The sequence below is a fragment of the Geodermatophilus sp. URMC 64 genome, assembly GCF_053502555.1.
Genome location: NZ_CP199955.1, coordinates 896,833 through 1,352,661 on the forward strand (window position 1 = coordinate 896,833; position 455,829 = coordinate 1,352,661).

Sequence of the window (455,829 nt, forward strand, 5' to 3'; positions counted from 1 at the left end):
AGGTCGACGAGTACGCCGTCCTCGAGGCGATGGCCCCGGCCAAGGACGCCGACGGCCTGCACCCCGTCAACCTCGGTCGGCTGGTGCTCAACGTCCCCGGGGCGCTGCCCTGCACCCCGGTCGGCATCGTCGAGCTGCTGCGCCGGTACGACGTGCCGATCGCCGGCGCGGAGGTCGTGGTCATCGGCCGCGGCATCACGGTGGGCCGCCCCCTCGGGCTGCTGCTCACCCGCCGCAGCGAGAACGCCACCGTCACCCTGTGCCACACCGGCACCCGTGACCTGACCGCGCACGTCCGCAACGCGGACATCGTGGTCGCCGCCGCCGGCGTGCCCGGGCTGATCACCAAGGACATGGTCAAGCCGGGCGCCGCCGTCCTGGACGTCGGTGTCAGCCGGGTCGACGGCAAGATCGCCGGGGACGTCGCCCTCGACGTCGTGGACGTCGCCGGCCACGTGGCCCCCAACCCCGGCGGCGTCGGGCCGATGACCCGCGCGATGCTGCTGGCCAACGTCGTGGCCGCCGCGGAGCAGGCCGCGGCCGTCGAGGTCCTCTCGGCCTGATGTCCCGGCCGCCGCTCTACACCCGCCGGCCGTTCCTCGCCGGCCTGATCCGCCAGCTGCCGCTGCTCGCGGTGCTGATCGCGGTCGGCGTGGGGCTGCTGATGGTCACCTTCGAGCACTGGCGCAAGGGCCTGGTCGTCGCCGGCCTGGCACTGGTCGGGGGAGCGGTGCTGCGGCTGCTGCTGCCGGTGCGGCGGGTCGGGTTCCTCGCCGTCCGGAGCCGGCCGGTCGACGTCCTGCTGCTGGCGGGGACCGGGCTGGCGCTGGCGATCATCGCGCTGGCCATCCCGTCCTCCTGACCCGCTCAGGCGCGCACCGCGCCCCGGCGCTAGGTTGAGGGCCATGGCAGAGAAGTCCCGGTCGGGCAAGGTCACCGTCGTCGGCGCCGGTTTCTACGGGTCCACCACGGCTCTGCGGCTCGCCGAGTACGACATCTTCGAGACCGTCGTCCTCACCGACATCGTGGAGGGCAAGCCGGAGGGCCTGGCCCTCGACATGAACCAGTCGCGGCCGATCGAGGGCTTCGAGACCAAGATCGTCGGTGTCGGCGGCGGTTCCTACGAGGGCACCGAGAACTCCGACGTCGTCGTCGTCACCGCGGGTCTCCCGCGCAAGCCCGGCATGAGCCGGATGGATCTCATCGAGACCAACGCGAAGATCGTCCGCCAGGTCGCGGAGAACATCGCGCGGACCTCGCCCGACGCGGTGATCATCGTCGTCTCCAACCCGCTCGACGAGATGACCGCGCTGGCGCAGCTGGCCACCGGTTTCCCGAAGAACCGGGTCATGGGCCAGGCCGGCATGCTCGACACCGCGCGATTCACCAACAACGTGGCCGAGGAGCTCGGCGTCCCGGTGGGCTCGGTGCAGACCCTCACCCTCGGCTCGCACGGCGACACGATGGTGCCGGTCCCGTCGCGGTGCACCGTCGACGGCAAGCCGCTGGCCGACGTGCTGCCCCAGGACCGCATCGACCACCTGGTCGACCGCACCCGCAACGGCGGTGCCGAGGTGGTCGCGCTGCTCAAGACCGGGTCGGCGTACTACGCCCCCTCGGCCGCCGCGGCCCGCATGGCCCGCGCGGTCATGGAGGACTCCGGCGCGGTCATGCCGGTCTGCGCGTGGGTGGACGGTGAGTACGGCATCTCCGGGGTGTACCTCGGCGTCGAGGCCGAGATCGGCCGCGAGGGCGTGCGCCGCGTGGTCGAGGGCGATCTGACCGAGAGCGAGCTGGCCGGGCTGCGCGAAGCCGCCGAGGCCGTCCGGGCCAAGCAGGCCGACGTAGCCGACCTCTGAAGAAGGACCCCACTGCCCCCCACCGCTCGCGAGCTCGCGGCGGGACCCTGCAGCGGGGCCACATGAGCACGAGGAGAAACTCTGTGAGCAAGATCAAGGTCGAGGGCACCGTCGTCGAACTCGACGGCGACGAGATGACCCGGATCATCTGGCAGTTCATCAAGGACCAGCTGATCCTCCCGTACCTCGACGTGAACCTCGAGTACTACGACCTCGGCATCGAGAAGCGCGACGAGACCGACGACCAGATCACCATCGACGCGGCCAACGCGATCAAGCAGCACGGCGTCGGCGTCAAGTGCGCGACCATCACCCCCGACGAGGCCCGCGTCGAGGAGTTCGGCCTGAAGAAAATGTGGCGGTCCCCGAACGGGACGATCCGCAACATCCTCGGCGGCGTGATCTTCCGCGAGCCGATCATCATGTCCAACGTGCCGCGGCTGGTGCCGGGCTGGACCAAGCCGATCGTCGTCGGCCGTCACGCGTTCGGTGACCAGTACCGCGCGACCGACTTCAGGTTCCCCGGCGAGGGGACGCTGACGATCTCCTTCCAGCCCAAGGACGGCGGCGAGCCGATCCAGCACGAGGTGTTCCAGTCGCCCGGCGGCGGTGTCGCGATGGCGATGTACAACCTCGACGACTCGATCCGCGACTTCGCGCGGGCCTCGATGAACTACGGCCTGCAGCGCGGCTACCCGGTCTACCTCTCGACCAAGAACACGATCCTCAAGGCCTACGACGGCCGCTTCAAGGACCTGTTCCAGGAGACCTTCGAGACCGAGTTCAAAGACAAGTTCGAGTCCGCCGGCATCACCTACGAGCACCGGCTGATCGACGACATGGTCGCCGCGTCCCTCAAGTGGGAGGGCGGCTACGTCTGGGCCTGCAAGAACTACGACGGCGACGTGCAGTCCGACACCGTCGCGCAGGGCTTCGGCTCGCTGGGCTTGATGACCTCGGTGCTGATGAGCCCCGACGGCCGCACCGTCGAGGCCGAGGCCGCGCACGGCACGGTCACCCGGCACTACCGGCAGCACCAGCGCGGCGAGCAGACGTCGACCAACCCGATCGCGTCGATCTTCGCCTGGACCCGGGGCCTGGCCCACCGGGGCAAGCTCGACAACACCCCCGAGGTCACCCACTTCGCGGAGACGCTCGAGAAGGTCTGCATCGACACCGTCGAGAGCGGTCAGATGACCAAGGACCTCGCCCTGCTGATCAGCCGCGACCAGGCCTGGCTCAACACCCAGGACTTCCTCGCGGCGATCGACAACAACCTGCAGAAGGCCATGGCCTGACGCAAACCGCACGCCGACGACGGCCCCTCGCCCGACCGGGCGGGGGGCCGCTGTCGTTGATCATCTCGGGTCCACCGTTGCCTCAGGAGCGTTGAGGCACCGGTGGACCCGAGGTGATCACAGGGCCAGGGCTCGTGCGACGTCCGCGAGCAGTTCCCGCGGGTGCCGCATGTCCTCCTTCGTCACGAACCGCACCCGCCAGTCGGCCGCGGTCAGCCGGTTGAGCCGCCTGCGGTCCTTCGGGAACTGATCCGGGTCCCCGTGCCACACCCCGTCGTACTCGAGGGCCAGCCGATGCTCCGGCCAGGCGAAGTCGACCTTGGCGACGAACCTCCCGGCCACGCGCACCGTGTACTGGGCGATCGGGAGGGGCAGAGCGGATCGGTGCAGCAGCAGCCGCAGCCGTGTCTCCGGCGGTGACTCCGCCAGGCCGTCGGCGAGCATCGCCGTGCGGCGGGCGACCGCGCTGCCCCGGCACGCCGGCAGTCCCTGTACCGCAGCCCGCACGTCCGCGAGATCCACGACGCGAGCGTTGACCAGGCGGTCGAGAAGCACGACCGACTCGTCACCTTCGTCCCGGCGGATCAGGTCCACAGCAGTGCGCACCCGGTCCGTCCAGCGCAGCCCACGGCCGTCGTGGACGACGTCGCCGTCGAGGCGGGCACTGCGCACGACGACGCCGGGCCCCGGCGTCCAACGTGTGCCCGGCGGGACGACGACCTCCACGGGATCCTCGGCGGTGACGAGATCGGCGAGGCCCCAGAGCACCGCCGCCGTCCGCCCACCCAGCGCGGCACGGCGCGGCATCACCAGACTCACGCCGCGGGCCATCAGCCGGTGGTCGACCGGCAGGACGGCGTCCGCGTAGACGTCACGTCGCAGGCGACGCCAGGCACGGCTGCGCAACTGCGGCTCGGTGAGTACTCCTGCGCCTACTGCCCAGGAGCCGCGGAAGACGCGACCGTGCAGCACCGGGGGACGCAGCGGCGGCACGGGCACCGCCGCAGCGTCCCTGGTGGTCGCGCTCCCGCGCTGTCCTCATCCACAGGCGCTTGATCACCTCGGGCCGGTGGCCCCGTCCGGAGGCTCGCCCCGAGCTTGCGAGGGGTGAGGGGACGGGGTCCTTCCTCAGGCGAAGTCCTGGGTCCACCAGGGGCCGCCGGCGCCGTGGGCGACGCCGACGCCGATCCGCGAGAAGGAGCAGTTGAGGATGTTCGCCCGGTGCCCGGGGCTGTTCATCCAGTCGCTCATCACCGCCGCGGCGTCGGCCTGGCCGTAGGCGATGTTCTCGCCCATCACGGTCACACCGGCGCGGTCACCGCGGTCGAACGGCGAGAGGCCGTCGGGGTCGTCGTGCGAGAAGAAGCCGCGGTCGCGCATGTCGGCGCTGAACGCCCGGGCGAGGGCGGCCAGGCCGTCGTCGGCCACGAGGGGGCCGCAGCCGGCCGCCGCGCGCTCCTGGTTCACCAGCGCGAGCACCTGCCCCTCGGCGCTCGGGTCGGCGGGCGCGGCCGCGGGAGCCGGCGCGGCGGCAGCCGCGGGCGCGGGGGCCGGAGCGGGGGCCGACTCGCTGGTCTCCGGGGCCGCCTCGACCGGGGACGACGAGGAGGTGGTCTCCTCCGTCGTCTCCGGGGCCGCCCCGGACGAGGAGTCGGACGCCGCCGGGACGTCGCTCGCGGGCACCTCGGTCGTGCTCTCCGGCGCGGCGGCCGTTGTCTCGGGCGAGGTCTCCGCGGCGGGGGCGCCGTCCACGCCCAGCTGCACGACACCCGAGCGCTCCTCGCGGCTGGTCCGCGGATCACCGGACGACGAGGCGGACGAGGCGTCGAGGTCGACGGTCGTGTCCTCGGCGCTCGAGATGGCCGGGGCGAACACCGGGATCGACAGGGCGATGCCGGCCACGACGCCGCAGACGAGCACGACCGGCGCGATCCGCCCGCGCAGCCGCAGCGAACGCGGCAGGTGGAAGGCCCAACGGGAGAATGCCGCGGAGAGCCGCGCGGAGAGCGAGGGGCCGCTGGGCGAGTGGTGCACGGGAAGATCCTCACGAGGTGCTAGATCACGAATCGTTACTTTGTCGAGACTAGCCGTATCGGAGGCATTACGGGGAGTCAGGGGTGAGGCAAATCACATCTCGCCCCGGTGAGTTGCGTCATCGCCTCCCCTGGTGGGCAGGGCCACCGACTGCGGGCAGCATGGACGGGGTCCGCACCACCTGAACCCGAGGAGCACGCCGCCGGTGAGCGACGTCTGGCTCAACATCATCATGGTCGTCGTCTTCGTCCTGATCGGCGGCGCCTTCTCCGGGGCGGAGATCGCCCTGGTCTCGCTCCGGGAGTCGCAGGTCCGCTCCCTGTCGGAACGGGGGCGCCGCGGGCACGCGGTGCAGCGGCTCCTGAGCGACCCGAACCGCTTCCTCGCCGCCGTCCAGGTCGGCGTGACCGTCGCCGGCTTCTTCTCCGCGGCCTTCGGCGCCAGCACTCTGTCGCGGCCGGTCGCCGACTGGCTGGTCGGCCTCGGCGTGAGTGACGGCCTCGCCGGCACGCTCGGCCTGGTCCTCGTCACGATCGCGATCAGCTACCTGTCCCTGGTGGTCGGCGAGCTGACGCCGAAGCGGCTGGCCCTGCAGCGGGCCGAGGGCTTCTCGCTGGTCGTGGCCGCGCCGCTCAACACGATCGCCAAGCTGTTCCGGCCGATCGTCTGGCTGCTGTCGAAGTCCACCGACCTCCTGGTCCGGGCGCTCGGCGGTGACCCGAAGCAGAGCGGCGAGTCGATCAGCCAGGAGGAGCTGCGCGACCTGGTGGCCGCGCACGAGTCGCTCAGCAGCGACGAGCGACGGCTCATCGACGAGGTCTTCCGGGCCGGCGACCGCGAGGTCCGCGAGGTCATGACCCCACGCACCGAGGTCGAGTTCCTCGAGTCCTCGATGACGGCAAGCCGCGCGGCCAAGCTGGTCGTCGACTCGAACTGGTCGCGCTACCCCGTGGTGGGCCGGGACCAGGACGACGTCGTCGGCTTCGTGCACGTGCGCGACCTGATCCTGCCGACGCACCCGGCCGGGCGGGCGGCGACGGTCGGCGACCTGGCCCGTGAGGTCAAGCGGCTGCCCGGCACGGCCGGCGTCCTCACCGCCCTCTCCGAGATGCGCCGGGAGAACCAGCACCTGGCCATCGTCGTCGACGAGTACGGCGGCACCGACGGGATCGTCACCCTCGAGGACCTGATCGAGGAGGTGATCGGGGAGATCTACGACGAGTACGACGAGGAGGTCACGCCGGAGGACGACGGCCGCGCCGACGGTCCGCGGGAGGTCGACGGGCTGCTCAACCTCGACGACTTCACGGAGGCCACCGGGCTGGCGCTGCCCGAGGGCCCGTACGAGACGGTCGCCGGCTACGTGCTCGCCGAGCTCGGCCGGCTGCCCCAGGTCGGCGACAGCGTCGAGGTCGAGGGCCGCACGCTCACCGTCCTGGAGCTCGACGGACGGCGGATCGCCCGGCTCGCGGTCAGCCGCCCGGCGACCGGCAGCGGGGACGGCGCCGAGGTGGAGAGCGGCGCCGCGGCGGGTTAACGCGCCCGCGCGACGTCCCAGGCGTCGCGGACGATCCCGGTCAGGTCCGCGTGCTGCGGCGTCCAGCCCAGGTCGGCGCGGATCCGCTCGCTCGACGCGACCAGCTGGGCCGGGTCACCGGACCGCCGGGCGCCGACCTCGACCGGCACGGGGTGCCCGGTGACCCGGCGGACGGCGTCGATCACCTCCTGCACCGAGAAGCCGGTGCCGTTGCCGAGGTTGTAGATCCGGTGCTCGCCCTCGGCCGGCGCGGGCAGCGCGAGCAGGTGCGCGTCGGCGAGGTCGGCGACGTGGATGTAGTCGCGGATGCAGGTGCCGTCGGGGGTCGGGTAGTCCTCGCCGTAGATGGTCAGGTGCTGCCGCTGCCCGGCCGCGACCTGCAGCGCGATCGGGATGAGGTGGGTCTCGGTGGCGTGCCGCTCGCCGAGTCCGTAGGCGGCGCCGGCCACGTTGAAGTAGCGCAGGCTCACCGCGGCGAACCCGTGCGCCACCGCGTACGACGTGAGCATGGCGTCGACGGCGAGCTTCGTCGCCCCGTAGGTGTTGGTCGGTCGCGTCGGCGCGTCCTCCCGGATCGGCACCTGCTCCGGCTCCCCGTAGGTCGCCGCGGTGGAGGAGAAGACGATCCGGCGGCAGCCGGCGGCGCGCATCGCCTCGAGCAGCGCCAGCGATCCGCCGACGTTGACGTGCCAGTACTCCTCGGGCGCCTGCTGCGAGGCCCCGACGAGGCTCTTCGCCGCGAAGTGCAGCACAGCCTCGGGCCGGACCTCGGCGAGCACGGGCGCCGAGTCGTGCAGCGTGGCCTCGACGAACCGCGCCCCGGACGGGACGGCGTCGGCGTGCCCGGTCGAGAGGTCGTCGAGGACGGTCACCTCGTGGCCGCCGGCCAGCAGTGCTGCCGTGACTACGCTGCCGATGTAGCCGGCTCCGCCGGCGACGAGTACGCGCATGGGGCAACCCTAGGGAGGAACGCCGCCGTGGTCTCCGCACGCCCCGCCGTGCAGGCGCTGCCTGCCTACAAGCCGGGACGCAACCCCGCCGACGTCGCCCGGGAGATCGGGGTCGAGCGCGCGGTCAAGCTGGCCAGCAACGAGACCCCCTTCCCGCCGCTTCCGGCCGTCCTCGAGGCGGTGGCCGCTGCCATGGCCGAGACCAACCGCTACCCCGACAACGGCGCGCTCGTCCTGACCCAGGCGCTCGCCGAGCACTACGGCGTCGACCCGGCGCAGGTCGTCGCCGGCTGCGGCGGGGTGTCGCTCTGCCAGCAGCTGGCGCAGTCGTTCAACGACCCCGGCACGAGCATGGCCTTCGCCTGGCGGTCGTTCGAGATGTACCCGCTCATGGCCCAGGTCGTCGGCGCGCGCAGCATCCCCGTGCCGCTCAAGGCCGGCCGGCCCGGCGGCCCGGCCGACACCCACGACCTCGAGGCGCTCGCCGCGGCGCTCGACGACACCACCCGGCTGGTCTGGGTCTGCAACCCGAACAACCCCACGGGGACGGCGGTCCGCCGGGCGGAGCTGGAGCGGTTCCTCGACGCGGTGCCCGGGGAGACCCTCGTCGTCCTCGACGAGGCCTACCGCGAGTTCGTCACCGACCCCGACGTCCCCGACGGCCTGGAACTCATGCGCGGCCGGCCCAACGTGGCGGTGCTGCGGACCTTCTCCAAGGCCTACTCGCTGGCCGGGCTGCGGGTCGGCTACGTGATCGCGGAGGACTCCGCCGTCGCGGCGGCCCTGCGCAAGACGCACGTGCCGTTCAGCGTCTCCATCCCCGCCCAGGCCGCCGGGGTGGCGGCGCTGGGCTGCCAGGACGAGGTCCGCCGCCGCTGCGCCGCCGTCGTCGCCGAGCGCGACCGGCTCACCGCCGCGCTGCGCGAGCGCGGCTTCGACGTCCCCGACAGCCAGGCCAACTTCGTCTGGCTGCCGGTGGGGGAGCGCACCGCCGAGCTCGCCGCGGCCCTGGAGGGCCGAGCGGTGATCACCCGCCCGTACGGCGAGGACGGCATCCGCGTCACGGTCGGCACGCCCGAGGAGGACGACGTCTTCCTCGCGGCCCTCGACGAGGTGCGCGCGGGCGCACGCGTGGCCTGAGGCCTCGGCGTGGCCGGTCGACGCCCCGAAACGGGGGAGTCGGGGCAGCCGGCCGCGGAGCGGCTGGTTTGATGGCCTCCGTGCCTCTTCCCCGTGTCCTCTCCGGCATCCAGCCGACGGCGGGTTCCTTCCACCTCGGCAACTACCTGGGTGCGCTGCGCCAGTGGGTGAGCCTGCAGGACACGACCGAGGCGTTCTACTGCGTCGTCGACCTGCACGCGATCACGCTGCCGCAGGACCCGGCGGAGCTGCGCCGCAACACCCTCGTCTCCGCCGCCCAGCTGCTCGCGCTCGGGGTCGACCCCGACCGCTCCGTGCTGTTCGTCCAGAGCCACGTGCCGGAGCACGTGCGGTTGTCGTGGGTCCTCGAGTGCCTCACCGGGTTCGGCGAGGCCAGCCGGATGACGCAGTTCAAGGACAAGAGCCAGCGGGAGGGCACCGGGGCGGCCTCGGTCGGGCTGTTCACCTATCCGGTGCTGCAGGCCGCCGACATCCTCGTGTACCAGGCCGACGAGGTGCCGGTCGGCGAGGACCAGCGGCAGCACCTGGAGCTGACCCGCGACCTCGCGACCCGGTTCAACAGCCGCTTCGGGCAGACGTTCACGCTGCCGCAGCCGCGCATCCCCGAGGGCGCGGCGAAGATCGTCGACCTGCAGGCGCCGGACAAGAAGATGAGCAAGAGCCTGCCGCCGGCCGGCTGCGTGTTCCTGCTCGACGACGCCGCGGTCACCGCGAAGAAGATCCGGTCCGCGGTCACCGACACCGGCCGCGAGGTCGTCTTCGACCCCGAGGCCAAGGCCGGCGTCAGCAACCTGCTGACGATCCACAGCGCGCTGTCCGGGCGCAGCGTCGCCGAGCTCGAGGTGCAGTTCGAGGGCCGCGGCTACGGCGATCTCAAGAAGGAGGTCGCGGAGGTGGTCACGGGGGCGCTGGAGCCGATCCGCGCGCGCACGCAGGAGCTGCTCGACGATCCCGCCGAGCTCGAGCGGGTCCTGGTCGCCGGCGCCGCCCGGGCCCGGGAGGTCGCCGCGCCGACCGTCGCGGCGGCCTACGAGCGGGTCGGCTTCCTGCCCCCCGCGCCGGAGAGCCGCCCGTGAACGACGACACCTTCGTCCCGCGCAGCCGCAAGCCCGCCCCGCAGACCACCGTGCTCGGGGTCGTCGTCCCCATCCCGGAGCCGTGGGCACAGCTGTTCGTCGACTGGCGGGCCAAGGTCGGTGACCCGCAGGCCAGCCTGGTGCCCCCGCACGTCACGCTGCTGCCGCCGACCGAGGTGCCGGCCGGGGAGCGGCTGTCCATCAGCGCGCACCTCGCCGCGGTCGCCCGGGCCCACCCGCCGTTCGACATGCACCTGTCGGGCACCGGCACGTTCAGCCCCGTGTCCGACGTCGTCTTCGTCGCGGTGGCCCGCGGGATCGGCAACTGCGAGCTGCTGGCCAACGACGTCCGCAGCGGCCCGCTGGCCCGCTCCCTGTCCTTCCCGTACCACCCGCACGTCACCGTCGCCCACGACGTGCCGCCCGACATGCTCGAGCTGGCCTACTCCGGCCTCTCCGACGTCTCCGCCGAGTTCCGGGTGCAGCACTTCACCGAGTTCGAGCAGACCGCCGACGGAGCGTGGGCGATCGCCCGCGAGTACCCCCTCACCGGCCCGCCGCGCTGAACCCCCGGGGCGCGCGGCCGCGGGGGAGGCCCCAGACTCGGCCGGGTGACCACCGCCCCGCCCGACCGCGCGCCGCGGACACTGGGCCGGCGGGTGGCGGCCGTCCCGGCGGCGCTCGACCGGACCGTCACCAGGCTGCGGCGGCGCTGGCCCTGGCTCGATCACCTGGCCCGCGCCGGCGGCCGCTACCAGCGCCGGCAGGGCGAGATCATGGCCGCCGGCGTCACCTACTACGCCTTCCTCGGCCTGTTCCCGGTCCTGCTGCTGGTCGCCTCGGTCGTCGGGCTGGTCCTCTCCGGTGACCAGCTGCTGCAGCAGCAGCTGTTCGACGCGATCCGCGAGGCCGTGCCCGGCTCCACGGGGGAGTGGCTGGTCGACCAGGTCACCGACGCGATCGACGCCGCGGGCGTCGTCGGCGTCATCGGCCTGATCGGCTTCCTGTACGCCGGCCTGCGCACGATGGACAAGCTGCGGATCGGCATGGAGAACATCTGGAAGGGCTCGGTCGACGAGCCCGAGTTCCTCCGCGACAACCTGCAGGACCTGCTGGCCCTGCTCGCCCTCGGCGCCGCCGGCGCGCTCAGCCTGGGCCTGACCGGCGGGGTCACCCAGGCCACCGGCGCGGTGCTCGAATTCCTCGGCCTCGACGACGCCCCCGGCTACGGCCTGCTCACCTGGTTCCTCGGCCTGGCGCTGGCGATCGCGGGCGACACCGTCGTCTTCCTGTGGCTGCTCCGGGTGGTCCCGTCGGTGTCGCACCCGCTGCGCCTGTTGCTGCCCGGGGCGCTGTTCGGCGCGCTCGGCTTCGAGGTGCTCAAGGTGATCGGCGGCTTCTACCTGTCGCTGATCGGCACCAGCGTCACCGCGTCGGCCTTCGGCGGCGCCGTCGGCATCCTCGTCTGGATCAACGTGGTGGCCCGGTACGCGTTCTTCACCGCCGCGTGGACGGCGTCGCTGCCCGCCGTCGAGGCCGCGCACGCCGACGCAGGGTGACCGTCAGGCCGAGCGAGGCGACGAGCAGCACCGCGGCACCGGCCGCGACCCAGCCCAGCGAGACCGAGGACGACGCCGCCGCGGGCGCGGCCACGGTCGGCCCGGCGGGCACGGTCGGCGGGACCGGGGTCGCCGTCGCCGTGGCCGTGGCCGGGACCTCGCCGGGCTCCACCAGCCGGCCGACGCCCTCCGTGCCGGCCGGGACGCTGAACCCCCAGTCCAGCAGCCGGGCAGCCTGCTCGGCCTCGTGCACCGGCCGGCGCTCGGTCTGCATGACGCTGACCACGATCCGCCGCCCGCCGCGCTCGGCCGCGGCGACGAAGGTGTGCCGGGCGGCGTCGGTGAACCCGCTCTTCCCGCCCAGGCTGCCCGGGTAGCTGGTCAGCAGCGGGTTCTGGCTCTGGATCTGGAAGCCGGGACGGCCGGCCACCGGCGGCATGTCCGCGAGCGGGGTCAGCAGGATCTCCGCCGTCGTCGGGTCGGCGACGAGCTGCCGGAAGATCAGCGCCAGGTCGTACGGGGACGACGACTGTCCCGCCACGTCCAGCCCGGACGGCGTCCCCGCGACCGTGTCGTAGGCGCCGATCCGCTCCGCCATCTCGTTCATCGCCGCCACGGTCTCCGGCACGCCCCCCGCGGCCCGGGCCAGCGCGTTCGCCGCGTCGTTGCCCGACTGCATCATCATCGCCCGGAACAGCAGCGACACCGGGTAGCGGCCGCCCTGGACGATGCCCACCCGGCTGCCCTCGATGTTCTCGTCCTCCGTCGTCCCGTCGACCACGAGGTCCGGCGGCAGCACCGGCGCGAGGGTGAGCAGCGTCAGCGTCTTCAGCGTGCTCGCCGGGTAGTAGCGGCCGTGCGGATCCCGCGCCGCGAGCACCTCACCGGAGCCGGCGTCGGCCACCAGCCAGCCGGCCGCGCCGATGCCGTCGGGCAGCGGCGGGGTGCCGTCGGCGACCACGAGCCCGCGGGTGTCGAGCTCCTCGCCGCCCACCGTGCTGCCGTCGGGGGCGCTGCCCTGCGGCGGCGGGCCGGCCGGTGGCGCGGTGGGCGTGGGCGCCGCGAGGTCGACGGTCGGGCGCGCGGGGGACGTCGAGGGCGCGGCGGCGGCGCCCGGCGTTCCCGTGACCACCAGCGCCGCCAGGACGGCCAAGACGGCGATCAGCCGCATCGCCACCGGCAGGGGTCGGGCGGCCGGGCCTGGACTGGGCACGGCTCGCACGCTAGCCCCGGCGTCCCGACGCGCGGTTCCTGAACGGCTGCGTCGCAGGTCGGCGGCCGACCGTGGGACCGCTTAACGATCGGGTCTCGGTCCTCGTCCGGGGCTCCGGGGCGGCGCCGGGCGAGGCTAGCGTCGCCCCCGACGTGCCGCCTCCGCGGCCGGCCGCGGGCCGGGCGTGCGGTGGCGCGGACCCCGATGTTCCGGGGCGCGGCCCCCGCCGGACGGCGGGGGCCGCGCCCTCCCAGAGAGGAGATCGTCTTGCGCCGAGCGCGGATGATGAAGGCCGCGGCGCTGCTGCTGGCCGGCAGCATGGCCCTCGCGGCCTGTGCCAGCGACGAGGACACCAGCGGCGGCAGCGGCGGCGACGGCGGTGCCAGCAGTGGTGACCTGAAGATCGGCCTCGCCTACGACGCCATCGGCCGCGGCGACCGTTCGTTCAACGACTCGGCCTACGCCGGCGTCCAGGCCGCCATCGACGACCTCGGCGGCGACTTCACCGAGGTCACGCCGAACGAGGACGGCTCCGACCGGGCCGAGCTGCTCGCGCAGCTCGCCGAGCAGGGCTACAACCCGGTGATCGCCGTCGGCTTCGCCTACGACGAGGTCATCGCCGACGTCGCGGCCGACTTCCCGGACACCACGTTCGCGCAGGTCGACGGCTCGAACACCCTGCCCGACGGCAGCAGCAAGGGCGACAACGTCACCGGCCTGCTCTTCGCGGAGGAGCAGGGCTCCTTCCTGGCCGGTGTCGCCGCGGCGCTGAAGACCACGACGAACCACATCGGCTTCGTCGGCGGTGTCGAGACCACCCTGATCCAGAAGTTCCAGGCGGGCTACGAGGCCGGCGCCCGGGCGGTCAAGCCGGACATCGTCATCGACAGCGAGTACATCTCGCCGGCCGGTGACTTCTCCGGGTTCAACGACCCCGCGCGGGCCAACCTCCTGGCCTCGGCGATGTACCAGAGCGGCGCCGACATCGTCTACCACGCGGCCGGTGGCTCCGGGACGGGCGTCTTCGACGCCGCCGTCGCCAACAACGGCCGAGCGATCGGTGTCGACTCCGACCAGTACAACACCGTCGACGACCCCGCCCAGCAGGCGGTGATCATGACCTCGATGCTCAAGCGGGTCGACAACGCCGTCCAGGCGTTCATCAGCGACTTCGCCGAGGGCAACGTCGAGGGCGGCACCGACATCGTCAACGACCTGTCCACCGAGGGCATCGACCTGGCCACCAGCGGTGGCTTCATCGACGACATCCAGACCCAGATCGACGACTACAAGCAGCAGATCATCGACGGCACCATCACGGTTCCGACGACTCCGTGACGACGGTCCGGCGGGCCCGCGCCCGCTGACCACACCCGACGGCGGGTCCGGGGGCGCGAGCTCCCGGGCCCGCCGTCGGGTCTGCGCAGCCTGTTCCGGGGGCGGCGGACCGGGGTGGGCAGGCTCGATCCCGGGACGCCGGTGCAGCAGAGTGGACGCCGACGCCGCACACCGCGGCCGGCGAGAACGAGGGAGAGGGCCGATGGCCACGACAGACGCCCAGGCCGGTGGGGGGACCGGGCCGGACGGCGTCCCGTACGCAGTGGAGCTGCGGGGCATCACCAAGCGCTTCCCCGGCGTGGTGGCCAACCGGGACATCGAGCTGCGGGTCCGCCGCGGCGAGGTGCACGCGATCGTCGGGGAGAACGGCGCCGGCAAGTCGACGCTGATGAAGACCCTCTACGGCATGCACCGCCCCGACGAGGGCACCATCCTCCTCGACGGGCGCGAGGTGCACTTCCGCAGCCCGGCCGACGCCATCGCCGCCGGGATCGGCATGGTGCACCAGCACTTCATGCTGGCCGACAACTTCACCGTCCTCGAGAACATCGTCCTGGGCAGCGAGCCCACCCGCGGCGGCCGGCTCGACCGGGCCGAGGCACGCCGGCGCATCGCGGAGATCTCCGACCGCTACGACCTCGGTCTGCGGCCCGAGGTGCTGGTCGAGGACCTCGGCGTCGGCGACCGCCAGCGGGTCGAGATCGCCAAGGTGCTCTACCGCGGCGCCCGGACGCTGATCCTCGACGAGCCCACCGCCGTCCTGGTGCCGCAGGAGGTCGACCAGCTGTTCGGCAACCTCGCCGAGCTCAAGCGGGAGGGCCTGACGGTCATCTTCATCTCGCACAAGCTCGACGAGGTCCGCAAGGTCGCCGACGCGATCACCGTCATCCGGCGCGGGACGACGGTCGGCGAGGCCGACCCGCGGACGACGACCACCCGGCAGCTGGCCGAGATGATGGTCGGCACCGAGCTGCCCTCCCCGGAGACCCGCACCTCCACCGTGCGCGACACCCCCGTCCTGCAGCTGCGCGACATCACCGTGCACAGCGTCGACGGGCGGGCGCTCATCGACGACGTGAGCCTGACCGTCCGCGAGGGCGAGGTGGTCGGGATCGCCGGCGTCGAGGGCAACGGGCAGGCCGAGCTGGTGGACGCGATCATGGGGCTGCGCCCGCTGGCCGCCGGGTCGGTGCTCCTCGGCGACGAGGACATCACCGACTGGAGCACCCGCGCCCGCCGCGAGGCCGGGCTGGGCTTCATCCCCGAGGACCGGCACCGCCAGGGCATGCTGCTCGACGCCCCGCTCTGGGAGAACCGGATCCTCGGCCACCAGACCCGCCCGCCCGCGGTCAAGGGCTTCTTCATCGACCGCCGCGCGTCTCGGGCCGACACCGAGCGGATCATGCGTGAGTACGACGTCCGGGCCCCGGGGCCGGACACGATGGCGGTTGCGCTCTCCGGCGGCAACCAGCAGAAGCTGATCATCGGGCGGGAGATGAGCTCTACGCCGCGGCTGCTCGTCGCCGCGCACCCCACCCGCGGCGTCGACGTGGGCGCCCAGGCGGCGATCTGGGAGCTGCTCAAGGACGCCCGCGCCGGCGGCATGGGCATCCTGCTGATCTCCGCCGACCTCGACGAGCTGATCGGCCTGTCCGACACGCTGCAGGTCATGCTCCGCGGCCGGCTGGTGGCCACCCTCGACCCGGCCAGCGTCACCCCCGAGCAGCTCGGCGGGTACATGACCGGCGCGGTCACCACGGCAGGTGCGGCGTGACCGTTCTCCGGCGTATCGGCCTGGCGCTGCTGGGCCCGGTGCTGGCGATCGCCGCCGCCCTGGTCATCTCGAGCATCGTGATCGCCCTGATCGGCGAGTCCCCGCTCACGGCGTTCCAGGTCATGCTCGACCTCGGCGACACGCCCTCGCAGCAGACGCAGTCGATCGTGGTGATCCTCAACCGGGCGGTCCCGCTGTTCCTCGCGGGTCTCGCGGTGTCCATCGCGTTCCGGATGGGCCTGTTCAACATCGGGGTCGAGGGCCAGTACCGGCTCGCGACGATCCTGGCGGCGGCGGTCGGCGCGGCCGTGGCGCTGCCCGCACCCCTGCACGTCGCGCTGATCGTCGTCGTGGCGGTGGTGGTCGGCGCCCTGTGGGCGGGCATCGTCGCCGTCCTCAAGGTCACCCGCGGGGTGAGCGAGGTCATCAGCTCGATCATGCTGAACTTCGTCGCCCTCGGGCTGGCGTCCTACCTGCTGACGGGGCCGCTGCGCGGCAGCGCGGAGGGCGCCTCCATCGTGACGACCCGGCCCATCCCCGAGTCCGGCTGGTTCCCGGGCCTCAACGGCCTGCTCACCGGCCTGGGCCTCGCCGAGCCGCGCACCGAGCTGTACGGCTTCCTGCTCGTGGCGGTCGTCGTCGGCGTGCTCGTCGCCGTGCTGATCAACCGCACCCGGTTCGGCTTCGACCTGCGCGCCACCGGCCTGTCGCCGTCGGCGGCGACGGCCAGCGGGGTGAGCGCCCGCGGCATGGTGGTCAAGACGATGCTGCTCTCGGGCGCGGTCGCCGGCCTGATCGGCCTGCCCGACCTGCTCGGCGACCAGCACGAGTTCGGCACCCAGTTCAGCGGCGGGCTGGGCTTCCTCGGCATCGCGGTGGCGCTGCTCGGGCGCAACACCCCGGTCGGCATCGTGCTGGCGGCGCTGCTGTTCGCCTTCCTCGACCGCGCGGCCCTGCCGCTGCAGTTCGCCGACATCCCGTCGTCGGTGGTCACGATCATCCAGGGCACGATCGTGCTCGCCGTGGTCATCGCGAACGAGATCGCCCGCCGGCTGGCGCTGCGCTCCGCGGAGCGCGGAGGTGCCTCGGCCGCCGCGCCGGCGCCCGTGGGCGGGCCCTCCGGCGGCGACCGCACCGACGAGCGAGAGGGGGCGCAGGCGTGAGCGCCGTCGTGACCACACCGCCGGCCCCCGGGACCCGCCGCGGGCCGCTGACCGACCTGCTGTCCGGCGGCGGCCGCGGCCGGCGGCTGCTCCTGCTGCTGGCCGCGCTGCTGCTGCTGTTCTCCGTGGTCCGCGCCATCTCCGGCGAGCGGGCGCTGACGTCGTCCTCGACGTTCTCGGCGGCGCTGCTGCTGGCCGTGCCCATCGGGCTGGCCGCGCTCGGCGGGCTGTTCTCCGAGCGCGCGGGCGTGGTCAACATCGGCCTCGAGGGCATGATGATCCTCGGCACCTGGGGGGCCGGCTGGGCCGGCTACCAGTGGGGCTGGGGGGCGGCGCTGCTCGGCGGAGTGGTCTTCGGCGCGGTCGGCGGGCTGCTGCACGCGCTGGCCACCGTGACCTTCGGCGTGGACCACGTGGTCTCCGGCGTGGCGATCAACATCCTCGCCGCGGGCATCGTGCGGTTCCTCTCCGAGCTGCTCTACGTCGACAACCCGGCCGGCGGTGGCGCCGCGCAGTCGCCGCCGTTGTCCGGCCGGCCGCCGTCCTTCTCCCTGCCGCTGCTGTCCTCCGGCCCGGACCTGCTCGGGTCGCTGGAGGAGCGCGGCTGGTTCCTGATCAGCGACCTCGCCGGGCTGATCCGCGGGCTGACCAGCGGCGTCGGCGTGCTGACGCTCATCGCGGTGCTGCTGATCCCGGTGTCCTACCTGATCCTGTGGCGGACGTCGTTCGGGCTGCGCCTGCGCTCGTGCGGGGAGAACCCGGCCGCCGCCGACAGCCTCGGCGTCCCCGTCTACCGGCTCAAGTACATCGCCGTGGTCATCTCCGGCGCGCTGGCCGGGCTGGGCGGGGTCTTCCTGGTGTTCATCGCGAACATCTACCGGGAGGGGCAGACCGGCGGGCGCGGGTTCATCGGACTGGCCGCGCTGATCTTCGGCAACTGGCGGCCCGGAGGCCTGGCGGCCGGCGCCGGCCTGTTCGGCTTCTCCGACGCGCTGCAGCTGCGCAGCCGGTCGGCCGTCGTGGCCCTGCTGCTGCTGGCGGCCCTCGTGCTCGTGGGCGTGGCGATCTGGCAGGCCATGCGCGGGCGGATCCTGCAGGCGGTGCTCGCGGGCGTCTTCGCCGTCGCCGGGCTGGTCGGCTTCCTGCTCATCGACCAGTTCCCGCCGGGGATCGTCTTCTTCACGCCGCACGTCACGACGCTGCTGGTGCTGTCGCTGGCGTCCCAACGGCTGCGCATGCCCAAGGCCGACGGCGTGGTCTACCGACGAGGAGAGCACTAGTGGTGTCACCCAACTGGGACGAGCTCCGCAGCGCGGCCCGCGAGGCGATGACGCACGCCTACGCGCCGTACTCCAAGTTCCCCGTGGGCGTGGCCGGGCTGGTCGACGACGGCCGGATCGTCACCGGCTGCAACGTGGAGAACGCCTCGTACGGGCTGGGCCTGTGCGCCGAGTGCGGCATGGTCAGCGACCTGGCCCGCACCGGTGGCGGCCGGCTGGTCGCCGTCGCCTGCGTGGGTGGCGACGGGCAGCCGCTGATGCCGTGCGGGCGCTGCCGACAGCTGCTGTGGGAGCACGGCGGCGCCGACATGCTCATCGAGACGGTGTCGCTCGGCATCGTGCCGATGCGCGAGGTGCTGCCCGACGCGTTCGGTCCCGACGACCTGGTCGCGGCCGGGGTGATCGAGCCCCGATGAGCACGTTCGACGCCATCGACGTCATCCGGGCCAAGCGGGACGGCGCCGCGCTCTCACCGGAGCAGATCCGCTGGGTGATCGACGCCTACACGCGCGGCGCCGTCCCCGACGAGCAGATGAGCGCCCTGCTCATGGCGGTCTTCTTCCGCGGGATGGCGCCGGACGAGCTCGCCGTCTGGACGCAGGCGATGATCGACTCCGGCGAGCGCAAGGACCTCTCGCCGCTGGGCCGGCCGACCGCGGACAAGCACTCCACCGGCGGGGTCGGCGACAAGATCACCCTGCCCCTGGCGCCGCTGGTGGCCGCCTGCGGGGTGGCCGTGCCGCAGCTGTCCGGCCGCGGCCTCGGGCACACCGGCGGCACCCTGGACAAGCTCGAGGCGATCCCCGGCTGGCGGGCCGACGTGCACGAGGAGGCCTACCTGGCGCAGCTGCGCGAGGTGGGCGCGGTCATCTGCGCGGCCGGCAACGACCTCGCGCCGGCGGACAAGAAGCTCTACGCGCTGCGCGACGTGACCGGCACGGTCGAGTCGATCCCGCTGATCGCCAGCTCGATCATGAGCAAGAAGATCGCCGAGGGCGCCGACGCGCTGGTGCTCGACGTGAAGACCGGCTCGGGCGCCTTCATGAAGGAGCCGGACCTCTCCCGCGAGCTGGCCCGCACGATGGTCGGCCTCGGAGAGGCAGCCGGGGTCCGCACGGTCGCCCTCGTGACGGCGATGGACCGGCCGCTGGGCCGCGCCGCCGGCAACGCCGTCGAGGTGGCCGAGTCGGTCGAGGTGCTGGCCGGCGGCGGCCCGGCGGACGTCGTCGAGCTGACCCTGGCCCTGGCCCGGGAGATGCTGGCCGGTGCCGGACGCTCCGACGTCGACCCCGCGGACGCGCTGCGCGACGGGCGGGCGATGGACGTCTGGCGGCGGATGATCCGCGCGCAGGGCGGCGACCCCGACGCCCCGCTGCCGCAGCCGGCGGAGAAGCACGTCGTCCCCGCCCCGGCCACCGGCACCCTGACCCGGCTGGACGCCTACGCCGTCGGCGTGGCCGCGTGGCGGCTGGGCGCCGGCCGGGCCCGCAAGGAGGACCCGGTGTCGGCGGCGGCGGGTGTGACCTGGACGGCGGCCGTGGGCGAGCGGGTGAGCGCCGGCCAGCCGCTGCTGGAGCTGCACACCGACGACCCGGCCCGCATCGACCGCGCGCTCGAGGCGCTGGAGGGCGCGATCGGCGTCGACACCGACGACGCCGTCCTGCCCCTGCTCATCGACCGCATCACCGCCTGACCGGAGGGGATCGGCGCGCGTAACGCGCACGAATCCCCTCCGCTCACGGGGACGCAGGTCATAGGGGCACACTGACCTCCCGTGACGCGTTCCTCCTCGGCCCCGGTGCTGGGCGCCGACGCCGGCCCGGTGGACCCCGCCGCGGCCATCTCCATCCGCGGGCTGGTGAAGCGCTACGGCGAGTTCACCGCCGTCGACGGGCTGGACCTCGACATCCGCCGCGGCGAGATCTTCGCCCTCCTCGGACCCAACGGCGCCGGCAAGACGACGACGGTGGAGATCTGCGAGGGCTACCGCGACCGGGACGCCGGCGAGGTCCTGGTGCTGGGGGAGGACCCCGCGGACGGCGACCGGGCCTGGAAGGCGCAGCTGGGCATCGTGCTGCAGTCGGGCGCCGGCGACAGCCAGCTCACCTGCCGCGAGCTGCTGCGCGCCCAGGCCTCGTACTACGCCGATCCGCGCGACCCCGACGAGGTGCTCGAGCTGGTCGGGCTGACCGAGAAGGCGCGCGCCCGCGGGCGCTCGCTGTCGGGCGGCCAGCGGCGCCGGCTGGACGTCGCCCTCGGCATCGTCGGGCGGCCGACCCTGCTGTTCCTCGACGAGCCGACCACCGGGTTCGACCCGGAGGCGCGGCGGCAGTTCTGGTCGCTGATCCGCTCGCTGCGCGACCTGGGCACCACGATGCTGCTCACCACCCACTACCTCGACGAGGCCGAGGCGCTCGCCGACCGGGTCGGGGTGATCGCGCGGGGCCGCCTGGTGGAGGTCGCGGTCCCGTCCGCGCTGGGCGGCCGCGAGACGGCGCCGGCGGTGGTCAGCTGGACCGAGGGCGGCGCGCGCCGCACCGAGGCCACGGCGACGCCGACGGCGTTCGTGCGCGAGCTGGCCGCGCGGTTCCCGGGGGAGATCCCCGACCTGGCGGTGGCCCGGCCGACCCTCGAGGACGTGTACCTGCGGATGATCGGAGACGCCTCGTGACCGCGCTTGAGCGGCCGCTGCCCTCTGTGGCGAGCGTGTGGCGGACCCGGGCCGGGGTGGAGCTCAAGGAGTTCTTCCGGCAGCGCGAGTCCGTCGTCTTCACCCTCGCCTTCCCGGTGATCCTGCTGCTGGTATTCGGCGCCGTGCTGGACTACGACATCGGTTCCGGCGTGAGCTTCACGCAGTACTTCATGGCCGGGGTGATCGCGGCCGGCATCCTGGGCGCGGGCCTGCAGAACATGGCGATCAGCATCGCCACCGAGCGCTCCGACGGCACCCTCAAGGGCCTCGCCGGCACGCCGATGCCCAAGAGCGCCTACTTCGTCGGCAAGGTCGTGCAGGTGCTCGCCGTCACGGCGGCGATCATCGTGATCCTGCTGTTCGTCGGGACCGTCTTCTACGACGTGCCGCTGCCCTCGGGCGGCGACTGGGTCACCTTCGCGTGGGTCGCCGTGCTCGGCTCGGCGGCCTGCACGCTGCTGGGCATCGCCGTGTCCAGCCTGGCGAAGAACGGCCGGTCGGCCTCGGCGACGATCACACCGATCGCGCTGGTCCTGCAGTTCATCTCGGGCGTCTTCTTCCAATTCAGCCAGGTGCCGACGTGGCTGCAGACCATCGCGTCGTTCTTCCCGCTCAAGTGGATGGCACAGGGGCTGCGGTCGGTGTTCCTGCCCGACGCGCTGGCCGCGCAGGAGCCGGCCGGGTCGTGGGAGCTGGGCCGGGTCGCGCTGGTGCTCGCCGTCTGGTGCGTCGCCGGGCTGGTCCTCTGCGTCCTGACCTTCCGCTGGCAGGACAAGCGCTGACCACGGACGCCCCATGTTCTCGCTACGTGACCCAAGTCGCAGCGCATCCGAATTGAAGCGGAACCCGAACGACCCGAACGAGGAGGCGTGCCTACGTCCGTCGTTGCCCTCGCCATCCTGGCCCTCGTCGGTGTGCCCGGCTACGTGTACAAGCGTCTCCGACCCGGTCCTGAGGAGGGGACGTCCAACAACGAGTCAAATCTGAGCGAAGTGCTCCAACTCGTCTTCTTCGGTCTCACCTGCGCATTCGGCGGCGTTCTGGTCACGCTGTATGCGCTGCCGGGCGTGTGGTCTGGTGTTGTTGCTGACGTGGATGAAGGGGCTTCACTGAGCCGAGAGGACATGTTCAATCTTGGATTCCTGGCACTCGTCGCGTTCGTCGGATCCCTGCTGAGCGCATTGCTCTTCGCAGGTGTCGTGCGGCTGGCCGGGACTCGGGACCGCAATGTCCGCTTGGAGGCATGGGATCGGAAGCATCCCGTTAAGGCGGGACTCGTACTCGCGGGAACTGCGCTAGCCCTTGTTGCCGCCATCGTTACGTTCGGCCGCGTCTGGATCGAGTAGCGATCTTGTTGCCCGTAGGCCCATCGAGACGTTGAAGTACCGTCCGGAGGTGCCTAGCCCGCTGAACGCCGACTCGCTGCGCCGCGCCCCCAAGGTCCTGCTGCACGACCACCTGGACGGCGGGCTGCGGCCGCAGACGGTGCTCGAGCTGGCCGACGAGGCGGGCTACCGCGACCTGCCCGCCGACGACGCCGCATCCCTCGGGCTGTGGTTCCGGCGGGCCGCCGACTCCGGCTCGCTGGTGCGCTACCTGGAGACGTTCGCGCACACCGTGGCCGTGATGCAGCGGCCCGAGGCGGTACAGCGGGTGGCCCGCGAGTGCGCCCTCGACCTCGCCGCGGACGGCGTCGTGTACGCCGAGGTCCGCATGGCCCCGGAGCTGCTCACCGGGGGCATGGCGATCGAGGCTGCGGTCGAGGCCATGCTCGACGGCTACGCGACCGGCATGAAGGAGGCGGCGACCCCGATCACCGTGGGCACCCTGCTGTGCGCCATGCGGCAGAACGACCGGTGGGACGACGTGGCCGGTCTCGTCGTCCGCTACCGCGACGCCGGTGTGGCCGGCTTCGACCTCGCCGGCCCGGAGGACGGCTTCCCGCCCGACCGCATCCCCTCGGCGATCGCCCTGCTCGACCGGGCCGGCGCCCACCGCACCATCCACGCCGGCGAGGCGGCCGGTGTGGAGTCGATCCGGGCGGCGCTCGACGGTGCGCGCGCCGAGCGGCTCGGCCACGGCGTCCGCATCGCCGACGAGGTGGGGGAGGACGGTTCGCTGGGCCCGGTGGCGCGACGGGTGCGCGACGAGCAGGTGCCGCTCGAGGTGGCGCCGTCGTCCAACGTGCAGACCGGCGTCTGCGGCACGCTCGCGGAGCACCCGGTCGACCGGCTGCGCCGGCTCGGCTTCGCCGTCACCCTCAACACCGACAACCGGCTGATGAGCGGAGTGTCGGTCACCAGCGAGCTCACCGACGTCGCGACGACGTTCGGCTGGACCTGGGACGACGTCCAGACCGTCACCGAACGGGCGCTGGCCGCGGCCTTCGCCGACGACGCCGAGAAGGCGCGGCTGCTCGCCGACGTCGTCCGCCCGGGGTACGCGGCGCTGCGAGCCTGATCACGCCCGGAATCTCCGGGTGATCGTCGCTGCTAACGTAGGCGTACCGGCACAAGGCCGGTCATCCTCCCGGACGGTTTGTCCGGGGACGAGCGCATCCGTGCAGATCCCGCGTTCCACACCTGGGCGCAGACGATCGCCAAGTGAGGACGCCGGTAGTTGCGGCGGCCCTCCTCTTTCACGGGACGCGTTCCGAGCAGTATCGGAGCCCCACCCCGCATGACTTTGTTCCACCCTGTGTCGTTCGAGTCGGACGACGCCGAGAACACCACCGAGAACACCACCCAGGACACCGTCGAGGCCCCTACCGGCCCGACCTTCGGCCAGCTGGGCCTGCCCCAGCAGCTGGTGACCGCACTCGAGCGGCGCGGCATCCGCCACCCGTTCGCGATCCAGGCCTCCGCCCTCCCCGACGCCCTCGCGGGCCGCGACGTGCTGGGCAAGGCCGCCACCGGCTCGGGCAAGACCCTGGCCTTCGGCCTGCCGCTGCTGGCCCGCATCGGCCAGGACGTCCGGCACGGCCGCCGCGCCCCGCGTGGACTGGCCCTCGTGCCGACCCGCGAGCTGGCCCAGCAGGTGCACGACAACCTGGCCCCGCTCGGTCAGTCGATCGGCGTCCAGCTCGCCACCGTCTACGGCGGCGCACCCATGTACCGCCAGATCCAGCAGCTGCGCCGCGGGGTCGACGTCGTCATCGCCACCCCCGGGCGCCTGCAGGACCTGATCAACCAGGGTGAGGCCACGCTCGCCGAGGTCGTCGTGACGGTCCTGGACGAAGCCGACTTCATGGCCGACCTGGGCTTCCTGCCCGTGGTCAAGGAGCTGCTCGACCAGACCACCCGGGACGCCCAGCGGCTGCTGTTCTCGGCCACGCTGGACGGCGAGGTGGACACGCTGGTCCGCCGTTACCTCAAGGACCCGGCCCGGCACGAGGTCAAGCGTGCCGGGGACGACGCCCCGCCGGCCGAGCACCTCGCCTTCAGCCTGGCGTTCCGCGACAAGCTGCAGGTGGCCACCGAGCTGGCCGGGCGCCCCGGCCGGACGATCGTGTTCGCCCGCACCCAGCTCGGCGTCGACCGGCTGGCGGAGAACCTCAAGGCCGCGGGGATCCGCGCCGAGGCCATCCACGGCGGACTTCCGCAGTCGGCGCGCAAGCGCGCCCTGCAGGAGTTCACCGACGCCCGGTCGCCGGTGCTCGTCGCGACCGACGTCGCCGCCCGCGGCATCCACGTGGACGACGTCTCGCTGGTCCTGCACTACGACCCGCCGGCGGACTCGAAGACCTACCTGCACCGCTCGGGCCGCACGGCCCGCGCCGGTGCCGGCGGTGTCGTCGTCTCGCTGCTCCTGCCCGACCAGGTGGGCCAGGCCAAGCGCCGGTTCCGCCAGGCCAAGGTCGACCCGGCCGTGAGCCGGATCCGCCCGGGCGACGCCCCGATCACCGAGCTCGTCGCCAGCGGCGTGCCGGTCGAGCCGGTGGAGCGCCCGGCGCGGGAGCACCGGCCGCGCACCGGCGGCCCGCGGCGTCCGCGCCGCGAGGGCGACCGGCCGCGCCGGGACGGCGAGCGCCGTCCGGGCGGCTACCGCGGCCAGGGCCGCCGGCCGAACGACCGCACCGCTCGCTCCGCCTGATCAGTCCGCGCTTTGTCGCGATCAGGTATGCGTACCTGATCGCGACAAAGCGCGTTCTCAGTCACGCCAGACGAGGGCGCCGGTGACGGCGCCGACCACCTCGTCCCAGTCGCGCTTGATCGCGGCCGCCTCGTCGGCGGGCAGCGTCGCGCCGGGGTCGCGCTCCGAGCGGGCCACCGCCCGGCCCAGCGGCGTCGAAGGCGCCAGCAGCTCGTCGACCCGCTTGAGTCCGGCGTACTCGGCGATGTCCCGGACGCCCTCGATCGGCTGCACGAACGCCCGGTGGTCGACCAGCCCGGCCGCGCCGTCGGCCACCTCGGTGAGCACCTCGGTCAGCTCGGTGAGGTCGTAGCGGTCCTGCTCGGCGGGCAGCGGCAGGGTGTCGGTGTCGGCGACCTCCGGCCACGAGGCGATCTCGGTGAGGTCGTGCTCCTCGGAGCCGGAGAGGAACCGCGCAAGGTCGGTGGGGGTGTCGAAGACGAAGATCTCGCCGTCGCGGCCGAGGAAGCGGGCGACGTCCTCGACGTAGCAGCGCAGCGTGACCCCGGCGGCCCCGGGGACGACGACCTCCACCGGCAGGATGCCGACGGCCTCCCAGAACTCCTGCGCGGCGGCGACCGCGGCCGGTGACGCGGTGATCCGGCTGCCGCCGCGGATCGTGCTCACGCCAGTGGTGGGCGCGGCCGGAGCGGCCGCGACCTCCTCGGCCTCCTCGGCCTGCTCCTGGAGCTCCTCGGGCTCGGCCTCGTCGACGGCCTCGGCCTCGGATGCGGCCGGGTAGTCCTCCAGGCGCACCGTGCCGCCGCCGGTCCAGTCCAGGTGCTCGGAGAGCTCCTCGACGACGTCCTCCCACAGCTCGTCGAGCGCGCCGCCGACGCCCACCCAGGCGTCCTCCCCGGACCGGCCGACGAAGGCCTCCACGCCCAGGCCCAGCGAGCCGACCTCGGGCCGGCCGACCAGCTCGGCGACCGCCTCGAACTGGCCCTCGGCCTCCTCGTCGTCGTCCTCGTCGCCGGTGTCCAGGCACTCGGCCAGCCGGCCGACGATGTCGATCGTCGCGGCGAGCTCCTCCACCGCCCAGCGGTCGGGATTCTCCGCGGCGATGTCGTAGACGCCGTCGAGGTCGTAGCGGTGGTCGTCGTCCGGGGTCAGGTCGGCCGCGCCCAGCCCGACGACGACCGGCCAGACCGGGTGGTCGGCCAGGTCGTGGTCGCTGCGGGTGCGGCAGAACGCGGCCAGCGCGCCCGGGGTCGGGAAGAGGTGGACCTTGGCGGTGTCGTCCTCGGTGGTGCCGAGGAACGCCTGCCACTCCTCGCCGTCCTCCTCCCAGGGCGGCGCCCACAGGGTGTAGCCGGTGCGGTCGTCGAGGGTGAGGGCGATGGGGACGATGCTGGGCCTGGCCACGGGCCCATCCTGCCGAACGGGCCTGGGACCGTGCGTTCAGACCCCCATGGGATGCCAGACGGTTTTCGTCTCCAGGAACGGCGTCATGCGCGACAGCCCGGGGTCGGCGGTCCAGTCCTCGGGGGCCGCCCGCAGCACCCGCTTGATGGTGCCCGCCGCCTCGCGCTCGAACTCCATCGCCCGCCCGGCGGGGGCACCGGTCAGGTCGATGCCGTCGACGTCGGCGTGCTCGGCCAGCCAGGGCCCCAGCTCGGGGGCGTCCCCGGTGAGGATGTTGACCACGCCGGCCGGGACGTCGCTGGTGGCCAGCACCTCGCCGAGGGTGACGGCCGGCAGCGGCCGCTCCTTCGAGCTGACGACGACGGCGGTGTTGCCGCCGGCCAGCACCGGCGCGAGCACGCTGACCAGCCCCAGCAGCGAGGACTCCTGCGGCGCCAGGACGGCGACGACGCCGGTCGGCTCGGGCAGGCTGAAGTCGAAGTACGGGCCCGCGACCGGGTTGGCCCCGCCGAGCACCGACGCCAGCTTGTCGGTCCAGCCGGCGTACCAGACCCAGCGGTCGATGGCGGCGTCGACGGCGGCCCGCGCCTTCGGCGCCGACAGCCCCTCGCCGGCCGCGACCTCCGCGCAGAACTGCTCGTGCCGGCCCTCCATCACCTCGGCCACCCGGTAGAGCACCTGGCCGCGGTTGTAGGCGGTCGCGCCCGACCACTTGGCGAAGGCGGCGCGGGCGGCGACGACGGCGTCCCGGGCGTCCTTGCGCGAGGCGAGTGCGGCGTTGGCGAGGAAGCTGCCCTTGGCGTCGGTCACCTCGTAGGTGCGGCCGGACTCCGAGCGCGGGAAGGCTCCGTTGACGTAGAGCTTGTAGGTCTTGCGGACGGCGAGCCGCTCGGTCACTTGGTCCCCTTCAGGTACGCCGCCAGCCCGTGCCGGCCGCCCTCCCGGCCGTAGCCGGACTGCTTGTAGCCGCCGAAGGGCGACGTCGGGTCGAACTTGTTGAACGTGTTGGCCCACACCACGCCGGCCCGCAGCTGGTCGGCGATCTTGAGGATCCGCGACCCCTTCTCCGTCCAGATGCCGGCCGAGAGCCCGTAGGTGGTGTTGTTCGCCTTGGCCACCGCCTCGTCGGGCGTGCGGAAGGTGAGCACGGACAGCACCGGGCCGAAGATCTCGTCGCGGGCGATCCGGTGGGCGGGGGAGACGTCGGTGAAGACGGTCGGCGGGAACCAGAAGCCCCGCTCGGGCAGCTCGCAGGCCGGCTGCCACTTCGACGCGCCCTCGGCCTCGCCGATCTCCGACAGCTCCCGGATCCGCGCCAGCTGCTCGGCGGAGTTGATGGCGCCGATGTCGGTGTTCTTGTCCAGCGGGTCGCCCACGCGCAGCGTGCCGATCCGCCGCTGCAGGCTCGCGATGACCTCGTCGTGGATCGACTCCTGCACCAGCAGCCGGGAGCCCGCGCAGCAGACGTGGCCCTGGTTGAAGAAGATCCCCTGGACGATCCCCTCGACCGCCTGGTCGATCGGGGCGTCGTCGAAGACGATGTTCGCCGCCTTGCCGCCGAGCTCGAGGGTCAGCTTCTTGCGGGTGCCGGCGACCGCGCGGGCGATCCGGCGGCCCACCTCGGTCGAGCCGGTGAAGGCGACCTTGTCGACGTCCCCGTGCTCGACGACGGCGCGGCCGGTGTCGCCGGCGCCGGTCACGATGTTGACCACGCCGGGCGGCAGGTCGGCCTGCCGGCAGATCTCGGCGAACAGCAGGGCGGAGAGCGGCGTGGTCTCGGCCGGCTTGAGGACGACGGTGTTGCCGGTGGCGAGCGCCGGGGCGATCTTCCACGCCAGCATGAGCAGCGGGAAGTTCCACGGGATGACCTGGCCGGCCACGCCGAGCGGCTGCGGGTTCGGGCCGAGGCCGGCGTAGCCGAGCTTGTCGGCCCACCCCGCGTGGTAGAAGAAGTGCGCCGCCGCCAGGGGCACGTCGACGTCCCGGGACTCGCGGATCGGCTTGCCGTTGTCCAGCGACTCCAGGACGGCGAACTCGCGGGCCCGCTCCTGCAGCAGCCGGGCGATGCGGAACAGGTACTTGCCGCGGTCGGCCGGGCGCATGGGACCCCAGACCTTGGTGAACGCGCGCCGGGCGGCGCGGACCGCGCGGTCGACGTCGGCCTCGGTGCCGGTCGCGATCTCGGAGAGGACCTCCTCGGTCGCGGGGTTGACGGTCTTGAACGACTCACCATTGCCGTCGACGAACTCGCCGTCGATGAACAGGCCGTAGGACGGCGCGATGTCGACGATCGACCGCGACTCGGGGGCGGGGGCGTACTCGAACACGGTCATCAATCCACGCTCACGTGGTCGGGGCCGGAGTAGTGGCCGGTGCGGAGCTTCTGCCGCTGCAGGAGCAGGTCGTTGAGGAGGCTGGAGGCGCCGAAGCGGAAACAGTCGGGGGTCAGCCAGTCGGCGCCGGCCGTCTCGTTGACCAGGACGAGGTGCTTGACGGCGTCCTTCGTCGTCCGGATGCCGCCGGCGGGCTTGACCCCGATCTGCCGCCCGGTGGCGGCGCGGAAGTCGCGGACCGCCTCGAGCATCACCAGGCAGACCGGCAGGGTCGCGGCGGGGGAGACCTTGCCGGTCGAGGTCTTGATGAAGTCGGCGCCGGCGAGCATCGCCAGCCAGCTCGCCCGCCGCACGTTGTCGTACGTGACCAGCTCGCCGGTCTCGAGGATGACCTTGAGGTGCGCGTCCCCGCACGCCTCCTTCACCGCGACGATCTCGTCGTAGACGTCGAGGTAGCGGCCGGCGAGGAACGCGCCGCGGTCGATGACCATGTCGATCTCATCGGCGCCGTTGGCCACGGCGTCCTTGACGTCGGCGAGCTTGACCGCGCGGCCGGCCCGGCCGCTGGGGAACGCGGTGGCGACCGCGGCGACGTGGATGCCGGTTCCCTCTAGTGCCTTCTTGGCGACGCCGGCGAGGTCGCCGTAGACGCAGACGGCGGCGACCTGCGGCGTGGTGAGGTCGGTCGGGTCGGGACGGCGGGCCTTGGCGGCGAGGCTGCGCACCTTGCCCGGGGTGTCCGCACCCTCGAGCGTGGTCAGGTCGACCATCGAGATCGCGGTGTCGATGGCCCACGCCTTGGCCGTGGTCTTGATCGAGCGGGTGCCGAGGACCGCCGTCCGCGCCTCCGCGCCCACCTGGTCGACGCCCGGCAGGCCGTGGAGGAAGGCGCGGAACGCCGAGTCGGACCGGGTGACGTCGTCGTACGGCGGCATGGGCCCGGCGATGGGCCGCGCGTACGCCGACGGCGCGTCGGGCTCGAGCACGTGGGTCATGCCGATCATTGTCCCCTGGCCGCTGTCCAGCTTTCGATGCTGCTCACCCCGCGGTGTCAAGACCGACCGGCGATCTGTGGACAGGCTTCTGAGCTGGGCATTCAGCTCGCGGAATGGCTTCTCGGAAAGTAGTATTCGCACATGTGTTCGAGTGATGCCGAGGACGGCGACCTGCACGGGTTGACCGCGTCGGAGCTGCTCGACCGCACGCGGGCACTGGTCGCCGAGCGGAACCGGATCGACGCCGAGCTGGCGCGCACGGTCCGCGTCGCGGACAACCGGCAGGCCTTCGCCGGGGACGGGATGGCCACGGCGCAGTCGTGGCTGCGCGGGCACTGCCGGCTCTCGGGTGCCGCCGCGCAGGTGGTGCGCAACGGGCGGGTGCTGGAGCAGCTGCCCGCGGTGGCCGCGGCGCACGCGGCCGGGGAGCTCACCGCCGATCAGGTGGCCGTGATCGCCAGGATCACCGGGCGGCGGCCGGCCGCGCTGATCGCGCAACGGGACGGCGACCTGGCCGGCATCGCCGGCGTGCTCGCCCGCTTCGCCGCCGGGCACAAGCACGAGGAGCTGGTGCGGCTGGTGCACACCCTGCTCGAGCGGCTCGACGAGGACGGCCCCGAGCCCGATCCGACCGAGGAGCGGTTCCTGTCCTTTGCCGAGCACGCCGACGGGTCGGGCACCGGCCGCTTCCACCTCGACGCCCTCGGCATGGAGAAGCTGCAGGCGGCGATCGAGTCGATCCTGCAGGCCCACCGGCCCGCCGGCGATGCGCGGACCCAGCCGCAGCGGAACGCCGACGCCCTGGTGCAGCTGGCCGACATCCACCTCGGCTGTGGCACGCTGCCGCTGCTGCGCACCGTCAAGCCGCACGTCGCGGTCAAGATCGGTTCCGCCGACCTGGCCGATCCCGCCGTGGGCCGGGGCGCCGCGGAGGCGATGTTCGGCGGGGTGGTCTCCGCCGCCCGGGCCCGGCAGGTGGCCTGCGACGCCGAGCTGCGCCGCTACCTGTGCACCGCCGACGGTGAGCTGCTCGACCTGGGCCGCGGCCCCGCTGCAGGGGCCCGCGCCGAGCATGCGAGGCGTGGGGGGCAGCGGGGTCCTTTCATTCGCCGGCTGCGGGGCCCCGCACTACTGGTGCGAGGTTCATCACGTGATCCATTGGCTGTTCGGCGGCGAGACCGACCTGGAGAACTCCGGGCTGCTGTGCGAGCGGCACCACACCCAGGTGCACCACGGCTTCCGCATCGAGCGAGATACCGCCGGCCGATGGCACACCTACCGCCCCGACGGCACCGAGATCCTGGTGATCCGGCCAACCGCCGACGACCCGAGGCTCGCCCGCGCCGGCTGATCGAGACGGTGCCGCAACGGGCGTGTGTCAGCGTGGAGTCATGGCGACCGCGACCCGGCACCCTCTGCTGACCTGGACCACGGCCGTACCCCTGCTCTCCCTGATCGTGCTCGCCGCCACGTGGGGCCGGTCGTTGCCCCTCGTCGTCGAGCTCCTCGTCGCGGTCGTGCTGATGGCCGCGGTGCTGGCCGCCGTCCACCACGCCGAAGTGGTCGCGCACCGGGTCGGGGAGCCGTTCGGATCGCTGGTCCTCGCCGTCGCGGTGACGGTCATCGAGGTGGCGCTGATCGTGACGCTGATGATCTCCGGCGGGGAGGAGGCGGCGTCGCTGCCGCGGGACACCGTCTTCGCCGCCGCGATGATCACCTGCAACGGCATCGTCGGCATCTCGGTGCTGCTCGGCGCGCTGCGGCACAACGTGGTCGTGTTCAACGCCGAGGGCACCGGCGCCGCGCTGGCCACGGTGACGACGCTGGCCGTCCTCAGCCTCGTGCTGCCGACCTTCACCATCGGTCGGCAGGGGCCGCAGTTCTCGCCGGCCCAGCTCGCGTTCGCCGCGGTCGCCTCCCTGGTGCTCTACGGCGCTTTCGTGCTCACCCAGACGGTGCGGCACCGTGACTTCTTCCTTCCCGTGGCGACGGGCGGTGCCCCGGTGGAGGACGAGCACGCCGAGCCGCCGACCGCGCGCGCGGCGCTGACCAGCCTGGGGCTGCTGATCGTCGCGCTCGTGGCCGTCGTAGGGCTGGCGAAGGTGGAGTCGCCGGCGATCGAGGACGCCGTGGCCGGGGTGGGGTTCCCGCAGTCGTTCGTCGGCGTGGTCATCGCGCTGCTCGTGCTGGCCCCGGAGACGCTGGCCGCCGCGCGCGCCGCCTGCCGCGACCGGCTGCAGATCAGCCTGAACCTGGCCTTCGGGTCGGCCATGGCCAGCATCGGTCTCACCATCCCCGCGATCGCCATCGCCTCGATCTGGCTGGAGGGGCCGCTGCTGCTCGGGCTGGGGGCCACGCAGACGGTCCTGCTCGCCGTCACCGTCGTCGTCGGGATGCTGACCGTCGTCCCCGGGCGCGCGACCCGCCTGCAGGGCGTCGTCCACCTGGTGCTGCTGGCGGCCTTCCTCTTCCTCGCCGTCAACCCGTGAGCCGCAGCATGCTGCGGGCGCCGCGCTGGAACTCGTGGTCGACCTCGACCACGTCGGCGCGCAGTCCGGCCGCCGCCAGTCCGTCGGCGAGCGTGCTCAGCAGGTCCGGCAGGGGCCGGCCGGCCTGGTCGACCAGCGGGTAGACGCGCACCTCGTGGCCGACCCGCGCCAGCTCCCGCAGCGCGGCGAGGTGGAAGGCGGCGTCCAGCCGGTCGGCGTAGGTGAACAGCAGGTGCGAGGAGAGCGCCAGGTCGAACGCGCCGTCCCGGAAGGGCAGGTGCGGCAGGACCGCCGCGACGTGCCGTCCGGGTCGGGCGGTCAGGTCCTCGGCGAACAGGCGGGCGGACTCCGTGCGAGTCCGGGCGAGCCCGTCCACCGACCCGTGGAAGTCACAGACGTAGCGCTCGGCGTTGGCCGCCGCCCACGCGCGGCCGCGGGCGAGCTCGGCGGTCAGCCGTGCGGTGAGCTCGCCGGCGGGAGCCGCGTACACCGGGTCGACCGCGACCACGTCGGCGCCGAGGCAACGGGCGGCGGCGCCGAAGGACGCGCCGCCGCCGGGGCAGTCCAGGACCCGCCCCCGCAGGTCGGCGTCGCTCAGCGCGAACATCGCCCGGTACTCGGCGAAGGAGCGGGCGCTGATCAGGTAGTCGCCGATGTCGGTGGCGCCCCGGAGGCCGGTCACCGACCGGCGGGCCCCCTCGTCATGCCGGGATCGTGCCAGCGCCGATAGCCCCGGCGCACCCGGCCGATACGGTGTCGCGCGTGCAGCTGACCGTCGTCGACCACCCGCTGGCCCGTGCCCGGCTCTCCCGCATGCGGGACGAGCGGACCGACAACGCGAACTTCCGGGCCTCGCTGCGGGACCTCACGCAGATGCTGATGTACGAGGCGACCCGCGACCTGCAGCTGGCCGAGGAGCCGATCACCACGCCGGTCACCGACACGACCGGCTACCGGCTGGCCGCGCCGCCGCTGATCGTGCCGGTGCTCCGGGCGGGGCTCGGCATGGCCGACACCGCGCACCGGATGCTGCCCGAGTCGCAGATGGGCTTCGTCGGCCTGGCCCGCAACGAGGAGACCTTCCAGCCGGAGGCCTACATGGCCTCGCTGCCGGAGTCGCTGGTCGGCCGCGAGGTGTTCGTCCTCGACCCGATGCTGGCCACCGGGGGCTCGCTGGTGCACTGCTGCGGCCTGCTCACCGGCCGGGGTGCCACGTCGATCTCCGTGCTCTGCGCGCTCGCCGCCCCGGAGGGGCTCAAGCGGCTGGAGGAGAGCGGCCTGCCGCTGCGGGTGTTCACCGCCAGCGTCGACCACGGCCTGAACGACAAGGCCTACATCGTTCCCGGCCTCGGCGACGCGGGCGACCGCCAGTTCGGCGCGGTCTGATGCGCTTCGGCGTCCTCGGCACCGGCTTCTGGGCCGAGCAGATCCACGCCGCGAGCCTGGCCGAGCACGCGGACGCCGAGCTGGTCGGCGTGTGGGGCCGCGACCTCGCCAAGGCCAAGGCGGTCGGCGCGCAGTTCGACGTCCCCGGCTACGCGGACGTCGACGCGCTGCTCGCCGACGTGGACGCCGTCTCCTTCTCCGTGCCGCCCGCCGTCCAGGTGCCGCTGGCGATCCGCGCCGCCGAGGCGGGCAAGCACCTGCTGCTGGAGAAGCCGATCGCGCTCACCCTCGAGGACGCCGACCGCCTCGTCGCCGCCGTCCGGGACAACGGGGTGGCCTCCGTCGTCTTCTTCACCTTCCGGTTCCAGCCGGGGACGGCGACTTGGCTGGCCCAGGCGGCGCGGACCAAGCTGATGGGCGGCGCCGGCAGCTGGCTCGGGAACCTCTACGAGCCGGGCAGCCCGTTCGCCGACTCGCCGTGGCGCAAGGAGCAGGGCGCGCTGTGGGACATCGGCCCGCACGCGCTGTCGCTGTTCATCCCGGCGCTGGGCCCGGTGACAGCGGTGCAGGCCGGCGCCGGGCTCGGCGACACCGTCCACCTTGTGCTGCACCACGAGTCCGGCGCGGCCTGCACCGTGACGCTCTCGCACACGGTCGCGACCATGTCGAGCGGCATGGAGTTCTTCGTGCACGGCGACGCCGGCCGGATCACCCTGCTGCCCGAGGAGCGCGCGGCCAAGGCCGCGCACTCGGTCGCGGTCGAGGAGCTCACAGCGGCGGCGGTCACCGGCGGCACCCACCCGTGCGACGTCGGCTTCGGCCGCGAGGTGGTCGCCGTCCTCGCCGCCGCGCAGCGGGCGCTGGACTCCGGCTGCCGCGAGCCCGTCGCGCGCTGAGGCGCGGTCGCGGTCGAGCACCGGGCGGGCCGGAACGGGCGAGTCGTGGGCTTCGGGCAGTGGTACGTGCGCCGCGGGAGCATCGACTCCTTCCTCCGGTCAACGTGCTCGTCGCGCACGTCGTCCTCGTGCCGGGGATGAGCGCGACCGTCACCCGGCTGCACGACCGCGGCCACTCCGCCTGGTGGCTGTGCTGGGGACTGGTGCCCGTTCTCGCGCCCGCGGTCAGAGGCCGAGGGCGGCGGCCATCTCGGCGCGCAGCTGCTCCAGCTCCTCCTCGCCCCGGCCGCGGGCGGCGATGACGCCGGCGTCGTCGTGCACGGGGACGACGGTCTCCAGGTAGGCCTTGAGCTTCGGCTCGGTGCCGCTGGGGCGCACGATCACCCGGACGCCGTCCCCGAGCAGCCGGACGGCGTCCACCGCCGGCTCCTCGGTCAGCAGGTCGGCGAACTCCACCGGGCGGCCGAGCAGCGTGGCCGGCGGCCGCGCCCGCAGCCGCGCCATCGCGCCGGCGATCAGGGAGAGGTCCTCGACGCGCACCGACAGCTGCCCGGTCGCGAACAGCCCGTGCTCCCGGGCCAGCTCGTCGAGCCGGTCGAGCAGCGTGCGGCCGTCCGCCTTGAGCTCGGCGGCCAGCAGCGCTACCGCCAGCGCCGCGGAGATGCCGTCCTTGTCGCGGGCCACGGACGGCGTCACCGCGTAGCCCAGCGCCTCCTCGTAGCCGAACACCAGCGGCGCCTCGTCGGATCCGGCCCGCATGATCCATTTGAAGCCGGTGGGCGTCTCGGCGGACGGGACGTCGTGCGCCTCCGCCAGCGCGTGCAGCAGCGAGCCGCTGACCAGCGAGGACGCGTACGTCCCGCGCAGGCCGCGGCGCAGCAGCCAGTCGGCCAGCAGCCCGCCGACCTCGTCGCCGGTCAGCTGCCGCCCGTCGCACACCACGGCGCAGCGGTCGGCGTCCGGGTCCTCGGCGATCGCCACGTCGGCGTGTATGCGCTCCGCCAGCGCCCGCAGCAGGTCGGTCGCGCCCGGCTCCTCGGGGTTCGGGAAGGCGACCGTCGGGAAGGCCGGGTCGGGTCGGTCCTGCTCCGGCACGCTCACCGGCTCGGGCAGCCCGGCCGCGGCGAAGACCGCGCGCGTGGTGTCCGCGCCGACGCCGTGCATCGCGGTGTAGGCCATGGTCAGCGATCCGCGCCCGGGCACCCGGTCCGGTTCGAGCGCGGCCACCACCGCGGCGACGTAGTCGGCCTCGACTTCGTCCCCGAGGGTGTGCCAGTCGTCGCTGCGGGGGACGTCCTTGGCGGCGCCGACGGCGGCGATCGCCGCCTCGATCCGCGCGTCGGCCGTCGGCACGAGCTGGCGGCCGTCGCCGAGGTAGACCTTGTAGCCGTTGTCGTCGGGCGGGTTGTGGCTCGCGGTCACCATCACGCCCGCGACGCAGCCGAGGTGCCGGACGGCGAAGGACAGCACCGGCGTCGGCAGCGCCTTCGGCAGCACCTGGACGGCGAAGCCGGCGCCGGCGAGCACCTCGGCGGTGATCCGCGCGAACTCGTCGGAGCGGCGCCGCCCGTCGTAGCCCACGACCACCCCGCCGCCGGCGGAGCCCTCCTGCGCCAGGTACGCGCCGAGCCCGGCCGCCGCGCGGGTCACCACCGCGGCGTTCATGCCCGCCGGCCCGGCCCGAAGCGGTCCGCGGAGCCCCGCCGTCCCGAAGGTCAGCGGGCCGGCGAACCGTCGCGCCAGCTCCTCGACGTTCTCGGCCTGGATGAGCGCGGCGATCTCGGCGCGGTCGCCCTCGTGCGGGTCGTCGTCGGCCCAGTCCCGGGCGAGGTCGAGCAGGTTCACGGCTCCTCCGGGGCGGCGACCTTCGCCTCGATGACGTCGGCGTCGAACGCCGGCAGCACGTACTCGCCACCGACGCGCGCGTGCACCGGGTCGGCGAGGTCCGGCTCGCCGTGCACCTCGACCAGCGCCGCGGCGTAGACCTCGGCGTCGTCGGCCGGTTCGTAGCCGAGCGCCCGGGCCGCCGAGAGGTCCCACCAGTTGCGCGTGTTGGCCGAGACGCCCCAGACGACGGCGAAGCCGGGGGCGGGCGCGGTCAGCGCGGCGTCGACCAGCGCGACCGTGTCGGCGGGGGAGAGCCAGGTCGACAGGTGGCGGGTGTTGGTCGGCTCGGGGAAGGCGCTGCCGATCCGAAGGCAGACGACGTCCATGCCGTAGCGGTCGGCGTAGAGCGAGCCGAGCGCCTCGAGGGCCACCTTGGCCGCGCCGTAGTAGGTGTCCGGCCGGGGCGGCGCGTCGGCCTCGCGCAGCAGCCCGGCGCCGGGCCGCGGGGTGAAGCCGGTGGCGTGGTTGCTGCTGGCCAGCACCGCCCGCCGGACGCCGGCCCGGCGGGCGGCCTCCAGGGCGCAGTAGGTGGTCTCGATGTGCCCGCGGCTGATCGCCGGCCAGGTCGACTCGCCGGAGTTGCCGGCCAGGTGCACCACCGCCGAGGCGCCCTCGGTGGCGTCGACCATCGCCTCCAGGTCGGCGGCGTCGGCGACGACGTGCTCCTCACCGGGGCGGGTGTCCACGATCGGCACCACGTCGAGGCAGCGCACCGCCCAGCCCCGCTCCGGCAGCCCCCCGCGCAGCACCGTGCCGATGCGCCCGGCCGCGCCGGTCACCAGCACGGTCCCGCTCACGGCAGACGCCCGATGAACTCCACGAGGAACCGCCCCAGCCGCCCCGCGGCCGCGCGGCCGGCCGCCAGCACCTCCTGGTGGTCCAGCGGCTCACCGGTGATCCCGGCGGCGGCGTTGGTCACCATCGACAGGCCCAGCACGTCCATCCCGGCCGCCTTGGCCGCGATCGCCTCCAGCGCCGTGGACATGCCGACCAGGTCGGCGCCGAGGCTGCGCAGCATCCGGATCTCGGCCGGCGTCTCGTAGTGCGGGCCGGGCAGCGCGGCGTACACGCCCTCGGTCAGCGACGGGTCGATCTCGCGGGCCAGCGCGCGCAGCCGGGTGGAGTAGAGGTCGGTGCAGTCGACGAAGTGCGCGCCCACCAGCGGGGACGACGCGGTGAGGTTGATGTGGTCGCTGATGAGCACGGCCTGGCCGACCTGGTGCTCGGGCGCCAGCCCGCCGGCCGCGTTGGTGAGGATCACCGTCCGCGCGCCGGCCGCCGCGGCGGTCCGCACGCCGTGCGCCACCGCCTGCACGCCGCGGCCCTCGTACAGGTGGGTGCGGCCGAGGAAGAGCAGCACGCGCTGGTTGCCGACGCGCACCGACCGCACCTCCCCGCCGTGGCCGATCGCCGTGGGCGCGGCGAAGCCGGGCAGCTCGGCGATGGCGACGGAGGCGCGCGCGGGGCCGAAGGCGTCCGCGGCCGGCGCCCAGCCCGAGCCCATGACGACGGCGACGTCGTGCTCCGACTCGAGGGCTGCGGTCAGGTCCGCGGCCGCGACGGTGGCCAGCTTGGCGGGATCGAATCCGGGCAGGGGCTCCACGGACGGCACGCTAACGCAGCGCCCGCCGCCGGTCCCCGGCACTCGCACCTCAGCTGCCCCACGTGGGCGTGTGCGCGCGGGACGGGTAACCCGCACCCGCACCATTCCGCCGTGCAGCGCATGGACATCGACGGGGTCCCGGTCCTCACCGCGCCCGGGCCGGACCGCATCACCGCCGTCCTCACCTTCGGGGTCGGCCTCCGCGACGAGACGTTCGCGACGATCGGCGTCACCCACCTCATCGAGCATCTGGTGATGGGCGCGCTGCCCAAGTCGCACCTGGACTGCAACGCGATGGTCGACCTCGACCTCACCGCCTTCTACGCCACCGGCCGGCCGGACGCCGTGCGGACGTTCCTCGAGACCGTCTGCCGGGCGATCACCGACCTGCCCACCGAGCGGATGGCGCTCGAGGTCGGCGTCCTGCAGGCTGAGAACTGCGCGGGCGCGCACCCCACCGTCGCCGCGCTGCTCGGCGCCCGGTACGGGCTGCGCGGCCCCGGGCTCGCGGTCGCCTCGGGACCGGGTCCCGAGTTCCTCACCGAGGACGTCGTCCGCGGGCATGCCCGCCGCTGGTTCGTGCGGGAGAACGCCGCGCTGTGGTGCCACGGCGGGCTGCCCGCGGACCTGACCTTGCCGCTCCCGTCGGGCCCGCGCCCGCAGCGGCCGATGCCGGCGCCGCGCCCCCAGTCCGGTCCGGCCTGGACCCAGGCGCCCATGGGGGACGGCGCCGGCCTCCTGCTCGCCGGCCCGCCCCGCGACCCGGCGCTGTCCCTCGGGCTCGAGGTGCTGCAGGAGCGGCTGACCGACGTCGCCCGCACCGCCCGCGGCCTGAGCTACTCGACCGGGCTGGAGGTCGTGGACGCCGGCCCCGGCCGCCGCGAGACGGCGCTCTACGTCGACGCCCGCGAGGGCCAGGCCGGCGAGGTCGGCCGGATCCTCTGGGAGCAGTTCGCCGCACTCTGGCGCACCGGCCCGACGCCCGAGGAGCTGGCGCACGCCGTCGCGGGCTTCGAGGAGGAGCTCGACGGCGACGCCGACGCGTTCGTCTGCGGCGAGCTGGCCGCCGCCGCGTACAGCGAGCTGGGCGGCCTGCCGTTCCTGCCCGGGCGCGACGCGCTCGCCGCCTGGCGGGCGGTCACCCCGGAGCAGGTGGCGGCGGCGCTGGGCGCCGCGGCGGCCACCGCGCTGCTCGTGGTGCCGCAGGACGCCACGCTGCGCAGCGCCCTGGGCGGCATCGACCGGCGCTCCTTCTGCGGCGTGGTGCCCGTCGCGCCGGTCGGCCGGGAGTTCCGCCCCTCGGCGCTCAAGCGGGCCTTCGACCGGAGCGCCCGGATGCGCTACGTCGTCTCGGACGCCGGCCTCGCCGAGGTGGACGTGGACGGCGACGTCCACTTCTCCCCGTGGTCGGAGATCGAGGCGGTGCTGCCGGACGACGCCGGCGAGGGCTTCCTGGTCGTCACCCGGGACGTCTGCCTGTTCCCGGTGGATCCCGCCGTCCACGGCCGCGCGGCCTGCGCGGCGATCCGGGCGCACCTGCCCGAGCACCTGTGGGTGCGCCGGCCCGCGGTGCCGGTGGACGGCCGGCAGGTCGAACCGGTCGGTTGACCAGGCCGAGGGAGGCCGATCGTCCCTAGACTTCCGGAGGTGCAGATCCCCTTCGTCTCCTCCGAGCGGGCCAGCCTGGGCGTCGAGTGGGAGCTGCAGCTCGTCGACCGGCAGACGCGGGAGCTGACCTCCGGTGCCGTGGAGATCCTCGAGGAGATCCGGCCCGACGGCGCCGACGAGCACCCCAAGGCCAAGCACGAGCTGCTGCAGTCGACCGTCGAGATCATCACCGGCATCTGCGGCACGGTCGCCGAGGCCAAGACCGACCTCGCCGGCACGCTGGCCGAGGTGGCCGCCGCGGCCGACCGCCGCGGGCTGGGCCTCATGTGCGCCGGGACGCATCCGTTCACCGACTGGCAGACGCAGCAGATCTCGCCCAAGGAGCGCTACCTCGAGCTGGTCGAGCGCATGCAGTGGCTGGCCCGCCGGCTGCAGATCTTCGGCGTGCACGTGCACGTCGGCGTCCGGGCGCCGGAAAAGGCGATCCCGATGGTCAACGCGCTGACCCAGTACGTGCCGCACTTCCTGGCGCTGTCGGCGTCCTCCCCGTTCTGGAAGGGGGCGGACACCGGCCTGGCCTCGGCGCGCAGCAAGGTGTTCGAGAGCATGCCCACCGCCGGGCTGCCGTACCAGCTCTCCGGCTGGGACCAGTTCGAGAGCTACATGGAGACGCTGATCTCCACGCACGCCATCGAGAGCGTGCGCGAGGTGTGGTGGGACATCCGCCCGCACCCGAACTTCGGCACCGTCGAGCTGCGCATCTGCGACGGCCTGCCCACGCTCGACGAGATCGGCGCGGTCACGGCGCTGTCCCAGTGCCTGGTGGAGCAGTTCGACTCCCAGCTCGACCGCGGCTACACGCTGCCGACGCCGGCGAACTGGGTGCTGCGCGAGAACAAGTGGCGCGCGGCCCGCTACGGCCTGGACGCCGACATCGTCGTGGACGAGAAGGGCACCGTGCGGCCGGTGCGCCAGGCGATCCTCGACCTGGTGGAGGACCTGGAGCCGACCGCCCGCCGGCTCGGCTGCTCCGCCGAGCTGGCCGACGTCGAGCGGATCCTCGCCGTCGGGGCGTCCTACCAGCGCCAGCGCGCGGTCGCCGCCGCGCACGACGGGGACCTCACCGCCGTCGTCGACAGCCTCGTGGCCGAGCTGAAGAACGGGCTGCCCACGCCGCAGCCCAGCGGGATGGTCTGATGACGGCGGTCGTCGAGAAGCTCGGCGCGGCCGTCGACGACTGGGTCGGCTCCCACGGCGCGCAGCTGGTGTCCACCCGCCGCCACCTGCACGCGCACCCCGAGCTGGCCTTCGCCGAATTCGAGACGACGTCCTTCCTCGAGCAGCGGCTGCGCCCGGCCGGCCTCACGCCCCGGCGGCTGCCCACCGGCACCGGCCTGGTGGTCGAGGTCGGCTCCGGGGACCCCGTCGTCGTCCTGCGGGCGGACATCGACGCGCTGCCGATCAACGACCTCAAGGACGTCCCGTACGCCTCCACCAAGGACGGCCTGGCCCACGCCTGCGGGCACGACGTGCACACGACCGCCGTCCTCGGGGTCGCGCTCGCGCTGGCCGATACCGACGGGCTGCCGGGCACGGTGCGCTGCGTCTTCCAGCCGGCCGAGGAGACCGTCCCCGGCGGCGCGACGGAGGTCGTCGCCGCCGGCGTGCTCGACGGCGCCTCCCGCGCGTTCGCCCTCCACTGCGACCCGTCGGTGCCGGCCGGCAAGGTGGGGCTGCGCACCGGGCCCATCACCGCCGCCTGCGACCGGATGGACGTCGCCCTGATGGGTCCCGGCGGGCACACCGCCCGCCCGCAGCTCACCGTCGACCTGGTCGACGCCCTCGGCCGGCTGATCACCGAGGTCCCGTCGCTGCTGTCGCGGCAGGTCGACCCGCGGGCGGGCATGTCGCTGGTCTGGGGCGCGGTCAACGCCGGGATCGCGGCCAACGCGATCCCGCAGCGCGGGCACCTGCGCGGCACCGTGCGGGTCCTCGACCGCGAGGCGTGGAAGGACGCCGAGGACCTGATCCGCTCCCTGGTCGAGCGGGTGGCCGCGACCACCGGCGCCCAGGTCGACGTCGACTACGTGCGCGGGGTGCCGCCGGTGGTCAACGACCCGCGCGCGGTCGCGCTGCTGCGGTCGGCCGCGCTGGAGACGGTCGGCAGCGAGAACGTGGTGCTCTCGCCGCAGAGCATGGGCGGGGAGGACTTCGGCTGGTTCGCCGACGTCATGCCCATCGCGCTGGCCCGCCTGGGCACGCACGGCGGCGGCCCGCCGCTGGACCTGCACCGCGGGACCTTCGACGTGGACGAGCGGGCGATCGGGGTCGGTGTGCGGCTGCTCGCGCGGGCCGCGCTGCACGCTCTGGTGGCCGATGCGGCACCCGCGCGCACGGGCCCGAGAGCCCCTGGCGACACTTCTGTCCGACGTGCCGTCGACGAGAGGCGGGAACCCGACGATGAGTTCTCCGGACCAGCAGACCGCGCACCCGGCTGACGCCGATGTGCCGGCCGAGCACGAGATCCCCGAGGAGCTCGTGCTGGCCGGCGAGTTCCCGGCCGCGACCCGCGACGAGTGGCGCGACCTGGTGGCCGGCGTGCTGCGCAAGGCCGGGCGGGACCAGCTGCCCGACCCGGTGGAGGACGCGCTGCGCCGCACGGTCGCCACCGGCGTGAGCGTCGCCCCGCTCTACACCGCCGAGGACGCCGGTGACCTGCCGTCGGCGGTCGGCGTCCCGGGGCTGGCGCCGTTCGTGCGCGGCGCCCGGGCGGGGGCGCACCCGGAGAGCGGCGTGCCCGCCGGCTGGGACATCCGGCAGCGGCACGCCCACCCCGACGTCGCCGTCACCAAGGAGGCCGTGCTCGCCGACCTGGAGAACGGCGGCACCTCGCTCTGGCTGGTGCTCGGCGACGGTGCGATCCCGGTGGAGTCGCTGGGCGACGCGCTGGACGGCGTCCTGCTCGACCTGGCGCCGGTGAGCGTCTCCGGTGGTCTCCCGGCGGCGGAGGCGTTCCTCTCCCTCGTCGAGGGCCGCAGCGACCTGGCGCCCGGGGGCTCGCTGGGCCTGGACCCGCTCGGCGTGCAGGCCGCGTCGGGGCAGGAGCAGGACCTCGCCGGGCTGGCCGACGTCGCCCGACGCGCGGCCGCGCACCGCGACCTGCGTACCGTGACCGTCGACGCCACCGTCTTCCACGACGCCGGCGCCTCCGCGGTCGAGGAGCTGGGCTGCTCCCTGGCCGCGGGAGTGGCGTACCTGCGGGCGCTGACCGACGGCGGGCTGTCGGTCGACGACGCGTTCGGCGCCCTGGAGTTCCGCTACGCGGCGACCGCCGACCAGTTCACGACGATCGCCGCGCTGCGCGCCGCCCGCCGGCTGTGGGACCGGGTGGGGGAGGCGTCCGGCGCCTCGCCCGACGTGCGCGCGCAGCGCCAGCACGCGGTCACCTCGTCGGTGATGACCACCCGGCACGACCCCTGGGTCAACATGCTGCGGACGACGGTCGCCTGCTTCGCCGCCGGTGTGGGCGGCGCCGACGTCGTCACCGTCCAGCCGTTCGACGCCGCGCTCGGGCTGCCCGACAGCTTCTCCCGCCGGATCGCCCGCAACACGCAGAACCTGCTGATCGAGGAGGGGTCGCTGGCCCGCGTCCTCGACCCGGCCGGGGGCTCCTGGTACGTCGAGTCGCTGACCGAGGACCTCGCCCAGGCGACCTGGGCCTGGTTCACCGAGATCGAGCGGGCCGGCGGTCTGCCGGCGGCGCTGGCCTCCGGGCTGGTGCGCGACCGGATCGGGCAGGCGTGGGAGGCGCGGGCGAAGCGGCTGGCCCGCCGCGCCGACCCGATCACCGGCGTCAGCGAGTTCCCGAACCTGGCCGAGAAGCTGCCGGAGCGCCAGCCCGCGGCCGAGATCCTGCCGACGGGCGGCCTGCCCCGCCTGCGCGCGGCGCAGGCGTACGAGGAGCTGCGCGACCGCGCCGCGGGCACGGGCGCGCGGGTCCACCTGGCCACGATCGGCCCGGTGGCCCGGCACACCGCCCGGGCCACGTTCGCCGCCAACCTGTTCCAGGCCGGCGGCATCGAGACCGTCGCCGGGGACGGCCTCTCCGGCTTCGCGGAGGCCGGGACGACGGTGGCCTGCATCTGCGGCACCGACAAGGACTACGCGGAATCCGCGGCCGGGGTGGCGAGGCGGCTGCGGGACGCCGGCGCGACCAGCGTCTGGCTGGCCGGCAAGCCGGATCTCGCGGTGGACGGCGTCGACGGCTACGTGTACGCCGGGTGCGACGCCCTCGACGTGCTGAGGACCGTGCACGAGCAGCTGGGAGTGAAGGCATGAGCGGCATCCCCGACTTCGGCGACCTCGAGCTGGGCCGGCCAGCGGCGCAGGCGAGCTCGGACGACTGGGCCAAGCGGTTCGAGGAGGCGACCGGCCGCAGCGTGGCCGAGGCGACCTGGGAGACGCCGGAGGGCATCGCCGTCCCCCCGCTGTTCACCCCGGCGGACCTCGGCGGGCTGGACTTCCTCGGCACCTACCCGGGCATCGCGCCGTACCTGCGCGGGCCCTACCCGACGATGTACACGACCCAGCCGTGGACGATCCGCCAGTACGCGGGCTTCTCCACCGCCACGGAGTCCAACGCGTTCTACCGGCGCAACCTCGCCGCCGGGCAGAAGGGCCTGTCGATCGCCTTCGACCTGCCCACCCACCGCGGCTACGACTCCGACCACCCGCGGGTCGTCGGCGACGTGGGCATGGCGGGGGTGGCGATCGACTCGATCCTCGACATGCGGCAGCTCTTCGACGGCATCCCGCTGGACCGGATGACGGTCTCGATGACCATGAACGGCGCCGTCCTGCCGGTGATGGCGCTCTACATCCTCGCGGCCGAGGAGCAGGGCGTCGCGCCCGAGCAGCTGGCCGGCACCATCCAGAACGACATCCTCAAGGAGTTCATGGTCCGCAACACCTACATCTACCCGCCGAAGCCGTCGATGCAGATCATCAGCGACATCTTCGCGTTCACCTCGCAGAAGATGCCGCGGTTCAACTCGATCTCCATCTCCGGCTACCACATCCAGGAGGCCGGGGCGACCGCCGACCTGGAGCTGGCGTACACGCTGGCCGACGGGGTGGAGTACGTGACGGCGGGCAAGGACGCCGGGCTGGACGTCGACGCGTTCGCCCCGCGCCTCTCCTTCTTCTGGGCCATCGGCATGAACTTCTTCATGGAGGTCGCCAAGCTCCGGGCCGCCCGGCTGCTGTGGGCGAAGCTCATGAAGGAGGCCGGCGCGCAGAACCCGAAGTCGATGTCGCTGCGCACCCACTCGCAGACCTCGGGGTGGTCGCTGACCGCGCAGGACGTCTACAACAACGTCGTCCGCACCTGCCTGGAGGCGATGGCCGCCACCCAGGGGCACACCCAGTCGCTGCACACCAACGCCCTGGATGAGGCGCTGGCCCTGCCCAGCGACTTCTCCGCCCGGATCGCCCGCAACACCCAGCTGCTGCTGCAGCAGGAGTCGGGCACCACCCGGGTCATCGACCCGTGGGGCGGCTCGGCCTACGTCGAGAAGCTCACCTACGACCTGGCCCGCCGGGCATGGGCGCACATCCAGGAGGTGGGCGAGCACGGGGGCATGGCGCAGGCCATCGACGACGGCATCCCGAAGCTGCGCATCGAGGAGGCCGCCGCCCGCACCCAGGCCCGCATCGACTCCGGCCGGCAGCCGGTCATCGGCGTCAACAAGTACCGGGTGGCCGCCGACGAGGCGATCGAGGTGCTGCGCGTCGACAACCGCGAGGTGCTCGCGCAGCAGAAGGCGAAGCTCGAGCAGCTGCGCGCCGAACGCGACGAGGCGGCCACCCGCGAGGCGCTGGCCCGGCTCACCGACGCCGCCCGCGCCGCGGCGGAGGGACGACGGGATCGCGGGAACCTGCTCGAGCTGGCCGTCGACGCCGCCCGCGCGCACGCCTCCGTGGGCGAGATCTCCGACGCGCTGGAGGAGGTCTATGGCCGGCACGCCGCGCAGGTGCGCACCATCTCCGGTGTGTACCGCGACGAGGCAGGGACCAACGAGCCGGTCGAGCAGGCCCGCCGGCTGGCCGCCGAGTTCGAGGAGGCGGAGGGCCGCCGGCCGCGCATCCTCGTCGCCAAGATGGGCCAGGACGGCCACGACCGCGGGCAGAAGGTCATCGCCACCGCGTTCGCCGACCTCGGGTTCGACGTCGACGTGGGCCCGCTGTTCCAGACGCCGGAGGAGGTCGCCCGTCAGGCGGTGGAGGCCGACGTGCACGTGGTCGGGGTCAACTCGCTGGCCGCCGGCCACCTGACGCTGGTCCCGGCGCTGCGCGACGCGCTGGCCGAGCTCGGTGCCGACGACGTGCTGATCGTCGTCGGCGGCGTGATCCCGCCCGACGACGTCCCGACGCTGAAGGAGATGGGCGCGGCCGCGGTCTACCAGCCCGGCACGGTCATCGCCGAGGCGGCGCAGGACCTGCTGCGGACGCTGTCGTCGAACCTCGGCCACTGATGGGCAGACCCGTCGACGTCCCCGCGCTCGCCGAGGGGGTGCTGGCCGGGAACCGGCGGGCGATGTCGCGCGCCATCACGCTGGTCGAGTCCAGCCGGGCCGACCACCGGGAGAAGGCGCAGGAGCTGCTGGTCGAGCTGCTGCCGCACGCCGGGGGAGCGCGGCGGGTCGGCATCAGCGGCGTCCCCGGGGTGGGCAAGTCCACGTTCATCGACCAGCTGGGCGTGACCCTGACCGGCGCCGGGTCGAAGGTGGCGGTGCTCGCCGTCGACCCGTCGTCGGCCCGCTCCGGCGGGTCGATCCTCGGCGACAAGACCCGGATGTCCCGGCTGTCGGTGGACCCGGCCGCGTTCATCCGGCCGTCCCCGACCTCGGGCACCCTCGGCGGCGTCGCGCAGGCCACCCGTGAGTCGATGGTCGTCGTCGAGGCGGCCGGCTACGACGTCGTCCTGGTCGAGACCGTGGGCGTCGGGCAGTCGGAGATCGCCGTCGCCGAGATGGTCGACTCCTTCCTGTTCCTGACGCTGGCCCGCACCGGCGACCAGCTGCAGGGCATCAAGCGCGGCATCCTCGAGATCGCCGACGTGATCGCGGTGAACAAGGCCGACGGTCCCGGGGAGGTCGACGCGCGCTCGGCCGCGCGCGAGCTGTCGCAGGCGATCCGGCTGCTGCGCGGTCGCGGTGGCGCGTGGGACGTGCCGGTGCTGACCTGCTCCGGGCTGACCGGCGCCGGCCTCGACGCCGTCTGGGCCAAGCTGGTCGAGCACCAGGACCGGGCGAAGGCCTCGAGGGCCCTCGACGAGAAGCGCCGGACCCAGCAGGTGCGCTGGACCTGGCAGCTGGTGCGCTCCGCCCTGGAGCACCGGCTGCGCGCCCATCCGGGGGTCAGAGCGCTCGCGCCGGATCTGGAGAAGGCGGTGCTCGCCGGCGAGGTCACCCCCGCGCTGGCCGCCCAGCAGCTGCTCGACGAGTTCCTCGCCAGCCCCGACGCCGGCCCCGGGGGCGTCCCCGGGCCGTGACGGGGGAGCCGGTCAGCCCGTGCGCGGCAGCGGGCTGTCGGTGCTGCGCCGCCGGCGGTTGCGGGCACCCTCGACCCGCGCGCCCAGCGTGGTCAGCAGCTCCCGGTAGTCGGCCTTCGTCCAGGTGCGGTCGGTGAGCACCGTCCACCGGCCCGGCCGGGTCTCCGGCGCCTCCTGCAGCGCGCGGCGCAGCTGGGTGTCGGTCAGCCCCAGGTGCTCGGGCGAGGTGGGCAGGCCGGCGCGCAGGTAGGCGGCGATCAGGTCGTCGTCGAGGTCCTCGTGCAGCAGCGAGGTCAGCAGCGTCGCCAGGCCCACCTGCAGCCCGTGCGCATTCTTGGGGACGTCGAGACGCGCGTCGAGCGCGTGGCTGATCAGGTGCTCCGAGCCCGAGCACGGACGCGACGAGCCGGCGATCGCCATCGCCAGACCGCTCATGATCAGCCCGCGCGCCAGCGCGGCGAGGGCCCGCTGGCCCTCCAGCTCGCCGACGGTCAGCACCGACTCCGCGGCCTGCTCGGCGATCAGGGCGCTGAACTCGTCGCAGCGGTCCTCGCCCCGGGCCTCGGCCAGCCGCCAGTCGCGCACCGCGGACAGGTTGGACAGCAGGTCGCCGAGCCCGGCACGCCCGGTGAGCGCCGGGGCGGCCGAGATCAGGCCGACGTCGACCAGGACGCCGACGGGCATCTTCGCCGCCAGCGACTGCCGGACGCCGTCGCGGTCGATCAGCGAGGCAACCGGCGAGGTGATGCCGTCGTTGGCCAGCGCGGTCGGGACCGCGATCCAGTCGATGCCGACCCGGCAGGCGGCGTACTTGGCGGTGTCGAGGACCCGGCCGCCGCCGATGGCGATGACCAGTTCGTCGTCCTCGGAGATGTGCCGCTGCGCCAGGACGGCGCACTCCTCGACCGTGCCCTGGGTGACCGGGACGACGTCGGGGTCGACACCCATCGCGCGGAGGCCGGCCAGCGCCGTCTCGGCGATCCGCGCCGACGGGCCGCCGCCGGTGACGATGACCAGGCGCCGGTCCAGCCAGCCCATGTCGGCCATCTCCCGGGCGAGCTCGGGCAGGCACCCGGAGGTGATCCGCATCAGGGCGGGGAAGACCGTGGTGCGGCTGGCGGCGGTCACGGCGCCACCGAGCCCGCGGTCTCGAGGTCGGCGGGGTCGTCGATCTCCACCCACAGGGACCCGCCGACCTCGACCGCGCGGCAGTCGACCCGGTCGAGCAGCCGCTCGTGGATCACCGTCTCGTACCAGCCGTTCGGGTTGCCGCCCGAGGTCAGCCAGTCCTCCATCGCCTCGCGCAGGAGGCCCGCGGCCTCCGGCCCGAGCATGAGCATGCCGACGTACTCGCCGGCCGGGTCCGGCACGCCCACCTTGCCGATGTCGGTGATCCGGCCCCCGTTGACGGCGACCTTCATCGCCTCGGCGGTGAGCGGGCGGACGCCGTCCACCGCCAGGGTGGCCGACGCCGCGGCGGACCGGCTGTGCGTGACGAAGCCGTGGTAGAGCGACGAGGGCGCGTACAGGTCGCTGTTGAGCAGGAACACCCGGCCGGTGCTGTCCGCGCACTTCCGCAGCGCGAGCAGCACCGAGTACCAGTTGTTGAGCGTCGCGAACTCGTCGTTGTAGAGCGTGCAGTCCTGGGGCAGGCCCTGCCGGTCGAGGTAGCCGGCCACCTCCTGCGCGCCGTGGCCGGTCACGACGAGCAGCTGCCGCCGCAGGTCGAACAGGTCGCCGAGCGCGCCGAGCTGGCGGTCGGCGATCGTGCCGCCGCCCACGGGAAGCAGCCACTTGGGCGCGGTGGCGGTCATCGAGCCGAGTCGGCTCCCGACGCCGGCCGCGAGGACGACGAGGACGTCGGAGTTCGGCACGGCAGATCCTTCCGGTTGCGGGTCGATCATGGCCCCGTCGAGCGGCACTCGCGCGAGCGCAGCGCGACGACGTAGTCGTTCGGGGCACCGGCGGCCTCGGCGGCGTCGGCGATCGCGCCGAGGTGGCGCGCGGAGGGCAGGCCGCCCTCGAAGGCGTCGAGAGCGTAGACGTAGGCGACGGTGTCGCCGTCCAGGGTGTGCACCCGCAGGTGCAGCTTCCGGTAGAGCCCGTGGTCGGCGCCCTCCCAGGCGTCCAGGCGGCGCTCGTCGGCCTCGGTGAGGTCGTAGAGCGCGACGAACACGCCGGGCGAGTCGTCCTCGGCGGGTACCAGCGTCGCCAGCGCGCCCTCCCAGCCGAACTCCTCGGCCCCGAAGGTCAGCCGCCAGCCGCGGATCCACCCCGTGCCGGTGTGCGGGGAGGACGGACAGCGCCGCAGCATCTGCTCCGGGTCCATGTTGGATCCGTAGGCGGCGTAGAGGGCCATCGCCTGCCGAGCCTACGGCGCGCCCGCCGGTGGCCCGACCCGCACGCCGCACGAGCGCGCCGCCGTCCCACGGCTCCCAGGGGCCACCCCCGCCGGACCGGTGCCCACGGCGCCGCGGGGACAATGGCCGGGCGACATCCGCTCCACATCCCCGGGAAGGGACCCATGACCCGCATCGTCATCATCGGCGGCGGACCGGCGGGCTACGAGGCCGCGCTGGTCGCCGCGCAGCTCGGTGCGCAGGTCACCGTCATCGAGAAGGACGGCGTCGGTGGCGCCAGCGTGCTCACCGACTGCGTGCCCTCCAAGACGCTCATCGCCTCGGCCGGCGCGATGACCTCCGTGCGCGACTCCGCGGGCCTGGGACTCGAGGGCGCCGAGCTGGCCACCGTCGGGCTGGACCTGGCGCGGGTCAACGCCCGGGTCAAGGCGCTCGCCCTCGCCCAGTCCACCGACATCCGCGAGCGGTTGACAGCCGAGGGCGTCACGATCGTCTCCGGCCGGGGCCGGCTCGCCGACGACGCCCCCGGTCTCGCGGCGCACGAGGTGGAGATCCTCGACGAGACCGGCGCCGTCGTCGACGAGATCGAGGGCGACGTCGTCCTCATCGCGACCGGCGCCGACCCGCGGGTGCTGAAGGGCGCCGAGCCGGACGGCGAGCGGATCCTCGACTGGCGGCAGGTCTACGAGCTCGAGGAGATGCCCGAGCACCTGATCGTCGTCGGCTCCGGGGTGACCGGCGCCGAGTTCGCCTCCGGCTACCTGGAGGCCGGCGTCCCGGTCACCCTGGTGTCCTCGCGCGACCGGGTCCTGCCCGGCGAGGACGCCGACGCCGCCGAGGTCGTCGAGCAGGTCTTCCAGGGCCGCGGCGGGCGGATCACCGAGCGCGGGCGCGCCGCGTCGGTGCAGCGCACCGAGAAGGGCGTGCTGGTCGAGCTGACCGACGGGCGGACGGTCGAGGGGTCGCACGCGCTCATGACGGTGGGCACCGTGCCCAACACCGCGGGCCTGAACCTCGAGCAGCACGGCGTGCAGGTCACCGAGTCCGGCCACGTCGTCGTCGACCGCGTCTCGCGGACGTCGGTGCCTGGCATCTACGCCGCCGGCGACGTCACGGGCATCTTCCAGCTGGCCTCGGTGGCGGCGATGCAGGGCCGGATCGCGATGTGGCACGCGCTCGGCGAGGCGGTCACCCCGATCAAGCTGAAGACGGTCGCCGCCAACGTCTTCACCCACCCCGAGATCGCGACCGTCGGCGTGCAGGAGAGGGCGCTGCCCGACCACCCGGACGTCGAGGCCGTGCGCCTGCCGCTGGCCACCAACGCGCGGGCCAAGATGGCCGACCTGCACGACGGGTTCGTCAAGCTCTACGCCCGCCGGTCGACCGGGGTGGTCGTCGGCGGTGTCGTGGTCGCGCCGGGCGCCTCGGAGCTGATCCTGCCGGTCGCGCTGGCCGTCACGAAGGGGCTCACGGTCGACGACCTGGCGCACACGTTCGCGATCTACCCGTCGCTGTCGGGCTCGATCACCGAGGCCGGACGGCGGCTCATGGGCACCGACGACCTGCTGTAGCGCGGGGGCGGTGCACTTCCGCCGGGAGAGCGCCGATGAGGAGAGCACCGTCTCTCCTGGGAGTTCCCTGTGCGTCTCGCCCGACGGCCGCGGCTGCGGTCGCTCACCGGGGTTGCCGCGGTCGCCGTCCCGCTCCTCGCCGTGCCGCTGCTCGCCGTCCCGGCGGCCTCCGCCGACGACAGCCCGTCCGCCGGTGAGACCGTCGTCGGCACGTTGGTCCAGGCCTGGCCGGATCCGGCCGGACCGGAGGAGGCGGCCCCCGGCGAGCCGCTGACGTGGGTCGAGCCGGAACGCGGCGAACCCGTACGGGTGGTGACCGACGACCTGCCCGACGTCGCGGACCTCGACGTCGGGGCCACGGTCCGGGTACGGGTCGGCGAGCCCGTCGCCGACGAGGCGGCGCGGGAGGACGGCCTGGAGGAGGCCCACGAGGTGCTGGCCGCCTCCGTGGTCACGCCGGCGCCCGAGACGGCCCCGGCGGGGCTGCCGACGGCGCCGTCCCTCCCGGCCGGCACCACCGAGGCGGTGACGGTCGTGCTCGTCCGCCCCGGCGGCGTCCCCGCGGACACGACGACCGCGCAGCAGGTCGTCGACCTGGTCAACGGGCCGGTGCACGACTTCTGGGCCGAGCAGAGCGGCGGCGCGGTCCAGGTCGGCGCCACCGCCGCCTCGACCTCGTGGATCAGCACGACCGCGGACTGCACGGAGCCGGCGCAGATGTGGACCCAGGCGGCAACGGCGGCCCAGTGGTCGGGCGCCTGGCACACGCACCTGATGCTGTACCTCTCGAGCGCGGCCCAGGACTGCTCGGTCGGCCTCGGGGAGGTCGGGTTCGCCATCGGCCTGCCCACCCGGTTCTATGTTCAGGACGTCCTCCCGTCGGTCACGGCGCACGAGCTCGGGCACAACTTCGGGCTGGGCCACTCCTCGCTGGTGCACTGCGACGGCACCGTCGACGCCGACCCGTGCGGGGTGTCCGCGTACGGCGACCTCTACGACGTCATGGGGGCGTCGTGGGAGCAGTTCGGCACGCTCAGCGCCCCGCAGGCGGATCTCGTCGGCCTCCTTCCCGGCGACCAGGTGTCGACCGTGGAGACGTTCACCCCCTCCGCGTCCTACCGGCTGGCCCCGACGAGCGACCGCGCCGGCGTGCGCGCGCTGCAACTCGTGGGCCGGGACGACTCCGAGTACTGGCTCGAGTACCGGACGGCGACCGGGCGCGATGCCTACCTGGGGACGGCGGACAACCGCTACGGCCTCGAGCAGGGCGTCCTCCTCCGACTGGCCACCTACGACGACGACACCTCGCTCCTGTTCGACGGCAGCCCCTCGGCGCAGGCGTCCTGGAACGGCGACCTGCAGGAGGCACTGCCGGTGGGCAGCCCGGTTCCGATCGCCGGGGGCGAGTTCACCGTGACCGTCACCGGCGCGTCCGGGACGGGTGCCGACGTCGTCGTGACGCCGTCGGGCTACGCGGAGCCGATGCACGTCCTCTACCGCTCGTCCGGCGGGCCCGATGGGTCGCTGGGCTACGAGACGCGCGCCCCCGCGTGCGGCCTGCGCAACGGCGGCTGCCGTCGCGAGTTCGAGAACGGCTGGATCTACTGGTCGCCGGCCACCGGCGCGCACACCGTCGAACGAGGTCCTCTCGCGGCGTGGTGGCTGGACGGCGGGGCGCAGAACGGCCCCCTCGGGTACCCGACGGCCGACTTCGCCTGCTGGTTGCAGGGAGGCGGCTGCTCCCAGGACTTCCAAGGGGGCGTGGTCTTCCAGAGCCCGGGCGGTCGTGTGGCGGCCGTCTCGGGCTCGTTCCAGAGCCGGTACTTCGCCCTGGGCTCCGACAACAGTGCGCTCGGCTTCCCGACCCGGGGCCAGCGCTGCGGCTTGAGGAACGGCGGCTGTTACCAGGCCTTCGAGAACGGCAACCTGTACTCCCTGCCCGGTGCACCGGTGCGGGCCGTCGTGGCCTCGCCGGTCATGTCGCGGTGGGGAGCGCTGGGCTGGGAGAACGGGTGGCTCGGCTACCCGGTCGGCGACACCCGGTGCGGCCTGGTGAACGGCGGCTGCTTCCAGGCCTTCCAGGGCGGCTCGATCTACTGGTCGCCGGCCACGGGCGCCCGGACGGTGAAAGGCGCGATCCGCAGCCACTGGGGCACCAAGAACTACGAGAAGGGGCTGCTGGGCTACCCCACGTCCGACGAGCGGTGCGGCTTGGTGAACGGCGGCTGTTTCCAGACGTTCCAGGGCGGGTCGATCTACTGGTCGCCGGCCACCGGCCCGCACGCGGTCGGGGGTGCCATCCGGGACGCGTGGGGGAGCCTGGGCTGGGAAACGGGGCGGCTCGGCTACCCGACGTCGGAGGAGCGGTGCGGGCTGCGCGTCGGCGGCTGCTTCCAGCGGTTCCAGGGCGGCTCCGTCTACTGGTCCCCGGCCAGCGGGGCGCACGCCGTCTCGGCGACCAGTCCGATCACGGCCACGTGGGCGAAGCACGGCTACGAGAGGGGCTTCCTGGGCTATCCGGTGACCGAGCTCTACCCGGTCCCGGGCGGACAGGCGCAGCGGTTCGAGGGCGGGATGCTCTACACCGACCGGTTCGGGCGCGTGTATCTGACCGCCTGATCCGTCGGGGGCGGTAGCGGCTGCTGGGGCGGGCGTGACGGATCGTTCCCCGATTCGGCTTGATCCGGTGCCGGCGGCTGCCGAGGCCGCCGATGGGGAAGGAGATGCCTTCCTCCCCATGCCGTCTCGCCGGCCGCCTGGTGACCGCCCTCGCGGTGTGCGCCGGCGTGCTGCTGCCCGCGGCGAGCGCCGCCGCGGACGAGCCGAGCGGTACCACCGTCGTCGGCGAGCTGGTGCAGGCCTATCCGGAGCAGGCCCATCCCGGGCAGGCGGAGCCCGACCACGGCAGTGACGCCCCGCTGAGCTGGGTCCGGACGGCGGAGGGCGAGTCGGTCCGCGTGCCGACCGAGGCGCTGGCCGACGTGCCCGCCGGCGCCACGGTGTCGGTGGACGTCGGCGGCCGGCTCCCGGACGACGCCGCGCAGGAGGGGTACGAGCCGGCGCTCGAGGTCCGCGACGCCGACGTCCTCGACGCCCCCGCCGCCGCGGCCGCCCCGGCTGCCCCGGCTGCCGCCGCGATCACCAACCAGGTCACCGTGGCCATGGTCGTGCCGGCCGGCGGCGAGCGGGACGCCACCACGCTCGGCCAGGTCGTGGCCACGGTGGACGGGCCGGTCGCGCGGTTCTGGTCGGAGCAGACCGGCGGCGCCGTCCGGCTCGGCGTCACCGCGACGCACGACTGGCTGACCACAAGCGCCGGTTGCACCGACCCCAACGCGCTGTGGGACGAGGTCGCCCGGCGGGTCGGGTTCGTCGCCGGCCCGGGCCGCCACCTCGTCGTCTACCTGAGCAGCCGCCCCGCCGACCTGCCCGGCTGCTCCTACGCCCTCGGCCAGGTCGGCGCCGGCGTGTCCTCCGGCGGGCGGCTCTACGTCCGCGACGCGCTGCCCTCGGTCATCGCCCACGAGCTCGGCCACAACTTCGGCCTCGGGCACTCCTCGGGGCTGCAGTGCGACCGCGCGCTGGAGGCCGGCACCTGCCGCACCCAGGGCTACCGCGACTACTACGACGTCATGGGCGCCTCCTGGAGCGCGCTCGGCGCGCTGTCCGCCGTCCAGGCCGACCGCCTCGGCGTCCTGCCGGCCGCCGCGCGGCTCGACCTCGCGCCCGGCGCGCCGGCCGGCTCCCACGACCTCGCGCCCCTGGCCGGCCCGGCCGGGACGCGGGCGATCCGGCTGACCGCGGCCGACGGCGCCGTCTACTGGCTGGAGTACCGCGCCCCCGTCGGCCAGGACGCGTGGCTCGGCACGGGCGACAACCGCTTCCGGCTCGACACCGGCGTGCTGCTGCACCGTGCCGGCGCCTTCCCCGACACCTCGCTCCTCCTGGACGGCACCCCCGCGCCGGCCGCCGGGTGGGACGGCGACCTGCAGGCCGCCCTCCCCGTCGGCGTCCCGGTCGCCGTCGGCGGCGGCGCGTTCACCGTGACCGTGCAGGCCGTGGCCGCCGGGGGCGCGACCGTCGGCGTGGTGGCGGCGCCGGGCGTCGCCGCCGGGGCCGTCCCCGTCGCGCCCGCACCGGCCGGCACCGTCCTCCCCGGCGAGGCCGCGGACGGCGGCGCCGAGGGGACGCCGACCGCACCCGACGCCACCGGCGCGCCGGCGACCGCCGAGAGCGCCGCCCCGGGCACCGGAACCCCCACCGGCGGTGCGGCGAGCCCCGCGCCGCAGACCACGGCGGCCTCGACCGTCGACGGCGGGCTGGCCGAGGCGGCCGACACCAGCGCCGTTGGCACGACCCCGGTGCCCCTGGGCCTCTGCGCCGCCGGCGCGGCCGGTGTGCTGCTCGTGGCGGCGGCCGCGCTGGGGCTGCGTCGCCGCGCCGCCCTGTCCCGCCGTCCTCGCTGACGTCGTCCGACCGGGTGGTGGCGGTGCGCCGGCGCTCCGGTCGTGCCGATGACTACGACGACCCCCGTTCCCGAGGAGCTGCCGTGCATCTCGTGCGCCCCGCGCGTGCCGTCATCGTCCTGACCGCCGCGGCTGTCGTGGCCGGGATCGCCGTCGCCGCTCCCGGCACCGCGCGCGCGGAGGGGCCGGCGACGGAGGAGACCGTGACCGGTGTCCTCGTGCAGGCCTGGCCGGAGTACGAGCACCCCGCCGAGGCCGCCTCCCGCGGCGACGAGGGACCGCTGAGCTGGATCGAGACCGAGGACGGCGAGTCGATCCGCGTCCCGACCGATGATCTCGCCGAGGCGGCGGACGTCCCGGTCGGCGCGACCGTCGAGGTCACGCTCGGCCGGACGGTCGTCGACGAGGCGGCCACCGAGGACGGGCTGGAGCCGGCCCAGGCGGTGCTGGACGCGACCGTGGTCGAGGTCCCCGCGGAACCGCCGACGGCGGAGGCGGACGGGGCGGCGACGAACGAGGTCACCGTGGTGGCGGTCGCCCCGGAGGGAACGACCCCCGACCGCACCGCCGTCTCCACGGTCGTGAACAAGGTCAACGGCGACGTGGCGGCGTTCTGGTCGTCGCAGACCGACGGCGCGGTGCGGATCCACGCGACGGCCGGCCGGGCCGGGTGGCTGACCACGGACAAGGACTGCAGCCGGCCGGCGGAGCTGTGGAAGGAGATCGCCTTCCGTGTCGGTTGGAGCCCCCTCCCGGGCAAGCACCTGCTGCTCTACCTGCCCCGCACCGCCGGGTCGTGCGCCTACGGGCTCGCGGAGGTCGGCAGCACGCTCAGCAGCGGCGGCCGGCTCTACGTGCGGGACGTGGCCACGTCGGTGATCGCGCACGAGCTGGGGCACAATCTGGGCCTCGGGCACTCCTCCGAGATCCAGTGCGACGGCGCGGTCGACACGGGCACGTGCCGGCTGGCCGAGTACAACGACCTGTACGACGTCATGGGCTTCTCCTGGGAGCTGCTCGGCTCGCTGAACGTCGCCCAGGCCGATCGGCTGGGCCTGCTGCCCGACGCGGAGAAGGTCAGCGCGAACACCTGGGACCCGGAGGCCGGCTACACCCTCGCTCCGGTGTCCGCGCCGAGCGGGGTCCGGGCCCTCGAGCTCGTCGACCCGTTCGGGGACAGCTACTGGCTGGAGTACCGGCAGGCCTCCGGGCAGGACGCCTGGCTCAGCGCGACCACCGGCTGGCTGGACAGCGGCGTGACGCTCCGGCTGGGCGATCCCACGACGTTCGCCCAGAACTCCTCGCTGCTCCTGGACGGGACCCCGTCGCGGTCCGCCGGGTGGGCGGACGACGTGCAGGTCGTCTTCCCCGTCGGGCGCTCGGTGCCGGTGCCGGACGCGGACTTCACCGTGACCGTGGAGAGCGTCGACCCGGTCGGCAACGCGGTCGTCCGGATCAGCCCCGGGGGCAGCCCAGGAGGCCTGAAGTACCACACCACGGGCGGCCCGACCGGTCCGCTGGGCTGGCCGACCAGGTCGCTGGCGTGCGGGTTCCGCGACGGCGGCTGCTTCCGGGCCTACCAGAACGGATCGATCTACTGGTCGGCGAGGACGACCCCCTCGGTCGTGGGCGGCACCCTGCGCAGCCGCTGGGGGGCGCTGGGCTGGGAGCGGGGCGTGCTGGGCTACCCGGTCGCCGACGCCTCCTGCGGGCTGACCGACAACGGCTGCTCGCAGCCCTTCCAGGGCGGGACGCTCTACGACAGCGACTCCACGGCGGCGCAGGTCGTGCGCGGTGCCATCCGCACCAAGTGGCTCGCCGCCGGCGGCCCGGACAGCGCCCTGGGCTACCCGACCGGCGACGAGCGCTGCGGATTGACCGGCGGGGGGTGCTTCCAGTCGTTCCAGCACGGCTGGGTCTACTGGTCGTCCGCCACGGGTGCGTCCACGGTCGAGGCCGGTGCCGTCCGCAGTCGGTGGGGGGCGCTGGGCTGGGAGCGCGGCAGGCTGGGCTATCCCACCGGTGACCTCGTCTGCGGACTGCCCGGCAACGGGTGCTCGCAGACCTTCCAGGGTGGTTCGCTCTACGGCAGCGACTCGACCGCGGCGCAGATCGTGCGTGGCGCCATCCGTACGAAGTGGCTCGCCGGGGGAGGGCCGGGCGGCTCCCTGGGCTACCCGACGTCGGACGAGCGCTGCGGTCTGCGCGACCGAGGCTGCTTCCAGGCGTTCCAGGGCGGGTGGGCCTACTGGTCGCCGGCGACCGGCGCCCGGGTCGTCGCTCCGGGCGCGGTCCGCGACCGCTGGGGGGCGCTGGGCTGGGAGCGCGGCCGGCTGGGCTACCCGACCGGTGATCCCGTGTGCGGGCTGCCCGACAACGGCTGTGCCCAGACCTTCCAGGGCGGGACCCTGATCGGCAGCGACTCGGGGACCGTGCGGATCCTCAAGGGCGCGATCCGCACCCGGTGGACGGCCGCCGGCGGGGTGGCCGGCGCTCTGGGCTACCCGGACATGGACGAGTACTGCGGTCTGCCCGACGGCGGCTGCTTCCAGCACTTCCAGGGCGGCGCCGTGTACTGGACGCGGACCACCGGCGCGCACACCGTCTCCGGGGAGCTCCTGGCGGAGTGGGAGCGCAGCGGCGGGGAGTACGGCCGGCTCGGCTACCCCCTCGACGAGCCCCAGGTCATCGGCGGCGACACCGTGCAGCGGTTCGAAGGCGGCACGCTGACCTACATCGCCGCCGAGGCCAGGGTCGCGGTCGGCTGACCGGAGGTCACCCCGCCGCGTCGGCGATGGTGCAGAGGACGGCGCCGCTGGTCACGGTCGCGCCCACCTCGGCGGACAGCCCGGTCACCGTGCCGTCCTTGTGCGCCGTGATCGGCTGCTCCATCTTCATCGCCTCGAGGACGACGACCAGGTCGCCGGCCTTCACCGTGGCGCCGTCGGCGACCGCGACCTTCACGATCGTGCCCTGCATGGGCGAGGTGAGGGAGTCGCCGGAGGTGCCGGAGCCGCCGTGCCCGGAGCCGCGCTTGCGGGGCTTGGCCGGCGCGCCCACGCCGCCGCCACCGCCGCCCCCGCCGAGCGCCAGGCCCGCGGGCAGCGAGACCTCGAGCCGGCGCCCGCCGACCTCGACGACGACGGTCTGCCGGGGCGCCGCCTCCTCCTGCTCGGCCGGGGCCGCGCCGTAGGGCTCGACCTGGTTGTCCCACTCGGTCTCGATCCAGCGGGTGTGCACGGTGAACGGCTCGCTGGTGAACGCCTCGTCGCGGACCACGGCCCGGTGGAACGGGATCACCGTGGGCATGCCCTCGACGACCAGCTCGTCCAGGGCCCGGCGGGAGCGCTCGAGCGCCTCCTCGCGGCTGGCGCCGTGGACGATGAGCTTGGCCAGCATGGAGTCGAACGCCCCGGCGACCTCGCCGCCCTGCTCGACGCCGGAGTCCCAGCGCACGCCGGGGCCCTGCGGGATCTCCAGGCGGGTGACGGGGCCGGGGGCGGGCAGGAAGTTGCGGCCGGCGTCCTCGGCGTTGATCCGGAACTCGATCGCGTGCCCTCGGGGTGTCGGGTCCTCGGTGATCTCCAGCGGCAGGCCGTCGGCGATGCGGAACTGCTGGCGGACCAGGTCGACGCCGGCGGTCTCCTCGCTGACCGGGTGCTCGACCTGCAGCCGGGTGTTGACCTCGAGGAAGGAGATCGAGCCGTCGGTGCCGACCAGGTACTCGACGGTGCCGGCGCCGTGGTAGCCGGCCTCCTTGCAGATGGCCTTGGCGGACTCGTGGATGCGCGCCCGCTGCTCGTCGGTGAGGAACGGCGCGGGGGCCTCCTCGACCAGCTTCTGGTTGCGCCGCTGCAGCGAGCAGTCGCGGGTGCCGACGACGATCACGTTGCCGTGCGTGTCGGCCAGGACCTGCGCCTCGACGTGCCGCGGCTTGTCGAGGAAGCGCTCGACGAAGCACTCCCCGCGGCCGAAGGCGGAGACCGCCTCGCGGACCGCGGAGTCGAACAGCTCCGGGATCTCCTCCGTGGTGCGGGCCACCTTCAGCCCGCGGCCGCCGCCGCCGAACGCGGCCTTGATCGCCACCGGCAGACCGTGCTCCTCGGCGAAGGCGATCACCTCGTCGGCGTCCTTGACCGGGTCCTTGGTGCCGGGCACGAGCGGCGCACCCGCCTTGGTGGCGATGTGCCGGGCCTGCACCTTGTCGCCCAGGGCGATGATCGCCTCGGGGGAGGGCCCGATCCAGGTCAGCCCCGCGTCGAGGACGGCCTGGGCGAAGCCGGCGTTCTCGGACAGGAAGCCGTAGCCCGGGTGGACGGCGTCCGCGCCGGACTGCTTGGCGACGTCGATGAGCTTGTCGATGACCAGGTAGGAGTCGCCGGGCGTCATCCCGCCGAGGGCGAACGCCTCGTCGGCCGCGCGCACGTGCAGCGCGTCCCGGTCGGGCTCGGCGTACACCGCCACGCTGGTCAGGCCGGCGTCCTTGCACGCACGGGCCACGCGCACCGCGATCTCGCCGCGGTTGGCGATCAGGACCTTCTGCACCGGTGTTCTCCCTCGGAAAGTCGACCGTTCCGGACTGTAACCAGCCGGGCTGCCGCCCCGGACGGCGGGCGGGGTGTCAGCGCCGCCAGAGGTCGGTGAGCGCCAGCCCCCGCTTGGCCAGTTGCGTGCGCAGCGTCGCCAGCGACAGCCCGACCACCGCCGCGGGGTCGCCGTCCACCCGCCGGACGAACGGCGCGCCCAGCCCGTCGAGGGTGAAGGCGCCCGCGACGGCGAGCGGCTCGCCGGTCGCCAGGTAGGCCTCGAGCTCCTCCGGCGTGATCGAGGCGAAGTGCACCACCGTCGAGACGACGGCGACGTCGCGGCTGACCACCGCGCCGTCCCGCACGTCGAGCAGCGCCTGGCCGGTGTGCAGGACGCCGCTGTGCCCGCCCATCCGCTGCCAGCGGTCGCGCGCCTCGTGCAGGTCGGCGGGCTTGCCGTACGCCTCCCCGCGGAACTCCAGCAGCGAGTCGGCGCCGATCACCAGCGCGTCGGTCTCCTGCTCGGCGACGGCCTTGGCCTTGGCCGCCGCCAGCAGGGCCACCCGCTCGGCCACCCGCGGCGCCTGCACCGAGGACTCGTCGAGCTGGCTGATCACGACCTCGGGGGAGAGCCCGGCCTGCCGGAGCAGGTTGAGCCGGGCGGGGGAGGCGCTGCCCAGCACCAGCCGCCGATCGACACTCACGCGAACCTCCCGGAAGCGCGCCAGCCCCCGGGGCCGGCCTGCAGCGGACGGCGGTGGCCGTCGGCGAAGGACCCCCAGACGCCGACCGGGGTCACCCGCCGGCGCTCGCGCCGCTGCGAGAGCGCCGCGACGACGACGGTGAGCGCGGCCAGCTCCTCGGCGGTGGGGTCCCCCGACACGATCCGCAGGAGGGGGGTGTCGCTCACGAGACGCTCCCGAGGGTGTCGCCCGGAGCGGGGGCCCGGGGGGCACCCCGAGGGGCGACGGGAGAGGGCTCCACGCAACAGGGGGACGGCACCTGGACGCGGTGCCGCCCGGAGGGCGGCCATGTCATAGCGGGATGTTCCCGTGCTTCTTCGGCGGCAGTGACTGGCGCTTGTTGGCCAGCACCCGCAGCGCCTTGGTGATCTGCACGCGGGTGTGCGACGGCGGGATCACCGCGTCGACGTACCCGCGGTCGGCGGCGATGTACGGCGAGAGCAGCGCGTCCTCGTACTCGGTGATCAGCTCGGCCCGGCGGGTCTCCGGGTCGTCGGCCGCGGCGAGCTCCTTGCGGTAGAGGATCCCGACCGCGCCCTGCGCGCCCATGACCGCGATCTGCGCCGTCGGCCAGGCGAGGTTGAGGTCGGCCCCGAGGTGCTTGGAGCCCATGACGTCGTAGGCGCCGCCGTAGGCCTTGCGGGTGATCACCGTGATCTTCGGGACCGTCGCCTCCGCGTAGGCGTAGATCAGCTTGGCCCCGCGGCGGATGATCCCCTCCCACTCCTGCGAGGTGCCCGGGAGGAAACCGGGGACGTCGACGAACGTCAGCACCGGGATGTTGAAGGCGTCGCAGGTGCGCACGAAGCGCGCGGCCTTCTCGCTGGCGTCGATGTCCAGCGTGCCGGCGAACTGGGTCGGCTGGTTGGCCACCACCCCGACCGGGCGGCCCTCGACCCGGCCGAAGCCGACCACGATGTTCGGCGCCCACAGCTGCTGCACCTCGAGGAACTCGCCGTCGTCGAGCACGTGCCCGATGACGGTGTGCATGTCGTAGGGGCTGTTGGCCGAGTCCGGCACGAAGGTGTCGAGCTCGAGGTCCTCGTCGGTCAGCGCGTCGGGCAGCACAGTGTCGACCGGGCCCACCTCGACGGCGGGCAGCGGGTCGAGGTTGTTGCTCGGCAGGTACGACAGCAGCGCCTTGACGTAGTCGAGGGCGTCGTTCTCGTCCTCGGCCAGGTAGTGGGCGACCCCGGACTTGGTGTTGTGGGTGCGGGCGCCGCCGAGCTCCTCGAGCGTGACCTCCTCGCCGGTCACCGTCTTCACCACGTCGGGGCCGGTGATGAACATCTGGCTGGTCTTGTCGACCATGACCGTGAAGTCGGTGAGCGCGGGGGAGTAGACGTGGCCGCCGGCGGCGGCGCCCATGATCAGCGAGATCTGCGGGATGACGCCGGAGGCGTGCACGTTGCGCCGGAAGATCTCGCCGTAGAGGCCGAGGGAGACCACGCCCTCCTGGATCCGCGCCCCGCCGCCCTCGTTGATGCCGATCACCGGGCAGCCGTTGCGCATGGCGAAGTCGAGGACCTTGACGATCTTCTCGCCGTAGACCTCGCCGAGGCTGCCGCCGAAGACGGTGACGTCCTGGGAGAAGATCGCCACCGGCCGCCCGTCCACGGTGCCGTAGCCGCTGACGACGCCGTCGCCGAAGGGTCGGCGGTCCTCCATGCCGAAGTTGGTGGAGCGGTGGCGGGCGAACTCGTCGAACTCGGTGAACGAGCCCGGGTCCAGCAGCGCCTCGATCCGCTCGCGGGCGGTCATCTTGCCGGCGGCGTGCTGCTTCTCCACGGCCCGCTCGGAGCCCGCGTGGGTGGCCTCCTGCACGCGCCGCTCGAAGTCGGCGAGCTTGCCGGCTGTGGTGTGGATGTCGATGTCGTCGGGGACGTGCTCCCCGGCGCCCTGCAGTTCGGCCGCACTCACGCTTACCTGCCTCGCTCCGCTGGGACGTTGCGGCCCCGCTCGCCTTGTCACGGATCACGCGAGGCTCTCGGGGCCGTAGCGTAGGTGACGTGCCGGACGCCCCTTCCTCCCGCTGGTCGGACCTGGACCGGCCGGGGCTCGACGGCCCGGCCCTGGCGGCGGCGCTGACCCGCGACACCGGCCTGTGGCGCTCCCTCGAGGTGGTCGACACGATCGGTTCGACCAACGCCGCGCTGCTGGCCCGCGCCGCGGACGACGCCCCCGAGGGCACCGTCCTCGTCGCCGAGTACCAGGAGGCCGGCCGCGGCCGGCTCGACCGCACCTGGACCTCCCCGCCGCGGGCCGGGCTCACCGTCTCGGTGCTCGTCCGGCCCGACGTCCCGGCCGCCCGCCGGGCCTGGCTGCCGCTGCTCACCGGCGTGGCGCTGGCGGAGTCGGTCGGCGACGTCACCGGCGTCCGTGCCTCGCTGAAGTGGCCCAACGACCTGCTCGCGCTCGACGGCCGCAAGCTGGCCGGCATCCTCGCCGAGGCCGCCGAGAACGCCGTCGTCGTCGGCACCGGCCTGAACGTCAACACCAACGCGGGCGAGCTGCCCGACACCGGCACCTCGCTGTCGGTGGTCACCGGGGCGGCCGTGGACCGGGGCCCGCTGCTGCTGGCGTTCCTGCGTGCCTTCGAGCGGCGCTACCGCGCCTGGACCGGCGCCCTCGGCGATCCCGTCGGCAGCGGCCTCGCGCGGGACTACCTCGCCTGGTCGTCGACGGTCGGGACGACGGTCAGCGTGACGATGCCCGACGGCTCGGAGCTCGAGGGCGTCGCGCAGGCCGTCGACTGGGACGGCCGGCTGGTGGTCGCCACCGGCGGCGGCACCGTGGAGCTCGCCTCCGGAGACGTGCGGCACGTGCGCGAGCGCGCCGTCCCCGGGGATGGGTGACGGCTGCGCTCGGCTGGGTCATCCTGTCGCCGTGCCGTACCCCGACAAGGTCCTCGCCGACGACGAAGAGGTCGTCCGCCACCTGCACCCGCACTGGCTGACGATCTTCTGGCCGGTCGTCTGGTTCCTCGTCCTGGTGGGCGCCGCCTCGTTCGGGGCGGCGGTCATCCCGGAGGGCCGGAACCAGGGCGTGTTCCGCCTCGTCGTGGCCGCGGCGGCCGTCGTCCTGGCCCTGTTCCTGGTCGTCGTGCCGCTGCTGCGGTGGCGCACCACGCACTACGTGGTCACGACGCACCGGCTGCTGTTCCGGGAGGGCATCCTGACCCGGCACGGCCGCGACATCGGCCTGTCGCGGATCACCGACGTCTCCTACCGGCAGAGCCTCTGGGACCGGGTGATCAACTCCGGGACGCTCACCATCGAGTCCGCCGGCGACAGCGGGGCCACCGTGCTCAAGGCGATCCCCGACAGCGACGGCGTGCAGCAGCTGCTGAACCACATGATCGAGGAGGACGCCGACCGCCGGGCCCGGGAGAACGCCGGGTACATCCGCGGCGAGGACGACGGGACCTCGCCGGTCCGGTGGTGAGCCGCCCGGGTGCGGCTGGGGCGGCTGCGCCCCCTGTTCCGGCCGAGGCGAGCCGGACCGATCCGTCACGGCGCGGCTCGGAACGACTGTCGGTGGGCTGACCTAGCTTCCGATCCATGCGCCTCCTGCACACCTCCGACTGGCACATCGGCCGGTCGCTGCACGGCACCGACCTGCTCGCCGAGCAGGAGCGGGTGCTGGGCGGGCTCGCCGAGGTGGTGCGGGCCGAGGGCGTCGACGCGGTCGTCGTGGCCGGCGACGTCTACGACCGGGCGGTGCCGTCGGCCGACGCGACCGCCGTCCTCGACAGGGTGCTGACCCGGCTCCGGGCGGCGGGCGCGCGCGTGGTGCTCACCCCCGGCAACCACGACTCGGCCCGGCGGCTGGCCTTCGGCGCCGGGCTGATGGCCGTCTCCGGCGTGCATCTGCGGACGGCGGTGGCCGCGCTCGACGAGCCCGTGCTGCTCGCCGACGAGCACGGCGAGGTCGCGGTCTACGGCCTGCCGTACCTCGAGCCCGAGGTGGCCCGCGCCGAGCTCGGCGTCCCGGACGCGCGGGGGTCGGCGGCGGTGCTCGCCGCGGCCATGGAGCGTGTGCGGGCCGATCTGTTCCTGCGGCCGGGGGCCCGCTCCGTGGTCCTCGCGCACGCCTTCGTCGGGGGCGGGGTGCCCAGCGACAGCGAGCGCGACATCTGCGTCGGCGGCGTCGACCTGGTGCCGGCGGAGGTCTTCGACGGCGTCGACTACGTCGCCCTCGGCCACCTGCACCGCCCGCAGACGCTCACCCCGCGGCTGCGCTACAGCGGCTCGCCGCTGGCCTACTCCTTCGGCGAGGCCGGCCAGGCCAAGCAGGCCTGGCTGGTCGACCTCGACGCCGGCGGGCTGACCGACGTGCGCGCGGTGCCGCTGCCGGCGCCCCGTGAGCTGACCGTGCTGACCGGGGAGCTGGCCGAGCTGCTCGCCGATCCCGCCCTCGCCGCGGTCGAGGACCACTTCGTCTCCGCCCGGCTGACCGACGCCGAGCGGCCGGTCGACCCGATGCGCCGGCTGCAGGCCCGTTTCCCGCACTGCGTGCACCTGGAGTGGACCGGCTCCGGGGCGGGCGCCGACGGCCGCAGCTACCAGGAGCGGCTGCGCGGGCGAAGCGACCTGGAGGTGACCCGCGAGTTCGTCGCGCACGTGCGCGGCACCGAGGCGGCACCCGTGGAGCTGGACCTGCTGGGCCGGGCGCTGAGCGCCGCGGGCGCCGCGGAGGCCGCCCGGTGAGGGTGCACCGCCTGAGCCTCTCGGCCTTCGGCCCGTTCGCCGGCCGGGTCAGCGTCGACCTCGACGACGTGGGCCGCGACGGGCTGTTCCTGCTCTGGGGCCCGACCGGCGCCGGCAAGACCACGCTGCTCGACGCGGTCGTCTTCGCCCTCTACGGCACCGTGCCCGGTGCCCGGGGCGAGGAGAAGCGGCTGCGCAGCGACCACGCCGACGAGGAGACCCGGACCGAGGTCGAGCTGGAGCTGACCCTCGGCGGGGAGCGGCTGCGGGTGGTCCGGCGGCCGGAGCAGCAGCGTCCGAAGCGCCGCGGCACCGGGACGACGACCGAGCAGGCGCGGCTGACCGTGCAGCGGGCCGTCGACGGCGGCTGGGAGGCGGTCAGCACCCGCATCGACGAGGGCTCGGAGCACCTGCGGACCCGCCTGGGGCTGTCCGCGGAGCAGTTCTGCCAGGTGGTGCTGCTGCCGCAGGGCGATTTCGCCCGCTTCCTGCGCGCGGAGCCGGAGGACCGCGGCCGGCTGCTGCGCACGCTGTTCGACGTCGGCCGGTTCGCCCGCGCCGAGGAGTGGCTGGCCGACGAGCGCGCCGCCGCCCGGGAGCGGCTGGAGCGGGTCCGGAACCGGGCGGCGACCCTGGTCTCGCTGGTGGCCCAGGCCGCCGACGTCCCGGTGCCCGAGGAGCTGGCGCCCGAGGCGGTCGGCGCCGCGCCGCGGTCGGCGGTGGGCGCCTGGGTGCACCGGGTGCGCGGGGAGGCCGCGGCCCGCCTGGCCGAGGCCGAGGCCCTCGCGGCCGCGGCCGGGGCGGAGGCGGGCCGGCACGAGGCGGCCCTCGCCGCCGCCCGGGCGGAGGAGGAGCGCCACCTCCGGCGCGACCGCGCCCGCGCGGAGCTGGCCCGGCTGGCCGCGGAGGAGGACGCGCTGGCGCCGCTGCGGGCCGAGCTCGAGGCCGGACGGCGGGCGGAGCCGGCGCGCGACGTGCTCGAGGCCGCCGCCCGGGCCGGGCAGGCCGCCGGGGCCGCGGGCGCGGCGCTGGCCGCGGCACGCCGCGCGTGGGCGGCGGTCTCGGGCGGCCGTGCCGCCGACGGGCTGCTGGCCCGCGCCCTGTGGGTCGAGGCCGCCGAGGTCCGGGCCCTGCTGCCCCGGGTGGCCGAGGCCGACCGGCTGGCCCGGGACGTCGCCGCGACCGCCCGGCTGGTCGAGCGGCTGACCGCCCGGTGCGCCGAGGGCGAGGCCGCCGCCGGTGCCTGGCCGGGCCGGATCGCCGAGCAGGAGGCGCGGGTGGCCGCGGCGGCGGAGGCCGCCGCGCGGCTGCCCGGCCGCACCGACGCCGTCGAGCGCCGCCGGGCCGCCGTGGCCGCGGCCCGGGCCGCCGGCTCGCTCGCGACCGCCGTCGAGGCCGACCGCCGCGCGGCCGACACCGCCCGCGCCGCCTGGCTGGACGCCCGCGAGCACTGGAACGACGTCCGCGCCCGGCGGCTCGACGGCATGGCCGCCGAGCTGGCCGCCGGGCTCCGCGACGGCGAGAGCTGCCCGGTGTGCGGCGCCGTCGAGCACCCGTCCCCGGCCACCGCGGGCGGCCCGCTGGTCACCCGCGAGGACGAGGACGCCGCGCGCGCCGCGGCCGAGGACGCCGAGGCCCGGCACACCGCCGCGCGGGCCGCCCTGGCCGAGCGCGAGGCGCAGCTCGCCGGGCTGCGGGGGCAGGCCGGCGACGACCCGCTCGACGCCCAGGAGCGGGCGCTCGCCGAGGCCGAGGCGCACCTGCGGGAGGACGCCCGGCTCGCGGCCGGTCTCGACCGTGCCCGCACCGAGCTCGCCGACCGCACGTCCCGCCGCGAGGCGGCCGCCGCCGCGCTGGTCGCCGACCGCGAGGAGCTCGGCCGCCGCCGCGCCGAGCTGGCGGCGGCGGAGGAGGCGCTGGCCGCGCTGCGCGACCGGCTGGAGGCCGCCCGCGGGGACGACCCCGACCTGCCCGCCCGCGCCCGCCGGCTCACCGCCGAGGCGGAGCGGTGCGAGGCGCTCCTCGAGGCGGAGGCGGCCGAGCTGCGGGCCCGCGTGGCCGCGGAGGAGACCCGGGCCGCCGCCGAGACCCGGGTGGCCGAGGCGGGGTTCGCCGGCACCGACGCCGCAGCGGCGGCCCTGCTCGACCCGGCCCGCGCGGCGCGGACCGGGCGGCTGGTCGAGGAGCACGACCGCGCCCGCGTCGTCGTCACCGCGACGCTGGCCGAGCCCGAGCTCGCCGACCTCGGCCCGCGCCCGGACCTCGCCGCCCTGACCGGGTGCTGCCGCGAGGCGACGGAGGCCCGCGAGGCCGCGGTCGCCGACCTGGAGGCCGCCCGGCGCCGGACCGCCCGCCTCGACGAGCTCGCCGGAGACCTCATGGAGGTCGAGGTGCAGCTCGACGACCAGCGGACCGCGGCCCACCGGGTCACCGCCCTGGCCGACCTCGTCGGCGGCCGCGGCTCCAACCGGCTGAAGATGCGGTTGCAGTCCTTCGTGCTCGCCGCCCGGCTCGAGCAGGTCTCCGAGGTGGCCAGCCGCCGGCTGCAGGACATGTCCGGCGGCCGCTACACCTTCCTGCACAGCGACGCCCAGGGCCGGCACGGCGCCCGCGGCGGCCTCGGCCTCGACGTCCTCGACGAGTACACCGGGACCCGGCGGCCCACCAAGACGCTCTCGGGCGGCGAGAGCTTCATGGCCTCCCTGGCGCTGGCCCTCGGCCTGGCCGACGTGGTCACCGCCGAGAGCGGCGGCGTGCGCATCGACACCCTCTTCGTCGACGAGGGGTTCGGCACGCTCGACCCGCAGGCCCTCGACGCGGTCATGAACGTGCTCGACGACCTGCGTCGCGGCGGGCGGACGGTCGGCGTCATCAGCCACGTCGAGGAGCTGCGGACCCGCATCACCACCCGGCTGGAGGTGATCCCCGGCCGGCACGGCTCGCGCCTCGCCGGCTGAGCCGAGGCGGCTGACGCGGGCGCTCAACCGGGGAGGGGGGAACGGCGGCGGAACCAGCCGCGCGCCCGCATCCGCAGCACCGGGGTGCCCTCGCGGGTCAGCTCGAACAGCAGGGCCGCCGTCCCCAGCTCCGGCGACCGGGACGACGGCCCCGCACCCTCGATGGTGAGCCGCCCGTGCAGCACGTCGCCGGCCCGCACCGCGGCCAGCCAGCGCACCTCGTCCAGGCCGGGGGAGGCATCGGCGGCGGCCCGGTGCAGGACGGCGTCGACGTAGAGCCGCATGCACAGGCTGGCGGTGAGGAAGCCGCTGGCGATCAGCCCGCCCCAGCTGGAGTCGGCGGCCCGCTCGGCGTCCAGGTGGTACCACTGCGGGTCGTAGCGCCGGGCGAACTCGACCATCTCGTCGGCGTCGACGCGCACCTCGCCGAGGTCGAACACCCGGCCGGGGGTGAGGTCCTCGAAGAACAGCTCCGGCTCGCCGCTCACGCGACCACGCGTGCGCCGTCCGTGGCGTCCTCGGTGCCGGGCGCGGTGAACACCCACCGCCGGTAGCCGAGGAACCGGATGACGCTGCCGAGCGCGATGGACGTGATGTTGGCGATCTGTACCACCAGCACGCTCTCCTGGCCCAGCGGATAGCGCACCAGCGCGACGATGCCCGCGCCCAGCAGCAGGGTGGCGCAGTTGATGAGGACGAACACCAGGCTCTGCCGGCCCGGCCGCTCGTGCTCGCGGTGCGCGAACGACCAGAACCGGTGCCCGAGGTAGGCCACGGACATCCCGGCCAGCGTCGAGGCGACCTTCGCGGTGACCGCGCCGACGCCGGCCTCCGCGTAGAGGATCTGGAACAGGCCGACGTCCACGACGAAGGCGACCGCCCCCACCACCCCGAAGGCGCCGATCTCCTTCAGCAGCAGCCGCCCGGTCGACCGGAGACGGCCGCTCAGGCGGGGGAAGGGCACCCGGCCAGTGTAGGGAGATCGGGGCCCCGGCTACCCTGTCCGCGCCATGGCCGACGCGCTCGATCCCCGCACCGGGCTGCCCGTGGTCGCCATGGTCGGTGGCGGCCAGCTCGCCCGCATGACCCACCAGGCCGCGATCGCGCTCGGCCAGTCGCTGCGCGTGCTCTCGACCGGGCCCGAGGAGTCCGCGGCGCTCGTCGCCGCCGACGTGCAGCTCGGCGACCACCGCGACCTCGCGGCGCTGACGCGGGTCGCCGAGGGCGCCACCGTGCTCACCTTCGACCACGAGCACGTCCCCACCGAGCACCTGCACGCCCTCGAGGCGGCCGGGCACCGGGTCGCGCCCGGCCCGGGCGCGCTCGTGCACGCGCAGGACAAGCTGGTCCTGCGCCGCGCGCTCGCCGCCGCGGGGGAGCCGCAGCCGGCCTGGGCGGAGGTCACGAGCGCCGACGACGTCGCCGCGTTCGCCGCGGCGCACGGCTGGCCCGTGGTGCTCAAGACCCCCCGGGGCGGCTACGACGGCAAGGGCGTCTTCGTCATCGGGGACCGGGCCGAGGCCGCCGCGCTGCTGGACCGGCACGGCGTGCTGCTCGCCGAGGAGCGGGTCCCGCTGGTCCGCGAGCTGGCCGCGGTGGTGGCGCGTTCGCCGTTCGGGCAGGTCGCCGCGTGGCCGGTGGTCGAGAGCGTGCAGCGCGACGGCGTCTGCCACGAGGTGCTCGCCCCCGCGCCGGGTCTGGACGACGCCCGCGCGACCGGCGCGCAGGAGCTCGCGATCCGGATCGCCGAACGGCTCGGCGTCGTCGGGCTGCTCGCCGTCGAGCTGTTCGAGACCGCCGACGGCGTGCTGGTCAACGAGCTGGCCATGCGCCCGCACAACACCGGCCACTGGACCATCGAGGGCGCGCGGACCAGCCAGTTCGAGCAGCACCTGCGGGCCGTCCTCGACTACCCGCTCGGCTCGACGGCGATGACGGCGCCGGTGGCCGTGATGGCCAACGTGCTCGGCGGCGCGGCCGCCGCGCCGGACTGGACCGGCCCCGCCCTCGACGAGCGGGTGCACCACCTGATGGCGCACTGGCCCGACGTGAAGCTGCACTGGTACGGCAAGGGCCAGCGCCCGGGCCGCAAGCTCGGCCACGTCACGGCCCTCGGCGACGACCTCGAGGAGGTCCGCGCCCGCGCCGTCGCCGCGGCCCGCTACCTGGCCGACGGCGTCGTCGACCCAGCCTTCGCGTTCGCCGACGAGCACTGAGGAGACCTGTGACCGGACCCGTGGTCGGCATCGTCATGGGCAGCGACTCGGACTGGCCGACGATGCAGCCGGCCGCGACCGCGCTGGACGAGTTCGCCGTCCCGTGGGAGGCGCACGTCGTCTCGGCGCACCGGACGCCGCGGCGGATGCTCGAGTACGCCGAGTCCGCCGCCGGCCGCGGCCTGCGGGTGATCATCGCCGGGGCCGGGGGAGCGGCGCACCTGCCGGGGATGGTCGCCGCGGCCACCCCGCTGCCGGTCGTCGGCGTCCCGCGCCCGCTGGACCGCCTCGACGGGCTGGACAGCCTGCTGTCGATCGTGCAGATGCCGGCCGGCGTGCCGGTGGCGACGGTCAGCATCGGCGGCGGCCGCAACGCCGGGTTGCTCGCCGTCCGCATCCTGGCCGCGTCCGACGACCGGCTGCGCGCCGAGGTCAGCCGCTTCCAGGCCGACCTCGCCGACCAGGTGGTCGCCCGGGACGCGGCCCTCCGGCAGACGCTGGGAACGCGCCCGCAGGCCGGGGATTAGGCTCGAACCCGTGGGTAGCAACGCGGGGCTGTACGCACTGACCGAGGAGCACGAGGCGATCCGGGAGGCGGTCCGCGAGATCGCCGAGCGGGAGATCGCGCCGCACGCCGCCGATGTGGACGCGCAGTCGCGGTATCCGGTCGAGGCGCAGAAGGCGCTGACCGCCGCGGGGTTCCACGCCACGCACATCCCCGAGCAGTACGGGGGAGAGGGCGCCGACGCGATCGCGACCTGCATCGTGATCGAGGAGGTCGCCCGGGTCGACGCGTCGGCCTCGCTGATCCCGGCGGTGAACAAGCTCGGCTCGATGCCGATCATCCTGTCCGCCGACGAGGACCTCAAGCAGCGGGTGCTGGCGCCCATCGCCGCCGGCGAGGCGATGATCAGCTACGGCCTGTCCGAGCGGGAGGCCGGCTCCGACGCGGCGGCGATGAAGACCCGCGCGCGCCAGGACGGCGACTCCTGGGTGCTCAACGGCACCAAGGCCTGGATCACGAACTCCGGCGTCTCCACCTGGTACACGGTCATGGCGGTGACCGACCCCGAGAAGGGCGCCAACGGCATCTCCGCCTTCGCCGTCCACAAGGACGACCCGGGCTTCGCGGTCGGGCCGAAGGAACGCAAGATGGGCATCAAGGGCTCGCCCACCTGCGAGCTCTACTTCACCGACTGCACGATCCCGGCCGACCGGATCGTCGGCGCGCCCGGCACCGGCTTCAAGACCGCGCTGCGCACGCTGGACTTCACCCGCCCGACGATCGGCGCGCAGGCCGTCGGCATCGCGCAGGGCGCGCTGGACGCGGCGGTCGCCTACGTCAAGGACCGCAAGCAGTTCGGCACGAGCATCAGCCACTTCCAGGGCGTGCAGTTCATGCTCGCCGACATGGAGATGAAGATCGAGGCCGCCCGGCACCTGGTCTACGTCGCGGCTGCCGCGGGGGAGCAGGGCCGCCGCGACGTCAGCCGCGTCTCGGCCTCGGCCAAGGCGTTCGCCTCCGACGTCGCCATGCAGGTGACCACGGACGCCGTCCAGCTCTTCGGCGGCGCCGGCTACACCCAGGACTTCCCGGTCGAGCGCATGATGCGCGACGCCAAGATCACCCAGATCTACGAGGGCACCAACCAGATCCAGCGGATGGTCATCGCCCGGTCGCTGCTGCGCTGAGCGACCGGCCGGGGCCCGTGCGGGCCCCGGCCGGTGTGCGTCAGCGGCGGGTCACCTGGCCGGTGGTGGTGTTCAGGACGAGGGTGCCGCCCTCGAACTGCTGGGTGGTCTGGTTGCCCGAGGGCACGGCCTCGGTGACCGGGTAGCCCAGCGTTCCGCGTTCCCAGCCGGTGCCCTTCCAGTACGTGCGGATCGCGCCGGTCACCGCGTAGGCGACGTGCGCCGGGGTCCAGTAGACCGAGCCGTTCTGGAAGTGCTGGTAGCAGCCACCGCGGGTGAGCCCGCAGCCGGGGTTGCCGGTCGGGTAGCCCAGGCTGCCGTCCTGCGCGCCCGCCCCCACCCAGTAGCCGCCGATGGCGCCGACGATCGGGTGCGCGCCGGTGGTCGGCGACCAGTAGATCGACCCGCCCTGGAACGACTGGGAACACCCGCCGCCGGCCAGGCCGCAGACCTGGTTCGCGGTGGGGTAGCCGAGGTCGCCACGCTCCCAGCGCTGCCCGCCCCAGGCGTCCCGGATCGGCCCGATGACGGAGAACGGACCGGCCGACCCGTACGAGTAGATCGAGCCGCCCTCGAACTTCTGGTAGCACCCGCTGTCGGCCAGACCGCAGGTCCGCTCGCCGACCGGGTAGCCGAGGGCGCCGCGCTCCCACCGCTGCGCCTGCCACTCGTCCCGGAACGCGCCCGAGACGACGCGGGCACCCGTGGTGGGCGTCGCGTAGATCGAGCCGTTCTGGAACTTCTGGAAGCAGCCGCTGCGGACGAGCCCGCACGTCTGCTCGGTGATCGGGTAGCCGAGCGCCCCGGCCTCGTTGCCCTGCGCCGTCCAGCGGGTGAGGACGGCGCCGGAGACGACGTGCGGCCCGGTGGACGTGGAGGAGTAGACGGCGCCGCCCTGGAAGTGCTGGACGCAGCCGGTGTCGGCCAGACCGCAGGCGGTGTCGTCGGTGGGGTAACCGAGTGCCCCGCGCTCCCACTTCTGCGCCGCCCAGGTGTCCCGGACCGGCCCGGGGCTCACGAGGTGCGCGCCGGTGGAGGCCGACGAGTAGATCGCGCCGCCCGCGAAGTTCTGGAAACAGCCGGCGTCGCGCAGCCCGCAGGTGGTGTCGCCGGTGGGGTAGCCCAGGTCTCCCCGTTCCCACGTCCTGGTCGCCCACTTGTCCAGCACGGGCCCGCGGACGATCTGGGCCCCGTAGGTGGCCGAGAGGTAGACCGAGCCGCCCTGGAACTTCTGGTAGCAGCCGCTGTCGCGCAGCCCGCAGGTGGTGTCGCCGGTGGGGTAGCCGAGGACCCCGGCCTCCCACTTCTGCCGCCCCCAGGCCTGCAGCACGTCGGCGCGGCTGACGATGTGCGCCGACGTCGCCTTGGACCAGTAGATGCTGCCGCCCTGGAACTTCTGGTAGCAGCCGCCGGCGGCGAGTCCGCAGGCCTCGTCGGTGGTCGGGTAGCCGAGGGGCCCCCGCTCCCAGACCTGCTGCGCCCACTTGGTGCGGATGGCGCCCAGCACGGCGTGCGGGCCGACCGCCGGGGCGTAGTAGACCGCGCCGCGCTGGAACTCCTGGAAGCAGCCGCCGTCGCGCAGGCCGCACTGCTCCTCACGGGTGGGGTAGCCCAGTCGGCCGCCTTCCCAGCCCAGTTGGCCCCAGTGGCCACCGATCGCGCCGCGGACGATCTGGGCGCCGGTCGCCGGCGACCAGTAGATCGTGCCCTTCTGGTGGTTGCGGAAGCAGCCGCCGTCGCGCAGCCCGCAGATCACCGCGGACGTCGCGTCGCCCAGCGACGTTCCGGCGGCCTTGGCCCGCGCCAGGATGGCCGTGCCGCCCGGCGACTGGGTCGAGCCGAACCAGTCGGTGTAGTAGAGCCAGAAGTTCCGGTTGCCGTAGGCGCCGCAGGGTGGGGCGGCTCCGTACCCGGCGGCGAGGGCGGCGGCGTTCGGCAGGTAGGGCGTGTAGATGTACAGCCCCGCGGTCGCCTGGTTCTCGATGAAGACCTGCGCGGTCCCGCACCGGGCGTTGTTGATGTTGTCGTACGACTCCGTGGCCGGCGCATAGCCGATCGTGTTCCAGCGGCCGGCCGCGTAGTTGTAGTTGCCCGGGTTGGCCGCGTAGACCTTGTACTGCCGTGCCGCGTAGTACACCTGCCGTTGGAAGCCCGCGTAGGTCGGGTTGCAGCGCGCGGTGTCCGGGCAGCCGAAGCCCATCGCGGCGGTGTACCGGAAGGGGTAGAGGCCCGCGCCGCTGCCCCGGATCAGCCCCTGCTCCTTCTGCAGGATGACCATCAGCACCCGCTGGCTGATCCCGCAGGACCTGCCCGCCTTGGCGATGATCGACGCCGCCGTCTCGTTCCCCACGCCCGCGTACCCGGCGCAGTAGGAGTCGGCCGGCAGGTTGACGGTGTTCATCCGGAAGCTCTTCAGGCACGGCGTGCCGTCCGAGGCCGGGACGCAGGCGGCGCCCTTCTCGTCCAGGAAGCCCTGGACGTCGGTCGCCGACATCGCCAGTCCGTCGAAGAACAGGCCGTCGGAGATGATGTTGCCGGCGACGAACTGGCTGGTGTCCGCGGTCAGCTGCAGCTGCGGCGTGGCGACGGCGGGAGCCGATGCGTCGTCGGAGACGCCGCCGAGGCCGGTGACCGCGAGCAGTCCGGCGAGGAGCGCGAGGAGGACGCCGGCCCGGAGGCGGCCGGCCGGCGGGGTGGCGGTCACGGGACGGTCACCCGGACCGGCGCGGAGGTACCCCGCGCCGTGGCCGACGAGTAGGCCACCACCGCCTGCCAGGTGCCGGAGGTCAGCTGGGCGTCGGAGACCCGCAGGGGCGCGCAGATCGTGGTGCTCGCATCCGCGGTCGCTGCCGAGGAGGCGGTCCGGTTGTCGGTGCCCCGGGTCAGGGTGAGGGTGCACGAGCCGCCGTCCTCGATGAGGCTGCCGACGAAGGCGTCCACCTCGACCGAGGACGTCGCGTCGTCCCAGCCGGCGAAGGTGACCGTCACGTCGGCCTGGCCGTCCGGCACGGTGCGCGGCTCGTCGGTCGCGACGTCGGCCGGCGGCTCGGTGCTGACCGGAGTGGTGCCCGGGGCCCGCGGGTCGGAGTAGACCTCCGTGGTGGGGGCGGCGACGGCCGTCGTCCCGGCGGACGTCTGGGTCGCCGATCCGCTCGCGGCGGTGGCCGTGTCGTCGTCCGGAGCGCGCAGGAGCACCCCGGCGACTCCGGCGGCCACGACGACCGCGACGGCGGCGGCGAGCCACCATCGGCGCTTGGGGGAGGTCCGCTTTCCAGCGGGCAAGGGTCACCTCGAGACGGGCGGGCGGCGCGGGGCGCCGGCGATCGAACGGCGGTCGGCGCCCGTCGGCGGGCGCGAGCGGACACCTATCTCGACGCGGGTTGGCGCTACGTGTTCAATGGTTGACCATGCGTCATCGATATCCGTGACGCGAGAGTACCGGTCCGTTACAGAATGTTCGGGGACCTCGACCGCAACTAGTCGAGAAGCTGCTGCACCCCGGCCAGTCGTGCGTCCCCGGCCATCGCGGCCAGCCACGCCGACCAGCCGGGGCGGGCGCGCATCGCCTCCAGCGCGCTGCGGGCAGCGGTGCGGTCGCCGCGGCGGGACGCGGCCAGCGCCGCGTAGAGGTCCCGAGCGCCCTCGGGGGCGAACAGGGCGAGCGTCTCGTAGTCGCGCTCGTCGTAGGCGCGCTGCAGGTTGCGCAGCATGCGCAGCTGGGCGACCGGGTCGCCGGAGTCGTCGACCCGCAGGTCCATCCGCACTCCGTCGTCCTCGTCGGTCACCGGCGAGCCGCCGACGACGAGCAGCGCGGCGGACTGCCGGCCGCGCAGGTCGCCGCCGGCGTCCTGGCCCGCGGTCAGCGCGGCGAGCAGCCGGTCGGGCAGGTCGCCGCCGGCGGCGGTGAGCGCCCGCGCCATCGCCGGCAGGACGTCGGTCGAGGCGAGCATGTTGCCCTGCACGCTCCACCCGTCGCCGACGAGGTGGCCGCTGACGGGCAACGACGTCCGGCCGGTGTCGGCGGCCACCCGCCCGTCGGCGGCGAGGACGGCGATCTGGCGGTCGGCGTCCTCGGCGGAGTGCGCCGCCCGCTTCACCAGCTCGTCGGGGGCGGCGCCCTCGGCGAGCCCGTTCAGCAGGGACTGACCCAGCCCCCGCCGGCTGCGGGCCTGCACGGCCACCACGCCGACCCCGGGCCGGGCGCTGGGCACGGCGCGGCCGACGGCGAGGATGCACGAGGAGACCGCGATGCCCAGGTCACCGGTCTCGGCGTCCCGGGCGAGGACCGAAAAAGTCACACAGCAGCCGGCAGCGACATGGTGGGGACGTCGCCGGGGACCTCGAGCGGCGCGCCGGTGGCCGTGACGACCTCGTCGGCGCTCACGCCCGGCGCGACCTCGCGGAGCACGAGGCCGCGGTCGGTGACGTCGATGACGGCGAGGTCGGTGACGATGCGGTCGACGCAGGCCTTGCCGGTGAGCGGCAGGGTGCACTCCTCGACGATCTTGGCCGAGCCGTCGCGGGCGACGTGCTCCATCATCACGATCACCCGCTTGGCGCCCTGGACGAGGTCCATCGCGCCCCCCATGCCGTTGACCATCTTGCCCGGGATCAGCCAGTTGGCCAGGTCGCCGCGGGGGTTGACCTGCATGGCGCCGAGGATGGCCAGGTCGAGGTGGTGACCGCGGATCATGCCGAAGGACATCGAGGAGTCGAAGAAGCTCGCACCCGGAAGGATCGTGACCGTCTCCTTGCCGGCGTTGATCAGGTCCGGGTCCTCCTCGCCCTCGACGGGGTAGGGGCCGACGCCGAGGATGCCGTTCTCGCTGTGCAGCACCACGTGCACGTCGTCCGGCACGTAGTTGGGCACCAGGGTGGGCATCCCGATGCCGAGGTTGACGTACTGGCCGTCGGTGAGCTCGAGGGCCACGCGGGCAGCGAGTTCGTCGCGGGTGAGTGCCATCAGGCGGACGCCCCGTTCTCGGTGGAGATGGTTGCTTCCTCGCCGGCGGCGGCCGGAGCGGACCCGTTCTCGCGCGGCCGGGTGGTGCGCTTCTCGATCTTCTTGCCCTCGGGCCCGACCACGACCACGCGCTGCACGAACACCCCGGGCAGGTGCACGTCCTCGGGGCGGATCTCGCCGGGCTCGACCAGCTCCTCGATCTCGGCGATCGTGACCCGCCCGGCCATACCGGCCAGCGGGTTGAAGTTCATCGCGGACTCGTGGAAGACCAGGTTGCCGTGCCGGTCGCCCACCGCGGCGCGCACCAGCCCGAAGTCCGCGGTCAGCGCCGTCTCCAGCACGAACTGCCGGCCGCCGAACTCGCGCACCTCCTTGGGCGTGCTGGTGACGACGACGTTGCCGTCGGAGTCGTAGCGGATCGGGATGCCGCCGTCGGCGACCATCGTGCCGACGCCGGTCGGGGTGTAGAAAGCGGGGATGCCGGTGCCGCCGGCGCGCAGCCGCTCGGCCAGCGTGCCCTGGGGGGTGAGCTCGACCTCCAGCTCGCCGGAGAGGTAGAGCCGGGCGAGCTCCTTGTTGCCCCCGACGAACGAGCTGATCGTGCGGGTGATCCGGCCGGCGTAGAGCAGCACGCCCAGCGCCTGGTCGTCGACGCCGCAGTTGTTGGAGATCGTCGTCAGGTTCTTCGCGCCCTGCTCGAGGATCGCGTCGATGAGCTTGATCGGGACCCCGCAGAGCCCGAAACCGCCGACGGCGAGCGTCGCGCCGTCCCCGATGTCGGCCACGGCCTCGCGGGCGCTGGCGACCACCTTGTCCATGCACTGACCACCGTTCTCGTGCGGCGGGGAGCCCTCAGGCAGGTCGTCCCAGCGCGCGGATGCCGTCGATCTCGGGTCCGAGCGTAGCCGTGACCCGTTCGGCGGCCGCGCGGGCGGCGAGCGCGGCCGGATCGGGATGCCGGCACAGGACCAGCGACGCCCCGGCCGCGAGCGGCGCGAGCAGCCAGGCCACCGGACCCGCCTCGGCGGCGGTCGCCTCGTCGACGAGGACGCGGTCGCCCGCGGCCAGCCCCAGCCGGCCGGCCAGCTCGGCCGCGGCCGCGGCCAGCCCGCCCAGCGTCAGCTCGAGTCCCCCCGCCCGCAGCCCGGGGGAGGAGGCGTCCGGCGGGGTCCACGGGGCGAAGAGGTCGCCGGCGGCGCGCACCTCGAGTGCGAAGTCGCGCGCCTGCCCCGCGTAGCCGTTCATCCCCAGGCCGAGCGGGTGCAGGGACAGGCCGAGCAGTTCCGCACCGGCCAGCTCCTCCTCCACGGCGACCAGCCGTTCCTGCGAGACCAGGACGACGTCCGCGCCGGCCAGCCCGCCCTCGTCCTCCGCGGGCGCGTCCAGCACGGTCGCCCCGCAGCTCCACGCCGCCAGCAGCACGGCGGCGGTCTGCCAGTGCACCGGCAGCGCGAGCGCGACCGTGCTGCCCGGGCCGACGTCGAACTCCTCCTGCAGCAGGTTCGCCGTCTTGGCGACCCAGTTGGCCAGCGTGGTGGCCGACAGCTCCACGCGCTCGCCGGCCGCGTCGTCGTAGTAGGTGAGCAGCGGAGCCGCGGGATCGCGGCGGACCGCGGACTCGAGCAGCTGCGCCGGAAGGGTGGGTCTCGTGATGGACACGGGACAAGAGTGGCAGCGTGACGGAGCGTTCCCCCGCGTGTCCCCGGACGGCCGGATCCCCGCGGCTACAGTCGGTTCCCGATGAGCGCAACCTCCGGTACCACCCTGACCCGGATCGACCACGCCCTGCTCCGCTCGACGCGGCGCACCCTCGGTGGCACTCCGGCCGTCCCCGTCGCCCAGGGCCTCTCCCACTTCGGTGAGCACGCCCTGGGCTGGCTCGCCCTCGGTGCCGCCGGCTGGCTGTCCGGCCGGCGGCGGACCGACTGGGCGGCCGGCACGGCCGGCGTCATCGCCGCGCACGCCGCCGGTGTGGTGGTCAAGCGCGTCGTCCGCCGCGTGCGGCCGACGCTGGACGACGTCCCGGCGCTGGTGAAGACGCCGAGCCGGCTGTCCTTCCCGAGCGCGCACAGCTGCTCCACCGCCGCCGCGGCGGTCGGCTTCGGTCCCATGCTGGGCCGGCCGACGATGGCCGCGGTCACCGGCTTGATGCTGGTGTCGCGGGTACTGCTGGGCGTGCACTACCCGTCCGACGTCGTCTCGGGAGCGGCGCTCGGGGCCGGAGTCGCCACCGTCGTCCGGCGCCGCATCACCCGAACCGCAGGTAGGAAGGCATGACCGTGACCGCCCAACCGCACTCGAGCCCGCCTGCGGCCGCACCCGCGGCCGCCGCGCCGGCGCACCTGAGCCCGGTGGACACCGGCACGCCGGGGACCCCGCCGGTCACCCTGCCCCCGAATCCGCCGCTCGCGCCGCGGCTGCCGGGCTGGCGGGGCACCTTCGCCTGGGGCCTCGTGCGCGCCGTGCGCCCGCGCCAGTGGGTGAAGAACGTCCTCGTCCTGGCCGCGCCGCTGGCCGCCGGCCGCATCTTCGAGCTCGACGTCCTCATCCCGACGGCTGTCGCGTTCGTGCTGTTCTGCTTCGCCGCGTCCGCGGTCTACCTCGTCAACGACACGATCGACGTCGAGGAGGACCGCCGGCACCCGCGCAAGCGCTTCCGGCCGATCGCCGCCGGCGTCGTGCCGAAGTCGCTGGCCGTCGCGATGGCCGTGGTCTTCTTCGCGGTCGCGCTGACCGCGGGCGTGCTGCTGACCCGCCCGGCGCTGGCCTGGGTGCTCGGCGCCTACGTGGTCATCCAGCTGGCGTACTGCCTGTTCCTGAAGAACCAGCCGGTCATCGACCTCGCCGTCGTCGCGTCGGGCTTCCTGCTCCGCGGCATCGCCGGCGGTGTCGCCGCGGGGCTGACCCTGTCGCAGTGGTTCCTGCTCGTCGCGGCCTTCGGCTCGCTGTTCATGGTCGCCGGCAAGCGCTACTCGGAGCTGATCGTCGTCGGGGACGCCGCCGCGACCCGCAAGACGCTCAAGGAGTACTCCGCGAGCTACCTGCGGTTCGTCTGGAGCCTCTCGGCCGGTGTCGCCGTCACGGCCTACAGCCTCTGGGCCTTCGACATGGCCGGCGCGCACGACAACGCCGTCCCGTGGGCCACCATCTCGATCGCCCCGTTCGTCATGGCGATCCTGCGCTACGCCGTGGACGTCGACAAGGGCGCCGCCGGCGCCCCGGAGGAGATCGTCCTGGGCGACCGCGTCCTGCTCGGCCTGGGCGTCGTGTGGGTCGCCACGCTGGCGCTGGGGGTCTTCAATGTCTGAGGCCACGCTCGAGGCGCCGATGGTGCCGCTGACCGGGTGGGGCCGCACCGCCCCGACCCCGGCCGTGCTCACCTCCGTGCACGAGGACGACGACGCGCGCAGCGTGCTCAAGGCGGCCGGCGACCGCGGCGTCGTGGCCCGCGGCCTGGCCCGCAGCTACGGCGACGCCGCGCAGAACGCCGGCGGGCACGTGCTGGACATGACCACGGCCAACCGGGTGCTCGCCGCCGACCTGGAGACCGGCCTGATCGAGGTCGAGGCCGGCATCTCGCTCGACGAGCTGATGAACCGGTTCGTGCCGCAGGGCTGGTTCGTCCCGGTGACCCCGGGCACCCGGCTGGTGACCGTGGGCGGGGCCATCGGCGCCGACATCCACGGCAAGAACCACCACGTCGCCGGCAGCTTCGCCCAGCACGTCCGCTGGATCGACCTGCTGACCGCCGACGGCCAGGTCCGCCGGGTCAGCCCGGAGACCGACGCCGACCTGTTCTGGGCGACCGCGGGCGGCATGGGCCTGACCGGCGTGATCCTGCGCGCGCAGGTGCAGATGAAGAAGATCGAGTCGTCCCGGATCTCGGTCGACACCGACCGGACGCCGGACCTCGACAGCCTCATGACGCTGCTGGCCGAGACCGACCACCTCTACGACTACTCGGTGGCCTGGATCGACTGCGTGGCCAAGGGCAGGCGCATGGGCCGCTCGGTGCTCACCCGCGGCCGGTTCGCCCGCTTCGACGAGCTGCCCGCCAAGCGGCAGGCCGACCCGCTGAAGTACCACGGCTCGGTCAAGCTGTCGGTGCCGAACGTCTTCCCGCCCGGGCTGCTCAACCTGGCCACGGTCTCGGCGTTCAACGAGGTCTGGTACCGCAAGTCGCCGAAGCGCAAGCGCAACCAGCTGCAGAGCATCCCGACGTTCTTCCACCCGCTCGACGGCGTCGGCGCCTGGAACCGCATCTACGGCCCCCGCGGCTTCGTGCAGTACCAGTTCACCGTGCCCTTCGGGCAGGAGGAGGCCATGCGGGAGGCGCTGGAGCGGATCTCGCACTCCGGGACGGCGTCCTTCCTCGCCGTCCTCAAGCGCTTCGGCCCGGGCAACCCCGGCATGCTGTCCTACCCGTCCCCGGGCTGGACGCTGGCGCTGGACATCCCCGTGGTGAAGGGCCTGGCCACCCTGCTCGACCAGCTCGACGAGCTGGTCGTCGCGGCCCAGGGCCGGATCTACCTGGCCAAGGACTCGCGGGTGCGCCCGGAGACCTTCGAGAAGATGTACGACCGGCTCGACCAGTTCCGGGCCGTGCGCAAGCAGGTGGACCCGGACGGCGTCTTCACCTCGGACCTGGCCAGGAGGCTCGCGCTGTGATCGACGCCCTCGGTTCCCCCGGGTCGCTGCTGCTCGTCGGCGGCACCTCGGACATCGCCGTGGCCACCGCCCACCGCTACCTGCGGGAGCGGCCGCTGCGGGTGATCGTCGCCGCGCGTGACACCCCCCGCCGCGCCGCCGTGGCCGAGGAGCTGCGCGGCGCGGGCGGGCTCGTCGAGGTCGTCGACTTCGACGCCGACGACCCGTCCTCGCCCAAGCGGATGGTCGCCGAGGCGGCCGCCGGCGGTGACATCGACGTCGCGGTGATCGCGTTCGGCCAGCTCGGCGACCAGCAGCAGCTGGCCGGCGACGCCGACGCGGTCGCCGCGCTCGGCAGGGTCAACTACGTGGCGCCGGTCGTCGTCGGCACCGTGCTGGCCAACCACCTGCGCCACCAGGGGCACGGCGTGATCGTCGCCCTCTCGTCGGTGGCGGGGGAGCGGGCCCGGGCGTCGAACTTCGTCTACGGCTCCACCAAGGCGGGTCTGGACGCGTTCTTCAGCGGCCTGGCCGACTCCCTCGCCGGCACCGGCGTCTCGGTCCTCGTCGTCCGCCCGGGCTTCGTGAAGTCGAAGATGACCGAGGGGCTCGAGGACGCGCCGCTGGCCACGACGCCCGAGGCGGTCGCCGACGCGATCGTCGCCGGCGTCCGCAAGGGCAAGCACACCGTGTGGGTGCCGGGCGCCATGCGCTGGGTCATGAGCGGGCTGCGGCACACGCCGCGCGCGGTCTTCCGCAAGCTGCCCATCTGAGGCACTGTCCGGCCGTGCGGGGCGGTCGCCGGGGGCGGTCGGGGGGTGACCCCCGTGACGCGTGGGGTCAGGGACGGCCGTGCGGTGCAGGAGGTGCGCTCGGGACCGTTCCGTCACGTGTCCTCCCGCCATCGGCCGGGCGCGCATGCGAGCATGGTGTCATCGCCCAGCCACTGTGTGTGGCGGGCGCCCGAGCACCGCAGCGCGGCCCGGTCTGCGCCTTCCGCCGGTGCCCGGCCGACCGCCCAGCGCACCGTCCCGACGGCGCGCCAGCGCTTCCAGGAGCCTCATGACCACCCTCGAGCGGCCGCTGCCCGTCGCCGATCCCGTCGACCGGCCGGTCCGGCGGCGCCCGACGTCCGGCACCCTGGTCCTCGCGGCCTCCGCCGTCCTGTACCTGTGGCTGTGCTGGCGGCTGCGCGCGTTCGTGACCGACGACTCGTGGATCTCCGTCCGGTACGCCGAGAACCTCGCCTCCGGGGGCGGCTTCGGGTGGAACCCGGACAGCGCGCCCGTGGAGGGGTACAGCAACCCCCTGCTCGTCATCGTCGAGGCGCTGGCCGACCTCGTCGGCATCCCGGCGATCCGTGCCGCCCGAGGGCTGGGCGTGCTCAGCGGCCTGGCCTGCCTCGTGCTCGTCCACCTGCGTGGCCGTGCCGTCATCGGTCGTTTCGGGGCCTCGGCGGCGACGGTGCTCCTCGCCTGCTCGGCGCCCTTCGCCGTGTGGGCCGTGGGCGGGCTGGAGACCCTGCCGATGGCGCTGGTCCTCACCGTGGCGGTCCTGGAACTCGCCCGCGCGGACGGTGGCCGGGTCTGGATCGCGGCCGGCGCGATGGCGCTGCTGCCGTGGCTGCGGCCGGAGGGCCTGGCCGCGGCGGGGGTCCTCGTGGCGCTCAGCGAGGGTCCGGCGCTGCTCCGCCGGCTGCAGCGGCGCGCCGCGCTGCGTCGTCTGCTCGTGCTGGGCGGGCTCCCGGTGGCCTCCCAGATCCTGCTGGAGCTCGAGCGGCTCCTTGTGTACGGGCACCTGCTGCCCAACTCGGTGATCTACAAGGCCGGCCACGGCGAGCTGTTCCTGGTCGCGGAGAAGTTCCTCACCCAGGGTGTGCTGGTGCTGCTCCTGGCGGTGATCGGGGTGGTTCTCGCCACCGGCCGGCAGCGCCTGCTCCTCGTCCCGCCGGCGGTCTACCTGCTCGGCTCGCTCGGCATGGCCGACAGCGTGAACGCCTTCAGCCGCTTCTTCATGCCGGTCTGGCCGCAGCTCGTGCTGCTGGCTGGCCTGGGGGTCGCGGGTCTCCTGACCGGTGCCGAGGACCGCCGGCGGCGGATCGCCGCAGGCGCCGTCGTGGCCGCCACCGGGGCGGCCATGCTCGCCTTCCCCCCGGGCGGGCTGCGGACCGCGGAGGCCTTCGCGCAGGACTACCTCGACTGCCGGACGACCACCCGCATGGCCATGGCCGACTGGCTGCGGACCACGCCGCGGGACACGGTGTACTCCATCTCCGACGCCGGGCTCGTCCCCGCCCGCGCCGGCCGCACGGCGATCGACAGCTTCTTCCTCAACGAGGCCGCGCTCCAGGAGACCGGCCGGATGTCCGGCGAGCAGATCGCGGACGAGGTCTTCCGCCGGCGGCCGGACGTCGTCATCGTGGCCAGCCCCAACCCGACCGCGTTCGTCGGGAGCTACCAGAGCGACCAGCTGATCCACGACCGACTCGATGCCGAGGGCTACCGCCTGGCGTTCGTCGCCAGCGGGCGCGTGCCCACCTGCGCCTACAGCCTGTGGGCCTTCCAGCGCTGACCCGCTGACGTCGGTCCGTTCTCTCCAGCGCCTCCCTCCGCAGGTCGCGCTGCCTTCCCAGGAGCTCCATGATCACCGTCGAGGACCCGTCCGTCCTGCGCGCCCCGGCCCGGCCCGCCGCCCCCCACCGCCCCCGCCGGACATGGCCGTGGGTGGACAGCGCCGTGCTGATCGCCTCGATCGGCGTCTTCCTGGGGCTGTGCTGGCGGCTGCGCGTGTTCGTGACCGACGACTCGTGGATCTCCGTCCGGTACGCCGAGAACCTCGCCCAGGGCCACGGCTTCGTGTGGAACCCCGGCGGTCCGCGGGTGGAGGGCTTCAGCAACCCGCTGCTGGTCATCGCCGAGGCGCTCGCGGACCTGATCGGGGTCCCGGCAATGCTCGCGGCCCGGGGCGTCGGCGTGCTCAGCGGCGTGGCCCTCCTGGCGCTGATCCACCTCCGCGGGCGGACCGTCGTGGGTCGCACCGGTGCGTCCGCGGCCACGCTGTTCGTCGCGTGCTCGGGACCGATCGCGTTCTGGGCGGTGGGCGGACTGGAGACCCTTCCGGTGGCCCTGGTGCTCACCGCCGCGACGCTCGAACTGGCCGCCCGGGACGGCGGCCGGGTGTGGCCGGCGGCCGGCGCCATGGCGCTGCTGCCGTGGCTGCGGCCGGAAGGCCTGCTCGCGGCCGGGGTGCTCGTGGCGCTCAGTGAGGGCCGCCGGTTGGTGCGGACGGCGCAGCGGCGCACCGCGTTCCGCCGGCTCCTCGTGCTGGCCGGTGTGCCGGTGGCCTCGCAGCTGCTGCTGGAGGGGATCCGGCTGGCCGTCTACGGGCACCTGCTGCCGAACTCGGTGCTGTTCAAGGCCGGCCAGGGAACCCCGTTCGGTGTTGCCGACAAGTTCCTCGCGCAGGGCGTGGTCGTCCTGGTCCTCGCCGTCGTGGGGCTGGCCCTCGCCCGAGGCCGGCAGCGGTTGCTCGCCGTCCCGCCGGCGGTGTACCTGGCCGGCTCGATCGGCATGCTGGACAACGTCAACGGCTTCAGCCGCTTCTTCCTGCCGGTCTGGCCCCAGCTGGCGCTGCTGGCCGGCCTCGGGGTGGCCGGTTTCCTGAGCGGTGTCGACGGGCGTCGCCGGGGACGCGCCGCGGTCGCCGTCCTGGCCGCGGGCTGCCTTGCCCTGGTGGCCGCGCCGCCGGGGGACGTGCGGTCGGTGGTGGCCGCCGCTCGCACGTACGCGGACTGCAAGACGGCGGCCCGCACGAGCATGGCCGCGTGGCTGACCACGACACCGCAGGACACGACCTTCGCGATCGTCGATGCCGGCCTCGTCCCGGCCCGCGCCGGCGGCCGGACGGCCATCGAGAGCCTGTTCCTCAACGAAGCGTTGATCCAGGAGACGGGTGCGCTGTCGACGGCCGAGCAGGTGGACGAGATCCTGCAGCGCCGCCCGGACGTCCTCGTGCTGGCCAGCGCCCGGAGCGACACCTTCGCCAGCGTCTACCCCGTCGACCAGGGACTGCACGACGACCCCCGTGCCCGGGACTACCGCCTGGCGTTCGTCGCGACCGGCAGCCTGCCGACCTGCACGTACAGTCTCATGGCGTTCACGCGGTAGCGGCTCCCGGAGCCCGCGGAGACGGCACCGGCCGGCGTCCCCGAGGGGGATGCCGGCCGGTGCCGTCGGCGGGTCAGAGCGTGTCCGGCGCCAGGGCCTTGAGCTTCTCGGGGTTGATGTCCCGGTCGTGGAGCGGCAGCACGAGCTCGGTGACCACGTCGGTCAGCTCGGCGATCCGGAGGTTGAGCCGGCGCTCCTCCAGCACGGCCTGCTGCAGGTCGTTGAGCCGTGCTTCCACGTCGTTGAGCCTGCCCTCCATGGCGTCGCCCCGCTCGCGCTGGATGCGCTCCTGCTCCTGCAGGTGCGCGATCGCGCCGTGCGCGGCCTCGAGCGACTCGAAGGCGAGCCGGTTGTCCTTGAGCAGCACCTCGTACTCCGGCAACAGGTACTTGCGCAGTGCCTTGGCCGGTGCCCGCAGCACCCGCTTCACGCGCGCCGCTGCCATGTGACCACCATCCTCGTCGTGGGGAGGGGCTTGCCCTCCGTGTTCCAGGGCAGGTTCTCGAGGGTCTCCTCGGTGTCGAGGGTCTCCTCTGTCCGCAGGCCGTAGGGGGCCATCTCCTCGGCGAGCCGCTCCAGCGGGGTGGCCCGGTGCAGCGGCACGCCGGTGCCCGGCACGGGCATCAGGTCGGCGCGCGGCACGTCGAGGTGGGCCTGCCCGCCCGAGCGCAGCACCATCGACAGCAGGCGCAGCAGCTGCGGCCGGGTCACGTCCCATACCGTGGCGAGCAGGTCGCGGGCGTAGACGACGACGGGCTCCCGGCGGGCCGCCACCTCCGCCCCGAGGACCAGCATCCGGCGCAGGTCGTTGATGTTCATCGTCCGGAACCGGGCCGGCAGCTGCCGCTCGTCGGCGGTCTGCTGGGCGCGCGCGGTGGGCCAGCGGACGTAGTCGATCGCCTCCACCCGGTGCCCCTGCTCGGCGAGCCACAGCGCGTCGTGGCCCCGCCCGGCCCCGAGCTCCAGGATCGGCGCGTCCGCCGGGATCCGGTCGTGCAGCCACCGCGCGTAGTCCGACGGTGCGCTGCCCAGCGGCACCCGCTCGCCCTCGATGTCGTAGCGGTACCAGTCCTCCCAGACCGTGCGGTCCATGCCGTAGTCGGAGAACCAGCCCCAGAACCGGTCCTGCATCGACTGCGGGATGTTGAAGCGGAAGGCGGGGTCGGGGGTCCGCCAGCCCGGGCCGTAGTTGGCCTCGAGCATGATCTCCGGCGTCCGCGGTGCCGGCTCCGGGCGCCCCTCGACGTCGATGGTGATCGGCGGGACGATCTGGTCGCGGGTCGCCCGCGCGCGCACGGCGAAGGTGTGCTGGAACCAGCCGTCGTCGTCGATGAACCCGGTGAACAGGTCGACGTAGGCGTCGGGCTTGCCGTCGTGGGCGAAGTGGATCTGCAGGTGACCGCCGGAGGCCCGGACCGGGTTCAGCCCGGCGCCGCGCAGCGCACGGCCGATGACGAAGTTCTCGCGGACCACGTCGACCGGGTGGGTGTGCCTGCTCAGGTACCCGAGGTCGGCGTCGTCGTCGTGCCGCATGATCTTGCCGTCGCGGTACGGGCCCAGCAGCGTGCCGCCCATGACGTACACGTCGAGGTCGGGGAAGTGCTTGGCGAGGACCTCGCGGACCTCGTCGACGTGGTCGAGCATCCGCGGGATGGTCTGCGGGTCGTAGTCGGCCAGGGCGTGCCCGATGTTGCTGAACTTGTTGATGATCAGGCCGATGCCGAACCGGTCCTCGAAGCGCACCGGGTCGGGGCTGTCGCCGAAGCGCGCCCCCGTCTCGACGACGTCCGGCCCGCCGTCGACCGGTCGCAGGCTGATCACCGACGTGCCGTTCAGGTAGGGCTTGAGCTTGACCGGCCAGGGCATCCGGCGGCCGGGGGCAGGCGAGACGTCGACGAGCTCGGGGTCGAGGACCACCGGGACGGCGTCGGCGATGCGGAAGGACCAGATCCGGCGGCCGTCGAGCAGGACGTCGACGACCCGTCCCTCGTCCTCGGCGTCAGCGGAGAAGCCCAGGCCCTCGGCGTCCAGGGTCAGATTCGCGAGCAGGATGCAGCTCCTCGATCGAGCGGTGCAGCCGCGCGGCCGGTGAACGGCAGATGAGCGTGGCGGTACCGCGAGGCTAACAGTCGGCTACCCCGCGCTCGGTCGGCGGTAACCGGTCGATCAGTTGATGCAGCTCTCGTCGGCGGCGGTGCGCGGGTCCTCGCCCTCGGTCGGCACGGTGGGCGTCGGCGTGACCGCCTGCCCGACCCCGTTGAAGTCCGAGCCGAGGACCAGCTGCACCGTGCCGGTGGTCGCGTCGTCGACCTGGGTGAGGACCGCCCCGGGGACGGCGGCAGCGAGGGTGTTCGCCCGCGCCTCGTCGCCCGCGGCGTAGCGGATCTCGGTCGTCGTGTAGTCGCTGGAGTCGGCGTTGCCGCCGTTCGTCGCCACGAAGCCGGCCGTGCCGAGCGCGGTGGCCGTCTCGGCCGCCAGCCCGGGGGTGCCCGAACCGTTGTAGACGGCGACCTGCACCTGCGACGGCGCCACGGTCTGCGGCGCGGCCGGGGTGGTGCTCTCGTCCGCCGCGGGGGCGGGGTCGGCGGAGAGGTCGGCGAAGAACCGGTGCAGCGTGTCCTCGTCCTCGAGCCGGAGGATGTAGCGGTTCTGGTCGTCCCGGTCGTCGCCGACGTACGGGATCGTCTGGAACTCGATGGCGCCGGCGGTGACCGACTGCATCTGCTGCGCGAGCTGGAAGAGGTCCAGCGACTGGTCCACGGTGAGCGACTCGGCGGCCGCCTGCACGAGCTCGCGCTGCCGGCCGAGGTCGAGCAGGGTGTCCTCGGAGAGCATCTTGCGCAGCACGCCGGCGATGAACACCTGCTGGCGGATGATCCGGTCGAAGTCGCCGCGCGGCAGGCCGTGCCGCTGGCGGACGAACTTGAGGGCGTCCGCGCCGCTGATGACCTGCTTGCCGGCGGGGAAGACGGCGCCCGAGTAGGCGGAGTCGTCGACCGGCTCGCACAGGTTCACCTCGACGCCGCCGACGACCGAGGCGAGGTTGAAGAAGCCGAGCAGGTCGACCTCGGCGTAGTGGTCGATCTGCAGCCCGGTGAGTCCGCTGATCGTCTGCACGAGCAGCTGGGCGCCGGCGGCCTGCTTCGCGGCGTCGGGCTGGCTCTCGTCGGCCGACTGGTAGCCGTAGGCGTAGGCCGCGTTGAGCTTGTCCCAGCCGTATCCGGGGATCTGGACGTAGGAGTCGCGCGGGAAGGAGACGAACGAGGCGCGGGACCCGTCGGCCGGGATGTGCACCAGGATCATCGTGTCGGTGTTGATGCCCGAGTCCGCGCCGGCGTTGAGCTCGGCGAGCTGCTGATCGGTGAGATCGGCGCGGCTGTCGTTGCCGACCAGCAGCAGGTTCATCGCCGCGCCCGCGTGGGACGTGTCCTCGTTGCCCGACGTCGGGATCGCGTCGGTGCGGTTGACGGTCGCCTCGGCGACCTGACCGAGGTACCAGCCCCAGCCGCTGGTCGCGAGCAGGGCGGCGGAGAGCACGGCGCCGACGACGCGCAGGAGCAGGACGCCGCGGCGGGTCTGCGGCGCGCCGGTCCGGCCGGCGCGGGGAGCCGTGGACTCGGCCGCGCGCGAGCGGGCGGGGCGGCCGGCGCGCGGGTCGAGCCGCGGGGGGAGCGGGCGACCCGGGTGGTCGTCCGGCTCGGAGCGGTCTCGGCTCACGGTGTCCTTCCTCGGATCGTCCCGGAAAAAACGCCGGGCGACGGGCGCATGTTCCGACCGCCGGGAGGCGGTGCGGGGAGGCGGCCGGCGGGAGGGGAGCCGGCGCGAGCGATGGTAGGCACGGCAGCTGGGCGCCTCCGGGGTCCGACACGGGGAACCGTCCGTCACCTCGGCGGACCGCGTCCGACAGGCAACTAGCGTGCTCACAGTTCGCAGGAGTCACACCTCGGGGGGATGCCCCGCGGTGCCGGCCACGGGAGGATCGGGAACATGCGGGTGCTGGTCACGGGAGGAGCGGGCTTCATCGGCTCCCACTACGTCCGCACCCTCCTCTCCGGGGGCTATCCGGCCTTCGAGGACGCCGACGTCACGGTCTTCGACAAGCTGACGTACGCGGGCAACCTGGCGAACCTGGCGCCGGTCGCCGACTCGCCGCGCTACCGCTTCGTCCGGGGCGACATCTGCAGCGCCGCCGATCTCGACGCCGCCCTGCCCGGGCACGACGTCGTGGTGAACTTCGCCGCGGAGTCGCACGTGGACCGGTCGATCTCCGGCGCGTCGGAGTTCGTGCTGACCAACGTGCTCGGCGCCCAGCAGGTGTTCGAGGCCGCGCTGCGGCACGGGGTGGGCCGGGTGGTGCACGTCTCCACCGACGAGGTCTACGGCTCGATCGACGAGGGCTCCTGGACCGAGGACCACCTCCTCGAGCCGAACTCGCCGTACTCGGCGGCCAAGGCCGGCGGGGACCTGATCGCGCGCGCCTACGCGCGCACCTACGGGCTGAACATCTCGATCACCCGGTGCAGCAACAACTACGGGCCCTACCACTTCCCGGAGAAGGTCATCCCGCTGTTCGTCACCAACCTGCTCGACGGGCAGAAGGTGCCGCTGTACGGCGAGGGAGCCAACGTCCGCGACTGGCTGTTCGTCGACGACCACTGCCGCGGCATCCAGCTGGTGCTGGAGAAGGGCGCGCCGGGCGAGTTCTACAACATCGGCGGCGGCCGCGAGCTGTCCAACAAGGAGCTCACCGAGAAGCTGCTCGCGGCCACCGGCCGCGACTGGAGCTACGTGGAGAACATCGTCGACCCGCGCGGCGGCGGCCACGACCTGCGCTACTCGGTCGACTACTCCAAGACCGCCGCGCTGGGCTACGCCCCGCGGATGGGCTTCGAGGACGGCCTCGCCCTGACCGTGCAGTGGTACCGGGACAACCGGGCCTGGTGGGAGCCGCTCAAGGCCGCCGCCGCCACCGCCCGCGGCTGAGGGCGCCGATGCCGATCTCCTGGCTGGTCACCGGCGCCCGCGGCCAGCTCGGCCGGGACCTGCTGGACCTGCTGGCCGGGCGCGGCGACGACGAGGTCACCGCCGTCGGCCGCGCCGAGCTGGAGCTGACCGACGAGCGCGCCGTGCGCGGCGCCGTCCGCGACTGGCTGGCGGGCACAGCGGCCGCCGGGCACCGGGCGGTGCTGGTCAACACCGCCGCCTACACCGCGGTCGACGCCGCCGAGACCGACGAGGCCACCGCTCAGGTGGTCAACGGTGCCGCCCCCGGCTGGCTGGCCGAGGAGCTGGCCGGGCATGCGGCAGGCACCGCCCGGCTGCTGCACGTCTCCACCGACTACGTCTTCGACGGGACGGCCACCGAGCCTTACCCCGTGGCCGCGCCGACCGCGCCGCGCACCGCCTACGGCCGGACCAAGGCCGCCGGGGAACGGGCGGTCGCGGCCGCCGGGGGTGACGCCACCGTCGTCCGCACGTCCTGGGTCTACGCCCGCCACGGCGCCAACTTCGTCCGGACGATGGCCCGGCTGGCCGCCGCCGGCGACCCGGTGCGCGTGGTCGACGACCAGGTCGGCTCGCCCACCTGGGCCGCCGACCTGGCCGCCGGGCTGATCGCCGCCGGCGAGCGCGGGGACCCGCTGCCGCCGGTCCTGCACTACAGCAACGCCGGCGCGGTCAGCTGGTTCGGGTTCGCCCGCGCGGTGTTCGAGGAGATCGGCGCCGATCCCGAGCGGGTCCGCCCCACCACCACCGCGGACTTCCCCCGCCCGGCCCCGCGGCCGGCCTACTCCGTGCTCGACCTCGGCGCGTGGCGCGCCGCGGGACTGCCCGCACCGCGCCCCTGGCGGGCGGCACTCCACGAGGCCCTGAGCGAGCCGCTCGAGCCCTAGGCGCGGCGCCCGTGGGACGGGCGGGGCGGCAGCGACCGCTGGGGCGGCCCGGAGTGCACCGCGCCGGAACGCGGTGTTACCTGTTCGTGACCTCGTCCGCCGTGTGCTCCCGGCGGCTCCCGGCGTCGCCGACGCCGTCCCCCTGCTCGAAGGGCTTCCCCCGTGCGCCGACTCCTCGCCGGCTTCCTCGGCACTGCCGTCCTGACCGGGACGTTCCTGGTCCTCCCGGTCTACGCCGCGCCGGCCCCCGAGCCCGAGCCCGTGGCGGCCCGCACCGACGAGGTGCCCATGGGGTCGGTCGCCGACCCCGCGCCGGCCGCGGACGTGCAGGCCGGCACCACCGATCCCGTCGCCGGCGTCCCGTCCGGCGCGCCGGCGCTGACGGTCGAGCAGACCGACGTCGACGAGTTCTCACTGGTCGGGGTGACCTGGGCCGACGACCCGGCGGTGACCGACACGGTCGTGCAGGTACGCGTCCAGGACGCGGCCGGGCGGTGGGGCGCCTGGACCGAGGTCGGGCGGGAGGACGCCGAGCAGAACCCGAACGCCCCCTCCGGCGGCACCCTGCGCGGCGGGACGGCGCCGCTGTGGACGGGGCCGAGCACCGGCGTACAGGCCGAACTGGTCACCCGCTCCGGCGCGCAGCCCACCGACGTGCGGCTGGACCTCGTCGACCCCGGTTCGAGCCCGGCCGACGCGATGCCCGGCACCCCGGAGATCCAGGACACCGCGGACGCGGCGATGGCCATGCCGGACGTCTACTCGCGCGCGCAGTGGGGCGCCGACGAGGACGTCCGCGACTGGGACCCCGAGTTCGCACCCACGATCAAGGCGGCGGCGCTGCACCACACCGCCGGCTCGAACGACTACACCGCCGACCAGGTCCCGGACATCCTGCGCTCGATCTACCAGTACCACGCGGTGAGCCTGGAATGGGGCGACATCGGCTACAACGTCCTGGTCGACAAGTTCGGCCGGCTGTGGGAGGGCCGTTACGGCGGCCTGGCGAGCACGGTCATCGGCGCGCACGCCGGCGGGTTCAACACCTACACCTTCGGCGTCTCGATGCTCGGCGACTACGAGAAGGTCCCCGCGCCGCAGCCCATGGTCGACGCCGTCTCGGCGATCATCGCGTGGAAGTTCGAGCTCTACGGCGTGAAGCCGACCGGCACGACATCCCTGACGTCGGCCGGCGGCGGAACGGCACGGTACGCCAAGGGGACGGCGGTGACCCTGCCGACGATCTTCGGCCACCGCGACGTCGGCGCAACCGTCTGCCCAGGGCAGTACGGCTACGCCCGGCTGCCGGAGATCCGCACCGCCGTCGCCACCCGGCTGGCCGGGTCCATCACGGCGCGGTACGCCTCGGACGCGGGCGTGCGGGCCGCCCTCGGGACGCCGGTCGGGACGGAGCAGTCCGCTGCCGGCGTGACCTGGCAGGAGTACACGAAGGGCCGGATGTACTCGTCCCCGTCCACCGGCGTCCATGCGATCACCGGCGCGATCCTGGCCAAGTACCTCGCCGTCGGCGGGCACTCCGCCCTGGGTGCGCCGACGACGGACCAGGGCGTGACACCGGACGGTGTCGGCCGTTACAACCACTTCGGCCGGACGGCCATCTACTGGACCCCTGTCACGGGGGCGCACGTCGTCCAGGGCGCCATCCGCAACGTCTGGGCCGCCGGCGGCTGGGAGCGGGGGCCGCTGGGCTATCCGGTCTCCGACGAGGTGATCGCGTCCGACGGCCGGACGCGGTACTCCACGTTCCAGCGCGGCACGGTGCTCTGGACGGCGGAGACCGGCGCGCACCCGCTGCTCGGCGCCATCGAGGACCGCTGGTTGGCCCTCGGCGGTCTCGACTGGGGCCAGGGCGTGCCGACCTCCGACGAGACGCGCACCCCGGACGGCGTCGGGCGGTACACGTTCTTCTCCGGCGGCGCGGCCATCTACTGGAGCCCGCGGTCCGGGGCGCACGGCGTCGTCCCCTCGGTGCGGACCGTCTGGAGGGCGCTCGGCTACGAGCGCGGGAGGCTCGGCTACCCGACCGCCGACGAGGCGCTCACCGCGGACGGGGCGGGCCGGGTGACCGGGTTCGAACGCGGCCAGGTCTACCGCAGCGCGGCGACCGGCGCGCACTCGGTCTACGGGTCGATCGCCACGACCTATCTCCGGCTCGGCGGGGCGACCTCGCGGCTGGGCCTGCCGACGCGGGACGAGTACGCGGTTCCCGGCGGACGGCGCACCGACTTCCAGCACGGCGCCCTGACCTGGAACGCCCGGACCGGACAGGTCACTGCCACCTACCGCTAGGCCTTCCGGCGGGTCGGCTTGAGGGTCGGCCCGCCGATGACGAAGGACGTAGCGGAAACACGTCTGCTCGCCGCGGGCCGACCGGACACCGCGTTCCCCCGGAGGACATCTTCGTGCGCCGCCTACTCATCGGACTTCTCGCCTTCCTGGGCATGTCCGGGACGATCCTGACCCTCCCGGTCTGGGCTGCCCCGACCCCCGATCCGGAGCCGGTGGCGCCCTCCACCGAGGAGGTGTCGATGGGCTCGGTGGCCGACCCGGCCCCGGCCGCGGACGTGCAGGAGGGGACGACCGAGCCGGTCGCCGGCGTCGCCGACAGCGCGCCGACGCTGACCGTGTCGAGGACGGGCGTCGACGAGTTCTCGCTGGTCGGCGTCACCTGGGCGTACGACCCGGCCGTGTCGGACACCGTCGTGCAGGTGCGCGTGCAGGACGCCGCGGGGGCCTGGGGCGAATGGACGCCGGTCGGCGTCGAGGACGCCGACCAGAACAGCGACGCCGACTCCGGTCAGGAGGCTCGCGGCGGGACGGCGCCGCTGTGGACCGGGCCCAGTCACGGCGTCGAGGTCGAACTGGTGACCCGCGCGGGCGCGCAGCCGACCGACGTGCAGCTCGACCTGGTCGACCCGGGCCGGAGCGAGGCGGACGTCGCACTCGAGACGCCGGAGATCCAGGACACGGCGCACGCCGCCGCGGCCATGCCGCCGGTGTACTCGCGGGCGCAGTGGGGCGCCGACGAGCGCCTGCGCACCTGGGCGCCCGAGTTCGCGCCCACCATCAAGGCCGCGACCCTGCACCACACGGCCGAGATCAACAACTACACGACCGACCAGGTCCCGGCGATGATCCGGGCGATGTACAGCTACCACGCGGTCAGCCGCGGCTGGGGCGACATCGGATACAACGTCCTGGTCGACAAGTTCGGCCGGCTGTGGGAGGGCCGCTACGGCGGCCTGGCCAGCACGGTCATCGGCGCGCACGCCGGCGGTTTCAACACCGGCACCTTCGGCGTCTCGATGATGGGCAACTACGACGTCGTCGACACGCCGCTGCCGATGATCGACGCCGTGGAGGCGATCATCGCCTGGAAGTTCGCCCTGTACGGCGTCGACCCGCGCGGCACCACGGTGCTCACCTCCGGAGGCGGCAGCACCGTGCGGTACGCGGCCGGCGCCCGGGTGACCCTGCCGACGATCTTCGGACACCGCGACACCGGGCTCACCGCCTGTCCGGGCCGGTACGGCTACGCCCGGCTGCCGGAGATCCGCGACCGGGTCACGGCCCTCGTGAACGACATCCGGGAACCCACGATCAGCGAGCGGTACGCGGCCGATGCGGCGCTGCGGACGCTGCTCGGGCCGCCGGTCGGCACCGAGCAGAGCACGGCCGGGGTCCGGTGGCAGCAGTACCAGAACGCCTACATGTACTGGACCCCCCTGACCGGCGCGCACGTCGTCGGCGGGCAGATCTGGGGCGTCTACATGGCCGGTGGCGGCCCCGCGGTCATGGGCGCGCCGACCACCGACGAACGCGGCACCCCGGACGGCGTCGGCCGGTACAACCACTTCGCCAACGGCTCGTCGATCTACTGGACGCCGTCGACGATGGCGCAGCCGGTGCACGGCTTCATCCGGCAGCTGTGGGCGACCACCGGGTGGGAGCGGGGCCCGCTGGGCTATCCGACCTCCGGTGAGCGGGCCGGCGCCGGCGGCCGGTTCAACACGTTCCAGCACGGCACCGTCTACTGGACGGCCGCCGGCGGCGCCACCGAGGTGCACGGCGACATCGCCGACGCCTGGGACGCGCTCGGCGGCCTCGACTGGGCCGTGCCCACCGGGGTCACCCGCACGGCGGCCCTGGGCGGTCAGTACAACACCTTCGCCGGCAACCGGGCGATCTACTGGTCGCCGGGCACCGGGGCGTACCCGGTGGTGGGGCAGATCCTCAACGCCTACCTGGCCAAGGGCGGTCCGCGCGGCGCGCTCGGCTATCCGACCTCGGACGAACGCGGCGCCTCCGGCGGAGTCCGGTTCAGCATGTTCCAGGACGGCATCATCTACTGGACCTCGGCCACCGGCGCGCACGTGGTGCAGGGCTCGATCGCCCGGAAGTGGATGGCCCTCGGTGCGCTGAGCAGCGGGTTCGGGGTGCCGACCACGGACGAGCGCGCCACGCCGGACGGCGTCGGCCGGTACAACCACTTCGCCAACGGCTCGTCGATCTACTGGACGCCGGCGACCGGCGCCCAGTCGGTGAGCGGGCAGATCCGCAACCTGTGGGGCGCGCTGGGCTGGGAGCGCGGTCTGCTTCGCTACCCGACGAGCGACGAGAAGCCGACCGCCGACGGCCGGGGCCGGATGAACACCTTCCAGACCGGCGCCATCTTCTGGTCTCCGACGGTGGGCGCCCATGCCGTCTACGGCTCGATCTACCAGCGGTACGCCGCTCTCGGCGGGGTCACCTCCTCGCTGGGCTACCCCACCAGCGAGGAGTACGCCGTCCCCGGCGGCCGGGCCAGCGACTTCGAGCACGGCCGGATCACCTGGACGGCCGCCACCGGGGCGGTCACGGTGACCACGCGCTGAGCTCTCACGGTCCGCGGCAGCGGGGGCGGGCAGGCATCTGCCCGCCCCCGCTGTCGTTCGCGCCCGGTCAGCCGGCGGCCGCCCACCCCGGCACCGTCGTCGGCCGCACGTCCTGGCGCGGCGCGGTGGTCGTCACCCGCGGTTCCCAGGCGTAGAGCGCCATCGGACGCTCGAGCGGCCGGTCCTCCAGGTACACGGGCACACGGACCTCGTCGACGAGGGTCCGGGCCGGTGCGTACGGACCGCCGACGAACTCGGCGACGATGATGTCGCCGGCATCGCTGGCCGAGGCGATCCGCCACTCCGGCACGTCGGTGAGGCCGTCGCGCTGGACCGACAGGGTCTGGCAGGGGAACACGAAGGCCACCGGCCAGTCGACGATCGCCGGCCGGTCCGGGTCCACCACCTCGGAGAACGGCTCCGTGACCGGGACCCGCGGCGCCGACACGGCCAGCGGCAGGTCGGTGTCGGCGGCGCCGTCCATAGCCGTGAGCCGTACGACCTGGGCGTCGGCGGGGACGTCGGCCGGCGCCAGCCGGGCATCGGTGGCGGCCGGCTCGTCGCCCGACGGCGGCAGGCCGCGGGCGCCGACAGGGGTGATCGTGTCGCCAGAGACGACGCCGAACTCGGCGACGAGGTTCGTGCCCCGGCCGCGCTCACCGGCGGTCGCCACCACGAGGGGCAGATCGCCGCCGGCGAAGTCGGCCGGCAGGTCGTACCAGCCGGTGACCAGCCGGGCCGGGCCCGTACCGTCGGCGGAGGTGTGGCCCGTCGCCGACCAGCCGGGCAACCGGTCACCGCCGATATCCAGGGCCGGGCCCTCGAGCGTGGTGTGGTCGGTGATCTCCTCGAAGCCGTCGACCAGGGCTGTCTCGCGGTCGGGGCTCGCGGCCCGCGACGGCTCGAGCAGGCCCGCCCTGGGGGACCGCTCCACCCGGAGCGCCTCCGCCAGGCCGCAGCCGGAACCGTGGACGGTGTCCATCGCATCTCCGGCCAGGGAGTACGTCTCCCGACGCTCCCAACCGGCCTTGGCCAGGCCGCCGAACTGCAGCAGCACCGTGGCGGCCATCAGCCCCACCGCCACCAGTGCCGGGGAGGGGATCCAGCGCGCCAGGGGCAGGGCGACGCCGTCGCCGTCCCGGGAGCGTGACCAGACCACCAGTGCGGCTCCGGCAGCGGCCACGAGCAGGCCGGCAGCGAGGAAGAGCGTGGAGAAGGACTTGCCCAGGACCACCGGGGGGATGTTGTTCCACGGCACGCCGGCGTTGGACAGGTAGGCGTACTGGTTCCAGCCGGCGTACGACCAGGCCGCCACGAACAGGACGACGGTCAGGCCGGCGGCGCCCACGGCCAGCGGCCCGACGCCGATCCGGCTGCGGACCGGGGTGCGGCCGCGCTCCGCGCCGGCCCACGTGACCCGGCGGTCGAACAGGTGCAGGCCGAGGACGATCAGCGCGGTGCCGACGGGGACGAGCGCACCGAAGTGCATCGTCCACTTCGTGGGCGTGAACAGCAGGACCACCAGCGACAGCCCGGCGGTGATGACCAGCCGGTCGGCGACATCCCGAGCCGCGGAGTCCGGCCAGCGCGCCGACAGCCGGCGCCACAGGATGCCGACGACCGCGGCCAGCGTCAGCAGCACGGGAACGCGCCGGACCAGCGAGCCCTGCAGCTCGCCGGCCTTGAGCAGGAGATACCAGCGCTCGGCCTCGGCCGACCAGGGGACCGCGCCCGGCAGCTCGTTGCGGATCCGGTTGGCCTGCAGGATCGCGGCCAGGCTCTGGTCGGCGAACATCAGGAGCAGCGCGGAGGCGGCGGCCGCGGCCGCCGCCACGGCGAGCGCCGGCAGGCCGGGACCCTCTGGTCGGCGGATCAGCCGCAGGATCGGCACGGCGGCCGCGGCGAAGGGCAGGAAGGCCACCGCACCGGTCGGTGTGACGCCGAGCGTGGCGCCCGCGACGACGAGGCCGACGAGCAGCGGCAGCACCCGCCGACGGGCGAGCGCGTCCTCCACCAGCAGCAGCACCGCGGCGAACCCGGCCGCCACCCAGGCCTCCGGGCGCAGGCCCAGGTTGCTCGGCAGCCACCACACGCCGAAGGCGACCGCCGCTGCGGCGTAGCTGCCCGCGGCGCGGGCGAACCCGCCCAGCCGCGGCAGCAGCCCCCGGGCGATGAGGAACCAGGTGGCCACCCCGAGCAGCGTGGACGGGATCCGCATCCACACCGTCGCGGTGCTCACGTGCGCCCAGCCGTCCATGACCTCGTAGAACCAGCCGAACGGCGCCTCCGGGGCGTTGAACCATCGGTAGACGTTGCCGACGTAGCCGTTGGCATCGGCGCTCCGGATGATGCCGGCGATGTAGCCGTCGTCGACGGTCAGCGGCCCGATGACGTTCCACACCGCCAACGCGCCCACGACGACCGCGTCGACCGCCCATCGCACCCCCCGGCCGCGACGCGCGGTGCCGGGCTCCCGCTCCGCGCCGGCGTCCGCGCGCCCCCGGGCCCGCTCGGCGCGTGCGACCAGGACCAGCACGGCGGCCAGCGAGACCACGGCCAGTACCGCGAGCGCCGTCTTCAGCGGCGACGGGGTGGTCTGGTACAGCGTGTCCGCGGTGACGTCGACCGACAGGTCGTCGGCGTTCGCGCTCTCGGTGAACACGCCGGCGACGACGGGTCGGAGGTCCTCCGGCCGTTCCTCCACGACCCGCCCGTCGAGGCTCAGCCTCGTCGTCGTGGCGGTGGTCTCGAGCGTCCACGTGCAGTCCCGGGAAGCCGGGAGCGCCTGCTCCGAGAGATCGACACCGCCGGTGCGGAACCGCACCCCGTCCTCGGGCGTCGCCGTCACCCGCAGTCCGTTCAGCACCTCCTCGCCCGGGATGTCGCGCAGCGGCAGCGTGGACAGCAGGACGCCGTCCGGGCCGGCCGCGCGGACGGCGGCGCAGCCGACCGAGGCGGTCAGCGTCGCCGGCGTCGAGGTCATCAGCGGGATGGCGGCGGCCGCGGGATCGCCGGGCGCCGAGGGCCAGCTGTAGACGGCGTCGGGGCGTTCGACCGGCGCCAGCACGAAGGCCAGCGCGGAGACCAGGGAGAGAGCGGCCAGCGCGAGCACCGCCACGCGCGGCCGAGTGATCCGCCGCAGGGCAGGGGTGTCCGAGGGCATGCGGCCGAGGGTAGGCGGGCTCCCGCGCGCCCCCTGGCTTTCGGGGCGACCGCGGCGCCCCGGAAGGACTACTCCGTCCCACTCGCACCCGGCGTCCCGCGGGCCCCCTCGGCGCGCGGCCGCCCGGCGGCGCGAAGGTAGCCTCAGCGGACGTGGCTGTGACCGAGTCCTCGAACGCTGCGTGGACGGCGACGAGACGGGACCTCGTCAACGGCTGGCGGCAGCGCGAGCTGTGGGCGCACCTGGGCTGGCAGGACATCAAGCAGCGCTACCGGCGCTCGGTGCTGGGCCCGATCTGGATCACGATCAGCATGGCCGTCACCGGCGTCGGGCTGGGGATCCTCTACGCCGGCCTGTTCGACAACCCGCTCGAGGTGATGCTGCCGCACATCGTCGTCGGCTTCATCATCTGGGGCTTCATCTCCGGGTCGATCCTCGACGGCGCGAACGTCTTCATCGCCAACGAGGGGCTGATCAAGTTCCTGCCGGCGCCGATCTCCGTGCACGTGTACCGGCTGGTGTGGCGGCAGACGCTGCTGTTCGCGCACAACCTGATCGTCTACGTGATCATGCTGATCATCTTCCCCAAGCCGCTGGGCTGGTCGAGCCTGATGGCGTTCCCGGCGTTCGGCCTGCTCGTGCTGAACGCGCTCTGGGTGGCGTTCTTCCTCGGCATGGCCAGCGCCCGCTTCCGGGACCTCAACCCGATCGTCGGCAGCATCGTGCAGCTGGTGTTCTTCATCACGCCGATCGTGTGGATCTACGAGGACTTCCTCAACAGCCCGAACCAGGCGATCGCCGAGCGCGCCCGCCTGGCCGAGCTCAACCCGTTCCTGCACTTCGTCGAGATCCTCCGGCGACCAATGCTGGGCCAGGAGAACCTCTGGCACAGCTGGGTCGTCGTCCTGGCCATCACCGTCGTCGGCTGGGCCGTGACCCTCATGGCGATGCGCCGCTACCGCGCGCGCGTGGCCTACTGGGTCTGACTGCCGCGAGAGGGGTTCATCCGCATGGTCCGCATCGAGACCCGGGAGGCGTGCGTCGACTTCCCGATCTTCGACGCGAAGTCGCGTTCCCTGAAGAAGGCCGTGCTCGGCGTGGTCGGGGGCACCATCAACTCCGACGACCACAAGGTGCCCGTCATCCAGGCGCTGCACGACATCACGCTGACCCTCGAGGAGGGTGACCGGGTCGCCCTGGTGGGGCACAACGGCGCCGGCAAGTCCACCCTGCTGCGGCTGCTCTCGGGCATCTACGAGCCCACGGCGGGCACGGCGACCGTGCGAGGCCGCGTCGCGCCGATCTTCGACCTCGGCGTCGGGATGGACCCGGAGATCACCGGCTACGAGAACATCATGATCCGGGGCCTGTTCCTGGGCATGAACCGCAAGCAGATGGAGGCCCGGGTCGACGAGATCGCCGACTTCTCCGAGCTCGGCGACTTCCTGAACATGCCCCTGCGCACGTACTCGACCGGCATGCGGGTCCGCCTCGCCCTCGGCGTGGTGACCAGCATCGACCCCGAGATCCTCCTGTTCGACGAGGGCATCGGGGCCGTCGACGGGGCGTTCCTCGCGAAGGCCAAGGGCAAGCTGACCGAGCTCGTCGAGCGGGCGGGGATGCTGGTCTTCGCCTCGCACTCCGACGAGCTGCTCGGCCAGCTGTGCAACAAGGCGCTCTGGATGGAGCACGGCCGGATCAAGCAGATGGGCGGGCTGCGCGAGGTGCTCACCGCCTACAAGGGCAAGGACCCGTTCCTCGACAAGACCTCCGCGCCGGCATGACCCTCGCGCCGCCCACGGTGGTGGCCGTCGTGGTCACCAGGCAGCGACCCGCCCTGCTCGCGGAGAGCCTGGCCGCGCTCGCCGCGCAGACCCGGCCGGTCGACGGCGTCGTCGTCGTCGACAACGGCCCGGACGAGGACACCGCGCGGGTCGTGGCCGCCTCCGGGCTGCCGAGCACCTACCTCCCCTCGCGCCGCAACCTCGGCGGCGCGGGCGGGTTCGCCCTCGGCATGCTCACCGCGCTGGCGCAGGGCGCGGACTGGGTCTGGTGCGCCGACGACGACGGCCGCCCGGGCGGGGACACGGTCCTCGAGCAGCTGCTGGCCTGCGCGGCCGAGCACGACCTCGCCGAGGTCTCGCCGGCCGTCGTCGACAAGGCCGATCCCGGGCGGCTGGCGTTCCCGCTGCGTCGGGGGCTGGCCTGGCGGCGCACCCTGGCCGAGTTCGCCGACGTCGACTTCCTGCCGCGGTACGCCTCGCTGTTCAACGGCGCGCTGTTCCGGGCCGACGCGCTCGAGGCGGTCGGCGTCCCCGACCTGCGGCTGTTCCTGCGCGGCGACGAGACCGAGATCCACCGCCGGCTGGTCCGCTCCGGGCTGGCCTTCGGCACGTGCCTGCGGGCCACCTACCTGCACCCGCAGGGGACCGACGAGTTCCTGCCGATCCTCGGCGGCCGGCTCTCCGCCCAGTACCCGGGGGACGACGCCAAGCGGTTCTTCACCTACCGGAACCGCGGCTACCTGATGGCCCAGCCCGGCATGCGCTGGCTGTTCCCGCTGGAGCTGGTCCGGTTCTCGTGGTTCTTCCTGTCCCGCAGGGACGTGCGGGGGCTGCGCACCTGGCTGGCCCTGCTGCGCCAGGGCCGCCGCGAGCGGTTCACCCGCCCCTGAGCTCGGGGCGGGCGAACCGCCGGGTCACTGCGTGAAGGCCTTCTGCCAGTTCTCCGCGGAGGTCAGGTCGCCGTAGGCGGCCCGGTACTGCTCCATCAGCTGCGGGAACTGCTTGCGGATCTCCCGGTTCAGCCGCGCCGACCGGGTCATCAGCTCGCGGAACTTGGCTGGGTCGCGGTGCCGGAAGGTCACGCCGCGGCCGTCGGCCGTCCCGACGGTGGCGCGGTCGAGCTGGGCGAGCACGAACCACTGCGCATCCGGGGCCGGCACCTGGACCTGGGGCCGCTCACCGGGGGCGCGCACCGGGCGCAGGCTGCGGCGCAGCGCGCGCAGCGCCGCCCTGCCGATCGCCACCTTGCCCGCCGGCGGGGTGGCCATGCCCTCGACGACGACCGAGTCCAGCTCCGGCTCCGGGATCGCGGCCCGGTCGGTGATGACCTGGCTGTCGGCGAAGGTCTTCTGCAGCGCCCGCACGTCGCCCAGCGCCGTGGGCAGCGCCGGGAAGACCGCGTCCGGCCCGGCGAGGAAGTCCTCGTAGGCCTTCAGGTGCAGGGCGACCGCCGAGTACTCCAGCTTCAGCAGGTGCTTGAGGTCGGCCTTGAGCTGGCTGCGGACGATGCCGCCGGTGTCGGCGTGCGGGCTGTGCAGCGCGGCGACGATCAGCCGGTTGCGGGCGAAGAAGTAGGCCTGCCAGTCGCTGACGTCGTCCTTGTCGGTCCAGGCCAGGTGCCAGATCGCCGCGCCGGGCAGGGTGCAGGTGCGGTGCCCGGCAGCCTTGGCGCGCAGTCCGTACTCGGCGTCGTCCCACTTGATGAACAGCGGCAGCGGCAGGCCGATCTCCTCGGCGACCTCCCGCGGGATCAGGCACATCCACCAGGCGTTGTAGTCGACGTCGACCCGCCGGTGCAGCTCTTCGGTCTCGCGCAGCGACTCCTCGGCGAAGTCGTGCTGCATCACCCCGTAGGCGGCCGGCCGGTACAGGAAGCTGAAGCGGTCGACCGACTCGCCCATGGTGTGCAGCACCGAGCGGTCCTGCAGGGCGAGCATCTGGCCGCCGACCAGCATGAGCTCGTCGGTGAACCGGCTGAAGGTCAGCGCCCGGTGCAGGCTGTCGGCCTCCAGCTGCACGTCGTCGTCGAGGAACAGCACGTGCGTGGCGTCGGTGTGCTCGAGCGCCTCGTGCATGGTCCGGGCGAAGCCGCCGCTGCCGCCGAGGTTGCCCTGCTCGACCAGGCGCAGCCGGTCGCCCAGCTGCGCGGCGACCTCGGGGAAGCCCGCGTCGTCGCGGACCTTGCGGTTGCCCTGGTCGGCGACCACGACCGCGGTCAGCTCCGCGGCGACCACCGGGTCGGAGGCGATCGTGGAGACGGCGGCGACGCAGTCGTCCGGCCGGTTGAACGTGCAGATGCCCACGGCCAGGCGGCCCGGCCGCAGCGGCTCCCGGTCGGCGTACCAGCCGGCCTCCACGACCGTGAGGTCCTCGTCGGCGGTGAGGTCGAACCAGTACCAGCCGCCGTCGACGAACGGCGTCAGGTCCAGCTCGAGCTCCAGCTCCGAGTTCCCGCCGGAGACCGCGGCGCCGGCGGCGTGCACGATCGTGCCGTCGGCCTTCGAGCGGTACACGTCGATGCGGCCCGTGCCCGACAGGCGCAGCCGCAGCACGACCGCGGGCAGCGACGTCCAGCGCCGCCAGTAGGCGGCCGGGAAGGCGTTGAAGTAGGTCGCGAACGAGACCTCGTCGCCGGCCGCGAGGTGGCCGGTGGCGCGGTCGTCGACCCGCACCCGCCCGGAGCGCTCCTCGTCGACGTAGAGCGTGCGGACCTTGCGCGGGTCGGCCGGGCGCGGCATCAGCACCCGCTGCAGGAGCGTCACGGCCTTGCCGGGGGCGAGCTCCCGGGGGGACAGGTCGGCGACGAGCTCGGGGGACGTCGGCGCGGTCATGGGAAGGGATCAGTCCTCAGGTCGGTCGTTCGCGTGGAGTCGTCGCAGGTTCAGTCGTCGAGGCGTCCGTCGAGCGACGCGCCCTGGTCGAAGAACGGCCGGATGCGGTTGTCGAACATCGAGAGCGCCGAGCCGATCGCCATGTGCATGTCCAGGTACTTGTAGGTACCCAGCCGGCCGCCGAAGAGCACCCGCCGCTCCTCGGCCTCCTTCGTGGCCAGCTCGCGGTAGCGCTCCAGCTTGGCCCGGTCCTCGGGGGTGTTGATCGGGTAGTACGGCTCGTCACCGGTCTCGGCGAAGCGCGAGTACTCGCGGACGACGACCGTCTTGTCCTCGGGGTACTTCCGCTCGGGGTGGAAGTGCCGGAACTCGTGGATGCGGGTCCACGGCACGTCCTCGTCGGCGTAGTTCATGACCGACGTCCCCTGGAAGTCGCCGATGGGCAGCACCTCGGTCTCGAAGTCCAGCGTGCGCCAGCCGAGCTCCCCGGCCTCGTAGCCGAAGTACTTGTCGATCGGCCCGGTGAACACCGTGGGCACGTCCGCGGGCAGCTGGTCGCGGACGTCGAAGTAGTCGGTGGACAGCCGCACCTCGATGTTCGGGTGGGCCGCCATCCGCTCGAGCCACGCGGTGTAGCCGTCGACCGGCAGACCCTCGTAGGTGTCGTTGAAGTACCGGTTGTCGAAGGTGTAGCGCACCGGCAGCCGCGCGATGACCGCCGCGGGCAGGTCGGTCGGCTCGGTCTGCCACTGCTTCTTCGTGTAGCCGCGGATGAACGCCTCGTAGAGGGGGCGGCCGATCAGCGAGATCGCCTTCTCCTCGAGGTTGGTCGCCTCCGCGGTGTCGAGCTCGCCGGCCTGCTCGTGCACCAGCGCCCGCGCCTCGTCGGGGGAGAAGCTGCGCTCGAAGTACTGGCAGATCGTCCCGAGGTTGATCGGCAGCGAGTACGTCTTGTTCTTGAAGATCGTGAAGACGCGGTGCTGGTAGTTCGTGAACTCGGTGAACTGGTTGACGTACTGCCAGACCCGCTCGTTCGAGGTGTGGAACAGGTGCGCGCCGTAGACGTGCACCTCGATGCCGGTCTCGGGTTCGGGCGCGGAGTAGGCGTTGCCGCCGATGTGGTCGCGCCGGTCGAGGACGAGGACCTTCTTGTCGAGCTGGCTGGCCACCCGTTCGGCGACCGTCAGGCCGAAGAACCCGGAGCCGACGACGACGAGATCGGGCCGAACATCAGTCACGCCCACCGACGATACCGTCGCCCGCTCTCCACCCGCCCGCGGTCGGTGGGTGCGAGCGGCGGGTGAGGTCCCTGTGGTCAACGGGGACGGAGTGCCGGACGAACCGGTCCGACTCGGAAGGGATCGGCCGGCTGGTGCGCCTCCGCGAGGGGCGGAGGCGGTCGGCGCCGCGGGCGTGCGCGGGGAGTGCGGCCACCACGTCCCGGCGGTCCGCCGGAGGAGCGCCGCCGTCCGCCGGATACGTTGGCGAGCGTGGACGCAGCGAACCAGAGCCGTCCGTTGCGGGTGGTCGCGGTGACGTACTCGCCGGGTCCGGCCCTCGAGGGCTTCGTCCGGTCGCTGGCCTCCGCGACCACCCGGCCGGTCGAGGTCGTCCTCGCCGACAACGGCTCGACCGACGGCGCCCCCGAGCGGGCCGCGGCGGAGCACCCGCACGTCCGGCTGCTGCGCACCGGCGGCAACATCGGCTACGGCGCGGCGGTGAACGCGGGGCTGGCCGGGCTCACCGACGGCTACGCCCTCGTGGCCAACCCCGACGTCCAGTTCGAGCCCGGCTCGGTCGACGAGCTGCTCGCCGTCGCCGCCCGGTGGCCGCGTGCCGCGACGGTCGGCCCCGCCATCCGCACCCCGGAGGGCGAGCTCTACCCCTCGGCGCGCGACCTGCCGCGGCTGTCCACCGGCGCGGGCCACGCACTGCTCGGCTGGGCCTGGCCGGCCAACCCCTGGACGGCGCGCTACCGGCGGGAGCGGGAGGCGCCGCGCGAGCGCCCGGCGGGCTGGCTGTCGGGCTCGTGCTTCCTGGTCGACGTCGCCGCGTTCTGGTCGGTCGGCGGCTTCGACCCGGGCTACTTCATGTACTTCGAGGACGTCGACCTCGCCGAGCGGCTGGGCCGTGCGGGCTATCTGCACGTCTACGCCCCCTCCGCGCTGGTCGTGCACGAGGGCGGGCACTCCACCCGCCGGGAGCCGCACCGGATGCAGCGGGTGCACCACACCAGCGCCCTGCGCTACCTGTCCCGGCAGTACCCGGGCCGGCGGCACGCGCCGCTGCGGGTGGCGCTGCGTGCCGGGCTGGGCGCCCGGATGCTGGTCTCCTACGTCAGCGGCCGGGTGGCCGCCGGCGCCCGGTTCCAGCGCCGGGCCACCGAGCTGACCGCCGCCCGGCTCGGCGGGCGGCGCCGGATGCGGGCGAAGGGCTGACATGCGGCATGCGGTGATCATGGCCGGTGGGTCCGGGACGCGGCTGTGGCCGCTGTCCCGGGCCGGGCGGCCCAAGCAGCTGCTCGACGTGGTCGCCGAGCCCGGCGGGGGAGCGCACAGCCTGCTCGCCGAGGCGTTCGCCCGGCTGCAGGCGGTGCTGCCGGCGGAGAACATCTGGGTCTGCACCGCCGCCCGCTACGGCGCGCAGATCCGCGCGGCGCTGCCGGAGCTCGGCGCCGACCGCCTGGTGCTCGAGCCGGTGGCCCGCGACACCGCCAACGCCGTCGGGCTGACCGCCGCGCTCGTCGCCGACGTCGACCCCGACGCGGAGCTGGCCGTGGTCAGCGCCGACCACGTGATCCGCCCGGTCGAGCGGTTCGCCGCCGCGCTGCGCACCGCCTACGACGCGCTCGCCGTCCGGCCCGACGCGCTGGTCACCCTCGGCATCCGGCCCACCGCGCCGGCAACCGGGTTCGGCTACGTCCGGCGCGGCCCGGCCACCGAGGTGGCGGGTGTGGCGGAGGCGGCGTCGTTCCGCGAGAAGCCCGACCTCCCGACGGCGCAGCGGTACCTGGCGTCCGGTGAGTACCTGTGGAACTCGGGCATGTTCGTCTGGCGGGCCGCCACGGTGCTCGACGCGCTCGCCGACCACCTGCCCGAGACGGCCAAGGGCCTGGGCCGGGTGGTCGCCGAGGCGCCCGGGCCCGCGCGCGACGCCGTCCTCGCCGAGGTGTTCCCGACGCTGCCGAGGATCAGCGTCGACTACGCCGTCCTCGAGCCCGCCGCCGCGCAGCCAGGCCGGGTGCTGGTCGCCGACCTCGACGTCGACTGGCTCGACGTCGGCTCGTGGCCCGCGCTGGCGCACACGCTGGACCAGGTCGACGGCAACGCCGTCCGCGGTCTCGCGGTGACGCTCGACGCGGCCGGCAACATCGTCTTCAGCGAGGACCCGGAGCACCTGGTCGCGCTGGTCGGCGTGCGGGACAGCGTCGTCGTCCACACCGCCGACGTGACCATGGTCTGCCCGGTCGGTGAGGCCGAGCGGGTCAAGGCGCTGCTGGCGGCGGTGGAGGAGGGACACGGCTCGCGCTTCAGCTGACGGACGGCCTCCCCACCCCCGTTGCTCGCAGGCTCGCAGCGGGCCCCTGCGGGGAGGCCGTTCCACCGCGCTACGTTGCCGGGCATGAAGACCTACGACGTCGCCGCGGTCGTCTCCGGTGGAGCCTCCGGGCTCGGCGAGGCCACCGTCCGCGAACTGGCCCGCCGCGGGGCGGCCGTGACCATCCTCGACCTGCAGGAGGAGCGGGGGAAGGCGCTCGCCGACGAGCTGGGCGGGCACACCACCTTCGTCCGCACGGACGTGACCGACCCCGCCTCGGTGCAGGCGGCGGTCGAGGACGCGACGGGCAAGGACCGGCCGCTGCGGATCGCGGTCAGCTGCGCCGGCATCGGCTGGGCCCAGCGCACCGTCGGCCGGGGCGGCGAGCCGCACGACTTCGACGCCTTCGTGAAGGTCCTGACGGTCAACACGGTCGGCACCTTCAACGTGCTGCGGCTGGCCGCCTCGGCGATGTCGCAGACCGAGCCCCTCGAGGACGGCGAGCGCGGCGTCGTCGTCAACACGGCCTCGATCGCGGCCTTCGACGGCCAGATCGGTCAGCTGGCCTACTCGGCGTCCAAGGGCGGTGTGGTGGGCATGACGCTGCCCGCCGCGCGCGACCTGGCCACCGTCGGGGTCCGCGTCTGCACCATCGCCCCCGGGCTGGTCGACACCCCGCTGCTCGGCTCGCTGCCCGAGGACGCCCGCCAGGCCCTCTCGGCCGGCATCCCGTTCCCCAAGCGGCTCGGCCGGCCGGACGATTTCGCCGAGCTGGCCCTCGACATCGTCGAGCACGGCTACCTCAACGGCGAGGTCATCCGGATGGACGGCGCCCTGCGCATGGCGCCCAAGTAAAGGACCCCGCTGCCCCCCACGCCTCGCGGGCGCAGGCGGAGGGCCCCTGCAGCGGGGCCGCTCCAGCCCGTCACCTCCCCGACGGAGTCTTCCCTGAGCACCCCTCCGTACGAATCGGTCTGGCGTCCGGACTGGCCACTGGACGTGCGCCGCGCCCTCTTCCGCGACCTGCGGGGGACCGGCGACCCGACGCTGCGGCACGTCTCCGCAGGCACCGCCGAGGACGGCACCTGGCGGACGACGTCCACCCCCGACGGGCCGGCGACCGTGCATGTGCGCACGGTTGCCGGCCCGGACGGGCCGGAGGTGCGGGTGCGCGCGTGGGGGCCCGGCGCGGTGTGGGCCGGCACCCGCGTCCCCGGCTGGCTCGGCGCCTCCGACCGCCCCCAGGACTTCGACCCGTCGGGGCACCCGCTGCTGCGGGAGCTGCACCGGCGCGCCCCGTGGCTGCGGCTCGGCCGCACCGGCCGCACCTGGGACGCCGTGGTGCCCGCCGTCCTCGAGCAGAAGGTGACCACCCTCGAGGCGCACCGGGTCTACCGGGAGCTGCTCCGGCTGGCCGGCGAGGCCGCTCCGGGGCCGGCGCCGGCGGGCATGCGGGTGGTGCCGACGCCGGAACGGGTGCTGGCCGTGACCGACTGGCAGTGGCACCGGTGCGGCCTGGACGGCGCCCGGCGGCGCGCCCTGCGGGCGGTGGCGTCGGTCGCCTCCCGGCTCGAGCCCGGCGACGCCGACTCACCCGCCCTGCAGAAGAAGCTGCGGTCGGTGCCCGGCATCGGGGTCTGGACGGCGGCCGAGGTGGTGCAGCGCACCTTCGGCGACCCGGACACGGTCAGCTACGGCGACTTCCACCTGAAGAACCTGGTGGGCTGGTCGCTGGCCGGCCGGAAGACCGACGACGACGGGATGATGGAGCTGCTCGAGCCCTGGCGCGGGCACCGCCAGCGGGTGGTGCGGCTGCTGGAGATCGGCGGCCGCATGCCGCCCCGGCGGGGCCCGCGGGTGGCGCCGACCGACTACCGGCGCCGCTGAGGAACTCTCAGCAGAACTTCTCCTCCGCGGCGAACGGGTCGACGGGGATGCGCAGGGAGGTCCGCTCGGGTGCGCCGAGGAGGTTGTCCCAGAAGCGGTCCCACGACATGGGCTCGTTGGTGGCCGCGATGAGCTCGGCGGCGTCGCCGCAGGACAGCGCGTGCCGGGAGGCGGCGATCATGTCCGGCGCCGGCAGGTCGTCGAACTGCCGCTCGGCCATCTCGGGGGAGCCGTAGCGGGCCAGCATGTACCACGCCGGGAAGACCTTCTCGTGGCCGGGCCGGCCGGGTGGGCCGGGCTCGATGTGGCTGTTGACCGGGTCGCTGAGGCCGAGGCCGTCGAGCACGAACACGTCCAGGTCCGCCGCGACCCCGTAGAAGCCGGCGTTGCCCACGGAGAAGACGGTGCCGCCGGCCGAGGGGCCGATGACCGAGACGGGGGTGTCCGGGGTGACCGGGACGACCTGGACGGCGATGACGTCCTGCCCGTCGTCCTGGAGCCGGTTCACCTGGGCCGCGTAGTTGCTCACCCCGGCGCCGCCGTGGTCCTCGAGCGTCACGGGGTTCTCCACTCCGGCCAGCCCCGCGTAGAAACCGCGTTCGTCGGCGATGCCGCTGGGGCCGACCCGGCCCTCGTAGTCGGTGCGCAGCGCGGCGGCGGAGATCACCGCCCAGGCGGCCGTGGCGGTGAGCAAGGCCGCGCTGATCCACACCCGGACCCGGATGAGCGGGACGGCCGCGATCGGGCAGAGCGCGAGGAAGAGGCTGGGCATCAGCAGGCGGGCGTGCATGAAGTCCCCGCCGACCCGGACGACGTAGAGCGCGTGCACGGCGGCGGCGAGGAACACCACGGCGACGAGGGACCACTCGCGCTTGCGCCAGGTCAGCGAGGGCAGCAGCAGGGCGAGCAGTGCCACGGCGAGCACCGCCGGCAGGTAGAGCATGTGCGGCGCGAGGAGGTCGGCGAGGTAGACCGCGCCCCGGCCCCACAGCGGGCGGCTGGACTCCTTGGCGACCCCGGTGTTGGGGACCAGCAGGCCGTAGTAGCCCATCCGGAAGACCTGGTAGGCGACCGGCAGCACGCCGGCGGAGACCAGGCCGAGCAGCCGCTTCCACCACGCGCCGGTGGCGAGGACGGTCATCCACAGCAACAGCAGACCGGCGATGATCGCGAAGTCGGGGCGCACCAGCGCGCCGAAGCCGACCAGCACGAACAGCCACACCGGGCGGCCGGCGCGGGCCGGCTCGTCCTGCAGCCAGCGGACCAGCCCCCAGAAGGAGACGCCGATCCAGGCGAAGGACAGCCCGGTCTCCAGGCCGGAGGTGGTGAAGTCCCAGGTCGGCGGCAGCGCCAGGAAGATCGCGGTCCCGAAGGGCACCATCAGCCGCGCCGGGGTGCCGGCGAACAGCCGCCGGGCACCCAGCATCGCGAACAGCACGCCGGTCGCCGTGCCGATCAGGCCCAGGACGACCGAGGCCCAGGCCACCGTGTCGCCCGGCACGATCCACTCGGCCACGGTCAGCACCGCCAGCCACGCCGGGCTGGTGGCCACCTCGGCCCGCTCCGGGGCGGAGAACACCGGGCCGTTGCCCGCGAGGATGTTCTCGACGACGCGGAAGTTGATGAAGGCGTCGTCGGAGGTCCACCGGCGCAGCCAGCCGGCCACCAGGACCCCGAGGACCACCGCGCCGAACAGGAGGCGCTCGGGCGTGCTCATCCGGCCCGGCCCGCGACGCGTCGTCGTGGGCTCCTCGGCCGCGGGGTCGTCCAGCACCTCGGTGGTGGAGGTGTCCTGGGTGATGCTCGACAAGGGTTCGTCCGTCCTCGTGGGGGCACGGTCTGTGCGCTGTCCTGCACGGCGGACCGGTGCCGAGTGCGGTGCAGGAGATCTCCGGTCGGGTGCCGGCCGAGGGTCGGCCACCGGGCGTCCGAGAAGAGCTTAGGAGCACTCGGTGCCGCGCGGGTGCCACGACCGCGACCCGCCGGAGGCGAGCGCCACCGTCGTCACACTGACCTCAGATGTCGACAAATCGACGGGCCCCAGGGTTCGGTCGGGCCCTCGGGCGTCAGCGGCGGCCGTCGTCCAGCAGGCCGAGCAGGTAGGCGCCGTAGCCGCTCTTGGCGAGGGGCTCGGCGATGGCGCGCAGGTCGCCGTCGGAGAGCCAGCCCTGCCGCCAGGCCACCTCCTCGATGCAGCCGATCTTGAGACCCTGGCGCTCCTCGACCACGGAGACGAACTCGGTGGCCTGGCGCAGCGAGGCGAACGTGCCGGTGTCCAGCCACGCCGTCCCGCGGTCGAGGACGGTGACGGTCAGCCGGCCCCGATCGAGGTAGTGCTCGTTGATCGCGGTGATCTCGAGTTCGCCGCGCGCGCTCGGGGTGATGCCGCGGGCGATCTCGACGACCTCCCGGTCGTAGAAGTACAGCCCCGGGACGGCGTAGGAGCTCTTCGGCTTCGCCGGCTTCTCCTCGATGGAGAGCACCCGGCCGGCGTCGTCGAACTCCACGACGCCGTAGTCCTGCGGGTTGGCCACGTGGTAGGCGAACACGTGGCCGCCGTCGGGCTCGGGCAGCCGGCCCAGGGCGGTGCCCAGACCGGCCCCGTAGAAGATGTTGTCGCCGAGGACCAGCGCCGCGGCCTCGCCGCCGAGGAAGTCCGCGCCGATGAGGAAGGCCTGCGCCAGCCCCTCCGGCCGCGGCTGGACCGCGTACTCGATGCGCATGCCCAGCCGGCTGCCGTCGCCGAGCAGGGCGCGGAACGCCGCGCTGTCGTCCGGGGTCGTGATGACCAGCACCTCGCGGACGCCGGCCATCATCAGCGTGGAGAGCGGGTAGTAGATCATCGGCTTGTCGTAGACCGGCATTAGCTGCTTGCTGACCGCCTGCGTGATGGGGAACAGGCGGCTGCCCGTGCCCCCGGCCAGGATGATCCCGCGCATGATCGACAACGGTAGGCGATCCGGGCGGCTCAGGGCCGTGGCGTCCCGAGCCACAACCTCCCGACGAGTGAGCTGCCGCCCGGCGTGCCCACCGGCTCCCAGCGGGTCGTCCAACCCTCGGCGTGCAGCTGGACGATCGCCGCGCCGAGCAGCGCGCCCAGGTTGAGCTCGGCGGTCAGCGTGGCGCGCTCGGGCAGGTGGACGTCGACGACGCCGTCCTCCTCGCCGCCGAAGCGCAGCACGACCGGGAACTCCGGCAGCGCCTCGCTGGCGACCCGGAACGCCTCCGCCACGGCCGCCAGCTCGCCGTCCCGGGGGACGAGGTCCGCGCCGGGCCTGCGCGAGGCCACCAGGTCACGGCTGCCGTAGGGGAACAGGTCACCCGGGCCCAGGCGCACCAGCGGGCGGGTGCCGGCGTCCTCGCCCTCCGGGCGGGCGACCGGCAGCCCGCGGACGACGGCCACCGGCACCCCGGCGAGCTTGCCCTTGACGAGGTCGGCGGCGGCGGCCAGCTCGTCGACGACGGCCACCTGGGTGGTCTCCAGCGTGTTGCCGTGCCGGTCGACCGCGCCGCGGTGGTCCTCGAGGGCGGCGATCCCGGCCGCGCCGACCGCGACGTCGGTGAGGCCCTCGCGCCAGGTGCGCCCGAAGGTGTCGCTCACCACCACCGCGACGTCCACCCCCAGCAGCTCGCGCAGCCGCCCGCGCAGGGCCCGCGCGGAGGCGTCGGCGTCCTCGGGCAGGAGGACCAGGGCGTCCCCGGCCACGTTGGAGGCGTCGATGCCGGCGGCCGCGACCACCCAGCCCTGCCGGGTCTCCACGATCTTCAGCGGTCCACGGCGGGCGACGACCCGCACCGCCTCCTCGTCGATCGCCCGCTGGCGCGCCGCCTCGCGGTCCGCCCCGGGCGGCACGGAGACCAGCCGGCCCTCGACCTTGGACACGACCTTCGAGGTGACGACGACGACGTCGCCCTCGGCCAGCCAGGGGGCGGCGCCGGCGATCGCGGCGGCCAGGTCGTCGCCGGGGCCGAACTCGGGCAGCCCCGGCACGGGGTGGACCGAATAACCGGCGGGCGGTCTAGGCACCGGCGGCGTCCAGGGCCGCTCGCGCGAGGGCGGCGGTCGCCGGCGGGTCGGACATGAGCAGCGGCACCTGGCGGACGTCGACGCCGGGCACGTCGGCCTCGTCCCCGGGCGCCACCAGCCAGGCGTCGAGCAGCCCGCCGTCGCTGCGCGCGCCGTAGTGCCGGCCCACGCCCTCGGCGCTGACCTCGATGCCCAGGACCGGCAGGCACCGGTCGGCCATGCCGCGGACGACGGCCCCGCCGACGATGGGGGAGACCCCGACGACGCGGCCGCGGGCGGCCCGGATGGCCTCGCGCAGGCCCGGAACGCCGAGGATCGTGCCGATCGAGACGACCGGGTTCGACGGCGCCAGCAGCACCGCGTCGGCGGTCGCGAGCGCCTCGGCCACGCCCGGGGCGGGGCGCGCCGAGTCGACGCCCACCTGGACGAACGCCGACGGCTCCAGCGCCGCCCGGTAGCGGACCCACCACTCCTGGAAGTGGATCGCCCGCTGCCGGGAGCTGGGCGGGTCGTCGTCCTCGGGGTCGGCGACGACGACGTGGGTCTCCACCCGCTGATCGCTCATCGGCAGCACGGTGACCCCGGGCTGCCAGCGCTCGGCGATCGCCGCGGTCACCTGGGAGAGCGGATAGCCGGCGTCGAGCATGCGGGTGCGGATCAGGTGGGTGGCGAGGTCGCGGTCGCCGAGGCCGAACCACGTCGGCTCGGCGCCGTACGCGGCCAGCTCCTCCTTGACCGTCCAGCTCTCGCCGGCCCGCCCCCAGCCGCGCTCCTCGTCGATGCCGCCGCCGAGGGTGTAGACCACGGTGTCGAGGTCGGGGCAGATCCGCAGGCCGTGCATCGTCACGTCGTCGCCGGTGTTCACGATCGCCGTGATCCGGCTCTCCGGGGCCGTCGATCTCAGTCCCCGGAGAAACCGGGCCCCTCCCACGCCTCCGGCGAGCACGACGATCTCCACGAAACGCATCGTGCCGCATGGCAGTTGTCGACTGTTTGACCGGCGTGTCGGGTGGGCCGGCGAGAAATTGACGAACGACCGTGACACCTGGGGTTTCTGTGGCGATTCGCTTACAACGCGCGAAGTTGACGGCCTCGGAGCGACACGCGTGTAATTCCCGCGGTGTCATCCAGTGCAGAGCGGCCCGGGAACGTCTCGGAGAACGCGCACCGGGACGAGAGCGAGAGGGGACGCATCGTCATGGCGGAGGTGTCGTGGTTGAGCGACTACATGGGCGCGTCAGAGCGGTCCGCTGACCGGTTCGGCCTGGGCTCCGACCACGGCGTCGCGGGGCCGCTCGGCGGCCAGGGCATCGCCGGCATGCTGGGCATCGGCCTCGAGGCCGACGCGCAGTCGTGGCAGGAGCGGGCGCTGTGCGCGGAGACGGACCCGGAGGCGTTCTTCCCCGAGAAGGGCGGCTCCACCCGCGAGGCGAAGAAGATCTGCACCGGCTGCGAGGTCAAGGCCGAGTGCCTCGAGTACGCGCTGGCCAACGACGAGCGCTTCGGCATCTGGGGCGGTCTGTCCGAGCGCGAGCGGCGCCGCCTGCGCCGCCGCGCGGTGTAAGGACCCCCCTGCCCCCCACCGCTCGCAAGCTCGCGGCGGGACCCTGCAGGGGGGCCACGCACAGCCGCTGGCACCTCGGTGTCGGCGGCTGTGGTCGTATGGGGCGTGCTCACCCGGGTCGCTGTCGGCCGCGCCCGGGTGGTGCGGGAGATCCGCGCCGCCGCGCCGCTCATGGCCCGGCTGCGGGCGCCGATCCCGGCGCAGGGCCCCTGGCTGACCGCCGTCCTCACGACGTCCGCCGCCTCCCGGCCGGTCGCCGTCGTCGTGGAGCCCCATCCGCAGGGCCGTCCGACGGCCCTGGGTCTGCTGGACCTGCGCCCCCGCGGGGTGGCCGTGGAGGCGACGCTGCTCGGCAGCTCCCCGGCCAGCCCCGCCCCGACCGGCCGGCCGCCGGCCCGGCTGCTCGCCGCCGACGCAAGGGTGGCCGATCTGCTCGCCGCCGGCGTCCTCGACCTGCTGGGCTCGCTGCGCCGGCCCTGGACGCTGCGCCTGGCGGGACTGCCCCTCGGCTGCCCGACCACGGCCGCGCTCGCCGCCCGGCTGCCGACCGCCGCGTTCGGCAGCGGGCGCACCGAGCGGCTGGTCGACGCGCTCGGGCCGGTGTCCCGCACGACCGATCCGCGGGCGCTGGACCGGGCCCTGCCGGCGCTGCTCGCCCGCGAGCCGCACCGCCGGGCGCGGACCTTCCTGCGGACCGCCGCACGGGTGCACGCCGCGATCGGCCAGCTGGAGCTCGCGGTGGTGGGGGAGCGGGCGGCGCTGCTCACGCTGGTCGACGGCGCCGACCGCTGGCCCTGGTGGGGGTTCGCCGACGGCGGCGGGCTGGGCCGCGAGATGGGCGCGCCGCTGGTGTCGCTGACCGCGACCGGCGGCCCTCCGCTCAGGCGCCGGCGCGCACCGCGCTGACGGCGGGATCGTCGACCGACTCCGCCCGGCCCTCGCCGAGGACGAACTCGCCCGACGCCGCCGTCCAGCGGTCGGTGAGCTCCCGCTCCGGCCGCACGGTCACCGTCAGGGCGTAGACCCGTCCGGTGTAGACCGGCCCGGTGCCGTTCGGGCGCGTGTAGGTCGGGAAGCGCCCCGACAGCCGCAGCCCCTCGCCGGACCGCGTCACCGCCAGCGCGGGCGCCGGGAGGTCGGCGTACTCCGTCAGCGACCGCCGGCAGCCCGCGGCGGCCGGGTCGGCGGGCGGGCGATCGGTCATGCAGTTCCACGTCGGCAGGCGCACGTGCGCCAGCGCGGTCGTCTCGTCGGCCAGGGTCACCTGCACGCTCGGATACGTCACGGTGACGCCCACGGCGCGCGGCTCGAGGACCACCCCGCCGAAGGCCAGCCGCGCCGTGACGCCGTCCGGTCCGAGGGGCACGGAGCGGGCGGCGAGCGTCCCGGCGCCGGCCTGCCCGGGGGACGGCGCCGCGGGGACCGGCATCGCGGTGGCGGACGGCGCCGCCGTCCCGGTCCGGCGGACCGGCTCGGGCGCCTGCCGGCGCTCGCCGACGGCGGCGGCCACCCCGGCGGCGGCGATCAGGGCGAGCGCGGCCGCCGTCATCGCCGTCAGCACGCGGACGGGGTCGCGGCCCGGGGCGGCCGGGGGCGCTCCGGCGCGGACCGGCGCAATGGACCGGGCCGCACCGGCACCGGGGGAGCCGGGCGGGTGCTCCCGGAAGGCCGGCAGGTCGTCGTCAGGGAAGACGCCGGGGGGCGCCGGCTCGGGCTCGCCCGGGAGCGGACCGGCCGGCCGCCGGGTGAGGACCAGCACGGTGAGCAGGACCAGCGCCAGGACGCCCACCGCGACGGCGATCCCGAGCCCGAGGGCCGGCCCGGGTGCCGCCGTCTGGACGTCCATCGCGCCCAGCATCGCAGGGCCCCCGCCGGCCGCCGACGGCACGGCGCAGCCGGTTCCCCGCACCGCGTCGTCCCCCCGTGCTTGGATGCGCGGCGATGAGCGATGCCCGCCGACCGGCCGACGAGGGCGCCCGCGCGCGGGTCGAGGCACTCCTCGCCGAGCTGGGCATCGACCAGCAGTTGCTGTCCGTCGTCGACCTCTCCCCGGCGCTCGGCGTCGTCCAGGGCGTCCTCGCCGACCGCGTCGTCGACCTCGCGGTCACCGAGAACGGGCGGCTGCGCCTGCGCGCCGAGCTGCGCGGCCGCCGGTGGGCCGAGGAGCGGGAGGTCGCCGTCCCCGAGGTGCTCGCGGCCAACGACGACGGGCGCTGGCTGGTGTCCGGCCGGGTGCACGGCGTGCCGGCCGGCGGCCCGAGGTGGACCCAGGCCGCGGTGGAGTCGGCCGTCCGCATCGCGCCCCTGCCCGCGCCGCCGGGGGAGCCGTGGCAGCCGCCGCGCGGTCCCGCGCTGGGCCGGGCGCGCGCCTCGGTCGAGGACGCCGGCCGGCTGGTCCGCGGCGGGGTGCGGCTGGCCGAGCTGCGGGCGGTCCGGGCCGCGGCGCGTCAGCTGCCCCTCTCCGAGGTCACGCACGGCGACTTCCGCGCCGCCAACGCCGTCCTCGACGAGGAGCAGGGTCGGCTGGTCGTGCTGGAGTGGACGGCCGTGTGCCCGGGGCCGCGGCACCGGGACCTGCTCACCCTGTGGGCCACGACCGCCGGCGACGAGGACCGCGAGCTGATCGCCGAGGTCGTCCTGGACCGGACCGCCGGCTGGGAGCGGCCCGACGTCGGTCTGCTCTGGCACGCGGTCGCCCTGGAGCAGCTGGTCGCCCGCCTCACCCGGCCCGACCGCGGCGACGGCCTGGACGTCGCGTTCGCCCGCGCCCGGCTCGCCGAGGCCCGCCGGATCGCCCGGGACCTGAACAGCCCCACCGCGAGCTGAACTAGACGAGTAAGTCCTATCGGCGGCCAGGGCCGAAGGGCGCTGTAGGCGCGGGCGGAGGGTGCTCAGGCTCGGGGTGTGAGAACCGACCTAAACACCCTCCTGACCGCACTGTATGTCTGGATTGATGATCATCTCGCCGGTCGCGTGCGCGCCGGACGCCGCCCGCGGCTGACCGACTCCGAACTGCTCACCCTGGCCGTGGCGCAGGTGCTGCTCGCCGTGCACTCCGAGGCCCGCTGGCTGCGCCTGGTGCCCGAGGCCCTGCCCGGCGCGTTTCCCTACCTGCCCGGCCAGTCCGGCTACAACAAGCGGCTGCGCGCTGCCCTGCCGCTGCTCAACCGGGTCATCCGCGACCTGGCCAGTGACACCGACCTGTGGGCCGATCCGGTCTGGCTGGTCGACTCCACCCCGGTGGAGTGCGCCCGCTCCCGCCCGGCCGCGCTGCGCTCGCAGCTGGCCGGCATCGCCGGTTACGGCTGGTGTCGCTCGCACTCGCGCTACTTCTGGGGGCTGCGGCTGCACCTGGTCTGCACACCGGCCGGGCTACCGATCACCTGGGCGCTGAGCCCGCCCACGCTCGACGAGCGCCAGGTACTCATGGCCATGCTCGATCACGACCAGCCGCTGCTGGCCGCCCGACCGGGGCTGCTGCTCATCGCCGACAAGGGCTACATCTCCGCTGAACTCGACGACTACCTCCACCGGCGCGGCGCCGACCTACTGCGCCCCTCCTTGCGCAGCCAACGGCCTCGCCCGGGCCAGATCCTGCTCCCGCCGATCCGGCAGCTCATCGAGTCGGTCTACGACACCCTCAAAGGCCAACTCGACCTGGAACTCCACGGCGGCCGCACGCTCACCGGAGTCAGCGCCCGTGTCGCGCAGCGGATCCTGGCTCTGACCGCCGCGATCTGGCACAACCGCGCCACCGGCCAGCCGATCACCCGATCCCTGATCGCCTACGACCACTGACGGACTTCGGACTTACTCGTCTAGCCGGTCGGGTCGATCTCCTCGGGGTCCCGGCCCAGCAGGACGGCGACCTGGTCGACGACGACGTCGCGGACGAGGTCGGCGAGATCGTCCCGGTCGTGCGCGCGGATCTCCAGCGGCCGGCGGTAGACGATGATCCGCGGCGGCACCTCACGCCCGTTCTCCCGGTGCGCCGGCAGCACCCGCGCCAGCGGCACGCTGCCGTCGTCCAGGACGTCGGCGTCGAGCACCACTTCGTCGGGGCTGGTGTGCTCGACCCAGGGGACGTCCTCGACGGCGAACTCCACCCCGGCCAGCTCGCGCTCCCACCGGCGCTCGAGGTCCTCGACGGCGTCGAGCACCAGGTCGTCGAACTGCTCCGCGCGGCTGCGCGCCAGCGGGACCTCGTCGGGCACGAGCCGGCCCCGCAGCCCGCGGCCGTGGCGGTCGCGGCGGGAACGGGTCGGTCGGCTGGGCGGTCGCGTCATGTCGGGTGCGAGCCTACGGCGACGGGGGGACGGCGTCCCTGCTCAGCGCGGCAGGCGGCGCCACACGGCGCGCGGCAGCAGCCGCATCCCGAAGAACACCGGCCGCAGCACCGGCGGTACCCACACGGTGCCGCGCCCCCGGGCCAGCGCGCCGACCACGGCGTCGGCGACCTGCTCCGGCGTGCTGGAGAACGGCGCCGGCGCCATCCCCTCGGTCATCCGGCCGACCACGAACCCGGGCCGCACGAGCAGCAGCGAGACCCCCGACCCGGCCAGCGCGTCGGCCAGCCCGCTGGCGAACCCGTCCAGGCCGGCCTTCGCCGAGCCGTACACGTAGTTGGCCCGCCGCACACGCACGCCGGCCACCGAGGAGAAGACCACGAGCGTGCCGCGGCCGGCGCGGCGCAGCCGGTCGGCCAGCAGGGTGAGCACGTGCACGTGCGCCACGTAGTCGGTGTGCACGACGGCGACTGCGGCCGCGGGGTCGCGCTCGGCCGCCGCCTGGTCGCCGAGCACGCCGAAGGCGACGACGACGGTCGCGGGGACGCCGACACGCGCGACGACCTCGTCGAGGACGGCGGCGTGCCGGCCCAGGTCGTCGGCGTCGAACTCGACCCGCTCCACCGCGGTGGCACCGGCGCGCCGGAGCGCGGACTCCTGCTCGTCCAGCTCGGCCGGGCGACGCGCGGCCAGCACGAACGTCCTGCACCCGCGCGCGGCGAGCCGTTCGGCGACGGCGACACCGATCTCGCTGCGACCGCCCAGGACGAGCACCGGACCGGTGTCGATACCCACGGGGTCATCGTGCAGGATGGGAACCGGCCCCGGATTCCCGGTGTGCCTGCTGCCATCCACCCGGGTACGGCATTACTGTGCCCAGCGTGAGGATCCGGTGGTGAGGCAGTCACGTCGCTGCTCGCGCAGCGGCTGCGCGCAACCGGCAGCGGCGACCCTGACCTACGTCTACGCGGAGTCGACCGCTGTCGTAGGGCCGTTGGCGACGTTCTCCGAGCCGCACAGCTACGACCTGTGCGAGTTCCACGCCGAGCGGCTGACCGTGCCGCGCGGCTGGGAGGTCGTGCGCCACGAGATCGACGTCGAGGACTCCGGCCCGACCGGCGACGACCTGCTCGCCCTCGCCGACGCCGTGCGCGAGGCCGCCCGGCCCGAGCCGCCGCGGAACCCGGCCGACGACGGCAGCGGCACCCGCCGCGGCCACCTGCGGGTCCTGCCCGACCTCAGCTGAAGAACGGCCCCGCAGCAGGGCCCCGCCGCGAGCCCGCGAGCGGTGGGGGGCAGCGGGGTCCTTATAGGGTTCGGCACGTGCGGGATCTCTCTGCGGTCGTCAAGGCCTACGACGTGCGCGGGGTCGTCCCCGGGGAATGGGACGAGGACGTCGCCCGCGCGCTCGGCGCCGCGTTCGCGGAGTTCGTGACGGCCGACAGCGGCGCCACGGCCGTGGTCACCGCGCACGACATGCGCGAGTCCTCCGTCCCGCTCTCGCGCGCCTTCGCCGAGGGCGTCATCAGCCGCGGCGTCGACGTCATCGAGGCCGGGCTCGGCTCGACCGACCTGCTCTACTTCGCGGCCGGCTCGCTGGACGTGCCCGGCGCGATGTTCACCGCGAGCCACAACCCGGCGAAGTACAACGGCATCAAGCTGTGCCGGGCCGGGGCCGCCCCGATCGGCCAGGAGTCCGGGCTGGCGCGGATCCGCGAGCTGGCCGAGCGGGACGCCTACGACCGGGATCCGGAGCGGGTCGGCACGGTGAGCGCGCGGGACGTGCTGCACGAGTACGCGGCGTATCTGCGATCGCTGGTCGACCTCTCGTCGATCCGGCCGCTGCGGGTGGTCGTCGACGCCGGCAACGGCATGGGCGGGCACACGGTCCCTGTGGTCCTCGAGGGGCTGCCGCTCACCGTCGTCCCGCTCTACTTCGAGCTCGACGGCTCCTTCCCGAACCACGAGGCCAACCCGCTCGACCCGGCCAACCTGGTCGACCTGCAGGCCGCCGTCCGCGAGCACGGCGCCGACCTCGGCCTGGCCTTCGACGGCGACGCCGACCGCGTCTTCGTCGTCGACGAGCGGGGCGAGGCGGTGAGTCCCTCGGCGATCACGGCGCTGGTCGCCGTCCGGGAGCTGGCCAAGGGCCACGGGACGACGATCATCCACAACCTGATCACCTCGCGGGCGGTGCCGGAGATCGTGCGCGAGCACGGCGGCGACCCGGTGCGCACGCGCGTCGGGCACTCCTTCATCAAGGCCGAGATGGCCCGGACCGACGCCGTCTTCGGCGGGGAGCACTCGGCGCACTACTACTTCCGCGACTTCTGGCGCGCCGACACCGGGATGCTGGCCGCGATGCACGTGCTGGCCGCGCTGGGGGAGCAGAGCCGGCCGCTGTCGGAGCTGGCCGCGGCCTACTCGCGCTACGCCGCCTCCGGCGAGATCAACTCCACCGTGGCCGATGCCGCCGACCGGACCGCCGCCGTCCGCAAGGCGTTCGAGGAGCAGGACGGCGTCACCGTGGACGAGCTCGACGGGCTGACCGTGTCGCTGCCGGACGGCGCGTGGTTCAACCTGAGAGCGAGCAACACCGAGCCGCTGCTGCGGCTCAACGTCGAAGCGCCCGACGAGGCCCGGATGGCCGAGCTGCGGGACCGAGTGCTGGAGCTGGTGCACGCATGAGCGGTCCGCTGGGCCTCGATCCCGTCCTCCTGGAGATCCTCGCCTGCCCCGACACCCACCACAGCCCGCTGACGGTGGACGAGGAGGCCGGGGAGCTGCTCTGCACCACCTGCGACCGCGCGTTCCCCGTGCGGGACGGGATCCCGGTGCTGCTGCTCGACGAGGCCCGCCACCGCGGGGGGCAGGGGACATGACCTCGCCCGAGCTCGCCGAGGAGGTCCTCGACGACCTCGAGCTGCTGCGCGCCCGCGACCCCCGGGGCCTGCTGCCGGCGGTCGCCGGCGCCGGCGCGCAGGTCCGCGAGACCGCGCGGCTGACCGAGGAGGCCGGGCTGGAGCGGATCACCGCCGGCGGCCGCCCCCGTGGGCTGATCATCGTCGCCCGGCGCGAGGGCGCGGTCGCGGCCTCGGTGCTGCGGGCACTGCTCGGCCCCGCCAGCCCGGTCACGGTGGACGTCGTCCCGGGGCCGGTGCTGCCGGTCTGGGCCGGGCCCACGGACATCGCGGTGGTGGCCACCCGCACCGGGGCGGGCCGATACGCGGTGACTCCGGCCTACGACGCGGCCCGCCGCGGCGTCTCGCTCCTCGGCATCGGCGCGGAGGACGCACCGCTGCAGGCCGCGTGCTCGACCGCCCGCGCGCCGTACGTCTCCCTGCCGCGCAGCCGGGTCCGCCACACGACCCTGTGGTCGCTGCTCACCCCGCTGCTGCGCCTGGGCGTCGACCTCGGCCTGCTCGCCGAGCCGGTGGCCGACCCCGAGGCGGTCGCCACGGCCCTCGACGACATCGCCACCGAGTGCGGCCCGGCGCAGGAGTCGTTCGTCAACCCCGCCAAGACCCTCGCCCTCGAGCTGCTCGACGCGATGCCGGTCATCGCGGCCGAGGGTTCGCTCGCCGGCGCGGCGGCCGAGCGGGTCGCCGACCAGCTCGCCACCCTCGCCGGGCTGCCGGCCCCGAGCTTCCGGCTGCCCGACCAGCGGGTTGCCGCCTGCGCCGTGCTGGGCGGGCCGCTGGCGCCCTCGGACGGCGAGGACGACTTCTTCCGCGACCGCGCGGACGACGCCGGCCGCCGGCTGCGGCTGCTGACCATCCGCGACCCCGACGCCGGCGGACTCGACGGCGGCGGGGAACGCGAGCCCCGGTCGGCCGCGGAGGCCATGAGCGAGACGCTGCGCACGGCCGCGGCGCACAACGTGCCGGTCAGCGGGCTCGCCGAGCACGGCGAGCCCGAGCGGTTCCCCCGGCTGCCCCGCCTCGCGCGGCAGCTGGCCGTCGCCGACTTCAGCGCTGTGTACCTGGCGCTGGCACTCGACTCCGAGAGGGCCCACCACGGATGACCACCGACACTCCCTCCACGACCGGGCAGCACGCTGCTGCCGAGGCCGGGCACGCCGAGGCCGGCGGCCACGGCGGCGGGCACGGCACCAAGGCGATCATCGCCGCGCTGCTGGCCAACCTCGGCATCGCGGTCTCCAAGTTCGTCGCGTTCCTGGTCACCGGGGCGTCCTCCATGCTCGCCGAGGCGATCCACTCGGTCGCCGACTCGGGCAACCAGGTGCTGTTGCTGGTCGGCGGCAAGCGCGCGGCGCGCGCGGCGACCCCGCAGCACCCGTTCGGCTACGGCCGCGACCGCTACATCTACGCGTTCATCGTGGCCATCGTGCTGTTCAGCGTCGGTGGTCTGTTCGCCATCTACGAGGGCGTGCACAAGCTCCAGCACCCTGAGGAGCTGACCTCGCCGGGGTGGGCGATCGGCGTCCTCCTGGTCGCCATCGTCCTGGAGAGCTTCTCCCTGCGGACGGCGATCAAGGAGACCGCGGCGGTCAAGCCCCCGACGCAGAGCTACTGGAAGTTCATCCGGACGGCGCGGCAGCCAGAGCTGCCGGTGATCCTGCTCGAGGACATCGGCGCGCTCACCGGCCTGGTGCTCGCCCTCCTGGGCGTCGGGCTGGCGGCGCTCACCGGCAACGGCGTCTTCGACGGCATCGGCACCGTCTGCATCGGCCTGCTCCTAGTGATCATCGCGGTCATCCTGGCGGTCGAGACGAAGAGCCTGCTGCTCGGGGAGTCGGCCACACCGGAGGACCAGCGCAAGATCGTCTCTGCCCTGGAGCACGGCGGCTCCGGGCTGTCGATCATCCACATGAAGACGCTGCACCTGGGCCCGGACGAGCTCCTCGTGGCAGCCAAGATCGCCGTTGCGCCGGGCGCAGACGCCGCCGCGATCGCGGAGTGCATCGACGCCGCCGAGAGCCGGATCCGCGCCGCGGTCCCTTCGGCCCGGGTCATCTACCTGGAGCCCGACATCCGCCGGCCGGCCGACCCGGCCCGCTCGGGGGCGAGCGCGGCCCGGGGGGTGTGACCCGCTGCCGGACCCGGTGGCGCACGCGGGGGGAATCGTGAGCAGGACGACCCTGTCACCTGCCCGGCGCCGGGCCGATCGGGCGCGGCTGCCCGAGGAGGTCGTGGACGTCGTCGTGATCGGCGGCGGGGTGACCGGCGCCGGCGCCGCGCTCGACGCGGCCAGCCGCGGGCTGTCCGTCGCGGTGCTGGAGGCGCGCGACTGGGCCGCCGGGACCTCGAGCCGGTCCAGCAAGCTCATCCACGGCGGGCTGCGCTACCTCGAGCAGTTCGCCTTCCCCCTGGTGCACGAGGCGCTGCATGAGCGCGCCCGGCTGGTGCAGACGATCGCGCCGCACCTGGTCACGCCGCTGCCGTTCCTCCTGCCGCTGACCGCGCCGGTCTGGCAGCGGGCCTACTACGGCGCCGGGGTGGCCCTCTACGACGTCCTCGGGGCCGCGCTGGCCGCCGACCGGGGCATCCCGGCCCACCGGCACCTGTCCCGGCGGGCCACCCTCGAGGCGTTCCCCGGCCTGCGCGGCGACGTCGTCCGCGGCGCGATCCGCTACTGGGACGCACAGGTGGACGACGCCCGGCACACGCTGGCCGTCGTCCGGACGGCGGCCGCCTACGGCGCGCGGGCGCTGTCCAGCGCCCGGGTCACCGGGCTGCTGCGCGACGGCGACCAGGGGCCCGTCGTCGGCGTGCGCGTCGCCGACCTGACCGACGGGTCCACGTTCTCGGTGCGCGCGCGCAGCGTGATCGCCGCCACCGGCGTCTGGAGCGACGACGTCGGCGCGATGTTGGGCGTCGAGGCGCCGAGCCTGCGGGTCCGGGCCTCCAAGGGCGTCCACCTGGTCGTGCCCCGGGCCGCGATCGAGGGCCATCCGGTCTCGCCGGCCGGCCTGATCCTGCGGACGCCGACCAGCGTGCTGTTCGTCATCCCGTGGGGCGAGCACTGGATCGTCGGCACCACCGACACCCCGTGGCGGCTGGACCGCGCGCACCCCGCGGCCAGCAGCGCCGACATCGCCTACCTGCTCGACCAGGTCAACCGGGTGCTGACCCGGCCGCTGACCACGGCCGACATCGTCGGTGTCTACGCCGGGCTGCGGCCGCTGCTGGCCGGGGAGGCCGACCAGACCAGCCGGCTGTCCCGGGAGCACGCCGTCGTGACGCCGGTGCCCGGCCTGGTGCTGGTCGCCGGCGGCAAGTACACGACGTACCGGGTGATGGCCGAGGACGCCGTGGACGCGGCCCTCGCCGGGCTGCCCGGGGTGCCGCCCTCCCGCACCGCGCACCTGCCGGTCGTCGGGGCACGCCGGTGGGACGCCGTCCGGGGGAGCGGGCCGCGGCTGGCGGCGGCGTCCGGGCTGACCGAGGCGGCCGTCGACCGGCTGCTGCACCGCCACGGCGACCGGGTGGACGACGTCCTGGCCCTGATCCGGGAGGACCCGGAGCTCGGTCGCCCGCTGGCCGGCGCGCCGGGCTATCTCCGGGCCGAGGTCGTCCACGCGGTGATCGCTGAGGGGGCGCTGCACCTCGACGACGTGCTGACCCGCCGCACCCGGGTCTCCATCGAGACGGCGCACCGCGGCGTGGAGTCCGCAGCCGACGTGGCCGGGCTGATGGCCGGGCCGCTCGGCTGGGACGACGAGCGGCGCGACCGCGAGGTCGAGCACTACCTGGCCCGGGTGGCGGCGGAGCGGGAGTCCCAGCGGATGCCCGACGACCGGACGGCGGACGCGGCGCGGCACGGCGCCCCGGACGTGCGGGCCCCCGCCGTCTGACCCGATGGGGGGTTGCGCGGCGCCCAGGAGACCGACGACATAGGGAGAGTGACCGTCGCGGAAGTAGTCTCGGCACCGATGTGGCCCCTGACCAGTGCGGTCCGCTGCTACCCGTGGGGTAGCCGCACCGTGATCCCGGAGCTCCTCGGCCAGCCGGTGCCGTCCGAGCGCCCGCAGGCCGAGCTCTGGATGGGGGCCCACCCCGACGACCCGAGCCGGCTGCCCGACGGCCGCGGCCTCGACGCCGCGATCGCCGCGGACCCCCAGCGGCTGCTCGGTGACGCCGTCGTCGCCCGCTTCGGCGCGCGGCTGCCGTTCCTCATGAAGGTGCTCGCCGCCGAGACGCCGCTGTCGCTGCAGGCGCACCCGACGCCCGAGCAGGCCGAGGCCGGCTACGCCGCCGAGGAGGCCGCCGGCGTCGCGCAGGACGACCCGACCCGCACCTTCAAGGACCCGTACCACAAGCCCGAGCTGCTGCTGGCGCTGTCGACCTTCGAGGCCCTCTGCGGCTTCCGGCCGGTCGAGGAATCGCTGCACTGCCTGGCCAAGCTGCAGCTCCCCGAGCTCAAGCCGACGATCGCGGCGCTGGCCCGCGGCGGCCTGCGGGCGGCGATCCCGCAGCTGCTGGCGCTGTCGGAGAAGCGGCGGGAGTCGCTGGTCGACGCCGTGGCCGCGAAGGCCGCGTCGTTCGTGGCCGCCCACGACCCGGAGTTCATCAACACCTACCGCTGGGCCGCGGCGCTCGCCCAGTCCTACCCCGGCGACCCGGGCGTGGTCATCTCGCTGATGTGCAACCACCTCAAGCTCGCCCCCGGCGAGGCGGTGTTCCTGCCGGCGGGCAACCTGCACGCCTACCTCTCCGGCGCGGGCGTCGAGGTGATGGCCAGCTCCGACAACGTGCTGCGCGGCGGGCTGACCACCAAGCACGTCGACCTGGCGGCGCTGATCGAGGTGCTCGACTTCACCGACGGCCGCGTGCCGGTCATCCACCCGGTGCTGGGGCCCGGCGGCCTGCGCTACCCGGTGCCGGTCGAGGACTTCGACCTCACCCGCGTCCAGCTCGGCAGCGAGAGCGGCATCCTCACCACCCGCGGCCCGCAGGTCCTGCTGTGCACGGAGGGGACGGCGGTGCTGGCCTCGGCCGACGGGGAGCTGGTCCTGGCCAAGGGGGAGTCGGCGTTCGTGCCGGCCGGGGCACCTGTGAGCGCCCGCGGCCCCGCCGTCCTCTACCGGACGACGACCGCCGTCTCCTGAGCCGCCCGCGGGCCGCCGCGGGTTACCCTGGTCGACGGCACGAGCCCCGCCGAAGCCTCGGCATGCTCGCTCTTCCGTTCAGCGACCGACGAGAGCCCGGTCCGCGGTGGGCCGGGTGCGTTCCCTGGAGCGACATGACCGCCAGCACTGGCACGCGTGTACTGACCGACGGCGACTTCAAGGTCGCCGACCTCTCCCTTGCCGGCTTCGGCCGCAAGGAGATCCGCCTCGCCGAGCACGAGATGCCCGGCCTCATGGCCCTGCGCGAGGAGTACGGCGCCGAGCAGCCGCTGGCCGGCGCCCGCATCGCCGGCTCGCTGCACATGACCGTGCAGACCGCCGTCCTCATCGAGACGCTGAAGGCGCTCGGCGCCGACGTCCGCTGGGTGAGCTGCAACATCTTCTCCACCCAGGACCACGCCGCCGCGGCGATCGTCGTCGGCGACGGCAGCCCCGAGCAGCCCACCGGCGTCCCGGTGTTCGCCTGGAAGGGCGAGACGCTGGAGGAGTACTGGTGGTGCACCCAGCGGCTCTTCGAGTTCCGCGACGAGGACGGCGCGGTCGTCGGCCCGAACATGCTCCTGGACGACGGCGGCGACGCGACGCTGCTGGTGCACCTGGGCACCCGCTTCGAGGCCGAGGGCGCCGTCCCGGACGCCACCGAGGCCGACTCCGAGGAGTACGGGGTCATCCTCGCCGCGCTGCGGCAGGGCCTGACCGAGGACCGGCAGCGCTGGACCCGCATCGGGCAGGGCATCGCGGGCGTCACCGAGGAGACCACGACCGGCGTCATGCGCCTATACGAGCTCGCCCGCGACGGCCGGCTGCTGTTCCCGGCGATCAACGTCAACGACTCGGTGACCAAGAGCAAGTTCGACAACCTCTACGGCTGCCGGCACTCGCTCATCGACGGCATCAACCGGGCGACCGACGTGATGATCGGCGGCAAGGTGGCCGTCGTCTGCGGCTACGGGGACGTCGGCAAGGGCTGCGCGGAGTCGCTGCGCGGCCAGGGCGCCCGAGTCATCGTCACCGAGATCGACCCGATCTGCGCGCTGCAGGCCGCCATGCACGGCTACGAGGTGACCACCCTCGACGAGGTGATCGGCAAGGCCGACATCATCGTCACGGCCACCGGCAACAAGGACATCATCACCGCCGAGCAGCTCGCCCGGACCAAGCACCAGGCGATCGTGGGCAACATCGGGCACTTCGACAACGAGATCGACATGGCCGGCCTGGCGCGGACGCCGGGCGTCACGAGGACGAACATCAAGCCGCAGGTCGACGAGTGGCGGTTCCCCGACGGCCACACGATCATCGTGCTCTCCGAGGGCCGGCTGCTGAACCTCGGCAACGCCACCGGCCACCCGAGCTTCGTGATGAGCGCCTCGTTCGCCAACCAGGTGCTCGCCCAGATCGAGCTGTGGACCAAGCGCGCCGAGTACGCGGGCAAGGCGGCCACCGTCACGGTGCTGCCGAAGAAGCTCGACGAGCACGTCGCGCGGCTGCACCTCGACGCCCTCGGCGTGAAGCTGACCGAGCTGACCAAGGTGCAGGCCGACTACATCGGCGTGCCCGTGGAGGGCCCGTTCAAGAGCGACCACTACCGCTACTGAGGCCCCCTTCAGGGGCCCGCGCCGAGCTTGCGAGGCGTGGGGAGAAGGGGGTCCTTCCACCACCCGGCCGTGTGTCTTGCGGCCGGGTGGCACCGCCTGCGGCTCCTGACAGCGCAGAATGGGCGCCGTGCCACCCACCGCGCCGCAGAACGGGCATAGCCGGGGCCGGGTCCTGGTCGTCGACGACGACGCCGCCCTCGCCGAGATGCTCGGCATCGTCCTCCGCCGCGAGGGCTACGAGCCCGCGTTCGTCTCCGACGGCAACCGGGCGGTCGGCGTCTTCCAGCAGACCCGGCCCGACATCGTCCTGCTGGACCTGATGCTGCCCGGTCGCAACGGGCTGCAGATCTGCCAGGACATCCGCCAGCAGTCGACGGTGCCGATCGTGATGCTGACCGCCAAGGGCGACACGATTGACGTCGTCCAGGGGCTCGAGGCCGGCGCCGACGACTACGTGACCAAGCCGTTCAAGCCGGTGGAGCTGGTCGCCCGCGTGCGCGCCCAGCTGCGCCGCGGCGAGACCGGGCAGGCGGAGAACCTCGCGATCGGCGACGTGCAGATCGACGTCCCGGCCCACCAGGTGACCCGGGACGGCGTGCCGATCCAGCTCACGCCGCTGGAGTTCGACCTGCTCGTGGCCCTCGCGCGCAAGCCCCGGCAGGTGTTCACCCGCGAGCTGCTGCTCGAGCAGGTGTGGGGCTACCGGCACGCGGCCGACACCCGGCTGGTCAACGTCCACGTGCAGCGGCTGCGGGCGAAGATCGAGCGCGACCCCGAGAAGCCCGAGGTGGTGCTGACGGTGCGCGGCGTCGGCTACAAGGCCGGCCCGCCGTGACCGGCTGGCCGTGACCTCGGAGATCGACGGCCGGACGACGGCGCCGGCCTCCCGCTCCACCGGCACGCTCGACTCCGCGCCGCCCGCCCCCCCCGGAGCGCCCCCGGATCCCGCCGCCGCCTCCCGCCGCGCCTGCGGAGGAGCGGGAGCCGGTCCTGCCGCGGCTGGGCACGGCGCTCGCCGGCCGCGCCGGCGCCACCGGCCGCTGGATCTCCGAGACCTCCCGCCGGCTCGCCGCCCGCGCGGTGTACGCGTGGCGGTCGTCCCTGCAGGTCCGGATCGGCGCGATCACCATGGCCGTCGCCGGCACGGTCGTGATCATCGTCAGCGTCGTCCTGTTCAGCCAGATCCGCGACCAGCTGCTGTCGGTGAAGAAGCAGGCGGCGATCGATCAGGCGCAGCTCGGCGTGTTCTACGCGCAGAGCCAGGTGACCGGCATCGCCACGGGCGACGCGGCCAGCGTGCGCGCGACCCTGGACCGCACCGTGCAGCAGCTCAAGGCCCGCGCCGGCTCGGCCGGTGACTTCGACGTCGTCATGGTCTACCGCAGTGGCGACACCGAGCGGACGGCGACCAGCCGGCGGTTCGTGTGGCCGGCCATCCCGGCCGACCTGCGCGCCGACGTCGAGTCCGGCGGGCAGTCCTACCGCTACGCGCTCGTGCCCGACGGGGACCCCGGCACCCTGCAGCCGACGCTGCTGATCGGCGCCTCGGTGCCCGGGGACGCCGGCGGCACCGAGCGGATCGGGCTGTACTACGCCTTCCCGCTGGACCAGGAGGCGGAGAGCCTCGCCCTGATCCGCAGCACCGTCATCATCAGCGGGATCGCGCTGACCCTGTTCGTCGTCGGCATCGGCGTCCTGGTCACCCGGCTGGTGGTCGACCCGGTGCGGCGCGCGGCCGGGACGGCGCAGCGGCTCGCCGAGGGCCAGCTCGAGGAGCGCATGCTCGTCCGCGGCGAGGACGACCTCGCCCGGCTGGCCACCAGCTTCAACGCGATGGCCGACAGCCTGCAGCGCCAGATCACCCAGCTTGAGGGGCTCTCCCACCTGCAGCAGCGGTTCACCTCCGACGTCTCCCACGAGCTGCGCACACCGCTGACCACGGTGCAGATGGCCGCCGACGTGCTCTACGAGTCGCGCGTGGACTTCCCGTCGCACGTGGCGCGCTCCGCCGAGCTGCTGCGGGCCGAGCTGGACCGGTTCGAGGGGCTGCTCACGGATCTGCTCGAGATCAGCCGGTACGACGCCGGCGCCGCCGTCCTCGACCCGGAGCCGACCGGGCTGGGTGCCCTCGTCGAGCGCGTCGTCGAGGCGATGGGCTCGCTGGCCGAGATGCACGCGACCCCGCTGGTCGTCCACAAGCCCGCCGACGAGGTGATCGCCGAGATCGACGCCCGCCGGGTGGAGCGGATCCTGCGCAACCTCATCGGCAACGCCATCGAGCACGGCGCGGGCAAGCCGGTGGAGATCACGCTGGCGTCGAACCCGACGGCCGCCGCGGTCACCGTGCGGGACTTCGGGGTGGGCCTGAGCCCGGCCGAGGCGCAGCACGTGTTCGACCGGTTCTGGCGAGCCGACCCCGCGCGGGTGCGCACCGTCGGCGGCAGCGGGCTGGGGTTGTCGATCAGCCTCGAGGACGCCCGGCTGCACAACGGCTGGCTGCAGGTGTGGGGTCAGCAGGGCGCCGGCGCGCAGTTCCGGCTCACCCTGCCGCTGGTCGCCGGAGGTGACCTGACCAGCTCACCTCTGCCGCTGCGCCCGACGATCGTCCGGCGTCCGACGGGGCGTCCGGCGGTGCAGCCGTGAGGCGGTGGCCGGCCGTGCTGACGGCGGTGGTCGCGCTCGCCGGCTGCTCGACGGTGCCGACCAGCTCGCCGACCGTGCAGATCACCCAGGCGCCGAGCCGGCCCGACGACACCGTCGGCATCGAGCCGCTGTCCCCGGAGGCGGGGGCGACCCCCGAGGACGTCGTCCGCGGCTTCCTCGACGCCGCGGCCAGCGCGACGCGCGGGCACCCGGTCGCGCGCGAGCACCTGACGCCCGAGGCGGCGCGGTCGTGGTCGGACGAGTCCGGCATCACGATCCTCAGCCAGGACTACTCCGCGGTGACCACCGACAACGGGACCATCCGGGTCACCGCGGACCTGGTGGGCACCGTCGACCCGCGGGGCATCTTCACCGTCGGCGACCAGGAGGCCTACACCCGCGAGTTCACCCTCGAGCAGGTCGGCGGCGAGTGGCGGATCAGTGATCCGCCCGACGGCCTGCTCATGCTGCAGCCGGACTTCGCCCGGCTCTACGACGAGCTGACCGCGTACTTCCTGGATCCCACCGGCCAGCGGCTGGTGCCGGACCCGCGGTACCTGATCGCCGGCGAGTCGCAGCCGACCGCCCTGGTCGACCGGGAGCTGGCCGGGCCGGCCGCCTCCCTGGCCGCGGGGGTGCGCAACCCGCTGGCCGGTGCGGAGCTGCGCCGGGCCATCACCGTCTCGGGGCAGACGGTCACCGTCGACCTGACCAACGTGTCCCCGGAGCCGTCGCCGGCGCTGGGCGAGCTGTGCGCGCAGCTCGTGTGGACCCTCGAACCGTTCTCCGCGCGCAGCGTGCAGATCCTGATCGACGGCGATCCGGTGTCGATCGAGGGCGTGCCGCTGCTGCAGACGGTCGACGACTGGGCCTCCTTCGACCCGGAGGGCTCGGCCGTCGACGCCGTCGGGCACTACCTGACCGGCGGCGCGCTGCACGCGGTGCCCGGCACACCGGCCCCCGGGCCGGCCGGCGCCGGGGTCTACGGCCTGACCGGCGCCGCCGTCTCGGCCGACCAGCGCACCGGCAAGCTGACGACCATGGCCGGGACGGCGAACATGCCCGGCGGGGCCACCCTGTTGACCGGTCCCTACGGCGGCGACCTGGCCCCCGCGCTCACCGCGGGCACCCTGACGATGCCGACCGTGGCGGCGACCCGCGCCGAGATCTGGGTGGTCCGCGACGGGGACGCCGTCGTCCGGGTGCCCGGCGCCGGCGGCCCGCCGCAGGCGGTCAGCACGCCGACGCTCCCGGGCCTGGGCCGCGCCCAGGAGCTGCAGCTCTCGCCGGACGGCGTCCGCGCGGCCGTGGTGGTCGACGGGCCGGAGGGGCCGCGCCTGTACGTGGGCACCGTGGTCCGCTCCGAGGACGGCGGCGTGTCCCTGCCCGACCTGCGCCAGGTCGCCCCGTCGCTGACGCAGGTGGTGGACGTCGCCTGGCGCACGAGCAGCAGCCTGCTCGTGCTCGCGGGGGACGCCGGTGAGGACCGGATCGTGCCCTACGAGGTCGGCGTCGACGGCTGGGGTCTGGACGACGTGCCGACCGCGGGCCTGCCCAGCCAGCCGACCGCGGTGGGCGCCGCGCCCGGCCGGCTGCCCCTGGTGAGCGCCGGCGGGACGATGTGGGAGTTCTCCGGGGGCACGTGGGTGACGCTGGTCCGCGGCCAGGAGCCGCTGCCGGGCACCGAGCCGTTCTTCCCGTTGTAGATCCACAGATCGCGCCGGGGCCGGCCCTCGGGGCAGGCGCGCCGACAGGGTGGGGGAGTGCAGCTCGCCTGGGCTCGTGCCCACGCCACGGCCCTCGCCGACCTGGTGCTGCCGCGCACCTGCGCCGGCTGCGGGCTGCCCGGTGCCGTCGTGTGCCGCCGCTGCGGGCGGCTGCTGGCGCGCCCGCACCTGGCCACGCCGCGGCGCTTCCCGGCCGGCTTCCCGCCGACCGTGGCGGCGGGCGCCTACGAGGGACCGGTGCGTGCCGCCGTCCTGGCGTTCAAGGAGCGCGGCCGGGCCGAGCTGGGGCGGGTGCTCGGGACGGCGCTGGCGCTGGCCGTCGCCGGCGTCCTGCGCGGCGTCCCCGGCCCGGCGGGGCCGGTGCTGCTGGTGCCGGTGCCGCCGTCGGCGGCCGCGCTGCGGAACCGTGGCCGCGACCCCGTCCGAGAGCTGACCCGCCGGGCCGAGGCAGAGCTGCGGGCCGCCGGGGTCGCGGCCGCCGAGGCGCGGCTGCTGCGCCGCCGCGGCCGGGTCCGCGACTCCGCGGGGCTGTCGGCGGCGCAGCGGCGGGCGAACCTGGCCGGGAGCTTCGTGCTCGCCGGCACGCCGCCTGCCGGCGCGGTGCTCGTGCTGGTCGACGACGTCGTGACCAGCGGGGCGACCCTGACCGAGGCTGCCTCCGTCCTCGCGTCGGGACGCAGTGTCACGGGCACGCCGGTGCTCGCGGCGGTGGTGGCGGCGACGCCGCGCCGTGACCCCACGGCCGCAGGCGGCAGCGTGGCGATCCGGTGAACGAAGGAGGTCCCCCGGCCGACTGTCGGGACCCCTGTTGAGCGACTAGCGTCGAACCGATCACAGCCCGCTCCGAACGGGAGGTCTCATGGAGATCGTGGTCCGTGGCCGCAATGTCGAAGTCCCCGACCATTTCCGGCAGCACGTCTGGGACAAACTCACCCCGCTGGACCGTTTCGACGGCAAGCTGAAGATCCTGCGCATCGACGCCGAGCTCTTCCACGAGAAGAACCCGCGCCAGTCGGGCAACTGCCAGCGCGTGGAGATCACCCTGCGCGGCAAGGGTCCCGTGGTCCGCGCCGAGGCCAGCGCGCCGGACTTCTACTCCGCGCTCGACCTGGCCGCCGGCAAGCTCGACGCCCGTCTGCGCCGCGCGGCCGACCGCCGCCGGGTGCACCACGGCCGCCGGACCCCCGAGAGTGTCCGGATCAACGGCAACACCGCCGCCGACCTCGGTGTCAGCGAGACTCTCGACCTCGACCGGCAGCTCGCGGAAGGTCCGCACGTGACCGACCTCGACGAGCACCTGCCCGGCCGGATCGTGCGGGAGAAGCAGCATCCCGCGACCCCCATGACCGTCGACCAGGCCCTCCACGAGATGGAACTGGTCGGCCACGACTTCTTCCTCTTCCAGTGCGCCGACACCGGCCGACCCACGGTCGTCTACCGGCGGCACGCCTACGACTACGGCCTCATCCGGCTGGTCGAGGTGCCGCTCAACGGTGACCCGGCCGCCGCGCCCGCCCCCAGCGCCGCGCAGGCTCCCGCTGCGCCGGCGACCGTCTGATCCGAACGGAGGCCGAGCGCGCAGGAAACCTGCGCGCTCGGCCTCCGCTCAGTCTCCGGGCAGCCGCGAGAACAGCGCCGCGTCGCCCCGGCTGCCGTCCCGGTACTCCAGGCAGGACCGGAGCACGCCCTCCTGCGTGAACCCGGCCCGCCGCGCGACCACCTGCGAGGCGGTGTTGCGGACGTCGGCGACCAGGTGCACGCGCGGCGCGCCCAGCCCGAGCGCCCACTCGGCCAGCGCGTGCGCGGCCTCGGCGGCGTACCCCCGGCCGCGGGCCTCGCGGGCGATCCAGTAGCCGATCTCCGGGCCGAGCTTGCCGGGCGTCAGGTGCACGCCGCTGGACCCGACGAGGACGCCGTCCGCCTCGATCGCGACCACGAGCGCACTGCGGTCGGCCCGGGCCCGGGCGGCCTGGGCGAGGAACTCGCGCGCCCGCTCGCGGGTGTAGGGCACCGGGATCGCGAAGATCCAGCGCTGGACGTCGGGGTCCTGGCAGGCGGCGAACACCGCGTCCTCGTCGTCCGGGCGGTAGGGGCGCAGCACCAGCCGCTCGGTGCGCACCACCTCGGTGGTCAGGTCGATCCCGCTCAGGTCCACGCGGCCATCGTCAGGCGTTGCCCAGCATCCGGTCGACCGAGATCTCCAGCACGACGCGGCGCGGGTTCTCCCGCGGGGTGCGGTAGCGGCGCGCGTAGCGCTCCTCGGCGTCCCGCACGGCCGCCGGGTCGTCGCGCACGACCGCCGTCCCTTCGAGGGTGAGCCAGCGACGGCCCTCGACCTGGCAGAGCGCGACCCGCGCTCCTGCCCGGACGTGCCGCGCCTTGGCGGAGGTGTCAGTGGTGATCACCCGCGCGGTGCGGGTGCCGGCGTCGAAGGTGAACCCGACCGGGACCACGTGCGGGCTGCCGTCGGGGCGCAGCGTGGTCAGCGTGGCCAGGTGCCGCTCGGTGAGGAAGGTGAGCAGGTCGGGGCTGAGGTGCTGGAGGTCGACGGCCACCGGGGGAGAGTACGGAGACTCCGGTGGGGCGGGTGGGGAGGGTTCGTGCGTCGCGGGGACGGCGCCGCTGGTCGCGCCGCCTACCCTGTGGTTGTGGTGTTCTCGAAGATCCTGCGTGCCGGTGAGGGCAAGATCCTCCGGCGACTGTCCAAGATCGCGGATGCGGTGGAGTCGCTGGCGGACGAGACGGCCGAGCTGACCGACGCGGAGCTGCGGGCCAAGACCGACGAGTTCAAGGAGCGCTACGCCGACGGCGAGTCCCTGGACGCGCTGCTGCCGGAGGCGTTCGCCGTCGTCCGCGAGGCGGCCACCCGAACGCTGGGCCAGCGGCACTACCGGGTGCAGATCATGGGCGGTGCCGCCCTGCACCTGGGCAACGTCGCCGAGATGAAGACCGGTGAGGGCAAGACCCTGACCGGCGTGCTGCCGGCCTATCTCAACGCGCTGGCCGGCGAGGGCGTGCACGTGGTCACCACCAACGACTACCTCGCCCAGCGCGACGCCGAGTGGATGGGCCGGGTGCACCACTTCCTCGGCCTCAAGGTCGGCACGATCCTGTCCGGCCAGACGCCCGCGGTGCGCCGCGAGATGTACGCCTGCGACATCACGCACGGCACGAACAACGAGTTCGGCTTCGACTACCTGCGCGACAACATGGCGTGGAGCAAGGCCGACCTGGTCCAGCGCGGGCACTTCTACGCGATCGTCGACGAGGTCGACTCGATCCTCATCGACGAGGCCCGCACCCCGCTGATCATCAGCGGCCCGGCCGAGCAGAGCGCGAAGTGGTACCAGGAGTTCGCGCGGATCGCGCCGCTGCTGAAGAGGGACGTCCACTACGAGGTGGAGGAGTCCAAGCGCACGGTCGCGATCACCGAGGAGGGCGTCGAGTTCGTCGAGGACCAGCTCGGCATCGACAACCTCTACGAGGCGGTCAACACCCCGCTGATCGGCTACCTGAACAACGCCCTCAAGGCCAAGGAGCTCTTCCACCGCGACCAGCAGTACATCGTCAGCAACGGCGAGGTGCTCATCGTCGACGAGTTCACCGGCCGCGTGCTGGCCGGCCGCCGCTACAACGAGGGCATGCACCAGGCCATCGAGGCCAAGGAGAAGGTGGCGATCAAGGACGAGAACCAGACCCTCGCCACGATCACCCTGCAGAACTACTTCCGGCTCTACGAGAAGCTGGCCGGGATGACCGGTACGGCCTCCACCGAGGCCGCCGAACTGCACCAGACCTACAAGCTGGGCGTCGTCCCGATCCCGACGAACAGGCCGATGATCCGCGACGACCGCTCCGACGTCATCTACAAGACGGAGAAGGCGAAGTTCGACGCGGTGGTCGACGACATCGCCGACCGGCACGAGGCGGGGCAGCCGGTCCTCGTCGGGACGGCGAGCGTCGAGAAGTCCGAGATCCTCTCGAAGTTCCTGCTGCGGCGGGGGATCCCGCACGAGGTGCTGAACGCGAAGAACCACGCGCGGGAGGCGCACATCGTCGCCCAGGCCGGGCGGCTGGGCGCGGTCACCGTGTCGACCAACATGGCCGGCCGCGGCACCGACATCCAGCTCGGCGGCAACCCCGACTTCATCGCCGACGAGACGCTGCGCGCCCGCGGCCTGTCGCCGGCCGAGACGCCCGAGGAGTACGAGGCCGCCTGGGACGACGCGCTCGAGGAGGCCAAGGCGCAGGTCAAGGCCGAGCATGAGCAGGTCGTCGAGGCCGGCGGGCTCTACGTGCTGGGCACCGAGCGGCACGAGAGCCGGCGGATCGACAACCAGCTGCGCGGCCGCTCCGGCCGGCAGGGCGACCCGGGGGAGTCGCGGTTCTACCTCTCCCTCGGCGACGACCTGATGCGCCGGTTCAACGGCCCGATGCTCGAGTCGATGATGAACACGCTGCGGGTCCCCGAGGACCAGCCGATCGAGTCGAAGATGGTCACCCGGGCGATCCGCTCGGCGCAGACGCAGGTCGAGCAGCAGAACTTCGAGGTCCGCAAGGACGTCCTCAAGTACGACGAGGTGCTCAACCGCCAGCGCACCGTCATCTACGACGAGCGGCGGAAGATCCTCGAGGGTTTGGACCTGCAGGACCAGATCCAGTCGATGATCGACGACGTCGTCACCGCCTACGTCACCGGCGCGACCGAGACCGGCTACGCCGAGGACTGGGACCTCGAGCAGCTGTGGACCGGCCTCAAGGCGCTCTACCCGGTCGGGCTCGACCGGCAGGCGCTGCTCGACGAGGTGGCCGACGGCGACCAGGCGGCGCTGTCGTCCGAGGACCTGAAGAAGGCCCTCCTCGAGGACGTGCACCGCGCCTACGACGAGCGCGAGGCGAAGCTGGGCGCCGAGGTCATGCGCGAGCTCGAGCGGCGGGTGCTGCTGTCGGTGCTCGACCGCAAGTGGCGCGAGCACCTGTACGAGATGGACTACCTGCGGGCCGGCATCCACCTGCGCGCCATGGCCAACCGCGACCCGGTCGTGGAGTACCAGCGCGAGGGCTTCGACATGTTCAACGCGATGCTCGACGGCATCAAGGAGGAGTCGGTCGGCTTCCTGTTCAACCTCGAGGTCAAGACCAAGGAGGAGCAGGAGGCGGAGGCGAAGGCCAAGCAGGAGGAGGCCGAGGCCCGCGCGCTGGCCGCCGCCCAGGAGGGGACGGCGCGGGTGCTGGCCCGCCAGGCCGCCCAGGCGGAGGCGGCGAAGAAGGCGACCGCCGGCGACGGGGCGACGGGCACCGCGACCGCGCGGCGGGCCGGCCGGCCCGCCGCCACGACCGCCTCGGAGGCGCCCGCCGCGCCGGCGCCGTCCGGCACCGGGCCGCAGCTGGCGGTCAAGGGCCTCGATGCTCCCAAGCCGCCAGGGAACCTCAGCTACTCCGCGCCGAGCCTCGACGCCTCCCCGAAGGAGAGCGGCGCGGCCAAGGCGGCCAAGACGGCGACCGTCTCGGGCACCAAGGAGCCCTCGCGCAACGCGCCCTGCCCCTGCGGGTCGGGCAAGAAGTACAAGTTCTGCCACGGGGCTTCGCACTAGCCGGCCACATTCACGCAGGTGGTCAGCGGCGTACGGCCGGACGTCAGGACAGCAGCCGCAGGACGCCCTGCGATGTCTGGTTGGCCTGGGCGAGCATCGCGCTTCCGGCCCGTACGAGCGTCAGGTTCCGGGTCAGGGCGGTCATCTCCCTCGCCATGTCGGTGTCCCGGATCCGCGAGAACGCCGTCGTGGTGTTCTCGAAGGCCGCGCCCAGCCGGGTGACGGTGTACTCGAGCCGGTTCTCGATGGCGCCCAGACCCGCCCGGGTCGCGCTGACCCGCGCGATGGCCTCGTCGATGGTGTGCAGCGGGTCGTCGGCGACGACCACCGGCGGCGTCGGGGTGGTGGGCGGCGCCGGGATGGGGGGCGGTGCCGTGTACGTCGGGGTGAGCTGCTGCGCGTCCGCGGCGGTCGAGGCGTTGCCCGGCTCGTCGCCGGTGATCACCAGTTGACCCGGTCCGACGATCACGTCCTTCTTCTTGATGCCGAAGGCGTCGTCGATCGCCTTCTCGAGCTCCCTGAGGTGTTGGTCCGCCGTCACAGCGCCCTGGTAGTCCACGGTCGCCAGGTCGAGGGTCCGCCCGCCGTAGGCGATGGTCCCGGCCAGCCCCGTGAAGGTCGCCGCGGTTGCGAAGTCGCCCGCCAGCGCGATCGAGCCGGCCGCCGGGCCGCCCTCGGCGGCGGACCGGGCCGGTGTCACCCGGACCGTGACCCCGCCACCGGCGGCCATCACGCCGGCGGCCAGCACACCGGCACCGACCGCCGGGCGGACGTCGAGCACGTCCACGCCCAGACTCGCGGCGTCCACGCCGCGGCCGAGATCTCCGATGGCCACGATGATCGTCTCGCCGGCCTCGGCGCCCACCTGGAGCGTGCCGCGGTAGGACCCGTCCAGCAACGGCGTGCCGTTGTAGGTGGTCGTCCTCGCGATCCGGGTCAGCTCGCGGGACAACTGGTCGAGCTCGCGCCGGATGGCGCCCTGTGCGGCGTCGTCGAGCCCGCCGTCGTTGGCCGCCTGCACGGACAGGTCACGCATGCGCTGCAGCACCGACGTCGTCGTCGCAAGAGCGCTCTCGGCGGTTCGGACGAGGTCGATGCCGTCCCGGATGTTGCGCACCGCCTGGCGCATCCCGGTGGACCGTGACCGCAGTCCCTCGCTGACGGACAACCCGCCCGCGTCATCCGCGGCGTGGTTGATCCGCGCCCCGGAGGACAGCCGCTGGAGCGACTCGGATACCGCGCGATCGCTGCGCTCGAGCACCCGGTGGGTGGTCAGCGCGGCGACGTTGGTCCCGATCCGCACATGCTCACCCGCCTCACCCGCCCCTGCCGCAACATCAGTGTCACGGTGCATCTGGCAACGGCCGCCAACGGCCGATGTTGACTCGAAACCGGCGGCCGGTCCCTCGGGCGGGGGGTCTGCGAGCGAGCACGGCTGCATCCAGCCCCGGCTCAACGCGTGGCGGCCTCCCGGACGGCCTGCTCGTGCACGGCCAGCCAGCGCCGGGAGGCCTCGGCCCGGGCCCTCGCCTCGGTCTCCCAGTAGTCCCGGAAGGGGCCGTGGCCGGCGGCGACGTGCGCCTCGATCAGCCGGCAGAACCAGTCCAGGTTCTCCCGGACGGCGGGCACCAGCCGCAACCGGTCGGCGCGGTCGACGCCGTAGGCGTCCACGAAGCGGCGGAAGCGCTGCAGGCCCCGGCCGCGGCGCGCGTCATGGATGTAGTCGTCGGGACGCAGCGGCGCCCACAGCCGGGCCGCGCACGCGACGTCCCACAGCCGCGACCCGGGCGCGGCCAGGTCGAAGTCGATGAGCGCGACCGCCCGCCCGTCGCGGAAGACGACGTTGTCCAGGTTCGGGTCGTTGTGGCTGACCAGCTCGCCGGCGAAGGCGTCCGGCGGTGACGACGGCCAGCGGTAGGGCGTCGGGTCGAACCCGGCGACGGCGGAGTGGTAGGTCCGCAGCAGCTCGGCCACGCTGACCAGCGCCTCGTCGGTGAGCGCCCAGTCCGGGTACGGCCGCAGCACCGTCGTCCCCGGGACGTAGCTCAGGACCTCGCGCCCCTGCTCGTCGATGCCGAGGAAGCGCGGCGCCCCGTCGAACCCCACGGCCTCCAGGTGGCGGAGCAGGGCATGGGTGGCCGGGCTGGTGGCGCGCTGGGGACGACGCACCGTGTCGCCGATCCGGACCACCCCGCCCCGGTTGGCGATCCCGCCGAGGAGGACCACCTCGCCGCCGCGCCCCTCGCCCGGATCGGCCGCGGGCGGCGGGCGCTGGCCGATCACGCCGGTTCGAGCAGCGCCCGGGCGACGGTCGCATGGGTCACGAGACCGTCGATCAGGCCGCTGCGCAGCGCGGCCCGCGCCGCGGCGACCTTGGGCGCCCCGTACGCGATGGCGATGACCTCCGGGATGGCGCGCATCTGCTCTGCGTCGATGCCGATGAGCCGGTCGCTGAGCCCGCACCGCACCGGCTCGCCGTCCGACGAGAGGAAGACGCCGGAGACCTCGGCGCAGACGCCGAGCCGCCGGAGCGTCCGTCGGTCGTTCTCCTGCACCGTGTCGTAGAGCGTCGACTGACCCGGCGACCAGAGCCCGACACCCACGACGGCCTTGGTGACCCGCGGCAGCTGGCCGAACGCCAGGGCGACCTCCCGCTGCTGCCGCAGGGCCTGCGCGGTGGCGGAGTCCGGCAGCGTGAACGGCGCGTAGAAGACGTACGCCGGCCCGCCGGCCGCGCGGGCGACGTCGCGCACGATGTCGATCGCGCTGTCGTCGCCGTCCGGCATGGCGACCGCGCCGGTGAGCTGCACGACGGGGACCGGGGCCAGCCGGGGGAGCGCCCGGGCCATCGCACCGACCGAGCGCGACCACGCGACGCCGAGCACGTCCTCCGGGCGGACGAGCTCGGCGAGCAGTTCGGCGGCGACCTGCCCCAGGTGCTGCCGCACCGCTGCGGCGTCGCCGTCCCCGGGGTCGACGACGACCGCGTGCTGGAGCCCGTACCGGTCCTTGAGCCGGGCGGACAGGTCGACGTCGATGAGGCCGGGCCGGCCGATCTCGATGCGCACCAGGCCGCTGTCCCGCGCGGCGTCGAGCAGCCGCGCCACCTTGAAGCGGCTCAGCCCGAACTCGTCGGCGATCTCCATCTTCGACCGGCCGTCGAGGTAGTACCGCCGCGCCACCGAGGCCGACAGCACCGTTGCCGCGGGCCCCGCGAGTCGACTCGTCATGGCACCACTCCGCTCATCTGAGCGCCTAGCGCCCATATTGGCACTCCAGCATTGCCACCGGAAGGTGTGAGTCACAACACTGGGCCCCGCACGGGCCGAGGGACGGCGTCCGGATCAGCTGCGCGAGCCGCGCGGTGCGGCGCGTCCCTTCCTGACTCTCGTCTCGGGAGGCATCGACGTGACCGCACAGGCAGAGGCGCCGGCCAAGGCCTCGGGCGCCAGGATTGCGGTGCAGAAGTTCGGCACGTTCCTGTCCGGGATGATCATGCCGAACATCGCCGCGTTCATCGCGTGGGGCTTCATCACCGCGTTCTTCATCGAGACCGGGTGGACGCCGGTCGCGGGCCTCGGCGGCTTCGGGGAGGACTCCGCCGGCAACCCGAACATCGGCCTGGTCGGCCCGATGATCCGCTTCATGCTGCCCCTGCTCATCGCCATGCAGGGCGGCCGGATGGTCTACGGCATCCGCGGCGGCGTCGTCGGCGTCGTCGCCACGATGGGCGTCATCATCAGCACCGAGCAGCCGATGTTCCTCGGGGCGCTGATCATGGGGCCGCTCGCGGCCTGGGTGATGAAGCAGCTCGACAAGCTCTGGGACGGCAAGATCAAGCCCGGGTTCGAGATGCTGGTGAACAACTTCTCCGCCGGCATCGTGGCCGCCGCGCTCGCCGTCCTCGGCTACTTCTCGTTCGGGCCGGTCATCGAGAACGTCTCATCGGCGCTGGGCAACGGGGTCGACTGGCTCGTCGACCACAGCCTGCTGCCGCTGGCCAGCCTGATCATCGAGCCGGCGAAGGTGCTGTTCCTGAACAACGCCATCAACCACGGCGTGCTGACCCCCCTAGGCATCACCCAGTCGGCGCAGGACGGCTTCTCGATCCTCTTCCTGCTGGAGGCGAACCCGGGCCCGGGCCTCGGCGTCCTGCTGGCCTACATGTTCTTCGGGACGGGCCTCGCGCGCAGCACCGCCCCGGCCGCCGCCGTGATCCACTTCTTCGGCGGAATCCACGAGATCTACTTCCCGTACGTGCTGATGAAGCCGATCCTGCTGCTCGGCACCATCGCCGGCGGCATGGTGGGCATCGGCACGCTGGCGATCTTCGACGCCGGCCTGCGCGCGCCCGCCGCTCCCGGCTCGATCATCGCGGTGCTGGCGCAGACGCCGGGCGGCAAGTTCTTCCCGGTCATCCTCTCGGTGCTACTGGCCTGCCTCACGTCGTTCGTCATCTGCTCGCTGCTGCTGCGGCTGAGCCGCAAGAAGGCCGGCGACCTGGCCGAGGCGACCGCCGAGATGGAGTCGATGAAGGGCAAGAAGAGCTCGGTCGCCGGCGTCCTGGCACCGGAGGAGGCCGCGGCGCAGCGGTTCGAGGAGCAGGGCGAGCTCGACGAGGAGGCGCACGAGGCCAAGTCGCACCGCACGCCGATCCACACCATCGTCTTCGCCTGCGACGCCGGCATGGGGTCGAGCGCGATGGGCGCCTCGGTGCTGCGCAACAAGATCAAGAAGGCGGGGTTCGGTGACGTCACCGTGTCCAACCTGGCGATCGCCAACCTGACCGACGACATCGACCTGATCGTCACGCACAAGGACCTGACGCCGCGGGCGCAGAGCATGTCGCCGTCGGCCCAGCACGTGTCCGTCGACAACTTCATGAACAGCCCCAAGTACGACGCGATCGTCGACGAGCTGAAGGCGACCAACGCGCACAGCGCTCCGTCGGCCAACTGAGGGGTCCGGTGCGATGAGCGACATCCTGAGCCGGGACCAGATCAAGGTCCCCGGCCTGGCCACCAGCAAGGACGACGCGATCCGGGAGGCCGGCCAGCTCCTGGTCGACGCCGGCGCGGTCAGCCCCGCGTACGTGGACGCGATGTTCGAGCGGGAGAAGTCGGTCTCCACCTACATGGGCAACTACCTCGCCATCCCGCACGGCACGAACGAGGCCAAGGACAGCATCGCCCGCTCGGCGCTTTCGGTGGTCCGCTACGACCAGCCGATCGACTGGGACGGCAACGAGGTCCGGTTCGCCGTCGGGATCGCCGGCGTCGAGAACGGCCACCTGGAGATCCTCGGCAAGGTCGCGATCCTGTTCTCGGACACCGACGAGGTCGAGAAGCTCATCGCGGCCGGGTCGGCGGAGGAGCTCTACGACCTGCTCCACGCGGTCAACGACGAGGGGGACGACGCATGAAGGCCCTGCGGTTCTACGCGCCGGAGGACGTGCGCCTCGAGGACGTGCCCGAGCCCGAGTGCGGGCCGGACGAGGTTCTGCTGCGGGTCCGCAACTGCTCGACGTGCGGCACCGACGTCAAGATCCTGCACAACGGCCACCAGAACCTCAGCCCGCCGCGGATCATGGGCCACGAGATCGCCGGCGAGGTCGTGGAGGTCGGCAGCAACGTCAGCGGGTGGTCCGAGGGCGACCGCGCGCAGGTGATCGCCGCCGTCCCCTGCGGGGAGTGCTACGAGTGCCGCCGGGGGTGGATGGCGGTCTGCTCGAACCAGACCTCCGTGGGCTACCAGTACGACGGCGGCTTCGCCGAGTACCTGGTGGTGCCGCGCGAGGTGCTGAAGGTTGACGGGCTCAACCGGATCCCCGACGCGATCGGCTTCGACGAGGCGTCGGTTGCCGAGCCCTTCGCCTGCGCGATCAACGCCCAGGAACTCGTGGACGTCGGGGACGGCGACACGGTCGTGGTCTTCGGCGCCGGCCCGATCGGCTGCCTGCACACCCGGCTGGCGCGGGCGAACGGGGCTAGCCGGGTGTTCCTCATCGACGTGCTGGCCGACCGGCTGGCGATGTCCGCCGACGCGGTCAAGCCCGACGAGGTCATCAACGGCCGGGAGGTCGACGTCGTCGCGCACGTCAAGGAGCTCACCGACGGGCGCGGCCCCGACGTGGTCATCACGGCGACCGCGGCCAACGTCGCGCAGGAGCAGGCGATCCAGATGGCCGCGCGGCGGGGTCGGATCTCCTTCTTCGGCGGGCTGCCGAAGACCAACCCCTACATCCAGTGCGACTCGAACCTGGTGCACTACCGGGAGCTCATGATCATGGGCGCCAACGGTTCGGCGCCGTCGCACAACAAGCGGGCGCTGGAGTACATCGCCAGCGGCCAGGTCCCGGTCAAGGACCTGATCACGGTGCGGCTGCCGCTGGAGAAGGCGCTCGACGCCTTCGACATCGTCGCGAAGGGCGAGGCGATCAAGGTCACCATCGAGCCCTGACGGCTCTCGACCGGGGCCGGGGTCAGCCGATCTGCAGGGCGGTGCAGCGCCAGCGGCCGTCGATGCCCTCGAGCCGGGCGGCCACGGCGTGCGCCCGGCCGGCTCGCCGAGCGACGGCGCTGATCTCGGCGACGCCATCCACCGGTTCGCAGACGTGCACCGGGCCGACGATCAGCGGCGCGGTCCCGTCCGCGCACCAGCGCGGGCGGCCGCCGCGGGACAGGGCGGTGTAGACGCCCAGCGAGGTCAGCGGCTGGAGCTGGGTCATCGGCCGCCGGCCGGCCAGCGCCTCGAGCGTCGTGGTGATCAGTCGCCGGCCCGACTGTCGCAGGTCCGGCAGGTCGGCGCGCGCGGACCAGGCCGGGCCGAATTCCGCATCCGCCACCCCCGCGGCGGGCGCCGACCGCGGTCGCGGACCGGGCCGGTGCGGGGGGCGGGGCGGGCGGACGCCGGGGACCACCAGCCGCACCGGCCCGTCCTCCAGCGGCGGCTGCGGGGTCGGGACCACCACCAGCCGGAGGGCGGGGATGGCGGCGGGCGCGGTGGGGGCGGGCTCGGTCATGGCGACTCCCTGATCGGAACGGGTGAGGGCGCCGGGGGAGCGGCGGAGGAACGGTCAGGCGACGGGTGGGCGGAGGACCTGGCCGGGGAGGAGCAGGTCGGGGTCGGGGCCGATGACCGCGGCGTTGGCCTGCCACCAGGACCGGACGGCGACGGCGATCTCCGGATCGGACGGAGCCCGGCCGGTGTCGTGGCTCAGCCGCGCCGCGGCGATGTCCCACAGGCAGTCCCCGCGGACGACGACGTGCTCCCCCGCGGCTGGTGCCGGTGTCGGCCAGTCCGGCACCGCCCGGGCGGGGTTGCCGGTGGCGGACGGCCAGTCCGGCGCCGTCGCCGCGGGCTGGTGCGGCGTCGCGGCCGTGGCGACCACCGGCGCCCCGACGCCCACCCCGAGGCCGACACCCAGCGCGACCGCCGCCGCCCTGCGGGCCGCGTGGGGCAGCACCGCCCGCAGCAGCGCTCGAGCCGTTGCGCCGAGGAGGCCGGGCAGGGCCGACGCGGCGGTCAGGGCCAGTCCGAGGGTGCCCCAGGCCCAGATCGCCCAGGCCAGCAGCGTGGCCCAGGCCAGGACGACGGCGTCCGGCCCGGCGGCGTCGGACGCCCGCTGGGGATGCGTCACAGCTTCCTGCAGGGCGGCGACGTCCGGGCTCAGCGCCCACAGCGCCAGCCCGACCAGCCCCATCGCCAGCGTGGTGGCGGCCCAGCGCCGTCCGGACATGCGACCTCCTCGGTGTAACGAAGCGAGACTAAATCAAGCAAACGCAAGCAAATGCAAGAGTCCACATGCATCTAGGCTCGCGACAGGAGGTGGCCGATGCGGTGGCAGCAGTTGTTCGCCGACCTGCGGGCGCAGTTCGACGAGGCGGAGGCGGCGGCCGATCGCGCCGAGTCGGCGTCCCGTGCGCGGGCGGAGGTCGGCGCGATCCGGCTGGCCGACCGGCTCCGCGGCGCGCTCGGCCGGCCGGTGACCGTGCGCTGCCGGGGGGCCGGGCGGCTCTCCGGTGTGCTCGCCGACGTGGGTGCGGACTGGCTGCTGCTCGAGGAGGAGGCGGGCCGTGAGGCGCTGGTCGCGACCGTGGCCGTGCTGGCCGTCGGTGGGCTGGGGCGGGAGACCGCCGTCCCGCCGGAGGGCGGCGTGGTGCGGGCGTCACTGGACCTGCGCCGGACCGTGCGGGCGCTGGCCCGCGACCGCAGTGCCGTGCAGGTCGTCCTCGAGGACGGCGGCGTGCTCACCGGGACCGTCGACCGGGTCGGGGCGGACTTCCTGGAGCTCGCCGGGCACGCGATCGACCAGCCGCGGCGGGCCGGCGCGGTGCGCGGCGTGCAGGCCGTCGTGCTGGCGGCGGTGGCGGTGATCCGGACGGCCCCGCCCGGGCTGGACTGAAGCCGGCGGCTCAGCCGCGCCGGCGGCGCCCCGCGCCGGCCACGGGCGGGTCCGCGTCGGCCGCGTCGCCCTGCTCGGCCGGTGGCTCCTCGGGCACCGTGCCCGCGCGCGCCTCGGCGTACTTCTGCTGGATGAAGCGCTCGAGCTCGTCGACCTCGACCCGCCACTGACCCCGGCCACCGATCTGGATGGCGATCAGTTCCTTGCGCCGGACCAGCGCATAGGCCTGCGACCACGACACGTTGAGGATCTCCGCGACGTCGTCGAGGGTCAGGAAGCGGGGTGTGGGCATCGGTGCGTCTCCGTCCGTCGCGGCCAGTCTGTCAGCCGCACCGGTGGCTTGTGGCCACCGTCCACACCCGAACGTGTGGACGGCGAATGCGCCCATCGTCGCCCATGACGCATCATCTGCATCCGATCACGCCCATCCGAGAGCGTCGATCACCATTCGAGCTCCCGTGCGCGGGACGGATCGGAGGACCGCAGCCGTGACCGCCGTGCGCCCCGCGCCCGCACCTGCCGCGCCGGCCGAGGGCCCCACCCCGCGGCGGGTGCGCCCACCCCGGTGGCTGGATCTGCGCCTGGTGCTCGGCCTGCTGCTCGTGCTGGGCTCGGTGCTGCTGGGCGCCCGCGTGGTCTCCGCCGCCGACGCGACCGTCCCGGTGTGGGCGGCCGCCGGGAACCTGGCGCCGGGCACCGTCCTGACCGCCGAGGACCTGGTGTCGGTGGACGTGCGCCTGGACGACACCGGGGAGTCCTACCTGTCGTCGTCGACGAGCCCGGAGGGGCGGACGCTGTCCCGCGCCGTCAGCGACGGCGAGCTGCTCCCGCGCTCGGCGCTGACCGAGCCCGACGAGCTGGTGCAGCTGGCACTGCCCGTGCAGGCCGGCTTCGTCCCGCCCAGCCTGCAGCGCGGGCAGCTCGTGGACGTCTACGCGGTGGCCGACCCGGTGGCCGGCGCGACCGCCGTCGCCGACGGTTCGGTCACCGCGGTCGTCACCTCCGCGCCGGTCCAGGCCATCTCCGGCCGCTCGGAGGGCGTGCTGTCGACGCCCACCACGACGGTGCAGGTGGTGGTCTCGGTGGCGGCCGACGAGGCGTCCGACGTCCTGGCGGCGATCGGCGGGCGGCCGCTGGTGGTCGTCGTCCACGGCTCGATCGACTCCGGGGACCCGACCGCCGCGGCCGGCGACGCGGTGGCGGAGCCCACGGACTGATGGCGCTGCAGGTCTTCACCGCCGTCACCGGAGCGGCCTGGGAGTCCGAGCTCGTCGGCGCCCTCGACCGCGCCGACCACGGGGTCGCCGTCGTCCGCCGGTGCGTCGACGTCGCGGAGCTGCTGGCCGCCGCCGCGACCGGGACCGGCCAGGCCGCGCTGCTCTCGGCGGACCTGCGCCGGCTGGACATGGACGCCGTGGCGGGCCTGGAGGCGGCCGGGGTGGCGGTGGTCGGGCTGGTGGAGCCCGGCGACGAGCGGGCGGCGGAGCGGCTGCGGCAGCTGGGCGTGGCCCGGGTGCTGCCCGCCGACGCCCAGCCCGACGCCATCGCCCAGGCCCTGCGGGAGGCCGTCGCGGGTGCGCCCACGGGCGGGCGGGACGTCGGCGACCCGCGCGCCGCCCTCCCCGTCCTCGGCGCGCCCGAGGTGCCGGAGGACCGCCCGGCCGGACGGGGCCGGGTCGTCGCGGTCTGGGGGCCGCTCGGGGCGCCGGGGCGCACGACCGTGGCGGTGGGCGTGGCCGACGAGGCGTCCCGCCTGGGCGTCCCGACGCTGCTGGTGGACGCGGACGTCTACGGCGGTGTGGTGGCACAGGTGCTGGGCCTGCTGGACGAGTCACCCGGGCTGGCCGGCGCGGCGCGGCAGGCCGGCCAGGGTGCGCTCGACACCGGCGTGCTGGCCCGGCTGGCGTGGACCGTGCGGCCGCACCTGCGCGTGCTCACCGGTCTGGCGCGGGCCGACCGGTGGCCCGAGCTGCGCCCTCGCGCGGTGACCGCCGTGCTGGACGAGGCGCGGCGGCTCGCCGAGCTGACCGTCGTCGACTGCTCGTTCTGCCTGGAGGAGGACGAGGAGCTCTCCTTCGACACGGCCGCGCCGCGGCGCAACGGCGCGACCCTCGCCGTCCTGGAGGCGGCCGACACCGTGCTGTGCGTCAGCGGTGCGGACCCGGTCTCGCTGCAGCGGACGGTGCGCGCCCTCGGCGAACTGCGCGAGGTGCTGCCCGACGCGGAACCGGTCGTCGTGGTCAACCAGGTGCGACGGGGGCCGGTGCCGGGCGACGCCCGTGCGGAGATCGCCGGGGCGCTCGAGCGCTTCGCCGGCCGGGAGGTCGGGTTCTTCCTGCCCGCGGACCGGCGCGCGACCGACGCGGCACTGGCGGCCGGGCGCACGCTCGCCGAGATCGCCCCCGGCTCGCCGCTGAGGACCGCGGTGCGCGCGCTGGCCGCGGCCATGGCCGGGGTTCCGGAGCCGGCGCCGTCCGGCCGCCGGCTGCCCGGTCGCCGCCGCGCCGGCTGACGGCCGGGTCACCGACGCCGCCGCGGGCTGTCCGGCCCCCGCGGCGGGCCGTAGCGTGAGCACCCGATCCCGAGGAGAACGATGGTCGAGCGGCTGACGGCACTGGAGGCCTCGTTCCTCTACCTGGAGGAGCGCGACACCCCGATGCACGTCGGCGGTGTGCTCATCCTCGAGACCCCGCAGGACGGACTGGCCGCCATCGAGTCGCTGGTCGAGGCCCGGCTGCCGCTGGTGCCCCGCTACCGGCAGCGGGTGCTCGAGGTGCCCGGTCACCTGGCCAACCCGGTGTGGGCGGACGATCCCGACTTCGCCCTGGCCTACCACGTCCGGCGGTCCGCGCTGCCGCGGCCGGGGACCGAGGCGCAGCTGCTCGACCTGGTGTCCCGCCTGATGTCGCGGCCGCTGGACCGCAACCGCCCGCTCTGGGAGCTCTACGTCGTCGAGGGACTCCCGGGCGACCGGATCGCGGTCGTGACGAAGACCCATCCGGCGCTGGTCGACGGGCTCAGCGCCATCGACATCGGCCAGGTGCTGCTCGACGTGGACCCCGAGGCGCCCGAGCCGGGGCCCGACGAGTGGGCGCCACGCCGCCCCCCGGGGTCCGCCGAGCTCGTCCGGCAGGCGCTGGAGGAGTACGTGCGCCGTCCCTCGGCGGTCGCGGAGACCGCCCGGCACGCGGCCACCGATCTGCGGGCCAGCGCCGCGCGCCTCGCGGGCGTGGGCCACGCAGTGCTCCGGGCCGCGCGGTCGGCGGTCTTCCCGGCTCCGCCGACGCCGCTCAACGCCAGGACGGGTCAGCAGCGCCGCGTCGCGGTGGCGCGGGCCGCCCTCGACGACATCAAGCAGGTCCGCGCGACGCACGGCGGAACGGTCAACGACGTGCTGCTCACCGTCATCACTGGTGCGCTCCGGGAGTGGCTGCTCTCCCGGGGAGAGCCGGTCGTCGGGTCGACGTCCGTGCGGGCGCTGGTGCCGGTCTCGCTGCAGGACGCCGACGCCTCGCCGGGCGGCCGGGTGGCCTCCTTCCTCGTCGACCTGCCGGTGGGCGAGCCCAACCCCTACGTCCGGCTCGCCCAGCTGGGCTACGCCATGCGCGGGGTCGCGCAGGAGAGCCAGTCCGTCGGCGCCGACCGGCTGATCGCGCTGACCGGCTTCGCACCCCCGACGATGCACGCGCTCGGGGTGCGTGCCGCCCGCGGCCTGCCCCGGCGGCTGTTCAACCTGGTGATCACCAACGTGCCGGGGCCGCAGGTGCCGCTGTACGCGGCCGGCAGCCGCATGCGGGAGGTGTTCCCCGTCGTCCCGCTGGCCCGGGGCCAGGGCGTGTCGATCGGCATGACCAGCTACGACGGGTGCGTGTTCGTCGGGCTCAACGCCGACCGGGACAGCGTCGGGGACGTCGACGTGCTCGCCGACCTGATCGAGCAGGAGGTCGCGGAGCTGGCGCGGACGGCCGGCTGATCGCGGTCCGGCACCGGTGACCACGAGTGGAGCCGTCCGCGCTACGGTCGCCGTCCATCGTGGAAGGGAGCGAGCCGGGTGCGGATCTACCTGCCGGCGACCACGACCGTGCTGCGGACGCTGGTGGACGAGGGACGGTTGCCCGGTCCGCACACCGCCTTCGCGGTCACGCCGGGATTGCGGGAGTTCTACGCGGTGAGCGAGGCGGAGGCCGACACCGAGGAGCTCGAGTACGCCGCCCTGCTGACCGCGGCCCGCGGCAGCCTGCGGCTGATCGACATCGACCCCACCGCCGCACGGCGGCGCGTGGTGCTCGCCGCCGACGTGCCGGATGCGTCCGTCGAGATCAAGGACGACCCGGCCGCGGACCCCGACGCCGACCGCGGCACGGTCCGCATCGACGGCGACATCTCGCTGCGCGACGTCGCCAGCGCCCACATCGACGGTGCCGAGGCCGAGAACGACGTGCGCGCCGCCGTGAACGTGGTGCTCGAGGCCGACCTCGGCAGCGACGACGCCCAGTTCGTCGTCGACCAGGCGGAGGGTCACGAGCTGGCCTGGTACGCCACCCAGGAGATCGGCCCCGCGCTCGATCTGCTCTGACATCTCAGCACGGCTACGCGGGCACCCGCCGGCGGGCGACCTGCACCCGCTCCGCGGTCCCGCCGACGACCAGCCAGCCCGAGCCCGGCCGCACCGGTACCGGAGTGCGGGGCAGCCGGATGCCGAGGACGTCGGCGTCACCGGGCCCAGGGTTGAGCAGCAGCCCGGACCGGCTGCGGCGCAGGGCCGCCAGCGGGCCCTGGTAGTACCGGGCCACGTCGGCGGCCTGCCCCGCGGTGAGCAGGACGACGGGCTCGCCGGGTCCGGGTGCCGGCAGACCGGTCAGCACGGGGGAGTCCGCGAGCAGCGCGAGGTCGTCGACGATCACCACACGGGGTCGCCCGGCGGTGGCGGCCAGCCAGTCGGCCAGCTCGTCCGCGGTGCGCGCCGGCTCGCGCACGTCGAGCCGCCGGATGCCGGTAGCGTCGTCGTCCCCCGCACCGGACTGCACGCCGATGCCGACCACGGCCGCGCCCGCATGCGCCAGATGCGCACCGAACGCGCGCAGGGCGCTGCTGCGTCCGCTGCCCGGTGGACCGAGGACGAGCAGCCCGCCGGTGCGGTGGAGGTCGACGGTCAGAGGCGCGCCCTCGTCGCCGCCCGGGCCGATCGCCACGGAGAGCACCGACCGGGCGGCGGCGTCCGGAGCGGCGTGTTGCGGCAGGGGCAGTTCGGGGTCGGGGAGCAGCTCGACGATCCGCAGCGCATGCGCCGGCTCCCCCCGCACACCGGTCATCGGCCGGGGCATCGCGAGCTGGCACTCGACGGCGGCCTCGCCGAGCAGCGCCCGCCCGGGTGGCCGGGCGTCCGGGACGGCGCGGGTCGGAATGCCGGCCACCGCGTAGTCGGCGCGGTCCGGGAGGGGCAGCACCAGCCGGCGGTCGACGGCCGCGGCCAGGCGACCGCCCGGCACGGCGCGGTCGGCGGTGAGCACGCTGGTGAGGCCGACCGCGGCGCCGTCGCGCACCAGCCGGAGCAGCGCGGCCGAGCCACGGGCGGGATCGGCCTCGTCGAGCTGGGTGCTCAGCGACTCCACCCCGTCGACGAGCAGCAGAAGCGCGGGCGTGGCAGGCCAGCCCGAGCCGGCGCGCCGCGCGGCGACCTCCTCGGCGAGCCGGTCGAGCAGCCGCACGGTGCGCAGCGGGTCCTCGGCCCCGATCGTCGTCCCCGCGTGCGGCAGCCTCGCCGCCTCGGCCGCCAGCGCACCGCCGCCGTGGTCGAGCACGTGGACGTGCAGGTCCTCCGGGCTGCGCCGGCAGACGGCCTCGGCGAGCACCGTCCGCAGCAACGTCGTCCGCCCGCTGCGCGCACCGCCGACGGCGAGCCAGCCACCGGCCGCACCGAGGTCGAGCTCGAGGGGCTCCTGGGTCTGCACGTCGGGCCGGTCGACCAGCCCGATGCGCAGCCGGGTGTCGTCCGGCAGCGGGGTGGTCCGGACGAGGTCGAGGTCGGCTGCGTCGAGCTGTGTCGGCAGTGGCGGCTGCCAGGGCCGGTGCGGGCTTCCGCTCCCGCTCTCGCTCGCGTGCCGTTGCAGCGCCCCGGCCAACCGGGCGAGATCGCTCTCCGCAGAGGATGACGCCGGCGGCCGAGGGGATCGGCCGTCGTACGGCCACGACCAGCGGCGGGCGAGCGGCTCGGCCCCACTCGCCGGCGCGGCCACCGAGACGCGGGCGATCTGCACCTCGGCCGGAGCCGCGCTGCCGGTCCGGAGGAACGCGCGCCCCGGCAGGTCGACCGGGAGGAAGGCGGCCTGGCTCGTGCCCAGGACGTCGCGGGAGTCGGCCTCGTCCGTGGTCCGCAGGCAGATCCGCAGGCTGCAGTTGGCCCGGATCTCGGGCGACACCACTCCGCCCGGGCGCTGGGTGGCCAGCACCAGGTGCACGCCGAGGGAGCGGCCCCGCTGCGCGATGCCGACGAGTCCACCGACGAACGACGGGTGCTCCTCGGCCAACGTGGCGAACTCGTCGACGACGATGACCAGCCGGGCGAGGTCCACGGCGTCCGGCAGGGCCGACACGTCGGCCACGCCGTGCTCTGCGAGCAGCGATTCGCGTCTGGTCAGCTCGGCGCCGAGGGAGCGCAGCGCCCGCTCGGTCGACTGCTGGTCGAGGTCGGTGACCAGCCCGACGGTGTGCGGCAGTGCCACGGCCTCCGCGAACGCCGCACCGCCCTTGTAGTCGACCAGGAGGAACGTGCAGCGGTCGGGCGGGTGGTGCATCGCCAGCCCGGCGATCCACGCCTGCAGCAGTTCCGACTTGCCGGAGCCGGTGGTGCCGGCCACAAGCGCGTGGGGACCGTGACGGCAGAGGTCGATCCGCACCGGCCCGTCGGCCGTGCGGCCGATCGTGGCCACGAGCGAGTCCCGGGAGCGCGACCACCGCCCGGTGAGCCGCCTGCCGTCGTCCAGCCCCGGCCCTTCGCCGGACAGGTCGAGGAGGCGTACCTCGCGGGGCAGGGCCGCCGCGGCGCTGGAGGGCGCCAGGCCGGCGAGATCCCGGGCCAGCGCGGCGGCCGCCGGACGCGGCAACCGGTCGACGACCACGGAGGAGTTCCCGGGCGATCCCGCGCGGCACAGCGTCGCGCGATCGCCGGTCTCGCCCGAGAGGCGGACCTCGGCGTCGGCCGCGACCGGCAGCTGCTCCGCCGTCGGGGCCGAGGTGAGGACCGCGACGCCGACGTCGCGTGCGGCGCGCAGGGCGGCCGCCACCCGCGGATCCACGGGCCGATCGACGACGACCACCAGCCAGGGCAGCCGCCCGGGAGCGCCGGAACCGGGGGCGTGCTCGGCCAGGACGGCTCGGCGGGCGGCGACCGCTGCGGCCACCCATCCCAGCAGGCGCTCGTCGGGCGCATCCGCGCCGCCGATCGGCCGGCGGGGGGCCACGTCGGTGCTGCCCAGGTGCGGCAGCCACCGCAGCCACAGCCAGTCCTGGAGGGCGTCCGCGTCGGTGACCAGGGCCAGTTGCAGCTCGTCGGGGCCGTGGAGCACCGCGAGTTGGCCCACCGCCGCCGCCAGCACGCCCGTCGTCCGGGCTCGGGGACCGGTGACGGCGAGTCCCCCACAGGTGCGGAGGTCGACCACGGCGGGGAGGTCGTCGGCGAGCTCGCGCACCCGCTCACCGTCGGGCTGTACCCGTGTCACGCCGGTGGGTCCGCGACCCGTACCGACCCGGATCTGCAGCGCGTCCGGATCGGCCCGCCGTCGCTCCCACAGCCGGCTCGACCGGCGGCGGGCCGCCGTCGTCAGGGTCGCCAGGTCCGGCCAGGCCGTCTCGGCCGCTCGACGGTCGGCCCGGACGGCGTCGGCCAGGCGGGTCTGCGCTTCCGAGAGCGCGAGCACGTGGGCGGTGGTGGCGCGCCGTCCGTCCCGGCGACCCCACCACCGCTCGGACAACCAGGTGCCGAGGGCGACCACCGGACTGAGCAGGGCGAAGAAGAGGAACTGGGGCGTGTGCAGCAGCCACGCCATCGCGATCCCGCCCAGCGCGGGCAGCGCGATGGCGATCCACGCCAGGCGGCGTCGGGGCGGCGCCGTGGGAGGGCGCGGGAACTCCACCGCCACCTCGTCCCGCGCCCCGAGCAGCCGCGGTGAGGGGCGCAGCCGGGCCCGCCCACCGGGCCCCTGCTCGACCGACGCGGCCGCGCCCTCCGGGCCGCGGACGGTGACCGCGCTGGCGCCCACGCGGAGAACCGCTCCGCTCGGCCAGACCTCCGGCTCCCCGCCCAGCTCCCGGCCCTCGAGGCGGGTGCCGTTGGTCGAGCCCAGATCGGTCACGGTGATCCGGCCGGCGCCGACCGAGATCTGTGCATGGCGGCGGGACACGTCGGGGTCGTCCAGGCGGAGGGTCGCGTCCGCGCCACGCCCGAGGAGGTGCCGCCCCTGGTCGAGCGGCACGGTGCGCCCCGCCTCCGGCCCGCCGACGACGTGCAGCTCGAGTGCGCTCGAACGCTCACCGGAGCGGGATCGCGGGCCGGGCCGCCCGAGCCCCAGCACGGCCCCGTGCGCCAGCTCCGGTGAGCTCAGCGGGAGCTCGTCGGGCAGCCGGCTCGACCCCGACCAGAGCGCCGGCACGGACACCCCCAGTTCCCGCGCGAGGACCGGCAGGACACTGCTGAGCCGCTCGCCGTCCTCCGCGACCACCTCCACGTCGAGGGCGCCGTCGGACGAGCACAGGGTCCAGGAGCGCGGGATGCGCTGCGGGCGGGACGCGGGCGGCTCGATCACCCGGGGATGGTGACCTGCGTGCCCGGCCCCGCGGGCGCCCGACCGACCGCCTGTGGACGACCGGGCCGCCTGTGGACGACGCGGGGGAGGGCCGGCGCCGCCGACCTAGCGTTCCGGCCGGACCGGGAAAGACCCGGGATCGGAGGAGGAGCCGTGAAGGTCGACATCGCCACCCTGCAGTCGATGGCCGGGCAGTGCCGCGCGGAGGCGGCCGACGCCACCGGCCGGCAGGCCACGCTGTCCAGCAGCATCAACGCGTCGGTGCTCGACGGCTGGACCGACAGTCAGGCCGCGGCGAGGTTCAGCGAGCTGTACGAGCAGTGGCGGCTCTCCGCCCAGGGCGTGGCCGACGCCCTCAACGGCATGGGCGGCCTGCTGGACAACGTCGCTGCTTCCTACCAGCAGCACGAGGCCGACATGGCGGCCCGCATCGGTGCGCTGATCTGAGTCCGGCCGCGGTGGACGTGGAGCGGTGCCGGCCGCCCTGTCGCTCACGCCCGGGCGGGGTGGCCGGGAGGTGCACCGTAGGATCTCCGCCAGTCCAGACGGGTCACCGGTGCTTCGTGGTGGGCAGGCGGCTCGCCGATCTCCCGGTGGGTTCGTGCTCCCGGGCGGCCGTGTGACCGCACGCGCGTCGACAGCGGGAGGCAGCAGATGCAGTTCGGCCGGTACTACGAGGAGTTCGAGGTCGGGGCCGTCTACAAGCACTGGCCCGGCAAGACCGTCACGGAGTACGACGACCACCTGTTCTGCCTGATCACGATGAACCACCACCCGCTGCACATGGACGTGCACTACGCGGAGGAGACCACCGACTTCGGCAAGAACGTCGTCGTGGGCAACTACATCTACTCCCTGCTGCTCGGCATGAGCGTTCCTGATGTGTCGGGCAAGGCCATCGCCAACCTGGAGATCGAGTCGTTGCGGCACGTCGCGCCGACGTTCCACGGCGACACGATCTACGGCGAGACGACCGTGCTGGACAAGACCGAGTCGAAGTCCAAGGACGACCGCGGGATCGTCCACGTCGAGACCATCGGCTACAAGCAGGACGGCACGGTCGTCTGCATCTTCCGGCGGAAGGTGATGGTGCCCAAGCGCTCCTACGGCGAGAGCCGCGGCGGCGAGCAGCCGGGTCGTCCCGAGCCTGCCCGCACGCAGTAGCTCAGGCCGGCAGCACGCCCCAGTCGCGGAGGGTCTCCACCAGGCGGGGCGTGCAGGCCAGCCCGCCGAGGGCGTCCGGGGCGGCCCACGTCACGGCGTCGGCGTCGTCGCCCGCCACGGGCACCGCGGCGGGATCGACCGGCGTGCACGCGAAGTCGACGACGTCGTAGACGACCGCGCCGGCCGGGATGCGCACCCGCCCGACCGGCGCGCCGGCCCGTACCTGCAGGCCGGTCTCCTCGCGCACCTCGCGTACGACGGCCTGCTCGGGTGTCTCACCGGCCTCGACCCGGCCGCCCGGCAGCGACCAGAGCCCCCGGCTCGGCTCCTGTCCCCGCCGGATGAGCAGCAGCCGGCCCGCCGCGTCGCGGACGACCGCCCCGACGCAGGGGACCACCGGGGCAGAGCCCAGGTGGCCGGCGGGTCCGGCGGCGTCCATGCGCGGCAGGCTACGCACCCCGCACCGGCGGCCAGCGCCCCGCCGTCCGCTGCGCTTGACGGAACCTCTCGCTCCCAGGACCGTGATGCGCGATGAGCGTCTCCCCGGTCTGCCCTCGGTGCGGAGAGCAACTGGTCGTGCGCCCCGGCCACACCGCGCAGGCCTGGTGCCACGTGCACGGTGCGGTCACCCCGCTGCACCACACGGCCCTCATCGCGCACGACGCGATCGCGGCGGTGACCGCCGACGCCCGCGTGCCCGCCTGGGTGCCCGACCCGATGCCGACCGGCTGGACGGTCACCGGCCTGGCCTGGGGCGGTGAGCCGGGCGCCCGCGCGATCGTCGTCGACACCGCCGGACCCGCACCGCTCGGCGGATCGGCCGAGCTCGTGCTCGTCGCCGAGGAGCCCGGCACCGGCGTCGGCTGCGGCTACGCCGGCCTGCCGGGTCTCGATCCGGGCGACGTCATCACCGGACCCAACTCGGTCGACGTCAAGGCCGCCGGTCAGCGGGCGCCGCTGTGGGCGGTGCCGACGACCGACGACCGGGCCGCGTTCGTAGGGGAGGCCTACGGCGTCTGGCTGTGGCTGGTCATGTGGCCGATGAACGCCGCCTGGCTGCTCGCCGAGCAGCTGGAGCTGCTCGACCTGCGCGACCGCCTGTACCCCGATCTGCCGCTCGGGCCCCCGAGCGAGCACCTGCTGCCGGGCAAGTGACGGGAGCGGTCCGCACCCGGGTCGGCGCGTCGTGGCTGCGCCAGGTGGGTCCTGTGTTACCCATGGGACGAAGCGGTTCGCCACCCCCGGTGGGCCTCGTCCACGCGGGTTCCAGGTGCTGGAGCCTGTCCTCGTCCGCGCGTCCCGGGAGGTGACGGTGAGCCTGAAGAAGGTCATCGCCTGGTTGGTCGTCGCCTTCGTCGTCTTCTACGTGATCAAGTTCCCGGAGACCTCGGCGCAGATGGTCCGCAGCGCCGGCACCGCGCTCGGGAACGCCGCGTCCTCCCTCGCGGACTTCGTCGGCTCCCTGGTCTGACATGACCCGCCCGGCCGCGCGGCGCCCGCCGGAGAGCGAGCCTCCCCGGACGATGTACGAGGGCCGCCGGGCCCGCAAGGACGTCGCCAAGTACCTCCTCGAGGGCGAGGAGGTGGTCATCGCCACCCGCCGGCACTGGGCCTCGCTCGTCGAGCCGGTCGCCAAGTCGCTGCCCGTGCTGGTCCTCGGCGGCTGGGTGCTCACCCTCGACCCCGACAACCGGTTCACCAGCATCACCGGGCTCCTGCTGCTGGTGGCGGGGCTGGGCTACCTGGGTCTGCGCGGAGCCGAGTGGTACATGCGGCACTTCATCGTGACGCCGCGCCGGATGCTGCTGACCTCCGGTGTCATCGTCCGCACGGTCACGCTGCTGCCGCGCCGCCGGATCACCGACCTGACCTGGCAGGAGACACTGTTCGGGCAGCTGCTGGGCTACGGCACGTTCCGCATCGAGTCGGCCGGCCAGGCCCAGGCGCTGTCCCGCGTGACGTTCCTGCCGCACGCCGACGTCCTCTACCGGAAGTTCAGCGAGCTGCTCTTCCCCGGCGACAACGGCGACGGCGGCGACGACCTGGGCGACGCGGAACCACCGCCGCCGCCCCGCCGGACGCCCTCGCCTCCACCCGACGTCGAACGGCGGGACACCGAGCCGATCCCGCGGCCGGAGGGCTGACCGGCAGGAAGGGCGCGATTGCCCGCCGACCCGGTGGGGCAGGGTGGACGCGATGCGGATCGACCTGCACACCCACTCCTCGGTGTCCGACGGCACCGACACCCCGGCCGCCCTGATGGCCACCGCGCGCGCGGCGGGCCTCGACGTGCTCGCACTCACCGACCACGACACCACCGATGGGTGGGTCCTGGCCGAGGCGGCCCGCCCGCCGGGGCTGACCGTCGTCCCCGGCATGGAGCTGTCCTGCCGCTGGTTCCCCGACGGCGACCGGCCGATCAGCGTGCACCTGCTCGCCTACCTCTTCGACCCGGAGCACCCCGGGCTGATGAGCGAGCGCACCCGGCTGCGGGAGGAGCGGCTCGGCCGCGGCGAGAAGATCGCCGCGGCGCTGGTCGCCGCCGGCTACCCGATCAGCTGGGAGCGGATCGTCGAGGCCAGCGAGGGCGGCGTCGTCGGGCGCCCGCACATCGCGCGCGCCCTGGTGCAGGCCGGCGTCGTCGACTCGGTCGATGCCGCCTTCGCGACGCTGCTGCACCCGCGCAGCCCGCACTACGTCGCCAAGCGGGACACCGACGTCCGGGAGGGCATCGCCCTGGTCCGCGCCGCCGGCGGCGTCCCCGTCTTCGCGCACGGCCTGGCCACCAAGCGCGGCCGGGTCGTCGGGGACGACGCGATCCGCGCGATGGCCGACGCCGGCCTGCTCGGTCTGGAGGTCGACCACCCCGACCACAGCGAGGAGGAGCGCGAGCACCTGCGCGGCCTGGCGAAGGAGCTGGGTCTGATCATGACCGGCTCCAGCGACTACCACGGCACCAACAAGACGACGCCGATCGGCGCGTGCACCACCGATCCCGAGCAGCTGGAGGCCCTCCTGGCCGCGGGCACGGGCAGCGCGCCGTTCCGCGACTGACCGGGAATCGTCGCCGATCCGGTTAGCGTGGGAGCGTGAGTGCCGCCCAGCTGGAGATGCCGGGCATGCCCCAGCGACTGTTCCCGGCCACGCCGAGCAAGCTGGCCTGCTTCAGCGACTGCCCGCGGCGCTACCGGTACACCTACGTCGACCGGCCCACCCCGGCGAAGGGCCCGGCCTGGGCGCACAACAGCGTCGGGGCGGCCGTGCACGCGGCGCTGCGGTCCTGGTACGAGCTGCCGGTCGGGAAGCGGACGACGGCGGCGGCCCGCCAGCTGCTCTACAGCGTGTGGTCCCCGGTCGGGTTCCGGGACGACGAGCAGGCCGCGCGCTGGCGTGCCCGCGCCGCCGGCTGGCTGACCGACTACGTCGCCGGACTCGACCCCACCGACGACCCGGTCGGCACCGAGCGCACGGTCGGCTGCACCACCGGGCGGCTGGCGCTGTCCGGCCGGGTGGACCGCATCGACCAGCGCGGTGACGAGCTGGTGATCGTCGACTACAAGACCGGCCGCTCGCCGAGCACCGACGACGAGGCCCGCGGGTCACCCGCGCTGGCCGCGTACGTGCTCGGTGTGCGCCGGACCCTGCGCCGGCCGTGCTCGCGGGTGGAGCTGCACCACCTGCCCAGCGGCACCGTCGCCGCCTTCGAGCACACCGAGCGATCCCTCGCCAACCACGTCCGCCGCGCCGAGGACGTCGCCGCCGACATCGGCGCGGCCACCGCGGCCATGGACGCCGGGCAGAACCCCGACGAGGCGTTCCCCGCCGTCCCCGGGCGGCAGTGCGGCTGGTGCGACTTCCGGCCCAGCTGCCCGGCCGGCCAGGCGGCGACCCCGCCGCGCGAGACGTGGAGCTTCCTCGCCGAGGACGAGCAGATCTGAGCGGTCAGGCTCCGGTGACCCCGCGGACGGCCAGCGAGACGCCCAGCACGGTCATGACGACGGCGATCGCGCCGTCGAGCACCCGCCACGCGGCCGGCCGCGCGAAGACCGGCCGCAGCAGGCGGGCGCCGTAGCCGAGCCCCGTGAACCACGCGAGGCTGCCCAGCCCGGCACCGGCCGCGAACTGCCAGCGGTGCTCGCCGTAGGTCGACGACATCGAGCCGAGCAGCACGACGGTGTCCAGGTAGACGTGCGGGTTCAGCCAGGTCAGCGCCAGGCAGGTGCCGACGGTGACCGCCAGCCCGGTGCGGGCGCCCGCGGCGGAGGGCAGCAGCGCCCCCGGCCGCAGCGCCCGCCGGGCCGCCAACAGCCCGTAGGCGAGCAGGAAGGCCGCCCCGGCGAAGCACACCACCGGGATCAACCACGGCATCTGTGACAGCGCCGCCCCCGCGCCCAGCACCCCGGCTCCGATCAGCGTGATGTCGGAGACCGTGCACACCGCGACCACGGCGGTCACGTGCTCGAGCCGCAGTCCCTGCCGGAGCACGAACGCGTTCTGGGCGCCGATCGCCACGATCAGCCCGAGACCCAGCGCGAGTCCGGAGGCGAGGGCGAGCAGGGCCGGAGTGTCGAGCACGAGAACGACGGTAGGAAGAGCGACGTCGAGCGTCCAGTTCATGATTCGCAAGCATCATTAGAGTCGCTTCATGGACTTCGACCTCTCCCAGCTGCGAGCGTTGGACGCGACCGTGCGCGAGGGCACGCTGGAGGCGGCCGCCCGCGCGCTGCACGTCACGCCGTCTGCGATCAGCCAGCGGCTGCGTGCACTGGAGATCGCCGCCGGGCGGGTGCTGCTGGTGCGCACCAAGCCGGTGCAGGTCACCGAGTCCGGCCAGGCGGTGCTGCGCCTGGCCCGGCAGGTCGCCCTGCTCACCGCGGACGCCGTCCGCGAGCTCGGCGGGGCCGGTGACGGCGACCGGCCGCCGAGCCTGCCGATCGCGGTCAACGCCGACTCGATGGCCACCTGGGTGCTGCCGGCGCTCGCGCCGCTGGCCGCCGAGTTCACCTTCGACCTGCACCGCGAGGACCAGGAGCACACCAGCGCCCTGCTGCGCGCCGGGGCCGTCATGGCCGCGGTCACCAGCGAGGCCGATCCGGTGCCCGGCTGCACGGTCACCCGGCTGGGCGGGATGCGCTACCGCCCGATGGCGTCGGGGGCCTTCGCCGGCCGGTGGTTCCGCGACGGGCCGACGGCGGAGGCGTTGCGGCGGGCGCCGGTCGTCGTCTTCGACCGGCACGACGACCTGGAGCACCGCTACCTTCGGTCCCGTGGCGTGTCCGACGTCCCGCCGGCGCACTACGTCCCCGCCTCGGCGGACTACCTCGCGGCGGTCGCCCAGGGCCTGGGCTGGGGCATGCTCCCGGACCAGCAGCTGCGCAGCGGCGACGGCCTGGTCGACCTCGACCCCGACGGCGGCATCGACGTCATCCTGCACTGGCAGCAGTGGAAGCTGCGGTCGGCGAGCCTCGACCGCGTCCGTGAGGCCGTCCTGGCCGCAGCCCGCAGCCGGCTGGATCAGGCGGACAGCGGTCCCGCCACCCGCTCGTAGCCGGCCCACACGATCGGTGAGCGGCGCGCCCGCTGCGGCAGCGCCAGCGTCGCCTGCCGGAAGGCCCGCAGCGCCGCGGTCGTCGCCGCGTCGGTGAGCCCGAGACCGGGCATGGAGTACATCCGCCGCGCCCAGCGCGGCAGCGTCGCGAAGGAGAGCGCGGCCAGGGTGCCCCACGCCGGGCGGGCAGGGGTCAGGAACCGCACCCACGCGGGCATCGGGGGCAGCAGCACGAGCCGCGCGGCCTCGCGGGCGGCGGGGGTCACGGCCAGCGACGGGCGGAGCCGCTCGAAGTAGGTCGCGAGCTCGGCGACCGAGCGGGGCACGTCGTCCTCCACCGCGCCGATCAGCACCGCCGCGGTCACCTGCTCGGCGACGTACCGGTCGGCGTCCTCGTCGGTGAGCGGCACGCCGGCCCGGCGGGCGACCGACAGCAGCGAGTCGACCTCGCAGCAGTGGACCCAGAGCAGCAGGTCGGGATCGTCGACGCGGTAGGTGCGGCCGGTGGTCTCCTCCGTGCCGCCCAGCCGGCGGTGCAGGCCGCGCACCCGGCGCACCGCCCGCAGGGCCTCCCGGCGGGTGCCGTAGGTCAGGGTGTCGACGTAGGCGGCGGTGCGGGCCAGCCGCGGCCACGGGTCGCGGCGGGCGTCGGAGTTGCGCGCGACGCCGTCCATGGCGACCGGGTGCAGGGCCTGCAGCAGCAGCGCGCGCAGCCCGGCGACGGAGAACGAGGGGTCGCTGTGCACCCGCCAGGTGATGCTCTCGGGTCCGAAGAACCCGAGGCGGTCCTCCTCGTCGGTGAAGTCGCGTGCCGATGTCATCAGGCCACCGAGGAGTCCGACACCGCGAGGCCGGCCCAGAAGTCGAGGAGGACCCCCAGGGTGCGCTGGGGGTTCTCGATGGAGGGGGAGTGGATCGATCCGGGGATCACCTCGTGCCGGGCGCCCAGCCGGGCCGCCATGTCGGCCTGTGCCTCCGGGGTCCACGCGTCGTCGGCGACGCCGTGCGCGACGAGCACCGGCACGCCGGTCGCGGCGAGCTCGGCGACCCGGTCCGGTTCGGTGGTCATCGTGTCGGCCATGCCGCGCAGCCCGGCGGCGCTGTTGGCGAGGAACCGGCGGGTGAGGAACGCCCGGGTGGGCGCGGGCACCGCCTGCGCCTTGGGATCGGTCATCGCCAGCTGCTCCATCGCCTCGTGCACCGCCGGCACGCCGCCGGCGTCCAGCAGCGGGCCGAGGTGCTCGAGCAGGTCGGCGCGCGGGCCGGTCAGCTTCGCCGGCCCCGACCCGAGCAGGGTCAGCGAGGTGAACAGCGCCGGCTCGGCGAGGACGGCGGCGCGGGTGACCAGCCCGCCGAAGCTGTGGCCGAGCAGGTGCAGCGGGCCGGGGTTCTCCGCGCGCAGGACGCGGGCCACGGCGATGAGGTCGGCGGCCAGCTCGGCCATGGTGTAGGCGCCCGGGTCGTCGGGGCCCGGCGACTCGTACTGGCCGCGCTGGTCGAGCGCGACGGCGCGGTACCCGGAGGCGCACAGCGGGCGGAGCAGGGGAGCGAAGTCCTCCTTGCTGCCGGTGTAGCCGGCGACGAGCAGCACGGTGCCGCCGTCGGCGGGACCGGTGTCCAGCGCGACCAGCGGACCGGCGCCCCCCGCGAACCTGCGGTGCGCCGCGTCGTGGTCGGCGAGCTGGCGCAGGTCGGTGGGGGCGATGGACAGCGGGACGGCGTCGGAGGTGCCACCGGGCAGGACCATGGCCCCAGTGAACCTCGCCGCGGCCGCGGATGCCGCCTATCGGTAGGCGATCACCCGGTCGGGCAGCCGGTAGACGACCACGTCACCGACCGGCGTGCTCGTGCCGCCCGCCGGCAGCCCGTCGACCGCCGCCCGGGCGACCTCCTCCCCGGACAGGGGCTCGCGGACGACGAAGCCGCTCTCCTCGGGGACGTACAGCGGCGCCGTGCCGACGCCGACCTTGAGCCCGCCGTCGACCACCGCGGGCAGCCCCAGCGCCGGCCGCTGCCAGAGGATGTCGCCGAGGTCGGTGGCCCGCGCGACGAGGGTGCCGTGCGCCCACGCCAGGACGACGGGGCCGGCGACGGCGGACACCGGTGGCTCGTCGGCGCCGGACTCGGGCAGCGGCTCGGTGGCCGCGACCGCGCCGTCCCCGGCGGCGAGGACCTGCAGCTCGTCGCCGACGACGAGGCTCACGCCCCAGTCGGCGCCGGCGAGCGCGATCTCCTGGCCATCCTCGACCGGGACGTCCCGGGTCCACTGGGCCTTGCCGGCGGCGGCGTCGACGAGCCGCACGCGGGGCGTGGGATTGCCGGAGCAGCGCTGCAGGACGGCGACGCCCGAGGTACCGGCGGTCGCGCCGATGATGCGGCAGTCCTCCGGGCTGTAGCGCCAGCGGATGTTGTCGCCTACCGGGTCGATGACGACGACGCTGCCGCGGCTGACCGCCAGCACCACGTTGCGGGTGCTGGTCAGGGTGACGTCGGAGTCGAAGTCGACGCTCCGCGTCCAGGCGTAGACGCCGGTGTCCGCGCGCAGCCCGACGACCTCGTCGCAGCGGACCTCCGTGCGGTAGACGGCGACCACGATGCCGTCGGTGGCGGCCAGCCCGCACAGCCGGGCGTTGCTGCGCGTGTAGTGCCAGGCCTGCTCGCCGGTGACCGGGTCGAGGGCCGCGACGCCGTGCCGGTCACCGATCATCACCCGGCCGCTCTCGACCACCTGGCGGGGCAGCCCGTCGGCGGGCGCGGACCACGCCTGCGCCAGCTCGCCGGCCGGCGACCCGGTGGGGTCGGCGGCCGGCGAGGTGGTCGAGCGGGACGTGGCGGCCGCGTCGGAGCCGCGCCACAGCAGGACGGCGACCACGGCCAGCGCGAGGGTGGCCGCCGTCCAGACCCACACCCGCACCGGCGGGCGGCGCAGCGCGGGCACCGGAGGTCAGGCGGCGGACTCGGAACCGCCGCCGCGGTTGGCCCCGCCCCGGTGACGACGACGGCGGCGCGGCTTGGGCGCGGCGCCGTCCTCACCGGTGGCGGCGACCGGCGCGGCCGGCTCGCTGTCGGCGGCGGCCGCAGCCGCAGCCGCACCGCCGCCCCGGGTGCGCCGCCGCGGACGGCTCTTGCGCGGCCGGTCGGCGTCCTCGCCCTCGGCGGGACGGGCCGGGCCGCGCCCGCCCGCGCGGTGCTTCTTGCCGGTCTCGCCGAGGTCCTCGAGAACCTCGGCATCGAGCCCCTCGCGGGTGCGCTGGGCTCGCGGCAGGCGGCCGGTCGCCTTCTCGGGGACGTCGAGGTCGCTGTACACCCACGCCGAGGTGGAGTAGGTCTCCGGCGGGTTCTCGAAGTCCAGCTCCAGCGCCTTGTTGATCAGCTGCCAGCGAGGGATGTCGTCCCAGTCCACCAGCGTGACCGCGACACCCTCGGCGCCGGCGCGGCCGGTGCGGCCGATCCGGTGCACGTAGGTCTTCTCGTCCTCGGGGCACTGGTAGTTCACGACGTGGCTGACGCCGGTGACGTCGATGCCGCGCGCGGCGACGTCGGTGGCGACCAGGACGTCGACCTTGCCGCTGCGGAACGCGCGCAGCGCCTGCTCGCGGGCGCCCTGGCCGAGGTCGCCGTGCACGGCGGCGGCGGCGAAGCCGCGCTCGACCAGCTCGTCGGCGACCTTCTGCGCGGTCCGCTTGGTGCGGCAGAAGACCATGACCAGGCCGCGGCCGCGGGCCTGCAGCACGCGGGCGAGCAGTTCGGGCTTGTCCAGGTTGTGCGCCCGGTAGATGAACTGCGTCGTCTGCGGGACGGTCGAGCCCTCGTCGTTGCCGTGGGCGCGGATGTGCGTCGGCTGGGTCATGAACGACCGGGACAGGGTCACGATCGGCCCGGGCATGGTGGCCGAGAACAGCATCGTCTGGCGCTGCGCCGGGACCATGCCGAGGATCCGCTCGATGTCGGGCAGGAAGCCCAGGTCGAGCATCTCGTCGGCCTCGTCGAGGACCAGGACGCGGACCTTGCCGAGGATCAGGTGGCCCTGCTCGGCCAGGTCCAGCAGCCGGCCCGGCGTGCCGACGACGATCTCGACGCCGGACTGGAGCGCCGAGACCTGCGGCTCGAACGCGCGGCCGCCGTAGATGGCCTGCACGCGGATGCCGCGCTTGGCGCCGGCGGCGGTCAGGTCGCGGGCGACCTGCACGCACAGCTCACGGGTGGGGACGACGACCAGCGCCTGCGGCACGCCGTCGCCGCCCTCGGCCGGCGGCACGACCCGCTGCAGCATCGGGACGCCGAAGCCGAGGGTCTTGCCGGTGCCGGTGCGGGCCTGGCCGATCAGGTCGTGCCCGGCCAGCGCCAGCGGGAGCGTCAGCTCCTGGATGGCGAAGGTGCGGGTGATGCCGACCTCGGCCAGCGCGGCGACGACGTCGGGGTGGATGTCGAAGTCGCTGAACAGCGGCGCGGTCTCCTCGACCGGCGCGCCGCCGAGCTGCTCGACGTCCTGCTCGAGCTGCTCGGGGGCCGGGGCCCCGGTCTCGGCGTGCTCGAGGTCGGTGGGGGAATCGGTGGGGGAGTTCTCGATGGTCAGTGCTCTCGCCTCGGGTTCACTGGGGGACAGGCGGTCCCGCGGCGGATTCCGCCGGACCTGCGCTGTCCCGGATTCGGTGTCGCGCGATCAGTTCCAGCGCCGACACCGCCAGCGGACCGGGCATCGGGGAATGGGCCCAGGTGGCTCGCCCGGGAAGGGCGTCGCTCGGCGTTCGTCAGCGCGCAGATACATACCGAAGCGAACCAGACGGCTCGCCGATTCCCATGCTAACCGAGGCACCCGTTAGCCTCGGCGCGCCGCGACGGAACTGTGGCCCGTCCCACTCGAAAGGGGAGCGCGTGTCCGAGGTCGACACCCGCGCCGTCGTCGACCTGCTGGGGGCGCTGGCCTACGCGGAGCTGATCGCCTTCGACCGGCTGGCCGAGGACGCCCGGCTGGCGCCCTCCCTGGAGGGGCGGGCGGCGCTGGCCCGCATGGCGGCGGCCGAGATCGGCCACCACGGGCGGCTCACCGACCGGCTGCGCGAGCTCGGCGCCGATCCGACCGAGGCGATGACCCCGTTCGCCCGCGCGCTGGACACCTTCCACGAGAGCACCCGGCCCAGCACGTGGCTGGAGGGCCTGGTCAAGGCCTACGTCGGCGACGGGCTGGCCTCGGACTTCTACCGGGAGATCGCCTCCTTCCTGCCCGAGCAGGACCGCGAGCTCGTGCTGGAGGTGCTCGCCGACACCGGGCACGCCGACTTCGCCGTCCGGGAGGTGCGGGCGGCGATCAAGGCCGACCGCAGGGTCGCCGGCCGCCTCGCCCTGTGGGGACGGCGGCTCGTGGGGGAGGCCATGTCCCAGTCGCAGGCGGTCATCGCCGAGCACGACCAGCTGGCCGAACTGATCATCCAGGGAACCGGGGACCTCGCCGGAGTCGGCCGGCTCATCGAGCGGATCACCGCCGCGCACACCGAGCGCATGAAGACCCTCGGCCTCAACCCCTAGGAGCGCGAACGGGGCGCCTCCGCTGTGCGGAGACGCCCCGTCCGGGAACCGGTCACGCGCCGGCGATGAACCCCACGCGGCGCTGGTCGGCCTGGGCGATCTCGACGTAGGCGATGCGGTCGACCGGGACGACGACGCGGCGACCGCGCTCGTCCTCGAGCGTCAGCAGGCCGTTCTTGGTCGAGCCGGCCATGGCCGCCGACACCTGGGCCTCGATCTCGTCGGGGGTCTTCGGGCTGTCGATGACCAGCTCCCGGGGGGAGTGCTGAACACCGATCTTGACTTCCACGGGGCGGATGCCTCCTCGAGTTGCGCGGCTGTCCTCACGCTAGCCCAGCCGACCTGCCCGGCACCCGGCGGAACGGTGCGCCGTCAGCGAACTAGACGAGTAAGTCCGAAGTCCGTCAGTGGTCGTAGGCGATCAGGGATCGGGTGATCGGCTGGCCGGTGGCGCGGTTGTGCCAGATCGCGGCGGTCAGAGCCAGGATCCGCTGCGCGACACGGGCGCTGACTCCGGTGAGCGTGCGGCCGCCGTGGAGTTCCAGGTCGAGTTGGCCTTTGAGGGTGTCGTAGACCGACTCGATGAGCTGCCGGATCGGCGCGAGCAGGATCTGGCCCGGGCGAGGCCGTTGGCTGCGCAAGGAGGGGCGCAGTAGGTCGGCGCCGCGCCGGTGGAGGTAGTCGTCGAGTTCAGCGGAGATGTAGCCCTTGTCGGCGATGAGCAGCAGCCCCGGTCGGGCGGCCAGCAGCGGCTGGTCGTGATCGAGCATGGCCATGAGTACCTGGCGCTCGTCGAGCGTGGGCGGGCTCAGCGCCCAGGTGATCGGTAGCCCGGCCGGTGTGCAGACCAGGTGCAGCCGCAGCCCCCAGAAGTAGCGCGAGTGCGAGCGACACCAGCCGTAACCGGCGATGCCGGCCAGCTGCGAGCGCAGCGCGGCCGGGCGGGAGCGGGCGCACTCCACCGGGGTGGAGTCGACCAGCCAGACCGGATCGGCCCACAGGTCGGTGTCACTGGCCAGGTCGCGGATGACCCGGTTGAGCAGCGGCAGGGCAGCGCGCAGCCGCTTGTTGTAGCCGGACTGGCCGGGCAGGTAAGGAAACGCGCCGGGCAGGGCCTCGGGCACCAGGCGCAGCCAGCGGGCCTCGGAGTGCACGGCGAGCAGCACCTGCGCCACGGCCAGGGTGAGCAGTTCGGAGTCGGTCAGCCGCGGGCGGCGTCCGGCGCGCACGCGACCGGCGAGATGATCATCAATCCAGACATACAGTGCGGTCAGGAGGGTGTTTAGGTCGGTTCTCACACCCCGAGCCTGAGCACCCTCCGCCCGCGCCTACAGCGCCCTTCGGCCCTGGCCGCCGATAGGACTTACTCGTCTAGTGGTCGTCCACCCGAGGGAAGCCCGAGATACCGCGCCAGGCCAGCGACGACATCAGCGCCACCGCCTCGTCGCGAGACACGGTGCCCTTGCGCGGCAGCCACCAGCGGGCGCTGGTCTCGGCCAGCCCGGTCAGCCCGGAGGCGAGCAGCAGCGCCTGCTCGGGGTCGGACCCGGTGTCGCCGGCGATCACCACGGCGATCGCCTCGACGCAGGCGCGGGTGCCGCGGTCGACCACGGCGCGGACGTCGTCGTCGTTGCGCAGGTCGGACTCGAAGACCAGCCGGAAGGCCTGGCCCTCGGCGTCGATGAAGTCGAAGTAGGCGCCCACCGCCGCGTCGACCCGGGCCCGGTTGTCCTCGGTGTCGGCCATCGCCTGCGCGACCCGCTCGGTGAGCTCGTCGACGTGCTGCTCCAGCAGCGCCAGGTACAGCTCCCGCTTGCCCGGGAAGTGCTGGTAGAGCACCGGCTTGCTGACCCCGGCCCGGTCCGCGATGTCGTCCATCGCCGCGGCGTGGAAGCCCTGGGCGACGAAGACGTCCTGCGCCGCCTGCAGCAGCTGCATGCGCCGGGCCCCTCGGGGCAGGCGCGACGTGCGACGGCCCGGAGCTGAGGCCTGGCGGGGGTTCTGCATGGCGGCGCAGATGTTACCGGTGAGTCACCGGCGGCGCGCCGCGTAGCGCCCGGAGCTACCGTCGGCCGGGTGCGCCACCCCGTCGTCCCCTCGTCCCCCTCCACGACGACGTTGCCGGCTCTCGACACCGTTCCGCCGCCGTGGCCGGGGGAGATGGTGCCGGTCCGCGGGGGTGAGGTGTTCGTCCGCTGCACCCCCTGGGGCGGACCGGTCGGGGGCTCCGGCGCCCTCCGGGAGCGGGCGCTCTACGTGCACGGCCTCGGTGGCGCCTCCACCAACTGGACCGACCTCGCCGCCCTGCTGCGGGTGCGCTTCGACGGCTGGGCGCTCGACCTGCCCGGGTTCGGCCGGTCCCAGCCCCCGCCGCGGCACCGGTACACGATCCGCGGGCACGCCCGGGCGGTGGTCGACCTCCTCGAGCACGTCGCCGCGCAGCCGGGCGAGGCGCAGGGCCGGCCCGTCCACCTGCTGGGCAACTCGCTCGGCGGCCTGGTCAGCGTGCTGGTCGCGGCACGGCGGCCGGACCTGGTGGCCTCGCTGACCCTGATCTCCCCGGCGATGCCGGTCTACCGCGTGCCGCCCGCGTTCAGCCGCATGCTCCTGCTCCTGCTGCTGCCGGGCGTCCCGGCCCTGGCGGAGAAACGGCTGGCCGGCGTCGCGCCCGAGGACTCCGTCCGGGCGATGGTGCGGATGTGCTTCGGCGACCCCTCCCGGGTGCCGCGGGAGCGGATCGACGAGGCGATCGAGGAGATGCGCGAGCGCAGCGGACAGCCGTGGGCCGACCGGGCCCTCGCGCGCAGCATGCGCGGCCTGATCGCCTCCTATCTCCGGGTCAACGGCGCCTGGCGGATGGCCGCCCGCCTGCGCCCGCCGACGCTGATCGTCTGGGGCGACCGGGACCGCCTGGTCGATCCGCGGCTGGCCCCCCGGCTGGCCGCGACGGTGCCGGACGCGCGGCTGCTGGTCCTCGAGGGCATCGGCCACCTGGCGATGCTGGAGGCGCCGGAACCCACCGCCCGCGCGGTGCTCGGCATGGTGGAGCGCCTGACCCCCGCGTCGCAGTGAGCCGGTCCGGCGGGGGGCCGCCGACACCGTCCGCCTGCCGCCGGAGGGCTTCGGAGCGTGAGACGCTGGCCGGGTGAGCTCGGCGGACGCCCCCCGTGGCCGCCCCGCCGTCCCCCGCAGCCGGCCGCTCCCACCGCCGCCGCTGCCCCCGCGCGCCGGCAGCGGCCCCCCGTCGCGCGCCGTCCCGCCGCCCCACAGCACCGGCCCCCGGACCGGCGCCGGGCCCCGGACCGCTCCCGGCCGGGCCGCTCCGCCGCCGCGGTCCCGCGGCCCCGTCCGGGAACCCGGACCGCCGCCGCGCCCCGTCGCCGCCCGCCGCCCCGCCGGGCGGGTGCGCCGCTTCGTGCAGCGCTACGGCTGGCGGGCCTACGCCATCCCGCTGCTGACCATCGCCACGCTGGCCACGCTGGCCGACCTCGCGCGGCCGGACACGACGTCCGTCTCCTCCCCGGCCGCCGCGACCTCCCCGTCCGTCGCGGCGCCGTCCTCGCCGACGCCGACGGCGACGGCGACGCCGTCCCACGTGGACGCGCCGCCCGCCGGCGACGCCGGGCCGGCCGCGCAGCCGACGGTTCCGGCCGAGGCGACCTTCGTGCAGCAGGGGGCGGGCACCGTCACGGTCGTCGACGGCACCTCGGCGGTCTACGGCACCGGCCCGCTCGAGCGGTTCGTCGTGGAGATCGAGGACGGCATCGAGGTGGACGGCGCGGCGTTCGCCCACGCCGTCGAGACGACGCTGGGCGATCCGCGGTCGTGGGGCAACGGCGGGCGGATGTCGTTCCAGCGGGTCGGCGTGGCCGAGGCGCAGGCCGGTCAGTACGACTTCAAGGTCAGCCTGGTCAGCCCGGGCAGCATGGAGCGGTACTGCCCCGGCGTGGGCACGGGCGGCTACACCTCCTGCCGCTACGGGGAGCGCGCCGTCATCAACCTCGCCCGGTGGGAGACCGCCGTCCCGGACTACGCCGGGGACATCGCGACCTACCGGCTCTACGTGGTCAACCACGAGGTCGGGCACGCGCTCGGGCACGGCCACGAGGCGTGCCCCGGCCCCGGCCAGGTGGCCCCGGTCATGCAGCAGCAGACCCTCGGTCTCGACGGCTGCGTGAAGAACGCCTGGCCCTACCCGTAGCGCCGCGGCTGCAGGGGGCTGCTCAGATCTGCGCGGTCAGCTCCACCGCGATGCCGTCGGGATCGAACGCCGCGAGGAAGGCCATGCCCATCGCGGGCACCTCGCGGATCGGGCCGTGCTCGACCCCTCGCTCGTCGAACAGCTGCACGGCCGCGTCCAGCTCGGCCCGGCTGCCGACGGCGAAGCTCAGGTGGTCCAGGCCCACGCGGAAGGGGTCGAAGCGATCGCCCGCGTGCGCCCCGTCGACCGGGCGCAGCCCGATCAGGACGCCGGCGTTGACCAGCACCACCCCGCCCTGCAACGCATCGGAGACCAGACCGCCCGGGTCGTCGTCCGGCGGCCCCGGCATGGCGACCTGGAAGCCGAACACCTCGGTGTAGAACGCCTGGGAGCGGGCGACGTCGGTCACGGTGAGCCGCACATGGTGCGGTGCCCCGACCCGGAGTGGGCTGCTCATGGGCGGACGCTAGGCCCGATCCCCGGCGGCGGGAAGAAGCCCGCGTGCCACCCTGTTATGCGCACGAAGACGCGGCCACCCGAAGCGAAGGCCGCTGTCCGCGAACCTGAGGAGCGACCGTGTCCCTGCCACCCCTGGTGGAGCCCGCCGCCGACCTGTCGATCGACGAGGTCCGCCGGTACAGCCGGCACCTGATCATCCCGGACGTCGGGATGGACGGGCAGAAGCGGCTGAAGAACGCCAAGGTGCTCGCCGTCGGTGCGGGCGGTCTGGGCTCGCCGGTCCTGATGTACCTGGCGGCGGCCGGCGTGGGCACGCTCGGCATCGTCGAGTTCGACGTCGTCGACGAGTCCAACCTGCAGCGCCAGATCATCCACGGCGCCTCCGACGTCGGCCGGTCCAAGGCCGAGAGCGCGCGGGACTCCATCAAGGAGATCAACCCGCTCATCGACGTCCGCCTGCACGAGACCCGTCTCGACAGCGACAACGTGCTGGAGATCTTCGGCCAGTACGACCTGATCGTCGACGGCACCGACAACTTCGCCACCCGCTACCTGGTCAACGACGCCTGCGTGCTGCTGAACAAGCCGTACGTGTGGGGCTCGATCTACCGCTTCGACGGCCAGGTCTCGGTCTTCTGGAACGAGCACGGCCCGAACTACCGCGACCTCTACCCGGTGCCCCCGCCGCCCGGGATGGTGCCCAGCTGCGCCGAGGGCGGCGTGCTCGGCGTCCTGTGCGCCACGATCGGCGCGATCCAGGCCACCGAGGCGGTCAAGCTCATCACCGGCATCGGCGAGACGCTGCTCGGCCGGCTGATGGTCTACGACGCCCTGGAGATGACCTTCCGCACGATCAAGGTGCGCAAGGACCCCGAGGCCGAGCCGATCACCGGTCTGATCGACTACGAGTCGTTCTGCGGCGTGGTCTCGGTGGAGGCCCAGGAGGCCGCGGCCGGCTCGACGATCACCGTCGACGAGCTCAAGGACATGATGGACGCCGGCAAGGACTTCGAGCTGATCGACGTCCGGGAGCCGAACGAGTACGAGATCGTGTCCATCCCGGGGGCGAAGCTGATCCCCAAGGACGAGATCCTCTCCGGCCGGGCGCTGGCGCAGCTGCCGAACGACAAGCCGATCGTGCTGCACTGCAAGACCGGTGTCCGCTCCGCCGAGGCGCTGGCCGCCATCAAGAACGCCGGCTTCAAGGACGCCGTCCACGTGCAGGGCGGCGTGACCGCCTGGGCCACGCGGATCGACAAGACGCTACCGACCTACTGAGCCGGCACCGAGGGCCCGGCCGGCTTCCCCCAGGGAGGCAGGCCGGGCCCTCGCCGTGTCTACTGAGCGCCATGGCCGAGATCGCACCCATCGAGCTCCTCGAACTCTTCCAGCGTGCCCAGGCGCAGTTCACCGATCGGGTGGACGCCATCGAGCCCGAGCAGTGGGAGGACGAGGCGCTGCCGGAGTGGACGGTCGCCGACCTGGTGGCGCACATGGTCAGCGAGATGCTGTGGGTGCCGCCGCTGGTGGCCGGCGAGCCCTACGCCGAGGGGCGGTTCCCCGACGCGACGACCGACCTGCTCGGCGACGACCCGATGGCCGGCTGGGAGTCGGCGGCCGACGGTGCGCTGTCGGCCTTCGCCGAGGACGACGCGCTGATCCGGACCGTCCACCTCGAGCGTGGCCCGACGCCGGCGACGGACTACATCCTCGAGCTGATCGCCGACCTCACCGTGCACGCGTGGGACCTCGCCCGCGCGATCGACGGCGACACCGAGCTGGACGGCCAGCTGATCACCGCGGCGCTGCTGGTCGGCGAGCGGATCCCGGAGGACGGCGTCCCGGGCCTGTTCGACCCGCCGCTGGACACCTCGCTCGCCGCGTCGCCCCAGCAGCGGCTGCTGGCCCGGTTCGGCCGCCGGCCGCTGTAGCCCGATGGATGCCGCCGCCCTCGACGTCGACGAGGCGGTGTTCGACGTCGTCGAGCGCATCCCGGCCGGCCGGGTGAGCACCTACGGTGCGATCGGCCGGCTGGTCGGCGTGGGCCCGCGCCGGGTGGCCCGGGCGCTCTCGTCCGGCGGCGGCGCGGTGCCCTGGTGGCGGGTGCTGCGCGCCGACGGGACCGTGGCCGAGCCCGTCCGGGTCCGCCAGCTCGAGCTGCTGGCCGGCGAAGGCGTCCCGATGCGCGACGGCCGGGTCGACCTGCGGGCCGTGGGCTGGCCGGACTGAGGGCGCGTGTTGCCGGCCGGTGACGTCTCGGCGCGCTCGTCACAGGTCCTTCAGTTCCGCCGCCGGCCTGCCGACATCCCAGGCATGAACACCATGGCGTGCAGGGCGGTGGCCCAGGCGGGCCTGTCCGCCGGGACGGCGTCGCTGGACGTCGAGGCGGCGTTCCCGCTGCTGCTGGTCGCCGGCTGGCTGACCACCGCGGCGGACCTGATGCTCGAGGCCGGGTTGCTCGAGTCCGTCCTCGCCTGAGGGCTCCTCAGGGGAGGACGAGCGGCGCCAGGGGCCGGATCGGCTGTGCCCGCATCCGGCGCCGGATCCGCCGCGCCGTCACGACCGCGGCCTCCTCGGCGAGCTGACGGGCGGCGACCACCGACGCGGGCTCGGGGATCATCATGCGGGCCTCCGTTCCTGGGCGCGGGCCGTCCCGGCCGGGCGGATCTCGGGGGATCGGCCGTCGTCCTGCCGCACGCTGCTCCTCCGGTCTGCCGGGACCCTGAACACGCCCTGAAGACGAGCTGAGAGACGAGCAGATACGGCGGGTGTGACCTTTTTCGGCGCCGCGGTCGACCGGCGCCCCACCCGCCACACGCGCCCCACGCTGCGCGGAAGTGTCGGGTCGCCGTGTTTCCATCGGGACGTGGCAGCCCGCGCGACCGCATCCGAGGGCGCGGGTCCCGTCTACCGGCTGGTGGCGGGAGAGCCGCCCCGTGCCCCGCGTCCGCGGCTGGACCCGACGCAGCAGGCCGTCGTCGACCACCCGTCCGGGCCGCTGCTGGTCCTCGCCGGGCCCGGCACGGGCAAGACCACCACGATCGTCGAGGCGGTCGCCCGCCGGATCGAGGACGGCGTCGACCCCGAGCAGATCCTCGTCCTGACCTTCAGCCGCAAGGCCGCCGCCGAGCTGCGCACCCGCGTCACGGCCCGGGTCGCGCAGACGATCCGGGAGCCGCTGGCCCGCACCTTCCACTCCTACGCCTTCGGCGTGCTGCGCCGGGCCGCGATGCTGCGTGGTGAGCCGCCGCCGCGGCTGCTCACCGCCGCTGAGCAGGACGCCGTCGTCGCCGAGCTGCTGCGCGGTGACGTCGAGGAGGAGGGCGTGGTCCGCTGGCCGCCGTCCCTCGCCCCGGCGCTGGGCACCGCCGGCTTCCGCACCGAGCTGCGCGAGTTCCTGCTGCGCGCCACCGAGCGAGGGGTGGGCCCGGAGCAGCTGGTCGCCTGGGGCCGAGAGCGGGGCCACGAGCACTGGGTGCACGCCGCAGCCTTCCAGGAGCAGTACGAGCGGGTCACCGCGTTCGCGACCGCCGCCCGCGGTGACGCCTCGGGCTACGACCCCGCCGAGCTGGTGCGCGCGGCGATCGACGAGCTGGACGGCGACCCGGAGCTGCTCCGCCAGGAGCGCGAGCGGGCCGGCTGGCTGTTCGTCGACGAGTACCAGGACACCGACCCCGCGCAGGTGGAGCTGCTGGAGCTGCTCGCCGGCGGCGGGGGCAACCTGGTCGCCGTCGGTGATCCCGACCAGGCGATCTACGCCTTCCGCGGCGCGGAACCCCGGGGCATCGTCGAGTTCCCGTCGCGCTTCCGGCACACCGACGGCCGCGACGCGCAGCGGGTCTCCCTCGGCGTGTGCCGCCGGTCGGGCGAGGAGCTGCTGCGGATCAGCCGCACGGTGGCCGAGGGACTGCCCGGCCCGTGGGAGCACCGGCTGCTGGCCGCGGGCGAGGGCACCGACCCCGGTTCCGCCGAGGTGCACGTCTTCGGGTCCGCGGCGGTGGAGGCGGCTTACCTCGCCGACCTGCTGCGACGGGCGCACCTGCTCGACGGCGTGCCGTGGTCGGAGATGGCCGTCGTCGTGCGGAGCGCCGTGGGGCTGGGCTCGCTGCGCCGGGCGCTGGCCCAGGCCGGGGTGCCGGTCGCGGTCTCGGCCGACGACCTGCCGCTGGCCGCACAGCCCGCCGTGGCGCCGTTCCTGTCCGCGGTGTCCGCGCTGCTGCCGGCCACGCCGCGCGGCACGGAGCCCGCGGGTCTCGACGAGCCGGCCGCCGAGGCACTGCTCGCCTCGCCGCTCGGGGGCGCGACCGTGCTCGACCTGCGGCGGCTGCGCCGCGCCGTCCGCATCGTGCTGAACGGCCGCGGGATGGACCCGGCCGAGAAGAACGCACCCTTGGCCACCGCACTGGCCGACGACACCCTGCTCGACGCGCTGCCCGAGCACGTCGCCCGCCCCGCGCTGCGGGTGGCCGGCGTCCTCGCCGCGGGCCGGGTCGCGCTCGCCGCCGGCGGCACCGTCGAGGACGTGCTGTGGGCGATGTGGCAGCGCAGCGGCCTGGCCGGCAAGTGGGCCAAGGCAAGCGCGGCCGGCGGTCAGGCGGGCGCCGTCGCCGACCGCGACCTCGACGCCGTCGTCGCGCTGTTCGACGCCGCCGCCGGGTTCGTCGACCGGCTGCCCTCGGCGGACGCGCGCGCCTTCCTCGACCACCTCTCCGCCCAGGAACTGCCCGGCGACACCGGCGCCGCGCGCGCCCTGCAGGCCGACACCGTCCGGCTGCTCACCGCGCACGCCTCGAAGGGCCTCGAGTGGGATCTCGTCTGCGTCGCCGGGGTGCAGGAGGGCGTCTGGCCGGACCTGCGCGACCGGACGACGCTGCTCGGGGCCGAGGAGCTGATCGAGCGCGCCGCCGGCGTCGACGGCGGACAGGTCGACCGGCGCGCCCTGGCCCTGGCCGAGGAGCGGCGGCTGTTCTACGTCGCCTGCACCCGCGCCCGGAAGCGGCTCGTGGTCAGCGCGGTCGAGGGCGCCGTCGACGGTCCCGACGCCGGGGCCACCGCCTCGCGCTTCCTGGACCTGGTGGCCCCGCCGCCCGAGGGGGGCCGCACGCCCACCGAGCTGCCGCGCTCGCTGACCCTGCCGGCGCTGGTCGCGGCGCTGCGCCGCGCCCTCGTCGATCCGCACACCCCGGCGCCGCGGCGCTCCACCGCGGCCTCGGTGCTGCGGCGGCTCGCCGACGAGGGCGTTCCGGGCGCCGCCCCGGCGAACTGGTGGGGCCTGGCGCCGCTGTCCGACGACGCCCCGCTGGTCGACGCCGACGAGCCGGTGCGGGTGCGCCCGTCGGCCATCGAGGGCTTCCGCCGCTGCCCGCTGCGCTGGGTGCTCGGTGCGGTCGGCGCCGAGGCCGCGCCCGACACCACCCGCACCGTCGGCTCGGCGGTGCACGCCGTGGCGCAGCAGGTGGCCGAGGGGCTGCCGCCGGCGGAGGCCGGCAAGGCGCTCGACGCCGAGCTCGACACCCTCGACCTCGGCCCCGGCTGGGCCGACCAGCGCCAGCGCGCGACCGCGCACGACATGCTCGACCGGTTCGTCGCCTGGCACGTCCGCAACCCCCGGCAGCTGATCGCCGCCGAGGCCGACTTCCAGGTGCAGGTCGGCCGCGCCCGGATCAGCGGGCAGGTCGACCGGCTGGAGCGCGACGCCGAGGGCCGGCTGGTCGTCGTCGACCTCAAGACGGGGAAGAGCACGCCGTCCGCCGACGAGCTGGCCGAGCACGGGCAGCTGGCGGCCTACCAGGTCGCCGTCGCGTCGGGCGCGTTCGCCGAGTACGGCACCGAGCCCGGCGGCGCGGCGCTGCTGCAGATCGGATCGGCGGCCAAGGCGGCCAAGGAGCAGGCCCAGGAGCCCCTGCCGGCCGACGTCCCGGTGACCGACACGTGGGCCGGCGAGCTGCTGGCGACGGTCGGCGAGGGCATGGGCGCCGGCAGCTTCGAGGTGCGCACCGGCAGCTACTGCGACCGCTGTCCCTCGAAGCGCAGCTGCCCGCTGCACGAGCGCGGCGGGCAGGTCACCAGGTGACTGACGGGTGGCCCCGTTCCGGGTTCCCTCGCGAGCTTGCGAGCGGAGGGGAGAACGGGGTCCTTGAACAGCTCACGTTGGACGACCTCTTCGGGTCCGAGACCGAGGAGTCCGAGCGTCCGCCGGCGCTGTTGACCCCGGCCGAGGTCGCCGCGCGCTGCGGGCTGTCGTACGCGCCGTCGGACGAGCAGGCCCGCGTCGTCTCCGCGGCGGTCGACCGGCCGCTGGTCGTGGTCGCCGGCGCGGGATCCGGCAAGACCGAGACGATGGCGGCCCGCGTCTCCTGGCTGGTGGCCAACCGCGTCGTCGCGCCGGAGGCGATCCTCGGGCTGACCTTCACGCGCAAGGCCGCCAGCGAGCTCAACGAGCGGGTGCGGCTGCGGCTCGGCGCGCTGGCCCGCCATCCCGAGACCGACCCGGAGCTCCGCGAGCGGCTCGCCGTCGCCCAGCCGACCGTCTCCACCTACCACGGCTACGCCGCCTCGCTGGTTGCCGAGCACGGGCTGCGGATCGGGATCGAGCCCGGCGCTGGCGTGCTCGGCCCGGCCATGTGCTGGGGCCAGGCCGCCGCGGTGGTCGGCGCCTACACCGGCGACATGGCCGACGTCCCCCTCACCCTGCTGACCACCGTCGAGGACGTGCTGGCCCTGTCCGCCGAGCTGGGGGAGCACGACGTCACCCCGGCCCAGCTGGGGTCCTGGACGGAGCACTTCGAGCGGCGGATCCGCGGCTACGCCGACGCCCCCCGCAAGCGGGGCGTCTACGCCGAGGTGGAGAAGGTGATCGCCCGGCAGCGGGCCCGCGCGGCGCTGCTGCCCCTGGTGGAGGGCTTCCAGGCGCGCAAGCGGGCCGCCGGGGCGATCGACTACGCCGACCAGGTGGCCTACGCGGCGCGGGTGGCCGTCGCCGCCCCCGAGGTAGGCCGCCGCGAGCGCGCCCGCTGGCAGGTTGTGCTGCTCGACGAGTACCAGGACACCAGCGTCGGCCAGCTGCGGATGCTCGAGGCGCTCTTCGGCGGCGACACCGGCCATCCGGTGCTCGCGGTCGGCGACCCCCGGCAGTCGATCTACGGCTGGCGCGGGGCGTCGGCGGGCACCATCGAGCGCTTCCCCCGGACCTTCCCCGGCCGCGCCGGACGCGAAGCGGAGCGGCTGACCCTCGCGACGAGCTGGCGCAACGACTCCGCCGTCCTCGCCGTCGCCAACGCGGTCGCCGGCATGCTGCCCGAGCCGGCCGAGCCGCTGCCCGACCTCACCGCCGCGCCCACCGCCGGCGCCGGCACGGTCGAGGTCGGCCTGTACGACACGATCGCGGAGGAGACGCAGGCGCTGGCCGACCGGCTGGCCGGCCTCTGGCACGCCGACGCGGGGAAGCGCCCGACGATCGCCGTGCTGGCCCGGGCCCGCAAGCAGTTCCACGGCATCGCGACCGCGCTGCGCGAGCGCGAGGTGCCGGTCGAGGTCGTCGGGCTGGGCGGGCTGCTCGCCGTCCCGGAGGTCTCCGACGTCGTCGCGACGCTGACCGTGCTCGTCGACCCCACCGCCGGCGACGCCCTCGGCCGGCTGCTCACCGGCGCCCGCTGGCGGATCGGCCCGCGCGACCTGGCCGCGCTGAACGACCGGGCGCGGGCCCTGGTCCGCGCCCGCCACCAGGACGACGACGGCCCGCAGGAGCGCGGCAGCATCGTCGAGGCGCTCGACGACCTGGGCCCGGCGGAGGCGTACTCGCTGGCCGGGTACCGCCGGCTGCGCCGGCTGGGTGCGGAGCTCGCCCACCTGCGGCAGCGGATCGGGGAGTCGCTGCCCGACCTGGTCGACGAGGTCGCCCGCACGCTGGGCCTGGAGACCGAGCTGGCCAGCGCCCCGGACGTCAGCCCGGCCGGCGCCCGCACGCACCTGGACGCGCTGCACGCCGTCGCGGCCGAGTTCGTCGAGCTGGCCGAGCTGCCCTCGCTGCCGGCCTTCCTCGGCTACCTGCGCGACGCCGAGGAGCGCGAGCGCGGCCTCGAGCCGGGCGAGGTGGCGGTCAACCCGGAGGCGGTGCAGCTGCTCACCGGGCACTCGGCGAAGGGGCTGGAGTGGGACGTCGTCGCCGTCCCCGGGCTGACCGTGGACCAGTTCCCGGCGAAGACCGACACCAGCGACTCGTGGATCAAGGACCCCGGCGCGCTGCCCGCGGAGCTGCGGCTCACCGACCGCGCCGAGCTGCCCGCGCTGAAGCTGCCGCCGCCCAGCACCGGCGACCAGGCGGCGGTGAAGGCCGCCCTCGAGGACTACGTGCAGGACTGGCGCGACTTCGGCACCGACGAGGAGGTCCGGCTCGGCTACGTCGCGGTCACCCGCGCCCGGCACCTGCTGATCTGCTCGGGCAGCTGGTGGCGCGACGGCAAGAACGTGTGCGGGCCGTCGTCACTGCTGGGGACGATCAAGGACGCCTGCGAGGCCGGTGCGGGGGACGTCGTCCACTGGGCGCCGCAGCCGGACGACGGCGCGACCAACCCGGCGCTGGCGGAGTGGCCGGTCGGCAGCTGGCCGGCCGACCCGCTCTCCGCCGGACGGCGACGCGCCCTGACCGCCGCCGCCGAGCTGGTCCGGGCCGCCGTGCCGCACCCGCTGGACCCGGCGCGCTCCGTCGGGGACGGCGACCCCGAGGTCGAGCAGTGGGTGCGCGACGCCGACCTGCTGCTGCGCGAGCGGGCGCGGCACGCCAGCCCGACCGTCGACGTCCCGCTGCCCTCTCACCTGTCGGTGTCGGCGCTGGTGACCCTGCGCCGCGATCCGGCCGAGCTCGCCCGCCGGCTGCGCCGGCCGATGCCGGCCGCGCCCGCGCCGCAGGCCCGCCGGGGCACCGCGTTCCACGCCTGGCTCGAGGAGCGGTTCGGCTCGGCGCGGCTGCTCGACCTCGACGAGCTGCCCGGCTCCGGCGACGAGCTCGCCGCGCCGGACGGCGCCCTGGCCGAGCTGCAGGCGGCCTTCCTCGCCGGCGAGTGGGCCGACCGGCAGCCGATCGAGGTCGAGGTGCCGTTCGAGACGCCGCTGGGCCCGCTCACCCTGCGCGGCCGGATCGACGCCGTCTTCGCCGACGGCGACGGCGGCTTCGAGGTCATCGACTGGAAGACCGGCCCGCCGCCGACCGGCGCCGAGCTCGCCGCCGTCGGCGTCCAGCTGGCCGCGTACCGGCTCGGCTGGTCGCGGCTGACCGGGGTGCCGGTGGAGCGGGTCAGCGCCGGCTTCCACCACGTCGCGGCGAACCTGACCCTGCGCCCGGTCGACCTGCTCGACGAGTCCGGCCTGCTCGCGCTCGTGACCGGCACCGCCGACGAGGAGCCCGAGGAGTACTGACCTCAGCTGGAGGCGATGCGGTCCAGGATCGCGGCCGCCAGCTGCTCGGGTGCCTGTTCCGGGATCCAGTGCGTGACCCCGGGCAGCTCGACGAACCGGTAGTCGCCGGTGACGTGCTGCGCGCACCCGTCCGCGGCGGTGCGGGCGATCGCGACGTCGCCGTCGCTCCACACGTACGTCGTGGGCACCGCGACGGGGTCCACCGGGGTGGCCGAGCTCATGGCCCGGTACCAGTTGAGCGCGGCGGTCAGCGCCCCCGGCGCGGAGAGGACGGCGACGTATTCGTCGACCGCCTCGGCGGGGATGCCGGTCTCGGCCTCGGTGCCGAGCATCCGGCGCAGCCGCCGCATGCCGTCCTCGAGCAGCACTTCCTCGGCCTTGCCCTCCTGCCAGAACAGCCGGATGTAGGCCGAGCGCTCCTTCTGCTCCGGGTCCTCGCGGAAGGCCGCCGTGTAGGCGACGGGGTGCGGCACGGAGACGGCCGTCAGGGAGCGCACGCGGTCCGGGTGCCAGGCAGCCAGCGCCCAGGCGACGGCGGCGCCCCAGTCGTGCCCGACGACGTCGGCGCGCGGGATCGCCAGCGCCGTCATCAGGTCGGCGGTGACCTGCGCGAGGTTGGCCGTCGCGTAGGCGCCGACCTCCGCGGGCCGGGCGCCGGGGGAGTAACCGAGCTGGTCGGGCGCGTACGTGCGCAGCCCCGCCTGGGTGAGCAGCGGCGTCACCTTGGCCCAGGACAGCGACGTCTCGGGGAAGCCGTGCAGCAGCAGCACCGGCCGCCCGTCGTCGGGGCCGTCCACCCGCACGTCGAAGGTCAGGTCGCCGACGTCGACCTTCAGCAGCTCACCGGGCATGCCCGGACGTTAGCCGGGATCGGGGCCGGCGCTACGGTCGGAGCCCGTGACGAGCCCCGAGCGCGAGTACGTCCGGTCCCACCTCGACGACCTGCACGCCGACCTGGACGCGTGGTTGCGCATCCCGTCGATCTCGGCCGATCCGGTGCACGCCGCCGAGGTCGCCCGCAGCGCCGAGTGGCTGGCCGAGGCGCTGCGCCGCACCGGGTTCCCCACCGTCGAGGTCTGGCCGACCCCCGGCGCGCCCGCGGTGTTCGCCGAGTGGCCGTCGGCCGACCCCGGCGCGCCGGTCGCCCTCGTCTACGGCCACCACGACGTGCAGCCGGTGGACCCGGTGGAGCTCTGGGAGCACCCGCCGTTCGAGCCGACCCTCGTCGAGGGCCCGGACGGCCCGGAGCTGCACGCCCGCGGCGCCATCGACGACAAGGGCAACGTCGCCTTCCACCTGCTCGGCATGCGGGCGCACCTCGCCGCCACCGGCCGCGACACCCCCGCGGTCACCGTCAAGCTGTTGATCGAGGGCGAGGAGGAGTCGGGGTCGCCGCACTTCGCCGAGCTGCTCCGTGAGCGGCGCGACCGGCTCGACTGCGACGTCGTCGTGGTCAGCGACACCGGCATGGCCGCGCCCGACCTGCCCAGCGCGGTCACCTCCATGCGCGGGCTCGCCGACGCCGAGATCACCCTGCGCGGGCCCGCCGTCGACCTGCACTCCGGCTCCTTCGGCGGCGGCGTCCCCAACCCGCTGCACGCAATGGCCCGGCTGCTGGCGAGCCTGCACGACGAGCAGGGCCGGGTCACCCTGCCCGGGTTCTACGACAAGGTCCGCCCCCTGTCCGACCGTGAGCGCGAGCTCATGGGCCGGGTGCCGTTCGACGAGCGGGAGTGGCTGGCCGGCCCGGCCGCCTCCCGCGTCGCCACCGGGGAGGCGGGGTTCAGCACCCAGGAGCGCATCGGCGCCCGGCCGACCGCCGAGGTCAACGGCATGTGGGGCGGCTACACCGGCCCCGGGCACAAGACGATCATCCCGGCCGAGGCGCACGCGAAGCTCACCTTCCGGCTGGTCGCCGATCAGCGGCCCGAGGAGATCGGGCCGATGGTACGGGCGTGGGTCGAGGCCAACCTGCCCGAGGGCATCGCGGCCGAGGTACACACCCCGCCCGGCGGAGTCGCGCCGTGCGCCAGCGACCTGGACTCCCCGTGGATGAACGCGCTGCTGACCGCGATCGCGCAGGCGTGGGACAGCGAGCCGGACCAGGTGCTGTTCATGAAGGAGGGCGGCAGCGGTCCGGAGGCCGACCTGGTCGAGCAGCTCGGCGCGCCGCTGGTGTTCCTCGGCGCCGGCCTGCCCACCGACCGCATCCACTCGCCCAACGAGCGGGTGCTGCTGCCGATGCTCCACCGGGGCGCGGAGGCCGCCGCCCACCTGTGGCGTGAGCTGGCCGTCGTCCGCCGGGACTGACCCCCGCGAGGCCTCCTGCCCGGCGGTCGCACGACCTACAGTGCACGCGTGAGCGAGCCTGGGGACGCGGCGCCGGCGCCGGGCTGGTATCCCGACCCCGACGGCGCGCCGGGCATGGTGCGCTGGTGGAGCGGCGCGGCGTGGTCGGACGTGACGACGCCCGTCGGGCCCGGTGTCGCCGTCCAGCGCTCGCCGGTCCTGGCGCCCCCGCCGCCCCCGCCGCCGTCCCGGCCCCCGGACGCACCGACGCCGCCCCGCTCGTTCCCGGCCGGGCTGGTGGTCGGGCTCTCCGTGCTCGCGCTGGTCGTCGTCCTGGTGGTCGGCGTCCTCGTCGGGCGGTCGAACGACGCGACGACGGCGGACGCGCCCGTGCCGGACGACCCGGTGCCCTCCGGGCCCACGTTCCCGCCGGGCACCGTGCGGATCTTCGACGAGGCCTCGGGGCTGTCCTACCCGTGGCTGGGTGAGCACTGGCTGGAGTGGAACCTCGGGCTGCAGAACGAGACGACCGCCATCGCGGGGCAGTACTTCGTCACGCAGGAGGACCTGCCCGACGGGTACGACGTCTTCATCGCCCAGTGCACCTCCGGCCCGGTCGGCCAGGGCTACGGCTGGGCCGGCCCCTCGACGCTGCAGAGCACCGTGCGCACGCTGGCCGACAGCGTCCGCCGGAACTACTACCCCGCGCCGAACGAGCGGCGGGTGCTGCGCGACGAGGCCCGCACCGTCGACGGCCACGCGGCGCACCTCTACGAGTTCGACCTGTCCTGGGACGTGCCCGGCTACGACTCCACCGGTGAGCGGGCCGCGCTCCTGCTCGTCGACGTCGGCCGCCCCGCGCCCGCGCTGCTCTACCTCTCGATCCCGAACACCCACGCCGAGCTCTACGGCGTCATCGACGAGGTCCTCGACGACGTCGAGGTGCTGTGACACCGCGACCCTCCGGGCCCCACTCGTCGGTCGCACGACAGTTACTGTCGGAACCGTGACAGCAGCTGGGGCCGAACTCACCCTGCGGCACCCGGTGGAGCGCTTCTCGCTCGACAACGGGTTGCGCGTCGTCCTCGCGCCCGACCGCAGCGTGCCGGTCGTGGCGGTCAGCGTCTTCTATGACGTGGGCATGCGCAACGAGCCCGAGGGCCGCACCGGGTTCGCCCACCTCTTCGAGCACCTGATGTTCCAGGGCTCGGCGCACGTGCCGAAGATGGAGCACGCCCGCCTGGTCCAGGCGGCCGGCGGCACGTTCAACGGCTCGACGCACCAGGACTACACCAACTACTTCGAGGCGCTGCCGGCCGAGGCGCTCGAGCGCGCGCTGTTCCTCGAGGCCGACCGCATGGCCGCCCCGGCGATCACCGAGGAGAACCTCCGCAACCAGATCGACGTGGTCAAGGAGGAGATCCGGGTCAACGTGCTCAACCGGCCCTACGGCGCCTTCCCCTGGCTGCAGCTGCCGCAGATCGCGTTCGAGAGCTTCGCCAACACCCACGACGGCTACGGCTCGTTCGTCGACCTGGAGTCCTCGACCGTCGAGGACGCCGCCGACTTCTTCGACAAGTACTACGCGCCGGGCAACGCGGTGCTGTGCATCGGCGGCGACCTCGACGTCGCCGAGACCGAGAAGCTGGTCCGCCGCTGGTTCGGCCCGGTGCCGGCCCGCGACGTGCCGCCCCTGCCCCCGACCGGAGAGGCCTCGCCCACGGGGCCGCGCCGCGGCACCGTCGAGGACCCGCTGGCCCCCGCGCCGGCCCTGGCGCTCGGCTGGCGGGTGCCCGACCCGGTGGGCGACCTCGACACCTACCTCGGCACGGTGCTGCTCGCCGAGCTGCTCAGCGAGGGCGACGCCTCGCGGCTCGAACGGCGGCTGATCCACGACGACCGGATCGCCATCGCGCAGAGCAGCTACCTCGGCCTGTTCGGGGACCCGTTCGACGTCCGCGACGCCACGCTGCTGACAACGCAGGTGCACCACCCGGCCGCGGTGCCGGCGGAGCGGGTGCTCACCGCGATCCACGAGGAGGTCGCCCGGGTGGCGGAGGACGGCGTGGCCGCGGACGAGCTGGCCCGGGTCCAGGCCCGCACCGAGGCGCAGCTGCTCCGCCAGGCCGACTCGGTGCTCGGCCGCACGCTGGGGTTCGCCGCCGCCGAGCTGGTGCACGGCCGCGCCGAGCTGGCCGGGGAGCTCGCCGCCCGGCTGGCCGCGGTCACCCCCGAGCAGGTGCAGATCGCCGCGCGGGGGCTGGGGCCCGACACCGCAGCGGTCCTCGAGCTGCGCGCCACCGGTGGTGTCAAGTGAGTGCGCCGACGCTGGACCTGTCCCTGATCCCGCCGCTGGGCGAGCCACGGCCGCAGCCCGCGCCCGCGGTCACCGAGACCGTGCTGCCCACGGGGCTGCGCGTCGTCGTCGTCCCGCGGCCGGGCGTGCCCCTGGTGGAGCTGCGGCTGCGGGTCCCGTTCGCGGCCTCCAGCGCGCGCAGCGCGGCCACGCACACCGCGCGGTCCGCCGTCCTCTCCGGTGCCGTGCTGCTCGGCACGGCCGCACACGATCAGACCGAGATCGCCCAGCTGCTCCAGGGCCACGGCGCCGAGCTGTCGGTCTCCGCCGACCCCGACCGGCTGCTGTTCTCCACCACCCTGCTGCCCGACGGGCTCGCCCCGGTGCTCGGCGTGCTGGCCGAGCTGCTCACCAGCGCCTCCTACCCGGCCGACCGGGTCGAGGGGGAGCGGGAGCGGGTGGCCGAGCGGATCTCGATCGCGCTGTCCCAGCCGGGCGTGATCGCCCGCACCGCGCTGGCCGCCCGCCGCTACGGCTCGCACCCGTACGCGCTGCAGCTGCCTGCACCGGAACTGGTGACCCAGGTCAGCAGCAGCGCACTGCGCACGCTGCACCGCGACCGCGTCCTGCCCGCCGGCAGCACCCTCGTGCTCGTCGGCGACCTCGACCCGCAGGCGGCCACGGACGCCGCCGGGGAGGCGTTGGCGGGCTGGTCCCGCGAGGGCCAGGCGGTCGCCGCACCGCCCACGCCGGCCGTCGCGCCGGGCGCCCTGGAGATCGTGGATCGCCCCGGCGCGGTGCAGTCCAACCTGCGCCTCGGTGGCCCGGCGCCCAACCGCACCGATCCCGACCTGCCCGCGGTCCGGCTGGCCAACATGGTCTACGGCGGCTACTTCTCCTCGCGGCTGGTGGAGAACATCCGCGAGCGGCGCGGCTACACCTACAGCCCGCGCAGCTCGGTCGACCACCTCGCGGCCGCGTCGTCCTTCCTCGTCGAGGCCGACGTCGCCACGGAGGTCACCGGCCCGGCGCTGCTCGAGACGTGGTACGAGCTCGGGCGCATGGCGCTCACGCCGGTGACCGAGGCGGAACTCGACGGCGCCCGCCGCTACGTCCTCGGCAGCATGGCCCTGTCGACGGCGACGCACGCCGGGCTGGCCAGCACGCTGTCGGCGCTGCTGGGTGCCGGGCTGTCCACCGACTGGCTCGCCGAGCACCAGCGGGCACTGGCCGAGGTCACCGTCGAGCAGGTGCAGGAGGCCGCGCGGCGCTACCTGTCACCGTCGGCGCTGACCGCGGTCGTCGTCGGGGACGCCGGCGAGGTGACCGAGCCGCTGCGGGCCCTCGGTCCGGTGGAGGTCGCCGCGGGGGAGGCCGAGGCATGACCACGCCGGGCAGCACTCCCGCCGACAACCCGCCACCGCCCACCACGCCGGTGACCGAGTCCGCCTGGCCGCTGGCCACCCGGGCGACGACCGGCCGTCTGCCGGTCCTGTCCCGCAGCGCGCACGACCGCGGCCACCGGATGCGCGACCTCGCCGATCCTGCCCGCGGCCGGTCGGTGCGGGTGCTCACCGTCGACGAGCGGCGCAACGTCCCCGTGCACGAGGGCCCGAAGGGGCCACAGCTCGTCTGGGACGAGCAGCCCGAGCTGCCGGTGGGCGCGGTCTACCTCGGGGAGGCCGACGGCGTGCCCTACGCCGCCGTCCGCGGCGAGCGCGCGCTGACCGTCAACGGCCGCCCGGTCGACTCCTGGACCGGGCTGCGCGAGGTCGGCGCGGACCTCGACGACCTCGATGCCGGTCTGCTCGCCCAGGCGGTCGGCATCCTCGAGTGGCACGAGCGCAACCGCTTCAGCCCGCTGTCCGGCGCCGCGACGACCATCGAGCGGGCCGGCTGGGTGCAGCGCGACCCCGAGACCGGCGCCGAGCTCTTCCCGCGGACCGACCCCGCCGTGATCATGCTCGTGCACGACGGCGGCGACCGGTGCGTGCTCGGCCGCCAGGCGGTCTGGCCGCCCGGCCGGTTCTCCATCCTCGCCGGGTTCGTCGAGCCGGGGGAGTCGGCCGAGGGCGCCGTCGCCCGGGAGGTGGCCGAGGAGGTCGGCCTGCGGGTGACCGACATCCGCTACGTGGGCAGCCAGCCGTGGCCGTTCCCGCAGTCGCTGATGCTGGGCTTCACCGCCCGTGCCGACGGCGACACCACGCTGCGGCTCGACGAGGACGAGATCGAGGAGGCCCGCTGGTTCACCCGCGACGAGCTGCGCTCGGGCAGCGGGCCGCGGGCGTTGCCCCCGCCGGTCTCGATCGCCCGGCACATCATCGACCGCTGGCTCGAGGGAGACCTCTAGCCGAACCGGCCGGCCAGCACCAGCGCCGGCCGGTCCGGGTGGTCGGCCAGCACCACCGCGTCGGCCAGCGCCGTGGGGTCCACCTCGGCGTCGTAGCGGTCGAACGCGGGCAGCTCCCACGCCTGCTCGTCGGGGGTCCGCCGCCGCCGGGCCGCCGGGCTCATGCGCAGGTGGACGACGACGTCGAAGGCCAGCCCCAGCCCCTGCAGCAACGCCCCCGGGACGAGCAGGACGCCGCCCTCCGGCAACGGCCGGCGCTCGGCCCGCGCCGCGCGATCGCGCGCCAGGTCCCACAGGACCGGCAGGAACTCGCCGCTGCCGCCGGGGCCGAGCGGGTCGAGGACCTCACGGGTCAGCGCCCCGGCGTCCAGCCAGTCGGTGTAGCGGGCGTCGGGGTCGGTCCTGCCGTGCTCCAGGCGCAGCGACGCCGGCCGGTAGAACCCCGAGGCGGGGACGACGACGGCGGCACGTCCCCGTGCCGGCAGGTGCGCGGCGACGGCGGAGGCGAGCTCGTCCGGAGCGGCCGCCGGCGGGCCGTCGACGGCCACGCGCAGCGCGGTGGCGCCCGGCTCGGCCGGCAGGCCCGCCAGGAGCGCGGCGAGGCGCTCGGCGAGCGCGGCGGGGGTGAGCGGTTGCGGGCGGGTCAGGAGCGGCCGTCCCCGGAGGCGCCGGGAGCGGCGCCTTGCCGGGTGCGGGTGTGCTCCACGCGCCGGGAGAAGGACGACCGCGGCCGCGGGCCGGGCGTCACGGGGACGCCGGCCACCACCACGCCCGGTGCGGCGGTCGCCCGCTCCGACACGCGGGTCTCGGCAGCGGCCGGACCGTCGGTGAGGGTGTCGAGGACCTCACGCGCCAGCTCGTGCACCGGGCGGCCCGAGGACCGGGCCGACGTCCGGAGCGACTCGAAGGCCGCGCGCGGGCTGATGCCCTGGCGCTCGGCCAGCACCCCGATCGCCCGCTCGGTGGAGACGCGGGCGGCCAGCGCGTGCTCCAGCTGGGCGACGGTGCGCTCCAGGGCGGCGATCCGCGCGTCCCGCGGGTCCTCGGCGTCGGTCTCGGCAGCGGCCGGGCCGCGCGCGGAGCGGCGCGCCGTCCGGTCGGGCTCCGGCTGGTTGCCGAGCGCCTCGGCGACCAGGTCCGCCAGGGACAGGCCCTCGAGCAGCGAGGCCACGGGATCGGACCCGCCGGGGGAGACCACCGACCAGCCGCGGGAGGTGCGGACGACCGCCACGGCCGGCGCGCCGTCCCCGGTGAGCCCGGCGAGGTCCGGGCACGCCGCAGCGGCGCTCGTGCGCTCGCTGCGCGTGCTCATCCCGGGGACCTCCACCGGTTGTCCCGGCCGCAGGGACCGGACCGACGCGCGACCGCGGTCACGGCCCGCAACGATGCGATCTTGCCCCTTCGGGGGCCGGGGACCGGGGATCACGCGCCGTTCAACCTCGATGACTCTGCGAGCTGCTTCTTGACCTGGTCGATGCTGGGGTTGGTCAGGGCCGTGCCGTCGGCGAAGACCAGGGTAGGGACGGTGCGGTTGCCGCCGTTGGCGGCCATCACGACGTCCGCCGCCGACTCGTCGACCTCGATGTCGACCTCGGCGTACTCGATCCCTTCCCGCTGCATGAGCTTCTTGAGCCGGACGCAGTATCCGCACCAGGTGGTGGTGTACATCGTCACGGCGGACGCAGCGGCAGACATCGGTGGGGATCCTCCCTAATGGTTCGGCGTGGGTCCACCCCGGGGTGCGCCCGGGATACCCGAAAGGGCAACACGACTCCCCTGGGGATGCTTCCCGGCGATGTCACCGGAGGCTGGGAGGATCGCAGTCGGCAGGGTGAGCAGAGGGGAGCCGGGATGCCGCAGATCGGCGCGGACACGGGCACCGTCTCCGGTGCGGAGGCGGTGCTGGCCGGGCTGGACGACGAGCAGCGCGCCGCGGCGCAGGCGGTCTCCGGTCCGGTGTGCATCCTCGCCGGCGCCGGCACCGGCAAGACCCGCACCATCACCCACCGCATCGCCTACGGGGTCCACCTCGGCGCGTTCGTGCCCGAGCAGGTCCTCGCCGTGACCTTCACCGCACGGGCCGCGGGCGAGCTGCGCGGCCGGCTGGCGAGCCTCGGGGTCGGCGGCGTCCAGGCGCGCACCTTCCACGCCGCGGCGATGCGCCAGCTGCGCTACTTCGCGCCGCGCGTGCTGGGCGGCCCGATGCCCGGCCTGGTCGAGAACAAGCTGCGGCTCGTGGCCTCGGCGGCCTCGCGGTCGCGGCTGTCGACCGACCGCACCAGCCTGCGCGACCTGGCCAGCGAGATCGAGTGGGCCAAGACCACCCTCGCCACGGCGGAGGACTACCCGGCCCGCGCGCAGGCCGCCGGCCGCGAGCCGCCCTTCGAGGCGGCCGCCGTCGCCGCGGTCTACGCCGGCTACGAGTCGGCCAAGCAGCGCGAGGGTGTGCTCGACTTCGAGGATCTGCTGCTGGTCACCGCCTACGCGCTCGAGGAGCACCAGGACGTCGCCCGGCAGGTGCGCGCGCAGTACCGGCACTTCGTCGTCGACGAGTACCAGGACGTCAACCCGCTGCAGCAGCGGCTGCTCGACGCGTGGCTCGGCGGCCGCGCGGAGGTGTGCGTCGTCGGGGACCCGAACCAGACGATCTACTCCTTCACCGGCGCCGACCCCGACTACCTGCTCGGCTTCGCCGACCGCTATCCCGACGCCGAGGTGGTCAAGCTCGAGCGCGACTACCGCTCCACGCCGCAGGTGGTGGGGCTGGCCAACAAGCTGATCGGCCAGGCGCCGCGCCGCCGGGGCCTGCCCGGGCTGCGGCTGCTCGGCCAGCGCGCCGAGGGCCCCGAGCCGGTGTTCCGCGAGCACCCCGACGAGCCGGCCGAGGCCGCCGCGGTGGCCGCCCGCTGCCGGGCGCTGATCGACGCCGGCATGCCGGCCGCCGAGATCGCCGTCCTGTTCCGGATCAACGCCCAGTCGGAGGTCTACGAGAACGCGCTGACCGACGCCGGGGTCCCCTACGTGCTCAAGGGCGGCGAGCGGTTCTTCGAGCGGCCCGAGGTCCGCGAGGCGATCGTCCTGCTGCGCGGAGCGGCGGCCGGCGGCAACGACCCCGGCATGCTCGTGCCAGCCGTGCGCGACGTGCTCGCCTCCACCGGCTGGGTGGAGCACCGCCCGCCCCCCGGCGGCGCGGCCCGCGACCGCTGGCAGTCGCTGGCGGCCCTCGTCGACCTCGCCGTCGACCTGGTCGCCGAGAACCCGTCGCTGGACCTCGCCGGCTTCGTCGCGCACCTGGCCGAGCGCGCCGACGCCCAGCACGCGCCGACGGTGCAGGGCGTCACCCTCGCGTCGATGCACGCCGCCAAGGGACTGGAGTGGGACGTCGTCTTCGTCGTCGGCCTGGTCGACGGCGTGGTGCCGATCGCGCAGTCGCTGTCCCGGCCCGAGGCGGTGGAGGAGGAGCGGCGGCTGCTCTACGTCGCCGTCACGCGCGCCCGGGAGCAGCTCACCCTCTCCTGGTCGCTCTCCCGCAACCCCGGCGGGCGGCGGGCCCGTCCGCGCAGCCGGTTCCTCACCGGGCTCGCGCCGGAGTCCGCACCCACCGCGCCACCGGTGCGCCGGACGGCGAAGAAACCGAAGGTCGTGCTCGAGGGCGAGGCGGGGGAGCTGTTCGAGCGGCTGCGGGCCTGGCGCAGCCAGGCCGCCCAGTCGGCCTCGGTGCCCGCCTACGTCGTGTTCACCGACGCCACCCTGCAGGCGATCGCGGAGAGCAGGCCGGCCAGCCTGCGCGAGCTCTCCGGCCTGCCCGGGATCGGCGCCCGCAAGCTCGAGCTCTACGGCGAGGACGTGCTCGCCACGGTGAGCGGCTGACCGCGCAGGGCGACGACGAGACGGCGCAGGACCGATTCCTCGTCCTCTTCGGGGAACACCCCGTTAATTGCGTTGACCGTCACAACGCCCGGCCCCTACTGTGCTGTCTGCGCTCGGGGAGACCTCCGCGAGCGTCCAGACCCCAGACGGCCGCCAGGCCGCGCACGGATCCCGGAGAGGAGGGGGCACCGATGCTGAGCACACCGTTCGCGTTCGCCCCCGCCGGGGTCCTCGGCTCGGGGAGCGCTGTCGCGCGTCCGTACGCCTGCGCCGCCGTCCGCCCGTCCCTGCTCGCGCCCGTCGCCGTCGCCCAGGGGACCGGTGTGCCCTTCGCCGGCATGGCGCGGCGCCGCTGGGCGGCCATCGAGGGCATCGGCTTCCAGGCCGCCCTGCCGACCACCCACCAGCACGACCCGATCACCCCGAACGACGGCACCACCCCCCTCGGGATCCACTCCCCGGGGAGACCGAAGAGCTAGCACCGCTCGCCGGTCCTCCTCGAGGCCGCGGAACCCGAACCCGGGATCCGCGGCCTTTCTCATGTCCGCGGCACCCCGGCCCCGACCACCGGTCGGCGGGCCCCCGCCGGCCGTCGCAGGCGAGTACGAGGAGGAGAGCGGCAGTGCAGCAGACGATGTCCCACCGCCGTACCGGGCTCCCCCGGACCGGCGGCCCCACCCCGAGACGCACGAGGGCGGCCCTGTCACCGGCTCCGACGCGGCGCCCGCTGCCGTGCCGGGTCGAGGACCCGGAGCTGTGGTTCGCCGAGAGCCCGGCACAGCTGGAGCAGGCCAAGAGCTTCTGCGCCGACTGCCCGGTGCGCGCGGCCTGCCTGGCCGGCGCCCTGGACCGTGGCGAGCCCTGGGGCGTCTGGGGCGGCGAGATCTTCGAACGCGGCGTCGTGATCGCCCGCAAGCGACCGCGAGGCCGTCCCCGCAAGGAGGTGGCCGCATGAGACCGGCCCGACCGACCGAACCCGTCCGCAAGACCTTCCCCGCGCCCCGAGGGGGCCGGGACTCCCGACCGAAGGAACGATCATGAGCTTCCTCGAGCAGGACCTGGTCCGCAGTCACATCCGTGACCTGCAGGCCGACGCCGTCGCCGCGGCCCGCGCGCGCCGGCTTCGTGCGGCCCGACGGTGGGCCCGCCGCGCGGAATCCGCGTCGCGGCGTGCCGCCCGGGCCAGCGCCGCCGTCCGCTGACGGCGTGCGCGACGGCGGGGAACCGGACGGGCCGGTTCCCCGCGACCGCCGGGCCGGGTCCGGACGCTCCCGGTGCGTCCGGACCCGGCCCCTCTGCTTTCCCGGCGCGGCCGGTCTTGGCAGGGTGGACGGCGTGCTCCCCGACGAGCTGCGCTGCTCCGGCTGCGGCCGCACCGGGGCCGCGGCCGACGTCGTGGCCGGCTGGTCGCTGACCCGGCCGCCACGGGCCACCGGCCGCACCGGCCCGCGCACCGCCGCCGAGGAGCGGCTCACCATGCTCTGCCCCGACTGCGCCCGCCGGCACGTCCGCGCTCTGGAGGCCCGGCTCGACCCCTAGCGGGTTCCCGGTCCGGCCACCTCGCCGTCGGATGCGGGGCGAGCCGCGCAGGCGCTCGACGGGCGGAGGCGAGCAGCCCGTGCCTGGCTAGTTGCCGTCGACGAAGCCTGGCAGCCACTCCTCGAGCACGCCGCGGAAGTTCCCGGCGGCGTCGAGCTGGCAGAGGACACCGATCGACCCGATGGTCACCCGGTGGATGAGCAGATAGGCCGGCGGCAGGTTCAGCTGGCGGCCGAGCCGGCTGGCCTCGTTGCGGGGGTCGGCGATCCGCGCCGCCTGCTCCTGCATCCAGGCGCGGGTGAAGTGGAACGAGCTGCTCTCGATCGGCTCGAGCAGCGGCCGCAGGTAGTCGAGGACCGCCTGGGCGTCGACCGCCACCCCGTGGCGCACGAAGCCCTCGACCCGCAGGTCGGCGAGCACCTCCTCGGCCCGGCCCTCCAGCGCCCAGCGCAGCAGCCGGCCGATCGGCTCGGGATGCCCGTCGGGCAGCCGGGCGGTGGCGCCGAAGTCGATGACGCCGAGCCGGCCGTCGCCGAGCAGCCGGAAGTTGCCCGGGTGCGGGTCGGCGTGCAGCAGACCGGCCCGCTCGGGCCCGGAGAAGTGCAGCACGGCCAGCAGGCGACCGGCGTGGTCGCGCTCCTCCCGGGTGCCCGAGGCGATCACCCGCGACAGCGGGGTGCCGTCGATCCACTCCGAGACGATCACCTTCGGCGCGCTGGCCACCACCCGGGGGACGGCGATCTCCGCGTCACCGGCGTAGGCGGCGGCGAACGCGCGCTGGGCGTCGGCCTCCAGGCCGTAGTCGAGCTCCTCGACCACCCGGGCCTTGAGCTCGGCGATCAGCGGCTTGACGTCCATGCCGGGGAACAGCGCGGCGAACACCCGCGCGAAGCGGGCGAGCTGGTTCAGGTCCGCCATCAGCGCGGTGGCCGCGCCCGGGTACTGGATCTTGACCGCGACGTCGCGCCCGTCGCGCCAGGTGGCGCGGTGCACCTGTCCGATGCTCGCCGCGGCCGCGGGGGCGTCGTCGAAGTCCTTGAACCGCTCCCGCCAGCGGCCGCCGAGCTGTTGGGCCAGCACCGCGTGCACGGTGCGCACCGGCATCGGCGGCGCTTCCTCCTGCAGCTTGACCAGCGCCTCGCGGTAGGGCGCGGCGACCTCGTCGGGCACCGCCGCCTCGAACACCGACAGCGTCTGGCCGAGCTTCATCGCCCCGCCCTTGAGCTGGCCGAGCACGGCGAAGAGCTGTTCGGCCGTGCGCTGCTGCAGCTCGGCGGTCACCGCCTCGGCCGGCCGGCCGGACAGGCGCTTGCCGATGCCCAGGGTCGCCCGCCCGGCTGCGCCCAGCGGGAGTGACGCCAGGCGGGCGGTCCGCGTGACCGATCCCCTCGGGATCCCCCGTCCGTCATCGCTCACGCGGCGCTCCTCGCTGACGCTCGTCGGCCGCCTTCGCGGCGCTGCTGTGCCCTCGGTGAGCTCGCAGGCTCGCTCACGGGGCGCTCCTCGCTGACGTTGATCGGCCGCGTTCGCGGCACTGCTGTCCCCTGCGGTGAGCTCGCATGCCTCGCTCACCGGATCATTGTCCCTGCCCACCCCCGCGGGCGCCGACGCACGTCCCCGGAGCGTCATCCGAAAGGGTCCGGAGTCCGCCCGGAGCGGCCCCGTCCAGGCAACCGCACCCGGGGTGGGGCGGCCAGCGGCGGACGCCGGGGAGGAGGTCCGGCGGTGTCAGCTCCACCGTCCCCTCCAGCGCGGCCGGTGACCCGGTGCCGTCCAGGAAGGCGAGCACCTGCATCGCCGCGGTCGCCGCGGTGAGCAGACAGGTGACCGCCGCGCCGCCGGCGGGAGGATCGCCGGCCGTCAGCTGCGCGGCCAGCTGCGGCCACCGCGGGTCGGCGTCCCGCCGGTGCAGGTCGGCGCACCGCAGGCAGCTGGTCACGCCCGGCACGACCAGCGGCCCGACGACGCCGGTCCGGCCGCGGACCGTGGCCACTAGGTGCGGGATGCCGGCGCGGTGCACCGCGGTCGCGAGCGGGTCCGACGCCGCCCACGGCCGCGCCAGGACCACGAGGTCGGCGGCGCCGCCCGCGGGCAGCGGCCGCAGGTCGGTGAGCGGGCTGACCCGCCGCACCGCGTCGGCCGCGGCGAGCGACCGGGGCCGTCCCTCGTCGGCGGCGGTCAGGCCGCCCACGACGGCGTCCCCCGCCGCGACCAGCCCGGAGTCGCGCACGCTGACCCGCCCGACGCCGCTGGCCGCGAGCAGCGCCGCGAGCGGGGCGCCGACGCGGGTGGCCCCCTCCACCACCACCGCGGCCGCGCGCCGGGCCCGCCAGCCGGCGCCGTCGCCGGCCAACGCGTCCGGCAGCTCCGCGGCGGTGCGCGCCTGCGCCGCCGGACCGGCGTCGGCGGCGAGCAGGTCCGCCGGGTCGACGTCGAGCAGCAGCCCGGCCGACCGCAGCCCGCCGAGCAGCGAGCGCACCGCGCCGGGATCGAGGCCCTCGCGGTCGGCGTCGGCGAGGACCGCTCGCTGCGCGCGCCGTCCGTCGAGGCCGCGCAGCAGCGCTCGGACCCAGTCGCCCCCCGCCGTGACGAGGAGTCCGTCGCGGGAGTCGACCCCGCCGACCTGGACGCCGTCGGGACTGCTGCGCAGCACCGGGACCGACGCGGGGAGGAGGGGATGTGCGGTGTCGCTCACGGACGGCAGGGTGTCAGCGGCCGGGCCGTGATCGTTGCCGCCGTCCACAGGAACGCCGACGGCGGCGCCCCGCGTCGCGGGACGCCGCCGTCAGGACGACCGGGCCGGTCAGGCCTTGCCGAGGATCCGGTTCATCTTGGTGCCGCACACGGGGCAGGTGCCCTGCGCCATGCGGCGGCCGGACTCGCTGACCTTGACCTCACCCTCGAAGTCGCGCTTCTCCTTGCACTTCACGCAGTAGCCGTTGTAGCTGTCCGCCACGGTGTCTCCTCGATCTCGAAGGCGTCCCACTGGCGCGCCGGGGCGCCATTGCGGGGGACGCTACCCCCGCGGCCAGGGGCCTTCCCTGCCGTGGGGGTACCGGAAACGGCGGTCTCCGACGTCCGGAGCTGTCCCCAGCCTGTGGACAACGGTGTGGACGGCGTGGGGACGGATCGGCGTGTCCCTGTGCGGAACCTCGGGACGGCGACCCGCCGAAAGACCCCCGGATCCTCGCCCCATCGGCGCCTCCACCTGCGCGGACGCGGCAACGGACGGTTGTGGAACGGTCCCGTGTCCAGCCCATCGGGGGAGTGCGGCGCCGGGGATGTCCACCGACCGGACGAACCGCACCCGACAGGGTGCCGTCGTGCGCGCGGAACCGGCCGCCGGTGGATACGGTGCCTCCGTGCCCGGCTCGACTCCCGACGCTCCCGACAGCCCCGCTCCGGCGGACCGCCTGCCGGCCGCCCGCGCGGTCGGCCGTGCCGTCCCCGCGGCCCGGGGTGCCCGCACCCCGGCGGGGGAGCTGCCGGCCGACGTCGAGGTCCGGCGCAGCGCCCGCCGCCGTCGAACCGTCACCGCCTACCGGGAGCTCGGCCGGACCGTCGTCCTCATCCCCGCGGCGTTCAGCCCCGCCGAGGAGCGGCGCTGGGTCGCGCAGATGGTGGCCAAGCTGCAGACCCGCGAGGAGCGCCGCCGCCGCTCCCTCGGCGGCGACGCGGAGCTGATGGCCCGGGCCCGTGCGCTCTCGGCCGCGCACCTCGACGGGATCCCGCAGCCGGTCAGCGTCCGGTGGGTGGACAACCAGCACCGCCGCTGGGGGTCGTGCACGCCCGCCGACGGCAGCATCCGGTTGTCGAGCCGGCTGCGCACCATGCCCGAGTACGTCGTCGACTACGTGCTCGTGCACGAGCTAACGCACCTGCTCGAGCCCGGCCACGACGAGCGCTTCTGGGCGTTGGTGGCCCGCTATCCGAAGGCCGAGCGCGCCCGCGGCTTCCTCGAGGGCGTGGAGCTGGCCAACGCCGCCGGCCACATGGGCGACGGCGTCGACCCCGTCGACTGAACGAGGACCCCGCAGCAGGGGCCGACCGTCAGGTGTGCGAGGGGCCGTTCTCGTCGTCCTCGTCGCGGGGTTCCTCGGCCGGCTTGTTCGCGTCGTCGGCGGTGAGCGCGGCCAGCTCGTCGTCCATGCCCTGCCGCGCGACGAAGTCCAGCGGCTCGTCGAGGTCGTCCGACGTCGGCAGCAGGTCCGGGTGCGACCACAGCCGGTCGCGCTCCTCGATGCCGCGCTGCTGACCCAGCGCCGCCCAGACCGTCGCCGCGTCGCGCAGCCGGCGCGGCCGCAGTTGCAGCCCGACCAGCGTGGCGAAGGTCTGCTCGGCCGGGCCGCCGGAGGCGCGGCGGCGGCGCATCGTCTCGGCCAGCGCGGAGTAGCCGGGCAGCCGCTCGCCGGCGGCCGCCGCGACCACCGTGTCCACCCAGCCCTCCACCAGCGCCAGCAGGGTCTCCAGCCGGCGCAGCGCCATCTGCTGCTCGGGGGTCTCCTCGGGCTCGAGCAGGCCGCTGCCGAGCAGCCGCTGGATGGCCTCGGGGTCGCTCGGGTCCAGGCCGCCGCCCATGCCGCCCATGGCCTCGGCGATGCCCCGCTCGATCGCCTCGCGGTCGACGTTGATGCCCCGCGCGTAGGCGTGGACGGCGTCGGTCACCTGCTGGCGCAGCCACGGCACGTGCGCGAACAGCCGCTGGGAGGCCGCCTCGCGCAGCGCGAGGAACAGCCGCACCTCCTCGGCCGGGCGGTCGAGGCCGGCGGCGAAGTCGGCGACGTTCTGCGGCACGAGCACGCCGCTGCCGGCAGGGGCCAGCGGCAGGCCGACGTCGGTGCTGGTGACCACCTCGTCGGCGAGCTTGCCGAGCGCCTGGCCCACCTGGGCGCCGAACATCAGCCCGCCCATCCGCCCCATGATCCCGGCGATCGGGCCGACCATGCTCGCCGCCTCCTGGGGCAGCGCGCTGGTCATCGCGGCCACCACGCGCTCGGCCAGCGGGTCGATGAGTGCGCTCCAGGCCGGCAGGGTCTGCTCCACCCACTCCACCCGCGACCAGGCCAGCGCGCGGTCGATGCCCGACGGGAGGTCCGTGGCCTGGTCGAGCCACAGGTCGGCCAGCCGCAGCGCCTCGGCGACGGCGGCGCGCTCGGCCTCCGACGTGGGCTGGTGACCGGCCGCGAGCTGGCTGATCGCCCCCTGGCGGGCGAGGTCCCAGTTCACCGGGCCGCCGGACCAGTTCATCAGCTTCTGCAGCTCGGCGAACAGCGGCATCTTGCCGAGGAGGTCCTCGGGCGAGCCCGCGCCGGCGCCGCCGCCGAACAGGGCACCGAAGCCGAAGGGGTCGGCGGGGGAGGGCTGGCGCGCGGGGTCCCTGCGCTCTGGATCGTTGCCCTCGGGGTCGCGGTCGGCGGGCCCGAAGCCGAACGGCAGGTCGCTCATGCCCCCACGGTAGACGCGTGATCTTCCCGTGGCGGCGGCCCGCGTCCGCCCTGAGCGGACACCCGGAGGACGGCCTCCTGCAGGGTCGCGCCGCGAGCCTGCGAGTGGCGGGGGGCAGGAGGTCCTTCGCATAGGCTCGCACGACGTGACCCGTCGGAGCGCCGTGGCGATGATCGGTGCCGTCCTGCTGGTGGTCTTCGGACTGCTCGGCGCGGCGGTGCCGGTGCCGTACGTGGCGGAGGTCCCCGGCCCCACGTACAACACGCTCGGCGACATCGACGGCACGCCGATCATCTCGGTCGAGGGCCGTGACCGGAACGACGTCAGCGGCAACCTCAACCTGACCACCGTCGGCGTCAGCCGCGCCGGCCTGAGCCTGGTCGAGGCGGTCCGCGGCTGGTTCGACCCGGAGGTCAGCGTCGTCCCCGAGGAGTCGGTCTACCCGCCCGACCAGACCGAGGAGGAGACCCAGCAGCAGAACCGCGAGGCCTTCCTCACCTCGGAGGAGGCGGCGGAGACGGCGGCGCTGCAGCACCTCGGCTACCCGGAGAAGGTCGTCGTCCAGGGCCTGTCGGACGACTCGCCGTCCCGGGGCCGGCTGGAGGAGGGCGACGCGATCGAGGGGGTCGACGGCCGCCCGACCCCCGACACCGACACCCTCGACGACGTGCTGCGCTCGATCCCGGGCGGGACGTCGATCCAGGTCGCCTACACCCGCCTCGGCGAGCCCGGGAGGGCGACGCTCACCACCAAGCAGGCCGAGGACCGCGAGGGCTCGCTGCTGGGCGTGCTGGTGCGCGAGCAGCCCTCGGCGCCGTTCGACGTCGACATCGAGGTGCAGGAGGTCGGCGGGCCGTCGGCCGGGCTGATGCTGACGCTCGGCATCCTCGACCTGGTGGGGGACGACGACCTGACCGGCGGCGACGTCATCGCCGGCACCGGGACGATCGACGTCGACGGCAACGTCGGCCCGATCGGCGGGATCGGCCTGAAGATGGTCTCCGCGCGCGAGATCGGCGCGACGCTGTTCCTCGTCCCCGCGGACAACTGCGCCGAGGCGCTCCAGGCCCCGCAGCCCGGGCTCCCCATGGCGAAGGTGGTGACCCTCGACGACGCGCTCGACGCCCTCGCCGACGTCCAGGCCGGCCGGACACCGCCCTCGTGCTGAGCCCCGTGCGCCGGCCCCATCCCGCGTGGGAGAGGCTGTCCGCCATCGCCGGACGGCGAGGGAACCACGGGCGGTCCGGTGCGTTGTCCTGAGATGACTCTGTCCTGAGACACAGGGGCCGGACAGGCCCCGCCCGTGGCCCCGGCCACCCTGCAACTGAAGGAGACCGCTCGTGGCCATGCGGCCCCCCGTGTCGGTGCCCACGCTCTCGCGGCGCGCGAAGCTGGTCATCGGGGCCATCGCCGTGCTGCTGGTGCTGTTCACGGCCATCGGGACGTTGACCAGCGTCTACGTCGACTACCTCTGGTTCGACGAGACCAGTTACACCGAAGTCTTCTGGACCGAACTGCAGACCCGTGCGCTGCTCTTCGCGGTCGCGGGCGTGGCCACCGGCGGGCTGGTCGCGCTGGCGATCTACCTCGCCTACCGGTTCCGCCCGACGTTCCGGCCGATGTCGCTGGAGCAGCAGAACCTCGAGCGCTACCGGCAGTCGCTGGAGCCCCGGCGCACGCTGGTCCTCTCGATCGTCGGCGTGGTGCTCGGCCTGTTCGCCGGCTTCACCGCGCAGGGCAGCTGGGACACCTGGCTGACCTTCCGCAACTCCACGGACTTCGGCCAGGTCGATCCCGAGTTCGGCATCGACCTGTCCTTCTTCGTCTTCGACTACCCGTTCTGGCGGCTGGTGCTGGGCTTCGGCTTCGCGATCGTGTTGCTGGCGCTGATCGGGTCGCTGCTCACCCACTACCTCTTCGGCGGCCTGCGGCTGCAGACGCCGGGCCAGAAGCTCACGGGCGCCGCCCGGGTGCAGCTGTCGGTGCTGCTCGGCCTGTTCGTCGCGCTCAAGGCGGTGGCCTACTGGCTCGACCGCTACGGGCTGGTCTACTCCGACCGCGGCGAGGTCTTCACCGGCGCCAGCTACACCGACGTCAACGCGCTGCTGGTCCCGAAGAACATCCTCGTGTTCGTCGCGGTCGTCTGCGCCGTGGCGTTCTTCGCCAACATCGTCGTCCGCAACTTCCTGCTGCCGGCGGCGGCGCTGGTGCTGCTGCTGATCTCCAGCCTGGTGATCGGCGTCGCCTACCCGGCGATCGTGCAGCAGTTCGTGGTCAAGCCCAGCGCCGACCAGAAGGAGGGTCCGTACATCCAGCGGGCGATCCAGTCGACGCTGGCCGCCTACGACCTGTCCGACATCGAGTACGTGGACTACGCCGAGGACACGACCGGCGACTCGGTGGACACCGAGGCGGCCCAGGCCGAGCTGCGCAACGACACGCAGACCATCCCGAACGCCCGGCTGCTGGACCCGAACGTCCTCTCCGACACGTTCACCGCGCGCCAGCAGATCCGCAACGTCTACGGCTTCCCGGAGAAGCTCGACATCGACCGGTACACGATCGACGGCGAGACCCGCGACTACGTGGTCGCCGTCCGCGAGCTCGACGTCGACAACCTCTCGGAGAACCAGTCCAGCTGGATCAACCAGCACACCGTCTACACGCACGGCAACGGCTTCGTCGCCGCGCCGGCCAACCAGGTCGTGGCGGGCCAGGAGGGCGGCGAGCCGAACTTCACCACTCGCGACCTGCCCACCACCGGAAACATCGACGTCGAGCAGCCGCGGATCTACTACGGCGAGCTGATGAACAACAACTACTCGGTGGTCGGCGCACCCGAGGGTGCCGACCCGCGGGAGTTCGACCGCCCGGAGAGCGGCTCCGACGAGGGGCAGATCAACAACACCTACGACGGCGAGGGCGGCGTCGCGATCGGCAGCTTCTTCCGGCGGCTGACCTTCGCGATCTACTACCGGGAGCGCAACTTCCTGCTCTCCGGCGCCGTCAACGACCAGTCGCGCGTGCTCTACGTCCGTGACCCGCGCGAGCGGGTGGAGAAGGCCGCTCCCTTCCTCCAGGTGGACGGCGACCCGTACCCGGCCGTGATCGGCGGACGCGTGGTCTGGCTCCTCGACGGCTACACGACGTCGGACTCCTACCCCTACGCGGAGCGGATGGAGCTGGGCCAGGCCGCCCAGGACTCGCTCACCGGGGCCGGCACCGCCGCGCTGCCGGACGAGCAGTTCAACTACATCCGCAACTCGGTCAAGGCGACCGTCGACGCCTACGACGGCACGGTGACGCTGTACGCGTGGGACCCGGACGACCCGGTCCTGCGGACCTACGAGAAGGCCTTCCCGGGGGTGATCCAGCCGCGCGAGGAGATGAGCCCCGAGCTGGTCAGCCACGTCCGCTACCCGGAGGACCTGTTCAAGCTGCAGCGGGACATCCTCACCCGCTACCACGTCTCCGACCCGACCGACTTCTACAACCAGAGCGACCGGTGGCAGGTGCCGGACGACCCGACCCAGGACACGCAGGACGCCCAGCCGCCGTACTACATCCTCGCCCAGCGGCCGGGTGACCGGCAGGCGAGCTTCCAGCTCACGAGCGCGCTCAACGCCTTCCGGCGGGACAACCTGTCGTCGTTCATCTCCGCGTCCAGCGATCCGCAGAGCTACGGCGAGATCCAGGTGCTGCGGCTGCCGGGCAACACGCCGTTCCGCGGCCCGCGGCAGGTGCAGCAGTCGTTCATCACCAACAACCAGGTCAGACCGGACCTGACCCTGTTCAACAGCCAGGAGTCCCGGGCCGTCTTCGGCAACCTCCTCACGCTGCCGATCGGGGAGAACGGCCTGCTCTACGTCGAACCGCTCTACGTCCAGGGCCGCGGGGAGAACTCCTTCCCGCTGCTGCAGAAGGTGCTGGTCAACTACGGCGACCGGGTGGGCTACGCCGACACCCTCGGCGAGGCGCTGGACCAGGTCTTCGGAGCCGGAGCGGGCTCGTCGGCGGTCGACAGCGGCGGCGAGACGCCGCAGGACGACGGGACCGACGGCGGGACGGCGACGCCCACACCCACGCCGACACCGACGCCCGCCCCGGCGCCGGACGCCGGCAACGGCGGGGGCAGCAACCCGGACCTCGACCAGGCCGTCGCGGACATGAACAGCGCGCTGGAGGCCTACCAGGAGGCGCTGCGCAGCGGCGACTTCGCCGCCACCGGCGAGGCGCTCGACCGGCTGCAGCAGGCGGTCGAGGCCTACCAGGCGGCCCAGGCGGCCGCCTCGCCGACCGGGTGAGCCCGGGGCGGGCGCGGCAGGGTGACGAAGCCCTCGCCGCGCCCGCCCGGAACCCTGGTACCGTGAAGACACCGACGCGGGGTGGAGCAGCTCGGTAGCTCGCTGGGCTCATAACCCAGAGGTCGCAGGTTCGAATCCTGCCCCCGCTACCACCACGAAGGACCCCGGCCCGATGGGCCGGGGTCCTTCGTCGTTCCGGCCCCGCTCAACTGCGCAGGAACGTGAGGACGGCCAGCGCGCGACGGTGGGCGTCCGGCGACTCCGGCAGCCGGAGCTTGGTGAAGATCTGGCCCACGTGCGCCTCCACCGTCCGCTCCGTCACGAACAGGCGGGCGGCGATCGCCCGGTTGGACAGCCCCTCGGCCACCTGGGCGAGCACCTCCCGCTCCCGGGCGCTGAGCACGGCGAGCGGGTCCTCCCGGCGTCGCCGGCCGAAGAGCATCGACACGATCGTGGGGTCGACCACGGTCTCGCCGTCCCGGATCCGCTGCAGCGCAAGGACGAGCACGTCCCCGCTGAACACCCGTTCCTTGAGCAGGTAGCCGACCTTCTCGGGGTGCTCGGCGACCAGCCGCGTCGCGTACGTCGGCTCGAGGTACTGCGAGAGCACGAGGACGCCGACGTCCGGCTGCTCCTGGCGGATGCGCTGCGCCGCGACGAGTCCCTCGTCGGTGTGGGTCGGTGGCATCTTGATGTCGACGACCGCGACGTCCGGCCGGTGCTCCCGGACGTCGCGCTGCAGGTGCTCGGCGTTGCCGGACTGGGCGACGACCTCGACCCCGGAGGACCGCAGCAGCGACGCGATCCCCTCGCGGACGAGCACCGCGTCGTCGGCGACGACTACCCGCACGGGATCTCCGCCCGCACCCCGCCCGGTCCGACGGACAGCCGTCCGCCGAGCGCCTCGACCCGGTCGGCGACGAGCACCAGCCGCTCCGGATCGGGCGCGGTCCCGTCGTCGGTCACGCTGACGACCAGCGGCCCGCCGGGCCGGCGGACCCGCACGGTCGCGTAGGTGGCCGACCGGCGGGCGGCGTCGGCGACGGCTTCCGCCACGACGACGTAGGCGGCCGTCTCGGCCTCCCGGCCGCACCGCTCCGGAAACGGCGGCAACGGGCGACGCGGGACGAGCGGCCGCAGCCGCTCGGGTCAGGCGCGGCCGAGGGGGTCCCGGGCCGGTCGGGACGCGGGGGCCGGCCGGGGGACCGGCGGGCGGCGGGGCAGGTCACGGTCGACGAGCAGCGCGTGCGGCCGGGTGTCGTCATCCTCGAAGGGGTGCTGCCGGGCGCGGTCCGGGGTCCAGGACGGCCGGGCGGTCTCGTGCCGGCCGATCGCCGCCCAGTGCACCACCGGCGGCGGAGGCGTCCGCCCGGGGGCGGCCGCGGGAGCCGCCGCCGTCGTCCTCGTGCTCTCCGGCTCGGGCAGCCGGAGGTCGGCCAGTTCCTTCCACGCCGAGTGCCGCAGCCCGTCGACGACGCACCGCACGCGCGCCAGGGCGCGGCCGGAGTCGTCGAACCGCCAGCCCAGCAGCTCGCCGGAGTACCAGATGCCGCGGTGGTGGACCTCCACGGGTTGGGGCTCTCCGGCGAACGAGCTCGTCGCCTTGTCCCCCTTCACGTTCGCGACTGTAGGTCGCCGGACGGACACGCTCCAGCAGGCGCGCGTCGGACCAGAACCGCTCCGTCACGGCAGCCCCCAGCCGTCACACGGTGCTCGCGGCGGCGGCCTGCGCGCAGAGGTGCCCGCCGCCCACTCGCGCAGACGCGTGTACGGTGGAGGCACGACGCGGGGTGGAGCAGCTCGGTAGCTCGCTGGGCTCATAACCCAGAGGTCGCAGGTTCGAATCCTGCCCCCGCTACCAGGTACAGGGGCTCTCACAGTGACTGTGAGGGCCCCTGTCGTCTGTGCATGGATCTCCGGGCAGTGTCATGGAGACGTCGGTCACTCCGGTCCGCCACCGTCGCGGTTCCCGAGCCGAGCAGTCTCATCACGGACACGCGCGCCGACGCGGCGAGTGACGTGCTGCTGCGTGCTGTCGCGCCCTTTCCCTTTGGTGTGGGGACTCCAGTGGCAGCGCGACACAGGACCGGGAGAGCTTGGTGGTGACCGGGGCGGCGCCGCTACGGGCGGCTCGCCGCGCGTGCTGCCCCTGACTCCCGGTTGCCCGGCGGCTGCGGTGCTACCTCCAGGTCGTGGACCGGCCGGCGGGGATTGATCGTGGCTCCGCCGTCCGGCGCGGCCTGGTCGATGGGCGCCGTCCGGGCGGTGCTCGCGGACGTACGACGGCGGGGCCGGTTGCGGATCGCTCGCTCGGCGACCGTCAGGTTGATCCCCCAGGCCGCGGCCAGCAGGAGCGCAGTGGTCAGCTCGCCGATGCCGAAGACCGCTTCACCGATGCCGAGGGTGAAGATCTGGGTGCCGGCGACGAGGCCGATGGCGTAGCTGCGGATCATCCACGCCCGGTGATGGGCGAAGTCGCGGCGCCGCGCCGCGAAGAACCCGAGGACGAGGGTGGCCACCATCGCCACGCCGAACACCAGTCGCAACGGGTACAGCAGCTCGCGGGTGGCACCCGCGCGCGGGAAGTACTGGTTCAGCCACAGCGCCGACAGCGCCACCCCGAGCCCGGCGACGACCAGCACTCGGCCGGCTCGGCGGTGCCAGCCGGGCCGGTGACGGCGCAGCCGCGGGGCGAACTGGAAGGCGCCGGCGATGGCGAACACCGCGGCGCAAACGATGTGCAGCACCACCGGCAGCGGCGTTGCGTCGTACCGGGCATCGGACACCATCGCGGTCGTCCCGCCGGACAGCTCGACGAGGCGCAGGGCGCCGGCGATCACCGGAACGGCGCCGAGCGCCACCAGGGCGATCGGCACACGCCACGTCGAGCGCCAGAACGTCATCGAACTGCGGTCCGCTCAGGGTGACCCACAACGGCGAACACCGTCGGGTCGTCGGCCTGCCGCTGGGATCGCCACAGCGAGTACCCGAGGGCGATCAGCGCGATGCCGTTCGGGACCGCCAGCAGCCGGTACAAGGCGTCCGGCATCAGCGAGAGGACGGCGGTGACCAGGCCACCGACCGCGAGAAGTGCGCTCGCCCAGCGGGCGAGGACGTGGGCCCGGTACAAGGCGACACCGAAGACCAGGCCGCCCGCTAGGAAGCACACGCTCTGGACCAGGAACAACGTGCCCAGGACGCCGATGTCGCCGGTGGCCGTGCCGCCGGTGACCGTCGTGAGGACGTCACTGACGTAGGACGGATCGGTCTCGGCGAGCGAGGGCAGGACGTACGCCAAGCCGAAGGTGGAGCTCATGATGAGCAGGTAGCCCGCTGCCAGGATCAGGTAGCCCACGAGTCCGAGGACTCCGTTGCGGCGGATCTGGCTCAGGTACATGCCGGTGATACCGGCCAGCGCCAGCACGGCCATCAGGACCTTCGAGCTGTTGCGGACCGCCACTTCGGTTGTGGCGATGGTGGTGAGGTCGAGCGGGGGATGGCCGATCTGGATTCCGATGAAGAGCGCGCCTGCGGCGACCGCCGCGACGGCGGCTGCCCGGATGAGGAGGGAGAGGCTGACAGTCGGGTCGCGTTCCGGGTACATCTGGGGCTCCTGTGTTCGGGAGGCGAGCCCGCGGCGACCGAGCGCTTCTGTGTTGCCGCCGCGTGGTGCGCGATGGCGGCTTGGGTGGCGTCGGCTTCGCCGGAGCACCGCCGCGGCCCTACGTCCGGTGCGTTTGACGACTGGTACGGGGCCTCAGCTCATGGGGGCGACAGGGGCCGGCGGCGGCGTGGTCGGCACGGGAGGCGGCGGTGTGACGGGCCGTGTGGGAACGGAGCCGGGGTCGGTGCCGCCGGTGTCGAGCCGGAAGGGTGGGTAGCGGTCGGTCATCAGCGCCGCGTAGGCCCCGACCCGCAGCGCCCACCGGTCCATGCCGAGGACGAAGTCGTAGAGCGGCTTGGGGTAGTGGCCGGTGAACAGCAGCACGACCGCGGCGATCAGGACGAGCAGGCCGACCAGGCTCCAGCCGGCGTTCGCGCCGTTGTCCCAGCTGTCGTTGGCGTCGCCGGCGCGGGTCCCCAGCCACAGCCCGCCGCCGACGAAGATGGCGAGGACGAGGAAGTGCGGAATGGCCAGCAGCCACTTCACGAAGATGAGCCCCCGGGACAGCCGTTCGGGATAGGCGACGTCGAGGTGCGCCGGGTAGTCCGGCACCTCGGCCAGGGTGAACGGCGGATAGCGGTCGGTGCCCAGCGCCCAGTAGCCGTAGTGGTGCACCCGCCAGGACCAGCGCATGACCCCGACGTTGAAGTCGAACAGCGACCGTGGATAGCTGCCGGTGAACAGGATCGCGAAGAAGGCGATCACCGTGACGACGGCGAACGCCACCCACAGGAAGAACAGCACGACGACGTGCGGGATGAGCAGCAGCCACTTGATCAGCCACAGCCCGCGGGACAGCGACGGGTCCAGCGACGCGTCGACGCGGACGGGGTAGGGCGTTCGGTTCTCGGTCATGCCGTGCTCCCGGCGTCCGGAGTGAGGGGGGTGGTGGGGGCGACGGAGACGACGAGCTTTCCGCGGGCCTGCCCGTCGAGCAGGTGACGGATCGCCGCGGCGACGCCGGTGAGCGGGTAGGTCCGGTCGACGGCGGGGGTGACCGTGCCGGCCTCGATGAGTTCGCGCAGAGCGCTGAGGTCTCCGGCGTTCTCCGACGCGACGAAGGTGCCGAGCTCTTGGCCGATGAACGCCGACAGCAGCGTGGCCCGGATCTGGCGGTCGCTGCCGCCGAGCCACCGTCCGTCGGTCTCGCCGCCGACGATGACCAGCCGTCCTCGCGGGGTGAGCGCGCGGCGGAGCTGGGACAGTCGGCGGTTGCCGCCGGTGTCGAGGACGACGTCGTAGCGGTGCCGGCCGTCGGTGGCGTCCTGGCGGGTGTAGTCGATGACGTGGTCGGCGCCCAGCGCCCGGACCGCGTCGGCCTTCGCCGTGCTGCACACGCCGGTGACCTCGGCCCCGAACGACTTGGCGATCTGCACGGCGAAGCTGCCGACCCCGCCGGAGGCGCCGAGCACCAGCACATGTTCGCCCGCCTGAACCCGTCCGTGGTCGCGGACGGCCTGCAGCGCGGTGAGCCCGGAGACAGGAACGGCTGCCGCCTGGTCGAAGGTGACGTTCGCCGGCTTGGCGGCGAGCTTGTCCGGTCGGGCGCGGGCGTACTCGGCGAAGGTGGCGTCGCCGACGCCGAAAACCTCCTCGCCCACTGCGAAGCCGGTCACGGCGGCCCCGACGGCCTCGATCGTGCCCGCCAGACTCCGTCCTGGGTTGGCGTACTTGGGACGGCGGAGGCCGAAGCCGGCGAGGCGGATGGGGTAGGGCAGTCCGGCCATGATGTGCCAGGTGCCGCGGTCGACGCTGGCGGCGTGCACCCGCACCAGGACCGTCTCTTCCCCGATGGTCGGCAGGTCGACCTCCCGCAGATCGAGGACGTCTTCCGGTGCAGGGCCGTAGCGGTCCTGGATGACCGACGTCATGGTCCTCGGGCCGCCGGCCGAGCCAGGCGAGTCTCTGAGCGCGTTGGACTGCGTGATCTCCATCGGGACTGTCTTCTCTCGTCGGTGACCGGGTCGTTCAGGAGGTGGGGCGCTGCAGGACGAAGTCGCTCTGCCGGCGGCGGCCGTAGTGGCGGATGTGCAGCGTGCGGCAGCCGGAGAGGCCGCGGATGGCGCGGTTGGCCTCGTCGTCGTCGGTGACGTGGACCCACAGCGCTGCGCGGCCGTCGCGGGCGTGCCCGTGGTAGAGGTCGAGGGTCTCCTGGTCGTCGGTGACCGCCGCGGCGACGCGGCGGGTCGGACCCATCCGCGCGAGGTAGCGGCGGTAGTCGGCGAGGATCTGCTCGCCGGTGAAGATGCGGAGGTCCTGGTCGGCGAACCCGGCGGTGCGCAGCGCCGCCTCAGCCTGGTCGGCCTCATCGGGGCCGGGGAGGATGGCGACCAGGAAGCCCTTCGGATGGAAGACGAGCGGGCGGTCGGCGAGGTCCGGGTCCTGGTCGGTGGTGCCGACCGGCCAGACGATGTCGGTGTCAGCCATCGCGGTAGCTCTGCAGTGTGTCGGCGAGGGCCTGCTCGACCGGGGTGGCCTCGATGCCGAGCTTGTTGGTGATCTTGCTGCTGTCGACGATGAACGGCTCGGCGAACTGGTACTGCATCTCGACCAGCTCCCGCATGATCGGGTTGATCAGGCCCAGTGCCCGCAGCACGAGCGAGGGCATCGCGCGGAGCCTGCCGCCCGGGTGGCCGGCCAGCCCGTAGACGATGTCGACCAGCTGACGGGTGGTGCGGGTGTCCGGATCGTTGGGCAGGTGCCACACCTGTCCGGGGGCGTCGGGGTGCTCGCCGAGGACGGCCAGGCCTTCGCCGATGTCGGGGATGAAGGTGTAGGTGTGCGGCTGGTCGGGGTCGCCGAGCACCGAGGCGGTCTTGCCGGCCAGCGCGGCGGGGAAGACGCGGTCGCCCAGGTTGGACTGGGCGCCGCCGCGAGGCCCGAAGTAGTCCGAGGCGCGGCCGATCGCCACCTCGACGCGTCCGGCGGCGTGGGCGGCAAGCAGGTCGCGGGCCATCCTGCCGCGCAGCTGTCCCTTCCTGGTGTGTGCACCGTCGGGCAGGTCCTCGGTGAGCACGCGGCCGGCGGGGCGGCCGTAGGTGTAGACGTTCTCCATGCTGACCAGGCGGGCACCGGTGGCCTCGGCCGCGGCCAGCACGCCGGCCTGCAACCGTGGGAACTGCGTGGTCCACTCCGAGTAGGGCGGGTTGAGCGTCTGGTAGACGACGCCGGCTCCCCCCGCGACCTCGGTGCTGAAGGCCGGGTCGCCGGCGTCCCCGCCGATGACCTCGACGTCGTCGGGGACGCGGGCGGACCCGGAGCGGTTGACCAGGCGGGCCGTCTCCCCGCGGCGGCGCAGCGCGTCGAGAGTGGCCAGGCCGATCGCGCCGGTACCGAACACGACGTGCCGTGGGGCGGCGGTCATGCCCGTGCCTCGCTCGGTGCCGGCGCCGGTGCGGCTGTCGCAGGGAAGCCGGCTGCCGGGCGGTCGGGCAGGAGCAGCAGCAGGAGCAGCCCGGACAGGGCGGAGAAGGTGATCGCTCCGTAGGCGCCGAAGACGGTGAACTGCTTGTCCACGGCGATCCCGCCCAGGGTGGTGGTCGTCCAGCCCAGCGCCCACAGCGCGGGCAGCGCGGCGGCCCACAGCCAGCGCAGCCGGGTGCCGCGGGGCAGTGCGAGGGCCTGCGTGGGCCCGAGGATCAGGCCGGTGAGGGCGCCCATCAGCGCCAGGTCGGCCAGGGAGGTGTCGTAGCCGACTGTGACGGCGCCCAGCAGCAGACCCAGGCCCATGCCGATGCCGGTGGCCGGCACCCACCTGCGGATGTCGAGCCGCCCCAGGCTGGCCAGCGTCTGCCCGACGCCGATGACGAGGCCGGCGACCGCCCCACCGAGAAGTGCCGCGAGCGGGCTGTCGGCACGGCCGGCGACCCCCGTCCCGGCCAGCCCCGCGATCGGGAAGGCGAGGAATCCTGCGGTCCAGATGAGCCATCGACGCAGGCGAGACGTTCGAGATCGAGCGAGAACGGTCACGGCAGTCAGCTCCTGACACCGGTCGCCGCCGGCGATCGCGGGGGTGGGACGTTCGCAGCGCCGCTCGACTCGTCGTCGTCGATCGCGGCGCGGGCAGAGCGCGGAGGCCGCAGCAGGACCATCACGCCGAGGGCGGCGACCCACAGGCCCCAGGTCGTGCTGCCGATCAGGCCACCCAGGTCCCAGACCGGGAAGCCGGGGACGGCGGTGGCCAGGATGTCGCCCTGGTTCGTGAGGTAGAGCGCGCTGACCACCAGCCCGGTGACGCCGAGCCAGCGCGGGAGGACCCGGGTGCGCACGATGATCACGCTCAGGGTGACCGACCAGACGAGGGCCAGCAGCTGGCCCAGGTGCTCGCCGAGCAGTGCGCCGCCGAACTGGTGCTGGGCGGTCCAGGCCGCGTCGACCGCGGCTTGGGTGGGGCCATCTCCGGTGACGTAGGAATCCGCCAGTGCCGGGACGACGAACACCCAGCGCAGGAAGCCGATCAGGGCGAGCACCACCGAGGTGGCGCCCACGTAGGTGGCGGCCCGCAGCACCGGGTCGCTCCGTCGCCCCAGTACGGCGGGGAGCAGCAGGATCGGGACGAGCAGGATCGCGTATGTCCATGCGGTGGCGAACCAGGTCCACACCAGGCTCGAGCCACCGGCGACGAACGCCGGCAGCACCACGTCGGCCGGTTCCCGCAGGATGTCCGGCCACTCGAAGGTCGACGACAGCGCCGTCGCCGACGCGGCGAACGCCAGGGCGCCGCCGAGGAAGAGCGCACCGGTCGTCCGGCGCAGGCCGTTGCTTGCGCTCGCAGCAGTCATCTGAGGGGCCTCGTCTCACCGGGGGGCATGAAGGGGACAGGAGGAGGTCACCGCCCGCCGCTGGATCTGCGATGAGCGGACGACGTAGCCCCCCGTGTGGTCGACCCCGATGCTCAGGAAAAAGACAGATCGGCGGTCAGGCCGGCACAGGGACGGGGACAGGTCAGTGGATGCCCCGCCTGGTCAGATGGGGCCGAAAGGCCGTCCCCAGCCGACCGACTGGGTGCGGCGCCGATGCTCGCCCGTCGCTGGGGCCGCAGGAATGGCGGCCGTCGGGGCGCTGGACCGGCGGACGAGACCTGTGTGCTCGGAGACGGCGCAACCTCGGGGAACGCGAGGTTCGATACTGAGCGGCTGCGCCGATGACAGGACGCTAGACCTGCGCCTGAGATGAACGCAACCGCCAGTAGCGAAATACGTGCCGACATTTCCTGGAGGCTGGCCACGCCAGGTAAATTCCTGATGACCATTCCGAAACGGGAGGTTGCGGGGAAGATGGGTGCGATCCAGGAGGGGTCGTCGGGCCGCGGACGGCGACGCGACCGCGCCCTCGATGACCGCATTCTCGAGCAGCTCCTCACTCTGCTCGGCTCCCACGGCTACGCCGGCCTGACGCTCGACGAGCTCGCCGCCCGCAGCGGCGTCGCCAAGACCACGATCCTGCGCCGGTGGCCGTCGAAGGCCGCGGTCGCCGCCGCAGGAGTGGAGCGGCTTGCGCTGCAGAGCGTCGAGGTGCCGGACTCCGGCACCCTGCGGGCTGACCTGCTCGCGCTGCTGCACGGCGCGGAGGAGACCTTCGTCCGCGGCCGAGGGCAGTTCGTCGCTCGGCTCATCCGCGAGGCGGGCCACCACCCCGAGATCACCGATCTCCTCTACACCGTCATCCACACCCGCCGGCAGGCCTACCGGCGGGTCTTGGCGCTGGCCATCGCTCGCGGCGAACTGGCCCCCTCAGTCGACCAGGACCTGATGATCGACCTGCTGATCGGCCCCATCTGGACCCGGCTGCTGATCACCCGAGATCCCATCACCGGCGAGTACGTCGACTCCATCGTGGACGCCGTGCTCATGGCCTTCGATGTGAAACCGGTGACAACAGGCTGACGTGGTTGCCTCCACGGCCACGGATCTCCTGGGACTGGCAGTGGGGAATCGTTCGCCCCCGGCGGCGGAAATGCCGAGAGCAGTTTCGTGGGAACCGCACGCCCGGGGCTGCTACTGCTCGGCGTCGGCGATTTGCGCTGATGCCCCTTGACGCTGTCCTCGTCCCGGGTGGACGGTCTGCGCACGGCGCACACATCGTCCGCCGTCCCGGGACGGTTCGGCCCGTCCGCACAATCGCGCAACCGCCACCGGCCTGAGCGCGTCCGAGCACGGCGACTGCATCCCAGAACGCGAACCACATCCTCGGTTCGAGCGAGCAGCGTCGCTCGAAGCCCTCACGCATACCGACAGGCATGGAGTGCGCTCATGATCACCGTCTCTGGCCTCACGAGGCAGTACGGCCAGCGGGTCGCCGTCGACGACATGACCTTCGACGTGGCCGGCGGCCGCGTCACCGGGTTCGTCGGCCCGAACGGCGCCGGGAAGTCGACCACCATGCGGATGATGCTCGGACTGACCCGACCCGACAGCGGTGAAGTCCGCTACCACGGCGTGCACTACCAGGACCTCAAGTGGCCCACCCGTACGGTCGGCTGCGTTCTGGATGCCCGCGTGCACCCGGGCCGCACCGCGCGGAACCACCTCCGGGCGACCGCCGCCATCAGTCGGGTGCCCGCCGGCCGAGCCGATGTGGTCCTGACCGAGGTCGGACTGGAGTCAGCAGCGGACCAGAAGGCGGGCAAGTTCTCGCTCGGCATGCGGCAGCGCCTGGCGCTGGCCGCTGCTCTCCTGGGGAATCCGCAGATCCTGCTGCTCGACGAACCGTCCAACGGCCTGGACCCCGATGGCATCCGCTGGCTGCGGAACTACCTCAGCGACTTCGCCGCGCGAGGAGGCACGGTGTTCGTGTCCAGCCACCTGATCAGCGAGCTCAGCATGTTCGCGCACAACCTGGTCGTGATCGGGGGCGGACGGCTGCTCGCCGCCGAATCGGTCAGGGAGATCACCGCGCGCAACGAGATCGCCGTCGTCGTCGAGACCCCCCAGCCCAGGGAGCTCACCGCACTCCTCGCCGCGCAGGGCTTCGTCGTCGAGGGTGCGGCCGACCGACTCATCGTCCGGGGAACCACCCGCGCCGTCGTTTCGCAGACCGCGTTCGACAGCGGCATCCGCGTGCTCGAACTCAGCGAGACGTCCCGCTCGCTGGAGGACAGCCTGCTCGACATGACCCGGTCCTCCGCCGAGTTCGCCGCCACCGACCACTGACCCGGAGGACACCATGACCATCACAGGTGCGGACGCCGACCAGCCGGCGGCCACCACGTTTCCCGAGTACCGCCCGGCCACGCGATCTGCGGGCGGTGACGCCCGCGCCGTCCTCGCGGCGCTGAGGAGCGACTGGATCAAGGCCTCGACGGTCCGGGCCAACCGGGCGATCCTCCTGTTCGCGCTCGTCGGCGGTCTGGTCGTCTCGTGGGCGGTCGCGACGTTCGTGACCGACGAGGTGCTGTTCGTCGTCGAGGTCGGCTTCTACTGGACCAGCGTGACGTCGATGCTCGCCGGGATCGCCGGGATCCTGCTCTTCGGCTCCGAGGTGCAACACGGCACCCTGGCCGCCTCCGTGGCGGCGCGACCGGCGCGCTGGGTCCTGGCGCTGTCGAAGACGCTCACCGCCGCGGCGACGGGCCTGGTCATCGGTGTCGTCGGCCTCGTCGCCGGATTCGGCGGCGCCGCCCTGGCCGGCCTCGACATGGGGGACACGTCGGCGCTGCCGGCCACGATCGCGTGGGCCTTGCTGTTCACCACGCTGTCGGCGGTGCTCGGCCTGGGGATCGGCATGATCGTCCGGCACAGTACGGCGGCCATCGCGGGTCTCCTGGTGTGGGGGTTCGTCATCGAGAACCTGTTCAACCTCTTCCTGCCCGTGGAGGTCTCCCGGTTCCTCCCCTTCTTCGCCGGCAACAAGCTGCTCGCCTACGCGAACGACTTCGACACCCCCGAGGCGATCGCCGCCGCGCTCACCCGACCCGAGAGCGCTCTGGTCTTCGCCGGGTACACCGCCGTCGCGCTGGTCGTGGGCACCGTGCTGCTGTACCGGCGGGACCCGGACTGATCCTCGGTGACGACTCGAGGTCGGTCAGGCTCCGCGGGTCTCCTGCCGACACCGCACCACCCAACACGGCAACCCCGCCACCGAGAGGTCCGACGCCATGAGGACGATCGAACACGCCGTCGACATCGAAGCGAGCCCTGCCGCGGTCTGGCAGCTCCTGACCGACACCGAGCGGTACGAGGACTGGAACCCGTTCATGCCCCGGCTGTCCGGCCGGCTCGCCCCCGGCGAGCGCCTGACGCTCACCGTCCGCCCCGGGACGCGCACGATGACCTTCCGGCCCACCGTGCTCGCCGTCGAGATCGGCACACTCATCCGCTGGCGCGGACGGCTCGGGCTGCCCGGCCTCTTCGACGGAGAGCACGAGCTTCGCCTCGAGCACCTCCCCGACGGTGGCACCCGCTTCGTTCAGCGCGAGACCTTCACCGGCCTGCTCGTCCCGCTGATGCCCCGGATTCTCGACGACACCGCCACCGGCTTCACCGCGATGAATGCAGCCCTCCGAGACCGAGCCGCCGCATCCCGCAACGGCGACGAGGAGCAGCTGCAGCTGTAGCTCCGGCCCGCGTGGCTTGCCGCTCTTGAACGGCTGCTTGGTCACCTCCACGACGACCTGCTCGCGAAGGACGCTGCCACGTGCGCGGGCGCGGGGGACGCACCGGCGGCAGCTCGACGCCGGGCACGACTGGGTGGCGAATGGTGCCGATGCCCTCGACCGTCATCTCCACGACGTCCCCGGCTTGCGGCGGGGGAGGAGTGACTTCGCCCCGTCGTTCCACAATCCACTCCTCGAACGGCCAACCCATGTTGCTCAGCAGGTCCTGGCCGACCCCGCCGCCGTTGACCAACACCCGCATGTCCAGCGCCAGGAAGCCCCTCGGCGTCGCGGCAGGGCTCGAGCTCGTCCGCGGTCACCAGCCCGGGTCCGAGCGCGGTCGCCGAGTCCTTGACCTTCGCCGGGCCCGGGTTGACCCGCATCTCCCGGGCCTGCAGATCACGCGCCGACCAGTCGTTGAGCGCCGTGCAGCCGAACACGTGCTCGGGGGCGGCCTCCGGGTGAGCGAGGCGCCGTCCCGGCCGACCACGACGGCGACCTCGAGCCCGAAGCCGAGGCGCTGGGATCCCGGCGGCACCGGCACGTCGTCGTGCGCGCCGATGAGCGCATGCGGGTTGGTGAGGTAGAACGTCGGCGCCTGGTGGTTCAGCGTCCCCAGCGCCCACACGCGGAATGCGATGGGAGTGGACGGGACCGCGGACGGGCGAGGACGATTCGCCTGGCGACCGGACGACCCATGCCGGGGCGAGCCCGGATCCGGCTCCGCCCGTCGCACCTGTTCGAACCCGTGGAGGCGCGGCGGTGCGGAGCGAGCTGGTCGGGCGACGGCACGAGTTGCGCGTGCTCGCCGACTGTCTGTGTTCCGCGCAGGCCGGCCGGCCGCGGCTTGTGCTCTGCCGTGGCGAGCCGGGTATCGGCAAGACCCGGCTGGCCGAGGAGCTGGTGGCGACGGCGGGGGCGCGCGGCTTCGCCACCGCGTGGAGCCAGTCTGCGGAGTCAGCGGGGGCTCCGCCATTTTGGCCGTGGCGCCAGGTCTTGCGCACGGTCGACGAGGAGGTCGGCCTGGTTGCCATCGCCGAGCGGCGTCGGCTGGTGGCGGATCTCGCCCGCCTGGCACCCGACGTGTTCCCCGGTCCGGTGGCCTCCGTGGACGACCAGCTGTCCGGCGAGACCCGGTTCCGGTCGTTCGACGCCGTTGCACGGCTCCTGCGCGAGGTGAGCCAGGCCCGGCCCCTGCTGATCGTCCTCGACGACGCCCATGACGCCGGGCGGTCGTCACTGTCGCTTCTGCAGCACGTGGCGCGGTCGATGAGGGATCAACGGCTCCTCGTCCTGGTCAACCACCGCGACACCGAGCCGGTCCCTGGTGTCGTCAACGAGTTGCGGCGCGAACCGGTGACCAGGGAGATCCAGCTCCGCGGCCTCAGCGTCCCGGCCGTCGGCGCGCAGCTGACGGATCTTCTCGGGAGGAGCCCGACCGACGCGGAGCTGGCGGGGGTGCACGGCCGGACCGGTGGGAATCCGTTCTACGTCGGCGAGATCGCCCGTGTGCTGGGAGACGCCCGCGCGGGGAGCGATGACGTACCTGTCCCGAGTAGCGTGCGGGCGGCGATCTCGGCGCGCTTGGCGCGGCTGACCTCCGCGCCGGAGCAGGTGCTGCAGGCGGCGTCCGTCGTGGGGAGGAGCTTCCACGCCGCCCTGGTGGCCCGGATGCTGGACGTGCCGGTGCTCGGCTGTCTCGCCGGGCTGGACCGGGGCGCGGAGGCAGGACTCGTCGAGGCGACCCCGGTGCCGGGGGAGTACCGGTTCGTGCACGACCTGGTCCGTGAGGCGGTCGAGGCCGGTCTGAGCATGCCCGATCGCGTGCGCCTGCACCGGAGTGCCGCGGAGGCCATCGAGAACTCGGGCACCGCGAGGTCCGGTCAGCTCCCCGACCTGGCCCGGCACTGGGCGGTCGCAGCCGTCGCCGGGGAACGGACCCGGGCCGCCGCGTGGATCCGGCGGGCCGCGGAGGAGGCCATGCACCGGCTGGCCCATGAGGAGGCGGCCCGGCTCTTCCGCCTGGCAACGGCCGTCGGACTGCACGAACTCGACGACGAGGTGCGCTGCCAACTGCTCATCGCCGCCGGAACTGCGCTCAAGTGGGCCGGGAACCTGTCGGAGCGGCTGGTGGCCAGCCGAGAGGCTGCCGAGCTGGCACGGCGGTTGGGACGCCCGGACCTGCTGGCCCAGGCGGCTCTTGCCCTCGAAGGGGGTGGCGGAGGTCTGGAGACCGAGCTGACGCTGCGCCTCTGGTGCGAGGAGGCGCTGGCCACGATGGACCCGCGACCCTCCGCCCTTCGCGCGCGGGTGCTGGCCACGCACTCCGACGTCTGCATGTACCTGGCCGACCTTGATGCTGCACGCACCTCCAGCGGACGCGCGATCGCCGAGGCAGAGCAGTCCGGTGACCTCGCTGCGGTGGTAGCGGCAGTGCGCGCTCGGCAGTTGGTGGCCTCGGGTCCGGACGGGGTCGGTGAGCGGGCGCGCCTCGCCGACCGGATGGAGGCGATCGGGCGGGAGACCCGTGATCCCGTCACCCGCATGTGGGCGCACCTGTGGCGGATCGACGTCGCCTTCCAGCGCGGGGACCTCGGAGCCGTCGGCCGGGAACTGGACCCCCTGGCCCAGTGCGTCGAGGAAGGGCGTAGCCCCGTGGCGCGGTGGCATCTGCTGCAGTGCCGCGCTGTGCTGGCTCAGGCCCAGGGCCGCTTCGCCGATGCGGTCCGGCTGGCCGACCAGGCGCTGGCCGCGCTGCCACCGGCTGCGACCGGCTACGGCTCGGCGGTCATCAACCGGACCGCGGTGCTGTCCGCTGTCGCGATGCACACCGGCGAGGACGCGGACCTCGCCGGCCTGCGAGCGCGGGACCGCCCGACCGATGTCGGCGGAGACGAGCTCGACTACCCGACCTATGAGGTGATCTTCGCGGTGGCGGCGGCCTTCTTCCTCGCCTCCGCGGGGCGGCTGGCGGAAGCCGGTGCGATCTACCGCAGGCTCGGACCTCCGAGCGGGTGGCGGCCCATCCCGCACGCGACGACGGTGTGCTTCGCCTTCGGCATCGCTGTGGCGATCGCGCTGGACGAGGTCGACGACGTGGCGGCACTGAGGAAGCGCCTCACCCCGTTCCGCGGCCAGCACGTGGTCAGCGGCGCCGGTGCCATCGCCTACGACGGTCCGGTCGAGCTGTACCTCGGGATTTCGTCCGGCCACCTCGGGCAGCTGGACGACGCTGTCGTCGATTTGCAGGCGGCCGCGGACCTGTGCGCGGCCAACGGCGCCCGCGGGTTCTCGGTGCAGGTTCGGACCGAGCTCGCCGCCGTCCTGGCGCGCCGCGCCCGGTCGGGGGACGTCGCACGGGCGCGACAGCTCGCGGCCGAGGCCGGAAAGCTGGCCGCGGCGCTCGGCATGCGCCCGTGGGCGAACCGGGCACGGGGCCTCCTAGAACGCCTGGACGTGCAGCGTGACCCGCTCACACCCCGAGAACGGGAGGTGGCCGCGTTGGTCGCGCGGGGGCTGACGAACCGGCAGATCGCCGCTCAGCTCTGCCTGTCGGAGCGGACCGCGCAGAACCACGTGCAGCACATCCTGACCAAGCTCGACCTGGCGAACCGCAGCCAGATCGCCGTCCGGACCGTCCGGGAGGCGAGCAGAGCGGTGAAGTAGCGGGAGCGCCGCGAACCCGGGAGTACCCGAGCCGTGGCCGGACGCCGGTCCCCCTATGCCGGGGTCGGGACCCCGAGCGCTGCCTCGACGGCGTCCTCCAGGCTACTGGCCGGCCGGCCGAGTACCCGCTCCAGGTCTGGGGTCTGCACCTCGAAGCCGCCGGACCGGATGACCGGGCCCAGACCGAGCATGCCGATGATGCCGTCGTCCTCGGGCACCTCCCGGTAGGTCACGGCCCGGCCGCTGATCCGGGCGAGCGCGTCGGCCAGCTGCGGGTACGTCCAGAGACGGCCCGTGAAGTCGTAGGCCCGTCCGATGTGACCCTCGCTTGCCATCACGACCGCGGCCGCCTCGGCCAGGTCCGCGCGGGTAGCGGTGTTGAGGCCCCATGTCCCTGTGCTGCTTGTCAGTTCCCCGGCCTCGATCGCGGTCCGGAGGTCGGCGTTGATGAAGAAGTCCGAGTAGATGGGATGCCGGAGCAGCGTGTAGGGGACGCCGCTTTCCAGGACGGCTCGCTCGGTGGCGTGGTGTTCGCCGAGGATCCCGTCGTCCACCACGTCAGCCCCGAGCCCGCTCGTGTAGGCGATCCGCCCGACACCGACGTCCCGTGCGGCCGCGATGACGCCGCGGTGCTGCGCCGCCCGTCCCTCCGCCAGCGTCCCCGAGATGAACAGCAGCCCGTCTGCGCCGTCGAACGCAGCATGCAGGGTGTCGGGTCGGTCGTAGTCGCCGTGACGTACGGCCACGCCGCGCTCGGCGAGATCCGCGGCCCTTTCCGGATTGCGGACGGCGACGGCGACGTCCGTGGCGGGCACGCGCTCCAGCAGGTGCCGGACGACCAGTCGGCCGAGTTGGCCCGTGGCTGCTGAGACGACGATCATGACTACTCCCCAGAGTGGCAGGAACGAGTGGGTCGCCCGGTCGACGCGATGGGCTGTCGTCATCGGAAGGGTCAGGCGACGTTCGGATGCGTCCACCCTGGATCCCGGCAACGCACGGGGCATCCGCCGAAATGCTCACATCGGGCGGCTACGACGGGACGCCGTTCGTCGCGTCTGCGAGCGTGGGCGTTCCGTCTGGAAGCGCGGTGGCGAAGGGCACTGTTCAACAGCGGGCCACCGGCCGCCTCTCCCGCGTACCGGCCGACGGGACGGCGACGGGCGGCGACGGGGCGGCCGGGCGCCTACCCCTGAGTGCGATGGGCGAGACCGCCACGACGGTCAGGCGCCCTCGCGCCGCCCGGGGCCCGCCCTGGGGGGAACGTGGCACGGGGAGTCCCCCGGGTTGCGGTAAGGGGCCAGACTGGGGAAGCGGAGTTCCCACAGAGCTTCGTTGAGGGTTTGGGCGAGGACGTTGTGAGCCGCGGCCGGCCAGGCGGCGCCGGCGCTCAGGTAATCGGCGAGCGCTGTCCCTGAACTCATCCCGCCCAACGCGAGGTGGCGCCACCACACTTCACGCAGGGTCAGGCCGCTCAGGCGCCAGGCGATCACAGTCAGCAGACAGGGCGGAGCCGGGGCGTCGTGCACTGAGGTCCTTCCCGCGGGGTACCGGGCTCGTCCGCGCAGCTCGCCGGCAGCCGCCATCCGCATTGTGCCCCTGGTCGGGCTCCGGCGAGTCGACCGGGGCCCGAGGCGACGTGCTTGGACGTCGGCCGCACCCACGGGCACCCGGTGGCACCCGACGTCGGCGCGGCGCCTTCGAGGTGGCATCGCGGTAGGGTCAGGCGGTCAGCTGGTTTCCTGCTCGCGGCGAGGTGGCGCCGTCGATGACCGGCTTCCGGTGGCTGCGGCACTGTAGCCCCGGCTCTCGTCCCTGCTCTCCACTCGCGGACAGCCGGCGACGCCACCTCCTGGGCTGTCGCGAGGTCAGATCCCGCAGCTCGTCTTAGAAGCAGGAACAGCCGTGTCCACGCCCGATTCCGGCGGCGCCGAGCCGCCGCGCGACCCCCGATCCGCCTTCGCCGAACTGAGCAAGATCATGCTGGGCGAGCAGCCGCTGTCCGCGACCCTGCAGCTTGTGGCCGAGCTGGCCAAGCAGACCATTCCCGGCGCGGCGGAGGTGTCGGTGACCCTCATGCAGGAGGGGCAGGTCGCCAGCGTCGCCTTCACCGGGGGGCTGGCCGCCCAGCTCGACGAGCGCCAGTACGAAGCCGGCTTCGGCCCCTGCATGGACGCCGCCCTGTCCGGCGCGACCATCGCCATCCCCGACACCGCCGACAGCGCCGCCTATCCCGACTTCGGCCGGGCCGCCGCCCGCCAGGGCATCACGCACACCATGTCCATCGGACTGCCGGTGGCGCGCCAGACGATCGGCGGGCTGAACATCTACGCGGTCGACAAGACCCCCTTCGACGAGAACGCGCAGGAGCTGGCCACCGCGTTCGCCTCCTACGCGGCGGTGGCCGTGGCCAACGCAGGCGTCTACGCCAGCACCGCGACGCTGGCGGCCAACCTGCAGCGCGCCCTGGAGTCCCGGGGGGTCATCGACCAGGCAAAGGGCATCCTCATGGGCCGCCACGGCATCACCGCCGAGGCCGCCTTCGACATGCTGTCCAAGCAGTCCCAGCTGACCAACCGCAAGCTGCGGGACATCGCCGCCGACCTCGTCAACGAGATCAGCGAGCCGAACTGACCGTCGGGCCTGGTAGCGGATTCACCCGGCCATCCGCCGTGGGGATACGGAACGGCGTCTACCGTGGACGAGGCGTGCGGGGCCAGGACGGGTGCCTCAGCGACGGCCATCCCGATCCGCGTTGCGAGGAGCGGCACCCCCCCGCCGGCCAGGCGCTGGATCGGCCTCGCCGGGCGGTCCCGAGGCCGGGGCCGGCAGGGGAACGCGGTGGCGTCACCAGCCACCTCAGAGGGGTTGCCCGTCGGGCATCTCCCCGGTCTCCACCAGCCGCCGGGCCACCTCCCGCAGCTTCACGTTGCTCTCCATCGACAGCCGGCTGAGCACGCCCAACGCCTGGGGTGGCGTGATCTTCAGCCGCTCGATCAGGATCCCATGGGCCATCCCGATGATGTTGCGCGTGACCATCCCCGAGCGCAGATGCTTCTCGGTCTGGCGCTGCGGGGCGCGACAGCGGCCTGCGCGGCGAACGCCAGCCCCTCGACGGGACAGGCGCGCGCCGCCGGGGTGGACCTGCAGCTGTCCGGGCACACCCACGGCGGTCAGCTGTGGCCCTTCCACTACGCCATCCGGCTCGACCAGCCCGACGTCGAAGGCTTGTCCCGGCACGGCGACACCCGGCTCTACGTCACCGCCGGCGCCGGCTACTGGGGCCCGCCGATGCGGATCGGCGCCCGCCCGGAAGTCACCGTCATCGAGCTCAGCCGTGTGCCTGACGGCGTTTCGGGCCGCGCGGGAGCCATTGTGCCGGGCGTCACTCCCTGTCTAGCCTCGGAACGGTCACCGCTGACCGTTCCGATCGGAGACCCGCCCGTGTCCCTGGACTTCGCCGCCGGCGCCATCGACCTCGACAGCGTCGACCTCTCCGACCGCGAGTTCTGGGGGCGTCCGCCGGCCGAGCGGCACGCGGTGTTCGACGCGCTGCGCCGCGAGCGCCCGTTCGCCTTCTTCGCCGAGCCCGAGGTCCCGCTCTTCCCGGCCGGCCCCGGCTACTACGCGGTGACCCGCTACGCCGACCTGGACGCGATCAGCTCCCAGCCGGCGCTGTTCTGCTCGGGTCGCGGCGCCGTGTCGATCGCCGACATGCCTCCGGAGATCAACGAGTTCTACGGGTCGATGATCAGCATGGACGACCCCCGGCACGCCAAGATCCGCCGGATCGTCTCCAAGGCGTTCACCCCGCGGATGCTGGAGAACCTGGTCGGCTCCGTGCAGCAGGTCGCCGAGCGGGTCGCCTCCGAGGCCCGCCGGAAAGCCGAGGACGGCGACGGCACGATCGACGTCGTCACCGACTACGCCGCGGTCATCCCGCTGGAGATCATCTGCGACATGATGGGCATCCCGCACGAGGACCGCGCCATGGTCCTGCGGGCGACGAACGTCATCCTCTCCGGCGGGGACCCCGACCTGTACCCGGACATGAACGACTTCGTCACGGAGAACCTGCAGGCCGGGGCCAACCTCTCCGACCTGATGAACCGGCTGGCCGCCGAGCGGCTCGAGCACCCCACCGCCGACCTCACCTCGGCGCTGGTCACCACCGAGGTCGAGGGCGACCAGCTCACCCACCAGGAGATCGCCTCGTTCTTCATCCTCCTGTGCGTGGCCGGCAACGAGACCACCCGGACGGCGATCAGCCAGGGCGTGCTGGCCCTCTCCGAGCACCCCGACCAGCGCGCCCGCTGGATGGCCGACCCGTCGCTGACCCCGACCGCGGTCGAGGAGATCGTGCGCTGGGCCAGCCCGGTCGGCTGGATGCGCCGCACCGCGACCCGGGACGGCGAGCTCCACGGCCACCGCTTCCGGGAGGGCGACAAGTTCCTGCTCTTCTACGGCGCGGCCAACCGCGACCCCGAGGTGTTCCGGGACCCGCACGTGTTCGACCTGGGCCGCCACCCCAACCCCCACGTCGGCTTCGGCGGGCACGGTCCGCACTTCTGCCTGGGCGCCCACCTGGCCCGCCGCGAGATCGGGGTGGCCTTCCGGACGCTGTTCGACAAGCTGCCCGACCTGGAGGTCTCCGGCGAGCCGGACCGGCTGAAGTCCTCGTTCATCAACGGCCTCAAGCGGCTGCCCGCCACGCTGACGGGGGCGCGATGAGGGTCGAGGTCGACCGGGACCTGTGCGCCAGCACCGGCGGGTGCGAGGCGCTGGCACCCGACGTCTTCGAGATCGGGGACGACGGCGTGCTCGTCGTCCTGCGGCCCGAGCCCGGCCCGGCCGACGTGCCGGACGTGCGGAACGCGGTCGCCGGCTGCCCGACCCGAGCCCTCCGCCTGGTCGACTGACGGAATCGCGGCCGCCCGGCGCCGGTTGGAGGAGCCATGGAACCCACCGTGAGCGACGCCCCGGAGGCCGACCGGTACGAGATCCGGGAGGGCGAGCGGCTGCTCGGGATCGCCGCCTACCGCCGGCGCGGCGACGTGCTGGTGTTCACCCACACCGAGGTGAACCCGGACGAGGGCCGGTCGGGGCTGGGCAGCACCCTGGTGCGCGCCGCGCTGGACGACGTCCGGGCGAAGGGCGAGAAGGTGATCGCGCAGTGCCCGTTCGTCCGGGGCTGGATCGAGCGGCACCCGGACTACGCCGACCTGGTCCTGCACGAGCACTGATGGAGGGTGGGAGCGCAGGTTTCCTGCGCTCCCACCCTCCGTTCAGAGGACCTTGTTGCCGTACATCTCGCCGAGCGGGTCGGCGATCAGCTCGATGCGGGCGCCGTCGGGGTCGCGGAAGTAGACCGAGACGCCGCTGTGCACGACGTGTTCCACTCCGGCGTCGCTGAGCCGCTGCACCAGCTCCTCCCACCGCTCGGGGTCGACGCTGATCGCCATGTGGTGCAGCCCGCCGAGCACCTCGGCGTACGGGCCGACGTCGAGGCCGGGGAAGTCGAAGAAGGCCAGCAGGTTGCCGTTGCCGATGTCGAAGAAGAAGTGCGACGAGCCCGGGTAGTCGCGGTTCTCGATCAGCTCGGTCAGCGGGAAGCCGAGGACGTCCTGGTAGAAGCGCACGGTCCGCTCGACGTCGCTGCTGATCAGCGCGGTGTGGTGCAGGCCGCGGGCGGTCGACGTGGGCCGGTCGCCCGCGGGCCTGAGGTGGTCCTGCCGGATGCGCGCCCGCTCGGCCTCGAGGGCGTCGAGGTCGCGGCCGTCGGCGGTCGTCGTCATGGCCGCATTCTGCTCCGCACCCGGCCGCGGGGTCGTGCCCAGATGCGCGATCTCGTGGCCATGAGCGGCCGGAAGCCACGAGGTCACGCATCTCGACCGCGAGGACCCCGGGCTCGAGCCGCTCCGCCGACTACCCGAGGGCCTGCTCCAGGTCGGCGAGCAGGTCGTCGACGTCCTCGATGCCGACCGACAGCCGGACGAGGTCGCCCGGTACCTCCAGCGGCGAACCGGCCGCCGACGCGTGGGTCATCCGCCCGGGGTGCTCGATCAGCGACTCCACCCCGCCCAGGGACTCGGCCAGCGTGAACAGCCGCGCGCGCTCGCACACCCGCAGCGCGGCCTCCTCCCCGCCGGCCAGCCGGAAGGAGAGCATCCCGCCGAATCCTGACATCTGCTTGAGGGCGATGTCGTGGCCCGGGTGGTCGGGCAGCCCCGGGTAGAGGACGGCGGTCACCGCGTCGTGCCGCAGCAGGAAGTCCGCGGCCGCCGCGGCGTTGGCCGAGTGGCGGTCCATGCGCACGCCGAGGGTCTTGATGCCGCGCAGCACCAGCCACGCGTCGAACGGGCCGTTGACCGCGCCCATCGCGTTCTGGTTGAAGGCGATCTCCTCACCGAGCCCCGCGTCGGCGACCACCAGCGCCCCGCCGACGACGTCGGAGTGCCCGCCCAGGTACTTGGTCGTGGAGTGCACGACGACGTCGGCGCCGAGGGTCAGCGGCTGCTGCAGGTACGGCGAGGCGAAGGTGTTGTCGACGACGAGCAGCGCGCCGGCGTCGTGCGCCACGGACGCGAGGCCGGCGATGTCGGCGACGTTCAGCAGGGGATTGGTCGGCGTCTCGCACCACAGCACCCGTGTCTCCGGCCGGACGGCGGCGCGCACGGCGTCCAGGTCACCGAGGTCGACCGGCGTGTGCACCACGCCCCACCGCGCCAGCACCGTGGACAGCAGCCGGAAGGTGCCGCCGTAGGCGTCACCGGCCAGGACGACGTGCGAGCCCGGCAGGCAGACCGTCCGCAGCAGGGTGTCCTCGGCGGCGAGCCCGGAGGCGAAGGTGAGCCCGGTCGAGCCCTGCTCCAGGGAGGCCAGCGCCTCCTGCAGCGCGGTGCGGGTGGGGTTGCCGCTGCGGCTGTACTCGTAGCCGCCGCGCAGCCCGCCGACGCCGTCCTGCTTGAACGTCGTCGACAGATGGACCGGCACGTTCACCGCGCCGGTGGCCGGGTCGGGCTCCTGTCCCGCGTGGATGGCGCGGGTGTTGAAACCGGTCATGAGCCGACGGTAGGCGCGACGCCGGCCAGGTGGCCGAGCACGTCCTGGCGGGTGACCACGCCGGCCGGCTTGCCGTCGACGTGCACGACCAGGGCGTCGGCCTGCCCGAGCGCGGCGACCGCGGCGCTGACCGGCTCACCCGAGCCGATGATCGGCAGCGGTCCGGACATGTGCCGCTCCACCCGGTCGTACAGGCTGGCCCGCCCGGCGAACAGGGCGTCGAGCAGCACCTTCTCGTCGACCGCGCCCACCACCTCGCCGGCGGTCACCGGCGGCTCGGCCCGTACGACGGGCAGCTGGCTGACCCCGTACTCGCGGAGGATGTCGATGGCCTCGCGGACGGTCTCGTTCGGGTGGGTGTGCACCAGGGTCGGGGTCGCGCCCGATTTGGCCGCCAGCAGCTCGCCCACGGTCTCGCCGCCGGCGGCGTCGAGGAAGCCGTAGTCGGCCATCCACTGGTCGTTGAAGATCTTGCCGAGGTAGCCGCGGCCACCGTCCGGGAGCAGCACCACGAGGACGTCGTCCTTGGTCAGCCGCTCGGCCGCCCGGAGCGCCGCGACCACGGCCATCCCGCAGGAGCCGCCGACCAGCAGGCCCTCCTCGCGGGCCAGCCGCCGGGTCATCGCGAACGAGTCGGCGTCGGAGACCGCGATGATCTCGTCGGGGACCGACTTGTCGTAGGTGGCCGGCCAGAAGTCCTCGCCGACCCCTTCGACCAGGTACGGCCGGCCGGTGCCGCCGGAGTAGACCGAGCCCTCGGGGTCCGCGCCGACGACGCGCACCCGGCCGCCGGAGACCTCCTTGAGGTACCGGCCGACCCCGCTGATCGTGCCGCCGGTGCCGGCACCGGTCACGAACACGGTGATCCGACCGTCGGTCTGCGCCCAGATCTCCGGACCGGTGGTCTCGTAGTGCGACTGCGGGTTGGCCGGGTTCGAGTACTGGTCGGGCTTCCAGCCGCCCGGGGTCTCGCGGGCCAGCCGGTCGGAGACCGAGTAGTAGGAGCGCGGGTCCTCGGGGTCGACGGCGGTGGGGCAGACGACGACCTCGGCGCCGTAGGCCCGGAGCACGTTGATCTTGTCCTGGCCGACCTTGTCGGGGCAGACGAAGATGCAGCGGTAGCCGCGCTGCTGGGCGACCAGGGCCAGGCCGATGCCGGTGTTGCCGCTGGTCGGCTCGACGATCGTGCCGCCGGGCTCCAGCAGGCCGGCCTCCTCCGCGGCGTCGACCATGCGGACGGCGATGCGGTCCTTCACCGACCCGCCCGGGTTGACGAACTCGACCTTGGCCAGCACGAGGGGCGCGTCGGGGCCGAGGTCGCGGGTCACGCTCCTCAGCCGGACCAGCGGGGTGCCGCCGATCAGGTCCAGGACGGACTCGGCGTACTGCACGGGGCGGCCTCCTCTGGGCGCGTGGTCGGTCGGGACCATCCCACCAGACCGGACCGATGAGTCGACGGCCCCGGCGCAGTTCTACGTGCAGGAGCGAGACGATTGGGGAGTCCGATGACGTCGGTCGAGGTCACCGAGGGGTACGCGCCGGTCAACGGTGTGCGGATGTACTGGCGCAGCACCGGGGAGGGCGGCACGCCGCTGGTCGTCGTCCACGGGGGCTTCGGCCTGTTCGACATGTTCGGCGGGCTGCTCGACCGGCTGGCCGAGAACCGCCGCGTGATCGGGGTGGAGCTGCAGGGGCACGGGCACACCGGCGACATCGACCGGCCGTTCCGCTACGAGTCCTTCGGCGACGACCTGGCCGCGCTGATCGGGCACCTGGAGCTGGGGCAGGCCGATCTGCTGGGCTACTCGCTGGGCGCCGGGTCGTGCCTGCGGGCGGCGATCCAGCACCCGGACCGCGTCCGCCGGCTGGCGATCGTCTCGACGGCGTTCCGCCGCGACGGCTGGTTCCCCGAGGTCCTCGAGGGGATGGCGCAGGTCGGGCGCGGCGGCTTCGAGATGATGCGGCAGTCACCGATGTACGCCGCCTACGCGGCGGTCGCGCCGGACGTCGACGCCTTCCCGGTGCTCATGGACCGCACCGGCGACCTGCTGCGGCAGCCCTACGACTGGACCGAGGACGTGCGCGACATGCGGACGCCGACCCTGCTCGTCTACGCCGACGCCGACAGCATCCCGCCGTCGCACGCCGCGGAGTTCTTCGCACTGCTGGGGGGCGGTCTGCGGGACGCGAACTGGGACGGGTCGCTGCGACCGGACTCGCGGCTGGCGATCCTGCCCGGCTACACGCACTACGACGTCTTCACGGCGCCGGAGCTGGCGACGGTGGTGGACCGCTTCCTGCGCTGACCCGGGCGGCGGTGACCAGCCAGCCCTTGACCAGGTGCAGCTCGGACGCCGACAGGCCGGCCTCGATCTCCCGCTCCAGCCGCCGCACACCGGGCGTCGCGGCGTCCAGCCGCCGGCGCCCCTCGTCGGTGAGGGCGGCCTGGAGGATCCGGCCGTGGGTGGGATGCGGCTGCCGCCGGACCAGCCCCTCCCGCTCCAGGGTGACCAGCACGCCGTTCATCGCCTGCGGGGTCGTGTTGCACGCGCGGGCGAGATCGGCGCCCGACAGCCGCGGCTGGCGGGCCAGCACGGACAGGACGGCGTACTGGGCGCCCCCGAGGCCGTGCTCGCGCAGCACGGTGTCCATCGCGCCGCGGAACGCGTGCCAGGCCTGGCGCAGCAGGTAGCCGCTGTGCCCCTCGACGCCGCGGTAGCTCTCACCGATCGCCGGGATCTCCACGCAGGCCAACGTATCAAGGCCTTGACACTTCGCGGTGCCGGCGAGAGGGTATCAGGGTCTTGACAACCCTCTCCGTGAGGAGGTCGGCATGAACACCACCCAGTACGCCCCCGGATCGCAGCTGACCCGCGAGCGCATGGACGAGCTGGTCGACGGCCACTACCGGGCCGAGGAGACGGGGGACCTGGCCGCGATCGTCGCGGGGTTCCAGCCCGACGCCGAGCACGACGTGGTGGGCCGCCCCGGCGCGGCCCTGCACGGGGGGCAGCAGATCGAGGCCTTCTACCGCGCCCTGCTGGCCGATCTGCGGATCGACCGCTTCGAGCCCGTCCGCCGTCGGTACGGCGACGACCACGTCGTCGATGAGTCGGTCCTGCACGCCACCGCGACGGGGCACCCGTTCGGCATGGACGGCCGTGGCCGTCCGGTCCGGGCGCGGTTCCTGCACATCTTCGACTTCCGGGACGGGCTGATCAGCCGGGAGAGCGCCTGGATCGACCTGGCCGCGATCCAGCAGCAGCTGGGCGCCTGACCGCACCCGCGGCTCCTCTCAGGAACCGTCCAGCTTCGGCCCCTAGCGTGACGACGTGCTTTCGGGGGCGCTGGGGCGTGCGCGCGCCTACCACCCGCCCGGCCGGGCGACCGCCTTCCGGTCGATCCGTCCGGGCGTCGTCCTGCTCGGCTCCGTGCTGCTGGTCTACGCCGTCCTGTGCGCCGGGGTGCTCGAGGGCTCGCCGCTGGTGGATCTCGACTCGGCCGTGCTGCGCTGGTCGCCGTCGGCCCACTGGCCGCTGCTCCGGCCGTTCCTCTCCGTCTGGGTCCTCCTCGGCCAGCGGGCCGTCTGCCTCGCGATGGCGACCGCCTGGCTGACCCTGCGTGCGGTGCGCAGCCGGGACCTGCGGCCGTTGATGACCCTGGGCCTGGCCACCCTGCTGCTCAACGTCTCGGTCGGGCTGGTGAAGACGGTCATCGGGCGGCTGGGGCCGCTGCAGCTGGGGGCGGCCGCGACGCACCCCGGGGCCAGCACGATCTTCGCCGACGGCACGATCTTCCCGTCAGGACACACCGCGAACGCCGTCGTCACCTGGGGGCTGCTGGCGTGGCTGGCCCGGCGGCACCGCCGGCTGTGGGGCGCGGCGGCGGGTGTCCTCGCCGGCTCGGTCGGGCTGACGACCGTCTACCTGGGCACCCACTGGGTCTCCGACGTGCTGGCCGGCTGGGCCGCCGGGGGACTGGTGCTGCTCGCCGTCCCGGCCCTGGCCGCGGTCGCCGACCGCCTGGCGCGGGTGCGGGCGGGCCCGCGGCCTGGCGCGAGCCCGGCAACCCCGGCGAAGATGCGGCCATGACCTCGCCCGAGACCGATCCCAGCTGCGGCGTGGCCCACGGTGCGGCCGCCGAGGGCCCCGCCGACCGGGTGCTGGTGGCGGTGTTCGCCTCCCCGGTCTCGGCCTACCTGATCCGCTACGGCGCCGACCTCGGGTTCCGCACCGTGCTGGTGGAGCCGGACGCCGGCCGCCGCGCCGACGCCGTCGCCGACGTCGTCGTCGCCGGGTTCGACGAGCTGGACGACGACCTGGCCGGGACGACCGCGGACGTCGTCGTCACCGACCACCACCGCGACGAGCTCGGCGTCCTGCTCCGGGATGCGCTGGCCCGGCCGGTGCGCTGGGTGGGCGTCATGGGCAACCCGCGGCACGAGGGTCCGCACGTCGCCGCGCTGGCCGCCCTCGGGGTCCCGCCCGAGGAGGTGGCGCGGGTGCACCGGCCGATCGGCCTGGACATCGGCTCGCGGACGCCGCCGGAGATCGCCGTCTCGACGCTGGCCGGGCTGCTCGCCGACCGCACCGGCCGAACCGGCGGCTTCGCGCACGCCCGCTGAGGTGCCCCGCGACCTGCTGCTCGGCGCGGACGTCGGCACCAGCGGGCTGAAGCTGGTCGCGCTCGGCGCGGACGGCGCGGTGGTCGCCGAGGCGGAGGCCGCCTACGAGCCGGAGCGCCCGCGGCCCGGCTGGGCGCAGAACGAGGTCGGCACCTGGCGGGCCGCCCTCGAGGAGGCGCTGGCCCGCCTCGCGCCGGCGCCGGCCGGCGGGCGGGTGCGGGGGCTGGGGTTCTCCGGCCAGATGCACGGCGCCGTCCTGGTCGACGACGCCGGCGCGGCGCTGGGCCCCGCCTTGCTGTGGGCCGACGGCCGGGCGGGCGCGCAGCTGGCCCGGTGGCGCGCCCTGCCGCCGGCCGAGCGGGCCGCCCTGGCCAATCCGCTCGTGGCCGGCATGACCGGGCCGCTGCTGGCCTGGCTGGCGGCGCACGAGCCCGCGACCGTCGGCCGGGCCGCCGCCGTCCTGCTGCCCAAGGACGCGCTGCGGACCTCGCTCGTCCCCTCGCCGGTCACCGACCGCAGCGACGCCTCCGCCACGCTCCTCTGGGACGTCGTCGCCGACGGCTGGTCGGCCGCGGCCGTGGCCGCCGCCGGCGTGTCCCCGGAGCTGCTGCCGCTGGTGCGGCCGTCGACCGAGGTCGTGGGGACGGCGCGGCTGCCGGCCGGCGAGGTGCCGGTCGTCGTCGGCGGCGCCGACACCCCGCTGGCGCTGCTCGCGTCGGGGGTCCGCTCCGGCCTGCTGGTCAACGTCGGCACCGGCATCCAGCTGCTGCGGCCGGCCGCGGTACCCGAGCCCGCGGACGACCCGCCGGTGCACCGCTACGCCGACGTCGAGGGCGGCTGGTACGCGATGGCCGCGCTGCAGAACGGCGGCTCGGCGTGGGCGTGGGTGCGCGGCGTGCTCGGGTTCTCGTGGCCGGAGTTCTTCGCCGCGGCCGAGGCCGTGCCGACCGGGGCGGGAGGCGTACGGTTCGCGCCGTTCCTCACCGGCGAGCGCGGCGGTGTGGCCGGGCCGGACGACCGCGGCGGCTGGACCGGCCTGAGCCCGGCCACGACGCGGGCCGACCTCGCCCGCGCCGCGGTGGAGGGCGTGGTGCGCGCGGTCGGCGCCGCGGCCGCGCTGCTCGGCCCGCCCGACGGCCCCGTCGTCCTCACCGGGGGCGGGGCCCGGACGCCACTGGTGCGGCAGCTGCTGGCCGACGAACTCGGCCGGCCGGTCACCTACCTCCCGCTGCGCAGCGCCTCGGCGATCGGCGCCGCGGTGCTGGCCGCCCGCGGCGCGGGCCTCGACGTCGAACCGCGCCGCGAGCCCGGAGCCGGCGCGGAGCCCGGGAACCGGAACTGATCCGGCGCATGGAACGGCGCCGGCGCGGGCACCGTTGACCTCGATGACGGGCCGCACCCGGCCCTCCGGGACCGAAGGAGAGCGCGAATGAAGTCCTCGATGTTCGACCGGATCAGCCAGTTCGCGAAGAGCCCCAAGGGTCAGCAGATGATCCGCGACGTGGCCGGCCGGGCCCAGCAGTTCGCGAAGGACCCGAAGAACCGGGCGAAGATCGAGGACATGCGCCGCCGGTTCGGCGGCGGCCGCGGGCCCACCCGGCCGCACTGACGGCCTCTGGACGGGGTCCTTCCTCAGGGGAGCCGCAGCTTGCCCAGCGCCGCGTCGTGCAGCAGCCCGTTCGTGGCCAGCGCGCTGCCGCCGGCCGGACCGGGCCTGCCGATGACGTCGGTGAACCGGCCGCCGGCCTCGCGGACGATCACGTCGAGGGCCGCCAGGTCCCACAGCGAGACCTCGGGCTCGCAGGCGATGTCGACCGCGCCCTCGGCGAGCAGGACGTAGCTCCAGAAGTCGCCGTAGGCCCGCGTGCGCCAGGCCGCGCGGGCCAGGTCGAGGAAGCCGCCGAGCAGGCCGCGCTCCTCCCAGCCGGACAGGCTGGAGTAGCTCAGGCTGGCGTCGTCGAGCGTGCGCACGCCCGACACCCGGCAGCGGGTGGCCGACTCCAGGCGCCGGCCGGTCCACGCGCCGACGTCCTTGGCCGCCCACCAGCGCCGGTTCAGCGCCGGGGCGGACACGCACCCGACCACGGGCTCGTCGCCGTCCAGCAGCGCGATGAGCGTCGCCCACACCGGCACGCCGCGGACGAAGTTCTTCGTGCCGTCGATGGGGTCGAGCACCCAGCGGCGGGAGCCGTGCCCGGTCGTGCCGAACTCCTCGCCCTGGACGGCGTCGCGGGTGCGGGCCCGGCTCAGCGTGATCCGCAGCTGCTCCTCGACCGCCCGGTCGGCGTCCGTGACCGGCGTCAGGTCCGGCTTGGTCTCGACCTTCAGATCCAGGGCGCGGAACCGCTCCATGCTGATCGAGTCGGCCTGGTCGGCCAGCACGTGGGCCAGCCGCATGTCCTCGTTGAACCCACGGGCCGACGTCATGGACACCGAACCTACTGGGACGACGCCGGATCCGAGCGCATACGGTCGGAGGGTGGACCCCGCGACCGTCGTCGGGCTGCTCGCCGACCCCACCCGCCTCAAGGTCGTCGCCGCCCTCGCGCTGGGCGCGAGCACCCTGCAGGACGTCGCGGAGGCGGCCCACCTCCCGCTCAAGGACGTCGCCTTCGCCGCGCGGCGGCTCGCGCGCGGCGGCCTGGTCCGCCGCGACGGGGCGGCGCTGGAGCTGCGCACGGAGCAGTTCGGGGTGATCGCCCGCGCGGCGGCCCAGGCGGCACCACCCCCGGAGCGGCTCTCCGACGACGCGGCCGAGGACGCCGTCCTCCGAGCGTTCGTGCGCCGCGGGCGGCTGGTGTCGATCCCGGCGCAGCAGTCGAAGCGCCGCGTCGTCCTGGAGCACATCGTGCGCGTCTTCGAGCCCGGCGTCCGCTATCCGGAGCGCGAGGTCAACGCCCTGCTGGCGGTCTGGCACGCCGACCACGCCGCGCTGCGCCGCTACCTGATCGACGAGGGGCTGCTCTCCCGGGAGGCCGGCGTCTACTGGCGCACCGGCGGATACGTCGACGTGTGACCGCCGGGTCGATGGACGTGTCCATTCCGACTGGCGCCGAGGGGGACTAGACCAGTACGAGTGGAAGTAGTGCGCAACGTCAGGCGCCGCCGCGTCGAATCCCGCGGCGTGCGGCAGGGCCCATCAAGCCGCCCTCCCCCGCGGCGAGCGCTAGTGCCGCACTACGGGTAGCGGTATCGCTGCCGTTGCCCACTGTTGACGAGCCTGTCGCGGAGGCAGCAAGAGAAGTGCTATCCCTGTCCGCCGTGCGCGCCTAGAGTGTCTCGACCTCGTTTCGCGCGTGGGGGAACGGCGATGGCGTGGAAGTGGTGGACGTGGTCGAAGGAGCGTGTCCGGGCCTGGAGCAAGCGCTTTCGAGACCTGTTTCGCCGAACAGAGAGCGATCTCACGGCTGCTGCTGCCCATTCGAGGGGAACGCGGCTTGCCATTGTGGGACCTCCTGCCTCAGGGAAAACGTTCATATGGACCTTCCTTAAGAGCGGCGGGACCAAGTTCGTCACCGAGCACACCCCTACCCTGGCCGGAGTCCGTGTGGTGGGTGGCCCCACGACGATTCGCACCGATGAGTCGTCTGATGTCTCGGACGACCTAGACCTGATGCTGGCCGACAGCATGGACGTGTCAGGAGACCTGGATACTTATCCAGATTTCTGGGACCAGGTGTTGAGTGACGCATTCCTCGTGGTCTTTTTGTTCGACGTGAGCCTTTTCGCTGGCATTCGTGAACCCGATCAGGCCGAAGAGTATAGAGCCCGCGTCGTCATGGCTAGCAAGTTCGCAGGTAAGCGAATCAGGCAAGAGGATGCCATCGTGGTCCTCGCGATCGGATGGTGCGACAAGCTGGACGACTGGAGTCCGATGAACAGCGGACCACTGTCCGACTGTTTGGCGCCGCACATGGATACCCTCAAGCAGATAAGGGCCAACTTGGCAGTTAACACTACAGCTCCGACTCGCCAGGTCGAAGGGTCTCTGGCAAGCGAGGAATGGGCGCACACGTTCATCTATCGGATCTTCAAAGAGGGAACTCGGGGAAAGGTGTGACAAATGCCCCCTCCTCGCGATTCTCACGAGCGCCCCTGTGATGACTTGAGCCTAGTCTTCCAGCGCCTGGACAATCGTGGGACGGTCATCGACGTCGATCCATGGCTACGCGGTCTCTTTCCTGATGAAAGTGACGACGTGTTGCTCAGACGGGTCAAGATGGAATCCGCCTACGTGAAGTTGTATGGACGGCGCTTGGAACTCTCAAGGTCTCTGGCCGCCTGGGTCTTCGGGGAAGCCGCACCCAAGGCGATGGTCATGATCGACGGAGACGCCTTTATTACGGAGTTTGTCATCAACTCCCGAGATGTCTCGGGCCGGCGGTCCAGCATGCTCTTCTTTGGCTACATGCCAAGAGATGCAAGCCCCCAGACTTTCCAGCACGCCCGCAGCAGGTTGATGACGCTCGTCCGCAGAAACGGATTGGATGCGCGATCGTACGAGTCAGCGTGGACGCCGCTAGAGGCCTCGTTGCACCGGGTGAGCCGTGAACGGCTCGGATCGCCACGCCGGCCGATCTTTGTGCCAGAACTCGAGCCTTCCTCCGGGAGGTTCGAGCCGCCGGACGCGGTCACCATCGAAGAGCGAAAGGCCACCACAGCAGACGACCTGGGCGGAGTGACTCAGGATCCCGCGACCCAAGTCGGCTCCGAGGCGACAGCGGTCAGTCGAGAATCGGGTCGGGACGATCCTTCCCGGCGCGACGAGGACGCACCGGCGGGGCAGGACGATTTGGCGGGTGGCGCGGCACCTGAGCATCGCAGCGACGGCGGAGGCAGATCCGAGCCACCCGCCGCTTCGCGGTGCGTCGACAGTGACGTCGATGTCGGGGGAGAAGTTGACGTCGACGAGCAAGGCCAACGCCCCGACCAGGCCAGATCGGATGAGACAGCCTTGCCACGTTCTCCCAAGTCTCCGCCTTGGTCGCACCGCGAAGGGGTGTAGCTCGCCGTGTTGCCTTCCCGAATGCCGCCACACGCGCGGCGAGCGCTCCTGCTGGGAACGTCAGCGACACACGCAGAGTTGGAATTGACGCAGGAGGGTCGACGACTGCTCGCCAATCAGTCCATAGCCATTGTCGACATCAATGATGTGCGCCAGGCAGCTGACCCCATCGTTGCAGTCCTCGAGCGGAGGGGACTCGTCGAGGATGGTGCGTTCCTAGTTCAGTCGCCTACTAATCAAGACCGTTACGAGCGCCTTCAGCAGACCGTCAGGAGCGCCATCCTCGACCGAATCGAGGCAACGATCCGTGTGTGCCAGGAACTCGGGGCACGCCAGGTGACGATCACGCATGTTGAGCGGGAAGCAGTATCTCGCGGCAGTTCTGTGAGCGCGGAAATGCAAGCCGATGTGTTCGGCTCACCTGTCCCTGCAGTGGGAAGTCGTGTGACCAGCTCTTCGTCGGATGTGGCGATCGATGGGCTAGCAGTCAAGAGCTCATGGTCCTTCAGCGGCGCCGCCGCCGATGTCGAAGCCGCGGAACGCGCCCTGGAGGAGTCCGGATTCTATGATGAAGGACTTGAGCGGATGATCGGCCTGTTCAGGAGTGTAAATCGACCGCTCGAGCATTCCTTTGAAATCTCCTCTGAGAGTGATATGCGGCGCATCTCGGACTTGTTAGCGGAAGTGAGTGTGCCATTCGCTAAAGCGCGGACCGAGATCGAAAATTTCAAACACTCTAGTTCGGTGGTGCGGCTGCGCCTGATGGTTCGGTTCGTCGATGATCCAACTCGGTGACTGCCCCCTCACGGCTCGGTCGATCCGGTGGCCGGCCGCCTGGGTCGCCGTCAGGCGTCGGTTCATCTATGCGCGCTACCCGCCTACCTGGTCGGTAGCCGGGACCAAGCTGTCCCACCGCCTCTATCAACTGGCGGAAGCTGGCCAGCCGCTCTGCCCGCGCCCGGCGGCCCATCGACCGCCCGACGCCGACCACGCCGCGCTGCGCCGCGACCTGATCGACGAGGGGCTGCTCTCCCGGGAGGCCGGCGTCTACTGGCGCACCGGCGGATACGTCGACGTGTGAGCCCGGACCTCAGCTCGCGGGTTCGGTCGCCTCGCTGTCCGAGCGCGGGGTCGGGACCCGCTTGCCCTCGACCGGCTCGGCGTCGGCGGCAGGCGGGGTGGCCGCGTGCTCGGCGGCCAGGGCGGGCTCGGGCTCGGGCGCCGGCTCGGCCCCGCGGGACCGGCGCAGCAACCCGTAGCCGAGGCAGACGGCGCCGAGGAGCACGTAGCCGAGGGCGACCTGCGGGTTGGCCGCCCAGTCGACCTGCGCGGCGTGGATCAGCCCGACGAAGCTGAGCAGGGCGCCCGCCCCGGCCGCGATCGCCGCCGCCCAGAAGCGCCTGTCGATCATGAACGTCACGATCGCCCCGAGCACCAGGCCGACCAGGATCGCGCCCTGCCCGAGGGTGGTCAGCCCCTCGTAGACGACGCCGGCGTTGCCGAGGGCGTCGTTGCCGACCTCCGCGGCGGAGGTGCCGGCGGCCACCAGGGAGTTGTCGATCAGCCCGGCGCCCCAGGCCGCCATGTTGGGCAGGATCGCGATGACCACCGCCGCGGCGTGGATCCGCGGCACGGCCTGGAACGCCTGCGCGCCGATCAGCAGGCCGATGTAGAGCAGGATCGGCACGATCGCCGGGATCGGCAGCAGTGCCGAGAGCAGTCCGAACAGGCCGAGGAAGCACAGGATCGCGACGAACACGCCGCTGGCCATCGAGTAGCCGGCGCGGCCTCCGGCGTCCTTCCACCCGGGGTGGCCGATGTAGACCGCCGGCGGGAACGGGGAGCCGAACGCGGAGCCCACGATCGCGCCGGTCCCGTCGGCGAGCAGCACGCTGCGCAGGTTGTAGCTGTCGCCGGCGGCCGCGGCGCTCTCCACGTTGCTCATCGCCTCGGTGAAGTTGTAGACGCCGAGCGGGATGGCGGTCGCGAGCAGCGGTGCGAGGTTGCCGAGCCCGTCGAGGAGCATGTCGATCCGCAGGTCCGGGACGGCGAAGGCGATGTCCTCGGCCGCCGCCGAGACGTCCGGCACGGACATGTAGCCGCCGATCCAGCCGATCGCGGTGCCGACCAGAAGCGCGGCCAGGCCGACCGGGAAGTTGCCCGGCAGCCGGACGTCGGTGAAGAACCCGATCAGGATGATCGCCAGCACCGGCAGGCCGATCCAGGCGGCCTCCCAGATCTGCGCGGCCGGGCGCATGGAGATGAACGTGACCGAGATGCCGGCGAGGGTGCCGAGCAGCGCCGCCCGTGGGGTGTAGCGCCGGATGATCGGGCCGATGAAAGCGCCGATGAGCACGATCACGCCGATGATGAACGCCCACGCCAGGCCGGCCTCCCAGGCTTGCCGGTAGTCGCCGGTCGCCAGGTAGATCGGCAGCATGATCACGAACACGACGATGAACATGTGCGGCACGCTGGGCCCGTACGGCAGCGCCGTGACGTCGCTGCGCCCCTCCCGCCGGGACAGCCGCCGGGCCAGGTACGTGTAGTAGACGTTGCCCAGCACGAGGGCGACGCCGAGGGCCGGCAGGACGGTGCCCAGGACGGCCCCGGCGGGGACGTTGACCACCGCGATCATCAGCGCGGTCAGGGTCAGGACGTTCACCAGGATGTTGAACCCGAGGCCGAAGAAGGCGTTGGTGTCGCCCCGGGTCCACAGGGAGACGACAGCGCGCGCGGGCGGTGCGGACGTGCTCATTCCGGGTCTCCTGATCTCACGGTGGACGCGGCCGGGGTGAGGACGGCGAGCAGGTCGGCCGAGTCGGCGACCCAGCCGAAGATCCCGCCCTGCGCGCTGACCATCTGCAGGCCGACGCGCTGGAACTCGGGGAAGTAGGAGCCGACGCAGTCGGCCAGGACCAGGCACTCGTAGCCGCGGTCGTTGGCCTCCCGGACGGTCGTGTGCACGCACACCTCGGTGGTCACGCCGGTGACGACCAGCGACGTGATGCCGTGGGACCGCAGCAGCTCGTCCAGGTCGGTCGCGTAGAACGCGCCCTTGCCGGGCTTGTCGATCACCGCTTCACCCGGCAGCGGGGCGAGCTCGTCGACGATGTCGTGTCCGTACTCGCCGCGGATGAGGATCCGGCCGTACGGGCCGGGGTCGCCGATCCGCTGGCTCGGGTTGCCGCGCCGCAGCTTCGCCGGCGGGCAGTCGGACAGGTCGGGCAGGTGCCCCTCCCGCGTGTGGACGACGAGCATCCCGGCGTCCCGGGCGGCCTGCAGCACGCGGGCCAGGGGCGGGACGACGCGCTGCAACTGGGACACGTCGTTGCCGAGGCTCTCGCCGAACCCGCCCGGCAGCAGGAAGTCGCGCTGCATGTCGATGACCAGGAGGGCGACCCGGCCGTCCGGGAGCGGGAACGGGGCGGGTACGGCGGCGACGGAAGAGGCCATGGCGCGCTCCGGAGTCGGCGGGCTGCTCGGGCCGGCGGTGAGGGCCGCTGGGGGACAGAGGTGATCGTCGAGGATCCGTCGTTACGGTCTCGCTCCCCGGCGCATTACGGAAGGATTTCCGACCTCCGGGCCGCTCAGTAGCCGGGACCGAGCTGCCCCACGGCGTCGATCAGCCGGCGGAAGCTGGCCAGCCGCTCCGCCCGCGCGGGCGGCCCCGCGGCGGCCCACGCGTCGAGCGCGCAGTCGGGGTCCTCGGCGGTGTGCCCGCACCCCGGCGGGCAGTCGACCGAGGCCTCCTCGAGGTCGTCGAACGCGGCCAGCACGTCCTCGGCAGTGACGTGCGCCAGCCCGAACGACCGGATGCCCGGGGTGTCGATCACCGTCCCGCCGGCGGGCAGGTCCAGCAGCACCGCCGAGGACGACGTGTGCCGGCCCTTGCCGACCTTGGTCACCTCGCCGGTGGCCCGGAAGGCGTCCGGCACCAGCCGGTTGACCAGCGTCGACTTGCCGACCCCGGACTGCCCGACCAGGACGCTCATCCGCAGCTCCAGCCGCTCGACCAGCGGGTCCAGCGGCTGGTCGCGGGAGACGGCGACCGCGTCGAGGTCGAGGCCGGCGTAGCGGTCGAGCAGCGGCTGCGGGCTGCCCAGGTCGGTCTTGGTGAAGCACAGCAGCGGCTCCAGGCCGCCGGCGTACGCGGCCACCAGGCAGCGGTCCAGGAAGCCGAGCGCGGGCTCCGGGTCGGTCACCGCGGTCACGATCACCAGCTGGTCGGCGTTGGCGACGACGACCCGCTCGGTGGGGTCGGCGTCGTCGGCGGTGCGCCGCAGCACCGTCGTCCGGTCCTCGATGACGACGATCCGGGCGAGGGTGTCCGGCCGGCCGCTGGTGTCGCCGACGACGCGCACCCGGTCGCCGACGACGACGCCGTGCCGGCCCAGCTCGCGGGCCCGCATCGCGGTGACGTCGACCTGGCCGTCCGGGGTGTCGACGCGCACGGTCATCCGGCCGCGGTCGACGGCGATCACCAGCCCCGGGACGGCGTCCTCGTGGGCGGGGCGGGTGCGCGTGCGCGGGCGCGAGCCGCGGCGGTTGGGCCGGACCCGGACGTCGTCCTCGTCCGAGCGGCTGTCCAGCCTGCGGGGGCTCAGCGGTCGGCTCCGACCGGGTCCCCGAGCAGCGCCGCCCAGCGGTCGACGAAGTCGGGCAGCGTCTTGCTCACCGCACCGGGGTCGGCCACCTCGATGCCGTCGATCGCCAGCCCGAGCACCGCCCCGGCGTGCACCATGCGGTGGTCGGCGTAGGAGTCCAGCCGGGCCGGCCGGCCGGGGCCGGGCTCGACGACCAGCCCGTCGGGCAGCTGCTCGACCCGGGCGCCGACGGCGGTGAGCACCTCGTCGAGGGCCTGCAGCCGGTCGGTCTCGTGCCCTCGCAGGTGGCCGATGCCGGTCAGCTGCGAGGTGCCGTCGGCCAGCGCGCACAGCGCCGCGAGGACCGGGGTCAGCTCGCCCACCTCGCCGAGGTCGGCGACCAGCGGCCGGATCCGGTGGCCGCCGGTGACCGTCAGGCCGTCGTCCGTGCGGACGACGTCGGCGCCCATCGCGGTCAGCAGCCGGTCGAGCTGCGCGCCGGGCTGGGTGGTGACCTCCGGCCAGTCGCGGACCGTGACCCGCCCGCCGGTGACCAGCGCTGCGGCGAGGAACGGGGCCGCGTTGGACAGGTCCGGCTCGATGACCCGGTCGAGCGCGGCGATCCGGCCGGGCTGCACCCGCCAGCCGCGCGGCGTCGCGGTGACGTCCACGCCGTGCTCGCGCAGCGCCGTCACGGTCATCTCGACGTGCGGCATCGACGGCACCCCGCCGGCCAGCGCGAGGTCGACGCCCTCGTCGAACCGGGCAGCCGCCAGCAGCAGCCCGGAGACGATCTGCGAGGACTCGCTGGCGTCGACCGACACCGCCCCGCCGGTCACCCGGCCGGTGCCGTGCACGGTGAACGGCGCCCGGCCGCGGCCGCCGTCGTCGATCTCGACGCCGAGCGCGCGCAGCGCGGCGAGCAGGCCGGCGTTGGGGCGCTCGCGCAGCCGGGGGTCGCCGTCCACCCGGACCGGTCCGTCGGCCAGCGCCGCGACCGGCGGGAGGAAGCGCAGCACCGTGCCGGCCAGGCCGGCGTCCACCTCGGCCGGGCCGCGCAGCCGATCGGGCGTGACGACCCAGTCGGCGCCGTCCTCGTCGATGCCGACGCCGAGCGCGCGCAGCCCGGCGGCCATGAGGTCGGTGTCGCGGGCGCGCAGCGGCCGCACGATCCGGCCCGGCCCGTCGGCGAGCGCGGCGAGCACCAGCGCGCGGGCGGTGATCGACTTCGACCCGGGCAGCCGGACGACCGCGTCGACCGGCGTCGAGCGGTGCGGCGTCGTCCAGATCTCCGTCACGGGCACATTCTGCCCGCCACGCAGGTCGGCTCCGGCCGGGCACCGCCCGACACCGGGTTCACCCCGCCTGCGGCTTGTCCGCCTTCTTGGCCGGCAGCACGCGGGTCAGCTTCCGGTTGGCGAACTCGAACATGCCCAGCTCCGACAGCTCGCGGCCGTAGCCGGAGCGCTTCACGCCGCCGAACGGCAGCTCGGGGGAGGAGCCGGAGGGCTGGTTGACCCACACCATGCCGGCCTCGATCCGGTCGGCCACCGAGCGTGCCTTGTCGAGGTCGTCGGAGAAGACGGCGGCACCGAGACCGAACCGGCTGTTGTTCGCCAGCTCGACCGCCTCCTCCTCGTTCGCCACCTTGTAGACGACGGCGGCGGGCCCGAAGAGCTCCTCGGAGTAGGCCCGCATCTCCGGCGTGACGTCGGTGAGGATCGTCGGCTCGACGAAGGCGCCCGGGTGGTCGGGGCGGCTGCCGCCGGTGACCACGGTCGCGCCCTTGTCGATCGCGTCCTGGATCTGCGCGTGCAGGTCCTTGGCCGCCTGCTCGGAGGACAGCGGCGCCAGCGAGGTCGACGGGTCGCTGGGGTCGCCGGGGGAGAAGGTCGAGAACGCCTGCTTCAGGCCCTCGACGAACGGCTCGTAGATGTCCTCGGGGACGATCAGCCGCTTGGCGGCGATGCAGGCCTGGCCGCTGTTCTGCATCCGCCCCATGGTGGCGGCCTTGACGGTCCGGCCGAGGTCCTCGGTGTCGAGGACGATGAACGGGTCGCTGCCGCCGAGCTCGAGCACCGACTTCTTCAGGTACTTGCCGGCGAGCGAGGCGACGCTGCTGCCGGCCCGCTCGCTGCCGGTCAGCGTCACGCCCTCGACGTGCGGGTGGGCGATGACCTGCTCGACGTCCGCGATGCGCAGGAACACGTTGGTGTAGACGCCCTCGGGGACGCCGGCGTCGAGGAACAGCCGCTCGATCGCCAGGGCCGTCTGCGGGTTCAGCTCGGCGTGCTTGAGCAGGATCGCGTTGCCGAGCACGAGGTTCGGCCCGGCGACCCGGACGACCTGGTAGAGCGGGTAGTTCCACGGCTCGATGGCGAGGATGACGCCGATCGGCTCGTTCTCGACGATCGCCTCGCCCTTCATCACGTCGATGCGCTTGGGCTCCAGGAAACGCGGCCCGTTCTCGGCGTAGTAGGTGAGGATGCTGGCCGCGAGCTGCACCTCGCCCGCTGCCTCCTGGATGCGCTTGCCCATCTCGCGGGTGACCAGCGCGGCGAACTCGTCGGTGCGCTCGAGCATCAGCTCGCCGGCGCGGCCGACGATGCGTGCCCGCTCCTCGACCGGGCGGCGGCGCCACTCGAGGAACGCGGCATGGGCCTTCTCGATCACGCCGTCGACGGCGTCGGTGGGGAGGAAATCGAACTCCTGCTCGACCTCGCCGGTGTACGGGTTGACCGTCCGGTAGGGGCGGGCACCCGCGTCGCTCGCGGTCTTCGGCTGCTCGGTGGCTGGGTTCTGGGTGGCGGTCACGGCTCGATCCTCGTCCCTCGGTGCGTCTGTCCGTCACCGGCCCCTACCCGGGCCTCGCGGGGTCAGTCGTCGCGGCGTGCTGTCGGTGCCGCGACCTAGAGTTCGGGGCAACCGCCTCCCGAGGAGTGCCCGATGTGTGGTCGCTACGCCGCCAGCCGCAGCCCCGACGACCTCGTGGTCGAGTTCGAGGCGGTCAGGGCCGAGGGCCAGTCCCCGCTGCCCCCCGACTACAACGTCGCCCCCACCAAGGACGTCTACGTGGTGCGCCAGAAGAAGGAGCGCGACACGGAGGGTGCGCCCACCGGGACCACCCACCGCGAGCTGCGCACGGTCCGCTGGGGGCTGGTGCCGGGCTGGGCGAAGGACCCGTCGGTCGGCAACCGGCTGCTCAACGCCCGGGTCGAGTCGCTCACGGAGAAGCCGGCGTTCAAGAAGGCGGCCCGGTCGCGGCGCTGCCTGGTGCCGGCCGACGGCTGGTACGAGTGGGCGAAGCGGCTGGACTCACCGGCCAAGCAGCCCTACTTCGTCACCCCGCAGGACGGCTCGGTGCTCGCCTTCGCGGGGCTGTGGGAGGTGTGGGGCCGCGGTGAGGACCGGCTCTACACCTGCACCGTCGTCACCGCCCCGGCGGTGGGCGTGCTGACCGAGATCCATCCCCGCATGCCGCTGGTGCTGCCGCGCGAGCGCTGGGCGGCCTGGCTGGACCCGGTCCGGGAGGACGTCGACGCGCTGGTCGAGCCCACGCCGCCCGAGCTGGTCGAGACCCTGGAGCTGCGGCCGGTGAGCACCGCGGTGAACAACGTGAAGAACAACGGCCCGGAACTCGAGGCACGGGTGGAGTCGGTGAGCGAGCCGGCGGACCAGCCGGCGCTGTTCTGACCGTGGCGTCGGACCGGGGAGACGACGCCGGGAAGGCGCTGCCCGGCTGGATCGCCGCCGGGGTCACGTTCCTGTGCTCGGGCGCGGTGCTGGTGCTCGAGATCGTCGGGCTGCGGCTGATCGCCCCGTACGTCGGCGTCACGCTGCAGACCAGCACGGCGGTGATCGGCTTCGCCCTGCTGGCCATCGCGGTCGGCGCGTGGTCGGGCGGGGCGTCGGCGGACCGCACGGATCCGCGCCGGCTGATCCCGCCGCTGATGGTGGGCGGCGGCGCTCTCGTGGTCGCCGTCCTGCCCCTGGTCCGGTTCACCGGGGCGCTGCTCACGGGCCCCGACGCCGGCAGCGTGCTGCTGCTGGCGTTCGTCGCCGTCGGCGTGCCCGCGGCGCTGCTGTCCGCCGTGCCGCCGATGGTGGTGAAGCTGCAGCTGGCCAGCCTCGAGCAGACCGGCTCGGTGGTGGGTCGCCTGTCGAGCATCGGCACGCTGGGCGCGATCGCGGCCACGTTCGTCACCGGGTTCGTGCTCGTGGCGCTGCTGCCCAGCAGCGTGATCCTCGTCGGCACCGGGGTCGTGACCGTGCTCGCCGGCCTCGCCATGGCCGTGCTGCTGCGCCGGGCGGGACGGGTGCCGCCGGTGCTGATGGTGCTCGCGGTCGCCGGCACGGTGCTGGCCGCGCTCGCCCCGACGCCGTGCCAGGAGGAGACCGCGTACCACTGCGCGAGGGTGGTGGCGGACGCCGACCGTGAGTCGGGCCGGGTGCTCCTGCTCGACAGCCTCCGGCACTCCTACGTCGACCTCGCGGACCCCACCTACCTGCAGTTCGACTACGTGCGGGTGGTGGCGGCGGTCAGCGACGCGGTGCCGCCCCCGGGGCCGATCTCGGCGCTGCACCTCGGGGGCGGCGGCGTCACCGTGCCGCGCTACCTGGCGGCGGTCCGGCCCGGGACCGACAGCCTGGTGCTCGAGGTGGACCCGCAGGTGGTGGCGATCGACCGCGAGCAGCTGGAGCTGAGGACGTCGGACCTGCTCCGGGTGCGTGTCACCGACGCCCGCGTGGGCCTGGCCGACGAGCCGGCGGGGCAGCGCGACCTCGTGGTCGGGGACGCCTTCGGCGGGCTGTCGGTGCCGTGGCAGCTGACCACGGTCGAGGCGCTCGAGCTGGTCGACGCGGCGCTCACCGACGACGGCGTCTACGTCGCCAACCTCATCGACCACCCGCCGATGGACTTCGTCCGCGCCGAGCTGGCCACGCTGCGGGAGGTGTTCCCCCACGTGGCCCTCCTCGCCCGGGCGCCGGTCCTGGCCGGCGAGGACGGCGGCAACGTCGTCGTCGTGGCGTCGCGGTCACCGATCCCGGTCGGGGCGATCGCGGACGCGATGGCCGCGCACGACGTCGCCTGGCAGGTGGCCAGGGCAGCGCAGCTCGACGCCTTCGTCGGGGACGCCCCGGTGCTGACCGACGACCACGCGCCGGTCGACCAGCTGCTCACCCCCTACGCCGGACCGTGATCATCGGCCGATCGGCGCCGTCCTCGCGCGGGTCAGCCGCACCAGCTCGGACGGCGGCAGCTCGACCTGCAGGCCGCGCTTGCCCGCGCTGACCATGACCGTCTCGAACGACAGGGCCGAGTCGTCCACCACCGTCGGGAGCGCCTTGCGCTGGCCCAGCGGGCTGATCCCGCCGACGACGTAGCCGCTGCTGCGCTCGGCGTCGGCCGGGTCGGCCATGACCGCCTTGCGGCCACCCACGGCGGCGGCCAGCGCCTTGAGGTCCAGCGTGCCGGCCACGGGGACGACGGCCACGGTCAGCGCGCCGTCCACACGGGCGACGAGGGTCTTGAACACCTGCCGCGGGTCCGCGCCGAGTGCGGCGACGGCTGCCTCGCCGTGGCCCCGGTCGGCGGGGTGCTCCGGGTCGTAGGGGTGCAGGGTGTGCGGCACCCCTGCCTTCTCCAGAACCTTCACCGCGGGGGTCCCTGCCACGGCGGAGGAGCGTAGCGATCACGCGAACGGGGAATCGGTCCCGTGCCGGCGCGGTTGCACGACCCGTGAGCAGCGCCCTCTCCACCGCCCGGCAGCGGTCGGTACGCACTCGGCCCCCGGGCCGCCCCGATGCCCCGCGACTAGGATCGACCGACGTGGTCTCCCGCATGCGGGGCCCGCAGAGAGGACGGTCGGTGCCCGAGGAGCCCACCAGCAGCAGCCCCGTCGACGAGCCGGCTGCCGGCGCTGTTCCGGGCGCGCCGGTGGAGGTCCCCGAGGCGCGCGAGGGCGGCAGCCGCACCCAGGTCGCCGAGACCCGTGCCGAGCGGGACGCCCGCTTCGAGCGCGACGCCCTGCCCTACCTCGACCAGCTGTATCCGGCGGCGCTGCGGATGACCCGCAACCCGGCCGACGCCGAGGACCTGGTCCAGGAGACGTTCGTCAAGGCCTACTCCGCGTTCCACCAGTTCGCCGAGGGAACGAACCTCAAGGCGTGGCTGTACCGGATCCTGACGAACACCTACATCAACAGCTACCGCAAGAAGCAGCGGCAGCCGCAGCAGTACCCGACCGACCAGGTGCAGGACTGGCAGCTCTACGCCGCCGAGGAGCACAGCTCCAGCGGCCTGCGCTCGGCCGAGATCGAGGCGCTGGACCACCTGCCGGACTCCGACATCAAGGAGGCCCTGCAGCAGCTGCCCGAGGACTTCCGGCTGGCGGTCTACCTCGCCGACGTCGAGGGCTTCGCCTACAAGGAGATCGCCGAGATCATGGGCACGCCCATCGGCACGGTGATGTCCCGGCTGCACCGCGGCCGGCGGGGGCTGCAGAAGCTGCTGGCCGACTACGCCCGTGAGCGCGGCTTCGTCCGCGCCGGAGCCGGGGAGGAGACGGCGTGATGAGCGACGACCGCCGTCCGGACGCCGGTGAGCCGCTCGAGATCTCCTCGTGCGACGACGTCCTGTCGCACGTCTTCGAGTTCCTGGACCACGAGACCGACGACGCGCGGCGGGCGGTCATCGCCGAGCACCTCGAGGACTGCTCGGGCTGCCTGCGCCAGTTCGGCATCGAGCAGGAGTTCAAGGCGCTGGTCCGCCGCCGCTGCGGCGGGGACGTCCCGCCGCCCGGCCTGCGGGACCGGATCAAGCTGCAGCTGACCACCGTCGCCTTCGAGGAGGACGGCACGCAGGTCAGCGTCGAGAAGCTGACCAGCGAGGTGATCCGGACCGAGACGTCCGGGGAGCGTCCCACCCCCGCCTGAAGCCGGCGCGGGACACTCCCCGAGGTCGTTCAGGCGTTGGGGCGCTTGCCGTGGTTCGCGCCGTTCTTTTTGCGAGAGCGACGCTTGCGTCCGCGCTTGGACATCACTGCCTCCTTCACCGGGCTGAACGTGGTACCTCGCGGGCGTGATGGCTCGGCGCAGGGACGTGCACCCGGCCGGCGGACCCGCCAAGCTGACTGTGCAAGCCTCTCACGGCCGGGCCGGCGACGTTGCCGGCCGGGTCGAGGTCGAACGGGGAGCACGACATGGACCTGGGCATCGAGAGCGTGCTGGTCGCCGGCCGCGGGCCGGCGGCCTGCGGGGTGATCGCCGCCTGCGGCCGGATCGGGATCAAGTCGATCGCCGTGCACTCCGAGGCCGAGCGCAACGCCCGGCACGTGCGCATGGCCGACGACGCGGTGCTGCTGGGCCCGGCGCCCGCGGCCGAGTCCTACCTGGCCGTCGACCGCATCGTGGAGGCCGCGCAGCGCAGCGGGGCCGCCGCCGTCCTGCCCGTGCCGCCGGCGCTGGCCGGCAACGCCCGCCTGGCGGCGGCCGTCGCGAGGGCCGGGCTGGTCTGGGTCGGTCCCGACGCCGACGTGCTCGAGCGGCTCGGCGGCGACGGCGTCGAGCCGGCCAGCGAGCGCGGCTTCCTCGCCTGGGTCACCGACGACGGCCTGCGTCACCTGACGCCCGTCTCCCGCGACCGCGCCGCGGGCATCGCGCGCATCTCCTGGACCCCCGAGCCGACCGACCTGCCCGCGGCCGCCCGGCGGCTCAAGGACGTCGGCTGGCGCGGACTGGTCACCGTCGGCATCTCCCCGGACGGCGAGCTCGCCGAGGTCGCCGCGGGCTTCTCCCTGGACATGTCGGTGCTCGAGCGCGCGCACGCCGTCGACGCCGTCGAGCTCGCGCTGCGCAGCGCCGCGGGCCGCCGCGCGGTCGCGGCCGAGCCGCAGCCCGGGACACCGCGGGCCGCCGTCGCCGTCCAGCTGCGGTCGACCCTGCCCCCGGGGACGGCGGGCCGGGTCACCGGCCGCCTGCCCGCCACCGAGCGGGTCCCCCTCGACGGCGCGGCCGTCGAGGTCGTGGCGGTGCGCGGCTACGACCCCCGCGACCGGCTCGACGGCTGGTACGACGCGCTGCTCGCCACGCTCAGCGCCGGCGCGGCGGACACCGCCACCGCCGCGCGGGCGCTCGGCCGGGTGCTCGCCGAGCTGCCGGATGCGGGGGTGCCGCACGACGGGGCGGAGATCTGCGCCGTCCTCGACCGGCTGGCCGCCGGCTCGGAGACGCCCGGGCGCTGACCGGATCGGCCCTCTGACGTGCCAGGATGAGGTCCGACGTCAACCGCGAGCGCGAGGGGGCCCGGCGTGCCGGTCGAGGAGATCCACGCGGAGATGGTCTCCAGCGTGTGGAAGGTCCTCGTCCAGCCCGGCGCGCAGGTCGCGGCCGGCGACACGCTGGTGATCCTCGAGTCCATGAAGATGGAGATCCCGGTGCTGACCGAGCGCGCCGGCACGGTGACCGAGCTGCACGTCGTCGAGGGCGAGGTGCTCCAGGAGGGCGACCTGATCGCCACCGTCGACGACTACAGCCCGCGCACGTAGACCATCAGGTGCACGTCGGGCAGCGGTGACCAGTCCCGCTCCCGGAGACGGGTGAACCCGAGCCGCTCGTAGAGGCGGTGCGCGGCGGTCATGCTGGGATCGGTGGAGATCACCATGCGCCGCTTCCCGGCCGCCCGTGCCCGCTCCACGCAGGTCTGCACGAGCAGCTCGCCGACGCCGCGGCCCCGCGCCGCCGGGTCGACGACCAGCATGCGGAAGGCCGCCTCGTCGTCGGACTCGGTGATCTCCCCGAACTCGCCGGTGAGGACGAGCGCGACGCTGCCGACGATCCCGTCGCCGTCGCGGGCGACCAGCAGGTCGGTGTGCCCGGCGCGCCCCGCCACGTCGCGCAGCTGCCGTTGGTACGCCTCGGGGGCGAGCCCCTCGTCGCGGTAGACGCCGCCGGTGAGCTCGGCGATCCGGGGGTAGTCCTCGGGTGTGGCGGGCTCGACGCGCACGGGCTCGACGGGGGAGGCCTCGACCACGTCCGGCAGCGTAGGCGGTGGCGCCACATACCCTCGGAACACCATGAGCAGCCTCTCCGAGCGCCTCCACCGAGGATCGGCGTCCAGCCCCTCCCAGGTCGACCACGCCCGGCGGCTGGTCGCCGACTGGCAGCTGCTGGCCGACCTCGCCTTCGCCGACCTGACCCTCTGGGTGCCCCTGCAGTCCGGGAACTGGTGGTGCGTGGCGCAGGTGCGGCCGCTGACCGCCCCGACCAGCCAGCCCGACGACCTCGTCGGTGCCGAGGCCTCCGGGGTGGCGGCCGAGCCGTTCGTCGTCGCGTACCGCGAGGGCAGGCCGGTCACCGAGGGGGAGCCGGACTGGTCCGGGGTCAGCCCGCGGCGCCGCGAGGTGATCCCGGTGCGGCACGACGGCGTCGTCGTCGCCGTCCTGGCCAAGGACACCAACCTGGCCGTCACCCGGTCGCCGTCCACCCTCGAGCTGACCTACCTCGACATCGCCGCCGACCTCTGCCTGATGGTGTCGGCCGGCACCTTCCCGCCGCAGAAGCTGCAGGACGCCGAGATGAGCCCGCGCGTCGGCGACGGCCTGGTGCGCCTGGACGGCGAGGGGCGGGCCACCTACGCCAGCCCCAACGCGCTGTCGGCCTACCGGCGGATCGGCCTCACCGGCGACCTGGTCGGTGCCGACCTGGCCGAGGTCACGCGCGCGGCGGCCGCGGACCGCGTCGTGGGCGAGGCGGTGGCCGCCGGCATCACCGCGGCGGTGGCCGGTAGCTTCCCCGACCCGATGGACGTCGAGGGCCCGGCCGCCACGATGCTCGTCCGCGCGCTGCCGCTGCAGGCGCCGGGTGCCGAGGCGGGGGCGCTGGTGCTGGTCCGCGACGTCACCGACGTCCGCCGCCGCGACCGCGCGCTGCTCACCAAGGACGCCACGATCCGCGAGATCCACCACCGCGTGAAGAACAACCTGCAGACCGTCGCGGCCCTGCTGCGGCTGCAGGCGCGGCGCATGACCGAGCCGGCCGCGCGGGCGGCGCTGGAGGAGTCGGTGCGCCGGGTGGCGTCGATCGCCGTCGTCCACGACACCCTGGCCGGCAGCCGGGAGGACGTCGTCGACGTGGACGACGTGCTCGACCGGGTGCTGCCGATGCTCGGCGACCTCACCGTGGTGGGTCCGGCCGCCCGGGCCCGCCGCGTCGGTCAGTTCGGGGAGCTGCCCGCGGCCACCGCGACGCCGCTGGTCATGGCCGTCACCGAGCTGCTGCAGAACGCGGCCGAGCACGCCTTCCCCGACGGGGAGCCGGGCACGATCGAGCTGGTCGCCGAGCGCGACGGCGACGACCTCGTCGTCCGCGTGCGGGACGACGGGCTGGGGCTGCCCGCGGAGTTCGACCCGGCCGCGAGCGACGGGCTCGGCCTGCAGATCGTGCGCACGCTGGTCACCGGCGAGCTGGGCGGCGGGCTCGCGATGGGCCCGCCCGGGGGCCGCGGGCCGGGGACCGAGGTGGTGCTGACGGTGCCGGGCGCGGGCCGGCCCCGCCGCTGACCAGGCCGCCACACGCCGCGAGGCCGGTCCGGGAACCCGGACCGGCCTCGCGGCGTGTGGCGGCAGCGGCACCCGCGGGTGCCGTACCGGTGGTGCTCAGGTCAGGCTGCCTCATGGGCCTGACTACGCGCGCCGGTCCGCTCCTCGCTCGTTCCTCGCTGCGATGCTCCCGGCGCTGTCGTCAGGCGGTGTACGCCCGGGTGCGGGCCTGACGGCGCTTGAGCGCGCGGCGCTCGTCCTCCGACAGACCGCCCCAGACCCCGGAGTCCTGACCCGCCCGCAGCGCCCAGTCCAGGCACGACTGCACCACCGGGCAGCGCCGGCACACCGTCTTGGCCTGCTCGATCTGCACCAGCGCGGGGCCCGTCGTCCCGATGGGGAAGAACAGCTCCGGGTCCTCGTCGCGGCACAGGGCGCGGTGGCGCCAGTCCATGGTCGTGTACTCCTCGGTGTCAGTTGCGGGTGCGACTAGTCGCCGGCCTCGGTCCGCACGCGGGCCGACACCGGTTGCCCAGCGCCGTGGCTCAGCGACTCCTACCGCCTTGTTACCGGCAGGTTGCGTTCCTCTCGCGATGTTTTCACGAGCCGGACGCCTGTCAAGCGAAACGAGGTCGCCGTCGACCCCCTCGTGAGCAACCTCACCATGCGCGTGATAGGTGCGCCACTCGACGTGTCCACCACACCGATGAATGCCTTGACGGCAACCAGCGGTGTCGTGCTAACAGCGCAGTCCAGGCGCCTGTGCGCCGCCTGAGCGGGCCGTGCGAAAAGTCTTGGCGGGGACTCAGCCGACGACGCGCAGGGCCCCGGGAACGCTGCGCACGCGGAGTCCCGTCGCGGTGCCGAGGTGGTCGCCGTCGAGCTGCCACCCCTGCGGCCGGGACGCCGTCAGGGTCACCTCCGGCAGGTCGTGCAAGCGGTGCACGCCCTTGCCGCGGGCGTCGGGACGGCGGGCCATCACCTGCCGCAGCGTGTGCAGCATCCGCAGGGGACCCATGCGGCCCATCGCGAAGACGTCGAGACCGGTCTCGAACGACGCCTCGGGGCTCGGGTTGACCGGGCGGGCGCCCAGGTAGGTCCACGGGCTGACGTTGGACACCAGGCACAGGAACAGCCCGTCCAGCGGCGCCCCGCCGTCCGTGCACAGCGTCATCGCGGGCTGCCGCCGATCCCTGCCGAGCAGGAAGGCGCTGGTCGCCTCGCGCACGTACAGGGCGCCGGTGGAGCGCCGGCCACGGGCGCGCTGCGCCTCGACCCGCGCGATCACGTCGGCGTCGAAGCCGAGGCCGGCCGCGAAGACGAACCAGCGCGGGTCGGTCCACTCGGGGGAGGCGGCCGCGTCGGCGGCGGCGACGGCCGGTGCGCTGCCCTCGTCGTGCACGGCCACCGGCGCGGTGCTCGTGCCGGTGGCGCTCGCGGTACCGAGCGACACCCGGCGGGTGCGACCGGTGCGCAGCGCGTCGAGGATCTCCGCGGTCGCCTCGACCGGGTCCCGGGAACGGCCCAGCGCGCGCGAGAAGACGTTGGTCGACCCGCCGGGGACGACGGCCAGAGTGGGCAGGTGCGGCGCGGGACCGTGCTCGAGCAGGCCGTTGACGACCTCGTTCACCGTGCCGTCACCGCCGAGGGTCACCACGACGTCGACGCCGTCGGCGACCGCGCGGGCGCCGAGCTCACGGCCGTGCCCCCGGTGCCCGGTCTCGGCGACGTCGACCTTGAGCTCGCTGGCGAGCGCCCTGACGAGGACGTCGCGGCCCTTCGGGGTGGTGGCGGTCGCCGCCGGGTTGACCACCACGAGCGCGCGCATAGCCCCAGGCTAGCCAGGGGATCGCGCGCCGACCGGGAGGTCGGGGGTCCAGGGAGGCGTGTGGGGCGCGCGTAATCTCGCGGCGTGAGCGACGACCAGCCGCCGCAGCGCCGCGGCATCGCCGACCGCCTCCTGGGTGCGGCGGCCGAGCCGCCGGCCACCGAGCCGCGGCGCGAGCCGGCCGAGGAGGCACCGCGCAGCCTGCGCTGGGCCGCGGTCGTCGTCGGCGTGGAGGCCCTGGCGGTTGCCGCCGTGGCGGGCTGGCTGCTGTTCCTCACCGTCACCAGCAACCCGGCCGACACCGGACGGGCGCTGGCGGAGGTCGTCTTCACCGCCCTGGGTGCGGCCGCGCTGGGCTTCGCCGCGCGCGGGCTGTGGCGGGTGGCCTCGTGGGCGCGCGGCCCGGTGGTGGCCCTGCAGATCTTCCTGGCCCTGTTCGGCTACACGTCGGCGTTCACCTACGAGCGGCCGCTGATCGGGCTGCCGGTGCTCGGGCTGGTCGCCGTGGAGCTGTACCTGCTGGCCACCCCCGAGTCGCGGCTGGCCTTCTTCCGTCGCGCCGGCTGAACCCGTGCCCTGCTTCAGACCAGGCAGATGACGTCGGCGATCGAGTCGCAGATGCGACTGGGCCGGAACGGGAAGCGCGTCACGTCCGCCGGCCGGGTCGAGCCGGTGAGCACGAGGATCGTCTCCAGCCCCGCCTCGATGCCGGCGACGACGTCGGTGTCCATGCGGTCGCCGATCATCACGGTCGACTCCGAGTGGGCCTCGATCCGGTTCATGGCGCTGCGGAACATCATCGGGTTCGGCTTGCCGACGAAGTAGGGCTCGGCGCCGGTCGCCTTGGTGATCATCGCGGCGACCGAGCCGGTCGCGGGCAGCGGGCCCTCCGGCGAGGGACCGGTGACGTCGGGGTTGGTCGCGATGAACCGCGCGCCGTCGCCGACGAGCCGGATCGCTCGCGTGATCGCCTCGAACGAGTAGGTCCGCGTCTCACCGAGGACGACGTAGTCCGGGTCGGTGTCGGTGAGCGTGTAGCCCGCCTCGTAGAGGGCCGTGGTGAGCCCCGCCTCGCCGATCACGTACGCCGAGCCGCCCGGCAGCTGCGAGGACAGGAAGTCCGCCGTGGCCAGCGCCGAGGTCCAGATCGACTCCTCCGGCACGTGCAGCCCGGAGCGCGACAGCCGGGCGGCGAGGTCGCGCGGGGTGAAGATCGAATTGTTGGTCAGCACCAGGAAGCGGCGCTCGCACTCGACGAGGCGCTCGAGGAAGTCCGCGGCGCCGGGCAGGGCGTTGCCCTCGTGCACCAGGACGCCGTCCATGTCGGTGAGCCAGCACTCGGCCCGTCCGCGGTCGTGACCCACGGTTGCCGACCCTATCGGGAGCGGTCCCCGCCCTTGATCACCCGCAGGTGCGGGCCGGTCTCGATGCTCTCGCGCGGGTCGGGCGTCTCCGGCAGGCCGGCCGCCCGGCGGACCCGGTTCTCCGGCACCCCGAGCGCCACCGCGAGCGCCCGCGCGAGCCGCTCGCTCACCAGCCCGGAGCGGCGCCCCTCGGCGAGGTGCTCGATCGTCTCCGGCGCGATGGCCCAGTCGGCCAGCCGGGAGGCCTGCACGGGCGTGATGCCCAGTTCGGCGAGGCGGCGCCGCACCAGCGCCGGCAGGTCCATGTCCGCCATTCGCGCGACCTTAGGTCCGACCGGCGCCGCCGGCATCCCGGCGCCGCGCGGCGAACGTGGCAGGGCGTCGTCGGTGAGCCGGAAGACGGTCCACTCGTCCATCGGGACCGCGCCCTGCGCCTTGTAGAAGTCGATGGACGGCGTGTTCCAGTCCAGCACCGCCCACTCGAGCCGGTCGTAGCCGGCCTGCACGCAGGTCTCGGCCAGCGTGCGCAGCAGCTCCTTGCCGAGGCCGCTGCCGCGGTGCTGCGGCTGCACGTAGAGGTCCTCGAGGTAGATGCCGTGCGTGCCGCGCCAGGTGGAGAAGTTGAGGAACCACAGGGCCATGCCGACGACCGAGCCGCCCACCTCCGCGACGTGGCCGAAGAGGGCCGGGCGCTCGCCGAACAGGGACACCGTCAGCTGCTCCTCGGTCAGCCGCACCTCGTGCGCGGCCTTCTCGTACTCGGCCAGCTCGCGGACCAGCCCCACGACCGCGGGGACGTCGTCCGGGCGGATCGGCCGGACACTCACGATGCCCTCGATTCGCTACCGCCCGGCGGAGCCGGCTCGATCACGGAGCCGCTCATGTCAGGACCTCCTTGATCCGGGCGGGCACCAGCCGGCCCAGCGGCGAGACGATCGGGACGAGGATCGGCGCGAGCAGGTAGCCGTAGGCCAGCACGACACCGGTGATCACCGGGATGAACACGAAGCCGACGACCAGCAGGACCGCGGCGGCGATCAGCCCGTAGGGCCGGCCGCTCTTGGGGCTGACCAGGGACCGGAACGAGCGGAACCGGATCCGGCTGATCATCAGCAGCGCAGGGACGGCGACGATCAGCAGCACCCACAGCCGGTCGCGGCCCTGCATCTGGTCCCCGAACGCGAACACCGAGGCCAGGACGACGCCCGCGGCGCCGGGGCTCGGCATGCCGATGAAGTACCGCTTGTCGGCGGTCGGGTCGATGGTGGTGTTGAAGCGGGCGAGCCGGATCGCGGCGCAGGCGACCCAGAGGCCGCAGGCGATCCAGCCCAGCGGGTCGAAGGCGTCGTCCCCCTCCGAGAACAGGGTGAACGCGAGCAGCGCCGGAGCCATGCCGAACGAAACCAGGTCGGCCAGGGAGTCGAACTGCAGGCCGAACGGCGTCACCGCGCCGACCAGCCGGGCGACCGCGCCGTCGGTGATGTCGAAGACGACCGAGAGCCCGACCAGGATGGCGGCGAAGGTGTACTGGCCGCGGATCGACACCAGGATGGCGAGGAAGCCGCACATCATGTTGGCCAGCGTGAACAGGCTGGGCAGCGTGGCCAGGGCGCGGCGCCGGGCGCGCCGGCCGGAGCCGCGGACGAACTCGACGGTGGCCGTGCGCCGGGTCGGAGGCATCGGCGGGCGTCCCCTCAGCGGGTTCCGGGCCAGCGGGCGATGACGGTCTCGCCGCCGCGCACGCGCTGCCCCTTCCGCACGGTGACCGTGCACTCCGGGGGCACGAAGACGTCCATGCGGGACCCGAACTTCATCAGGCCCATGCGCTCACCGGTCGCCAGTTTCTGCCCGACGCCGGTGCGGGTGACGATGCGGCGGGCGAGCACGCCGACGATCTGGCGGAACACCACGGTGCGGTCGCCGTCGCGCAGCCAGATCTCGCTGCGCTCGTTGCGGTGCGCGGACTCCTTGCGGTAGGCGGCCAGGAAGCTGCCCCTGCGGTAGGAGCTCTCCACGACCTCGCCGTGGTACGGCGAGCGGTTCACGTGCACGTCGACCACCGAGAGGAAGACGCTGATCTGCTGCCAGTCGCCCTCGGGCGCCACGCCCTCCTGCGGCTCGCCCGCGACCATGACCATGCCGTCGGCGGGGGAGAGGACGTCGTCCGGCGGCGGCGGCGCGGCGTCGCAGGGGCGGTCCGGATCGCGGAAGAACAGCGCCATGTAGGCCGACAGCAGCACGAAAGGCCAGGCCAGCAGCCGGAACCGGCGCCGGCCCGCGACCGCCAGGACGGCGGCGGGGGCGAGGGGCCCGGTGATGAAGGGCCACCCGGCCCGGTCGATGCGCATCGTGAGCAAACGGTACCGTCAGGGCCCAGGACCGCACCGCCGGACGACCGGGTCGGGCGCTGGCCGGCGTCGGGCTCGAACGCGTGCTCAGGCGCCGCCGGGCCGCCGGGCGGCGGAGGCGAGGTCGCGGTCCGCGCCGTACTCGCTGTCCCGCCGCCGGGGCGGGCCGCCGTACCAGTCCAGGCAGACCATGGTCGCGTCGTCGCGCAGGTCGCCGCCGGTCGCGTGCAGGACGGCGTCGCCCAACGCGTGGACCACCTCCCGCGGATGCAGATCGGCGGTGTCGGCCAGCGCCCGGGCGACATCCAACGAGGCGGCATTGCGCTCCTGCATGCCGTCGGTGAGGAAGACGATCCGGTCGCCCGGCTCGAGGGCGAGCCGCTGCAGGGCGTACCCCCGGCCGGACACCACCCCGAACGGCGGCTCGACGTCCAGACGGATCTCCTCCACCCCGCCGGCGCGGAGCCGGAGCGGAGCGGGGTGGCCGGCGTTGAGGATGACGGCCGTGCCGGTGCGCAGGTCGATCCGGGCCAGCTGGCCCGTGACGAACTGCTCGGCCGAGGCGTGCTGGAGCAGGGCGTCGTTGGCGTACCGGGCCTGCTCGTCGAGGTCCAGGCCCCTGCGCCGAGCGTTGCGCAGGGCACCCACGAACAGTGTGGCCAGCAGGGCGGCGGGAACCTGGTGGCCGACCGCGTCGGTGATCGACACCTGCAGCGAATGGCGGTCCAGCGCGTAGTCGAAGGTGTCACCCCCGACCGCGGCGGCCGGTTCCAGCCATCCGGCGAGGGTGAACTGCCCGGCCTCGCAGGTGTAGGAGCTGGGCAGCAGCCGGCGCTGGATCTCCGCGGCGAGCGAGAAGGGCGTCGTCCGCTGGCCCCACTCGAACACGTCCGTGTGGCGGCGCGCCGCGATCACCACGTAGGCCAGCGCATGAGCGGCGGCGGAGACGTCGGCCACCACCTCCGGTCCGGCGGGGCGCGGCAGGTCCAGCTCGATGAGCCCGATCGCGTCCCCGCGGTCGGTGACCGGCACGATCAGCCGAGCCCCGTCGCCGAGGGACTGCACGTCCATCTGCTGCGTCCGGAGCACCCGCTCGTAGCGGCTGCCCGCGAGCGAGACGGTCTCGGCGTGCTCCTCGGACCGGCTGCGGGAACCCTCGAGGGCCGGGCCGGTGGAGGTCAGCCGGACCACGGAGCGGCCGCTGAAGTCGGCGATCAGGAACGTGACGCGACGAGCCTCGACCCAGTCGGCCAGGGCGTCCGCGACCTGCTCGACGGCTTCGATCGGTGCGGCCGCCTCGACCCGCTCGAGGAACTGGCCGACGTCGAACGACGGAGCGCCGGAGGCATGCATGGCGCGACCCTAGGCGGACGGACCGTGCCCGAACGGGTCCCTGGCCCTGGCTGGAGCGGCCTCGCCGGAGACGGCGCTGCCGGGCGGCCCCGTGCGGGCGGCCCGGCAGCGGTCGCGGAGCAACTCGGTCAGGCCGCGGCCTTGGTCTCCCAGAAGATCTTGTCGATCTCGGCGATGTAGTCGAGCAGCTTCTGGCCCTCGGCGGGGTCCATGCTGCCCTTGCCACCGGCGGCGCCCGCCTGCTTGGTGGCCTTGTTGAACAGCTCGTGCAGCTGCGGGTACTTCTCGAAGTGCGGCGGCTTGAAGTAGTCGGTCCACAGCACCCACAGGTGGTGCTTCACGAGGTCGGCGCGCTGCTCCTTGATGAGCACGGCCCGCTGCCGGAAGACCGGGTCCTCGTTGTCCTGGTACTTCTGCTGGATCGCCTTGACGGACTCCGCCTCGATGCGGGCCTGGGCCGGGTCGTACACGCCGCAGGGGAGGTCGCAGTGCGCGGTGGCCTCGACGGCGGAGAACATGCGGGTGAAACGCATGGATGTGCCTCCGGATGTCGTGTTTTCGGGTCGTCTGCGACCCTACTCGCGGTGATCGGGAGCGACAGCGGGAGCGGAGTGACCCCGCTCGCCACGACATGGGTGCTGGCCCGGGTCACCGGCCCGTCGATGTCCCCGACCGTCCGCCACGGCGACCGGCTGCTGGTCCGCCGGCTCCGTCCGGGCACGCGGGTGGCCCCGGGCGCCGTGGTCCTGGCCCGTTTCCCCTCCCGGCCGGAGCTGCTCGTCGTCAAGCGGGTGCAGCGGGTGGAGCCCGGCGGCAGCTGGGTGGTGGGGGACAACCCGCTGGTCACCGACGACAGCCGGGCGTTCGGCGTCGCCGTGCCGGTCGGCCGGGTGGTCGGCCGGCTCTGGCCGCGCCCGGGCCGGCTGGGCGGTCCGCCGTCCGTCGGCTAGCGGGCCAGCACCCGCCGCAGGACGCCGTCGAGCACTGCGGCCGGCTCCTCGACCGCGCGCCGGGACCGCCAGGCCACGGTCCCGTCCGGGCGGACGACGACGGCGCCGTCCTCGTCCACCCCGAAGGCCTCGGCGAAGCGGCCGTCGGCGTCCACCACCGACCCGGCCGCCGCGACCGTGTGCGCCGTCAGCGGCACCCCGGATGCGGCCGCGGCCTGCTCCGCGGCCGCGCACCACCGGTCGCCCTTCGCCCCCGCGAGCAGGACGAGGTCGCGCCCGAACAGGTCCAGCACCGATCCCGTTCCGCCGTCCCGGACGACGGGGACGTGCGGCGCGCGGGTGCCCGGGCGCCCACCCGGCTCTCGCGGATCGACCAGCGGGGCGCCGTCGTCGGGCTCCTCGGCGACGATCGCCTCCGAGCGGTGCACCGGGCCCAGCTCGATCGAGGCGTCGTCCATGGGCGCCGCCAGGTCGTCGCGGGGCAGCGAGGGGTCCACCCGGAGCACGTAGCGCGTGTAGGCCTGTTCGACGATGAGGTCGCAGACCGGGCGGCGTTCGGCGTCGTAGGTGTCCAGAAGGCCGCGGCCCGCGACGCCCCGCGTGACCATGGCCAGCTTCCAGGCCAGGTTGTGCGCGTCCGCCACGCCCGTGTTGCCCCCGAAGCCACCGGTGGGCGGCATGACGTGCGCGGCGTCGCCGGCGAGGAACATCCGCCCGGCGCCGAACTGCGCGGCGTGCGCCGCGGCCGCCGTCCACCGCTGCACGTTGTCGACCTCGACGGGGACGTCGGTGCGGCCGAGGGCCTTGCGGACCAGGTCGGCGCAGCGCGCCGCGTCCAGCCCCTCGGCGACATGGGTGTCCCGGGTGCCGTCGGGCTCGACGGTCGAGAACACGGCGAGGAAGCCGGAGTCGCCGGCGAGGGAGAACCGGAAGAACCCCAGCAGTTCGGGGTGGTTCACGTAGACGACGCTGAGGTTCCGGTCGCCGATCAGGTCGCGCAGGTCGGCGCGGAAGTAGATCGTCACGCACTCGGCGAAGGACCCCCGGCCGACCAGGTCGATGCCCAGCCGGTCGCGCACGACGCTGTGCGCCCCGTCCGCCGCGACGAGGTACTCCGAGCGCACCACCTGCTCCGGCCCGCCGTCCCGGGGACGGAGAACGGACGTGACGCCGTCGTCGTCCTGCTCGACGTCGACCAGTTCGGTCGCGTAGCGCAGATCCGCGCCGAGTTCGCGGGCGCGGTCGCGCAGCAGCGGCTCCAGCCCGATCTGCGTGATGAACAGCCGCGACGTCGGGCTGAGGTGCTCGACACCCTCGTTGAAGTGCCGGAAGAAGAAGGTCATGTCCGGGCTGGCCAGGCTCGGCACCGACACGATGGCGCCGTTCTGCACGAACTCCCGGGTGGCGGCCTCCTCGACGGCCTCCTGGAGGCCGACGCTGCGGAAGATCTCCATCGTCCGCTGGTGGAACGACGCGGCGCGCGGGTGCACCGCGGTGCCGCGGTGTCGCTCCACCACGACGTGCGGCACGCCCTGGGCGGCGAGCAGCAGCGAGGTGGTCAGGCCCACGAGGCTGCCACCGACGATGGTCACGGGTACCTCGAGGGGGTTCACCACGCGTCTCCTCGGCGGAGAGGGCCCGGGCCGCCATGAGGACGGTTGTCCGCATGGCGACCGACGAGCGCGACGAGGCCACCCTGGTGCGACCGTTGCAGTGTGTCAAGAGTCACATCGGCCGAGGACGATGGCGCGGGCCACCGGGTGCGGACGGCCGTCCGCGCTCAGCTCGTGGTGCGCTGCTCGGCGTACCGGGCGAGGCACTGCTCCATGGTCGGCAGCAGGCCCTGGGCGCGCGCCTCCTCGAGGGTGGGCGCGGCGCGGTCCTTGGCTGACAGTTCCAGCTCGACGTCGTCCGGCCAGGGGAGGTCCAGCGCCGGGTCGAGCGGGGAGACGCCGAACTCCCGGTCGGGGGCGTAGCCGCTGGAGACCAGGTAGGTCACCGAGGTGCGGTCCTCCAGGGCGAGGAACGCGTGCCCCAGGCCCTCGGCGAGGTACACCGCTCGTGGCTGCTCGCTGTCGAGCACGACGGCGTCGTGGACCCCGAACGTCGGCGAGCCCACCCGCACGTCGACGACGACGTCGAGGACCCGGCCGGCCGGGCAGTACACGTACTTGGCCTGGCCGGGCGGGACGAGCGCGAAGTGCACGCCGCGCAGCACGCCGCGGGCCGAGACGCTGTGGTTGGCCTGGGCGAGGGGCAGCGCGAACCCGAGGGCGCCGGTGAGCACGTCGGCGCGGTACCACTCGGTGAACCGGCCGCGGGCGTCCCCGTGGGGCACCAGGTCGACCACATAGCTGTCGCGCACGGCGAGCTGGCGGATCTCCACGCGGGAGACCGTAGGCGAACCGCGGGGGTGGGCCCGTCGGCGGGCGGCTGACCCCGCGATTACGCTCCCCGTTCCATGGGTGACCAGCACCAGGGCGGCAACGATCCCGAGCGCTTCGCCGGCGACCCGGCGTTCGCGGTGCACGAGGGCGGCAAGCTGGCGGTACGCCCGACGCGGTCCATCGACTCGATCGCCGACCTGGCGCTGACCTACACCCCGGGGGTCGCCCGCGTCTCCAGCGCGATCGCCGCCGAGCCGGAGCTGGCGCGCCGGTTCACCTGGGCGCCGCGCGTGGTGGCGGTCGTCTCCGACGGCACCGCCGTCCTCGGTCTGGGCGACATCGGCCCGGCCGCGGCGCTGCCGGTCATGGAGGGCAAGGCCTGCCTGTTCAGCGAGTTCGGCGGGCTGTCCGCGGTGCCGGTCGTGCTCTCGACCACCGACGTCGACGGGATCGTGGCCGCGGTGGAGGCGATCGCGCCGTCCTTCGGCGGGATCAACCTCGAGGACATCAGCGCGCCGCGCTGCTTCGAGATCGAGGACCGGCTGCGGGAGTCGCTGTCCATCCCCGTCATGCACGACGACCAGCACGGGACGGCGATCGTCGTCCTGGCGGCGCTGCGCAACGCCGCGCGGGTGGTGGGCCGGGAGATCTCCGACCTGCGGGTGGTCGTCGCCGGAGCGGGGGCCGCCGGGGTGGCCTGCACGAAGATCCTGCTCGAGGCGGGGGTCGGGGACATCTCCGTGGCCGACTCCCGGGGCATCCTGCACCCCGGCCGCGAGGACCTGACGTCGATCAAGCGGTGGCTGGTCGACAACACCAACGAGGCGCGGCACGCGGGCACCATGGTCGACGCGCTGGCCGGGGCCGACGTCTACCTGGGCCTGTCGGGCGGCTCGGTGCCGGAGTCGGCGATCGCAACCATGGCGAAGGACTGCATCGTGTTCTCGCTGGCCAACCCGATCCCCGAGGTCGACCCGGACATGGCGGCCAAGTACGCGGCCGTCGTCGCCACCGGCCGCAGCGACCTGCCGAACCAGATCAACAACGTGCTGGCGTTCCCCGGGGTCTTCCGCGGGGCGATCGACGCCGGCGCCACCGCCATCACCGAGGAGATGAAGCTGGCCGCGGCCACCGCGATCGCCGACGTCGTGGGGGACGAGCTGCGGCCGGACCACATCGTGCCCAGCCCGCTCGACCGCCGGGTGGCCAGCGCCGTCGCCGAGGCGGTCGCCGCGTGCGCCCGCGCGGAGGGCGTCACCCCCTGATGCGGAGTGTGAGGGCGCAGGTTTCCTGCGCTCTCACACTCCGACGGGCGTGAGGGGCGGGCGGCCGGCGAGGACCTCGGCGACGTTGCGCACCGCCAGCCCGCACATCGCGCTGCGGGTGGCCGACGCGGCGCTGCCCAGGTGCGGGGTGAGCACCACCCGCTCCAGCGCGAGCAGCCGTGGGTCGACCTGCGGCTCGTCCTCGAAGACGTCGAGTGCCGCGCCGCCGATCCGCCCCTCCTGCAGCGCCCGGACCAGGGCGTCGGTGTCGACGATCGGGCCGCGGGCGGTGTTCACCAGCAGCGCGGTCGGCCGCATCCGCGCGAGCGCGGCGTCGTCGATCAGGTGCCGGGTCGCCTCGGTCAGCGGCACGTGCAGGGTGACGACGTCGGCCTCGGCGAGCAGCCCGTCGAGCTCCACGAACGACACCCCGGCGGCGTCCTCGTCGGACAGCGGCGTGCGGGTCGGGGTGGCCAGCAGCCGCAGGCCGAAGCCACGGGCCCGCCGGGCGACCGCCCGGCCGATCCGGCCGTAGCCGACGATGCCGAGCGTGGCGCCGGCGGAGAGGTCGAGGCCGACCATCATCCGCGGCCCCCAGACCCAGGGCTCGGCGCGGCGCAGGAAGCGGTCGCCCTCGGCGATGCGGCGGGCGGCCGCGAGCATCAGCCCGAGGGCGAGGTCGGCGGTCGCGTCGTCCAGGACGCCCGGGGTGTTGGTGACGACGACGCCGCGGTCGGCCGCCGCCGGGACGTCGATGTTGTCGTAGCCGACCGCGACATTGGCGACCACCTGCAGCTGCGGGCCGGCCGCGTCGAGGACGTCGGCGTCGATCCGCTCGGTGAGCGTGCAGACGACCGCGGTCGCGCCCGCGACGCCGCGCAGCAGCTCCTCGCGGGTCGGCGGACGCTCCTCGCCGATGACCAGCGGCAGGCCGAGCTCGGCCAGGACCGCCATCGCGTCGTCGGTCAGCAGCCGGGGGATGTAGACGGGCCCGCTCACGGCGGAGAACCGTAGCCGCTCACGGAGCGCTCCTCGGGTCGAACTCGTGCTCCGGGGGTCCTGCAGCACCCCGGGAGCACGACTTCGACCCCGGGACAGCGCGCCATGGATCCCCGAGCGGGCAGCCCATCCCCGGGGTCCTTTCTCAGTCGCCCTTGACGTTCACCAGCTGCCGCAGGGTGTGCCGGATCTCGACCAGGTCCTTCGCGTCGTCCATGACGACGTCGACCGGCTTGTACGCGGAAGGGATCTCGTCGAGGAAGACGTCGCTGTGCCGCCACTCGATGCCGGCCATGGCCGCCTCGAGCTGCTCGCGGGTGAACGTGCGCCGCGCCGCCCCGCGCGAGTAGGCCCGCCCGGCGCCGTGGGGTGCGGATTCCAGCGCCAGCGGGTTGCCCAGGCCGGTGGTCACGTAGCTCGCCGTCCCCATGGAGCCGGGGATGAGCCCGTCCTGGCCCTGTTTCGCCTGGATCGCGCCCTTGCGGGACACCCACAGGTCGACGCCGTCGTGCCGCTCCCGCTGGGTGAAGTTGTGGTGGGCGTTGATCCGCTCCAGCTCCGGCGTCGCGTCCTCCCGCATGTGCCGGGCCAGGCAGTCGGCGACCCGGTCCATCATCTCCTCGCGGTTGAGCAGCGCGAACCGCTGCGCCCACTGCAGCTCCGCGATGTAGCGGTCGAACTCCCGCGTCCCCTCGTCCAGCCAGGCCAGGTCGCGGTCGGGCAGGTCCAGCCGCTCGCGGTGCGCCCGCTCCCGCGCGATCGCGATGTGCCGCGAGGCGATCCTGTTGCCGACCCCTCGGCTGCCCGAGTGCAGGAACAGCCAGACCCGCTGCTGCTCGTCGGCGGTGACCTCGATGAAGTGGTTGCCCGACCCGAGGCTGCCCAGCTGCATCGGCCAGTTCGGGGCGACGGAGTTCACCGACTGGAGGACGCCGAGCTCCTCGCCGTACTCCTCCAGCGCGGCGACACGGGTCTTCGCCGTGTCGGTGAGCCGCTTGTTGTACCTGCCCGCCGACAGCGGCACCGCCCGCTCGATGTCACCGCGCAGCGGCGCCAGCGGGCCCCGGGCGCGCACCTCGTCGACCGACCACGGCGTGCGGACGGCGATCATGCCGCAGCCGATGTCCACCCCGACCGCCGCCGGGATGATCGCCTCCCTGGTCGGCAGCACCGAGCCGACCGTCGCGCCCTTGCCGAGGTGGGCGTCGGGCATGAGGGCGACGTGCGGGTGCACGAACGGGAGCGAGGCGGTGCGCTCGGCCTGCATCCGGGTCTGCTCGTCGAGGATGCTCGCCCAGTTCAGCAGCTTGTCGGAGAGCTGTTCCACGACTCCCGAGTCTGCGCGGACCCGCTCCGCTCCGCGACCGAGTTCCCGTAGAGCCGCTGCAGGGCCCGCTCGACGGCCGCCGTCCCCGAGGCCGCCAGGTAGCCGTCGGGCCGGATCAGGTGCACCCCACCTCCGGCTCGGTACCACCGGGCGAGCCGCCCGTCAGGGTCGGACAGCACGCCGGCGCCCGGTGGCGTGCCGGGCGGCGCCAGGCGCAGCAACCGGACGGCGCCCGGTGCCCGGTCGAGCCAGGCCCGCAGCCGGCGCTCGTCGTCCGGCCCTCCGGCCACGACAAGGGTGCACGCCGGGCCCGGAGCCGGCAGGACGCCGGGCGCGCGCAACCCCGCGCGGCCACCCGGCTCGGTCAGCGGGCCGCCCCGGTAGCCGACCGACAGCTGGGCGATCCGCCCGGCCGCCCTCGCCCGCACGCCGGGCAGGTGGGTGACCGCCGGCACCGCGGCGGACCGTGCCGCCCGCCGCCAGGACCCCGTCACCGCGCTGAGCCGCAGCAGGCGGTCGCTGAGCGCGAGCACCTGCGTGCCCACCGGCGCCCGCTCGGCCTCGTAGGAGTCCAGCAGCTGCTCGCTCGCTCCCGCGGTGAGGACGGCGGCCAGCTTCCAGCCGAGGTTGGCCGCATCGAGCAGGCCGGTGTTGAGCCCCTGACCACCGGCCGGACTGAGCAGGTGGGCGGCGTCCCCGGCGAGGAACACCCGGCCCCGCCGGTAGCTCGCGGCCGAGCGCCGGTGGGTGGCGAAGCGGGCGGTCCAGCTGGGATCCCGCAGCGCGATCGGTCCCGGGACCCGCCGCGCGACCAGCTCGGCGATCTCGGCCGGCGACGGTGGGCCGGCCGGGGCACCCGGGGCGGAGTAGACGATCACCCGCCAGCGGTCCGCCGGCAGCGGCATGAAGACGACCGCCCGGCCACCGGGGTTGAAGACGACGTGGACGTCGTCGGGCGGGCGGTCCCAGTCGACGGCGACATCGGCGAGCAGCCAGTCGTCGGCGTACCGCGACCCGGGGAACGGGATGCCGAGCAGGCGGCGCACGGTGCTGTGCGCGCCGTCGCAGCCCACCACGTACGAGGCGTCGGCCGCCTCCGGCCCGTGCGGTCCTCGGAGCGTGGCGGTCACCCCGTCCCCGAGGTCGACGAGGCCGACCAGCTCTGTCGCCCGCTCCACCACGACGCCGCGTGCGGCGAGCCGGTCGTGCAGCACCCGCTCGGTGTGGGTCTGCGGCACGTCCAGCAGGAAGGGGAAGGGCGAGTCGAGCCGGCCGAAGTCGATGCGGGTCAGCCGGCGGCGGCCGTCCCAGAGGGCGAAGCCGCTCACCCGGCGGCCCCGGGCGAGCAGCTCGTCGGCCACGCCGAGGCCGGCCAGGGTCTCCAGCGCACGGGCGTGGACGGCGACGGCGCGGCTCTCCGTCACGGCGTCCGGCCGGCGGTCGACGACACGGACCGGCACCTGCGCCTCGGCCAGCTGCGCGGCGAGCAGCAACCCGGTCGGGCCGGCGCCCACGACGAGGACGGATCGGGAATCGGTGCGCTCCATGGCGGGCGACCGTAGGAGCGGTCGGCCTCGCCCCGGGACCGTGGAACCACGGCCGGCCGACTACGGAGACCGCGGGGCGAGCCCGGTCTCGTGCGCCCAGGCCGCCAGATCGGTGCGCCGGTGCAGGCCGAGGCTCTCCAGGACGTGGCCCACGTGCGTCTCGGCCGTGCGCACCGAGACGCTCAGACGCTCGGCGATCTCGCGGTTGCTCGCCCCGGCGGCGACCAGCAGCGCGACCTCCTGCTGCCGCGGGGTGAGCCGGCCGGCGTCCCCGTCGTCGCACGGAGCGAGCGCGAAGGAGATCGCCTCCTCCGTCGTCATCGCCCTGGCCCGCGCCCGGCAGCGCTCGGCCACCGGGCCGGCCAGCCGGCGCCGCGCCGTCGTCCGGGCGCGCTCGAGCTGCCGGCCCACCGGCACCGGGAAAGCGGCGACGCCGGTGCGCTCACGGACCGCGGAGGCCGCCTCCAGCAGGACGAGGCCGCGGCGGGCGTCGGTGCGCAGGGTCAGCTCGCCGAACCCGCCGACCGCAGCGGCCGTGACGCCGGCCTGCAGCGCACCGCCCAGGGCGTCGCGCAGGTGCCGGTGGGCCGCATCGGGGTCCCCGGCCCGGAGGTCGGCCAGGCCGAGCATGGTCAGCGCCATGCCGCGCCCCCAGCCGTCCCCGATGGCCGCGGCACGGGCCCGCCCTTCCTCGAGCCGGCGCCGCCCCTCGCCGAGCCCGCCGGGGGAGAAGGCGAGCACCGTGGCCCGGTAGATGCGCGCGCGGGCGTCCAGCAGCGGCGGCAGCGGTCCCGTGGCGAGCGCGTCGTCGATGCTGCGCAGGGCGGCGTCCAGCTCGCCGGCGAAGAAGGTGGCGAGGGCCAGCACCAGCCGGGCGGCCGCGACGCCGGTCCGGTCGCCCGCGGACTCCCGGATCGCGATGGCCTCCGACACGAGCCGTCGGGCCTCCGGCCAGGGCAGCCCACCCGCCACGACCAGGGGGGCGACCGTGAGCGCGCGCGCCCGCGCAGCCGTCGGCTCCGGGGCACGCTCCAGCGCCTGCTGCAGCCGGCTGCGGCCCTCGGCGACCGACCGGACCATCCAGAAGCTCTCGAGCGCCGCGGCCAGCCGCAGCCCGCGGTCCGGGTCGTGCTCCAGGGCCCACGCCAGGGCGGCGCGGTGGTCGTCGGCCGCCCGGAGCAACTCGGCGACCCCGGCGTCGCTGCCCGTGGCCTGCCGGCGGGTGTCGACCCGTTCGGCCTCGGTGAGGTGGTGCTCGAGGTGCCGACGGCGCAGCTCGTCCGTCTCGCCGGACTCCGCCAGTCGTTCGAGCGCCAGCTCGCGCACCACCTCGAGCAACCGGTACCGCCGTCCGGTGCCCTCGGCCCGCTCGACGACCAGCAGGGAGCGGTCGTGCAAGGCGGCCAGGACCGGCGCGACGAGCTCCTCCCGCAGGGGAGGACCCCCGCAGATCCGCTGCGCCGCGGGCAGCCCGAACGGCCCGGCGAACACTCCCAGCCGCCGGAACAGCACCCGCTGCGGGACGGCAAGCAGCTCGTGGCTCCACTCGACGGTTGCCCGCATGGTGCGCTGACGGGGCGGCCGGTCGCGGACGTCGGGCGGGGGCAGCGCGAGGTGGTCGGTGAGGAGGGGCAGCAGGTCGGAGGGGGCGAACGTGCGCACCCACGGCGCCGCGAGCTCGATGGCCAGCGGCAGGGCGTCCAACCGGCGGCAGATCGCGGCCACGGCACGGACGTCGGCCGGACCGGGGTCGAAGCCCGGATCCGCGGCGCGGGCGCGATCCAGAAACAGCCGGACGGCGTCCGCCTCGGCCAGCGGGGGGACGGGGAAGAGCCGCTCGCCGCGGACGGCCAGCGGCTCGCGGCTGGTGGCGAGCACCGTCAGGCCGGGACAGTCCCGGGCCAGGGCGGCGACCAGGGTCGCGACGGGCTGGACGAGATGCTCGCAGTTGTCGAGCAGGAGCAGGACGCGCCGCTGCCCGAGCCGCTCGGCGAGCAGCGGGACGGCGTCGGCCGCGCCAGGGGTGATCGCGAGGGCGACCGCGACCGCGCCCGCGACGTCGTCGGGCGACCGCGCCCCGGACAGGTCGACCAACCACACGCCGTCGGGGAAGCGGACCGCGGCGCGGGACGAGGCCTCCAGCGCCAGCCGCGTCTTGCCCACGCCGCCCGGCCCGACGACGGTGGCGATCGTGGCCTCGTCGAGCAGCCGGCCGAGGCCCCGGACCGCATCGTCGCGGCCCACGAAGCTGTCGACCTGCCGGGGCAGTGACGCCATGGCGGTCCTCCCGTGCGGCGGCCTGGAGGCTACGCCGCGGGAGCCGCCGCGGACCGAGTTCAGCCGCTGCCGGTGATCCGCTCCACGACCGGGTCGACCGCTCCGGAGATGCCGGTGTTCAGGTACAGGAACACCAGGGTCGCGAGGGAGAACGCCGGGACGAGCACGACCTTCTCGACGGTCGCGCCGGTGCGCAGGTGGATGAGCGCGAACCGGCAGCGGTGCAGGATCCAGATCACCGGGACCGGGATCCCCTCGCGGGTCAGGAAGTCGCCCAGGATGTGCGCCAGCACGCCGACGGCGACCGCCCACGGCAGCCACAGCGGCGGCGGGCTGTGGTCGAGGAACAGCCAGGCCCCGCCCCAGGAGAGCACCAGGTTGCCGATGACGGTGTTCTCGGCCCGTCCCGGGATGACGAAGTTCAGCGCCCGCAGCGCCAGCCCGATCGCGAGGGCGAGGACGAGCAGGCTGGTCGGGAAGGTCTGCGTCGCGGCCATCGCCAGGAAGCCGAGGACGACCGGGGCGAGCAACGCGTCGTGAGTGCCCCACCGGTGCCCGCCGGACAGCTTGTTGATCAGCGCCGCGGGCAGGTCGGTGACCGGCCCCCACATGCGCGAGATCGTCGTCCGCTGCTGGTCGAGGTCGGGCAGCATCGCGAACCCGCCCGCCGCGGCGACCCAGGCGCCCTGGGCGACGGCGCCGTGGACCGGCGCCCACGGCAAGGTCGCGGCGCCGGCGGCGAGGCCGGAGAGGGCGTGGGAGTGACCGAGCACGCACTCAGGGTGCCGCTGTCGCGTCGTTCCGTGGCGAAGGCGCACCGCGGTGGCCCGTGCCGGGACCGGCCGGCGGTAGGTTCCGCTGGCATGACGGAGCCCACGGTGCGGACGACGAGCGGACAGGTGCGGGGGACGACCCGGGACGGCGTGCACGCCTTCCGCGGCATCCCGTACGCGGCACCTCCGTTCGGGCTTCGGCGGTTCGCCGCACCGGCGCCGCCGGAGCCGTGGGACGGCGTCCGGCCGGCCACGGAGTACGGCCCCACCGCGCCCAAGCCGCCGTACGCGCCGCCGTACGACGTGCTGCTGCCCGAGCCGCAGATCCCCGGCGAGGACTGCCTCAACCTCAACGTCTGGACCCCGGACCCGACCGCCGCGGGACTGCCGGTCTTCTTGTGGATCCACGGCGGCGCGTTCGTCAACGGCTCCGGCGCCGTCCCGGTGTACGACGGCGCCACGTTCGCCCGCGACGGCGTGGTCTGCGTGACGATCAACTACCGGCTCGGCGTCGACGGCTTCCTGCACTTCGCCGACGACTCCCCGCCCAACCGCGGGCTGCTCGACCAGGTGGCCGCGTTGCGCTGGGTGCAGGAGAACATCGCCGCGTTCGGCGGCGACCCCGCCCGGGTCACCATCGGGGGCGAGTCGGCGGGCGGGATGAGCGTCGGCTGCCTGCTGGCGATGCCGTCGGCGGAGGGGCTGTTCGCCCAGGCGGTGCTGCAGAGCGGAGCCGCCCACCACGCGCTGAGCGCGGCCACCGCGACGAAGATCGGGGGCTACCTCGCCGAGCGGCTCAACCTGCCCCCGCAGCGGGAGGCGCTGGCCGGCGTTCCGCTCGACGAGCTGATCGCCGCCCAGGTGGGCATCACCCAGGAGGCGCAGCTCGTGCCCGACCCCGAGCGCTGGGGGGAGGTGACGGCCAACCTGATGGCCTTCGAGCCGGTGATCGACGGCGAGGTGCTCCCCGACCTGCCGATCCGGCGCATCGCCGCGGGGTCGGCCCGCGACGTCGCCGTCCTGGTCGGCGCCAACCGGGACGAGCACCGCCTCTTCCTCGTCCCGAACGGGCTCATCGACATGGCGACCGAGCCGCTGGTGCGGATGGCGGTGGCGGGCTACGGGCTGCAGGTCGACAAGGGCCTGGAGGTGTACGGCGCGGGGAGGCCGGGGGCGTCGGCCGGTGAGCTGCTCGCCGACGTCGCGACCGACTGGTTCTTCCGCATGCCGGCGATCCGGCTCGCCGAGGCCACGGCCGGGCGCAGCTGGATGTACGAGTTCTCCTGGCCGTCGCCGCAGTTCGGCGGCCGGCTCGGCGCCTGCCACGCACTCGAGCTCGGTTTCACGTTCGACACCCTGGCGCTCGAGGCCCACGGTGCCCTGATGGGCTCCGCGGCGCCGCAGCACCTCGCCGACGCCATGCACGACGCCTGGGTGCGGTTCGTGCGCGACGGCGACCCCGGCTGGGCGCCCTACGACCTGGACCGGCGGCCGGTGCAGGACTTCGGCGAGCAGGTGCAGCTGGTCGAGGACCCGCGCGGCGAGCAGCGGGCCCTCTGGGACGGCATCCGCTAGACCGGGGGCCCTGTCTCAGTCGTCGCCGTCGTCGTCGGTGCCGCCGCGCGCCAGCCAGGTGGCGAAGCGCTCGACCGGCACCTCGAAGTCCGGATACCGGTCGACGAAGGCCTGGAGCTGGTCGGCCAGCCAGGCGAGGGTGACCTCCTCCTCGCCCCGCCGGTCGGCCAGCTCCTCCAGGCCTCTGTCGGTGAAGTACACGGTCGGTGACGTGGACGATCAGCCGGTGAAGGCCGAGGCGACCAGCTCCCGCTGCTCGACCTCGTGCACCTTGGCCGACCCGACCGCCGGGCTGGCCGACGCCTTGCGGCTGATCCGGCGCAGCGTCCGGCCGCCGAGGTGCTCGGGCAGGTTGATCGCCATGAACTGCCAGGCGCCCATGTTGGCCGGCTCCTCCTGAACCCAGACCAGGTCCTGGGCGTTCGGGTAGCGGTCGAGCTCGGCGCGGATCTGCTCGGCGGGCAGCGGGTAGAGCTGCTCGACCCGCAGGATCGCGGTGTCGGCGAGGCCCTCGGCCTCGCGGTGGGCGCCCAGGTCGTAGGCGACCTTGCCGCTGCAGAGCAGCACCCGGCGCACGGACGACGGGTCCAGCGGCTCGCCGCCCACCCCCGGGTCGCCCAGCACCGGCCGGAAGTTCTCCTCGGTGAAGTCGGCGACCTGGCTGACCGCCGCCTTCGCGCGCAGCAGCGACTTCGGCGTGAACACGACCAGCGGCCGGTGCACGTCGGAGAGCGCCTGCCGGCGCAGCAGGTGGAAGTAGTTACCCGGGGTCGTGCAGTTGGCGACGGTCATGTTGTTCTCCGCCGACAGCTGCAGGAACCGCTCGATCCGGCCGCTGGAGTGGTCCGGGCCCTGCCCCTCGAGGCCGTGCGGCAGGAGCATGACGACGCCGGAGCGCTGCCCCCACTTGGCCTCGCCGGAGCTGATGAACTCGTCGATGACCATCTGGGCGCCGTCGACGAAGTCTCCGAACTGCGCCTCCCAGAGCACCAGCGCCTTCGGGCGGGCCACCGAGTAGCCGTACTCGAAGCCGAGGGCCGCGTACTCGGAGAGCAGCGAGTCGTAGACGAAGAACTTCGCCTGGTCCTCGGTCAGGTGTGCCAGCGGCGTGTACTCGGCCGCGGTCTCCCGGTCGATGAGCACCGAGTGCCGCTGCACGAAGGTGCCGCGCCGGGAGTCCTGACCGGCCAGCCGGACCGGGACACCCTCCATGAGCAGCGAGCCGAAGGCCAGCAGCTCGCCCATCGCCCAGTCGATGTCGCCCTCGCTGGCCATCGCCGCGCGCCGCTCGAGCATCCGCTTGAGCTTGGGGTGGACGTTGAACTCCTCCGGCAGGGAGACGTGCGCGTCGCCGATGATCTTGAGGATCTCGGGCGTGATCGCCGTCCGCACCGTGGACTCCTGCGGGGTGCGCGGGTCCATGACGGGCTCCGGCTTGGAGGAGTCCTGGACGTCGTGGGTCTCCGCGAAGGCCCGCTCCAGCTGGCCGCGGTAGTCCTTGAGCGCCTCCTCGGCCTCCTGCAGCGTGATGTCGCCGCGGCCGACGAGGGCCTCGGTGTACAGCTTCCGGACCGAGCGCTTGCGGTCGATGATGTCGTACATCAGCGGCTGGGTCATCGACGGGTCGTCGCCCTCGTTGTGCCCGCGGCGGCGGTAGCAGATGAGGTCGATGACGACGTCCTTCTTGAACGCCTGCCGGTAGTCGACCGCCAGCCGGGCCACCCGCACGCACGCCTCGGGGTCGTCGCCGTTCACGTGGAAGATCGGCGCGCCGATCATCCGCGCGACGTCGGTCGAGTACAGGCTCGACCGGGCCGCGGCCGGGCTCGTGGTGAAGCCGACCTGGTTGTTGATGACGACGTGCACGGTGCCGCCGGTGCGGTAGCCGCGCAGCTGCGAGAGGTTCAGCGTCTCGGCGACGACGCCCTGGCCGGCGAAGGCCGAGTCGCCGTGCAGCAGGACGGGCAGCACGGTGAAGCCGCCCTCGCCCTTGTCGAGGATGTCCTGCTTGGCGCGGGCGATGCCCTCGAGCACCGGGTTGACCGTCTCGAGGTGGCTGGGGTTGCTCGCCAGCGAGACGGCGATCTCGTCGTCGCGGAACGGGTTCTTGAAGGTGCCCTCGGCGCCGAGGTGGTACTTCACGTCGCCGGAGCCCTGGACGGTCGAGGGGTCGATGTTGCCCTCGAACTCGCCGAAGATCTTCGAGTAGCTCTTGCCGAGCACGTTCGCGAGCACGTTCAGCCGGCCGCGGTGGGCCATGCCGATGGTGACCTCGTCGAGGTCGTAGTCGGTGCCGGCGATCAGCACCTCGTCGAGGATCGGGATGACCGACTCGCCGCCCTCGAGGCTGAACCGCTTCTGGCCGACGTACTTGGTCTGCAGGAACGTCTCGAACGCCTCGGCGGCGTTGAGCCGGCCGAGGATGTGCTTCTGCTTCTCACGGTCGGGCTGCTCGTGCTTGACCTCGATGCGCTTCTGCAGCCACTCGCGCTCCTCGGGGTCGGTGATGTGCATGTACTCGATGCCGACCGTGCGGCAGTACGAGTTGCGCAGCACGCCGAGGATGTCCCGCAGAGCCATCGTGCGTTCGCCGGCGAAGCCGCCGACGGGGAACTGCCGGTCGAGGTCCCACAGGGTGAGCCCGTGCTGGACGATGTCGAGGTCGGGGTGGGTCCGGACCTTGAACTCCAGCGGGTCGGTGTCGGCCATGAGGTGGCCGTTGCGCCGGTAGGACTCGATGACCTCGATGACCCGGGCTTCCTTGTCGATCTGCCCCTCGTGGCTGATCCGCACGTCCGGCACCCAGCGGACCGGCTCGTAGGGGATCCGCAGCGAGCGGAAGACCTGGTCGTAGAAGCCGTCCTCGCCTAGGAGCAGGCCGTGCAGCCGGCGCAGGAAGTCGCCGGACTCGGCGCCCTGGATGATCCGGTGGTCGTAGGTCGAGGTCAGCGTGATGATCTTCGAGACGGCCAGCTCGGCGAGCGTCTCCGGGTTCATCCCCTGGAACTCGGCCGGGTACTCCATCGCGCCGACGCCGATGATCGCGCCCTGCCCGGCGGTCAGCCGCGGCACCGAGTGGTTGGTGCCGATCGTGCCCGGGTTGGTCAGGCTGATCGTGGTGCCCTGGAAGTCCTCGATGGTCAGCTTGTTGCTGCGGGCCCGCCGGATGATGTCCTCGTAGGCGCCCCAGAACTGGGCGAAGTCCATCGTCTCGGCGCCCTTGATCGAGGCGACGACCAGTGAGCGCGAGCCGTCGGCCTTCGGCAGGTCGATGGCCAGGCCGAAGTTGACGTGCTCGGGCTGCACCAGGGTCGGCTTGCCGTCGACCTCGGCGTAGGCGTTGTTCATGTTCGGGAAGTCGTCCAGCGCCCGGACCAGCGCGTAGCCGATCAGGTGGGTGAACGAGACCTTCCCGCCGCGCGCGCGGGCGAGGTGGTTGTTGATGACGATGCGGTTGTCCGCCAGCAGCTTGGAGGGCACCGCGCGCACGCTGGTCGCCGTCGGGACGGTCAGCGAGGCGTTCATGTTCTTGACCACGCTGGCGGCGGCGCCGCGCAGCGGCGTGCGCTTGCCGCCGTCGGCCTCTGGGCGGGCGGGGGAGGACGCAGCCGGCTGCGCCTTGGCGGGCGCCGGCTTGGCGGCGGGGGCGGCCGGCTGCTGCTGCTCGGTGCGCTCCGCGGCCCGGTGGACGACGGTGGCCTCGGTGCGCTCCTCGACGGTGGTGGCGCGCGAGCTCGGCGGCGGCGTGGCCGGCGCGGCGGCCGGGCCGGCCTGGGTGGCCGAGCCCTGCGCGCCGGTGGCCTCGGCCGCGTCGTCCTCCGCCGGCGCCGGAGCCGCGGGGCTCTGCGCGGCGGCGTCGTCCTGGGTGGTCTGCGCCGGCTGCGCACGGTCCAGGCCGGAGGCGACCGGGCTGCCCGGCCGGTAGTCGGCGAAGAACTCGTGCCAGGCCTGGTCCACGCTGGACGGGTCGGCGAGGTACTGCTGGTACATCTCCTCGACCAGCCACTCGTTGGTGCCGAAGCCTGCCACCGAGGAGGAGGACGTGGAGGACGGCCGGGATGAGCTCACGCTTGACACGGGGGCGAGTGCCTTCTTCGTCTGTGGACGTTTTCGGACCGGGTGGCGAGTCTACGCCCGGGGCCTGGCCGCTTACCGGTCGAACCGGCCGAGCGGACCCGCTCCGGGCCCTGCAGGGAGCCTTCGTCAGTCAGTGGCGCCGTGCGCGGTGAGCAGCTCCGCGAGGGCGTCGTGGGCCGTCGCCTGGCGCGCGTCCGACCGGCGGGAACGGGCGGCCGCGACGCGGCTGATGTCGAGGGCGCTGGCGCCGTCGTTCGTGGTGGCGTTGACGTCCGCCCCGGCCTCCAAGAGGGCGCGCACGACCTCGGGCGCGTCGCCGCCGGGGCCGGCCGCGACGGCCGCGTGCAGCGGCGCCCGGCCGGACTCCGGGTCGCGCCGGTCGACGTCGGCCCCGGCGTCCAGCAGCATCCGGACGAGCTCGAGGTGCGCCCGGCCGGCCGCGGCGTGCAGCGCGCCGCCGTCGGCGTCGGCACCGCGGTCGAGCAGCAGCCGCGCGGTCCGGAGGGCGCCGCCGTGGGCGGCGAGGGCCAGCAGGTCCACGCGGGTGACCGGATCGACCAGATGGGCGCCCAGGTCCAGCTCGCGCTCCAGCTGCTCGACGTCGTCGAGGAACGCCGCGCTCGCCGCGTCGACCGGCGCGCCCAGCTCCTGCAGGACGGCGACGAGCTCGGGCGCGGACTCCAGGGCGACGTGCAGCGGGGTGTGGTCGTGCTCGGTCCGCGCGGACGGATCGGCGCCGGCCTCGACCAGCACCCGGACGATCTTGTCCTGCTGCTCGGCCACCGCCATGTGCAGCGGCGTCCAGCCGCTGTGCCCGTCGCGCTCGACCGTGCGTGCGAGCAGCCGCGGGTTGTCGGTGACCGCGGTGCGGACCGCGTCGACGTCGCCGTCGGCGATCAGCCTGCCCAGGCGCTGGGCGGTCATGCGGGTGGTCATGCGGAAGTGCTCCCCGGGTTCTCGGGTGTCGGTGGACGGGGCTCGCCCGTGCAGACGTCCGGACCGTCAGACGATGCCATCCGTCTGATTCCGCGCCCCGGTCCGCTCCTCGCTCGTTCCTCGCTGCGATGCTCCCGGGGCTGTCATCAGACGATGTCTCGCCGGACGGCGAGGAACGTACCCAGGACGGCGGCGACCAGACCGTAGCCGAGCAGTAACACGGCGCCCTGCCACGGGGCGAGCAGATCCGGTGCCTGGAAGTCCGAGGTGATCGCCTGCACCGCGCCTCCGGGCAGCCACTTGTACGCGCCCTGGATCGCGCTGATCGAGGAGACGATCGGCTCCACGACGTACAGGTAGACGAGCGAGCCGACGATGGCGCCGACCTGGTTGCGCAGCAGCGCCCCGATGCCGACGCCGATCACCGCGAAGACGACCAGCACGAGTCCGGCCGCGGCCAGCGTCTGCAGGTTGTCGGCGTCGAGCGACGGCGCGTCCCCGCGTGCGCCGGCGTAGACGGCCACGACCAGGACGTCGACGGCCAGGACGAGCAGCGCGATCGGCACCGCGGCCAGCGCGTAGGCCAGCAGCTTCGCCAGGACCACCCGGCCGCGACGGGGCGTGGTGAGGAAGGTCGGCGTCGCCGTCCGGTGCCGGTACTCCTGGGTCATCCCGATGATGCCGAGGATCAGCAGCAGCACGCTGGCGTTGGCGCCGACCGAGAAGACGAGCTCCTCGTACTGGTCCGTGCCGACCGCGGGCAGGCCCGGCTGGCCGTTCTGCTCGACCCCGGCGAGCCCGGTGAACAGGGCGGCGAACCCGCCGGCCATGACGCAGGCGCCCAGCACCAGGCCGATCCAGACGCGGGTGGTGAGCAGCTTGGTCCACTCCGCGCGGACGAGGCGGGTCATCGGGCAACCTCCTGCGGCACCGTCGCGGCGAACTGCTCCTGACCGGCGGTGAGCCGGAAGTAGATCTCCTCGAGGCCGGTGCTGTGCGAACGCAGCTCGTGCAGCTCGATGCCGGCCGTGAAGGCCGCGTGCCCGACGTCCGCAGTCGGCACCCCGGTGACGGTGAGCGTGTCGCCGTCCTCGGTGGTGATCGGGTGCCCGGCCGCGCGCAGCACGTCGGCCAGCCGGTGTGCCTCGGGGCTGCGCACGCGCACCGTCCCGGCCCCGTCGGCGCCCGAGCGCAGCTCGGCGATCGACCCCTCGCGGACCAGCTTGCCCGCGCCGATGATCACGATCCGGTCGGCGGTCTGCTCCATCTCGGCCAGGAGGTGGCTGGAGACCAGGATCGTGCGGCCCTCGGTGTGCGCCAGGTGCTGCAGGAAGCCGCGCAGCCACTGGATGCCCTCGGGGTCCAGGCCGTTGGCCGGCTCGTCGAGCACGAGGACGGCGGGGTCGCCGAGCAGCGCGGTCGCCAGGGCCAGCCGCTGGCGCATGCCGAGCGAGTAGCCGCCCGCGCGGCGGTTGGCCGCGTCGGTGAGGCCGACCTGCTGCAGCGTCTCGTCGGCGCGCGACACCGGCAGGCCGGCGGCCCGGCAGTACACCCGCAGGTGGTTGCGCCCGGAGCGGGCGGGGTGGAAGGCGGTCTCGAGGACGGCGCCGACGGTCCGCACGGGTTCGGCCAGCCTGGCGTAGGGGACGCCGTCGAACGTGGCCTGGCCGGTGTCGGGCGTCTCCAGCCCCAGGACCATGCGCAGCGTGGTGGTCTTGCCGGCGCCGTTGGGGCCGAGGAAGCCGGTGACCGAGCCGGGCTCCACCGTGAAGGAGAGCCCGTCGACGGCCCGGACGGTGCCGAAGGTCTTGGTGAGCCCACTGACCTCGACCCGTACGGGGTCGAACCGCGGGGCGATGCCGCTGCTGATGGCGCACTCCTCGTCATGGGTCCGGCGGACGTGTCCATCCAAGCGCACGGGGGTGTCGCTCCGGCAGCACTGAGGGCAGCCTGTCCTCACTTCCGGGTGTGAGCTGGGGCAAAGGATCCTTCACCTTTGGATTCGGCCGCGATCCGGGGGCAATGGATCCTCTGCCTGACGCCTGACCGGGGGAAACGGTGCCGGCTCGACAAGCAGGTGGTACCGCAGGTCACATACAGTGCGGCCGTGACCGACACCGCCTACCGGACCGTCGTCGTCGGCACCGACGGGTCCGAGTCCTCCCTGCGCGCGGTCGCACGTGCCGGCGCGATCGCCGGCGCCTGCGGGGCGACCCTGGTGGTGGCCTGCGCCTACCTGCCGACCGACGCCGACGAGCGGGAGCTCTCCCGCGCGCAGGACGTGCTGGGGGACGAGGCGTACCAGGTCGTGGGCTCGCACCCGGCCGAGGAGACCGTGCGCAGCGCCGGCGAGCGGGCGGCCAAGGCGGGCGCGACCGACGTCCGCACGGTCGCGGTCATGGGCTCGCCGGTCGAGGCGCTGCTCGACGTCGTCCGCCGGGAGGACGCCGACCTGCTGGTGGTCGGCAACAAGGGCCTCAACGGCATCAAGGGCCGGCTGCTCGGCTCGGTGCCGGCCGATGCGACGCGGCGCTCGGGGGTCGACGTCCTCGTCGTGCACACCACCTGAGGCACGATTCCCCCATGGACGACCCCGGGCAGGACCCGGGCCCGGACGCCCGCGAGGCGCTCGAGCGGCTGCTGCTGGACGGCCCGCGCCGCTACACCCGCCTGCAGGTGGCCGAGCTCTCCGGCGTGCCGCTGGAACGGACCCAGCGGCTGTGGCGGGCGCTGGGTTTCGCCGACACCCCCGACGCCGATCCGGCGTACAGCGACGCCGACATCGCGGCGCTGCGCGCGCTCGAGTCACTGATCGAGTCGGGGTTCATCGGGCCCGAGACCGAGGCCACCATCGCGCGGGCCATGGGGCAGGCGCTGTCGCGGCTGGCCGACTGGCAGACCGACATGCTGGCCGACGTCCTGGCCGGGTCGGCGCGGGAGACCGGACGCGAGGCCACGCCGGAGGAGGCGGTCGAGGCCGCCCGCAGGCTGCTGCCGCACCTGCGGGACATCCAGCACTACGTCTGGAAGCGCCACCTGGCCGCCAACGCCGACCGGCTGCTGGCCGCGGCCGGCGGGGGTGACCGGCGCGAGCTGGCCGTGGGCTTCGCCGACCTGGTCGGCTACACCTCGCGCAGCCGCGGGATGGGCGGGCGTGAGCTCGGCGCGATGGTCGAGGACTTCGAGAGCATCGCCGCCGAGGTGATCGCGCGGCACTCCGGCCGGGTGGTCAAGACCGTCGGGGACGGCGTGCTGTTCACCGCCGGCACCGCGGAGGACGCCGCCGAGATCGCCCTGGGCCTGCCGGACGAGTGGGCCGCCGAGGACCGTCCGCCGCTGCGGGTCGGCGTCGCCTACGGGACGGTGCTGACCCGCCTCGGCGACGTCTACTCGCCGGTGGTGAACCTGGCCAGCCGGCTCACCTCGGTCGCGAACCCGTCGACGGTGCTGGTCGACCGCGAGCTGGCCCGCCGGCTGCGCGGCCGGCAGGCCTACCGGGTGCGCCCGCTGCGGCGGGTCTCGGTGCGCGGCTACGACCACCTGCAGCCGTGGCTCGTGCGCCGGCGCAGCGCCGACGAGGACAACCTGCTCGAGCGCATGCTCGACGAGATGGCCGACGAGGTCCTCGCCCAGGAGGACGACGACCCCGGGTCGTGAGCACCGCCGCGCGTGCGCCGGATCGATGATCACGGCGCCTGGGACCATGGGCCGGTGAGTGCCACCCTCGTCGCGCGCGGCCTGGCCGCCGGTCACGGCGCCCGCGTCCTGTTCGCCGACCTCGACCTCGTCGTCGCCCCGGGTGACGTCGTGGGCCTGGTCGGGGTGAACGGGGCGGGCAAGTCCACCCTGCTGCGCACCCTGGCCGGCGAGCTGCCGGCGGAGTCGGGCAGCGTCGTCCTCTCCCCGCCGTCGGGGACGATCGGCTACCTGCCGCAGGAGGCCGAGCGGTGGGCGGGGGAGACGGTGCTCGGTGCGCTGGGCCGCCGGACCGGCGTCGCCGCGGCCCACGCCGCGATGGACGCCGCCACCGAGGCGCTCGCCGCGGGCACGGACGGCGCCGACGACGACTACGCCCACGCGCTGGAGCGCTGGCTGGCGCTCGGCGGGCCCGACCTCGAGGAGCGCGCCGCCGCCGTCCTCGCCGAGGTGGCGCCGGGCATCGCCCTGGACGCGCCCACGACCGGTCTCTCCGGCGGGCAGGCCGCCCGGGTGGGGCTGGCCGCGCTGCTGCTGTCCCGCTACGACGTCCTGCTGCTCGACGAGCCCACCAACGACCTCGACCTGACCGGGCTGGCGCAGCTGGAGCGCTTCGTCGCCCGGACCCGCAGCGGGATCGTGGTGGTCAGCCACGACCGCGAATTCCTCGCCCGCACGGTGACCCGCGTGGTGGAGCTCGACCTGGCCCAGCAGGTGGTCCGCGGGCACGACGGCGGCTACGAGGCCTACCTGGTCGAGCGCGAGGTCGCCCGGCGGCACGCCCGCGAGGAGTACGAGGAGTACGCCGAGACGAGGTCCGGGCTGGAGGCCCGGGCGCGCATGCAGCGCAACTGGATGACCAAGGGGATCCGCAACGCGGTGCGCAGCGCCAAGAGCGAGCCGGACAAGAACATCCGGGCGCACATGCGCGCGACCTCGGAGAAGCAGGCCGCCAAGGCCCGCCAGACCGAGCGGCGGATCGAGCGGCTCGACGTGGTGGAGGAGCCCCGCAAGGAGTGGGAGCTGCGGATGACGATCGCCGCCGCCCCGCGGGCCGGTGCCGTCGTCGCCACGCTGCGCGGGGCGGTGGTCCGGCGCGGGTCCTTCACCCTCGGCCCGGTCGACCTGCAGGTGGACTGGGGCGATCGGCTGGCGATCACCGGGGCGAACGGCGCCGGCAAGTCCACCCTCCTCGCCGCGCTGCTCGGCCGGGTGCCGCTCGACGAGGGGACGGCGTCGCTCGGGCCGTCGGTGCGGATCGGCGAGATCGACCAGGCCCGCGGCCGGTTCCTCGGCGGCGAGCAGTTGCTGGACGCGTTCTCCGCCGAGGTGCCGGACTGGCCGACGTCGGAGGTGCGCACCCTGCTGGCCAAGTTCGCGCTGACCGCCGAGCACGTGCTGCGGCCCGCCGTCACCCTCTCGCCGGGGGAGCGCACCCGGGCCGCCCTCGCGCTGCTGCAGGCGCGCGGCATCAACGTGCTGGTGCTCGACGAGCCGACCAACCACCTCGACCTGCCCGCGATCGAGCAGCTCGAGCAGGCGCTGGCGAGCTACGAGGGCACGCTGCTGCTGGTCACCCACGACCGGCGGATGCTCGAGGCCGTGCACACCACCCGGCGGCTGGTCGTCGACGGCGGCCGGGTCACGGAGGCGTGAACCCGGCGGTCCCGCCGCGGATCGCCTGGGCCATGGAGCTCCTCGACCCCCGCCCGGACGACGTCGTCCTGGAGGTCGGCTGTGGTCCGGGGGTGGCCGCGGTGCTGGTCTGCGCGCGGCTGACCACCGGTCGGCTCGTCGCCGTCGACCGGTCGGCGGTGGCCGTCGAGCGGACGACGCGGCGCAACGCCGGCGCGGTGGCGGACGGGCGGCTGACCGTGCTCCGGGCCGAGCTCGCGGAGCTGGACCTGCCGGCGGGCAGCGTCGACGCGGCCGTCACGGTGAACGTGAACCTGTTCTGGACGGCGGATCCGGCACGGGAGCTCGCCGTCCTCCGGGACGTGCTGCGCCCGGGCGGGCGGCTGCTCGTGCTCTACGACCGCGGCCCCGCCGGGGCCGACCGCCGGATCGGCGCGGTCGCCGAGGCCCTGCGTGCGCACGGGTTCGCCGACGTGGAGGTCGTCCGCGCCGCCGCGGGGGCGGGCGTGCGCGCCGTCCGCCGCTGAGAACCCGCGCGGTCGGAGACGATCCGGTATCGCCGCTGGACGACGCCGCGGCCAGGCCGCCACGATCCGGGCCGTGAGGGCCGCACGGAACCGCCTGCCGGCAGCGTTGCTGCTGGTCGCCGTCGGAGTGCTGGCCGGCTGCGCTGGGCCGAGGCCGGGCGCCTGGTGCGCGAGCACCATCCGGTCGTCCAGGGCGCCGGCCGGGGACGGGCTGACGGTGACCGTGTCGACCGAGGCGGTCCGCGTCGCCGGCGGCGTCGAGGAGGCACTCGCGGACAGCGGCGTCGTCAGCGACTTCCCGCTCTTCCCCGAAGCCGGCGACGTCGTGCCCGCGTGAGTGGCGGGATCAGCCGGAGGACGTCTCGCACCACCGCAGCACCCGCAGCGCGCGGAGGGTGTTCCAGCGGCTGGGCCGGCCGTCGCCGTCCTCGAGCGGGAAGTGCACGGCGCCGGGGTGGGTGTTCTCCAGCAGCCACGTGCCGTCGGGCTGCCGCTTGCCGCGCACCAGCTCGATCGCCTCGCCCACCCGCGCGTCCGGTGTGCCCCCGGCGTCGCGGAAGTGGTCGAGCGCCCGGAGCACGTCGTAGTGCCACTGGGGCGGGAACGAGAACTGCAGGTAGCCGGGCTGGACCACCTCGCCGGTGCTCCGGCGCCGGAACAGGGCGCGCTCGAGCAGGTACTCCTCGCCGCGGCGCCGCGCCGCGGCCGTCTGCGGCGTGCCGCCGGTCGCCCGCTCGTGCGCGAGCAGGCCCTCGAGCACGTCGAGCGTCGAGTCGAACGACGAGTGGGTCGACCCCTCCTCCGTCCAGCAGTTCCACCCGCCGTCGTCGAGCTGGTCGTCGAGCAGCCGCGCGACGATCCCGTCGACGTCCTCGCCGAAGTAGGCGCCCAGGGCGACGGTCCGGCCGTTGATGCAGGGCTCGACCTCGCCGTCGAAGAACCGCGAGCCGTCGTACTCCCAGCGGCAGTTCTCGCGCACCAGCGCGACCGTCTCGCGCGCCTCGGGTGATCGCGGGTCGAGGCCGAGGAGGCGGAGCAGGTCCAGCGTGGGCAGCGTCGCCGTCCACGGCTGGCCGTCGACGTCGGACGGCTTGCCGGGGAAGCAGGCGCCGCCGGCCCACTGGCCGTCCGGGTCCCGCAGCGCGAGCAGCCGGGCGCCCCACCCCTCGGTGGCCACCCGGGCCCGCTCGGCGGCCACGACGTCCGCCGGGGCGTCGGCGAGGTCGCGCAGCGCCTGCCAGCGGATCGCCGGGTCGGAGTCGAGCAGCCAGTCGAGCACGGTCATGGCCGCAGAACCTAGAGGCCGGGTCAGGGGATGACCAGCGGCGACGAGCTGCCCACCTGCACCAGCCGGGTCACCGACGTCTGCGGGTCGACGACGGCCTCCTCCAGCCAGAACACGTAGACGCCGCCGCGGGTCAGGCCGGTCAGCGTCACGGTGACCGCCTCGCACCCGGCCGGCTGGCCGACGCTCTGCTGCAGCGGCACCGGCTGGGTGCCCGAGACGATGTCCTGGGAGACCGCCTGCACGCGGTAGCCGACCACCTCGGCGCGCCCGTCGGCCTGCCAGCTGATCGTGGCCGTGCCGGGGCCCGGGACGGCGCCCGGGTTGATCCGGACCGGGCTGGCGTACCCGCCGCAGACCGCCGGCGGCGGCTCGGTCTCCACCGGGACGCCGTAGGGCGCCGGCAGGGGCACGGAGAACTCACCCGGCCGCGGGATGACCGGGGAGAGGCCCACCGTGGTCGGGACGGTCGGCAGCGCCGGGACGACGCCGCCCGACTCGAGGAACCAGGTCGGCGGGGCGGCCGACCGGGTGGCGGCCGCGACCTGCACGTCGCCCGACGCCGTCGCGCAGCCGGCGACCGAGGCGGCGGCCGCGGCGAGCACGAGCAGCCCGCGCACGCGTCGTCGTCCCTCGGTCATCGCCGTCCCCTCCGGTGTCCCCTGCACCAGGAAAGGTCGGCACGTGCCCGGCCCGACTCAACCCGAGGCCGGGCGCGGGCTCAGCCGGGCTCCTGGCCGAGCGCCTCGGGCAGGCCGACGGTGTCCATGCCCGACCAGGTCTCGTTGACGTGGTGGGCCAGCACCATCAGGTCGCGCAGCCGCCCCTCGCGGTCGCGGATCTGGTCGCGCAGCAGGGCCTCCCCGCTGAAGCCCAGGGCGGTGAACAGGGCCAGCGCGGCGCCCTGCTCGGCCACCACCTCCACGACGAGTTTGGTCATGCCCGCCTCGACCGCGGAGACCAGCGCGTGGCGGGCCAGGTCGCGGCCCAGCCCGGTGCCGCGCGCCGACGGCGCCACCACGAGGCGGACCTCGCCCACGTGGTCGGACCACCCGGAGAGCCGCAGCACCGAGACGTAGCCGCGGATGTCCGCGCCGTCGACGGCGACCCAGCGCCGGGCCCGGTCGTCCCCGGCGGTCCAGGCCCGCACGGTCGCCGGGTCGGTGACGTCCTCCTTGATGAAGGTCAGGTCACCCTCGGGCAGCCCCTGGAAGAACCGCAGCAGGGCGTCGCAGTGCTCGGACGTCAGTGGCACCACGGTGCTCACGAGGCGGCTCCGGCCGGGGCGTCGACCGGCTCGCTGCGCCGGCGGAGGAAGTCGAGGATCGTCGGGACCGTCGTCTTGGCCGCCGTCCGGCCGACGACCAGGCCCATGTGGCCGGCGTCGAGGCACAGCTCGTGCTTGTCCTCGGAGCCGACCAGGTCGATCAGGGGCGCGGTCGCGGCCGGCGGCACGATGTGGTCGCGGTTGGCCCGGACGGTCAGGAACGGCACGGTGATGTCGGACAGGCGCACCGGGTCGCCGCCGACGGTGAGCCGGTCGGTGACCATCCCGTTGTCGCGGACGAGCATGCTCACCGTCTCGCGGGCGGCCGCGCCGGGGAACGGCACGTGGTCGTCCGACCAGCCGGTCATGGCCTGGTAGGCGGCGACGTACTCGTCGTTCCAAAGCCGTTCCCACAGCGTCACGTAGCGGGTCACCTCGGCGGTGGGGGTCAGCGTCTTGAAGCCCTGGACAACGACCGACGGCGGCACGTTGCCGTCGTCTCCGATCACCTGGTCGACCTCGAGCCCGCCGACCCGGAACAGGTCGCCCATCGGCCCCATGTGCTCGAAGTCGACCGGCGTGGCCAGCACGGTGAGGCTGCGCAGCGGCGCGTCGGGGTGGTGCGCGGCGTAGAGCAGGGTGAGGTCGCCGCCGAAGCAGTAGCCGAACAGGTTGATCTCGTGGGCGCCGGAGAGCTCGAGCACCCGGTCGACCGCTGCCGGGATGTAGTCGTCGACGTAGTCCTCGAGCCGGTTCTGCGCGTCCCGCTCGTCGGGCTCGCCCCAGTCGATCATGTAGACGTCGAAGCCGGCGCCGAGCAGCTGCTCGATGAAGCTGTTGCCCGGCGTGAGGTCGAGGATGTAGCTGCGGCTGACCAGGCTGAACACGACCAGCAGCGGCGGCGAGTACCGCACGTCGTCGTTGCGGTAGTGCCACAGCTGGGAGCGGCCGCGCTGCCAGACCACGTCCTTCGGGGTGAGCCCGACGCCGGGCCGGTCGAGCCCGGCGGCGAGCTTGATGCCGTTACGAGCCCGCAGGGCGTTGCGTTCGACGTCGCGCCGGACGCGGTCGAGGATCGTCTGCGGGCTGGGCACCGTCGGCACGGGGCTCCTCCTCGGTCGTCGTGGTGGTTCGGCCGGTCCGCCGCCGCTCGGTCTCCAGCTGCAGGTTGAGCCGCCGGACCTCGCGGTCCAGCGCCCCGATCTGCGCCCGGAGCCGGCTGACGTCGGAGCCGGCGGGCAGGTTGAGCAGGTGCCAGGCGCGGGCGGTCAGGCCGCGCGCCGAGCTGCGGGCCAGCGTCTGCGCCCGCTGCAGCAGCGCCGCGCCCTGGGCGAAGGTCGGCGTGCGCACGAACGCCTCCGCCCGCGGGGTCACCGCCTTGTCGACGGCGTCGTAGGCCTGCCGCCAGCGGGGTGCCGACGGCGCCGGCGGCTTCGCCGGGCGCTGCTCCGTCATCGCTGCGCCACCCCCTCGGGCACCTCGACCGCGCGGCGCAGGATCTTGCCGGTCGGCCCCTTGGGCAGCGCGTCGACCAGCCAGACGTGCCGCGGGTACTTGTAGGCGGCCACCCGGGCCTTGGCCCACTCGCGCAGCTCCGCGGGGTCGGCGCTGGCCCCCGGCTTGAGCGCGACCGCGGCGGCGACCTCCTCGCCGAGCTCGGGGTGGGCGATGCCGATGCAGGCGACCTCGGCCACCGCCGGGTGCTCGTAGAGCGCCTCCTCGATCTCCCGCGGGTAGACGTTGTAGCCGCCGCGGATGATCATCTCCTTCTTGCGGTCGACGATGAAGAAGTAGCCGTCGTCGTCGGTCCGGGCCAGGTCGCCGGTGCGGAACCAGCCGTCGGGGATGGCCTTCGCCGTCTCCTCGGGCTTGCCCCAGTAGCCCTTCATGACGTTCTCGCCGCGGATGGCGATCTCGCCGACCTCGCCGCCGGTGACGTCCCGGCCCTCGTCGTCCACCAGGCGCATCTCCACGCCGCGGATCGGCGTGCCGATCGACCCCGGCTTCCGCTCGGCGTGCGGGTGGTTGAACGAGGCGACCGGGGAGGTCTCCGACAGCCCGTAGCCCTCCAGCACGATGCAGCCGAAGGTCTCCTCGAACGAGCGCATGACCTCGACCGGCATCGCCGAGCCGCCGGAGACGCACACCCGCAGGCTGGAGACGTCCGCCTGGTCGCGGTCGGGGGCGTGCAGCATCGCCGAGAACATCGTCGGCACGCCCTCGAAGACCGTGACCCGGTCGCGGCCGATCACCGACAGCGCCTTGCCGCCGTCGAACCGGGGGATGAGGGTCAGCAGCGACCCCGCGATCACCCCCGCGTTGAGCGCGCAGGTGAGCCCGAAGACGTGGAACAGCGGCAGGCACCCCATGATCACGTCGTCCGGGCCGGCTTCCAGCAGCGTCTCCTGCGTGGTCAGCGCGTTGCTGTGCAGCCCGGCGTGGGTGAGCTCGGCGCCCTTGGGCGGCCCGGTCGTGCCAGACGTGTAGAGGATGACGGCGGGGTCGTCGTCCGCGCGGTCGACCGGCGTGGCCAGCCCCTCGGCGGCCATCGCCTGCTCCGGCAGCGCGGGGTCGACGGCGACCGCCTCGATCCCGACCGTGCCGGCCGCCTCGGTGGCGGGGCCGGCCACCTGGTCGGCGGCCAGCACGATCCGCGCGCCGGAGTCGCGCAGGTAGTACTCGACCTCCCGCGCCTTGAGCAGCGGGTTCATCGGGACGACGGCGGCGCCGGCGAGCTGGGCCCCGTAGAACAGCACCGGGAAGGACAGCACGTTCGGCAGCACCATGCCCACGCGGTCGCCGGGCTCGACGCCCCGCTGCTGCAGGAAGGCGGCGACGCGCAGGGCGGCGTCCCGGAACTGCGCGTAGGTGAGGACGGCGTCGTCCATCCGCAGCGCCGGCCGGCCGGCCTCGCGTTCGGCGGTGTCGAGCAGGTTCTGTGCCAGGTTGCCCATCTCTCCCCCTCGAGAGCCCGGGTGCAGCGGTCTACCCGCCGGGTGACCTACGCAACATCTGACTACGGTGCGAGGAACGGCGCAGGACGAGAGGGGCAGTGGCGTGAGGGACCGCACGATCCTGGACATGTTCCGGCTCGACGGCCGGGTGGCGATCGTGACGGGAGCGTCGTCCGGCCTCGGCCGCGACTTCGCCCGCGCGCTGGCCGAGGCCGGCGCCGACGTCGCACTGGCCGCCCGGCGGGAGGACCGCCTGACCGAGACCAAGGCGCTGGTGGAGGAGGCCGGCCGGCGGGCGATCACCGTGCGCACGGACGTCGCCAACCCCGAGGACTGCCAGGCGCTGGTCGACGCGACCATGGCCGAGTTCGGCCGGGTCGACGTCCTGGTGAACAACGCCGGGGTCGGGACGGCGGTCCCGGCCACGCGCGAGACCCCGGAGCAGTTCCGCCAGGTCATCGACGTGAACCTCAACGGCTGTTACTGGATGGCGCAGGCCTGCGGGCGGGTGATGCAGCCGGGCAGCTCGATCGTCAACATCTCGAGCATCCTGGGGCTGACCACCGCGGGGCTGCCGCAGGCGGCGTACGCGGCCAGCAAGGCCGGCCTGATCGGGCTGACCCGCGACCTGGCCCAGCAGTGGACCGGCCGCAGGGGCATCCGGGTCAACGCCCTGGCCCCCGGCTTCTTCGCCTCCGAGATGACCGACCAGTACGCCGACGGCTATCTCGAGTCGCAGATGCCGCGGGTGCTGGTGGGCCGTCCCGGCGACCCCGACGAGCTCGCCGCCGCCCTGGTCTTCCTGGCCAGCGACGCCGGTGGCTACGTGACCGGCACGACGCTGCCCGTCGAGGGCGGGCTGCTCACCAGCTGAGTGGGCGGCGGGGAACCCCCGGCCGGGGGCCGGGGAGGTCCGCCGCGGGCTCGCGCTGCTCGTCGCCGGCGCGACCGGGCTGGGGACGGCGCCGACGAGCCGTTCCGCGTGGCGTTCGTCCTCCTCGCGGTGCTCCCTGCTCGTGCCGCTGGTCGAGGCGGTGCGGCTGCCCCGCTCGGCGGGCAGCGTCGTCACCGGGCGGCGCTGAGCCCCTGCTCGGCCCGCTGCACCAGGGCGGCGATCCGGTCGGTCAGCTCGGGCCAGACCTCGCGCGGCAGGTCGTGGCCCATGCCGTCGACGACCAGGAGCTCGGACCCGGGGATCGCGGCCGCGGTGGCCCGGCCGCCGCTCACGTCCACCAGCGGGTCCTGGGCGCCGTGCACCACCAGCGTGGGCACGGCGACCGCGCCGAGGTCGGCGGTGCGGTCGGGCGTGGTGAGGATCGCGGCGAGCTGGCGGGCCACGCCCGCGGGGTTGTAGCGGCGGTCGTAGGACAGCGCGGCCCGCTCGCGCAGCGCCTGCTCGTCGAACTCGAAGCCGGGTGAGCCGATGACCCGGTAGGTGTCGACCGCCCGCTCGATCGCGCTCGCCCGGTCGGTGGCCGGCGGCGCCAGCAGCACGCCCATCGCCGCCTCGGCCGGGGCGCCCACCGCCGGGTCGCCGGTCGTGGACATGATCGAGGTCAGGCTGCGGACCCGGGCCGGGTGCCGGACGGCCACGAGCTGGGCGATCATGCCGCCCATCGAGGCGCCCACCACGTGCGCGCTGTCGAGGCCGAGCGCATCGAGCAGGCCCGCGGTGTCGTCGGCGAGGTCGGCCAGCGCGTAGGGCACCCCGGACCGGTCGCCGCTGAGGAGGCGCAGGATGTCCGGCGCCCCGCGGTCGTCGAGGTGCGTGGACAGCCCGATGTCGCGGTTGTCGAAGCGGACGACGAACAGCCCGCGCGCGGCCAGGCCCCGGCAGAACTCGTCCGGCCAGCCGATCATCTGCGTGGCCAGGCCCATCACGAGCACCAGCGGGGGGTTGGCCCGCTCGCCGAAGGTCTCGTAGGCGAGTTCGATCTCGCCGACCCGTGCCCGCTGGATGCCGGTGTCGGTCGTCATGCCCGGAACGTAACCCAGGCGGTTCCGGTCAGTGCCCGCGGCCGAGGAAGCCGAGCGCGCGCTCGAGGATCTTCCCGGTGGCGGCCTCGTCGTAGTCGGGGAGGCTGTCGTCGCAGATCAGGTGCCCCGAGCCCGGGTAGACGAACAGCTCGGCGCCCTCGACGGTCCGGGCCAGCTCACGGGCGGCCGGGAGGTCCTCCTCGGCGCTCCAGGGGTCGTCCTCGGCGAAGTGCATCTGCAGCGCGACGCCGTCGGGCCAGGCGCCGAACACCGCGGCGGGGACGGCCGAGAAAAGCAGCAGCGCACCCCGGGCCCCGGGCCGGTTCTGCGCGAGCTTCTGCGCCGGCAGCACCCCCAGCGACAGACCGGCGTAGACCGTCTCCGCCGGCAGGCCGTCCGCGGCGGCGACGCCGCGCTCGATGACCCGGTCGAAGCCGATCTTCTCCGCGTGCGCGACTCCGTCGGCGATCGAACCGAACGTGGCGCCGTCGAAGAGGTCGGGCAGCGTGACCCGGTGGCCGGCCGCCGACAGCCGGCCGGCGAACCGGCGGACGCCGTCGGTCAGGCCCTGGGCGTGGTGGAACAGGACGACGTCGGCCACGGCGCGGCTCCCTCGGCGGCGTGCGGACGGTCCGCGCGCCGCCCGGCATCCTGCGGCATCCCGCCGGCGGACGGAACCGGGACGCCGAGGTCAGGCCCGGTCGTCGTCCCCGGACGCCCCTGCGCGGTCGGCCTCGGCGTCGGCGCTGCCGACGGGGACGCCCTCGTCGGTGGGCGCCGGGTCGTCGGCGTCGAGCGCGCCCTCCTGGACGGTGTCGCGCAACGGGGTGTCGCGGTCGGCGCCCGCCCGGCGGGCGTCCTCCGCCGCGTCGGCGGCGCCGACGGTGTGGCCCTGGTCCGTGGCGCGGTCGGCCGCGCTGCCGGTGTCCAGGGCTCCGGTCGCGCCGGACGTGGCTGCGGGCGGTACACCCTCGGAGCTGGACTGCGTCATCGGTTCCTCCCCGGTGCCGTTGCCTGAGCGGCTGCGCCATACCCAGGGAGAACGCGAAATCCACCGCATCCTGGGCGAACGGGTCGACGCCGATCGCGCCCGCCCCGCTGCGGGTGCTGGCGGCGTAGCGTCAGCCGATAGCGTTTCGCGAATCCCCAGGCGAGCGCCCGGGCCGGGTCCGCGGGTGGAGGCGAACAGCAGTGGCGACGACGATCCGGCGGGACGTGGTGGTGGTCGGCGCCTCCGCGGGCGGCGTCGAGGCGCTCCGCGCGCTGTTCGCCGACCTGCCGGCGGACTTCCCGGCCGCCGTCCTCGTCGTCCTGCACATGCCGTCGACGTCGCGGAGCGCGCTGCCGACCATCCTGGCGCGGCGGTCGCAGCTCCCGGTCCGGTTCGCGGAGGACGGCGCGCCCCTGGAGCCCGGCACGGTGACCGTCGCCGTCCCCGATCGGCACCTGATCGTGGTCGACGGGAAGGTGACGCTGTCTCGGGGACCGCGGGAGAACGGTCACCGCCCCGCCGTCGACGTGCTCTTCCGCTCGGCGGCCCGCGCGGTCGGGCCGCGGCTCGTCTCCGTCGTCCTCTCCGGGGCGCTGGACGACGGGACGGCGGGCACCATCGCCGTCCGGGCCCGCGGCGGCGTGGGCGTCTCGCAGGATCCCGAGGACGCGCTGTACCCGAGCATGCCCCAGCACGCGGCGGAGATCGGCGGCGCCGACCACGTGGTGGCGCTGGAACGGATGGGGGAGCTGCTGACCCAGCTGGTCACGGAGGACGTCCTGGTCGCCGGCGTGCCGCCGCCCAGCGAGCTGATGAGAACGGAGACGGCGATGGCCGAGTTCGACGTCGACGCGTTGAACCGGGACGAGCGACCGGGCACGCCCTCCGGCTTCGGCTGTCCCGCCTGCCACGGTTCGCTGTTCGCGATCACCGAGGGCGGGATGGAGCGCTACCGCTGCCGTGTCGGCCACGCCTGGTCGCCCGAGGCGCTGGCCGAGGAGCAGGCGCAGGCACTGGAGGGGGCGCTGTGGATGGCGCTGCGCGGACTCGAGGAGCGGGCCGCGCTGAGCCAGCGCATGGGCGAGCGTGCGGCCGAACAGGGCCACGGGCACAGCGCGGCAGCATTCCGCCGGCGGCACGACGAGGCGCAGGGCGCCGCGATCCTGCTGCGCTCCCTCCTCGAACGCGGCGAGCTCTCCGGCGACGCGCTGACCGCCGAGGCGGGGGAGGCGTGAGCCGATGAGCGAGCGCGACGAGCAGCGCTCGGCCGCGGAACCCGTGGCCGACGACGTCCTGGCCGACGACGGCGACGGGCAGGCCGACGCCACGGCACTCCGGGACGACGCGGCGGCACTGCACGGGCAGGATCCCGATTTCGAGTACCTGCTGCACTACCTGCGGGAAGCGCGTGGCTTCGACTTCACCGGGTACAAGCGCCCCAGTCTGGTGCGCCGGGTCCGGCGGCGGATGAGCGAGGTCGGCGTCGCGTCGTTCGCGGACTACCAGGACTACCTGGAGGTCCACCCCGACGAGTTCACCCCGCTGTTCAACACCATCCTGATCAACGTCACCAGCTTCTTCCGCGACCGGTCCTCCTGGGACCACCTCCGCGACCACCTGCTGCCGCAGGTGCTCGCGAACGCCGGCCCCGTCATCCGGGTGTGGAGCGCCGGCTGCGCCTCCGGCCAGGAGGCCTACAGCCTCGCGATCCTGCTGGCGGACGCGCTCGGCCCCGACGAGTTCCGCAAGCACGTCAAGATCTACGCCACGGACGTGGACGAGGACGCCCTCGCCCAGGCGCGCCAGGCGGTCTTCACCGAACGGCAGCTCGGCGGCCTGACGGCCGAGCAGATCGAGCGCTACTTCACCCCGGAGAACGGTCGGTGGGGCTTCCGCAAGGACCTGCGCCGCGCGGTCATCTTCGGCCGCAACGACCTCGTGCAGGACGCGCCGATCAGCCACGTCGACCTGCTGCTGTGCCGCAACACGCTCATGTACTTCACCGCCGAGACGCAAGGGCGAATCCTCGCCCGGCTGCACTACGCCCTCAACGCGGGCGGGCTGCTGTTCCTCGGCAAGGCCGAGATGCTGCTCTCGCACGGGGAGATGTTCATCCCCGCCGACCTGACCCGCCGCTTCTTCCGCAAGCGTGACGGCCGCCCGGGGCCGGAGCGGCGGCCCGTGGCCGCGCCGGTCCGCGAGCTGCCCACCGCGGCGGGCGAGCAGCTCAGCCGGCTGCGACAGGAGGCGATGCTGTCCTCGCCGGCCGCCCAGCTGGTCATCGACACGACCGGCCAGCTCGCCCTCGTCAACCACCGGGCGGAGCGGCTGTTCGGGGTCAGCCGGCGTGACGAGGGCCGACCGTTCCAGGACCTCGAGATCTCCTACCGGCCCGTGGAGCTGCGCTCCTCGATCGCCGAGGCCACCGAGACCCGGCAGCCGGTCTGGTTGCGCGGCATCGAGCGGCGGTTGCCCGGCCACGAGCCCTCCGTCTTCGACATCCTCGTGCTCCCGGTCACCGGCGAGGACGGGGCGATCCTCGGCACCACGGTCATCATCGACGACGTCACCCAGTTCCGGCGGTTGCAGCGGGAGCTCGAGTACGCCAACCGGCAGCTGGAGAGCGCCTACGAGGAGCTCCAGTCGACCAACGAGGAGCTCGAGACGACCAACGAGGAGCTCCAGTCGACGGTCGAGGAGCTGGAGACGACCAACGAGGAGCTCCAGTCGACCAACGAGGAGCTCGAGACGATGAACGAGGAGCTGCAGTCGATGAACGACGAGCTCCACTCGGCCAACGAGGAGCTGCGGAACTCCACCGAGGAGATCGGCTCCCTCAACCAGTTCATGACCGGTGTGCTGTCCAGCTTCCGCGCAGGGGTGGCCGTGGTCGATCCGGACCTGCGGGTGCTGGTCTGGAACGCCGCCGCCGAGGACCTCTGGGGGCTGCGGCAGGACGAGGTGGTCGGGCAGCACCTGCTCAACCTCGACATCGGCCTGCCCATGTCCGAGGTGCACCCCCTACTGCGCCGGCAGATCGCCGCCGACGGGGCCGGCCACGAGACCGTCACGCTGGACGCCACCAACCGCCGTGGGCGACCGATGCAGGCCCGGGTCACGGTGAGCGCGTTCTCCCACGGGCTGGACCGCCGCGGGGGCGCCGTCATCCTCATGGACCCGACCGACGACTGACGTCCCCCTGGCGGGGGTTCAGGTGTCCTCGCCCTGCACCGCCGCTGCGATGCGTCCCGTTGCAGCAACGTCAGGGGCGTGCGCTGTTGCGCGGCGTCCTCGGCCTCGGCCGCCCCGGCTCCCGGCCGCGTCGCGGCGCGGACGTCCGTCGGCCTCCGACCGGTGCGCCGCGGCGGCGCGGCGGTGCTCGGCGGCGTCCCCGATGCCGTTCGCCGCAGCCCGCTCGTGCGCCTGAGCGGCTCGCTCGTGCCCGACCGCGGCACGCTGCTGCGCAAGCTGGGCATGCTGGGAGGCGACCCGAGCGTGCGCCGCGGCGGCTCGGACGTCGTCGGCATCCGGCGGTTGGCCGGCGCCGAGTCGGAGAAGACGGTCGGCGAGCTCCTCGCCGCGCCGCTCGGCCGCACGGGCACGGTCGCCGGCCGGGCCGTCGGCGGGCTCGTCCCTCGGCATGGGGGGCAGTCTCCTCCCGCCGTCCGCCGGAGGCAGCGGTATCCGCGTCGCCTGCCCGCGGCGTCCGCGGTCGGTCAGCGGTGCGACTCGTCGTCGGCGAGGACGGTCGCCGACCGTCGTCCGGTCACCAGGTCGTGCGCCAGTTCCCAGACCGTGCACCCCAGCACGAAGGCGTGGCCCTTCAGCCGCGCGTAGGCGTCGTCCCTGTCCACGCCGAAGGCCGCCATGGCCATGCCGAGTGCGACGTTCAGCGTGTCGTCCCCCAGCTCGACCGCGGACGTCGGTGTCGTGTCCAGGAGTTCCGGGTCGGTCAGCCGCTTCACCAGCATCTGGTAGATCACGGCCGCGAGGTGGATCAGCATCTTCACCTCGTTGCCGGAGAAGGGGTCCGGCCGGAAGCGGGCCACGGCGAGGAAGCCGAGAACGGCGCCCGGATCCGGTTCGGCCACCGCCTGCAGCGGCAGCAGGACGAGGCTGCGCAGGCCGGAGCACGTGGGGTCCAGGCTCGCCAGCAGCGGCCATCGACGGCGTTCGGACAGCACGTCGGCGAGCACGACGGGTGCCCCGGTGCGGTACAGCTCGACGGCCGGCCCCTCGCTGACCGACTGCTGCCAGTCGCCGAACTGGCGGAGTCGGGCGTCGGAGCCGGGCAAGGTCGCGTGGTGCTCCATGTCGAGGGCCACGGCGACCGCGGCGGCGTCCATGGGGACGATGCGCGACATCGCCGAGCACAGCTCCAGCTCCGGTGCACCGGCCCCCGACCCCGGCGTCCACGTCCGGTGCGGTCGAGGCGCGGACGGAGCCGGCTGCCGGTTCGTCACGCCGACGCGACGCCCCGCCTGCACCGCCTCGAGCGCCTGACGTGTCTCCGACCTGGTCAGCCCGACCTGACGGCGCGTGTCCTGGGCACGGCGGCGTGCCTCGAACGCCGCATGCCGGGCCTCGCGCGCGGCGGCTCTCGCGGCGTCTTCCCTACAGGTCATCGTTTCCCCCGGCCCGTCGTGGATCCCGCCGAGCGGCGGGCCGACGGGCACTTCCATGGTGGAACGGCCACGTCGGGTGCACCACCCCAGGGCTCGCCGCACGAGGAAACGGGCGCGGGCGTCGGCGCCGGAGGTCGTGTGCTGTCGTACCGTTGGATCCGGTGGACCCCGCTGGGGCGTCCGGCAGCCGAAGGGTCGGTGAGCCATGGCGCCAGCCGTCGCCGGCCGCACCCCGCCCGCCGTCCCGGGGCAGGCGTACCGGCATCGTGGCCTGTTCTTCGCTTCCCCGGAGGAACTGCTCGCCGCCGCCGTGCCCTTCCTGGCCGAGGGCCTGGAGGCCGGCCAGCCGGCCCTCCTCGCCTGCCGGGCGGAGCTGAACGCTGCCCTCTTCGAGGCACTCGGCGACGACGAGCGGATCTTCCTGCTCTCCGAGGACGATGTCGGCACCGGTGACGTGCGGGCGCTGGCGGCCCGCCACCGGCTCGTGGGCCGGCGGACGACGGGCGGTGCCTCCGGGGTCCGGCTGCTCGTCGAGGTGGCCCACGACGACCGGCGGAGCCGGCGGGAGTGGCTGCGCTTCGAGGCGGCCTGCAACGTGGCCCTGGGCCAGCTCCCGCTCTCGAGCGTGTGCGCCTACGACGTCCGGGGACTTCCCGAGGCGGTGCGTCGCGGCGTCGAGGCGACGCACCCGGTGCTGCTCACCGCCTCCGGCGCGGTTCCCAACGACCGCTACGTCGATCCCGTGCTCGTCCTGCTGCGCGCGATGGCACCGCCGGATCCGGTGGAGGCCACACCGCCGACCCTGCACCTGGCCCGCCTCACGGACGGCGACCGGTCGCCGCAGCTGCGGCAGCGGCTGCGGGCCGTCCTCGTCCCGCCCGGGGGCCACCGGCAGGTGAATGCGGACTTCGCCACGGCGGTCGGCGAGGTTCTCGACAACGCGTTCCGGCACGGTCGGCCACCCGTGGAGCTCCGCCTGTGGGTCACGCCGACCCGGCTGGTGTGCACGGTCACCGACCAGGGGCGCGGCTTCGACGACCCGTGGGCCGGGTACCGCCCACCGTCCGGCGTCGCCCCGCGCGTGGGTGCGGGCCTGTGGCTGGCCCGGCAGACGTGCGGCAGTCTCCAGGCCACGCACGAGGGGCCGTTCACGGTGCGCCTGACGACGACCCTGCCGGAGGGCGACACGGCGCTGACGAGAGCGGCCGGGCGGGCCGCCTATGCCGAGGTGGCGACCAACCGTGCCGAGCGGGCGCGCGTCCGGTCCGAGGGGTTGCGGAGCTGGTCCCGCGGCCACGCCAGCTCGGCCCTCGGCCTGCGCCAGGACGGGCGCTGGGCCGCGAGGCGGCTCGCGGAGGTCAGCGACCAGGTGCGGCACCGGGGTCGGTGAGCCCGGGGAGCGGCGGCACGGGGTCCGGATGCCCGGCCGCTCGGCGACGTTCGGTCGTCGCCACCTGCCGTGCCTGCTCCGAGTGCGACCGCAGTCGCTCGGCGAGCGCCGGACGTCCCCGGCGGGCGGCGTCGGCGGCCATGTCGTCGTACGTGGCGGCCAGCGCAGCCTCGGTGCGGGCGATGTCCGCCTCGGTCGCCGTGATGGCCGCGTTGACCCGGACCAGGGCGGCGCGGGTGCGACGGACCCGCGCCGCGGTCGACTCGACGTCCTTGACCAGCCGGTCCCGGGCGGAGCCGGCGTCCGGCGACCCGCTAGACCTCGTCATGGGAGGAGTCTCGCGCGTCGGCATGCCGGGCCGCTACGCGTCGGAAGGTGCCCCCGGCAGGATTCGAACCTGCGCACCCGCCTCCGGAGGGCGGTGCTCTATCCCCTGAGCTACGGGGGCTCGTGTGTGTGGGGCAGGGGAGAAGTTACCAGCCGCGCCCGGCCGTCCCGACGGCGACCGTCACGGGGGCGGCAGCGGCGTGCCGCCCCGCGCCGTGAGCATGTCGACCATCGTCCCCACCTCGGCGCCCTGCGTCTGGGCGATCGACCGGGCCAGGGTCCGGACGGCGGCCAGCTCGGCGTGCGCCGCGGCGTACTCGGCCATGCCCGCGCCCCCCTGGTGGTGCCGGATCATCAGCCGCAGGAACTGGACGTCGAACTCGGTGCCGGACAGCGACCGCAGCTCGGCCAGCTCCTCCTCGGTGGCCATACCCGGCATGAGGCCACTGCCCGAGTGGTCGTGGCCGGAGGCGCCCATCCACGCCATCTGCGTGCCGCCCGTCGGCGTCAGCCCCCACAGGCTCAGCCAGCCCTGCATCCGGCCCACCTGGTTGGTCTGCGTGGTCGCGATGTCGAAGGCGAGCTGCCGTACCTCGGGGTCCGTGCTGCGGTCGGCGACGAGGTTGGCCATCTCCACGCCCTGGAGGTGGTGGGCGGCCATGTCCCGCGAGAAGCCGGCGTCGACGGAGTCCGCCGTCGGGGCGTCCTGGCGGCCGATGCCCACGGCCACCGCGCCGGCGCCGCCCAGGGCGACCAGCGCGACCGCGATGATCCCGAGCAGGACGGTCCGCAGCGGACCGCGAGGCGCAGCGGTCGGCTCGGCCGCGACGTCCTCGGGGCTGACCACGGCCATGGTCAGGGCGCGTCGGTCCCGCCGGCCTCGGGCGACGGCGTGGTGGGCATGTCGCTCGGGCCGACCGGCGCGCTCGCCTCGCCGTTGGTCAGCGGAGTGGCGGCGAAGTCGGGGTTCTCGCACGACGCCCCGGGCTCGGGCGTGTTGTCCGCGTTGTAGGTCAGGAAGTCGACGAACTGCTCGATCCGCTCGTCCGTGGCCGAGTCCACCTTCAGCTGGTGGTTCCAGGCCTGCAGGCTGATCGCGGCGTCGAGGCCCGGCCGGGGGGAGAGCATGGTCCCCGACGTGCCGTCGACGATCTCGCTGAGGGCCTCGACGCCGTCCTGGTCGACCTGGTCGGGGTTGTAGACGATCCACACCGCGCCGTGCTCGAGGGAGTGGACGGCGTTCTCGTTGCGGATGTCGACGGAGTACACGGTGCCCGTGCAGTCGGCCCAGACCGCGTCGTGCGGCCCGCCGACGGGGGGCGACTCCGTGTACTCGACCGGGGTGGTGACGTGCTCCTGGCCCTTGGCGTAGTCGAAGGTCTGGATCCCCGCGATCTGGTCGACCGAGGTGATCCTGTCCTCGTTGGCCTTGCGCACCTGGATGGTCGCGTAGGTGATGACCGCCACCGCGAAGACCACGACGGCGACCGCGCCGGCGATCAGCCCCCAGGGCTTGCGCTGCTGGGTGACCACCTGCGTCGGCGGGCGGGTGCGCCCGCCCTTGCCGCCGCCCGGACGCGTCGTGCCCGTGGCGCCGGAACGGGACGCCGAGCCGCCACCGGCTGACCGGCCGGACCCGCCGCGGGTCTCGCTGCGCACGGCGCGCGCGTCGTCGGTCTTGCGGTCCTTGGCCAAGGCCACTCCTCGATGCTGGGCGCGGGCGTGCGCCGTCGGGGCGAGCACGCCCTCCTCCGCGCCGCAGTCTAGGTCGGCGAGCTGTGGGAGCCGGGGAACCGACGGTCCACGGGCGGCGGGGCCCGACGACGGGCGCGCGGGGGCCGGAGGGCGCCTCAGTACGCTCGAGCAGTGACACCCGAGCAGCTGCGCGACGTCGTCCGGACCGCCGTGGCCGCGGCCGTCGACCGAGGCGCGCTGTCGGTCGAGGTGCCCGCCGACGTCCTCGTCGAACGGCCGAAGAACCCCGAGCACGGCGACTACGCCACCAACACCGCCCTCCGGCTGGCCAAGGCCGCCGGCCGCCCGCCGCGCGAGGTGGCCGAGGTGCTGGCCGGCGAGCTGCGCGCGCACCCGGGCATCGCGTCGGTCGACATCGCCGGCCCCGGCTTCCTCAACCTGGTCCTCGCCAAGGACGCGCTCGGGCAGATCGCCGTCCGGGCGGTGACGGCGGGGGCGGAGTACGGGCGCACCGAGGTGCTGGCCGGGCAGCGGCTGAACCTGGAGTTCGTCTCGGCCAACCCCACCGGCCCGGTGCACATCGGCGGCACCCGGTGGGCGGCCGTCGGCGACGCGCTCGCCCGGCTGCTCGAGTCCTCCGGCGCCGACGTCACCCGCGAGTACTACTTCAACGACGCCGGCGCGCAGATCGACCGGTTCGCGCGCAGCCTGCAGGCCGCGGCGAAGCAGCAGCCGGTCCCCGAGGACGGCTACGCCGGCGCCTACATCGACGACATCGCCGCGCAGGTCGTCGAGGAGGAGCCCGGCCTGCTCGACAAGGAGGACGACGACGAGCAGCTGCGCGTCTTCCGCTCGCGCGGCGTCGACCTCATGTGGGACGAGATCAAGGGCTCCCTCGCGCAGTTCGGCGTCGTCTTCGACGTCTACTTCTCCGAGCGCACGCTGCACGAGACCGGCGCGCTGGAGAAGGCGATCGCCCGGCTGCGGGAGAAGGGTCACGTCTACGAGGCCGACGGCGCCGTCTGGCTGCGGACGACGGACTTCGCCGACGACAAGGACCGCGTGCTGGTCAAGAGCGACGGCGAGCCGACCTACTTCGCCGCCGACTGCGCCTACTACCTCAACAAGCGCGAGCGCGGCTTCGACAAGGTCGTGATCATGCTCGGCGCCGACCACACCGGCTACGTCGGCCGGTACAAGGCGCTGGTCGCGGCGATGGGCGACGACCCCGACGGCCACCTCGAGATCCTCATCGGCCAGCTGGTCAACCTGCTCAAGGGCGGCGAGCCGGTGCGGATGAGCAAGCGGGCCGGCACCGTCGTCAACCTCGAGGACCTGGTCGAGGCGATCGGCGCCGACGCCGCCCGGTACGCGCTGGCCCGGACGTCGATCGACCAGACCATCGACCTGGACCTGGACCTGTGGAGCCGGCAGACCAACGACAACCCGGTCTTCTACGTCCAGTACGCCCACGCGCGCATCTCCTCGGTGCTGCGCAACGCCGCCGACCTGGGGCTGGCGCTCGGGGACGCCGCGGACGTCGATCCCGCCCAGCTCTCCCACCCCCGCGAGGGCGACCTGCTGCGCGCGATCGGCGAGTTCCCGCGGGTCCTGACGACGGCGGCCGAGCTGCGGGCGCCGCACCGGGTGGCCCGCTACCTCGAGGAGCTGGCCGGCACCTACCACCGGTTCTACGACAACTGCCGGGTGCTCCCGCGCGGCGACGAGGAGGCGAGCGACCTGAACACCGCCCGGCTGTGGCTGTGCGCCGCGACCGCGGTCGTCCTGCGCAACGGCCTCGGTGTGCTCGGCGTGCACGCCCCGGAGCGGATGTGACCGCCCACCGGGGGCCGAAGTGGCCACTTCGGCCCCAGGGGGAGGACGCGTGAGGGCGCACCCCGCCGGCCCGCTGCACGGCGGCCTGGCCCCGCCGACGCCGGCCGGTCCGCCGCCCGCGGACCTCGGCGTCGTCGACCCGCACGTCTGGCCGCGCACGGCGGAGCGGGTCGACGGCGAGCTGCACCTCGGCGGGCGGCCGGTGACCGAGCTGGCCCGCGCGCACGGCACGCCGCTGTTCGTGCTCGACGAGACCGACTTCCGCGGCCGGGCCGGCGACTTCGCCGCCGCCTTCGCCGGCGCCGACGTGCACTACGCGTCGAAGGCGTTCCTCTGCGGCCAGGTGGCCCGCTGGATCGCCGAGGACGGCCTGCACCTCGACGCCTGCTCCGGCAACGAGCTCGCGCTGGCACTGGCCGCCGGGTTCCCGGCCGGGCGCATCGCGCTGCACGGCAACAACAAGTCGCCGGTCGAGCTGCGGATGGCCGTCGACGCCGGCATCGGCCGGATCGTGCTGGACTCGTTCGATGAGATCGACCGGCTGGTGCCGCTGGCCGCCGCGCGGGTCGCCGCCGGCGGCTCCCCGGTCGCGGTCCTCGTCCGCTCGACGGTCGGCATCGAGGCCCACACCCACGAGTTCATCGCCACCGCGCACGAGGACCAGAAGTTCGGCTTCTCGCTGGCGACCGGTGACGCGCTGGCCGCGGCGGTCCGGGTCATCCGGGAGCCGGCGCTGCACCTGGCCGGCCTGCACAGCCACATCGGCTCGCAGATCTTCGACACCGCCGGGTTCGAGGCCGCCGCGCACCGCGTGGTGGGCCTGCTCGGCCAGATCCGCCAGGCCACGGGGGAGGTGCTGGGCGAGCTGAACCTCGGCGGCGGCTTCGGCATCGCCTACCTCTCCGACGACGACCCGGTGAGCCCGCACGACGTTGCCGGCCGGCTGCGCGCGGTCGTGGCCGCCGAGTGCGCGGCCCTCGAGCTGCCGGTGCCCCGGCTGGCCGTGGAGCCGGGCCGGGCGATCGCCGGCCCGGGCACGGTGACCCTCTACGAGATCGGCACGATCAAGCCGGTGCGGCTCGGCGCGAGCGGCACGCCGGGTGCGCCGCTGGTGCGCAACTACGTCTCGGTGGACGGCGGCATGAGCGACAACATCCGCACGGCCCTCTACGACGCGGCCTACACCTGCGTGCTCGCCAACCGAACCTCCGACGCCCCGCCGGCGCTGTGCCGGGTGGTCGGCAAGCACTGCGAGAGCGGCGACGTGCTGGTCCGCGACCTGTGGCTGCCCTCCGACGTGCAGGCCGGCGACCTGCTGGCGGTCGCCGCCACCGGCGCCTACTGCTGGTCGATGGCGAGCAACTACAACTACCTGCTCAAGCCTCCGGTGGTCGCCGTGCGGGACGGCGCCGCCACGGAGATCGTCCGGCGTCAGACACTGTCCGACGTGTTCGCTCTCGACGCGGTCCTCGCGGACGTGCCCGCGCCCGCGCCCGCCCCCTCCCAGCCGGCCCCCGAGCACCCCGTCGGAGCCCGATCATGAACGCCCCCCTGCGCGTCGCCCTGCTCGGCTGCGGCACCGTCGGCGGCTCGGTGCTGCGGCTCATCGGGGAGCAGGCCGAGGACCTCGCCGCGCGGATCGGCCGCCGCGTCGAGGTCGCCGGCGTCGCCGTCCGCCGTCCGGACCACCACCGGGACGTCCCGGCGGAGCTGCTGACGACGGACGCCGAGGCGCTGGTCAGCCGCGACGACGTCGACCTCGTCGTCGAGGTGATCGGGGGGATCGAGCCGGCCCGCACGCTGCTGATGGCCGCGTTCGAGGCGGGCAAGTCCGTCGTCAGCGCGAACAAGGCACTGCTCGCCGAGGACGGCGTCGCGCTGCACGCCGCGGCCGCCAAGGCCGGCGTCGACCTCTACTACGAGGCCGCGGTCGCCGGCGCCATCCCGCTGCTGCGCCCGCTGCGCGAGTCGCTGGCCGGCGACCAGCTGCGCCGGGTCGTCGGCATCGTCAACGGGACGACGAACTACATCCTCTCCCGCATGGCCGAGACCGGCGCCGGGTTCACCGAGGCGCTGGCCGAGGCGACCGAGCTGGGCTACGCCGAGGCCGACCCCACCGCCGACGTCGACGGCTTCGACGCCGCCGCCAAGGCCGCGATCCTCGCCGGCCTGGCGTTCCACACCCCGGTCACCGCGGCCGACGTCTACCGCGAGGGCATCGCGGCGGTCACCGCGACCGACGTGGCCCGCGCGGCCGAGATCGGCTGCGTGGTCAAGCTGCTGGCGATCTGCGAGCGGGTGCCCGGCCCGGACGGCGACTCGGTGGCCGTCCGCGTGCACCCGGCGATGATCCCGACGTCGCACCCGCTCGCCGCGGTGGGCGGGGCGTTCAACGCGGTGTTCGTGGAGGCCGAGGCCGCGGGACAGCTGATGTTCTACGGGCAGGGCGCCGGCGGCGAGCCCACCGCCAGCGCCGTCCTCGGCGACCTGGTCGCGGTGGCGCGCAACCGGCTGGCCGGTGCCGCCGGCCCGGCCGTCACCTCGTACGCCGGCCTGCCCACGCGGCCGATCGCGGAGACCCCGACGCGCTACCACGTGAGCCTCGACGTGGCCGACAAGCCCGGTGTGCTGGCGGCCGTCGCGCACGAGTTCGCCGAGCACGGCGTGAGCATCGCCACCGTCCGCCAGGACGGGCACGGCGACGCCGCGACGCTGGTGATCGTCACCCACAGCGCTCCCGACGCCGCCCTGTCGGCGACGGTCGAGGCGCTGCAGGAGATGTCCGCCGTCCGCGGGGTGACCAGCGTGCTGCGCGTGGAAGGACTCTCCTCATGACGGCCTCGCGGACCGTTTCCCCGTACTGGCCGGGGCTGATCGAGGCCTACCGCTCCCGCCTGCCGGTCAGCGCCGACACCCCCGTCGTCACGCTGCAGGAGGGTGCGACGCCGCTGGTGCCGGCGAAGGAGATCTCCCGCCGCACCGGCTGCGAGGTCTGGCTCAAGGTCGAGGGCGCCAACCCGACCGGGTCGTTCAAGGACCGCGGCATGACCATGGCCATCACCAAGGCCGTCGAGGAGGGCTCGCAGGCGGTCATCTGCGCCTCCACCGGCAACACCAGCGCGAGCGCGGCCGCCTATGCCGCCCGCGCCGGCCTCGTCTGCGCCGTCCTGGTGCCGCAGGGCAAGATCGCCACCGGCAAGCTCGCCCAGGCGCTGGTGCACGGGGCGAAGCTGCTGCAGGTCCAGGGCAACTTCGACGACTGCCTCGCGCTGGCCAGCAAGCTCGCGATCGACTACCCGGTCAGCCTGGTCAACAGCGTCAACCAGTACCGGATCGAGGGGCAGAAGACCGCCTCGTTCGAGGTCGTCGACGTGCTCGGCGACTCCCCCGACGTCCACTGCCTGCCGGTGGGCAACGCCGGCAACATCACCGCGTACTGGCAGGGCTACCGCGAGTACGCCACCGACGGGATAGCGACGAGGACGCCGCGGATGTGGGGCTTCCAGGCCGCCGGCGCCGCACCGATCGTCACCGGCGCGGTCGTCGAGCAGCCGACGACCATCGCCACCGCCATCCGGATCGGCAACCCGGCCTCGTGGACCAAGGCGCTGGCCGCCCGCGACGAGTCCGGCGGCCGGATCGACGCCGTCACCGACCGGGCGATCCTGGCCGCCTACCGCCTGCTGGCCCGCACCGAGGCGGTGTTCGTCGAGCCCGCCTCGGCGGCGTCCGTCGCGGGGCTGCTGCAGGTCGCGGAGGCCGGCGGGCTGCCGGCCGGCTCGCGGGTGGTCTGCACGGTCACCGGAAACGGCCTCAAGGACCCGGAGTGGGCCATCTCCGGCGCCCCGGCCCCGGTGACCATCCCCGTCGACGCCGCCGCGGCCGCCGCCCAGCTCGGCCTGTGACGTCGACGGTGCGGGTCCGGGTTCCCGCGACGAGCGCGAACCTCGGCCCCGCGTTCGACTGCGCCGGGCTGGCCCTGACCTGCCGCGACGTCCTGCACTTCTCGGTCGCCGACGGCGGGCTGTCGGTCGAGGTGAGCGGCGTCGGCGCGGGGGAGTTGCCGACCGACGAGTCGCACCTGGTCGTGCGTGCCTTCCGGGCCGCCTGCGAGGAGCTCGGCTGGGCCCCGCCGGGTCTGCGGCTGGTGGCGGCCAACGAGATCCCGCAGGGCCGGGGGATGGGCTCGTCGGCGGCCGCCGTCGTCGCCGGCGTCGTCGGTGCGTGGGCGCTGTGCCCGGACGTCGAGACGGTCGACACCGACGCCGTCCTGCGGCTGACCACCGAGCTGGAGGGGCACCCCGACAACGTCGCGCCCTGCCTGCTCGGCGGGGCCACGCTGTCGTGGACGACGGATCGGGGTGCCCGTGCCGAGCGGATCGAGGTGCACCCGGAGATCCGCCCGGTGGTGCTCGTCCCGGAGCGCACGCTCTCCACGCACGTCGCCCGCGGGCTGCTGCCGGACACGGTTCCGCACGCCGACGCGAGCTTCAACGCCGGCCGCTCCGCGCTGCTGGTGCACGCCCTGACCAGCGCGCCCCGGTTGCTGCTCGAGGCGACCGAGGACCGGCTGCACCAGCGCCAGCGGGCGGCCGCGATGCCCGAGTCGGCCGCGCTGATCGAGCGGCTGCGCGCGGCGGGGCACGCCGCCGTCGTCTCGGGCGCCGGGCCGAGCGTGCTCGTGCTGACCGGCGCGGCCGCGACGGACGAGGTGAGGTCTCTCACCCCTCCGGGGTGGGACGTGCGGCCGCTCGACGTCGACCCGACCGGGGCGCAGGTAGTCTCGGAAGGGGTCGAGGTAAAGTCCTGATAACGAGGAACACGCCGGGAACGACCGGTGTTGTCGTGTCCGTGGGTCGCGTCTAGGCTCACGACGTAGCCGCTCTTTCGGGCGAGCCTCGCGCGGGGCGTTGCAGACGATCTTTCCGTCGCCGCTGATCCGCCTCGCACCCATTCGATCCGTTCCTTTTCACGGGTCCCGCCACCGGCCGGACCGAGGGGGAACGGGTCACCCCCTGCGCTGGTCAGCGCAGGTACCGCAGGGAAGGACCTGTACGTGAGCGAAAGCACCGACCTCGTCGCGACCGGCGCGCAGACCCCGGCCGGCGCGGGCGAGGCACCTGCCGCTTCTGGGACGGCGGGTCGTTCCCGTCGCCGCGGCAGCGGGCTGTCCGGGATGCTGCTGCCCGAGTTGCAGCAACTGGCGGCCGAACTGGGCATCTCCGGCACCGGCCGGATGCGCAAGAGCGACCTCGTCGCCGCCATCTCCGAGCGTCAGTCCGGCGGATCGGCCGACGGCGCCGTGCCCGCGCCGGCGACCTCGACGGAGAGCACGGGCAGCGGGCGGCGCAGGGGCGGCGCGCCCGCCACCGCCGAGCCGCTGGAGGCCCCGGTCAGCGGCGGCGCCAACACCGGCCCGGTCGTGAGCGCCCCCGAGGCCGAGGCCACCACGGGTCGCCGGCGTCGCGGCGCCAGCCGGCCCGCCGGGTCCCCGGCCGCGGCCGACGCCGCCCCGGCCGAGACCGCCGCGCCCGCCGAGCCGGCGCCGGCGCAGACCGAGGCGAGCGCTTCCGCCGAGGAGCGCACCGACGGTGAGCGCCCGCAGCGCAACCGCGACCGCCAGCGCAGCCGTGACGGCCGCGACGGCGGCGAGCGCACCGAGCGCACCGACGGCGACCGCCAGCAGCGCACCCGCGACCGGGACGGCGCCGACCGCCCGGGCAACCGCGACGGCAACCGCGGTCCCGACCGCGGCGAGCGCACCGACCGCGGCGGGCGGCCGGACAACCGCACCGACAACCGGGGCGCGGACAACCGGGGCGGCAACGACCGGGACGAGGACGACGACGACTTCGAGGGCGGCCGCGGCCGCCGCGGGCGCCGCTACCGCGACCGCAACCGGCGCGGTGGCCGGGACCGCTTCGACCAGGGCGAGCCGACCGTCACCGAGGACGACGTCCTCCTGCCGGTGGCCGGCATCCTCGACGTGCTGGAGAACTACGCGTTCGTCCGCACCTCGGGCTACCTGACCGGGCCGAACGACGTCTACGTGTCGCTGTCGCAGGTCCGCCGCTACGGCCTGCGCCGCGGCGACGCCATCACCGGCGCCGTCCGCCAGCCGCGCGAGGGCGAGCGCAAGGACAAGTACAACGCGCTCGTCCGGCTCGACACGGTCAACGGCCTGGAGCCCGAGCAGGCGCGCCAGCGCCCCGAGTTCCACAAGCTGACCCCGCTCTACCCGCAGGAGCGCCTGCGGCTGGAGACCGAGTCGCACCAGCTGACCACCCGGGTCATCGACCTGGTCATGCCGATCGGCAAGGGGCAGCGCGCGCTGATCGTCAGCCCGCCGAAGGCCGGCAAGACGATGGTGCTGCAGGCGATCGCCAACGCGATCACCACGAACAACCCCGAGTGCCACCTCATGGTCGTCCTCGTCGACGAGCGGCCCGAGGAGGTCACCGACATGCAGCGCTCGGTGAAGGGCGAGGTCATCGCCTCGACCTTCGACCGGCCGCCGTCGGACCACACCACGGTCGCCGAGCTGTCGATCGAGCGGGCCAAGCGCCTGGTCGAGATGGGCCACGACGTCGTCGTCCTGCTCGACTCGATCACCCGGCTGGGCCGCGCCTACAACCTGGCGGCCCCCGCCAGCGGGCGCATCCTCTCCGGTGGTGTCGACTCGACGGCGCTGTACCCGCCGAAGCGCTTCCTCGGCGCCGCCCGCAACATCGAGAACGGCGGCTCGCTGACCATCCTCGCCTCGGCGCTGGTGGAGACCGGGTCCACCATGGACACGGTCATCTTTGAGGAGTTCAAGGGCACCGGTAACGCGGAGATCAAGCTCGACCGCCGGCTGGCGGACAAGCGGGTCTTCCCGGCCGTGGACGTCAACGCGTCGGGAACGCGCAAGGAGGAGATCCTCATGTCGCCCGACGAGCTGGCCATCCTCATCAAGCTGCGCCGGGTGCTCTCCGCCCTCGAGCCGCAGCAGGCCCTCGAACTGCTGCTCGACAAGCTGCGCAAGACGCGCACCAACGTCGAGTTCCTCATGCAGATCCAGAAGACCACCCTGGGGCCGGGCAACGACTGACCAAGGACCCCGTCCTCCCCAGCCCTCGCACGCTCGGGCCGGGACCCGGGACGGGGCCGCCCGCCTGCGGGTGGTGGAATTACCCACCGACCGCGGGCGTTCGACCACCCGCAAGCTTTCGCAACGAAGAGGCAGAGGCGCATGAAGCCCGACATCCACCCGGCCTACAACGTCACCACCGTGACCTGCGGCTGCGGCAACACCTTCACGACACGCAGCACGTCCCCGAACGGTCAGCTGACCGTCGAGGTGTGCTCGGCGTGCCACCCCTTCTACACCGGCAAGCAGAAGATCCTGGACACCGGTGGCCGCGTCGCCCGCTTCGAGAAGCGGTTCGGCAAGCGCACCGCCGGCTCCGGCGCCGACAAGTAGCGACACCGACGGCGCCCGTGCCCACCCCGGAAGGGGAGGGGACGGGCGCCGTCGCCGTGTCCGCACCCGTCCCGAGCTTTCTGTACCGAAAGCCCGCTGAGAGGCGAACGTCATGAGCACCGAGGCCGGCACCGACCGGTTGGCGGGGCTGCTCGCCGAGCACGCCTCGCTGGAGGCCGAGCTCGCCGACCCGGCGGTGCACGCCGACCAGTCGCGTGCCCGCCGGCTCGGCCGCCGCTACGCGCAGCTCGCGCCGGTCGTGGAGACCGCCCGCGCGCTCGACACCGCCCGCGACGACCTCGCCGCCGCTCGCGAGCTGGCCGCCGAGGACGCCTCCTTCGCCGCCGAGGCGACCTCGCTCGAGGTCCGCATCGACGAGCTCTCGGACCGGCTGCGCGAGCAGCTGCTGCCCAAGGACCCCGACGACGACAAGGACGTCATCCTCGAGATCAAGGCGGGGGAGGGCGGCGCGGAGTCGGCGCTGTTCGCCGGCGACCTGCTGCGCATGTACCTGCGCTACGCCGAGCGGCGCGGCTGGTCGGCCGAGGTGATCGACGCCGTCGACGCGGAGCTCGGCGGGTACAAGGACGTCTCGGTCGCGGTGAAGTCGCGCGGCGACGAGGGCATCTGGTCGCGGCTGAAGTTCGAGGGCGGCGTCCACCGCGTGCAGCGGGTGCCGGTCACCGAGAGCCAGGGCCGCATCCACACCTCGGCCGCCGGCGTGCTCGTGCTGCCCGAGGCCGAGGAGGTCGACGTCACCGTCGACCCGAACGACCTGCGCATCGACGTCTTCCGCTCCTCCGGCCCCGGCGGGCAGAGCGTGAACACCACCGACTCCGCCGTCCGGATCACCCACCTGCCCACCGGCATCGTGGTCAGCTGCCAGAACGAGAAGAGCCAGCTGCAGAACCGCGAGTCGGCGCTGCGGATCCTGCGCTCGCGGCTGCTGGCCGCCGCCCGCGAGGAGGCCGCCGCCGCGGCCAGCGACCAGCGGCGCAGCCAGGTGCGCACGGTCGACCGCAGCGAGCGGGTGCGCACCTACAACTTCCCGGAGAACCGGATCTCCGACCACCGCGTCGGCTACAAGGCCTACAACCTCGACCAGGTGCTCGACGGCGACCTCGACGCGGTCATCGACGCGCTGACCCGGGCGCACACCGCCGAGCTCCTGGCGGCCGGCTCCTGAAGCCGCGCGCGCTGCTCGCCGACGCCGCCCGGCGGCTGGCCGAGGCGGGGGTCGAGTCGCCCCGGGTGGACGCCGAGCTGCTGCTCGCGGGCGTGCTCGGCACGTCCCGGACGGCGCTGCTCACCCTCGACGACGTCCCGGACGACGCCGCCGCCCGCTTCGCCGAGCTGCTCGACCAGCGCGCCGATCGGGTGCCCCTGCAGCACCTCACCGGCCGGGCGCCGTTCCGCCACCTCGAGCTGGCCGTCGGCCCGGGGGTCTTCGTGCCCCGGCCCGAGACCGAGGCGCTGGTCGGCTGGGCGCTGGAGCAGCTCGCCGGAGTGGCCGAACCGCTGGTGGTCGACCTGGGCGCCGGCTCCGGGGCCATCGCGCTGTCGATCGCGCACGAGCACCCCGGCGCCCGGGTGATCGCCGTCGAGCGCGACCCGGTCGCCATCGAGTGGACGCGCACCAACGCCGCCGGCTCGACCGTCGAGGTGCTCGCCGGCGACATGACCGACCCCGCGCTGCTTCGCGACCTCGACGGCGCCGTCGACCTCGTCGTCTCCAACCCGCCCTACGTGCCCGACGGCGCCGGCCTGCCGCGCGAGGTCGCCGACCACGACCCGCCGCTGGCGCTGTGGGGCGGCCCCGACGGGCTCGACGTCGTCCGCGGGCTGCTCGACACCGCCGCCCGGCTGCTGCGCGCCGGCGGTGGCCTGGGCATCGAGCACGCCGACCAGCAGGGGACCGCGCTGCCCGCGCTCGTCCGGGCGCACGGCGCGTTCACCTCCGTGGCCGACCATCCCGACCTCGCCGGCCGGCCCCGGTACACGACCGCTCAGCGGTCGCACAGCGAGAACACGTAGCCCGCCGTGCCGGGCGTCGTGAGGCCGAGGTCGCGGCGCAGCACCATCACCTGCTCGGGAGCGGGCGCGCACGGCCCGTACTCGACGTCGAGGACGACGTCGTAGGCGGCCGCGTACGCCGCGCACTCGCCGAGTGCCGCGCAGTCCTCGGTGATCGCGAAGTCGAACCCGAGGTCCTCCCCGAGCAGCTCGACGGCGTTCTTCTGCGCGATCGCGAGGCCGTCGGCGTGCGCCCGCGCGACCAGCAGCCGGGCCATGGCGACGGCGTCGGCCCGGTCGAGGGCACCGCCGGAGCGGGTCCAGCTGTCCAGGTTGTCCGGCTCGACGGCGTCGAACCGGTCCTCCGCGCAGCCGTCGATCCACCCGCCGACGATCTCCATCAGCGCCTCGCGGCGGGCCGCCGTCGCGATGTCGAAGAGGTACTCGCCGGGCCAGTCGGGGTCCGCGACGCGGTCGCCGTCGGCGTCGTGCAGCAGCAGCGACTCGGGGACGGCGTCCTCGCCCGGCTGGGTCTGGAACGCGTTGACGTAGCAGACGGAGTAGTGGCCGCGATTCGGGGCGTCGTCCCGGTCGCGGACGAGGATGCCCACGCCCTCCGGGGCCGGGTAGGCGCCGCCGATCTGGTAGTCGAAGGCGGTGCCGCGCGGCGGGGCGGTGATGTGCTGCGCGCCGGAGCAGCCGGCCAGCACCAGCAGCCCGGCGACCGCGACGGCATCCCACCGCACGGCATCCGAGCGTAGGTGCGGCAGGATCGCACGACGTGGCCGACGTCTACGACTGCTCCGACCCCGACGCCCGCGAAGCCGGCCTCCAGGCCGCCGTGACCGCGATCAGCGCGGGCCACCTGGTCCTGATGCCGACCGACACCGTGTACGGGGTGGCAGCCGACGCGTTCTCGCCCACGGCCGTGACCGGGCTGCTCGCGGCGAAGAACCGCGGCCGGGCGATGCCGGTACCGGTGCTGATCGGCGAGTCCTCGACGATGGGCGGCCTCGTGCTGCGGGTGCCTCCGATGGCCAACCAGCTGGCCGACGAGTTCTGGCCCGGCGGTCTGACCCTCGTCGTCGAGCACGCGCCCTCGCTGGCGTGGGACCTCGGGGATGCCCAGGGCACCGTGGCGATCCGCCTCCCCGACGACGACGTGGCCCGTGATCTGCTGCGCCGGACCGGCCCGCTGGCCGTCTCCAGCGCGAACCGTTCGGGCCGCCCGGCCGCGACCACCGCGGAGCAGGCGGTGAAGCAACTGGGCATCCACGCGGCCGTCGTCCTCGACGGCGGCCCGCGCGCCAACTCGGAGCCGAGCACGATCGTCGACTGCACCGGACCGACGCCCCGCGTCCTGCGGGTGGGCGCCATCCCCGTCGACCGCCTCCGCGAGGTCGTGCCCGACATCACGGACTGACGTAGGACCCCCTGCCTCCCACCGCTCGCAGGCTCGCGGCGGGCCCCTGCAGGGGGCCACCGGTCGCGCCATGGCCCTCCGTCGCAGGGCTGGGCGATACCGTGGGACGACAGCCCCCGCCTCGACGCCTCTGGAGCGCGCCGCGATGAGCACCCCCTACTGGGGCCCGGACTTCGACGCCCTGGCCGCCTTCGATCCCGACATCGCCGGCGTCGTCACCGACGAGCTGGACCGCCTGCGCGGCGGCCTCCAGCTGATCGCCAGCGAGAACTTCACCAGCCCGGCGGTGCTCGCCGCGCTGGGCAGCACGCTGTCGAACAAGTACGCCGAGGGTTACCCCGGACGGCGGTACTACGGCGGCTGCGAGGTGGTCGACCGGGCTGAGGAGATCGGCATCGCCCGGGCCAAGGAGCTCTTCGGCGCCGAGCACGCCAACCTGCAGCCGCACTCGGGCGCCAACGCGAACCTCGCCGCGTACGGCGCCTTCCTGCAGCCCGGCGACACCTTCCTCGCCATGGCGCTGCCGCACGGCGGGCACCTGACCCACGGCGCGAAGGTCTCGTTCTCCGGCAAGTGGTTCAACGCCGTCCAGTACGGCGTCAACCCGGAGACCGAGCACATCGACTACGACCAGGTCCGCGACCTGGCCCGCGAGCACCGGCCGAAGATGATCATCTGCGGCGGCTCGGCGATCCCGCGGCTGATCGACTTCGCGGCGTTCCGCGAGATCTGCGACGAGGTCGGCGCGATCATGATGGTCGACGCCGCGCACTTCATCGGCCTGGTCGCGGGCAAGGCGATCCCGAGCCCGGTGCCCTACGCCGACGTCGTCACCTTCACCACGCACAAGGTGCTGCGCGGGCCCCGCGGGGGCGCGTTCGTCTGCAAGGCCGAGCACGCCAAGGCGCTGGACAAGGCGGCCTTCCCGATGATGCAGGGCGGCCCGCTCATGCACGCGGTCGCGGCCAAGGCCGTGAACCTCAAGGAGTGCCTGCAGCCGGAGTACCAGGCCTACGCCCGGCAGGTCATCGCCAACGCCCAGGCCCTCACCGACGGTCTCGCGGCGGAGGGGCTGCGGCCGGTCGCCGGCGGCACCGACACCCACCTCGCGCTGCTCGACCTGCGCGAGACCGGCGTGACCGGCGCCGACGCCGAGGCCCGCTGCGACGCGGCCGGCATCGTGCTCAACAAGAACGCGATCCCGTTCGACCCGCAGCCGGCGTCGATCGCCTCCGGCATCCGCGTCGGCAGCCCGGCGGTCACCACGCAGGGCATGACGGAGACGGACATGAAGGAGATCGCCTCGCTCATCGGGACGGCGATCCGCGACTCCGACGGCGGCCGCACCGCGGAGGTCAACACCGCCGTCCGCGAGCTGGTCAGCGCCCACCCGGCGTATCCCCACGCCATGCAGGCCGACTGACGCCACCATGCGCGAGTACGCCGTCGTCCTGCTCACCGCCGGTCTGGTCACCTTCCTGGCCACACCGGTGGTGCGGATGGTGGCGATCCGCTGGCGCATGATGGCCGCGCCCCGCGAGCGGGACGTGCACGTCATCCCGACCCCGCGGGGCGGCGGCGTGGCCATGTACCTGGGGGTGGCCGCGGCGGTCCTGGTCGCCACGCGGCTGCCCGCGCTGCAGCGCACCTTCGACGACTCGCAGACCGCGGCCGTCCTCGTCGCCGGCGGGCTGATCTGCCTGCTCGGGGTGCTGGACGACAAGTTCGGCCTGGACGCGCTGACCAAGCTGACCGGGCAGATCGCCGCGGCCGGCGTGATGGTGCTGCTCGGCGTCCAGCTGGCGTTCGTCTTCCTGCCGGTCGCCGACATCGGCACGCTCTCGCTCGGCCCCAGCATCGGCGTGCCGCTGACCGTCCTGCTCACCGTCCTCACGGTGAACGCGCTGAACTTCATCGACGGCCTCGACGGCCTCGCCGCCGGTGTGTCGGCGATCGCGGCGCTGGCCTTCTTCGCCTACAGCTACAACCTCGGCCTGGTCGGCTACGACGACGTCGCCAGCGCGCCCGCGCTCATCACCGCCGTCCTGGCCGGCGCCTGCCTGGGCTTCCTGCCGCACAACTTCAGCCCCGCCCGGATCTTCATGGGCGACTCGGGCTCGATGCTGGTCGGCCTGATGCTGTCGGCGGCCGCGGTGACGGCGACCGGGGGAGTGGACCCGCAGTCGTTCGGCTCGGCGGCCAGCCTGCTGCCGCTCGCGCTGCCGCTGCTGGTGCCGATCGCGGTGCTCTTCATCCCGTTCGTCGACCTGGTCATGGCCGTCGTGCGCCGCAGCCTGCGCGGCAAGTCGCCGTTCTCGCCGGACAAGATGCACCTGCACCACCGGCTGCTCTCGATCGGCCACTCGCACCGCCGCGCGGTGCTGGTCATGTACTTCTGGGCGGCGCTGCTCTCCTTCGGCGCGGTCACCCTGTCGATCACCGGCGGCCGCGCCGAGCTGCTGGTCGCCATCGGCGTGCTGCTCGTCGTCGGCGTCGTCGTCGTCCTCAGCCCGCGCGCCCGCCGGGCGGCGCGGGAGGCGCGGGCCGCCGAGCTGGCGGCGCAGAAGGAGCGCAGCCGCGCCGACCACCCGACGGCCCGCGCGCTGCGGGCGGCGGCGGTGTCGAGCGCGGCGGCCGAGCAGGCGCCGGCGCGACCCGGCGTGCGGCAGGTGGTCCCGTGACGACGCCGGCGACCCGGTCCGACGCCCCGTGGGACCTGTCCTTCCTCAAGGTCGGCGCGCTCGTGACGGCGGCCGTCGCGGGCACGGCGGCTCTGGTCGTCGGGCTGCTCGTCGGGTGGGACGACGCCGTCGGTGTGCTGGTCGGCGCCGCGATCGTGACCGCGTTCTTCTGCCTCTCGGGCGTGGTCATCGCCTGGGCCGGCCGGATCGCGGACTCCTTCACGCTGCCCGCGGCGCTCGGCACGTTCTTCGTCAAGGCCGTGGCGCTCTACGCCGTCCTCTCCGCGCTGCCGGAGGACGGCTGGCTGGACCGCCTGACCCTCGCGTGGGCGGTCGTCGTCGGGGCGCTGCTGTGGAGCTGCGTCCAGCTGCGGTGGGTGTGGACCCGCAAGCTCTACTACGTCCCCCCGCCCGCGCCGCCCCGCACGGGTGACCGAGGCCCCTGACCAGCGGCCTCGAAAAGAGGCCCCGACAGGCGGCTGATAGTGTCGCCGCGATGGCCGAGGATCTTCCCCCGCGCGGGGAGTCCCGGCCTCGACCTGCGGGCCCGACCAGGCAGGGCAGTGGTGCCGAGACCGGCTATGCGGTCATCGGAACCCTGATCTCCGGGATGGCCGTGTGGGGCGGGGTCGGCTGGTTGCTCGACCGGTGGCTGGACACGAAGGTGTTCCTCCCGGTCGGGGTCCTCCTCGGCATATCGGTCGCCATCTACCTGGTGGTGGCCCGGTACGGCAAGGTCCCCCCGCCTCCAGGGGGGCAGCAGGGCAGCACCACCCCGGGCGGACGACGGAGCCGGCCCAGGACGCAGAAGGGACAACGGTGACCTCCAGCGCCCTCGCGCTAGGAAGCGCGCTCGCCGCCGAGGGTGGCGGCGCCGGTGACGGCTTCGAGGCCCCCAGCATCACCGAGTTCTACCCGGAGCCGCTGGTCTCGTTCTCCCTCTTCGGTGTCCCGTTCGAGATCACCCGGATCACGATCTGGCTGTGGATCGCGACGGTGGCGATGCTGCTGTTCCTGATCGCCACCGTGCGCAAGCCGTCGATCGTCCCCGGCAAGCTGCAGTTCATCGGGGAGAGCGGCTACTCGCTGGTCCGTGACGGCATCGCCCGCGACGTGGTCGGGCCCCGGGGTCTGCCGTTCGCGCCGTTCCTCGCGTCGCTGTTCTTCTTCATCCTCGCGAACAACATGCTCTCGATCATCCCGTTCGCGCAGATCTCGCCGATGTCGAAGTTCGCGTTCCCGCTGGTCCTGGCCCTGATCTGCTGGGTGCTCTACATCTGGATCGGCATCCGCGAGCAGGGCGCCGGCCGCTACTTCAAGGACATCCTCTTCCTGCCGGGCGTCCCCGGGTACATGTACATCCTGGTGACGCCGATCGAGGTCCTGCAGAACTTCGTCGTCCGGCCGTTCACCCTCGCGGTCCGGCTCTTCGCGAACATGTTCGCCGGCCACATGCTGCTGGTGGTGTTCTCCCTCGGCGCGGTCTACCTCTTCGGCCGCTTCGGCGAGAACTACTCATTCGTCTTCGGCCCGGTCTCGGCGCTGATGGCCATCGTGATGACCTTCTTCGAGCTGCTGGTCATCTTCCTGCAGGCCTACGTCTTCACGGTGCTGATGGGCACCTATCTGAACGGGTCCATCGAAGCCGAGCACTAGAGGCAGCACCACCCGGATCTGCACCACCAGTACGACCCCCCAGCCGCCCGGCGGACACCGGGCGACGACACAGGAGGAACACCCGCATGTTGGACCTACTGGCAGAGCTGAACGGCAACGTCGGCACGATGGGCTACGGCCTCGCGGCCATCGGCCCCGGCATCGGCGTGGGCATCGTCTGGGCGGCCTACATCCAGGCGACCGCCCGTCAGCCCGAGTCCGCCGGCCTCACCCGCACCTACGCGTTCCTCGGCTTCGCGCTCTCCGAAGCCCTGGCGCTGATCGGCTTCGTCGTCCCCTTCATCTTCACCTGATCCGTACTCCCTGAGTACGGGCGCCGATAGCAGACAGGGACACTGACGCCATGAGCATCCTCGCTGCGGAGGAACACAACCCGCTGATCCCGCCCGTGGGCGAGATCATCATCGGGCTGATCGCCTTCGGGCTGGTCCTGCTGGTGCTGTTCAAGTTCGTCGCGCCGCGCTTCGAGCAGGTCTTCCGGGCCCGCCGGGAGGCGATCGAGGGCGGGATCGAGCGCGCCGAGGCCATGCAGGCCGAGGCCAAGGCCGCGCTGGAGCAGTACCGGGCGCAGCTGGCCGAGGCACGCACCGAGGCCGCGCAGATCCGCGACGCCGCCCGGGCCGAGGGACAGCAGATCCTCGAGGAGCTGCGCGTCCAGGCCCAGGAGGAGTCCGCGCGGATCCTCGCCCGCGGTGAGGAGCAGCTGGCCGCGAACCGGCAGTCGGTGGTCAACGAGCTGCGCGGTCAGCTCGGCGCGCTGGCCGTCGAGCTCGCCGGCAAGGTGGTGGGCGAGTCGCTCGCCGACGAGGCGCGCCGGCGGGGCACCGTCGACCGCTTCCTCGACCAGCTCGACCTGATGACCGCCGCTTCCGACGGCCGCGGCGGCAGCACCGTCGCCGCCCAGGACGGCGGGCGCTGATGGACGCCTCCAGCCGGGCCGCGCTCGCCGAGGCGCGCGAGCGTCTCGAGGCGCTCACCACCCCGGCGTCGGGGCTGCTGGAGCGGGCGAAGGACCGCCTGACCGGGCAGCCCTCGCGCGCCGTCTCCGCGGATGAGCTGTCCGGGCTGGCCGACGAGCTGTTCGCCGTCGCGCGGCTGCTCGAGGGGCAGCCGACGCTGCGCCGCGCGCTCTCCGATCCGGCGGCCAAGCCCGACGACCGCGCGGGCCTGGCCCGCCGGCTGCTCGGCGGCAAGCTGTCGGAGGCGGCCCTCGACCTGGTCGAGACCGTCGCGCGGCAGCGCTGGTCGCGGCCGCTGGACCTGGTCGAGGCCGCCGAGGCCCTGGCCACCGACGCCGCGTTCGACGCCGCCGACGCCGGCGGCCAGCTCGACGGCGTCGAGGACGAGCTGTTCCGGTTCGGCCGCATCGTCGCCGGCGACCCCGCCCTGTCGCGGGTGCTGAGCGACCGCACGGGCCCCGCCCAGGGCAGGGCAGAACTGCTCGACCGGCTGCTCGGGCGCAAGGTGAACCCGGTCACCGCGCTGCTGCTGCGCAACGTCCTCACCGGCCGGAACGTCGGGCAGGCGGAGAACGCCATCGAGCGGCTGTCCGAGGCAGCCGCCGCCCGGCGCGGCCGGTCGGTGGCCTTCGTGACGTCGGCGGTCGCGCTGAGCCCCGCCCAGGAGGAACGGCTCGGGCAGCTGCTCGGCCGGCTCTACGGGCGGACGATCGGCCTGCAGGTGACCGTCGATCCCGACGTCCTGGGTGGCCTGGTCATCCGCGTCGGCGACGAGGTCATCGACGGCAGCATCGCCCACCGGCTCGAGGCCGCCGGCCGACGGCTCGTCGGCTGACCGCCCCCAGACTCCAGAACACATCCAGCAGGGAAGAGGACGCGCGCCATGGCCGAGTTGACGATCTCCGCGGACGAGATCCGCAGCGCCATCCAGAGTTACGTCACCGAGTACGCCCCCGACGTCTCCCGTGAAGAGGTCGGGATCGTCACCGAGGCCGGCGACGGCATCGCCCGGGTCGAGGGCCTGCCCTCGGTCATGACCAACGAGCTGCTCGAGTTCGAGAGCGGCGTCCGCGGCCTGGCGCTCAACCTCGACGTCCGCGAGGTCGGTGTCGTCGTCCTGGGTGACTTCGCCGGCATCGAGGAGGGCCAGCAGGTCCGCCGCACCGGGGAGGTGCTCTCCGTCCCCGTCGGCGAGGGCTACCTCGGCCGGGTCGTCGACCCCCTGGGCAACCCGATCGACGGGGGCGGCCCGATCGAGACCTCCGGCCGCCGCGCCCTGGAGCTGCAGGCCCCGACCGTGGTGCAGCGCCAGTCGGTGCACGAGCCGATGCAGACCGGCATCAAGGCCATCGACGCCATGACCCCGATCGGCCGCGGCCAGCGCCAGCTGGTCATCGGCGACCGGCAGACCGGCAAGACCGCGGTCGTCGTCGACACGATCATCAACCAGAAGGAGAACTGGGCCACCGGCGACCCGAAGCAGCAGGTCCGCTGCATCTACGTCGCCGTCGGCCAGAAGGGCTCCACGATCGCCGGGATCCGCGCCGCCCTCGAGGAGGCCGGCGCGATGGAGTACACGACCATCGTCGCCGCGCCCGCCTCCGAGGCCGCCGGCTTCAAGTACATCGCCCCCTACACCGGCTCGGCCATCGGCCAGCACTGGATGTACGAGGGCAAGCACGTCCTCATCGTCTTCGACGACCTGACGAAGCAGGCCGAGGCCTACCGCGCGGTCTCGCTGCTGCTGCGCCGTCCGCCGGGCCGCGAGGCCTATCCCGGCGACGTCTTCTACCTCCACTCCCGGCTGCTGGAGCGCTGCGCCAAGCTCTCCGACGACCTGGGCGCGGGCTCGATGACCGGGCTGCCGTTGATCGAGACCAAGGGCAACGACGTGTCGGCCTACATCCCGACCAACGTCATCTCGATCACCGACGGGCAGATCTTCCTCGAGACCGGTCTGTTCAACTCCGGCGTCCGCCCGGCCATCAACGTCGGCATCTCGGTGTCCCGCGTCGGCGGCTCGGCGCAGATCAAGGCCATGAAGTCGGTCGCCGGCCGGCTCCGGCTGGACCTGGCCCAGTACCGGGAGCTGGAGGCGTTCGCCTCGTTCTCCTCCGACCTCGACGCCGCCAGCCGCGCCACCCTGGACCGCGGCCAGCGCCTGGTCGAGCTGCTCAAGCAGGGTCAGTACTCGCCGTACTCGGTCGAGCGGGAGGTCGTCTCCATCTGGCTGGGCACCACCGGCAAGCTGGACAAGGTGCCGGTGCCCGAGGTGCGCCGCTTCGAGCGCGAGTTCCTCGACTACGTCGCCCGCAACCACGCGGGCGTCTTCGACGAGATCCGCACCTCGAAGGCGCTCGGCGACGACGCCGTCTCCTCCCTGGAGAAGGCCGTCGACGCGTTCTACGGCCAGTACCAGACCGCCGAGGGTGAGACGCTGCGCATCAACGAGCCCGAGGCCGAGGCCATGGACGCCTCGGAGCGCGGCCAGGAGCGCGTCCAGGTCAAGCGGGGCTGAGGTGGCCGGTTCCCTCCGCGCGTTGCGGCGCCGCATCCGCTCCACGCAGTCGACGAAGAAGATCTTCTCGGCGCAGGAGCTGATCGCCGGTGCCCGCATCGTGCGCGCCCAGGCCCGGGTGGAGGCGTCCAAGCCCTACGCCCGGGAGATCACGCGGGTGCTCTCGGCGCTGGCCTCCTCGGCCTCGCTGGACCACCCGCTGCTGACCGAGCGGCAGAACCCGCGCCGGGCCGCGGTCCTGGTGATCACCTCCGACCGTGGGTTCGCCGGCTCGTACAACGTCAACGTCCTGCGCCGCACCGAGGAGCTGTTGGCCCTCCTCCGGCAGGAGGGCAAGGACCCGGTGCTCTACGTGGTGGGCCGGAAGGGGGAGACCTACTACTCCTTCCGCAACCGGCCGTTCGAGGAGTCGTTCACCGGCTTCTCCGAGCAGCCGCACTACGTCAACGCGCAGGAGGTCGGGCGGGTCCTCATCGACGCCTTCACCGCCGGTGAGGACGACGAGGACGGCGGCCCCGGCGCCGACAACGTGCTCGGCGTCGACGAGCTGCACATCGTCTACACCGAGTTCCGCTCGCTGCTCTCGCAGGTCCCGGTCGCCAAGCGGATGGCTCCGCTGGAGGTCGAGGAGGTCGAGGAGTTCGACTACGAGCGGGAGGACCGCGCGGCCGGTGGCACCGGCGACAGCGGGGTCCCGACGTCGTACGAGTTCGAGCCCTCCGCCGAGGCGCTGCTCGACGCGCTGCTGCCGAAGTACATCACCACCCGGATCTACGCGGCGATGCTCGAGGCGGCCGCCTCGGAGTCCGCATCGCGGCGCCGGGCGATGAAGTCGGCCTCCGACAACGCCGAGGAGCTGGCCAAGAACCTCTCTCGGCAGGCCAACCAGGCCCGCCAGGCCGAGATCACGCAGGAGATCAGCGAGATCGTCGGCGGCGCCGATGCCCTCGTGTCGGCCGGCGCCGACGACTGACCCGAAACCCTTGACCGACCCGATGCACCGCAGGGCAGGAGAGCAGCACACATGACCGTCACCGAGGACCGTCCGTCCACCTCGCCGACCGGGACCGCCACCGGCCGGGTCGTGCGGGTCACCGGGCCCGTCGTCGACGTCGAGTTCCCGCGCGACGCGATGCCCGACCTGTACAACGCCCTGCACGTCGAGGTCACCCTGGCCGACCTGGGCAAGACGCTGACCCTCGAGGTCGCCCAGCACCTGGGTGACAACGTGGTCCGCACCATCTCGATGCAGCCGACCGACGGCCTGGTCCGCGGCGCCGAGGTGACCGACACCGGGTCGGCCATCTCGGTCCCCGTCGGCGACGTCACCAAGGGCCACGTCTTCAACGCCCTCGGGGAGTGCCTGGACCAGCCGGGCTACGCCGCGGACGCCCCGCGCTGGGAGATCCACCGGCACGCGCCGCGGTTCGACCAGCTCGAGGGCCGCACCGAGATGCTGGAGACCGGCATCAAGGTCATCGACCTGCTGACGCCCTACGTGGCCGGCGGGAAGATCGGCCTGTTCGGCGGCGCCGGTGTGGGCAAGACCGTGCTCATCCAGGAGATGATCCGCCGCGTCGCCCAGGAGTTCGGTGGTGTGTCGGTGTTCGCCGGGGTGGGGGAGCGCACCCGCGAGGGCAACGACCTCATCACGGAGATGACCGAGTCCGGCGTCATCGAGGCCACCGCGCTGGTGTTCGGCCAGATGGACGAGCCGCCGGGCACCCGGCTGCGGGTGGCCCTGTCGGCGCTGACGATGGCCGAGTACTTCCGCGACGAGCAGAACCAGGACGTGCTGCTCTTCATCGACAACATCTTCCGGTTCACCCAGGCCGGCTCCGAGGTCTCGACGCTGCTCGGCCGCATGCCGTCGGCCGTCGGTTACCAGCCCACGCTGGCCGACGAGATGGGCGAGCTGCAGGAGCGGATCACTTCGACCCGCGGCCACTCGATCACCTCCCTCCAGGCGATCTACGTGCCCGCCGACGACATCACCGACCCGGCGCCGCACACCACGTTCGCCCACCTCGACGCGACGACCGTGCTCTCGCGGCCGATCTCGGAGAAGGGCATCTACCCGGCCGTGGACCCGCTGGACTCCTCCAGCCGGATCCTGGACCCGCAGTACATCGGGCAGGAGCACTACGACGTCGCCCGCGAGGTGCAGCGCATCCTGCAGCGCTACGTCGAGCTGCAGGACATCATCGCCATCCTCGGCATCGACGAGCTCGGTGAGGAGGACAAGGTCACCGTCCAGCGGGCACGGCGCATCGAGCGCTTCCTCTCCCAGAACATGTTCGTGGCCGAGGCCTTCACCGGGCAGCCCGGCTCCTTCGTGCCGCTGTCGGAGACCCTCGAGGCCTTCAAGGCGCTCACCGAGGGCAACTACGACCACGTGCCGGAGCAGGCCTTCTTCATGTGCGGTGGCCTCGAGGACCTCGAGCGCAACGCCGAGAAGCTCAAGCGCGCCTGACGCCTGCGCATCGGCGCCGACGGCCGGGTTCCTCTCGCGAGGGGCCCGGCCGTCGACGTCTGCGGCGATGTCCCCCGACCGGGTGATCTCTCGGTGAGACGAGTGCTTCCCCCGCCACGCGGTGCCGAGCATGCTGATGGCGCCCAGACCTGGGGCGCTGTGGGAGACGAAGGTGGAACCGGACAACACGAGGACCGACGACGGTGGGGCCGGCTGGAGCTGGCCGCCCTACGCGCCGTGGGAGTCGCACAGCCAGCCGCGCTACGTCGTCGAGGAGTGGGCCCCGCCCTCCACCGTCCGCCACCCGTGGGTCCGCGTCGGGCGCTGGACGCTGCTCTACCGCCGCGCCGCCTGAGAAAGGACCCCGTCCTTCCCGCCCTTCGCAAGCTCAGGGCGGTGCCCTGAACGGGGCCGCCGGTGGCCGCGACGCTAAAGTGGCGGTGACCCGTCGTCGTGTCCTCCGGGGGCGGCGACCCGTACCGCCATCGTCGGTGGACCTTCGAGGAGTGTCGTGGCGACCCTGCAGGTCGAGTTGGTGGCCGTCGAGCGCAGGCTCTGGTCGGGCGAGGCCCGCATGGTCATCGCCCGCACGACCGAGGGCGAGCTCGGCGTCCTGCCCGGTCACGCCCCGCTGCTGGGGCAGCTCGCCGAGGGCGGTGTGGTCACCATCCGCACCGAGTCCGGTGAGGACGTCGTCGTCGCCGCCCACGGCGGTTTCCTCTCGGTGACCGAGCGCGGCGTGTCCATCCTCGCCGAGACCGCGGAGTTCTCCGGCGACATCGACGTCGAGCGGGCGCGCGAGGCGCTGCGCCGGGCCGAGTCAGACGACGACCCCGAGTCGGTGGCCGCCGCCCGCCGCGCGATCGGGCGCCTGCGCGCCGCCGGTCAGGACGTCTGACCCGCCTCCCGATCCGCTTTCCCCGGATGCCCACGGACGCGCCATGACGGTGGTCCTGCTGGTGCTGGCCGGGGTCCTGCTGGTGGCGCTGGTGGTCGCCTTCCTGCTCCGCCGCCGCTTCCTGCTCTCGGGCCTGGGGGCGGTCACCATGTGGCTGCGCCCGGCGCACTCGTCGCGGTGGTCGGTGGGGGTCGCCTGGTTCGGCGACGACAGCCTGCTCTGGTACCGCGCCCTCTCGCTGGCGGTCCGGCCGCAGCGCCGGCTGCACCGGGCCGACCTGCGGGTCGAGGGACGGCGGCGGGCGGGGCCGGACGACCTGGCGCTGCCCGCGGACGTCGTCGTCCTCACCTGCGAGACCAGCGACGGCCGGCAGGAGCTCGCGATGGAGCCGTCCACGCTGACCGGCTTCCTCTCCTGGGTGGAGTCGGCGCCGCCGGTCCGCTGAACGGCCCTTCTTCAGTCCCTCTTCGCCGCGCGCTGGGCGTGCGCGCCGCTGTGCGCGCCCGGCTCCCAGAGGATGTCGCCGTCCGGGTTGGCGACCCGGGCGAGGATGAACAGCAGGTCCGAGAGCCGGTTGAGGTAGCGCGCGGTCTCCGGGTTGGTGCGCTCGCCGTCGGCCGCGAGCAGCGCCCACACGCTGCGCTCCGCCCGCCGCACCACCACCCGGGCCTGGTGCAGCAGTGCCGCTGCGGGGGTACCTCCGGGGAGGATGAAGCTGGCCAGCTTCGGCAGGTCGGCGTTCCAGGTGTCGCAGGCGGCCTCCAGCCGCTCCGTGTAGGCGGCGGTCACCCGCAGCGGCGGGAACTGCGGGTCCGGCGTGATCGGCGTCGACAGGTCCGCGCCGACGTCGAACAGGTCGTTCTGGATGCTGCGCAGCAGTTCGGTGACCGGCTCGGGCGGCGAGCCCAGCGCGAGCGCGACGCCGAGGACGCTGTTGGCCTCGTCCACGTCGGCGTAGGCGACCAGGCGAGGATCGGTCTTGGGCACCCGGCTCATGTCGCCCAGGTGCGTCTGGCCGGCGTCGCCGGTCTTCGTGTAGATGCGCGTCAGCCGGACCGTCATGGGCCGACTCTAGGAGAAGGACCCCGCTGCCCCCGGCCCCGTCCCGAGTCTGCGAGGGATGAGGAGGACGGGGTCCTTCAACTCGCGGCGGGACCCTGCAGCGGGCCACCGTAGGGTGGACCGGTGGAGTGCTTCCAGGTGTCCGGCGGCACCGCCCTGCGCGGGCGGGTGCGCGTCACGGGTGCCAAGAACAGCGCCCTGAAGCTCATGGCCGCCGCGCTGCTGGCCCCGGGGCGCACGGCCCTGGACGAGGTCCCCGACATCCTCGATGTCGAGATCATGAGCGAGGTGCTGCGCCGGCTCGGGTGCGGCGTCGCCTACGAGCGCACGCCCGGCAGCGGCGGGGGCGGCCGGGTGACCATCGACGTCCCCGAGGACCCGTCGACCGAGACCGACTACGACCTGGTGCGGCGCATGCGCGCCTCGATCAGCGTGCTCGGCCCGCTGGTCGCCCGCTGCGGCAGCGCCCGGGTGGCGCTGCCCGGCGGCGACGCCATCGGCTCGCGCGGGCTGGACATGCACATCTCCGGCCTGGAGAAGCTCGGCGCGACGATCACCAGCGAGCACGGCTTCCTCGTCGCGAGCGCGCCGACGCTCAAGGGCACCTCGATCTGGCTGGACTTCCCGTCCGTCGGCGCGACGGAGAACCTGGTCATGGCCGCCGTCCTGGCCGAGGGGACGACGGTCATCGACAACGCCGCCCGCGAGCCCGAGATCGTCGACCTGTGCGCGATGCTGGCGCTGATGGGGGCCAAGGTCGACGGCGCCGGCACCTCCACGATCACGGTGGAGGGCGTCTCGGCGCTGACCCCGGTCACGTACACGACCGTCCCCGACCGGATCGTGGCCGGCACGTGGGCGATCGGCGCGGTGATGACCCGGGGCGACGTCGTCATCGAGCGCGCGGTGGCCGACCACCTCACGGTCGCGCTGGACAAGCTGCACACCGCCGGCGCGCACGTGGAGCCGCTGCCGGACGGCATCCGGGTGGCGATGGACGAGCGGCCCCGCGGGGTGGACGTCGTCACGCTGCCCTACCCGGGCTTCCCGACCGACCTGCAGCCGATGGCCGTGGCGCTGGCCGCCGTCTCGACGGGCACCGCCCTGATCACGGAGAACGTGTTCGAGGGCCGGTTCATGTTCGTCAACGAACTGGTCCGGCTCGGGGCGTCGGTGCGCATCGACGGGCACCACGCCGTCGTCCGCGGCCGGGAGCGGCTCTCCAGCGCCCCGGTCGTGGCCACCGACATCCGGGCCGGCGCGGGGCTGGTGCTGGCCGGCCTTGTCTCCGACGGGGTGACCGAGGTGCAGGAGGTGCACCACGTCGACCGCGGCTATCCGGCCTTCGTCGAGCAGCTGCGCGGCCTGGGGGCGCAGGTCGAGCGGGTGCAGCGGGAGTTCTGACTAGTCCGGCGCGGCGAACGACGCGGCCAGCGCCCGGGCCCGGTCGGCGTCCTCGGGGAAGACCAGCACGTCGGCGCGATGGGCCGTGGGGAAGCGGATCGTCGAGCGGATGCCGGCGTCGGAGAGCACGGCCCGCAGCGCCAGCGCCGACTCGCGGCGGGAGAGCGTCGCGATCCGGGTGAGCAGCCCGTCGTCGGTGTCGCTGGGCGGGGCCGCCGACGAGCCGGTGCCGAAGGCCCAGCGCATGAACAGCCCGATGAGCAGCAGGACGACGATCGCGATCACCGGACCGACCGCGTAGTGCAGGCTGCCCGCCTGGATCGGCACCGGACACCTCCTACGTCGGCGTTCCTCCTGCCGAGTGTGCCACCCGTCACGATGCCGGGGCCCAGCAGGCTACCGGTGGGTAACCGCCTTAGACTCCGGCGGCATGCCGTTCCCTTCAACGCCGAAGGACCGTGACCGGCCCTGGGTGATGCGCACCTACGCCGGCCACTCCTCGCCCGCGGAGTCCAACGCGCTGTACCGGCGCAACCTGGCCAAGGGCCAGACCGGGCTGTCGGTGGCCTTCGACCTGCCGACGCAGACCGGCTACGACCCCGACGACGAGCTCGCGGCCGGTGAGGTCGGCAAGGTCGGCGTGCCGATCACCTCCCTCGCCGACATGCGGGCGCTGTTCGACGGCATCCCGCTGGCCGAGATGAACACGTCGATGACCATCAACGCCACGGCGATGTGGCTGCTGGCGCTCTACCAGGTGGTCGCCGAGGAGCAGGGGTGCGACGTGGCGGCGCTGGCCGGGACGACGCAGAACGACATCATCAAGGAGTACCTGTCGCGCGGGACCTACGTCTTCCCGCCCGGGCCGTCGATGCGGCTGATCACCGACATGGTCGCCTACACGGTCACGGCGCTGCCGAAGTGGAACCCGATCAACATCTGCAGCTACCACCTGCAGGAGGCCGGGGCGACGCCGGTGCAGGAGATCGCCTACGCGCTCTCCACCGCGATCGCCGTCCTGGACTCGGTGCGCGACTCCGGCCAGGTGCCCCAGGAGCGCTTCGGCGACGTCGTCGCCCGCATCTCCTTCTTCGTCAACGCGGGCGTCCGCTTCGTCGAGGAGATGTGCAAGATGCGGGCGTTCACCCAGCTCTGGGACGAGCTGACGAAGGAGCGCTACGGCGTCGAGGACCCCAGGCACCGGCGGTTCCGCTACGGCGTGCAGGTCAACTCGCTGGGGCTGACGGAGGCCCAGCCGGAGAACAACGTCCAGCGGATCGTGCTGGAGATGCTCGCGGTCACGCTGTCGAAGGACGCCCGCGCCCGCGCCGTGCAGCTGCCCGCGTGGAACGAGGCGCTCGGCCTGCCCCGGCCGTGGGACCAGCAGTGGTCGCTGCGGCTGCAGCAGGTGCTGGCCTACGAGACCGACCTGCTCGAGTACGACGACCTGTTCACCGGCTCGGTGGTGGTCGAGAAGAAGGTGGCCGAGCTGGTCGAGGGCGCCCGCGCGGAGATCGCCCGGGTGCAGGAGCTGGGCGGCGCGGTCGCCGCGGTCGAGAACGGCTACATGAAGGGCCGGCTGGTCGCGTCGCTGGCCGAGCGCCGGCGGCGCATGGAGAGCGGCGAGGACGTCGTCGTCGGCGTCAACAAGTTCGAGACGACCGAGCCCAACCCGCTGCTGGCCGACCTGGACACCGCGATCCAGACCGTCGACCCCGCGGTGGAGGCCGCGGCCTGCGAGTCGGTGAAGCGCTGGCGCGACGAGCGTGACCCGGAGCCGGTGCGGCGGGCGCTGGACCGGCTGCGGGAGGTCGCCGGCACGTCCGAGAACCTCATGGAGGCGACCCTGGAGTGCGCCCGCGCGGGCGTGACGACGGGGGAGTGGGCCGGCGTGCTGCGCGAGGTGTTCGGCGAGTACCGGGCGCCCACCGGGGTGAGCGCGGCGACCGGCGGCGGCGAGGCCGACGAGTCGCTCGCGCACGTCCGGGAGCGGGTGCGGGCGACCGCGGAGGAGCTCGGCGGCCGGCTGCGCTTCCTGGTCGGCAAGCCGGGCCTGGACGGGCACTCCAACGGTGCCGAGCAGATCGCCGTCCGCGCGCGCGACGCGGGGTTCGAGGTGATCTACCAGGGCATCCGGCTCACCCCGGCGCAGATCGTCTCGGCCGCGGTCGAGGAGGACGTGCACGTCGTCGGGCTGTCGGTGCTGTCCGGCTCGCACCTGCAGGTGGTCCCGGCCGTGCTGCGCGGGCTCAAGGAGGCCGGCCTGGACGACGTCCCGGTGGTGGTCGGCGGGATCGTGCCGGAGAGCGACGCGCGCCGGCTGCGGGAACAAGGGGTCGCACGGGTGTTCACGCCGAAGGACTTCGGGCTCACCCAGATCATGGGCGAGGTCCTCGACGTGATCCGCGGGGCGCAGTCCCTCGCAGTGTGACCCTGCGCTGTCAGCCTCCACCCGGCGGGCCGAGGCGGACGTCGTCCACTCCGGGCGAGTAGAGCACGCCGACCGGGTCGCCGCCCGCGGGCAGCAGTCCCGCGAGCGGGTCGCCGGCCGACTCGGTGAGCTCGGCGGCGTGCAGCCGCCAGGGCGGGTGCGCCAGCGGCACCCGGACGGTCCGGCCGGCCACGCGCGTGTGCAGGGCCCACCGGGCGGTGAGGAAGTGCTCGAGCGGCCCGGGCGTCAAAGGGTCGCCGATGCGCAGGCCGAGCCGCCGCGGCCCGGCGGCCACGGTGTACCGGTCGCCGTCGCGGCGCACGCGGGTCGCCGACCACACGTAGGGCAGGCGGGGCAGCGCCCGGGCCGCCAGCACGGGGAGCAGCCGGCCGGCGTCCATGCGCAGGAAGACGACGCCGCGGCGGCCGCGGCTGTCCACCGAGTAGAGCCGCACGTTGACCTCGTCGAACGACCCCAGGTACGGCACGGCCGGCCCGCGTGCCGGTGCGGTGCGGACGATGCGCAGCGCCACCAGGCCGGCGTAGGTGACCCCGTCGAGCACGTCGGGCTCGGTGCCCGGCGGCAGCAGCGGGGCGGCCCGCGCCGGGTCCAGCGGCCAGTGGAGGAACGCCACGTCCCGCCAGGTCTGCCGCAGCAGCACCGGCCGGACGTCGTCCGGCGGCTCGGCCCGCACCGGCTCGGCCATCAGGTCAGCCGGACGACGCCGCCCTCGGCGGCGCTGCGGCGCGCGGCGTCGAGCACCGTGGCGGTGGCGACGGCGTCGCGGCCGGTCACCGGCAGGTCGCCGTCCCCCCGGACGGCGGCGGCGAACGCCGGGTAGAAGGTGTTCCAGGCGCCCGGCACGGTCGGGACCGTCTCACCCCCGTCGCCGCGCGAGAACCGCCCCCAGCGTGCCTCCGGCTCCGCGCCCCAGTCCCTGCCCTCGGTGGCCGGCGTGCGGCCGGCGATCAGCGCCGCCTCCTGGGAGTCCATCGGGCCGCCGACGACGTAGGCCCCCTCGGTGCCGGTGACCCGGAAGCGGTCGCCCGGCGCCCCCTGGCTCCAGCTGCCCCACAGGTGCGAGCGCGCACCGTTCTCGTGGGTGAGCGCGACGAAGACGTCGTCGTCCTGTCCGTGCGCGTTCACCCGCCACTCGGCGTAGACCGCGGCGACCGGACCGAGCAGCACCAGCGCCTGGTCGACCAGGTGGCTGCCGAAGTCGCGCAGCGTGCCGCCACCGGACGGCGGCGGGCCGGGCTCGGGGTCGAACCGCTCGAACCGGGACTCGAAGCGGGTGATCGTGCCCAGCCGGCCGCCGTCGGCCAGCATGCGGACGGTGAGGAAGTCGGAGTCCCAGCGCCGGTTCTGGTACGGCGCCAGCGGCAGCCCGAGCCGCTCGGCCCGCTCGACCGAGCCGCGGGCGGCCTCGGCGTCGAGGGCGAACGGCTTGTCGCACACCACCGCGAGGCCCAGGTCGAGCGCGGCGTCGGTGAGCGCGGTGTGAGTGTCGGCGGGCGTGGAGATGGCCACCGCCTCCGCACCCGCCGCCTTCAGCTCCTCGAGCGAGCCGAACACCGCGGTGTCCGGGTGCTCGGTGTGCACCTGCTCCCGCCGCTCCGGGGACGTCGTCACGACCCCGAGGAACGCGCACTCGGGGGCGGCCGCCAGCAGCGGGGCGTGGAAGTACCGGCCGCCGAAGCCGTACCCCACCAGGCCGAACCGGACGGGTTCCATGGCGCTCCTCCCTCGGGCAGTCGAGCGATCATGGCCTGTGGACGTTGCCCGTGTCGCCGCCGGGTGGTGGAGTCGCTCCATGAGCGAGGACGGCGCACCGCGGATCGAGCGCGACGGCGACACGGTCTGCATCACGATGACCCGGGGGGCGCGGCGCAACGCGCTGGCCCGGGACCACCTGCAGCAGCTGCTGGCCGCCTTCACCGAGGCCGGCGGCTCGGACGCGACGGGCATCGTGCTGGCCGGCGAGGGGCCGGTGTTCAGCGCGGGCCACGACTTCCGCGACGTCAAGGACAAGCCGGTGACCGAGGTGCGCAGCCTCCTGGCGCTGTGCACCGAACTGATGCAGACCATCCAGGACGTGCCCCAGGTGGTCGTCGCGCGGGTGCACGCCCTCGCGACGGCGGCCGGGTGCCAGCTGGTGGCCTCCTGCGACCTCGCGGTCGCCGCCGAGTCGGCGGGGTTCGCCGCGCCCGGCGGCAAGGGCGGCTGGTTCTGCCACACCCCGATGGTCGCCATCGCCCGCAACGTCGGCCGCAAGCGCGCGATGGAGCTGGCGCTGACCGGCGACGTCATCGACGCCCGGACGGCGCTGGACTGGGGGCTGGTCAACCGGGTGGTGCCCGACGACGAGCTGGACAAGGCGGTCCGCGACCTGCTGGACCGGGCCACCCGCGGCTCGCGGGCGAGCAAGGCCTGGGGCAAGCAGACGATGTACGCCCAGCTCGACCGGACGGAGCGGGACGCCTACGCCATCGCCGTCGAGGTCATGGCCGCGGCCAGCCAGCTCCCGGGCGCCCGGGAGGGCATGGCGTCGTTCCTGGAGAAGCGCGCGCCGGTCTGGCCGGACTAGCGTGGCCGGGCCGGCAGCCGACCGGCCGTTCATGCCGGGCTACGGCATCCTGCCCGCCGACCAGGGGAGCGGCCTGCTGCCCTGGTCGGAGGCCGAGCGGCGGCTGACCGCGTCGCACGACTACTGGTGCGCCACCGTGTGCCCGGACGGCCGCCCGCACGTCATGCCGGTCTGGGGCGTGTGGCACGGCGCGCGGCTGTGGTTCTCCAGCGGGCTGCGCTCCCGCAAGGCCCGCAACCTCGCCGCAGACCCGCGCTGCACCCTCACCACCGACGACGCCCGCGACCCGGTGGTGCTCGAGGGTGAGGCGGAGCGGGTGATCGACGCGGCGCTGATCGCCCGGTTCGTCGCCGCGGTCAACGCCAAGTACGACGCGGGCATCACGGTCGAGTTCCAGGACCCCGCGGTGAACGGCACGTTCGCCGTCCGCCCGGTGCGGGCCTTCGCCCTCTCCGGCGCCGACTTCCCCGGCAGCCCGACCCGCTGGACGTTCGCTGCCGAGTGAGCCTCCGCACACCGGGGATGGTTGCGCGCCGGGACGGCATTGAGCCTTCCGTGCAGAACCTGTGGGGGCTCACCCGCCGGCGTGCGCTCGACTTCGGCCGGGTGACGACCGCCGGCTGTTGACGCCGCGCGTCGTCCCTCCTCCTCCCGAAGCATCTCCTGCGAAAGGCTCCACCTCTCGTGCTCGCACGTCTCCGCCGCGTCCCGTTCGCGGCGCAGGTCCTCCTCGCCCTCGTCGTCGGCGTCGCCCTCGGGCTGGTCGCCCGCGGCATCGGCCCCGTCGCCGACGGCTCGCCCAACTGGCTGACCAGCACCCTGGACACCGTCGGCCACATCTTCGTCGCGCTGCTGCGCGTCGTGGTGGTGCCGCTGATCGTCACCGCGGTGATCGTCAGCATCGCCAACCTCAAGCAGGTGTCCAACGCGGCGCGGCTCGCGGTGCGCACGCTGCTGTGGTTCGCCGTCACCGCGCTGATCGCCGTGTCCATCGGCATCGGCCTCGGCCTGCTGACCCAGCCGGGCCACAACAGCTCCGTCGACGCGTCCTCGGCCCAGGCGGTCGACACGACCGGCTCGTGGTGGGACTTCCTCACCGGTCTGGTGCCCGGCAACATCCTCGGTCTGCAGGCCGCCGCGAACGACGACGGCTCGATCGGGCTGTCCTTCAACGTGCTGCAGCTGATCGTTCTCGCCGTGGCGATCGGCGTCGCCGCGCTCAAGGTCGGCGAGGCCGCCGAGCCGTTCCTGCGGCTCACCCGCTCGGTGCTCGCGATCGTGCAGAAGGTGCTGTGGTGGGTCATCCTGCTCGCGCCGATCGGCACGGTCGGCCTGATCGGCAACGCCGTCGCCAGCTACGGCTGGGAGTCCCTCGGCTCGCTCGGCGTCTTCGCGGGCTCCGTCTACGCGGGTCTGGCCCTCGTCCTCTTCGTCGTCTACCCGGTGCTGCTCCGTGCGCACGGCCTCTCGCCGCGGCGGTTCTTCGCCGGTGCGTGGCCGGCCATCCAGCTGGCCTTCGTCTCGCGCTCGTCGATCGGCACCCTGCCGGTAACCGAGCGGGTCACCGAGCAGAACCTGGGCGTGCCCCGCTCGTACGCGTCCTTCGCCGTGCCGCTGGGCGCGACGACCAAGATGGACGGCTGCGCGGCGATCTACCCCGCCCTGGCGGCGATCTTCGTGGCCCAGTTCTTCGGTGTGGACCTCTCGATCACCGACTACCTGCTGATCGTCTTGGTCTCGGTCGTGGGGTCCGCGGCCACGGCCGGCGTCACGGGCGCGGTGGTCATGCTGACCCTCACCCTGTCCACGCTGGGGCTGCCGCTCGCGGGTGTCGGCCTGCTGCTGGCCATCGACCCGATCCTGGACATGGGCCGGACCGCGGTGAACGTCGCCGGTCAGGCGCTGGTGCCGACGATCGTGGCCAAGCGCGAGGGCATCCTCGACCTCGAGCGCTACGAGTCGACGTCCACGATCGACACGCTCGCACCGGTCGAGGAGCGCGGTGGCGTCGACGCCGGCCTGCGCTCCCCGGAGCCGGCGGCCGCGTGATTGATTGCAGCCGACGGGCCCGGCCTCCCCGCACGGGGGGCCGGGCCCGTCGTCGTCCTCAGCCCTGCTGCAGGTCGGCGCAGCCGGTCTCGTGGGGCAGGAGCGGCCGGAACAGCACCGACCAGCGGGCGCCGTCGGCCGTGACCCACGGGGTGAGCGCGTTCGCCTGCGCCGCCGCGTCCAGCACCGCGGCGGCCTGCTCGCCGGTCGCGACAACGCAGGAGAGGCCGAGAGGTCCCGCGAGCGGCTCGCCGGGCAGCGCCGGGCCGGGCCAGGCGGTGTCCGGCTGGGGCAGCTCCGGCTCCGCCGCGTACGGGGTGGCCAGCGCGGCCACGGCCTCGGGCGCGTAGGACTCGGACGCGCCGGCGGTCAGGCCGGTGAGCTCGTCGAGGAACCCCCGCAGCTCGGCGCGCGCGGCGGTCTGCTCCGCCGTGAGGCCGGTGCCGTCGTCCGCGGCCTCCGCCAGCGCGTAGACCTCCCGGACGATCGTCTCCAGGCCGGTCGAGACGGTGAAGCGGGTGGACGGCGCGTCCGCCAGCGGGGGCGTGCCCAGGTCGCCGGTGTCGCCCACGCCGGCGTCGAGCGAACGGTCGACGAGGCCCTGCACCGCGGCGCGGTCGATGCGCGCCACCTGCAGGTTGGGCAGCGCCGGGCCGGGATGGATGGCGGGCACGGGACCCTCGCTGATCACCCGGCCGTCGCCGTACACGGAGACCAGCGGCAGCCGGCCGGTCAGCAGCTGCGGGGTGACGAAGCCGCCGGTCCAGGCCACCTGCAGGACCAGGTCGTCGGGCGCGTAGGGGTAGGGGCCGGCCGGGGTGCCGCCGTCGTCGTCCCCGCTGCCGCGCCCGCAGGCGGCCAGCACGAGCAGCAGGACCAGGGCAGCGGCGGACCGGGCCACGCGGAGCGTCACGGCCCTTCGACGATCGCGTGCCCGTCGCGGTTCCGGACCGGCGGCGAGGTAGCGTCGGGCCCCGTGCGCCTGGTCATCGCCCGCTGCTCCGTCGACTACATCGGCCGGCTCACCGCCCATCTGCCGATGGCCACCCGGCTGCTGCTGGTGAAGGCCGACGGCTCGGTGTCGATCCACGCCGACGACCGCGCCTACAAGCCGCTGAACTGGATGAGCCCGCCCTGCAGGCTCGAGGACGAGCTGGTCGACGGCGCGGGCACCTGGACGGTCACCAACAAGGCCGGCGAGCAGCTGATCATCACGGTCGAGTCGGTCGAGCACGACTCCTCCCACGAGCTCGGCGTCGACCCCGGCCTGCAAAAGGACGGCGTCGAGGCCGAGCTGCAGCGGCTGCTGGCCCTGCACGTGGAGACCTTCGGGCCGGGGTGGTCGCTGGTCCGCCGCGAATACCCGACCGCGATCGGCCCGGTCGACCTGCTCTGCCGCGACGCCAGCGGGACCACGGTCGCCGTCGAGGTGAAGCGCCGCGGCGAGATCGACGGCGTCGAGCAGCTGACCCGCTACCTGGAGCTGCTCAACCGCGACCCCCTGCTCGCGCCGGTAAAGGGTGTCTTCGCCGCGCAGGAGATCAAGCCGCAGGCGCGGGTGCTGGCCACCGACCGCGGGATCGACTGCCTGACCGTCGACTACGCCGTCCTCAAGGGCACCGACGACCCCTCCGCGCGCTTGTTCTGATCGCTGCCGACCGCCTGCCCCGCCGCGCGGGGCACCGCGGTCGCCGGCTCCAGCCACCCCACGAGGGCGGCCAGGTCCATCCGCAGGATCTGCACGGCGAACTCCGGCGTCACGGTGGCCACGACGTCGCGGTCGCTGTGGATGTCGCCGTTCGCGCTGTCGGCCCCCTCGATGGTGAGGACGGCGGGGATCCCGGCGTCGAGGAACGGCACGTGGTCGCTGGCGAACGGGTTCAGCGAGGTCTCCACGGCCAGCGACGTGACGCTCGCCGCCGCCGTCGCCAGCTGGTTGATCAGCACCGACGAGCGGGGGGCGCCCTCGAGCAGCACGGTCGGCGCCTCGGTGTTCAGCCGGCCGACCATGTCCAGGTTCAGCACCGCGCGGATCCGGGCCCGCTCGTCGTCCGCCAGCGAGTCGACGTACTGCTGGCTGCCGAACAGCCCCTCCTCCTCGCCACCGAACAGGATGACGCGCAGGTCGTGCCGCCAGGCCTCCCCGGCCAGTGCCGCCGCCATCTGGAGCACCCCGGCCGAGCCGCTGCCGTTGTCGTCGGCGCCCGGCGCGGGGGCCGACGGCCCGCCGGCGATGTTGATGGAGTCCAGGTGTGCGGTGAGCAGGACGACCCCGCGGTCGCCCACGCCCTCACCCGGCCGGTCGCCGATCACGTTGCGGCTCGTGCCGGAGCCCACCGTGATGGCGGGCTGGGTCACGTCGAAGCCGAGCCCGGCCAGGCGGTCGGCCACCCAGGAGGCGGCGGCCCGGAAGCCCTCGCTGAGCGAGTGCCGCGTGCCGAACCCGACCAGGTGCGTCAGGTCGGCCAGGAACTCGTCCGCGGAGAGCGTCACCAGCAGCCCCGCGGTCAGCGGATCCACCACGCGGGCGCTCGGGCGGGCCCGCTGGAGCACCAGGCCGTCCGCCGGCAGGACGTCCATCCGCCAGTCCCGCATCGCCAGCGTCTCCCCGGGGGGACCCGGCTGCCAGGTGTCCGCGGACGGCGCCTCGACCACGATGTGCCGGCCGTGGTCGAACAGGACCGGCACGTCCGGGTGCTCGGCCTGGAACGACCGGCCCACCTGGGTCACCAGCACCGGGCGGGCGGCCCGGCCGGAGGCGGCCGGCCGCCACTCGAAGACCCGGTCACCGAAGCGCCAGGACTCCGTCTCGCTCATGTCGCGCTCTCCTTGCGCAGCTCGAGGCGGTCGGCGTCGACGTGGACGACCTCGAGCACCTCGGAGCCCTCGTCGGTGGAGACCTCCAGCCGCCCGGACGGCGCCGGCCGCCACTGCCCCGGCACCGGCCGACGCGCGTCGCCACGGCCCACCGCCCAGCGGGTGAAGCTGCCGTCCTCGGCGAACTCGATCCCGTCCCTGCCGCGGGCGCGGGGGAACTGGTAGCCGGCGGGTCGGTAGACGGCCACGTCCCCGTGGTCCTCCTCGAAGGAGTGCATCCAGCGGCCGGAGACGGCGGCCGGGGCCGGTGGTTGGGACATCTGCCCTCCTCGGCGTTCAGGGACACAGAACGTTCAGGGACACAGCATGCGGTGGCGGGAGCTGTGCGCCCCCGCCACCGCGGAGGTGATCAGGTCCGCGCCGGGACCGGGGTGTCGTCGGACGCGGCGGCCGGGACGTCCTCCGCCGCGCCCGCCGGGACGGCTGCACGGAACGAGGAGATGATCCCGCCCAGGCTCTCGTAGCCGGTGAGCGACGGTCCCCAGGCGCGGCCGTCCCACCATTTGTGGTACAGCGCGCTGTCGGTGCCGGTGACGAAGACGTCGAGCCGGTTGGGGCCCCAGGCGGTCACCCGCGGCTCACCGATGATGACCCCGCCCTGGTACTCGTAGTCCGTGAGCGACGGTCCCCAGGCGCGGCCGTCCCACCACTTGTGGTACAGCGCGCTGTCGGTGCCGGTGACGAAGACGTCGAGCCGGTTGGGGGCCCACGAGGCGACGGCCGGCGCGCTGGTGCAGATGCCGCCCATGTACTCGTAGCCGGTGACCGACGGTCCCCAGGCACGGCCGTCCCACCACTTGTGGTACAGCGCGCTGTCGGTGCCGGTGACGAACAGGTCCAGCCGGTTCGGGCCCCAGGAGACCACCGTCGGCGGGCTGGTGCAGACGCCGCCCAGCGATTCCCAGCCGGTGATCGACGGTCCCCAGCGGCCGTCGTACCACTTGTGCCAGACGGCGCCGTCGGTGCCGAGGACGAACAGGTCGAGCCGCCCGTTGCCCCACGACACGACCGTCGGTGGGCTCAGGCAGACGCCGCCCAGGCTCTCGTAGCCGGTGATCGACGGTCCCCAGGACCGGCCGTCCCACCACTTGTGGTAGACCGCCCGGTCGGTGCCGAGCACGAAGAGGTCGAGCCGGTTCGGAGCCCAGCTCGCCACCCGGGGCGGGCTCATGCACACCCCGCCCATGTACTCGTAGTCGGTGAGCGACGGCCGCCACGCCCGGCCGTCCCACCACTTGTGGTAGACCGCCCGGTCGGTTCCGAGGACGAAGGCGTCCAGCCGCCGCGGCCCCCAGGTCGCGACCTCGGGTGAGCTCTGGCAGACGCCGCCCATGCGCTCGTAGCCGGTGAGCGACGGTCCCCAGCCGCGGTCGAACCACTTGTGGTACATCGCGCGGTCGGTCCCGAGGACGAAGACGTCCAGCCGCCCGCTGGCCCACGAGGCGACCGGCCCGGCGGGGCTCGGTCGTCCTCCGGCCCGGGACACGTCCTGCCCCAGCGAGGACCGGATGCCGTCGAGGCAGGCCTCCATGCGGGCCGCCTGGCCGTGGGTGAACATCACCATGCCGCGGTCGTCGGTGTAGTCCATGTAGTCGTAGAAGAGGTCGCCGTTCGGCCCGTTGTCGCAGGTGATGTGCGGGAACGTCGGCACGCCCATGTTGGCGCCGGCCTGGTTCGGCGTGTCGTCGACCTCGTCGGTGCCACCGCAGCCGGTGCCGTCGTCACCCCAGATGTGGAACAGGTTGAAGTAGTGGCCGATCTCGTGCGTCGTGGTGCGGCCGAGGTCGAACGGGGGCGCGGCCGTGCCCGTCGTCCCGAACCCGGTGTGGGTGATGACCACGCCGTCGGTCTCGGCCGGGCCGCCCGGGAACTGCGCGTAGCCGAGCAGCCCGTCGCTGTCGAGCTGGCAGACCCAGATGTTGAGGTAGCGGTCCGCGGGCCAGGCGTCCTCGCCGCCGGTGGAGCTGCGCTTGACCGCGTCGTCGTCGGTGAACGCCGTCACCGAGGTCTGGGTGCGGGTGATGCCCGTCGTCGGGTTGCCGTCAGGGTCGGTCGTCGCGAGGAAGAACTCCATGCGGCTGTCGGCGATCAGGCTCGAGAACGCCGGCGGGACGATCGACACGTCGGGGTTCGTGGCCCGGAAGTCCCGGTTGAGGACGTCGATCTGGCTGGTGATCTGCTCGTCGGAGATGTTCTGCTCGTCGGTGTTCCAGACCACGTGGACGACGACCGGGATGTGCACGACACCCGGGAACCGTTCCTCGCCCCGGGCCCGAGCGGCGAGGAGCGCGCGGGTCCGGTTCTCGATCCGGGACCGCGCTGTGCGGTACTCCTCCGAGCTGTTGAGCAGCCGCCGGTGGACCTCCGACGTGCCGCAGCGGCGGCGGCGCGGCGTCTCCTCCTGGCCGCCCATCCGGCCGCCCATGGCGCTGCCTCCGGACGTCGCACCCCGGTCCATCGCGTTGCCCGGCATGCCGCTGCTCGATGCGGAACCCATGCTGCTCTCGGCCATCTCGATGTTCCCCCTCCGGTCGGTCACGGACGTCCAGGGTCCGCCGCGGGCGGGGGCGAGGGCATCGGGCAAACTACCTAGACCGTCCAGTTCCCCGGACCGATAGCGGCTCAGCCCAGGACGCCCAGCCGGTGCGCCGTGGCCGCCGCCGCGGTGCGGCTCCGCGCGCCGAGCTTGCTGAGGATGCTCGAGACGTGGACGCTCGCGGTCTTCTCGCTGATCATCAACCCGGCCGCGATCTGACGGTTGCTCGCCCCGGAGGCCACCAGCGACAGCACCTCGCGCTCCCGGGGGGTGAGCCTCGAGGTGGCCGGGTGCCGGAGGCGCTCGGCGAGGTCCAGCCGGGTGCGGGGCGGCGCGGCGCCGTCCTCGGCCGTGCCGAGCGCGACGACGGCGGCGCCCAGGGTTCGCAGCGCCAGGTCCTCCTGCTCCGCCGCCCCGGTGCGTCGGGCGGTGGCGACCGCCGTCAGGGCCTGCAGGCGCGCCTCCCGGTAGCGGCCGGCGGCCGCGAGCACGCGCGCGCGGCCGGCCTGCACCGCCGCCGTGAGCTCGGCCTCCGGCAGCTCCGGCAGCAGGAGCTGGGCGGTCTCGTACGTCGCGAGCGCCTCCTCGACCCGGCCGGCGTCGGCGAGGTGGCGGGCGAGCTGCTCCACCAGCCGGCACCGGGTCTCGACGTCCGGCGTCCCGGCCGCGGCCTCCCGCAGCAGTGCCGCCGCGCGGTGCGGACGGCCGGCGCGGGCGCACGCCAGCGCGGCATCGCGCACCAGCGCCGGCCGGTCGAGGCCCGGGAGCGGGACGGCGGTGCCGAGCCGTTCCCAGAGCGCCAGGGCCCACTCGAGGTGCGCGCTGCTCTCCCAGGGGCTGGACCGGCGGAGCGCCTCCCGTCCGGCCGACGCGGAGGCGGCGATCGCCGCGGCCGCGGGCGATCGGCGCGCCGGCGAGGCCGCGAGGAGGGCCAGGGCCGCGGCGGGATTCCCCTCGGAGCGCCGGCGCACCACCTCCGCCGAGTCCGGGTCGACCGGCCCGCCGGCCGCGCCGGCGAGCAGGGCCCCGAGGTCGGCCCGGCCCAGCGGCGGCAGCTCGACCTCGACCACCCGTCCGGACCGCGCGAGCCGGACGAGCCAGGGGCCGAGGCCCGCCGCGTCGTCGGTGCCGCAGCGCCGCCGGGTGACCACCAGCAGCGTGCTCGTCGCCCGCAGGTGGCAGGCCAGGAAGCCGAGCAGGTCGAGCGTGCACCGGTCGGCCAGGTGCACGTCGTCCAGTGCCAGGACGACGGGGCGGGAGCGGCCGAGGTCGGTCAGGGCCGCGGTGACCAGCGAGAACAGCCGGCGCGGGGACCCGGGCGCCGGCGGTGTGCACAGCTGCGCCACCGGGGAACCGGCCAGGGCCCGCCGCACCGGCGCGAGGGGGGACCGGGGCCCGGCCTCCGGCGGGCAGGCCCCCGAGAGGACGAGCGTGTCCCCCGGCAGGCCGGCGAGGAACTCGCGGAGGAGCCGGCTGCGGCCGCTCCCCGGCTCGCCGCTGACGGCCACGGTCCCGGGGACGGCGGCCCGTGCCGCCGCGTAGCGGGCCCGCAGCACGGCGAGCTCCCGGTCGCGGCCGACGAGGGGCGGGTTCAGGGCGTCCTCGGCCACGCGCAGAGGCTAGGGGCGGTGCCTGACCCCCGGGACCGGGCCGATCACGGGCACCGGGCTCGCGGCGGGCCGGTCGCGGTGGGTGATCACGAGCCGACCCAGCGGACCGGGTCGCCCGCCCGGTTACCGGCGGGTAGCCCGCGCGGGACGACGATGGCGGCGGGTGAGACACTTCCCGCGATCCGGACCGCAGGAGGGTTGGCAGCGTGGCCAGAGAACTGACCGAGGTCGGCGTCGTCGGGCTGGGCACCATGGGTGCCGGCATCACCGAGGTGCTCGCCCGCGCGGGCCTGTCGGTGACCGCCGTCGAGGTGAACGACGAGGCGCTGGCCCGCGGCCGCGCGCACCTCGAGCACTCCACCGACCGGGCGCTCAAGCGGGGCAAGCTCGACCAGGCCGAGCGCGACGCGATGTTCGACCGGATCCGGTTCACCACCGCGCTCGAGGATCTCGCCCAGGCCGAGCTGGTCATCGAGGCCGTGCCGGAGCGCATGGAGCTCAAGACCGAGATCTTCTCGGCGCTGGACAAGATCTGCCCGCCGGACACCATCCTCGCGACCAACACCTCGAGCCTGTCGGTCACCGAGCTGTCGGTGGCCACCGGCCGGCCGAGCAAGGTCATCGGGATGCACTTCTTCAACCCGGCGCCGGTCATGAAGCTGGTCGAGGTCGTGCGGACGGTCGTCACCGATCCGGCGGTCATCGAGGACGTCGAGGCGCTGGCCGAGCGGCTGGGCAAGGTCGACGTGACCATCGGCGACAAGGCCGGCTTCATCGCCAACGCGCTGCTGTTCGGCTATCTCAACCACGCCGTCTCGATGTACGAGAACCGCTACGCCAGCCGCGAGGACATCGACGCGGCCATGCGGCTGGGCTGCGGGCTGCCCATGGGCCCGCTGGCGCTGATGGACCTCATCGGCATCGACACCGCCTACGAGATCCTCGACACGATGTACAAGCAGTCGCGCAACCGGCTGCACGCGCCCAGCCCGATCATCAAGCAGATGATGACCGCGGGGCTGCTGGGCCGGAAGTCCGGCCGCGGCTTCTACACCTACGCCGAGCGGGACTCCGCCCAGGTGGTGCCCGACGCGCTCACCCCCGCCGAGGGCGGCGCCGTGGAGGGCGCCCGGCCCGTGTCGACGGTCGGCGTCGTCGGCTCCGGGACCATGGCCACCGGGATCCTTGAGGTCGTCGCCAAGGGCGGCTACGACGTCACCTTCGTGGCGCGCAGTGCCGACAAGGTCGAGGCGGTGCAGACGGTGCTGGCCAGGTCGCTCGACAAGCAGGTCGTGCGCGGCCGGCTGGAGGAGTCGGCCCGCGACGAGGTCCTCGGCCGGATCACCGGGACGACGTCCCTCGACGACCTGGCCGACGTCGACCTGGTGATCGAGGCGGTCGTCGAGAACCTCGCGGTCAAGCAGGCGCTGTTCGCCAACCTGGGCGAGATCTGCAAGCCCGGCGCGGTCCTGGCGACCACCACGTCGAGCCTGCCGGTCATCGAGTGCGCCAAGGCCAGCGAGCGGCCGGCCGACGTCGTCGGCCTGCACTTCTTCAACCCGGCGCCGGTCATGAAGCTGGTCGAGGTGGTCTCCACCATCGCCACCGCGCCGGACGTCGCCGCCACCGCGCACGCGGTCTGCCGGCAGCTGGGCAAGCACGCGGTGTCCTGCACCGACCGGGCCGGGTTCATCGTCAACGCGCTGCTGTTCCCGTACCTCAACGACGCCGTGAAGATGCTCGAGGCGCACTATGCGACCGCCGACGACATCGACGCGGCGATGAAGGTCGGCTGCGGCTACCCGATGGGCCCCTTCGAACTGCTGGACGTCGTCGGGCTCGACGTCTCCCTGGCCATCGAACGGGAGCTCTACACCGAGTTCCGCGAGCCCGGCTTCGCCCCGGCACCGCTGCTGGAGCACCTGGTCACCGCCGGCTACCTCGGCCGCAAGACCGGCCGCGGCTTCCGGGACTACGCGAGCCGCTGAGCTCGGTGCCGCGGCGCAGGAGGAGCGGCCCGCCGGCGCGCCGCCCGGCGGCGCCGCGGTCCGAGACGGTCGAGGAAGGGCCGGACGGCGACTGGGTTGTCCGGTCGCTGACCGGCTCGGCGTCCACCAAGCCCTACCGCTGCCCGGGCTGCGACCAGGAGATCCGGCCGGCGACCCCGCACGTCGTCGCGTGGCCGGCCTACGCCCGCGACTCCGACCTCGATCCGTGGGACACCGACTCGGCGTCCGACCAGCGCCGGCACTGGCACACCGCCTGCTGGCGCGCCCGGAGTCGGCGCCGCTAACCGAGGCGGGCCCAGACCACGACGTTGTCGAGGTAGCTGCGACGCACCCGGTCGAAGGCGCCGCCGCAGGTGATCAGCCGGAGCTCGGCGTCCGGCGTCGGGCCGTAGACCTCGGCGGTCGGGAACGCCGTCTTGGGATAGCGCGCGACCCGGGTGACGGTGAACCGCGCCGTCGTCCCGTCGGCCCGTTGCACCCGCACCTCGTCGCCGGGCGCCAGCTCCGCCAGCCGGAAGAAGACCCCCGGGCCGCGGGAGGAGTCGACGTGCCCCGCCAGCACCGCCGGGCCGGCGTCGCCGGGGACCGGGCCGGCCGCGAACCAGCCGGCCTGCGCGGGATCGCCGGGAGGCACGAGCGCGCCCGCGGCGTCGACCCCGAGCGGCGGCAGCGGGCTGTCGACGCCGAGCGCCGGTACCTGCACGCGCAGCGGCGCCTCCGAGGAAGGGGCCGGCAGGAGGGAGGCCAGGAGGGACCGCAGGAACCCCGGGACCGCGCCGCCGGCCGGCACGCCGCCCACGGGGACGACGTCGGCCACGCCCGCCGCGTCCCGCACCGGCCGCACCTCGAGCCCGCCGCCGTCGCGGTCCAGCACCAGCAGGCTGTAGACCGAGCCCGCGTCCAGCGTCACGGGGACCGTCGCCGTGGGGCCGCCGTCCGGGGCGATGTGCAGCGTGGTCCGTCCGGCCGGGACGTCGACGTAGCCGCCGGCGGCCCCGAACGCCAGATCCGGGGCGAGCGGTGCCCCGGGTGCGTCGACGTCCACGCGGGGGGCGCCGGCCGCCGCGGCGATCACCCGGACGCGCGCCGATCCGGGCGCCGGCGCGGCGAGGTCGTCGTCGAGGACGGCCAGGGCCAGGTCGGCGAAGGAGCCCACCGCGGCGACGGTCCGCGCGGAGCCCGGGCGGACGTCGACGGTGGTGGAGAGCACCGGCGGGCCGGCCGGGTCGGCACCGGCGGCGCGCAGGCTGACCGCGTACGTGCCTACCGGGACCTCCCGGTAGCCGGAGACCGCGCCGTAGCCGAGCCCGGGCTCGGTCGTGCTCCCGCCCGGACCGGCGACAGCGGTGACGGCGACGTCGACGGCGGGGGAGTCGGGCGACAGGTGCGCCACCCGCAGCCGCCCGGTCTCCGCTGCCCCGGCCGGCGCGATCGGCAGCAGCAGCGCGACGGCCCCGGTGGTCAGCAGCAGGAGAAGGCCCCGCTGCAGGGGCCCGCCGCGAGCCTGCGAGCGGCGGGGGGCAGCGGGGTCCTTTCTCAGCGGCGGCTCTGGGCGGGCGGGGAGTCGATGACCTGGGTGGGCGGGCCCTGCACGGGGCTGCCGCCGCCGGAGCCGCCACCGGACGGGGCGGGCGACGGCGACGGGCGCGGCGGCACGGGCATCCGGGCGCCGCTGGTCGCCGGCTCGGGCCGCCGCTCGGCCGGGCCGGTGGGCTGGTCCGCGGTGACGGCCGGCTGGACGGCGGTGGGCGGCCCGGACGGGCGTGCCGCCGGGCTCTCCTGCCGGACCGGCTGCCGGGCGGCCGCGGACTCGCCCTCCGCCGTGCGGACGGTGAGCTGGTTGGTCTGCGGGCCGGCGGTCTGCGGGCGACGTTCCTCGGCCGCGGGCCGCTCGGTGCTGCCCTGAGGGCGGTCGCCGAGGTCGGGCAGCGAGCTGAGCAGCTGGCGGGCCTGCAGCAGCCGGGAGGTGAGCTCGTCGCGGACCTCGCGGATCGCCGCCGCCTTGGCCTCGGCCTCGGCGACGATCTGGGCGGCGTGCTGCTCGGCGGTGGCGACGCGCTGGCGGGCGGCCTGGGTCGAGACGCGCTCGCGCTCCTCGTCCTGGCGGGCGGCCTCCGCCCGCTTGGCGCGGATCGCGATCTCGAAGTCCTCCTCGGCCTTGGCGCGGCGGGCCTGGGACTCGGCGTCGAGCCGGGCCACCCGCTCCTGGGCCTTCTGCACCAGCTCGTCGGCGCGGATCTGCGCCTTGCTGGCGATCTGCTCGGCGTTCTGGCGGGCCTCGGCGATCATCCGCTCGACCTCCGCCTGGCCGGCCGCGTGCCGCTCGTGCATGGCACGCTCCTCGGCCGCGGTCTGCTCGCGGACGGCCTGGGCCTCCTGCTCGGCGATCCGCCGGATGTCGGCGGCCTCCTCCTCGGCCAGCCGGAGCATGTGCGAGATGCGCTCGCTCATGTTCTCGAAGGTCGGCGCCGCGGCGGTCGCGGCCTTGCGGCGCAGCGCCTCGATCTCGCCGTGCATCGCCTGGAGCTGGCCGGCCAGGTCGGCGGAGCGGGCGACCGCGGCGTCCCGGTCGGCCAGCGCGATCCGGAAGTCCGCCTCGAGGCGCTCGATGGTCTCGGCGACCTGGTTGCGGTCGTAACCCCGCAGCACCACGTCGAACGAGTGCTGAGCCTCGTGCATCGGCATCATGTCGCGGTGCGGGTCGCTCATGCCGGCCATCCTCTCAGACGATCCGCTCACGCACGGCGTGTCGGGTGGCGTGGCGGCGCGGTTCCCGGCTCATTGCCAGGAACCGCGCCGCGGCCCCGAGCTACACCCCGCGGAAGCGGTTGATCTCGGTCTCGAAGCGCGCCCGCTTCTCGCGGTCGCGGACGCCCAGACCGTCGGTGGGGGCGAGGGTGAGGACGCCGACCTTGCCCTGGTGGGCGTTGTTCTTCACGTCGCAGGCGGCCTGGCCGACGTCGTCCATGGCGTAGGTCTTCGACAGCGTGGGGTGGATGAGGCCGCGGTCGATGAGCCGGTTGGCCTCCCACGCCTCGCGGTAGTTGGCGAAGTGCGAGCCGATGATCCGCTTGAGGTTCATCCAGAGGTAGCGGTTGTCGTACTGGTGCAGGTACCCGCTGGTCGAGGCGCAGGTGACGATGGTGCCGCCCTTCTTGGCGACGTAGACGCTCGCGCCGAAGGTCTCCCGGCCGGGGTGCTCGAAGACGATGTCGACGTCGTCGCCGCCGGTCAGCTCGCGGATCCGCTTGCCCAGGCGCTGCCACTCCTTGGGGTCCTGGGTGTCCTCGTCCTTCCAGAACTTGTAGCCCTCGGCGTTGCGGTCGATGACCAGCTCGGCGCCCATCGCGTGGCAGATCTCGGCCTTCTCCGGGCTGGACACGACGCAGACCGGGATCGCGCCGCCGTTGAGCGCCATCTGGGTCGCGTACGACCCCAGTCCGCCGGACGCGCCCCAGATCAGGACGACGTCGCCCTGCTTCATGTTCGCGCCGTTGTGGGAGACCAGCTGCCGGTAGGCGGTGGAGTTGACCAGCCCGGGGGCGGCCGCCTCCTCCCAGGTCAGGTGGGCCGGCTTGGGCATCAGCTGGTTGGTCTTGACCAGCGCCAGCTCGGCCAGGCCGCCGAAGTTGGTCTCGAAGCCCCAGATCCGCTGCTGCGGGTCGAGCATCGTGTCGTCGTGCCCGGCGGCGTCCTCCAGCTCCACCGACAGGCAGTGCGCCACCACCTCGTCGCCCGGCTTCCACTTGCTCACGCCGGGACCGGTGCGCAGCACCACGCCGGCCAGGTCCGAGCCGACCACGTGGTAGGGCAGGTCGTGCCGCTTGGACAGGTCGTTGAGCCGGCCGTAGCGCTCGAGGAACCCGAACGTCGACACCGGCTCGAAGATCGACGTCCAGACGGTGTTGTAGTTCACCGACGACGCCATGACCGCGACGATCGCCTCACCCGGCCCCAGCTCCGGGGTCGGCACCTCCTCGACGTGCAGCGACTTGCGCGGGTCCTTGTCCTTGGTGGCCAGGCCCTCGAACATGTCCTGCTCGTCCTTGCGGACCAGCACCGCGCGGTAGGACTCGGGCACGGCCAGCCCGGCCACGGCGTCCAGCTGGTCGGCGAGGATCGCGTCCCTGATCTCGTTCACTGCGTCTCCCGGGTCTTCGTCGGCTCGGAGGCGGTGGGATGTCGACGGATGTTACCGGTCGGTAACCGGTACCGCGAGTCCGCGGTTCAGTGCGCGGTCGCGGCCGGCTGGACGAGCTCGACGAGCACCCCGCCGGCGTCCTTGGGGTGCACGAAGTTGACCCGGCTGTCGGCGGTGCCGCGCTTGGGGGCGTCGTAGAGCAGCCGCAGCCCGCGCTCCCGCAGCGTCGCGCTGACCGCCTCGACGTCGTCCACCCGGAAGGCGAGCTGCTGCAGGCCGGGACCGGAGCGGCCGATGAACTTGGCGATCGTCGACTCCGGCGTCAGCGGGGCCAGCAGCTGGATGCGGGTCTGGCCGTCACCGACGGCGAGCATCGCCTCGCGGACGCCCTGCTCCTCGTTCGTCTCCTCGTGGACCGAGCGCACGCCGAAGGTCTGCGCGTAGAAGGCGATCGCCTCGTCCAGGTCGGGGACGGCGATGCCGACGTGGTCGATCGTCGTGAACAGCTCACGGGGAAAGCTCTGCGCGTCGTCGGGCATGGCGCAGAGCATGCCGGTGCGGCTCCCCGGGCGGCGCGCCGGGGTGGCGTATATCACGTCAGCGGTCGCGGCGGGGGTCGCGGCCGGTCCGCCGTCCTATCCTGGGCGACAGCCCGACGCACCGCACGGTGCGCCCCCGAAACACAGGCCGCCAACGGCGGCGGCCCGGCACTGGAGGCCTCGCATGCCCCGATCGGTCATCGTCAGCGGCGCCCGCACCCCGATGGGGCGGCTCCTCGGCTCGCTCAAGGACTTCTCCGCCGCCGACCTCGGCGGCGTCGCGATCAAGGCCGCGCTGGAGCGCGCCGGCATCTCCGGCGACCAGGTCGACTACGTGATCATGGGCCAGGTCGTCCAGGCCGGCGCCGGCCAGAACCCGGCCCGCCCGGCCGCGGTGGCCGGCGGCATCCCCATGTCGGTGCCCTCGTTCACCCTGAACAAGGTCTGCCTGTCCGGCCTGGACGCCATCGCGCTGGCCGACCAGCTCATCCGCGCCGGCGAGTTCGAGGTCGTCGTTGCGGGCGGCATGGAGTCGATGACCAACGCCCCGCACCTGCTGCCCAACTCCCGCACCGGCACCAAGTACGGCGACACCACGCTGGTCGACTCGATGGCCCACGACGGCCTGTCGGACACCTTCGACCAGATCGCCATGGGCGCGCTGACCGAGCGGGCCAACGATCGGTACGACCTGACCCGCGAGGAGCAGGACGCCTTCGCCGCGGAGAGCCACCAGAAGGCCGCCCGCGCCCAGAAGAACGGGATCTTCGACGAGGAGATCACCCCGGTCCTGATCCCGCAGCGCAAGGGTGACCCGATCGAGTTCCGCGAGGACGAGGGCATCCGCGCCGACACGACCGTCGAGACGCTGGCCAAGCTCAAGCCCGCCTTCGCCAAGGACGGCACGATCACCGCCGGCACCGCCTCGCAGATCTCCGACGGCGCCTGCGCGGTCGTCGTCATGAGCGCGGAGAAGGCCGCCGAGCTCGGCTGCACGGTGCTCGCCGAGATCGGCGCCCACGGCGTGGTCGCCGGCCCCGACGCCACGCTGCAGAGCCAGCCGTCGCGGGCCATCGAGAAGGCCTGCGCGCGCGAGGGCATCGACCCCAAGGACCTCGACGTCGTCGAGCTCAACGAGGCGTTCGCCGCGGTCGCCATCGTCTCCACCCGCGAGCTCGGCATCGACCCGGAGAAGGTCAACCCGAACGGCGGGGCGATCGCCCTCGGCCACCCCATCGGCATGAGCGGCGCGCGGATCGTGCTGGACACCGCGCTGGAGCTGCGCCGCCGCGGCGGCGGGGTCGGCGCCGCGGCGCTGTGCGGCGGCGGTGGACAGGGCGACGCGCTGATCCTCCACGTTCCCGCCCCTCGTTGACCGAGGGGACCGCGGTCCAGACGCCGGCCCCCGGCGCCCCTGCCGGGCGTCGGAGCCGGCGGAAGGCCGACGTCCCGGATCTCGTCTCGCGCGCCCGCGAGGGCGACGCGCGGGCGGTGGCGCGGCTGATCTCCCTGGTGGAGGACGCCAGTCCCGCGCTGCGCGAGGTCGCCGCCGCGCTCGGCCCGCACACCGGGACGGCGCAGGTCCTCGGCCTGACCGGCTCTCCGGGTGTCGGCAAGTCGACGACGACGACGGCGCTGGTGCGGGCCTTCCGGCAGCAGGGCAAGCGGGTCGGCGTGCTGGCGGTCGACCCGTCGTCCCCGTTCTCGGGCGGGGCGCTGCTCGGCGACCGCGTCCGCATGCAGGACCACGCCGGGGACAGCGGGGTCTACATCCGGTCGATGGCCTCGCGCGGGCACCTCGGCGGGCTGGCGTGGGCGACCCCGCAGGCCCTGCGCGTGCTCGACGCCGCGGGCTGCGACGTGGTGCTGATCGAGACGGTCGGCGTCGGCCAGTCGGAGCTGGAGATCGCCTCGCTGGCCGACACAACGCTGGTGCTGCTGGCTCCCGGCATGGGGGACGGCATCCAGGCGGCGAAGGCCGGGATCCTCGAGGTCGCCGACATCTTCGTGGTGAACAAGGCCGACCGGGACGGCGCCGACCAGACGGTGCGCGACCTGCGCTACATGCTCTCGCTCGGGGGCCGGCACTCCGAGGCCGGTCACTGGCGCCCGCCGATCGTCAAGACCGTCGCCAGCCGGGAGACCGACAACGGCGTCGACGAGGTGCTGGCCAAGGTGGAGGCGCACCGCGAGTGGCTGGAGTCCTCCGGCGAGGCGCACCGGCGGCGCAGCGAGCGGGCCGCCCGCGAGATCGAGGCGATCGCGCTGGCCGGCCTGCGCGAGCGCATGGGCGACGTGCACGGCTCGGCGGCGCTCGGCTCGCTGGCGGACAAGGTGGTGGCGGGGCAGACCGACCCGTACTCGGCGGCCGACGAACTGCTCGCGCAGCTCTGACGGGCGGCCGCGGCTCCGCGCGGCCACGATGGATCGGTGAACGGTAAGCCGGACGCCGTCGTCGTCGGAGCGGGACCCAACGGACTGGCCGCCGCGTTGCGGCTGGCCGCGGCGGGCCTGCGGGTGCAGGTGGTGGAGGCCGGTGCCCGCCCGGGCGGCGGGATGCGCACCGAGGAGCTGATGCGCCCGGGCTACCACCACGACGTCTGCTCGATCGTGCAGCCGATGGCCGCGGCGGCGCCGTTCTTCCGCGAGTTCGACCCGGAGAGCCGCGGCGTCCGGCTGGTGCTCCCGGAGATCAACTTCGCGCACCCGCTCGACGGCGGGCGGGCGTCGCTGTCCCTGCGCTCGCTGGAGGAGACGGCGGCGGGCCTCGGTCCGGACGCGGCGGCCTACCGCAGGCTGTTCGGGCCACTGGTGGAGCGCGGCACCGACGTCGTCGACTTCTTCCTCACCAGCCGGTTGCGGGCGCTGCCCACCCGGTCCCCGCTGCAGATCGCGCAGTTCGGGCTCAACGGGTTGCCCAACGTGCGCTGGCTGGCGCACCGGTACTTCGAGACCGAGGGCGCGCAGGCGCTGCTCGCCGGCGCCGCGGCGCACGGCATGCTCGACCTGACCCAGCCGCTCACCTCGGCGCTGGGGATGCTGCTCACGATGCTGTCCCACCACGTCGGCTGGCCGCTGATCGAGGGCGGCTCGCAGAAGCTGGCCGACGCGATGGTCACCGCGCTCGAGGAGCAGGGCGGCGAGGTGGTGACCGGCCACGAGGTCACCGATCTGCGGGAGTTCGAGGGCGTCCCCGCCGTGCTGCTGGACACCACGCCGGAGGCCTTCGTGGCGATGGCCGCGGACCGGGTGAACGAGGGCTACCGCCGCTGGGTGTCGCGGTACCACCACGGCGCCGGCGTCTTCAAGATCGACTGGATCCTGTCGGACCCCGTGCCGTGGACCAACCCGGAGGTCCGGCGGGCCGGGACCATCCACCTGGCCGGCAACCTCGACGAGACGATCGCCGGGGAGCGGGCACCGAACGAGGGGCGGCTCACCGACCGGCCCTACGTGCTGGCCGTGCAGCCGACCGTGCCCGACCCCACGCGGGCGCCCGCGGGCGGGCACATCTTCTGGGCCTACGTGCACGTGCCGCACGGCTCGGACGTCGACATGACGGAGGCGATCGAGAACCAGGTGGAGCGGTTCGCGCCGGGGTTCAGGGACACCGTCGTCGAGCGGTACACCAAGACCGCCGTCGAGATGGAGAAGTGGAACCCCAGCTACCTCGGCGGGGACATCTCCAACGGGCAGGCGACGCTGCGCCAGATGCTCGCCCGCCCGGTGCCGCGGTGGAACACCTACAAGACCCCGGTGGACGGCGTGTACCTCGCGTCGGCCGCGACCCCGCCCGGCCCCGCCGTGCACGGCGCCTGCGGCGACAACGCCGCCCGGGTCGCGCTGCGCGAGGTGTTCGGCGTCCGGAAGGTCCCGCCGCTGCGCCCCGCGCTGCGCTGAAACTCGACGTGGGCAGCGCCGCCCGGATGCGCGCGAGGAGGCGCTCGGGACGACGGAGGTCGTGCTTGGTCACGAAGATCACCCGCCAGCCGGCGCCGAACAGCCGGTTCAGGCGCTCGCGGTCCTCGGGCACCTGCTGCGGTGTGCCGTGCCACGTGCCCTCGTACTCCAGCGCCAGCCGGTGCTCGGGCCACGCGAAGTCCACCCGCGCCAGGAAGAGCCCGTCCGCCCGGACCTCGTGCTGGGCGACGGGCATCGGCACGCCGCTCCGGCCGAGCAGCAAGCGCAGCCTCGTCTCCTGCGGCGACCCGGCCAGGCCGTCCGCGAGGGCGAGGACGCGGCGGACGTAGCGGCAGTCGCGCCCGGTCGCCGTCGCCGCGGCTGCGCGGACGTCCTCCAGGGGCGTCCTCGACGTGACCAGGAAGGCGTCGACCGCGATGACCGCGTCGTCGAGCGGGCGGATCGTGGCCAGATCCAGCGCCGTGCGCACCCGACCGGTCACGCGGGTGCCCCGACGGCGGACGACGTCGGAATCGGCGAGGCGCCGACGGCGCAGGCGTACGCCGGGCACCGTGCCGCCGCGGAATCCAGGCGGCAGCGTGACGTGGACGTCGTCGCCGGGCTCCGCGAGCGGGACGTCCCACAGCACGGCGGCGCTGCGCCCGCTCGCGACCGCGCCGGGGAAGAGCAGCCCGGTGGCTGCGACGACGCGCACGGCGTGCGTGAGCGGGAGGGACGTGCACGCGTAGACGTCCGGGAACACCCGCCGCCACGCCGTGCTGCGCAACTGCGTGCGGGTGAGCCGGCCGGACCGCATCGCCCACGACCCCCGGAACAGCTTTCCCTGCAAATCGGGCGGTCGGGCCGGACGCGGGGGCACCGCCGGAGACTGCCGCGAGCGCGGGTCCTCGCGCGGTCGTCGTCCACAGGAGGCCGTCGAGATGCGCGCGACGGCGGGGTTCCGATCGGGTGAGACAGCGCTGAGGCGTATCTCGCCGGCCCTTACCGCCCGGTAGCGTTCCGGGCATGGTCCGTGCGCTGGGGCTGCCCTTCGACCCGATCGAGCGCGCCGGCGAGTCCTGGGAGCAGCGCTTCGGCCCGGCGTCGGCGATGCGGGCGGCGACGTCGGTGTTCCGCGTGCAGCAGATCCTGCTCGCCCGCTTCGACGAGGTGCTCAAGCCGCACGAGCTGACCTTCGCCCGCTACGAGGTCCTCGTCCTGCTCACCTTCAGCCGCACCGGCCGGCTGCCGCTCAAGGTCATCGGCAGCCGGCTGATGGTCCACCCGACCAGCGTCACGAACGCGATCGACCGGCTGGTCGCCGCCGGTTACGTGGAGCGCCTGCCCAACCCCGCCGACGGCCGCGGCGTGCTCGCCGGCATCACCGACGCCGGCCGCGCGGTCGTGGAGGTGGCCACGGAGGCGCTGACCGGCCTGGACTTCGGCCTGGGCGACCTGCCGGACGCCGAGCTGGACACGCTGTTCGACATCCTCCGCCGCGTCCGCCTGGGCGCCGGCGACGTGGCCGAGGTCGAGCCGGCGGACACCCGGACGCCATAGCGGCATTTGTTCGGACGTCCTAGCATCTGTCCATGAGCGACGACGCCCGTCAGCGGTGGCAGCAGCGGTACGACGCAGCGCTCGCCGCGGGGAAGGTCCGCGACGCCGACTTCACCACCCTGTCGGGCGTCGAGGTGGACCCGGTCTACGGCCCGGCCGACGAGTCCGCCGTCCCCGGGTTCGAGCGGATCGGCTACCCGGGCGAGTTCCCGTTCACCCGTGGCCTGCACGCCACCGGGTACCGCGGGCGGGCGTGGACGATCCGGCAGTTCGCCGGCTTCGGCAACGCCAGGCAGACCAACGAGCGCTACCGGATGATCCTCCAGGAGGGCGGGGGCGGCCTCTCCGTCGCCTTCGACATGCCGACCCTCATGGGCCGCGACTCCGACGACCCGCGCTCGCTCGGCGAGGTCGGGCACTGCGGCGTCGCGATCGACTCGGCCGCCGACATGGACGTGCTCTTCGACAGCATCGACCTGGGCGGCACCACGACGTCCATGACGATCAGCGGCCCCGCCGTCCCCGTGTTCTGCATGTACCTCGTCGCCGCCGAGCGGCAGGGCGTCCCGCTCGAGAAGCTCAACGGCACGCTGCAGACCGACATCTTCAAGGAGTACATCGCGCAGAAGGAGTGGCTCTTCCCGCCGAACCCACACCTGCGCCTCATCGGCGACCTCATGGAGTACTGCGCCGAGAACATCCCGGCGTACAAGCCGATCTCGGTGTCGGGCTACCACATCCGCGAGGCGGGCTCGACCGCCGCGCAGGAGCTGGCGTACACGCTGGCCGACGGCTTCGCCTACGTGGAGCTCGGCCTCTCCCGCGGACTGGACATCGAGCAGTTCGCGCCCGGGCTGTCGTTCTTCTTCGACGCGCACGTCGACTTCTTCGAAGAGATCGCCAAGTTCCGCGCCGCCCGCCGCATCTGGGCCCGCTGGCTGCGCGACGTCTACGGCGCCAGGACCGAGAAGGCGCAGCAGCTGCGGTTCCACACCCAGACCGCCGGCGTCTCGCTCACCGCCCAGCAGCCGGACAACAACATCGTCCGGACGGCGCTCGAGGCGCTCTCCGCCGTCCTCGGCGGCACCCAGTCGCTGCACACCAACGCCCTCGACGAGGTGCTCGCGCTGCCCAGCGCCAAGGCCGCCCAGATCGCCCTGCGCACCCAGCAGGTGATCATGGAGGAGACCGGCGTGATGAACGTCGCCGACCCGCTCGGCGGCTCCTGGTACGTCGAGGCCCTCACCGACGAGCTGGAGCGCCAGGCGGAGGAGATCTTCGCCCGCATCAAGGACATGGGCACCGACGGCACCATGACCTCCGGCATCCTGCGCGGCATCGAGGAGGGCTGGTTCACCGGCGAGATCGCCGAGGCCGCCTTCGTCTACCAGCGCGCGCTGGAGAAGGGCGACAAGAAGGTCGTCGGCGTCAACACGCTGACCGGGTCGGTCGAGGCGCACGACCAGCTCGACATCCTCCGGGTCAGCCACGAGGTCGAGCGCGACCAGAAGGCCGAGCTCGCCGCCCGCCGGAGGTCCCGGGACGACGAGGCCGCCCGCAAGGCGGTGGAGCGGATGGTCGAGGTCGGCCGCACCGAGGAGAACATGGTCCCGGCGATGCTCGACGCCGTCCGCGCGGAGGCCACCCTCGGCGAGATCTGCGACGCCCTGCGCGCGGAGTGGGGCGGCTACACCGAACCCGCGCGCTTCTGACGCGGGGCCGGGGCCCGACACGCCGGGCCGCGCGATGGGATGATCGAGGCCATGCAGCCCACTCGTCCCGGCCGTCCCGACCCGCGGGCGCAGGCCCAGCAGGCCCAGATGGCCGCCTCGCTGGCCGGCGCCGTCGACCTCGCCGCCGTGAAGGCCCGCTCCGAGGCCGCCGCCCGGGCCCAGGCCGCTCCGCCGCCCAGCGCGGACGGCCCGGCCGGGGCGCCGGGGAGCGCGGTCGTCGACGTCACCGAGGCGACCTTCCAGGCCGAGGTGCTCGACCGGTCCTTCCAGGTGCCCGTGGTCCTCGACCTGTGGGCCGAGTGGTGCGGCCCCTGCAAGCAGCTCTCGCCGGTGCTCGAGCGGCTGGCCGCCGAGGGCGGCGGCTCCTGGGTGCTGGCCAAGATCGACGTCGACGCCAACCCGGCGCTCGCCCAGGGGCTGCGGGTGCAGGGCATCCCGGCGGTCAAGGCGGTCTGGCAGGGCCAGCTGGTCGCGGAGTTCTCCGGTGCCATCCCGGAGGAGCAGGCCCGCGAGTTCGTCACCGAGCTCGTGCGGGCCACCGGCGGCATGGTCCCGGGGGGTGCGGACGGCGGCGCACCGCTGGACGACCCGCGGCTGGACGCGGCCGAGGCCGCGCTCGAGCGCGGCGACCTGGCCGCGGCCGAGGAGGCCTACCGGGCGATCCTGGCCGAGGACCCCGACCACCCGGACGCCGGCCTGGCGCTGCGGCAGGTCCAGCTGTTCCGGCGCGCGGAGGAGGCCGGGCCGAACGCGCTCGCCGAGGCCGACGCCGCCCCGGACGACGTCACCGCCCAGACCCGCGCCGCCGACTTCCTGCTGGGCACGGGGAACGTGGAGGCGGCGTTCGACAGGCTGCTCGACGTCGTCCGCCGCACCGCCGGCGAGGACCGCGACCAGGCGCGCAAGCACCTGGTCGGGCTCTTCGAGATCGTCGGTGACCAGGACCCGCGGGTCATCGCTGCCCGGCGGCAGCTCTCCCTCGCTCTCTTCTGAGGGCCCGCGATTCTCAGACGCCGACGTCGCAGGCGGCCGGGCCCTGGATGAACCCCTGGCGGAACAGGTCGACCAGCTCGAACCCGGACCGGTCGACACCCGGCAGCACCCGCTCGTTGCTGCCGTACTCCAGCAGGAACTGCACGCTCTCGTCGAGGTCGCCCGGTGAGATGAGCACGCGGGGGACCTGCCGGGCGGTCACCGCCGCGCCGAACCATCCGGACAGGCACACCGCGGACTCGTAGGCGGCCCGGTCGTCGTCCGACAGCCCCAGGACGTCGCGGGCGGCCAGCCCGTAGGGGATCGAGACGGCGGTGACGACGGCGAAGTCACCCAGCTCGTAGGCCGGTCGGGCGAGATCCGGCTCGTCGTACCCGATCAGCTCCTCGTCGGCGCAGTAGACGAGCAGCAGGTCCGCGTCGGCGCAGCGCGGCGTCCGGTTGAACGGCTCCAGGCTCACCTCGGGGAACTGCTCGCCGAAGACGTCGGGCAGCGCGCTGGTCCAGAACCCGGTCAACCCCCGCTCCATGAGCCCCTGCAGCTCGGCGAAGCGCGCGTTGCCCTGGGTCGCGAAGTCCAGGTCGCTCTGGAACCGGCCCTGGGTGAACACGCGGTCGGGCCCGAAGTGGTCGCGGCACGCGGTCGGACCGTCGTCGAAGCCCTCCTGGAAGGCGGAGACGCGGTCGAAGCCCGAACCGTGCGCGGACTGTGCCGCGGTGCTGGTGCCGACCGGGTCCCGGAGAAGCAGGTAGCCGCGGAGCAGGTCGTCGAGCTGCGCGGTCCGCAGGTTCACGTGCGCGGCGGATCCGTCGGCCACCCAGGCCGTCCAGGCACCGGCGAAGCAGTCCGCCTGGGTCTCCGTGGCGATCGACGGCCCGGGCGAGCCGACCCGGGCCTGCACCGCGTGCCCGAACTCGTGCGCGACCACCAGGTCCGGGAGAAACCGGCCGTACTGGTCGGCCAGCTCGCCGAGGAAGGCCCGGTCGTAGCTGATCGAGTCCGAGTGTGCGGTCCCCGGGTCCGCGCAGTAGAAGGCGTTGCCCTCGACCGCCGCAGGGTCCTGGCCGCAGCCGATCCCCTGGGGGTACGCGGTGGGGTCGATCGCGTCGGGATCGACGCTGAAGTAGCCGCCCTGCAGCGGGGGGAACGACGTGCCGAAGACGTCGGGGAACTGCTGGGTCCAGTAGCCCTGCAGGTCGGCCAGGGCGTTGCGCACCTCGCGGTCGACCGGGGAGTCGACGGCACCGACGACGGTGACCTCCCCGCTACCGACGTCCGGTGCGGTGGACCGGAGCCCGCCGGGCCGGCCGATCACCACCGTGGCGCAGCCGGTCAGCACCACCCACGTCAGCACGGCCGCCGCCACCCGGGCCGCCCGGAATCGCTTCATCGTCTCTGTGATGCCCAGGGGCGGTCGGATTACCGCCTCGGCCCCCGAAAGCAGCGGGGTCCTTCCTCAGCCCTGGATCCCGACGTCGCAGGCGCTGCCGCCCTGCAGGAAGCCGGACCGGAAGGCCCGTAGCAGTTCGAACCCGGACAGGTCGGTGTTGGGGAAGACCTTGTCGTCGGTGCCGTAGGTCAGCAGGAACGACACCGCCTCGTCGATGTCCCCGGGCTGCAGCCGCACGGTCGCGTCCCGGCCGCTGAAGATGTGCGCCTCCCACCAGCCGGTGAGGCAGACCGCCGAGCGGGTGGCGTCGGCGTCGTCCGTGGAGAACCCGGCCTGGTCGCGCACCGCCAGGGCGTAGGGCAGCGAGATCGCCGTGGCCACGGAGAAGTCGCCCAGGTCCTGGTAGGCGGGCTGGGTCAGGTCGGTCTCGTCGAAGTAGACCGTCTGCTCGTCGGCGCAGTAGCCGAGGTCGCGGTCGCCGTCGACGCAGCCCGGCGCGGTGCCGTCGAACGCCTCGATCGCCGGCTCCTGGAACTCCGCGCCGAAGGCCTCCGGGAAGACCGTGGCCCAGAACGGCGGGAGGCTGTCGCCGATCAGACCCAGCGTCACGTCGTAGGGAGAGTTCCCCTGGTTGGCCTGGTCGTCCTGGCTGAACTCCTGCGCGGTGAAGAGGCGGTCCGCGCCGAAGTTGTCGCGGCAGGCGGCCACGCCGTTGTCGTAACCCTCGGCGATGGCCGAGACCCGGTCGAAGTACGAGCCGTGCGCGCCCTCGCGGGTCGGGTCGCTGCCGACGGCGTCCGCGGTGATCAGGTACCCGCGGATGATCTTGTCCAGCTCCGGTAGGCGGATGACCACGTGGTCGGCGTTGCCGGCGACCACCCAGGCGGTCCAGGCGCCGGCGAGGCAGTCGGCCTGGGTCTCCACGTTGATCGACTCGCCCTCGAGACCGTTGAACCGGTACTGGATCGCGTGGCCGAACTCGTGCGCCATGACGAACGGCACGAGCGAGCGGCCGTAGTCGTCGGCCAGCTCGGTCAGGAAGTTCTTGTCGTAGCTGATGGAGTCGGAGTTGGCCGTGCCGGGCGCCGCGCAGAAGAAGGCGCCGGTGCCCTGGACCTCCAGCGGGTCCTGGCCGCAGCCGATGCCGTCGGGGAACTGCGACTCGTCCAGGCCCGCGAGGTCGACGCTGTAGATGCCGCCCTGCAGGGTCTGGAAGTCCTCGCCGAACGCCTCCGGGTAGGCCTGCCCCCAGAAGGTGTAGAGGTCCACGAGGGCGTTGCGGGACGCCTGGTCGACCGGGTCGTCCTCCTCGGCCGCGGTGATCGGGAACTCGTCCTGCGTCACGTCGACCGGGACGCCCTCACCAGGGGACGCCGAACCGGTGACGACGCTGGAGCAACCGGTGAGCAGCGTGCTGCCCACCGCAGCGGCGATGAGCACGCGACGCAGGCCTTGCCTCATGGAGCGCTGTTCCCTCGTCCGTTCGGGGCCGGCACGCACCGGCGGTGATCTCGCCAAGCCGGCACATGATGCCTGCTCGCGACCCCGCACGGAGCACACGGGCGCACGGCGGTGTCGGCTCGACACCGTCCGTGACCGGCCTGCGACCAGCCGCCCCGTGACGCGCTCAGCCCTCGTGCACGAACCAGACGGTGCCCAGCGGCGGCGCCTCGACGACGGCGGAGAACGGCTGCCCGTGCCACGGTTCCTCGACCGCCTCGATCGCGCCCATGTTGCCGACGCCGGAGCCGCCGTAGCCCTCGTAGTCGGTGTTGAGCACCTCCCGCCAGCGGCCGCCCCGCGGCAGCCCGATCCGGTACCCGGAGTGCGGCTTGCCGGCGAAGTTCGCGACGCAGGCCAGCGCCTGGCCCTCCGCCGTCCGCTCCTCGCCGTCCCCGGTCTGCCCCGCGTCGGCGGGCGCGCCGTAGCGGAGGAAGGACAGCACGTTGCCCGACGAGTCGTTGGCGTCGATCCACTGGAAGCCGGACGGCTCCACGTCGAGCGACCAGAGCGCCGGCAGCTCCTTGTAGCGCGCGTTGAGGTCGGTGACCAGCTGCAGGATCCCGCGGTGCGCCGGGTCGTCGAGGTGCCACCAGTCCAGCGACCGGCTCTCGGCCCACTCGGAGTCCTGGGCGAACTCCGAGCCCATGAACAGCAGTTGCTTGCCGGGGTGCGACCACATGTAGGCGAGGTAGGCCCGCAGGTTCGCCAGCTGCTGCCAGCGGTCGCCGGGCATCTTCCGCAGCAGCGAGCCCTTGCCGTAGACGACCTCGTCGTGGCTGATCGGCAGCACGTAGTTCTCGGAGTAGGCGTAGATCATCGAGAACGTCAGCTGCCCGTGGTGGTAGCTGCGGTGCACCGGCTGCTTCTCGATGTAGGCCAGCGAGTCGTGCATCCAGCCCATGTTCCACTTGAAGCCGAAGCCCAGGCCGCCGAGGTGCGTGGGCCGGGTGACGCCGGGCCAGGCGGTCGACTCCTCGGCGATCGTGACCACGCCCGGGACCTCGCGGTACACGGTGGCGTTCATCTCCTGCAGGAACGCCACGGCCTCGAGGTTCTCCCGGCCGCCGTGGACGTTGGGCACCCAGTCGGTGCGCGAGTAGTCCAGGTAGAGCATCGAGGCGACGGCGTCGACCCGCAGGCCGTCGACGTGGAACTCCTTGCACCAGTAGAGGGCGTTGGCTACCAGGAAGTTGCGCACCTCGGTGCGGCCGAAGTCGAAGACGAACGTTCCCCAGTCCAGCTGCTCCCCGCGGCGCGGGTCGCCGTGCTCGTACAGCGGCGTCCCGTCGAAGCGGCCCAGCGCCCACTCGTCCTTGGGGAAGTGCGCGGGCACCCAGTCGACGATGACGCCGATGCCGGCCTGGTGCGCCTTGTCGATGAGGTAGCGCAGGTCGTCGGGGTCGCCCAGGCGGGACGTCGGCGCGTAGTACGAGGTGACCTGGTAGCCCCAGGAGCCGCCGAACGGGTGCTCGGCCAGCGGCATGAACTCGATGTGCGTGAACCCGGCCGAGACCACGTAGTCGACGAGCTCGTCGGCCAGCTCGCGGTAGTCGAGCCCCTGCCGCCAGGAGCCGGCGTGCACCTCGTAGACGCTCATCGGCCGGGCGTGCCAGCCGGCGGTGGCCCGCTCGGCCAGCCACTCGTCGTCCTGCCATTCGTAGGTCGACTGGGTGACCACCGAGGCGTTCGCCGGCGGGACCTCGGTGGCGAAGGCGAGCGGGTCGGACTTCTCCCGCCACTGCCCGTCGGCCCCGAGCACGTGGTACCGGTAGCGGCTGCCCACTCCGACGCCGGGGATGAAGATCTCCCAGACGCCGGAGGCGCCCAGCGAGCGCATCGGGTAGGCGCGCGCCTGCCAGTAGTCGAAGTCGCCGGTGACCTTGACGCCGCGGGCGTTCGGCGCCCAGACGGCGAACGAGACGCCCTCGACGGTGCCGCGCGGGGTGTCGAAGCGCCGGACGTGCGCGCCCAGGACCTCCCACAGCCGCTCGTGCCGGCCCTCGCCGATCAGATACTGGTCGAGCTCCCCGACCGTCGGCATCCACCGGTACGGGTCGTCGACCTCGTAGGTGTTGGTGCCGCCCTGGCCGTCGCCGTAGGTCACCGCGATCCGGTAGTCGCCCGGCTGCTGGGGAAGGGTGGCCTCGTAGATGCCCCCGGCGTGCAGTTGGTGCGTCTCGTAGCGGGAGCCGTCCTGGTCGAGGACGGCGACCCCGACCGCATCCGGCCGCAGCGTGCGCACCACCCAGCTGCCGTCGCCCACCGGGTGCGTGCCGAGCACCCGGTACGGGTCGTGCGACCAGCCCTCGACGATGGCGCGCAGGTCGTCGTCGGTGACCTCGGCGCCGACCGGGGCGGACGCCGCGCTCGGGGCGGCGGGCTCGGCGGCGCCCGGGGCGGTGGTCACGGCCTCCGTCGTCCCGGGTGCCGTGGTCTCGGGCGAGGGCGGGGTGGCGGGCGCGCCGGTGCCGTCGCCGGGCTCGGCCACCGGTGCCGGCGGCACGGCCGGGGGCGTGGTGCCCGCGGCCTTCTTCGCCGTGGTCTTGCGGGCGGCCGTCTTCTTGGCCGGGGCGGCCTTCTTCGCGGCCGCCTTCGCCGGTGCCGCCTTCTTGGCCGCGGTCGTCCTCGTCGCGGCGGTGCCCTTCGCGGCGGTGGCCTTCTCGGTGGTGGCCTTCTCGGTGGTGGCCGCCTGCTTCGTGGCCTTGCGGACCGGGCGGGCCCGGCTCACGTTCTCGTCGGCGTCGGCCTGCGCCTGGACCCGGGCAGTCGCCTCCTCCACGGCGGCCTGCAGCTCCTCCTTGCCCGCCACGTGGTCGCGTCCCTCGTCCGTCGTCATCGTGCCCTCGCCGTCTTCTCTGGTGCCTTCGTCTGGGTCGGATCCATCCGCTGCATCAGTCGCCGGACGAGATCCGGGACAGCGAGTGCAGCGGGATCATCAGCCAGTGCGGCCGGTTGCGCGCCTCGTAGACGCACTCGTACACCGCCTTGTCCGCCTCGAACGCGCGCAGGAGAGGGGAGTCCCCGCACCGGTCCAGCCCGCTGGCCGCTGAGTAGCCCGAGCAGTAGGCGTTCCGGTTGCGCTCTGCCCACTCCTGCGCGCGGTATGCACGCTGGGGGTCGTCCGGCTGCTCGACGAGCATGTGACGTGCGGCGTAGTCGAAGCTGCGCAGCATCCCCGCGACGTCGCGCAGCGGGCTGTCCAGCTGCCGGCGCTCCTCCAGCGCCCGGGCCGGCTCACCCTCGAAGTCGAGCACGATCCAGCCGGTCGCCGTCCGCAGCACCTGGCCCAGGTGCAGGTCGCCGTGCACCCGCTGGCGCACCACGGGCTCGGAGCTGGCGGCCACCTTGGCGTACAGCGCCCGCAGCCCGTCGGCGTGGTCGGCCAGCTGCGGCACGACCCCGATCGCGGCGTCCAGCCGCGCGTTCATCTGCTCGGCCAGGGCGGTGAACCAGCCTGGGTCGGCCGGCTCGGTGGGCAGCACCTTGGCCATGTCGGCGTGCACCGACGCGGTCGCGGCGCCGAGCCGCTCGCTCTCGCCGGCGAAGTCGCCGCCGACCTCGTCGGCGTGCAGGTCGCCCTCGGCGTAGAGGTCGCGGACGCTGGCCGTGGCCAGCCGCCACCCGTCGCTGGCGTTGGGCACGAACGTCTGCAGCATGGCGGCCGTGGCCGCCGGCTTCGCGGGATCGGGGTCGTCGATCTCGACGTACCCGAGCAGCGGCGCGATGTGCTGGTTCTCGGTGCGCCGCAGGGCGTCGTGCACCTCGACGTCCGGGTTGAGGCCCGGCTCCAGCCGCCGGAAGAGCTTCAGGATCGCCTGGTCGCCGTAGATGAGCGAGGTGTTGCTCTGCTCGCCGGACACCATGTCGCCCGGCAGCCCCTCCGGGATGTAGGCGATCCCGGCCGGGTGGAAGTGCATCGGCCCGACGGTCGAGGCGTTCACCAGGTGGGCCAGCCACGGCACCGTCGCGTCGCGGTCGCGCATGGCGTCGTAGCCGTAGAGCTCCCGGCCCTCGAAGGTGACCGCGCCGATGAAGGCGGAGGTCAGGTCCTCGTTCGGGTGGTCGTGCCAGGACACCGGGACGAGATAGGTCTCCCGGTGGCCGTCGGTGTAGGTCACGCCGACGCGGTGGACCGAGAGCACGGGGTGGTTCCGCTCGAGGAAGAACCCGCTCTCCTCGACGTCGGCCCACTCCCGGCCCTTGCCGCCGAACCAGCGCTGGTGCGGCATCCACTCCCGGAGCAGGTCGCTCGCGACGGTCATCGGGGTCCTCCCTGGTCGCCCTCGTCCCCGTTGCCGACCACGCCCGCCGACAGCAGGTCGGCGACGATCGCGCTGCCCGCCTCCTCCGGCTCGGGCCCGGGTTCGGGTTCGACCGGGCGGGCCAGCTCGAACCAATAGAAGCCGTGCCCGGCCAGGGTGAGCATGTACGGGAGGACGCCGATCTGCGGGAACTCCACCCGGCCGGTCAGCTCGATCGGGGTGAAGCCCTCGAACGGGCGCAGGTCGAGCTCCACCGGCTGCGGGAACCGCGAGAGGTTGTTGACGCACAGCACGATGTCGTCGCCGAACCGGCGGACGAACGAGAGCACCGTGGGGTTGCGCGACCCGACCTCCTCGAACGTGCCGAGGCCGAAGGTGGGGTGCTCCTTGCGGACGGCGATCATCCGGCGGATCCACTGCAGCATCGAGTTGGTGTTGCGCAGCTGCGCCTCGACGTTGGTGGTCTGGTAGCCGTAGACCGGGTCCATGTTCAGCGGCAGGTACATCCGCTGCGGGTCGGCGGTGGAGAAGCCGCCGTTGCGGTCCGGCGTCCACTGCATGGGCGTCCGGACGCCGTCGCGGTCACCGAGCCAGATGTTGTCGCCCATGCCGATCTCGTCGCCGTAGTAGAGGACCGGCGAGCCGGGCAGGCTGAACAGCAGGGCGTTGAACAGCTCGAGGGTGTTGGTGTCGTTCTCCAGCAGCGGGGCCAGCCGCCGGCGGATGCCGATGTTGGCCTTCATGCGGGGGTCCTTGGCGTACTCACCCCACATGTAGTCGCGCTCCTCGTCGGTGACCATCTCGAGGGTCAGCTCGTCGTGGTTGCGCAGGAAGACGCCCCACTGGCAGTTCCTCGGGATGTCCGGCGTCTGGGCCATGATCTCCGAGATCGGGAACCGCTGCTCCCGGCGCACGGCCATGAACAGGCGCGGCATGACCGGGAAGTGGAAGGCCATCTGGCACTCGTCGCCGTCCTGGCCGAAGTACTCGACGACGTCGGCCGGCCACTGGTTGGCCTCGCACAGCAGCACCCGGTCCGGGTAGTCGGCGTCGACCACCTTGCGCACCCGCTTGAGGAACTCGTGCGTGCGCGGGAGGTTCTCGCAGTTGGTCCCCTCCTCCTCGAACAGGTAGGGGACGGCGTCCAGCCGGAACCCGTCGATGCCCAGGTCCAGCCAGAACCGCAGGGCGTCGAGGATCGCCTCCTGCACCCGCGGGTTCTCGAAGTTGAGGTCCGGCTGGTGGGAGAAGAAGCGGTGCCAGAAGTACTGCTTGCGCACCGGGTCGAACGTCCAGTTGGAGCTCTCGGTGTCGACGAAGATGATCCGGGCGTCGGAGTAGCCGGTGTCGTCGTCGGCCCACACGTAGAAATCGCCGTAGGGCCCCTCGGGATCGCTGCGGCTGGCCTGGAACCAGGGGTGCTGGTCCGAGGTGTGGTTCATGACGAAGTCGATGATCACGCGCATCCCGCGGGCGTGGGCAGCGGCGAGGAAGTCCTTGAAGTCCTCGATGTCACCGAACTCGGGCAGCACCGCCGTGTAGTCGCTGACGTCGTAGCCGCCGTCGCGCAGCGGGGAGGCGAAGAACGGTGGCAGCCACAGGCAGTCGACGCCGAGCCACTGCAGGTAGTCGAGCTTGTCCATCATGCCGCGCAGGTCGCCGACGCCGTCGGCGTTGCTGTCGGCGAAGCCGCGCACGAGGACCTCGTAGAAGACCGCGCGCTTGTACCACTCGGGGTCGCTGCCGGGGGCCGGCAGCATCGAGCGCTCGTCGTCGCGGTCGGAGAGGGCGCCGTCGGGGACGGAGAGGGTCATCGGGAGAAGTCGTCCTCGATCTTCTGGTGGAACGGGGGATGCCCGGCTGTCAGGCGACGGACGGCGGGAACTGCACCGGCCGCGGGAAGGCGACCGAGAAGACGTGCGCCGGCTCCTGGTAGGGGTCGAGTTCCACGTAGTTGAACTGCCCCCAGTCCCACGAGGAGCCGGTGAGCTCGTCGGTGACCGTGAACCGCTCGTGCCAGTCCAGGCCGAGGGTGGGCAGGTCGAGCGCCGTCGTCCCGATCTGGGTGTGGTGGCTGGACAGGTTGACCACCACGAGGACGGCGTCGGTCGAGCCGGGATCGGTCTTGGAGAAGCAGATCAGGTCCGGGTTGTCGACCGGGTGGAAGCGCAGCGTGCGCAGCTGCTGCAGGGCGGGATGCGCCCGACGGATCTCGTTGAGCCGCCGGAGGTAGGGCGCGAGGCTGCGGCCGGACGCCTCGGCGCCGGCCCAGTCGCGGGGGCGCAGCTGGTACTTCTCGCTGTCCAGGTACTCCTCGCTGCCCGGCCGGACGGCGACGTGCTCGAACAGCTCGAACCCGGAGTAGACGCCCCAGGTGGGGCTCATCATCGAGGCCAGCACCGCGCGGATCTTGAACATCGGCGGGCCGCCGTACTGCAGCGACTCGTGGAGGATGTCCGGGGTGTTCACGAAGAAGTTCGGCCGCATGTAGTGGCAGTTGGTGGCCAGCTCGCGGCCGTACTCCTCCAGCTCCCAGCGCTCGGTGCGCCAGGTGAAGTAGGTGTAGGACTGCGTGAACCCGAGCTTGGCCAGCTGGTGCATCATCGCCGGCCGGGTGAACGCCTCGGCCAGGAAGAGGACGTCCGGGTCGGTCTTCTTGACCTCCCAGATCAGCCAGTGCCAGAAGTTCAGCGGCTTGGTGTGCGGGTTGTCGACGCGGAAGATCCGCACCCCGGCCGAGATCCAGTGCCGCACCACCCGCAGCACCTCGGCGTAGATGCCCTCGGGGTCGTTGTCGAAGTTGACCGGGTAGATGTCCTGGTACTTCTTCGGCGGGTTCTCCGCGTAGGCGATGGTGCCGTCGGGCTTGGTCGTGAACCACTCCGGGTGCTCCTTCACCCAGGGGTGGTCCGGCGCCGCCTGCAGGGCCAGGTCGAGCGCCACCTCCATGCCGAGCTCGGCGGCCCGCCAGACGAAGGCCTTGAAGTCGTCGAGCGTGCCCAGCTGCGGGTGGACGGCGTCGTGCCCGCCCTCGTCGCTGCCGATCGCCCACGGCGAGCCGACGTCGTCGGGCCCGATGTCGTACGGGTTGCCGCCCGGGAAGTGCGCGGTGTTCGGGCCCTTGCGGTTGACCTTGCCGATCGGGTGGATCGGCGGGAGATAGACGACGTCGAAGCCCATGTCGGCGATCGCGGGCAGCCGGTTCTGCGCGTCGGCGAACGTGCCGTGCACCGGCCGGCCGTCCACCACCGCCCCCTCCGAGCGGGGGAAGAACTCGTACCAGGAGCCGTACAACGCCCGCGGCCGGTCGACCCACACCTCGTAGGCCGGGGTGGCGGTGACCAGCTCGCGGACCGGGTGGTCGTGCAGCACCTGCTGCAGCGCCGGGGCGAAGGCCGGCGCGACCCGGGCGGTCAGCTCCCGCGACTCGTCGCGCAGCGCGGCCGCGGCGGCGCGGACGGCGGCCCGGTGCTCCTGGGGGCAGTCAGTGGCGACCCGGTCGAGCAGCCGCGCGCCCTCCTCGAGGTCGTTGGCGAGCTCGGCCGGGCCCTGGCCGGCGGCGATCTTCACCTCGACCGCGTGGTGCCAGGTGGCCAGCGGATCGCTCCACGCCTCGACGGTGAAGGTCCACCGGCCCTCGCGGTCGGGCACGACCGTGGTCAGCCAGCGGTCGGGCTGCTCCCCGTAGCGGGCCATCCGGTTCAGCGGCGGCGTGCCGGTCCCGCCCGGGGGCTGCCAGACGACGTTCGCGGCGACGGCGTCGTGCCCCTCGCGGAACACGGTGGCGGTGATCGGCACGTGCTCACCGACCACGGCGCGGGCGGAGAAGGACCCGCAGGACACGACGGGGGCGACATCGGTGATGCCGAGGCGGAGGTCAGGGCGGCCAGTCATCGGGCCAAACGCTATCGAGGTCGCGGAGAGCGAGCACCTCGGCGGTCACCCGTACGAGCTGGGGCGAAAGGGAACCGTGGGGTCCGCCGTCCCGGGGAGTGCCGACCGGTCGCCGCGACCGCGCCGTCGCCCTGGTTAGGCTCGGCCGGTGCGAGCCCTCCGACGCTTCACCGTCCGCGCCTCCCTGCCCGAGCCGCTGACCCCGCTGGCCCAGCTGGTCATGAACCTGCGCTGGTCGTGGCACCCGGAGACCCGGGACCTCTTCGAGGCCCTCGACCCGGAGCTGTGGCAGGCCTGCGGCGGCGACCCGGTCAAGATGATGGGCGAGATCTCGGCCGAGCGGCTCGCCACGCTGGCCAAGGACCGCCGCTTCCTGCGGCGCCTGCAGGACGTCGTCGACGACCTGCACGAGTACATGACCGCCGAGCTCTGGTACCAGTCGCTGGGGGCGGAGGCGCCGGAGTCCATCGCCTACTTCTCCGCCGAGTTCGGCATCACCGAGGTGCTGCCGCAGTACTCCGGCGGCCTCGGGATCCTCGCCGGCGACCACCTCAAGGCCGCCTCCGACCTCGGCGTCCCGCTGATCGGCGTGGGGCTGCTCTACCGGGCCGGCTACTTCGACCAGGGCCTGTCCGCAGACGGCTGGCAGCTCGAGCACTACCCATCGCTGGACCCGCACGGGCTCCCGGTCAAGCTGCTGCGCCGTCCCGACGGCTCGGCCGTCGTCATCTCCGTGCCGCTGCCGGAGGGGCGCACCCTGCACGCGCACGTGTGGCGGGCCCAGGTCGGCCGGGTCTCGCTGCTGCTGCTCGACAGCGACATCGAGGAGAACGCCCCGGCCGAGCGGCACGTGACCGACCGGCTCTACGGCGGCGACGAGGACCACCGGCTGCGCCAGGAGATGCTGCTCGGCATCGGCGGCGTCCGGGCCCTGCGCGCCTACTGCTCGCTCACCGACACCCCGCAGCCCGAGGTGTTCCACGCCAACGAGGGCCACGCCGGCTTCCAGGGCGTCGAGCGGATCCGCGAGCTCACCGAGTCGCACGGGCTGACCTTTCCCGAGGCGCTGCAGGCGGTCCGCGGCGGCACGGTCTTCACCACGCACACCCCCGTGCCGGCCGGCATCGACCGCTTCCCCCGCGCGCTGATCGAGCGGTACTTCGCCGGCTTCGGCGTCCCCCTCGACCAGCTGCTCGCGCTGGGCGCCGAGGACGACCCGACGAAGTTCAACATGGCGCACATGGGCCTGCGGCTGGGCCAGCGGGCCAACGGCGTCAGCCGGCTGCACGGCCGGGTCAGCCGGCACATGTTCAACGCCCTGTGGCCGGGCTTCGACGAGGACGACGTCCCGATCAGCTCGATCACCAACGGGGTGCACGCCTCGACCTGGACCGCCCGCGAGCTGGTCGAGCTGGGCACCCAGACGTCCAGCCAGGGCGACCCGGTCGCCGTCGACGGCCCGGTCCACTTCGACGGCGTCGACCGGATCCCGGCCTCCGACCTGTGGAGCACGCGCCGGTTGCTGCGCGGCCGGCTGGTCGACGAGGTCCGCCGCCGGCTGCGCGACACCGCGCTCGCCCGCGGCCAGGTCGAGGCCGAGGTCGGCTGGATCGACAGCGCGTTCGACCCCGACGTCCTCACCATCGGCTTCGCCCGGCGGGTGCCGTCCTACAAGCGGCTGACCCTCATGCTCAGGGATCCGGACAGGCTGCGGGCCCTGCTCCTCGACCCCGAGCGGCCGGTGCAGCTGATCATCGCCGGCAAGAGCCACCCGGCCGACGACGGCGGCAAGCAGCTCATCCAGCAGATGGTGCGCTTCGCCGACGACCCCGAGATCCGGCACCGGATCGCGTTCCTGCCCGGCTACGACATCGGCATGGCCCGCTACCTGTACTGGGGCTGCGACGTCTGGTTGAACAACCCGCTGCGGCCTCTGGAGGCGTGCGGCACGTCGGGGATGAAGGCCGCGCTCAACGGCGGGCTGAACCTCTCCATCCGCGACGGCTGGTGGGACGAGTGGTACGACGGCCAGAACGGCTGGGCGATCCCCACCGCCGACGGCGTGGCCGACCCCGACCGCCGGGACGAGGTCGAGGCCCGGGCGATCTACGACCTGCTGTCCACGCAGGTCGCGCCGCGCTTCTACGAGCGCGACCGCGACGGCATCCCCGGCCGGTGGGTCGAGATGGTGCGGCACACGCTGCGCGAGACCGGCCCGAAGGTGCTGGCCGCCCGCATGGTCCGCGACTACGTGTGCGAGCTGTACGTGCCGGCCGCGGTCTCGGCGCGCGCGATGGCCGACGTGGCGTACGGGCCGGCGCGGGAGGAGGCCGCGCGGCGGGCGCACCTGCTGGAGAACTGGGGCACCGTCCGGGTCGCGCACGTCGAGGCCACCGGCGCCGGCGACACCCCGGAGATCGGGTCCACGCTGGCGCTGCGCGCCGAGGTCGAGCTGCCCGGCCTGACGCCGGCCGACGTCCAGGTGCAGGCCGCCTACGGCCGGGTGGACGACGCCGACGGGCTGCACGACGTCGAGTGCACCCCGATGCAGCACGAGCAGGTCGACGGTTCCCGGCACTGGTTCACCGCGACCGTGCCGCTGGAGCGCACCGGCGCCTTCGGGTACACGGTGCGGGTGCTGCCGCGCTCGGAGCACCTCGCCGACCCGGCCGAGCTGGGGGTCGTGACCACGGCCTGAACCCCGAGGATCGAGGCCTGGTTCATCGCTTGAGACCCTCAGGTCACGGGTACCACATGCACCCCGGGTGAGACCACCCTCGCCCGGCGTGGCGGTGGCGCGCGACCGCCCACACCGTCCGCGCATCACTAGGCTGGAGCCCATGCCCGACCGCTGTGAAGTCCTCCCCGGAGACTCGGTCGTCGCCCGTCGCGGCGGCGGTCTGCTGTGGGTCGACGCGCCCGGCTCGCCCGCCCTCGTGGCGGCCCTGCACGCCTGCCTGGGGGTCACCGGCCCCGGCGCCGACCGCGTCCTGGCCGCCATCGCCGGCCAGGTCATGACGCTCGGCAACGGCGGCGCCTCGTTCGCCCTCGTGCTCACCGACACCGCGCACGGCGCCGGCACCGGTGTCGCGCTGTGGTCCGGCAAGGGCCAGCCCGCGGTAGACGGCGTCCCGGTCTCCGGGTCCTCGGTCGACGGCGGCTGCACGCTCGCCACCGGGTTCTCCCTGGGCCAGACCCTGTACGTCGGCCCGGGCCAGGCGGCGCCGCAGATGCCGCCGGGCGTGGCCTTCGACCTGGTCGAGGGCACCGTCCCCGGTTCCGGGGCGATGCTGCAGCTCGCCGCCTCCGCGCCGCCGGCCTCCGCGCCGCAGCCGGCCGCCGCGCCGGCGCAGTCCTTCACCGCGTCGTCCGACGCCGGCTTCGGGGCTGCTCCGGCCGCCGCGCCGGTCGCGCAGGCGCCGGAGGCCGAGTCCGGTGAGCAGACCGCCTTCTGGCGGCCCGAGGAGCCCGCGGCGCCCGTGCTGCGCTTCGACGACGGCATGGTGGTGACCGTCGACGAGGACCTCGTGCTGGGTCGCCGTCCGGACAACCACGAGCTGGTGACCAACGGATCGGCGCGACCCGTGCCGATCGCGGACACCCAGAACGTGCTGTCCTCCGCGCACGCCGCCGTCCAGCGGGCCGGTCGCGAGGTGTCCCTCGTCGACCTCGGCTCGCTCAACGGCACCCACGTCGCCGGCCCCGAGGCCACCGAGTGGACCCAGCTCGAGCCCGGCGTCGCCCACCCGCTCTCCGACGGCGACCGGCTGCTGCTCGGCTGGACCGTCATCACCTTCGAACAGCCCCAGGACTGAGAAAGGACCCCGCTGCCCCCCACCGCTCGCGAGCTCGCGGCGGGGCCCTGCAGCGGGGCCACGGGGCGTCGTCCTCCCCGTCGTCCTCCCTCACCCCAGCGGGTCCTGGCTCAGCTCCCACCACGAGCCAGGACCCCTCACGCCCAGGTCAGCCGATCGTGGGCGGGGACCCCGGACGGCGGAGGACGCGCATCAGCCAGACGCTGCGGCCGGGGAGCGGCACCGGGCCGGGGCCGACGACGGCCGGCCGCGGCGGGGTGCCGGTCGGGTACTCCGTGGAGAGCACCAGCTCGTAGCCGTCGCCCCAGGGCGGGCCGGGCAGCGTGACCTCGGTCGTCTCGGCCCCGGCGTGCAGCCAGACGAACCAGGACTCGTCGACCACCCGGCGGCCGAACTCGTCGCGGTGGCGGATGGCCCGCCCGTCGAGGTACATGCCGACCGTCTTCAGGCCGGTGTCGAACCAGTCCGACGTGGTCAGCTGCCTGCCCTCGGGGTTGAACCAGGCGAGGTCGCGGGTGCCGCCGGTGGCGGGGAGCTCGTGGCCCTCGAAGAACGCCTCCTGCCGCAGCGCCGGGGCGGAGCGGCGCAGCCGCACCAGCCGGGTGACGAAGGCGAGCAGGTCCTCGTCGACGTCCTTCCAGTCGATCCAGGAGACCTCGTTGTCCTGGCAGTAGGCGTTGTTGTTGCCCTGCTGGGTGCGGCCGAGCTCGTCGCCGGCGGTCAGCATCGGGACGCCGGTCGACAGCAGCAGCGTGGCCAGGTGGTTGCGCACCTGCCGGGCGCGCAGCGCGTTGACCGCCGGGTCGTCGGTGGGTCCCTCGACCCCGCAGTTCCAGTTGCGGTTGTGGCTCTCGCCGTCCCGGTTGTCCTCGCCGTTGGCCTCGTTGCGCTTGCGCTCGTAGGTGACCAGGTCGTGCATCGTGAAGCCGTCGTGCGCGGTGACGAAGTTGATGCTGGCGAACGGGCGCCGGCCGTCGGAGCGGTAGAGGTCCGACGAGCCGGTCAGCCGGTAGGCGAGATCCCGGACGCCGACCTGCGCCCCCGACCAGACGTCGCGGACGGTGTCGCGGTACTTGCCGTTCCACTCCGTCCACGGCGGCGGGAAGTTGCCGACCTGGTAGCCGCCCTCGCCGACGTCCCACGGTTCCGCGATCAGCTTGACCTGGCTGACCACCGGGTCCTGGTGGACGACGTCGAAGAACGCCGACAGCCGGTCGACGTCGTGCATGGAGCGGGCCAGCGCCGAGGCGAGGTCGAACCGGAAGCCGTCGACGTGCATCTCGGTCACCCAGTACCGCAGCGAGTCCATCAGCAGCGCCAGGACGGCGGGACGGCGGACGTCGAGGGTGTTCCCGCAGCCGGTGTAGTCGGTGTACCGCGAGCCGTCCCCGCCGCGCAGCCGGTAGTAGGCGCGGTTGTCGATGCCCTTGAACGACAGCGTCGGCCCGCGGTGGTCGCCCTCGGCGGTGTGGTTGTAGACGACGTCGAGGATCACCTCGATGCCCGCGGCGTGCAGCGCCTTGACCATCGCCTTGAACTCGGTGACCTGCCCGCCACCGCTGCCGGCCGAGCTGTACTCGGCGTGCGGGGCGAAGTAGCCCAGCGTGTTGTAGCCCCAGTAGTTGGTCAGGCCGCGGCTCAGCAGGTGCGGCTCGCTGACGAAGTGGTGCACCGGCAGCAGCTCGACCGCGGTCACGCCCAGGCCGGTCAGGTGCTCGATGAACGCCGGGTGCGCCAGGCCCGCGTAGGTGCCGCGCAGCGCCGGGGGGACGCCGGGGTGGCGCATGGTCGCGCCCTTGACGTGCACCTCGTAGATGACGGTGTCCGACCACGAGGTGGCCGGCGGCCGGTCGCCCTCCCACGGGAAGGAGTCGTAGGTGACCACGCCGCGCGGGACGAACGGCGCGGAGTCGCGGTCGTCAGGGGTGTGCGTGTCCGGGTTCTGGTCGCGGAAGGCGAACAGCGACCCGTCGAGCTCGAGCCGCCCGTCGACGGCGCGGGCGTAGGGGTCGAGCAGCAGCTTGGCCGGGTTGTAGCGCAGGCCCTGCGGCGGGTCGTAGGCGCCGTGCACCCGGTAGCCGTAGCGCTGGCCCGGGCCGACCCCCGGCAGCCGCGCGTGCCACACCTGGTGGGTGCTCTCCCGGAGGCGGTGCCGGTGCTCGGTGCCGTCGGGGTCGAACAGGCAGAGGTCCACCGCGGAGGCGCCGGCCGACCAGAGCGCGAAGTTCGTGCCGGTGCCGTCCCAGTGCGCCCCGAGCGGGCTGGGCCACCCGGGCCACGTCTCGACCGCGGGGAGTGAGTCCACTCCGTGATCCTGCCCCCTCCCGGGCCGAGCCGCGTCGCGGGTGGCGGTACGCGGGTTGGTTGGATGGACGGGTGTCGAGCAGTGTGTCTGGTGGGGGCCGCTCCGAGCCGGTCGTCCGCATGCGAGGGGTCGACGTCGTCCGGGGGGACAACCACCTCCTCCGGGGCGTCGACTGGACCGTCGAGTCCGACCACCGCTGGGTGGTGCTCGGCCCGAACGGCGCCGGAAAGACGACGCTGCTGCAGCTGGCCGCCGCGCAGATGCACCCGACCCGCGGCGAGGTGCAGCTGCTGGGGGAGACCCTCGGCGCGGTCGACGTCTTCGAGCTGCGCCCGCGCATCGGCCTGACCAGCGCGGCGCTGGCCCAGCGCATCGGCCCGGCCGAGAAGACGGGGGACGTCGTCGTCTCCGCCGGGTACGCCGTCGTGGGCCGGTGGCGGGAGCGCTACGACGTCCACGACCTGACCCGCGCGGCGATGCTGATGAACCAGTGGGGCGTGGCCCAGTTCGCGCACCGGCCGTTCGGGACGCTGTCCGAGGGCGAGCGCAAGCGGACGCAGATCGCCCGCGCGCTGATGCCCGACCCGGAGCTGCTGCTGCTCGACGAGCCGGGCGCGGGGCTGGACCTCGCCGGCCGGGAGGACCTCGTCGGGCGGCTCGCCGACCTCGCCCGCTACCACTACGCGCCGGCGCAGGTGCTGGTCACGCACCACGTCGAGGAGATCCCGCCCGGCTACTCGCACGCGCTGCTGCTGCGCGGGGGCGAGGTGGTGGCGGCGGGGCCGGCCGACGACGTCCTCACCGCGGCGGCGCTGTCGGACACCTTCGGCCTGCCGCTGTCGCTGTCGCGCAGCGACGGCCGCTTCACCGCCCGCCGCATGGCCTGAGGACGGCCCCCTTCCGGGCCCCGCCGCGAGCCTGCGAGGGGCGGGGAGAAGGGGGTCCTTCTAATGTGCCGGGGACGACGACGTCCCCGAGAACACGTGGAGGCCCCGTGACCGAGCCGGAGTTCGTGACCCTGCAGGTCGAGGACGGGGTGGGCACGATCCGCCTCGACCGGCCGAAGATGAACGCGATCAACGAGCAGCTCCACTGGGAGGTCCGGCGCGCCGCCCAGGAGGCGGCCTCGCGCGAGGACGTCCGCGCCGTGGTCCTCTACGGCGGCGAGCGGGTCTTCGCCGCGGGCGCCGACATCAAGGCGATGTCGCAGCTCGACGGCGCGGCGATGGTGGCCTGGGGCCGCGAGCTGCAGAACTCGTTCATCGAGGTGCAGCGCATCCCCAAGCCGGTCATCGCGGCGGTCACCGGCTACGCGCTGGGCGGCGGCTACGAGCTGGCCCTGTGCGCCGACTTCCGGGTGCTCGGCGCCGGCGCGAAGGTCGGCCAGCCCGAGATCCTGCTCGGCGTCATCCCGGGTGCCGGCGGCACGCAGCGGCTGGCCCGGCTCGTCGGCCCGGCCAAGGCCAAGGACCTCGTCTTCACCGGCCGGCACGTCGGCAGCGAGGAGGCGCTCGAGCTGGGCCTCGCCGACGCCGTCGTCCCGGACGACGAGGTGTACTCGACCGCGGTCGCGATGGCGAAGAAGTTCGCCGCGGGTCCGCCGCTGGCCCTGGCCGCGGCGAAGCGGGCGATCGAGGAGGGGCTGGACCTGCCGCTGGCGCGGGGCCTCGAGCTCGAGAGCCGGCTGTTCGCCGAGCTGTTCGACACCGAGGACCAGAAGACCGGGATGCGCTCCTTCCTGGAGAGCGGCCCCGGGAAGGCGACCTTCGCCGGTCGCTGAGCCCTCGCGCGGCGTTCCTCGCACGTTGGTGTTCGCCGACGTCCCGGAACCGGCGCTGATCAGCCAGAATTCGCAGCGCCCGTCTGCCTGCCGGGTCAAGCAGTGGTCCGGCGGGCGCGGCGCTCCCACTGGAGGAAATCCGTGCGACGACGCACTCCGCTGACCGCTGCGGCCGTCCTGACGACCGCACTCACCCTGGCCGCCTGCGGCTCGGACGACGGGGGCTCGGGGGGAGGAGGCGGCGGCAGCGACACCGACGCCGCGACCGCGACCTCCGTCGACGACTTCGGCGGGATGGACGCCCTGGTCGAGGCCGCCCAGGCGGAGGGGACCCTCAACGTCATCGCGCTGCCGCCGGACTGGGCGAACTACGGCGAGATGCTCGACACCTTCAGCGAGAAGTACGGCATCGAGATCAACAGCGCGACGCCGGACGGCTCCAGCCAGGACGAGCTGAACGCGGTCACGAGCCAGCGCGGCCAGGACCGCGCCCCCGACGTCCTCGACCTCGGGACGACGTTCGCCCGGCAGGCCGCCGCGCAGGACCTCCTCGCGCCGTACCAGGTGGCCACCTGGGACGAGATCCCCGAGGGCCAGAAGGACCCCCAGGGCCTCTGGTACAACGACTACGGCGGCTACATCTCCATCGGCTGCAACCAGACGGTGATCGGCGACTGCCCGACCAGCTTCGCCGACCTGCTCGACCCGCAGTACGCCGGCCGGGTCGCCCTCAACGGCAACCCGACGCAGGCCGCGGCGGCCTTCGGCGGCGTCTGGGCGGCCGCGCTGGCCAACGGCGGCAGCCTCGACGACATCGGCCCGGGGATCGACTTCTTCGTCCAGGTCAAGGACGTCGGCAACTTCAACCCCGTGGAGATCACCCCGGCCACGATCCAGAGCGGGGAGACGCCGCTGGCGATCGATTGGGACTACCTCAACGTCGGCCTCACCGAGACCCTCGCCGAGCAGGGCGTGACCTGGCAGGTCAACGTCCCGAGCGACGGGCTCTTCGGCGGCTACTACAGCCAGGCGATCAGCAAGTTCGCCCCGCACCCGGCGGCGGCCCGGCTGTGGGAGGAGTTCCTCTACAGCGACGAGGGCCAGAACATCTGGCTGAAGGGCGGCGCCCGCCCGGTGCGGCTGCCGTCGATGCAGGAGGCCGCGACCGCCGACGAGACGGCGCTCGCCGCGCTGCCGGCCGTCGAGGGCACCGCGGACTTCCCGACCCAGGAGCAGGAGACGGCCGCCCAGCAGGTCGTGGCGACCCGGTGGAACGAGGAGATGTCGGGCTGAGCACCGTCCAGGGCGCTCCGGTCCGCGACGGCGACGCGGGGACGGTCGCCGTCGCGGACCGGCCGAGCACCCGGCGCCGGCACCGCTGGGTGCGGGTGCTGCCGGTCCTCGGCGCGCTGCCCTTCTTCCTCTACGTCGCCGTCTTCCTGCTGCTGCCCGTCGGCGTGCTGGCGGTGGAGGCCTTCCGCGCGACCGACCCGGTGACCTTCCAGGAGACCTGGTCGACCGCCTCGATCGGGACGATCACCGAGGGCGCCTACCGCCGGGCCTACCTCGGCAGCCTGCGGCTGTCGGCGATCACCGCGGTGCTCGGCGCGGCCCTCGGCCTCGCGCTGGCCGTGGCGGTCCTGCGGACGCGGCGCGGCACGCTGCTGCGGCGGCTGGTGCTCACCGCCTCGGGCGTCGCGGCCAACTTCGGCGGGGTCCCGCTGGCCTTCGCCTTCCTGGCCACCATCGGCAACGCCGGCGTGCTCACCGCCCTGCTCCAGGACACGCTCGGCCTGGGCCTCGGCGGGTTCTCCCTGTACTCGATGGCCGGGCTGGCGCTGGTCTACCTGTACTTCCTCATCCCGCTGATGGTCCTGACCATCACCCCGGCGCTGGAGGCGCTGCGCCCGCAGTGGCGGGAGGCCGCCGACAACCTCGGGGCCAGCGGCTGGCAGTACTGGCGCTACGTCGGCGGCCCGGTGCTCGCGCCCCCGGTCATCGGCGCCACCATGCTGCTGTTCGCCACCGCCTTCGCCGCCTACGCCACCGCCCGCGCGCTGGTCGGCAGCAGCGTGCCGCTGGTGACCCTGCAGATCGCCGACGCGCTCTCGAGCAACGTGGTCGTCGGCTCGGAGAACCTCGGGAAGGCGCTCGCGCTGGGCATGGTCGTGCTCATCGGGATCGTCATGGCCTTCTACGCCTGGGTGCAGCGGCGCACCCAGCGGTGGCTGTCGTGACCGCCTCGGCCGGGCTCGGCACCGTCACCGGGGCGGGCAGCGTCGCGCCGGCCCACCCCGTCCGGACCGCCGGGCGCGGCGCGCGGGGGTGGCGCTGGGCCGTCCTCGTCGTCCTGGGGCTGTACTTCGTCGTCCCGATCGCGGCCAGCGTGTGGTTCACGATCCGGGACCGCGGCCGGGGCGGGCTGACCGCGCGCTACTACACCGGCATCCCGGGCGCCGAGGGCTTCGCCGACGCCTTCACCCGCTCGCTGCTGCTCGCCGTCCTCACGGTGCTGCTCGCGCTGCTGCTCATGGTGCCGACCGTCGTCCTGGTGAACCTGCGCCTGCCGCGGCTGCGGACGGCGGTGGAGCTGCTCACCCTGCTGCCGCTGGTGCTGCCGCCGATCGCCCTGGTCGTGGGCGTGCGCAGCGTGCTCGCCTGGGCGCCGGACTACTTCCTCAACACGCCCCTGGCCGACGCCTTCTTCGCGCTCCAGGAGCCGTCGCTGCCGTGGATCCTCGTCCTGGTCTATGTCGTGCTGGCGCTGCCGTTCGTCTACCGGGCGCTCGACGCCGGGCTGCGGGGGGTCGACCTGCGGACGCTGACCGAGGCCGCGCGCAACCTCGGCGCCTCCTGGCCGCGGGTGCTGGTGTCGGTGGTGCTGCCGGTGCTGCGCACCTCCGTGCTCAACGCCGCGTTCCTGACCTTCGCCCTGGTGATGGGGGAGTACACGATCGCCGTCATCCTCGGGTTCGTCACGTTCCCGACCTGGATCGTGCAGATCGCCGGCTCCCAGCCGCAGCTGTCGGTGTCGGTCTCCGTGCTGTCCCTCGCCGTCACCTGGGCGCTGCTCCTGCTGATCTCCGCGCTGGACCGCCGGCGCCCCGGGAAGGACCCCGCATGACCACGGCTCCCGTGTCCACCGACGTCGGCGCTGCCGCCGAGCTGCGCGAGCGCCCCGGGGTCGCCGTCCGCCTCGAGGGGCTGACCCGGCGCTACGGGTCGGTGCTCGCCCTCGACGGTCTCGACCTCGAGATCGCCGGTGGCGAGCTGGTCGCGCTGCTGGGTCCCTCGGGCTGCGGCAAGACGACGGCGCTGCGGGCGATCGCCGGCTTCGAGCGGCCCGACGCCGGCCGGGTGCTGCTCGACGGCCGCGACTACACCGACGTCCCGGCCAGCAAGCGCGACATGGGCATGGTCTTCCAGGCCTACAGCCTGTTCCCCAACCTCACCGTGGCCGACAACGTCGCCTTCGGGCTGCGGGTGCGCGGCCGCAGCCGGGCCGAGCAGCGGCGGCGGGCGGCCGAGCTGCTGGAGCTGGTCGGCCTGGGCGACCGCGGCGGGCGCTACCCGCACCAGCTCTCCGGCGGCCAGCAGCAGCGCGTGGCGCTGGCCCGGGCGCTGGCCGTCGCGCCCCAGGTGCTGCTGCTCGACGAGCCGCTGTCCGCCCTGGACGCGCAGGTCCGGGTGCAGCTGCGCGACGAGATCCGCCGGCTGCAGCTCGAGGTCGGCATCACCACGGTCTTCGTCACGCACGACCAGGCCGAGGCGCTGTCGGTGGCCGACCGCGTCGGCGTGCTGCGCGCGGGCCGCCTCGAGCAGATGGCCGGGCCCGACGAGCTCTACGAGCGGCCGGCGACCGCCTTCGTCGCGCAGTTCGTCGGCACGATGAACCGGCTGCCCGCGACCCTGGTCGAAGGCGGCGTGCAGGTGCTCGGCACCCGGCGCCCGGTCGCCGGAGCGGTCCCGGCCGGCGGGCCGGTGGTCGCCCTCGTCCGGCCCGAGGCGCTGGGCGTGGCGGCCGACCCCGACGGTGCCGGCCGGGTCGTGACCCGCGTCTTCTCCGGAGCGGTCACCCGGCTGACCGTCGCGCTGCCGGACGGCACGGAGGTGCAGGCCGACGTCGCCAGCGCCGAGAGCCAGCACCTGGTGCCGGGGACGGCGGTCGCGGTCACCCTCGCCGACCGGCCGCTGCTGGTGGCGCCCGCCGAGCCGGCCGGGGACGAACCGGCGTAGCCGCGGTGCGGAATCATCGGGGGGTGACGGCCCAGCCCGACCCCGCGTCCGACGTCGACCGCTCCGATCCCTCCGGCCGGGCGTGGGTGGACCGCGCGGTCGCCGCCGTGGAGGCCGACGCGCTGCGCAGCGCGGACACCCACCTGCTGGTCTACCCGCTGCCGCCGGAGTGGGGCGTCGACCTCTACCTCAAGGACGAGTCGACCCACCCCACCGGCAGCCTCAAGCACCGGCTGGCCCGCTCGCTGTTCCTCTACGCCCTCTGCTCCGGGCAGATCACCGAGGGCAGCACCGTGGTCGAGGCGTCCAGCGGCTCGACGGCGGTGAGCGAGGCCTACTTCGCGCGCATGCTGGGCCTGCCGTTCGTGGCGGTCATGCCGGCGGGCACCAGCCCGGAGAAGATCGCGCTCATCGAGTTCCACGGCGGGCGCTGCCACCTGGTGGCCGACCCGCCGTCGGTCTACGACGAGGCCCGGCGGATCGCCGCCGAGACCGGTGGGCACTACCTCGACCAGTTCACCAACGCCGAGCGGGCCACCGACTGGCGCGGCAACAACAACATCGCCGAGTCGGTGTTCTCGCAGATGGGTCGCGAGCGGCACCCGGTGCCCGAGTGGGTCGTCGTCGGCGCGGGCACCGGCGGCACCAGCGCCACGATCGGCCGCTACGTGCGCTACCGGCGGCTGCCCACCCGGCTGGCCGTCGTCGACCCGGAGGGGTCGTCGTTCTTCCCCGGCTGGCGGGACGGCGACCCGACGGTGGCGACCGGCCGGCCGTCGCGGATCGAGGGCATCGGGCGGCCGCGGGTGGAGCCGTCGTTCGTGCCGACGATCGTCGACCGGATGATCTGCGTCCCGGACGCCGCGTCGCTGGCCGCTGTCCGGCACCTGGAGCGGGTGACCGGCCGCCGGGCGGGCGGCTCGACCGGCACGAACCTCTGGGGCGCCTTCGCGCTCGTGGCGGAGATGCTGGCCGCGGGCCGGACCGGCAGCGTCGTCACCCTGCTGTGCGACGGCGGGGAGCGGTACGCGCACACGTACTACTCCGACGAGTGGGTGGCCGCCCGCGGGCTGGACCTCGAGCCGTACGCCGCCACGCTGGAGCACTTCGCCCGCAGCGGGGAATGGCGGCCGCCCGCGTGATGCGGGTCACCCGGGCCCCGGGGCGCGGGTCCGTTACCGGCCAGTAACCTCCATGATCGGAGCTAGGCGGGCGGCAGGCCCGCGCCCTGACCCCATCGCGGAGGTAGGTCTGGCGATGAACATCGTCGTTCTGGTCAAGCAGGTCCCCGACTCGGGCAGCGCACGGGCGCTGGACCCGGCGGACAACACCGTCGCCCGGGCGACGGCGGACAACGTCATCAACGAGATGGACGAGTACGCGATCGAGGAGGCGTTGCTGGTCCGCGACCGCGAGGGCGGCGAGGTGACCGTGCTGACCGTCGGCCCGGACTCGGCCACCGACGCGATCCGCAAGGCGCTGTCGATGGGCGCCGACAAGGCGGTGCACGTCTCCGACGAGGCCATCCACGGCTCGGACGCGCTGCAGACCTCCGCGGTGCTCGCCGCGGCGCTGCAGCAGCTGGAGTACGACCTCGTCCTGTGCGGCGCCGAGGCCACCGACTCGCAGATGAGCGTCATGCCGGCGCTGCTCTCGGAGCGGCTGGGCATCCCGCAGCTGTCCGGCGCCCGCAAGCTGACCATCGAGGGCGCGACCGCGAAGGTGGAGCGGCAGACCGACACCGGCTACTGGGCGCTGGAGGCCCCGCTGCCGGCGATCGTGTCCACCTGGGACTCGATCAACGAGCCGCGCTACCCGTCCTTCAAGGGCATCATGGCCGCCAAGAAGAAGCCGGTGGAGACCAAGTCCCTGGCCGACCTGGGCCTGGACGCCGGCTCGGTGGGTCTGGCCAGCGCCACCAGCCAGGTCCTCGACTTCGCCCCCCGCCCGCCGAAGGGCGCCGGCGTCAAGGTGACCGACGAGGGCGACGGCGCCGAGAAGCTCGTCGGCTTCCTCGCCGAGCAGAAGATCGTCTGACCGCGGACCCGAGCGAAGAGCGAAGAGAAGGAGATCGAGCAGTCATGGCAGAGGTCCTGGTCCTCGTCGAGCTCAACCCCGATGGCGGCGGCGTCCGCAAGACCACGCTGGAGGCGCTGACCGCCGCGCGTGCTCTGGGTGAGCCCTCCGCCGTCGTGGCCGGCGCTCCCGGTTCGGCCGCCGGCGTCAAGGACGCGCTGGCCGAGTACGGCGCGCAGAAGGTGTACGTCGCCGAGTCGCCCGAGATCGACGACTACCTCGTCGCCCCGAAGGCCGAGGTGCTCGCGCAGCTGGTCGAGCGCGTCTCGCCGGCCGCGGTCGTCATCCCCTCCTCGCCGGAGGGCAAGGAGGTCGCCGCACGGCTGGCGGTGAAGACCGGCAGCGGCTTCCTCACCGACGTCACGGAGATCACCGGCGACGGCACCGCCACCCAGGTGGCCTTCGCCGGGCAGGTCATCGTCCACTCGAAGGTCGCCACCGGCACCCCGATCTACACGCTGCGCGGCAACTCGGTCGCCCCCGAGCCGGCCCCCGGCGCCGCAGCCGAGGAGACCGTCGAGGTCAGCCTGTCCGACGCCGCCAAGGCCGTGCGCGTGGTCGACCGGGTCGTGGAGCAGAAGAGCAGCCGGCCGGAGCTGACCGAGGCCGCGATCGTCGTCTCCGGCGGCCGGGGCGTCGCCAGCGCCGAGAACTTCTCCATCATCGAGAACCTGGCCGACTCCCTCGGCGCCGCCGTCGGTGCCTCGCGCGCCGCGGTCGACTCCGGCTTCTACCCGCACACCTTCCAGGTCGGGCAGACCGGCAAGACCGTCTCGCCGCAGCTCTACATCGCCGTCGGCATCTCCGGTGCGATCCAGCACCGCGCCGGCATGCAGACCTCGAAGACCATCGTCGCGGTCAACAAGGACCCCGAGGCGCCGATCTTCGAGCTGGCCGACTTCGGCGTCGTCGGCGACCTGTTTCAGGTGGCCCCGCAGGCCACCGAGCTGATCAAGGCCCGCAAGGGCTGAACAAGGACCCCGGTCCGGCCGTCGGGCGCCGATCCCCTCGCGGGGTCGGCGCCCGACGTCCGTCCGGGGAAGCTGCGGCGGGCTGCGGCGGTTGGCCGGGAGGTGAGCGCGGCGGTGCAGGGGACGGCGAAGGTGTTCGACCGCGCGCACCGGCTGACCACCGCCGGCCTGCTCATGCTGGTCACCTTCATCGCCTTCGAGGCGATGGCCGTGGGGACGGCGATGCCGACCGCGGTGGCCGAGCTCGACGGGCTGGCCTGGTACGCGTGGCCGTTCTCCGCCTTCCTCGTCGCCTCGGTCGTCGGGATGGTCGTCGGCGGCAACCTGGGCGACCGGCGAGGACCGCGGGTGGCCCTGCCCTGGGGCGTCGGCGCGTTCGCCGCCGGCCTGCTCACCGCCGGCGCGGCCGGGCACATGGCCGTCTTCGTGGCCGGGCGCGCCGTGCAGGGCTTCGGCGCCGGGGTCATCGCCGTCCTGCTGTACGTGATCGCCGGCCAGGCCTACGAGCCGGCCCTGCGCCCGCGGCTGTTCGGCGCGATCAGCGCCGCCTGGGTGCTGCCCGCGCTGGTCGGCCCGCTCGTGGCCGGGCTGCTCACCACGCACGCGAGCTGGCGGCTGGTCTTCCTCGGTCTGCTGCCGCTCATCGTGCTGGGCCTGGCGCTGGTGCTGCCCGCCGTCCGGGCGCTCCCGGCGCCCGCGGCCGCCGCCGGGCACGGGGCCGCCCGCCGGTGGTGGGCGCTGCTGGCCGGGCTCGGCATCGCCGCGCTGCAGTACGCCGGCCAGCGCCGGGACGCCGTCGCCCTGCTCGTCGCCGTCGCGGGGCTGGTCGCGCTGGTCGCGGGTCTGCGGCCGCTGCTGCCGGCGGGTACCGGCCGGGCCGCGCGGGGACTGCCCGCCGTCGTCGCCTCGCGCGGGCTGCTGGCCGGCGCCTTCTTCGGCATGGACGCGCTGCTGCCGCTCACCCTCACCGCGGTGCACGGGTTCGGCGCGACCGCCGCCGGCATCCCGCTGACCGCGGGCGCGGTCGGCTGGGCCGCGGCCTCGCAGCTGCAGGGCCGGTTCCCGGACGCGCCGCGGGCGCGGCTGCTGCGGCTCGGGTTCGCGCTGCTCGCCCTCGGCCTCGGCGGCACGGCACTGGCCGCCGTCCCGGCCCTGGGCGGCTGGCCGGCCTACCTGACCTGGGCCGTGGCCGGGCTGGGCATGGGGTTCGGGATGCCGAGCGTGGGGGTGCTGCTGCTCGACCAGTCGCCCGAGCGCCGGCGGGGCGCGGACTCCGCCGCGCTGCAGATCTCCGACGTCACCGCGTCCGCCCTGTGCATCGGCCTGGCCGGTGTCCTCGTCTCCGCCGCGGCGGCCGGGGCCCTGACCCTCCCTGTCGCAATCCTCTGCTCGGTCGGCGCCTTCACGCTGCTGGCGCTGGTCGGCGTCCGGGTCGCCGGCCGCGCCGCGGCCCCGGTTCCCGGACGGGGGGCTCCGGCGGACGCGACTACCCTGGCGGCGCCATGACTTATCTGGACCACGCGGCCACGACCCCGGTGCTGCCCGAGGTGCTGACCGCGATGACCGAGCAGCTCGGCCGCGTGGGCAACGCCTCCTCGCTGCACGCCAGCGGCCGGGCCGCCCGCCGTGTGGCCGAGCAGTCGCGCGAGCGGCTCGCCGAGGCGCTGGGCGCCCGCCCGTCGGAGGTGCTGTTCACCAGCGGCGGCACCGAGAGCGACAACCTCGCCGTCAAGGGCCTGTTCTGGGCCCGGCGCAGCGCCGACTCGCGGCGGCGGCGCATCGTGGTCAGCCCGGCCGAGCACCACGCCGTCCTCGACAGCGTCGAGTGGCTGGCCAAGCACGACGGCGCCGAGATCACCTGGCTGTCCCTCGAACCCAGCGGGCGCGTCCTGCCGGACGCCCTGCACGACGCGCTCGGCGACGGGACCGACGTCGCGGTGGCCAGCGTCATGTGGGCCAACAACGAGATCGGCACGGTCAGCGACGTGGCCGCGCTGGCCGACGTCGCGCACGCCGTCGAGGTGCCGCTGCACACCGACGCCGTGCAGGCGGTCGGCCAGGTGCCGGTCGCCTTCGCGGCCAGCGGCGCGGACGCGCTCACCATGACCGGGCACAAGCTCGGCGGGCCGATGGGCGCCGGCGTGCTGCTGCTGCGCCGCGACGCCGAGTGCACCCCGCTGCTGCACGGCGGCGGCCAGGAGCGCGACGTCCGGTCGGGCACGCTGGACGTCGCCGCGATCGTCGGCCTGCAGGTGGCGACGACGACCGCCGTCGCCGCGCGCGAGGAGCGCGCCGGCCGGCTCGCGCAGCTGCGCGACCGGCTGGTCGCCGGCGTGGTCGAGCGGGTCCCGGACGTCCAGCTCAACGGCGCGCCGCTGGATGACGAGATCGCCGGCGGGCCCGGCCGGCTGCCGGGCAACGCGCACCTGTCGTTCGCCGGCGCGGAGGGCGACGCGCTGCTCATGCTGCTCGACGCCCGCGGCGTCGAGTGCTCGACCGGCTCGGCGTGCAGCGCCGGGGTCGCCCGGCCCAGCCACGTGCTGCTCGCAGTCGGCGCCGACTCCGACCGCGCCCGCAGCTCGCTGCGGTTCAGCCTCGGCCACACGAGCGTCGACGCCGACGTCGACGCCCTGCTCGAGGTCATCGCGCCGGTGGTGGAGCGGGCTCGCCGGGCGGGCATGGGCGCTCGATGAGGGTGCTCGCCGCGATGAGCGGGGGAGTGGACTCCGCGGTCGCGGCCGCGCTCGCCGTCGACGCCGGCCACGACGTCACCGGGGTGCACCTGGCGCTCTCCCAGCACCGGCAGACCCTGCGCAGCGGCTCGCGCGGCTGCTGCAGCGTCGAGGACGCGCACGACGCGCGCCGGGTCGCCGACGAGCTCGGCATCCCGTTCTACGTCTGGGACCTCGCCGAGCGGTTCGCCGAGGACGTCGTCGAGGACTTCGTCGCCGAGTACGCCGCGGGGCGGACGCCGAACCCGTGCCTGCGCTGCAACGAGAAGATCAAGTTCGCCGCGGTGCTGGACCGCGCACGGGCGCTCGGGTTCGACGCCGTGGTCACCGGCCACCACGCCCGGCTCGCCGGCGGGGAGCTGCGCCGCTCGGTCGACCCGGCCAAGGACCAGTCCTACGTGCTCGGCGTGCTCACGCCGGAGCAGCTGGCCGGCGCCGTGTTCCCCCTCGGCGGCATGACCAAGGACCGGGTCCGCGAGATCGCCGCCGAGCGCGGGTTCGCCGTCGCCGCCAAGCCCGACTCGCACGACATCTGCTTCATCCCCGACGGCGACACCCGCGGCTTCCTGGCGCGGCGGCTGGGCAGCCGCCCCGGCCCGCTGGTCGACGCCGCCACCGGCGCCACCGTGGGCGAGCACGGCGGCACCTACAACTTCACCGTGGGGCAGCGCCGCGGCCTCGGCGTGGACGTGGGCGACGCGCGGCCCCGCTACGTGCTCGGCATCGAGCCGGTCAGCCGCACGGTCACCATCGGGACGGCGGAGCTCGCCGGCGTCCGCGAGGTGCGGACCGCCCCGCCGACGTGGACCGGCCCGGCTCCCGCGCTGCCGCTGCGCGCCGAGGTGCAGCTGCGCGCGCACGGGACGCCGGTCGCGTGCGAGGTGACCGCCGCCGACGACGGCGGGCTGTGCCTGCGGCTCGCGGAGGAGCAGCGCGGGGTCGCTCCCGGACAGTCCGCGGTGCTCTACGAGCCGGACTCCGCGCGCGGCGACCGCGTGCTCGGGCAGGGGACCGTGCTGCGGGCTGCACGGCCTGCGCGGACGACGCCGGGCTGCTGAGCGGACCGGCTACCGTCGCCCCCGTGGTGCTGCCGACCGAACCCCAGCCCCAGGAGAACGACCCGCGGCCGGTTCCCGCACCGTGGGGGCCGGCCTCCGGCGTCGGGTCCCTGCCCGGCGCCGACCCCGCCGAGGCGATCCGCCTCGTGCTCGGCGAGCTGCCCGAGTTCCCGCACCTGCCGGAGCTCCCGGACCGCGGTCCCGGCGCCGACCTGATCGGCCGCACCGCGGCGCTGCTCGTCGACGTCGCCGTCGACCTCACCCCGGCCGGCTGGCGGCTGGTGCCCCGCCCGGGAATCGACCTGCGCCGCGCCCACGATTTCCTCGAGCGCGACCTCGACGCCCTGACCGACGTCGCCGACCGCTACACCGGCCCGTTCAAGGTCCAGGCGGCCGGGCCGTGGACCCTGGCCGCCGGGCTGGAGCGCAGCCGCGGCGACCGCGCCGTCGTCGACCCGGGCGCCCGGCGCGACCTCGCGCAGTCCCTGGCCGAGGGGCTGGCGGCGCACGCCGCGGCGGTCGCGGCCCGCGTGCCCGGCGCCCGGGTGGTCGTCCAGCTGGACGAGCCGTCCGTGCCCGCCGTGATCGACGGCGCCCTGCCGACGGCGAGTGGCTTCGGCACGCTCCCGGCGGTCGAGGCCGACGTCGTCGAGCAGGAGCTGGCCGCCGTGGTCGCCGTCCTGCCGGGCCGGGTGGTCGTGCACTGCTGCGCGCCTCGCGCCCCGCTCGGCCTGTTCCGCGCGGCGGGCGCCGACGGCGTCTCGTTCGACTCCGGTCTCGTGCAGGACCTCGACGCGATCGGCACCGCGGTCGAGGCTGGCACCCACCTGCTGGTCGGCGTCGTCCCCGGGACCGATGCCCCGCTGGGCACGCCCAACTCGACCGCCTCCCGGCTGCAGGGCCTCTGGCGGGAGCTCGGCTTCCCCGCCGAGCGGCTGCACGAGGCCGTGACCCTCACCCCGGCGTGCGGCCTGGCCGGCGCGACGCCCGCCTACGCGCGCGCCGCGATGACCCACGTCCGCGAGGCGGCCAAGTACCTGCAGCCGGAGTGATCGCCACGGCAGGGTGAATGCCGGTTCGCCGTCGTACCCGGCGGTTACGGTTCGGTCGTGAGCACGGAAGCGGAGATCGATGCACCGCAGGTCGCGGCGGTAGGTGACCGGGAGGACCTCACCGAGGTCCCCGACGACGCGCGCACGCGCCACCGGGACCTGTCCGAGCTGCTGGACAAGTACGCGTTCGCCTACTACGTCCGCGACGAGCCGCTGGTCAGCGACGGTCAGTACGACGAGCTCATGGGCGAGCTCAAGACGATCGAGTCCGCCCACCCCGCGCTGGTCACGCCGGACTCGCCGAGCCAGAAGGTCAACGGCGGGTTCACCGCCACCTTCGCCCCGGTGCAGCACCTGGAGCGGATGCAGAGCCTGGACAACGCGTTCAGCAGCGACGAGCTCTCGGCCTGGGCCGCGCGCGTCGAGCGCGAGGTCGGCACCGGCGCCCGCTACCTGTGCGAGCTGAAGATCGACGGCCTGGCCGTGGCGCTGCTCTACGAGCGCGGCCGGCTGGTGCGGGCGGCCACCCGCGGCGACGGCGTCACCGGTGAGGACGTCACCGCCAACGTGCGCACGATGCAGGACGTCCCGCAGCAGCTGAGCGGGGACGACGTGCCCGAGCGGCTCGAGGTGCGCGGCGAGATCTACTTCCCGGTGGAGGCGTTCGCCGACCTGAACGCGTCGATGGTGGAGCAGGGCAAGGCGCCGTTCGCCAACCCGCGCAACGCCGCCGCCGGCTCGCTGCGGCAGAAGGACCCGCGGGTCACCGCCTCGCGGCGGCTGCGGCTGATCGTGCACGGCCTCGGCGTCCACGACGGATGGCAGCCCGAGCGGCAGTCCGAGGCCTACGCCCGGCTGCGCGAGCTCGGCCTGCCGACCAGCGACCGGTTCCAGGTGGTCGACGACCTCGAGGGCGTCTGGGCCTACATCGAGAACTACCGCGAGAACCGGCACTCCGTCGAGCACGAGATCGACGGCGTCGTCGTCAAGGTCGACCAGGTGGCGCTGCAGCGCCGGCTCGGGTCGACCTCCCGCGCGCCGCGCTGGGCGATCGCGTTCAAGTACCCGCCCGAGGAGGCGACCACGAAGCTCCTCGACGTCCGGGTCAACGTCGGCCGCACCGGCCGGGTCACCCCGTTCGCGTTCATGGAGCCGGTCAAGGTCGCCGGCTCCACCGTCCAGCTGGCGACGCTGCACAACGCCAGCGAGGTCAAGCGCAAGGGCGTGCTCATCGGCGACACCGTCGTCATCCGCAAGGCGGGCGACGTCATCCCCGAGGTCCTCGGCCCAGTCGTCGCGGCGCGGACCGGCGACGAGCGCGAGTTCGTCATGCCGACGCACTGCCCCGAGTGCGGCTCGGAGCTGCGGCCGGAGAAGGAGGGCGACGCCGACATCCGCTGCCCCAACGCCCGGTCCTGCCCCGCGCAACTCCGCGAGCGCGTCTTCCACGTCGCCGGCCGCGGTGCGTTCGACATCGAGAACCTCGGCTACGAGGCCGCGGTGGCGCTGCTGCAGAGCTCCCTGCTGCAGGACGAGGGCGACCTCTTCTTCCTCGACGCCGCGAAGCTCGAGCAGACCGACTTCTTCACCAAGAAGGACGGCACGCTGTCGGCCAACGGGCAGAAGCTGCTGGTCAACCTCGAGACCCGCAAGGACGTCCCGCTCTGGCGGGTGCTGGTGGCCCTGTCGATCCGGCACGTCGGCCCGACCGCCGCCCAGGCGCTGGCCCGTGACTTCCGCTCGCTGGACCGGATCGCCGAGGCGAGCGAGGAGGAGCTGGCCGCGGCCGACGGCGTCGGTCCGACGATCGCGAAGTCCATCCGCGACTGGTTCGCCGTCGACTGGCACCGCGAGGTCGTCGAGAAGTGGAAGGCCGCCGGCGTGCGCATGGCCGACGAGGGGGAGGACGCCGGGCCCGGTCCGCTGACCGGCGTCACCGTCGTCGTCACCGGGTCGCTGCGCGACTACAGCCGCGACCAGGCCACCGCCGCGATCCAGGAGCGCGGCGGCAAGGTCACCGGCTCGGTCAGCAAGAAGACCGGCTTCGTCGTGGTCGGCGCCGACCCGGGCAGCAAGTACGACAAGGCCGTGCAGGTCAAGGTGCCGATCCTGGACGACGACGGCTTCCGCGTGCTGCTCGAGCAGGGGCCGGACGCGGCCCGGGAGGTGGCCACCATCGGCGACGGGAGCGAGCCGGCATGAGCCTGGACCTGGTCGAGCTGGAGGAGAGCGGCTGGCGGGCGCTCGCCGAGAGCGCCGAGGCGGCAGCGGACTTCTACGAGCGGACGCTGGACGCCTCGGTGGTCATGCTCTTCCCCGGCGGCGCGCGCATCGACGACCGCGCCGCGATCATCGCCTCGATGGGTGGCCCGCCCTGGTCCTCCTACGCGCTCGAGGACCCGCGGGTCCTCGAGCTCACGCCGGACACCGGCCTGGTGACCTACGGCGTGGTGGCGCAGCGCGAGGGCAGCCCGGCCTACTCGGCGCTGATCAGCAGCCTCTACGTGCGGCGCCCGGACGGCTGGAAGCTGGCCTTCCACCAGCAGACGCCCCGCTGAGCCCGATCAGCCGGCGACGGCGTCGAGCACCTCGGCCCGGCTCGGTCCGGGCAGCGGATAGCGCGGCGCGCCCGCACCCAGCGCGCGGATCCGGGCGGCCACCGCCGGGTCCGTGAGCACCGAGGCCGCAGGCTCCAGGAGCACGGCCACTCGCAGCTGCATGCGCAGGGCGTCCGGATCGGCCAGCGAGGCGGCCGCCAGCGCCTTCGTCGTCCCCCAGCCCGGGTCGTCGGTCTCGTACGGTCGGCCGGCGATCTCGCCCGCGAGTTCCGCGAGGCGGTGCCGGTCGAAGGCGAGCGTGGCCCGGTACATCGGCTCCACGAAGGCGGCGGTCGCGTCGTCGAAGCTCCGGACCACCTTCTCCGCGTCGGCCAGGTCGACCTCGCGCAGCACCTGCCGCAGTGCCCGAGCATGGGCGGCGCCGATCGACGTGCCGCGCCCCAGCGCGGGGTTGGTGCGGGCCCACACGTCCCCCAGCAGAACGACCCCGGTGACCACCGGGTCGCCGTCGACGAACAGTCGGCGCTGCCGATCGCCGAGGCCGGGCATCACGTCGACCCCGGTGAACGCCTCGACCCGGGGGCCGGTCTCTGCCCAGTGCGCGACCAGCGGGCACCGGGCGAGGGCGGCGTGCCAGGCGGCGGGGTCCCGCAGCCCGCGCAGAGCGTGGTCGGTGGAGCTGGTCACGATCCCCACGGACCAGGTGCCGTTGTCGGCGGGGAGCGTGACGACGGAGAACGGCGCGTAGTGCTGGAGGACCGGCCCCATCGACGGCGGGATGCCGCCGTCGACCGACCGGAAGTGCCGGCTGTAGTAGACGAAGCCGCAGTCGTCCCGCTCCTCCACCGGCGGCCGGGCGCCGATCGCGGTCAGCCAGTCCGTCACCTTGGCGCGGCGGCCGCGGCAGTCGACGACGAGGTCCCCGGTGATCCGCTCGCCGTCACCCGTCCGGACGCCGGCCACGTGCGGCACGCCCGGCGCGGTCGGTGCCCCCGGCAGGAAGCCGCTGACCGCGACGCCCCGGCGGATCTCCAGGCCCGGGGTGCGCGCCGCTCCCGCTGCCAGCACTGCCTCGAGCACCGGCCGGCGGGCCGTGATGGTCCCGAAGCGGTCATCGCCCGGGCGCATCGGGCCACGGCGCGCCTCGGGCACCTCGGCGAGCAGGTTCAGCCGCGCCGCACCGGCCGCGACAAGCTCCGCCAGCACCTCGGGAAGCGTCTCCTGCAGCTCCGCCCGCCAGCGCGGCAGCATGAAGTGCAGCTGGCGGAACTGGCCGACGCCCGGCCGCTCCCACCGGGTCCACGCCTGCGCGGGCGGCGGTGGCGTGGCCGGGTCGCGCTCCAGCACGGTCACCTCGTGGCCGTCGCGCGCCAGCAGCATCGCCGTGACCAGTCCGTTCATGCCGGCGCCGAGCACCGTGATCCTCGCCATCGCTGGTCCCTCCTCCGGATCGGTGTGCCGGAGGATGGGTCCGGGCGGTGCCCGGTCTCCAGGTCAGACGGTGCTCAGTCGCTGCTCACCCGGGGCCGGTCGGGGACGGGGGAGCACGGTCTCGCCGATCTCCACGGCCCAGAGCAGCTCGATCAGCTCCTCGACCGCGGCCGCCAGGTGCCTGCGGTACGTGCTGAAGGGCAGTCCGAGCACCTCCGCCGCGGCCTCCTGGGTCGGTGCGGGCCGGACGAACGTCCGGTCGAGCACCCGGCGGAGCCGGTCGCCCCGCGGCCGATGCCCGAGCGCATCCACCGCATGCAGGATCGCCGCGCGCAGCGCCGCGCCCGGCCCTTCGGTCGTGCCCCGGACCAGCCGGGACCCCAGCAGCGGGCTCTGCGCGAGGCGGTCGTCGCGATGCAGGTCGCGCAGGGCAGCCCGTACCGCGGCGGCGAAGTCCTCGCGCCCCAGCGGAACCGGCCGGAGCAGCTGCGCAGGCGGCGGACCGGTGGCGCCGGTCCGCTCCCGGTCGTGCATGAGGTCCATCCAGCTGTCCGGCGGCAGCCGGCGGAAGTCGATGCCGTGGAGCACGTGCCGCCGTCCGTTGGTCTCCACCTCGGTGATCCGCTGCATCGCGATGTAGTCGAAGAACGGTCCCCAGAACTCCTCGTCGGTGGGTGCGGTGAACCCCCAGGCCAGCGGCCGGGTCAGCCAGGTCATCAGCGCCGCGACGGGTCCGGCCAGCACGGCGTACGGGTCCCGCTCCGATTCGCGCGCGCCGCCCAGGAACCGGGTGAGGTGGATCAGCTCGCCGGGCCGGGCGGGCGCCGTCCGCTCGACGTGCTGCAGCACGGCGCGCACGACCGGATCCTGCCGCTCCAGCGCCGAGCCGGTCGGGTGCAGCAGGCCGATGGCGTAGCCGGCCACGTCGCCGTCCTGCCGCACCACCTGCAGGCAGTCGGGCACCTCGGCCAGCCACCGGCGGGCCAGGTCGGCGTTGTCCCGGCCGAGGAACCGCTCGACGAGCGCGATCACCTGCGGGTGGTCCTCGGGCGTGCCCGGGGCGACGGCCGCCGAGCCGCGGCTGCGCAGCGTCCAGAGGACGCCGGTCAGCGGGCTGTGCCGGTGGAGGAAGAGCAACTGCTGCGCGGCGTGCTGCCGCTCCGGACCGCTGGCCGCGCGGATCTCACCGACGACGCGGTCGTGGACGATCCGGTGCAGCCGCCGCTGCCGTTCGGGGGAGCGCCGGTCCAGCTCGGCGGTCAGCACGTCCCGCGCCAGGTCGTGCAGGATCAGGCCGCGCGGCCCGCGCGACACGTACGGCTGGCGGGCCAGCCAGTCCCACACCTCCGGCGCCGCGTCGCCCACCGTCTGCGCCAGCAGGTCCTCGGTCGTCGACCACGCCACCGTGCAGGTGGCCAGCCCCATCGCGTGCGCCTCACCGGGCACCTGGCTGACCACGCCCTCGAGCAGCGCCGAGACCAGATCCGGCGCGGCGGCCAGCTCGCTGGGCAGCGGCCCCTCGGCGACGGCGTCGGCGAGCATGGCCAGCGCCAGAGGATGCCCGCGGCTGAGCGACACGAGCGCGCCGTGCCGGTCGGCGGGCACGCCGGAGCGGACCAGGAACTCCACGCTCTCCCGCTCGCTCAGGCAGTCCAGCCCCAGCACCGCCCCGAGCTCGCACCATCCGGGCAGCCGCCGCCACGCGGGGTCGGGTGCGTCCCGGCCGGCGAGCACCGCGAGGCCGTCACCGGGGAGGTCCGGCAGCAGCTCCCGGCGGATCCACCGGTCGGCCGGGGTCAGCTGCTCGTAGTGGTCGACGAACAGCGCGAGCCCGGAGAGCTCGTCGAGCCGCGGCGGACCGCTGGGCAGCGCCCGGGCCAGCGCGGCGCGCACGCCCTCGGGGGAGGGGTCCACCTCCCGGCCGTCGATGAGCACCGCCGGACGGCCCGCGGCGAGAGCGCGGCACCGGAACTCGTCGAGCAGGGTCGACTTGCCGATCCCGCCCTCACCGTGCACCAGGAAGATCCGCTGCGGCGTCCGGCCGCGCAGCGCGTCGGTGAAGCGTGCGAGCTCCGCCTCGCGGCCCACGAACGTGCGCCGGCCGGCCGCGTCGAGCACCTCTCCGAGCCGCATCGCTGGCATCCATCCGGTCGAGTCGGTGGACGCCTCGATGACACCGCATCAGGGCCGCGATGGCTACGGCCCACGGCCCGATCAGGCGGGCGGGAGGTGCGCCACGGTCCCGGCGATGCCGGTGAGGTGGGCCAGCCGGAGCAGCTCCGAGCGGCGGTACGCGGGACCGCCGGAGCGGCCGAGCACCACCGCCGCCCGCCGGCCGAACGGCGCGGCCATCATCTCGATGGCCATCTCCCGCCACCGCTCGGGCAGCCAGTCCTCGTCGCTCGGCAGCAGCCGCGGCGCGGTCAGCGGCATCCACGGCACGGTCATCCCCTCGAACGCCGGCGCCGCCTCCGAGGCCGCCAGCACCTCGCACGCCTCCGGGGCGCCGCCGGTCAGCAGGACCGCCCACCCGCTGTGGAAGACCCGCGGCAGCTCGGCCGCCAGGAGCTTCTCCGCCGTCCCGTCGGCCGCGCGGGCCAGCTCGTCGAGCAGGTCCAGCTCACGGTGGGTGTCCAGCGTGCCGGAGAACGGCCGCAGCGACTCCACCTCGACGCCCGGCACGGTCCGGGCGGTGGTGATCAGGCTGTCGGGCAACCGGCCCGCCGGCAGCTCCACGACGACGTCGTCGACGGCCAGGCCGCCCGCGCGCTCGAGGACGTCGAGGGAGACGATGTCGATGCCGGCGTCGCCGAGCGCCGTGGCGACGGCGCCCAGGATGCCCGGGCGGTCGGGGACCACGAGGCGCAGGAGATAGGACACGGTTCCTCCGGGACGTCCATGCTGTCAGCCACTGCCGGTGCTGGCCATCTCCGTCGATCGCCGGTCCTCGTCAGCTTCCCGCATGCACCCGCCCCGGGTCGAGCACACCCCCCTCCCACGTACAGTGACGGGGTTGCATTCCTGGATCCGGCGCGGTGCGCACCAGCGCCGCCGAAGTGGAGTTCGCGCCGCAGTGAACAAGCTCTCCCGGGACGAGGTCGCCCACCTGGCGCGCCTGGCCCGCCTCGCCGTGACCGACGAGGAGCTCGACGTCTTCGCCGGCCAGCTCGACGTCATCCTGGACGCCGTCGCGCGGGTGGGTGAGGCGGCGGCCGAGGACGTCGCCCCGACCACGCACGCCGTTCCGATGACCAACGTCTTCCGGCCCGACGTCGTCACCCCGTGCCTGCCGCGGGACGTCGTCCTCGCCCAGGCCCCCGCCGCGGAGGACGACCGCTTCCGCGTGCCGCGGATCCTCGGGGAGGAAGCGTGATGACAGCCGAGGGAGCATCGCAGGGAGCGCCAGCGACCGAGGAGCGGACCGAGGCGCGGAATCACGCGGGAGGTGTGGCGTGACCACCGACCTGACCCGTGCCGACGTCGCCGAGCTGACCCGGCTGCTCTCCTCCGGCGAGGCCAGCGCCGTCGAGGTCACCCAGGCCCACCTCGACCGGATCGCTGCCGAGGACGGCCGCATCGCCGCCTACCTGCACGTCGACGCCGACGCGGCACTCAAGCAGGCCGGCGACATCGACGCCGCCCGCGCCGCCGGCGCCGAGCTCGGCCCGCTGGCCGGGGTGCCGCTGGCGCTCAAGGACGTGTTCGTCACCGAGGGCGTCCCCTCGACCAGCGGCTCGAAGATCCTCGAGGGCTGGCGGCCGCCGTACGACGCCACGGTCGCCGCGCGGCTCAAGGCCGCCGGCACTGTGCTGCTCGGCAAGACCAACATGGACGAGTTCGCGATGGGCTCCTCCACCGAGAACTCCGCCTACGGCCCCACCCGCAACCCGTGGGACCTCGACCGGGTCCCCGGCGGCTCCTCGGGCGGGTCCTCCGCGGCGGTCGCCGGCTTCCTCGCCCCGTGGGCGCTGGGCACCGACACCGGTGGCTCGATCCGCCAGCCCGCCGCGGTCACCGGCCTGGTCGGGCACAAGCCCACCTACGGCTCGGTGTCCCGGTACGGGCTGATCGCGTTCTCCTCCAGCCTGGACCAGGCCGGGCCGATGGCGCGCACCGTCCTCGACGCCGCCGTCCTGCACGAGGCGATCGGCGGGCACGACCCGTGCGACTCCACGAGCATCGACGCCCCGCTGCCGCCGCTGGCCGAGTGCGCCCGCCGCGGCGCCGACGGCGACCTCTCCGGGCTGCGCGTCGGGGTCGTCCGGGAGCTCGGCGGCGAGGGGCACACCGACGGCTACGAGCCCGGCGTCCTCGCCCGGTTCGCCGAGGGCGTCGAGCAGCTGCGGCGCATGGGGGCCGAGGTCACCGAGGTCTCCTGCCCGGCCTTCGACCTGGGCCTGGCCGCTTACTACCTGATCGCGCCGAGCGAGGCGTCGTCCAACCTGGCCCGCTTCGACGGCGTCCGTTACGGGCTGCGGGTCGGCGACGACGGCGTCAACGACCTCGACACGGTCATGGCGCTGACCCGCGAGCAGGGCTTCGGCCCCGAGGTGAAGCGCCGCATCATCCTCGGTACCTACGCGCTCTCCAGCGGCTACTACGAGGCCTACTACGGCCAGGCGCAGAAGGTGCGCACGCTGATCAGCCGCGACTTCTCCGGCGCGTTCGACGGCTGCGACGTCCTGGTCAGCCCGACCACGCCCACCGTCGCGTTCCCGCTCGGCGCCCGCGTCGACGACCCGCTGGCGATGTACGCGGCCGACCTGTGCACCCTGCCGGCGAGCCTGGCCGGGCTGCCGGCCATCTCGGTTCCCTGCGGGCTGTCCGAGGGGCTGCCGGTCGGCTTCCAGATCATGGCGCCGGCGCTGGCCGATGACCGCTGCTACCGGGTGGCCGCGGCCCTCGAGGCCGCCCAGGACGCCGCCCGCGGGCACCGGCTGCTCGACGAGCTGGCCGCCCGCGAGGCCGCGGCGTGAGCGGCCCGATGAAGGCCGCCTGGGCCCTGACGGCGTTCGTCGTGATCGCCGGGCTGGTGCTCTGGCTGACCACCGGGCGGGTCGTCTTCGTGGTCTTCGTCGTCCTCGGTCTCCTCACCGGCGTGGGCGCGTGGATCACCGGCCGCGCGGAGAAGAACAGCAAGAGGGAGACGCCGTGACGACGACGACCGGGGAGCGGCTGGTCGACTACGACGACCTGCTGACCCGCTACGAGCCGGTGATCGGGCTGGAGACGCACGTCGAGCTCGGCACCGCCTCGAAGATGTTCTGCGGGTGCTCGACCACCTTCGGCGCCGAGCCCAACACCCAGACCTGCCCGGTCTGCCTGGGCCTGCCGGGCTCGCTGCCGGTGGCCAACGCGGCCGCGATCGAGGCGACGATCCGCATCGGCCTGGCCCTGGGCTGCCGCATCGCCACGTGGTGCCGGTTCGCGCGGAAGAACTACTTCTACCCGGACATCCCCAAGGGGTTCCAGACCAGCCAGTACGACGAGCCGCTGTGCACCGCCGGGCACCTGGACGTCGAGGTGGACGGCGAGACCTACCGGGTCGAGATCGAGCGGGTGCACCTCGAGGAGGACACCGGCAAGAACCTGCACGTCGGTGGCTCGACGGGGCGGATCCACGGAGCCGACCACTCGCTGATCGACTACAACCGGGCCGGCATCCCGCTGGTCGAGATCGTCACCCGGCCGATCCCCGGCGCCGGCGCCAAGGCGCCAGAGGTGGCCCGCGCCTACGTCACCGAGCTGCGCGACATCCTGCTGGCCCTCGGCGTCTCCGAGGTGCGCATGGAGCAGGGCAACCTGCGCTCCGACGTCAACACCTCGCTGGCCCCGATCGGCAGCCTGGAGTGGGGCACCCGCACCGAGACGAAGAACGTGAACTCGCTGCGGTCGGTGGAGCGCGCCGTCCGCTTCGAGATGCGCCGGCAGGCCGCCGTCCTCGACTCCGGTGAGCGGGTGCTCCAGGAGACCCGCCACTTCCACGAGGACACCGGGACGACGTCGCCCGGCCGCAGCAAGGAGGAGGCGACCGACTACCGGTACTTCCCCGAGCCCGACCTGGTGCCGATCGCCCCGGATCCCGAGTGGGTGGAGAAGCTGACCGCAGCCCTGCCCGAGCTGCCGGCCGCCCGCCGGGCCCGGCTGCGCGAGGAGTGGGGGCTGTCGGACACCGAGATGGCCTGGCTGGTCAACGCCGGCGCGCTGGGCCTGGTCGCCGACACCGTGGCGGCCGGCGCCTCGCCCGCCGACGCGCGCAAGTGGTGGCTGGGCGAGCTGGCCCGCCGCGCCAACGACGCCGGGGTCGACCTCGCCGAGCTGCCGGTCACCCCGCGCCAGGTCGCCGAGCTCACCCGGCTGGTGGCCGAGGGCACGGTCAACGACCAGCTGGCGCGGCAGGCGCTCGACGGCGTCCTGGCCGGCGAGGGCGATCCGGCCGCGGTCGTGGCGTCCCGCGGGCTGGCGGTCATGGGGGAGTCAGACGAGCTGGTCGCCGCGGTCGAGGCGGCCATCGCGGGCGCGCCCGACGTGGTCGAGAAGGTCCGCGGCGGCAAGGTGGCCGCCCTGGGCGCGCTCGTCGGCCAGGTCATGAAGGCCACGAAGGGCAAGGCCGACGCCCCGACCGTGAAGCGCATGCTCGAGGAGCGCGTGCTGGGCTAGCCGGGGGTTTCGCGCGCTCGAGCACGCGTACTCGATCGCGCGAAACCGCGGTCTACAACGGGCTGTCCCCGCCGCTCGTGGGCGGGATGATCCGCAGCACCTTGTCGTCGCCGTCCCGCGGGATGCCGATGCCGTCGCGGTTGGACGTGGTCACCCACAGCCCGCCCTGCGGGTCGAGGACGGCGGTGCGCAGCCGGCCGTAGGTGCCCGACAGGAAGTCCTCCGGCTCGTCGACGACGGCGCCCTGGTCGTCCATGGTCGCGATGGAGATCCGCTCGCCCTCGAGCATGCCGAGGAACACCGTCTGCCCGGACACCGCGCAGCCGCCCGGCCCGCCCGCGGCGGACGGGAAGGTGACCAGGGGGTCGACCCTGCCCGTGTTCAGGGTCGGCCAGCCGTAGTCGCCGTCGGGGACGATCGCGTTCAGCTCGTCGGTGCCGGTCACCGAGTCGTCGGTGGCGAACAGGGTCTCGTCCCCGCCCAGGCAGAGCACGGTCACGTTCGCCAGCCCCCGGGCGTGCACAAGGCCGGCGCCCACCGGCTGGCCGAACACGTCGACGTGCAGCACCTTGCCGGCTAGGGACTGCGGGTCCTGGGCCAGGACGGCGTTGCCGGTGTCGCCGGTGCCCACGTAGAGGGTGCCGTCGAGGCCGAACAGCAGCCCCCCGCCGTTGTGCGTCTCGCCCCGCGGGATCCCGGTCAGCACCGGGTTCGGCGTGCCGCCGATCGGGAAGCGCACCACGCGGTTGTCCGTGGCCGTGGAGATGTAGGCGTAGAGCAGGCCGTCCTCGGCGAACGTGGGGGAGAGGGCCAGGCCGAGCAGGCCGCCGTCGCCGGCGGTGTCGACGCCGGCCACCGTCATGAGCTCTCGCGCCGGCGCTCGGTCGGGGAAGACCTGCAGCAGCCGGCCGGTCTCGCGCTCGCCGACGATCGCCGTCCCGTCGGGGAGCACGACCAGGCCGGTCGGCACGTTCAGGTCGGTGGCCACCACGTTGGGGTCGCCGGCCTGCTCGCCTGACCCGGGATCGGCCGGCTGGCCGGGGGCCGGCGCCGGCACGGAGTCCGACGGCGGCCCGACCTCGGGCGGCGCGCCCTCGGGGAGGGGCCGCCAGGGGCCGTCCTGCTGGTAGCCGTCGGTGCCGCAGGCGGCCAGCGCCGTGGCCAGGGCGAGGGCGGCGAGCAGCCGGGACGCGCGGCCCGCCGTCCGTCTCCTCACCCGGTTCACAGTACGTGCGGCGGGCGCCCAGGGGAGGCTGACGGCCCCGGTCGGCGGGCGCGCGGACCGCGCGGGCTAGCTTCGGGCGCGTGCCCCACGCCCCCACCGGCACCGACGTCGTCGGCCCCGACGAGACCCTGTCCGTGCTCGTCCCCTCGACCGCGCTCGCCCGCGCGGTCGAGGCGCTCTCCCCGCGGGTGCGGGCGCACCGGTTCGACCCGGCCGACGGGCTGCCCACCGGGGAGGCGGCGGACTCGCAGGTCCTCGTCCCGCGGGGCGGCGGCTTCCTGCCCGACGAGCTGTTCGCTGCGCTTCCGCGGCTGCGCCTGGTGCAGCTGATGAGCGCCGGTGCGGAGAAGTTCGTCGGCCGGATGCCCGAGGGCGTCGTGCTGTGCAACGCCCGAGGGGCGCACACCCCGTCGACCGCCGAGTGGGCGGTGACGGCGACCCTCGCCGCGCTGCGCGGCATCCCGGAGTTCGTCCGCGCGCAGGACGCCGGCCGGTGGTCGCCGAGCACCCAGCGGTCGCTGGTCGGGGCGCGGGTGCTGATCGTCGGCGCCGGCGACATCGGGCAGGCGATCGGCCGGATGATGGCCGGCTTCGACGTCGAGCTCACCTACGTGGCGCGCACGGCGCGGGACGGCGTCCACCCGACCGCGGAGCTGCCGCGGCTGCTCCCGGATGCCGACGTCGTCGTCCTGATCGTCCCGGTGACGCCGGAGACCACGGGCATGGTCGACGCCCGGTTCCTCGCCGCGATGAAGGACGGCGCGCTGCTGGTCAACGCCGCGCGGGGCGTGGTCGTCGACACCGACGCGCTGGTGGCCGAGCTGACCGGCGGGCGGCTGCGCGCGGCCCTGGACGTCACCGACCCCGAGCCGCTGCCCGAGGGGCATCCGCTGTGGTCGGCGCCCGGCCTGCTGCTCACCCCGCACGTCGCCGGCGCGGTGCCGGAGACCAACGCCCGCGCCGCCGCGGCGGTCACCGACCAGCTCACCCGCGTGCTCGAGGGCCGACCGCTGGTCAACGTCGTCCGCGCCTACTGAGGCTGCCTACTGAGGCTGGGGGATCCGCCCGCCGGAGAGCTCGGACAGCCGGGGGAGGTCCCGGGCGCGCAGCACGGGCAGCGCCACCTCGGTGCCGCCGGTGGTGACCAGCCACAGGTCGCCGCGCTCGCCCACCCGGATGCCGGCCAGCTCCTGCCACCGCACCGTCCGTGCGCCGGCGATCTGGCGGGCGGTGATGCCGTCGTCGTCGATGTCCACGCCCACGCGCAGGACCCAGGCGCCGGCCAGCAGCGGCAGCAGCAGGACGACGAGTGCCCACGGGGTCGCCGCGGCGAACGGGATGACGCAGATGAGGAGGATGACGACCGGCAGCAGCGCCGTCCGGCTCATCCGCAAGCGTGCTGGAACGGCCACGAGCACCCATGGTCCCAGACGTCGCCCGCCGCACCGCTCGCCGACGGGCCTACCCTGTCGGCGCGTGAGCGAGCTTGCGAGCTCACCAAGGGCACAGCACGAGCTCGTCACGAGGCGACGAGCGCCAGCGAGGAGTTCGAGTGACGAGCGTCGAGGACCGACCCACCAGCACCCAGACCGCCGACCTCAAGCCGCGCAGCCGCGAGGTGACCGACGGCATCACCCGGGCGCCACAGCGGGCGATGCTCCGTGCCGTCGGGATGGGCGACGACGACTGGGACAAGCCGCAGATCGGTGTCGCGTCGTCCTGGAACGAGATCACCCCGTGCAACCTCTCGCTGGACCGGCTGGCCAAGCGCGCCAAGGAGGGCGTGCACGCCGCCGGCGGCTACCCGCTGGAGTTCGGCACGATCTCGGTCTCCGACGGCATCTCGATGGGGCACGAGGGCATGCGGGCCTCGCTGGTCAGCCGCGAGGTCATCGCCGACTCGGTCGAGACGGTCATGTTCGCCGAGCGGCTCGACGGCTCGGTGCTGCTGGCCGGCTGCGACAAGTCGCTGCCCGGCATGCTCATGGCCGCCGCCCGCCTCGACCTGGCCAGCGTCTTCCTCTACTCGGGCTCGACCCTGCCCGGCCGGCTCGGCGACCGGGACAACCTGACGATCATCGACGTCTTCGAGGGCGTCGGTGCCTGCGCGCGGGGTCTGATCACCCCTGACGAGCTGGCCGAGATCGAGAAGGCCGCCTGCCCGGGCCAGGGCTCCTGCGGCGGCATGTACACCGCCAACACGATGGCCAGCGTCGCCGAGGCGCTCGGCATGGCCCTGCCCGGGTCGGCCGCCCCGCCGGCCCCCGACAGCCGCCGCGACGCGTTCGCCGTCGCCTCCGGCGAGGCCGTGGTCAACCTGCTGCGCAAGGGCATCACCGCGCGCCAGATCATGACCAGGCAGGCGTTCGAGAACGCGATCACCGTCGTCATGGCGCTCGGCGGCTCGACCAACGCCGTCCTGCACCTGTTGGCGATCGCGCACGAGGCGCAGGTCGACCTGACCCTCGAGGACTTCAACCGGATCGGCGACCGCACGCCGCACCTGGCCGACGTGAAGCCCTTCGGCCGCTTCGTCATGACCGACATCGACCGCGTCGGCGGCGTGCCGGTCGTGCTGCGGGCGCTGCTCGACGCGGGCCTGCTGCACGGCGACACGCTCACCGTCACCGGCAAGACCATGGCCGAGAACCTCGCCGAGATCGCCCCGCCGGACCTCGACGGCACGATCGTCCACGCGATGAGCAACCCGATCCACAAGACCGGCGGCCTGACCATCCTGCGCGGCTCGCTGGCACCGGAGGGGGCCGTCGTGAAGTCGGCCGGGTTCGACGCCGATGTCTTCGAGGGCACCGCGCGGGTGTTCGACGGCGAGCAGGGTGCGATGGACGCCGTCACCGAGGGCACCCTGAAGTCCGGGGACGTCGTCGTCATCCGCTACGAGGGCCCCCGGGGCGGCCCGGGCATGCGGGAGATGCTCGCCGTGACCGGCGCGATCAAGGGCGCCGGCCTCGGCAAGGACGTGCTGCTGCTCACCGACGGCCGCTTCTCCGGCGGGACGACGGGCCTGTGCATCGGCCACGTCGCACCCGAGGCCACCGACGGCGGCCCGATCGCGTTCGTGCAGGACGGCGACCGGATCCGGCTCGACCTCACCACCCGCACGCTCGACCTGCTGGTGGACGACGACGAACTGGCGCGCCGCCAGCAGGGCTGGGCGCCGCCGGCGCCGCGTTACACCACCGGCGTGCTCGCCAAGTACGCCAAGCTGGTGGGCTCCGCGGCCCAGGGCGCCATCTGCGGCTGACGCCGTTCGCGCCGGCGCGCCGAGAAGGCACTCCGTGCACGCCTGCCCGGTGTGTCCGCACGTGTCTCCTGCACGGAATGCCTTCTCGGCGGTCACGGGCGCCAGCCGCGGCTGAACAGCGCCCGCCGCGTGCGGTCGACGACCGTCGTGGGACGGGCGAGGTGGCGGCCGGCGTAGCGCAGGACGAGCCACCCGTCGGCCGCCATCAGGGAGTAGCGGTCGATGTCCTGACCGAACTGCCTGGCGTCGGCGTGATGGCGCCCCTCGTACTCGAGCGCCACCTTCCACTCCTCGTAGCCGAGGTCGGCATGGACGACGGCGCAGCCCCAGCGGTCGGTCAGAGGGATCTGCGGCCGCGGAACCGGCAGGCCGGCGTCGTGGAGCCAGTACCGGACCAGGCTCTCCGGGCGTGACTGCGCCTTGTCGGTGAGCAGCGGAGCGCACGCCCGGGACCGCACCACCCCCCGGGCGCCGTGGGCCCGGCCCAGGCGTGCCGCGAGGGCCGGAGCGGTCAGCTGCTTCGCGCGCATCAGCCCGTCGCCGACCGCCACCAGCTCGGCAGGCGGCAGCCGCGCCGCCAGGTCTACGAAGGTCTGCGCGCCACTGGTCACCCGCAGGCCGGAGACGTCGGTGACGTCCTCGCTGCGCAGATCCCGCACGTGACCCTCAAGCCCACGCCGGCGGGGGAGCACCGGCCGGGGGCGCAACGCGATCTGCACGGCGGAGGGCGGGTCGACGTCCGCCATCAGCAGCGCGGCCGCCGTCTCCAGGCCGAACGCGGCGTCGGGAGGCAGCAGCCGGGTCCAGGCGCGGCAGCGGACGAGCAGGGTGGGGGACACCGCGCGGCTCACGTAGGGCCCGCGGGCGATCGGCTCCCCGTCGAGCGCGATCTGGCCGCGGGTGGCGCCCCGCGCCCGCGCCTCTCGCCAGGTGTACTCGGTGCCGAGGGGGACGTCGTCCATGCGCCGACGGTGGGGACGGCGCGGGGCCCGTGGTGCCCATGCGGCCGTCTTGGGGACTTCCCGCCCGGCTGTGGAGAGCCGAGAAGGCGATCCGTGCACGCCCCCGCGGCGTGTCCGCGCGTGTCCCGTGCACGGATCACGTTCTCGTCGTGAACGCCCCCCTGAGCCGTTCGGGGGACACCCCCCGAACGGGTGACGGCCGGTCGGTGCGGCCTCCACACGCTGCGTGACCGTGCCGACAGACGCCGTGTGGAGAGGTTGAGGTGGGCGCTGGGCGCGGTCGCCGTGCTGGCGGGTGGTGCCTGCGCGGCCGCGGTGGTCGACGACTCGCTCGCCGGCGCCGCCGACCTCGCGGTCGTCGTCCTGGGCTCGGTCGTCAGCGCCGTCGTCTGGACGGTGGGCTGGTCGAAGAGCTCCGGCGTCCGTGGCTGGCGGCTGCTGGCCGCGGCGCCGCTGTTCCCCGTGCTCGGTGCCGGCCTGGCCGTGTTCGCACAGGCGACGGACCCGCTGCAGGTCGCGGTCCTCCGCTGGGTGCCCACGGTGCCCGGCTACGCGCTCGCCGTCCTCGGCATCCTCACGCTGGTCGACCGCTCACGGCTGCGCACCGGCCGCCGCGTGCTGGTCGAGCTGGTCCTGTTCGTCCTCGCCTGCCTCGTCGTCGTCGAACTGCTGCTGATCGGCCCCGAGGAGCACTGGTCCGCGCTCGGTGTGGGCGGGCGGCTGGTCCTCGGCGCCGCCGTCGTCGTCACCTCCCTGACCATGGCCGCGGCCCTCACCCTGCTCGGCGTCGTCGAGTCGAACCGCCAGCGCATGGCGGCCGTGCTGCTCGTCGGGGCGGTCTTGCTGACCGCGGGCCGAGGGCTGTCCACGGCGGCGCAGCTGGTCGGCGCCCCGGGCGCGGGCGTGGTCAGCCGGTTCCTCGTCGTCGCCGGCCTGGCCCTGCTGGGTCTCGCCGTCCTGGTCGACCCCGGCCCGCGCTGCGGGACGCCGTCCCGGCCGGTGAGCGGCCGGTCCACCGCGCTCGGCCAGGTCCTCCCGCACATCGCCATGGTCGTGGCGGTGGTCACCGTCGGCACGGCGGCCGTGCTCGGGACCCTGCCGAACCCGTTCAGCTACGCCGGGGGATCCGCGTGCATCGTGCTCGCCGCGGTGCACCGGTGGGTCACCGCCCGCGACGAGCAGCGGATGGGCGCCCGGCTGCGCCGCAGCGAGGCCTACTTCCGGTCGCTGGTGGCCTCCTCCGCCGACGCCGTGCTCATCCTGGACGCCGACCTGCGGGTCACGTGGGCGTCCCCGTCCCTGGGCTGCATCCTCGGCGGGGCCGCCGGGGAGCTGCCCGGCCGGCTGCTGCCCGACGTCGTCCACCCCGACGATGTCGAGAGGCTGGCCGCGCTGCTGCCCACCGCGGCGGAGGACGACGCCCCCTCCGGCGAGCTGCCCGTGCTGCGGCTGACCGATGCCGGCGGCGCGTGGCGCTCCCTGGAGGCCAGCGTCTCCGACCTGCGCCGGGACCCCGAGGTCGGCGCGGTCGTGCTGCACTGCCGCGACGTCACCGAGCGGCAGGCCCGCGAGGAGGCGCTGCGCAGCGTCGCCTACACCGACCCGATGACCGGGCTGCCCAACCAGGCCGGCTTCCTGCGCGCTGTGCAGCGCACGCTCGACGACGCCGTCGAACCCGACGGCCGGGTCGGCACCAGCCTGCTGCTGGTCGAGCTCCAGGGCCTCGCGGAGGCACGCGAGCACACCGGCCGCGACGTGGTCACCAGCGTGGTGGCCGAGATCGGCGGGCGGCTGCGGAGCACCGTCCGCGGCGGCGACGTCGTCGCCCGGATGGGCGGCGGGGCGTTCGCGATCCTCGCCCGCAGCACCGCCCCGGAGGCCGACCAGCTCGCCGACCGGTGCCTCGCCGTCGTCGAGCGGCCCATCACCACCGCGGCCGGCATCGTGGACCTGACCGCCCGTGCTGGCCTGGTCACCCTCGAGCCGGGGTTGCCCGTCGAGGAGCACCTGGGCCGCGCCGCGCTCGCCGTCCGCGCCGCCCACGCCGCCGGCCTGGGGACGGCGACCCGGTACACCCCGGCGCTCGGTGAGGCCGCGGCGCGGCGCGAGCGGCTGCGGATCGACCTGCAGGGTGCCCTCGCCCGCGGCGAGCTGGACCTGGTCTTCTCGCCCATCGTCTCCCTGGAGGAGCAGCGGGTCGCCGGCGTCGAGGCGCACCTGCGCTGGCGGCACCCGGAGTTCGGCGAGGTGCCCGCCGCGGAGTTCCTGCCCATCGCCGAGCGGTCCGGCCTCATCGGCGACCTGCAGCGCTGGGCCCTCGAGGCGGCCGCGACCGCGGTGCGCGAGCTGCCCTCGTCCGGTGCCCCGCTGCGGCTCGGGGTCGACGTGTCGGCGGCCTACGTCGCCGGGGGCACCCTGGTCGCCGACGTGGAGAACGCCCTGGAGGCCTCCGGGCTCACGCCGGAGCGGCTCGTGCTGGAGATCTCCGAGGCGACCGTGCTCGCCGACGACGAGCGCATCGGCATGGACATCGCGACCGTGCGGCTCATGGGCGTGCACGTCGCGCTCGACCACTTCGGCACCGGCTACTCGTCGCTGGCCAACCTCACCCGCCTGCCCGTCGACATCCTCAAGCTCGACCGCACCTTCCTGTCCCGCATGGACCGGGACGCGCAGGCCCGGGCGCTGTGCGAGTCGGTCGTGGGCATCGGCCGGGCGCTGGGCGTCGACGTCGTCGCCGAGGGCGTGGAGACGCCGGCCCAGCTGGCCACCCTCTGCGGCTTCTCCTGCGGGTTCGCGCAGGGGTTCCTGATCTCGCGGCCGCTGCCGCCCGGTGAGCTCACGGCGCTGCTCGAAGCCCGCGCCGGCGTCCTGTGGCCGGGCCTGGTCGGCCAGCGCTGAGCGGGGGGCCGACGCCGGCCTGGCCCCGGGCCGCCGTCGCCGGCCCGCTCGCCGCGCTCGCCGTCGTCCTCGCGGCGCAGGAGCTGCTCCTGCCCGCGTGGACCCCGCGCACCGCCCCGGCGGCGCTGGCGGTCGCGACCGCGGTCGTCAGCCTGCTCGTGCTGCGGCACTGCCGGCGGCTGGACGGGCTCGCCGCGACGACGTGGCGCGGCTTCGCGGTCATCGCCGGCCTGCTGGCGCTGGGCCAGCTCATCCGTGCCGTCACCGCCGTCGGGGTCAACCCGACCGCCGCGGGGCCCTCGGACCTCGTCCTGGCGGCGACCGGCCCGGCCTCGGTCCTCCTCTGCGCCCGGCTGGTCCGGTCCACCCGCGGCCGCATCCGCGCACAGGTGGGGCTGGACGCCGCGGTCGCCTCCGCCGCGCTCGCCGTCGCGCTGGAGATGCTGATCCCGCTCGCGGTCGGCGCCGCCGACCGCGGCGGCGACGCCGTCCTGATCGTGGGCTACCCGGCCGTCAGCGCGGTCCTCTGCACGGTCGGGCTGGTCACCCTGGGCGGCGTCTCCGCGCCCCGCCGCGTCGCGGCCGGCTGGCTGCTGCTCGCGTTCGCCGACCTCGCCGTGGCGATGGCCTCCGGCGCGCTGGCCGTCGCCCGGCCCGCGCCCGTGCTGGACGTCGTCACCAGCACCGCCTACCTCGCCATGCTGGTCGCGGCCACGCTCGCGCTGGCGGCCGATCCCGGACCGCAGGCGCCGAACCGGGAGCCGACCGCGGCGGTGCCCCTGGCCGGCGTCGTCGTGAGCTACTGCCTCAGCTTCGCCGTCGTCCTGTTCCTGCTCGGCGGCTGGGCGCTGGGCCGCCCGCCGACGACGGTCGAACTGGTCACCGTCGCGGTGCTGCTCCTGCTGACCTTCGTCCGCACCCTGGTCTGGGCCCGCGACGGCGCGCGGCTGACCCGGCAGGTGCTGCGGACCGAGGGCTTCTTCCGGTCCCTGGTGCACCGGGCCGCCGACATCACGATCGTGCTGGACGCGGCGGGCGCCATCACCTGGGCCTCGGGCGCGGCCCAGACCCCCACCGCGTGGCCCGCCCGCGACCTCGAGGGCCGGCCGCTGACGAGCTTCGTGCACCCCGACGACCGGCACGAGCTGCTGCGGGCCCTCGGCCGGACCGCGGACCTGGACGACGGCCCCGCGCCGGTCTTCCGGCTGCGCACCCGGGACGGCGGCTGGCGGCGCCTGGAGACGGTCCGGACGGCGTCGTCGGCGGGCCTGCCCGGCCGCGGCGGCGACTCCGACGGCACCGTGCTGCACCTGCGCGACGTCGTGGAGCGGCGCAGCGCCGAGCTGGACCTCGAGCGCATGGCCTACACCGACTTCCTCACCGGGCTGGCCAACCGCGCTCGGCTGATGGCCGCGCTCGAGACCGCCCGCGCCCGCGCGTCCCGGCGGGGCGAGTTCTGCGTGCTCATGCTCGACCTCGACGGCTTCAAGCCGGTCAACGACCTCGCCGGTCACGACGCGGGCGACGACCTGCTCGTCCAGGTCGGCGCACGGCTGCGCCGCACCGTCCGGGACCGGGACCTGATCAGCCGGCTCGGCGGGGACGAGTTCGCCGTCCTGGTCCGGGCGGGGCTGGACGAAGCGACCGTGCTGGCCGAGCGGATCGTCGCCGAGCTGCGCGACCTGCACCCGAGCGCAGCGGCCGACGGGCTCGTCCTCGAGGTCTCTGGCAGCGTCGGCGTGGCCGAGTTCGACCCGGCCGACGACGTCGCGACGACGATGCGCCGCGCCGACCTCGCGCTGCGCGCCGCCAAGACCGCCGGCAAGAACTGCGTGCGGCTGCACGCCGCGGACGACGCCCACGGACGGCGGACCCGCCTCGCCCGGGACCTCCCGCGGGCCATCGAGGACGGGCAGCTGCGCCTGGTGTTCCAGCCGGTCGTCGGCGTCGCGGAGCGGCGGGTGCTCGGCCTGGAGGCTCTGGTCCGCTGGCAGCACCCGCAGCTCGGCACCGTCCCGCCGGACGAGTTCATCTCCCTGGCCGAGGCCGACGGGCTGATCGTGCCGCTGGAGCGCTGGGTGCTGGGCGCCGCGACCGCCACCCTCGCGCCGTTGCTCGCCGAGGGCCGCGACCTCCGGCTCGGCGTCAACGTCTCGGTGCGCCACCTGCAGGCCGGCTGCCTGGCGCCCGACGTGGCCCGCGCGCTGGCCGGCAGCGGCGTGCCGCCGCACCGGTTGATGCTGGAGATCACCGAGTCGGTGCTCATGGCCGCCCAGGACCAGATGGCGGGGGAGCTCTCGACGCTGCGCGAGATGGGCTGCGTGCTCTCCCTCGACGACTTCGGCAAGGGCTACTCCTCGCTGGCGCGGCTGGCCCGCCTGCCGGTCGACATCCTCAAGATGGACCGCGAGTTCGTCGGGAACATCGACGGGGACCCGCGCAGCGCGGCCATCGTCGGCAGCGTCGTGGAGCTCGGCCGCACCCTCGGGATGGACGTCGTCGCCGAGGGCGTCGAGACAGCCGGTCAGCTCGCGGCCCTGCACCGGCTCGGCTGCCGCTACCTCCAGGGCTATCTGCTCGGCCGCCCGGTGCCGGCCGAGGACCTGCCCGCCGTGCTGGACGGGTTCGACCCCGGGCTGCTCGACGAAGCGGCCGATCTCACGGAATCGGTGCTCGCCGTTCACTGAGTGGGACGCGTCAGTTGACGGAGGTGCCCGCCAGGGCGCAGAGTGTGCGGGTGCGTCCTGCCCGCCAGCTCCTCGTAGTCGCCTAGCGCGCCGGTCCCCCGACCGACGCGCTGACCCTTCGTGCCTGCGGCACGAGGGGTTTTTTGTTGCCCGCATCGCACACCGCCCGCCCCCGCACGGCCCCCGCCCCAGGAGAACGCCGCGATGAGCACCACCACCCCCCGTGAGTCCGCCAGCCGCGAGGCCGCCGCCTCGCTGGCCGGCGTCGAGACCACGGCCGGCCCCGAGACGGCTGCGGCTGCCCGGGCGCCCGAGCCGGCCACCGGCATCACCGGGGCCCAGAGCCTCGTCCGCTCGCTCGAGGCGGTCGGCGTCGAGGTGATCTTCGGCATCCCCGGTGGCGCGATCCTGCCCGCGTACGACCCGCTGTTCGACTCCACGGTCCGCCACGTGCTGGTCCGGCACGAACAGGGCGCCGGGCACGCGGCGACCGGCTACGCGCAGGCCACCGGCAAGGTCGGCGTCTGCATGGCGACCTCCGGGCCGGGCGCCACCAACCTGGTCACCCCGCTGGCCGACGCGCACATGGACTCGGTGCCGATCGTCGCGATCACCGGCCAGGTGCCCAGCGCCGCGATCGGCACGGACGCCTTCCAGGAGGCCGACATCCGCGGCATCACGATGCCGGTGACCAAGCACAACTACCTGATCACCCACGCCGACGAGATCCCGCAGCGGATCGCCGAGGCCTTCCACCTCGCCGCCACCGGCCGGCCCGGCCCCGTCCTCGTCGACATCTCCAAGGACGCCCTCCAGGCGCGGACGGACTTCTCCTGGCCGCCCCGGCTGGACCTGCCCGGCTACAAGCCGACCACCCGGCCGCACGGCAAGCAGGTCCGCGAGGCCGCGCAGCTCATCGCCGCCGCCCGCCGCCCGGTGCTCTACGTCGGCGGCGGGGTGCTCAAGGCGCACGCCACCGAGGAGCTCAAGGCGCTGGCCGAGCTCACCGGCGCCCCTGTCGTCACGACGCTCATGGCTCGCGGGGCCTTCCCCGACAGCAACCGCCAGCACCTGGGCATGCCCGGCATGCACGGCACGGTCGCCGCGGTGACGGCGCTGCAGAAGGCCGACGTCATCGTGGCGCTGGGTGCGCGTTTCGACGACCGGGTGACCGGCAAGCTGTCGACCTTCGCGCCCGGCGCGCTGATCGTGCACGCCGACATCGACCCGGCCGAGATCGGCAAGAACCGCAAGGCCGACGTCCCGATCGTGGGCGACGCCAAGGAGACGATCGCCCAGCTGGTCGACGCGCTGCGGCACGAGCACGACGCCGGACGGACGGCGGACCTCTCGGCCTGGTGGTCACAGCTGGACAGCTGGCGGGAGAAGTACCCGCTCGGCTACGAGTGGCCCGAGGACGGGACGCTGTCGCCGCAGTACGTGATCGAGCGGCTCGGCGCGATCGCCGGACCGGACGCGATCTACGCCGCCGGCGTCGGCCAGCACCAGATGTGGGCCGCGCAGTTCATCTCCTACGAGAAGCCCGGCACCTGGCTCAACAGCGGCGGCCTCGGGACGATGGGCTACGCCGTCCCGGCCGCGATGGGGGCCAAGTACGGCCGGCCGGAGACCACCGTCTGGGCGATCGACGGCGACGGCTGCTTCCAGATGACCAACCAGGAGCTGGCCACCTGCGCCATCGAGGGCATCCCGGTCAAGATCGCGATCATCAACAACGGCAACCTCGGCATGGTCCGGCAGTGGCAGACGCTCTTCTACGAGAGCCGCTACTCGAACACCAAGCTGCACGCCCAGAACGAGGACGGGACGCCCAAGCAGGTGCGCATCCCCGACTTCGTGCTCCTGGCCGAGGCCATGGGCTGCGTCGGGCTGCGCTGTGAGAACAAGGACGACGTCGACGCCGTGATCGAGAAGGCCATGGCGATCAACGACGCCCCCGTGGTCATCGACTTCGTCGTCGGCCACGACGCCCAGGTCTGGCCGATGGTCGCGGCGGGGGCGAGCAACGACGACATCATGGCCGCGCGCGACGTGCGCCCGGTCTTCGGCGACGACCAGGTGTAAGCGGAAGGACCCTCGTTCTCCCCATCGCTCGCAGGCTCGCGACGGGGCCCTGAACGGGGGCCCGACCCCGTCACCGTAGATCTTGAAAGGAACCCTGGGTATGCCGCGCCACACCCTGTCCGTCCTGGTCGAGAACAAGTCCGGTGTCCTCGCCCGCGTCTCGGCGCTGTTCAGCCGCCGCGGGTTCAACATCGAGTCCCTCGCCGTCGGGCCGACGGAGAACCCCGACCTGTCCCGCATGACGATCGTCGCGGACGCGGAGTCCGCGCCGCTCGAGCAGATCACCAAGCAGCTGAACAAGCTGATCGAGGTGATCAAGATCGTCGAGCTCGAGGAGGGTGCCGCCGTCGCGCGCGAGCTGCTGCTGGTCAAGGTCCGCGCGCCGATGGCCGACCGGACGCAGGTGCTGCAGACCGCCGAGCTCTTCCGCGCCCGCGTCGTCGACGTCAACACCGACACGGTGACCCTCGAGGCCACCGGCACCCCCGACAAGCTGCAGGCGCTGCTCGCCGTCCTCGCCCCCCTGGGGATCAAGGAGATGGCCCAGTCCGGCACCGTGGCCCTGGGCCGCGGTCCGAGGTCGATGTCGGGCGCGGGTACCTTGCGCCCCGTCGAGCGCACCGCCTGAACCGCTCCACCCCCCACCGCGCTTTATCGCGATAAAGCACCATCTGAAAGGGACATGCATGGCCGCCGAGATCTTCTACGACGACGACGCCGACCTCTCGATCATCCAGGGGCGCACCGTCGCCGTCCTGGGCTACGGCAGCCAGGGGCACGCGCACGCCCTCTCGCTGCGCGACTCCGGGGTCGACGTCCGTGTCGGCCTGCCCGAGGGCAGCAAGAGCCGGCCGAAGGCCGAGGCCGAGGGGCTGCGGGTCGTCACCCCGGCCGAGGCGGCCGCGGAGGCCGACCTGATCATGATCCTCGCGCCGGACCACGTGCAGCGGCACCTGTACGCCGAGTCCGTCGAGCCCAACCTGCAGGACGGCGACGCGCTGTTCTTCGGCCACGGGTTCAACATCCGCTTCGGCTACATCAAGCCCCCGGCCGGCGTCGACGTCGCCATGGTCGCCCCCAAGGGCCCCGGCCACCTGGTGCGCCGCGAGTTCGAGAACGGCAAGGGCGTGCCCTGCCTGGTTGCCGTCGAGCAGGACGCAAGCGGGCAGGCGCTGCCGCTGGCGCTCTCCTACGCCAAGGCGATCGGCGGCGCCCGCGCCGGCGTCATCAAGACGACCTTCGCCGAGGAGACCGAGACCGACCTGTTCGGCGAGCAGGCCGTGCTCTGCGGTGGCATGTCCGCCCTGGTCACCGCGGGCTTCGAGACCCTCACCGAGGCCGGCTACCAGCCGGAGATCGCCTACTTCGAGTGCCTGCACGAGCTGAAGCTGATCGTCGACCTCATGTACGAGGGCGGCATCGCCAAGCAGCGCTGGTCGGTGTCCGACACCGCCGAGTACGGCGACTACACCTCCGGCCCGAAGGTGATCGACGAGCGGGTCAAGGCGACCATGGGCGAGATCCTGGCCGCGATCAAGGACGGCTCGTGGGCCGCCTCGTTCATCGCCGACCAGGACGCCGGCGCGCCCGACTTCAAGCGCCGCCGGGCCGAGGCCGAGGCGCACCCGATCGAGGAGACCGGCCGCAGGCTGCGCGGCCTGATGAGCTGGGTGTCGGCATCCGACGACTACACCGGTACCGCCGCCCGCAACTGACGGGACCCCCTTCTCCCACCCCTCGCTCTCCTCGGGGCGGGACCCGGAAGGGGCCGTTCCATCACGTCACGGAGCCCCCGCTGCCGGCAGGCAGCGGGGGCCCTTCTCGTTCGGCCGCGGAACTCAGTAGCTGAGGCCGCGGGCGGCGAAGTACTGCTTGGACTGCGGGTTCAGCAGCAGAGCCACGATGACCCCGGGGATGACGATCCCGAGCACGCCGTTGAACGCGTTCCCACCGGTCGTGGCCAGAGAGACGATGAGCGAGATCAGCCCGAGAGCGATGGCCGCGTAGCTGACGTACAGCAGCAGCTTGGGCGACTTGCCCTGCAGCACCTGGATGCCGCCGACCAGCAGTGCCACGGAGAGGGCGAGGGAGACCAGGAAGATCAGTCCGGCGAAGCCGGCGCCCAGGCCGAACGCGGCCAGCATGACCAGGAGTGCGAAGAGGGCGCCGATGCCGCCCCAGACGATGCCGACGATCGCGGCACCGGTGACGGTGCCCGGGCGCTGACCACCGGGAGCTCCGTACCCGGCGGGACCGCCGGTGTAGGACGGCGCCGGCTGGTAGCCCTGCGGCTGGTAGCCCTGCGGCTGAGGAGCGCCCCAGTCCGGCTGGCCCTGAGGAGCACCCCCCTGCGGGTCGTTCGGGTCGGAACCGGGGGTGGGGGTGGACATGGGGCAGCTTCCTCCTGGTACGTGCGTCCGCCCGTCTGGCGGTCGGCGGCGGAGTGTAGGGGCATGCGCACCGCCGAGGGGCGGTCCGCCACGTGCTCGTGACGTGCGCGTGATCCGTGCAGGGTCACCCGGCCGTCACCGACGGTCACCGACCGCGCAGCGCCCGATGGGTCGCGAAGAACTGGGAGGCGGCGCGGACGGACAGCAGGATCACGATGGCCAGGGCGGCGAGGAAGAACAGCAGGCTCGTGACGACCGAGCCGCCGCCGGCCTCGTCGGCGTTGGCCAGGTTGCCGAAGAACCCGAAGGCCGTGAAGGCCAGCGCGATGGAGCCGCCGACGAGCAGCAGGACCCGGCTCCGGCCGGTGAGGGCCCACACCGAGCCCCAGATCATGAGCACCGTCCAGACCAGCGCCAGGATGCCGACGACGATCAGCGCGCCGCCGAGGAAGCCGAAGGCCTCGCCGAAGCCGGGCAGGTCGTCCTCGATGTCGCTGGAGCCGCCGGTGGCCACTGCGCCGACGAAGAGGAAGAGGATCGTCACCAGGGCGCCGAGCGCGCCGAAGATGAAGCCGAGGACCGCCGCGGTCACCACGCCGCCGGGCTTGGCCGGGCGGCTCCCGGGCGCCGGCTGCCCATAGCCCCCGGGCATCGAGTACTGGCCATAGGGCATGGGCTGCTGCTGGCCGTGCGGCGACGCCGGGTACTGCGGGTGCGCGCCGTACTGCGGCTGCTGCCCGTACGGTTGCGACTGGCCGTACGGGTTGTTCGGCTGCTCGGTCATGATCTCCTCCGTCGGCGCCGGCGATGCCGACTTCTCCGGCGCCAGGATGTCCGTCCGGTGATCCCGAGGGCAAGCAACGTCCCCGGGATGGGTGGTGTCGCTCCAGAGACCGGCTGATGGCCGCCCGGCTCCCGCTCCTAGGCTGTCCTCCCGTGACCACGACCCCGCCCGTCGTCCTGATCGCCGAGGAACTCGCCCCGAGCGTCCTGGAGGTGCTCGGCGAGGACGTCGAGATCCGGCACGTCGACGGCGCCGACCGCGCCGCCCTGCTGCCGGCCCTGGCCGACGCCGCGGCCGTGATGATCCGCAGCGCGACGCAGATCGACGCGGAGGCCCTGGCCTCCGCGCCCAACCTCAAGGTCGTCGCCCGCGCCGGCATCGGGCTGGACAACGTCGACGTCGCGGCCGCCACGGCGCGCGGCGTCATGGTGGTCAACGCCCCGACGTCGAACATCGTCAGCGCCGCCGAGCACGCCGTCGCGCTGCTGCTGGCCGCGGCGCGGCACATCCCGGCCGCCGACGCGTCGCTGCGCGAGGGGCAGTGGAAGCGGTCGAAGTTCACCGGCGTCGAGGTCACCGAGAAGACCGTCGGCGTCGTCGGGCTGGGGCGCATCGGCGTCCTCGTCGCCCAGCGCCTGGCCGCGTTCGGCGTCGAGCTGATCGCCTACGACCCCTACATCCAGCCCGGCCGGGCCGCGCAGCTCGGCGTGCGGCTGGTCTCCCTGGAGGAGCTGCTCCGCGAGTCCGACTTCATCACCATCCACCTGCCCAAGACGCCGGAAACCCTCGGCCTGATCGGCGCCGACGAGCTGGCGCTCACCAAGCGCGGCGTGATCATCGTCAACGCCGCCCGCGGCGGGCTGGTCGACGAGGCGGCCCTGGCCGACGCGCTGAAGTCGGGCCAGGTCGGCGCGGCCGGCATCGACGTCTACGCCAAGGAGCCGTGCACCGACAGCCCGCTGTTCGAGCTGCCCAACACGGTGGTGACCCCGCACCTCGGGGCCTCCACCACCGAGGCGCAGGACAAGGCGGGCACGGCGGTGGCCCGCTCGGTGCGCCTGGCGCTGCAGGGTGAGTTCGTCCCCGACGCGGTCAACGTGCAGGCCGGGGGCGTGGTGGCCGAGGACGTGCGCCCAGGGCTACCGCTGGCGGAGAAGCTGGGCCGGCTCTTCACGGCGGTGGCCGGCGGGCTCGCCCAGTCGCTCACCGTGGAGGTGCGCGGCAAGCTGGCCGAGTTCGACGACTCGGTCATGCAGCTCGCCGTCCTCAAGGGCGTCTTCTCCGACGTCATCGAGGAGCAGGTCACCTACGTCAACGCACCGCTGCTGGCCCAGCAGCGCGGGCTGGAGGTGGCGCTGTCGAGCGACCTCGAGAGCCCGACCTACCGCAACCTGGTCACCGTCCGCGGGGCGATGGCCGACGGCACGCAGCTGGCCGTCTCGGGCACGCTCTACGGGAAGAACCAGGTGCCGCGGCTGACCGAGGTCGCCGGGTTCGAGATCGACCTCGAGGCCTCGGGCTACCTGTTGTTCTTCACCTACACCGACCGGCCCGGCGTGGTCGGCACCGTGGGCGCCGCGCTGGGCGAGGCGGGCGTGAACATCGCCGGTGCGCAGGTCAGCCGCACCACGCGCGGCGGCGAGGCGCTGATGGCGGTCACCGTCGACAGCCCGGTCAGCACCGAGCTGCTCGAGGACATCGCCGGGCGGATCGGGGCGCGTGAGGCACGTGCCGCAGATCTCAACAACGCCTGACCTAGGGTTCCCTCTCATGCGCCTGGCAGTGATCCCTGGAGACGGCATCGGGCCCGAGGTGGTGGCCGAGGGCCTCAAGGTCCTCACGGAGGTCGCCCCCGACGTCGAGACGACGCACTACGACCTCGGCGCGGCCCGGTGGCAGCGCACCGGCGAGCTGCTGCCGGACACCGTGCTCGACGAGCTGCGCCAGCACGACGCGATCCTGCTCGGCGCGGTCGGCGATCCCGGCGTGCCCAGCGGCATCCTCGAGCGGGGTCTGCTGCTGCGGCTGCGCTTCGAGCTCGACCACCACGTCAACCTCCGCCCCGCGAAGCTGTTCGACGGCGTGCAGAGCCCGCTGGCCGACCCCGGGCCGATCGACATCCTCTGCATCCGCGAGGGCACCGAGGGGCCGTACGTCGGCAACGGCGGCGTGCTGCGCAAGGACACGCCGCACGAGATCGCCACCGAGGTCAGCGTCAACACCGCCTACGGGGTGGAGCGGGTGGCGCGCTACGCCTTCGAGCGGGCGATGCTCCGGCCGCGTCGGCACCTCACGCTGATCCACAAGACCAACGTGCTCACCCACGCCGGCGGGCTGTGGTCGCGCACGGTCGAGGAGCTGGCCGCGGAGTTCCCGGACGTCACCGTCGCCTACCAGCACGTGGACGCCGCGTCGATGTTCTTCCTGACCGACCCCGGGCGCTTCGACGTCATCGTCACCGACAACCTCTTCGGGGACATCATCACCGACATCGCCGCCGCGGCGACCGGTGGCATCGGGCTCGCGGCCAGCGGCAACCTCGACGTCTCCGGCAGCAACCCGAGCATGTTCGAGCCGGTGCACGGCTCCGCGCCCGACATCGCCGGGCAGGGGCTCGCCGACCCGACCGCCACGGTCCTCTCGATCGGCCTGCTGCTCGACCACCTCGGCCGTGCCGACCAGGCGAAGAAGGTCAACGCGGCGGTCGCCTTCGACCTGTCCACCCGCGACCCGCACGGGCCGGTCCGGACGGCGGAGGTCGGCGACCGGCTGGCCGCGCTCGCCGGCGGCTGAGCCGCGCCGGGGGTGCCCGTGGACTTCCCCTGGGACGAGTCCCGGCGGGCGTTCGCCGACGCCGCCGGCTGGTTCGTGGGCACCGCCGGCCTCGTCGGCGACCGCTGGGCCGAGCCGGGCCTGGGGGAGTGGGACGTCCGCGCCCTGGTCGGCCACACCAGCCGCTCCCTGCTGACCGTCGAGGCCTACCTGGACAAGCCCGCGGCGCGTGTGGACGTCGGTTCCGCCCCGGACTACTTCCGCGCCACCCGGCAGATGGCCGCCGGACCCGCCGTCGCCGAGCGGGGGCGAGAGGCCGGGCGGGCCCTGGGCGACGAGCCCGCGGGGGCCGTCGCGGACATCGCCGCCCGCGTCGTCCCCCTCGTGGCGACGAAGGACGGCGGCGAGCTGCTCACGACCGTCGCGGGCGGCATGCGGCTGGTTGACTACCTGCCGACGCGCACCTTCGAGCTGGTCGTGCACACGTGCGATCTCGCCCGGGCGCTCGATCTGCCGATGGAGGTGCCGGCCACGGCGGCGCGGCAGGCACTGCGGCTGGTGGCCGAGCTCGCGATCGCCGCCGGTGTCGCCGGACAGCTGTTGCTCGGAGCCACCGGCCGACCGGCACCAGCGGGCGGCTTCTCCGTGCTCTGACCGCGCCGCGCGCCACGATCAGCTCAGCTCACCGCACCGCGTCCTGGCTCACGTCCCACCGTGAGCCAGGACGACGGGGGATCAGCTCACCTGATCATGGCGGGGCCTCCCTCAGCAGGTCGCCCACCGGAACGGGCAGGGCGGCCCGCGCCGTCAGCTCCTCCGGAGCCGGCCACTCCGGTCGGACGGTGCAGCCCTCCGGCGACGCCTCGATGACCACCACCAGCCGCCACTCCCAGCCGCGCTCCGGCTCCCGAGCCGCGAGCACGCCCGCCGGCAGGGGCGTGGGCAGGCGGCACCACCACCGCCGGTCCAGGCCGGCCAGCCCGCGCTCGACCAGCAGGGCCACCGCCGCCCCGCGGTCCCGGGCCGGCCCCAGCGCGGACCCGACCAGCGAGGTCGGGACGACGCGGCCGTCGCCGTCCGGCACGAGGTAGCCCACGTGCTCGGTGTCGGACGGGCGGGTCACCGGGGTCCAGGAGGTCGGGATCACCGCAGAGGAGTAGCAGGCCTGCCGCCGGTCGCTCACCCGGTTTTCCGGACCGGGTGCAGCCACGGCGGTCCGGGCCGTGCTTTACTCGTCGGCGATGACCGCCGTCCGCTCGATCATTATCGCCTAGCGCGCAGTCCGTTCCCGACTGCGCGCAGACCTCCCGTACCCGGGGGGTCTTTTTGTTTGCCGGGAACATCCTCCCCGCCCCCAGGAGCTCCTCGTGGCCACCGATCTCGACTTCCACGTCTTCGACACCACCCTGCGCGACGGCGCCCAGCGCGAGGGGGTCAGCTACTCGGTAGCCGACAAGCTCGCCGTCGCCCGGTTGCTGGACGAGATCGGCGTCGGTTTCATCGAGGGCGGCTGGCCCGGCGCCCTGCCGAAGGACACGGAGTTCTTCGCCCGTGCCCGCACCGAGCTCAAGCTGCGGCACGCCCAGCTGGTCGCCTTCGGGTCCACCCGCAAGGCCGGCGTCCGCGTCGAGGACGACCCCCAGGTGAAGGCGCTGCTGGATGCCGAGACGCCGGTCGTGTGCCTGGTCGCCAAGTCCGACGTCCGGCACGTGCGCGAGGCCCTGCGGACGACGCTCGAGGAGAACCTCGCGATGGTCGCCGACACCGTCGCGTTCTTCGTCGGCCACGGCCGGCGGGTGTTCCTCGACTGCGAGCACTTCTTCGACGGCTACAAGGCCGACCGCGAGTACGGCGTGCGCGTCCTGGAGGCCGCGTTCGGGGCCGGTGCCGAGGTCGGCGTCATGTGCGACACCAACGGCGGCATGCTGCCGATGGAGGTCGGCCGCATCGTCGCCGACGTCCGCTCCCGGGTCAGCGGCAAGCTCGGCATCCACTGCCAGGACGACACCGGCTGCGCCGTGGCCAACAGCCTGGCCGCCGTCGAGGCCGGCGTGACCCACGTCCAGGGGACGGCGAACGGCTACGGCGAGCGCGCCGGCAACGCCGACACGTTCTCCCTCATCGGCAACCTGGTGACCAAGATGGGACTGCCGGTGGTGCCCGCCGAGTGCCTGCCCGAGCTGCAGCGGGTCAGCCACGCGATCGCCGAGCTGGCCAACATCGCCCCCAACGACCACCAGCCCTTCGTCGGCGCCTCCGCGTTCGCACACAAGGCCGGCCTGCACGCCAGCGCCATCAAGGTGCGCCCGGAGCTCTACAACCACCTCGACCCGGCCGTCGTCGGCAACGACATGCGCATCCTGGTCACCGAGATGGCCGGCCGCGCCTCGGTCGAGCTCAAGGGCCGCGAGCTCGGCGTCGACCTCGACGGGCACGCCGACGTCATCGGGAAGGTCGTCGACCAGGTCAAGGTCCTCGAGGCCGACGGCTGGTCGTTCGAGGCGGCCGACGCCTCCTTCGAGCTGCTCCTGCGCGCCGCCCTGCCGGACGCCCCCGAGCCGCTGTTCGAGCTGGAGAGCTACAAGACCTCGGTGGAGCACTGGGGCAACGGCGTCGTCGTCAGCGAGGCGACGGTGAAGGTGCACGTCGACGGCGAGCGGATCATCAGCACGGCCGAGGGCAACGGCCCGGTCAACGCCCTCGACAACGCGCTGCGTCAGGCCCTGGTCAACCGCTACCCGCAGCTGGCCGGCGTTTCCCTGGCCGACTACAAGGTGCGCATCCTCGGCTGGAAGAGTGGCACCGGCGCGACCACGCGGGTGCTCATCGACACCACGGACGGCGTGGGGGAGTGGACCACCGTCGGCGTCCACTCGAACATCGTCGAGGCCTCCTGGCACGCCCTCGTCGACGCGCTGACCTACGCCGTCCGCCACCGCTCGCCAGTGGTCAGCCCGGCGAGCTGACACCTAGGCCGTCCCGCGGCGGAGGTCCTCCTCGATCTCCCGCACCGTCGCCAGCAGCGGCGGCAGGAGATCGGCCCGGATGGCCTCCGGGGTGCTCCGCCGCGCGGACGCCGAGACGTTCATCGCCGCGACCACCTGCCCGTCGCCGTCGTGGACCGGAACGGCGATCGAGCGCAGCCCTTCCTCAAGCTCCTGGTCGACCAGGGCCCAGCCGGCGGCGGCCACCTCGGCGAGGACCGCGCGCAGCCGTGCCGGGTCGGTCACCGTGAACGGGGTCAGCGGCTCCAGCCGGACGGCGTCCAGATAGGCCTCCCGCGCGTCCTCGGGGAGCGCGGCCAGCAGCACGCGCCCCATCGACGTGGCGTAGGCCGGGAACCGGGTCCCCACGCTGATCGCCACGGTCATGATCCGCACGGTCGGCACGCGTGCGATGTAGACGATGTCCTCGCCGTCGAGCACCGAGATGGAACAGGACTCGTGCACCGTCGCGGTCAGCGCCTCCATGTGCGGCTGGGCGACGTCCGGCAGCGTCATGCTCGAGAGGTAGGCGTAGCCCAGCTCGAGGACCCGCGGCCGCAGCGAGAACAGCCGCCCGTCGGTGCGCACGTACCCCAGCTCGACCAGGGTGAGCAGGAAGCGGCGGGCCGCCGCGCGGGGCAGCCCGGTCTGCCGCGCGACGTCGCTCAGCGTCAGCCGCGGATGGCTGCGGTCGAACGCGCGGATCACCGCGAGCCCGCGCTCCAGGGACTGCACGTACGCCGCCCGCCGCTCCCCGACGTCGTCAGGTGACGGTTGGATATCGGGCGTTGACGTGACGATGGTCACACTCTTACGTTCCCATACGTTCTCTTGGTGAACGGCCGTGCGCGATGCGCACATGGATTGTCGCGACAAGATCCGCCTCCGTCCAGGGACAACTCCGCCATGCAGAGAGACCTCAGCCAGTTCCGTCGCTGCCGTGCGCCCGGCCGCCGTCGCGTCCCCGAGGGGGGACGGCGATGACGGCCACCGACGCCGCCACGGCCCGCGCGGGGGTCATGCCCGCCCGTCGCCGCCGTGACCTGTCCGGCTCGCTGCTGGGGCTGCTCGGTCTGGTGCTGTTCGCGCTGGTGCTGGAGCTGGTGCCGCGCAGCGGGCTGGTGTCGGAGGAGTTCTTCCCGCCGTTCTCCCGGATGGTCTCGACCCTCGTGGGCCAGTTCGGGGAGGCGTCGTTCTGGCAGGCGACCTGGGACACGGTGCGCACCTGGGCGGTGGGGTTCGCGATCGCGCTTGTCGCCGGCATCGGGTTGGGGCTGCTGCTGGGGTCGGTCGAGGTGCTGCGCCGGCTGACCGCCTCGACGATCGAGTTCCTGCGGCCGGTGCCGTCGGTGGCGCTGATCCCGCTGGCGGTGCTGATCTTCGGGATCCGGGACATCTCCTCCACGGTGATGCTGGTGGTCTACGCCTCGTTCTGGCAGGTGCTGATCCAGGTGATCTACGGCGTGCACGACGTGGATCCGGTGGCCCGGGAGACCGCGCGGTCCTACCGGCTGGGGCCGGTGGCGCGGCTGCGCTGGCTGGTCTGGCCGACCGCGCTGCCGTATGTGATGACCGGGGTGCGGCTGGGGGCGGCGGTGGCGCTGATCCTGGCGGTGACGGGGGAGCTGATCATCGGCGGCGGCGTGGGGCTGGGCGCGGCGATCGCGAACGCGCAGTCCTCCGGCGCCGTCCCGCTGGTGTACGCGCTGGTGATCTTCACGGGACTCCTGGGCGTGGTGGTCAACCTGGGCGCCCGGTTCCTGGAACGCCGGGTGCTGGCCTGGCACACCTCGGTGCGCGCGGACCTGGCGGGCTGAGCGATGGGAGCGCGCTGGGCGAAGTCGGCGGGGTACGCCCTGGCCCTGCCCGTGCTGCTGCTGGTGGGCTGGTGGGTGCTCTCCGCGGACAGCCAGACCTACTACTGGCCGCCGCTGTCGACCATCCTCGAGCGGTTTCCCGACGTGTGGTTCGGTGCGCGGGTCGGCGATGACATCCTGCCCAGCGTCGGGCGGCTGCTGCTCGGCTACGCCGGCGCCGTGGTCCTCGGCGTCGGGCTGGGCGTGCTGCTGGGGGCGAACCGGACGCTGCGGCGGATCACCGAGCCGGTGCTGGAGTTCTTCCGGGCGATCCCGCCGCCGGTGCTGATCCCGATCCTGTTCCTCTTCGCCGGCATCGGCACCACCGCCAAGATCATCGTGATCATCTCCGGGGCGGTGTGGCCGGTGCTGCTCAACACCGTCGAGGGCGTCCGCGCGGTGGACGAGGTGCTCGCCGACACGAGCAGGTCCTACGGGATCACCGGGGTGGCCCGGTTGCGGTACCTGGTGCTGCCGGCCGCGTCGCCGCAGATCATCGCCGGGATGCGGCAGGCGTTGAGCATCTCGATCATCCTGATGGTGATCTCGGAGATGTTCGCCAGCTCCAACGGGCTGGGCTTCGCGATCGTGCAGTTCCAGCGCAGCTTCGCCATTCCGGAGATGTGGACCGGGATCCTGCTGCTCGGCCTGCTCGGCGTGGCGCTGTCGCTGTTGTTCGCCCTGTTCGAGCGGCGCACCCTGCGCTGGTATCGCGGCCTGCGCGCCGCCCAACGAGGAGAGAGATGAGTCAACCGGCCGGCGCGCTGCTCGACGTGGCGGGCGTGCAGAAGATCTACACCGGCGCCGGGCGCACGGTGGAGGCGGTCCGCGATCTGACCTTCGCCGTCGGCGAGGGGGAGCTGGTGTGCATCGTCGGCCCGTCCGGCGCGGGCAAGACCACGCTGCTGAAGATCATCGCCGGGCTGCTCGCGCCGACGAAGGGGCGCGTGACGCTGGCCGGGCAGCCGGTGAGCAGGCCGCCGGAGGCGATGGCCGTCGTGTTCCAGGAGTACGGCCGCTCGCTCTTTCCGTGGCTGACCGTGGCGGGCAACGTCGAGCTGCCGTTGAAGCAGAAGAAGCTGCCCAGGGCGCGGCGCCGGGAGCTGGTGGCCGAGGCGCTGGAGGCGGTGGGGCTGGCCGAGGCGCACGGTGCCTACCCGTGGCAGCTCTCCGGCGGCATGCAGCAGCGGGTGGCGATCGCCCGCGCGGTGGCCTACCAGCCACGGGTGCTGCTGATGGACGAGCCGTTCGCCGCCGTCGACGCGCAGACCCGCGCCGATCTGGAGGACCTGATCCGCAACCTGTGGCACCGCCTGGGCGTGACGATCTTGTTCGTCACCCACGACATCGACGAATCGGTCTACCTCGGCCAGCGCGTCCTCGTGCTGTCGAGTTCGCCGACGGTGGTGATGGAGGACCTCACCATCGACCTGCCCGACGAGCGCAACCAGCTCGAGACCCGCTCCTCCCGGCACTTCGCCGAGCTCCGCGCCCACGTCTACGAGCAGATCCAGCTGGCCAAGCACCGCCGCGGCGGCGACCCCGCCGACGCCGGGGCCTACGACGCCTCGGAGACCGCGGCCGGCCAGGGGAGGTGAGCGCCGCGCAGCCGACCGACCCGTCCCGCACACCCGACACCGGCAAGGGAGCCACCATGCGTCGTCGTCTGCTGACCTCGGTCGCCGTCCTGGCGGTCCTGACCACCGCCGCCTGCGGTTCGGACGACGGCGGCGGCTCGTCCTCGGGCGAGGACGGCGGCACCACGGCGCTCACGGTCGGTGTCATCCCGATCGTCGACGTCGCGCCCATCTACCTCGGCCAGGAGCAGGGCTTCTTCGAGGACCACGACATCGACCTCACACTGGTGCAGGAGTCCGGCGGCGCGGCCGCGGTGCCCGGTGTGGTGGCCGGCGACTTCGAGTTCAGCTTCGGCAACGTCACCTCGATCCTGCTGGCCGGCTCGCAGAACCTCCCGCTGCGCATCGTCGCCGAGGGGAACTCGTCGACCGGGGACCCGGAGAACGACTTCTCCTACGTCGTCGTCGCGCCGGACAGCCCCATCCAGACGGCGGCCGACCTGGCCGGCAAGACGGTGTCGGTGAACAACCTCAAGAACATCGGCGAGGTGACCATCCGCAAGGTGGTGGAGGACGCCGGCGGCGACCCCGACAGCATCAACTTCGTCGAACTGGCCTTCCCCGACATGCCCGCCGCCGTCCTGAACGGCGACGTCGACGCCGCCTGGGTGGTCGAGCCGTTCGTCACCGCGGCGACCTCGCAGGGCGCCCGCAAGGTCGTGGCCAACTTCGCCGAGGCGGTCGACGACCTCACGGTGGCCACGTACTTCACCACCGAGCAGTACATCCAGCAGAACCCGGACGTCGTGGACGACTTCCAGGCCGCGATCCAGGAGTCGCTGCAGTACGCGAACGACAACCCCGACGAGGTCCGCCGCATCGTCACGACCTACACGCAGATCGCCCCCGAGGTCGCCGAGCAGATGGCGCTGCCGGCGTTCCCGCAGGACGTGAACGTGGACTCGCTGGAGTCGGTGGCCGACCTGATGCAGCAGTACGGCGTCACCGAGGACGCCGTCGACGTCTCGTCCCTGCTCGCGACGGACTGACGGGGCCGCCCCATGACCGACCCCTCGCCGGGGACGGCGCCGACCGTCCGGGACGCCACGCTGGAGGAGTTCCGGCGGCTGGGCCTGACGACGATCTTCGCCAACCCCGGCTCGACCGAGGTGCCCCTCCTGGCCGGGCTCCCGGAGGACATCGGGTTCGTGCTGGCCCTGCACGAGGGGTCGGTCGTGGGCATCGCGACCGGCTGGGCGATCGCGAACGAGCGCCCGGCCCTGGTCAACCTGCACACCACCGCGGGGCTGGGCAATGCGGTCGGGGCCCTGGCCACCGCCCGGGTCAACCGCGCGCCGCTGGTCGTGCTGGTCGGCCAGCAGGACCGTCGGCACCTGGCCCTCGAGCCGTTCCTCACCGGACGGCTCGAGGGGCTGGCCGGCGACTACCCGGTCCGGGTCGACCAGCCGCTGACCGCCCAGGACGTGCCCGGTGCGGTCGGGCGCGCCTACCAGGAGGCGCTCACGCACCGCGGCCCGGCGCTCGTGCTCGTCCCGATGGACGACTGGGCGCAGCCCATGACCGGCGGCCCGCCGGCCGCGCCCCGCGCGGTCCGGCGTCCGGCCGGCGTGGACGAGGCGACCGTCGCCGAGGTCGCCGACGTGCTCGACGGCGCGCGGGCGCCGCTGCTGGTCGTGGGTGCGGGCGCCGACACGGCCGGCACCCGCGCCGCGCTGGTCGCACTCGCCGAGAAGCTCGACGCGCCGGTGCGGCAGGAGGCCTTCGGGGCCCGCGCCGGCTTCCCGCAGGACCACCCGAACTACGCCGGCCTGCTGCCTGCCGGCCGCGGCCGGCTGCGCGGGGTGCTGGCGCCGCACGACGTCGTCCTCGTCGTCGGCGCGCCGGTCTTCCGGCAGTACCCGTTCGAGCCCGGGCCGTTCGCCGAGGACGGCGTCCGGATCGTCGAGGTCAGCCAGGACCCCGCCGAGGTGCACCGCAGCCCCGCCGACCTCGCCGTGCTCACCGATCCGCGGGTGTTCTGCGCCGCCCTCGCCGAGCGGGTGACGCCGCGGGCGCCCTCCGGCCGGCCCCCGCGGGTGGTGCCGAGGATCCCGCCGCCCGGTCCGGGGGAGCCGCTGCGCGCGCCGCACGTGTACGCGCTGCTCGCCGAGCGCACCGACCGCGACACGGTGATCGTCGAGGAGACGCCGTCCACCCGGCAGGTGCTGGAGGAGACGGTGCCGGCCCGCGAGCCGCTGGGCTTCCTGTCCGCCGCGATGGGTGGGCTCGGCTTCGGCCTGCCGGCCGCGATCGGCGTGCGGATGGCGCAGCCGAACCGGCCGGTCGTCGCGGTCCTCGGCGACGGCTCGTCGCTGTACGCCGTCCAGGCGCTGTGGACGGCGGCGAACTACGGCGTCGGCACGCTGTTCGTCGTCCTGGCCAACGGCGGCTACGCGATCATGGACAAGCTCGCCGAGCGCACCGGGAAGAAGGCGCCGTGGCCCGGCTTCCCCGAGGTGCGGCTCTCCGCGCTCGCCACCGCGCTGGGCTGCCCGGCCCGCCGCATCCGCACCCACGACGAGCTGCTCGAGGCGCTGGACGACGTCCTGCCCCGGCTGCGCACGATGGACGCCCCGCTGCTGCTCGACATCGACGTGACGCCGGAGCCCGAGTTCAACCCGTGACCGGCTCCACCCGGCTCCGCAGCAGGCAGAAGGCGTTGCCCTCCGGGTCGGCGAGCACGTGCCAGGACTCCGCGCCGGTCTGGCCCACGTCGGCCGGGGTCGCCCCCAGCTCCAGCAGCCGGGCCAGCTCGGCCTCCTGATCGCGGTCGGTGGCGGAGAGGTCGATGTGCAGCCGCGCCTTGCCCGGCGTCGGGTCGGGCACCGGCGCGAACACGAGCGTGGGCGCCGCCCCGCCGAAGCCGGCCTCCGGCCCGATCTCGACGGCGCCGTCCTCGTCGCGGGACAGGACGCGGTAGCCGAGCACCGCGGCCCACCAGGCGGCCAGCGCCTCCGCGTCGCGGCAGTCGATCACCAGCTCGGTGAACCGGCAGGCCACGCGCGGCCCTCAGCCGCGCGGCTGGATCTCGCCCATGGGCCCCCAGCCGCTGACGTCGGGGGCGTCCACGTAGATGATCTGCGGCTGCGCGGCCACCAGGTCGGGAGCCTCGTCGACGAACCGCTTGAAGTGGTCGGTCCCGGTGTGCGCGGCCCCGGCGGCCGCGTCCCGGAAGCCCTCCACGCACACGAACGTGTCGGGCTCGTCCAGGCTGCGCGACCACTCGAAGAAGAGGCTGCCCTCCTCGGCGTTCACCGCGCCGGCGTAGTCGCCGGCCAGCGCCGTCCACTCGCCGGCCCGCTCCGGCCGGACGGGGAACTTGACCACGATGAGGATCATGGGCCGACCGTAGCCCGGAGCGGGCCGGGGCATCCACCGCCGGCCGACTAGCCTCGACGCCGTGCGCATCGTCCGCTTCGCGAGCCCTCAAGGCATGTCCTTCGGCGTCCTCGACGGGGACGGTCACGTCGCCCAGATCGAGGGTCACCCGTTCGGCCAGATCTCCTTCACCGGCGCCCGCTACGCCCAGGCCGACGTCCGGCTGCTCTCGCCGATCCTGCCGAGCAAGGTCGTCTGCGTCGGCAAGAACTACGCCGAGCACGTGAAGGAGATGAACACCGGCGACGCGCCCAAGGAGCCGCTGCTGTTCCTCAAGCCCTCGACCTCGGTGATCGGCCCGGGCGACGCCATCCGCATCCCGCCGGGCAGCACCAACGTCCACCACGAGGCCGAGCTCGCCGTCGTCATCGGCGCCCGCGGCGCCCGCCACGTCCGCCCGGACCAGGTGGCGGCCAGCATCTTCGGCTACACGATCGGCAACGACGTCACCGAGCGGGACATGCAGAAGAGCGACGGGCAGTGGACCCGCGCCAAGGGCTTCGACTCGTTCTGCCCGATCGGCCCGTGGATCGAGACCGACCTGGCCGGCCTGGGCAAGGACCCGGCGGACCTCGAGGTCACCTGCACCGTGGACGGCGAGTTGCGCCAGTCCGGGCGCACCAGCCAGCTGCTCTTCGACGTCCCGACGCTGATCTCCTACATCTCCGACGTCATGACCCTGCTGCCCGGCGACGTCGTCCTCACCGGCACCCCGAGCGGCGTCGGGCCGATGCGGGCCGGCCAGCGCGTCGACGTCACGATCGAGGGCCTGGGCACCCTCTCCAACCCGGTCGCGGACGCCGACCGCACCTCCACCGCCGGCGGCGCGCGGTGAGCGTCACCCGCTTCTGCCCCTCGCCCACGGGCCTGGTGCACGTGGGCGCCATGCGGACGGCGCTGTTCAACTGGGCGCACGCGCGGCACACCGGCGGCACGTTCGTCTTCCGCATCGAGGACACCGACGCCGCCCGCGACACCGAGGAGTCCTACCGGCACCTGCTCGAGTGCATGCACTGGCTGGGGCTGGAGTGGGACGAGGGCCCCGAGATCGGCGGCCCGCACGGGCCCTACCGGCAGTCCGAGCGGCACGAGATCTACCGCGAGGTGGCCGCCAAGCTGCTCGAGGCCGGCCACGCCTACGAGTCGTTCTCCACCAACGAGGAGGTCGAGGCCCGCCGGCTGGCCGCGGGCCAGGACCCGAAGCTCGGCTACGACAACGCCGACCGGTTCACCACCGACGCGCAGAAGCAGGCGTTCCGGGAAGAGGGCCGGCTGCCCGTGCTGCGGCTGGCGATGCCGGACACCGACCTCGCCTGGGACGACCTGGTGCGCGGCGAGGTCCGCTTCGCTGCCGGATCGGTGCCGGACTTCGTGCTGCTGCGCGGCAACGGCGTGCCGCTCTACCCGTTCACCAACCCGGTGGACGACGCGCTGATGGGCATCACCGACGTGCTGCGCGGCGAGGACCTGCTGCCCTCCACCCCGCGGCAGATCGCGCTGTACCAGGCCCTCACCGACGTCGGCGTCGCCAAGGGGACGCCGCGGTTCGCGCACCTGCCCCTCGTGTTCGGCGAGGGCAACAAGAAGCTGTCCAAGCGCGACCCCCAGTCGAACTTCGACGTCTACCGCGAGCGTGGCTTCCTGCCCGAGGGGCTGATCAACTACCTGGCGCTGCTCGGCTGGGCCATCGCCGACGACCGCGACGTCTTCTCTCCCGAGGAGATGATCGAGGCGTTCGACGTGACCCGGGTCAGCGCCAACCCGGCGCGGTTCGACCTGAAGAAGGCCGAGGCCATCAACGCCACGCACCTGCGCGCGCTGCCGCTGGTGGGGTTCGTGGAGCGGGTGATCCCGTTCCTGGCCGCGGCCGGGCTGGTCGCCGAGCCGCCGACGGACGAGCAGCGCCGGGTGCTCGAGACGATCGCCCCGCTCGCCCAGGAGCGCATGGTCGTGCTCTCCGACGCCGTCGGGCTGCTCTCCTTCCTCTTCACCGAGGACGTCGAGATCGACCCCGCGGCCGCCGACAAGCAGCTGGCCGGCGACGGCGCGGGGGAGGTCCTGGACGCGGCGTCGGCGGCGCTGGCCGGCCTGGACACCTGGGCCACCGGGGCGATCGAGGAGGCCCTCAAGACCGCGCTGGTCGACGGCCTCGGGCGCAAGCCCCGCCAGGCCTTCGGGCCGGTGCGGGTCGCGGTCAGCGGCCGGACGGTCTCCCCGCCGCTGTACGAGTCGATCGAGCTGCTCGGCCGCGAGCGCACCCTCGCCCGCCTGGACCGGGCCCGCCGGCTGGCCGGCTGAGCGGGGCCCGATGACCGCCCCTGAGCACGAGCCCTACACCGGGCCGCCGCCGACTGGGCCGTACGGCGCACCGCCGGTCGTCCCCGGCGCGGCCCCGGCGCCCTGGACGGGCGGCTATCCGGCGCCGCCGGGACCGTGGGCCCAGCCGCCCTGGGGCACGGCGCCGTGGCCGACCGCGCCGTGGCCCGGGCCGCCGGCGCCGTGGATGCAGGCACCCGCGCCGTGGCCGTCCGGGCCGCCGGCGCCGTGGATGCAGGCACCCGCGCCGTGGCCGTCCGGGCCGCCGATCCGCTGGCAGCCACCCCCGGGGACGCCGCCGCACGACGTCCCCCGGCCGTTCCTGCAGGTCATGCGCTCGCGGGACTGGCGCTGGTGGCGCCCGCTGCTCGGGCTGGTGCTGTTCGGCGTCGTCTTCTCGGTGGCCGACGTCATCGTCGTCCTGGTGGCCCTGCTGACCGCCGTGGGGCCCGACCTGGCGCTGCAGAACCTGACCGACCCGGTCACCCTGCTGGTCACCAACCTGACGCTGATCGTGGCCATCCCGACCGTCTGGCTGGCCTGGGCGGTGGCGCACGGGATGCGGATCGGCTGGTCATCGTCCGTGCTGGCCCGGCTGCGACGGCGGCTGTTCCTGCCGCTGACCCTGCGGGCGCTGGCGACCCTGGGCGTGGGGCTCGCGCTCAGCGTGGGCGTCGCCGTGGCCCTCGACCCGGGAGCGGTCACCGGGCCGATCCCCGGCTACGGCTGGCTGCTCCTGGTCGTGTTTCTCACCACACCGCTGCAGTCGGCCGCGGAGGAGTACCTCTTCCGCGGCTACCTCAGCCAGGCGATCGCCGGCTGGATCCGCGCGCCCCGTGCGGGGGCGGTCGTGGCCGCCGTGGTCACCGCCGCGCTGTTCTCCCTGGCCCACATCCCCCCGGATCTCCTGACCTTCCTCGACCGGTTCGGATTCGGCCTCGCCGCGTCGGCGGTGGTGTGGCTGACCGGCGGCCTGGAGGCGGCCATCGTGCTGCACGCGGTCAACAACGTGCTGGTCTTCGTGCTGGCGGGCGCCCTCGGCGAGGCGGTCGCGACCGAGGACGTCTCGGGTCCCGGCGTGCTCGCGGTGCTCGTCGACATGCTCGCCATGGCCGCCTACGTGGCCGCCGTCGCCCTCCTCCGGCGGCGGCTGCGGCCCGAGACGGTCACGGCCGCTCTGGACCTGCGCCCGCCCACTCCGCCTGTCGCTGGTCCTGGTCCGGCGGGGCCCGCGGGCCCGGTGCCGGGACAGCCGCAGCCCGCCGCGCCCTGGGGGCGGTGACCGCCGGTCCGGAACCGTCAGGTATGGTCTGTTCCTGGCGCCGCGAGGTGCCGCGCCACCCTTGGGGTATGGGGTAATTGGCAGCCCGACGGATTCTGGCTCCGTTAGTCTAGGTTCGAGTCCTGGTACCCCAGCGAGGAAGCCTGGTTCCTCTTGCAGTACCGCACGGCCCCGTCGTCTAGCGGCCCAGGACGCCGCCCTCTCACGGCGGTAGCGAGGGTTCGAATCCCTTCGGGGCTACGCACCGCGAGCGCCCCCGGCCGATCCGGCCGGGGGCGCTCGTGCGTTCGCCGGCCGGGCCCGGTGGCACGGGCCGGCCGCTGGCGTGGCAGGATCGGTGCCGCCGCACGGCCCCGTCGTCTAGCGGCCCAGGACGCCGCCCTCTCAAGGCGGTAGCGGGGGTTCGAATCCCCTCGGGGCTACTCATGGTGAACGGCTCCCGGCCACCGGCCGGGAGCTCTTCCCTTTCGGGTGCACTCCCCGCCCCGAGTGGCCCATGATCCGAAACCGGGGATAGCGTTCCGTGGGCCGAGACCCGGCCCCTCGTGGACGCGGAGGTCGGTCAGCGGTGATCCGGACGAGTCGTCGGCTGGCCGACGGCCGGGAGATTCTCTACTACGACGAGGACGGTTCGCCCGGGCCCCGGGACGCCGTCGACACCCGCGACCTCCCGCCGGTCAGCACCCGCTCCCAGCTGCGCTACGACGCCCTGCTCGGCGAGTGGGTCGCGATCGCCTCGCACCGGCAGTCGCGCACGTTCCTGCCGCCGGCCGACGAGTGCCCGCTCGACCCGTCGCGGCCGGGGCGGCCCACCGAGATCCCCGAGAGCGGCTACCAGGTCGTCGTCTTCGAGAACCGCTTCCCCTCGCTGGCGACCGCGGTCGAGCGCGACGTGCCGCCGTCCGCGCCCGGTGCGCCGCTGGCCGAGCTGCGCCCCGGCTTCGGCCGCTGCGAGGTCGTCTGCTTCACCGACGACCACGACCGCGTCTTCGCCGAGCTCGGCCCCCGGCGGGCCCGTCTCGTGGTCGACGTCTGGGCCGACCGCACCGAGGCGATGAGCGCCGTCGACGGCATCGAGTACGTCTTCCCGTTCGAGAACCACGGCGAGGAGATCGGCGTCACGCTCTCGCACCCGCACGGGCAGATCTACGGCTACCCGTACCTGCCGCCCCGGGCCGCGAAGATCCTCGAGTCGGTCCGGCGGTGCGAGGGCGACCTGTTCGCCCAGGTGGTGGAGAGCGAGCGGACCGGTCCGCGGGTGGTCTGCGCCAACGAGCACTGGACGGCGTTCGTCCCCGCCGCCGCCCGCTGGCCGTACGAGGTGCAGTTCTTCCCGACCCGGCGGGTGCCCGACCTGCCGGCGCTCGACGACGCCCAGCGGGATGCCTTCGTCGAGGTCTACCTCGACGTCCTTGGCCGCTTCGCACGCCGCTTCGACACCCCGATGCCCTACATCGCCGCTTGGAATCAGGCCCCGGTGCGCGAGGGCCGCGACGCGTGGTGGCTGCACCTGCAGCTGTTCTCGATCCGGCGGGCGCCGGGGAAGCTGAAGTACCTGGCCGGTTCCGAGTCGGGGATGGGCGCGTTCATCACCGACACCAACCCGGAGGACGTCGCCGAGCAGCTGCGCGCCGTAGTGGTGGGCGCGTGAGCGACGAGCAGGCGGCGGTTGCCCGGAACGCGTTCTCCGAGCGGTTCGGCACCGAGCCGGCGGGCGTGTGGGCGGCGCCGGGCCGGGTGAACGTGATCGGCGAGCACACCGACTACAACGGCGGCTTCGTGCTGCCCATGGCGCTGCCGCACACGACCCGCGCGGCGGTCGGGCCGCGCACCGACGGCGCGGTCGCCTTCGCCTCGCTGCAGCAGCCCGAGGACGTCGTCGTCCTGCCGCTCGCCGAGCTGACCCCCGGGCACCCGCGCGGGTGGGCCGGCTATCCCGCCGGGGTCGTGCACGAGCTGCGCGAGGCGGTGGCCGCGGCCGGCGGGCTCTCGGTGCTGGTCGACAGCGACGTCCCCGCCGGCGCGGGGCTCTCGTCGTCGGCCGCCCTGGAGTGCGCCGTCGCCCTCGCCGTGCGCGACCTCTGCGCGCCCGGGCTGACCGCGGCCGACCTGGTCGACGTCGCCCGGCGGGCCGAGAACGACTTCGTCGGGGCGCCGACCGGCATCCTCGACCAGTCGGCGTCGATGCTCTGCACGGCCGGGCATGCGCTGTTCCTCGACACCCGCGACCGCAGCAGCGAGCAGGTGCCCTTCGACCTGGCCGCCGCCGGGCTGGCGCTGCTGGTCGTGGACACCGGCCAGACCCACGAGCACGCCGGCGGCGGGTACGGCGACCGCCGCCGGGAGTGCGAGGAGGCGGCGGCCCGGCTCGGGGTCGGGCTGCTGCGCGAGGTGCCTGACGTCGCCGCGCTCGCCGTCCTGGCCGACGGCACGCCCGACGGCGCGGTGCTGCAGCGGCGGGCCCGGCACATCGTCACGGAGAACGCGCGCGTGCTCGAGGTGGTCGCGGCGCTGCAGGGTTCGGGCGACGTGCGGGTGATCGGGCCGGTCCTCACCGCCGGCCACGAGTCCCTGCGCGACGACTTCGAGATCTCGACCGCGCTGCTCGACGCCGTCGTCGAGGCCTCGCTGGCAGCCGGCGCGTACGGCGCCCGGATGGTCGGCGGCGGGTTCGGCGGCAGCGCCATCGTCCTGCTCGACGCCGACCGCGTGGAGGCTGTGGCCGCTGCCGTCACCGACCGGTTCGACCGCGAGGGGGCGCCGCCGCCCCGCACGTTCGTCGCCGTCCCCTCCGCGGGTGCCCGGCGGATCGCATGACGCCCGAGTGGGCTTTCGGTACCGAAAGCCCGCTCAGGTCTCGAGGACGGTGACGGGGACCCGCTGGACGAGGTTGTTCGCCATGCCCTGGCGGTTCCACTCCTGCTCGACCGGCTGGGTGTCCCCGGCCTCGTCGGTGGCCCGGGCGAGCAGCTCGGCGCGGCCAGGGGTCGCCGTCCACTCGTAGCTCCACGCCCGCCAGGTGTAGGGGTGCTCGGGGTCGGCGGGCGCCAGGACGGCGTCGTCCCACGTGGCGCCGCCGTCGGTGCTCACCTCGACCCGGGTGACCGGCGCGTGCCCGGACCACGCACGCCCCGACAGCTCGACGGTGCCGGGGTGCACGAAGCGCTCCCGTGTCATGAAGTCCGGCCAGCCCGGCGGGGTGACCAGCGCGCGGGGCCGGATGCGGGTGACCGGCTCGCCGTCCTCGTGCGCGTCGACCTTCAGGCGGTAGGCGGTGGCGTTCTGGAAACCGTCGAAGGGCCGCTCGAGGACGTCGATCCGCCGCAGCCACTTGACGTGGGCCATGCCGTACCAGCCGGGGATGATCAGCCGCAGCGGGGCGCCGTGCTGCGGCGGCAGGGCGGCGCCGTTCATGCCCCACACCAGCAGGGCGTCGGGGCGCAGCGCCTCGGCCACCGGCAGGCCGCGGGCGTAGTCCTGCTCGACACCCCGCTCGACGCCGTGGTCGGCGCCGGTGAAGACGACGTCGACCGCGTCGGGGGAGAGGCCCGCCTCCTGCAGCAGCGGGGCCAGCGGCGTGCCGGTCCACTCGGCGGCGCCGACTGCCTCGAGCAGCCACGGCTGGCTGACCGGCCGCGGCTCGTAGCGCGCGCGGCCGTTGCCGGCGCACTCCAGCAGCACGTGCGCGGTGACCTGGGGGCGCCGCCGCAGCTCCGCGAGACCGAGGCTGACCGGCCGCTCGACCGCGCCGCCGATCTCCAGCCGCCAGGTGCCGGGGTCGACCGCCGGGATGTCGTAGTGGGTCAGCACGTAGTGCAGGCCCGGCGGGGTGACGTCGTAGCGGAGGGCCTCCAGGGGCATCCCGTGGTTGCGGGTGGCCAGGGCCAGCTCGTCGAGGCCGATGCCCTCACCCGGTTCGGCGATGCGCGCGCGGCCGGCGTGGGTCTCCGTGGCGGTCATGCCAGCAGTCTTCGCTGCCATCGCCGCCCCGTCACCCTCGGGCGAGGCGGGCACCGAGATTCGCCTGGCGGGTGTCATCGTCGTCGGGATCGGCTCGTCTCGCGCATCTCGGCGCGCAGCATGCGCGAGACTGCGACCGATGACCCACCGCCCCGGGATGGCCCGCTACCGGGCGGCGCGGGAGATGGCTGCGGCGGCATCCAGGACGGCGCCGATGACCTCGGGCGACGGACGGCGGCCCAGCCGCTCGACCGGGCCGGAGATGGAGACCGCGCCCAGCACGCCGCCGGACCCGTCGCGCACCGGCGCCGACAGCGACGCGACGCCGGCCTCGCGCTCGGCGATGCTGTGCGCCCAGCCGCGCCGGCGGACGTCGAGCAGCGTGCGCGCCGTGAAACTGGCCGAGGGCAGCAGCGGGGTGACCTCGTCGGCGGGGGCGAAGGCGAGCAGGGCGTGCGCCGCGGAGCCCGCGGTCAGCGGCAGCCGGGCGCCCACCGGCACGGTGTCGCGCAGCCCGTGCGCCCGCTCGGCGGCGGCGACGCAGACCCGCGAGGCGCCGTCCCGGACGTAGAACTGCGCGCTCTCGCCGCTCACGTCGCGGAGCGTCGCCAGGTGCCGCTCGGCCAGCTCGGCGAGGTCCGGGCCGCTGCGGGCGAGCTCGCGCAGCCCCGGCCCGGTCGCCCAGGCGCCGCTCTCGGTGCGCTCCACCAGCCGGTGGCCCTCGAGCGCGACGGCCAGCCGGTGCGCCGTCGCCCGCGGCAAGCCGGTGCGCGCGACCAGGTCGGCGAGCGATGCCGGCTCGTCGGCGACGGCGCGGAGGATGGCCACCGCTTTGTCCAGAACCGCGACGGGGTTAGGCTGTCCCACACAGCAATACTTGCATCCCACACAATGGGATCGCCAGTGAGATCCCCCGAGAGGACCAGTGCCGTGCCGAAGACCCTGGCGGAGAAGGTCTACGACGCCCACGTCGTGCGCAGTGCGGCCGGCGAGCCGGACCTGCTCTACATCGACCTGCACCTCGTGCACGAGGTGACCAGCCCGCAGGCGTTCGACGGCCTGCGCGCCGCCGGCCGCAAGGTCCGCCGTCCCGAGCTGACGATGGCGACCGAGGACCACAACGTCCCGACCCTGGACATCCTCAAGCCGATCGCCGACCCGATCAGCCGGGCCCAGGTGGAGGCGCTGCGCCAGAACGCCGCCGAGTTCGGCATCCGGCTCGCGCCCATGGGCGACCGCGACCAGGGCATCGTGCACGTGATCGGCCCGCAGCTCGGCCTCACCCAGCCGGGCACGACCATCGTCTGCGGCGACAGCCACACCTCGACCCACGGCGCGTTCGGCGCGCTGGCGTTCGGCATCGGGACCAGCGAGGTCGAGCACGTGCTGGCCACCCAGACCCTGCCCCAGTACCGGCCCAAGCAGATGGCGGTCACCGTCGACGGTGAGCTGCCCCCGGGCGTCTCGGCGAAGGACATCATCCTGGCCGTGATCGCCCAGATCGGCACCGGCGGCGGCCAGGGCCACGTCATCGAGTACCGCGGCAGCGCCATCGAGAAGCTCTCGATGGAGGCCCGGATGACCATCTGCAACATGTCGATCGAGGCCGGTGCCCGCGCCGGGCTGATCGCGCCCGACGAGACGACCTTCGAGTTCCTCCGGGGCCGCCCGCACGCTCCGCAGGGGGCGGACTGGGACGCCGCCGTCGAGTACTGGACGACCCTGCGCACCGACGAGGACGCCGTCTTCGACCGCGAGGTGCACCTCGACGCCGCCGCGCTGACGCCGTACGTCACCTGGGGCACCAACCCCGGCCAGGGCCTGCCGATCTCCGAGCGGGTGCCCGACCCGGCCGACTTCGCCGACGAGCACGACCGCCACGCTGCCGAGCAGGCGCTGGCCTACATGGGCCTGACCGCGGGCACCCCGCTGCGCGAGATCAAGGTCGACACCGTCTTCCTCGGCTCGTGCACCAACGGCCGGATCGAGGACCTGCGGGTCGCCGCCGAGCTGCTGCGCGGCAAGCGGATCGACGCGAACACCCGGATGCTCGTCGTCCCCGGCTCGGTCGGGGTCAAGGCGCAGGCCGAGGCCGAGGGCCTGGACCAGGTGTTCCTCGAGGCCGGCGCCGAGTGGCGCGGCGCGGGCTGCTCGATGTGCCTGGGCATGAACCCCGACCAGCTGCAGCCGGGGGAGCGCTCGGCGTCCACGAGCAACCGCAACTTCCAGGGCCGGCAGGGCAAGGGCGGGCGGACCCACCTGGTGTCCCCGGCCGTCGCCGCCGCCACGGCGCTGACCGGCCACCTGACCGCCCCCGCCGACCTCGAGACCGCTGGAGTTCCCGCCTGATGGACGCCTTCACCACCCACACCGGCACCGCGGCCCCGCTGCGGCGGACCAACGTCGACACCGACCAGATCATCCCGGCCGAGTACCTCAAGCGGATCACCCGCACGGGCTTCGAGGACGGCCTGTTCGTCGCGTGGCGGAAGAACGAGCCCGACTTCGTGCTCAACCAGCCGCAGTACGCGAACGCGTCGATCCTGGTCGCCGGGCCGGACTTCGGCACCGGCTCCTCCCGCGAGCACGCCGTCTGGGCGCTGCTCGACGGCGGGTTCCGCGCGGTGATCAGCTCGCGGTTCGCCGACATCTTCCGCAACAACTCGACCAAGTCGGGGTTGCTCACCGTGCTGCTGCCGCAGCCCGAGGTCGAGGCGCTGTGGACGGCGATCGAGGCGGACCCGGCCACCGAGGTGACCGTCGACCTGGTCGCCAAGGAGGTCCGCTACGCCGACCGGGTCGTCGGATTCGAGATCGACGACTACACCCGCTGGCGGCTGCTCGAGGGGCTGGACGACGTCGGCCTCACCGAGCGCCACGTCGCCGACATCGAGGCCTTCGAGGCGCAGCGCCCGTCCTGGATGCCGCAGGCGCTGCCCGCCCGCTGAGAAAAGGACCCCTCTGCCCCCCACCACTCGCAAGCTCGCGGCGGGACCCTGCAGAGGGGCCGTTCAGGCGCCGTTGAAGTCGCGGTAGTAGTCGGCGGTCAGCGCGCCGGGGCGCCCGCCGAGCGCCCAGGTGCTGCCCTTGGCGGACGGCGGGTACAGCCGGCCGGCGACACCTTCCCAGCGCACGCCGAGGGCCAGCAGCACCGACGGGATCGCCCCGCCCTGGCTGCAGAGCACCGTGACGCCCGGGCGGTTGCGCGGTGCGAGCAGCCGCTCGACGATCGCCAGCCCGGCCTGCGGGTCGTCGGAGAACTCCTCCTCGCCGAGCTCACGGCAGGGCAGGACGTCGAGGCCCAGCGCGTCGGCCAGCGGCGCCACCGTGTCCCGGCACCGGGTCCGTTCCGCCGACAGGACGGCGGTGGGCGCGAACAGCGGCAGCACCTCGGCGAGCCGCCGCGCCTGGCGGCGGCCCTTGGCGTCCAGCGGCCGCAGCTCGTCGGGGCCGTCCCACTCGGACTTGTCGCCGGCACTGCCGTGGCGGACCAGCAGCAGGGTCGGCGCCCGCGGGACGTCGTCCCGGCCCAGGTCGGCGACCACCGCGCGGTCGTGCTCGTGGGTGAGCAGCTGGTCGGCCTCGCCGGGCGGCAGCCAGCGCAGCTCGTCGACCTCGGAGTTGGGCTCGAACTCCCCGCCGACGGCCTGCATCAGCCAGTAGTCGACCTGCTTGTCGCCCTCGGGGACGGCGTACCGGGTGCGGAGGCTGCGCCGGCCGACGACGACGGCCAGGCCGGTCTCCTCACCGACCTCGCGCACGGCGGCGACCAGCGCGTGCTCGCCGGCGTCGAGCTTGCCCTTGGGCAGCGACCAGTCGTCGTACTTGGGCCGGTGCACGATCGCCGTCTCGACGACGCCGTCCGGGCTCGCCCGCCAGACCACGCCGCCCGCGGCGAGCACCGGCGTCTCAGCCGGCATGCTCACCGGCCCGCTCCATGAGCTCCGCCTGGTAGTCCCGCTCGCCGCCGCGCGTCCACGCCCCGTCGGCGCCCAGCTCCCAGCACCGCACACCGGGCGCCATCGCCTCGTCGAACATCGTCTGCAGCTGGGCCCGCGCCGGCTCCTCGCACACCTTGAGCAGCACTTCCACCCGCCGGTCGAGGTTGCGGTGCATGAGGTCGGCGCTGCCGATCCAGAACTCCGGCTCGCCGCCGTTGGCGAACGCCATCACGCGCGAGTGCTCGAGGAAGCGGCCGACGATCGAGCGCACCCGGACGCTCTCCGACAGCCCCGGCACCCCCGGGCGCAGCGCGCAGATCCCGCGGATGAGCAGCTCCACCGGGACGCCGGCGTTCGACGCCTCGTACAGCGCGTCGATGATCCGCTCGTCGACCAACGCGTTCATCTTGAACCGGATGCCCGCCGGCCGGCCCTCCTCCGCGTGCCGGATCTCGCGCCGGATCTTGTCGATCAGCCCGGCGCGGATGCCGCGCGGCGCCACCATGAGCGTCCGGTAGGCGGTCTGCCGGGAGTAGCCGGTCAGGGTGTTGAACAGGTCGGTGAGGTCGGCGCCCACGCGCGGGTCGGCGGTGAGGATGCCGAGGTCCTCGTAGATGCGCGCCGTCTTCGGGTTGTAGTTGCCGGTGCCGATGTGGCAGTACCGGCGCAGCACCCCGTGCTCGCGGCGCACCACCAGAGCGGTCTTGCAGTGCGTCTTCAGGCCCACCAGGCCGTAGACGACGTGGCAGCCGGCCCTCTCCAGCTCACGGGCCCAGCTGATGTTGGCCTCCTCGTCGAAGCGCGCCTTGATCTCGACGAGGACGACGACCTGCTTGCCCGCCTCGGCGGCGTCGACCAGCGCGTTGACGATCGGGGAGTCGCCGGAGGTGCGGTAGAGCGTCTGCTTGATCGCCAGCACGTTCGGGTCGGCGGCCGCCTGCTCGATGAAGCGCTGCACGCTGGTCGCGAACGAGTGGTACGGGTGGTGGACCAGCACGTCGCCCTCGCGCAGGGTGGCGAACACGCTCTTGGGCGTCTCGCCCTCCGACAGGCGCGGATGGGTGGCGGGGACGAACGGCTCGTCCTTGAGCTCCGGGCGGTCGAGGTCGTACAGGGCCCAGAGCGCGGCCAGGTCCAGCAGCCCGGGCACCTCGACGACGTCCTCCCGGCCGATCTCGAGCTCGGAGAGCAGCAGGTCGAGGATCTGCGGGTCCATCGTGTCGGTGACCTCGAGCCGCACCGCCGGGCCGAACCGGCGCCGGGCCAGCTCGCGCTCGAGGGCCTGCAGCAGGTCCTCGTCGCGGTCCTCCTCGACCTCGAGGTCGGCGTTGCGGGTGACCCGGAACAGGTGGTGGGCAAGCACCTCCAGACCGGGGAACAGCTGCGGCAGGTGCGCGGCGATGAGGTCCTCGAGGGGCAGGAACGTCGACCCGCCGCCCGTCGACCCGACCGGCACGAACCGTGGCACGTTGTTGGGCACCTTCACCCGCGCGAAGTGCGCCGACCCGCTCTCGGCGTCGCGCACCGAGACGGCGAGGTTGAGCGAGAGCCCGCTGATGTACGGGAAAGGGTGGGCCGGGTCGACCGCCAGTGGCGTGAGCACCGGGAACACCTGGTCGCGGAAGTACTCGCGCAGCCGCTTGGCCTCGGTGTCGGCGAGGTCCTCCCAGTGCACGATCCGGATGCCGGTCTCCTCGAGCCGGGGCGCCACGTCCTTGAGGAAGACGTTCGCGTGCCGGTGCACGAGGTCCTGGGTCCGCTCGGTCACGCGGGACAGCTGCTCGCGGATGGTCAGCCCGTCGGGGGAGCGGACGGTGAGCCCGGTGCTCTGCCGGCGCTTGAGCCCGGCGATGCGGACCATGAAGAACTCGTCGAGGTTGCTGGCGAAGATCGCGAGGAACTTCACCCGCTCCAGCAGGGGCAGGGTGTCGTCCTCGGCCAGCTCCAGGACACGAGCGTTGAAGTCCAGCCAGGACAGCTCGCGGTTGAGGAAGCGGTCGGCGGGCAGCGGCTGCTGCGCTGGTGCCGACCGGGCGGACGCCGTCTCGAGGGCCACGCCGTCATCGTGCCGTACCGAGGTGAACGGCGGTGGGTCCGCTCAGGAGCGGGCGCCGGCCACGCCCAGCCGGCCGGCGATCGCCGCCGTGCTCGGGCCGACGCCCAGACGCAGCGCCGCGCGGAGGGCGGCTTCCGTGTCGACGTCCTGCGCCAGCCCGGGCCAGTCGCCGTCGAGCGGCAGCGCACCGGCGGCCCGGTGCGCGGCGGCCGAGCCGGCCCCGAACCGCGGGTCCAGCGGAGCGCCGAGGGCGGTCAGCAGCGTCGTCCCGGTGCCGTCGGCGTCGGCCACGAAGCAGCGCGGCGCGGCCTCCGCCGCGGTCAGCGCGGCCGCCAGCTCGTCGGGCCGCAACGCCGGCAGGTCGGAGGAGAGCGCGGCCACGGCCGGCCCGCCGGCGCTGCGGGCCCCGTGCTCCAGGGCGGGGTTGAGCCCGCGGTCGGGCTCGTCGCCGACCGTCGCGGCGCCGATCGCGCGGACGGTCTCGCGGGCGGCGGGGTCGTCGGTGACCACCAGCACCCGGCCCACTCGCGGGCAGTCGACGGCGGCGGCCACCGTGTCGGCCAGCAGGGCGAGCACCAGCTCGGCGTGCGCGGTGCCGCCGAGCCCTGCCGTGACGGGACGCAGGCGGGTCTTGGCCAGCGCCAGGCGCTTCGCCGGGATCACCACCGACCAGGTCGTCACGGCTCCCATGTCAGCACACCCCGACCGGCCTGCGGGGACCCCGCATGCGGTGCTGCGGCCCCGCAGGGTCGATCATGGGCGGGATCACATCCCCAGGAGGTGCCGGTGGCGAAGCAGGCGCGACCGTCGAAGTGGCGAACCCGCAGGCCGATCCCGATCGGCATGTGGCTGTGCATCGCCACCGTGTACCCGGTCGCCTCGCTGCTGTTCCGGCTGCGCTACCGGCACGAGGAGCGCATCCCGCCGTACGGGCCGGTGCTGGTGGTGGCCAACCACGTCTCGATCCTCGACCCGATCGCCTGCGCCCGGCTGGTGTTCGACAGCGGCCGGATCCCGCACTTCCTCGCCAAGGAGTCGCTGTTCAAGGGCGTCGTCGGCTGGGTGCTCCGGCACGCCGGGCAGATCCCGGTGGCCCGGTTCACCGCCGACGCCCGGGGCTCGGTGTCGGCCGCGCAGGCGGACCTGGCGGAGGGCAACGCGATCATCATCTACCCGGAGGGCTCGGTGACCCGCGACCCCGACTGGTGGCCGATGGAGTCGCGCACGGGGGTGGCGCGGCTGGCCCTGACCACCGACGCCGTCGTCGTCCCGGTCGCGCAGTGGGGGCCGCAGCGGCTGCACGACTACCACACGAAGGAATGGCACCTTCGGCTGCGGACACCGGCCGACTACCTGGTCGGCGAGCCGATCGACCTCACCGCGCTGCGCGCCGAGGTCCGCGCCGGCCGGCCGCTGTCCGCGGACCTGCTGCGGGAGACGACCGAGCTGATCATGTCGCGGGTGCGCGACCAGCTCGCCGACCTGCGCGGCGAACCGGCGCCGGCCGCCTTCCACCCGCGGCCGGGGCGGGAGCTGCCCGGGGACGTCTCAGGGAGCGCCGCGTGACGCGGGCGGCGGTGCTGGGGGCCGGCTCCTGGGGGACGACGTTCGCCAAGGTGCTGGCCGACGCCGGCTGCGACGTCGCCCTGTTCGCCCGCCGGCCCGAGCTGGCCAAGGCGATCACCGAGGACGGCGAGAACCGCGACTACCTCCCCGGCGTCCGGCTGCCCTCCGCCGTCCGCGCCACCGCCGACGCGGGGGAGGCGCTGGTCGACGCCGACGTCGTCGTCCTCGCCGTCCCGTCGCAGTCGCTGCGCGCGAACCTGACCGAGTGGACGCCGCTGCTGCCGGCGGACGCCAGCCTGCTGTCGCTGATGAAGGGCATCGAGCTCGGCACGACCAAGCGGATGAGCGAGGTCATCTGCGAGGTCACCGGCGCCGGCACCGACCGGGTGGCCGCGCTGTCGGGACCGAACCTCGCCCGCGAGATCGCCGAGGAGCAGCCGGCGGCCACGGTCATCGGCTGCCCGGACACCGGCCGGGCCGAGGCGCTGCAGGCGGCCTGCAAGACGCCGTACCTGCGGCCGTACACCAACACCGACCTGGTCGGCTGCGAGCTCGGCGGCGCGGTCAAGAACGTGATCGCGCTGGCCGTCGGGATGATGGAGGGCCTGGGCTTCGGCGACAACACCCGGGCCTCGCTGATCACCCGCGGTCTGGCCGAGACCGCCCGGCTCGGGATCGCGCTGGGTGCGGAGCTGACCACGTTCGCCGGGCTGGCCGGTCTCGGGGACCTGGTCGCCACCTGCAGCTCGCCCCTGTCGCGCAACCGGACCTTCGGCGAGAAGCTGGGCCGCGGGATGACCGTCGAGGAGGTGCAGCAGAGCACCCGCCAGACCGCCGAGGGGGTCAAGAGCTGCCGGTCGGTGCTCGACCTGGCCCGCGCCCACGGCGTCGACGTCCCGATCACCGAGGCCGTCGTCCGCGTCTGCCACGAGGGGGAGGCCCCGGCGAAGATGGTGCGCGAGATCATGTCCCGCGAGGCGAAGGCCGAGTGACCGAGCTCGCGAGGTCGCCGAAGGGCACGGCCAGCCGGCTCGCTCGGCCGACGAGCGCCAGCGAGGAGGCCGAGTGAGGCCGGAGTACGGCGACGGGACGAAGGCCGTCCGGGCGGGGGAGGACGCCGCCGTCCCCGGGGCGCCGCTGCGGCCCTCGCCGGTCTTCGCCGCGCCCTTCCACCTCGGCGACGTCCCGCCGCGCACCGGCGGTGCCGACGCCTACGCCCGCACCGAGCACCCGACGCTGCGCACCCTGGAGGCCGCGATCGGCGAGCTGGACGGCGGCCGGTGCCTGTCGTTCGCCACGGGCATGGCGGCGATCGGCGCCGCGCTGCTGGCCTGCGCGGGCGCCGGCGACCGGGTGGTGCTGCCGGCGGACGGCTACTACGCGACCCGCCTGCTGGCGGCCGACGAGCTCACCCGCTTCGGGATGCGGGTGGAGTACGTCTCGACGCCGGACATCGGCGAGGTGGCGGCTCGCGGGGACCTCGAGGGCGCCCGGTTCGTGCTGCTGGAGACGCCGAGCAACCCGCAGCTCGACGTCTGCGACATCGCCGCGGTGGCCGCGGCCACCCGCGCGGCCGGGGCGGTGCTGGCCGTGGACAACACCACGGCCACCCCGCTCGGTCAGCGGCCGCTCGACCTCGGCGCCGACCTCACGATCGGCAGCGACACCAAGGCCCTGACCGGGCACAGCGACCTGTTGCTCGGCCACGTGAGCACGACCGACGACGAGCTGCACGCCCGCATGAAGGGCTGGCGCGACCACACCGGTGCCACCCCGGGGCCGTTCGAGGCGTGGCTCGGCCACCGGTCGATGAGCACCCTGGACCTCCGCCTGGCCCGGCAGGCCGCCACCGCCGCGGCGGTCGCCGACCTGCTCGCCGCCCACCCGGCGGTCAGCGGCGTGCGCTGGCCGTGGCTGCCCGGCGACCCGTCGGCCGCCGTGGCCGCCCGCCAGATGCTGCGGCCGAACGGCGTGGTCTCGGCGACACTGGCCTCGGCGGACGCGGTCGCGCGGATGCTCGGCGCCAGCCGGCTGTGGACCGCCGCCACCAGCTTCGGCGGGGTGCACAGCACGGTCGACCGGCGGGCGCAGTGGGGCGGGGACGCGGTGGACGCCGGCTTCGTGCGGTTCTCCTGCGGGATCGAGGACACCGCCGACCTGGTTGCGGACCTCTCGGCGGCGCTCGACAGCGTGTGACAGCGCCTCGGTTAGGGTCGGCCGCGATGAGCGGCAAGGGTGGCAAGGTGCGCGTCGCGGTCGTCTTCGGGGGGCGCAGCGCGGAGCACGCGATCTCCTGCGTGTCCGCGGGCAGCGTGATCGCCGCCCTGGACCCGGAGCGCTACGAGGTGGTGCGCGTCGGCATCGCCACCGACGGCCGCTGGGTCCTGGCCGACCCGGAGCAGCGGCTGGCGATCACCGACGGCCGGCTGCCCGAGGTCTCCGGGGGGACGGCGGTGTCGCTGGTCGGTGACCCCGCCGGCCGCGGGCTCGCCGTCCTCGAGCCGGGCGCGGCGATCGGACCGGCGCTGACCGAGGTCGACGTCGTCTTCCCGGTCCTGCACGGGACCTACGGCGAGGACGGCACGATCCAGGGGCTGCTGGAGATGGCGGGCCTCCCGTACGTGGGCTCCGGCGTCTTCGCCAGCGCCGCGTCGATGGACAAGGAGTTCACCAAGAAGCTGCTCGCGGCCGCGGGCCTGCCGCAGGGCGATCACGTCGTGCTGCGCGACGCCTCCGGCGCGATCTGCGCCGACCCGTCGGTGCTCGACGACGCCGCGCGCGAGCGGCTGGGGCTGCCGGTCTTCGTCAAGCCGTCGCGCGCCGGCTCCAGCATCGGCATCACCAAGGTGACCGACTGGGCCGACTTCCCGGCCGCGGTCGCGACCGCCGCCGCCGTCGACCCCAAGGTGATCGTCGAGGCGGCCGTGCCCGGGCGGGAGGTCGAGTGCGGCGTGCTGGCCGGGCCGGAGGGCGGCCCGCCGGAGGCGAGCCTGCCCGCGGAGATCCGGCTGCGCCCGGGCACCGACTGGTACGACTTCGACGCCAAGTACCTCGACGACGCCGTCGACTTCGACGTCCCGGCCAACCTCACCGCCGAGCAGACGCAGGCGGTGCAGGAGGCCGCCCGCCGGGCCTACCTCGCACTGGACTGCCGCGGGCTGGCACGGGTCGACTTCTTCCTGGGTACGCACCCCGACGGCAGCGACCACCTGGTCATCAACGAGGTGAACACCATGCCCGGGTTCACGCCGATCTCGATGTTCCCCCGCATGTGGGCGGCCTCGGGCGTCAGCTATCCCGAGCTCGTCGATCGGCTGGTCGCCACGGCGCTGCGCGCCGGCGGCCGGGACGGCGGCCGGACCCCCCGGTGACCCGTCGCCGGCTGTCCTCGCGACCGGGCACGGCCGGCCGGCTCCTGGCGGGTGCGCTGCTGTGCGCCGTCCCGCTGCTGACGGGCTGCTCCCGTTCCGTGGCGGGGGAGGCGACGGCCGCGCCGGGGGCGCCGGTGCCGACCTCGCCGCAGGAGTTGGCGGAGCTGGTCGTGACCGACGTGCCCTCCGGCCTGCCCCGGCTCCCCGACGACGCGCTCACCCCGCCGGCCGGGGCGAAGTGGGTGTCCGACGTCGCCGCCTACGCCCGCGACCCGCACCGCGAGCGCGACGTCCTCGCCGACTACGGCTTCCGGTTCGGCTGGGAGCGGTTCTGGGGCACCGGCGCGGAGTCCGGGCCGGTGACCGGCGTGTTCGTCTACCAGTTCCGGGACCGGGCCGGCGCCGGGGCCTACGCGCGCGAGGTCGCCGGCAACGAGGCCGAGTTCTACCGCGGCATGCTGCGCGACGACCCGCCCGGCCTGCCCGGCGGCTGCCGGCTGCTCACCGTCGACCGGCCGGCGGAGGGTCTCCCGGGCCCGGCGGCGATGGCCTGGTGCGGCTCCGGCGTCTTCGGCGTCTCGGTGACCTCGGTCGCGGATTCGCCGTCGGCGGCCGCCGACGAGGTCGCCGCGGTCCTGCGCGCGCAGCTGGAGCGGCTGCCGCCGTCGTGAGGGGTCAGGCCCCCGGCTGCGGGTCCTGGGCGGGCAACGTGGTGGCGATCAGCGTGCTCAGCGCGGTGGCCGGGCCGCTGTCGACCGAGCTGGGGATCGTGAGCTGCACGTAGACCGGGCGGTCGACCGTCGTCCACACGACCGTGTCCGGGTCGGAGTCGTCGACGAACCACTGGACGGCGTTGATCTGGATCAGGCTGGCGGTGGCGACGAAGCCGGCCGGGCGGTCCACGCCGCAAACCAGCACGACCGCGGGGTCGCCCCAGGCGTAGGCGAACGGCGAGTCCGACTGCACCGGCCGGGACGGCTCACCGGCGAGCTCGAGGGGGAGGGCGCCCATCAGCGCCGGGCAGTTCGCGTCCGCTTCCGGCGTCACGGGTGGGACGTCGACGGGCAGCGGGGGGAGGTCCGCGCGCTGGGGCGTCGGGGTGCCCCCGACCTGCGCCACGGGGCCGCCGTCCGCACCGCCGTCGTCGCCGCCGCCGAGGACCTGCACCAGGACGAGGGCGGCGACCACCACCGGCACGAGCACGGCCGTGGCGATCAGCGCGATCCGGCGGAGGGGGTCCTCCCGGCGGGCCGGCTCGCGGGCGGTGTCCTGGCTCAGGGCGACGTCAGAGGTTGACGACGGGGCAGGTCAGCGTGCGCGTGATCCCGTCCACCGACTGGACCCGGGCGACGACGAGCCGGCCGAGCTCGTCGACGGTCTCGGCCTCGGCACGGACGATCACGTCGTAGGGCCCGGTCACGTCCTCGGCCTTGGTGACGCCGTCGATCTCGCTGATCGTCGAGGCGACCTGCGCGGCCTTGCCGACTTCGGTCTGGATGAGGATGTAGGCGTGGACCACGGAAGACCCTTCCTGGGGCAGCGCTGCCGTTGTGCTGATCCGGCCGGGTGGCGGACGACTGGAGACCTTACGGCAGCAGTGGAGGTCGGCCGGTGAGTCGGCCTCGCCCGCTGATCCCGCGGAACGACCCCGCCGACAGCGTGCGGGTGGTCGGCGAGTTCGGCGTGATCGCCCGCGTCGTCGCGCGGGCGGGCGACGCCGCGGCCGCCGAGGTCGGGCCCGGCGACGACGCGGCGGTGGTGCGCACCCCGGACGGGCGGGTCGTCGCGACCACCGACGTCCTGGTCGAGGGCCGGCACTTCCGCCGCGACTGGTCCTCGGCCGAGGACATCGGGCACAAGGCGGCCGCGGCCAACCTGGCCGACGTCGCCGCGATGGGCGGGGTGGCGACGGCCCTGCTGGTCGGGCTGGCCTGCCCGCCGGACACCCCGACGAGCTGGCTGGAGGGCGTGGCCGCCGGGCTCGCGGCCGAGTGCGCGCCGCTCGGGGCGGCCGTCGTCGGCGGCGACACGGTGGCCAGCGCGCCGGACAGCGCCGGCGTCGTCCTGTCGGTGACCGCGCTGGGCGACCTGGGCGGCCGGGCGCCGGTGCTGCGGTCGGGCGCCCGCCCGGGGGACGTCGTCGCGCTGGCCGGCCGGCTGGGCTGGTCGGCCTGCGGGCTGGCGGTGCTGCGCCGCGGGTTCACCAGCCCCGTCGTGGCGGTCGCCGCGCACCGCCGTCCCCAGCCGCCCTACGGCGCCGGTCCCGCGGCGGCCGCGGCGGGAGCCACCGCCATGTGCGACGTCAGCGACGGGCTGCTCGCCGACGCCGGCCACCTCGCCGTGGCGAGCGGCGCCGTCCTGGACCTCGACCGGGCCGCGCTGGTGCGCGCCTGCCTGGAGCCGCCCGGTCCGCTGCAGCAGGTCGCCGCCGCGCTCGGCGCCGACCCGATGGCGTGGGTGCTCACCGGGGGCGAGGACCACGCGCTGCTGGCCACCTTCCCGCCGTCGGTCGCGCTGCCCGAGGGGTGGGCCGCGATCGGCGCCGTGCGCGAGGCCGGGCAGGATGCGGCCGTGCTGGTGAGCGGGCAGCCTGCGGCCGAGGCCGCGCGGGCGGTCGGAGCGGAGGGGCCGGGTCATGTCCACTTCGGCTGACGCGCTGCTGCGCGACGGCCGTGCCGTGCGGCTGCGGGCGGTGCCGTACGAGGACCCGGTCGCCCGGGAACTGGTGGCGCGGGTCCAGCAGGAGTACACGGTGCGCTACGGCGGGCCGGACGGCGCCGTCGTCGACCCCGCGGAGTTCCGCCCGCCGGCCGGGCTGTTCCTCGTCGTCGAGGTGGACGGCGTGCCGGCCGGCTGCGGCGCGTGGCGGGTGCACGAGCCGGGGGTCGTGGAGGTGAAGCGGGTCTACGTCGAGCCGGCCTTCCGCCGGCTGGGCCTGGCCCGGCTGGTCATGCGGGCGCTCCAGGTGAGCGCGGCGGAGGCCGGGCACCGGGCCGTGGTGCTGAACACGGGGCACCGGCAGCCCGAGGCCCTGGCGCTCTACGCCGGCGCCGGTTACGGCCCGGTGCCGGGGTTCGGCGTCTACGCGGACGCGCCCGGTGCCGTGTTCCTCGGCAAGGAGCTGCCATCGGTCGACCCGGGAGAGGAGTCGTCGTGGGCATCGTGACCATCTCCGCGCCCTACGGGGCCGGCGGCGCGGAGGTCGCGCCGGCGGTCGCCGAGCGGCTGGGCCTGCCCTTCCACGACCGGGCCATCCCCGCGCAGGTGGCGGGGCGGCTCGGCGTTCCGGTGGCGGAGGCCGAGGCCAACGACGAGACCGTGGTGCGCGGCCTCTGGCGGCTGGTGGCCTCGCTGGGCACCATGCCCGACCCGGTGGGCGGGGTGCTGCCGTCGTCGTCCCTGCCCGACGAGCGGGCCTACCGGCAGCAGACCGAGAAGGTGCTCACCGAGGTGGCCGACGGCGTCGGGGGAGTGGTGCTCGGGCGGGCGGGTGCCATGGTGCTCCGCGAGCGGCCGGACGCGCTGCACGTGCGGCTGGACGGGCCGTCCGAGCGCCGGCTGGCCGCCGCGGTGGCCCGCTCGGGGCGGCCGGTGGAGGAGGTCCGCCGCGACCTCGAGGCCAACGACCGCACGCGGGAGGCCTACGTGCGGCACTTCTACCGCTGCGACCCCGGCTCGGCGCGGCACTACCACCTGGTGATCGACAGCACCGCCCTGCCACTGGAGACCGTGGTCGAGATCGTCGTCACCGCCGCCCGCGCCCGCGGCATCGGCCGGCACTGACCGCTGTCGGGTGCCGCCGCGTTCGCTCGCCGTGGCGGCGGTGTGCGGATGTGGCGCACTACTCGCGGGCGGATGCGCCATCGACGCACGTTGTTCGTGAGCGTTCCCGTCGCTCGCGGCGTCCGGCGGCCGACGCGAAGAACCCCGGAGGCCGGTGACCTCCGGGGTTCTGGAAGGACCCCCTGCCCCCCGCCACTCGCAAGCTCGCGTCGGGACCCTGCAGGGGGCCTGTCAGGCGCGCACGACCTTGCCCGCGCGGATGCACGAGGTGCAGGCGTTGATGCGCTTGCGGTTGCCCGGGGCGACGAGCGCCCGGACGGACTGGATGTTCGGGTTCCAGCGGCGCGGCGTGCGGCGGTGCGAGTGCGACACCGACATACCGAAACCGGGCCCCTTGCCACAGACATCGCACACGGCAGCCACGGTGGATCACTCCCAGAGAAATCGTTGCAGATCGGCGGTGCGCGACAGCGCCCGGACGGAAGACCGCCGATCAGTCTAACCGGTCTCGGCGGACGGCGTCGCCGCGGGCGGCGGACCGGCGCAATCCCCGGCGATGTCTTCGCGCGTGGGTACCCTCCGCCCGTGCTGCAGGCTCTGGACGAGGCCGCGGCCGGCCGGTGGTGGCGGGCCGCGTGCGCCGTCCTGTCCGAGTCCCGCGGCCGGCTCGACGACCTCAACGTCTTCCCGGTGCCCGACGGCGACACCGGCACCAACCTGCTGCTCACCGCCGAGGCGGCGCTGGCCGCGCTCGACGAGGCCGGCGACGACCCGGCCGAGTCGGTGTGGACGGTCATGGCCCGCGGCGCCGTGCTCGGCGCCCGGGGCAACTCCGGCACGATCCTCGCGCAGCTGTTCCGCGGCCTGGCCGACCAGCTCGCCGGCCAGGGCCCGGCCGACGGCCCGACGATCGCCCTCGCGATGCAGAAGGCGGCCGACACCGCCTACACCGCCGTCGCCGATCCGGAGGAGGGCACCTTCCTCACCGTGGCCCGCGGCGGGGCCCGGGCGGCGGTCGCCGCCGTCGACGAGGGGCGCATCGAGCTCGCCGACGTGGTGCGCGCCGCGGCCGACGGCGCCCGGGCGGCCCTGGAGGGCACCATCGACCAGCTCCCCGCCCTGCGCGACGCCGGGGTGGTGGACGCCGGCGGCGCGGGTCTGTGCCTGCTGCTCGACGCGCTCGTCACCACGGTCACCGGCGTGGAGCCCGCCCGGCCCCCGCTGGCCCGCCGCGCGCCCGGCCCCGCGCACGCGCACGACGACGCCCCCCACCAGCCCCCGGCCGGCCCCGGCAGCGAGGTGCAGTACCTGCTCGCCGACGCCGACGAGGAGGCGGTGGCCCGCCTGCACGACCGGCTGGCCGCCCTCGGCGACAGCCTCGTGGTCGTCGGCGTCGACACCCCCGAGGGCCGGGCGTGGAACGTCCACGTCCACGTCAGCGACGTCGGCGCCGCGATCGAGGCCGGCATCGAGGCGGGGCGGCCCTACCGGATCTCGGTCACCCCGCTGGCGCCGATCCGCCCGCCGGCGCCGGTGCCCGGCACGCGCGCGATCGTGGCCATCCTGCCCGGCACCGGCCTCGCCGAGCTGTTCACGGGTGAGGGCGTGCGGGTGGTCACCTGCGGTCCCGACGGCGTTGCCGAGGACGTGGTGCTCGCCGAGATCCTCGCCTGCACCGCGGCCGACGTCGTCGTCCTGCCCAACGACGCGGAGCTGACCGCCCTGGCCTCGCGGGCCGCCGAGCGCGCCCGCGAGGAGGGCCGGGACGTGGCCGTCGTCCCCACCCGCTCCCCGGTGCAGGGCCTGGCGGCGATCGCCGTCGCCGACCCCGGCCGGCGCTTCGGCGACGACGTGATCGCGATGGCCGAGGCCGCGGCGGCGACCCGCTGGGCCGAGGTGACGGTCGCCGACCAGGAGGCGCTCACCTCCGCCGGCCGCTGCCGGCCCGGCGACGCGCTCGGGTCGGCCGAGGGCGACGTCGTGATCCTCGGCCCGGACCTGACCGCCGTCGCCTGCGAGCTGCTCGACCGGCTGCTGTCGGCCGGCGGCGAGCTGGCCACCCTCGTCGTGGGCCCCGACCCCGCGCTGGGCGACGCGGTCGCCGCCCACCTCGCGGCCACCCACCCGACCGTCGAGGTGACCCGCTACGACGGCGGCCCGGCCGGGGTGCTCCTGCTGGTGGGGGTCGAGTGAAGGTCGGCATCACGCTGGACACGCCGCTGGGCAAGGTCCTGGGGGACAAGACCGCCTTCGCGGTGGAGATGTCGCTGGGGCTGCGCACGGTGCGCGACCTGCTCCGGCACTACCCCCGCCGGTACGCGCGGCGCGGCGAGATGGCCAAGCTGGGCGAGTTGCAGGTCGGCGACCGGGTCACGGTGCTGGCCCAGGTCAAGACCGTGAACACCCGGAAGATGCGCAACCGCCCCGGCACGATGACCGAGGTGACCGTCACCGACGGCGCCAACTCGATGCAGCTCGTCTTCTTCAACCGCCGGCACAGCAAGCTGGAACCCGGCGACTGGGGGCTGTTCGCCGGCACGGTCGGCCAGTACAAGAACGCCAAGCAGTTCGCCCACCCCGACTTCCACCTGCTCACCGGCGACGACGACGAGGACTGGGCGCGGGCGCTCATCCCCATCTACCCGGCGACCAAGGAGGTCTCCAGCTGGGTCCTGCAGCGCTCGATCAAGCTGCTGATCCACGGGCCGGCCGCCCCGTCGGGGCTGGTCGTCGACCCGATGCCGGAGGAGCTGCGGGCCCGCCACGGGCTGATGCCGCTGGACGAGGCGATCCGCCTCATCCACCGGCCCTCGTCGACGGACGACGTCGAGCTCGCCTCGCACCGGCTGAAGTGGGACGAGGCGCTGGTCCTGCAGCTCACGCTGGCCGCCCGCCGGCGCGCGGCCGCGCTGGAGCCGGGCGTCGCCCGCCCACCCCGGGCCGGCGGCCTGCTCGACGCCGTCGACGCCGCGCTGCCCTTCACGCTCACCGAGGGGCAGCGGGCCGTCGGGGAGGAGCTGGCGGCGGAGTTGTCCGAGGAACAGCCGATGCACCGGCTGCTGCAGGGCGAGGTCGGCGCCGGCAAGACCGTCGTCGCGCTGCGCGCGATGGCGCAGGTCGTCGACGCCGGTGGGCAGGCGGCGCTGCTGGCGCCCACCGAGGTGCTCGCCGCGCAGCACTTCCGCGGCATCTCGGCGCTGCTCGGGCCGCTCGGCCGCGCCGGGGAGCTCGACGGCGACCCCGACGGCACCCGCGTCGTCCTCATGACCGGCTCGCAGAAGGCCGCCGCCCGGCGGGAGGCCCGCGCCGCGGCGGCCGACGGCAGCGCGGGCATCGTCATCGGCACCCATGCCCTGCTCCAGGAGGGCGTCGAGTTCGCCGACCTCGGCCTGGTGGTCATCGACGAGCAGCACCGCTTCGGCGTCGAGCAGCGCGACGCGCTGCGCGCCAAGGGCAACCGGCCGCCGCACGTGCTCGTCATGACGGCCACGCCGATCCCGCGCACGGTGGCCATGACCGTCTACGGCGACCTGGAGACCTCGGTCCTGCGGCAGCTGCCCGGCGGCCGCGGCGGCGTCGCGTCGTCCGTGGTGCCGGCCGCGGAGAAGCCGAACTGGCTGGACCGCGCGTGGGAGCGGGTCCGCGAGGAGGTCGCCGCCGGCCGGCAGGCCTACGTCGTCTGCCCGCGGATCGGTGAGGACGGCGCCGACGCCGACGAGCCCGACGCCGACGACGGCGCCCCGGCCGGGGACGAGGGCGGCAGCGACCGGCGGCCCCCGCTGGCCGTGCTCGACGTCGCGGAGGGGCTCCGCGAGGGCCCGCTGGCCGGGCTGCGGCTCGACGTGCTGCACGGCCGGCTGACCCCGGAGGAGAAGGACGCCCGCATGCGCGCCTTCGCCGCGGGTGAGATCGACGTGCTGGTCGCGACGACGGTGGTCGAGGTCGGCGTCGACGTGCCCAACGCCACGGTGACGGTGGTCATGGACGCCGACCGCTTCGGCGTCAGCCAGTTGCACCAGCTGCGCGGCCGGGTGGCCCGCGGCAAGCACCAGGGCCTGTGCCTGCTGGTCACCGAGGCGTCGACGGCGTCGTCGACCGGGGCGCGGCTGGCCGCGGTGGCGAGCACCTCCGACGGCTTCGAGCTGGCCCGCCTCGACCTCGAGACCCGCCGCGAGGGCGACATCCTCGGCGCGGCGCAGTCCGGCAGCCGGTCGGGGGTCAAGCTGCTCTCCCTGCTCGAGGACGAGGAGCTCATCGCCGCCGCCCGCGCCGAGGCCCAGGCGCTGCTGGAGACCGACCGCGGCCTCGCCGACCACCCCGGCCTGGCCGCCGAGGTCGCCGCGCTGGCCACCGACGAGCGCGCGGAGTGGCTGGAGAAGGCGTGACGCGGCTCATCGCCGGTGAGGCCGGCGGGCGGCGGCTGAAGGTCCCGCCGTCGGGCGTCCGGCCCACCGGCGACCGCGCCCGCGAGGGGCTGTTCAACTCCCTCGGCTCGCTGCTCGACCTCGACAGCGCCCGCGTGCTCGACCTCTACGCCGGCTCGGGCGCGCTGGGGCTGGAGGCGCTCTCCCGTGGGGCGGCCGAGGTGGTGCTCGTCGAGTCCGGCGCACGGGTGCTGCCGGTGCTGCGCGCCAACGTCGCAGCGGTCGGGCTGCCCGGGGCGCGGGTGGTCGCCGGCTCGGTGCCCACCGTGGTGGCCGGGCCCGCCCCCGCGCGGTTCGACCTCGTGCTCGCCGATCCGCCCTACGCCACGCCGGCCGACGAGGTGCTCGGCGTGCTGCGTGCGCTGGTCGAGGGCGGGTGGCTCGCCGACGGGGCCGTGGTGGTCGTCGAGCGCTCGTCCCGGGAGCAGCCGTGGGAGTGGCCGACACCCCTGACCGGAGTGCGGGACCGCCGCTACGGCGAGGCCGTGCTCCGGTACGGTCGCTTTCCGTGAGGCGCGCCGTCTGCCCCGGATCCTTCGACCCGGTCACCAACGGCCACGTCGACGTCATCAACCGCGCGGCCGGCCTCTACGACGAGCTCGTCGTCGCCGTCCTGGTCAACCCCGGCAAGGCCGGCCTGTTCTCCGTCGAGGAGCGCATGGACCTGCTCCGCGACGCCGTCGCCGGGCTGCCCAACGTCACCGTCGACAGCTTCCAGGGCCTGCTGGTCGACTACTGCCGCGGCCACGACATCCCGGTGATCGTCAAGGGCCTGCGCGCGGTCAGCGACTTCGAGTACGAGCTGCAGATGGCGCAGATGAACCGCGAGCTCGCCGGCGTGGAGACGCTGTTCGTGCCGACGGCGCCGCAGGTCGGCCACCTGTCCTCCAGCCTGGTCAAGCAGATCGCGCAGTTCGGCGGCGACGTCTCGAGCCTGGTGCCCAAGGCGGTCCTGGACCGGCTGCTGGTGCACCGCGAGCAGGACCGGCAGGGCGGGGGGACGGCGTGACGCGTGGAGCGGGCCACCAGACGGAGGTCGTCTACCGGCTGTACGAGACCGTCGACGAGCTCACCACCGTCATCGAGAACGCCCGCAGCGTGCCGATGTCGGGCTCCTGCATGGTCCCCCGCGACCACCTGCTCGACCTGCTCGACGACCTGCGCGAGTCGCTGCCGGCCGAGGTGCAGCGGGCCGGGCGGATCGTCGAGCAGCGCACCGAGATCCTCGAGCAGGCGCAGGCCGAGGCCGAGCGGCTGACCGAGCAGACCCGCGCCGAGAGCGAGGAACTGGTCGCCTCGGCCCGCCGCACCCGCGACGAGGTGCTGGGCATGGCTCGCCGGTCGCGCGACGAGCTGATCGCGCAGGCGCAGGCCGAGGCCGAGGAGCTGCTCTCCCAGGCCGACGCCGAGGCCGAGCGGATCGTCGAGGAGGCCCGCCGATCCGCCGAGGCGCTGCTCGCCGAGGCCGCGGAGCAGCAGGCCCAGGCGCTGGCCGCCGCGCAGGCCGAGCACGAGCGGCTGGTCACCGAGGCCGAGGTCTACCAGACCGCCGTCGCCCGCGCCGACGAGCTGGGCGCGCAGACCGTCGCCGACGTGACCCGCATGCGCAGCGAGGTCGACGAGTACGTCGACACCCGCCTGGCCGACTTCGGCGGCACGCTGGAGCGGATGCTGCGCTCCGTCGAGGCCGCTCGGGGCAACCTGCGTTCCTCCTGACGTCGGACGGCGCCTTCCCGCGTCAGGTAGTCTTCTAGACCGGTCCGAGCGCCGGCGGCACCCCGCCCAGCCGGCCGACCCCCCGATCCCGACCGCGAGTACCGACATGCCTGCCGCAGTTCCGCACCGCACCGGCGCCGCGTCCTCCGACGCGCGGCGTCCCACGGGCAACCCCTGGGTCGTCGAGCTCCGGGAACTCGGGCGTCGCGCGGGTTCGATGCAGCAGCTCGAGCGCACGCTGCCCGCGCCCGAGGGCTGGCGGGTCGAGCTGATCGGCGTCCCCGAGGGAGCCGAGGTCGCGCTGCGGCTGCGGCTTGAGTCGGTCATGGAGGGCGTGCTGGTCTCCGGGGAGATCGACGTGCCGCTGGTCGGCTCGTGCGCCCGGTGCCTGGAGCCGGTCGAGGACACCCTGGAGCTCGACGTCCAGGAGCTGTTCGCCTACGAGGGCAGCACGACCGAGGCGACCAGCGAGGAGGACGAGGTCCGCCTCGTCGAGAACGACCGCATCGACCTCGAGCCGATGGTCCGCGACCTCGTCGTCCTGAGCCTGCCGCTCTCGCCGGTCTGCTCGGAGGACTGCTCCGGCCTGTGCGCCGACTGCGGCCAGCGGCTCGACGACCTGCCGGCCGACCACTCCCACGAACTGCTCGACCCCCGCTGGGCCGGACTCGCCGGCCGATTCGCTTCGTCGCCCGACGGCGGCGACAAGACAGCAGACAACTCAGAGGAGAACTGACGTGGCCGTTCCGAAGCGGAAGATGTCCCGCGCCAACACCCGCTCCCGGCGGTCGCAGTGGAAGGCGACGGCCCCGTCGCTCACCCCGTGCCCGAACCGCGCCTGCGGCGAGCTCAAGCCGCCGCACCAGGCCTGCCCGAACTGCGGCCAGTACGCCGGCCGCCAGGTCCTCTCGGTCTGATCCCGCCGGCCGCCGTGGGGAGCCCCGTCGCCGAACCGTCCGC

420 protein-coding genes, 6 tRNA genes and 2 pseudogenes (2 of these 428 cut by a window edge) are annotated in these 455,829 nt (G+C 74.0%); 258 read left to right on the forward strand and 170 right to left on the reverse strand.

The annotated features are described in order from the left end of the window. The 4 genes from ACWIYF_RS04565 to ACWIYF_RS04580 all read left to right on the forward strand — a co-directional run. On the forward strand, positions 1-563 hold the 3' portion of the coding sequence (locus ACWIYF_RS04565) for a bifunctional methylenetetrahydrofolate dehydrogenase/methenyltetrahydrofolate cyclohydrolase (protein ID WP_448626928.1). It extends 307 nt beyond the left edge of the window; only the last 563 of its 870 coding nucleotides appear in the window; its start codon lies off the left edge, out of view; its stop codon occupies positions 561-563. After that, positions 563-862 (forward strand): DUF3017 domain-containing protein, encoded by a 300-nt coding sequence (locus ACWIYF_RS04570; RefSeq protein WP_448626929.1) that lies wholly within the window; start codon positions 563-565, stop codon positions 860-862. The genes ACWIYF_RS04565 and ACWIYF_RS04570 overlap by 1 nt, the downstream gene beginning before the upstream one ends. Positions 863-905: 43 nt before the next feature. Beyond that, entirely contained in the window at positions 906-1,859 is a 954-nt protein-coding gene (gene mdh / locus ACWIYF_RS04575; RefSeq protein ID WP_448626930.1) for a malate dehydrogenase, read from the forward strand. A gap of 83 nt (positions 1,860-1,942) precedes the next feature. Beyond that, on the forward strand, positions 1,943-3,157 hold the full coding sequence (locus ACWIYF_RS04580; RefSeq protein ID WP_448626931.1) for an NADP-dependent isocitrate dehydrogenase: 1,215 nt from the start codon (positions 1,943-1,945) through the stop codon (positions 3,155-3,157). A 117-nt stretch (positions 3,158-3,274) separates the two neighbouring features. Here the strand turns inward: ACWIYF_RS04580 and ACWIYF_RS04585 are convergent, their stop codons facing one another. Together ACWIYF_RS04585 and ACWIYF_RS04590 are read right to left on the reverse strand one after the other, a co-directional pair. Further along, positions 3,275-4,156, reverse strand: coding sequence for a hypothetical protein (locus ACWIYF_RS04585; protein WP_448626932.1), 882 nt, complete (start codon positions 4,154-4,156; stop codon positions 3,275-3,277). Positions 4,157-4,285: 129 nt separating this feature from the next. After that, complete coding sequence (locus tag ACWIYF_RS04590) at positions 4,286-5,191, reverse strand: CAP domain-containing protein (protein ID WP_448626933.1); 906 nt, start codon at positions 5,189-5,191, stop codon at positions 4,286-4,288. A 205-nt stretch (positions 5,192-5,396) separates the two neighbouring features. Between ACWIYF_RS04590 and ACWIYF_RS04595 the strand changes: the two genes are divergently transcribed. Continuing rightward, positions 5,397-6,728 (forward strand): hemolysin family protein, encoded by a 1,332-nt coding sequence (locus tag ACWIYF_RS04595; RefSeq protein WP_448626934.1) that lies wholly within the window; start codon positions 5,397-5,399, stop codon positions 6,726-6,728. Here ACWIYF_RS04595 and galE read toward each other — a convergent pair. Then, a complete protein-coding gene (gene galE / locus ACWIYF_RS04600) occupies positions 6,725-7,678 on the reverse strand; it encodes a UDP-glucose 4-epimerase GalE (protein WP_448626935.1) in 954 nt (317 codons plus the stop codon). The genes ACWIYF_RS04595 and galE overlap by 4 nt on opposite strands. A 27-nt stretch (positions 7,679-7,705) precedes the next feature. Here galE and hisC point away from each other — a divergent pair, with 27 nt between their 5' ends. The 4 genes from hisC (at position 7,706) to ACWIYF_RS04620 (ending at position 11,474) form a co-directional block, all read left to right on the forward strand. Next, positions 7,706-8,818, forward strand: a complete 1,113-nt coding sequence (gene hisC / locus ACWIYF_RS04605) for a histidinol-phosphate transaminase (protein WP_448626936.1) — start codon at positions 7,706-7,708, stop codon at positions 8,816-8,818. Between the two features lie 71 nt (positions 8,819-8,889). Further along, positions 8,890-9,915 carry a tryptophan--tRNA ligase gene (trpS, locus tag ACWIYF_RS04610; protein ID WP_448626937.1) on the forward strand — a complete coding sequence of 342 codons (1,026 nt, stop codon included), beginning with the start codon at positions 8,890-8,892 and terminating at the stop codon, positions 9,913-9,915. Beyond that, positions 9,912-10,481, forward strand: coding sequence for a 2'-5' RNA ligase family protein (locus tag ACWIYF_RS04615; RefSeq protein WP_448626938.1), 570 nt, complete (start codon positions 9,912-9,914; stop codon positions 10,479-10,481). Before trpS ends, ACWIYF_RS04615 begins: the two co-directional genes overlap by 4 nt. Before the next feature lie 45 nt (positions 10,482-10,526). Next, positions 10,527-11,474 (forward strand): YihY/virulence factor BrkB family protein, encoded by a 948-nt coding sequence (locus ACWIYF_RS04620; protein ID WP_448626939.1) that lies wholly within the window; start codon positions 10,527-10,529, stop codon positions 11,472-11,474. Here ACWIYF_RS04620 and ACWIYF_RS04625 read toward each other — a convergent pair. Next, a complete protein-coding gene (locus ACWIYF_RS04625; RefSeq protein ID WP_448626940.1) occupies positions 11,413-12,687 on the reverse strand; it encodes a D-alanyl-D-alanine carboxypeptidase family protein in 1,275 nt (424 codons plus the stop codon). The genes ACWIYF_RS04620 and ACWIYF_RS04625 overlap by 62 nt on opposite strands. A gap of 267 nt (positions 12,688-12,954) precedes the next feature. Between ACWIYF_RS04625 and ACWIYF_RS04630 the strand changes: the two genes are divergently transcribed. The 11 genes from ACWIYF_RS04630 to ACWIYF_RS04680 all read left to right on the forward strand — a co-directional run bounded on the left by ACWIYF_RS04630 (position 12,955) and on the right by ACWIYF_RS04680 (position 25,026). After that, complete coding sequence (locus tag ACWIYF_RS04630; protein ID WP_448626941.1) at positions 12,955-14,025, forward strand: BMP family lipoprotein; 1,071 nt, start codon at positions 12,955-12,957, stop codon at positions 14,023-14,025. Positions 14,026-14,227: 202 nt separating this feature from the next. Then, positions 14,228-15,799, forward strand: coding sequence for an ABC transporter ATP-binding protein (locus ACWIYF_RS04635; RefSeq protein WP_448626942.1), 1,572 nt, complete (start codon positions 14,228-14,230; stop codon positions 15,797-15,799). Further along, positions 15,796-16,962, forward strand: coding sequence for an ABC transporter permease (locus ACWIYF_RS04640; protein ID WP_448626943.1), 1,167 nt, complete (start codon positions 15,796-15,798; stop codon positions 16,960-16,962). The genes ACWIYF_RS04635 and ACWIYF_RS04640 overlap by 4 nt, the downstream gene beginning before the upstream one ends. Then, a complete protein-coding gene (locus ACWIYF_RS04645) occupies positions 16,959-18,242 on the forward strand; it encodes an ABC transporter permease (protein ID WP_448626944.1) in 1,284 nt (427 codons plus the stop codon). The genes ACWIYF_RS04640 and ACWIYF_RS04645 overlap by 4 nt, the downstream gene beginning before the upstream one ends. After that, positions 18,242-18,658 carry a cytidine deaminase gene (locus ACWIYF_RS04650; protein ID WP_448626945.1) on the forward strand — a complete coding sequence of 139 codons (417 nt, stop codon included), beginning with the start codon at positions 18,242-18,244 and terminating at the stop codon, positions 18,656-18,658. Before ACWIYF_RS04645 ends, ACWIYF_RS04650 begins: the two co-directional genes overlap by 1 nt. Next, positions 18,655-19,935 (forward strand): thymidine phosphorylase, encoded by a 1,281-nt coding sequence (locus ACWIYF_RS04655; protein ID WP_448626946.1) that lies wholly within the window; start codon positions 18,655-18,657, stop codon positions 19,933-19,935. Before ACWIYF_RS04650 ends, ACWIYF_RS04655 begins: the two co-directional genes overlap by 4 nt. Before the next feature lie 81 nt (positions 19,936-20,016). Next, positions 20,017-20,913, forward strand: a complete 897-nt coding sequence (locus ACWIYF_RS04660; protein ID WP_448626947.1) for an ABC transporter ATP-binding protein — start codon at positions 20,017-20,019, stop codon at positions 20,911-20,913. Continuing rightward, on the forward strand, positions 20,910-21,716 hold the full coding sequence (locus ACWIYF_RS04665) for an ABC transporter permease (RefSeq protein ID WP_448626948.1): 807 nt from the start codon (positions 20,910-20,912) through the stop codon (positions 21,714-21,716). Before ACWIYF_RS04660 ends, ACWIYF_RS04665 begins: the two co-directional genes overlap by 4 nt. A gap of 87 nt (positions 21,717-21,803) precedes the next feature. Continuing rightward, a complete protein-coding gene (locus ACWIYF_RS04670; RefSeq protein WP_448626949.1) occupies positions 21,804-22,280 on the forward strand; it encodes a DUF6338 family protein in 477 nt (158 codons plus the stop codon). Positions 22,281-22,329: 49 nt separating this feature from the next. Continuing rightward, a complete protein-coding gene (locus tag ACWIYF_RS04675; RefSeq protein WP_448626950.1) occupies positions 22,330-23,394 on the forward strand; it encodes an adenosine deaminase in 1,065 nt (354 codons plus the stop codon). 219 nt (positions 23,395-23,613) lie between these two features. After that, positions 23,614-25,026: a DEAD/DEAH box helicase gene (locus ACWIYF_RS04680; protein WP_448626951.1), complete on the forward strand. Its 1,413-nt coding sequence runs from the start codon at positions 23,614-23,616 to the stop codon at positions 25,024-25,026. Between the two features lie 57 nt (positions 25,027-25,083). Here the strand turns inward: ACWIYF_RS04680 and ACWIYF_RS04685 are convergent, their stop codons facing one another. The 4 genes from ACWIYF_RS04685 to deoC are packed head-to-tail and all read right to left on the reverse strand — an operon-like array spanning position 25,084 to position 29,758. Then, positions 25,084-26,430, reverse strand: coding sequence for a hypothetical protein (locus ACWIYF_RS04685; protein ID WP_448626952.1), 1,347 nt, complete (start codon positions 26,428-26,430; stop codon positions 25,084-25,086). Between the two features lie 36 nt (positions 26,431-26,466). Continuing rightward, on the reverse strand, positions 26,467-27,327 hold the full coding sequence (locus ACWIYF_RS04690; protein ID WP_448626953.1) for an aldehyde dehydrogenase family protein: 861 nt from the start codon (positions 27,325-27,327) through the stop codon (positions 26,467-26,469). Then, entirely contained in the window at positions 27,324-28,763 is a 1,440-nt protein-coding gene (locus ACWIYF_RS04695) for an aldehyde dehydrogenase family protein (RefSeq protein ID WP_448626954.1), read from the reverse strand. Before ACWIYF_RS04695 ends, ACWIYF_RS04690 begins: the two co-directional genes overlap by 4 nt. Continuing rightward, entirely contained in the window at positions 28,763-29,758 is a 996-nt protein-coding gene (deoC, locus tag ACWIYF_RS04700; RefSeq protein ID WP_448626955.1) for a deoxyribose-phosphate aldolase, read from the reverse strand. The genes ACWIYF_RS04695 and deoC overlap by 1 nt, the downstream gene beginning before the upstream one ends. 141 nt (positions 29,759-29,899) lie before the next feature. On the opposite strand from deoC, the pseudogene ACWIYF_RS04705 reads away from it, so the two are divergent. The 3 genes and pseudogenes from ACWIYF_RS04705 to ACWIYF_RS04715 all read left to right on the forward strand — a co-directional run. After that, positions 29,900-30,697 (forward strand): annotated as a pseudogene (locus ACWIYF_RS04705) (DUF222 domain-containing protein); the annotation flags it as partial. A gap of 133 nt (positions 30,698-30,830) precedes the next feature. Then, a complete protein-coding gene (locus ACWIYF_RS04710) occupies positions 30,831-31,109 on the forward strand; it encodes an HNH endonuclease signature motif containing protein (RefSeq protein ID WP_448628724.1) in 279 nt (92 codons plus the stop codon). A gap of 40 nt (positions 31,110-31,149) precedes the next feature. Further along, a complete protein-coding gene (locus ACWIYF_RS04715; protein ID WP_448626956.1) occupies positions 31,150-32,247 on the forward strand; it encodes a calcium:proton antiporter in 1,098 nt (365 codons plus the stop codon). On the opposite strand, the gene ACWIYF_RS04720 is transcribed toward ACWIYF_RS04715, so the two are convergent. Further along, complete coding sequence (locus ACWIYF_RS04720) at positions 32,237-32,929, reverse strand: hypothetical protein (RefSeq protein WP_448626957.1); 693 nt, start codon at positions 32,927-32,929, stop codon at positions 32,237-32,239. The two genes, ACWIYF_RS04715 and ACWIYF_RS04720, sit on opposite strands and share 11 nt — an antisense overlap. Positions 32,930-33,009: 80 nt before the next feature. Here ACWIYF_RS04720 and upp point away from each other — a divergent pair, with 80 nt between their 5' ends. From upp to ACWIYF_RS04735, 3 genes are all read left to right on the forward strand, one after another. After that, positions 33,010-33,633 carry a uracil phosphoribosyltransferase gene (gene upp / locus ACWIYF_RS04725; RefSeq protein ID WP_448626958.1) on the forward strand — a complete coding sequence of 208 codons (624 nt, stop codon included), beginning with the start codon at positions 33,010-33,012 and terminating at the stop codon, positions 33,631-33,633. Beyond that, entirely contained in the window at positions 33,633-34,529 is an 897-nt protein-coding gene (locus ACWIYF_RS04730; protein ID WP_448626959.1) for a Gfo/Idh/MocA family protein, read from the forward strand. The genes upp and ACWIYF_RS04730 overlap by 1 nt, the downstream gene beginning before the upstream one ends. Before the next feature lie 104 nt (positions 34,530-34,633). Next, entirely contained in the window at positions 34,634-34,831 is a 198-nt protein-coding gene (locus tag ACWIYF_RS04735; RefSeq protein ID WP_448626960.1) for a DUF805 domain-containing protein, read from the forward strand. On the opposite strand, the gene ACWIYF_RS04740 is transcribed toward ACWIYF_RS04735, so the two are convergent. From ACWIYF_RS04740 to ACWIYF_RS04750, 3 genes are read right to left on the reverse strand one after another with little or no spacing between them, the layout of a single operon-like run. Then, entirely contained in the window at positions 34,755-36,374 is a 1,620-nt protein-coding gene (locus ACWIYF_RS04740) for a phospho-sugar mutase (protein ID WP_448626961.1), read from the reverse strand. The two genes, ACWIYF_RS04735 and ACWIYF_RS04740, sit on opposite strands and share 77 nt — an antisense overlap. Continuing rightward, positions 36,371-37,213, reverse strand: a complete 843-nt coding sequence (locus ACWIYF_RS04745) for an NAD-dependent epimerase/dehydratase family protein (protein ID WP_448626962.1) — start codon at positions 37,211-37,213, stop codon at positions 36,371-36,373. The genes ACWIYF_RS04740 and ACWIYF_RS04745 overlap by 4 nt, the downstream gene beginning before the upstream one ends. Beyond that, complete coding sequence (locus ACWIYF_RS04750) at positions 37,210-38,019, reverse strand: purine-nucleoside phosphorylase (RefSeq protein WP_448626963.1); 810 nt, start codon at positions 38,017-38,019, stop codon at positions 37,210-37,212. Before ACWIYF_RS04750 ends, ACWIYF_RS04745 begins: the two co-directional genes overlap by 4 nt. A gap of 111 nt (positions 38,020-38,130) precedes the next feature. Between ACWIYF_RS04750 and ACWIYF_RS04755 the strand changes: the two genes are divergently transcribed. Genes ACWIYF_RS04755 through meaB (ACWIYF_RS04780) form a run of 6 tightly spaced genes read left to right on the forward strand, consistent with a single transcriptional unit; the run spans position 38,131 to position 47,179 of the window. Continuing rightward, positions 38,131-39,627: a hypothetical protein gene (locus ACWIYF_RS04755; protein ID WP_448626964.1), complete on the forward strand. Its 1,497-nt coding sequence runs from the start codon at positions 38,131-38,133 to the stop codon at positions 39,625-39,627. A 39-nt stretch (positions 39,628-39,666) separates the two neighbouring features. Beyond that, positions 39,667-40,824, forward strand: a complete 1,158-nt coding sequence (locus tag ACWIYF_RS04760) for a glutamate--cysteine ligase (protein ID WP_448626965.1) — start codon at positions 39,667-39,669, stop codon at positions 40,822-40,824. Beyond that, complete coding sequence (locus ACWIYF_RS04765; protein ID WP_448626966.1) at positions 40,824-42,125, forward strand: amidohydrolase; 1,302 nt, start codon at positions 40,824-40,826, stop codon at positions 42,123-42,125. Before ACWIYF_RS04760 ends, ACWIYF_RS04765 begins: the two co-directional genes overlap by 1 nt. Continuing rightward, positions 42,088-43,965 carry a methylmalonyl-CoA mutase family protein gene (locus tag ACWIYF_RS04770; RefSeq protein WP_448626967.1) on the forward strand — a complete coding sequence of 626 codons (1,878 nt, stop codon included), beginning with the start codon at positions 42,088-42,090 and terminating at the stop codon, positions 43,963-43,965. The genes ACWIYF_RS04765 and ACWIYF_RS04770 overlap by 38 nt, the downstream gene beginning before the upstream one ends. Next, positions 43,962-46,160, forward strand: a complete 2,199-nt coding sequence (scpA, locus tag ACWIYF_RS04775) for a methylmalonyl-CoA mutase (RefSeq protein ID WP_448626968.1) — start codon at positions 43,962-43,964, stop codon at positions 46,158-46,160. Before ACWIYF_RS04770 ends, scpA begins: the two co-directional genes overlap by 4 nt. Then, complete coding sequence (gene meaB, locus ACWIYF_RS04780) at positions 46,160-47,179, forward strand: methylmalonyl Co-A mutase-associated GTPase MeaB (protein ID WP_448626969.1); 1,020 nt, start codon at positions 46,160-46,162, stop codon at positions 47,177-47,179. The genes scpA and meaB (ACWIYF_RS04780) overlap by 1 nt, the downstream gene beginning before the upstream one ends. A 12-nt stretch (positions 47,180-47,191) precedes the next feature. On the opposite strand, the gene ACWIYF_RS04785 is transcribed toward meaB (ACWIYF_RS04780), so the two are convergent. The 3 genes from ACWIYF_RS04785 to ACWIYF_RS04795 are packed head-to-tail and all read right to left on the reverse strand — an operon-like array spanning position 47,192 to position 49,538. Then, positions 47,192-48,307: an iron-containing alcohol dehydrogenase gene (locus ACWIYF_RS04785; protein ID WP_448626970.1), complete on the reverse strand. Its 1,116-nt coding sequence runs from the start codon at positions 48,305-48,307 to the stop codon at positions 47,192-47,194. Beyond that, entirely contained in the window at positions 48,304-49,053 is a 750-nt protein-coding gene (locus ACWIYF_RS04790) for a phosphocholine cytidylyltransferase family protein (RefSeq protein ID WP_448626971.1), read from the reverse strand. Before ACWIYF_RS04790 ends, ACWIYF_RS04785 begins: the two co-directional genes overlap by 4 nt. Before the next feature lie 26 nt (positions 49,054-49,079). Then, a complete protein-coding gene (locus ACWIYF_RS04795; protein WP_448626972.1) occupies positions 49,080-49,538 on the reverse strand; it encodes a gamma-glutamylcyclotransferase family protein in 459 nt (152 codons plus the stop codon). Positions 49,539-49,703: 165 nt separating this feature from the next. Here ACWIYF_RS04795 and ACWIYF_RS04800 point away from each other — a divergent pair, with 165 nt between their 5' ends. From ACWIYF_RS04800 to ACWIYF_RS04815, 4 genes are all read left to right on the forward strand, one after another. Beyond that, positions 49,704-51,110, forward strand: a complete 1,407-nt coding sequence (locus ACWIYF_RS04800) for an NAD(P)H-quinone dehydrogenase (protein WP_448626973.1) — start codon at positions 49,704-49,706, stop codon at positions 51,108-51,110. A 69-nt stretch (positions 51,111-51,179) separates the two neighbouring features. Continuing rightward, a complete protein-coding gene (locus ACWIYF_RS04805; protein ID WP_448626974.1) occupies positions 51,180-53,729 on the forward strand; it encodes a hypothetical protein in 2,550 nt (849 codons plus the stop codon). 104 nt (positions 53,730-53,833) lie between these two features. Then, entirely contained in the window at positions 53,834-55,576 is a 1,743-nt protein-coding gene (locus ACWIYF_RS04810) for a reprolysin-like metallopeptidase (protein WP_448626975.1), read from the forward strand. 83 nt (positions 55,577-55,659) lie between these two features. Beyond that, positions 55,660-58,344, forward strand: a complete 2,685-nt coding sequence (locus ACWIYF_RS04815; RefSeq protein ID WP_448626976.1) for a reprolysin-like metallopeptidase — start codon at positions 55,660-55,662, stop codon at positions 58,342-58,344. Positions 58,345-58,351: 7 nt separating this feature from the next. Here the strand turns inward: ACWIYF_RS04815 and ACWIYF_RS04820 are convergent, their stop codons facing one another. From ACWIYF_RS04820 to ACWIYF_RS04835, 4 genes are all read right to left on the reverse strand, one after another. Continuing rightward, entirely contained in the window at positions 58,352-60,121 is a 1,770-nt protein-coding gene (locus tag ACWIYF_RS04820; protein ID WP_448626977.1) for an acetyl/propionyl/methylcrotonyl-CoA carboxylase subunit alpha, read from the reverse strand. 76 nt (positions 60,122-60,197) lie between these two features. After that, positions 60,198-60,806: a Maf family protein gene (locus tag ACWIYF_RS04825; protein ID WP_448626978.1), complete on the reverse strand. Its 609-nt coding sequence runs from the start codon at positions 60,804-60,806 to the stop codon at positions 60,198-60,200. Further along, positions 60,803-61,012: an acyl-CoA carboxylase subunit epsilon gene (locus ACWIYF_RS04830; protein ID WP_448626979.1), complete on the reverse strand. Its 210-nt coding sequence runs from the start codon at positions 61,010-61,012 to the stop codon at positions 60,803-60,805. Before ACWIYF_RS04830 ends, ACWIYF_RS04825 begins: the two co-directional genes overlap by 4 nt. Before the next feature lie 124 nt (positions 61,013-61,136). Continuing rightward, positions 61,137-62,765 carry an acyl-CoA carboxylase subunit beta gene (locus ACWIYF_RS04835; RefSeq protein ID WP_448626980.1) on the reverse strand — a complete coding sequence of 543 codons (1,629 nt, stop codon included), beginning with the start codon at positions 62,763-62,765 and terminating at the stop codon, positions 61,137-61,139. Between the two features lie 89 nt (positions 62,766-62,854). Here ACWIYF_RS04835 and ACWIYF_RS04840 point away from each other — a divergent pair, with 89 nt between their 5' ends. The 4 genes from ACWIYF_RS04840 to ACWIYF_RS04855 all read left to right on the forward strand — a co-directional run bounded on the left by ACWIYF_RS04840 (position 62,855) and on the right by ACWIYF_RS04855 (position 68,511). Continuing rightward, a complete protein-coding gene (locus tag ACWIYF_RS04840; protein ID WP_448626981.1) occupies positions 62,855-63,700 on the forward strand; it encodes a biotin--[acetyl-CoA-carboxylase] ligase in 846 nt (281 codons plus the stop codon). 31 nt (positions 63,701-63,731) lie between these two features. Then, entirely contained in the window at positions 63,732-64,289 is a 558-nt protein-coding gene (locus ACWIYF_RS04845; protein ID WP_448626982.1) for a PH domain-containing protein, read from the forward strand. 116 nt (positions 64,290-64,405) lie between these two features. After that, entirely contained in the window at positions 64,406-65,554 is a 1,149-nt protein-coding gene (locus ACWIYF_RS04850; RefSeq protein WP_448626983.1) for an exonuclease SbcCD subunit D, read from the forward strand. Continuing rightward, entirely contained in the window at positions 65,551-68,511 is a 2,961-nt protein-coding gene (locus tag ACWIYF_RS04855) for an AAA family ATPase (RefSeq protein WP_448626984.1), read from the forward strand. Before ACWIYF_RS04850 ends, ACWIYF_RS04855 begins: the two co-directional genes overlap by 4 nt. A 23-nt stretch (positions 68,512-68,534) precedes the next feature. On the opposite strand, the gene ACWIYF_RS04860 is transcribed toward ACWIYF_RS04855, so the two are convergent. Next, positions 68,535-68,999, reverse strand: a complete 465-nt coding sequence (locus ACWIYF_RS04860) for a MaoC/PaaZ C-terminal domain-containing protein (RefSeq protein ID WP_448626985.1) — start codon at positions 68,997-68,999, stop codon at positions 68,535-68,537. After that, complete coding sequence (locus tag ACWIYF_RS04865) at positions 68,996-69,475, reverse strand: GtrA family protein (RefSeq protein WP_448626986.1); 480 nt, start codon at positions 69,473-69,475, stop codon at positions 68,996-68,998. Before ACWIYF_RS04865 ends, ACWIYF_RS04860 begins: the two co-directional genes overlap by 4 nt. A gap of 46 nt (positions 69,476-69,521) precedes the next feature. Between ACWIYF_RS04865 and ACWIYF_RS04870 the strand changes: the two genes are divergently transcribed. Genes ACWIYF_RS04870 through ACWIYF_RS04880 form a run of 3 tightly spaced genes read left to right on the forward strand, consistent with a single transcriptional unit; the run spans position 69,522 to position 72,419 of the window. Further along, complete coding sequence (locus ACWIYF_RS04870; RefSeq protein ID WP_448626987.1) at positions 69,522-70,727, forward strand: 5-(carboxyamino)imidazole ribonucleotide synthase; 1,206 nt, start codon at positions 69,522-69,524, stop codon at positions 70,725-70,727. 8 nt (positions 70,728-70,735) lie between these two features. After that, entirely contained in the window at positions 70,736-71,254 is a 519-nt protein-coding gene (gene purE, locus ACWIYF_RS04875) for a 5-(carboxyamino)imidazole ribonucleotide mutase (protein ID WP_448626988.1), read from the forward strand. A gap of 10 nt (positions 71,255-71,264) precedes the next feature. Continuing rightward, a complete protein-coding gene (locus tag ACWIYF_RS04880) occupies positions 71,265-72,419 on the forward strand; it encodes an acyl-CoA dehydrogenase family protein (RefSeq protein ID WP_448626989.1) in 1,155 nt (384 codons plus the stop codon). A gap of 40 nt (positions 72,420-72,459) precedes the next feature. Here ACWIYF_RS04880 and ACWIYF_RS04885 read toward each other — a convergent pair whose 3' ends face one another. From ACWIYF_RS04885 to ACWIYF_RS04910, 6 genes are all read right to left on the reverse strand, one after another. Continuing rightward, positions 72,460-75,123 carry a hypothetical protein gene (locus tag ACWIYF_RS04885; protein ID WP_448626990.1) on the reverse strand — a complete coding sequence of 888 codons (2,664 nt, stop codon included), beginning with the start codon at positions 75,121-75,123 and terminating at the stop codon, positions 72,460-72,462. Beyond that, positions 75,120-75,701, reverse strand: a complete 582-nt coding sequence (locus ACWIYF_RS04890; RefSeq protein ID WP_448626991.1) for a hypothetical protein — start codon at positions 75,699-75,701, stop codon at positions 75,120-75,122. Before ACWIYF_RS04890 ends, ACWIYF_RS04885 begins: the two co-directional genes overlap by 4 nt. 194 nt (positions 75,702-75,895) lie before the next feature. Beyond that, positions 75,896-76,717: a DUF1028 domain-containing protein gene (locus ACWIYF_RS04895; protein ID WP_448626992.1), complete on the reverse strand. Its 822-nt coding sequence runs from the start codon at positions 76,715-76,717 to the stop codon at positions 75,896-75,898. Continuing rightward, positions 76,714-77,382 carry a CoA transferase subunit B gene (locus ACWIYF_RS04900; RefSeq protein ID WP_448626993.1) on the reverse strand — a complete coding sequence of 223 codons (669 nt, stop codon included), beginning with the start codon at positions 77,380-77,382 and terminating at the stop codon, positions 76,714-76,716. Before ACWIYF_RS04900 ends, ACWIYF_RS04895 begins: the two co-directional genes overlap by 4 nt. Further along, entirely contained in the window at positions 77,382-78,200 is an 819-nt protein-coding gene (locus ACWIYF_RS04905; protein ID WP_448626994.1) for a CoA transferase subunit A, read from the reverse strand. Before ACWIYF_RS04905 ends, ACWIYF_RS04900 begins: the two co-directional genes overlap by 1 nt. Positions 78,201-78,234: 34 nt before the next feature. Then, complete coding sequence (locus ACWIYF_RS04910) at positions 78,235-79,041, reverse strand: TIGR03089 family protein (RefSeq protein ID WP_448626995.1); 807 nt, start codon at positions 79,039-79,041, stop codon at positions 78,235-78,237. 81 nt (positions 79,042-79,122) lie between these two features. Between ACWIYF_RS04910 and ACWIYF_RS04915 the strand changes: the two genes are divergently transcribed. The 6 genes from ACWIYF_RS04915 (at position 79,123) to ACWIYF_RS04940 (ending at position 86,195) form a co-directional block, all read left to right on the forward strand. Beyond that, positions 79,123-79,659 carry a phosphatase PAP2 family protein gene (locus tag ACWIYF_RS04915; protein ID WP_448626996.1) on the forward strand — a complete coding sequence of 179 codons (537 nt, stop codon included), beginning with the start codon at positions 79,123-79,125 and terminating at the stop codon, positions 79,657-79,659. 2 nt (positions 79,660-79,661) lie between these two features. Continuing rightward, positions 79,662-80,690: a decaprenyl-phosphate phosphoribosyltransferase gene (locus ACWIYF_RS04920; protein ID WP_448626997.1), complete on the forward strand. Its 1,029-nt coding sequence runs from the start codon at positions 79,662-79,664 to the stop codon at positions 80,688-80,690. Then, positions 80,683-82,050 carry an FAD-binding protein gene (locus ACWIYF_RS04925; RefSeq protein ID WP_448626998.1) on the forward strand — a complete coding sequence of 456 codons (1,368 nt, stop codon included), beginning with the start codon at positions 80,683-80,685 and terminating at the stop codon, positions 82,048-82,050. Before ACWIYF_RS04920 ends, ACWIYF_RS04925 begins: the two co-directional genes overlap by 8 nt. Beyond that, complete coding sequence (locus tag ACWIYF_RS04930; RefSeq protein ID WP_448626999.1) at positions 82,047-82,802, forward strand: decaprenylphospho-beta-D-erythro-pentofuranosid-2-ulose 2-reductase; 756 nt, start codon at positions 82,047-82,049, stop codon at positions 82,800-82,802. Before ACWIYF_RS04925 ends, ACWIYF_RS04930 begins: the two co-directional genes overlap by 4 nt. 289 nt (positions 82,803-83,091) lie before the next feature. Continuing rightward, on the forward strand, positions 83,092-84,600 hold the full coding sequence (locus tag ACWIYF_RS04935; RefSeq protein WP_448627000.1) for a hypothetical protein: 1,509 nt from the start codon (positions 83,092-83,094) through the stop codon (positions 84,598-84,600). A gap of 68 nt (positions 84,601-84,668) precedes the next feature. Continuing rightward, positions 84,669-86,195 (forward strand): hypothetical protein, encoded by a 1,527-nt coding sequence (locus ACWIYF_RS04940; RefSeq protein ID WP_448627001.1) that lies wholly within the window; start codon positions 84,669-84,671, stop codon positions 86,193-86,195. A 73-nt stretch (positions 86,196-86,268) separates the two neighbouring features. On the opposite strand, the gene ACWIYF_RS04945 is transcribed toward ACWIYF_RS04940, so the two are convergent. The 3 genes from ACWIYF_RS04945 to ACWIYF_RS04955 form a co-directional block, all read right to left on the reverse strand. Continuing rightward, positions 86,269-86,640, reverse strand: coding sequence for a DUF6752 domain-containing protein (locus ACWIYF_RS04945; protein WP_448627002.1), 372 nt, complete (start codon positions 86,638-86,640; stop codon positions 86,269-86,271). Next, positions 86,622-88,112: a class I SAM-dependent methyltransferase gene (locus ACWIYF_RS04950; protein ID WP_448627003.1), complete on the reverse strand. Its 1,491-nt coding sequence runs from the start codon at positions 88,110-88,112 to the stop codon at positions 86,622-86,624. The genes ACWIYF_RS04945 and ACWIYF_RS04950 overlap by 19 nt, the downstream gene beginning before the upstream one ends. A 249-nt stretch (positions 88,113-88,361) precedes the next feature. Next, a complete protein-coding gene (locus ACWIYF_RS04955) occupies positions 88,362-89,912 on the reverse strand; it encodes an LCP family protein (RefSeq protein WP_448627004.1) in 1,551 nt (516 codons plus the stop codon). Between the two features lie 270 nt (positions 89,913-90,182). Between ACWIYF_RS04955 and rfbB the strand changes: the two genes are divergently transcribed. From rfbB to ACWIYF_RS04975, 4 genes are all read left to right on the forward strand, one after another. Beyond that, positions 90,183-91,178: a dTDP-glucose 4,6-dehydratase gene (gene rfbB, locus ACWIYF_RS04960; protein WP_448627005.1), complete on the forward strand. Its 996-nt coding sequence runs from the start codon at positions 90,183-90,185 to the stop codon at positions 91,176-91,178. An 8-nt stretch (positions 91,179-91,186) separates the two neighbouring features. Continuing rightward, on the forward strand, positions 91,187-92,086 hold the full coding sequence (rfbD, locus tag ACWIYF_RS04965; protein ID WP_448627006.1) for a dTDP-4-dehydrorhamnose reductase: 900 nt from the start codon (positions 91,187-91,189) through the stop codon (positions 92,084-92,086). Positions 92,087-92,248: 162 nt separating this feature from the next. Next, a complete protein-coding gene (locus ACWIYF_RS04970) occupies positions 92,249-94,396 on the forward strand; it encodes an N-acetylmuramoyl-L-alanine amidase (protein WP_448627007.1) in 2,148 nt (715 codons plus the stop codon). A gap of 113 nt (positions 94,397-94,509) precedes the next feature. Next, complete coding sequence (locus ACWIYF_RS04975) at positions 94,510-96,981, forward strand: N-acetylmuramoyl-L-alanine amidase (protein ID WP_448627008.1); 2,472 nt, start codon at positions 94,510-94,512, stop codon at positions 96,979-96,981. A 67-nt stretch (positions 96,982-97,048) separates the two neighbouring features. Here the strand turns inward: ACWIYF_RS04975 and ACWIYF_RS04980 are convergent, their stop codons facing one another. Further along, the gene (locus ACWIYF_RS04980) at positions 97,049-100,144 is read right to left on the reverse strand and encodes an arabinosyltransferase domain-containing protein (RefSeq protein ID WP_448627009.1); all 3,096 of its coding nucleotides are present in this window, start codon (positions 100,142-100,144) and stop codon (positions 97,049-97,051) included. A 152-nt stretch (positions 100,145-100,296) separates the two neighbouring features. Between ACWIYF_RS04980 and wzm the strand changes: the two genes are divergently transcribed. The 3 genes from wzm to glfT1 are packed head-to-tail and all read left to right on the forward strand — an operon-like array spanning position 100,297 to position 102,818. Then, on the forward strand, positions 100,297-101,130 hold the full coding sequence (gene wzm, locus ACWIYF_RS04985) for a galactan export ABC transporter permease subunit Wzm/RfbD (RefSeq protein WP_448627010.1): 834 nt from the start codon (positions 100,297-100,299) through the stop codon (positions 101,128-101,130). 24 nt (positions 101,131-101,154) lie between these two features. Further along, on the forward strand, positions 101,155-101,928 hold the full coding sequence (wzt, locus tag ACWIYF_RS04990) for a galactan export ABC transporter ATP-binding subunit Wzt/RfbE (RefSeq protein ID WP_448627011.1): 774 nt from the start codon (positions 101,155-101,157) through the stop codon (positions 101,926-101,928). Then, positions 101,925-102,818 carry a galactofuranosyltransferase GlfT1 gene (gene glfT1, locus ACWIYF_RS04995; RefSeq protein ID WP_448627012.1) on the forward strand — a complete coding sequence of 298 codons (894 nt, stop codon included), beginning with the start codon at positions 101,925-101,927 and terminating at the stop codon, positions 102,816-102,818. Before wzt ends, glfT1 begins: the two co-directional genes overlap by 4 nt. A 24-nt stretch (positions 102,819-102,842) precedes the next feature. On the opposite strand, the gene ACWIYF_RS05000 is transcribed toward glfT1, so the two are convergent. Together ACWIYF_RS05000 and glf are read right to left on the reverse strand one after the other, a co-directional pair. After that, positions 102,843-104,759 (reverse strand): glycosyltransferase, encoded by a 1,917-nt coding sequence (locus ACWIYF_RS05000; protein ID WP_448627013.1) that lies wholly within the window; start codon positions 104,757-104,759, stop codon positions 102,843-102,845. Positions 104,760-104,809: 50 nt separating this feature from the next. Then, on the reverse strand, positions 104,810-105,997 hold the full coding sequence (glf, locus tag ACWIYF_RS05005) for a UDP-galactopyranose mutase (RefSeq protein WP_448627014.1): 1,188 nt from the start codon (positions 105,995-105,997) through the stop codon (positions 104,810-104,812). Positions 105,998-106,249: 252 nt separating this feature from the next. On the opposite strand from glf, the gene ACWIYF_RS05010 reads away from it, so the two are divergent. The 4 genes from ACWIYF_RS05010 (at position 106,250) to ACWIYF_RS05025 (ending at position 110,183) form a co-directional block, all read left to right on the forward strand. Beyond that, the gene (locus ACWIYF_RS05010; protein WP_448627015.1) at positions 106,250-107,197 is read left to right on the forward strand and encodes a glycosyltransferase family 2 protein; all 948 of its coding nucleotides are present in this window, start codon (positions 106,250-106,252) and stop codon (positions 107,195-107,197) included. Position 107,198: 1 nt separating this feature from the next. Continuing rightward, positions 107,199-108,296 carry a mannose-1-phosphate guanylyltransferase gene (locus ACWIYF_RS05015; RefSeq protein ID WP_448627016.1) on the forward strand — a complete coding sequence of 366 codons (1,098 nt, stop codon included), beginning with the start codon at positions 107,199-107,201 and terminating at the stop codon, positions 108,294-108,296. 84 nt (positions 108,297-108,380) lie between these two features. Further along, positions 108,381-109,151 carry an SDR family NAD(P)-dependent oxidoreductase gene (locus ACWIYF_RS05020; protein WP_448627017.1) on the forward strand — a complete coding sequence of 257 codons (771 nt, stop codon included), beginning with the start codon at positions 108,381-108,383 and terminating at the stop codon, positions 109,149-109,151. A 144-nt stretch (positions 109,152-109,295) separates the two neighbouring features. Then, positions 109,296-110,183 (forward strand): DNA-3-methyladenine glycosylase family protein, encoded by an 888-nt coding sequence (locus ACWIYF_RS05025; RefSeq protein ID WP_448627018.1) that lies wholly within the window; start codon positions 109,296-109,298, stop codon positions 110,181-110,183. A gap of 7 nt (positions 110,184-110,190) precedes the next feature. Here the strand turns inward: ACWIYF_RS05025 and ACWIYF_RS05030 are convergent, their stop codons facing one another. The 4 genes from ACWIYF_RS05030 to cofD all read right to left on the reverse strand — a co-directional run bounded on the left by ACWIYF_RS05030 (position 110,191) and on the right by cofD (position 115,168). Then, complete coding sequence (locus ACWIYF_RS05030) at positions 110,191-111,993, reverse strand: hypothetical protein (protein ID WP_448627019.1); 1,803 nt, start codon at positions 111,991-111,993, stop codon at positions 110,191-110,193. A 256-nt stretch (positions 111,994-112,249) separates the two neighbouring features. Further along, positions 112,250-113,122: a glucose-1-phosphate thymidylyltransferase RfbA gene (gene rfbA / locus ACWIYF_RS05035; RefSeq protein ID WP_448627020.1), complete on the reverse strand. Its 873-nt coding sequence runs from the start codon at positions 113,120-113,122 to the stop codon at positions 112,250-112,252. 29 nt (positions 113,123-113,151) lie between these two features. Next, complete coding sequence (locus ACWIYF_RS05040) at positions 113,152-114,210, reverse strand: coenzyme F420-0:L-glutamate ligase (protein WP_448627021.1); 1,059 nt, start codon at positions 114,208-114,210, stop codon at positions 113,152-113,154. Then, entirely contained in the window at positions 114,203-115,168 is a 966-nt protein-coding gene (gene cofD / locus ACWIYF_RS05045) for a 2-phospho-L-lactate transferase (RefSeq protein ID WP_448627022.1), read from the reverse strand. Before cofD ends, ACWIYF_RS05040 begins: the two co-directional genes overlap by 8 nt. Positions 115,169-115,528: 360 nt before the next feature. On the opposite strand from cofD, the gene ACWIYF_RS05050 reads away from it, so the two are divergent. Then, entirely contained in the window at positions 115,529-115,774 is a 246-nt protein-coding gene (locus tag ACWIYF_RS05050; RefSeq protein ID WP_246324066.1) for a WhiB family transcriptional regulator, read from the forward strand. A gap of 105 nt (positions 115,775-115,879) precedes the next feature. Further along, entirely contained in the window at positions 115,880-116,680 is an 801-nt protein-coding gene (locus tag ACWIYF_RS05055) for a hypothetical protein (protein ID WP_448627023.1), read from the forward strand. Here ACWIYF_RS05055 and ACWIYF_RS05060 read toward each other — a convergent pair. Next, positions 116,655-117,620: a hypothetical protein gene (locus ACWIYF_RS05060; protein WP_448627024.1), complete on the reverse strand. Its 966-nt coding sequence runs from the start codon at positions 117,618-117,620 to the stop codon at positions 116,655-116,657. The genes ACWIYF_RS05055 and ACWIYF_RS05060 overlap by 26 nt on opposite strands. Positions 117,621-117,715: 95 nt before the next feature. Here ACWIYF_RS05060 and ACWIYF_RS05065 point away from each other — a divergent pair, with 95 nt between their 5' ends. Together ACWIYF_RS05065 and ACWIYF_RS05070 are read left to right on the forward strand one after the other, a co-directional pair. Beyond that, positions 117,716-118,600, forward strand: a complete 885-nt coding sequence (locus ACWIYF_RS05065; RefSeq protein ID WP_448627025.1) for a phosphotransferase — start codon at positions 117,716-117,718, stop codon at positions 118,598-118,600. A 78-nt stretch (positions 118,601-118,678) separates the two neighbouring features. Continuing rightward, positions 118,679-119,572, forward strand: a complete 894-nt coding sequence (locus ACWIYF_RS05070) for an IS982 family transposase (protein WP_448624501.1) — start codon at positions 118,679-118,681, stop codon at positions 119,570-119,572. Positions 119,573-119,592: 20 nt separating this feature from the next. Here the strand turns inward: ACWIYF_RS05070 and ACWIYF_RS05075 are convergent, their stop codons facing one another. Together ACWIYF_RS05075 and ACWIYF_RS05080 are read right to left on the reverse strand one after the other, a co-directional pair. Continuing rightward, on the reverse strand, positions 119,593-120,060 hold the full coding sequence (locus tag ACWIYF_RS05075; RefSeq protein ID WP_448627026.1) for a metallopeptidase family protein: 468 nt from the start codon (positions 120,058-120,060) through the stop codon (positions 119,593-119,595). Between the two features lie 42 nt (positions 120,061-120,102). Then, positions 120,103-120,855: an SDR family NAD(P)-dependent oxidoreductase gene (locus ACWIYF_RS05080; protein WP_448627027.1), complete on the reverse strand. Its 753-nt coding sequence runs from the start codon at positions 120,853-120,855 to the stop codon at positions 120,103-120,105. A gap of 100 nt (positions 120,856-120,955) precedes the next feature. On the opposite strand from ACWIYF_RS05080, the gene ACWIYF_RS05085 reads away from it, so the two are divergent. The 13 genes from ACWIYF_RS05085 to hpf all read left to right on the forward strand — a co-directional run bounded on the left by ACWIYF_RS05085 (position 120,956) and on the right by hpf (position 135,678). Continuing rightward, positions 120,956-121,306, forward strand: a complete 351-nt coding sequence (locus ACWIYF_RS05085; protein ID WP_448627028.1) for a DUF3499 domain-containing protein — start codon at positions 120,956-120,958, stop codon at positions 121,304-121,306. A gap of 77 nt (positions 121,307-121,383) precedes the next feature. Next, positions 121,384-122,748 carry a phosphomannomutase/phosphoglucomutase gene (locus ACWIYF_RS05090; protein WP_448627029.1) on the forward strand — a complete coding sequence of 455 codons (1,365 nt, stop codon included), beginning with the start codon at positions 121,384-121,386 and terminating at the stop codon, positions 122,746-122,748. After that, entirely contained in the window at positions 122,745-122,942 is a 198-nt protein-coding gene (locus ACWIYF_RS05095) for a Trm112 family protein (protein WP_448627030.1), read from the forward strand. The genes ACWIYF_RS05090 and ACWIYF_RS05095 overlap by 4 nt, the downstream gene beginning before the upstream one ends. Beyond that, a complete protein-coding gene (locus ACWIYF_RS05100) occupies positions 122,939-124,084 on the forward strand; it encodes an SIS domain-containing protein (RefSeq protein ID WP_448627031.1) in 1,146 nt (381 codons plus the stop codon). The genes ACWIYF_RS05095 and ACWIYF_RS05100 overlap by 4 nt, the downstream gene beginning before the upstream one ends. Next, on the forward strand, positions 124,081-125,109 hold the full coding sequence (locus tag ACWIYF_RS05105) for a cation diffusion facilitator family transporter (RefSeq protein WP_448627032.1): 1,029 nt from the start codon (positions 124,081-124,083) through the stop codon (positions 125,107-125,109). Before ACWIYF_RS05100 ends, ACWIYF_RS05105 begins: the two co-directional genes overlap by 4 nt. 37 nt (positions 125,110-125,146) lie before the next feature. Continuing rightward, the gene (locus tag ACWIYF_RS05110) at positions 125,147-126,877 is read left to right on the forward strand and encodes a glycerol-3-phosphate dehydrogenase/oxidase (protein WP_448627033.1); all 1,731 of its coding nucleotides are present in this window, start codon (positions 125,147-125,149) and stop codon (positions 126,875-126,877) included. Positions 126,878-126,955: 78 nt separating this feature from the next. After that, positions 126,956-128,131 (forward strand): mannose-6-phosphate isomerase, class I, encoded by a 1,176-nt coding sequence (manA, locus tag ACWIYF_RS05115; protein ID WP_448627034.1) that lies wholly within the window; start codon positions 126,956-126,958, stop codon positions 128,129-128,131. A 134-nt stretch (positions 128,132-128,265) separates the two neighbouring features. Further along, complete coding sequence (ahcY, locus tag ACWIYF_RS05120) at positions 128,266-129,750, forward strand: adenosylhomocysteinase (RefSeq protein WP_448627035.1); 1,485 nt, start codon at positions 128,266-128,268, stop codon at positions 129,748-129,750. Between the two features lie 118 nt (positions 129,751-129,868). Next, the gene (mtrA, locus tag ACWIYF_RS05125; RefSeq protein WP_448627036.1) at positions 129,869-130,585 is read left to right on the forward strand and encodes an MtrAB system response regulator MtrA; all 717 of its coding nucleotides are present in this window, start codon (positions 129,869-129,871) and stop codon (positions 130,583-130,585) included. A gap of 245 nt (positions 130,586-130,830) precedes the next feature. Further along, positions 130,831-132,393 (forward strand): MtrAB system histidine kinase MtrB, encoded by a 1,563-nt coding sequence (gene mtrB / locus ACWIYF_RS05130; protein ID WP_448627037.1) that lies wholly within the window; start codon positions 130,831-130,833, stop codon positions 132,391-132,393. Continuing rightward, complete coding sequence (locus ACWIYF_RS05135; RefSeq protein ID WP_448627038.1) at positions 132,390-134,099, forward strand: LpqB family beta-propeller domain-containing protein; 1,710 nt, start codon at positions 132,390-132,392, stop codon at positions 134,097-134,099. Before mtrB ends, ACWIYF_RS05135 begins: the two co-directional genes overlap by 4 nt. 57 nt (positions 134,100-134,156) lie before the next feature. Further along, entirely contained in the window at positions 134,157-134,891 is a 735-nt protein-coding gene (locus ACWIYF_RS05140) for a ComF family protein (RefSeq protein ID WP_448627039.1), read from the forward strand. 88 nt (positions 134,892-134,979) lie between these two features. Next, a complete protein-coding gene (gene hpf / locus ACWIYF_RS05145) occupies positions 134,980-135,678 on the forward strand; it encodes a ribosome hibernation-promoting factor, HPF/YfiA family (RefSeq protein WP_448627040.1) in 699 nt (232 codons plus the stop codon). 48 nt (positions 135,679-135,726) lie between these two features. Here the strand turns inward: hpf and ACWIYF_RS05150 are convergent, their stop codons facing one another. Together ACWIYF_RS05150 and ACWIYF_RS05155 are read right to left on the reverse strand one after the other, a co-directional pair. Next, on the reverse strand, positions 135,727-136,275 hold the full coding sequence (locus ACWIYF_RS05150) for a GNAT family N-acetyltransferase (RefSeq protein WP_448627041.1): 549 nt from the start codon (positions 136,273-136,275) through the stop codon (positions 135,727-135,729). 10 nt (positions 136,276-136,285) lie between these two features. Next, positions 136,286-136,675 carry a pyridoxamine 5'-phosphate oxidase family protein gene (locus tag ACWIYF_RS05155; protein WP_448627042.1) on the reverse strand — a complete coding sequence of 130 codons (390 nt, stop codon included), beginning with the start codon at positions 136,673-136,675 and terminating at the stop codon, positions 136,286-136,288. A gap of 96 nt (positions 136,676-136,771) precedes the next feature. On the opposite strand from ACWIYF_RS05155, the gene secA reads away from it, so the two are divergent. Next, complete coding sequence (gene secA, locus ACWIYF_RS05160; RefSeq protein ID WP_448627043.1) at positions 136,772-139,714, forward strand: preprotein translocase subunit SecA; 2,943 nt, start codon at positions 136,772-136,774, stop codon at positions 139,712-139,714. A gap of 43 nt (positions 139,715-139,757) precedes the next feature. Here secA and ACWIYF_RS05165 read toward each other — a convergent pair whose 3' ends face one another. From ACWIYF_RS05165 to ACWIYF_RS05175, 3 genes are all read right to left on the reverse strand, one after another. Beyond that, a complete protein-coding gene (locus ACWIYF_RS05165; protein ID WP_448627044.1) occupies positions 139,758-141,017 on the reverse strand; it encodes a flagellin N-terminal helical domain-containing protein in 1,260 nt (419 codons plus the stop codon). Between the two features lie 149 nt (positions 141,018-141,166). Continuing rightward, entirely contained in the window at positions 141,167-141,997 is an 831-nt protein-coding gene (locus ACWIYF_RS05170; RefSeq protein WP_448627045.1) for a phosphotransferase, read from the reverse strand. After that, on the reverse strand, positions 141,994-142,944 hold the full coding sequence (locus ACWIYF_RS05175) for a sugar-binding transcriptional regulator (protein ID WP_448627046.1): 951 nt from the start codon (positions 142,942-142,944) through the stop codon (positions 141,994-141,996). The genes ACWIYF_RS05170 and ACWIYF_RS05175 overlap by 4 nt, the downstream gene beginning before the upstream one ends. Before the next feature lie 178 nt (positions 142,945-143,122). Between ACWIYF_RS05175 and ACWIYF_RS05180 the strand changes: the two genes are divergently transcribed. Genes ACWIYF_RS05180 through ACWIYF_RS05190 form a run of 3 tightly spaced genes read left to right on the forward strand, consistent with a single transcriptional unit; the run spans position 143,123 to position 146,173 of the window. Continuing rightward, on the forward strand, positions 143,123-144,673 hold the full coding sequence (locus tag ACWIYF_RS05180) for a PTS mannitol transporter subunit IICB (protein WP_448627047.1): 1,551 nt from the start codon (positions 143,123-143,125) through the stop codon (positions 144,671-144,673). Between the two features lie 13 nt (positions 144,674-144,686). After that, positions 144,687-145,136 carry a PTS sugar transporter subunit IIA gene (locus ACWIYF_RS05185; protein ID WP_448627048.1) on the forward strand — a complete coding sequence of 150 codons (450 nt, stop codon included), beginning with the start codon at positions 144,687-144,689 and terminating at the stop codon, positions 145,134-145,136. Continuing rightward, the gene (locus ACWIYF_RS05190; RefSeq protein ID WP_448627049.1) at positions 145,133-146,173 is read left to right on the forward strand and encodes a zinc-dependent dehydrogenase; all 1,041 of its coding nucleotides are present in this window, start codon (positions 145,133-145,135) and stop codon (positions 146,171-146,173) included. The genes ACWIYF_RS05185 and ACWIYF_RS05190 overlap by 4 nt, the downstream gene beginning before the upstream one ends. A 22-nt stretch (positions 146,174-146,195) precedes the next feature. On the opposite strand, the gene ACWIYF_RS05195 is transcribed toward ACWIYF_RS05190, so the two are convergent. Together ACWIYF_RS05195 and ACWIYF_RS05200 are read right to left on the reverse strand one after the other, a co-directional pair. Continuing rightward, the gene (locus ACWIYF_RS05195; protein ID WP_448627050.1) at positions 146,196-146,735 is read right to left on the reverse strand and encodes an Rv3235 family protein; all 540 of its coding nucleotides are present in this window, start codon (positions 146,733-146,735) and stop codon (positions 146,196-146,198) included. A 54-nt stretch (positions 146,736-146,789) separates the two neighbouring features. Beyond that, positions 146,790-147,452, reverse strand: coding sequence for a LysM peptidoglycan-binding domain-containing protein (locus tag ACWIYF_RS05200; RefSeq protein WP_448627051.1), 663 nt, complete (start codon positions 147,450-147,452; stop codon positions 146,790-146,792). 96 nt (positions 147,453-147,548) lie between these two features. Between ACWIYF_RS05200 and ACWIYF_RS05205 the strand changes: the two genes are divergently transcribed. Further along, complete coding sequence (locus tag ACWIYF_RS05205) at positions 147,549-148,118, forward strand: hypothetical protein (protein ID WP_448627052.1); 570 nt, start codon at positions 147,549-147,551, stop codon at positions 148,116-148,118. A gap of 10 nt (positions 148,119-148,128) precedes the next feature. On the opposite strand, the gene ACWIYF_RS05210 is transcribed toward ACWIYF_RS05205, so the two are convergent. Continuing rightward, the gene (locus ACWIYF_RS05210; RefSeq protein WP_448627053.1) at positions 148,129-148,410 is read right to left on the reverse strand and encodes a helix-turn-helix domain-containing protein; all 282 of its coding nucleotides are present in this window, start codon (positions 148,408-148,410) and stop codon (positions 148,129-148,131) included. 196 nt (positions 148,411-148,606) lie between these two features. Here ACWIYF_RS05210 and ACWIYF_RS05215 point away from each other — a divergent pair, with 196 nt between their 5' ends. The 4 genes from ACWIYF_RS05215 to ACWIYF_RS05230 all read left to right on the forward strand — a co-directional run bounded on the left by ACWIYF_RS05215 (position 148,607) and on the right by ACWIYF_RS05230 (position 152,694). After that, positions 148,607-149,335 (forward strand): SAF domain-containing protein, encoded by a 729-nt coding sequence (locus tag ACWIYF_RS05215; protein WP_448627054.1) that lies wholly within the window; start codon positions 148,607-148,609, stop codon positions 149,333-149,335. Beyond that, positions 149,335-150,630 carry an AAA family ATPase gene (locus ACWIYF_RS05220; RefSeq protein ID WP_448627055.1) on the forward strand — a complete coding sequence of 432 codons (1,296 nt, stop codon included), beginning with the start codon at positions 149,335-149,337 and terminating at the stop codon, positions 150,628-150,630. The genes ACWIYF_RS05215 and ACWIYF_RS05220 overlap by 1 nt, the downstream gene beginning before the upstream one ends. Positions 150,631-150,711: 81 nt before the next feature. After that, positions 150,712-152,091, forward strand: a complete 1,380-nt coding sequence (locus ACWIYF_RS05225) for a WS/DGAT/MGAT family O-acyltransferase (protein WP_448627056.1) — start codon at positions 150,712-150,714, stop codon at positions 152,089-152,091. Between the two features lie 78 nt (positions 152,092-152,169). Further along, positions 152,170-152,694: a DUF6912 family protein gene (locus ACWIYF_RS05230; RefSeq protein WP_448627057.1), complete on the forward strand. Its 525-nt coding sequence runs from the start codon at positions 152,170-152,172 to the stop codon at positions 152,692-152,694. 13 nt (positions 152,695-152,707) lie between these two features. On the opposite strand, the gene ACWIYF_RS05235 is transcribed toward ACWIYF_RS05230, so the two are convergent. Further along, positions 152,708-156,919: an FtsK/SpoIIIE domain-containing protein gene (locus tag ACWIYF_RS05235; protein WP_448627058.1), complete on the reverse strand. Its 4,212-nt coding sequence runs from the start codon at positions 156,917-156,919 to the stop codon at positions 152,708-152,710. A gap of 153 nt (positions 156,920-157,072) precedes the next feature. Here ACWIYF_RS05235 and ACWIYF_RS05240 point away from each other — a divergent pair, with 153 nt between their 5' ends. Both ACWIYF_RS05240 and ACWIYF_RS05245 read left to right on the forward strand, forming a co-directional pair. Beyond that, positions 157,073-157,366: a WXG100 family type VII secretion target gene (locus tag ACWIYF_RS05240; protein ID WP_448627059.1), complete on the forward strand. Its 294-nt coding sequence runs from the start codon at positions 157,073-157,075 to the stop codon at positions 157,364-157,366. A 207-nt stretch (positions 157,367-157,573) separates the two neighbouring features. Further along, a complete protein-coding gene (locus ACWIYF_RS05245) occupies positions 157,574-158,083 on the forward strand; it encodes a MaoC family dehydratase (protein WP_448627060.1) in 510 nt (169 codons plus the stop codon). A gap of 1 nt (position 158,084) precedes the next feature. Here the strand turns inward: ACWIYF_RS05245 and ACWIYF_RS05250 are convergent, their stop codons facing one another. After that, on the reverse strand, positions 158,085-158,522 hold the full coding sequence (locus tag ACWIYF_RS05250) for an NUDIX hydrolase (RefSeq protein WP_448627061.1): 438 nt from the start codon (positions 158,520-158,522) through the stop codon (positions 158,085-158,087). A gap of 92 nt (positions 158,523-158,614) precedes the next feature. On the opposite strand from ACWIYF_RS05250, the gene ACWIYF_RS05255 reads away from it, so the two are divergent. From ACWIYF_RS05255 to ACWIYF_RS05275, 5 genes are all read left to right on the forward strand, one after another. Then, positions 158,615-159,238 carry a DUF6758 family protein gene (locus ACWIYF_RS05255; protein WP_448627062.1) on the forward strand — a complete coding sequence of 208 codons (624 nt, stop codon included), beginning with the start codon at positions 158,615-158,617 and terminating at the stop codon, positions 159,236-159,238. A 157-nt stretch (positions 159,239-159,395) separates the two neighbouring features. Then, positions 159,396-159,554 carry a hypothetical protein gene (locus tag ACWIYF_RS05260; protein WP_448627063.1) on the forward strand — a complete coding sequence of 53 codons (159 nt, stop codon included), beginning with the start codon at positions 159,396-159,398 and terminating at the stop codon, positions 159,552-159,554. 1 nt (position 159,555) lies between these two features. After that, the gene (locus ACWIYF_RS05265) at positions 159,556-160,227 is read left to right on the forward strand and encodes a PH domain-containing protein (protein WP_448627064.1); all 672 of its coding nucleotides are present in this window, start codon (positions 159,556-159,558) and stop codon (positions 160,225-160,227) included. A gap of 52 nt (positions 160,228-160,279) precedes the next feature. Beyond that, positions 160,280-161,137, forward strand: coding sequence for a PHP domain-containing protein (locus ACWIYF_RS05270; protein ID WP_448627065.1), 858 nt, complete (start codon positions 160,280-160,282; stop codon positions 161,135-161,137). A gap of 35 nt (positions 161,138-161,172) precedes the next feature. Continuing rightward, the gene (locus tag ACWIYF_RS05275) at positions 161,173-162,021 is read left to right on the forward strand and encodes a RecB family exonuclease (RefSeq protein WP_448627066.1); all 849 of its coding nucleotides are present in this window, start codon (positions 161,173-161,175) and stop codon (positions 162,019-162,021) included. A gap of 4 nt (positions 162,022-162,025) precedes the next feature. On the opposite strand, the gene ACWIYF_RS05280 is transcribed toward ACWIYF_RS05275, so the two are convergent. Then, positions 162,026-162,658 (reverse strand): LysE/ArgO family amino acid transporter, encoded by a 633-nt coding sequence (locus ACWIYF_RS05280; protein ID WP_448627067.1) that lies wholly within the window; start codon positions 162,656-162,658, stop codon positions 162,026-162,028. Between the two features lie 70 nt (positions 162,659-162,728). Here ACWIYF_RS05280 and ACWIYF_RS05285 point away from each other — a divergent pair, with 70 nt between their 5' ends. Then, positions 162,729-163,631: a LysR family transcriptional regulator ArgP gene (locus ACWIYF_RS05285; protein WP_448627068.1), complete on the forward strand. Its 903-nt coding sequence runs from the start codon at positions 162,729-162,731 to the stop codon at positions 163,629-163,631. Here ACWIYF_RS05285 and ACWIYF_RS05290 read toward each other — a convergent pair. From ACWIYF_RS05290 to ACWIYF_RS05305, 4 genes are read right to left on the reverse strand one after another with little or no spacing between them, the layout of a single operon-like run. After that, positions 163,598-164,452: an oxygenase MpaB family protein gene (locus ACWIYF_RS05290; protein ID WP_448627069.1), complete on the reverse strand. Its 855-nt coding sequence runs from the start codon at positions 164,450-164,452 to the stop codon at positions 163,598-163,600. The two genes, ACWIYF_RS05285 and ACWIYF_RS05290, sit on opposite strands and share 34 nt — an antisense overlap. Further along, positions 164,452-165,378, reverse strand: a complete 927-nt coding sequence (locus tag ACWIYF_RS05295; protein WP_448627070.1) for an alpha/beta fold hydrolase — start codon at positions 165,376-165,378, stop codon at positions 164,452-164,454. The genes ACWIYF_RS05290 and ACWIYF_RS05295 overlap by 1 nt, the downstream gene beginning before the upstream one ends. Positions 165,379-165,414: 36 nt before the next feature. Beyond that, entirely contained in the window at positions 165,415-166,569 is a 1,155-nt protein-coding gene (locus ACWIYF_RS05300) for an outer membrane protein assembly factor BamB family protein (RefSeq protein ID WP_448627071.1), read from the reverse strand. 6 nt (positions 166,570-166,575) lie between these two features. Beyond that, positions 166,576-168,075, reverse strand: coding sequence for a DEAD/DEAH box helicase (locus tag ACWIYF_RS05305; protein WP_448628725.1), 1,500 nt, complete (start codon positions 168,073-168,075; stop codon positions 166,576-166,578). A 431-nt stretch (positions 168,076-168,506) separates the two neighbouring features. Between ACWIYF_RS05305 and ACWIYF_RS05310 the strand changes: the two genes are divergently transcribed. Then, positions 168,507-169,157 carry a ferritin-like fold-containing protein gene (locus ACWIYF_RS05310; protein ID WP_448627072.1) on the forward strand — a complete coding sequence of 217 codons (651 nt, stop codon included), beginning with the start codon at positions 168,507-168,509 and terminating at the stop codon, positions 169,155-169,157. 52 nt (positions 169,158-169,209) lie between these two features. Here the strand turns inward: ACWIYF_RS05310 and ACWIYF_RS05315 are convergent, their stop codons facing one another. From ACWIYF_RS05315 to ACWIYF_RS05325, 3 genes are all read right to left on the reverse strand, one after another. After that, on the reverse strand, positions 169,210-169,446 hold the full coding sequence (locus tag ACWIYF_RS05315; RefSeq protein ID WP_448627073.1) for a DUF3107 domain-containing protein: 237 nt from the start codon (positions 169,444-169,446) through the stop codon (positions 169,210-169,212). A gap of 115 nt (positions 169,447-169,561) precedes the next feature. Continuing rightward, positions 169,562-170,455, reverse strand: a complete 894-nt coding sequence (locus tag ACWIYF_RS05320; protein WP_448627074.1) for an IS982 family transposase — start codon at positions 170,453-170,455, stop codon at positions 169,562-169,564. Positions 170,456-170,528: 73 nt separating this feature from the next. Beyond that, positions 170,529-171,095, reverse strand: coding sequence for a TetR/AcrR family transcriptional regulator (locus tag ACWIYF_RS05325; protein ID WP_448627075.1), 567 nt, complete (start codon positions 171,093-171,095; stop codon positions 170,529-170,531). Between the two features lie 138 nt (positions 171,096-171,233). Here ACWIYF_RS05325 and ACWIYF_RS05330 point away from each other — a divergent pair, with 138 nt between their 5' ends. Together ACWIYF_RS05330 and ACWIYF_RS05335 are read left to right on the forward strand one after the other, a co-directional pair. Beyond that, entirely contained in the window at positions 171,234-172,229 is a 996-nt protein-coding gene (locus tag ACWIYF_RS05330; RefSeq protein WP_448627076.1) for an alpha/beta fold hydrolase, read from the forward strand. Between the two features lie 331 nt (positions 172,230-172,560). Further along, entirely contained in the window at positions 172,561-173,358 is a 798-nt protein-coding gene (locus tag ACWIYF_RS05335) for a DUF3152 domain-containing protein (protein ID WP_448627077.1), read from the forward strand. A 22-nt stretch (positions 173,359-173,380) separates the two neighbouring features. Here the strand turns inward: ACWIYF_RS05335 and ACWIYF_RS05340 are convergent, their stop codons facing one another. Further along, complete coding sequence (locus ACWIYF_RS05340; RefSeq protein WP_448627078.1) at positions 173,381-173,815, reverse strand: VOC family protein; 435 nt, start codon at positions 173,813-173,815, stop codon at positions 173,381-173,383. 119 nt (positions 173,816-173,934) lie between these two features. Between ACWIYF_RS05340 and moeZ the strand changes: the two genes are divergently transcribed. From moeZ to ACWIYF_RS05360, 4 genes are all read left to right on the forward strand, one after another. Beyond that, positions 173,935-175,095: an adenylyltransferase/sulfurtransferase MoeZ gene (gene moeZ / locus ACWIYF_RS05345; protein WP_448627079.1), complete on the forward strand. Its 1,161-nt coding sequence runs from the start codon at positions 173,935-173,937 to the stop codon at positions 175,093-175,095. 71 nt (positions 175,096-175,166) lie between these two features. Then, a complete protein-coding gene (locus ACWIYF_RS05350; protein WP_448627080.1) occupies positions 175,167-175,748 on the forward strand; it encodes a TIGR03086 family metal-binding protein in 582 nt (193 codons plus the stop codon). A gap of 4 nt (positions 175,749-175,752) precedes the next feature. After that, positions 175,753-176,046, forward strand: coding sequence for an MGMT family protein (locus tag ACWIYF_RS05355; protein WP_448627081.1), 294 nt, complete (start codon positions 175,753-175,755; stop codon positions 176,044-176,046). A gap of 84 nt (positions 176,047-176,130) precedes the next feature. Then, positions 176,131-176,295: a hypothetical protein gene (locus ACWIYF_RS05360; RefSeq protein WP_448627082.1), complete on the forward strand. Its 165-nt coding sequence runs from the start codon at positions 176,131-176,133 to the stop codon at positions 176,293-176,295. Positions 176,296-176,302: 7 nt separating this feature from the next. Here ACWIYF_RS05360 and ACWIYF_RS05365 read toward each other — a convergent pair whose 3' ends face one another. Then, a complete protein-coding gene (locus tag ACWIYF_RS05365) occupies positions 176,303-176,440 on the reverse strand; it encodes a hypothetical protein (RefSeq protein ID WP_448627083.1) in 138 nt (45 codons plus the stop codon). 243 nt (positions 176,441-176,683) lie between these two features. Between ACWIYF_RS05365 and ACWIYF_RS05370 the strand changes: the two genes are divergently transcribed. Together ACWIYF_RS05370 and ACWIYF_RS05375 are read left to right on the forward strand one after the other, a co-directional pair. Beyond that, positions 176,684-179,890, forward strand: coding sequence for an ATP-dependent helicase (locus ACWIYF_RS05370; protein ID WP_448627084.1), 3,207 nt, complete (start codon positions 176,684-176,686; stop codon positions 179,888-179,890). 77 nt (positions 179,891-179,967) lie between these two features. Next, positions 179,968-183,231 (forward strand): ATP-dependent helicase, encoded by a 3,264-nt coding sequence (locus ACWIYF_RS05375; protein WP_448627085.1) that lies wholly within the window; start codon positions 179,968-179,970, stop codon positions 183,229-183,231. A gap of 2 nt (positions 183,232-183,233) precedes the next feature. On the opposite strand, the gene ACWIYF_RS05380 is transcribed toward ACWIYF_RS05375, so the two are convergent. Next, complete coding sequence (locus ACWIYF_RS05380) at positions 183,234-184,082, reverse strand: alpha/beta fold hydrolase (protein ID WP_448627086.1); 849 nt, start codon at positions 184,080-184,082, stop codon at positions 183,234-183,236. 46 nt (positions 184,083-184,128) lie between these two features. Between ACWIYF_RS05380 and ACWIYF_RS05385 the strand changes: the two genes are divergently transcribed. From ACWIYF_RS05385 to nudC, 5 genes are read left to right on the forward strand one after another with little or no spacing between them, the layout of a single operon-like run. Next, positions 184,129-185,541 carry a M20/M25/M40 family metallo-hydrolase gene (locus ACWIYF_RS05385; RefSeq protein ID WP_448627087.1) on the forward strand — a complete coding sequence of 471 codons (1,413 nt, stop codon included), beginning with the start codon at positions 184,129-184,131 and terminating at the stop codon, positions 185,539-185,541. A 48-nt stretch (positions 185,542-185,589) separates the two neighbouring features. Next, positions 185,590-186,471 carry a DUF2510 domain-containing protein gene (locus tag ACWIYF_RS05390; RefSeq protein WP_448627088.1) on the forward strand — a complete coding sequence of 294 codons (882 nt, stop codon included), beginning with the start codon at positions 185,590-185,592 and terminating at the stop codon, positions 186,469-186,471. 55 nt (positions 186,472-186,526) lie between these two features. After that, complete coding sequence (locus ACWIYF_RS05395) at positions 186,527-187,837, forward strand: M16 family metallopeptidase (RefSeq protein ID WP_448627089.1); 1,311 nt, start codon at positions 186,527-186,529, stop codon at positions 187,835-187,837. After that, positions 187,834-189,201 (forward strand): M16 family metallopeptidase, encoded by a 1,368-nt coding sequence (locus ACWIYF_RS05400; protein ID WP_448627090.1) that lies wholly within the window; start codon positions 187,834-187,836, stop codon positions 189,199-189,201. The genes ACWIYF_RS05395 and ACWIYF_RS05400 overlap by 4 nt, the downstream gene beginning before the upstream one ends. Next, on the forward strand, positions 189,198-190,166 hold the full coding sequence (gene nudC, locus ACWIYF_RS05405) for an NAD(+) diphosphatase (RefSeq protein ID WP_448627091.1): 969 nt from the start codon (positions 189,198-189,200) through the stop codon (positions 190,164-190,166). The genes ACWIYF_RS05400 and nudC overlap by 4 nt, the downstream gene beginning before the upstream one ends. Here the strand turns inward: nudC and ACWIYF_RS05410 are convergent. The 3 genes from ACWIYF_RS05410 to ACWIYF_RS05420 all read right to left on the reverse strand — a co-directional run bounded on the left by ACWIYF_RS05410 (position 190,163) and on the right by ACWIYF_RS05420 (position 191,861). Further along, positions 190,163-190,714, reverse strand: a complete 552-nt coding sequence (locus tag ACWIYF_RS05410; protein WP_448627092.1) for a uridine kinase — start codon at positions 190,712-190,714, stop codon at positions 190,163-190,165. The two genes, nudC and ACWIYF_RS05410, sit on opposite strands and share 4 nt — an antisense overlap. Before the next feature lie 95 nt (positions 190,715-190,809). Continuing rightward, on the reverse strand, positions 190,810-191,478 hold the full coding sequence (locus ACWIYF_RS05415; protein ID WP_448627093.1) for an ANTAR domain-containing protein: 669 nt from the start codon (positions 191,476-191,478) through the stop codon (positions 190,810-190,812). 110 nt (positions 191,479-191,588) lie between these two features. Next, positions 191,589-191,861, reverse strand: coding sequence for a mycoredoxin (locus ACWIYF_RS05420; RefSeq protein ID WP_448627094.1), 273 nt, complete (start codon positions 191,859-191,861; stop codon positions 191,589-191,591). A gap of 156 nt (positions 191,862-192,017) precedes the next feature. On the opposite strand from ACWIYF_RS05420, the gene ACWIYF_RS05425 reads away from it, so the two are divergent. The 5 genes from ACWIYF_RS05425 (at position 192,018) to ACWIYF_RS05445 (ending at position 195,575) form a co-directional block, all read left to right on the forward strand. After that, positions 192,018-194,036 (forward strand): ATP-dependent helicase, encoded by a 2,019-nt coding sequence (locus ACWIYF_RS05425; protein ID WP_448627095.1) that lies wholly within the window; start codon positions 192,018-192,020, stop codon positions 194,034-194,036. 191 nt (positions 194,037-194,227) lie between these two features. After that, positions 194,228-194,515, forward strand: coding sequence for a hypothetical protein (locus tag ACWIYF_RS05430; RefSeq protein ID WP_448627096.1), 288 nt, complete (start codon positions 194,228-194,230; stop codon positions 194,513-194,515). Between the two features lie 143 nt (positions 194,516-194,658). Next, positions 194,659-194,991, forward strand: a complete 333-nt coding sequence (locus ACWIYF_RS05435; RefSeq protein WP_448627097.1) for a WhiB family transcriptional regulator — start codon at positions 194,659-194,661, stop codon at positions 194,989-194,991. Between the two features lie 82 nt (positions 194,992-195,073). Continuing rightward, positions 195,074-195,238: a hypothetical protein gene (locus ACWIYF_RS05440; RefSeq protein WP_448627098.1), complete on the forward strand. Its 165-nt coding sequence runs from the start codon at positions 195,074-195,076 to the stop codon at positions 195,236-195,238. A 133-nt stretch (positions 195,239-195,371) separates the two neighbouring features. After that, a complete protein-coding gene (locus tag ACWIYF_RS05445; RefSeq protein ID WP_448627099.1) occupies positions 195,372-195,575 on the forward strand; it encodes a hypothetical protein in 204 nt (67 codons plus the stop codon). 87 nt (positions 195,576-195,662) lie between these two features. On the opposite strand, the gene ACWIYF_RS05450 is transcribed toward ACWIYF_RS05445, so the two are convergent. The 3 genes from ACWIYF_RS05450 to ACWIYF_RS05460 form a co-directional block, all read right to left on the reverse strand. Next, entirely contained in the window at positions 195,663-196,991 is a 1,329-nt protein-coding gene (locus ACWIYF_RS05450; protein ID WP_448627100.1) for an ABC1 kinase family protein, read from the reverse strand. A 160-nt stretch (positions 196,992-197,151) separates the two neighbouring features. Further along, positions 197,152-198,270 (reverse strand): ThiF family adenylyltransferase, encoded by a 1,119-nt coding sequence (locus ACWIYF_RS05455; protein ID WP_448627101.1) that lies wholly within the window; start codon positions 198,268-198,270, stop codon positions 197,152-197,154. A gap of 108 nt (positions 198,271-198,378) precedes the next feature. Next, positions 198,379-198,531 (reverse strand): DUF5679 domain-containing protein, encoded by a 153-nt coding sequence (locus tag ACWIYF_RS05460; protein ID WP_448627102.1) that lies wholly within the window; start codon positions 198,529-198,531, stop codon positions 198,379-198,381. Between the two features lie 406 nt (positions 198,532-198,937). On the opposite strand from ACWIYF_RS05460, the gene ACWIYF_RS05465 reads away from it, so the two are divergent. Beyond that, on the forward strand, positions 198,938-199,597 hold the full coding sequence (locus ACWIYF_RS05465) for a M48 metallopeptidase family protein (RefSeq protein WP_448627103.1): 660 nt from the start codon (positions 198,938-198,940) through the stop codon (positions 199,595-199,597). Positions 199,598-199,625: 28 nt separating this feature from the next. On the opposite strand, the gene ACWIYF_RS05470 is transcribed toward ACWIYF_RS05465, so the two are convergent. Further along, on the reverse strand, positions 199,626-201,020 hold the full coding sequence (locus tag ACWIYF_RS05470) for a zinc-dependent metalloprotease (RefSeq protein WP_448627104.1): 1,395 nt from the start codon (positions 201,018-201,020) through the stop codon (positions 199,626-199,628). Between the two features lie 145 nt (positions 201,021-201,165). Here ACWIYF_RS05470 and ACWIYF_RS05475 point away from each other — a divergent pair, with 145 nt between their 5' ends. From ACWIYF_RS05475 to ACWIYF_RS05485, 3 genes are all read left to right on the forward strand, one after another. Then, positions 201,166-202,188 (forward strand): YlbL family protein, encoded by a 1,023-nt coding sequence (locus ACWIYF_RS05475; protein WP_448627105.1) that lies wholly within the window; start codon positions 201,166-201,168, stop codon positions 202,186-202,188. A 178-nt stretch (positions 202,189-202,366) separates the two neighbouring features. Further along, positions 202,367-205,324 (forward strand): UPF0182 family membrane protein, encoded by a 2,958-nt coding sequence (locus ACWIYF_RS05480; RefSeq protein WP_448628726.1) that lies wholly within the window; start codon positions 202,367-202,369, stop codon positions 205,322-205,324. A 75-nt stretch (positions 205,325-205,399) separates the two neighbouring features. After that, positions 205,400-205,476, forward strand: a tRNA-Met gene (locus ACWIYF_RS05485). 53 nt (positions 205,477-205,529) lie between these two features. On the opposite strand, the gene ACWIYF_RS05490 is transcribed toward ACWIYF_RS05485, so the two are convergent. The 3 genes from ACWIYF_RS05490 to ACWIYF_RS05500 are packed head-to-tail and all read right to left on the reverse strand — an operon-like array spanning position 205,530 to position 206,941. After that, complete coding sequence (locus ACWIYF_RS05490; RefSeq protein ID WP_448627106.1) at positions 205,530-206,174, reverse strand: LuxR C-terminal-related transcriptional regulator; 645 nt, start codon at positions 206,172-206,174, stop codon at positions 205,530-205,532. Next, positions 206,165-206,437 (reverse strand): hypothetical protein, encoded by a 273-nt coding sequence (locus ACWIYF_RS05495; protein WP_448627107.1) that lies wholly within the window; start codon positions 206,435-206,437, stop codon positions 206,165-206,167. Before ACWIYF_RS05495 ends, ACWIYF_RS05490 begins: the two co-directional genes overlap by 10 nt. Positions 206,438-206,473: 36 nt before the next feature. Then, positions 206,474-206,941 (reverse strand): hypothetical protein, encoded by a 468-nt coding sequence (locus ACWIYF_RS05500; protein WP_448627108.1) that lies wholly within the window; start codon positions 206,939-206,941, stop codon positions 206,474-206,476. A 167-nt stretch (positions 206,942-207,108) separates the two neighbouring features. On the opposite strand from ACWIYF_RS05500, the gene ACWIYF_RS05505 reads away from it, so the two are divergent. After that, positions 207,109-207,185 (forward strand) — tRNA-Met (locus tag ACWIYF_RS05505). 259 nt (positions 207,186-207,444) lie between these two features. Here the strand turns inward: ACWIYF_RS05505 and ACWIYF_RS05510 are convergent. The 8 genes from ACWIYF_RS05510 to ACWIYF_RS05545 form a co-directional block, all read right to left on the reverse strand. Continuing rightward, positions 207,445-208,227 carry a DUF2306 domain-containing protein gene (locus ACWIYF_RS05510; RefSeq protein ID WP_448627109.1) on the reverse strand — a complete coding sequence of 261 codons (783 nt, stop codon included), beginning with the start codon at positions 208,225-208,227 and terminating at the stop codon, positions 207,445-207,447. Next, positions 208,224-208,928 (reverse strand): hypothetical protein, encoded by a 705-nt coding sequence (locus tag ACWIYF_RS05515; protein WP_448627110.1) that lies wholly within the window; start codon positions 208,926-208,928, stop codon positions 208,224-208,226. The genes ACWIYF_RS05510 and ACWIYF_RS05515 overlap by 4 nt, the downstream gene beginning before the upstream one ends. A 153-nt stretch (positions 208,929-209,081) precedes the next feature. Beyond that, complete coding sequence (locus ACWIYF_RS05520; RefSeq protein ID WP_448627111.1) at positions 209,082-209,843, reverse strand: DUF4389 domain-containing protein; 762 nt, start codon at positions 209,841-209,843, stop codon at positions 209,082-209,084. Continuing rightward, positions 209,840-210,859, reverse strand: coding sequence for an NAD(P)-dependent alcohol dehydrogenase (locus tag ACWIYF_RS05525; RefSeq protein ID WP_448627112.1), 1,020 nt, complete (start codon positions 210,857-210,859; stop codon positions 209,840-209,842). Before ACWIYF_RS05525 ends, ACWIYF_RS05520 begins: the two co-directional genes overlap by 4 nt. Before the next feature lie 97 nt (positions 210,860-210,956). Beyond that, entirely contained in the window at positions 210,957-211,415 is a 459-nt protein-coding gene (locus ACWIYF_RS05530) for a hypothetical protein (protein ID WP_448627113.1), read from the reverse strand. Then, positions 211,408-212,352 (reverse strand): NAD-dependent epimerase/dehydratase family protein, encoded by a 945-nt coding sequence (locus ACWIYF_RS05535; protein WP_448627114.1) that lies wholly within the window; start codon positions 212,350-212,352, stop codon positions 211,408-211,410. The genes ACWIYF_RS05530 and ACWIYF_RS05535 overlap by 8 nt, the downstream gene beginning before the upstream one ends. Further along, the gene (locus ACWIYF_RS05540) at positions 212,349-212,957 is read right to left on the reverse strand and encodes a hypothetical protein (protein ID WP_448627115.1); all 609 of its coding nucleotides are present in this window, start codon (positions 212,955-212,957) and stop codon (positions 212,349-212,351) included. Before ACWIYF_RS05540 ends, ACWIYF_RS05535 begins: the two co-directional genes overlap by 4 nt. Positions 212,958-212,962: 5 nt before the next feature. Continuing rightward, entirely contained in the window at positions 212,963-213,769 is an 807-nt protein-coding gene (locus tag ACWIYF_RS05545) for a DUF4386 domain-containing protein (RefSeq protein ID WP_448627116.1), read from the reverse strand. A gap of 390 nt (positions 213,770-214,159) precedes the next feature. Between ACWIYF_RS05545 and ACWIYF_RS05550 the strand changes: the two genes are divergently transcribed. From ACWIYF_RS05550 to ACWIYF_RS05565, 4 genes are all read left to right on the forward strand, one after another. Beyond that, positions 214,160-214,873 (forward strand): TetR/AcrR family transcriptional regulator, encoded by a 714-nt coding sequence (locus tag ACWIYF_RS05550; RefSeq protein WP_448627117.1) that lies wholly within the window; start codon positions 214,160-214,162, stop codon positions 214,871-214,873. Positions 214,874-215,239: 366 nt separating this feature from the next. Then, a complete protein-coding gene (locus ACWIYF_RS05555) occupies positions 215,240-216,139 on the forward strand; it encodes an ATP-binding cassette domain-containing protein (protein ID WP_448627118.1) in 900 nt (299 codons plus the stop codon). 13 nt (positions 216,140-216,152) lie between these two features. Next, positions 216,153-216,986: an ABC transporter permease subunit gene (locus ACWIYF_RS05560; RefSeq protein WP_448627119.1), complete on the forward strand. Its 834-nt coding sequence runs from the start codon at positions 216,153-216,155 to the stop codon at positions 216,984-216,986. Between the two features lie 97 nt (positions 216,987-217,083). Next, positions 217,084-217,542: an SRPBCC family protein gene (locus ACWIYF_RS05565; protein WP_448627120.1), complete on the forward strand. Its 459-nt coding sequence runs from the start codon at positions 217,084-217,086 to the stop codon at positions 217,540-217,542. 41 nt (positions 217,543-217,583) lie between these two features. Here the strand turns inward: ACWIYF_RS05565 and ACWIYF_RS05570 are convergent. Then, positions 217,584-218,317, reverse strand: a pseudogene (locus ACWIYF_RS05570) (fumarylacetoacetate hydrolase family protein). Between the two features lie 26 nt (positions 218,318-218,343). On the opposite strand from ACWIYF_RS05570, the gene ACWIYF_RS05575 reads away from it, so the two are divergent. Continuing rightward, positions 218,344-221,247: a helix-turn-helix transcriptional regulator gene (locus tag ACWIYF_RS05575; RefSeq protein WP_448627121.1), complete on the forward strand. Its 2,904-nt coding sequence runs from the start codon at positions 218,344-218,346 to the stop codon at positions 221,245-221,247. 53 nt (positions 221,248-221,300) lie between these two features. Here ACWIYF_RS05575 and ACWIYF_RS05580 read toward each other — a convergent pair whose 3' ends face one another. Then, entirely contained in the window at positions 221,301-222,128 is an 828-nt protein-coding gene (locus tag ACWIYF_RS05580) for an SDR family oxidoreductase (protein WP_448627122.1), read from the reverse strand. Positions 222,129-223,149: 1,021 nt separating this feature from the next. Here ACWIYF_RS05580 and ACWIYF_RS05585 point away from each other — a divergent pair. Continuing rightward, positions 223,150-223,878, forward strand: coding sequence for an ANTAR domain-containing protein (locus ACWIYF_RS05585; RefSeq protein ID WP_448627123.1), 729 nt, complete (start codon positions 223,150-223,152; stop codon positions 223,876-223,878). 225 nt (positions 223,879-224,103) lie between these two features. On the opposite strand, the gene ACWIYF_RS05590 is transcribed toward ACWIYF_RS05585, so the two are convergent. Next, positions 224,104-224,259 carry an ANTAR domain-containing protein gene (locus ACWIYF_RS05590; protein ID WP_448627124.1) on the reverse strand — a complete coding sequence of 52 codons (156 nt, stop codon included), beginning with the start codon at positions 224,257-224,259 and terminating at the stop codon, positions 224,104-224,106. Positions 224,260-224,295: 36 nt separating this feature from the next. Between ACWIYF_RS05590 and ACWIYF_RS05595 the strand changes: the two genes are divergently transcribed. Genes ACWIYF_RS05595 through ACWIYF_RS05605 form a run of 3 tightly spaced genes read left to right on the forward strand, consistent with a single transcriptional unit; the run spans position 224,296 to position 226,487 of the window. Next, on the forward strand, positions 224,296-225,975 hold the full coding sequence (locus ACWIYF_RS05595) for a cytochrome P450 (RefSeq protein WP_448627125.1): 1,680 nt from the start codon (positions 224,296-224,298) through the stop codon (positions 225,973-225,975). Beyond that, entirely contained in the window at positions 225,972-226,163 is a 192-nt protein-coding gene (locus tag ACWIYF_RS05600; RefSeq protein WP_448627126.1) for a ferredoxin, read from the forward strand. The genes ACWIYF_RS05595 and ACWIYF_RS05600 overlap by 4 nt, the downstream gene beginning before the upstream one ends. A 36-nt stretch (positions 226,164-226,199) precedes the next feature. After that, positions 226,200-226,487: a GNAT family N-acetyltransferase gene (locus ACWIYF_RS05605; protein WP_448627127.1), complete on the forward strand. Its 288-nt coding sequence runs from the start codon at positions 226,200-226,202 to the stop codon at positions 226,485-226,487. Positions 226,488-226,529: 42 nt separating this feature from the next. Here the strand turns inward: ACWIYF_RS05605 and ACWIYF_RS05610 are convergent, their stop codons facing one another. From ACWIYF_RS05610 to ACWIYF_RS05620, 3 genes are all read right to left on the reverse strand, one after another. Further along, positions 226,530-227,039 carry a VOC family protein gene (locus tag ACWIYF_RS05610; protein WP_448627128.1) on the reverse strand — a complete coding sequence of 170 codons (510 nt, stop codon included), beginning with the start codon at positions 227,037-227,039 and terminating at the stop codon, positions 226,530-226,532. A gap of 130 nt (positions 227,040-227,169) precedes the next feature. Further along, positions 227,170-228,306, reverse strand: coding sequence for a cystathionine gamma-synthase (locus ACWIYF_RS05615; protein WP_448627129.1), 1,137 nt, complete (start codon positions 228,304-228,306; stop codon positions 227,170-227,172). Continuing rightward, the gene (locus ACWIYF_RS05620; RefSeq protein WP_448627130.1) at positions 228,303-229,697 is read right to left on the reverse strand and encodes a cystathionine beta-synthase; all 1,395 of its coding nucleotides are present in this window, start codon (positions 229,695-229,697) and stop codon (positions 228,303-228,305) included. Before ACWIYF_RS05620 ends, ACWIYF_RS05615 begins: the two co-directional genes overlap by 4 nt. Before the next feature lie 114 nt (positions 229,698-229,811). Here ACWIYF_RS05620 and ACWIYF_RS05625 point away from each other — a divergent pair, with 114 nt between their 5' ends. Then, positions 229,812-230,612 carry an alpha/beta fold hydrolase gene (locus ACWIYF_RS05625; RefSeq protein ID WP_448627131.1) on the forward strand — a complete coding sequence of 267 codons (801 nt, stop codon included), beginning with the start codon at positions 229,812-229,814 and terminating at the stop codon, positions 230,610-230,612. Here ACWIYF_RS05625 and ACWIYF_RS05630 read toward each other — a convergent pair. Next, positions 230,566-231,051, reverse strand: coding sequence for a MarR family winged helix-turn-helix transcriptional regulator (locus tag ACWIYF_RS05630; RefSeq protein ID WP_448627132.1), 486 nt, complete (start codon positions 231,049-231,051; stop codon positions 230,566-230,568). The genes ACWIYF_RS05625 and ACWIYF_RS05630 overlap by 47 nt on opposite strands. Before the next feature lie 88 nt (positions 231,052-231,139). Here ACWIYF_RS05630 and ACWIYF_RS05635 point away from each other — a divergent pair, with 88 nt between their 5' ends. The 5 genes from ACWIYF_RS05635 (at position 231,140) to ACWIYF_RS05655 (ending at position 234,539) form a co-directional block, all read left to right on the forward strand. Continuing rightward, positions 231,140-231,583: a nuclear transport factor 2 family protein gene (locus ACWIYF_RS05635; protein WP_448627133.1), complete on the forward strand. Its 444-nt coding sequence runs from the start codon at positions 231,140-231,142 to the stop codon at positions 231,581-231,583. Between the two features lie 55 nt (positions 231,584-231,638). Next, positions 231,639-232,397, forward strand: coding sequence for a phosphatase PAP2 family protein (locus tag ACWIYF_RS05640; RefSeq protein WP_448627134.1), 759 nt, complete (start codon positions 231,639-231,641; stop codon positions 232,395-232,397). Beyond that, complete coding sequence (locus tag ACWIYF_RS05645; RefSeq protein ID WP_448627135.1) at positions 232,394-232,930, forward strand: XdhC family protein; 537 nt, start codon at positions 232,394-232,396, stop codon at positions 232,928-232,930. Before ACWIYF_RS05640 ends, ACWIYF_RS05645 begins: the two co-directional genes overlap by 4 nt. A gap of 1 nt (position 232,931) precedes the next feature. Further along, the gene (locus ACWIYF_RS05650; RefSeq protein ID WP_448627136.1) at positions 232,932-234,272 is read left to right on the forward strand and encodes an FGGY family carbohydrate kinase; all 1,341 of its coding nucleotides are present in this window, start codon (positions 232,932-232,934) and stop codon (positions 234,270-234,272) included. 87 nt (positions 234,273-234,359) lie between these two features. Then, positions 234,360-234,539, forward strand: coding sequence for a hypothetical protein (locus tag ACWIYF_RS05655; RefSeq protein WP_448627137.1), 180 nt, complete (start codon positions 234,360-234,362; stop codon positions 234,537-234,539). Between the two features lie 23 nt (positions 234,540-234,562). On the opposite strand, the gene ACWIYF_RS05660 is transcribed toward ACWIYF_RS05655, so the two are convergent. Continuing rightward, positions 234,563-235,357, reverse strand: a complete 795-nt coding sequence (locus tag ACWIYF_RS05660) for an inositol monophosphatase family protein (protein ID WP_448627138.1) — start codon at positions 235,355-235,357, stop codon at positions 234,563-234,565. 52 nt (positions 235,358-235,409) lie between these two features. Here ACWIYF_RS05660 and ACWIYF_RS05665 point away from each other — a divergent pair, with 52 nt between their 5' ends. The 5 genes from ACWIYF_RS05665 (at position 235,410) to ACWIYF_RS05685 (ending at position 239,016) form a co-directional block, all read left to right on the forward strand. After that, positions 235,410-235,946, forward strand: a complete 537-nt coding sequence (locus ACWIYF_RS05665) for a DUF2087 domain-containing protein (RefSeq protein ID WP_448627139.1) — start codon at positions 235,410-235,412, stop codon at positions 235,944-235,946. A gap of 294 nt (positions 235,947-236,240) precedes the next feature. Beyond that, on the forward strand, positions 236,241-236,990 hold the full coding sequence (locus tag ACWIYF_RS05670; protein WP_448627140.1) for a hypothetical protein: 750 nt from the start codon (positions 236,241-236,243) through the stop codon (positions 236,988-236,990). Between the two features lie 45 nt (positions 236,991-237,035). Then, positions 237,036-237,935: a hypothetical protein gene (locus ACWIYF_RS05675; protein WP_448627141.1), complete on the forward strand. Its 900-nt coding sequence runs from the start codon at positions 237,036-237,038 to the stop codon at positions 237,933-237,935. Positions 237,936-238,013: 78 nt separating this feature from the next. Next, positions 238,014-238,730, forward strand: a complete 717-nt coding sequence (locus ACWIYF_RS05680) for a hypothetical protein (RefSeq protein WP_448627142.1) — start codon at positions 238,014-238,016, stop codon at positions 238,728-238,730. Further along, positions 238,714-239,016, forward strand: coding sequence for a DUF2087 domain-containing protein (locus tag ACWIYF_RS05685; RefSeq protein ID WP_448627143.1), 303 nt, complete (start codon positions 238,714-238,716; stop codon positions 239,014-239,016). The genes ACWIYF_RS05680 and ACWIYF_RS05685 overlap by 17 nt, the downstream gene beginning before the upstream one ends. A 9-nt stretch (positions 239,017-239,025) precedes the next feature. Here the strand turns inward: ACWIYF_RS05685 and ACWIYF_RS05690 are convergent, their stop codons facing one another. The 5 genes from ACWIYF_RS05690 to ACWIYF_RS05710 form a co-directional block, all read right to left on the reverse strand. After that, positions 239,026-240,693 carry a hypothetical protein gene (locus ACWIYF_RS05690; protein ID WP_448627144.1) on the reverse strand — a complete coding sequence of 556 codons (1,668 nt, stop codon included), beginning with the start codon at positions 240,691-240,693 and terminating at the stop codon, positions 239,026-239,028. Then, entirely contained in the window at positions 240,690-241,391 is a 702-nt protein-coding gene (locus ACWIYF_RS05695) for a cysteine hydrolase family protein (RefSeq protein WP_448627145.1), read from the reverse strand. Before ACWIYF_RS05695 ends, ACWIYF_RS05690 begins: the two co-directional genes overlap by 4 nt. Before the next feature lie 134 nt (positions 241,392-241,525). Beyond that, a complete protein-coding gene (gene rsgA / locus ACWIYF_RS05700; protein ID WP_448627146.1) occupies positions 241,526-242,419 on the reverse strand; it encodes a ribosome small subunit-dependent GTPase A in 894 nt (297 codons plus the stop codon). A gap of 119 nt (positions 242,420-242,538) precedes the next feature. Next, entirely contained in the window at positions 242,539-243,819 is a 1,281-nt protein-coding gene (gene aroA, locus ACWIYF_RS05705) for a 3-phosphoshikimate 1-carboxyvinyltransferase (RefSeq protein ID WP_448627147.1), read from the reverse strand. A gap of 58 nt (positions 243,820-243,877) precedes the next feature. After that, positions 243,878-245,335, reverse strand: a complete 1,458-nt coding sequence (locus ACWIYF_RS05710) for an NAD-dependent succinate-semialdehyde dehydrogenase (protein WP_448627148.1) — start codon at positions 245,333-245,335, stop codon at positions 243,878-243,880. Between the two features lie 132 nt (positions 245,336-245,467). On the opposite strand from ACWIYF_RS05710, the gene ACWIYF_RS05715 reads away from it, so the two are divergent. After that, positions 245,468-246,214, forward strand: coding sequence for an SOS response-associated peptidase (locus tag ACWIYF_RS05715; RefSeq protein WP_448627149.1), 747 nt, complete (start codon positions 245,468-245,470; stop codon positions 246,212-246,214). A gap of 2 nt (positions 246,215-246,216) precedes the next feature. Next, entirely contained in the window at positions 246,217-247,722 is a 1,506-nt protein-coding gene (locus ACWIYF_RS05720; protein ID WP_448627150.1) for a fused MFS/spermidine synthase, read from the forward strand. On the opposite strand, the gene ybaK is transcribed toward ACWIYF_RS05720, so the two are convergent. After that, positions 247,723-248,196: a Cys-tRNA(Pro) deacylase gene (ybaK, locus tag ACWIYF_RS05725; RefSeq protein ID WP_448627151.1), complete on the reverse strand. Its 474-nt coding sequence runs from the start codon at positions 248,194-248,196 to the stop codon at positions 247,723-247,725. Positions 248,197-248,390: 194 nt separating this feature from the next. Between ybaK and ACWIYF_RS05730 the strand changes: the two genes are divergently transcribed. Continuing rightward, the gene (locus tag ACWIYF_RS05730; protein WP_448627152.1) at positions 248,391-249,095 is read left to right on the forward strand and encodes a sigma-70 family RNA polymerase sigma factor; all 705 of its coding nucleotides are present in this window, start codon (positions 248,391-248,393) and stop codon (positions 249,093-249,095) included. After that, positions 249,095-249,457 (forward strand): mycothiol system anti-sigma-R factor, encoded by a 363-nt coding sequence (gene rsrA, locus ACWIYF_RS05735; RefSeq protein ID WP_448627153.1) that lies wholly within the window; start codon positions 249,095-249,097, stop codon positions 249,455-249,457. The genes ACWIYF_RS05730 and rsrA overlap by 1 nt, the downstream gene beginning before the upstream one ends. 29 nt (positions 249,458-249,486) lie before the next feature. On the opposite strand, the gene ACWIYF_RS05740 is transcribed toward rsrA, so the two are convergent. Then, positions 249,487-249,561, reverse strand: a complete 75-nt coding sequence (locus ACWIYF_RS05740) for a 50S ribosomal protein bL37 (protein ID WP_407643698.1) — start codon at positions 249,559-249,561, stop codon at positions 249,487-249,489. Positions 249,562-249,723: 162 nt separating this feature from the next. Between ACWIYF_RS05740 and ACWIYF_RS05745 the strand changes: the two genes are divergently transcribed. After that, on the forward strand, positions 249,724-250,764 hold the full coding sequence (locus ACWIYF_RS05745; protein WP_448627154.1) for a biotin carboxylase N-terminal domain-containing protein: 1,041 nt from the start codon (positions 249,724-249,726) through the stop codon (positions 250,762-250,764). A gap of 66 nt (positions 250,765-250,830) precedes the next feature. After that, a complete protein-coding gene (locus ACWIYF_RS05750) occupies positions 250,831-251,067 on the forward strand; it encodes a biotin/lipoyl-binding carrier protein (protein ID WP_448627155.1) in 237 nt (78 codons plus the stop codon). On the opposite strand, the gene ACWIYF_RS05755 is transcribed toward ACWIYF_RS05750, so the two are convergent. Further along, positions 251,049-251,552, reverse strand: coding sequence for a GNAT family N-acetyltransferase (locus tag ACWIYF_RS05755; RefSeq protein WP_448627156.1), 504 nt, complete (start codon positions 251,550-251,552; stop codon positions 251,049-251,051). The genes ACWIYF_RS05750 and ACWIYF_RS05755 overlap by 19 nt on opposite strands. 43 nt (positions 251,553-251,595) lie before the next feature. On the opposite strand from ACWIYF_RS05755, the gene ACWIYF_RS05760 reads away from it, so the two are divergent. Then, positions 251,596-253,080 (forward strand): sensor histidine kinase, encoded by a 1,485-nt coding sequence (locus ACWIYF_RS05760; protein ID WP_448627157.1) that lies wholly within the window; start codon positions 251,596-251,598, stop codon positions 253,078-253,080. Positions 253,081-253,261: 181 nt separating this feature from the next. Here ACWIYF_RS05760 and ACWIYF_RS05765 read toward each other — a convergent pair whose 3' ends face one another. Together ACWIYF_RS05765 and ACWIYF_RS05770 are read right to left on the reverse strand one after the other, a co-directional pair. After that, entirely contained in the window at positions 253,262-253,513 is a 252-nt protein-coding gene (locus tag ACWIYF_RS05765; protein WP_448627158.1) for a WhiB family transcriptional regulator, read from the reverse strand. Between the two features lie 351 nt (positions 253,514-253,864). Continuing rightward, the gene (locus ACWIYF_RS05770) at positions 253,865-254,887 is read right to left on the reverse strand and encodes a diacylglycerol/lipid kinase family protein (protein WP_448627159.1); all 1,023 of its coding nucleotides are present in this window, start codon (positions 254,885-254,887) and stop codon (positions 253,865-253,867) included. A gap of 84 nt (positions 254,888-254,971) precedes the next feature. On the opposite strand from ACWIYF_RS05770, the gene ACWIYF_RS05775 reads away from it, so the two are divergent. Continuing rightward, positions 254,972-255,454 (forward strand): hypothetical protein, encoded by a 483-nt coding sequence (locus ACWIYF_RS05775; protein WP_448627160.1) that lies wholly within the window; start codon positions 254,972-254,974, stop codon positions 255,452-255,454. A 14-nt stretch (positions 255,455-255,468) separates the two neighbouring features. Here ACWIYF_RS05775 and ACWIYF_RS05780 read toward each other — a convergent pair whose 3' ends face one another. From ACWIYF_RS05780 to sodN, 6 genes are all read right to left on the reverse strand, one after another. Continuing rightward, on the reverse strand, positions 255,469-256,251 hold the full coding sequence (locus ACWIYF_RS05780; RefSeq protein ID WP_448627161.1) for an HAD-IIA family hydrolase: 783 nt from the start codon (positions 256,249-256,251) through the stop codon (positions 255,469-255,471). An 11-nt stretch (positions 256,252-256,262) separates the two neighbouring features. After that, the gene (locus ACWIYF_RS05785) at positions 256,263-257,078 is read right to left on the reverse strand and encodes an N-acetyltransferase family protein (RefSeq protein WP_448627162.1); all 816 of its coding nucleotides are present in this window, start codon (positions 257,076-257,078) and stop codon (positions 256,263-256,265) included. 52 nt (positions 257,079-257,130) lie between these two features. Next, entirely contained in the window at positions 257,131-257,931 is an 801-nt protein-coding gene (gene pssA, locus ACWIYF_RS05790; protein WP_448627163.1) for a CDP-diacylglycerol--serine O-phosphatidyltransferase, read from the reverse strand. A 14-nt stretch (positions 257,932-257,945) separates the two neighbouring features. Beyond that, positions 257,946-258,599, reverse strand: a complete 654-nt coding sequence (locus tag ACWIYF_RS05795) for a phosphatidylserine decarboxylase (protein WP_448627164.1) — start codon at positions 258,597-258,599, stop codon at positions 257,946-257,948. 87 nt (positions 258,600-258,686) lie between these two features. Then, positions 258,687-259,952 carry a PP2C family protein-serine/threonine phosphatase gene (locus tag ACWIYF_RS05800; protein ID WP_448627165.1) on the reverse strand — a complete coding sequence of 422 codons (1,266 nt, stop codon included), beginning with the start codon at positions 259,950-259,952 and terminating at the stop codon, positions 258,687-258,689. 128 nt (positions 259,953-260,080) lie between these two features. Continuing rightward, positions 260,081-260,485 carry a superoxide dismutase, Ni gene (gene sodN / locus ACWIYF_RS05805; protein WP_448627166.1) on the reverse strand — a complete coding sequence of 135 codons (405 nt, stop codon included), beginning with the start codon at positions 260,483-260,485 and terminating at the stop codon, positions 260,081-260,083. 78 nt (positions 260,486-260,563) lie between these two features. Between sodN and sodX the strand changes: the two genes are divergently transcribed. Then, positions 260,564-260,902 (forward strand): nickel-type superoxide dismutase maturation protease, encoded by a 339-nt coding sequence (gene sodX, locus ACWIYF_RS05810; RefSeq protein ID WP_448627167.1) that lies wholly within the window; start codon positions 260,564-260,566, stop codon positions 260,900-260,902. Here the strand turns inward: sodX and ACWIYF_RS05815 are convergent. Next, entirely contained in the window at positions 260,899-262,515 is a 1,617-nt protein-coding gene (locus ACWIYF_RS05815) for an FAD-dependent monooxygenase (protein ID WP_448627168.1), read from the reverse strand. The genes sodX and ACWIYF_RS05815 overlap by 4 nt on opposite strands. A 167-nt stretch (positions 262,516-262,682) precedes the next feature. Further along, positions 262,683-263,288 (reverse strand): dTDP-4-dehydrorhamnose 3,5-epimerase family protein, encoded by a 606-nt coding sequence (locus ACWIYF_RS05820; RefSeq protein WP_448627169.1) that lies wholly within the window; start codon positions 263,286-263,288, stop codon positions 262,683-262,685. 75 nt (positions 263,289-263,363) lie between these two features. Here ACWIYF_RS05820 and ACWIYF_RS05825 point away from each other — a divergent pair, with 75 nt between their 5' ends. Next, the gene (locus ACWIYF_RS05825) at positions 263,364-264,554 is read left to right on the forward strand and encodes an NAD(P)-dependent malic enzyme (RefSeq protein ID WP_448627170.1); all 1,191 of its coding nucleotides are present in this window, start codon (positions 263,364-263,366) and stop codon (positions 264,552-264,554) included. A 33-nt stretch (positions 264,555-264,587) separates the two neighbouring features. Here ACWIYF_RS05825 and ACWIYF_RS05830 read toward each other — a convergent pair whose 3' ends face one another. The 5 genes from ACWIYF_RS05830 to ACWIYF_RS05850 all read right to left on the reverse strand — a co-directional run bounded on the left by ACWIYF_RS05830 (position 264,588) and on the right by ACWIYF_RS05850 (position 271,477). Beyond that, positions 264,588-265,553 carry a 2-hydroxyacid dehydrogenase gene (locus ACWIYF_RS05830; protein WP_448627171.1) on the reverse strand — a complete coding sequence of 322 codons (966 nt, stop codon included), beginning with the start codon at positions 265,551-265,553 and terminating at the stop codon, positions 264,588-264,590. Positions 265,554-265,698: 145 nt separating this feature from the next. Then, on the reverse strand, positions 265,699-266,880 hold the full coding sequence (locus ACWIYF_RS05835) for an RtcB family protein (protein ID WP_448627172.1): 1,182 nt from the start codon (positions 266,878-266,880) through the stop codon (positions 265,699-265,701). Beyond that, on the reverse strand, positions 266,853-268,427 hold the full coding sequence (locus ACWIYF_RS05840) for an FAD-dependent monooxygenase (protein ID WP_448627173.1): 1,575 nt from the start codon (positions 268,425-268,427) through the stop codon (positions 266,853-266,855). Before ACWIYF_RS05840 ends, ACWIYF_RS05835 begins: the two co-directional genes overlap by 28 nt. Positions 268,428-268,487: 60 nt before the next feature. Continuing rightward, positions 268,488-270,704 carry an ATP-binding protein gene (locus ACWIYF_RS05845; RefSeq protein ID WP_448627174.1) on the reverse strand — a complete coding sequence of 739 codons (2,217 nt, stop codon included), beginning with the start codon at positions 270,702-270,704 and terminating at the stop codon, positions 268,488-268,490. Between the two features lie 59 nt (positions 270,705-270,763). Next, entirely contained in the window at positions 270,764-271,477 is a 714-nt protein-coding gene (locus ACWIYF_RS05850) for a metal-dependent hydrolase (protein WP_448627175.1), read from the reverse strand. Positions 271,478-271,567: 90 nt separating this feature from the next. Here ACWIYF_RS05850 and ACWIYF_RS05855 point away from each other — a divergent pair, with 90 nt between their 5' ends. Next, complete coding sequence (locus ACWIYF_RS05855) at positions 271,568-273,052, forward strand: carboxylesterase/lipase family protein (RefSeq protein WP_448627176.1); 1,485 nt, start codon at positions 271,568-271,570, stop codon at positions 273,050-273,052. 15 nt (positions 273,053-273,067) lie between these two features. On the opposite strand, the gene ACWIYF_RS05860 is transcribed toward ACWIYF_RS05855, so the two are convergent. From ACWIYF_RS05860 to ACWIYF_RS05880, 5 genes are all read right to left on the reverse strand, one after another. Further along, entirely contained in the window at positions 273,068-273,253 is a 186-nt protein-coding gene (locus ACWIYF_RS05860) for a DUF6104 family protein (protein WP_448627177.1), read from the reverse strand. Positions 273,254-273,271: 18 nt separating this feature from the next. Then, positions 273,272-277,120, reverse strand: a complete 3,849-nt coding sequence (locus ACWIYF_RS05865; protein WP_448627178.1) for a multifunctional oxoglutarate decarboxylase/oxoglutarate dehydrogenase thiamine pyrophosphate-binding subunit/dihydrolipoyllysine-residue succinyltransferase subunit — start codon at positions 277,118-277,120, stop codon at positions 273,272-273,274. Positions 277,121-277,255: 135 nt separating this feature from the next. Further along, the gene (locus ACWIYF_RS05870) at positions 277,256-278,065 is read right to left on the reverse strand and encodes an ankyrin repeat domain-containing protein (RefSeq protein ID WP_448627179.1); all 810 of its coding nucleotides are present in this window, start codon (positions 278,063-278,065) and stop codon (positions 277,256-277,258) included. A 146-nt stretch (positions 278,066-278,211) separates the two neighbouring features. Continuing rightward, complete coding sequence (locus ACWIYF_RS05875) at positions 278,212-278,976, reverse strand: ABC transporter permease (protein ID WP_448627180.1); 765 nt, start codon at positions 278,974-278,976, stop codon at positions 278,212-278,214. Continuing rightward, positions 278,973-279,983, reverse strand: coding sequence for an ABC transporter ATP-binding protein (locus ACWIYF_RS05880; protein ID WP_448627181.1), 1,011 nt, complete (start codon positions 279,981-279,983; stop codon positions 278,973-278,975). Before ACWIYF_RS05880 ends, ACWIYF_RS05875 begins: the two co-directional genes overlap by 4 nt. A 189-nt stretch (positions 279,984-280,172) precedes the next feature. Here ACWIYF_RS05880 and ACWIYF_RS05885 point away from each other — a divergent pair, with 189 nt between their 5' ends. The 5 genes from ACWIYF_RS05885 (at position 280,173) to ACWIYF_RS05905 (ending at position 284,260) form a co-directional block, all read left to right on the forward strand. Next, on the forward strand, positions 280,173-280,634 hold the full coding sequence (locus tag ACWIYF_RS05885) for a universal stress protein (RefSeq protein WP_448627182.1): 462 nt from the start codon (positions 280,173-280,175) through the stop codon (positions 280,632-280,634). Positions 280,635-280,648: 14 nt separating this feature from the next. Further along, positions 280,649-281,722 carry an adenylate/guanylate cyclase domain-containing protein gene (locus tag ACWIYF_RS05890; protein WP_448627183.1) on the forward strand — a complete coding sequence of 358 codons (1,074 nt, stop codon included), beginning with the start codon at positions 280,649-280,651 and terminating at the stop codon, positions 281,720-281,722. 54 nt (positions 281,723-281,776) lie between these two features. Continuing rightward, complete coding sequence (locus ACWIYF_RS05895; protein ID WP_448627184.1) at positions 281,777-283,417, forward strand: ABC-F family ATP-binding cassette domain-containing protein; 1,641 nt, start codon at positions 281,777-281,779, stop codon at positions 283,415-283,417. Then, the gene (locus ACWIYF_RS05900; protein WP_448627185.1) at positions 283,414-283,923 is read left to right on the forward strand and encodes a class I SAM-dependent methyltransferase; all 510 of its coding nucleotides are present in this window, start codon (positions 283,414-283,416) and stop codon (positions 283,921-283,923) included. The genes ACWIYF_RS05895 and ACWIYF_RS05900 overlap by 4 nt, the downstream gene beginning before the upstream one ends. Positions 283,924-283,996: 73 nt before the next feature. Continuing rightward, the gene (locus tag ACWIYF_RS05905) at positions 283,997-284,260 is read left to right on the forward strand and encodes a hypothetical protein (protein ID WP_448627186.1); all 264 of its coding nucleotides are present in this window, start codon (positions 283,997-283,999) and stop codon (positions 284,258-284,260) included. 9 nt (positions 284,261-284,269) lie between these two features. Here the strand turns inward: ACWIYF_RS05905 and ACWIYF_RS05910 are convergent, their stop codons facing one another. The 6 genes from ACWIYF_RS05910 to ACWIYF_RS05935 are packed head-to-tail and all read right to left on the reverse strand — an operon-like array spanning position 284,270 to position 289,429. Further along, positions 284,270-285,208, reverse strand: a complete 939-nt coding sequence (locus ACWIYF_RS05910; RefSeq protein WP_448627187.1) for a hypothetical protein — start codon at positions 285,206-285,208, stop codon at positions 284,270-284,272. A gap of 23 nt (positions 285,209-285,231) precedes the next feature. Next, positions 285,232-285,876, reverse strand: coding sequence for a hypothetical protein (locus tag ACWIYF_RS05915; RefSeq protein ID WP_448627188.1), 645 nt, complete (start codon positions 285,874-285,876; stop codon positions 285,232-285,234). A 53-nt stretch (positions 285,877-285,929) separates the two neighbouring features. Further along, entirely contained in the window at positions 285,930-286,475 is a 546-nt protein-coding gene (locus tag ACWIYF_RS05920; protein ID WP_448627189.1) for an N-acetyltransferase family protein, read from the reverse strand. Beyond that, positions 286,472-287,578, reverse strand: coding sequence for an alpha/beta fold hydrolase (locus ACWIYF_RS05925; protein WP_448627190.1), 1,107 nt, complete (start codon positions 287,576-287,578; stop codon positions 286,472-286,474). The genes ACWIYF_RS05920 and ACWIYF_RS05925 overlap by 4 nt, the downstream gene beginning before the upstream one ends. Next, the gene (locus ACWIYF_RS05930; RefSeq protein ID WP_448627191.1) at positions 287,499-287,930 is read right to left on the reverse strand and encodes a hypothetical protein; all 432 of its coding nucleotides are present in this window, start codon (positions 287,928-287,930) and stop codon (positions 287,499-287,501) included. The genes ACWIYF_RS05925 and ACWIYF_RS05930 overlap by 80 nt, the downstream gene beginning before the upstream one ends. After that, a complete protein-coding gene (locus ACWIYF_RS05935; RefSeq protein ID WP_448627192.1) occupies positions 287,927-289,429 on the reverse strand; it encodes a long-chain-fatty-acid--CoA ligase in 1,503 nt (500 codons plus the stop codon). Before ACWIYF_RS05935 ends, ACWIYF_RS05930 begins: the two co-directional genes overlap by 4 nt. A 103-nt stretch (positions 289,430-289,532) precedes the next feature. Between ACWIYF_RS05935 and ACWIYF_RS05940 the strand changes: the two genes are divergently transcribed. Further along, the gene (locus ACWIYF_RS05940; RefSeq protein WP_448627193.1) at positions 289,533-290,303 is read left to right on the forward strand and encodes an SDR family NAD(P)-dependent oxidoreductase; all 771 of its coding nucleotides are present in this window, start codon (positions 289,533-289,535) and stop codon (positions 290,301-290,303) included. Between the two features lie 191 nt (positions 290,304-290,494). Here ACWIYF_RS05940 and ACWIYF_RS05945 read toward each other — a convergent pair whose 3' ends face one another. From ACWIYF_RS05945 to ACWIYF_RS05955, 3 genes are all read right to left on the reverse strand, one after another. Then, positions 290,495-291,406 (reverse strand): alpha/beta fold hydrolase, encoded by a 912-nt coding sequence (locus ACWIYF_RS05945; RefSeq protein ID WP_448627194.1) that lies wholly within the window; start codon positions 291,404-291,406, stop codon positions 290,495-290,497. A 28-nt stretch (positions 291,407-291,434) separates the two neighbouring features. Continuing rightward, positions 291,435-292,007: a dienelactone hydrolase family protein gene (locus ACWIYF_RS05950; RefSeq protein WP_448627195.1), complete on the reverse strand. Its 573-nt coding sequence runs from the start codon at positions 292,005-292,007 to the stop codon at positions 291,435-291,437. Between the two features lie 90 nt (positions 292,008-292,097). Continuing rightward, positions 292,098-292,397 carry a hypothetical protein gene (locus ACWIYF_RS05955; protein WP_448627196.1) on the reverse strand — a complete coding sequence of 100 codons (300 nt, stop codon included), beginning with the start codon at positions 292,395-292,397 and terminating at the stop codon, positions 292,098-292,100. A gap of 200 nt (positions 292,398-292,597) precedes the next feature. On the opposite strand from ACWIYF_RS05955, the gene ACWIYF_RS05960 reads away from it, so the two are divergent. Next, positions 292,598-293,632: a chemotaxis protein CheB gene (locus ACWIYF_RS05960; protein ID WP_448627197.1), complete on the forward strand. Its 1,035-nt coding sequence runs from the start codon at positions 292,598-292,600 to the stop codon at positions 293,630-293,632. 4 nt (positions 293,633-293,636) lie between these two features. Continuing rightward, positions 293,637-295,589, forward strand: coding sequence for a CheR family methyltransferase (locus tag ACWIYF_RS05965; RefSeq protein ID WP_448627198.1), 1,953 nt, complete (start codon positions 293,637-293,639; stop codon positions 295,587-295,589). A 524-nt stretch (positions 295,590-296,113) separates the two neighbouring features. Here the strand turns inward: ACWIYF_RS05965 and ACWIYF_RS05970 are convergent. Further along, entirely contained in the window at positions 296,114-297,079 is a 966-nt protein-coding gene (locus ACWIYF_RS05970) for a GAF and ANTAR domain-containing protein (RefSeq protein WP_448627199.1), read from the reverse strand. Between the two features lie 148 nt (positions 297,080-297,227). Here ACWIYF_RS05970 and ACWIYF_RS05975 point away from each other — a divergent pair, with 148 nt between their 5' ends. Continuing rightward, entirely contained in the window at positions 297,228-298,412 is a 1,185-nt protein-coding gene (locus tag ACWIYF_RS05975; RefSeq protein ID WP_448627200.1) for an anti-sigma factor RsbA family regulatory protein, read from the forward strand. On the opposite strand, the gene ACWIYF_RS05980 is transcribed toward ACWIYF_RS05975, so the two are convergent. The 4 genes from ACWIYF_RS05980 to ACWIYF_RS05995 form a co-directional block, all read right to left on the reverse strand. Continuing rightward, positions 298,381-298,740: a hypothetical protein gene (locus ACWIYF_RS05980; RefSeq protein WP_448627201.1), complete on the reverse strand. Its 360-nt coding sequence runs from the start codon at positions 298,738-298,740 to the stop codon at positions 298,381-298,383. The genes ACWIYF_RS05975 and ACWIYF_RS05980 overlap by 32 nt on opposite strands. Before the next feature lie 48 nt (positions 298,741-298,788). After that, positions 298,789-298,860, reverse strand: a tRNA-Arg gene (locus ACWIYF_RS05985). A gap of 60 nt (positions 298,861-298,920) precedes the next feature. After that, positions 298,921-299,592 carry a DUF305 domain-containing protein gene (locus ACWIYF_RS05990; protein WP_448627202.1) on the reverse strand — a complete coding sequence of 224 codons (672 nt, stop codon included), beginning with the start codon at positions 299,590-299,592 and terminating at the stop codon, positions 298,921-298,923. Positions 299,593-299,594: 2 nt separating this feature from the next. Continuing rightward, a complete protein-coding gene (locus ACWIYF_RS05995) occupies positions 299,595-300,482 on the reverse strand; it encodes a DUF3105 domain-containing protein (RefSeq protein ID WP_448627203.1) in 888 nt (295 codons plus the stop codon). A gap of 123 nt (positions 300,483-300,605) precedes the next feature. Here ACWIYF_RS05995 and argS point away from each other — a divergent pair, with 123 nt between their 5' ends. From argS to prmC, 9 genes are all read left to right on the forward strand, one after another. Further along, positions 300,606-302,270, forward strand: coding sequence for an arginine--tRNA ligase (gene argS, locus ACWIYF_RS06000; RefSeq protein WP_448627204.1), 1,665 nt, complete (start codon positions 300,606-300,608; stop codon positions 302,268-302,270). Between the two features lie 49 nt (positions 302,271-302,319). After that, positions 302,320-303,813 carry a diaminopimelate decarboxylase gene (lysA, locus tag ACWIYF_RS06005; RefSeq protein WP_448627205.1) on the forward strand — a complete coding sequence of 498 codons (1,494 nt, stop codon included), beginning with the start codon at positions 302,320-302,322 and terminating at the stop codon, positions 303,811-303,813. After that, positions 303,810-305,105, forward strand: coding sequence for a homoserine dehydrogenase (locus ACWIYF_RS06010; protein WP_448627206.1), 1,296 nt, complete (start codon positions 303,810-303,812; stop codon positions 305,103-305,105). The genes lysA and ACWIYF_RS06010 overlap by 4 nt, the downstream gene beginning before the upstream one ends. Beyond that, the gene (thrC, locus tag ACWIYF_RS06015; protein ID WP_448627207.1) at positions 305,102-306,175 is read left to right on the forward strand and encodes a threonine synthase; all 1,074 of its coding nucleotides are present in this window, start codon (positions 305,102-305,104) and stop codon (positions 306,173-306,175) included. The genes ACWIYF_RS06010 and thrC overlap by 4 nt, the downstream gene beginning before the upstream one ends. Beyond that, positions 306,172-307,080 (forward strand): homoserine kinase, encoded by a 909-nt coding sequence (gene thrB, locus ACWIYF_RS06020; protein ID WP_448627208.1) that lies wholly within the window; start codon positions 306,172-306,174, stop codon positions 307,078-307,080. The genes thrC and thrB overlap by 4 nt, the downstream gene beginning before the upstream one ends. Before the next feature lie 246 nt (positions 307,081-307,326). After that, complete coding sequence (gene rho / locus ACWIYF_RS06025) at positions 307,327-309,360, forward strand: transcription termination factor Rho (protein WP_448627209.1); 2,034 nt, start codon at positions 307,327-307,329, stop codon at positions 309,358-309,360. A gap of 141 nt (positions 309,361-309,501) precedes the next feature. Further along, positions 309,502-309,732, forward strand: a complete 231-nt coding sequence (rpmE, locus tag ACWIYF_RS06030) for a 50S ribosomal protein L31 (RefSeq protein ID WP_448627210.1) — start codon at positions 309,502-309,504, stop codon at positions 309,730-309,732. A 112-nt stretch (positions 309,733-309,844) separates the two neighbouring features. Beyond that, a complete protein-coding gene (prfA, locus tag ACWIYF_RS06035) occupies positions 309,845-310,918 on the forward strand; it encodes a peptide chain release factor 1 (RefSeq protein ID WP_448627211.1) in 1,074 nt (357 codons plus the stop codon). Between the two features lie 11 nt (positions 310,919-310,929). Beyond that, entirely contained in the window at positions 310,930-311,766 is an 837-nt protein-coding gene (gene prmC / locus ACWIYF_RS06040; RefSeq protein ID WP_448628727.1) for a peptide chain release factor N(5)-glutamine methyltransferase, read from the forward strand. On the opposite strand, the gene ACWIYF_RS06045 is transcribed toward prmC, so the two are convergent. Beyond that, positions 311,739-312,491, reverse strand: coding sequence for an endo alpha-1,4 polygalactosaminidase (locus tag ACWIYF_RS06045; RefSeq protein ID WP_448627212.1), 753 nt, complete (start codon positions 312,489-312,491; stop codon positions 311,739-311,741). The two genes, prmC and ACWIYF_RS06045, sit on opposite strands and share 28 nt — an antisense overlap. Positions 312,492-312,526: 35 nt before the next feature. Between ACWIYF_RS06045 and ACWIYF_RS06050 the strand changes: the two genes are divergently transcribed. From ACWIYF_RS06050 to ACWIYF_RS06115, 14 genes are all read left to right on the forward strand, one after another. Further along, positions 312,527-313,168: an L-threonylcarbamoyladenylate synthase gene (locus tag ACWIYF_RS06050; RefSeq protein WP_448627213.1), complete on the forward strand. Its 642-nt coding sequence runs from the start codon at positions 312,527-312,529 to the stop codon at positions 313,166-313,168. Positions 313,169-313,313: 145 nt separating this feature from the next. Further along, the gene (locus tag ACWIYF_RS06055; RefSeq protein WP_448627214.1) at positions 313,314-314,591 is read left to right on the forward strand and encodes a serine hydroxymethyltransferase; all 1,278 of its coding nucleotides are present in this window, start codon (positions 313,314-313,316) and stop codon (positions 314,589-314,591) included. A 7-nt stretch (positions 314,592-314,598) separates the two neighbouring features. Beyond that, positions 314,599-315,849, forward strand: a complete 1,251-nt coding sequence (locus ACWIYF_RS06060) for a glycosyltransferase family 4 protein (protein ID WP_448627215.1) — start codon at positions 314,599-314,601, stop codon at positions 315,847-315,849. Beyond that, on the forward strand, positions 315,846-316,295 hold the full coding sequence (locus tag ACWIYF_RS06065) for a hypothetical protein (protein ID WP_448627216.1): 450 nt from the start codon (positions 315,846-315,848) through the stop codon (positions 316,293-316,295). Before ACWIYF_RS06060 ends, ACWIYF_RS06065 begins: the two co-directional genes overlap by 4 nt. A 373-nt stretch (positions 316,296-316,668) precedes the next feature. After that, positions 316,669-317,505, forward strand: a complete 837-nt coding sequence (gene atpB / locus ACWIYF_RS06070) for a F0F1 ATP synthase subunit A (protein WP_448627217.1) — start codon at positions 316,669-316,671, stop codon at positions 317,503-317,505. Positions 317,506-317,591: 86 nt separating this feature from the next. Continuing rightward, on the forward strand, positions 317,592-317,819 hold the full coding sequence (atpE, locus tag ACWIYF_RS06075; RefSeq protein WP_448627218.1) for an ATP synthase F0 subunit C: 228 nt from the start codon (positions 317,592-317,594) through the stop codon (positions 317,817-317,819). A gap of 50 nt (positions 317,820-317,869) precedes the next feature. Beyond that, complete coding sequence (locus ACWIYF_RS06080) at positions 317,870-318,445, forward strand: F0F1 ATP synthase subunit B (protein WP_448627219.1); 576 nt, start codon at positions 317,870-317,872, stop codon at positions 318,443-318,445. Next, positions 318,445-319,320: a F0F1 ATP synthase subunit delta gene (locus ACWIYF_RS06085; RefSeq protein WP_448627220.1), complete on the forward strand. Its 876-nt coding sequence runs from the start codon at positions 318,445-318,447 to the stop codon at positions 319,318-319,320. Before ACWIYF_RS06080 ends, ACWIYF_RS06085 begins: the two co-directional genes overlap by 1 nt. Positions 319,321-319,368: 48 nt before the next feature. Beyond that, positions 319,369-321,003, forward strand: coding sequence for a F0F1 ATP synthase subunit alpha (gene atpA, locus ACWIYF_RS06090; protein ID WP_448627221.1), 1,635 nt, complete (start codon positions 319,369-319,371; stop codon positions 321,001-321,003). A gap of 1 nt (position 321,004) precedes the next feature. Beyond that, the gene (locus tag ACWIYF_RS06095) at positions 321,005-321,976 is read left to right on the forward strand and encodes a F0F1 ATP synthase subunit gamma (protein ID WP_448627222.1); all 972 of its coding nucleotides are present in this window, start codon (positions 321,005-321,007) and stop codon (positions 321,974-321,976) included. 51 nt (positions 321,977-322,027) lie between these two features. Continuing rightward, positions 322,028-323,476 (forward strand): F0F1 ATP synthase subunit beta, encoded by a 1,449-nt coding sequence (gene atpD, locus ACWIYF_RS06100; RefSeq protein WP_448627223.1) that lies wholly within the window; start codon positions 322,028-322,030, stop codon positions 323,474-323,476. Positions 323,477-323,612: 136 nt separating this feature from the next. After that, positions 323,613-323,831 (forward strand): hypothetical protein, encoded by a 219-nt coding sequence (locus tag ACWIYF_RS06105; RefSeq protein WP_448627224.1) that lies wholly within the window; start codon positions 323,613-323,615, stop codon positions 323,829-323,831. A 156-nt stretch (positions 323,832-323,987) separates the two neighbouring features. Beyond that, positions 323,988-324,374, forward strand: coding sequence for a F0F1 ATP synthase subunit epsilon (locus ACWIYF_RS06110; protein WP_448627225.1), 387 nt, complete (start codon positions 323,988-323,990; stop codon positions 324,372-324,374). A gap of 43 nt (positions 324,375-324,417) precedes the next feature. Beyond that, positions 324,418-324,819 carry a DUF2550 domain-containing protein gene (locus ACWIYF_RS06115; RefSeq protein WP_448627226.1) on the forward strand — a complete coding sequence of 134 codons (402 nt, stop codon included), beginning with the start codon at positions 324,418-324,420 and terminating at the stop codon, positions 324,817-324,819. Positions 324,820-324,830: 11 nt separating this feature from the next. Here ACWIYF_RS06115 and ACWIYF_RS06120 read toward each other — a convergent pair whose 3' ends face one another. Further along, entirely contained in the window at positions 324,831-325,436 is a 606-nt protein-coding gene (locus ACWIYF_RS06120; RefSeq protein WP_448627227.1) for a cob(I)yrinic acid a,c-diamide adenosyltransferase, read from the reverse strand. A 123-nt stretch (positions 325,437-325,559) separates the two neighbouring features. On the opposite strand from ACWIYF_RS06120, the gene murA reads away from it, so the two are divergent. Then, positions 325,560-326,840: a UDP-N-acetylglucosamine 1-carboxyvinyltransferase gene (gene murA / locus ACWIYF_RS06125; protein ID WP_448627228.1), complete on the forward strand. Its 1,281-nt coding sequence runs from the start codon at positions 325,560-325,562 to the stop codon at positions 326,838-326,840. Here the strand turns inward: murA and ACWIYF_RS06130 are convergent, their stop codons facing one another. Then, positions 326,841-327,167: a hypothetical protein gene (locus ACWIYF_RS06130; protein ID WP_448627229.1), complete on the reverse strand. Its 327-nt coding sequence runs from the start codon at positions 327,165-327,167 to the stop codon at positions 326,841-326,843. Between the two features lie 103 nt (positions 327,168-327,270). On the opposite strand from ACWIYF_RS06130, the gene ACWIYF_RS06135 reads away from it, so the two are divergent. Beyond that, positions 327,271-329,271, forward strand: a complete 2,001-nt coding sequence (locus tag ACWIYF_RS06135; RefSeq protein ID WP_448627230.1) for a protein meaA — start codon at positions 327,271-327,273, stop codon at positions 329,269-329,271. 10 nt (positions 329,272-329,281) lie between these two features. Here ACWIYF_RS06135 and ACWIYF_RS06140 read toward each other — a convergent pair whose 3' ends face one another. Beyond that, positions 329,282-329,977: a YqjF family protein gene (locus tag ACWIYF_RS06140; RefSeq protein WP_448627231.1), complete on the reverse strand. Its 696-nt coding sequence runs from the start codon at positions 329,975-329,977 to the stop codon at positions 329,282-329,284. Further along, positions 329,977-331,005: a Gfo/Idh/MocA family protein gene (locus tag ACWIYF_RS06145; RefSeq protein ID WP_448627232.1), complete on the reverse strand. Its 1,029-nt coding sequence runs from the start codon at positions 331,003-331,005 to the stop codon at positions 329,977-329,979. Before ACWIYF_RS06145 ends, ACWIYF_RS06140 begins: the two co-directional genes overlap by 1 nt. Before the next feature lie 79 nt (positions 331,006-331,084). Between ACWIYF_RS06145 and ACWIYF_RS06150 the strand changes: the two genes are divergently transcribed. The 3 genes from ACWIYF_RS06150 to ACWIYF_RS06160 all read left to right on the forward strand — a co-directional run bounded on the left by ACWIYF_RS06150 (position 331,085) and on the right by ACWIYF_RS06160 (position 333,907). Further along, entirely contained in the window at positions 331,085-331,858 is a 774-nt protein-coding gene (locus tag ACWIYF_RS06150) for an enoyl-CoA hydratase-related protein (RefSeq protein WP_448627233.1), read from the forward strand. Between the two features lies 1 nt (position 331,859). Further along, complete coding sequence (locus tag ACWIYF_RS06155; protein ID WP_448627234.1) at positions 331,860-332,363, forward strand: pyridoxamine 5'-phosphate oxidase family protein; 504 nt, start codon at positions 331,860-331,862, stop codon at positions 332,361-332,363. Between the two features lie 179 nt (positions 332,364-332,542). Next, on the forward strand, positions 332,543-333,907 hold the full coding sequence (locus tag ACWIYF_RS06160) for a dicarboxylate/amino acid:cation symporter (RefSeq protein WP_448627235.1): 1,365 nt from the start codon (positions 332,543-332,545) through the stop codon (positions 333,905-333,907). Between the two features lie 58 nt (positions 333,908-333,965). Here ACWIYF_RS06160 and ACWIYF_RS06165 read toward each other — a convergent pair whose 3' ends face one another. Then, a complete protein-coding gene (locus ACWIYF_RS06165) occupies positions 333,966-334,820 on the reverse strand; it encodes a hypothetical protein (protein ID WP_448627236.1) in 855 nt (284 codons plus the stop codon). Positions 334,821-334,883: 63 nt separating this feature from the next. Between ACWIYF_RS06165 and nucS the strand changes: the two genes are divergently transcribed. Beyond that, entirely contained in the window at positions 334,884-335,555 is a 672-nt protein-coding gene (gene nucS, locus ACWIYF_RS06170) for an endonuclease NucS (protein ID WP_448627237.1), read from the forward strand. Here the strand turns inward: nucS and ACWIYF_RS06175 are convergent. The 4 genes from ACWIYF_RS06175 to ACWIYF_RS06190 form a co-directional block, all read right to left on the reverse strand. Further along, positions 335,507-336,724 (reverse strand): M28 family metallopeptidase, encoded by a 1,218-nt coding sequence (locus ACWIYF_RS06175; protein WP_448627238.1) that lies wholly within the window; start codon positions 336,722-336,724, stop codon positions 335,507-335,509. The two genes, nucS and ACWIYF_RS06175, sit on opposite strands and share 49 nt — an antisense overlap. Further along, positions 336,721-337,044, reverse strand: coding sequence for a hypothetical protein (locus ACWIYF_RS06180; protein WP_448627239.1), 324 nt, complete (start codon positions 337,042-337,044; stop codon positions 336,721-336,723). Before ACWIYF_RS06180 ends, ACWIYF_RS06175 begins: the two co-directional genes overlap by 4 nt. Before the next feature lie 89 nt (positions 337,045-337,133). Next, entirely contained in the window at positions 337,134-339,323 is a 2,190-nt protein-coding gene (locus ACWIYF_RS06185; protein WP_448627240.1) for a M43 family zinc metalloprotease, read from the reverse strand. A gap of 83 nt (positions 339,324-339,406) precedes the next feature. Continuing rightward, on the reverse strand, positions 339,407-340,930 hold the full coding sequence (locus ACWIYF_RS06190; RefSeq protein WP_448627241.1) for a tetratricopeptide repeat protein: 1,524 nt from the start codon (positions 340,928-340,930) through the stop codon (positions 339,407-339,409). Between the two features lie 206 nt (positions 340,931-341,136). Here ACWIYF_RS06190 and ACWIYF_RS06195 point away from each other — a divergent pair, with 206 nt between their 5' ends. Together ACWIYF_RS06195 and ACWIYF_RS06200 are read left to right on the forward strand one after the other, a co-directional pair. Then, positions 341,137-342,918 carry a 3-hydroxyacyl-CoA dehydrogenase family protein gene (locus ACWIYF_RS06195; protein WP_448627242.1) on the forward strand — a complete coding sequence of 594 codons (1,782 nt, stop codon included), beginning with the start codon at positions 341,137-341,139 and terminating at the stop codon, positions 342,916-342,918. A gap of 5 nt (positions 342,919-342,923) precedes the next feature. Further along, positions 342,924-343,223 carry a hypothetical protein gene (locus ACWIYF_RS06200; RefSeq protein ID WP_448627243.1) on the forward strand — a complete coding sequence of 100 codons (300 nt, stop codon included), beginning with the start codon at positions 342,924-342,926 and terminating at the stop codon, positions 343,221-343,223. Here the strand turns inward: ACWIYF_RS06200 and ACWIYF_RS06205 are convergent. The 4 genes from ACWIYF_RS06205 to mce form a co-directional block, all read right to left on the reverse strand. Beyond that, entirely contained in the window at positions 343,220-344,332 is a 1,113-nt protein-coding gene (locus tag ACWIYF_RS06205) for a class F sortase (RefSeq protein WP_448627244.1), read from the reverse strand. The genes ACWIYF_RS06200 and ACWIYF_RS06205 overlap by 4 nt on opposite strands. Before the next feature lie 143 nt (positions 344,333-344,475). Continuing rightward, positions 344,476-345,648, reverse strand: coding sequence for a hypothetical protein (locus ACWIYF_RS06210; protein WP_448627245.1), 1,173 nt, complete (start codon positions 345,646-345,648; stop codon positions 344,476-344,478). 100 nt (positions 345,649-345,748) lie between these two features. Then, positions 345,749-347,080 (reverse strand): crotonyl-CoA carboxylase/reductase, encoded by a 1,332-nt coding sequence (gene ccrA / locus ACWIYF_RS06215; RefSeq protein WP_448627246.1) that lies wholly within the window; start codon positions 347,078-347,080, stop codon positions 345,749-345,751. 86 nt (positions 347,081-347,166) lie between these two features. After that, positions 347,167-347,619, reverse strand: a complete 453-nt coding sequence (gene mce, locus ACWIYF_RS06220; RefSeq protein ID WP_448627247.1) for a methylmalonyl-CoA epimerase — start codon at positions 347,617-347,619, stop codon at positions 347,167-347,169. A gap of 184 nt (positions 347,620-347,803) precedes the next feature. Here mce and ACWIYF_RS06225 point away from each other — a divergent pair, with 184 nt between their 5' ends. From ACWIYF_RS06225 to ACWIYF_RS06250, 6 genes are all read left to right on the forward strand, one after another. Beyond that, complete coding sequence (locus ACWIYF_RS06225) at positions 347,804-348,994, forward strand: acetyl-CoA C-acetyltransferase (RefSeq protein ID WP_448627248.1); 1,191 nt, start codon at positions 347,804-347,806, stop codon at positions 348,992-348,994. Continuing rightward, on the forward strand, positions 348,991-350,013 hold the full coding sequence (gene meaB, locus ACWIYF_RS06230) for a methylmalonyl Co-A mutase-associated GTPase MeaB (RefSeq protein ID WP_448627249.1): 1,023 nt from the start codon (positions 348,991-348,993) through the stop codon (positions 350,011-350,013). The genes ACWIYF_RS06225 and meaB (ACWIYF_RS06230) overlap by 4 nt, the downstream gene beginning before the upstream one ends. 36 nt (positions 350,014-350,049) lie before the next feature. Next, a complete protein-coding gene (locus ACWIYF_RS06235; protein WP_448627250.1) occupies positions 350,050-351,519 on the forward strand; it encodes a phytoene desaturase family protein in 1,470 nt (489 codons plus the stop codon). Positions 351,520-352,545: 1,026 nt separating this feature from the next. Next, on the forward strand, positions 352,546-353,079 hold the full coding sequence (locus ACWIYF_RS06240) for a MarR family winged helix-turn-helix transcriptional regulator (RefSeq protein WP_448627251.1): 534 nt from the start codon (positions 352,546-352,548) through the stop codon (positions 353,077-353,079). Between the two features lie 32 nt (positions 353,080-353,111). Then, positions 353,112-354,791 (forward strand): acyl-CoA mutase large subunit family protein, encoded by a 1,680-nt coding sequence (locus ACWIYF_RS06245; RefSeq protein ID WP_448627252.1) that lies wholly within the window; start codon positions 353,112-353,114, stop codon positions 354,789-354,791. 51 nt (positions 354,792-354,842) lie between these two features. After that, entirely contained in the window at positions 354,843-355,805 is a 963-nt protein-coding gene (locus ACWIYF_RS06250; RefSeq protein WP_448627253.1) for a tetratricopeptide repeat protein, read from the forward strand. A gap of 13 nt (positions 355,806-355,818) precedes the next feature. Here ACWIYF_RS06250 and ACWIYF_RS06255 read toward each other — a convergent pair whose 3' ends face one another. The 6 genes from ACWIYF_RS06255 to ACWIYF_RS06280 form a co-directional block, all read right to left on the reverse strand. Next, a complete protein-coding gene (locus ACWIYF_RS06255; RefSeq protein ID WP_448627254.1) occupies positions 355,819-357,195 on the reverse strand; it encodes a neutral zinc metallopeptidase in 1,377 nt (458 codons plus the stop codon). A gap of 66 nt (positions 357,196-357,261) precedes the next feature. Beyond that, on the reverse strand, positions 357,262-358,656 hold the full coding sequence (locus tag ACWIYF_RS06260) for a neutral zinc metallopeptidase (protein WP_448627255.1): 1,395 nt from the start codon (positions 358,654-358,656) through the stop codon (positions 357,262-357,264). 166 nt (positions 358,657-358,822) lie between these two features. Further along, positions 358,823-361,534, reverse strand: a complete 2,712-nt coding sequence (glgB, locus tag ACWIYF_RS06265; protein WP_448627256.1) for a 1,4-alpha-glucan branching protein GlgB — start codon at positions 361,532-361,534, stop codon at positions 358,823-358,825. A gap of 55 nt (positions 361,535-361,589) precedes the next feature. Further along, complete coding sequence (locus tag ACWIYF_RS06270) at positions 361,590-362,960, reverse strand: maltokinase N-terminal cap-like domain-containing protein (protein ID WP_448627257.1); 1,371 nt, start codon at positions 362,958-362,960, stop codon at positions 361,590-361,592. Continuing rightward, positions 362,957-364,774, reverse strand: a complete 1,818-nt coding sequence (gene treS / locus ACWIYF_RS06275) for a maltose alpha-D-glucosyltransferase (RefSeq protein ID WP_448627258.1) — start codon at positions 364,772-364,774, stop codon at positions 362,957-362,959. The genes ACWIYF_RS06270 and treS overlap by 4 nt, the downstream gene beginning before the upstream one ends. Before the next feature lie 49 nt (positions 364,775-364,823). Beyond that, a complete protein-coding gene (locus ACWIYF_RS06280) occupies positions 364,824-366,854 on the reverse strand; it encodes an alpha-1,4-glucan--maltose-1-phosphate maltosyltransferase (RefSeq protein ID WP_448627259.1) in 2,031 nt (676 codons plus the stop codon). A gap of 148 nt (positions 366,855-367,002) precedes the next feature. Between ACWIYF_RS06280 and glgP the strand changes: the two genes are divergently transcribed. Further along, positions 367,003-369,552: an alpha-glucan family phosphorylase gene (gene glgP / locus ACWIYF_RS06285; protein ID WP_448627260.1), complete on the forward strand. Its 2,550-nt coding sequence runs from the start codon at positions 367,003-367,005 to the stop codon at positions 369,550-369,552. Between the two features lie 142 nt (positions 369,553-369,694). Further along, the gene (locus tag ACWIYF_RS06290; protein WP_448627261.1) at positions 369,695-370,669 is read left to right on the forward strand and encodes an FHA domain-containing protein; all 975 of its coding nucleotides are present in this window, start codon (positions 369,695-369,697) and stop codon (positions 370,667-370,669) included. 148 nt (positions 370,670-370,817) lie between these two features. Here ACWIYF_RS06290 and glgX read toward each other — a convergent pair whose 3' ends face one another. Further along, on the reverse strand, positions 370,818-372,974 hold the full coding sequence (glgX, locus tag ACWIYF_RS06295) for a glycogen debranching protein GlgX (protein ID WP_448627262.1): 2,157 nt from the start codon (positions 372,972-372,974) through the stop codon (positions 370,818-370,820). Positions 372,975-373,093: 119 nt separating this feature from the next. Here glgX and ACWIYF_RS06300 point away from each other — a divergent pair, with 119 nt between their 5' ends. From ACWIYF_RS06300 to ACWIYF_RS06370, 15 genes are all read left to right on the forward strand, one after another. After that, positions 373,094-373,861: an ABC transporter ATP-binding protein gene (locus ACWIYF_RS06300; protein WP_448627263.1), complete on the forward strand. Its 768-nt coding sequence runs from the start codon at positions 373,094-373,096 to the stop codon at positions 373,859-373,861. A 107-nt stretch (positions 373,862-373,968) separates the two neighbouring features. Beyond that, on the forward strand, positions 373,969-374,754 hold the full coding sequence (locus ACWIYF_RS06305; protein WP_448627264.1) for an enoyl-CoA hydratase/isomerase family protein: 786 nt from the start codon (positions 373,969-373,971) through the stop codon (positions 374,752-374,754). 141 nt (positions 374,755-374,895) lie between these two features. Beyond that, the gene (locus ACWIYF_RS06310) at positions 374,896-376,047 is read left to right on the forward strand and encodes an extracellular solute-binding protein (protein WP_448627265.1); all 1,152 of its coding nucleotides are present in this window, start codon (positions 374,896-374,898) and stop codon (positions 376,045-376,047) included. Next, on the forward strand, positions 376,023-376,991 hold the full coding sequence (locus ACWIYF_RS06315) for an ABC transporter permease (protein ID WP_448627266.1): 969 nt from the start codon (positions 376,023-376,025) through the stop codon (positions 376,989-376,991). The genes ACWIYF_RS06310 and ACWIYF_RS06315 overlap by 25 nt, the downstream gene beginning before the upstream one ends. Beyond that, positions 376,988-377,878, forward strand: coding sequence for an ABC transporter permease (locus ACWIYF_RS06320; protein ID WP_448627267.1), 891 nt, complete (start codon positions 376,988-376,990; stop codon positions 377,876-377,878). The genes ACWIYF_RS06315 and ACWIYF_RS06320 overlap by 4 nt, the downstream gene beginning before the upstream one ends. Continuing rightward, entirely contained in the window at positions 377,875-378,990 is a 1,116-nt protein-coding gene (locus ACWIYF_RS06325) for an ABC transporter ATP-binding protein (RefSeq protein ID WP_448627268.1), read from the forward strand. Before ACWIYF_RS06320 ends, ACWIYF_RS06325 begins: the two co-directional genes overlap by 4 nt. A gap of 23 nt (positions 378,991-379,013) precedes the next feature. Further along, the gene (locus ACWIYF_RS06330; protein ID WP_448627269.1) at positions 379,014-380,132 is read left to right on the forward strand and encodes a PLP-dependent cysteine synthase family protein; all 1,119 of its coding nucleotides are present in this window, start codon (positions 379,014-379,016) and stop codon (positions 380,130-380,132) included. 115 nt (positions 380,133-380,247) lie between these two features. Further along, complete coding sequence (locus tag ACWIYF_RS06335; protein WP_448627270.1) at positions 380,248-381,027, forward strand: electron transfer flavoprotein subunit beta/FixA family protein; 780 nt, start codon at positions 380,248-380,250, stop codon at positions 381,025-381,027. A 44-nt stretch (positions 381,028-381,071) separates the two neighbouring features. After that, complete coding sequence (locus ACWIYF_RS06340; RefSeq protein ID WP_448627271.1) at positions 381,072-382,037, forward strand: electron transfer flavoprotein subunit alpha/FixB family protein; 966 nt, start codon at positions 381,072-381,074, stop codon at positions 382,035-382,037. A gap of 102 nt (positions 382,038-382,139) precedes the next feature. Then, positions 382,140-383,543 (forward strand): MFS transporter, encoded by a 1,404-nt coding sequence (locus ACWIYF_RS06345; protein WP_448627272.1) that lies wholly within the window; start codon positions 382,140-382,142, stop codon positions 383,541-383,543. After that, complete coding sequence (locus ACWIYF_RS06350; RefSeq protein ID WP_448627273.1) at positions 383,540-384,730, forward strand: cysteine desulfurase family protein; 1,191 nt, start codon at positions 383,540-383,542, stop codon at positions 384,728-384,730. Before ACWIYF_RS06345 ends, ACWIYF_RS06350 begins: the two co-directional genes overlap by 4 nt. Further along, positions 384,727-385,827, forward strand: coding sequence for a tRNA 2-thiouridine(34) synthase MnmA (gene mnmA / locus ACWIYF_RS06355; RefSeq protein WP_448627274.1), 1,101 nt, complete (start codon positions 384,727-384,729; stop codon positions 385,825-385,827). The genes ACWIYF_RS06350 and mnmA overlap by 4 nt, the downstream gene beginning before the upstream one ends. Before the next feature lie 23 nt (positions 385,828-385,850). Continuing rightward, a complete protein-coding gene (locus ACWIYF_RS06360) occupies positions 385,851-386,879 on the forward strand; it encodes a methionine synthase (RefSeq protein WP_448627275.1) in 1,029 nt (342 codons plus the stop codon). Between the two features lie 57 nt (positions 386,880-386,936). Beyond that, positions 386,937-389,081, forward strand: coding sequence for an NAD-dependent DNA ligase LigA (gene ligA, locus ACWIYF_RS06365; RefSeq protein ID WP_448627276.1), 2,145 nt, complete (start codon positions 386,937-386,939; stop codon positions 389,079-389,081). Continuing rightward, on the forward strand, positions 389,078-389,437 hold the full coding sequence (locus tag ACWIYF_RS06370) for a DUF4440 domain-containing protein (protein WP_448627277.1): 360 nt from the start codon (positions 389,078-389,080) through the stop codon (positions 389,435-389,437). The genes ligA and ACWIYF_RS06370 overlap by 4 nt, the downstream gene beginning before the upstream one ends. A 6-nt stretch (positions 389,438-389,443) precedes the next feature. On the opposite strand, the gene ACWIYF_RS06375 is transcribed toward ACWIYF_RS06370, so the two are convergent. The 3 genes from ACWIYF_RS06375 to ACWIYF_RS06385 form a co-directional block, all read right to left on the reverse strand. After that, complete coding sequence (locus ACWIYF_RS06375) at positions 389,444-390,868, reverse strand: FAD-dependent oxidoreductase (RefSeq protein WP_448627278.1); 1,425 nt, start codon at positions 390,866-390,868, stop codon at positions 389,444-389,446. A gap of 63 nt (positions 390,869-390,931) precedes the next feature. Then, positions 390,932-393,001, reverse strand: coding sequence for an AAA family ATPase (locus ACWIYF_RS06380; RefSeq protein WP_448627279.1), 2,070 nt, complete (start codon positions 392,999-393,001; stop codon positions 390,932-390,934). Positions 393,002-393,082: 81 nt separating this feature from the next. Continuing rightward, positions 393,083-393,748 (reverse strand): ACT domain-containing protein, encoded by a 666-nt coding sequence (locus tag ACWIYF_RS06385; RefSeq protein ID WP_448627280.1) that lies wholly within the window; start codon positions 393,746-393,748, stop codon positions 393,083-393,085. Between the two features lie 193 nt (positions 393,749-393,941). On the opposite strand from ACWIYF_RS06385, the gene gatC reads away from it, so the two are divergent. The 4 genes from gatC (at position 393,942) to gatB (ending at position 397,528) form a co-directional block, all read left to right on the forward strand. Then, positions 393,942-394,241 carry an Asp-tRNA(Asn)/Glu-tRNA(Gln) amidotransferase subunit GatC gene (gene gatC, locus ACWIYF_RS06390; RefSeq protein ID WP_448627281.1) on the forward strand — a complete coding sequence of 100 codons (300 nt, stop codon included), beginning with the start codon at positions 393,942-393,944 and terminating at the stop codon, positions 394,239-394,241. 79 nt (positions 394,242-394,320) lie between these two features. After that, positions 394,321-395,844, forward strand: coding sequence for an Asp-tRNA(Asn)/Glu-tRNA(Gln) amidotransferase subunit GatA (gene gatA, locus ACWIYF_RS06395; RefSeq protein ID WP_448627282.1), 1,524 nt, complete (start codon positions 394,321-394,323; stop codon positions 395,842-395,844). After that, positions 395,841-396,023 (forward strand): hypothetical protein, encoded by a 183-nt coding sequence (locus tag ACWIYF_RS06400; RefSeq protein WP_448627283.1) that lies wholly within the window; start codon positions 395,841-395,843, stop codon positions 396,021-396,023. The genes gatA and ACWIYF_RS06400 overlap by 4 nt, the downstream gene beginning before the upstream one ends. Next, positions 396,020-397,528, forward strand: a complete 1,509-nt coding sequence (gene gatB, locus ACWIYF_RS06405) for an Asp-tRNA(Asn)/Glu-tRNA(Gln) amidotransferase subunit GatB (RefSeq protein ID WP_448627284.1) — start codon at positions 396,020-396,022, stop codon at positions 397,526-397,528. Before ACWIYF_RS06400 ends, gatB begins: the two co-directional genes overlap by 4 nt. Positions 397,529-397,580: 52 nt before the next feature. Here gatB and ACWIYF_RS06410 read toward each other — a convergent pair whose 3' ends face one another. After that, a complete protein-coding gene (locus ACWIYF_RS06410; protein ID WP_448627285.1) occupies positions 397,581-398,744 on the reverse strand; it encodes a PQQ-dependent sugar dehydrogenase in 1,164 nt (387 codons plus the stop codon). Between the two features lie 89 nt (positions 398,745-398,833). Between ACWIYF_RS06410 and ACWIYF_RS06415 the strand changes: the two genes are divergently transcribed. Continuing rightward, positions 398,834-399,790, forward strand: coding sequence for a 2-hydroxyacid dehydrogenase (locus tag ACWIYF_RS06415; protein ID WP_448627286.1), 957 nt, complete (start codon positions 398,834-398,836; stop codon positions 399,788-399,790). A 6-nt stretch (positions 399,791-399,796) separates the two neighbouring features. Here the strand turns inward: ACWIYF_RS06415 and ACWIYF_RS06420 are convergent, their stop codons facing one another. Then, positions 399,797-400,165, reverse strand: coding sequence for a PH domain-containing protein (locus tag ACWIYF_RS06420; RefSeq protein ID WP_448627287.1), 369 nt, complete (start codon positions 400,163-400,165; stop codon positions 399,797-399,799). Between the two features lie 140 nt (positions 400,166-400,305). Here ACWIYF_RS06420 and ilvD point away from each other — a divergent pair, with 140 nt between their 5' ends. After that, a complete protein-coding gene (gene ilvD / locus ACWIYF_RS06425; protein WP_448627288.1) occupies positions 400,306-402,018 on the forward strand; it encodes a dihydroxy-acid dehydratase in 1,713 nt (570 codons plus the stop codon). A gap of 92 nt (positions 402,019-402,110) precedes the next feature. Here the strand turns inward: ilvD and ACWIYF_RS06430 are convergent, their stop codons facing one another. Next, on the reverse strand, positions 402,111-402,980 hold the full coding sequence (locus ACWIYF_RS06430; RefSeq protein WP_448627289.1) for a hypothetical protein: 870 nt from the start codon (positions 402,978-402,980) through the stop codon (positions 402,111-402,113). Positions 402,981-403,229: 249 nt separating this feature from the next. On the opposite strand from ACWIYF_RS06430, the gene ACWIYF_RS06435 reads away from it, so the two are divergent. The 5 genes from ACWIYF_RS06435 to ilvC all read left to right on the forward strand — a co-directional run bounded on the left by ACWIYF_RS06435 (position 403,230) and on the right by ilvC (position 412,368). Next, positions 403,230-405,881 (forward strand): putative bifunctional diguanylate cyclase/phosphodiesterase, encoded by a 2,652-nt coding sequence (locus tag ACWIYF_RS06435; RefSeq protein ID WP_448627290.1) that lies wholly within the window; start codon positions 403,230-403,232, stop codon positions 405,879-405,881. Beyond that, complete coding sequence (locus ACWIYF_RS06440; RefSeq protein ID WP_448627291.1) at positions 405,854-408,568, forward strand: putative bifunctional diguanylate cyclase/phosphodiesterase; 2,715 nt, start codon at positions 405,854-405,856, stop codon at positions 408,566-408,568. The genes ACWIYF_RS06435 and ACWIYF_RS06440 overlap by 28 nt, the downstream gene beginning before the upstream one ends. 204 nt (positions 408,569-408,772) lie before the next feature. Further along, positions 408,773-410,653 (forward strand): acetolactate synthase large subunit, encoded by a 1,881-nt coding sequence (locus tag ACWIYF_RS06445; RefSeq protein WP_448627292.1) that lies wholly within the window; start codon positions 408,773-408,775, stop codon positions 410,651-410,653. A gap of 100 nt (positions 410,654-410,753) precedes the next feature. After that, a complete protein-coding gene (gene ilvN / locus ACWIYF_RS06450; protein ID WP_448627293.1) occupies positions 410,754-411,281 on the forward strand; it encodes an acetolactate synthase small subunit in 528 nt (175 codons plus the stop codon). A gap of 58 nt (positions 411,282-411,339) precedes the next feature. Further along, positions 411,340-412,368 carry a ketol-acid reductoisomerase gene (ilvC, locus tag ACWIYF_RS06455; RefSeq protein WP_448627294.1) on the forward strand — a complete coding sequence of 343 codons (1,029 nt, stop codon included), beginning with the start codon at positions 411,340-411,342 and terminating at the stop codon, positions 412,366-412,368. 123 nt (positions 412,369-412,491) lie between these two features. On the opposite strand, the gene ACWIYF_RS06460 is transcribed toward ilvC, so the two are convergent. Both ACWIYF_RS06460 and ACWIYF_RS06465 read right to left on the reverse strand, forming a co-directional pair. Then, positions 412,492-413,043, reverse strand: a complete 552-nt coding sequence (locus ACWIYF_RS06460; RefSeq protein WP_448627295.1) for a hypothetical protein — start codon at positions 413,041-413,043, stop codon at positions 412,492-412,494. Positions 413,044-413,188: 145 nt separating this feature from the next. Then, the gene (locus ACWIYF_RS06465; RefSeq protein ID WP_448627296.1) at positions 413,189-413,827 is read right to left on the reverse strand and encodes a hypothetical protein; all 639 of its coding nucleotides are present in this window, start codon (positions 413,825-413,827) and stop codon (positions 413,189-413,191) included. A gap of 152 nt (positions 413,828-413,979) precedes the next feature. On the opposite strand from ACWIYF_RS06465, the gene serA reads away from it, so the two are divergent. From serA to ACWIYF_RS06480, 3 genes are read left to right on the forward strand one after another with little or no spacing between them, the layout of a single operon-like run. Continuing rightward, positions 413,980-415,581 (forward strand): phosphoglycerate dehydrogenase, encoded by a 1,602-nt coding sequence (gene serA / locus ACWIYF_RS06470; RefSeq protein WP_448627297.1) that lies wholly within the window; start codon positions 413,980-413,982, stop codon positions 415,579-415,581. Positions 415,582-415,597: 16 nt separating this feature from the next. Next, a complete protein-coding gene (locus ACWIYF_RS06475) occupies positions 415,598-416,620 on the forward strand; it encodes a 3-isopropylmalate dehydrogenase (protein ID WP_448627298.1) in 1,023 nt (340 codons plus the stop codon). Between the two features lie 18 nt (positions 416,621-416,638). Next, positions 416,639-417,253 (forward strand): maleylpyruvate isomerase N-terminal domain-containing protein, encoded by a 615-nt coding sequence (locus tag ACWIYF_RS06480; protein WP_448627299.1) that lies wholly within the window; start codon positions 416,639-416,641, stop codon positions 417,251-417,253. Positions 417,254-417,347: 94 nt separating this feature from the next. Here the strand turns inward: ACWIYF_RS06480 and ACWIYF_RS06485 are convergent, their stop codons facing one another. Beyond that, complete coding sequence (locus tag ACWIYF_RS06485) at positions 417,348-417,782, reverse strand: hypothetical protein (RefSeq protein ID WP_448627300.1); 435 nt, start codon at positions 417,780-417,782, stop codon at positions 417,348-417,350. Positions 417,783-417,966: 184 nt separating this feature from the next. Here ACWIYF_RS06485 and cimA point away from each other — a divergent pair, with 184 nt between their 5' ends. After that, on the forward strand, positions 417,967-419,565 hold the full coding sequence (cimA, locus tag ACWIYF_RS06490) for a citramalate synthase (protein ID WP_448627301.1): 1,599 nt from the start codon (positions 417,967-417,969) through the stop codon (positions 419,563-419,565). Between the two features lie 3 nt (positions 419,566-419,568). Here the strand turns inward: cimA and ACWIYF_RS06495 are convergent, their stop codons facing one another. Further along, positions 419,569-420,318, reverse strand: a complete 750-nt coding sequence (locus tag ACWIYF_RS06495) for an IclR family transcriptional regulator (RefSeq protein WP_448627302.1) — start codon at positions 420,316-420,318, stop codon at positions 419,569-419,571. A gap of 245 nt (positions 420,319-420,563) precedes the next feature. On the opposite strand from ACWIYF_RS06495, the gene ACWIYF_RS06500 reads away from it, so the two are divergent. The 5 genes from ACWIYF_RS06500 to ACWIYF_RS06520 are packed head-to-tail and all read left to right on the forward strand — an operon-like array spanning position 420,564 to position 425,700. Next, a complete protein-coding gene (locus ACWIYF_RS06500; protein WP_448627303.1) occupies positions 420,564-421,400 on the forward strand; it encodes an ABC transporter permease in 837 nt (278 codons plus the stop codon). A gap of 3 nt (positions 421,401-421,403) precedes the next feature. Then, the gene (locus tag ACWIYF_RS06505) at positions 421,404-422,186 is read left to right on the forward strand and encodes an ABC transporter permease (RefSeq protein WP_448627304.1); all 783 of its coding nucleotides are present in this window, start codon (positions 421,404-421,406) and stop codon (positions 422,184-422,186) included. After that, on the forward strand, positions 422,183-423,037 hold the full coding sequence (locus ACWIYF_RS06510) for an ABC transporter ATP-binding protein (protein WP_448627305.1): 855 nt from the start codon (positions 422,183-422,185) through the stop codon (positions 423,035-423,037). Before ACWIYF_RS06505 ends, ACWIYF_RS06510 begins: the two co-directional genes overlap by 4 nt. A gap of 56 nt (positions 423,038-423,093) precedes the next feature. Continuing rightward, positions 423,094-424,065, forward strand: coding sequence for an ABC transporter substrate-binding protein (locus tag ACWIYF_RS06515; protein WP_448627306.1), 972 nt, complete (start codon positions 423,094-423,096; stop codon positions 424,063-424,065). A gap of 12 nt (positions 424,066-424,077) precedes the next feature. Beyond that, complete coding sequence (locus ACWIYF_RS06520; RefSeq protein WP_448627307.1) at positions 424,078-425,700, forward strand: thiamine pyrophosphate-dependent enzyme; 1,623 nt, start codon at positions 424,078-424,080, stop codon at positions 425,698-425,700. Here ACWIYF_RS06520 and ACWIYF_RS06525 read toward each other — a convergent pair. Both ACWIYF_RS06525 and ACWIYF_RS06530 read right to left on the reverse strand, forming a co-directional pair. Beyond that, a complete protein-coding gene (locus tag ACWIYF_RS06525; protein ID WP_448627308.1) occupies positions 425,690-426,076 on the reverse strand; it encodes a VOC family protein in 387 nt (128 codons plus the stop codon). The genes ACWIYF_RS06520 and ACWIYF_RS06525 overlap by 11 nt on opposite strands. Before the next feature lie 9 nt (positions 426,077-426,085). Next, positions 426,086-426,415 (reverse strand): putative quinol monooxygenase, encoded by a 330-nt coding sequence (locus ACWIYF_RS06530; RefSeq protein WP_448627309.1) that lies wholly within the window; start codon positions 426,413-426,415, stop codon positions 426,086-426,088. A gap of 61 nt (positions 426,416-426,476) precedes the next feature. Between ACWIYF_RS06530 and ACWIYF_RS06535 the strand changes: the two genes are divergently transcribed. The 8 genes from ACWIYF_RS06535 (at position 426,477) to galK (ending at position 432,869) form a co-directional block, all read left to right on the forward strand. Next, positions 426,477-427,289, forward strand: a complete 813-nt coding sequence (locus ACWIYF_RS06535) for a fumarylacetoacetate hydrolase family protein (protein WP_448627310.1) — start codon at positions 426,477-426,479, stop codon at positions 427,287-427,289. Then, positions 427,286-428,752 carry a glutamate--tRNA ligase gene (gene gltX / locus ACWIYF_RS06540; RefSeq protein ID WP_448627311.1) on the forward strand — a complete coding sequence of 489 codons (1,467 nt, stop codon included), beginning with the start codon at positions 427,286-427,288 and terminating at the stop codon, positions 428,750-428,752. The genes ACWIYF_RS06535 and gltX overlap by 4 nt, the downstream gene beginning before the upstream one ends. Before the next feature lie 10 nt (positions 428,753-428,762). After that, complete coding sequence (locus tag ACWIYF_RS06545; RefSeq protein WP_448627312.1) at positions 428,763-430,052, forward strand: CPBP family glutamic-type intramembrane protease; 1,290 nt, start codon at positions 428,763-428,765, stop codon at positions 430,050-430,052. Positions 430,053-430,114: 62 nt separating this feature from the next. Beyond that, a tRNA-Gln gene (locus ACWIYF_RS06550) sits at positions 430,115-430,186 on the forward strand. A 33-nt stretch (positions 430,187-430,219) separates the two neighbouring features. Continuing rightward, a tRNA-Glu gene (locus tag ACWIYF_RS06555) sits at positions 430,220-430,292 on the forward strand. 109 nt (positions 430,293-430,401) lie between these two features. Next, positions 430,402-430,474 (forward strand) — tRNA-Glu (locus ACWIYF_RS06560). Between the two features lie 146 nt (positions 430,475-430,620). Continuing rightward, on the forward strand, positions 430,621-431,703 hold the full coding sequence (galT, locus tag ACWIYF_RS06565; protein ID WP_448627313.1) for a galactose-1-phosphate uridylyltransferase: 1,083 nt from the start codon (positions 430,621-430,623) through the stop codon (positions 431,701-431,703). After that, complete coding sequence (gene galK / locus ACWIYF_RS06570) at positions 431,700-432,869, forward strand: galactokinase (protein ID WP_448627314.1); 1,170 nt, start codon at positions 431,700-431,702, stop codon at positions 432,867-432,869. Before galT ends, galK begins: the two co-directional genes overlap by 4 nt. Positions 432,870-432,902: 33 nt before the next feature. Here the strand turns inward: galK and ACWIYF_RS06575 are convergent, their stop codons facing one another. Continuing rightward, positions 432,903-434,012, reverse strand: a complete 1,110-nt coding sequence (locus ACWIYF_RS06575; protein ID WP_448627315.1) for a sulfite oxidase — start codon at positions 434,010-434,012, stop codon at positions 432,903-432,905. 165 nt (positions 434,013-434,177) lie between these two features. Beyond that, a complete protein-coding gene (locus tag ACWIYF_RS06580; protein ID WP_448627316.1) occupies positions 434,178-434,840 on the reverse strand; it encodes an IclR family transcriptional regulator in 663 nt (220 codons plus the stop codon). Positions 434,841-434,942: 102 nt separating this feature from the next. Between ACWIYF_RS06580 and leuC the strand changes: the two genes are divergently transcribed. Next, positions 434,943-436,361 carry a 3-isopropylmalate dehydratase large subunit gene (gene leuC, locus ACWIYF_RS06585; protein WP_448627317.1) on the forward strand — a complete coding sequence of 473 codons (1,419 nt, stop codon included), beginning with the start codon at positions 434,943-434,945 and terminating at the stop codon, positions 436,359-436,361. Then, the gene (leuD, locus tag ACWIYF_RS06590) at positions 436,361-436,960 is read left to right on the forward strand and encodes a 3-isopropylmalate dehydratase small subunit (protein WP_448627318.1); all 600 of its coding nucleotides are present in this window, start codon (positions 436,361-436,363) and stop codon (positions 436,958-436,960) included. The genes leuC and leuD overlap by 1 nt, the downstream gene beginning before the upstream one ends. Positions 436,961-437,023: 63 nt before the next feature. Here leuD and ACWIYF_RS06595 read toward each other — a convergent pair whose 3' ends face one another. Genes ACWIYF_RS06595 through cofC form a run of 3 tightly spaced genes read right to left on the reverse strand, consistent with a single transcriptional unit; the run spans position 437,024 to position 440,699 of the window. Further along, a complete protein-coding gene (locus ACWIYF_RS06595; protein WP_448628728.1) occupies positions 437,024-437,932 on the reverse strand; it encodes an NUDIX hydrolase in 909 nt (302 codons plus the stop codon). Continuing rightward, positions 437,922-440,009: an RNA degradosome polyphosphate kinase gene (locus tag ACWIYF_RS06600; protein ID WP_448627319.1), complete on the reverse strand. Its 2,088-nt coding sequence runs from the start codon at positions 440,007-440,009 to the stop codon at positions 437,922-437,924. Before ACWIYF_RS06600 ends, ACWIYF_RS06595 begins: the two co-directional genes overlap by 11 nt. 42 nt (positions 440,010-440,051) lie before the next feature. Beyond that, a complete protein-coding gene (cofC, locus tag ACWIYF_RS06605; protein WP_448627320.1) occupies positions 440,052-440,699 on the reverse strand; it encodes a 2-phospho-L-lactate guanylyltransferase in 648 nt (215 codons plus the stop codon). Positions 440,700-440,795: 96 nt separating this feature from the next. Here cofC and ACWIYF_RS06610 point away from each other — a divergent pair, with 96 nt between their 5' ends. The 5 genes from ACWIYF_RS06610 to ACWIYF_RS06630 all read left to right on the forward strand — a co-directional run bounded on the left by ACWIYF_RS06610 (position 440,796) and on the right by ACWIYF_RS06630 (position 445,617). Further along, a complete protein-coding gene (locus tag ACWIYF_RS06610) occupies positions 440,796-441,575 on the forward strand; it encodes a lysophospholipid acyltransferase family protein (RefSeq protein ID WP_448627321.1) in 780 nt (259 codons plus the stop codon). Continuing rightward, positions 441,572-442,567 (forward strand): NAD(P)H-dependent glycerol-3-phosphate dehydrogenase, encoded by a 996-nt coding sequence (locus ACWIYF_RS06615; RefSeq protein ID WP_448627322.1) that lies wholly within the window; start codon positions 441,572-441,574, stop codon positions 442,565-442,567. The genes ACWIYF_RS06610 and ACWIYF_RS06615 overlap by 4 nt, the downstream gene beginning before the upstream one ends. Before the next feature lie 73 nt (positions 442,568-442,640). After that, a complete protein-coding gene (locus ACWIYF_RS06620; protein WP_448627323.1) occupies positions 442,641-443,771 on the forward strand; it encodes a cystathionine gamma-lyase in 1,131 nt (376 codons plus the stop codon). Positions 443,772-443,797: 26 nt separating this feature from the next. Further along, positions 443,798-444,946 carry a D-alanine--D-alanine ligase family protein gene (locus ACWIYF_RS06625; protein WP_448627324.1) on the forward strand — a complete coding sequence of 383 codons (1,149 nt, stop codon included), beginning with the start codon at positions 443,798-443,800 and terminating at the stop codon, positions 444,944-444,946. Further along, positions 444,943-445,617 (forward strand): DUF7373 family lipoprotein, encoded by a 675-nt coding sequence (locus ACWIYF_RS06630; RefSeq protein WP_448627325.1) that lies wholly within the window; start codon positions 444,943-444,945, stop codon positions 445,615-445,617. Before ACWIYF_RS06625 ends, ACWIYF_RS06630 begins: the two co-directional genes overlap by 4 nt. Positions 445,618-445,621: 4 nt before the next feature. On the opposite strand, the gene ACWIYF_RS06635 is transcribed toward ACWIYF_RS06630, so the two are convergent. Both ACWIYF_RS06635 and ACWIYF_RS06640 read right to left on the reverse strand, forming a co-directional pair. Then, positions 445,622-446,149, reverse strand: coding sequence for a DUF3515 domain-containing protein (locus tag ACWIYF_RS06635; protein WP_448627326.1), 528 nt, complete (start codon positions 446,147-446,149; stop codon positions 445,622-445,624). 82 nt (positions 446,150-446,231) lie between these two features. After that, entirely contained in the window at positions 446,232-446,465 is a 234-nt protein-coding gene (locus ACWIYF_RS06640; RefSeq protein WP_179715053.1) for an Lrp/AsnC ligand binding domain-containing protein, read from the reverse strand. 92 nt (positions 446,466-446,557) lie between these two features. Between ACWIYF_RS06640 and ACWIYF_RS06645 the strand changes: the two genes are divergently transcribed. The 3 genes from ACWIYF_RS06645 to ACWIYF_RS06655 are packed head-to-tail and all read left to right on the forward strand — an operon-like array spanning position 446,558 to position 448,729. Further along, the gene (locus ACWIYF_RS06645; protein ID WP_448627327.1) at positions 446,558-447,598 is read left to right on the forward strand and encodes a thiamine-phosphate kinase; all 1,041 of its coding nucleotides are present in this window, start codon (positions 446,558-446,560) and stop codon (positions 447,596-447,598) included. Continuing rightward, complete coding sequence (locus tag ACWIYF_RS06650) at positions 447,582-448,112, forward strand: GNAT family N-acetyltransferase (RefSeq protein ID WP_448627328.1); 531 nt, start codon at positions 447,582-447,584, stop codon at positions 448,110-448,112. Before ACWIYF_RS06645 ends, ACWIYF_RS06650 begins: the two co-directional genes overlap by 17 nt. After that, complete coding sequence (locus ACWIYF_RS06655) at positions 448,100-448,729, forward strand: cytidylate kinase-like family protein (protein ID WP_448627329.1); 630 nt, start codon at positions 448,100-448,102, stop codon at positions 448,727-448,729. Before ACWIYF_RS06650 ends, ACWIYF_RS06655 begins: the two co-directional genes overlap by 13 nt. A 231-nt stretch (positions 448,730-448,960) precedes the next feature. Here ACWIYF_RS06655 and rpmB read toward each other — a convergent pair whose 3' ends face one another. Further along, positions 448,961-449,152: a 50S ribosomal protein L28 gene (gene rpmB / locus ACWIYF_RS06660; protein WP_073421792.1), complete on the reverse strand. Its 192-nt coding sequence runs from the start codon at positions 449,150-449,152 to the stop codon at positions 448,961-448,963. Between the two features lie 162 nt (positions 449,153-449,314). On the opposite strand from rpmB, the gene ACWIYF_RS06665 reads away from it, so the two are divergent. The 8 genes from ACWIYF_RS06665 to rnc all read left to right on the forward strand — a co-directional run. Beyond that, a complete protein-coding gene (locus tag ACWIYF_RS06665) occupies positions 449,315-450,922 on the forward strand; it encodes a DAK2 domain-containing protein (protein WP_448627330.1) in 1,608 nt (535 codons plus the stop codon). Beyond that, a complete protein-coding gene (gene recG, locus ACWIYF_RS06670) occupies positions 450,919-453,114 on the forward strand; it encodes an ATP-dependent DNA helicase RecG (protein WP_448627331.1) in 2,196 nt (731 codons plus the stop codon). Before ACWIYF_RS06665 ends, recG begins: the two co-directional genes overlap by 4 nt. Beyond that, a complete protein-coding gene (gene rsmD, locus ACWIYF_RS06675; RefSeq protein WP_448627332.1) occupies positions 453,111-453,665 on the forward strand; it encodes a 16S rRNA (guanine(966)-N(2))-methyltransferase RsmD in 555 nt (184 codons plus the stop codon). The genes recG and rsmD overlap by 4 nt, the downstream gene beginning before the upstream one ends. Further along, entirely contained in the window at positions 453,662-454,162 is a 501-nt protein-coding gene (coaD, locus tag ACWIYF_RS06680; protein ID WP_448627333.1) for a pantetheine-phosphate adenylyltransferase, read from the forward strand. The genes rsmD and coaD overlap by 4 nt, the downstream gene beginning before the upstream one ends. Beyond that, on the forward strand, positions 454,159-454,869 hold the full coding sequence (locus ACWIYF_RS06685; RefSeq protein WP_448627334.1) for an ATP synthase F0 subunit B: 711 nt from the start codon (positions 454,159-454,161) through the stop codon (positions 454,867-454,869). Before coaD ends, ACWIYF_RS06685 begins: the two co-directional genes overlap by 4 nt. Positions 454,870-454,975: 106 nt before the next feature. After that, positions 454,976-455,605, forward strand: coding sequence for a YceD family protein (locus tag ACWIYF_RS06690; protein ID WP_448627335.1), 630 nt, complete (start codon positions 454,976-454,978; stop codon positions 455,603-455,605). Position 455,606: 1 nt separating this feature from the next. Beyond that, positions 455,607-455,786 (forward strand): 50S ribosomal protein L32, encoded by a 180-nt coding sequence (gene rpmF, locus ACWIYF_RS06695; protein WP_448627336.1) that lies wholly within the window; start codon positions 455,607-455,609, stop codon positions 455,784-455,786. Between the two features lie 14 nt (positions 455,787-455,800). Then, positions 455,801-455,829 carry the 5' portion of a ribonuclease III gene (rnc, locus tag ACWIYF_RS06700; RefSeq protein ID WP_448627337.1) on the forward strand. Its footprint extends 742 nt past the window's final position, so only the first 29 of its 771 coding nucleotides appear in the window; its start codon is at positions 455,801-455,803; its stop codon lies off the right edge, out of view.

Coding starts and splice junctions, on each gene's coding strand:
- ACWIYF_RS04570 (WP_448626929.1), top strand. CDS start 563: ATGTCCCGGCCGCCGCTCTACACCCGCCGGCCGTTCCTCGCCGGCCTG.
- mdh (WP_448626930.1), top strand. CDS start 906: ATGGCAGAGAAGTCCCGGTCGGGCAAGGTCACCGTCGTCGGCGCCGGT.
- galE (WP_448626935.1), bottom strand. CDS start 7,678: ATGCGCGTACTCGTCGCCGGCGGAGCCGGCTACATCGGCAGCGTAGTC.
- trpS (WP_448626937.1), top strand. CDS start 8,890: ATGGCCTCCGTGCCTCTTCCCCGTGTCCTCTCCGGCATCCAGCCGACG.
- ACWIYF_RS04635 (WP_448626942.1), top strand. CDS start 14,228: ATGGCCACGACAGACGCCCAGGCCGGTGGGGGGACCGGGCCGGACGGC.
- ACWIYF_RS04655 (WP_448626946.1), top strand. CDS start 18,655: ATGAGCACGTTCGACGCCATCGACGTCATCCGGGCCAAGCGGGACGGC.
- ACWIYF_RS04680 (WP_448626951.1), top strand. CDS start 23,614: ATGACTTTGTTCCACCCTGTGTCGTTCGAGTCGGACGACGCCGAGAAC.
- ACWIYF_RS04695 (WP_448626954.1), bottom strand. CDS start 28,763: ATGACCGTGTTCGAGTACGCCCCCGCCCCCGAGTCGCGGTCGATCGTC.
- deoC (WP_448626955.1), bottom strand. CDS start 29,758: ATGACCCACGTGCTCGAGCCCGACGCGCCGTCGGCGTACGCGCGGCCC.
- ACWIYF_RS04710 (WP_448628724.1), top strand. CDS start 30,831: ATGCGAGGCGTGGGGGGCAGCGGGGTCCTTTCATTCGCCGGCTGCGGG.
- ACWIYF_RS04715 (WP_448626956.1), top strand. CDS start 31,150: ATGGCGACCGCGACCCGGCACCCTCTGCTGACCTGGACCACGGCCGTA.
- ACWIYF_RS04730 (WP_448626959.1), top strand. CDS start 33,633: ATGCGCTTCGGCGTCCTCGGCACCGGCTTCTGGGCCGAGCAGATCCAC.
- ACWIYF_RS04765 (WP_448626966.1), top strand. CDS start 40,824: ATGACGGCGGTCGTCGAGAAGCTCGGCGCGGCCGTCGACGACTGGGTC.
- ACWIYF_RS04770 (WP_448626967.1), top strand. CDS start 42,088: ATGAGTTCTCCGGACCAGCAGACCGCGCACCCGGCTGACGCCGATGTG.
- scpA (WP_448626968.1), top strand. CDS start 43,962: ATGAGCGGCATCCCCGACTTCGGCGACCTCGAGCTGGGCCGGCCAGCG.
- meaB (WP_448626969.1), top strand. CDS start 46,160: ATGGGCAGACCCGTCGACGTCCCCGCGCTCGCCGAGGGGGTGCTGGCC.
- ACWIYF_RS04795 (WP_448626972.1), bottom strand. CDS start 49,538: ATGGCCCTCTACGCCGCCTACGGATCCAACATGGACCCGGAGCAGATG.
- ACWIYF_RS04800 (WP_448626973.1), top strand. CDS start 49,704: ATGACCCGCATCGTCATCATCGGCGGCGGACCGGCGGGCTACGAGGCC.
- ACWIYF_RS04810 (WP_448626975.1), top strand. CDS start 53,834: ATGCCTTCCTCCCCATGCCGTCTCGCCGGCCGCCTGGTGACCGCCCTC.
- ACWIYF_RS04850 (WP_448626983.1), top strand. CDS start 64,406: ATGCGCCTCCTGCACACCTCCGACTGGCACATCGGCCGGTCGCTGCAC.
- ACWIYF_RS04870 (WP_448626987.1), top strand. CDS start 69,522: ATGGCCGACGCGCTCGATCCCCGCACCGGGCTGCCCGTGGTCGCCATG.
- ACWIYF_RS04900 (WP_448626993.1), bottom strand. CDS start 77,382: ATGGCACTCACCCGCGACGAACTCGCTGCCCGCGTGGCCCTCGAGCTC.
- ACWIYF_RS04905 (WP_448626994.1), bottom strand. CDS start 78,200: ATGGACAAGGTGGTCGCCAGCGCCCGCGAGGCCGTGGCCGACATCGGG.
- ACWIYF_RS04915 (WP_448626996.1), top strand. CDS start 79,123: ATGAGCGCAACCTCCGGTACCACCCTGACCCGGATCGACCACGCCCTG.
- ACWIYF_RS04925 (WP_448626998.1), top strand. CDS start 80,683: ATGTCTGAGGCCACGCTCGAGGCGCCGATGGTGCCGCTGACCGGGTGG.
- ACWIYF_RS04935 (WP_448627000.1), top strand. CDS start 83,092: ATGACCACCCTCGAGCGGCCGCTGCCCGTCGCCGATCCCGTCGACCGG.
- ACWIYF_RS04940 (WP_448627001.1), top strand. CDS start 84,669: ATGATCACCGTCGAGGACCCGTCCGTCCTGCGCGCCCCGGCCCGGCCC.
- ACWIYF_RS04945 (WP_448627002.1), bottom strand. CDS start 86,640: ATGGCAGCGGCGCGCGTGAAGCGGGTGCTGCGGGCACCGGCCAAGGCA.
- rfbB (WP_448627005.1), top strand. CDS start 90,183: ATGCGGGTGCTGGTCACGGGAGGAGCGGGCTTCATCGGCTCCCACTAC.
- rfbD (WP_448627006.1), top strand. CDS start 91,187: ATGCCGATCTCCTGGCTGGTCACCGGCGCCCGCGGCCAGCTCGGCCGG.
- ACWIYF_RS04980 (WP_448627009.1), bottom strand. CDS start 100,144: ATGCCCTCGGACACCCCTGCCCTGCGGCGGATCACTCGGCCGCGCGTG.
- wzt (WP_448627011.1), top strand. CDS start 101,155: ATGGTCCGCATCGAGACCCGGGAGGCGTGCGTCGACTTCCCGATCTTC.
- glfT1 (WP_448627012.1), top strand. CDS start 101,925: ATGACCCTCGCGCCGCCCACGGTGGTGGCCGTCGTGGTCACCAGGCAG.
- ACWIYF_RS05000 (WP_448627013.1), bottom strand. CDS start 104,759: ATGACCGCGCCGACGTCCCCCGAGCTCGTCGCCGACCTGTCCCCCCGG.
- ACWIYF_RS05015 (WP_448627016.1), top strand. CDS start 107,199: ATGCGGCATGCGGTGATCATGGCCGGTGGGTCCGGGACGCGGCTGTGG.
- ACWIYF_RS05020 (WP_448627017.1), top strand. CDS start 108,381: ATGAAGACCTACGACGTCGCCGCGGTCGTCTCCGGTGGAGCCTCCGGG.
- rfbA (WP_448627020.1), bottom strand. CDS start 113,122: ATGCGCGGGATCATCCTGGCCGGGGGCACGGGCAGCCGCCTGTTCCCC.
- ACWIYF_RS05050 (WP_246324066.1), top strand. CDS start 115,529: ATGCTGGGCATCGGCCTCGAGGCCGACGCGCAGTCGTGGCAGGAGCGG.
- ACWIYF_RS05060 (WP_448627024.1), bottom strand. CDS start 117,620: ATGGACGTCCAGACGGCGGCACCCGGGCCGGCCCTCGGGCTCGGGATC.
- ACWIYF_RS05065 (WP_448627025.1), top strand. CDS start 117,716: ATGAGCGATGCCCGCCGACCGGCCGACGAGGGCGCCCGCGCGCGGGTC.
- ACWIYF_RS05075 (WP_448627026.1), bottom strand. CDS start 120,060: ATGACGCGACCGCCCAGCCGACCGACCCGTTCCCGCCGCGACCGCCAC.
- ACWIYF_RS05095 (WP_448627030.1), top strand. CDS start 122,745: ATGAGCGGTCCGCTGGGCCTCGATCCCGTCCTCCTGGAGATCCTCGCC.
- ACWIYF_RS05100 (WP_448627031.1), top strand. CDS start 122,939: ATGACCTCGCCCGAGCTCGCCGAGGAGGTCCTCGACGACCTCGAGCTG.
- ACWIYF_RS05105 (WP_448627032.1), top strand. CDS start 124,081: ATGACCACCGACACTCCCTCCACGACCGGGCAGCACGCTGCTGCCGAG.
- manA (WP_448627034.1), top strand. CDS start 126,956: ATGTGGCCCCTGACCAGTGCGGTCCGCTGCTACCCGTGGGGTAGCCGC.
- ahcY (WP_448627035.1), top strand. CDS start 128,266: ATGACCGCCAGCACTGGCACGCGTGTACTGACCGACGGCGACTTCAAG.
- mtrA (WP_448627036.1), top strand. CDS start 129,869: ATGGGCGCCGTGCCACCCACCGCGCCGCAGAACGGGCATAGCCGGGGC.
- hpf (WP_448627040.1), top strand. CDS start 134,980: ATGGAGATCGTGGTCCGTGGCCGCAATGTCGAAGTCCCCGACCATTTC.
- ACWIYF_RS05175 (WP_448627046.1), bottom strand. CDS start 142,944: ATGACGAGTCGACTCGCGGGGCCCGCGGCAACGGTGCTGTCGGCCTCG.
- ACWIYF_RS05185 (WP_448627048.1), top strand. CDS start 144,687: ATGAGCGACATCCTGAGCCGGGACCAGATCAAGGTCCCCGGCCTGGCC.
- ACWIYF_RS05190 (WP_448627049.1), top strand. CDS start 145,133: ATGAAGGCCCTGCGGTTCTACGCGCCGGAGGACGTGCGCCTCGAGGAC.
- ACWIYF_RS05195 (WP_448627050.1), bottom strand. CDS start 146,735: ATGACCGAGCCCGCCCCCACCGCGCCCGCCGCCATCCCCGCCCTCCGG.
- ACWIYF_RS05200 (WP_448627051.1), bottom strand. CDS start 147,452: ATGTCCGGACGGCGCTGGGCCGCCACCACGCTGGCGATGGGGCTGGTC.
- ACWIYF_RS05205 (WP_448627052.1), top strand. CDS start 147,549: ATGCGGTGGCAGCAGTTGTTCGCCGACCTGCGGGCGCAGTTCGACGAG.
- ACWIYF_RS05210 (WP_448627053.1), bottom strand. CDS start 148,410: ATGCCCACACCCCGCTTCCTGACCCTCGACGACGTCGCGGAGATCCTC.
- ACWIYF_RS05220 (WP_448627055.1), top strand. CDS start 149,335: ATGGCGCTGCAGGTCTTCACCGCCGTCACCGGAGCGGCCTGGGAGTCC.
- ACWIYF_RS05225 (WP_448627056.1), top strand. CDS start 150,712: ATGGTCGAGCGGCTGACGGCACTGGAGGCCTCGTTCCTCTACCTGGAG.
- ACWIYF_RS05245 (WP_448627060.1), top strand. CDS start 157,574: ATGCAGTTCGGCCGGTACTACGAGGAGTTCGAGGTCGGGGCCGTCTAC.
- ACWIYF_RS05250 (WP_448627061.1), bottom strand. CDS start 158,522: ATGGACGCCGCCGGACCCGCCGGCCACCTGGGCTCTGCCCCGGTGGTC.
- ACWIYF_RS05255 (WP_448627062.1), top strand. CDS start 158,615: ATGAGCGTCTCCCCGGTCTGCCCTCGGTGCGGAGAGCAACTGGTCGTG.
- ACWIYF_RS05265 (WP_448627064.1), top strand. CDS start 159,556: ATGACCCGCCCGGCCGCGCGGCGCCCGCCGGAGAGCGAGCCTCCCCGG.
- ACWIYF_RS05270 (WP_448627065.1), top strand. CDS start 160,280: ATGCGGATCGACCTGCACACCCACTCCTCGGTGTCCGACGGCACCGAC.
- ACWIYF_RS05285 (WP_448627068.1), top strand. CDS start 162,729: ATGGACTTCGACCTCTCCCAGCTGCGAGCGTTGGACGCGACCGTGCGC.
- ACWIYF_RS05290 (WP_448627069.1), bottom strand. CDS start 164,452: ATGACATCGGCACGCGACTTCACCGACGAGGAGGACCGCCTCGGGTTC.
- ACWIYF_RS05295 (WP_448627070.1), bottom strand. CDS start 165,378: ATGGTCCTGCCCGGTGGCACCTCCGACGCCGTCCCGCTGTCCATCGCC.
- ACWIYF_RS05325 (WP_448627075.1), bottom strand. CDS start 171,095: ATGCAGCTGCTGCAGGCGGCGCAGGACGTCTTCGTCGCCCAGGGCTTC.
- ACWIYF_RS05340 (WP_448627078.1), bottom strand. CDS start 173,815: ATGAGCAGCCCACTCCGGGTCGGGGCACCGCACCATGTGCGGCTCACC.
- ACWIYF_RS05350 (WP_448627080.1), top strand. CDS start 175,167: ATGGCCGAGATCGCACCCATCGAGCTCCTCGAACTCTTCCAGCGTGCC.
- ACWIYF_RS05355 (WP_448627081.1), top strand. CDS start 175,753: ATGGATGCCGCCGCCCTCGACGTCGACGAGGCGGTGTTCGACGTCGTC.
- ACWIYF_RS05360 (WP_448627082.1), top strand. CDS start 176,131: ATGAACACCATGGCGTGCAGGGCGGTGGCCCAGGCGGGCCTGTCCGCC.
- ACWIYF_RS05365 (WP_448627083.1), bottom strand. CDS start 176,440: ATGATGATCCCCGAGCCCGCGTCGGTGGTCGCCGCCCGTCAGCTCGCC.
- ACWIYF_RS05380 (WP_448627086.1), bottom strand. CDS start 184,082: ATGCCCGGTGAGCTGCTGAAGGTCGACGTCGGCGACCTGACCTTCGAC.
- nudC (WP_448627091.1), top strand. CDS start 189,198: ATGACCACGCCGGGCAGCACTCCCGCCGACAACCCGCCACCGCCCACC.
- ACWIYF_RS05415 (WP_448627093.1), bottom strand. CDS start 191,478: ATGAGCACGCGCAGCGAGCGCACGAGCGCCGCTGCGGCGTGCCCGGAC.
- ACWIYF_RS05420 (WP_448627094.1), bottom strand. CDS start 191,861: ATGTCTGCCGCTGCGTCCGCCGTGACGATGTACACCACCACCTGGTGC.
- ACWIYF_RS05425 (WP_448627095.1), top strand. CDS start 192,018: ATGCCGCAGATCGGCGCGGACACGGGCACCGTCTCCGGTGCGGAGGCG.
- ACWIYF_RS05430 (WP_448627096.1), top strand. CDS start 194,228: ATGCTGAGCACACCGTTCGCGTTCGCCCCCGCCGGGGTCCTCGGCTCG.
- ACWIYF_RS05440 (WP_448627098.1), top strand. CDS start 195,074: ATGAGCTTCCTCGAGCAGGACCTGGTCCGCAGTCACATCCGTGACCTG.
- ACWIYF_RS05470 (WP_448627104.1), bottom strand. CDS start 201,020: ATGAGCGACCTGCCGTTCGGCTTCGGGCCCGCCGACCGCGACCCCGAG.
- ACWIYF_RS05480 (WP_448628726.1), top strand. CDS start 202,367: ATGCGGCCCCCCGTGTCGGTGCCCACGCTCTCGCGGCGCGCGAAGCTG.
- ACWIYF_RS05510 (WP_448627109.1), bottom strand. CDS start 208,227: ATGACGTTCTGGCGCTCGACGTGGCGTGTGCCGATCGCCCTGGTGGCG.
- ACWIYF_RS05515 (WP_448627110.1), bottom strand. CDS start 208,928: ATGTACCCGGAACGCGACCCGACTGTCAGCCTCTCCCTCCTCATCCGG.
- ACWIYF_RS05520 (WP_448627111.1), bottom strand. CDS start 209,843: ATGACCGAGAACCGAACGCCCTACCCCGTCCGCGTCGACGCGTCGCTG.
- ACWIYF_RS05525 (WP_448627112.1), bottom strand. CDS start 210,859: ATGACGTCGGTCATCCAGGACCGCTACGGCCCTGCACCGGAAGACGTC.
- ACWIYF_RS05530 (WP_448627113.1), bottom strand. CDS start 211,415: ATGGCTGACACCGACATCGTCTGGCCGGTCGGCACCACCGACCAGGAC.
- ACWIYF_RS05535 (WP_448627114.1), bottom strand. CDS start 212,352: ATGACCGCCGCCCCACGGCACGTCGTGTTCGGTACCGGCGCGATCGGC.
- ACWIYF_RS05545 (WP_448627116.1), bottom strand. CDS start 213,769: ATGACTGCTGCGAGCGCAAGCAACGGCCTGCGCCGGACGACCGGTGCG.
- ACWIYF_RS05550 (WP_448627117.1), top strand. CDS start 214,160: ATGAACGCAACCGCCAGTAGCGAAATACGTGCCGACATTTCCTGGAGG.
- ACWIYF_RS05555 (WP_448627118.1), top strand. CDS start 215,240: ATGATCACCGTCTCTGGCCTCACGAGGCAGTACGGCCAGCGGGTCGCC.
- ACWIYF_RS05560 (WP_448627119.1), top strand. CDS start 216,153: ATGACCATCACAGGTGCGGACGCCGACCAGCCGGCGGCCACCACGTTT.
- ACWIYF_RS05565 (WP_448627120.1), top strand. CDS start 217,084: ATGAGGACGATCGAACACGCCGTCGACATCGAAGCGAGCCCTGCCGCG.
- ACWIYF_RS05580 (WP_448627122.1), bottom strand. CDS start 222,128: ATGATCGTCGTCTCAGCAGCCACGGGCCAACTCGGCCGACTGGTCGTC.
- ACWIYF_RS05590 (WP_448627124.1), bottom strand. CDS start 224,259: ATGGCCCATGGGATCCTGATCGAGCGGCTGAAGATCACGCCACCCCAG.
- ACWIYF_RS05595 (WP_448627125.1), top strand. CDS start 224,296: ATGCTTCTCGGTCTGGCGCTGCGGGGCGCGACAGCGGCCTGCGCGGCG.
- ACWIYF_RS05600 (WP_448627126.1), top strand. CDS start 225,972: ATGAGGGTCGAGGTCGACCGGGACCTGTGCGCCAGCACCGGCGGGTGC.
- ACWIYF_RS05605 (WP_448627127.1), top strand. CDS start 226,200: ATGGAACCCACCGTGAGCGACGCCCCGGAGGCCGACCGGTACGAGATC.
- ACWIYF_RS05610 (WP_448627128.1), bottom strand. CDS start 227,039: ATGACGACGACCGCCGACGGCCGCGACCTCGACGCCCTCGAGGCCGAG.
- ACWIYF_RS05615 (WP_448627129.1), bottom strand. CDS start 228,306: ATGACCGGTTTCAACACCCGCGCCATCCACGCGGGACAGGAGCCCGAC.
- ACWIYF_RS05625 (WP_448627131.1), top strand. CDS start 229,812: ATGACGTCGGTCGAGGTCACCGAGGGGTACGCGCCGGTCAACGGTGTG.
- ACWIYF_RS05635 (WP_448627133.1), top strand. CDS start 231,140: ATGAACACCACCCAGTACGCCCCCGGATCGCAGCTGACCCGCGAGCGC.
- ACWIYF_RS05645 (WP_448627135.1), top strand. CDS start 232,394: ATGACCTCGCCCGAGACCGATCCCAGCTGCGGCGTGGCCCACGGTGCG.
- ACWIYF_RS05655 (WP_448627137.1), top strand. CDS start 234,360: ATGAAGTCCTCGATGTTCGACCGGATCAGCCAGTTCGCGAAGAGCCCC.
- ACWIYF_RS05660 (WP_448627138.1), bottom strand. CDS start 235,357: ATGACGTCGGCCCGTGGGTTCAACGAGGACATGCGGCTGGCCCACGTG.
- ACWIYF_RS05670 (WP_448627140.1), top strand. CDS start 236,241: ATGGCGTGGAAGTGGTGGACGTGGTCGAAGGAGCGTGTCCGGGCCTGG.
- ACWIYF_RS05685 (WP_448627143.1), top strand. CDS start 238,714: ATGATCCAACTCGGTGACTGCCCCCTCACGGCTCGGTCGATCCGGTGG.
- ACWIYF_RS05690 (WP_448627144.1), bottom strand. CDS start 240,693: ATGAGCACGTCCGCACCGCCCGCGCGCGCTGTCGTCTCCCTGTGGACC.
- ACWIYF_RS05695 (WP_448627145.1), bottom strand. CDS start 241,391: ATGGCCTCTTCCGTCGCCGCCGTACCCGCCCCGTTCCCGCTCCCGGAC.
- ACWIYF_RS05715 (WP_448627149.1), top strand. CDS start 245,468: ATGTGTGGTCGCTACGCCGCCAGCCGCAGCCCCGACGACCTCGTGGTC.
- rsrA (WP_448627153.1), top strand. CDS start 249,095: ATGAGCGACGACCGCCGTCCGGACGCCGGTGAGCCGCTCGAGATCTCC.
- ACWIYF_RS05745 (WP_448627154.1), top strand. CDS start 249,724: ATGGACCTGGGCATCGAGAGCGTGCTGGTCGCCGGCCGCGGGCCGGCG.
- ACWIYF_RS05760 (WP_448627157.1), top strand. CDS start 251,596: ATGAGCAGCCTCTCCGAGCGCCTCCACCGAGGATCGGCGTCCAGCCCC.
- ACWIYF_RS05765 (WP_448627158.1), bottom strand. CDS start 253,513: ATGGACTGGCGCCACCGCGCCCTGTGCCGCGACGAGGACCCGGAGCTG.
- ACWIYF_RS05770 (WP_448627159.1), bottom strand. CDS start 254,887: ATGCGCGCGCTCGTGGTGGTCAACCCGGCGGCGACCGCCACCACCCCG.
- pssA (WP_448627163.1), bottom strand. CDS start 257,931: ATGCCTCCGACCCGGCGCACGGCCACCGTCGAGTTCGTCCGCGGCTCC.
- ACWIYF_RS05795 (WP_448627164.1), bottom strand. CDS start 258,599: ATGCGCATCGACCGGGCCGGGTGGCCCTTCATCACCGGGCCCCTCGCC.
- ACWIYF_RS05800 (WP_448627165.1), bottom strand. CDS start 259,952: ATGCATGCCTCCGGCGCTCCGTCGTTCGACGTCGGCCAGTTCCTCGAG.
- sodN (WP_448627166.1), bottom strand. CDS start 260,485: ATGCGTTTCACCCGCATGTTCTCCGCCGTCGAGGCCACCGCGCACTGC.
- ACWIYF_RS05825 (WP_448627170.1), top strand. CDS start 263,364: ATGGGTGACCAGCACCAGGGCGGCAACGATCCCGAGCGCTTCGCCGGC.
- ACWIYF_RS05840 (WP_448627173.1), bottom strand. CDS start 268,427: ATGGAGCGCACCGATTCCCGATCCGTCCTCGTCGTGGGCGCCGGCCCG.
- ACWIYF_RS05845 (WP_448627174.1), bottom strand. CDS start 270,704: ATGGCGTCACTGCCCCGGCAGGTCGACAGCTTCGTGGGCCGCGACGAT.
- ACWIYF_RS05855 (WP_448627176.1), top strand. CDS start 271,568: ATGACGGAGCCCACGGTGCGGACGACGAGCGGACAGGTGCGGGGGACG.
- ACWIYF_RS05870 (WP_448627179.1), bottom strand. CDS start 278,065: ATGACCACCCGCATGACCGCCCAGCGCCTGGGCAGGCTGATCGCCGAC.
- ACWIYF_RS05875 (WP_448627180.1), bottom strand. CDS start 278,976: ATGACCCGCCTCGTCCGCGCGGAGTGGACCAAGCTGCTCACCACCCGC.
- ACWIYF_RS05890 (WP_448627183.1), top strand. CDS start 280,649: ATGGACGACCCCGGGCAGGACCCGGGCCCGGACGCCCGCGAGGCGCTC.
- ACWIYF_RS05910 (WP_448627187.1), bottom strand. CDS start 285,208: ATGACCGTGCTCGACTGGCTGCTCGACTCCGACCCGGCGATCCGCTGG.
- ACWIYF_RS05930 (WP_448627191.1), bottom strand. CDS start 287,930: ATGACGGAGCAGCGCCCGGCGAAGCCGCCGGCGCCGTCGGCACCCCGC.
- ACWIYF_RS05935 (WP_448627192.1), bottom strand. CDS start 289,429: ATGGGCAACCTGGCACAGAACCTGCTCGACACCGCCGAACGCGAGGCC.
- ACWIYF_RS05945 (WP_448627194.1), bottom strand. CDS start 291,406: ATGACGACCGACACCGGCATCCAGCGGGCACGGGTCGGCGAGATCGAA.
- ACWIYF_RS05955 (WP_448627196.1), bottom strand. CDS start 292,397: ATGACGCAGTCCAGCTCCGAGGGTGTACCGCCCGCAGCCACGTCCGGC.
- ACWIYF_RS05965 (WP_448627198.1), top strand. CDS start 293,637: ATGAGCGAGCGCGACGAGCAGCGCTCGGCCGCGGAACCCGTGGCCGAC.
- ACWIYF_RS05970 (WP_448627199.1), bottom strand. CDS start 297,079: ATGGAAGTGCCCGTCGGCCCGCCGCTCGGCGGGATCCACGACGGGCCG.
- ACWIYF_RS05975 (WP_448627200.1), top strand. CDS start 297,228: ATGGCGCCAGCCGTCGCCGGCCGCACCCCGCCCGCCGTCCCGGGGCAG.
- ACWIYF_RS05980 (WP_448627201.1), bottom strand. CDS start 298,740: ATGACGAGGTCTAGCGGGTCGCCGGACGCCGGCTCCGCCCGGGACCGG.
- ACWIYF_RS05990 (WP_448627202.1), bottom strand. CDS start 299,592: ATGGCCGTGGTCAGCCCCGAGGACGTCGCGGCCGAGCCGACCGCTGCG.
- ACWIYF_RS06010 (WP_448627206.1), top strand. CDS start 303,810: ATGAACGCCCCCCTGCGCGTCGCCCTGCTCGGCTGCGGCACCGTCGGC.
- thrC (WP_448627207.1), top strand. CDS start 305,102: ATGACGGCCTCGCGGACCGTTTCCCCGTACTGGCCGGGGCTGATCGAG.
- rpmE (WP_448627210.1), top strand. CDS start 309,502: ATGAAGCCCGACATCCACCCGGCCTACAACGTCACCACCGTGACCTGC.
- prfA (WP_448627211.1), top strand. CDS start 309,845: ATGAGCACCGAGGCCGGCACCGACCGGTTGGCGGGGCTGCTCGCCGAG.
- ACWIYF_RS06055 (WP_448627214.1), top strand. CDS start 313,314: ATGAGCACCCCCTACTGGGGCCCGGACTTCGACGCCCTGGCCGCCTTC.
- ACWIYF_RS06060 (WP_448627215.1), top strand. CDS start 314,599: ATGCGCGAGTACGCCGTCGTCCTGCTCACCGCCGGTCTGGTCACCTTC.
- atpE (WP_448627218.1), top strand. CDS start 317,592: ATGTTGGACCTACTGGCAGAGCTGAACGGCAACGTCGGCACGATGGGC.
- ACWIYF_RS06080 (WP_448627219.1), top strand. CDS start 317,870: ATGAGCATCCTCGCTGCGGAGGAACACAACCCGCTGATCCCGCCCGTG.
- ACWIYF_RS06085 (WP_448627220.1), top strand. CDS start 318,445: ATGGACGCCTCCAGCCGGGCCGCGCTCGCCGAGGCGCGCGAGCGTCTC.
- atpA (WP_448627221.1), top strand. CDS start 319,369: ATGGCCGAGTTGACGATCTCCGCGGACGAGATCCGCAGCGCCATCCAG.
- atpD (WP_448627223.1), top strand. CDS start 322,028: ATGACCGTCACCGAGGACCGTCCGTCCACCTCGCCGACCGGGACCGCC.
- ACWIYF_RS06105 (WP_448627224.1), top strand. CDS start 323,613: ATGGCGCCCAGACCTGGGGCGCTGTGGGAGACGAAGGTGGAACCGGAC.
- ACWIYF_RS06115 (WP_448627226.1), top strand. CDS start 324,418: ATGACGGTGGTCCTGCTGGTGCTGGCCGGGGTCCTGCTGGTGGCGCTG.
- ACWIYF_RS06120 (WP_448627227.1), bottom strand. CDS start 325,436: ATGACGGTCCGGCTGACGCGCATCTACACGAAGACCGGCGACGCCGGC.
- ACWIYF_RS06135 (WP_448627230.1), top strand. CDS start 327,271: ATGCCGTTCCCTTCAACGCCGAAGGACCGTGACCGGCCCTGGGTGATG.
- ACWIYF_RS06140 (WP_448627231.1), bottom strand. CDS start 329,977: ATGGCCGAGCCGGTGCGGGCCGAGCCGCCGGACGACGTCCGGCCGGTG.
- ACWIYF_RS06145 (WP_448627232.1), bottom strand. CDS start 331,005: ATGGAACCCGTCCGGTTCGGCCTGGTGGGGTACGGCTTCGGCGGCCGG.
- ACWIYF_RS06150 (WP_448627233.1), top strand. CDS start 331,085: ATGAGCGAGGACGGCGCACCGCGGATCGAGCGCGACGGCGACACGGTC.
- ACWIYF_RS06175 (WP_448627238.1), bottom strand. CDS start 336,724: ATGAGCGAGACGGAGTCCTGGCGCTTCGGTGACCGGGTCTTCGAGTGG.
- ACWIYF_RS06180 (WP_448627239.1), bottom strand. CDS start 337,044: ATGTCCCAACCACCGGCCCCGGCCGCCGTCTCCGGCCGCTGGATGCAC.
- ACWIYF_RS06210 (WP_448627245.1), bottom strand. CDS start 345,648: ATGAGCGACCCGCACCGCGACATGATGCCGATGCACGAGGCTCAGCAC.
- mce (WP_448627247.1), bottom strand. CDS start 347,619: ATGCCCGACGACGCGCAGAGCTTTCCCCGTGAGCTGTTCACGACGATC.
- ACWIYF_RS06225 (WP_448627248.1), top strand. CDS start 347,804: ATGCCCCGATCGGTCATCGTCAGCGGCGCCCGCACCCCGATGGGGCGG.
- ACWIYF_RS06240 (WP_448627251.1), top strand. CDS start 352,546: ATGGTCCGTGCGCTGGGGCTGCCCTTCGACCCGATCGAGCGCGCCGGC.
- ACWIYF_RS06245 (WP_448627252.1), top strand. CDS start 353,112: ATGAGCGACGACGCCCGTCAGCGGTGGCAGCAGCGGTACGACGCAGCG.
- ACWIYF_RS06250 (WP_448627253.1), top strand. CDS start 354,843: ATGCAGCCCACTCGTCCCGGCCGTCCCGACCCGCGGGCGCAGGCCCAG.
- ACWIYF_RS06255 (WP_448627254.1), bottom strand. CDS start 357,195: ATGAAGCGATTCCGGGCGGCCCGGGTGGCGGCGGCCGTGCTGACGTGG.
- ACWIYF_RS06260 (WP_448627255.1), bottom strand. CDS start 358,656: ATGAGGCAAGGCCTGCGTCGCGTGCTCATCGCCGCTGCGGTGGGCAGC.
- glgB (WP_448627256.1), bottom strand. CDS start 361,534: ATGACGACGGACGAGGGACGCGACCACGTGGCGGGCAAGGAGGAGCTG.
- ACWIYF_RS06270 (WP_448627257.1), bottom strand. CDS start 362,960: ATGACCGTCGCGAGCGACCTGCTCCGGGAGTGGATGCCGCACCAGCGC.
- treS (WP_448627258.1), bottom strand. CDS start 364,774: ATGACCCTCTCCGTCCCCGACGGCGCCCTCTCCGACCGCGACGACGAG.
- ACWIYF_RS06280 (WP_448627259.1), bottom strand. CDS start 366,854: ATGACTGGCCGCCCTGACCTCCGCCTCGGCATCACCGATGTCGCCCCC.
- ACWIYF_RS06290 (WP_448627261.1), top strand. CDS start 369,695: ATGCCCGACCGCTGTGAAGTCCTCCCCGGAGACTCGGTCGTCGCCCGT.
- ACWIYF_RS06300 (WP_448627263.1), top strand. CDS start 373,094: ATGCGAGGGGTCGACGTCGTCCGGGGGGACAACCACCTCCTCCGGGGC.
- ACWIYF_RS06325 (WP_448627268.1), top strand. CDS start 377,875: ATGACCACGGCTCCCGTGTCCACCGACGTCGGCGCTGCCGCCGAGCTG.
- ACWIYF_RS06335 (WP_448627270.1), top strand. CDS start 380,248: ATGAACATCGTCGTTCTGGTCAAGCAGGTCCCCGACTCGGGCAGCGCA.
- ACWIYF_RS06340 (WP_448627271.1), top strand. CDS start 381,072: ATGGCAGAGGTCCTGGTCCTCGTCGAGCTCAACCCCGATGGCGGCGGC.
- ACWIYF_RS06350 (WP_448627273.1), top strand. CDS start 383,540: ATGACTTATCTGGACCACGCGGCCACGACCCCGGTGCTGCCCGAGGTG.
- mnmA (WP_448627274.1), top strand. CDS start 384,727: ATGAGGGTGCTCGCCGCGATGAGCGGGGGAGTGGACTCCGCGGTCGCG.
- ACWIYF_RS06370 (WP_448627277.1), top strand. CDS start 389,078: ATGAGCCTGGACCTGGTCGAGCTGGAGGAGAGCGGCTGGCGGGCGCTC.
- ACWIYF_RS06375 (WP_448627278.1), bottom strand. CDS start 390,868: ATGGCGAGGATCACGGTGCTCGGCGCCGGCATGAACGGACTGGTCACG.
- ACWIYF_RS06380 (WP_448627279.1), bottom strand. CDS start 393,001: ATGCGGCTCGGAGAGGTGCTCGACGCGGCCGGCCGGCGCACGTTCGTG.
- ACWIYF_RS06430 (WP_448627289.1), bottom strand. CDS start 402,980: ATGGACGACGTCCCCCTCGGCACCGAGTACACCTGGCGAGAGGCGCGG.
- ACWIYF_RS06445 (WP_448627292.1), top strand. CDS start 408,773: ATGAGCACCACCACCCCCCGTGAGTCCGCCAGCCGCGAGGCCGCCGCC.
- ilvN (WP_448627293.1), top strand. CDS start 410,754: ATGCCGCGCCACACCCTGTCCGTCCTGGTCGAGAACAAGTCCGGTGTC.
- ilvC (WP_448627294.1), top strand. CDS start 411,340: ATGGCCGCCGAGATCTTCTACGACGACGACGCCGACCTCTCGATCATC.
- ACWIYF_RS06460 (WP_448627295.1), bottom strand. CDS start 413,043: ATGTCCACCCCCACCCCCGGTTCCGACCCGAACGACCCGCAGGGGGGT.
- ACWIYF_RS06465 (WP_448627296.1), bottom strand. CDS start 413,827: ATGACCGAGCAGCCGAACAACCCGTACGGCCAGTCGCAACCGTACGGG.
- ACWIYF_RS06475 (WP_448627298.1), top strand. CDS start 415,598: ATGCGCCTGGCAGTGATCCCTGGAGACGGCATCGGGCCCGAGGTGGTG.
- ACWIYF_RS06500 (WP_448627303.1), top strand. CDS start 420,564: ATGACGGCCACCGACGCCGCCACGGCCCGCGCGGGGGTCATGCCCGCC.
- ACWIYF_RS06505 (WP_448627304.1), top strand. CDS start 421,404: ATGGGAGCGCGCTGGGCGAAGTCGGCGGGGTACGCCCTGGCCCTGCCC.
- ACWIYF_RS06510 (WP_448627305.1), top strand. CDS start 422,183: ATGAGTCAACCGGCCGGCGCGCTGCTCGACGTGGCGGGCGTGCAGAAG.
- ACWIYF_RS06515 (WP_448627306.1), top strand. CDS start 423,094: ATGCGTCGTCGTCTGCTGACCTCGGTCGCCGTCCTGGCGGTCCTGACC.
- ACWIYF_RS06520 (WP_448627307.1), top strand. CDS start 424,078: ATGACCGACCCCTCGCCGGGGACGGCGCCGACCGTCCGGGACGCCACG.
- ACWIYF_RS06530 (WP_448627309.1), bottom strand. CDS start 426,415: ATGATCCTCATCGTGGTCAAGTTCCCCGTCCGGCCGGAGCGGGCCGGC.
- ACWIYF_RS06545 (WP_448627312.1), top strand. CDS start 428,763: ATGACCGCCCCTGAGCACGAGCCCTACACCGGGCCGCCGCCGACTGGG.
- ACWIYF_RS06575 (WP_448627315.1), bottom strand. CDS start 434,012: ATGACCGCCACGGAGACCCACGCCGGCCGCGCGCGCATCGCCGAACCG.
- leuD (WP_448627318.1), top strand. CDS start 436,361: ATGGACGCCTTCACCACCCACACCGGCACCGCGGCCCCGCTGCGGCGG.
- ACWIYF_RS06595 (WP_448628728.1), bottom strand. CDS start 437,932: ATGCCGGCTGAGACGCCGGTGCTCGCCGCGGGCGGCGTGGTCTGGCGG.
- cofC (WP_448627320.1), bottom strand. CDS start 440,699: ATGGGAGCCGTGACGACCTGGTCGGTGGTGATCCCGGCGAAGCGCCTG.
- ACWIYF_RS06625 (WP_448627324.1), top strand. CDS start 443,798: ATGAGCGGCAAGGGTGGCAAGGTGCGCGTCGCGGTCGTCTTCGGGGGG.
- ACWIYF_RS06650 (WP_448627328.1), top strand. CDS start 447,582: ATGTCCACTTCGGCTGACGCGCTGCTGCGCGACGGCCGTGCCGTGCGG.
- ACWIYF_RS06690 (WP_448627335.1), top strand. CDS start 454,976: ATGCCTGCCGCAGTTCCGCACCGCACCGGCGCCGCGTCCTCCGACGCG.